Here is a 450,533-nt window from a genome sequence, read left to right as displayed (position 1 = left end):
ACGGTTCGAAGTACGCGCCGTGGGGGAGCTGTACACCACGTCGGCCCCCGCCACCGTGACCCACCCCTGGTAACCAACCGCCCCACCGACCCCGGAGCACCCGCATGCATGACGACCGCAACCTGGTCGAAGCCCGCCTCAAGCGCGTCCTCGACGAGCGCGTCCGCCCCGCCGTGTACCCCGAGTCCGTGCCGCTGGACGTCGCGGTGTGGCACGCCCCCGGCGAGCCCGTGCCGGTCGCCGAGGGACTCGCGGCCGACCCCCAGCCCGTCGAGGTGGGCGCCCGCTGGGGCGCTCCCTGGGGCACCAGCTGGTTCCGCGTCACCGGCACCGTGCCGAAGGAGTGGGCCGGGAGGACCGTCGAGGCGATCCTCGACCTCGGCTTCGACGAGAACATGCCCGGCTTCCAGTGCGAGGGCCTGGTCTACCGCCCCGACGGCACCCCGGTGAAGGGCCTCAACCCGCGCAACCAGTGGGTGCGCGTCGGCGCCCCCGCCGAGGGCGGCGAGGAGGTCCGCCTGCACATCGAGGCCGCCTCCAACCCCGTCATCCTCGACTACCACCCCTTCGTGCCCACCCAGCTCGGCGACAAGGACACCGCCGGCGGCGAACCGCAGTACACGCTCACCCGCATGGATCTCGCGGTCCTCGACGAGACGGTCTGGCACCTCGTGCTCGACCTGGAGGTCCTCGGCGAGCTGATGGCCGAGCTGCCGGTGGAGTCGCCGCGCCGCTGGGAGATCCTGCGCGCCGTCGACAAGGCGCTGGACGCCATCGATCTCCAGGACGTGAACGGCACGGCGGAGCAGGCCCGTGCCCGCCTCACCGGCGTCCTCTCCGCCCCCGCCGTCCCCTCCGCGCACCGCATCAGCGCCGTCGGGCACGCGCACATCGACTCGGCGTGGCTGTGGCCGCTGCGCGAGACCGTGCGCAAGGTGGCCCGCACGACCTCCAACATGACCGCCCTCCTGGAGGACGAGCCGGACTTCGTCTTCGCCATGTCGCAGGCCCAGCAGTGGGCGTGGGTGCGCGACCACCGGCCCGAGGTGTGGGCCCGGGTGAAGAAGGCCGTGGCGGACGGCCGGTTCGTGCCGGCCGGCGGCATGTGGGTGGAGTCGGACACCAACATGCCGGGCTCGGAGGCGATGGCCCGGCAGTTCGTGCACGGCAAGCGGTTCTTCCTCGACGAGTTCGGCGTCGAGAACGACGAGGCGTGGCTCCCGGACACCTTCGGGTTCGCGGCCGGACTGCCGCAGATCATCAAGGCGGCCGGCACGAAGTACCTGCTGACGCAGAAGATCTCCTGGTCGCAGACGAACAAGTTCCCGCACCACACCTTCCGCTGGGAGGGCATCGACGGCACCCGGATCTTCACCCACTTCCCGCCCGTCGACACCTACAACTGCTCGATGAAGGGCAGCGAGATCGCCCACGCGGCGAAGAACTTCAAGGACAAGGGAGTCGCCCGGCACTCCCTCGCCCCGACCGGCTGGGGCGACGGAGGCGGCGGCACCACCCGCGAGATGGTCGCCAAGGCGGCCCGGCTGCGCGACCTCGAAGGCTCGGCGACGGTCGAGTGGGAGACCCCGCAGGCCTTCTTCGAGAAGGCCGAGGCCGAGAACCCCGAGCCGCCCGTCTGGGTCGGCGAGCTGTACCTCGAACTCCACCGCGCCACCCTCACCAGCCAGGCCAAGACCAAGCAGGGCAACCGCCGCAGCGAACACCTGCTGATGGAGGCCGAGCTGTGGGCGACGACGGCGGCCGTGCGCGCCGGGTTCCCCTACCCGTACGACGACCTGGACCGCGTCTGGAAGACCGTCCTGCTGCACCAGTTCCACGACATCCTGCCCGGCTCGTCCATCGCCTGGGTGCACCGCGAGGCCCGCGCGACCTACGACCGGGTCGCCGACGAGCTGAACGGGATCATCGACGCCGCCCAGCGCGCCCTGGCCGGCGAGGGCGACACCCCGCTGGTCTTCAACTCCGCCCCGCACGCCCGGTCCGGCGTCCGGGCGGGCGCCGCCGCCACCCCCGCCGACGCGGGCCGCACCGCCCTCACCCCGCGCCCCGACGGCGGGCACGTCCTCGACAACGGCCTGCTGCGCGTGGAGATCGACGACCGGGGGCTGGTCGTGTCGGCGTACGACATCGCCGCCGACCGCGAGACGATCGCGCCGGGCGGGGCCGGCAACCTGCTCCAACTCCACTCCGACTTCCCGAACATGTGGGACGCCTGGGACGTCGACGAGTTCTACCGCAACACGGTCACCGACCTCACCGGCGCCGACGAGGTCGTCCCCGGCGACGACGGCGCCTCGGTGCGGATCGTCCGATCCTTCGGTTCCTCCCGCGTCACCCAGGTGCTGACGCTGGCGCCGGGGGAGCGGCGGCTGGAGGTGGACACCGAGGTCGACTGGCACGAGACGGAGAAGTTCCTCAAGCTCGCCTTCCCGCTCGACGTGCACGCCGAGCGGTACGCGTCGGAGACCCAGTTCGGGCACTTCCACCGGCCCACGCACTCCAACACCAGCTGGGAGGCGGCCAAGTTCGAGGCCTGCAACCACCGGTTCGTCCACCTGGAGGAGCCCGGCTGGGGTGTGGCCGTCGTCAACGACTCGACGTACGGCCACGACGTCACCCGCACGGTCCGTACCGACGGCGACGCCGGTACGACCACCACGGTCCGGGTCTCCCTGCTGCGCGCCCCGCGCTTCCCCGACCCCGAGACCGACCAGGGCGTGCACCGCTTCCGGCACGCGCTGGTGCCGGGGGCGGGCATCGGCGACGCCGTGCGCGAGGGCTGGCGGATCAACCTGCCCGAGCGGCGGGTCACGGGCGCCGGCGAGGTCGCGCCGCTGGTCTCGGCCGACCGGGACGCGGTCGTGGCCACCGCCGTCAAGCTGGCCGACGACGGCAGCGGCGACGTGGTGGTCCGCTTCCACGAGGCCCACGGCGGCCGGGCGCGGGCCACGCTGACGGCCGGTTTCCCGGTCGCGGGGGTGGCGGTCACCGACCTGCTGGAGCGTCCGCTCGCCGGGGAGGAGTCCGCGGTCGAGGCCGACGGCGACCGGATCGCCGTACGGCTGCGTCCGTTCCAGCTGATGACCCTGCGCCTGAAGCGCGCGTAGCGCGCGGGACGGGCCCGGCTCGCCCGGCGGGCCGGGCCCGTCCACCCGTCACGGTCGCGGGCCCGTGTCCACCAGCCGTGTCGGCGGGAGATACTCCCGCACGTACGTCCGTTCCCAGCACGCGCCCGTCTCGCGCAGTTCGCGCCACGTCGTGTACCGGTACCGGAACAGCCGGGCGCGGACGAAGCGCGGCGGCGCGTCGGGCGGGAACGGGGAGCTGCGCAGCAGCTTGAGCGTGGCCCGGTCGTTCTCCAGCAGCCGTTCCACCAGGGCGCCGAACCACGACCCGGCGTACGACGGCGACAGCGCGGCGAACCACATCAGCCAGTCCAGCCGCAGGTGGTACGGCGCGAACTGGCGCGGCCAGCGCCGCGGATCACCGGGCTTGCCCTTGAACTCGTACTCCCGCCAGTCCCCGTCTTCCCGGGCCGCCTCGTCGGCGGTGCCCTCGATCACCACCTCGTAGCGGACCCGGCTGACGGTCCCGAAGGCGCCGTAGGTGTTGACCAGGTGGAGCGAGTCGAAGGAGCGGTTCATCACCTGGCGGCGGGAGAGCATGTTGCGGACCGGCCGGTGGCTCAGGAACACCAGCAGCGCCGCCACCGCGAGGACCACGACCTCGTACCAGAGCGGCGCGACGGACACGGACGGCGGATCGGCCGGGAACCGGACCGCCGACAGGGCCAGCACGATGGTGATCCAGTTCAGCCAGGAGAAGTTCCCCGACAGCACCAGCCACAGCTGGGTCAGGATCATCAGTGCCGCGGCGGCCGTCGCGACGGGTTGCGGCGTGAACAGCAGGAAGGGCACGACGAGCTGTGTGACGTGGTTCGCGGCCACCTCGACGCGGTGCAGGTGGCGGGGGAGGTGGTGGAAGAACCAGCTCAGCGGGCCCGGCATCGGCTGGGTCTCGTGGTGGTGGTCCAGGCAGGTCAGCTTCCGCCAGCACTCGTCGCCGCGCATCTTGATCAGCCCTGCCCCGAACTCGACCCGGAACAGCAGCCAGCGCAGCAGGAACAGCACGACGATCGGCGGCGCCACCTCGTCGTTGCCGAGGAACACGGCGACGAAGCCGGTCTCCAGCAGCAGCGACTCCCACCCGAACGAGTACCAGGTCTGCCCGACGTTGACGATCGACAGGTACAGCACCCACGGCACCAGCCACAGCAGCATCGCGCCCCACAGCGGCAGCAGCGAGTCCAGCCCCGCCACCAGCGCCGCCGACACCGCGCAGCCCGCCCACGCGACGACCGCGAAGAGACGGTCCGAGTAGCGCAGCTGGAACAGGCTCGGCGCCCGCTTGAACGGCACCCGCTCGACGAACCGGGGCACGGGCGTCAGACCGCGCTCGCCCATCAGCGGGCGGAACTGCAGGGCCGCCGTCAGGAACGCGACCAGGTACATGACGGCCAGGGCCCGCTGGAAGACCAGCCGGCTCAGCCAGTAGTCGGGTGCGATGAACCACTCCACGGTGCTCCTAGCGTGCGTCACTCTCCGTACGACGTCGCTCCGGTTGCGTGACGTGAGCGAGCGAAGCAGACAATAGTGGCCGGTTGTCTGAATTGTTGCTGTTTGTTCTTCCCGTGAATCTTCTTCTCCCTCGATCAACAGGAGCGCGCGGTGCGGACACCTCTCGGCCCCTCAGTCGGCGCCTGCCTGCTCTCGGTGGCGCTTCTGGCCGGCGCCACCGGCTGCGGCGTCGCCGGTGCCGACGGCGACGGCGACCCGGCCGCCGCCACGGGCGGAGTGCTCCACCTCCAACCGGTCGCCACCCAGGGCCCCGACCCGTTCACGGACTCCACGGCCGTCTCGACGGCTACCCCGCCCCCGGCCGCCCGAACGCCGGGGCCCGTCTCCGCCGGCGCCGCGTCCGTCGCGCTCGACGGGCTGCGTCCCCTCTCGGGCGGGACGCCCGGCCTCTACGGCGGCATCCAGCACGTCGGCAGCTGCGACGTCACCCGGCAGATCGGCCATCTGGCCGCGCACCCGGCCCGGAAGAGCGCCTTCGCCGAGGTCGCCGGGGTCTCCGCGACGGCGCTCCCCGCCTACCTGCGGGGACTCACCCCGGTCGTGCTCCGCTCCGACACCCGGGTCACCAACCACGGCTACCGGGACGGCCGGGCCGCCGGATACCAGGCGGTCCTCCAGGCGGGTACCGCCGTCCTCGTCGACGACCGGGGTGTGCCGCGCGTGCGCTGCGCCTGCGGCAACCCGCTGAAGGCGCCGGTCGCGGCCGGCGACGAGCCCGCCACCCGCGGCACGCCCTGGCCCGGCTACCGGCCCTCCGAGGTGGTCGTGGTGACCCCGGCACCCCGGGCCGTCACCGACCTGACTCTCGTCAGCACCGTGGACGACACCTGGATCGGGCGGCGGCTCGGCCACGACACCCGCCACGACCGGCCCGTCCCCCCGCCCGCGTGGGTCACCGGCGCACCGACCCCGGCACCGTCCGCGCCGCCCACCACCCCGCCGGCCGACCCGCCCAGCGCCCCGCCGAGCCAGGGGGAGGCGAGCGAAGAGGCAAGCGAAGAGGTGTTCGAGGAGCCGTACGAAGTGCCGTACGCGGACCCGCACACCGACCCGTATGCAGACCCGTACGAGGACCCGTACGGAGACCTGTACGAGAACCCGTACGGAGACCAGGACCCGTACGGGGACCTGTACGAAGAGTCGTACGAGGACATGCCCGACGGCGGCGCTTCCGCGGATGTCGTCTGACAGCGCGAAGAAGCCGAACAAGTCGAAGAATCAGGCAAATCCTGGCAAGGTGGGGCCCATGGCTGATCGGGGTGCGAGTGCCCTGTCACTCCCGGACGACTGGCCCGCCCACCCGGACCCGATCCTGGCGCTCAACCGCATGGGCAGCTTCGACTGGGACCTGGACACGGGACTGTTCCACATGGACGCCCAGGCCTACGAGGTGTTCGACCTGCGCCCGGAGGAGTACGACGGGCGCCCCGAGTCGCTGTCGGTGCGCGTACCCACCGCCGAGGGCCACCGCCTGGACGCCCTGGTCGCCCAGGCCATGAAGGACGGCAGCGAGAACTACGGCACCTACTTCCGGCTGCGCTGCCGCGACGGCACCCTGCGCTGGACCCGCACCCAGGGCTACATCCGCCGCGACGAGACCGGCCGCCCCCGCCGGATCATCGGCATCGTCCGCGACGCCACCCAGGAGGTCGGCGACATCGAGGCCCGCCGCGAGCAGGCCGCGCAGGACGAGGCCCGCCGCCGGCTCACCAACGTCGTCCAGCTCGCCACGGCCGCCCTCGCGCACGCCCGTACGGTGGACGACGTCATCGAGGTCCTGCGGGACACCCACGGCCTCACCCGCCTGGGCGCCACCAGCCTCGTGATGGGCCTGGTCGAGGCCGGCCGCATCCGGCTGGTCGCCGACGGCCCCGACAACAGCTTCGTCCCGGGCACCCGCGTCACCCGGATCGACGAGCCGTACCCGATGAGCGAGGCCGTACGGACCCTCAGTCCCCGCTTCATCGAGTCGCCGGAGGAGTTCGCGGAGCGCTACCCCCTCCTCTGGCAGAGCATCACCCACCTGAACATCACCGCGGCCGCCTACCTCCCGCTGATCGCCCAGGCCCGGCCGATCGGCGCGATCGGGCTGCTCTACAGCGACCGGCGCGGCTTCTCCGCGGAGGACCGCAACGTACTCGTGGCGCTGGGCAGCGGCATCGCGCAGAGCCTGCAGCGGGCCATGCTCTACGAGCAGGAGATGGACCTCGCCGAGGGCCTCCAGCAGGCCATGCTCCCGCGCTCCATCCCCAGCGTCCCCGGCTGCGACGTCGCCGTCCGCTACCGCGCGGCCACCATCGGCGGTTCCCTCGGGCGCGACATCGGCGGTGACTGGTACGACCTGATCCCGCTGCCCGGCGGCCGGGTGGGCGCCGTCATCGGCGACGTCCAGGGCCACGACACGCACGCCGCCGCCGTCATGGGCCAGCTGCGCATCGTGCTGCGCGCCTACGCCGCCGAGGGCCACCCCCCGGCCACGGTGATGGCACGGGCCTCCGTCTTCCTCCACGAACTCGACACCGACCGCTTCGCCACCTGCCTGTACGCGGAGGCCGACCTGGGCACCGGAGTGGTCCAGGTGGTCCGCGCCGGGCACATCGACCCCCTGCTGCGGCGCGACGACAGGACCTGCCGCCGCGTCCCCGTCGAGGGCGGGCTGCCGCTCGGCCTGTCCGCCGAGTTCGGGCGCCTCGCCTACCCGGTCTCCACCGTCGAGCTGGACCCGGGCAACACCCTGCTGCTGTGCACCGACGGCCTGGTCGAGCAGCCCGGCGCCGACCTCGACGAGGGGATAGAAGTGCTCACGGCGCTGGTCGCCTCCGGCCCGCAGGACGTACGGGACCTGGCCGACCGGCTCATCGACGTGGCCGAGGAGCGCGGCGGCGACGACGACGTGGCGCTGCTCCTGCTGCGCCGCCACGGGGTGAACACTCCCCGGACCTTCGGCCGGCTCCAGCAGCACGTGTCCCCGGGCGACCCCGAGGCCCTCACCGAGGCCCGGCACATGATCCGCGCCGCCGTCCGCGCCTGGGGCGCCGCGGGCCAGAGCGACGAGATCGAGCTGGTCGCCGACGAACTGGTCACCAACGCCCTCATGCACACCGAGGGCTCCGCCGTCGTCACCCTGCGGCTGCTCACCGGCACCGACCGCCGGCTGCGGGTCGAGGTCGAGGACTCCTCCAGCGCCCTGCCGCGCCGCCGCGACGCCGGGGACGCCGGCGTCTCCGGACGCGGGCTGCTCCTGGTCGAGACCCTCGCCGACGAGTGGGGCGTGGAGGCGCGCGGCGGCGGCAAGTGCGTGTGGTCCGAGTTCGTGGTGTCCCACCGCGCGGGCTGAGCCCCACTGGCACTGTCGGTCCCCGGTGGCACTCTGGACGTATGCCCGAACTGCCCGAGGTCGAGGCGCTCAGGGACTTCCTGACCGAGCACCTCACCGGCCGAGAGATCGTCCGCGTCCTGCCCGTGGCGATCAGCGTCCTGAAGACGTATGACCCTCCGCTCACCGCCCTGGAGGGCCACCAGGTGGCGGCGGTGCACCGCCACGGCAAGTTCCTCGACGTGGAGACCGCCGACGGCCCGCATCTGGTGACCCATCTGGCCCGCGCGGGCTGGCTGCACTGGAAGGACAGCCTCCCCAGCGGCCTTCCCCGCCCCGGCAAGGGCCCGCTCGCCCTGCGCGTCGCCCTGGAGACCGGCGCCGGCTTCGACCTGACGGAGGCGGGCACGCAGAAGCGGCTCGCCGTGTACGTCGTGGCCGACCCGCGGCAGGTGCCCGGCGTGGCCCGGCTCGGCCCCGACCCGCTCGCCGACGACTTCGACGAGGCGCGTTTCGCCGCTCTCCTCGAAGGCGAGCGGCGGCAGCTCAAGGGCGCCCTGCGCGACCAGAGCCTGATCGCGGGCGTGGGAAACGCGTACAGCGACGAGATCCTGCACGCGGCGAGGATGTCCCCCTTCAAACTGGCCGCGTCGCTCACCGACGAGGAGACCGCACGGCTGTACGCCGCGCTGCGCGGCACGCTCACCGAGGCGGTCGAACGCTCCCGGGGCATCGCCGCCGGCCGGCTCAAGGCCGAGAAGAAGAGCGGGCTGCGCGTGCACGGCCGCACCGGCGAACCCTGCCCGGTGTGCGGCGACACCGTTCGCGAGGTCTCCTTCAGCGACTCCTCGCTCCAGTACTGCCCGACCTGCCAGACCGGCGGCAAGCCGCTGGCGGACCGGAGGCTGTCCCGGCTGCTCAAGTAGCGCCGCCCGGTTCAGCGAGAAAAGCTACGGTTCCGCACAGTTAGGGACGAAAGTCCCGAATGCGGCCAAGGGGGGCATGGGCAGAGAAGGTCGGAGAGAGCGTGACCGAGCCCACAGTGAGGAACCCCGCCCTATGCCGACCCATGTCGCCGCACGCCCGCACCCCACCGCGGCCGCCGTCCGGCGCCCCGCGCCCGACACCCCGGACGCCGTCACCGCGGCCTTCGCCCGTCTCGCCGTACTGGACGACGGGCCCGAGAAGGAGCGGCTGCGGGACGAGCTGACCCGGGCCTGGCTGCCCATGGCCCACCGGCTGGCCTCCCGCTTCCGTGACAAGGGCGAGAGCACCGAGGACCTGCGCCAGGTCGCCGCCCTGGGGCTGCTCAAGGCGATCCGCCGGTACGACCCGGCCAGGGGGCCGTTCGAGCCGTTCGCGATACCCACCATCCGCGGGGAACTGCGGCGGCACTTCCGCGACCGCACCTGGGACGTCCGGGTGCCGCGCCGCGTCCAGGAACTCCGCAACCGCGTGCGGGCCGCGTATGTGGAACTGGCCCTCGGCCCCGGCGGCGCGTGCCCCACCGTCGACGATCTGGCCCGGCACACCGGGCTGTCCGAGCAGCAGGTCCGCGACGGGCTGGAGGCGCTCGAGAGCTACCGCGCCCTGTCCCTCGACGCCGGGAGCGGCGGCGCGGACGGTGACGGGCCGAGCCCGGCGGACTTCCTCGGGGAGCCGGACCACGCCTTCCAGCTGGTGGTCGACCGGGAGAGCGTCAAGGAGGCGGTGCGCCGGCTGCCGTCGCGTGAACGCGCCATCCTCTACCTGCGCTTCTTCGAGGACTGGTCGCAGAGCCGCATCGCGGAACGCATGGGCATCTCCCAGATGCACGTCTCCCGGCTGCTCGGCCAGACCTGCGCCCGGCTGCGGCGCGAGACGCTCGACTGACGGTGACTGACGGTGACCACTCAGCCGGCGGGAAGTGTCACCAGGTGTTCCCCGTCCGCGGTGCGCACCTCGTAGCGGGCGATCTGGTCGGGATGCAGGGCGGCCCCGCCGTGCATGGTGTTCGGCCGGGCGTCGTGCCCGGGGACGTTCCAACTCGTGACCGTCTGCTCCGTGCCGTCGAGTCCGACGGCGACCAGGCGGCAGGAGCGCGGCCCCGCCCCGTCCTTGACCTCAAGCTCCACATCGGTGCCCCAGACCTCGTCCTCGGTGGTGACCCGCGCCCACACCCCGGACCGCTCGTCGGTCGCGGTGATCCGCACCGCCGGGTCGGCCTGTCCCGCGTGGATGACGACGCCGGGACCGGCCACGGCGCACACCACCGCGGCGGCCACGGCGTACAGCACCCGCCTGCGGCCGGCCCTCCGGCGCGTGGTCACCTCGGACAGCAGGCGGTCCAGCAGCCTCGGACCGGGCCTGGTCATGGGATGGACGAGGTGTGGCGTCGCCCGCCGGTACAGCATCAACTGGCGGGTGGCGGGGCCGAATTCGGTCACCTGCGCCGCGCACCGGGGGCACTCCATGAGGTGGTCCTCGAAGCGGAACGCTTCCGCCTCGTCCAGCACGCCGAGCGCGTAGGCGCCGACGTCACGATGCCTTTCCAGGGACCTCATGCCGAATCCTCGTGCCGTTGGGTGTGGGTGGGGTCACTCCTTGCTCCCACCCGTACGCACCGGACAGCCGAATCACTCAAGCCACGGACAGAATCGCAACCAAGGGGTTCGGAGCGGTCGGGCCCGTGGATTGCTCCGCCCGAGAAGAAGTTCGGGAAACCGGCCGGGTCTCCGGGAAACCGGCCCGTCCCCTAGAAGAGATGGATGGCCAGGTGGCCGAGCGGCAGCCCCAGCTGCCACGCCGGGGTCCACACCTTCGGCCCCTCGTCCTCCCCGGTCACCGCCCCGCCCGGGACCGCGTTCAGGTCCGGGGCGAGCAGCTCGGTGTCCTGGAGCCAGCGCCAGGCGTCCCGCGCCAGCTCCAGGTCCGGCGAGTGCCGGCCGGCGGCGATCGTGTCGGCCGTGACCTCGGCCAGCCGCACCCGCACCCACTCGTGCCACGGCTGGTCGTACGCGGTCAGCGACAGCCAGGTCTCCAGCCGGGTGATGACCCGGATGCCGACCAGCTCGTCGTCGGTGTCGGACAGGAAGACGGTCAGCGCCAGGGCGTCGCGCCCGGCGCGGAACTCGAAGGACGTCGGCGGCATCAGGTCGCCGGTCCGCAGCAGCTCGTCGGCGATGTACTCGGCGTACAACCACGCCATGGGAACGGTCAGTTCGCCCCCACCGGTGCCGTCCGTGCTCTCTTGACCTCTGTGCAGCATCCCTTCCTGCCTTCCTCCGGTGCGTACGCGTCGCCCGACCCGGGTCATGGGCCCCCGTCCGGAACACGGATGAGGACAGCCGATTACTCAACCGGGGTCCTGGGCAAGGCGCTTTACGGAGGTTTGACCATACGGTCGGTTTCACCGCAGGTCGGCGGCGTATCCCGGTAGCACCCTGCGCAGGGCTCGCAGCGCGTAGTACGCGCGGGACTTCACGGTACCGGGCGGGATGCCCAGGGCTGCCGCGGCTTCCGCCACACTCGCCCCCTGGAAGTACACCAGCACCAGGACTTCACGGTGCTCCGGAGTGAGTGTCTTCACAGCCTCGCGCACATCCAGGGCCGCCGCGGCCCGTTCGGCGTGATCGGCACAGACCCGCGCGTTCTCCAGCACGGCGTCGCCGACCTCCGCGGGCCGCGCCTGCCGGGCCCGGCGCGCGTCGATCGCGAGTCGCCGGGCCACGGTGAGCAGCCAGGGCCGTACGGAGTCGAAGTCGTCGGCGCGCAGCGCCTCGGGGTGCTGCCAGGCGCGGACCAGGGTCTCCTGCACGAGGTCTTCGGCGCGCTGCCGGTCGCCGTCGCTGAGCCGCAGCAGCAACGCGAAGAGCGGCCGGCCGTGCTCGCGCTGCAGTGCGGCGAGCTCGTGCTCGGCGGTCGTCCCGTTCGTTCTGTCCGTCAGGGTGATTCCGGCCGTCATGGCCGTATGGCACCGCAGGCCGCCGCCCGGGGACAGGGCGCGCGCACGGGTGTGCGACGGACGGTCGATCGCGTCGACGAACGGTTCGACGAACGGTCGGCGTCCCCCGTTCGACCGGCCGGCGCACCCCGTTCGCGCACGCCGGACGGGCTAATGGGCGTGTCGGAGCCGCCTGGGACACCGTGAGCCTCATTACCTGTTTGTAAGTAAATGTGACTATTCATCGGTGTGTGCGACCCCAGCGGAGTGAACGGATGATCACACGCAGTCGGCAGGTGGCCCTGGCCCTGACCGCCCTTCTCACGGTGGGCGCGGCCTGCCAGGCCCGCGACCACGAACCGCCGAAACGGCCGGCCCCGGCCCCGTCCGCCGCGGACACCGGCGTCTTCACCCTGGTCGCCTCCGGCGACGTACTGCCGCACGACTCGATCATCGAACGGGCCCGCTTCGACGCGGGCGGCACCGGCTACGACTTCCGCCCCATGCTGGCCGGCGCCGAACCGGTCGTCTCGCGCGCCGACCTCGCCCTGTGTCACATGGAGACCGTGTACGGCGTGAACGGCGACTACAGCGGCTACCCCCTCTTCAAGTCCCCGCCCCAGGTGGCCGAGGCGCTGGCCGCCACCGGCTACGACGGCTGCTCCACCGCCTCCAACCACAGCGTCGACGACGGCGCCGACGGTATCCGCCGCACCCTGGACGCCCTCGACCGCGCCGGTGTACGGCACGCCGGTACGGCACGCACCGAGGCCGAGGCGCGCACCACGACGGTCCTGCGCGCGGGCCGCGCCGACGTCGCCCACCTCGCCTACACCCTGCACACCAACGGCCACCCGATTCCCGAGGAGCAGCCCTGGGCGGTCGGCATGATCGACGAGGAGCGGATCGTCACGGACTCCCGGGCCGCCCGGGAAGCCGGCGCGGACATCGTCGTCGTGTCCCTGCACTGGGGCACCGAATGGCAGGACGAGCCCGACCAGGACCAGTTGACCCTGGCCCGGAGCCTGACCGCCGCCAAGACCGGCGACCGCCCCGACATCGACCTGATCCTCGGCACCCACGCCCACGTCCCGCAGGCGTACGAGAAGGTCAACGGCACCTGGGTGATCTACGGGATGGGCGACCAGATCGCGGGCGAGATGATCAACGACGAGGGTGCCCGGGACCCGCGCGGCAACCAGTCGTCCATCGGCCGCTTCACCTTCGCCCCGCCCGCCCGGCCCGGTGAACGCTGGCGGGTGACCCGGGCCGAGTTCGTCCCGCAGCTGTTCGACGTGGACGCCGGCCGGGTGGTGAACCTCAACCGCGCGCTGGAGCAGGGCGCCGACCTGCGTGCCGTGCGCGACCGGATCCGCGACGTCGTGCTCAGCCGGGGCGCGGCCGAGGACGGGCTGGTGATGGGGGAGTAGGCCGGGCTAACGGCGCGCCAGCTCCGACTTCCGGTACGAGTACCCGAAGTAGATCACCAGCCCGAGCGCGAACCACACGGCGAACCGCGCCCACGTCTGCCACTGCAGGAACGTGATCAGCCAGATCGAGAAGACGATCCCCAGGGCGGGGACGAACGGCATGAACGGCGTGCGGAAGGTGCGCGGCAGGTCCGGCTGCCGGTAGCGCAGCACGATCACCGCCGCGCACACCACCACGAACGCCAGCAGGATGCCGATGTTGGTCAGCTCGGCCGCCTCGCCGATCGGCAGGAACCCGGCGATCGCGGCCGACGCGAACCCGACGATCCAGGTGACCCGGGTCGGCACGTGCCGCGTCGGGTGGGTCTTCGCGAACCACTTGGGCAGCAGCCCGTCGCGCGACATCGAGAACCACACGCGGGTGACGCCCAGCATGAAGGTGAACATCACGGTGAGGATGCCGATGATGGCGCCCACCGCGATGACGTCGGCCAGGGAACTCAGCCCCACCGACTTGAAGGCCGTCGAGAAGCCGCTCTCCGGGTCGATGCTCCTGTAGTTCTGCATGCCGGTCAGCACCAGGCAGGCGGCCACGTACAGCACCATCGAGATCACCAGCGAGTAGATGATCGCCTTCGGCATGTGCCGCTGGGCGTCCTTCGACTCCTCGGCCGCCGTCGACATGGCGTCGTAGCCGAAGACCGCGAAGAACACCGTCGCCGCGCCCGTGAACGCGCCGCCGACCCCGTACGGGAAGAACGGGTTGTAGTTCGAGGTGTCGATGTGGAAGACGCCGACCGCGATCACCAGCAGCACCACCAGGACCTTCAGCACGACCACGACCATCTCGAAGCGGGCCGCGTTCTTGATTCCCAGGTTCAGCAGGTACGCGATGAGCAGGCAGAGCAGCGCGGCGAACAGGTCGACCCTGTGACCGTCGCCGGTGCCCGGCGCGCCCAGCATCCAGCTCGGGATGTCGGCGCCCATCTCGCCCACCAGGAAGCTGAAGTAGCCCGAGATGCCGATCGCCACGACCGCCACGATCGCCGTGTACTCCAGGAGCAGGTCCCAGCCGATGAACCAGCCCGCCAGCTCACCGAGGACCGCGTAACCGTAGGTGTAGGCGGAACCCGCCTTCGGAATCATCCCGGCGAACTCGGCGTACGACAGCGCCGCCGCCGCGCTCGCGACGCCGGCGATGAGGAAGGAGACGAGGACCGCCGGTCCCGCCGTGCCGTTGGCGACCGTGCCGGCCAGGGTGAAGATGCCCGCCCCGATGATGCCGCCGACGCCGATCGCGGTCAGCTGCCACAGCCCCAGCGTCCGCTGCAGGCCGGTGCCCTCCCCGCCCTCGGTGTCCTCGATGTGCTCGATGGGTTTGCGGCGGAGAACGCCCTCGCCCATGCGGAACCCGGCCACGCGCCTCACCTCTTTGTGAATGGCAAACGGCTGACGGTGGATCATGATGACTCACACGCGCCCGCGACGGAAGCCACGACGCACGCACCGCTCACGCGTCGCCCACACACCGCTCACGCACCGCTGAGACCGGTGCTACGGCACCACTGTCACGGGCCAGCGACCCGCCTTCACCAGCCGCACCGCGACGGAACCGACGATCCGGTGTCCGGCCTGCTCGGAGGCGCCCACCACCACGGCGTCGGCCTTCAGTTCGTCGGCCGCCCTGACCAGCCCGCTGTAGGGGTCGCCGCGGAAGGTGTGGAACTCCCAGCGCACGTCGAATATCCCCTTGGACCGCTCGGTCGCCTCCCGGATCTGGGCCACCAGGTCCTCGGCGATCTCGTCGGTCGTCTCCGCCACCGGCGCCCCGAGCGCCGCGCCCGACGCCAGCACCGGCTGCACGTACACCACGGCGAGCAGCGCGCGCTGCCGCCGGGCCAGACCACCTGCGTAGGCCGCCGCCCGGAGCGAGGAGTCGGAGCCGTCCACCCCGGCCACGATGACCTTCGGCCCGTCCGTGCCCCGTTCGAACTGCTGGGAGTGCTGTTCCGTCACGCGGCGAGGTTATCCGGTCGCTCGTGATCTTGGGCCGTGCGGGTGGTTCCGTGCCGCCGCACCGGTGTTGCTCAGGTGCGCCGGACCGTGGCCGGGCGACTGATGAGTCATGAAGAAGGATCAGTTGCTGACACGACGCCGCGCACTGCTGGCCGGCGCCGCGGCCGTGGGAGCGGCGGGCACGGCCGGCGCGCTCGCGGTGGCTCTGGGGGACGGACCGGCCCGGCCGGTCGCCCCCGCCCCGGGTTCCCCGGCGCACCGCCCGCTCAAGCCCTCCGCATACCGCCTTCAGCCCTTGACCGGATACGGTGCGCCACGTGCCGCGCCCGCGCGGACCCCGGTGCGCAGCGAGCCGATCCTGCGCGTGTCGGGCCGGGGCCGCACCATGCTGCTCACCTTCGACGACGGGCCCGACCCCCGCTACACCCCGGACATCCTGGACACACTGGCGAAGTACGACGTGCGCGCGACGTTCTTCGTGTGCGGCGAGATGGCGGACCACAACAGGGACCTGCTGTCCCGGATGGCCGACGAAGGGCACGTCGTCGGCAACCACACCTGGTCCCACCCGCTGCTGACCAAGCTCGGCCGGCGCCGTATCCGCTCCGAGATGGAGCGCACGAGCGAGGTCGTCGAGCAGGCCTACGGCGAGCCGCCCCGGTGGTTCCGGGCCCCGTACGGAGCGTGGAACCGCGCCGCCTTCCAACTCGGCGCCGAACTCGGCATGGAACCGCTCGCCTGGACCGTGGACACCCTCGACTGGACCACCCCCGGCACCGGCACCATCGTCGACCGGGTCGAGGACGGTGCCGCCCCCGGCGTCGTGGTGCTCTCGCACGACGCCGGGGGCGACCGCTCGCAGAGCGTCCGCGCCCTGCGCTCCTACCTGCCGGAGCTGCTGGACTCCGGCTACCACCTCACCGTCCCCCGGCGGCGCTACGTCTGACGCCCGCGACGCCCGCCCGGCCGGGGCACGCTCAGCGGATCCCGGTCATGCGGGCGAAGGCGACGACGTTCCCCTCGTATCCGTTCTGCTTCGAGAAACCGCCACCGCAGGTGATGACCCGCAATTCCGGGCTGCCCTTGGAGGCGTACACCCGGTCGCCGGGGAAATCGTCCTTCTCGAAAACCTCGATGCCGTAGATCTCGAAAACCGCCGTCTTTCCGTCCTGGCGGTGCACGTCGACCTTGTTTCCCTTTTTCAGCGCCCCGAGCCCGTAGAAGACGGCGGGACCCTGTTGGTTGTCGACATGGCCGACGACGACCGCGGTGCCCTTTTCCCCGGGGGAGACCGCGCCGGTGAACCAGCCGGCCAGATTCGGGTCCTCGGGCGGCGGCGCGCCGACCCAGCCGTCCGCGTCGAGACCGACCGGCATCATCGGCGCGTCCACCTGGATGGCGGGAATGCCGACCCGGTCGGGCACCGAGTACGGCAGTGGTGTGAGCCCCGCGGCGGCGCCGTCGCCCCCTGCGACGCGGGTGTCCGAGGCGGCGGCCGACGCCGGCTGCGGCGGGCCCACGTCGAATTCCCCCGAACCGTTCCGGATGAGCGCGAGCCCGGTCAGCAGAACAAGCGCTATCACGCCCCAGGGAGCGCGCTTCCGGGTCCGCTCCTCCTCTTCGGCCAACTCGGACGCATACATTCGCCATCCCCTCTCGACGCGGCCGTCGCCGTGTCATTCGCGCATACGAGCACGCTAAGCGCCGTGCGCCCGACCGGCGACGGGGCGGCGGCGAACGGGTGGCGCGCACGCCCTTCCATGAGCCATCCGGGATTTCCCCGGCAGGAAATTTCTGACGGTCCGTGACCTGCGGCGATATCCACTCGCGCGGCACCGGCCCGGTATGCCCCCTCACCAGGACGGACCATTCCCGAAATGCGGCTCCGCGCAGGTCAACTGAGGGTCTTTCTGGGAGGCGCTTTCTCGCCGATCGACCGGGGACGGGACCCGGGGCGTCTTCCGCGGAGGATCACATGCGTAACACTCGTGCCCTCGCGGCAGCCGGCGCCGCGGTCGCTGTCCTCGGGCTGGCCGCCCCCACGGCCACCGCCGGCGGCGACCACAACCAGCCGTCCAACATCGTCGCGCTGCCCAGTGTGATCGCCCGCGGCGGTCAGATGACCGTCACGGTCGACGGCTGCCCGCAGGGCGGCACGATGACCTCGGACGCGTTCCGGACGACCCACCTGACCCCGGTCAAGGGTGCCAACGAGACCTCCAAGGGCACCGCCACCATCAAGGAGGACGCCCGGCCGGGCTCTTACGACATCACCGTCAACTGCTCGGGCAGGCGACTGACGCGTCCGGCTGCCTTCACCGTCATCGGCGGCGTCCGCGGCGGCGTCGGCGGCAGCAGCTCCAGCGGGGCGACCCCGACCGACATCGCGATCGGCGGCGGGCTCGTCGCCGCGGCCGTCGCCGGTGGTGGCCTGTTCTGGATGCGCCGCCGGGCCGAGCGGCGGTTCTGAACCGTCCCCGTCCGCTTCGTCCGGCAGCGTACGGGCTCGCCTTCACAGGCGGGTCCGTGCGGCCCCCTTCGGACCGCGCGCCGGCGTCGCACGTCGACAGGGCTTCGCCCCGGATCCACAACGGGTCCGGGGCGAAGCCCTGTACGGCGCGTGGGGCAGCGGGATGTCAGGCGCCGTCCCCGGCGGAGCGGCGGCGCGAGAGGTGGTAGGCCGCGCCGACCGAGCCCGCGATGAGCAGGGCGCCGAGCCCGATCTCCTTCACGTCGAGCCCGGCGACGCTGCCACCCTCGCCGGCGTGCACGCCCTTGGAGGGGTGGCGGGGTTCGTGCGTGGGGTGGTCGGAGTGGTGGCCCGCGATGGTCAGGTTCACGGTGCCGGTCGTCTTGGCGCAGGCGAACGTCACCTGGTAGACCGCCCCACGTCTGGCGTCCCGGTCGACCTGTGCCGTCGCGGACGACTCGTGCCGCGGGATGGTGACCGTGTCGAACACCGCCGACGAGACCGTGACGCGGCCCCGGCAGCCGTCGGCACCGCGGCCCACCCCCAGCGTGACCTCGCCGCCCGGCGCGACCGTGGCGGGATGGACGGTGAAGCCGAACGTCGAACTGCTGCCCCCTACGGCAGCCCCGGCCGGTACGCAGGCGGAAAGGGCGGCGACGCCCAGCAGAGCGACCGAGGCGGCGGGTATCGCGCGCATGGTGAATCCTCCGGGTCCCCGAGGAGCGGCGGCGGACCTGTTCCGCTCGCGCCAGAATGCACCTCGATGCCCGAAACGCTAGGAAACCGTGCACGTAGGCGCGATCGCAGTCGCGCGAATGGGGCAAGTGTGTGGGCCGCTCAGGGGACGGTGCCGGTGTGTCGGGCGTCCCCCGGCGGGTGCCCGGTGCAGGGGCCGCCGGGGGCGCCCGTAGGTGCCCGTCCGCGTGGACGCCTCAGCCCTCGGCCCCCGGGAACAGGTTCAGGAACGGATCCGTCGACGCCGCCACGCCGCGGCTGAACGGTGCGTCGAAGTCCCAGATCAGGAAGAGCAGGAAGGCGATCAGCGCCGAGAACAGCCCGGCGAGGATCAGTTCGCGCGCCGTACGCCGGATCTGCAGGGCGAAGACCATGCCGACCGTGACGACGCCTCCTGTGACGAGCCCGAACCACACCACGCCCGGCATGGTCGCCCCGGTCGACTCCGCCCGGGCGATGCGGGCCTGGTCCGCCGCGGTCACCTGGTCGACGAGCGGCTGGTACGCCTGGGCCTCGAAGTCCGTCCTCGGCTCGTAGTCGGTGACGTCCGCGCGGACGCGGTCGAGGAGTTCGGTACCGCGTTCGGTCACCTCGCCGCGGTCGGCCATGGCCTTCCACTCGGTGGTGACGACGTGTCCGACATAGGCGTTGACATCCTCCCGGATGCGGTCACGGACGTCGGGCGGATAGACCCGGACGCGTTCCGAGATCTCGTGCAGCGCGACCGCCTCCGCCTGTACGTGGTCCTGGGCGGCGCTGCGTGCCTCCCAGACACCGGCGATGGCCAGGCCCAGGACGATGGCGTACACCACGCCGATCCACATCGTCATGTACTCGATGACGTCCGGGGTCTCGGTGATGTCCTCGTCGTCGGACGCCCGGCGGTGCCGTACGAGGGTGATGATGACGACCACGACACAGGCCGCCAGCATCGCGAGGGTGAGAACAAGCCATTCCGGCAAGAGAGGCTCCAGAAGATCAGCGCGCACGGAGCGCGGCGACGGCGACCACCGCGGGCACCGTGATGAGCAGGACGAAGACGAGCGGCGACGTGGCCCCGCGCGAGGACCGCTGCTGCGGCCGGGCGGCGCGGTAGCGGGGGTAGTGCACCGGGCTCAGCGACGGCCGCGGCGTGGGCGTGGCCGACGACGGGGCGGGCGCGGGAGGCGCGGGACGGGGCGGCGTAGGGGCGGGGCTGGGGGGCGGTGCCGGTGCGGGCCGGGCCGGCGCCGGGGGCGGCGGAGGCGGCGGCTCGGGCTTCGGGTCGGGCGGCGTCGGCCGGGGAGGCTTCGGCGCGGGGGGCGGCGGGGGAGTGGGCTCCGGCGGAGGCGGAGGTGGCGGTGGCTTGGGAGGCGGGGTGGGAGTGGGCGTCGGTGAGGGCTCGGGGCACGGCGGGAAGGTGGGCCAGGAGTCGCTCCCGGCGACGGCAACCGCGTCGGTGCCGCCCGGTCCGGTCGACGCGTACGCGCAGGCGTCGGCCTGCGCCGGGCCGACCGGTACGCCGACGAGTGTGAACGTCAGCGTCACCAGGGCCAACACCCGTCCGGCAGAAGCGGATCGGGTCGGTTCGGGTCCATGCACGACGCAGATCATGGAGCCTGCCGGGCCGGGCCACGCCCGATTACCGGACGATTGCCCCGAAGGAGGGACGCGGGCCGACCGGCGGTTTGACCAGCGCACACCTCTGCCCCCAAGGAGGCGCACGTGTGTACGGGCAGGGGTGTGGCAGGCGCGGGTCGCGGGTCGAGGCGGGTCCGCCGCTCGTCGGGCGACACCGTGGTCGTCGCCGGAGTGGTCGCCGTATTGGTCCGGCCGGGAAAGAAAACCGCGGCTCCGTTGAACACAACCGGCTGCGCCGTGCGTACCCAGTGTCGTGCGGCGGCGCAGCGGCCGCCCCAACACCTTCGTGACGATCGGGGATTGACGATGAAGACCTCCTGGCGGAGCGCCTCACTCGTGGCGAGCGCTGCGGTGGTGCTGGCGCTGACGACGGCGTGCGGCCAGGACGGCGGCGGCGCCACCGGCAGCCAGAACGTGGGCGCCACGGCCGCGCCCGGCGACGTCGGCGACATCGGAGCAGGGGCCGGGGCCGGCGACGGACTGGCGAGCGGCACCGGCGGCGCCCAGGCGTCGGCGAGCCCGCCGGAGTCCGCGGGCAAGCTGTCCGTCTCCACCAACGCGGAGATCGGCGAACTGGTGACCGACGGAGCGGGCCGCACCCTCTACCGCTTCGACGCGGACACCGCCAAGCCGCCCAAGACGACGTGCGAGAACGACTGCGCCACCGCCTGGCCGCCCGTGGCCGCCGACGACGCCCTCGCCGGCGAGGGCATCGACAAGGCGCTGCTCGGCGAGGTCACCCGCCCCGACGGCACCAAGCAGCTGACCATCGGCGGCTGGCCGGCGTACCGCTACGCCAAGGACACCGCCGCCGGTGACGTCAAGGGCCAGGGTGTCGGCGGCAAGTGGTACGCGCTGGCCGCCGACGGCAAGAAGGCCAAGGCCGAGGAGGCGCCCGGGCTCTCCACCCGCGACGACCCGAAGCTCGGCGAGATCGTCGTCGACAAGAACGGCATGACCGTCTACCGCTTCATGAAGGACGAGGCCTGGCCGAAGCCGGTGTCGGCCTGCACCGGCGCCTGCCTGGAGAAGTGGCCGGTCGTCGCGCCCGTGGAGCCCAACGACACCGAGGGCGTCGTCAAGAAGGACCTGATGACCTTCACCCGGCCCGACGGCGCCGAGCAGCAGACGGTCGACTGCTGGCCGATCTACACCTTCGCCGGTGACAAGAAGGCCGGCGACACCAACGGTCAGGGCGTCGGCGGCACCTGGTACGCCGTCTCGCCCGACGGAAAGCCGGTCGGCGCGCCGAAGAAGTAGCGGCCTCCCGCCCGCCGCCCTCGGCGCGCGACCCGCGGACCGTCCCCTCCGTACCCAGGCGGAGGGGACGGTCCCGTTCGCGCGCTTTGGTGTGCCTTGGCACGCGGCACGTGCCGCAGGCAGTGACCGGGAACGGACGGTCAATTTCCGTTTGGGCTCGCCCCTTTGGCAGGCGATCAGTAGCCTCAGCTCGAACACCGGATCGCCAATGCCCCTTGGAGAGCTAGATGGAGCGTCCCGCCTGGGCCCCTCGCAGCATCGACATCTCGGTGCCCAGCGTGTCCCGGATCTACGACTTCTACCTGGGCGGTTCGCACAACTTCGAGGTCGACCGGGAAGCGGCCCGCAGGGCCATGGAGTTCATGCCGGGCCTCCCCAAGATCATGCAGGCGAACCGGGCGTTCATGCGCCGCGCCGTGCGCTTCGCGGCCGACGAGGGCATCGACCAGTTCCTGGACATCGGCTCCGGCATCCCCACCTTCGGCAACGTCCACGAGGTGGCCGCACGCAGCCGCCCCGGCGCCCGCGTCGTGTACGTCGACCACGACCCGGTGGCGGTCGCGCACAGCGAGGCCGTCCTGGCGGGCAACGACGACGCGGACGTCGTGGCCGCCGACCTCCTCAAGCCGCGGGAGATCCTCGCCAGCCCCCAGGTGGAGCGGCTGATCGACCTGAATCGGCCGGTGGCCCTGCTGCTGGTTGCCATACTGCACTTCGTGGAAGACGCGGACGACCCGTATGCGGCGGTGGCCGAGCTGAGCGACGCGCTCGCGCCCGGCAGCCTGCTCGTGCTCACGCATGCCTCGTACGAGGGGATCCCGCTGCCCGCCGAGCGGGCCGGGGGCGCGGTGGACGTGTACAAGGACATCCGCAATCCGCTGATCATGCGTTCGCGCGAGGAGATCGCGCGGTTCTTCGAGGGGTACGACATGGTGGAACCCGGACTGGTTCCGATGCCGCGCTGGCGGCCCGACGAGGCGCCGGAGGACGAGGACCCGTATACGTTCTCCGGGTTCGCCGGCGTGGGGCGTACGGCGTGATCGCGGAACCGGACGGGCCGGAGGACAGACTGCGCCGGTTCGCGACGATCTGGAGCCGGGCGGTGTTCCCGGTGACCTCCACGTCGTCGACCCGGCCCGAGTTCGAGGAACAACTGCTGCCGCTGGCCCGCCGGCTGAGCGAGGTGCTGCGGGCGCGGAGCTTCGACGCGGACGAGGCCAGGGCGGTCGGCGCCGCGCTCGTCGACTCCCACTGCACCGACCCCGAGGCGCTCGCCCGGACGCTGGACTGCGTCGACGCCTACCTCGTGCTCTACTGCGGCGAGGACGGCGACGTCGAGGGCCTGCGGGCCCGTTCGGCACGGATGCAGCACGCCATGGCGGCCGGGTTCGCCGCCGCGCTGCGCGCCCGGACCCTCGCCGAACAGGAGGCCATCGCGCAGGCCGCCCTGCGGGCGCAAGGAGTGGTGGCCGAGGCCCTGCACGACAGCGAGGCCCGCTTCCGCGCGGTCTTCGAGGGCGCCGCCATAGGCATCGGCATCGCCGACCTGGACGGCAACGTCCTCCAGGTGAACGGGGCCCTGATGCGCATGTTCGGCATCGCCGACCCGACGCTGCGCGGCCGCAACGTCAGGGAGTGGTCGCACCCCGACGACGCGCCCCAGACCTGGCGGCTCTACGACGAACTGGTGCGCGGCGAGCGCGAGGCCTACCACCTGGAGAAGGCCTTCTACCGGCCCGACGGAACGGTCCTGTGGACCAACCTGACCGTCTCCCTGCTGCGCGACGCCGACGGCACCCCGCAGTACCAGCTCGCGCTGATGGAGGACACCACCGAACGCCGGCTGCTCAATCTGCGGCTGCGCTACGAGGCCACGCACGACGCGCTCACCGGCCTGCCCAACCGCAGCTTCTTCTTCGAACGCCTGGAGAAGGCCCTCAACGCGGGCCCGGGCCAGCGCTTCGGCCTGTGCTACCTGGACCTCGACGGCTTCAAGACCGTCAACGACAGCCTCGGCCACGCGGCCGGCGACCGGCTGCTCGTGGAGGTCGCCGACCGCCTGCAGTCCTGCGCCACCGCGCCCGGCGAGATGGTCGCCCGGCTCGGCGGCGACGAGTTCGTCGCGCTGACCACGGGCCCGGGCACCCGGGACGAGGTCGACGAACTCGCCGGGCGGATCATGAACGCGCTGCTCGCCCCGATCAGCGTCGACGGCCGCGAGCTGACCGTGCGCGGCAGCATCGGCATCGTCGAGGGCCCGGCGGGGGAGCGCAGCCCGGCGGAGGTGCTGCGCAGCGCCGACATCACCATGTACCGGGCCAAGTCGGCGGGCGGCAACCGCTACGAGCTGGCCGACCCGGAGGCCGACGCCCGCGTCATCACCCGGCACGGCCTGACGACCGCGCTGCCGGCGGCCCTGGAGCGGGGCGAGTTCTTCATCGAGTACCAGCCGCTGGTGCACCTCGGCGACGGCAGCGTGCGCGGCGCCGAGGCCCTGGTGCGCTGGCTGCACCCGCAGCACGGGGTGCTCGGCCCGGACCGGTTCATCCCGCTCGCCGAGCACACCGGACTGATCGTGCCGCTGGGCCGCTGGGTGCTGGAGCAGTCGGTGCGCCAGGCCCGCGCGTGGCGGGAGCGGTACGGCGCGACGACCGCCGCCGGCCCGCTGCGCATCAACGTCAACCTCTCGCCCTGCCAGCTCACCCACCCCGGCCTGGTCCAGGACACCGTCGACATCCTGGAGCGGACCGGCGTCGCGCCCGACGCGCTGTGCCTGGAGGTCACGGAGTCGGCGCTGATCGGTGCCGACGACGACCTGCTCAAGCCGCTGCGCCGGCTGGCCGAGATGGGCGTCGACATCGCCCTGGACGACTTCGGCACCGGCTACTCCAACCTCGCCAACCTGCGCCGCCTCCCGGTGAGCGTCCTCAAGCTCGACCGCTCCTTCACCCAGAGCATGCAGCAGTTCCCGGCCGACCCCGTCGACCTCAAGATCGTCGAGGGCATCGTCGCCCTGGCCCACAGCCTGGACCTCGCGGTCACTGTGGAGGGCGTGGAGACCGGCGCCCAGGCCGAGCAACTGCGCATACTCGGCTGCGACACGGCCCAGGGCTGGTACTACGCCCGCCCGGGGCCGCCGGAAAGACTCCACGACCTGGCCCTGGTCGACGCAACGGCGTAAATCCCCCTGCGCCCTTCCACTGGCGTGGGGGCAGCGCCCCGAAAGGGGCGCGGGGAACTGCGCGACCAGCCCCCACGCACCCGCAGCCGGCGATGGCGCCCAACCACAACGGCGCTTCCTCACCGCTCCAACAGCATCCGCTGCAACTCCCGAGCCGCCCGAGGCGGAGCCACATCGCTGCGATGGGCCAGCGCGATCGTCCGGTACAACCCCGGCCGAGCCAACGGAGTGACCCGCAGCCCCCGCCCCGACCGCGCCGCCACCATCCGGGGCACGACCGCCATGCCCAGCCCCGCCCGCACGAACCCCAGCACCGCGTCCATCTCCCCGCCCTCGACCGCGAAGTCCGGCTCGAAGCCCTCCGCGCGGCACGCGGCCACGGTCAGCTCCCGCAGGTCGTACCCGTGCCGGAACATCACCAGCCGCTCGCCCTCCAGGTCCGCGATGCGCACCGCCCGCCGCCCACCGCCCGGCCGGGGCGACTCCGGGGACGACACCACCACCAGGTCCTCCCGCAGCAACTCCACCGTGGTCAGCGCCGGCGACGCGGTGGGCAGCGGCAGCACCACCAGCGCCAGGTCGAGCGCGCCGCGCGCCAGCTCCCGCACCAGGTCGTGCGAGCCGCCCTCCTCGATCATGAGCTGGATGCCGGGGTACCGGTCGTGGAACGCGCGCAGCACGTCCGGCAGCAGCCCGGTGCACAGACTCGGCGTGGCGCCCAGCCGCACCCGCCCGCGTCGCAGCTGCACCAGCTCCAGCACCTCGTGGCGGGCCGTGTCCGCGTCGGCCAGGATGCGCCGGGCCAGCGGCAGCAGGGCCTCCCCGGCGTCGGTGAGCGTGATGTTGCCCCGCGCCCGCAGGAACAGGTCGGCGCCCAGCTCCCGCTCCAGCGCCTTGATCTGCTGGGACAGCGACGGCTGGGCCACGTGGACCGTCTCCGCGGCCCGGGTGAAGTGCCGGGTCTCGGCGACCGCCACGAAGTACTGGAGCTGCTGCAACTGCATACCGCGAGCATACGCCGTGGATAGCCACAGCCTATGGAAACGAGCCAGACCATGTCTTGGACCGATTACCCCTTCGCCCCGTAGCGTCCTGTGCCATGGCTCTGGCAACGCGGACGGACCGACGGCCGTCCCTGGCGCGCACCGTGTGGGACTCGACCGTCGGCAAGAAGACAGTGATGGCGATCAGTGGTCTCGTCATGCTGCTGTACCTGGTCGCCCACATGATCGGGAACCTGAAGATCTTCTTCGGGACGAGCGAGTTCAACGAGTACGCCCACTGGCTGCGCACGGTCGGCGAACCGTTCATGCACTACGAGTGGACGCTCTGGCTGATCCGCGTCGTGCTGGTCGTCGCCGTCGTCGCCCACGCCGTCTCCGCGTACCAGCTCAGCCGCCGCGACATCAAGGCGCGGCCCAGCAGGTACGTGCACAAGAAGCCGCGCTCCAGCTACGCGACGCGCACCATGCGCTGGGGCGGGATCATCCTGGCCCTGTTCATCGTCTGGCACATCCTGGACCTGACCACCGGCACCGTGCACCCCGGCGGCTTCGAGACGGGCAAGCCCTACCAGAACGTCGTGGACACCTTCTCCACCTGGTACGGCAACGTCGTCTACATCGTCGCGGTGCTCGCCGTCGGCATGCACATCCGGCACGGCTTCTGGAGTGCCGCCCAGACCCTCGGCGCCGGCAGCCGCACCCGCGACCGCGCCCTGAAGGCCGTCGCCAACGTCCTCGCGCTGCTGCTCACGGTCGGTTTCGTCGCCGTACCCGTGGGCGTCATGACCGGAGTGGTGAGCTGACATGACAACCTACGTCGACTACACGACCGGTGAGCCGGTCGCCGACACCAAGGCCCCCGCCGGACCCGTCAACGAACGCTGGGACACCCGCCGTTTCGAGGCCAAGCTGGTCAACCCCGCCAACCGGCGGGGGCAGACGGTCATCGTCGTCGGCACCGGGCTCGCCGGCGGCTCCGCCGGCGCGACCCTCGCCGAACAGGGCTACCGCGTCGTCCAGTTCTGCTACCAGGACTCCCCGCGCCGGGCCCACTCCATCGCCGCGCAGGGCGGCATCAACGCCGCGAAGAACTACCGCAACGACGGCGACTCCATCCACCGCCTGTTCTACGACACCGTCAAGGGCGGCGACTTCCGCTCCCGCGAGTCCAACGTGCACCGGCTCGCGCAGATCTCGGTCGAGATCATCGACCAGTGCGTGGCCCAGGGCGTGCCCTTCGCCCGCGAGTACGGGGGCCTGCTCGACACCCGCTCCTTCGGCGGCGTCCAGGTCTCCCGCACGTTCTACGCCCGCGGCCAGACGGGGCAGCAGTTGCTGCTCGGCGCCTACCAGGCCCTCAGCAGGCAGATCGCGGCCGGCAACATCGAGATGCACCCGCGCACCGAGATGCTCGACCTGATCGTCGTGGACGGCCGGGCGCGCGGCATCGTCGCCCGGGACCTGGTCACCGGGAAGATCAACACGTACTTCGCGGACGCGGTCGTCCTCGCCAGCGGTGGTTACGGCAACGTCTTCTACCTCTCCACCAACGCCATGAACTCCAACGCGACCGCCGTGTGGCGGGCGCACCGGCGCGGTGCCTACTTCGCCAACCCCTGCTTCACGCAGATCCACCCCACCTGCATCCCGCGCACCGGCGACCACCAGTCCAAGCTGACGCTGATGAGCGAGTCGCTGCGCAACGACGGCCGGATCTGGGTGCCGAAGGCCAAGGGCGACGACCGGCCGCCGAACAAGATCCCCGAGGACGAGCGCGACTACTACCTGGAGCGCATCTACCCGTCCTTCGGCAACCTGGTGCCCCGCGACATCGCCTCCCGCGCCGCCAAGAACGTCTGCGACGAGGGCCGGGGCGTCGGCCCCGGCGGCCAGGGCGTGTACCTGGACTTCGCCGACGCCATCAAGCGCATGGGCCGGGGGGCCGTCGAGGCCAAGTACGGCAACCTCTTCGACATGTACCAGCGGATCACCGACGAGGACCCGTACCAGGTACCCATGCGGATCTACCCGGCCGTGCACTACACGATGGGCGGGCTGTGGGTCGACTACGACCTCCAGACCACCGTCCCCGGCCTGTTCGCCGTCGGCGAGGCCAACTTCTCCGACCACGGTGCCAACCGGCTCGGCGCCTCCGCGCTGATGCAGGGCCTGGCCGACGGCTACTTCGTCCTCCCGGCCACCATCAACGACTACCTCGCCCGCAACCCGCACAAGGACGAGGTGGACGACGGCCACCCGGTCGTGCAGGAGGTGCTGGCCGAGACCGAGGACCGGCTCAACCTGCTCCTGTCCGTCGACGGCGACCGCACCCCCGACTCCTTCCACCGCGAACTCGGCGAGCTGATGTGGGAGTTCTGCGGCATGGCCCGTACCGACACCGGGCTGCGCAAGGCCCTGGAGCGCATCCCCCAGATCCGCGAGGAGTTCTGGCGGCGCATCAAGGTCCCCGGCACCGGCGAGGAGTTCAACCAGTCGCTGGAGAAGGCCAACCGCATCGTCGACTACCTGGAACTCGCCGAGCTGATGTGCCTCGACGCGCTGCACCGGGCCGAGTCCTGCGGCGGTCACTTCCGCGAGGAGTCCCAGACCCCCGACGGCGAGGCGGCCCGCAGGGACGACGAGTTCGGGTACGCCGCCGCCTGGGAGTTCACGGGCACGGGCGAGGCCCCGGCCCTGCACAAGGAAGACCTGGTCTTCGAGTACGTCCACCCCACTCAGCGGAGCTACGCATGAAGCTCACCCTGCGCGTCTGGCGGCAGAAGAACGCCGACGCCGACGGCGCCATGTCCACGTACGAGGTGGACGGCATCTCCCGCGACATGTCCTTCCTGGAGATGCTCGACACCCTCAACGAGGAGCTCATCCTCAAGGGCGAGGACCCGGTCGCCTTCGACCACGACTGCCGCGAGGGCATCTGCGGCGCCTGCTCGCTGGTCATCAACGGCGACGCCCACGGCCCCGAGCGCACCACCACCTGCCAGCTGCACATGCGGTCCTTCCAGGACGGCGACACCATCGACATCGAGCCGTGGCGGGCATCCGCCTTTCCGGTCGTGAAGGACCTGGTCGTCGACCGCTCGGCCTTCGACCGGATCATCCAGGCCGGCGGCTACATCAGCGCGCCGACCGGTGCCGCGCCGGAAGCCCACGCGGCCCCGGTGCCCAAGCCGGACGCCGACTTCGCCTTCGAGCACGCCGAGTGCATCGGCTGCGGCGCCTGCGTGGCGGCCTGCCCGAACGGGGCGGCGATGCTCTTCACGTCCGCGAAGGTGAATCACCTGAACGTCCTGCCGCAGGGGGCGCCCGAGCGGGAGACCCGGGTGCTGGACATGGTCGCGCAGATGGACGACGAGGGCTTCGGCGGCTGCACCCTCGCCGGCGAGTGCGCGACGGCGTGCCCCAAGGGCATCCCGCTCTTCTCCATCACCAGCATGAACAAGGAATGGCTGCGGGCCACGCGCAAGGTGGCGAAGCGCTAGCGCGGGCCCGACCGAACGTTCGCCGAAGGGTGCGGACGGACGGGGCCGGGGGAGGTGCTCCTCCCGGCCCCGTCTCGCTTTCGCCCCTGGCATTCAACAGCCCAACATCCACTCTCCCGGCCCAGGTCACGCACCGGCCAACCGGCAGCGGAAGAACAGGTGCGGCGGACCGTACACCGTCGGCCCGCCGTCGCCGCCCCTGCCCGTGACCAGGAGAGTGCTATGACCGGCGTACTGACCGCAGACCGCCCCCCGAAGCCCGCCGCACCCCACCGCTACACCGTCGCCCTCGCCCGCGACGAGGAGGACGTGCGGGCCGCGCAGCGCCTGCGGCACGACGTCTTCGCCGGGGAGCTGGGCGCCCTGCTGGCGAGCCCGCAGCCCGGGCACGACGTCGATCCCTTCGACGCCTACTGCGATCACCTGCTGGTGCGGGAGGAGACGACCGGGCAGGTCGTCGGCACCTACCGGCTGCTGCCGCCGGAGCGCGCGGCGGTCGCCGGGCGGCTGTACGCGGAGAGCGAGTTCGACCTCGCGGCGCTGGACGCGATCCGCCCCGGGCTCGTCGAGGTCGGCCGCTCCTGTGTGCACCCCGACCACCGCGACGGTGCCGTCATCGGGCTCATCTGGGCCGGCATAGCCCGCTACATGACCGACCACGGCCACGAGTGGCTGGCGGGCTGCTGCTCGATCCCGCTCGCCGACGGCGGCACCCTGGCCGCGGGCACCTGGAACCGGGTGCGGGCCAAGCACCTGGCGCCCGAGGAGTTCCGGGTACGGCCGCTGCTCCCGTGGACCCCGCGCAGCGCGGCGCCCGCCGCCCGCACCGAACTGCCGGCCCTGCTGCGCGGCTACCTCCGCCTCGGTGCCTGGGTCTGCGGGGAACCCGCGCACGACGTGGACTTCGGCGTCGCCGACCTCTACGTGCTGCTGCCGATGAGCCGGGTCGACCCGCGCTATCTGCGGCACTTCCTCTCGCTCGTCCCGGCCTGATGGGCGCCTGGCTGCCCGCCGCGCCCTGCACCCCGGGGGCATGCGTGGAGCCGTCCCGGGCCGTGGCAGCCGTACCGCGCGCCGTGCTGCGGCTGACCGCGGTCGCCGTTCTGCTGCTGGCCGGGATCGCGATCGTGCTGACACCGCTCGGCAGACAGGTACCCGCGGCGGTGGTGCGACGCTGGTGCCGGTGGATCGTGCGGGCCGCCGGCGTCCGGGTCCGCGTCACCGGCGCCGCCGCGCCCGCCGGCGGGCTGCTCCTCGTCGCCAACCACGTTTCCTGGCTCGACATCCCGCTGCTCGCCGTCGTGCGCCCCGCGCGGATGCTGGCCAAGAGCGAGATCCGGCGCTGGCCGGTGGCGGGGTCCCTCGCCGCGCGCGGCGGGGTTCTGTTCATCGAGCGGAACCGGCTGCGGGCCCTGCCGGACACGGTCGCCGTGCTCGCGCGGGCCCTGCGTGCGGGTGCCGCCGTCGCCGCCTTTCCCGAGGGCAGCACCTGGTGCGGACGCGCTCAGGGGCCCTTCCGCCGGGCCGTCTTCCAGGCCGCCCTGGACGCCGGGGTGCCCGTCCAGCCGGTCCGTATCCGGTACCGGGCCGGGGAGCGGGCGGTGAGCACGGCGCCCGCGTTCGTCGGGGAGGACACCCTGCTCGCCTCCCTGTGGCGGGTGGCGTCGGCGCGCGGGCTGACCGCGGAGGTGGAGGTACGGCCGGTCATCGGACCGGGCGGCCACGCCGACCGCCGCTCGCTCGCCCACGCCGCCCAGGGGAAAGCACCTTCGAAAAGTATGTGGCATTTGTGACGTATGATCCGTTTTCGTACCTCTGATACGGACATTCGGAAGGCAGGCACTCCGGAAGGAGGGTGATGCCAGATGATCACCCGTGAAGAGATCGCCAACGTCCTGGACCATCCGGTCTACGATGGTGACGGCAACAAGATCGGCGACGCCAAGCACGTCTTCTTCGACGACATGACCGGTCGCCCCGAGTGGGTGAGCGTGAAGACGGGAATGCTCGGTTCCAACGAGTCCTTCGTGCCCATCCGCGACGCCGCGCTGGTGCAGGACCACCTTGAGGTCCCTTACCGCAAGGACATGGTCAAGGGCGCCCCCAGCGTGGACGTCGACGCGGGCGGACATCTGTCGGAGACCGAGGAGCACCGGCTCTACGACTACTACGGCATCAACTGGGACAGCGTGCTCTCCGAGGCCGAGCGGACCGACGACGGCCGCTGGGCCGCGGGGCCGGGCCCGGCCGGGACGGCCGGAGCCGCCGGAGCCGGCGGGGTGGCCGGCGCGGCCGGTGCGGCCGGCATGGCCGGCAGGCAGGACGCGGCGGACCGGACGGGCATGCGCGGCGACGACGCCATGACCCGCTCCGAGGAGCAGATGCACGTCGGCGTCGAACGGCGCGAGAGCGGCCGGGCCCGGCTGCGCAAGTACGTGGTCACGGAGGAGGTCCAGCAGACCGTTCCGGTGACCCACGAGGAAGTGCGGGTGGAGCGCGAGCCCATCACGGACGCCAACCGCGGCGAGGCGCTCTCCGGTCCGGAGATCAGCGAGGACGAGCACGAGGTCACGCTGCACGAGGAACGCCCCGTCGTGGAGACCGAGACGGTGCCGGTGGAGCGCGTCCGGATGACCACCGAGGAGCACACCGAGAACGAGACCGTGCGGGGCCGGGTCCGCAAGGAGCGGATCGAGGCCGAGACGGAGGAGTACACCGACGACGACCTGCGCAAGGGCCGCGAGTAGCCGCCCTGGGCCGTCACCAGGAGGGCCCGCGCCGGTGAAGCGCCTTCACCGGCGCGTCCCGCCGTCCACGGCGCCGTCCAGGGCCCTGGCCAGATACGGCGCGGTGGCACTCCCGCTCGCCCGCGCCACCTCGGCCGGCGACCCCGCGGCGACGATCCGGCCGCCCGCCTCGCCGCCGCCCGGCCCCAGGTCGATCACCCGGTCGGCGCCCGCGACCACGGCCATGTCGTGCTCGACGACGACCACCGTGTGCCCGGCGTCCACCAGGCCGTGCAACTGGCGCATCAGCACCTCGACATCGGCCGGATGCAGACCGGTCGTCGGCTCGTCGAGGAGATACAGGGTGTGCCGGCGGCGCCCGCGCTGCAACTCGCTCGCCAGCTTGATGCGCTGCGCCTCGCCGCCGGACAGCTCGGTCGCCGGCTGGCCGAGCCGCAGATAGCCCAGCCCGACATCGAGCAGCGCGGCCAGGCTGCGCGCCACCGCGGGCGTGTCCGTGAAGAACTCCGCCGCCTCCTCCACCGTCAGGTCCAGCACACCGGCGATGTTCCGTCCCCGGTACGCCACTTCGAGCGTCTTTGGGTTGTACCGCGCCCCGCCGCAGTCCGGGCACGGCGCGTACGTACTCGGCAGGAACAGCAGCTCGACGCTGACGAACCCCTCGCCCTGGCAGGTCTCGCAGCGCCCACCGGGCACGTTGAAGGAGAAGCGGCCGACGCCGTAACCCCTCTTCCGCGCCTCGTCGGTGGCCGCGAACACCTTGCGCACGACGTCGAAGAGGCCCGTGTACGTGGCCAGGTTGGAGCGCGGGGTGCGTCCGATCGGCCGCTGGTCGACGGAGACCAGGCGACCCACGCCCGGCAGGTCCTCGGTGATCTCGCCGACCAGCGTCGACTTCCCCGAGCCGGACACGCCCGTCACCGCGGTGAGCACACCGAGCGGGAACTCGGCCGTCACCCCGCGCAGGTTGTGCCGGGTGACCGGACCGACCGTCAGCGTGCCCCGCGGGGTCCGGGCCGCACGGACCGGAGCGGGGGAGCGGTCGAAGAGGTGGCGGGCCGTGGCGGACTCCCCGACATCGGCCAGCCCCGGGACGGGGCCGCTGTACAGCACCCGCCCGCCGTGCTCGCCCGCCCGCGGGCCCACGTCCACGATCCAGTCGGCACCGCGCATCACGCCGAGGTGGTGCTCCACCACGAACACCGAGTTGCCGGCCGTCTTCAGCCGTTCCAGCACCGTCAGCAGCGCCTCGGTGTCCGCCGGGTGCAGTCCCGCGGACGGCTCGTCCAGGACGTACACGACCCCGAACAGCCCGGAGCGCAGCTGTGTCGCCAGCCGCAGCCGCTGCAGCTCGCCCGCCGACAGGGTGGGCGTCGGGCGGTCGAGGCTCAGGTAGCCGAGCCCCAGCTCGACCACGGGCGCGATGCGGGAGGTGAGGTCCCCGGTGAGCACCCGGGCCGTCTCGCCGCCGGTCGGCAGCGCGTCCACCAGTTCCGTGAGCGGGAGTGCGGCCAGCTCGGCGATGGTGCGCCCGCCGACGGTCACGGCCATGGCCTCGGGCCGCAGCCTGCCGCCGCCGCAGACCGGGCAGGGCGCACTGGTGAGGAAGCGCTCCGCCTTCGCCCGCAGCGTCGCGCTCCTGGAGTCCGAGAACGTCTTCATCACATACCGTCGGGCGCTCATGTACGTGCCCTGGTACGGCCGCTGGATGCGGCCCGCGTCCCGCACGGGGTGCACCGTGACCACCGGCTGCTCGTCCGTGAACAGGATCCACTCCCGCTGCCCGGCCGGCAGCTCGCGCCAGGGACGGTCCACGTCGTACCCCAGCGCGTCGAGGACGTCCCGCAGGTTCTTGCCCTGCCAGGCGCCCGGCCACGCCGCGATCGCGCCGTCCCGGATCGAGCGGGACGGGTCCGGAACCAGCAGCTCCTCGGTGGTGCGGTGCACCCGGCCGAGCCCGTGGCACTCCGGGCAGGCCCCCGCCGCCGTGTTCGGCGAGAAGGCGTCGGAGTCGAGCCGCGGGGCGCCGGGCGGATGGTCGCCGGCGCGGGAGAACAGCATCCGCAGGGAGTTGGAGAGGTTGGTGACCGTGCCGACCGAGGAGCGGGACGTGGGCGCCGAGCGGCGCTGCTGGAGCGACACGGCGGGCGGCAGCCCGGTGATCTCGCCGACCTCCGGGGCGCCGACCTGGTGGATCAGCCTCCGGGCGTACGGCGCGACCGACTCGAAGTAACGCCGCTGCGCCTCCGCGTAGACCGTCCCGAACGCGAGCGACGACTTCCCCGACCCCGACACACCGGTGAACACGGCCACCACGTCCCGGGGAATGTCCACGTCCACGCTCTTGAGGTTGTGCTCACGGGCGTCGCGCACCCGGACGTACGGGTCGTGGGGGCTGTGCATCGCGGGGAACTCCGTACGGTCTTCGACGACGGCCGGTGGGGCCGGTGGGACAAACCCCGCGATTCTACGCCGGAGCGGTGGCCGCCCCGGCGCCGACGACGCGGGCGAGCCGCCCGTAGGAGTCCAGCAGCGCCTCGCGGTCGTACGTGCTCGTGGTCACCAGGACCTCCTGCGCGCCCGTGTCCGCGAGGAGCGACTCCAGCTCGTCGGCGACCTGTTCCTCGGTGCCCGCGATGTGGCCGGTGAGACCGGAGTCGTAGAGATCCCGTTCCTTGGCGGTCATCGTCCGGGCCTCGACCTCCTCGGCCGGGGGCAGGGGAGGGAAGGAGCCCCGGGTGCGGGCGTGGGTCATGGACCAGGCCTCCGGGACCAGGAGCCGCCGGGCCGCCTCGGGCGTGCCGGCCACGGCGACGGTGCCCGAGATCACGACGTAGGGCTCCCGGCTCCACTCCGAGGGACGGAACCGGGCGCGGTAGCGGTCGATGCCGCGGCGCATCCGGTCGCGGTCGCGCAGGTCCCCGATGACCATCGGCAGGCCCGCCCGGGCGGCGACGGCCGCGCCCTCGCCCATGGCCAGCACGAACGGCGGGACGGCCAGCCCCTCCGCCGGGCGGGCGTGCGCTCCGGTCGGGGAGGTGCCCCGGAACCAGCCCAGCAGCTCGGCCAGTTGGGCGTCGAAGTCCTCGGCGTCGTCCTTGTCCCGGCCCAGTGCCCTGCGTACGCCGTCGGTGAAGCCGACCGAGCGGCCGAGTCCCATGTCGATCCGGCCGGGGAAGAGCGACTCCAGTACGCCGAACTGCTCGGCGACGACCAGGGGCCGGTGGTTGGGCAGCATCACGCCGCCGGTGCCGACCCGGATGCGCCGGGTGGCACCGGCGACGGCGGCGGCCAGCACGGTCGGCGCCGAGCCGGCCACCCCGGGCACGCCGTGGTGCTCCGACACCCAGAACCGGTGGTAGCCGAGCCGCTCGGCCTCCCGCGCCAGCTCCACGGTGTCGTGCAGCGCCTGCGCGCCGGTGTGGCCCTCGCGGATGCGGGAGCGGTCGAGGACGGAGAAGCGGGTGTTCGCGATCACTGGGCTCACACCGTCTTCAACGCCCGGGCGGCGTCAGGATTCCCGGCACGGCGCTTAGGGTGGGCGGGTGACCGACAGCAGGAAGCCCCCGGTGGCCGTCTTCGACCTGGACAACACCCTCGCCGACACCGCGCACCGGCAGCGGTTCCTGGAGCGGCGGCCGCGCGACTGGGACGCCTTCTTCGCCGCCGCGCCGCACGATCCGCCGCTCGCGGAGGGCATCGCTCTGGTGCGGGAGAGCGCCGAGGAATGCACGATCGTCTACCTCACCGGGCGGCCGGAGCGCTGCCGGCGCGACACGCTCGACTGGCTGACCGCCCACGGCCTGCCCGACGGGCCCGTGCACATGCGCGGCAACGCCGATCGCCGGCCCGCCCGGCGCACCAAGCTGGAGATCCTGCGGCGGCTCGCCCGTACCCACGAGGTCCGGGTCCTCGTGGACGACGACGAGCTGGTGTGCGACGACGCCGAACGGGCCGGATTCACCGTCGTCCGGGCACGCTGGGCGGCCCGGTCGGCCGAGCTGCGCGAGGCGCAGGAGCGCGAGGGGCGTACCTGACCGCTCCCGGGGTCGTCAGTCCGACTCCTCCAGGCGGAAGCCGAGCTTGAGGCCGACCTGCCAGTGCGCGACCTCGCCTTCCTCGATCTGGCCGCGCACCTGGGTCACCTCGAACCAGTCCAGGTTGCGCAGGGTCTGCGAGGCGCGGGTGATGCCGTTGCGGACGGCCTGGTCGACGCCGTCGGGCGAGGTGCCGACGATCTCGGTGACCCGGTAGGTGTGGTTCGACATGCGGGTGCTCCCTTCCGCGGGGCAGCGGTGTGTCGTACGTCACTCCACCGTGCCCCAAGCCGCGGCGGAGCGCGAGGCGTCGGGGGCCCGGCAGGGTAACCGCCCGTCACCCCTTGACCTCCGCATTGGTCCATACCAAAATCCCAGACACCCGTTCGAGCCTCGGGCTCGCCCCCCACGTCGGGTCTCCCTTCGCGTGCGCAGGACCTCCCTGTCCGCTCCGCCCCCTGTCCGTCAGACAGAAGGACCCCTCGTGAGACGTCGCCTGCTCGCCCTTGTCTGTGTGTCCGCCTCCCTGCTCAGCGGCTGCGGCCTGATCTCGCAGGACGACGGGGGCGAGCGGCGCACCGTCACCGTGTGGCTGATGAAGGACAGCGCCTCGCAGGACTTCCTGCGGCGGTTCACCGAGGAGTTCGAGCGGGAGAATCCGGACCTCGACCTCGACATCCGGATCCAGAGTTGGACCGGGATCGGCGACAAGGTGCAGACCGCGCTCAAGGCCGACGGCACGGACGGTCCCGACGTCATCGAGGTCGGCAACACCCAGGTCCCGCAGTACGCGGAGGGCGGCCGGCTGCAGGACCTCACGCTGGAGTCGATGCGTGACTGGGGCATCCGCGACTGGCTGCCGGGCCTCGCCGAACCGGGCCAGTGGATGTCCCAGCAGTTCGGCATCCCCTGGTACGCCGCCAACCGCGTGGTCATCTACCGCAAGGACCTGTTCGAACAGGCCGGCGTCACCGAGCCGCCCCGCACCCGCGAGGAGTGGCTCACCGTCTCCGAAAAGCTCGACTCGGGCGGTGACCAGGGCATCTACCTGGCCGGACAGGACTGGTACACGCTCTCCGGCTTCATCTGGGACGAGGGCGGTGAGCTGGCCACGCAGGAGGGTGGCACCTGGGCGGGTGCCCTGGACTCGGAGGCCGCCCTGCGCGGCATGGACTTCTACCGCGAGCTCCAGGCCCTGGGCGACGGTCCGCTGGACGCCGATGAGGAGCACCCGCCGCAGGCCGGCGTGTTCGCGAAGGGGCAGGTGGCGCAGATCGTCGCGGTGCCGGGGCTCGCCCGGTCCATCGTGCGCGAGAACCCCGAACTCGAGGGCAAGCTGGGCTTCTTCCCCGTGCCCGGCAAGAAGGCCGGCAAGCCCGGCGCCGTCTTCACCGGCGGCTCCGACCTCGTCGTCCCGAAGAACACCGACGAACGGGAGGGTGCCCTCGCCGTGGTCGAGGCGCTCGTGGGCACCAAGTGGAACACCAACCTGGCCCGCACCATGAACTACGTCCCGAACAAGAAGTCGCTCGCCAAGGCCGTCGCGGGCGAGGAGGGGGTCGCCGCCATGGCGGCCGGCGCCGCGCAGGGCCGGGCGACTCCCGGTACGCCCCGGTGGGGCGCGGTCGAGGCGGACAACCCGATCAAGGAATACATGACGAAGGTGCTCACCGGGCAAGACGCGGAGTCGGAGGCCCGAAAGGCCTCCGACCGCATCACCGAACTGCTGGACCTCGACGCGCGCTGACGCGTCGCCGCGTCAGCGCACCTGACTCATCGCACGGTGCTCTCACCGCACGATGCTCTCAGCGCACGATGCTCATCGCGCCACGCTCAGCGACAGCGCGAAACGGTCCTCGCCGTCCGTCCACCAGTGGGCCAGTTCCAGCCCCGCCGCGGCCAGTTCGGTCCGTACCCCCTCCTGCCGGAACTTCGCGGACACCTCGGTCCGCAGCTCCTCCCCGTCCGCGAAGTCCACGGCCAGGTCGAGCGCCTGGACCTTGACCGTCTGCGCGGTGCGCGAGCGCAGCCGCATCTCGATCCACTCCCGTTCGGCGTTCCACAGCGCCACGTGCTCGAAGGCGGCGGGCGCGAAGTCGGCCTCCAGCTCCCGGTTGATCACGGACAGCACGTTCTTGTTGAACGCGGCCGTCACCCCGGCCGCGTCGTCGTACGCCCGGACCAGCACCCGCTCGTCCTTGACCAGGTCCGTGCCCAGCAGCAGGGCGTCGCCCGGGGAGAGCAGCGCGCGGACGGCGGCCAGGAACGCGGCGCGCTCGCCGGGCAGCAGATTGCCGAGCGTGCCGCCGAGGAACGCCACCAGCCGGGGGCCCGGCGTCTCGGGCAGCGTCAGCCCGCCGGTGAAGTCGGCGATCAGCGCGTGCACCTGGAGCTCCGGCCGCTCCGCGACGAGCGCCTGACCTGCCTGGGTGAGGGCGCTCTCACTGACGTCCACCGGCACATAGCCGCGCAGACCCGTCAGCGCGTCGAGCAGGAACCGCGTCTTCTCCGAGGAACCGGAACCCAGCTCCACCAGGGTGCGGGCACCGGTCGCCGCGGCGATCTCGCCGGCCCGGTCGACGAGGATCTCCCGCTCGGCCCGGGTCGGGTAGTACTCGGGCAGCGCGGTGATCTCCTCGAACAGCTCGCTGCCCCGAGCGTCGTAGAACCACTTGGGCGGCAGCCACTTGGGCGTGCTCGTCAGGCCCGCCAGGACGTCGGCGCGCAGGGCGGCGCCGGTGGCGTCCTCGGGCAGCGTGCGGGTGAGACGGAACGGGCTCACGTGCGGGGCTCCTTCGGGGAGACGAAAGCGTCTGCGAGGGCGTGGTCGCAGGGGTCCTTGAGGGCAGTGAGCCGCACGTCCGTGCGGCTCGCCGTGAGCAGGGTGCGGTCGGGGACCTCCTGCCAGCGCGGGTCGTCGTCGTACGGCTCCGAGGCGACCGCCGTGCCGCCGCCGGGACGGGTCAGGTACCACAGGGTGTCGCCCCAGGTGGTGGCCGTGATGGTGTCGCCGCCCGTGAGCAGCAGGTTGAGCCGGGAGGCGGGGGCGGCCGCCGCGACCTCCAGGACCGTCTCGCCGAGCGCCCGGCCCTCGTCGTCCCCGGCACGCAGCCGGGCCAGGACCAGCGCCCACACGAGCGCCGAGTCGTTGCGGGCCTCCAGCGACAGCAACTCCTCGGGCGGCAGCGTGCCGGCCACCCGCGCCAGCGAACCGGGCCAGCCCGCCACGGCACCGTTGTGGCTGAACAGCCAGGCTCCCGAGGCGAACGGCGCCGCCGCGGCCTCCGCGTCCGCCCCCGACAGCGTCGCGTCCCGCACGGCGGCGAGCAGCGCGCCGGTCCGCACCACCCGGGCCAGGTCGGCGAAGGACTGGTCGGCCCAGATCGGCCCGGCCCGGCGGTACCGGGCCGGCACCGGATCACCCTCGGCGTACCAGCCGACGCCGAACCCGTCGGCGTTGACCGTGCCGTAGCGCTGGTGCCGGGGCGCCCAGGACTGCCGGTACAGCCCGTGCGGCGGGGTCACGAGAAGCGACCCGAGCGGTTCATCGGGGCCCACGTAGGCGAGGTGACGGCACATCAGGAGACCTCCGCCGACCGGGCGGTCCGGAACCCGGAGAAGATCTGCCGCCGGATCGGATAGTCCCAGTTGCGGAACGTGCCCCGGCAGGCCACCGCGTCCACGGCGAACGAACCGCCGCGCAGCACCTTGTGGTCGGGCCCGAAGAACACCTCCGAGTACTCCTTGTACGGGAACGCCCGGAAACCCGGGTACGGGGCGAAGTCGCTCGACGTCCACTCCCAGACGTCGCCGATCAACTGCCGTATCCCGAGCGGCGACTCGCCTGCCGGGTAGCTGCCGGCGGGTGCCGGGCGCAGATGGCGCTGGCCGAGGTTGGCGTGTTCCGGGCCCGGGTCGGCCTCGCCCCACGGGTAGCGGGCCGAGCGGTCGCCGGCCGGGTCGTACCTGGCCGCCTTCTCCCACTCGGCCTCGGTCGGCAGCCGCCGCCCGGCCCAGCGGGCGTACGCGTCCGCCTCGTACCAGCACACGTGCACCACCGGCTCGTCGGACGGCACCACTTCGGTGACCCCGAAGCGGCGCCGCAGCCACTGCCCGCCGTCGCGGCGCCAGTACAACGGGGCGGTGACGGAATGCCGGCGGATGTGGTCCCAGCCCTCCGGAGCCCACCAGCGCGGGTCGTCGTAGCCGCCGTCGTCGATGAACGCCCGGTAGGCGCCGTTGGTCACCGGCGTGGTGTCGAGGAAGAACGGCGCCACCTCGCGCCGGTGCGCGGGGCGTTCGTTGTCCAGGGCCCACGGCTCGGTCGACGTGCCCATCACGAACGGGCCGCCGGGCACCAGGACCTCGGCCGGGCCGGTGAACAGCGGCACGGGGTCCGGGTCCGGGGCGGTGAGGGCCTGCGGGCCCTTGCGGAGCTGGTGCGTGATCAGCATGGTCTCGTCGTGCTGCTGCTCGTGCTGGGCGATCATCCCGAAGGCGAAGCCCGCCTCCGTCAGCCGCGTCCCGTGGAACGCGGTGCTCTCCAGCACGTCCAGCGCCCGGCCGCGCACGTCGGCCGCGTACCGGCGGGCCTCGGCGGGCGACAGCAGCGGCAGCTTGGGCCGCTCGGCGCGCGGGTGCTCGAAGGCGTCGTAGAGGCTGTCGATCTCGGGCCGTATCGCCTCCTGCCCGGCGACGGCCCGCAGCAGCCACTGCTCCTCCTGGTTGCCGATGTGCGCGAGGTCCCACACCAGCGGGGACATCAGCGGCGACACCTGGGCGGTCAGGTCGGGGCCCTCCACGCAGCTGGTCAGCAGTGTGGTGCGGTCCCGGGCCGTGACGAGTGTGGCCAGGGCCCGCTCGCGCAGGGTCTCGGCGTCGACGGCCGACTCGCCGGCGCTTGCGGTGTCGGTGTCGGTGGCGGTGTCCATGGCGGGGTCGGTCATGGGCGGGTCTCCCTCCCGTGCGGGCCACGGCTCGCGCCGTCCGGCATGTCCAGCAGGTCGTCGGCGGGGCAGCGGCCCCGCTGGACGTAGCGCTCCAGGTACCCGGCGACGGCGTCCGTCACCTCGGTCGTGGCACCGAGCCGGGGCAGGGCGGCGAGCGCCGCCGTGAAGCACGTGACGGCCGCCTCGCGCAGCTCCGGATCGGTGAGGGCGTCGCGGGCCGCGTCCTCGTACAGCGGGTTGTGCGGGGCGGGCAGCCCGAACGTGCGCTCGGCCAGGGGCTTCACGGCCCGGTAGGCGGTCTCGGTGGCCTCCGGATCGTCGAACAGCGCCGCCGTCACCGCGAGCGGCACCATCCAGCCGTCCTCTCCGGGCTGCGCGTCGATCATGCGCAGCTCCAGGTGGCCGCGCGGCCTGACCGGCGGGAACAGCGTGGTGAGGTGGTAGTCGAGATCCTCCCGGGTCGGCGGTCTCGGCGCCCCGGTCCTGGTCCACTGCCGGAAGGTCATGCCCTCGGGTACGTCCCAGGGTCCGCCGTCGCGGCGGACGCACATCACCGGCGCGTCCAGGACGTGTCGGGTCCAGGCGCCGCGCGGGTCGGCGTCCAGCTGGGGACCGCCCGCCCGGCCGGTGCCGATCTGCGCCCAGCGCAGCTGCCGGGTGGACCGCCAGCCGGTGGGCCGGCCACCGGCCAGCGGGGAGTTGGCGAACGCGGCCAGCAGGACCGCGCCCAGCTGATGGGCCAGCCACCAGCGGCGCACGTGACCGAGAGGGCCGGGCTCCTCGTGCCCGGCGTCCACGCACACCTGCACGGAGGCCGAGGTGCACATCATGTAGCGGCCGGCGGGACCGGAGCGGTCGAGGCAGGCCTCCATGGCGTCGTAGCGCGGCTGCCGCAGGAAGCGGCGGGGCGCGTGCCAGGGGTCGTGGCCGAGGCCGACGAGGGCGAGACCGTCCTCGCGCAGCACCGCGCGGACGGCGGCGAGGTCGGCGGAGACGGTACCGATGCACTCCATGAGGGAGGCGGCGGGGAGCGAGCTCAGCTCCAGCTGGCCGCCGGGTTCGACGGTCAGCGCCGATCTCAGGGGCACGGTGCGCAGTGCGGAGTAGACCGCTTCGAGCCGTTCGGGTGACACGGGGAGCCGCGGCGCGCGCAGCTCGTGGACGAGCCATTCCACTTCGACACCGAGACGCCTCGGTGGACCGGTCTTGAAGCAGATGCCGTGGACCAGCGCCTCGACCTCGGCTTCGGTGACGGTGGTGCGTGGCCGGGTGCAGCCACTTACCGCATCGGACATGTCGGGATCCTCCTGAGATTCCATCCATGCCGCCGACCCTCTTGCGGTGGGCCGGGTCGGCACACTCGTCCCACCCAAGACCCTCGTGTCGCTCCGCACAAGGGTGCATAACGGGACGTTTCAGCTCGGTAATCTCCGCGACCCATCCGTTTCCGGGGGCTTTCCCCGTCGTTCGCCGGTCGGGAAACTCCGTTGCACCGCACCACCAGCATCACCCACGATTCCTGCATGAGCACGACGGGGGAGGCCGCGCGGCGCGCGGTCACGGCGTCCACGGGGGTGGCGCCGTGAGCGCGCGCCTGCGGGGCATCGCACAGCAGACGGAACAGATCGTGACGGCGGGGTCCTACCGCGCGTCCGACGGGCGCGAGGTGCCGATCGCGGCGGCGGTCGGGACGGCACGCGACGGTACGCGGATGTACGGGCCGGGGCCGGTCGAGCCCGCCCCCTTCGCTCCGGTGCGGACGGCCTTCGAGGTCACCGGCGAGAGCAGCCTGGAGGCCGCACGCCGCCTCGGCGGCGAGGTCGCCGTCCTCAACTTCGCCTCCGCCCGCAATCCGGGCGGCGGCTACCTGAACGGCGCTCAGGCGCAGGAAGAGGCCCTGTGCCGGGCCTCCGCGCTGTACACCTGCCTGCTGCGGGCGCGCGAGTTCTACGATCACCACCGCGCCCACCGCGACCCGTTCTACACGGATCGCGTCATCCACTCGCCGGCCGTGCCCGTCTTCCGCGACGACCGCGGCCGCCTGCTGGACGAGCCGTACACCGCCGGCTTCCTCACGTCCGCCGCGCCGAACGCGGGCGTGGTGCTGCGCACGGCCCCGGAGCGGGCCGCCGAGCTGCCCGGCGCCCTGGCGGCACGCGCCGAGCGGGTGCTGGAGACGGCCGCGGCCCACGGCTATCGGCGGCTGGTGCTCGGCGCCTGGGGCTGCGGGGTCTTCCGCAACGACCCCGCCCAGGTCGCGGGCGCGTTCCGGGGGCTGCTCGGGCCCGGCGGACGGTTCGCGGCGGCCTTCGAGCGGGTGGCGTTCGGCATCCTGGACCGCACGCCGGGCGGCACGGTCCGGGAGGCGTTCGCGCGTGCCTTCCCGGAGGGGGCGGCCGCCCCCGGGGCGGGCGGCCCCGGTCAGCTCCAGCCGTAGCGCTCCCGCAGCCGCTGCCGTACGAGGTCGAAGCGCATCCGGTCCAGGGCACACGCCTCGCGGCGCATGCCGGCGTCGTGCAACCGCAGCACCCGGTCCACGTCGACCCAGGACGCGCGCCCGGAACGGTCCCAGGGACCGCTCCCGATCGGGACCCACTCCCGGTCCCCGTCGTGGCGTTTGCTGGACAACCGCACGGCCAGCAGCGTGCCGGCGGCCTCGCGGGCGACGACGAGCACGGGCCGGTCCTTGCCCCGGCCGTCGTTCTCCTCGTAGGGCACCCACGTCCAGACGATCTCGCCGGGGTCCGGGTCCCCGTCGTGCGCGGGGGAGTACTCGGTACGCACCCGGCCCACGTCCCGGGGATCGGCCTCGGTGGTGGCGGCGGGGCCGTAGCGGCCGGGGACGGTGTCGTCGGCGTCATCGCTGTCGTCGGTAAAGGCGCTCACGGCCGTACCGTACGGGACGCGCACGCGCGGCCCTCCACGTGCCGGCAGGCGTCAGGCAGGCGCCGACGCGGGGACGGCCACCAGGCGCCCGGCCCGCCGGACCGACCGGCGCCGCCCGCCACCGGATGGCAGGCTGATCACCGGGGTTCCGCGCCCGGGACCCCGGCCACCGAACCGAACGAGCACAGGAAGCCGACCTCATGACCGACCAGCTCACCGTGAGCGTCCTGGGCACCGGCATCATGGGTGCCGCGATGGCCCGCAACCTCGCCCGGGCCGGGCACACCGTCCGGGCCTGGAACCGCAGCCGGGACAAGGCCGAGCCCCTGGCCGCCGACGGCGCGCACGTCGCGGGCAGTCCCGAGGAGGCGGTGCGGGGCGCCGACGTCGTCCTCACCATGCTGTACGACGGCCCGGCAGCCCTCGACGTCATGCGACAGGCCGCGCCCGGGCTGCGTCCCGGCACGGCGTGGGTCCAGTCGACCACCGCCGGCGTCGACGCGGTCGCCGACCTGGCGGCGTTCGCCCGGGAACACGGCCTCGTCTTCTTCGACGCGCCCGTCCTCGGCACCCGCCAACCCGCCGAGGCCGGACAACTGCTGGTGCTCGCCGCAGGGCCGGCCGACGCTCGGGACGTGGTGGCACCCGTCCTGGACGCCGTCGGCTCCCGCACGGTGTGGACCGGCGAGGACGGCGCCGCCGGCAGTGCCACCCGGCTGAAACTGGTGGCCAACAGCTGGGTTCTCGCCGCCACCAACGCGGCGGGCGAGGTCCTGGCGCTCGCCAAGGCACTGGGCGTGGACCCGGACGGCTTCTTCGACGCCATCGCCGGCGGCCCGCTCGACATGGGCTACCTGCGCGCCAAGACCGGAATGATCCGTGACGGCGCGCTGACGCCGCCCCAGTTCGCGGTCACCACCGCCGCGAAGGACGCCCGGCTGATCGTCCAGGCCGGCGAGGCGAACGGCGTCCGCCTGGACGTGGCCGCCGCCGGCGCGGAACGCCTGGCGCGCGCCGCCGCGCAGGGGCACGGCGACGAGGACATGGCGGCGGCGTACTTCGCCAGTTTCGAGGAGAAGCCGTCCGACTGAGCGCACCCGGGGTACCGGGTGTACGAGCAACCTGAACGCCGACACCGCCGACACGGTCTCGGCTCACACCAAGAACAGAGGAGTCCGCATGTCCAAGCCGCCGCTGCCGTCCGAGGCCGTCGAGCTGCTGCGCCGTCCCAACCCGTGCGTCATGGCCACCCTCCGCTCGGACGGTGCTCCCGTCTCCACGCCCACCTGGTACCTGTGGGAGGACGACGGCCGGGTCCTGATCAACCTCGACGAGGGCCGGGTACGCCTGGGGCACCTGCGCCGCGATCCGCGCGTGACCCTCACCGTCCTCGCGGGCGACGACTGGTACACCCACGTCACCCTGATCGGCCGTGTCGACGAGACCCGCGACGACGAGGACCTCACCGGCATCGACCGCCTCTCCCGGCACTACACGGGCAACCCGTACCCGGACCGGGTCCGTCCCCGGGTCAGTGCCTGGATCGAGGTGGAGCGCTGGCACGGCTGGGGGGCGATGAAGGACAGCGACCAGGCGTCCCCCTGAAGGAACGACCAGAAACCACTGGTGGGTTTCGTCGGGTGTCGACACCTCGCCGCGCCTTGTCTAGGATCTTCGGCGCGGCATCGCGTGTCGGTCACCGTCCGGGTGAGGCATGGAGGCGCCGCGGAGATGCCCGTGGAGGCATTGACCCGTGTCAGTCGAGTTCAACCACACCATCGTTCTCTCCCAGGACCGGGAGAAGTCCGCTCACTTCCTCGCCGGAATCCTGGGGCTGGAGGTCGGCGAGCCGGCCGGAATCTTCCTGCCCGTGACGACCGCGAACGGCGTCACCCTCGATTTCGCCACCGTCGACACCGACTTCACCGTGCAGCACTACGCGTTCCTCGTCTCCGAGGGCGAGTTCGACGCGGTCCTCGCCCGGCTCGTGGAGGGCGGGGTGCCCATCCAGGCCGACCCGCAAGGCCGGCACCCGCGCCGGATCAACCGTAACGACGGCGGGCGGGGCGTGTACTTCATCGACCCTTCCGGGCACGCGGTGGAAGCCTTCACCCGCCCTTACGGCAGCGACCCGTCCTCGCCGTTGAACGGCGTCACGGAGGACGTCCCCGGGGCGCGCTGACCGGCGTCCGCGCATCCGTCGGCTTTCTCGTCGCCCGGCCTGTTGTCAGACCCCCTCCGCATACTGGTGGCCTCACAGGGAGTCGGACGCGATCAGGGGGCGGTCATGCGGAGGGTGTACAGCGGTGAACTGGCGGTCGTTCACGGGCGGTTCCACGTGGACAGCCGCCGGGACCCGCACGGTCCCGGACCGTCGGAGGCCTGCGCCGGACAGATCAACGGTCTGTGCGGTGCGGCCGTCCCCGGCTGTCTCCTCCTGGGCACCGGCCTGCGTACCGGCAGGGTCGGGCTGACCGTCGAGGTGCACGGGGCCGCCCCGCCGCTCGACGACGGCTGGGAGGACGTGGTGGAGGCGTCCTTCCGGCCCGTCTCCTTCTCGACGGCCGTTCTGCCCTGCGGCCGCGGGGCGTTGTGCGAGGTGGACCTGCCGCCCGCCGACCACCGGGTGCGCTACTGCGGGCGCGGAATGGACCGGAGCGAGGAGACCGAGTTCACCGCGGGCGAGGTCGCCGGACCGGTCGGCCACTATCTGCTGCAGTTCTGGCCCGCTCCGCCCGCCGCGGACCGGGTGGTCCGGCAGACCTCACGCAGCGCCGAGGGCCGGCACCGGTACGCGCGCAGCCTGCCGCCGCCCCCTTCCGGGGAAGGGACCGCACGGGAGTGCGCGGAGACCCTGTCCTGGGGCGGTCGGCTGCCCAGCCGGCGAGTACGGGAGGTCGGCGGCGACGCACGCGGGCTCGTCCCACTGGACCGGGACCTGCTCGACGCCGTCGACGCGGCGTGTCCGGCGACGCAGCGGAGCCTCGCCCGGTGGGCAGCCCACCGGGCCTTCACCGCGGCGGGGCTGGACGACGTCGACTGGATCACGCCCGCGCTGGTGGCGCTGGACCGGGGGGAGCCCCTGCCCGCCCCGTTCGACGACCCCCGGCGGGCCTGGGAACGCTTCTTCACCGACGACCGCACAACCCCCGGCGCGTCGCATGCGTCCGACGGATGCCGTGGCAACCCGCTGCGACAGGCCATGGCCATGCCCGCGCTGCGTGCCGCGGCCCAACCGGACCCGCTGCGCGCCGCGCTCGGCGCCCTCTTCGCCGCCGCGGTCACCCACGGCACCGACTACCCGGCCCTGTTCGCCGAGGCCCGCCGGGAGTTCCCCGCCCTCGGCCGGGGCGTGCCGCCGCGGTGACAAGCGACAGGATGCGACAGGACATGCGCGGGAGTCGGGGCCTCCGTCGGTACCGCGACGACTGGCAGGGCTTCACCGGTCACGGTCACCGGTAGCCCCCACCAGGGCCTGACCGGACACGTGATCCTGCCGCGGCAGCAGCAGCGGGGTCGCGAGGAGCAGTACGCCCGCGAGCGCGACGGCCGCACGCGTTCCGGTCAGGCTCGCCAACAGGCCCCACACCGCGGTCAGTCCCGCGGTCGCCAGCTTCCCGCTGACCGTCCAGGCGGACAGCGTACGAGCGACCCGGCCCGTCGGGGTCAGCTCCAGCCGACGGGTGGCGTACACCGGGTTGAACACGCCGATGGACGTGATCAGCCCGAACTCGACGACCATCACCAGGACCAGCCCCGAGGTGCCGGGGCCGACGAAGGCCAGCCCGACCGGCCAGCACACGCGCAGCACCCCGCTGGTGACCAGCACCCGGTGCTCCCCGAAGCGCGCCACGAGTGTCCGGGCCAGCCGGGAGCCGACCAGTCCGCCGGCGCAGGGCACCGCGAAGGCGAGACCGTACTGCCAGGGCGCGAAGCCCAGATCGCCCAGCATGAGGACGGCGAGCAGGGGTGCGGTCGCCATGATCAGGCCGTTGACCAGGACCGTGTTGAGGAACAGCGGACGCAGACCCGGCGAGGCGAGGACGTACCGCCAGCCGTCCAGCAGGTCACCGGCCCGCAGCCGGGGCACGTCGGCGGGCCGCGGGCGTGGCTCCTCGCGGCCGATCGCCCGGATCCCCACCGCCGACAGCAGATAGCCGGCCGCGTCGACCGCCACCGTCACCACCGGCCCGAAGAGCCCGACCGCGGCCCCGCCGACCGGGGGCCCGAGCATCGTCGCGGTCCAGGTCGTCGCCTCGAACCGGCCGTTCGCGGTCAGCAGGTCCCGCGGCGGCACCAGAGCCTTGAGACAGGAACCGGCGGCGGCCCTGAACGTGATGTCGGCCGCGGCGACGACGACCGACACGACCAGCAACTGGGCGAAGCCGAGCCGGCCGAACGCGAACGCGAGCGGCACACTCAGCAGCACCACGCACCGGACCAGGTCCATCGCGACCATGACCGGCCGCTTGCGCCGGAACTCCACCCACGGCCCCAGCGGCACCGCCACCAGCGCTCCCACCGCGAGTCCGGCCGCCGCGAGCGCCGCCACCTGCGCCGTTCCGGCGTCCAGCACGACGACCGCGATCAGCGGAAAGGCGTCGAACGCGAGCCGCGTGCCGAACGTGCTGACGGAGTACGCGGCCCACAGCCACCCGAACCGCCGCCCCAGCGACCCGCTGCCCACGACACCCGACTCCGTCACGCCCGACATCAAAGCGAGTGGCGGCCGCGCGGATCAAACAACCACTCGGAGACCACGCACAACGGGCCGTTGTACGCCGGTCGACGCCGCCTGGACCCGCCGCCTGGACCCGCCGCCCGGCCCCGCGGCCCGGGGCCTACCGCGCCAGCAGCTTCCGCAAGGCCCCGGCGACCTCGCCGGGCGCCTCCTCCGCCATGAAGTGGCCGCAGTCGACGGTGTCGTGCCGCAGATCCGGGGCCCACGCCCGCCACAACGCGGCGGCGTCGTAGCCGAGGGCGGCGCCCCAGTCCTGCTGGAGGACGGTCACGGGCATCCGCAGCCGGTTGCCGCTGTCGCGGTCGGCCCGGTCATGGGCGACGTCGATACCGGCCGAGGCCCGGTAGTCGGCCACGATGGACGGCACCGCCTCGCGGGACGCCTTCAGATAGGCCGCGCGTACGCCGACGGGCAGGGCGTCCGGGTCCCGCGTCCAGATGTCGAGGAAGTGACCGAAGAACGCGTCCGGCGCCGCACCGATCAACTGCTCCGGCAGCCCCGGCGGCTGCGCCATCAGGTACAGGTGGAAGCCCACCGCGGCGGTGGTGCCGCGCAGCACGTCCCACATGTCGAGGGTCGGCAGCACGTCCAGCGCGGCCAGGTGCGTCACCGCGTCCGGATGGTCGAGCCCCGCCCGCACCGCGACGAGGGCGCCCCGGTCGTGCCCGGCCAGCGCGAACCGCTCGTGCCCGAGCGCCCGGGCGAGGGCGACGACGTCGGCGGCCATCGCCCGCTTGGCGTAGGCGGTGCCGTCCGGGTTGGCCGGCTTGTCGCTGTCGCCGTAACCGCGCAGGTCGGGGCAGATGACGGTGTGGTCGGCCGCGAGGTCGGCGGCGACGTGCCGCCACATCAGATGGGTCTGCGGGAAGCCGTGCAGCAGCACGACCGGGCTGCCGGAGCCGCCGACGGCCACGTGCAGGGCGACGCCGTCGGCGACCGGCACGCGGTCGTGGGTGAAGCCCGGGATGGTCGGTTCCATGGCTGGTCTGTACCTTTCAGGTCACATCGGATCTGTTCGCGTCTCGCTGATGACGTCCTCGAGCCTGCCGGGCCTCGATCAGCAACCGATCAGCACGCGTACCGTGGTGATCGCACGAGCGGTGGCGGATCGGAGCGGACGGAACATGGAAGCGGTCACGTTCGGTGTGCTCGGACCGGTCACGGCCGAGCGCGCGGGCGCCGCGCTCGCCCTCAAGGGCCCCCGGCACCGCGCCGTGCTGGCCCGCCTCCTCCTGGCCCGGCGGCGGGTCGTTCCGCTCGCCCGCCTGGTCGATGACCTGTGGGACGAACCACCGCCGCGAGCCGTGGGCGCGGTGCGCACCTTCGTCGGGGACCTGCGCCGCGCCCTGGAACCCGACCGCCCGCCACGGGCCCCGGCCCGGCTGCTGGTCACCGAGGGGCCCGGCTACGCCCTGCGCGCGGCGCCGGAGGCCGTGGACGCGTGGCGCTTCGAGGCGGCCGTCGCCCAGGCCGACCGGCTGCCGGCCGCACAGGCGCCGGACCGGCTGCGGGCGGCGCTGGGGGAGTGGCGGGGGCCCGCCTACGCCGAGGTCAGCGGGGCGGAGTGGGCCCGCGGCGAGCGCTCCCGGCTCACCGAACTGCGGCTGCGTGCGGTCGAACGGCACGCGGAACTGCTCGTGGAGCTGGGCCGCGCCGCCGAGGCGGTCCCCGACCTGGACGCACACCTGACCGAGCACCCCTGGCGCGAGGAGGCCTGGCGCCTGCTCGCCCTGGCCCTGTACCGGACCGGACGCCAGGCGGACGCTCTCGCCGTGCTGCACCGCGCCCGCGCCCTGCTCGCCGGACAGCTGGGCGTCGACCCCGGGCCCCGGCTGCGCCGCCTGGAGGCCGGCATCCTCGCCCAGGACCCCGGCCTGGACCCGCCCAGCGAGCCGGCGGAAGCGGCGGCCCGGCTGTGGGCCCGCGCCACCGAGGCGTACGACCGCACGGTCGCCGCCGGTGCCCACGCCCGCCTGGAGTCGACCGTCGGCCTGCTGCGCTCCCTCGCGGTCACCGGCGGCGGCGGTCTGGAGGCCGCCCGGGAGCACCGTACGGCGGCCGTCGCGGCGGCGGAGGAGACGGGCGACGCGGAACTGACGGCCCGGGTGATCGGCGCCTACGACGTGCCCGCCAACTGGACCCGCAGCGACGACCCCGAACGGGCCCGGCGGATCGTCGAGGCGGCCGAGCGCACCCTCGCCGCCCTGCCGGACGACACCACCGCCGAAGCGGACCGCTGCCGCCTGCTGGCCACCGTCGCCATGGAGTCCCGGGGCGTCCGGTCACCGCGCGGACCGCGGGCGGCGGACGCGGCCGAGCGGATCGCCCGCCGCCTGGACGACCCCGCGCTGCTCGCCTTCGCCCTCAACGGCGTCTTCATGCAGTCCTGCACCACCGCCGGACTGGCCCCGCGCCGCGACGCGACCGGCGCCCAACTCGTCGCCCTCGCCGCCCGGCACGGCCTGGTCAACTACGCGGTCCTCGGCCGTCTGATCCGGCTCCAGGCACGCTCGGCACTCGCCGACTTCACCGCCGCCGACGAGCACGCCACCGCCGTGGACCGCCTGGCCGAACGGCACGAACGGCCGCTCGTGGCCGTCTTCACCGAGTGGTACCGCGCTCTGCGCCGGGCCGCCACCGGCAGCCCGTACGACAGCGCCGAGGCCGCCTACCGGTCCGCCGCCGCACGGCTCGACGGCGCGGGAATGCCGGGCCTGGAACGCGGACTGCTGCCCCTCGCCCTGCTGGGCCTGCGCCTGGCCCGCGGGCGCCCGGCGGAGGTGGACCCGCGCGCGGACTGGGGACCGTACCGCCCCTGGGCCGAACCGTTCGCCCTCCTCGCCGACGGCCGTGACGCCGAGGCCCGGACGGCACTGCGGGCGCTCCCGGAGCCGCCGCCCGACCTCCTGTACGAGGCCCTGTGCTGCGCCGAGGCCGCACTCGCCCTCGAACTCGGCGACCGCCCGGCCCTGGAGCGGACGTACGGACGACTGCTGCCCGCGTCCGGCGAACTGGCGGGCGCGGGCAGCGGGCTGCTCACCTTCGGACCGGTCGACGACTGGCTCACCGCGATCCGCCGGGCACTCGGCCCCGCCGCGGCGGACCCGGCGGCGGGGTGCCGGCCGGGCGGGTTGTCCCGGTCCGCGCCGGGTACCCGGCGGGCATGAAGTGGCGACAGGTGCAGGACGGTCCGTCCGCGGTGTACGTGGTGGTGCTCGACCCCGGCGAGGACGCGGTCGCCGAACTCACCGCCTTCGCCCGTGACCGCTCCCTCGGCGCCTCCCAGGTGACCGCCGTGGGCGCCTTCTCGGAGGCGGTCGTCGGCTGGTTCGACCGGCAGGCCAAGGACTACCGGCCCATCCCCGTGGAGGAGCAGTGCGAGGTGCTGTCGCTGATCGGTGACGTCGCCGTCGCCGACGACGGGCCGACCCCGCACCTGCACGCCGTAGTGGGCCTGTCCGACGGCTCCACCCGCGGCGGCCACCTGCTGTCCGGGCGGGTCTGGCCGACGCTGGAGGTCGTCGTCCGGGACAGCCCCGCCGAACTGGCCAAGACCCACCGACCCGACATCGGCCTGGCCCTGATCGACCTCGGCTGAGCCGGCCGCCGGAGAACGGTTTACCGGCCCGGGTGCGGGCTACGCGGCCCGCACGGAACCGAGTACCCACACCCCGGGAGGCGTGACCATGACACGGCGCATCCGAGACGTGATGTCACCCGCCGCGGTGGCCGTCGAGCCCATGACCACGGTGGCGCGGGCGGCGCGGCTGATGCGCGAGGAGGACGTCGGCGACGTCCTCGTGACCTACGACAGCGACCTGTTCGGCCTGCTCACCGACCGCGACATCGTGCTCCGGAGCGTCGCCGACGGCCGCGACCCCGACGACACCACGGTCGGCTCGGTGTGCACACCCCCGCCCGTCGTGACCCTCGAACCCGACGACACCACCGACCGCGCGGCCGAGCTGATGCGACGTCACGCGGTCCGGCGGCTCCCCGTCGTCGAACACGGCGGCGTCCCGGTCGGCGTGGTCACCCTCGGCGACCTCGCGGCCGCCGACGACCCGCGCTCCGCCCTGGCGGACATCAGCAGGGCCGCGCCCGACCACTGAGGCGCCCCGAGCACCGACGTTCCCGACTCCTGTACGGAGGGAAGGCATGAGTGACCGACGCCGCCCCGACGGGGCCACGGAACCCGCCTCTCGCGCGCGGTCCGGCGCGATCGGCCGTCGCTTCCCGCGCACCGGCACCGAACCGGTGACCGCACAGAGCCCGCTGCGGCTGCGACTGCTGCTGTCGGCCGTCTTCCTGCCGCTGTTCGTGGCCGGGGCCGCGTTCTTCGGCGTATGGGCCGCGGACACCGGTCCCGGCGACAGCCCCGGACGCGGCAGCCTGGTGGCCCTCGCCGCCGTGTGCGCGGCGTTCGTCCTGCTGGCGGCGGCGGACCTGATGGTCGTGGCCGGCAGGCTGCGGCGGGAACGGGGCGCCCCCGCCCCGCACTGACCCCAGGACTCCATCAGGGGACGGAGGAAACGACATGGCTCCCCTGGCACGAACCCCGACCCCCGCGGCGGGCCCCGGGCAGGACCGCCGGGCCCCTGCCCGCACCGCACGGCTGCGCAGCCGGATCCCCGAACCCGACGAGGAACCGGACCTGCTCGGCCAGTACCTGACCCAGATCGGCGCCACCCCGCTGCTGACCGCCGAGGACGAGGTGAGCCTGGCCCGGCGCATCGAGGCCGGTGTCCGGGCCATGGAGGACCTGGAGTCGGCCGACACCGGCGAGCCCGCACCGACCCCCGGACGCCGTCGCGCACTGGAGGAGACCGTCCACGACGGCCAGGCCGCCAAGGACCACATGGTGCGGGCCAACCTGCGGCTCGTGGTGTCGATGGCCAAGCGCCACGCCCACCGCGGGCTGCCCCTCCTGGACGTCATCCAGGAGGGCAACCTCGGCCTGATCCGGGCCGTCGAGAAGTTCGACCACACCAAGGGCTTCAAGTTCTCCACGTACGCCACCTGGTGGATCCGCCAGGCCATCGAGCGGGGCCTGGCGACCCACGCGCGCACGGTACGGCTGCCGGTGCACGTCGTGGAGCAGCTGCAGAAGCTGGCCAAGGTCGAGCGCAAGCTCCGGGGAAGCCTCGACCGCGAGCCGACCGCCGAGGAGGTGGCCGCCGAGAGCGGCATCGACGGCGACAAGGTCGTCTGGCTGCGCCGCGTCGGACGGGACGCCGTCAGCCTGGACACCCCGGTCGACGAGACCGGCGAGACCGTCGTCGGCGACCTCATCCCCGACACCGAGGTGCTCCAGGCACCCGAGGTCGCCGAGTTCCAGGCGCTCGCGGAGGAACTGCGGGAAGCCGTCGGCACCCTCGCGCCCCGCGAGGCCCTGATCCTCAGCCTGCGCTACGGGCTGCACGACGGCCGCCCCCGCACCCTGCACCAGGTGGCACAGCACGTGGGCCTGACCCGCGAGCGCGTCCGCCAGCTGGAGAAGGCGTCCCTCGACCACCTCCGCGCCCCGGAGACCCGGGACCGCCTGCTGGACTGGGCGAGCTGACCGACAACGCTCGTGATCAATAGATCTAGACGCGCAGCCGGGCCCCCTGCCGCAGCAGCTCGTGCTGGACCATCCGGTAGGGCAGGCCGCGCGGTCCGCGCCCGTGCCGGACGGTCAGCGCCGCGCACACCCCGGCCGCCTGCCCGGTCGCCATGGCGATGGGCATGACCCGGTACGAGGAGTGCGCCACGTGCGTCCCGGAGATGCAGCGCCCGGCCACCAGCAGCCGCTCGGTGTCCCGGGGCACCAGGCAGCGCAGCGGGATGTCGTAGAAGCTGCCCTGCGGAACCCGCTTGAGGATGGTGCCGGAGCCGCGCGGGTTGTGGATGTCGACCGGGTAGGCGCCGTGCGCGACCACGTCCGGGAAGGTGCGCGCGGCCAGGATGTCGTGGCCGGTCAGCTGGTAGTCGCCGAGCACCCGCCGGGTCTCCCGTACGCCGATGTGCGTGCCGCTCTGCACCACGTACGCCTCCTCGAAACCGGGCACGCGGGTGCGCAGGAAGCGGTCGATCTGGGAGAGCTGGCGCCGGGCCGTGTACTCGGCACGGGTCAGGTCCCACACGCTGGTGCCGAGCACGCGGTTGACCCGGGTGCTGTTGACCGCGACCTCGCGCGGGTGCGGGGTGGCGAAGAAGAGGATGTCCTCGCGCGGCAGCCGCAGCTCGCCGTTGGCCCTGGCCTCCTCGATCAGGTCCCACAGGCCGTGCACGCCCCGCCACTGGTCGGGGTGCTCGCGCACGTAGTCGGCGAAGTCCGGCCGTGCGAAGTCCGCGACGCGGAACATCAGCGTCATGGGCTGCACCAGCCCGTCCTCGGGCCGGCCGATCTCGTACGGTGCCCCGCAGGCGGTCGCCACGTCACCGTCGCCGGTGCCGTCCACGACCACCCCGGCGTCGATCACCACGGGCCCCGACTTCGTCTCGAACACCACCCGCCAGCCGGAGCCGTCGTCGAGGGGCAGCGCGCCGGAGGCGAAGGCGTGGAACAGCATCCGGACCCCCGACTCGTCCATCATCTCGAGCAGGGAGAGCTTGAACAGCTCCGGGTCGAAGGGGACCGTGTACCCGGTCTTCGGCGAGGGCGGCAGACAGCCGCCGCGTCCCATGAGCCGGTCGAGCAGCTGCCACAGCACACCCGCGACCACCGGCTCGCCCTCGCCGTGGTCGGTGGGCAGCAGCCGTGAGGTGTCCCCGGACTCGGTGAACGCGGCCTGCTTGTGCTCGTTGTGGAACGACATCAGCGGCATCACCAGCGCCACGGTCGCGTTGCCGCCGAGGAACCCGTACCGCTCCACCAGCACGACATCGGCCCCGGTGTCGGCCGCGCCGACCGCGGCGGCGAAGCCGGCGGGACCGCCGCCCACCACCAGGACGTCGCACCGGCCCCCGTGCCGGGCGGGCCGCGGGGGCAGGGTGACCGTGCGGGGCTCGCGGGGCTCTTCCAGGATCGGCATCGCTCTCCTCGGGGGTCAGGCGTGCAACGGTCGCGGCTCGTCGGCGTACGGCTCGGGGCCCGCCGTCCCCGCGCGCCGTCCGTCGCCGATCGCGTCGATCTCGTCCAGCAGCGAGCCGCAGCGCACGCAGGTCTCCCCGGCCGCCGCGGACAGCTCCCGGATCCGGGACCGGAAGTCCTCCCGGCGCTGCGGATACTCGTCCCAGAGCCGGTCCACCTCCGCCAGCAGCAGCCCGGCCTGCTCCCGCGCCACGCCCACCAGCGCCGGTGCGCCCAGTCGGCGCGCGAAGTCGAAGACCTTGCCGGAGTAGGGCAGCGGCAGCACCGGCACCCCGGTGAGCGCCGCGAAGATCACGAAGTGCAGCCGCATGCCGACGGCCACGTCCAGATGGCGCATGAAGCCGAGGACCTGTCCCGGGCTGTAGTCGCCGTGCAGGATCCGGCCCTTGTCCGGCGCGGTCATGTGGGACAGCACGGCGTGCGCGTGCCGTACGTCGTGCCGCTCCATCGGCAGGAACACCACGTGTGCGTCCAGCCGCCGCACGAGGAAGTCCGCGACGTCGGCGAGCAGCGCGTGGTAGTCGCCCTCGTCGAGCTTCTCCGCGGCCCGCCCCGGTTCGCGCACCGACATCCCCACCAGCCGGGCACCGGAGGGGATGCCCTCGTCCCGCATCATGGCCTCGGTGAACGGTTCGGGCCCCAGCAGCAGGGCCGGGTCGGCGGTGACCGCGACCTCGCGTTCCAGGCCGACCTCCTCCAGCACCAGCCGGGACTCCTCGTCCCGCACCACGACGTCGTCCATGTCGGCCAGCACGGTGCGCACCGCGTCCCGGTCCTCGGCGTCCGTCAGCGGCCCGGCCCCGACGGCGTACGCGAAGGTCGGCACGTTCCGGGTCTGGGCGGCGCGCACCAGCCGCAGGTAGCGGCGTGCCTCACCGTCGTAGAGGATGCCGCCGCCGCCGAGGACCAGCAGGTCCAGGCCGGGCAGCACGTCCAGGACGTGGTTGCGGCTGACCCCCTCCCAGGGGACCACCTCGTCGGCGTCGGGGTGGTGGGTGCGGGTGTGCTCCGCGTTCCGGCTCAGGACGACCAGGTGCGCGTCGGGTCGCTGCGCGCGCAGACAGCTCAGGACGCAGGTCAGGATCGCCTCGTCGCCGATGTTGAAGCCGCCGTAGGAGCCGAGCACGCCGATGCGCGGGCCCGGCCGGGCGGGGTGCGGATGCGAGGGGGCAGTGGTCATCCGGGGGCTCCCGTCACGTCGGAGTCGGCCGGCCCGCCGGCCTCGGTGCGCAGGCCGCGCACGGTGCCGGGTTGCCTGGGCCGCTCCGTGGAAACACCCTGACCAAGAACGTGTACGTGGTCCCCTTCCGCCGCCTGTCACAGGAGTACCGGTGAACGTCTCCCTCAGCGTGTGGCTGCTGACCGTCGCGGCCCTGTGCGTCCTCGTCGCCGCCGACTTCTTCATCGGCCGCAAGCCGCACGACGTGTCGATCAGGGAGGCCGGGATCTGGACGGCCGTCTGGGTGGTCCTGGCCTGTCTGTTCGGCGTGGGGCTGCTGGTGTTCGCGGGCGCCGGCCCCGGGGGTGAGTTCTTCGCCGGTTACATCACCGAGAAGTCGCTCAGCGTCGACAACCTCTTCGTCTTCGTCCTGATCATGGCCAAGTTCGCGGTGCCCACGCAGTACCAGCAGCGCGTACTGATGGTCGGCGTCATCGTCGCCCTGGTGCTGCGCGCAGCGTTCATCGCGGCCGGCGCGGCGATCATCTCCGCCTTCTCCTGGGTCTTCTACATCTTCGGCGCCTTCCTGATCTGGACCGCCTGGAAGCTCATCCAGGACGCCCGCAAGGGAGGGCACGACGAGGAGTACGAGGAGAACAAGCTGCTGAAGTCGATCGAACACCGTTTCGGTGTCGCCGACCGCTATCACGGCACCAAGCTGTGGATCGAGGAGAACGGCAAGCGGGTGATGACCCCGATGCTGGTCGTGATGCTCGCGATCGGCTCCACCGACGTCCTGTTCGCCCTGGACTCCATCCCCGCCATCTACGGCCTGACCCAGGACCCGTACATCGTGTTCACGGCCAACGCGTTCGCTCTGATGGGCCTGCGCCAGCTGTACTTCCTCATCGGCGGTCTGCTGAAGAAGCTGGTGCACCTCTCGTACGGCCTGTCGGTCATCCTGGGCTTCATCGGCGTCAAACTGATCCTGCACGCCCTGCACGAGTCCGGGGTGCACGTCCCCGAGATCGGCATCCCCTTCTCGCTCGGCTTCATCGTGATCGTCCTCGCGGTCACCACGGCGACGAGCCTGTGGGCCGCGAGGAGACAGGACCAGGGGCGGGACGTGTGACGAAGGCCCGAAGGCCTACTGGATGGTCCAGCCCACGCTGCCGACCCCCGAGCTGTAGATCGCGCAGACGCCCGAGGACTCGCCGTACTGCCCCGGCGCCAGCGTCACCCACTGTCCCGAGACGTCCGGCGCCCAGCCGCAGACGACCTCGGCGCGGAAGGTGACGGTGCGGTCGGTGTTGTTGCTGCAGCCGGCGATGCCGTGGTCCGGGTTGTTGTTGTGGACCCAGCCGTCGCAGTCGACGCCGGCCGCCGCCGGTGCCGACGGGGCGGCCTGCGCCGGAACCGCGAACCCGGCGGCGGTCAGGGCCAGGGCCGAGACCGTGGCCGCCAGCCCGGCCGTGACGACGTTCTTCCCGCGGTGCATAAGTACCCCCATGAGGTCGCGCTTCCTTCGGTTGCGCGACCAGTCAAGGAGATGACGGCTCCCGCGTGAACCTCGGACATGTGAGGGTCGCTCCTGCTCGCTGCCTGCCCGGGTGGGCCGGTGCCTCAGCAGCCCGCCCGGGGAGGGCCTGCCGCGCGAGACGACGCGGGTGCCGTGCTCGTCGACGACGCGGGCCTGGAGCGAACCGCAGGCGCACCGGGTCCACAGGGTGCCGCCCGCCGCGGTCGGGTGCGCGGACACCACCTGGAAGGGCTCGGCACCGTCGGGCCACCCGCAGTGCGGGCAGGCGACACCGGTCGTGCTGGACATGGCGACTCCTCGTTCGTCGGTCGGCGGGTGTGCGACCCTCGCTCCACAGACAGGGTGCGGTCACGGGTCCGTTCACGTCCAGGTTGACTTTACGGACTTCACCGTGAAGCGTGCACTTCATGATTGACCTGCGCAGGTTGCACGTCCTCCGGGCCGTCTCCCACTACGGCACAGTCACCGCGGCGGCCCGCGCCCTGCACTTCACCCCGTCCGCCGCCTCCCAGCAGATCCGCCAGCTCGCCCGCGACCTGGGCGTCGACCTGCTGGAGCCGCAGGGCCGCGGGGTCCGGCTGACCCCGGCCGCGGAGAGTCTGCTGGCGCACGCCGACGCCATCGAGGCCCGCTGGGACGAGGCCGAACTCGACCTGCGGGCGGAGGAGGGGGCGCCGGCCGGGCCGCTGCGGGTGACGGGGTTCCCGGTGGCCGTCTCCGTGCTGCTGGCACCGATGGCCGCGCGGCTGCGGGAACGGCATCCACGGCTGTCGGTCCGGATCCGGGAGGTCGAGGTGGCGGAGAGCTTCGACCTGCTCTTCGAGGGTGAGGCCGATCTGGCGGTGGTGGAGGCGACCCCGTCCAACCCGCCGTCGGCCGACGCGCGTTTCGACCAGCGGCCGCTTCTCGACGACCCGTTCGACCTGGTCGTCCCCGAGGGCCACCCGCTGGCCGGACGGGAAGGGGTCGATCTCGCTCTCGCGGCCGACGAGCCGTGGATCGCCCCCGTGCCGCAGAGCCCCTGCCGCCCGCACGTGATGTCGGCGTGCGGTGCCGCCGGTTTCACCCCCGACGTGGTCCATCACGCGCTCGACTGGAACGTCGTCGCCCACCTGGTCGCCCACGGGCTCGGTGTCGCGCTGATACCCCGGCTCGCCCAGCTGGCCCCGCAGCTGCCGATCGTCCGGGTGCCCTGCGTCAACCGGCCGCACCGCAAGCTGCTGACCTGCACACGGAGCGGCGGTCACCGGCGTCCGGCGGTGGCGGCCGCACTGGAGGAACTGCACACCCTCGCCGCGACCGCGGTGGCCTGACGCGCAGCGGTACAGACGCCGGTACGCACGCCGGGACCGGAGCTCGGCGGAGCCCCGGTCCCGTATGCGTCCTGCGTGCCGGTCAGGCGGCGACGGCCTCGTCCGCGTGGCCGTGCAGCCGGGCGACGACCTCGGTCAGCTGGGCGGCGACCTCGGCGTCGTCGGCCGGGTGGGTCTCGGCGAAACGGGTCACCGAACCGGGGATGGACAGCTTGATGTCCTCGATCACCTTGCCGCCGGCGATGCCCACGGCCTTGCGGGTGTCGTCCTGCGCCCACACGCCGCCGTACTGGCCGAAGGCGGTGCCGACGACGGCGGCGGGCTTGCCGGAGAGGGCGCCGGCGCCGTACGGACGGGACAGCCAGTCGATGGCGTTCTTCAGGACGGCCGGGATGGTGCCGTTGTACTCGGGCGAGAAGTACAGGAAGGCGTCGGCGGCCTGGGCGGCCTCGCGCAGCTTGGCGGCGGCGGCCGGGACGCTCCCCTCGACGTCGATGTCCTCGTTGTAGAAGGGGATCTCGGCCAGCCCCTCGAACAGCTGCACCTCGGCGCCCTCCGGCGCGAACTTGGCGGCCGCCTCGGCGAGCTGGCGGTTGTGCGAACCGGCGCGAAGGCTGCCGACGAGCGCAAGGATGCGGACAGACATGAGTACTCCCACTGACGGAGCAGAGGCTGCGGGAACAGACGCTGCTGAAACACTGCCGTAAAGGATCCGGACCGAGGTCCGTTTAATTTCTAACATCCCAAACGGACCGCGGTCCAGTTTTCTTCCCGATGCTTTACGCTGGCTTCATGTCCGCCGCCCTGCCACCCTTCCCGAAACCCCAGGAGACCGCCGGTCCCCCTGAGTTGCTGCAAGTCGGCACGGGGACCGAGGAGGACGAGCCCTGCCTGCGCGCCGACGCCGCGCGCAACCGGGCCCGGCTGCTGGAGGCCGCCGCCCGGCTGGTCGCCGAGCACGGCGCGGCCGGCGTCACGATGGAGGCGGTGGCCGCGGCGGCCTCGGTGGGCAAGGGCACGGTCTTCCGCCGCTTCGGCGACCGCACCGGCCTGCTCATGGCGCTCCTCGACCACTCCGAGAAGAAGTTCCAGGCCGCACTCCTCGGCGGCCCGCCGCCCCTGGGACCCGGGGCGCCGCCCGTCGAGCGGCTGCGCGCCTTCGGCTGCGCGATGCTGCGCCGCTCCATCGACGAGATGGACCTGCAACTGGCCGCGGAGCCGAGCGCGGAGCGCCGTTACACCTCCGCACCGCGCCGCTTCCTGCGCGGCCACGTCGCCCTGCTGCTGCGGCAGGCGGTCCCGGACGGGGACAGCGAACTCCTCTCCCACACGCTGCTGGCGTACCTCGACGCCGCCCTCGTCCACCACCTCACCGAACAGTGCGGGGTGCCCCCGACGCGGCTGCAGGCGGGCTGGCTCGATCTGGTCGCGCGGGTGACCCGCACCGAGCACCCGGCCTGACCCCGCGACCGTCGCGCCCACGAGGTGGGATTTCGTCCGATCCGGACGGCGTCGCCCCGCCCGTCGCCCCGTACCCGGCTTCTGCCAAGATGCCGTACGTCATGGTGCAGATACCGAAACAGCCCGCCCCCGAGTCCCTCGCACCGCGCTCCGTCCCCACGAGCGCCGATGTGGCCCGCCTGGCCGGCGTCTCGCGCGCGACCGTCTCCTATGTTCTCAACAACACCAGCGCCGTCCGGATCAGCGAACCCACCCGCCGCCGCGTCCACGAGGCCGCCCGGGATCTCGGGTACGTCCCGCACGCCGCGGCCCGCTCCCTGCGCGCCGGACACAGCCGTACGGTGCTGATGCCCGCGCCGTCCTTCCCCTCCGGACCGCTCTACAGCCGGTTCCTCAGCGAACTCCAGGGGGCCCTCGGCCGCCTCGACTACACCGTCGTGCAGTACGGCACCGTCGGCCTGTACGACGACGAGGCCGCCCGGGCGTGGGCGGAACTGCGCCCGGTCGCCGTCCTGGTACCCGGCTCCGGCCTCGGCCCGCGCGGCGTGGAGGTCCTCAAACGCTCCGGCGCCCGCGCGGTCGTCACCCTCGGCCCCGAGGCCGTCGAGGGAGCACACGCCCTGCTCATGGACCACGAGACCGTCGGCCACACCGCGGCCCGCCACCTCTACGACCGCGGACGCCGCGGGATCGGCGTCGTCGTGCCCGCCGAGGACGGGCTTGAGGTCTTCTCGGCACCGCGACTGGCCGGCGCCCGCCGCGCCGTGCGCGACACCGACGCCACCGTCACCGAACTGCCCCTCGCCTACGAGGAACGGGACGCCGCCCGGCTGGCCGCCCGCTGGCGCTCCCTCGGCCTGGACGCCGTGTTCGCGTACAACGACGAGTACGCGATGCTGCTGATGCGGGCCATGCAGGACGAGGGCCTCGGCATCCCGGCCGACGCGGCCGTGATCGGCGCCGACGACCTGATGCTCGGCCGCCTGCTGCGGCCCCGGCTGAGCACCGTCCACCTGGAGCTGCCCTCCGGCCGCGACCTGGCCGCCCTGGTCGACCGCGCGGTCCACGACCCCACCGCCGCGCCCGAGCGCCATGAGGTGCTGGGCGCGGCGGTGGTGCACCGCGAGTCGAGCTGACCGTCGGCCGGCTCCACTGCGCCGCTACTGGCCTGCGATTGACCTGCTATCGACCTTCTGCCGACCTGCTACTGGCCGTCCTGCCCGGCCTGGCCCTCGGCCTGCGCCTGCTGATCGGCGACCGCCTTGCGGACCTCGTCCATGTCCAGCTTGCGGGCCTGGCCGATGACGTCCGTCAGGGCCTCCTCGGGCAGCGCGCCCGGCTGCGCGAACACGGCCACCTGGTCACGGACGATCATCAGCGTCGGAATCGACTGGATACCGAAGGCCTGCGCCAGCTCGGGCTGCGCCTCGGTGTCCACCTTGCCGAACACGAGGTCGGGGTTGGCCTCGGCCGCCTTCTCGTAGACCGGGGCGAACTGCTTGCACGGACCGCACCACGACGCCCAGAAGTCGATCAGGACGAATTCGTTGTCCGTGACCGTCTGGTCGAAGTTCTCCTTGGTGAGCTCCACGGTGCTGGTCATGGGGGATCCCTCTTCCTGCGTTCGGGGCGTGAACCGTCGGCACAACACTGCCGACCTGGTGGGTATTCCGCGCACGTACCCATGTGGCCACGTCGCACACCACCCACCAGACTGACCCCATGACGCAATCGGATTCCATCGCGTACGACGTCGTCGTGATCGGCGCGGGCCCCGTGGGGGAGAACGTCGCCGACCGTACCCGTGCGGCCGGACTGTCCACCGCGATCGTGGAGAGCGAACTGGTCGGCGGCGAATGCTCCTATTGGGCGTGCATGCCCAGCAAGGCCCTGCTGCGCCCCGTCCTCGCCCGCGCGGACGCCCGCCGCCTGCCCGGTCTGAGCCGGTCGGTGCGAGACCCCCTCGACACGGCGGCGGTTCTCGCCCGCCGCGACGAGTACACCTCGCACTGGAAGGACGACGGCCAGGTCCAGTGGGTGGAGGGCATCGGGGCCGACCTGTACCGAGGTCAGGGGCGGCTCGCCGGGCCGCGCACGGTCGAGGTGGCCGCGCCCGACGGCACCCGCCGGGTACTGACCGCCCGGCACGCCGTCGCCGTCTGCACCGGCAGCGGCGCCGCCCTGCCGGGTCTGCCCGGACTCGCCGAGGTACGCCCCTGGACCAGCCGCGAGGCCACCAGCGCCAAGAGCGCGCCCGGCCGGCTCATCGTGGTCGGCGGCGGGGTCGTCGCCGTCGAGATGGCAACCGCCTGGCAGGCCCTCGGCTCCCGGGTGACCCTCCTGGTACGCGGCAACGACGGCCTGCTCGCCCGCATGGAGCCGTTCGCCGGCGAACTGGTCGCCGAGGCGCTCACCGAGGCCGGCGTCGACATCCGCACCGGCACCTCCGTCGAGTCCGTCAAGCGCGAGGGCGGCACCGTCGTCGCCGTCACCGACACCGGCGACCGCGTCGAGGCCGACGAGATCCTCTTCGCCACCGGCCGCTTCCCCCGCACCGACGACATCGGCCTGGACACCGTAGGACTGGAACCGGGCTCCTGGCTCCCCGTCGACGACAGCCTCCGAGTCGAGGGCCAGGACTGGCTCTACGCCGTCGGCGACGTCAACCACCGTGCCCTGCTCACCCATCAGGGCAAGTACCAGGCCCGCATCGCGGGCGCCGCCATCGCCGCCCGCGCCTCCGGCGTACCGGACCTGGACTCCGGCCCGTGGGGCGCGCACGCCGCGACCGCCGACCACGACGCCGTCCCCCAGGTGGTGTTCACCGACCCCGAGGCGGCCTCCGTCGGCCTGACCCTGGCCGAGGCCGAGCAGGCCGGCCACCGTGTCCGCGCCGTCGACGTCGACCTCGCCACGGTGGCCGGCGCGAGCCTGTACGGCGACGGCTACAAGGGCCGGGCCCGCATGGTCGTCGACCTGGAGGACGAGATCGTGCGTGGCGTCACCTTCGTCGGCCCCGGCGTCGGCGAGATGATCCACTCCGCGACCGTCGCCGTCGCCGGACGAGTGCCGATCAGCCGCCTGTGGCACGCGGTCCCGTCGTACCCGACGATCAGCGAGGTATGGCTGCGGCTGCTGGAGACATACCGCGACAACTGACCGGCTCCCGCCACCGCCCCAGCGGCACCACCGCCCAAGCCCGCAGCCTGTTGTTGCCGTGTTGCTGCTGCTCTGCTGCCGTCGTCGCCGCCGCCGCAGCTGCCGTCGCCGTCGCCGCAGCTGCCGTCGCCGCAGCTGCCGTCGCCGTCGCCGCAGCTGCGGGCAGTCGTGCCGCTGGGGCGGCACGGGTGGGCGCAGCGGCACCCCGCAACGCCGGGCCGCGCACTCCCCGGCGCCCACACCCCCCAGCGGCCCATCAGCCCGCCGGCTCACCTACCCGGCTGCCCCCGCAGATCCCGCAGCGCCAGAAGGCAGCCCAAACCCCAACCCCACCGCAGCCCGCTCCGGAGTCACCTGCCCCCACAACTCCACCATCGCCCGATTCGACGCCAGCGACCGCAACTCAGCCCGGTCCAGGTACAACACACCGTCCAGATGATCCGTCTCGTGCTGCACGATCCGCGCGGGCCACCCCGCGAACACCTCGTCCACGGCCCGCCCGTGCTCGTCCCGCGCCACCAACCGCACCTCGGCATGCCGAGCCACCACCGCCTGCCACCCCGGCACACTCAGGCAGCCCTCGAAGAACGCGGCGCGCCCGCCGCCCACGGCCTCGTACGACGGATTCACCAGCACCCGGAACGGCTGCGGCACCCGCCCGCGCGCCACCCGCACCTCGTCCGGCACCGGCGCCGGATCCTCGATCACCGCGATCCTGAGTCCCACCCCCACCTGCGGCGCGGCCAGGCCGACACCCGGCGCCGCGCGCATGGTGAGGCGCAGCGCCTCGACGAACCGCGCCAGCAGCGCCGGCTCCAACTGCCCGTCGAAGGGCTCGGCGACGCGCCGCAGCACCGGATCGCCGGCCTCGACGATCGGCAACGGTCCATCGGTGGCGAGCAGTTCCTCGACCCGCTCGGCAAGGGGGGCGCGATCACTCGGAGTTCCCATCGCGCCAGGATGCCACGGCGTACGGCATCCACCCGCCGACCATGACGGTGTGACGCAGGCCACGTTCGGGGCCGGGAACCCGGCGCGCTCCCGCCCCGACCACTGGGACCACCCCGTCCCCACGACGTCCCCGGAGCGCCCACCGATGACCACCACGTCCCCGACCCCCACGGACGAGGCCGCCAAACCGCCGACCCCGCCGCCTCCGCCCGGCAGATGGTCCACCCTCCGCCCGCTCGTCCTGCGCCTGCACTTCTACGCCGGGCTGTTCGTGGCCCCCTTCCTCCTGGTGGCGGCGGCGACCGGCTTCCTCTACGCCGCCTCGTTCCAGGCCGAGAAGCTGGTCTACGCACACGAGTTGACCGTCCCCGACGTGGGCGACCGCAAGCTGCCGGTCTCCGAGCAGGTCGCCGCCGCCCGGCAGGCCCACCCCGAGGGCACGGTGTCGGCCGTACGCCCCTCACCCGAGGCCGACGCCACCACCAGGGTGCTGCTGTCCGGCGTCGAGGGCGTCGACCCGGACCACACGCTCGCGGTCTTCGTCGACCCGTACACCGCGAAGGTGCGCGGCGCCCTCGAACAGTACGGCTCGACCGGCGCGCTGCCGCTGCGCACCTGGATCGACGAGTTCCACCGGGACCTGCACCTGGGTGAGACCGGCCGTCTGTACAGCGAGTTCGCCGCGAGCTGGCTGTGGGTGATCGCGGGCGGCGGCCTGGTGCTGTGGTTCTCCCGCCGCCGGGCCCGGCGCAAGCTGCGCGGCACCAGCGGCCGGCGCCGCACCCTGGGCCTGCACGGCACGGTCGGCGCGTGGGCGGCGGCCGGATTCGTCTTCCTCTCGGCGACCGGCCTGACCTGGTCGACCTACGCCGGGGCGAACATCGAGGACCTGCGCGTCTCGCTCGGCCAGACCACCCCGTCCGTGTCGGCGTCGGCAGCCGGGGGAGGGGAGCACGCGGGCCACGGTGCGGCATCGGGCGCGGGCGGGGACGCCGCGCACGGGGTCGGCCTCGACAAGGTCCTGTCCGCCGCGCGCGCCGAGGGCCTGGGCGACCCCGTGGAGATCGTCCCGCCCGCCGACGCGTCCTCCGCCTACGTCGTCAAGCAGGTGCAGCGCAGCTGGCCCGAGAAGCAGGACTCGGTCGCAGTCGACCCGGCGACCGGCGAGGTCACCGACGTACTCCGCTTCGCCGACTATCCGGTGCTCGCCAAGCTCAGCCGCTGGGGCATCGACCTGCACACCGGCAGCCTGTTCGGCCTGCCCAACCAGATCGCCCTGATGCTGCTGGCCGCTTCCCTCGTCCTGCTCATCATCTGGGGCTACCGCATGTGGTGGCAGCGCGGCCGGGGCTCCGCGTTCGGCCGCCCGATCCCGCGCGGGGCGTGGCAGCAGGTGCCGCCGTTGCTCCTCGTCCCGCTGCTCGCGGCGGTCGCCGTCCTCGGCTACTTCGTGCCGCTGCTCGGCATCCCGCTGGCCGCGTTCGTCGCGGCCGACGTCGTACTCGGCGAGATCGCCCACCGGCGGGGGCGGCGGACGCACACGGGTCCCGCGACGCCGAAACGCTGACTCGCGGCGGCGGGGCGGTGGATCACGGCGGCGAGGGGTGACTCACGGCGGCGAGGCGGTAGGCCGGCACCGCACCCTCACCGCCTCACCGCCTCACCATGACGCCTCCCCGCCGTGACGCCGACGTTCAGCGGTCGGCGAAGTCGCCCGCCAGCGCGGAGGCGATCCGCAGCTGCGCGTCGGCCTCGTCCTGGCGCCCCTGCCGTTCGAGGGTGCGTCCCAGCATCAGCCGGGCGTACTGCTCGACGGGATCGCGCTCGACGACGATCCGCAGCTCGTCCTCCGCCCGCCGCAGTTGGGCGGAGTGGTAGTAGGCGCGCGCCAGCAGCAGCCGCGGTCCGGTCCGCTCGGGCACCTCCTCGACCAGACCGCTCAGGACGCGTGCCGCGGCGGCGTAGTCCTTGGCGTCGAAGAACATCGTCGCGCGCTCCCAGCGCTCCGCCTGCGTTCCGTGGTCGTAGTACGTCGTGTCCACTCGTGACCTCCTTCGGTGTGCTGCAACCACGCCACCTGGTTGAACATTCCACCATCGGTGGGGCGGCGTAGTGGGAGGGGCGTATCCGCCCGTCACGGTGACGGCCGGAGTACGGTCTGACGCGAAGGCCCGTCCGGCGCTAGTTTGGGCGGCATGAGCAATCTTGATCGCGAGGCGGTTCCCAGCCTGTGCGGCGGCCGCGGCTTCGTGGTGGCGGAGCCCGTGCGGGAACTCCTCAGCCCTCGCCACGTCAAGCTCGGCGAGTCCACCGAGGTCCGCCGACTCCTGCCCAACCTGGGCCGGCGCATGGTCGGCGCCTGGTGTTTCGTCGATCACTACGGTCCCGACGACATCGCCGACGAGCCCGGCATGCAGGTGCCGCCGCATCCGCACATGGGCCTGCAGACGGTGAGCTGGCTGCACGAGGGCGAGGTACTGCACCGCGACTCCACCGGCAGCCTCCAGACCATCCGCCCGCGCGAGCTGGGCCTGATGACCTCGGGCCGCGCGATCAGCCACTCCGAGGAGAGCCCGCGGTCGCACGCCCGCTTCCTGCACGGCGCGCAACTGTGGGTCGCCCTTCCGGACGCCCACCGCCACACCGACCCGCGCTTCGAGTTCCACGCCGACCTGCCCGTCGTCACCGCCCCCGGCCTGACGGCCACCCTGCTCCTCGGCTCCCTCGACGGCACCTCCTCGCCGGGAACGACGTACACCCCCATCGTCGGCGCCGACCTGACCCTCACCGGCGGCACGGACGTACGTCTACCGCTGGAACGGGACTTCGAGTACGCCGTCCTGTCCATGGCCGGCGAGGCCCACGTCGACGGCGTGCCGCTGGTGCCGGGCTCGATGCTCTACCTCGGCTGCGGCCGCGACGAACTACCCCTGCGCGCCGACTCGGACGCGAGCCTGATGCTCCTGGGCGGCGAGCCGTTCGAGGAGGAGCTGATCATGTTCTGGAACTGGATCGGGCGCTCCCAGGAGGAGATCGTGCAGGCCCGCCGGGACTGGATGGAAGGGACCCGGTTCGGCGAGGTGAAGGGCTACGACGGCGCCCCGCTGCCTGCACCTTCACTGCCCGCTGTGCCGCTGAAGCCTCGTGGAAGAGCTCGTTGACATCCGTATGCCGGACGATTCCGAAGTCAGCTGTCGGTGGTGTCGCTTGTCTCTCTAGCGCTCAGCGTGGGCGCTCGGCCCAGTCGGCGGGTCCTGTTGGTTTGCCGCAGCGACGCGCACGAGGGCTGTTGCCGCCACGTCGATGTCTCCTTCAGTGGTCCAGCGCCCCAGACTGAGCCGCAGGGCGCCGAGGGCCCGCTCGGTGGATACACCCATCGCGGTCAGGACGGGGGAAGGGGTGTGGGTACCGGTGTGGCAGGCGGAGCCGGTCGAGGCAGCGATCTCGGGGGCGGAAGCGAGGAGTTCATGCCCGAGTGCGCCGTCGACGCTGATGTTGAGCGTGTTCGGCAGACGCCCTCGCTCGGGTCCGTTGAGGTGGACGCGCCCGGGCAGCGCGGCTGTCAGGCGCTGGTGGAGGTCGTCGCGCAGTGCCGCGATCCGGTCGGCGGTGCGCTCGGCGAGCTCCTCGCCGGCCAGCCGGGCCGCGGCACCGAGTGCCACCGCAAGAGCGACATTCTCGGTGCCGGCGCGCAGTCCATGCTCCTGGCCGCCGCCGTAGACCACCGGCTCGAGGTGCACACCGTCGCGTACGTAGAGGGCAGCCGCACCCCTCGGGGCGTACATCTTGTGCCCGACCACGGTGAGCAGATCCACGTCCGAAGCGCCGACATCGACCCGGATCTTGCCGACGGCCTGGGCGGCGTCACAATGGAAGAGCGCCCCGTGCTCATGGGCCAAGGCGGCCAGCTCGGTGACCGGCTGGAGCGCACCGGTCTCGTTGTTGGCGGCCATCACCGATACAAGGACCGTTTCCTTCGTGAAGGCGCCGGCCAGCGTGGCCGGATCGACCAGCCCGTCGCCGTCGACGGGCAGCACGGTGACCCGCACCCCGTGCAACCGTTGGAGCGCGCGGCAGGTCTCCAGCACGGCTGGATGTTCCGTGCCCTGTGTGATGACATGCGGGCGAGGTCTGCCCGAGCCCAGCGCCACGCCACGCAGTGCGAGCAGGTCGGCCTCGGAGCCGGAGGCGGTGAAGACCATCTCCTGGGGACGGGCACCGATCAGTGCGGCGACCTCCGCCCGCGCATCGGCCAAGGCTGCCCCAGGCTCGGCGCCGTACGGGTGGCTGCTGGCGGGGTTGCCGAAGAACTCCGTCAGGTGCGGGGACATCACCTCAACCACCCGGGGATCGATGGGTGTTGTGGCGTTGTAGTCCAGATAGACCGGCCCATTGGCCAGGCCGGGGTGCCGAGGCTTCGATCGAGGAGTCATAGTGTCCGACATGATACCTTCCATATATCCATGGAATAGTGAAGGGAGCGGTCTGGATGAGCCGGACCACCCCTCGGACGGAGGACTGTCATGGGCTTCGCCGATGACCACCTGATACCGCTCATCGACGAGGGGCTCGGCAACAGCGCCTACCTCGTCGACCTGGGTGACGGCCGCGCACTGGCTGTGGACGCGGCCCGAGACCTGCGCGCCCTGAGTGCGGCCGCCGAGCGGCGCGGCCTCTCAGTCGCCTACGCGGCGGACACGCACCTGCACGCCGACTTCCTCTCGGGCGCCGTCCAACTCGGTCATGACCACGGCGCCACTGTGCTGGCGTCCGCCGCGGGACGGCGCGCGTTCCCTCACACGCCCCTCACAGACGGCGACGAGGTGGATCTGGGCGGCCTCACCCTGCGCGCCCTGGCCACTCCCGGGCACACCGACGAACACCTCGCCTTCCTTCTCCTGGACGGCAACCGCGAACTGGGCGTGTTCACCGGCGGCTCCCTGATCGTGGGCTCCGCCGCCCGCACCGATCTCCTGGGCGCGGACCGCGCGGAAGAGCTCACGCGTGCCCAGTACCGCTCGCTGCGCAGGCTGACGAGTCTGCCGGATGACACAGCGGTGTGGCCCACCCATGGCGCCGGGTCGTTCTGTTCAGCGCCGCCCGGAGCGGAGCGCACCACGACGATCGGCGCCGAGAGGCGGGCCAACCCGCTCCTGGCCGCCTCGAACGAGGACGCCTTCGTACGTCGGCTGCTCGCAGGTCTCGGTTCCTACCCCTCCTACTTCGACCGACTCTCCGAGGCCAACCGGCGCGGCCCCGCCGTCCTGACCCACGCGCCGGAGCTGCCCCCGCTTGACCCCGCGCGGGTGGGGGCGCTGCTCGCCGACGGTGGCCTGGTCGTGGACGTCCGGCCCGCAGCCGACTACGCCGCCGGCCATGCCCCCGGCTCCCTGTCCATCCCTCTGCGCGCCCAGTTCGCCACCTGGCTCGGCTGGCTCCTGCCGCAGGACGCGCCTCTCGCCTTCGTCGCCCGCGACGACCAGGACCTCGCCGAGGTCGTCTGGCAGTCGTACAAGATCGGCTATGAGCGGCTGGCCGGCCACCTGGCCGGCGGTATGGCGGCCTGGCTCGCTGCCGGAAACCCGCAGCTGGCCACGGACTTCCTCACCGCCGACCGGACCGGGGACCGACCCTACGTCGACGTCCGGCAGGCGGCCGAGTACAACGCCGGGCATGTCCTCGGCGCTGTCCACATCGAGCTCGGCGACCTCGCCGCACGGATCGCCGAAGCGCCCAGGGGCGCGGTGCTGGCCTGTGGCCACGGCGAGCGCGCGATGACCGCAGCCAGCCTGCTCGAGCGCGCGGGCCGTCGCGACTTCGCCGTGCTGAGGGGCGCGCCGGAGGACTACGCCGTGGCACATGGGCAGCGGCTCGCCCAGGGCGACGCCGAGTGAAAGAGACGGTGAGCCCTGCGACGAGACAGCCCGCGGAGGGCCCGATGCACAACCCGATCGATGGTGACACGGCGGCGCCCTTGCCACCGGTCAGGCTGGGACTTAGGGAGAATTTGGGTCAGTTCACCCTGCTCGTTGTCGTCAACGTGTGCGTGGGCGCACTGGTGGGCCTCGAGCGCACCACCGTTCCGCTCATCGGCACGGACGTCTTCGGACTGACGAGCGATTTGGCGGTCTTCTCGTTCATCATCGCGTTTGGCGTCACCAAGGCCCTGACCAACCTCGCCGTCGGCCCCCTCACCGCCCGGTTCAGCCGTCGGCAGCTGCTTCTGGCCGGCTGGCTGATCGGGATCCCGGTGCCCTTCGCGCTGGCGTGGGCGCCGTCCTGGGGCTGGATCGTCGCTGCCAACGTGTTGCTCGGCCTCAACCAGGGCTTGACCTGGTCGATGACCGTCAACATGAAGATCGACCTGGTCGGACCGGAGCGCCGGGGGCTGGCGACGGGGCTGAACGAGGCCGCAGGGTACACGGCCGTCGGCGCCACTGCCCTGCTCACTGGCTATCTCGCGACCGAATACGGTCTGCGTCCCGCCCCTGAGCTCATCGGTGTCGTCTTCGTTGCCGCCGGACTCGTCCTGTCTCTGGCGGTACGGGACACCGCGGCGCACGTCGCCCTCGAACTCGCCCAACACCGCAAGCCCTTGCCGTCCGGTCAGCACACGAGCATGGCCGCCACCTTCGCCCGTACGTCCTGGCGCGACCGTTCTCTGCGCGGCGCCAGCCAGGCGGGACTGGTCAACAACCTCAACGACGGCCTCACGTGGGGCGTGTTCCCGCTGCTGTTCACCGAGCACGGCCTGGGACTGGCCGCTGTCGGTCTCATCAAGGGCCTCTACCCGATCCTTTGGGGCATCGGACAGATTCCCACCGGGCATCTCGCCGACCGGGTCGGCCGCAAACCGCTGATCGTGTACGGCATGCTCGTCCAGGCCGCCGGATTCCTCCTCGCCCTGGCCCTGCTGGACCGGCCTTTGCTCGCCGGGCTTCTTTCCGCGGTGGCCCTGGGCATCGGCACCGCGATGGTCTACCCGGCCCTGATCGCCTCCGTCTCCGACCACGCCCACCCGGCCTGGCGGGTGGGCGCGCTCGGCACGTACCGCTTCTGGCGGGACACTGGCTACGCGGTGGGCGCGCTGGTGGCCGGGATCCTCGCCGACACCCTCGGCCTGAACGCAACAGTGATCGCCGCAGCCGTCCTCACCGCTGCCTCGGGCCTGATGGCCGCGCGCTGGATCACCGAGCATCCTGCTCGGTGAGTGGCTCCCGTTGGAGTCGGTGGAGCGGAAATGACCAAGAAAAGGGTGGCACCGAAGGAAGGGCTTCTCCTATCATTATCCATGAATAATTGGAGGAAGTGATGGTGGATGCTGCTCTCAAGTCCGCTCTCTTCGACACGCTGGCAATGGCGGGCCGAGCGCTGGCCAATGGCAAGCGGCTGGAGCTGTTGCAGCTCCTTGCCCAGGGGGAGCGGAGTGTCGAGATCCTCGCCGCGGCAGCGGGGCTGAACCTGACCACGGCATCGGCGCACCTGCAGACGCTGAAGCAGACGGGCCTGGTCACCACGCGCCGCGACGGTGTGCGCATCTGCTATCGCCTCGCCGGTGAGGACGTCGCACGGCTCTGCGTGATGCTGCAGCAGGTCGCGCAGCGTCACCTGGCCGAGGTCGGTGTCGCGAGGGAGGCCTACCTGGGTGCCGACGACACCGTCCAGCTCACGCGCGACGAACTCCTGGAACGGGTGGCCCAGGGCAGGGCGGTCGTCCTGGACGTCCGGCCCCTCGAAGAATATCTGGCGGGCCACATCCCAGGCGCCCTCTCGATTCCGCTGGCGGAACTCGAGGCCCGGCTCGAGGAGTTGTCGAACCCTGTCGAGGTCGTCGCCTACTGCCGTGGCGCCAACTGCGTGCTGTCCAGAGAGGCGGCCAGGCTGCTCTCCGCCCGAGGGCGCAGGACCGTTCGCCTGGCGGACGGGATGTTGGAGTGGCGGCTCGCAGGGCTGCCGGTGGAAAGCCCGGGCGCGGGCGGCTAGCGGCCGCACGGTCCGGAACGGGGAGAAGGGGTGTGCGAGGTTGGCCCTTTGGGTGACGGGACCCCCTTCACAGGGCGGACTCGCTCTGGTAGAGGACCGTCAAGAGATGTTACCGTAATCCTAGGAATACTTGGGGAGTGGATATGGGTAACTCGCAGCTCAAGACGGAGCTGTACGAGCAGTTCGCGCGGATCGGGAAGGCCTTCGGCAGCGGCAAGCGCCTGGAGCTGCTCGATCTGATCGCCCAGGGCGAGCGGACCGTGGAGTCGCTCGCCAAGGCGGCTGAGCTGGGTCTCACCACTGCCTCGGCTCATCTGCAGGCGCTCAAGCGTGCCGGCGTCGTCACGACACGCAAAGAGGGCACGCGGGTCTACTACCGGCTTGCCGGTGATGACGTGGCCGCCCTCTATGTGCTGATCCGCAACGTCGCGCAGAACCACATTGCCGACACCGAGCGGGTGCGCGCCGCATACCTGGGTGAGGAGACCGAGGCCATCGGCAGGGAGGAACTCCTGGCCAGGGCCAAGGAAGGCAATGTGATAGTGCTGGACGTGCGGTCCCACGAGGAGTACCTGTCCGGGCACATCCCCGGTGCGCTCAGCATTCCCCTGGAGGAGTTGGGTGAACGGCTCACCGCCCTGCCGTCGGACCGGGACATCGTGGCGTACTGCCGCGGCAGCTACTGCGTGCTCGCCCACGAGGCCGTTCGCCTGCTCAGGGGGCAGGGCCGCTCGGCCGTGCGCCTCGAGGACGGCATGCTGGAGTGGCGTGTCGACGGTCTGCCGGTGACCGCGGAGAAGGTTTGAGCGCGCCGCCGAGTTCCCTCGGGAACATCTGCGGGACTCGGCCGCCGAGCCGAGCCGACCAGGCGGTGGGCTGCGGGCCCTTCACACATACTGCAGGGCCCCGTTTGGACGTTCCAGGCGCCGGACGGGCCGGGACGTGCCTCCCAGGCAGGGAGACAGCGATGCCTCCTGCGCCGCATGACGGACCAGCCGCGAGACGCCTTCGCCGTCGAAGCGCCCCGTGGGCCCCGATACGGAGACGGCCGCAACGACGGATCGGTCGGCGTCGAGGATCGGTGCTGCCACCTCCGTCATCCCGGTCAGGAACTGGTTCGCCGTGTGCGCCACCCCGAGGCGGTGCACTCCTTCCAGCTCCCGCGCCAGTAGCACAGGCGACACCACGGTCTCCGCTGTGTAGGAGCGCAGTCCGCCCCGCAGAGCGCGCAGGCGTGCGTATTGGCCGGCATGGGCCAGCAGCACTCGTCCCAGCGCGGTGCAGTGGGCGGGGACGAGTGAGCCGGCCTCGGCGAAGGTTCTGGCGGCGGTTCTGCCGTGCAGGTTCTCCACGATGAGAACTCTCCCCCCGCTCCAGACGCCGAGGTGGACCGTGAGATGTGTGGCCTCGTAGAGGTCCAGCAGATACGGCAGCACACAGTTCCTCAATTGCGAGGGTGATCTGCCGTCGTAGGTGTCGGCCAGCAGCCGGATACGTGCCCCCAGCAAGTAGCCGGTCTCTTGACGCTCGACCATGCCGATGGTTTCCAGGACCTGCAGGATCCTGTGGGTCGTCGACTTGGGCAGGCGGCACCTCCGGGCGAGCTCGGTGACGCCGAGAGCCGTGCGCCCCGGCGGAAAGGCCTCCAGCACCAGCGCCGCCTTCTCGACCGCACCCGAGGGGATGCCCTCGGAAGCTCCGTTGCGCACGGGATTCATGACACCGGCCTCCTTCCGCCGCCGTTGAGGAGTGTGATGTCAGCAGTCCCGGTTGATGACGGCGTCGGCGAAGAAGGTGAGCCGCTCGCGGCTCGGTGAGGGAGGCAGGGTCAGCACGGCGTTCTTGGCCGTCTCCGCGTAGGTGCGGGCCATATGGGTGGCAGCGGTGATCGCCCCGGTGTTCCGGGCGATCCGCGTGACCACCCTCAGAGCCTGCTCGGCGTCCGAGGACCGGAACAGCGCATCCGTCAACTGCCGCCTCTGGTCCGGTGTGCCGGCCTCATGGGCGAGGATCACCGGCAGCGTGACACGGCCGTTCTGCACGTCGCTGATGTCGGGTTTGCCGGTCACCTCGCTGTTGCTGAGGTAGGCCAGCAGGTCGTCGTGGATCTGGAAGGCCGTACCGATTGTCTCGCCGTACAGGCGCAGCGCCGCCACCTGCTCCGACGATCCCCCGCCAAGGATGGCGCCGCTCTCGCAGGCTCCTCGGAAGAACGCGGCGGTCTTCAGTATGGCGACCTGGATGTAGGTGGCCGCGTCGAACCGTCGGCTGGCGGTGAGCTCCGCTTCCAGGCTCTGACCCCGGCACAGGTCCAGGCCGGCGTGTGCGACGGCCCCCAGCGCCCTGGCGACGCGACTGTCGGGGACACCGGTTCGCCGGCACTCGGCGAGCGAGGCGAACAGGTCGAAGATCAGGGCGTCGCCGGCGACTATGGCGTCGTTTATCCCGTACTTGCTCTGTACCGACGGCCGTCCGCGCCGCAGGTCGTCCTGATCGATGATGTCGTCGTGGATGAGGCTGGCGACGTGCCCGCACTCCGCCCCCGCGGCCGCGGGAAGCACCGCCACGGGATCGCCGCCGACTGCCTGGGCCGAGTCCAGCAGCAGGATGGGCCGGAACAACTTGCCCGCCGGCACCAGCGAGTAGTAGCAGATTGCGTCGAGCGCGCCCGCTCCGCCGGCCCACCGCCTCTCCAGCTCGTCTGCCACGAGCTGCCCGAGAGGTTCGACGCCGTCACGCTGTATAAGGCTGTCCTGGACAGGCATGCTGCCACCTCGCTTCCTGGTACGTTCCGCCGCTTGTCCATTAATCCATAAGTTTCTGTATCTATGGATTAACTGTTATCATACAGACCGCACCATGAAGTGCAAGAGGATTGCCAAACACGCTCGACATCAGGGAGTCGATGTGAAGGTCTGGGAATGCCAGGTCTGTGGCTTTATTTATGACGAGGCCAAGGGGTGGCCCGAAGAAGGATTTCCGCCGGGCACCCAATGGGCGGATATACCCGATGACTGGGCGTGTCCTGAGTGCGGTGCCGCAAAGGCGACTTTCGAGATGGTCGAGATCACTCCGCGTTGACGGAGTATATCGCCATCCCGTCCGGGCGGCGTCGGAGTGAATTCCGGCGCCGCCCGGACTTCGAGCGACGCCGGAACTGTCGCGTCCGGCCGGAACGGGGAAATCAGGCCGACGCGACGGCCGTCCCCAGGACGTGCTGGGAGGCCGGCATGGGGACGGAGGTCTCGGGGAAGCGGAAGCGCTCGCACTGTTCGATACGGAACCCCGCCCGGGTGATCGCCGAGAGGGTGTCCCGTCCGCTGTGACATCCGCCGCACAGGGCCGGGCCGACGGTGGCGTCGAGCATACGTTGGGCCCTGCGCAGGCCCGGGGACTCGGCTCGGACGTGCTCGAAGAAGCGCAGCTGACCGCCCGGCCGCAGGACGCGCATGATCTCGTTCAGCGCCTCAGTCTGCTCCGGCACGGAGCACAGGACGAGCGAGACGACGGCCGCGTCGAAATGGGCATCCGGAAACGGCAGGCGATCGGCTGCCGCGTCAACCACCTCGGTCGGAATTTTCGCGCCTTCAGCGGCGCTTTTCGCACGCTTTCGGAGATGAGATTCCGGTTCTACGGCGGAAAGGTGAGTCACATCGGCCGGATAGAAAGGGAAGCTGGCGCCGTCGCCCGCTCCGATTTCGATCACTCTGCCGGTCAGTCCGGCAAGCATTCGCTCCCGATGGATGGAGATACCGGCCTTTTCCATGGCCCGGTTCATCCGAGGATAGAGGCGTCCAAAGATCGGACGGCTTGTCGTCATGGCCCCCCGCTTCCTCGCCGGCACCCCGCAGGATGTCGTAGCTACTTCATCATGAAGCATATACACGATCCTCCCGGGATGCCAGCCGTGGACGAGGGTGTCGTCAGGCGAACGAGTGGGTGACCGTCACCGCGCCGGGTGTGCCCGCTGCCGCGCGGCCCACCACGGCGGCTGGCAGGCCCTGGCTCTTCAGTGTGTCGAGCAGCCTGGTGTCGTCTTCCGGTACGGCGAGGAGGAGGCCGCCGGAGGTCTGCGCGTCGAACAGGAGGGTCGACAGTTCCTCGGGCACGGAGCTGTCGACGGTGACTACGTCCTTCAGCCGGTCCATGTTGGCCCGTGTGCCGCCGGACACGAACCCCTCACCCACGAGATCGGCCGCGTGGGGCAGCAGGGGGACCGCCGCCGCGTCGATCGAGGCGGCGAGTCCGCTGGCCCGCAGCATGCGGTGCAAGTGCCCCAGCAGACTGAAACCGGTGACATCGGTCGCCGCTCGGACGCCCGCCTCCAGGGCGGCCTCGCTCCCGCCGGCGTTCAGCTGTGTCATCGATTCCACGGCGGCCTGGATGGTCGCCTCGTCGGCGGCGCCCTTCTTGAGCGCGGTCGAGATGACACCGGTGCCGATTGCCTTGGTGAGAATCAGCTGGTTGCCCGGGATCACCTTGTCGATCGCGAACAGACGGTCCGGATGGGCGATTCCGACAACGGCCATGCCGTACTTGGGGATGGGGTCGTCGACGGTGTGACCACCCACGACCGCGCACTGCGCCGAGGCGGCGATGTCGGCCCCACCGCGCAGCACATCGCCCAGCATCTCGATGGGCAGGTCGCTGCCCGGCCAGGCGGCCAGATTGACGGCGATGAGCGGCTTGCCGCCCATCGCGTAGACGTCCGACAGGGCGTTGGCCGCGGCGATCCGGCCCCAGTCCCTGGGGTCGTCGACGATGGGGGTGAAGAAGTCCGTGGTGAGTACGATCGCCCGCTCCTCGTCGAGGCGCAGGACGGCGGCGTCGTCACCCTCGAGGGCCCCGATGAGCAGGTCCCCGGAGGCGGGCTGAAGCCCGGCAGTCAAGGAGGAGAAGAGGGCCTCGAGCTTGCTCATGGGCAGCTTGCATGCGCACCCGGCGCCGGGGGAGAGCGAGGTGAGGCGGGGCAGTTGGGGCGAGGGAGGGGTGGTCATCAATGCTCCAAATGTCTTTGGAATTGCGTGACTTGATGACGCTAGCAGTTTGTCCGGTGTCGGCGAAAGGGTGCACGCCGGTTGTGCGCCGTTCTGTGAGGGAGGTGCACGCAAGACAAAGGCCTGCCCGGCAGGGGCGGGGGTAGCTCTGCCGGGCAGGCTGATCAGGAGGTGGTATGGAGTCCGCAGGTTGCTGGAGTGAGTGGTCGGTGATCTTGCCGAGCCGTGGTGCGGAGGTCGGGTCAGGTCACGTCGCGCCGCTTGGTGAGGAACACACCGAAGGCCGCGAGAGCCGCCGCGTAGAGGGCGAGGACGATGCCTCCCTGCCAGGGCTCCAGAAGGTCGACGTCCCATTGGTGGACTTGGGCGAGAGCACGTTCCGCGACTCCTGGGAAGTACGTCGCGACCCCGCTCAGCGGCTCGAGTCGGGCCAGGAGTCCCTCGATGAGAAGGGTGTACAGCAGGAGGGCCACGACGGCGGCGACCTGCTCCCGGATCAGGGCGCCCAGGGCCACGCCCAGCACGGCGTAGAGCATGACGGCAATGACGACTCCGAGGAAAGCCCCGGGGATTCCGCTGCCGGTGAGTGAGACGTCGATGTCCTTGTTCGACAGCCAGGGGACGGCGATCGCTGCCGCCAAGGCGAAGTTGACCGCGCCGTAGACGACGCCGACCAGTGGGTACGTGATCATCTTGGCGAGGAGCACCCGGTCTCGCCGGGGTGTGGCGAGGAAGGTCGAGGTCGCGGTCTTGTGGCGGTACTCCCCGGACATGCCGATCGCGGCCAGTACGGCGATCAGTGGTGCGGCACCCATGACCGACGCGGCCAGTACGGTGCGCTGTCCCGCGGCTGTGTCGAGTGCCGGCTGCACATTGCCCGCCTCGTCGCCGTATTCGATGGCGATGTAGACGAACACCCATGTCAGCCACATCGAGATGAGGAGTAGCCACAGCCACAGCCGTGTCGTGAACATCTTCTGGAATTCTGCGGCGATCAGCCGACGCATGCGGGCTCACATCCTTGAAGGCAGGGCAGGCTGCTGGTTCACACAGATCGTGAGCATAGAACATCGTGAACTCATTGCATAGTGTTGCTCCGGCTCTAGCTCTCGATGACGCCGGCGATGACGCCTCGAATGGCCTGATCGATGCGCCGGGCCGCCGCCTCGGCGTCCGGCCTGCCCGCGTCGAGCCAGCACAGAACGGCCTCGATGGCCACGGTGGGCACGAGTTGTGACGCCCACTTCGCCCAGGTCGGATCAGGAACGACAGCGGCGAGGTAGTGTGCCGCGGCGGCCTCGGCGTCGGCGCTGAAGCGGTCCATCTGGTCGCGGAACTCCGCCTCCCTGGCCGCGTACCTGAAGAGGAGTCGGAAACCCTCGGGGTCCTCGTCGGCGGCGCGGAGGAGAGCCGGGATGCTGTCATCGCCGAAACCGCCGCTCCCTACAGCGTCCGACAGCCGGGCGAAAGCTCGGTCGAGCACGGCGCGGTAGAGGTCGCTCTTCGAATCGAAGTGCCGGTAGAGCAGTACGCGCGTGATGCCCGCCTCTGCGGCGATGGCGTCGAGGCCCGTGTCCGCGTAGCCGGCGCGGGAGAAGGTGCGAGTGGCCGCGGCGAGGATCTGCTCCCGGCGTTCGGGGCGGCGCAGCCGACGCTCCCCTCCCGAACGGCCTTGGGGTGCAGGCGCCTGATTGCTCGTCATCGACACGGTGTTCCTCGGAAGGGCGTTGTCTACTTCGGAGTGTTAACTCTAGGATATACAAACCGAAGTTGCACTGTTGCGGGAGGAACCATGAGCAGTTCCGCCGAGTTGCCTCGGCTGCCCTTCGCCCGCCCCGACGGCCTGTCCATACCGCCGCGCGTGCATGAGCTCCGCGAGGACGGTCCCCTGCACCGAGTGCTCACCCCCGCAGGTGACGAGGCCTGGTTCGCCGTAGGGCACGACGTTGTCAAGCAGCTCTTCGCCGACAAGCGGTTGGGACGGGCCCACCCGAGCCCCGAGGAGGCCGCTCGCGTCAGTGACTCAGCCTGGCTGGGAGGGCCCGCCGGCAACTACGAAACGGAGGAGTCGGACCACACGCGGATGCGCGATCTGCTGCAGCCGTACTTCTCGCCCAGGCGGATGCGAACCCTGCGCCCCCGTATCGAGGTCCTCGTCGACGATCTCCTGGACGAGATGGAGGTCATCGGCCAGCCCGCCGACCTCCATGAGCTCGTGGCCTTTCCGCTGCCCGCGTTGGTGATCTGCGAGATGCTGGGCGTCCCCGCCGAGGACCGCTCCCTCATCCGTGAGTGGTCCGACGGCATCTCCGACATGGCCGACCAGCAGCGATCCAGCGCGTCGTTGGCCGCGCTGTACGACTACATGAGTCGACTGACCAGCAAGAAGCGGGAGAGCGACGATCCCGGCGACGACCTGATCGCCGTACTGTGCGCCGCCGAAGGCGGCACCCTGGACGACGACTACATCACCTACCTGGCCATGATGACGGTCTTCGCCGGTCACGAGACCACCGTAACCAGCATCGATCTCGGAGTACTGCTGCTGCTGACCAACCCGGCCCAGCACCAGGCCCTCCTCGACGACATCGATCTCGTGCCGAGCGCCGTCGATGAGATCCTCCGGGCGTCCGCCCACGCCGAGGCCTGGGCTCTGCGGTACGCCCGGGAGGACATCGACATCGCGGGCCTGACCATCCGCGCCGGCGACTGTGTGCTCCTCGAACGTCCGGGCGCCGATCGGGACGAGAGTGTCCACGCGCGCCCGGACGAGTTCGACATCCGGCGCAGCCCCAACCCACACCTGGCCTTCGGCTACGGACCCCGCTACTGCATGGGGGCGCCGCTGGCCCGCCTCGAACTCGAGGTGCTGTTCGCCCGGCTCGTCCCCCGCTTCCCCCGCCTGCGTCCCGCCGTGCCGGTCGAGGAGATGACGATCCGCCGAGGGCTGCTCACGGCCGGGTTCCATGAGGTCCCGGTGAACTGGTAGCCCGCTCGAGAACCGCCCTCACGGCTCCATCACGTACTCAGGGGAGGAATGCATGACCACCGACGAGTTGCCCGAGCTGCCATTCGCCTGTCCGCACGCACTCACCGTTCCACCACGCTACGCGGAGCTGCGCGAGCAGGCTCCTCTTCACCGTGTCATCACTCCCGCCGGAGACGAGGCGTGGCTCGCGCTGGGGCACAAGGTGGTGAAGCAGCTGATGGCCGACCGGAGGCTGGGCTACAGCCATCCGGACCCGGACAACGCACCGAGGGCCAGTGACTCCGTCTGGTTCGGCGGACCCTCGGGGGTGTACGAGACGGAGGAGGCCGATCACGCCAAGCAGCGTCGACTGATCCAGCCGTATTTCTCACCGAAGCGCATGCGAACGCTGCGGCCGCGACTGGAGGAACTCACCGATCGGCTGCTCGACCAGTTGGAGGCCTCGCCGCAGCCGGCGGATCTGCACGCGATCGTCTCCTTCCCGCTGCCGGCGTTGATGATCTGCGAACTGCTCGGTGTGCCCACCGAGGACCACCAGCTGATCCGCAGGGTCTCGCTCGGCATCTCCGACATGACCGACGGCGAGCACTCCCAGGCCTCCCTGGGGGAGCTGTACGCCTACATGAGCGAGCTGACCAGGAAGAAGCGCAAGGAGCCCGGCGAGGACCTGACGTCCACGCTCTGCCTGGCGGAGGGAGGGACGCTCGACGACGAGTACATCACCCGCCAGGCGATGATGATGGTGTTCGCCGGCCACGAGGCCACGATTCCGATGATCGACATCGGCGTGCTGATGCTTCTCGCCCATCCCGAGGCGCATCACGAGCTGCTCGACGACATGACCCTGCTGCCGTCGGCCCTGGACGAGATCCTGCGCATCGCGCCGCACTCCGAGGGCTGGGCCCCTCGGTACGCCAAGCAGGACCTCGACATAGGCGGGGTGCGTGTCAAGGCCGGTGAACTGGTGCTTCTCGACCGCCCCAGCGCCGACCACGACGGTGAGGTCCACCCTGATCCGGAGACGTTCGACATCCGGCGCTCGCCCAACCCGCACATCGCCTTCGGTCAGGGTGACCACTACTGCATGGGGGCGCCGCTGGCCCGGCTCCAGCTGGAGATCCTCTTCTCGCGGCTGTTGCCGCGGTTCCCCGGGTTGCGTCCCGCCCTGCCGATCGAGGAGATGCCCGCCCGCAAGGGCAAGCTGACGGCCGGATTCGAGCAGGTACTGGTGACCTGGTAGCCGTTGTACACGACGGACGGGGCCGGCCGGCCACCACTTCGCGTGGTGGCCGGCCGGCCCCGTTTTCGCTGAGCGGCGTCAGCGCAGGAACTCTTCCAGCGCATCCACCAGATCGGCGTTGTGCTGGACGTCGACGATCCGCTTCACCGGCTCTCCGTCGACGAAGACCAAGAGGGTCGGCAGCTTCATGATGTCGAAACGCCGCGCGAGGCCGGGCGCGTCATCGAGACGGACCGCGCCCACGCGCAGCGTTCCGGTGTGCTCCTGGGCGAGCTCCTCCAGCAGCGGGAACAGGGCCTTGCACGAGGAGCAGTCCTCGGCCCAGAAGTCGACGAGGACCGGTTGAAGTGCGCTGCCGACATGTTGGTCGAAGTCCGCCTCGGTCAGCGTCTGGACATGCTGAACCATCACGCCTCATTTCTCTCCACGAATTAGTGAAGACACTACACAATGAAGTGATGGTTGAGAAGCGTGGCCGGGAGTCAGCCGGTAGTCGGGCTGACGCGGATCATGCCGCCGAGTACGCCCTGGTAGTAGCTGCCGTCCGGCCCCAGCATGCCGTTGAGCTGGAGGCCCTCATAGACGAAGTGGTGGCCGAGCGGAGTCCGGGAGAGGGTCTTGCCCGTGTGCGCGTCGATGGCCATGAACGAGTAGGTGGGAACGCCCGCGTCGTCCACCGTCCGCTCGAAGTTGTAGACGATGCCCTTGCTCATGGACAGCTTGGCCATGGTGGTCGTCGAGGTGGGGTTGTTCCACACCACGTCGCAGCCCGACTCGTCCTTGCGCACATCGATACGGGTCATGCCGCCCGGCAGCGGCTTCGGCGTGTAGTCGAAGTAGTCGTAGCCGTTGGTGTTCACCGCGATGACGCTGCGCCCCGCCACGATGAAAGTGTCGTCGGTGCTACTGGCGCCGTCGGCGAAGACCGGGATCGTGCACAGGAGCCGACGGCCCGCGCGGGCGTCCACCCGGTAGACGCGCACGCTCTCCCGGGGCGCACCGCCGTCCATGAGGGCGAGGTAGCGATCGTCGCCCGGACCGAAGAAGCTGGGTGAAGTGCCGCTGCCCTCGGTCCACTTGCCGGGTTTGATGAAGTCGGCGCGGTCGTACGTCTCGCGCCAGCGGATTCTGGGCCGCCCGAGGCCGTCTGCCTTGAGGAGGTACACCGCGTAGTCGGAAGCGAGTGCGACTCCTCTGAAGGAGGTCGAAATCGCCTTGACCACGCGTTCGCCATCCGGCAGGTGGAGCGTGCGCACCGCGCCGGTGCGCGGGTTCAGGGTCCCCACGACCCCTTCCAGGGAGGAGAACCAGATCCGCCCGGCCCAGTCCGGCTTGACGCTCACCAGGTAGTCGCAGCGCGGAGCGCCACAGTGATCGCTCACCTGACGGCTGAGGTCCCAGTCGTCGTCGACCCGCAGCCTCCATTGCCCCGAGGAGTCCTGGCGGTGACTCACCCGGAGGATGTGGCCGTCGCCGTTGGAGATGACGGTCCGGTCGTAGGGGTCGATGTAGAAGTGCACGGCGTACTGACTGGTGGGCGGCTGCGGTATGGAGGCCAGTACGGCCAACGTCTTGGGGTCCATCAGGCGGATGCTGGGTTTGTCGTGCCCGTCCATACACAGCCCGACCAAGAGCCCCTTGCTGTCCATCACCGTCGAAGGACAGGTGGGTCCGTAGGCCATGGACGTGTTGTACGGGCCGGCCCCCGGCCCCGTCTGGGGCGTCGCGTCCGACGACTGGCTGTCGTTGTGGGCGGTTCCGACGCCCTGGGGCGCGACGAACGGGTTCTGCGGTCCGAGGACACCCGGGAAGGGTGCCGGCTCGGCGGAGGAGGCGGTAGTACGGGCGGGGGAAGCTCCCGTGGCCTGCGCTTGCGGGAGTGCGGCCAGGACGACTGCCGCCAGGGACAGTGCTATCCGGGGACGTCTGCGGAGCGAAGGAGACATCTTCCCTCACCAGGTGATGGGCAGCGCGGTCAGGCCACCGGTGGACGGATTCTCGTGCTGGAGCAGGTCCTCGACGGGGGCCGCGAGTCGCAGTGTCGGCTCATGCCGTACGAGGGCCGAGAAGACCGCTTCGAGTTCGAGCCGGGCCATGCTGGCCCCGAGGCAGAAGTGGCCGCCGTGACCGAAGCTGAGATGGGGATTGGGGGACCGGGTCACGTCGAAGCGCTGGGGGTCTTCGAACACGCGCGGGTCGTGGTTGGCGGCTTGTATGGCCAGCATGACCAGATCGCCGGACTTGATGGACACCCCGCGCACGTCAAGGTCGGCGCGGGCATAGGCGATGCGTGGCGGGCGGCTGGGAGCGGCCACCCTGAGAACCTCCTCGACCGCCGAGGGCATCAGGGACGGATCCTTGCGGAGCAGTCGCATCTGATCCGGATGGGCGAGCAGGTGCAGGGCTCCGAACCCGAGGCGCTCGACGGTGGTTTCGTAGCCGGCGTAGAGCAGTCCGGCCACCAGTTGCGGCAGCTTGGCCGCTGCCTCCGACTCGTCCACGGCCGCGAGCAGGTCCGTGATGATGTCCTCGCCCGGCTTCTCCCGCTTGAGGCGCACCAGTTCGTCGGTGTATCCCATCAGGGCCGCGTAGCCGCTCGCTATCTGGTTCTGGTCGTACAGAGCGGTCGCTGCGTCGAGCCAGCCCCGGAACCGGTCGCGGTCGTCCTCGGGCACGCCCAGCAGCCGGCAGATGACCATGACCGGCAGCTGGAAGGCGATCGCCTCATGGAAGTCGACGGGCGCCGGCCGGCTCAGGGCCTGGTCGAACAACTCGTCGACCAGGGCGAGGATGCGGTCGTGCACGGTGTGCATGCGTCGCGGGGCGAACGAGGGGGAGAGCAGACTCCGCATGCGTCCGTACTCGGCGTCCTCGGTCTTCGGGTCGCCGAGCGGACCGCCCTCCATGCGTGAACGGGAGTAGCGGGCGGCACGTTCCGGTTCGGCGTGTCCGCGGCCGAGGCGAGGATCCGCCAGCAACTGCTTCACGTCTGCATGCCGTGTCACGAGCCAGCCGAAGTCGCCGGTAGGGGTGCGGACCCGGGCCACCGGGTCCTGTTCCTGGAGCTCGTTGAAGAGAGGCGCCAGGCCGAGGATGTCCGGCCTGGCGAAGGGGAGCGTGGGGTGATTCTCGGTGATGGTCATGCACGTGATCCCTTACGGTGAGGGAGAGATCAGGAAGTCCCATCATGCATGAATGCAAGGTTTATTGGAATAAGAGTCGACGCGTGTGAGGGGTGCCCGTCCGGACGGAGGCGGGTCACCTCGATGGTCAACTCCCGCAGTGCGGTTGGTCGCCCCTGGGTGCCACGGAGGAGTCGAGGGTGTCGAGGATGGCGATGAACATGTCGAGTTCGCCCTCGGGCACCTTCGCGAAGAGTTGCTCCGCCCAGTTGTGCCGTTCCTCGTTCATGACGGCGACGGCTGCGTCGCCCTTGGTGGTGAGGGTGACCATGGAGGCCCGCCGATCGGTGGGGTGCGGGCGGCGCTCGACCCACCCGTCGGCCTCCAGTGTGTCCACGAGGCCCGTCACGTGACGGGGTGTGACCCCGAGGGCCTGGCTCAAGCCGCGCTGAACTGTCGGGCCGCCGTGGTGCAGCACCATGAGCAGCGTGGCGTGAGCGCGGTTCAGGCCGCGCTCGGCCATGCCGCGTTCCATCGCCTCGGTCAGGCGCCCCGCAAGGGTCAGTAGGCGGTCGAGAGCTGCGGTTCGGCTGGTCACAGTTGCTGCCCCGGAGACATTGTGTATTGACTTCACCATGTTGTATGGTCCCTATCCACGAGGCATCTTAAACCGATCTCGACAGATGTCCCACGGTGGTGGGCGGGGGGACCGTCCGAACGGCGAGCCGGGCTGGATTCCCCGGTGTTCGGCGCCGTGTCCGATGTCGTAGCCACCTGCGATCTGCGAACCCGCATCCGGCACAGTGTCCCGACTCACGATGGAGAACTGTTCTCATGGGCAAGAGTAGCGTTCCGATCGAAATCTCTGGCCTGACCAAGTCGTTCGGTGCCGTCAAAGCGGTCGACGGGCTGTCCTTCTCCGTGCAGCCCGGGTCGGTCACCGGCTTCCTCGGCCCCAATGGTGCGGGCAAGAGCACCACGCTGCGCATGCTGCTCGGGCTCGTACGCCCGGACGCCGGTGTGGCCACCATCGGAGGGCGCCGCTACGGGGAACTCGCCTCGCCCGGCGGGGAGGTCGGTGCGGCCCTGGACGCGTCCGGATTCCACCCGCGGCGCAGCGGCCGGGGACACCTGCGAGTGCTGTGCACCGCCAACGGGATCCCGGCCAAGCGCGCTGATGAAGTGCTGGAAAAGGTGGGCCTGGCGGATGCCGCGCAACGCAAGGTGAAGGGCTACTCCCTCGGTATGCGCCAGCGCCTCGCGCTCGCCGGCGCTCTGCTCGGCAACCCTTCGGTCCTGGTGCTCGACGAGCCGGCCAACGGGCTGGATCCGAAGGGGATCAACTGGATGCGTTCGATGCTGCGGGAGTTCGCCGACCAGGGTGGGACCGTGCTGGTCTCGAGTCATGTGCTCTCCGAGGTGGAGCAACTGGTGGATCGGGTGGTCGTCATCAATAAGGGCAGGCTGGTCCGCGAGGGCACCCTGGACGAGGTGGCGGGTGGGGAGGGGGGCGTCGTGACGGTGCGCACCCCGCATGCCGACGCCCTGATGGAGCTGTTCGGCGAGCGCATGGCCAGCGGGGTCCGGGCCGATCGCGCGGAGGCCGACCTTGTGCGGGTGTGGGGCCTGGATGTGGCGGAGGTGGGGCGCATCGCTTCCGCGGCAGGTCTCGAGATTCATGAGCTGGGCTCCGAGCGCAACAGTCTCGAGGACATCTTCTTCGCCCTCACCGGGGATCAGTAGCGGCTCTCACGGGCGGGCTCGATGTCGTGGAGGGGCTTCTGGCGGCCCTCCACGACATGTTATGGTCCTGCTCGATCGCCAAGCTCCATTATTTTCAGGAATAACGCATAAGCTAGGACGCGCAAGGCCCCGTCCCCTGGTGAGGCGGCGGCCGTCGTAGGAGACCGCGGAGGGCTTGTATGAGCGAAAATGCGGTACCGACCCTGAAATTCCCGCAGCCCCTCACCCCCGAGGGGCTGCCTGACCCCCTGCTGCTGAAAGCGGCTCGCAGCAACCCGGTCCTGCGGGTGATCGGCCCAGGGGGCAACGAGGCCTGGCTGGTGGCCGGCGAGAAGGAAGTGCGCGAGGTGCTGTCCGAGCCCGCCCGCTTCACCAGTCGGCCTGACCCCGGTCTCGAGGACAAGCGAGCTCAGGCGGCCGTTCCGATGGTGGGAATGGATCCGCCCGAGCACACCCGTATCCGCCGCCTGGCCGCGAAGGTCTTCACGGCACGCCGTATCCAGGTGATGGTCCCCACCATCAAGGGGCTGGTGGAGTCCCTTCTCGACGACGTGGAGGAGAAGGGCCCCGGCGTAGACCTCATTTCCACACTCGCGCTCCCCCTTCCCATGGCGGTCATCTTCGGCGTGCTCGGGGGCGTCCCGGACGAGGACAAAGCCGACCTGAGGCGCTGGTCGGAGGTGTTCATCTCACTCAGCACGAGCACGGCGGAGGAGATCGAGACCGCGGTCGTGGAGTTCCACGCCTCTATTCAGCGGCTCGTCGTCGACCGGCGGAAGAACCTCGGTGACGACCTCCTGTCCGACCTCATCCGGGCCCGGGACGGCCGGGACGCGATGACGGAGGAAGAGCTCATCGCCACGACCGGCTTGATCATCATCGCCGGTCATGAGACCACCGCCAAGGCCATCACCAGGGGAGTGATGGTGCTGAGCGCTACCGGTCAGTGGTCTCGCATCGCTTCGGGCGAGATCCCGATGGAGCAGGTCGCCGAGGAAGTGCTCCGTCATCAGCCGCCCATCGACACCTCCATCTGGCGGACTGCGGCAGTGGACACGGAACTCGCGGGGCAGCGGATCCGGAAGGGCGAGCAGGTTCTGGTCAGTCTCAACCTGGCCAATCTCGACCCGACCGCGCGCATGGCGCCGCTCGTCTTCGACGCTGAGCGTACCGACGCGGGTCACATGACCTTCGGCTACGGCGCGCACTTCTGCTTGGGCGCCGCGCTGGCGCGGGCGGAGATGGTGGTCGCGTTCGAGGGGCTGGCGAGGCGCTTCCCGAACCTGCGACTGGCAGTGGAGCCGGGGGAGTTGGAGTGGTCGGTCGGATCCATGCTCAACGCACCGGTCGAACTGCCCGTGACATGGTGACCCGCAGCCCGGCGTCGTGGACGCGCGGTGTGCCGGTGAGTGAGGCGGGCCCGGGACAGGCGTCATGAGCGCCGACAGCTTCGAGACGGTCGTGGTAGGCGGCGGCCAGGCCGGCCTGGCCGCCGCCTACCACCTGGCTCGGCGAGGGCGGGACTTCGTCGTTCTCGAGGCGGCGGAGCGCCTGGGGCACTCCTGGCGCTCACGCTGGGACTCGCTCAGGCTGTTCACTCCCGTGAGCTACTCGCACCTGCCTGGGATGAAGGGTCGGGCCGCCGACGGTCTCTACCAGACCAAGGACGAAGTGGCCGATTATCTCGAGACGTACGCCATGTCGTTCGGTCTGCCGGTGCGGCTCGGCTCCCGCGTGGAGTCGCTGACCCGGTTCGGTGACCGCTATGGGCTCACGGCAGGGGGGCGTGGGATCGAGGCAGCCCAGGTGGTTCTGGCCACAGGGGCCTTCACTGCGCCGTACGTTCCCGAGTTCGCGGACAAGCTGGACCCTTCCGTCGACCAGCTCCACTCCTTCGACTACCTCAACCCCGGCAGGCTGAAGCCGGGTGACGTCATGGTGGTCGGGGCGGGTAACTCGGGCGCGGAGATCGCCCTGGAACTGGCCGCGTCCCATCGAGTCTGGCTCGCCGGCCGCGACACCGGCCACGTCCCTTTTCCCATGGGAGCTGCCGCGTACCGCGTCATGGGAAAGCTGTCCGTCCACACCTGGCCCGGCCGGGGCATTGCGGCGTCCGGGACGGGCCGGGGACACCCGCTGATCAGCGTCAGCCCGGATGATCTGCGCCGTGCGGGAGTGCGGCGGGTGCCGCGAGTGGTCGGCGTGGCAGAAGGGCGTCCTCTGCTCGCCGACGGCCGGCTCCAGGACGTTCGTACCGTCGTGTGGTGCACCGGTTTCGTGCCGGACTATTCCTGGGTCGACCTTCCGTTCATCGCGCCCGACCGCATCCCGGGCCACCGCGATGGATCCGTGCGGGGGGAGCCGGGACTTCATCTCCTCGGCCTGCCCTTCCAGTCCACGGTCACCTCTCACCTGGTGGGAGGCGTCGGGGCCGACGCGGCGCGTCTGGTGAGGCGCCTGACGTACCGCGTCGCCCACTGAGCCTCGGAGTTCCGGCGCTCAACTCTCATATGTCTGCGCCTCATTGACGGACCAGGAAGCCGCCTTTAGGCTTCTTTCTACAAAGATACGTGGATAAACGTATTCGGGAGGATGGGTTCCGGTATGGGACTGATCGAGAAGAAACTGTTCCCAGGTAAAAAGGCAGAGGACATCCCCGCACTCGCGAAGGCCGAGACGGAACCGACCATCGTGCCGTTCTTCGCCGATCACGAGATCATGGTGGAGCCGTACGAGCTCTACCAGCGGCTGCTGCGCGAGCGCCCGGTCCACCAACTCGGCGAGACGCTGGTGATGATGAACTACGCGGATGTGTCCGCGGCCCTGCGGCACCCCGACGTCAGCAGCGACGACCAGCACGGCGCGGGCCAGCAGTCCAAGATCGCCTCCGGCGAGCTTCCGCAGAACCTCATCGACACCCTCGGGCAGCGGTCGTTCCTGCACCGTGACCCGCCGGACCACACCCGGCTGAGGGGTGTCGTGAGTGAGATGTTCACGCCGCGGCGGATCGAGCGGCTGCGCCCGGTCGCCCAGCAGGTCGTCGACGAGGTCCTTGACAAGACCGCTGCGCGCGGTGAGATCGAACTAGTCGAGGAGCTGGCCTATCCCCTCCCGATCAAAGTCATCTGCACCATGCTCGGTATCCCGCCCGAGGACCACCTGGGCGAGGTGGCCTGGAAGCGGTCGCAGCTCTGCTGCGACTTCGAGGCACCCGCCGGAGCAGGCGCCTGCCTCAGCTACAGCGCCGGCGTGCAGGACGAGATGACGCTGTACTTCGACCGGCAGATCGCCAAGAAGCGTGACAACCTCGGCGACGACCTCCTGTCGGTCATGCTGGAGGCAGAGGCGCGCGGTGAGATCACCACATCGGAGATCAACGACACGTGCCGTCTGATGGTGGTCGCCGGCCACGAGACGACCATCGGCCTCATCGTCAACGGCATGCTGGCCCTGCTGCGCGACCCCGACCAGCTCCAGCTGCTGCGGGACAAGCCCGAACTGGCCGCCTCCGCGGTCGAGGAGGTGCTGCGATACGACTCGCCGATCCAGTTCACCCGGCGAGTGGCCGCGAAGGACCTCGAGATCAACGGCACCCGGGTGAACAAGGGCACGCCGATCATGCTCTGGCTGGCGTCCGCGAACCGCGACCCCGCGCGTTTCCCCGACCCCGACCGGTTCGACATCACGCGGACCGACAACCGTCATCTGGAGTTCGGCGGTGGCATCCACTACTGCCTCGGTGCGCCGCTGGCCCGTATGCAGGGCGAAGTGGTCTTCACGACGCTGGCGCGCCGGCTGGCCAACCCGCAACTGGTCCAGGACCCGCCGACCTACATGCCCGAGGCCGTGCACGCCATCAACGACATGACCCTCACCTTCACCCCCGAGCCGGCCTCCGCACTCGCCTGAACCACGGTCGGTGGCACCGGTCCAGCATCCGTCGCCGCCGACCGGACAGCGGTCCCTCGCGGTACCACCGCGGCAGGTCGCCCGTGTCCCTGCCCCGAGCGAACCTCCACAGGAGTTCAAAAGCGTGAGTTCCGAGACTCTGAAGAAACGAGTGGCCGAAGCCGTCGCCAGGGGCACGGAGTACCTCTACACGCAGCAGCGAGCCGACGGCGGCTGGACGGATCGCCTGTCGTCATCGGCCATGCCGACGGCCCTCGCGGTGCTGGCGTTCGCCCGCGCGGGCCGCCGGACGTACCGGGAAGAGATCCAGGACGGGCTCGACTGGCTGCGACAGAACCAGCGTGAGGACGGCGGATGGAGCGTGGCCGACGCCGACCCGCCCTCCGACGTCAGCGTCACCGCGTTCGCCCTGGCCGCCCTCAAGGTCCTGGACCCCGAGGGCTCCAGGCAGGCCATCGACGCGGGCACGGCCTTCATCGACGCCAACGGTGGTGAGGCCGCCGTCTTCCCCAACGTCAGGACGTGGCGGGAACTCGTCGCCATCACCTGGGCGATGGAAGGGCTGCGGGACGTGGAACAGCAGCCCGTCCAACCGCTGGAGATCATGCTGCTGCCCGCCGGCATGCGCGCCCGGGCGTCCATAGCGCTGCCCGGAGTCGTCGCGCTCGGCATCGGTCATTCACGCCGGCTCCCGGCCGGTCGCGCACGGAGGACCGTACAACGCCTGGCGGAGCACAAGGGCCTGGACTGGCTGCGCACCACTATGGCCACCAATGGGGGCATCGAGGAATGCCCGCTGATGGCGGCACTCGTCTACACCGGCCTGCGGGTCGCGGGCGAGGACGTAGGCCCCGACATCCAGCGTGGCTGCCTGGAGTACCTCAAGGAGACCAGGCGGGCGGACGGCTCCTGGGCAATCGACCGCGACCTGGAGCTCGCGGTGACCTCCTACGCGGTGCTGGCCCTGGCCGAGAGCACCGACGTGGCGACGGAGCCCCGGCTGCGCCGTACCCGCGACTGGCTGCTGTCGGCGCAGTGGAACGGACCCTTCGAACCCCTCAAGCTTCCCGCCGGCGGCTGGTCCTGGGCGAACCCGTCCGGCTGGCCCGAATCCGAGGACACCGCGGTGGTGCTCACCGCACTGTCCCTGCTCGGGCTCCCGCATCGCCACCCGGCCGTACGCAAGGCCCTGCGTTGGCTGTACGGCATGCAGAACAGGGACGGTTCCTGGTCGGAGTGGATGCGGGACTCCTCGATGGTCCACGACGGCCCGTGCACGGGTGTCACCTCGCACGTGGTGATGGGCTTCCATCGGCTCGGTATCGGGCGCGGACCCAAGTCGCCCATCGACAAGGCGCTGCGCTGGTTCGAGACCACGCAGCAGGCCGACGGCGCGCTGCCCTCGCTGTGGTTCCGCGACTCGACCCATGGCACCGCCAAGGTGCTGGAGACATACGCCGAGCTGGGTGACCTGGCGAGCACCGTTCCGGTTCGGGCACGCGCTTGGCTGCTGGAGAACCAGCGGGCGGACGGAGCCTGGCCGGAGAAGGCCATCGAGGGCGCTCCGGACGGCGGCACGGCCGAGGAGACGGGCTGGGCGCTGTACTCACTGCTGAGGTCCGGCCTGCCGTGCCGGGACGAGCGCCTGGTCCGCGCGGTGGAATGGCTGCTCGACCACCAGAACGACCAGGGCACTTGGCGGCAGAGCATGGTCGGGCTGTACTACGACCAGCTCTACTACAGCGACGACCTGATTGCCCACACCTATGCCCAGCGTGCCCTCGCCCGCTGGCTGAAGCTGGCCGACGCGCAGGGCCCGGAGGCCGGTTCCGCGTCCGCGTGAACGATGTCTGGAGCTGATATGGAAGCCAACGCACCCGCACCCGATGAACTCGCCGAGTGGGTCCTCGACGGTACTGAACGCGCGATTCAGCTCGTCGCGGACCTCGACGACAGCCAGCTGCTCGGCCCCCTGCTGCCCATGGTGAACCCCATGCTGTGGGAGATCGGCCACCAGGCCTGGTTCCAGGAGAAGTTCGTCCTGCGCGGCGCGTGCGGACAGGACCCCGTCCTCTCCTACGCCGACTCGATCTACGACTCCGGTGCCATCCCGCACGACACCCGCTGGCGACTCGACCTGCCCTCGCGCGAGGAGACCATCGCCTACATGCGCACCGTGGCCGAACGTGTCGCCGAGGAGGTTGCCCGCCCGGACGCCACCGACGTGGTGCGCCACTTCGCGCGCTACACGGTCCACCACTACGACACCCACACCGAGGCCTTCACGTACACGCGTCAGGCCCTCGGCTACGCGCCGCCCGCACTGCCGGGGCTCACCGACGCCGAACCCTCGCACGGCGCGAGCTCCGGGCCGTGGACCGGGGACGTGTCGGTCGGGGGAGGGCAGTTCCTGCTCGGCGCCCTGCGCCGGGACCCCTTCGTCTACGACAACGAGAAGTGGGGTCACCTGACGCGCGTCGCGCCGTTCACCATCGCCAAGGCCCCGGTGACGCAGGCCGAGTTCGCGGCCTTCGTCGCGGACGGCGGATACACGGACCCCCGGCTCTGGGCCGACCAGGGCGCCTGGCTCGCGGCAACCGGAGCCGAGCACCCCCTGTACTGGCGCGGCAGCCCGGACGAAGGCTTCCAGCGCCGGCACTTCGACACATGGTTCGACCTCGAACCGCACCTCCCCGTACATCACGTCTGCTGGTGGGAGGCCGACGCCTACGCGCGATGGGCGGGGCGGCGCCTGCCCACCGAGGCGGAGTGGGAGTTCGCGGCGTCAGGAGGCGACGCGCCGAAGAGCTGCTACCCCTGGGGTGACCACGCCTCCGATGCGAAGAACGCCACGACGGACTGGCGCGGCGGCGGTCCCTCCGATGTGGCCGCCTGCGAGGCCGGCGACAGTCCATTCGGATGTCGTCAGATGATCGGCAACGTCTGGGAGTGGACCGCGAGCGACTTCGCCGCCTATCCCAACTTCGAACGGGACTCCTACGCCGACAACTCCGAGCAGTTCTTCGGCAGCCGTAGGGTGCTGCGCGGCGGATCGTGGGCTACACGCGGTCGCTACGTCCGTTCGACCATGCGCAACTACTTCACTCCGGACCGGCGGGACGTGCTCGGCGGCTTCCGTACCTGCGCGGTCGACGCATGATCCTCCTCGTCACGCCGACGGCGGTCGACAGTACGCACGGCAACGGGGTGACGGCACGCCGATGGGCCGGGATCCTGCGCGACCTCGGCCATCGCGTGGAGATCGCGCAGGAGTACCGGCCGGGCCGGTATGACGCCCTGCTCGCTCTCCACGCCCGCAAGAGCGCGGACGCCATACGTGCCTTCCGGGCCGACCGCTTCGGCGCCCCCGTGGTGATCGCCCTCACGGGAACCGACCTGTACCCCAGTCTTCAGGACTCGGGAGTGGACCCCGAGATCCTGGCCATGGCGGATCGGTTCATCGTGCTCCAGCGCCGAGGCCTTGCCCAACTGCCTCCGGACCTCGCCAAGCGCGCCGACGTCATCGTGCAGTCCCTCCCTCCCGTTCCGCCGTGTCCGCAGCGGGAGGACTGCTTCGAGGTGGCGTTCCTGACCCACGTCCGGCCCGTCAAGGACCCGATGCGGCTCGCCGGAGCTGTACGGCTGCTGCCCGCCGACTCCAGGATTCGGGTCACCCACGTGGGGGAGGACCGAGACGAATCGCTGTCCGTGGAACTGGCCGCGGAATCGGCGGTCAACCCGCGCTACGACTGGCGTGGCGCGGTGTCCCGCGAAGAGGCGCTGGCGATCCTGGCGCGCAGCCGCCTGCTGGTCCTCACATCCCTGCACGAGGGCGGTGCCAACGTCGTCTCCGAGGCGCTGGCCGCCCGGGTGCCTGTGATCTCATCGGCGATCGAAGGATCCATCGGTCTCCTCGGCGAGGACTACCCCGGCTATTTCCCCGCGGAGGACACCCGGGCGCTCACCGACGCGCTTTACGCCGCAGAGCGCGACGAGACCGGCTATCTGCGGAAACTGACCGAGCACTGCGAGCAATTGGCCGGGCAGGTGGATCCCGCGCTTGAAAGAGAGGCATTCCGCCGGCTTCTGGACACGCTCGGCGTCACCACATCAGCCCGGCGCATCTCGGCGTAGCGCCGAGGAGGTATTGAGGAAGAGGAGCGTGAATGACCTACGTCATTGCGCAGCCGTGCGTCGACGTGAAGGACAAGGCCTGCATCGAAGAGTGCCCGGTCGACTGCATTTACGAAGGCTCGCGGGCCCTGTATGTCCATCCGGACGAATGCGTCGACTGCGGAGCATGCGAACCGGTTTGCCCGGTCGAGGCCATCTTCTTCGAGGACGACCTGCCGGAGGAGTGGGAGGACCACCGCCGGGCGAACGCGGAATTCTTCTCGGAGCTGGGCTCGCCGGGAGGCGCCGGCAAGGTCGGCCTCGTGGAGCACGACCACCCACTGATCGACGGCCTGCCACTGCAGGCCGGCACTGGCTGAGGACGCCCGCCCGAGACCAGAGGCAGTCGGCTGCCGGGTCCATGCTCCCTTTGGCGTGAACCGGCAGCCGACTGCGTGGCGAGCGGGGCCGCAGCCGTGTCAACCGGCCGACGGAAGACGCAGCACGGGCTCGTACCTACGCGGCCGGTGCGCGGCGGCGTTCCTCGAGCCGGCTTCCGCCATGCGCCGCCAGGTGAACTCCCGCCCCCTCACCTCCAGCGAGTAGTGGTAGAGAAGTTCGGGGTCGAGATGAGGGCCGAGCGGCCCGGAACCCAGCAGATGTGCGTCCACACCCATCACCCGCGCGGCCCGCACCGCATCCGTGATGCCAGGGGTGCCCGCCGGCTCCGATTCCGCGCGACCCGTTACGGCGACCAGCGCGCCGGCATGTTGCAGCATGCGGGCGGCTCGCACGGCCGATTCCACCGCAGCCGTCCCCGTCCCTGAGCCGAGGCCCGGAGCCGCCAGGAAGACCATGTCGGCCCCCGCTTCGACCAGCCGCATCGGGCCCGCCGCTCCAGTGCGAGCGCCGAACGGTCCGTCCTCGGGCGCACGGCCTGCCCAGAGAGACACCTCGGGACCGATCAGGGATCGGATCCTGGCGACATCCCGCGCGAGATCGGTGTACGAGGCCGAAGCTGCCGCGTCGTCCGTGACCCAGATCGCCGCCGCGCCCTGATCGGCCAGCCGCTGGGCGTTCCAAGGCGTCGCGCGACCCGGCACCGGTACGTCACCGGTGCGCAGCACCACGCAGACCGGTCGGCCCAAGTCCCGGGCGACCGCGTGCAGATCCGTGTAGCGGCCGAGTACGGGGAAGTTCCAGGTGTCGCCGTCCCACACTCCCTGGATGGAGTCGAGCACCAGCACGTCCGCACCGAAGGCGCGAGCGAGCTGGAGGGCATGGGCTCGTCCGGCGAAGGTGCCGTCCGCCGGCGCCCGCACCAGCAAGGTCCGTCCCGACGCGGCACGGACCGAGGTCGTCAACTCCCTTCCTCGCAGCTCCGGCAATTGCTCGGCACCGAGATCAAGTATTCCGTCGGACACGAGACGTCACCCCGTTTATCGACTACAGGCGAGCGTGAATCGAGTGCGAACGATCAGCCTACGAGCCGTCGCGCCACCCGACCAGAACTGTTCCGCTCTGCTGGACAGCACTGGCCACCCGCCAGACGTTCTCCCTACCGTGGGGTACATCGTCTCTGCAGAGGGGAAAGCGCATATGGGCCTACTGGAAAAGATTCGATGCCCGGCCGACGTACGCGCGTTGGGCCCTGAAGAGTTGCCGGACCTCGCGGCGGAAATTCGTGAATTTCTAGTGGACGCGGTATCGAGAACGGGCGGGCACATAGGGCCGAATCTCGGTGTCGTCGAGCTCACCATCGCTCTGCACCGGGTCTTCGAATCCCCCAGGGACCGGCTGTTGTTCGACACCGGTCACCAGGCATACGTGCACAAGCTTCTGACGGGACGCCAGGAAGGATTCCGGCTGCTGCGGCAGCGCGGGGGCCTGTCCGGCTACCCGAGCAGAGCGGAGTCCGAGCACGACATCATCGAGAACTCCCATGCCTCCACCGCCCTGTCGTACGCCGACGGACTGGCCAAGGCGAACGCGCTGCGGGGCACGGACGGCAAGGTGGTCGCCCTCGTGGGCGACGGCGCCCTCACCGGCGGCATGGCCTGGGAAGCTCTGAACAACATCGCCGCCGGTGAGAAGCGGCCGGTCGTCATCGTGGTCAACGACAACGGCCGCTCCTACTCACCCACCATCGGCGGCTTCGCCAGCCACCTCGCCCAGCTCCGGCTGGACCCCGGCTACGAGAACGCCATGGGCATCGTCAAGCGCGTCATGCCGCGCGCTCCGGTGGCCGGCTCCGCCGTGTACGAAGCACTGCACGCGCTCAAGAAGGGGCTGAAGGACGCGTTCACCCCGCAAGCCATGTTCGAGGACCTCGGACTGAAGTACGTCGGGCCCATCGACGGACACGACGTCCATCTTCTCGAGGAGGCACTGCGCAGCGCCCGGGACTTCGGCGCCCCCGTGATCGTCCACTGCGTGACGAAGAAGGGCTGCGGCTACCGGCCGGCCGAGAGCAACGCCGAGGACTGCTTCCACGGCCCCGGCGCCTTCGATCCCGCCACGGGCACGACCCTCGCCGGCGCCTCCACCTCGTGGACCGAGGTGTTCGGCACGGAGATGGTGCGTCTGGGCGCCGAACGGTCCGACCTCGTCGCGATCACAGCGGCCATGCTCCATCCGACCGGTCTGGCCCGCTTCGCCGACGCCTACCCCGACCGGGTCTTCGACGTGGGGATCGCAGAACAGCACGCCGCGACCTCGGCCGCCGGTCTGGCCGTCGGTGGACTGCACCCGGTGGTGGCCATGTACGCGACGTTCCTGAACCGCGCCTTCGACCAGGTGCTGATGGACGTCGCCCTGCACCGGCTGCCCGTCACCTTTGTCCTGGACCGCGCAGGGGTCACCGGCAGCGACGGGCCGAGCCACAACGGCATGTGGGACCTGTCCATCCTCCAGGTCGTTCCCGGTCTGCGTATCGCCGCCCCCCGCGACGCCGGGCGGCTGCGGCAACTGATGCGCGAGGCAGTGGCGGTCGACGACGGCCCGACGGTCGTGCGCTTTCCCAAGGGCTCGGTGGGGGCAGACACGGAGGCCATCGACCGGATGGGTGAGATGGACGTACTCCTCCGCAAGCCGGGGCTGAGCCGAGTGGCGGGCGGGCCCGAAGACGTTCTCATCGTCGCCGTGGGCGCCATGGCCGGGCCGTGTGTGGAGGCCGCTTCACTGGTCGCCGCGCACGGACTGGGCGTGACGGTCGTTGACCCCCGTTGGGCCAAGCCGCTCGACACCGAGCTCCTCGGAGCCGCGCGCCGCCACCGGCTGGTCGCCACTGTCGAGGACAACGGACGTGTGGGAGGGGTCGGCGACGCCGTCGCACGGATGCTGCGCGATGCCGAGATCACCACGCCGGTCGTGACCTTCGGCCTGCCGCAGACCTTCCTCGACCACGCCAAGCGGGAGGAGATCCTCGGCGACGCCGGGCTCACCCCGCAGGGCATCGCCCAGGAGATCACCCGACTCGTCCACGGGCCGATGACAGCCACCGACGACGGCCGGTCGGCCTCACTCCACGCATGAGGGGATTGCGGACCATGTCAACCACCCCGACCACCCGCGGCGCCCGGACGGTGGGCAACCCGGTGGGAGGCGCCCCGTGAGCGTCGCCCTCGGTATGCCCCGGACGCGACCGCGAGCCGTGGCCGAGCGCCGCAAGTCCCGACGGATCCATGTCGGTTCCGTGGCGGTCGGCGGCGACGCCCCGATCTCGGTCCAGTCGATGACCACCACTCTGACCTCGGATGTCAACGCCACCCTGCAACAGATCGCGGAGCTGACCGCGTCCGGCTGCCAGATCGTGCGGGTGGCAGTCCCTTCGCAGGACGACGCCGACGCTCTGCCCACCATCGCGCGCAAATCGCAGATCCCAGTCATCGCCGACATCCACTTCCAACCACGCTATGTCTTCGCGGCGATCGAGGCGGGCTGCGCCGCGGTTCGTGTCAACCCGGGCAACATCAAGAGGTTCGACGACCAGGTCAAGGAGATCGCGCGGGCCGCCAAGGACCACGGCACCCCGATCCGTATCGGCGTCAACGCCGGCTCCCTCGACAAGCGTCTGCTGCAGAAGTACGGCAAGGCGACTCCCGAGGCACTGGTGGAGAGCGCCCTGTGGGAGGCGTCCCTCTTCGAGGAGCACGACTTCCGGGACATCAAGATCTCCGTCAAGCACAACGACCCGGTCGTGATGATCGAGGCCTATCGCCGGCTCGCCGAGCAGTGCGACTACCCCCTCCACCTCGGCGTTACCGAGGCGGGCCCGGCCTTCCAGGGCACCGTCAAGTCCGCCGTCGCCTTTGGAGCCCTGCTGAGCGAGGGGATAGGAGACACGATCCGGGTCTCGCTGTCGGCGCCGCCGGTCGAGGAGGTCAAGGTCGGCACTCAGATCCTGGAGTCGCTCGGCCTGCGGGAGCGGGGGCTGGAAGTGGTCTCCTGCCCGTCGTGCGGTCGAGCACAGGTCGATGTGTACAAGCTCGCCGACGAGGTGACAGCGGCACTGGAAGGATTCCCCGTCCCCCTGCGCGTCGCCGTCATGGGCTGCGTGGTGAACGGACCCGGCGAGGCCCGTGAGGCCGACCTGGGCGTCGCCTCCGGCAACGGCAAGGGGCAGATCTTCGTCAAGGGACAGGTCGTCAAGACCGTCCCCGAGTCACAGATCGTGGAGACCCTCATCGAGGAAGCGATGCGCATCGCCGAGGAGTTGGGCATCGACCCGCTGGAAGGGAGTGCGGGTGACACCCCCACCGCCTGAGAACGCCGAGCCGTCCGCGGAACGGCGTGTGCTGCTCGCTCAGCCGCGCGGATACTGCGCCGGCGTGGACCGGGCCGTCAAGACGGTCGAGGTCGCGCTGGATCGATTCGGCGCCCCGGTGTACGTGCGCAAGCAGATCGTGCACAACGTGCACGTCGTGAAGACGCTCGAGGAGCGCGGGGCCGTCTTCGTCGAGGAAACGGAGGAGGTCCCGCCGGGTGCGGTGGTGGTCTTCTCCGCACACGGTGTGGCCCCGGTCGTCCACGAGGAGGCCCAGGCACTGGACCTGAGAACGATCGACGCGACCTGTCCACTCGTGACGAAAGTGCACCGCGAGGCGGTCAACTTCGCCAAGGCCGACTACGACATCCTCCTGATCGGCCACGAGGGCCACGAGGAGGTGATCGGAACGGCGGGCGAAGCACCCGACCACGTCCACCTGGTCGACGGCCCGCAGGGCGCGGCCGATGTGCAGGTACGCGATCCCGAGCGCGTGGCGTGGCTGTCCCAGACCACGCTGTCGGTCGACGAGACGATGGCCACGGTCGAAGCGCTGCGTGCCCGGTTCCCGCGTCTGGTCGATCCTCCGTCCGACGACATCTGCTATGCGACACAGAACCGGCAGGTCGCCGTGAAGGAGATGGCCGCACAGTCCCAGCTGGTGATCGTGGTGGGCTCGGCCAATTCCTCCAACTCCGTACGTCTCGTCGAGGTCGCCCTGGAGTACGGCGCGGCGGACGCCCATCTGGTCGACTACGCCAGGGACATCGACGAGTCCTGGCTGGCCGGTGTCACCACGGTAGGCGTCACCAGCGGCGCCTCCGTTCCCGAAGAACTGGTGCAGGACGTCCTGGCCTGGCTCGCGGCACGGGGATACCGGGACATGGAGGTGATCGAGCCCGTGACGGAGAGCATGCGCTTCGCCCTTCCGCGGGAACTCCGACAGCTTTCCCTCGCCCCGGGGAAAGAAGGAAAGGGATAGAAGAAGGAAAGGCAAGGGCGCGGTGGCCGTCACGGCCACCGCGCCTTTGCCTTTGGTCGATCAGAGAACCCGGGAGTGGCCGCCGGCCTTCTTGCGCCAGCCGTGCCGGGAGGGTTCGTAGCTCCTGCGCATGATGGCCACGGAGGCGACCAGGGCCGCGGCCGCCGAAGGCAGGAACACCAGCACTCCGACGACGGCGGACGTCACCGTGGCCACCAGGCCCGCGGTCAGGACCAGCCGCTCGATGACCAGGACCTCGTGCGCGCGCAGGCCGATCAGGCGGGGTATGGGACGCGGACTGCGGAAGAGCATGCCCGCGGAGACCACCGCCATGACCACGGCGACGGCGAGGAAGCCCGCGTACGTGGGGGAGAAGACGTCGTCGAGGGTCAGTGGATACCAGATCGCCAGGCTCACCCACGCGACGTCGAAGCTCAGCATCAGCCACAGCGAAGCTGTGTCCCCGTGGCGTACGGGGAATGTCCCGTACCCGCCCTCGCGGTCGCCCTCGCGGTCGCAGATCGCGCCCACGACATTGGACCCCGAGTCGTGGAGCCAGAAGATCAGAGCCAGCGGCAGAAGCTCAGGTTGCAGATCCGGGTCGGTGGCCAGGGTGCCCATCACGAAGGCCATCGCGGTCACGCCCCCACGGCTGACGTTCCCCAGCACGCCGTGGGACTTGAGGCTGGCGTTGTAGGCGACACCGAGCCCCAGCGTGACGAAGACGACGACGACGTTCAGGGGGTTGAGGACCGCGGCGACGACCAGCCCGAGCAGCACGTTGATCACCATGCCGAGGAACGCGCCGCGCGCGGTCACCCGCCCCGACGGCACGGGACGCTGGGGCTTGGACGTCGCGTCGAGGTCGCGGTCGAAGTAGTCGCCCCCGTACATCGCGGCGAGCCAGCCGAAGGTGGGCGCCAGCCAGGCACCGACGATCCGCCACAGGGCAGGGTCGTCCGAACCGAACAGCGCGCCTGCCACGCCCACGAGCCCCGCGTAGGAGAACAGATCGAGTCGCCAGATCTCGATGTGGGCGAGAAGCCGCTCCTTGAGACCGAACGGTCCGGCGGGCGGGCCACCGCGCACGATGTTCGACCGGAGGGGTGGGTTCGCCTGTGTCATGCGTTGGAGCCCTTCTCTACCAGGACCGAGCAGTCGGGAAGGCCGCCTGGCCGTTCGTTCGGGCCGGTGCCGCCGTGTGCGGGGCCCGGAACGGCGCGAGGAGCCGGGGCGAAGCGATGAGGTGGGTGTGGCCGCGGGCTCAACGTGTCGCGGCCCCGAGGGGCTTGCGCAGCAGCCGGGAGATGCGGTCGACAACCAGGATCAGGAGCAGCACGGCGATGAGCAGCGTGGCGAGTTCCTCGTAGCGGAACAGCGAGAGGGAGATTCCGAGGGCCTGTCCGATGCCGCCCGCACCGACGAATCCGACCACGGTCGAGCTGCGGATGTTGCACTCCCACTGGTAGAGCAGCAGCGAGATGATCCCGCTGCGGCTCTGCGGAAGGATCGCGAGCAGCATGGTGGCAGTTCGAGAGGCGCCGGTCAGGCGCATGGCCTCCACGGGCGCGGGGTCGACCGCCTCCATCTGCTCCGAACACAGCTTGGCGAGCAGCCCTGCGGCGTGCAGCGCCACCGCGTACACGCCGGCGGCCGGCCCTAGGCCGACCGTCGCCACGAACAGCAGCGCCCACAGCAGTTCGGGTACGCCCCGCAGGAACGCGGCCACGACACGCGCGCCACTGACGCACCAGCGCGGAGCCCCGACATTGCCCGCGATGAGCGCGGCGAGGGGCAGACCCATCACGGCGCCCAGGCAGAGCGCGGTGATCGAGATCTGAAGTGTCTCCAGCGTTGCTGTCAGAACTGCCGACAGCAGATCGGTGCTGAAGTCGGGAGGAAAGAGACCGTTCAGCAGCCGGCCGGCCCCCTCCCGGCCCGCGACGAGCGAACTCACTCCGACGTCGGTGCCGTGCACTGACCAGGCGATGAGGAGCACGGTGGCGGCGACAAGTGTCCAGCGCAGAAGGCGTCTGCCTGGGGGCCGTTCCTCGGAGGAGAGCTCCGGGTGGAGGTCCGTCTTCCGGTCACTCGGGGGACGGGGTGGCGGAGGGCTGGTGAGTACGTGAAGGTTCAGGCGCATGCGGGTTCCTCGGCGGCGGCGTAGATCCGGTCGAGAACGTCCTGGCCGGGAGGCGGGCCGTCGTAGGTGACACGCCCTTCGCGCAGGGCGACGACACGGTCTAAGCGTTTGGCCACGGCGAGGTCATGGGTCGCCATCACTACGGTGCGAGAGCCTTCGAGGATGCCGTCGATCACGATCGACGTGTTTCTGGGGTCCAGCCCGGAGGTCGGTTCGTCGGCGAGCAGGAGGGACGGGTGGTTCATCAGTGCCCTCACCAAGGCCACTCGCTGCCGCTGCCCGCCGGAGAGGTTCTTCACCTGTGAGGTGAGGCAGGAGGTGATGCCGTAGCGTTCGGCCAGCGTCGCCAGATCCTCGTTGTACCGTCTGGGCGTTCTGCCCCTCATGACGGACAGCCAGTCACCGAGCCGCCATGCGGGAGTCGTCGCCATCAGCGCGTTGGTGCGTCCACTGATCCCGGATACCAGGTCGTCACGCTGCCGGACGCATCCGGTGCGCCGACGCAGCCAGGAGACCTCGTCCACTGTGCCGAAAGGATTCCGCCCGCCAAGGCGCACGTCGCCGGCGGCGGGGCGGACGGCGCCGAGAAATAACCGCAGCAGGCTGGTCTTGCCAGACCCGGAGGGCCCGAGCAGGGCTACCCGCTCGCCTTCCTCGATGACGAGGTCGACATCGTCCAGGACGCGGGTTCTGGGTTGATCAAATTCGATGACGATGTTGCGCAGCACGATGTCCACGTGGCTCAAGCCTCCATGGGCGCGTCGGCAGAATCCGGACGACCGCACCGATCAGCGGTCGAGGCAGTGCGAGCAGGCTGAAGCAGCCGCTGTACAGGAGTGCTCATCCCTGTCCCTCTGTGGGTGCGGGCAGATCGCTGTGCGGGTGCTGACCAGGGAGGGCTGGAACCTATCATCTAAAGATAACGAGAGTAAAGGAGCTTTGGGACGCGGGTAGACATGCTCAGGTGGGGCGGAAAACGGAATTGCTGACTCCGAGATGGGGTCGGTCGACGGCGGCACTGTATCTGCCGTGTAACCCAAAAGTTGATCAAAACACGGTCTTCTCGCGGCCTGAACCCACTGCTAGGCTCCAGCCGCTGGCTAGGGAGATCCAATCCATGTGAAGGGATCCGTAACGGGGGCAAGAATCGCCTGGTCCTTGGGGGGTGCGCCATTCGGCGTTTGCCCTCCTTTGAGCTGCCAGTAACATCCCGTTTGGGTTCCGCCTTGAAAGCGGAGACGAACGATGAAGCGACTCATGGCGGGGCTCCTCGTCCTGCTCATTTCCGCAACGCTGAGTGCCTGTTCATCGGCCGACGATGCGCCGAAGAACGCAATGGGAGTACCGAAGACCCTCCGCGTGGGGATCATTCCCAATGTCTCCCCGGACAAGCAGAAAGCCCAGTACGAACCGTTCGCCGGCTACCTTTCCGACCGGCTGGACGTCAAGGTCGAGCTGTTCGTCGCGAGTGACTACGCCGGCGTCGTCGAGGCCCTGGCCTCGAAGCATGTGGACATCGCCTACGTGGGCGGGCTCACCTACGTGCAGGCGGAACGGCAGGTGGACCTCACCCCGCTGGTGACGGAGGTGGACAAGGACACCGGCACCCGGGAATACGAGTCGGCCATCGTCGTCAAGCAGGACTCCGATGCCCGGTCCGTCAAGGACTTGCTCGACAGCAAGGCGTCCTTCGCCTTCGGCGACATCAGCTCGACCTCGGGCAGTCTCTACCCCCGGATGATGCTCGTCGACGCCGGCGCCGACTGTGACGACCGGTCCCTGACCTCGTGTGCTCCGCTGTCGAGGGTCACCTTCGCCGGTGGGCACGACGCCGTGGCCCAGGCGGTCGCGAACGGCAGCGCCGACGCCGGCGGACTCGAACTTCGCATTCTGCGCCGACTGGAGGCGGACGGTTCGGTGGCCGGGGAGGCGCTGCGCGTCGTGGAGTCCCGCCGTGTCATGGGCTACCCCTGGGTCGCGCGCAGCGCCCTGGGCGAGAAGGCCATGGGGCAGATCCGGGCGGCCTTCGAGTCGATGTCCGACCCGGAGCTCCTCGACCTGATGAGGGCCCACAAGTACGCCGCGGTCACCTCCGCCGACTATGCGGACGTCCGAGCCAGGGCGGAGAAGCTCGGACTGGTCACGGGCTAGACGCGGCCGGACCGCTGGGCTGGCCGCGCCAGTCCCGGCCACGGTCCGTTCCGGCGCCCGCCCCGCAACCGCACAGAACAGCTCCCGCCGCGTCGTGCCATGTGCGGCTTACCCGCAGGAAGGCGTAATTGTGCATTTTCTCGGACCCGAATGCTTCGCCACCACCGGCCGATATGGAGCAGGCGCTGCGCAGTGATGTCGCGCGCGGACTGTCCAGAATGCCCAAGGAAGTTCCTCCCAAGTGGGCGAGCGGCGAAGATCGCTCCTGATTATCCCGGGCCCCGGATTCATGCTGTGGCGGCCGACCGCGATCGGCGTCTTTCCCTGCTTCCGTACGAAGAACGGAGGTCGATCTGGTGAAGGACCGATCGCAGTTGGCCGCAGCGGGTTCCGCTCTGTTGTGATCAGAAGGGGCTGTCGCGATCGCCCAAGAGGTCCTATCATCCAAAAAGTTCTAGACAAGCAGAATACTTCGTCTGGCTGTCCTGTGTGCTGGCCTGGAGGTGCCCCCTGTGGCCCGTTTCGGAATGATCATTGATCTGAACACCTGTATCGGCTGTCACGCATGTTCGGTGGCCTGCAAGAACGAGTTCGACGTCCCGCTGGGGGTGTTCCGGGACACCGTCAAGTACGTCGAGGAAGGCGAGTACCCGAAGGCGACGCGTCACTTCATCCCGGTGCTGTGCAACCAGTGCGAGGACGCGCCCTGTCTCAACGCCTGTCCGACGGACGCGATCACCCGCAAGCCGAACGGCGAGGTGGTGATCGAGGAAGGCGACTGCAACCTCAACCGCTTCTGCATGGCGGCATGCCCGTACGACGCCATTTACGAAGACCCTCAGACCAAGACCGCGAGCAAGTGCACCTTTTGTGAGCATCGCACGTCGCAGGGCGGCCAGCCGGCCTGTGTGGAGGCCTGCCCGACCGGCTGCCGGATCTTCGGTGATCTGGACGACCCGGACAGCGAGATCTCCGCCAAGGCCCGGCAGCACGAGCTGGACGTGTGGAAGCCCGAGGCGAACACGCGCCCCAAGGTGTTCTACGTGGACCCGCGCCGGGCACTGCCGCTGATCGCGGTCGACGGAGTCCAGGTCGACTCGGGTGCGGACCTCGAGGGACGGTGAGAATGCCGACGCAGCTGGCACAGGTGGCGCCGATGGCGGACTCCCCCTGGGGAGGGCTGCTCGCGGTGTACTTCGCGATGATCGGTGTGCCCAGTGGGCTCACGCTGGCGGTGTGGTGGCATCGCCAGCGCTGTCCGACCGCGGCGCTGACGTTGGACTGGCGGGCGGGCTGGGCAAGCCTCGGCCTGCTCGCCGCCGCCGGGGCGCTGCTGACGATCGACCTCGGCCGGCCCGAACGGTTCACCCTGATGCTCACGGAGTTCGGCAACTGGGACTCCCCGATCTCGCTCGGTGCGAAGATCATCGCCTTGAAGGTCTTCCTTCTGGGTGTGGCTCTTTACATGCTGTCGCGCAGGCGCGCTGCCTCCGCGGGTGCCGCCGCGCCACTTCCGGCGCGAGGTGCGACTCGGCAGCTGGAACGGGCGGTGACATGGCTGCTCGTGGCCAGCAGTATCGCGCTGGCGATCTACCCGGTGGCCGTGCTGGCAAGAACGTGGGTCTCCCCGCTGGCCGGTACGAGCGGCTCCGCTCTGCTGTTCCTCGTCACGTCGCTGCTGACGGGCTACGCCGTCGTCGAGCTCATCGCCACGGGCATCGAACCGCGGGGCAACCAGGACGCCGGACGCCGAAGCATGATGCTGCTGCTCCTGATGACCTTCGGCGCCGCGATGGTGTTCACCGCGGTGTCGGAACCCGTTGGACCGGCACGTGAGTCACTCGATGCCGTCCTGCGCGGGGATTGGATGCTTCTGTTCTACGGCGGTGTCCTCGGCATCGGCCTCGCCGTGCCTGTCCTGGTACTGCTCCTGGCGCGACGTAGGCGGGTGGCCCGAATGCTCGGCGCCGTCGCCGTCCTGGTCGGCTCCTGCCTCGCGCGCTTTCTCGTTTTCACGGCCTAGCCACGGGGGGACATCGTGACAACCGAAACAGGATCCGCCGACATGGAGACACCGGACACATCATCGACGTCTGAGGCTTCCTGGGAACTGGACCGGCGGGACCTGCTGCGGCTGAGTGCGGCGGCCGGCTTGGCCCTGGGTGGACTCGGGGCAGTGGCGATCATCCGTGAGCCGGGCTCGGCAGCGGTCCCCGCGACTGACGAGCGGAAGGTGCGCACCGTCGCCTCCATGTGCCAGATGTGCACGACAGCGTGCGGCATCATCGGGCATGTCGCAGGCGGCCGGCTGCTGAAGGTCACCGGCAACTTCGAGGATCCCAACAGTCAGGGCTCTGTCTGCGCCAAGGGAGTCGCGGGACCGTCGGTCCTCTACGATCCCTACCGGCTGCTGTATCCGCTGCGGCGAGTCGGCGAACGCGGCTCGGGCAAGTGGCGGCGGATCACCTGGGACGAGGCGTACGCCGAGATCGCCGATCGGCTGAGGGAGATCCGCGAGCGAGGGAAACCCGAGGAGTTCGCCTTCCAGCAGGGACGCAACCGGTCCACCGACATCGTGGCCCGGTTCCTGAACGCTTATGGAACCCCCTCCCACTTCAACCATCGTGCCCTGTGCTCGTCGAATCGCCGGGCGGCGATCGTCACTACAATCGGCGAATCGGACTGGGACCTCGGCGACTTCGAGAACAGCCAGTTCGTCCTGAACTTCGGGTCGAACTGGGCCGAGGCCCACCAAGGCCATATCCCCGTTGCCATCCGCATGATGCGGGCCCGGCAGAAGGGCGCGAAGCTCGTAACCTTCGAGACTCGACTGTCCAACACGGCCGCTCTGTCGGACGAATGGTTCTGTGTCAAGCCCGGTACCGATGGGCTGATCGCGCTGGCCATGGCGCATGTCATCTGCAGCGAGGGTCTGTGGGACCGCAAGTGGCTGGACACATGGTCGAACCCTCCGGCTGAGAAAATCGCCGAGCACGTCAGCGCCTACACGCCCGAGTTCGCGGAGCGGGAGAGCGGGGTGCCGGCCGCGGACATCAGACGGATCGCCCGGGAGTTCGCCGCTGCGGCTCCCCAGTGCACCACGATCTGCAACCGCGGTTCGCAGGCGCATCGCAACGGCTACTACAACGACCGGGCCATCACCATGCTCAACGCCCTGGTCGGAAATATGGGCAAGCCGGGTGGTTGGTGCTGGCATCCCAAGTCCGCGTGGGACAAGGACCTGCTGCCTGAGCCGGGGCCAGTACCGGACAAGCCCACGGCCAAGAGTGTCATCGTCGAGGCCAAGGACTGGCCGCTGGCCAACGCCTTCAACGGCAAGAAGATGAAGGTGGGCCAGATCGTCTATCCCTGGATCAAGGAGCGCAGACAGAAGGTCTCCGCCCTGATGACCTACAACGCCGACACCGCGTGGTCGTTCCCCGAATCCCAGCTCGTCCGCTCCGTCCTGGCGGACGAAGAACTCATCCCCTTTCACGTCTGCATCGATGTGATGTATACCGACACCGGGCATCTGGCGGACATCATCCTGCCGTGGGCCACCTACCTGGAACGATGGGACATCGACGCCCGGCCACCACAGGGACTGGTCGACTACGTCGGGCTGCGTCAGCCTGTGGTGCCGCCCCGCGGCGAGTCCAAGGACATCCGCGAGATCTTCCCGGAACTTGCCCGTCGTATCGGGGGAGGGATGGAGAAGTACTTTCCGTGGAAGACCGTCGAGAGCTACTTCGAGGAGTACTTCAAGCCGATCCCGGGCGGCTTCGCCACGATGCGGGCCAAGGGCATCTGGCTGGACCCGACGAAGAAGCCCTTCTACGAGCCGCACATGAAACGGCTCACCCCCGAGGAACTCGAGGGTGCCCGAGAGGACCCGAGAACGGGCATCCTCTATAAGGGGACTGATGAAGACGGCGCTCCGATGGCCATCGGCGTCATGGTCCAAGGAGTCGCCCGCAGAGGCTTCCTCACCCCGTCCCGGAAGGTCGAGATCCGCAGCGACTTCATTGTCGACAAGGGCAGAGAAGTCGACCGCAGGATCGAACCACTGCCGGTCTACGAGCCCATTCCCAGCCACCAACGCGAGTTCCCCGACGACCACTTCGTCATGACCAGTTTCAAGATCAACGTGCACAACGCGCATCGGACCATGCAGTCCAAATGGCTCCAGGAGATCTCGCACACCAACCCCGCCCTGATGAACCGCCGTTCGGCGGAGAGACTCGGCATTCGCGACGGCGACTGGATCGAGGTGGAGAGTTTCCGGCCCGAGGACGCGGACGTCCCGCGCGGCGACGGCAGCAAGGTCGGCACCCTGCAGACCAGAGTCCGGCTGACCGAAGGGGTCCATCCCCTTGTGGTGGCCATCGCGCACAACGCCGGCCGCGAGGTGGGCGGCGCCTACGCCACCAATGGAAAGGACCAGCAGGACAACCCGGGCTTCGCGAAGATCGCGGACGCGGACCTCGACCGGTTGTGGTGGGAGGGAGCCATCAGCGTTCCGCAGAACGACCTGCTCCCGGTCTATCCCGACCCGACCGCCGGTGGCCAGGCCTACCACGACACCGTCGTGCGGATCCGGAGGATCGAGCGATGATGAAGCCAGCACTGGCTGTGAGCGCCGAGCACGTGAGGGTGTACACCGCCGTGCTCCAATTGGCGGTGAGAGTTCTCTGCCGGGAGATCGACGCCCAGTTGTACCGGCAGATGCAGGACTCGGACCGGCGCATGGATCCCGGTGACGCCCCGCTGAGCGACCCGGTCCTGGCCCTGCGTACCGAGACCGAGGCGCTCGAGGAACTGGCCGTGGAGTTCTGCAGGCTGTTCGTCGGTCCCCGACCGGTCTGCCCGCCGTACGCCTCCGAACAGCTCGGCGAGATCAAGGCGGGTGGGCGCGCGGCGCACGACATCGAGGCGTTCATGAGCAGACACGCCCTGCGGGCGGCTCTGCACGCTCAGGACGCCATCCTCGACAAGGACCATCTCGCGGTGGAGCTGGCGGTGCTGGCTCATTTGCTGCAGATGGCGGCCGGCGCCGTGACCGGCGAGCAGGCCCGCGCCGAGGCCTGGGCGGCCGCCCACGATCTGCTCCATCGGCACATCCTGCCCTGGGCTTGCGACTACCTGGGCCGCCTGGAGAACGCCGCCCGATACGCCCCCTACACGACCGTTGCCCACCTGGCACGCAAGGTGCTGGAAGAAGCCGCGGACTGGCCGGCCTCCGCGCCGTCCTACGTAGCCTTCTGATCTCATGCAGAGGTGAGATTGTCATGCCGTCTTCTCGACCAGACAGTGCGGAACAATCATCCAGAAAGGACGTCCGGTGTGTCGACCGGGTGATCATCAGGTTCGCGGGGGACTCGGGCGACGGTATGCAGCTCACCGGTGACCGCTTCACGTCGGAGACGGCGTTCTTCGGCAACGACCTGTCGACGCTGCCGAACTTCCCCGCCGAGATCCGGGCCCCCGCCGGCACCCTGCCCGGTGTGTCGAGCTTCCAGCTGCACTTCGCCGACCACGACATCCTCACGCCGGGTGACGCGCCGAACGTGTTGGTGGCGATGAATCCGGCCGCGCTGAAGGCGAATGTGGGAGATCTGCCGCGCGGCGCGGAGATCATCGTCAACACGGACGAGTTCACCGAACGGGCGATGCAGAAGGTCGGCTACGAGACCGACCCGCTGCAGGACGGTTCGCTCGACGACTACCACCTCCACCCCGTCCCCCTGACGACACTGACGGTGGGGGCCCTGAAGGACTTCGACCTCACCCGCAAGGAGGCCGAGCGCAGCAAGAACATGTTCGCGCTCGGCCTCTTGTCGTGGATGTACCACCGGCCGACGGAGGGCACGGAGAAGTTCCTGAAGTCGAAGTTCGCGAAGAAGCCGCAGATCGCGGAGGCCAACATCGCCGCGTTCCGCGCGGGCTGGAACTTCGGCGAGACGACCGAGGACTTCGCGGTGTCCTACGAGGTGGCGCCGGCAGCTCAGGCCTTCCGCGCCGGGACCTACCGCAACATCTCCGGGAACGTCGCCTTGGCGTACGGTCTGCTGACCGCCTCCCGCCAGGCGGATCTGCCGCTGTTCCTGGGCTCGTACCCGATCACCCCGGCCTCCGACATCCTGCACGAGCTGTCGAAGCAGAAGAACTTCGGGGTGCGCACCTTTCAGGCCGAGGACGAGATCGCGGGCATCGGCGCGGCGCTGGGCGCGGCCTTCGGGGGCTCCCTGGCGGTGACGACGACGAGCGGCCCCGGTGTGGCGCTGAAGTCGGAGACCATCGGGCTGGCGGTGTCGCTGGAGCTGCCGCTGCTGGTGGTGGACATCCAGCGCGGCGGGCCGTCGACGGGCCTGCCGACCAAGACCGAGCAGGCCGACCTGCTCCAGGCGATGTACGGCCGGAACGGCGAGGCGCCGGTGCCGGTGGTCGCGCCGCGAACCCCGGCGGACTGCTTCGACGCGGCCCTGGAGGCGGCCCGGATCGCGCTGACTTACCGCACGCCGGTGTTCCTGCTCTCCGACGGCTATCTCGCCAACGGCTCCGAGCCGTGGCGGATCCCGGAGCTGGACGAGCTGCCCGACCTCGCCGTGCGGTTTGCGCAGGGCCCGAACCACACCCTCAAGGACGGTTCGGAGGTGTTCTGGCCGTACAAGCGGGACCCGCAGACGCTGGCCCGCCCCTGGGCGGTGCCGGGCACGCCGGGTCTGGAGCACCGGATCGGCGGCATCGAGAAGCAGGACGGCACCGGGAACATCTCCTACGACCCGGCCAACCACGACTTCATGGTCCGCACCCGGCAGGCCAAGGTCGACGGCATCGAGGTGCCGGACGTGGAGGTCGACGACCCGGCCGGCGCGCGGACGCTGGTGCTGGGCTGGGGATCGACGTACGGACCGATCACCGCGGCGGTGCGGCGGCTGCGCGCGGCCGGGCAGGAGATCGCGCAGGCCCATCTGCGCCACCTCAACCCCTTCCCGAAGAACCTCGGTGAGGCCCTCGGACGCTATGACCGGGTCGTGGTCCCTGAGATGAACCTCGGCCACCTCGCCGGTCTGGTCCGGGCCCGGTACCTCGTGGACGCGCGCTCGTACAACCAGGTCAACGGCATGCCGTTCAAAGCGGAGCAGCTCGCCAAGGCCCTGAAGGAGGCCATCGATGACTGAGGCACTGAAGCTGGTCCCCAAAGCCGAGGCCAAGCAGTCCATGAAGGACTTCAAGTCCGATCAGGAAGTGCGCTGGTGCCCCGGCTGTGGTGACTACGCGATTCTCGCCGCGGTCCAGGGCTTCATGCCGGAGCTGGGCCTGGCCCGCGAGAACATCGTCTTCGTCTCCGGCATCGGCTGTTCATCCCGCTTCCCGTACTACATGAACACGTACGGCATGCACTCCATCCACGGCCGCGCCCCCGCCATCGCCGCGGGCCTCGCGTCCAGCAGACGGGACCTGAGTGTGTGGGTGGTCACCGGTGACGGTGACGCGCTGTCCATCGGCGGCAATCACCTCATCCACGCCCTCCGCCGCAATGTGAACCTCAAGATCCTACTGTTCAACAACCGGATCTACGGCCTGACCAAGGGCCAGTACTCCCCCACCTCCGAGGTCGGGAAGATCACCAAGTCGACGCCGATGGGCTCGCTGGACGCGCCCTTCAACCCGGTGTCGCTGGCGCTCGGCGCGGAGGCGACCTTCGTGGCCCGCACGATCGACTCCGACCGCAAGCATCTGACGGAGGTGCTGCGCCAGGCCGCCGCCCACCCGGGCACGGCACTGATCGAGATCTACCAGAACTGCAACATCTTCAACGACGGCGCCTTCGATGCCCTGAAGGACAAGGACTCGGCGGAGGAGGCGGTGATCCGGCTCGAGCACGCGCAGCCGATCCGCTTCGGCGCGGGCCTCGCCCGGGGCGTCGTCCGCGATCCGGTGACCGGCGACCTGGAGGTGGTCACCGTGACCTCGGAGAACGAGTCGGACGTGCTGGTCCACGACGCCCACGCGGCGTCCCCGACCACCGCGTTCGCGCTGTCGCGCCTCGCCGACCCCGACACCCTGCACCACACGCCGATCGGCGTGCTGCGCTCGGTCGAGCGGCCGGTCTACGACGAGCGGATGTCCGAGCAGCTCGACGCGGCCATCGAGCAGAACGGCAAGGGCGACCTGGCCACCCTGCTGGCCGGCGGCGACACCTGGACCGTGGCGGTCACGCCGAGGCGGCCGGCTCGATGCAAGGGGCGACTCGATGGCTGAGGCGGCGCCGTTGTCCGACCCGCACACGCTCTTCGACCCAGGCGAGGGCCGCCGAGACCTAGTGATCCTTGGTTCAACGGGGTCCATCGGCACCCAGGCAGTCGATTTGGTCCTCTCCCATCCCGAGCGATTTCGGGTGACGGCACTGTCGGCAGCGGGTGGACAGGTCGAATTGCTGGCCCAACAGGCGAGGCTGCTCCGTGTGGACGCGATCGCCGTGGCCCGGCAGAACACAGCAGGCCGACTCCGTGACGCACTGCGGGCGGCGTACGGATCGGAGCCCCTACCCGAAATCCTCGCCGGGCCACATGCGGCGAGTGAGCTGGCAGCTTCACGCTGCCACACGGTACTGAACGGCATCAGCGGTTCCATAGGGCTCGGGCCGACGCTTGCGGCACTGGATGCGGGGCGAACTCTCGCACTGGCCAACAAGGAGTCCTTGATCGTGGGCGGGCCGCTGGTGAAGGCCCTGGCGAAGCCGGGGCAGGTCATTCCGGTCGACTCCGAGCATGCCGCGCTGTTCCAGGCACTGAGGGCCGGGGCGCGTTCCGATGTGCGCAGGCTGGTGCTGACCGCCTCCGGTGGGCCCTTCCGGGGCCGTTCGAAGAAGGAGCTGGCCCATGTCACTCCGGAGCAGACGCTGGCTCACCCCACCTGGGCCATGGGTCCGGTCATCACGGTCAACAGTGCCACGCTCGTGAACAAGGGCATCGAGGTGATCGAGGCCCACCTTCTCTACGACATTCCGTTCCAGGACATCGAGGTCGTTGTCCATCCTCAGTCGTACGTGCACTCGATGGTGGAGTTCAAGGACGGCTCGACCCTGGCCCAGGCGTCTCCACCGGATATGCGGGGCCCCATCGGAATCGGCATCGGCTGGCCTGAACGGGTCCCGGGGGCGGCTCCGGTCATCGACTGGTCCTCCGCGACAGCCTGGGAGTTCTTCCGACTCGACCACGAGGCGTTCCCGGCCGTGCAGCTCGCCCGGCAAGTAGGGGAGTCGGGCGGGACCGCGCCCGCGGTCTTCAACGCGGCCAACGAGGAATGCGTCTCGTCCTTCCTTCAAGGAAGGCTGCCGTTCAACGGCATTGTGGAGACCGTTGCGGAGATCGTGGCGGAACACGCAACGCCCCGGAGCGGAGAGACCCTGACCCTGGAGGACGTGCTCGAGGCGGAGGTGTGGGCACGGCGACGCGCGCGTTCACGGATCGCGGTCATGCGGGGCCCTGGCCCTGTCACCGCGCTCGCCCGGGAGAGGCGCGAGTGATGACCGAACTCCCGAGCGGGACGGAAGCGCCCGCGGCGGAGCGAGAGGACGCCGTTGCCGCGGCGACGGGTGCTGGCCGGATGTCCTGCGTCCGTCCTTCACGGTCCCTTACGGGCGTTGGGCGGCCAGGTGCGTTGTGAGCCCGATGCGCAGGGGCGTCTGTTCGATAGCCGTACCGGCGGGCCGCGCCGGACATAGGCATGGCGGAGAATTTGGTCCGCAGCGAGGGCGTCATCCACGATTTCCACTCATTGGCGGTCCCGCTCCGCATCGCAGTGAAGCTGCTGTTTTCGACGGCTCGGGGAAGATCTGGTTCGGGCACCTCGACACCCAGTTCCTCGAGGGCGGCACGCATGGATGAGACTGGTGCCTTTTTGAGATCTTCGAAGGTTGTCACTGTAGTCCGCTCAAAACCCCCTCGCGCCTCGGTCCACTGATCGTAGAAATTCCCCCAGTCCTCAAGGCGGCTCACTCCGTTCGGGCCCGGCTGGTCAAGCCATCGCTCGAAAGATCCCGCCCGGATGTCCAGGGGGTCCTTGGCGAAGTGGATGCGGAAGTTGTACCAGGAGAACAGGGCGTCGCGTGGGTCCCGGACCAGTATCCACGCGCCCAGCAACGGCCGTTCGGTGAAGAATTCCGGGGTGAGGTGGGTTTTCACGAAGCGTGGCCACCTGCGTTTCGGGACGCTGGTGTGGCCGTCGCGTTTCGCGGTGGCTGCCAGACGGCTGCGGTAGTCGGCGTACGCAGGCTCGGGAGTGTTCGTACCATCTGGGTTCAGCACCTCAGTGTATGCGTCCGCATAATTCAGTCCCAGTTCCAGCAGAATGTTTCCCAGGAAGGACTGCCCCGAGCCGCCGATGCTGGCGACCAGTACGTCTTGGTTCCCCAACTTGTCGATGTTCTCCTGGTACAGCGCGTTGTACCTGTCCTGTATGCCATGGAGAAGGTAGTGGATCTTCTCGCTCACGGTTTCTCCTTCGAGTGCCGATGGAGTTCCTGGCCTGTGGCCGCTCGGTCGCCCAGGAGGAGGACGAGAATTCCCCCCAGTACGGATACTGCCGCGGCTACCAGAAAGGCCATCTGGTAGCCGGACGCAAGAGCAGATGTGTGGTTGTCGGAAGCAATGGCATCGCTCCGGGCGACGGCCACCGTGTTCAGGCCGGCGATGGCGAAAGCGCCGGCCGTGTATTTCGCGGTTTCGAATGCTCCGTAGCCGGCTCCCTTGTCGCCGGGGGCTACGTCCTTCCCGGCTGCCACGTTGAAGGCGACGGCTCCCAGAACTGTGCCCAGTCCCAGGGCGAGGAAGCCGGGCAGAATGTGCGGGAAGTACCTACTGTCGGCCGAAGCGAAGGACAGAAACAGAAGGCCGCCGGCGCTGACCAGTTGCGCTGCTGCCGCCACCTGAGTCCACGGGATGCGGCGTAGTAGCCGGTCGGCCAGGGCTGACCCGGACAGCACGACGAGGCCGAGGGGGCAGAATGCCAATCCCGCGATCAAGGCGCTGTAGCCGAGCACCTGCTGGAGGAAGAGCAGCCCGACGAAGATGCTTCCTTGGTAGGCGAACTCGTTCGCAGGCATGGTGAGCACCGCAGTACGCAGCGAGTGAATGCGTAGCATGTCGAGCCGCAACAGCGGTTCTCTCGCCCTGCGTTCCCGGAAAAGGAAGCCTGCCAGGCAAAGAACGGACAGGCCGAGGGCCGTTACCGTGAAAGGCGAGAGCAGGCCCCGGCTCTCCGTGCTGGTGATGGAGAGTACAAGGAGCATGAGCCCGGCGGTTGACAGCGCTGCCCCCGGCACATCGAGGGAACGGGGACCTGCTTCGGGCTTTGTCCCCGCCAGCAGCACGGGCACTGCGACAGCGGCCAGCAGAGCGACGGGCGCGGACAACAGGAACACATACCGCCATCCGAGCCCTTGGGTCACCACTCCGCCGATCACCGCACCACCCGCCGCGCCCAGGCCCCCGGCCACCGCGACCGCCGCGAACAAGCGGGTGCGCTGGGCGGGCGAGGGGAGGGGCAAGCAGCAGACCCGCAGCGAACAGTGTCAGACCCGTGGTCAGCACGCGACGCCGACCGAAACGGTCGCCAAGCCGGCCCCCGAGCAGGAGCAGCCCGCCCAGGGGGAGGGAATAGGCGGTCAACGCCCACTGGGCGTCCGCCTGCGCCAGGGAAAAGCTGTGCTGGATCGTCGGAAGCGCCACGGTGACGACCAACCCGTCGAAGACGACCAGGAAGTTGGTCACCGTCAGCAGAATCGCCAGGAATGCTGTCCGACGCGTTGGCGACACGTCGCTGACCCGCGAACCAGCCGTAATGGGCATCGACTCCGCACCCCCGCGACGACACGTTGCTTGATCCGGTACGCACTGCAGCCAGGGCCGGCTACGGTCTCCACGGCTTCCACGCCGTCCAGACGTTCTTTGACGTAGGCGAGGAATCGGTAGAACCCGTCCTCGCCCAGTTGCACCCGGACGTCATTGACGGAGCGCCAGGCGCCCAGATAGTGCTGAGGGGCTTTGGCGAACGGTGTGGAGGCCTTCGAGATAGATGACGCGGTCGAATGCCGGATGGGCCGAGAGCCGATCGGTGAGGGTGCTCGTCGTGCCGGACCGACCGGACGAGACGCGTTTCAGGTTGGGTTTGGGTGAAGCTGGCTCGTACGTCGATGTAGGGCAGGCCCTGCAGATCGACCAGTAAGGGCATCCCGCGCAAGTCCCGGTAACCGTACGCCAGTCGTGCCTCTGCCCACTCGCTGTCCGTGATCAACTCGCGGTACAGGGAGAGCGCCAAGGGGCTGGGCCGCACACCCAGAATCTCAGCGGGATTCCAGTCCGGCATGACACCCAGTGCGGTTTCGGCGCCCAGCGCAGGGGGCCGCTCCCGGTTCAGCGCGCGAAACCGTTTCTGACACGCCGCGACGGCGTTTCGGTGCCGCCGCCAGGGCACCGAGCGGCGTTTGGCCGCCAGGGCCCGCATCTGGAACAGCATCAGAGATCCGCCGTCGGTCACGCCGAACTCGAACTCGAACGGCTGGCCTTCTCCGGGAGCTTCGTCCCCGAGTATCGCCTCGGGTTCCTCGACGAGAGCAGGCAGACCGCGAAGGGAGGGAGAGGGAGCATAGCCGTGCTGGTAAGGCAGGAAGTACCAGGACTTGACGTCCGGCTGGCCGGCGGTGACCACCGTGGTGTCAGAACCTTCCGACCAATTGACCAGCCGGTACGGCGCCTCGGTGCCGGGGTCGCAGGAAGAAGCGACTCCGCGGGCCACAGCCCCCGATAACAGTGGCTGGACCAACACCTGGTCCTCAGCGTCAGCGGCACCGAAGGAGTCGATCACCGCGTCCACGGCGCCTCGCAGTCCCGCCTCGCCTTTCACATCGAGCCGCGAATCGAACCGGCCGGCCTGGGACGCCCCGTCCCGGTCCTCGCTCAAGACGCTGCTGCGCACGACCAGAGGGCCCCTCGCCCAGGGCTTGCCGCGGACACGGGCCAACACCCGCTCGGGCGCATCGCGCCACTGTTTGACCGTGAAGTACTCCAATGGCAGCACCTTGGCCGACCTCAAAAGGCCCGACAGGCGCGCCAGCGTCTCTGCCTTCGTGCCGAAGCAGAACTCTTGATCCCGAAGCACTGACACGCACCCCACCCCTCACATCCATCCATCCATCCTTGATCGGTGATGCTGTCGGGTACCGAAGCAACCATGCGAAAATCTCAGACGGACGACAGTCGGGACAGGGGATCCTTCGGGGGCCGGTCCGGACGAAGCCACCTGGCTGTGGTCGGGGCATGTCGTTGAGTGCCTGGGCCGCTCGCGGGGCTTCCGTGCTTACAGCAACGGGCTACGACAAGCGCGGCCGCGACCCTCGTTATCCGGTTCCGCGCGTGATCGGCCGGACAAGTCCTGGGCGCCCCTACGACCCTGCCCTTGAGTCCAGACACCGTATGGACAGCGCTTGGCACGCTGCCGGGAGGCTGCTGACCTCTCGACGGCACCGGATGCTTACCCGCCTGCCGGCCGTGGCCGACGTGACGTGAGCGATCAGGTGGGACGTGAGCGTTGACTCCACGGGGTGCCGCGCCCATCAGCAGGCGGCCGGGCTCGGAGCCGCCGGGCTCGCAGGTCGAGCTCGTGCTGTACCGCATCCAGTCCAGAGTTGATGCGGCAGGGGGTGCGGCGGCAGTAGAGAATGAGGTCATGGCGATATGCAAGAAGTGCCGTGCGCAAAAGCGCGGTTGGCCTCGTTCCTGTGCCCGGTGCCGGTCCGAGTCGGACCGGACGGACGCTGCTGAAACCGCCGCTGAGATCGCTGTGGAGGCAGGACTGCTGGGGTGGATCTGGCGAGGAGTCATGGGAGTTGTACGGCTGGTGCTGCGTGGGCTCAACTGACCGTTTCAGAGCGAGATCGGTGTGTCGGCCGACGGTTGGCGCACCTCCGCGACGGGACGGAGCACCGTCAGAGAGTCTTCCTGGCGAGCCACCATCGCGAAGGGGAACCTGTCGATCTCCAAGCAGAGACCGACGTCGTCCGGGTGGTATCCGCTCCGCAGCCCACCGGTGAGATCGGCCGCGGCACGAGAAGTCCTCGCGCGGTGGAGATACGGGGCCGCCTCGACGCCGTCCTCGGCGATGGACCGGCCGATGTATTCGGCGCAGGCCAGGTCCTCGTCGGCCCGGCCTCCCTCACCGGTGACCACGAACGTCACCGGGCGGGGCTCCTTGGTTCGCAGGAACCGCGCGGTCGGGCCGGCCACCACAAAACTCGCGCACAGGACCAGTGGTGCGTTCGCCACGGCCAGCGCGCCCACGGTTCCCGCCGTCGTCTTCTGCACCAGCGTGCGGCCGGCGAGATCGCATGACCTGAGCAAGCCGGGTGAGTTCACCGCGTCGAAGCCCGCTGCCGGAGCTCCGTCCTTCAGGGCCAGCCAACCCGGGTGGCTCTCCTTCAGGGCAAGTGCCTCTCTCTCCGTCGAGGCCAGGACGATTCTCTCGACGCCGCGTGAGAAGGCCCAGGCAGCCACGGTGAAGGCGCGCATGACGTCGATGACGACAGCGACACGGGGAACGCCGGTCAACTCCGGTATGCCGACGAAGTGATGGTCCATCGCACCATCCTGCCGCTTCCCACAGCGCACGGGGCCGATTTGGCACACCGCTCCCCGGGAACGAGAGCCTGCGGGATCATGAAGCATGCGTTCGGATGCTTGGCACCTCACCGAAGACATCGACGATTTCCTCGCCCGGGCCGGGGACTTCCTCCGCTCGCGCCCCGTCCTGCACAACACACCGCTCACCGTGATGGAGAAGTGGCGGACCCGGCCGGGCGCGTTCGAGCCCGGTACCGTCCTCTTCGGCCGGCTGGAGTCGGAAGGCGAGACCCGGGCGATCTTCTTCCGTCCGTCGACCCGCCGGCTGACCCTCACCCCGCTCTCTCCCGAACGGGCCGACGCCCTCGCCGCCCGTCTGCACGGCCTCGGTCACACTCTTTCCGGCGTCACCGCGGACCACGACACCGCCACCGCGTTCGCCGAGGCCTGGCAGCGGCACACCGGCGCGACGCCGACGCTCCGCGTCCGAATGCACCTGTACCGCCTCGGCACGCTCACCCCGCCGGAACCGCACCCGGAGGGCCGCGGCCGGATCCTGGACGAGCAGGACCACGACGACCTCATGCGCTGGTGCCGCGAACTCGCCGCAGACCTCGGGGAGACCGTCACCATCGACGCCGGCTCCTGGGCCGGCACGCGCTTCGCCGAGAAGCGCTACACCTTCTGGGAGACCCCGGACGGCACCCCCGTCTCCATAGCGGGCGTGAACCCGTTGGTCGCCGGAATGGTCCGGGTGGACCCCGTCTACACCCCGGCTCACCTCCGCGGACGTGGCTACGCGGCCGCCGTGACGGCCGAGGTGAGCCGGGCCGCGCTCACCTCGGGCGCCACGGAGGTCGTGCTGTACACGAACGCGGCCAACCCCACCAGTAACGCCCTCTACCAGCGCCTCGGGTACCGCCGGGTCACCGACTGGGCGCCGTACGACTTCGCGTACGCCGAACCGCGGCCTGGTGAGCGCCAGGAACGCTGAAGCCCACTCCGCCCGCCCCACCGTCGAGGGGGAGGCGCTGATTCGACTCTGGTCCAGGGCGCGCGTCAGCCCTGCGGCTGACTCGGCGGCGGCACCGTTTCGCGATAATGACCAGGTGAACACGGACGTCGCGCCACGGCTCGGGTGGTGGCAGCAGACCTGGCGGCTGGCGGCGGCCGCGGCAATGGGCGTACCGGCCTGGCTCTCCACCGGTGTGCTGCTGGCACGGGGGCAGGCGGCCGAAACGGGCCCCTGGTTCTTCATCGGTGACCCGCTGGTGGCACTCGGCTGCCTGACGGCGCTCTGGTGGCGGCGGCGGTTCCCGCTCGCCGTCGCCCTGACGGTCGCGATCGCCTCGGCCGCGTCGACACTCGCCACCGGCGCCGCGCTCGTGGCGCTGGGATCGATCTCCGCCCGTCGTCGCCCGGTGGAGATCGGGATCGTCGTGCTCGCCTACGTGATCGCCTCACAGTTCGCTGTCGGGTTCTACCCGGTCCAGAGTCCGCCCGGCTCGTGGTGGCTCCAACTCGCCTTCCCGGCACTGACCGCGGGCATCGCGGTGGCCGTGGGCATGGCCATCGGGGCACGGCGTGTCGAAGTGCGGTCCTTGCGGGACCGGGCGGAGAGCGCGGAACGGGAACAGACCGCACGAGCGGCGCAGGCACGGGCCCTGGAACGCAACCGGATCGCCCGCGAGATGCACGACGTGCTCGCGCACCGGATCTCGCTGGTCGCCATGCAGGCCGGAGTGCTGGATCACCGCGGCGACCTCGGAGCCGAGGAGAGCCGGGTGCTGGTCCGCGGCATCGCCGAGGGCTCGCACCAGGCCCTGGAAGAACTACGGGACGTCCTCGGCGTGCTCCGGGCCGACCCCGGCCACCCGGAAGCGCCACAGCCCTCCTTCGAGGCGATCCCCGGCCTGGTGGCCGACGCCCGCACCTCCGGACTGGACGTGACGCTCACCACCACGGTGACGGGAACGCCGTCCGACGCCGTCGGACGCACCTGTTACCGGGTCGTCCAGGAGGGGCTGACCAACGCCGCCAAACACGCTCCAGGCGCACACATACACATCACCCTCGAAGGACCAGCGGGCGGCCGACTCGACGTCGGAGTCCGCAACTCCCCGGCCACCACCGGGTCCGCACAGCCACCGGCATCGGGGTTCGGCCTGCTCGGTCTCACCGAACGAGTCGATCTCGTCGGCGGAGAACTCGACCACCACCCCACACCCGACGACGGCTACGTCCTCACCGCACGACTACCCTGGCCGAACGCCACCCACGAAAAGAGAACATGAGTGGACAGCGAGCGGGAACCGGTGCGTGTCGTCATCGTCGATGACGAACAGCTGGTGCGCATGGCCCTGCGGCTCGTCATCGACGGCGAGCCGGACCTGACCGTCGTCGCGGAGGCGGCCGACGGGGACGCCGCGATCACCGCGGTGGGCGAGCAGCGGCCGGACGTCGTGCTGATGGACGTCCGGATGCCCGGCCGTGACGGTCTCAGTGCGACCCGGGAACTCGTCGCCCGGCCGGCGCCGCCCCGGGTGCTCATGCTGACCACGTTCGACTCCGACGACCTGGTGCTCGGCGCACTGCGCGCCGGAGCACTCGGGTTCGTCCTCAAGGACACCCAGCCGTCGCAGATCCTCGACGCGGTGCGCACCGTCGCGGAGGGCAACCCCGTGCTGTCCCCGGCGGCCACGGCACGGGTGATCGCCGCGGCCACCGGCCCGCAGTCCTCCCACGCTCGCAAGTCATCCCGCGAAGCCGCACGGAAGCAGCTGTCCACACTGACCGAACGAGAACTCGAAACCGCTCGGGCCATCGCGGACGGACTGGGCAACCCGGAGATCGCCCGGAAACTGCGCATCAGCATCGCGACCGTCAAGGCACACACAGGCAGCCTCTTCGCCAAGCTGGCGGCCGAGAACCGGGTACAGATCGCACTCCTGGTCCGCGACGCGGAGGAATGACCGGCCCGGCGACAGAAGGTGCCGGCCCCTCACCGTTACTACCCGTTACCCGTTACCCGTCGTGTCGGCGGCGCACGATCTCGGTGATCCAGGTGGGCGCGTACGGAGACGTGCGGCCCGGGGGAGTCGGATAGTCCTTGAGCACCTCCAGGCGCTCACCGATGCCGATCGCACGGGTGCGGTGCTCGGCGTGCTCGATCCCGATCTGAGCCAGGCAGCGGTTCATCGCCCACTGCAGACGCTCCGGGGCGTCCCGTATCTCCGCCTCGATGACGTCGAGCAGCCCTGCGAGGTCGAGACCGTCGGGCTTCTTCGCCACGCGTTCGATGGTCAGCGCCCAGCCGGCGCTCGCGACCAGCGGATCCGGATCGCCGGATCGGCGGACCAGGCCAGGCACAGCTCCTCGGAGTGCGGGTACGCCGTGATCGTCACCGTGTCTCTCGTTCACCGCGCGCAGCCTGACGTCGCCGGCCGAAGGGGGCGGCGGTCGGACCCGCCCCCGTCAGCGGCCGTGGGGCCGGAGCCACTGCGGCCGGTGGGTGGTCGGACGACGATGTCCTGCCGGCTCGCCGCCCGTGCCACTGCCGCCTTCGCCTTCCATGCGGCCGGCCAGGTCGTCGCGCTCCGCGGCGGCCCGCGTGGCGGTGTCACGGTCCCTGCGGCGCTTCTTGCTGCGATGGCGCGCCAGCACCGTTCCGGCCAGCAGCATCCACATCCCCAGGCCGAAGATCAGGGTCAGCGCGATACCGCCGAGGAACGCCCCGAGCGTGCTGATCGTGAAGGGATCGCTCCCCAGCAGGGACACCGTGTAGTCCGGACCGCCGGACAGATTGTCCGCGATCAGTAGCCCCGCGAAGGCGGCGGCACCCGCCATGAGCAGGAGACCCAGCACCAGCATGGTTCTCACCTCGTCGCACGTGGGTGTACGCCGTACGGGTCACCAGGAGGAAAGAGACAAAACGCGCCGTGCTCGACCAGTGGCGTTCACCTGGCCTACCGTGGTGAGAGGTTCCACGTCGGCGGCATCGCAGTCTTGGGGTCCGAGGGCTTCTCGGGAGGTGCGCGGTGAGCGCGCCCTCGCCGCAGCCGATGTCCAGCGCCGGCCCCTGTCGATGGCCCGGTAGCGGCTGCCTCGCCGCCACAGATCCACAAGGTGATGTCGCGCCAGGAATTCCGGTTCGACGTAGCCCAGCGAACCACCGGTGCCCAAGTTCCGCACAGGCACCGGTGGTTCGACGGCGCGGGTGTCAGGCGCCGAGGTCGTACAGGACGAACTCCTCCCAGGAGCCGGTGATGTCGGTGGAGCGGGCGCGCAGCGCGTACTGGAGGGATCCGGTGTAGCCGTTCTCCATGGTGACGAAGAGACCGTTCAGCGTGGACTGGAGCGCCCAGCGGTCCAGGTCCTCGTTGTAGTACACGAAGAACCGCTCCCAGCCGCCCACGCTCGTGGAACGGGCACGCAGCACGTTCTGCGCGCTGCCGGTGAAGTTCTTCTCCACCGCCACGTAGCGGTTGTTCGCCAGGGACCTCAGGGCGTACGTCTCGGTGGCCTCGTCCCACTCGAAGGCGAAGCTCTCCCAGGAGCCGCCGAACTCGGCCGAACGAGCCCGCAGCACGCCGGTGTTCGGGGCGGCGTAGTTCACCTCGGTGGCCACGAACCTGCCGTTGCGGGCCGACTGCATGGCCAGCAGCTCCGGCTCCGCCTCCGCGGCGAGGGTGCCGTCACCGGCGGCGAGCGGCGCCTTCCGGGCGCCCGTCTCCTCGGTGATCCGCGCCAGATCGCTCGCGTTCACCGCCTCCCACCCGGCGGGCACGGCGGCCGGCCGGTCGGCCCCGGGGGCGGCCACGGCCGCGGGAGCGGCCAGGGCGGAGGTCGCCAGCAGGGCGCTCAGGGAAAGAAGTACGGAGGTCATGCGTCTCACGGGAATTCCTCAGCTCTCGTCGAACGAATTCCGGGGGTGGCGAGACAATGGGCCCGCGACGGGTCTGGTCGGCCTCTCGAGATATTCGCGACATGCGCAATATCCGAGATACTCGAGATTTCGAGATATTCGAGGAAGGTACAGCACCCGCCGTTCCCCCGATTTCCCCGCACCCCCGACAACTGCGGTCGGCGCCCCTCCCCGGGCACGTCGGCAGCCGCTGCGCCAACTCGGCGAAGCGGCTTCAGCATAGTGATGTGACGTGCGTTTCAGCAGTGCTCTGGCGTTGAATCGGCGAAAGCTGAACGGAATCACACGGCATTATGGATTCCGTGGTTCTCCGTTCAGGGCGGTGATGCTTCTCGTTACCGTCGCGGCCACTTGGTGTGGGCGGTGTGCCGTCACCGGCCCCTGCGGGTGAGTCCGTCGACGACGAATCCGATCCCGATGCCGAGCATCCAGGTGTCCTTCGCCAAGGCCGTGCCCTCCTGGGTCGGGCGCAGGCTGCCCTCCTCGCGCATGCCGGGCGTGCGCAGGTACAGACCCACCAGCCCGGCGGAGAACGCCGTCAGGCCGGCACCCGCCACCGCCGTCGGTACGATCGGCAGGAGCAGCGCGGCGCCGAGCGCCGTCTCACCGGCGGAGAGCAGCCGGGCGAAGGTCGCGGGCCGCAGCCTGCCGAGGAACGGATAGGTGTTCTTCGCCATTCCGTGCAGCATGGCGGCGGTCTGCTCATCGGCCCCGCGCTTCGACAGCCCGGAGTTGAGCATGAAGGCCCCGGTCGCCAGTCGTGGGGCGACATGCCTGAGTTCGATGGGCAGACGCATGAGAACTCCTAGCGGCGTTTCCTTCGGACGCGTGTCAGCCTAGGGCGCACGGCGGCGCCCGGCAGGGCGGGAGAGCGACGGCTGCGCCGTTCGGGGCATGGCGGCGTCTCGTCGCGTACGCCCGGGTCAGTACACGGGGTTACTCCCGTCGCCGGACGTCTTCACGGCCGCCGCCCGGCAGCGTGGGTGGGGTGAAACTCAGCCGTCCCGCCCGCCGGGTCTCCCTCATCGTCCATGTCGTCGCCTCCGCCGGCTGGCTCGGGCTCTCGCTCGGGCTGCTGGCGCTCGGGGCCACCGCCGCCACCACCGCTTCCGCGGTGACCGTGGAGGCCAGTGTCCGTGGCATGAAGCTCTTCGCCGACTGGCTCCTGCTCCCCCTCGCTTTCCTGACCCTGTCGAGCGGTGTGGTGCTGGCCCTGGGCACTCCCTGGGGACTGGCCCGGCACCGGTGGGTGTACACGAAGTTCTGGCTGACGCTGGCCACGGCGACCGCCACGGTCTTCGCGCTGCGCCCCGGGGTGAACTCGGCCGTTGCCGCGGTCGCCGCGGGCGAGTCGCTGCCCGACGCGGGCGACGTGCTGTTCGGGCCGGTCGTCTCCCTGTCCGCCTACGTCTTCATGACGGTGATCTCGCTCCTCAAGCCCTGGGGGCCGACACGGCGCGGCCGGCGGCTGCGAGCGGCGGCCGGGTCCGGCGGGCGCGACCACCGCACCCGCACCCGCACCGCCGGAGTGTGAACAGGCCGGCCCCGGGCGGTCCTCCTGCGCGGGGACATGACGCCGCAGCCCTCCGCCGTCGGCCGGCGCTGCGCCGGGACCGGCCGGTTCGTAGCATGAGGGCATGACCGGCACAGCCCCCGACCTGATGCGCGCGGCGTACATCGACTCCGTCGGCCCGGCCGACCGCATCCGATACGGGCGGCTCCCCGTGCCGTCGACCGGCCCCACGGACGTGCTCGTGCGGGTCGACGCCGTGGCCGTCAACCCCGTTGACACCTTCGTACGGTCGGGGGCGTACGCCACACCGGTGCCGTTCCCCTTCGTCGTCGGACGTGACCTGGTGGGCGAGGTCGCCCTGGCCGGCCCCGGCGCGGCGGGCTTCACGCCCGGGCAGCGGGTGTGGTGCAACAGCCTGGGCCACGCGGGCCGGCAGGGATCCTGCGCCCAGTACGCGACGGTCGCCGCCGAACGCCTCTACGCGGCACCGCGCGACATCGACGGGGAACACCTAGTGGCGGCCGCCCACCCGGCGGCGTCGGCCTGGCTGGCGCTGTTCCGGCACGGGCGACTGAGGCCGGAGGAGACCGTGTACATCGGGGGCGGCGCCGGAAACGTGGGCGGCGCCGCCGTGGCCCTGGCCTCCCGGGCCGGGGCGCGGGTGGTCGCCACGGCGCGTGCCGAGGACGCCGCGGCCGTCCGGGAACTGGGCGCCGCCGAGGTCCTCGACCACCGGGCGCCGGCTCTCGTCGAGCGTTCGCGCCGGGCCGCACCCCACGGCTACGACGTGCACCTGGACACGTCCGGACACGGAACGCTCGCCGACGCCGTGGACCTGTTGGCGCCGGGCGGGCGCCTGGTGGCGATGGTCGGGCTGGGCTCAGGGCCCGCCGGACTGCCGGTGAGCCGGCTCTACACCAAGGACGCGAGCATCGTGGGCTTCGCCATCAGCAACGCCACGACCGCCGACCTCGCCGAGGCGGCGGAGGGCGTCGTACGCGTGCTGAGAGACACGCCGTGGCGCCCGCGCATCGCCGACCGGCTGCCGTTGTCGATGACGGCGGAGGCGCACCGCAGGCTGGAAGCGGGCGAGGTGCGAGGGCGGCTGGTCCTCACACCCTCTTGATCGTCTTTCCGGCCCGGCGACCGGCCGATCCGGGGACGGCCACGAGCTTCCTCAACATCCGGGTGGCCGACATCGAGCGCTGCTACCGCGAGTGGAGCGCGCTCGGCGCGGAGTTCCTCACTGAGCCGATCGGCCGGAAGGCCGAACTCCGGTGCTGTCTGCGGGACCCGGACGGCTACCTGATCGAAGTGGGCCAGGCCACCGGACTGCTCGACGGCATCCTCGCCGACCCGCCGGCGAGCCGGGGCTGACGCGTCGTCGGGCGCGGACGGGCCGCCGGCCGCTCACGGCTGCGGGCGGACGGTGAGCAGCTGCTGCGCGTGTCCGACGGGGCCGTCCACGTCGTGCAGCACCGTACTGGTGATGCCCTGACCGGAGGGGCCGAAGACGACGGTGGTGTCCAGGCCGGTCCAGCGGCCGCGCGGCGCGCGGTGCAGGTGCAGCGTCAGGTCGACGTTCGGGAACATCCACTCCGCCGGCGACTCCCGTACCGCGATGCCGTTGGCCGTGTCGACCAGCGCCACGTAGGACGCCAGCGGGCTCGCGGCCTCCCCGGCGACCAGGTCGAGCCCGGTGGCGACCCAGGCGGTGGTGCGGCCCGGCCGGGGCGGGGCGAGCGGGCGTACGTCCAGGGAGGCGATGTATCCGCCGGGCCACTCGGAGGCCATGGGCCAGGGTTCGAGCGTCTCCGGCGCGGTGAGCGGGTCGGCGGCGCCACCGGCGACGGCGCTGGTGTCCACGTCGGCCAGCAGCCACGCCCTGGCCCGTGCCACGGACCGGCCGGCGATGAGTACGGTCGCCTCGACCAGTTCGATGGTGCGCCCGGGCCGGACGGTCTCCACCCGTATCTCGCACTCGTCCAGAGCCGGGCGACCGAGGATGTCGAAGCTGATCCGGCTCAGTGACAGGCCGGCACCGGCACGCTCGGCCAGGTGGCGGTCGACGGCGTGGACGATCAGGCCCCCGAGCGGACTGAAGTGCTGCTCGTCCGCGCTCCACGCCCCGCCGGCGTGGACCGTGGGCTTGTAGCGGTGCTCGTCGATGCGCTCGTAGTAGCTGTCCGGGGTCGCTGTGCTGGTGTTCAACGGGCTGCTCCTGGAACGACGGCGGTGACGAGTGAGGCGGTGGACGGCGGCGCCGGGGCCAGGATAGTTCGGCCCCGGACGACGGGTCCGGCGCCCCCGGAGGGGGCCGTGGGACCGCCGCCCCGGCCGGCGCGCGGCGACCGGCGGGGCTCCGTCCGAGTGGTGTGACCCCCGCGCTGGGCTCAGGCTGTTGTGGAGCCGGAAGGAGCACGCATGGTGAGCACCGGGCACGGCCGGGAACCGGACGTCATCGTGGTCGGGGGCGGCCTCGCCGGGCTGGCCTGCGCCTTCGGCCTCACCCGCGCCGGCCTGCGCGTCATGGTCCACGAGGCCTCCGACGAGGTCGGCGGGCGCATGCGCACGGACCGCCGGGACGGCTTCCTCCTGGACCGCGGCTTCCAGGTCTTCAACACCGCCTATCCGCAGGTCCGGCGGCTGCTGCCGCTGCGCAGGCTGCGCCTGCGGCCGTTCACCCCCGGGGTACTGGCCCACACACCGTCCGGCGTCGCGCGCCTCACCGACCCGACCCGGCGCCCGCGCGAAGCCGGCGGTCTGCTGCCGGGCCGGGCCCTGGGAGCCCGGGACCTCGCCGCCCTGGCCGGCCTCACCGCCCGGGACGCGCTGGCTCCCACCGCCCTCCTCAAACGCGGCCGGGACCGGACCACCGCCCAGGCCCTGGCGCGCGGCGGACTGTCCCGCGACGCCGTCGACCACCTGCTGCGCCCCTTCCTGGCCGGCGTGTTCCTGGAGCCGGAACTGGAGACGTCGGCCCGCTTCTTCCACCTCGTGTGGCGCAGCATGGCCCGCGGCACCCTCTGCCTCCCGGCCCAGGGGATCGGCAGTGTGCCGCGCCTCCTGGCCGCCCGGCTCCCCGAGGGCACCGTGCGGCTGGACTCACCGGTCCGCGGCCTCACCGACCGGGGCGTGCTGCTCCACGACGGCACCGAACGACCGGCCGGCACCGTGGTCGTGGCCACCGACGCGGCCACCGCGGCACGTCTGCTGCCGGGGCTCGACGTGCCGCCCGGCCGGACCGTCACCACCTACTACCACGCGACCGGCCGCTCACCGCTGCCCGAGCCGACCCTCGTGGTCGACAGCACGCTCGCCGTCCTCAACACCTGCGTGCTCACCGAGGTCAGCCCCACCTACGCGCCGCCGGGCACCGCGCTGGTCTCCACGTCGGTCCTGGGCGCGGACGCACCGGACGGCGAGAGCGCCGTCCGCCGGCGGGCGGCGCTGCTGTACGGCACCGACACGGCCGACTGGCGACCGGTCGCCACGTACACCGTCGAGGACGCGCTCCCGGCGATGCGGCCCCCGTGGCCGCTGAACCGCGACACACGCTGGGCCGAGGGCCGTTACGTGTGCGGGGACCACCGCGCCACCGGATCGGTCCAGGGCGCTCTGGCCTCCGGCAGCCGGGCCGCCCGCGACGTCCTGGCTGACCTGTGGACCGGACCGCATCCGAAGGGCGAGCTCCCCGGGAACCACCGGAGAGACGGCTTTCGACCGTGACCCGTTCTCCGGCCTGCGCGAGCGACCGGCAAGCGAAGGAGTACCGAGATGGCGAAGAACCGCGACCAGGGCGAGAACCTCAAGAAGGGCGACGAGGTCGAATGGAGCACCCACGGCACCCGGACCGGGGGCGAGGTCGAGAAGAAGATCACCGAGCGGACCGAGGCCGCGGGCCGCACGGTGGACGCCTCTCCCGACGACCCGCAGTACCAGGTCCGCAGTGAGAAGTCGGGCAAGTCCGCGGTGCACAAGCCGTCCGCGCTGAAGAAGAAGAGGAAGTGAGGCGGCATGGACGGCGAGGAGCAGAAGGAGGCCTGGGACGGCTTCCGCGAGCTGGTGAACATGACGCCGGCCGAACTGGAGAAGTGGCTGGCCGCCGACCGGTCACAGGACGCCGGACAGCACAAGGACGGGGGAGAGTCCACCGGGCACGCGTCCGGACGCAGGATCGTCGACATCCTGCGGACGAAGAAGGGCGACCTCTCGGACGACGACTACCAGCACATGCGCAAGGTCGTCGGCTACATCCGCCGACACCTGGCCCAGCGTCCCTCGGGCGACGTCCAGGACACCCGCTGGCGGTACTCGCTCATGAACTGGGGCCACGACCCGCTGGCGTGACGCCTCCTCGCGAGCACCGATACCCGCATCGACCCGCATACCGGCCCTTCGTACGGAAAGGAACCACCACGGTATGGAAGACCCGCACCGGCGCCCCGAGAACGTCAGCGACGAGACCGTGGAAGCACTCGGGTCCCTGTCGAAGGCGCTGGAGACGACCGAGCGTGCCCGTGGGCACCTGTTCTCCTTCCACCAGCTCACCGGCACGGCGGACCTGGAACTGGACCGCGCGGTGGCACTGCTGCGCAAGGCGGGCCACGTGGAGTGGGCCGAGCGGGTCGAGAGGGAGATCCTCGGGCGCAACGTCATCCCCGGCCACTGGACGTTCCAGATCGTCGAGGCCTACGACCGGACGTACTACGAGGCGTTCAAGGACCTGGAGCGCGCGGCGGTGGAGCGGCTCGCCGAGGGCCGGGACCATCTGTACGAGGCGGAGATGAAGGAAGCCCGCCGGACCCGGAACCACCCGGACCACACGGCCCGCCCCGACAGCCCCGGCACCCGTACGCCGAACAGCCCCTTCACCTGACGGCCGCCCGGCCCCCGAGAGGGTGCGCGCCCCGCCCGGTCAGTCGCGTCCGCGGGCCCGGCGGAAACGGTCCAGGCCCTCGGCGAGGTCCACGATCGGGTCGGGATAGGCGTCGTACGCGGCCCGCTCCGCGCCGGGCAGTCGCCACGGCTCGTGCACGGCCCGTCCCTCCAGGCCCGCCAGCTCGGGCACCCAGCGCCGGACGTACGCTCCTGCGGGGTCGAAGCGCCGTGCCTGGGTCGTGGGGTTGAGGACCCGGTGGGGGCGGGTGTCCGTCCCGGTGCCCGCCGCCCACTGCCAGTTGAGCTGGTTGTTGGCGATGTCGCCGTCCACGAGCAGGTCCAGGAAGTGCCGCGCACCGACCCGCCAGTCCACGTAGAGCGTCTTGGTGAGGAAACTGGCGGTCAGCAGGCGGCCCCGGTTGTGCATCCAGCCGTCGTGCCGCAGTTGGCGCATCGCGGCGTCGACGATCGGGTAACCCGTGCGCCCGTCCTGCCACGCGGCGACGTCCTCCTCCGCCTCCGTCCCGGTACGCCAGCGGTCGTGCCGGGTGCGGTAGTCGAGCGAGGCGGCGTGCGGACGTGCGGACAGGACCTGGTGGTGGAAGTCCCGCCAGGCCAGCTGCCGTACGAACGCCTCGGCGCCGGGGCCGCCCTTGCGGCGGGCGCGGTGGACCAGCTCGACGGGGGAGAGGGCACCGAAGTGCAGGTAGGGCGAGAGACGGGAGGTGGCGTCACCGGCCAGGTCGTCGTGGTGCTCCGCGTAACCGGTGATGCCGTCGCGCAGCCAGGCCGCCAGCCGTTTCCTGGCCTCCTCCTCACCGCCGGCGGGCAGCCCCGGGGACAGTCCCGGCAGGTCACCGCGGGAGGGCAGCGGCTGTGATCCGACGCCGTCCGGGACGGGGATCCTCCGGGGTGCGGCCAGGACGTTCCGGACCGGGCGCTCGCCCCAACGCCGGAAGTACGGAGTGAAGACGGCGAAGTGGTCGGAGGAGGCGGGGGTGACGGACCCCGGGGCCAGCACGGTGGTCACTGCGTCGTGGACGTGCAGCCTGCAGCCCTGGGCCTCGAGTGCGGCCCGCAGGAGTTCCTCACGCCGGTGCGCGTGCGCGCTGACGTCGGCCGCCATGTGCACCTCGTCGGCGTCCGCCTCGCCGACCACCGCGCACACCTCCTCGACCAGGTCACCGGAGCGGACGATCAGCCGCCCGTCCCGCTCCCGGAGCCCCGCGTCCAGGCTCCGCAGACAGTCGGCGAGGAAGGCGAGCCGGTTGGGCGCGGCGTAACCGGCGGCGTCGACGGCGCGGTCGCGGACGAACAGCGGCACGACGGCCCGGGAATCGTCGAGAGCGGCGCGCAGCGGCGGATGGTCGTGCAGCCGCAGGTCGCGGGTGAACAGGACGACCGACGTGGTCATGGCGCTCCTCGGTGGTACGGGATGCGGGAGGGGGCTGCCGCGTGCTCTGGACGGTGGGGTGCGGAAGGCCGGTCGGCGCGCGCCCCGCACGCGGTACCGACTCGGGAGGTGCGCCGGGGGTGGCGCGGCCGCCGGGCTCAGGAGGCGGGGGCGTCCCGCACCGGGCCGGACGGCCGGGGGTCCCGTGCGGCGGCGCGGGCGATGTTGCGGGCCATGCCGCCGAACACCACGGAGTGGAAGGCCCACACGCTCCACCAGTAGGCGTGGCCCGCCAGCCCGTGCGGATGGAACAGGGCACGCTGGCGGTACCGTGTCCGGCCCGCGTCGTCCGTCTCGGCGTACATCTCCAGCCAGGCCAGTCCCGGCAGCCGCATCTCCGCGCGCAGGCGCAGCAGACGGCCGGGGACGATCTCCTCCACCCGCCAGAAGTCGAGCGAGTCACCGGCCCGCAGCCGGGCGGCGTCCCGGCGCCCGCGGCGCAGGCCGACCCCGCCGACCAGCCGGTCCAGCCAGCCCCGTACCGCCCAGGCGAGCGGGAAGGAGTACCAGCCGTTGTCGCCGCCGATCCCCTCGATGACCCGCCACAGCGCGTCGGGCGGCGCGGCGACGGTCAGCGCACGGTGGTCGGTGTAGAGGCTGCCTCCCGCCCAGTCGGGGTCGGTGGGCAGCGGGTCGCTCGGCGCCCCGGGCACCGACGCGGAGGACCAGCGGGTGGTGACCCGGGCGTCCCGCACGCGTTGCAGCGCCAGCCGGACGGCGTCGTCGAAGCCGAGCGGATACCCCGGCGGGGCCGGCACGTACCGGACGATGTCGTTCTCGCGGCACACCACCTCGTGCCGCAGCGACTCGGTGAGCGGGCGCGCGATGGACGCGGGCACCGGGGTGACCAGGCCGACCCAGTGGCTGGACAGGCCGGGAGTGAGCATCGGCACGGGCAGGATGAGCCGCCGCGGCAGCTCGGCGATCCCGGCGTACCGGACCATCATGTCCCGGTAGGTGAGGACGTCCGGTCCGCCGATGTCGAAGGCGCGGGAGACGTCGCCCGGCATGCGCGCGCTGCCGACGAGGGCGCGCAGTACGTCCCGGACGGCGACCGGCTGGATACGGGTGTGGACCCAGCTCGGCGTGACCATCACGGGCAGCCGCTCGGTGAGGTAGCGCAGCATCTCGAAGGAGGCCGACCCGGAGCCGATGACGACCGCGGCCCGCAGGACGGTCGTGGGCACCCCGGAGGCCAGCAGGACGCGGCCGACCTCAGCGCGGGAGCGCAGGTGCGGCGACAGGTCGTGCTCCGGTACGCCCGGTGGCGTCAGGCCGCCGAGATAGACGATGCGCCGTACCCCGGCCGCCTCCGCCCGCTCCGCGAAGGTGCGCGCCGCCCGCCGGTCGGTCTCCTCGAAGTCCCCGCCGCCGCCCAGCGCGTGCACCAGGTAGTAGGCGACGTCGATGCCCTCCATCGCCCCGGCCACCGAGTCCGCGTCCGTGACGTCCCCCCGTACCACCTCGGCCTGCCCGGCCCAGGGGTGGTCGCGCAGCTTGTGCGGGGAACGGGCCAGGCACCGCACCCGGTGCCCGGCGGCGAGGAGCTCCGGCACGAGCCGGCCGCCGATGTACCCCGTGGCACCGGTGACCAGACAGCGCAGCCCCGCTCCGCCGCCTCCCCCGTCGTTGTCGGCGCCGCCGTCGCCGTTCACGCGGCCGTGTCCTTCGCTCATGGGGCAGGCTCCGTCTCGCACGGGAAGTCGTCGCGGTGATCACTTCCCGCTCGGGGACCGCGGTGGATGCGCGATGACCCAGGTTGACCCTTCTATACGCTGATCGCGTGGCGACAGCGAACCAGCGCGGACAGCACGCGCACGAACGGGGGACCGGAGCCGGGTCCGGGGCGAGCGACCTGTACGTCCTCGCCGCGGAGCTCCGGCGGATGAACGGCGAGATCAACCGTCTCGTGCAGAGCTTCGCCGGCGAGCACGGGCTGCACGCCACCGACGTCCAGGCGCTCGCGGCGATCCTGGACGCACAGGAGCCCATGACGCCGGGGCGGCTGCGCGAACACCTGGGGCTGACCTCGGGCGCGGTGACGGCGTGCGTGGACCGGCTGGAGCGCGCCGGGCACGTGCGCCGGGTCCGGGAGAGCGCCGACCGCCGGGTCGTCCATCTGCACTACGTGCCCGACGCCCGGGCGGCGGCCCGGACGTACTTCCGCCCACTGGCCGAGGCCGCCGCCGCCACCTGCGCGCGCTTCGACGACAGCGAACTGACGGCGGTGCTCCGCTTTCTGGCGGCGATGAACGAGGAGTTGCGGCTGATGCGGTCCGACGGCCGCTGATTCCCCGGCGCGTGCCGCATCCGGAGGACGGGACGGGGCAGAAGTCGGTGTGTCACGTCGTCCCCTGGTAACTCAATCATTGAGATTGTTTATGATCGAGTCGCTTTCGTGCCGCTGGAGACCTGGAGACCCGAAGACCGATGTCCATGCCCTCCCGACGAGCCCGCTGGCTCGTCCCCGTCGTCCTCCTCCTGATCTGGCTCGGCATCGGTGGAACGCTCGGCCCGTACGCCGGAAAGCTCGGCGAGGTCGCCACCAACGACCAGGCCGCCTTCCTGCCCCGCAGCGCCGAGTCCACCCGGGTCGTCGACGCGCAGAAGGCCTTCCAGCAGGACGAGACCCTCCCGGTGATCGTCGTGTGGACCGCGGACGGCGGCGGCGCCGTCACCGAACACCGGGCGGCGGCCACCCGGTCGGTCGTGGGCCTCGAAGGGCAGCCCGGGGTCGTCGGTCCCGCGACGCCCGCCCTGCCCTCCGACGACGGCGAGGCCCTCCAAGCCGTCGTCCAGGTCGAGCCCGACCTCGGCGACCGCCTGCCCGACGTCCTGGAGCGCATCGGGGACGCCGCCGGGCAGGTGCCCGGCACCCAGGCCCAGCTCGCCGGGCCGGCGGCCTCCCAGGCCGATCTCTCCGACGCCTTCGCGGGCATCGACGGGCTGCTGCTCGGCGTCGCACTGGTCACCGTGCTGGTGATCCTGCTGCTCGTCTACCGCAGCGTCCTGCTGCCCCTCGTCATCATCCTCGGCGCCGTCTTCGCACTGGGCCTGGCCTGCGCGATCGTCTACGCGCTCGCCGACCGCGACGTCGTACGCGTCGACGGACAGGTCCAGGGCATCCTCTCCATCCTGGTCATCGGCGCCGCCACCGACTACGCGCTGCTGCTCACCGCCCGCTACCGCGAGGAACTGGCCAGGCACCCGGACCGATTCAGCGCCGTCCGCGCCGCCCTGCGCGCCTCCTGGGGAGCGGTCGTCGCCAGCGCGGCGACCGTCGCCCTGGGCCTGCTGGCGCTGCTGCTCAGCGACCTGACCAACAACCGCGCGCTCGGGCCCGTCGGGGCCATCGGCATCGTCTGCGCCGTACTGAGCACGCTCACCTTCCTGCCCGCCGTCCTGGTCCTGCTCGGCCGGGCCGCCTACTGGCCGGCCAAGCCCGTCCGGACCGGCGATCCGGACGCCGGGCACCGCCTGTGGCACCGCATCGCCGAACTCGTGGACCGGGCCCCGCGCCGCATCTGGGCGATCTCCCTCGCCGCGCTGCTGGCCTGCGCCGCGTTCTCGCCGACCCTGACCTCCAAGGGCGTACCGCTGGACGAGATCTTCGTGAACGACGCGCCCTCCGTCGCCGCCCAGCAGACCCTGGCGCGGCACTTCCCGGGCGGCTCCGGCAACCCCGCCGTGATCATCGCGGACGCCGACCGTCTCGACCCCGTCCTCGCGGCGGCCCGCGACACCCGCGGCGTCGCCACCGCCGCCGCGGTGACCGCCTCCGGCCGGCCCGGCGGCGGCGAACCGAAGGTGGTCGACGGGCGCGTACGGATCGACGCGACGCTCCAGGCGCCCGCGGACAGCGACGCCGCCAAGAGCACCGTGGCCCGGCTGAGGTCGGCCGTCCACGACGTGCCCGGCGCGGACGCCCTCGTCGGCGGCTACACCGCCCAGCAGTACGACACCCAGCGCACCGCCGAACACGACCGCACGCTCATCGTGCCCGTGGTCCTCGCCATCATCCTGGTCATCCTGATCGTCCTGCTGCGCTCCCTGCTGATGCCCGTGCTGCTCGTGGCGACGGTGGCGCTGAACTTCCTGGCCACGCTGGGCGTCTCGGCCCTCGTCTTCACCCACGTGTTCGGCTTCAGCGGCACCGACGCGTCCGTGCCGCTGTACGGGTTCGTGTTCCTGGTCGCCCTCGGCGTGGACTACAACATCTTCCTCATGTCCCGGGTACGGCAGGAAGCGCTGGACCACGGGGTACGGGAGGGCATCCTGCGCGGGCTGACCGCCACCGGCGGCGTGATCACCTCGGCCGGCGTCGTCCTCGCCGCCACGTTCGCCGCCCTCGGGGTGATTCCGCTGGCCTTCCTCGTGCAGATCGCCTTCATCGTGGCCTTCGGCGTCCTGTTGGACACGCTCGTGGTGCGCTCGCTGCTCGTCCCGGCGCTCGCCCGCGACATCGGCGCCGTCGCGTGGTGGCCCGGGCGACTCGGCCGCCGGTCACCGGCCGGGGCGGCCGAGGCGCCCGCTGCCCGCCCCGGGAGCGGCGACTGACCCCTCGGGGCTCTCACCCCCCGGGGGCGTCGCTCCCGGAGGGCGCGAGGGGGCGCACCGTGCCCAGGAAGCGCCGGACGGCGATTTCGATGACGACCCGCTCCGGGTTCGCCCGGGGCTGCCGGTAGCGGGCCGCGTACCGCGCCTCCGCGTCGCGGACCGCCTCGGCGTCGTCCCGCACGGTCGCGACGCCCTCCAGCGTGGACCAGCGCCGGCCGTCCACCTGACCCACGGCGACGACGGGACTCTCCGCCCGCTCGACGTTGCGCACCTTCGCGGTACCCCGGCTCGTGATGACGCGTGCCGTACGGGTGACGGGGTCGTACGTCACCCCGATCGGGACCAGGTGCGGGGTCCCGTCGGCACGCTGGGTCGACAGGAAGCACACCCGGCGCTCCTGCCAGAAGCGCACGAACTCCGCGTCCGGGTCCGTGGCGTGCCGTTCCTCAGTGTTCACCGGGTCTCCTCGCGTGAGCTGTGCCTGTTCCCGTCCGGGACAGCATGGTCAGTGCCTCGGCCAGTTCGCGCGGCCGCGGCAGCCCCGGCAGCGCCCGGTGTCCCCACCCCGGACCGGCGACCAGCACGACGGGGCCCCGCCGGGCGCCCCTGACGCCCCACCGCGTGTCGGCGAGGCGGCGGGCGAGGGGGGAGTCGGCCGTGGACCGCGTCTGGGACCACAGCACGACGGCACCCGGTCCCGTGCGGCGCACGGCGGCGGTCAGCGCCTCCGCCGGTACGGCGCCGCCCAGCATGCGCGTCGCCGTGCCCCGCTCGCGCAGCGCCGCGTCGAGCGCTTCGAGCGGCAGCGTGTGCTGCTCGTCCGGGAGACAGGCGAGCAGCACGGGTGCCGCCTCCGGCGGCGGCTCGGGGCAGGGCCGGAGCAACGGCGCGCTGCGCAGGGCGGTGGAGACGTGCCAGGACAGCAGGTGCTCGACCTCCACGTAACGGTCGCCGCTGGACTGCCACTTGCGGCCCACCGCGTGCAGCGTCGGCATCATCACGTCCTCCCACGCGGCTACGACGCCGTGCTCCCGGACGAAGGCGTTCAGCAGGTGCTGCACCGTCGGCGAGTCCAGCCGCACCGAGGCCCGGGCAACCCCTCGCGCCTCACGCCGCACATCACCGAGCGGCAGCCCACTGCCACCGGCCCGCACGCGCATGCCGGGGACGGCGACGGAGGGCGGGGGCGGAGCACCTCCCGGTGCCGGCGTTGGCGGCGCGGTGCCGGGCGCCGAGGCGGAGGGCGAAGGGCCTGGCGCGGAGGGCGGACCGCCCGGTGCCGGAGATGCGACCCCGGGCCTCGGTGACGTGGCACCCGGCGTGCGGGGCGCGGCGCTAGGCGTGGACGGCGCCGCGCTCGGCGTGGAGGGCGTGGCGCTCGGTGTGCGGGGCGTGGCGCTCGGGGTGGAGGACGTGGCGCTCGGCGTCGGGGGCGTGGCGCCCGATGTGTGGGGCGCGGCGCTCGGTGTGCGGGGCGCCGCGCTCGGCGTTGAGGATGCGTCGCCCAGTGTGCGGGGCGCGTCGCTCGGTGTCCGGGGCACGGCGCTCGGCGTGGAGGGCGTGGCGCCCGATGTGTGGGGCGCGGTGCCGGGCGTGTGCGGCGTGGTGCCCGGCGTCGGGCGCCGGACGGCCGGCGTCGAGGGTGTGGTCCGGTCCGCGTGTGCCCCGGCGTGGTCCCGCCGTTCGGCGGTCCTCGCCGCGCGGGCGGCCTCGGCGGGCGGGATCCCGGTGGCGGTCAGCCGGCACATCTCCTCCAGCACCGCGATGTCCGCCGCCCGCCAGCGCCGGTGCCGGCCGCCTTCCCGGTCGGCCGGACCCAGCCCGTAGCGCCGGTCCCACGATCTGATCGTCGTCGGGGACACGCCGAGCCGTCGGGCCAGGGCGCCGGTCGTGACACCGACGTCGTCCGCCGGGCCCGGTCCCGCGCCGTCGTCGCTCACACCTTCCACCCCGGACACCCCCACACCATACGACGCACATTCGCTGCGAGTTGCCCGCCCGTGGCCGTCCTTTCCAGGCTGGACCGGCCGGAGCCCGGCCGACTCGTGAAGGAGCAGCAGCCATCATGACCGCACAGTGGCCCACCGGGGGGCCCGCCCCCGTTCCGCCCCCCTCGCCGGCGGCGGCCGCGGAACCGCTCGCCGAGGAGGAACTGGCCGAAGGGTTCGTGCGCGGCGAGGAGGCGTGCCTGGTGGCCGCCTACCACCGATGGAGCGGCCTCGTGTTCACGCTGGCGCAGCGGGCGCTGGGCGACGCTCGGGAGGCGGAGGACGTCACCCAGGTCGTGTTCCTGGCCGCATGGCGGGGCCGCCACACCTTCGTGCCCGCGCGGGGCGTACTGGCCGGCTGGCTGGTCGGCATCGCCCGGCGCAAGATCGCCGACGCGCTGACGGCCCGCACCCGGCGCGCCGACCTCGTGGCGGCGGCCGGCGCCCGGCTCGCGCAGACCCCGTACGACACGGCCGACCGGCCGGAAGCCGTACTCGACCGGATGGTCGTCGGCCAGGAGCTGGCCAAGCTGCCCGCACCGCAGCGCCGTGTCCTCGGCCTCGCCTTCTACGACGACCTGACGCACACGCAGATCGCCCGGCTGACCGGATGGCCCCTCGGCACGGTCAAGAGCCACGCCCGCCGCGGCCTGCGCCGGCTCGGCCACCGGCTGCGGGAGGCGGACGTGCCGCGGACCCCCTCGTAGCTCCGCCACAAGAGTGATGCGAGCCATCGAGGAGGCTGACGCGAAACGGTGGAACGATCCCGCCAGTGGGTGACACCGGCCCGCCGAACGGGAAACCGTGTCCCGTAGGTCCGCGCACACCGCCGACGGGACGGAGTACAGGCGATGGCCAGCACGACAGGTGAGACCCGAGCGGCCACGACGGCACCGAACAGCATCCGGCTGCCCGGCATCGTCCTCGGGGTCGGGCTCGGCGGCTTTGTCGACGGCATCCTGCTCCACCAGCTCCTCCAGTGGCACCACATGCTCACCAGCACCAACGACGACCGCATCGGCGTGAAGTACTACGACCCGAACACCGTCTCCGGGCTGGAGATGAACACGGTGTGGGACGGCGTCTTCCACACCGTGTGCTGGATCGCCGTGCTGCTCGGCCTGGGCCTCCTGTACTCCCGGGTCACACACAACCGGCGGGCGGTGTGGGCCTCGCGGGTGCTGTGGGGCTGGATCCTCGTCGGCTGGGGCCTGTTCAACCTGGTCGAAGGCGTCCTGGACCACCACATCCTGGGCATCCATCATGTCTACGCCGGCCCGCACCAGGCATGGTGGGACGCCGGTTTCCTCGTCCTGGGAGCCCTGTTCCTGGTCGGCGGTCATCTGCTCCAGCGCGGCGGACAGCCCTTCGACCCCGACACCCCCCGCGGCACCGCACGGCCCCGGGGCCAGGCCTGATGGACGGCGCACACGGCGGCGCCCACGGCGGCGCCCACGACGGCACCCACTCCGTGCCCCACGACGGCTCCGGCAGCGGCGAAGGGGTGCTCGACGCGGCACCCACCGTGCTGGTCCTCGCGATCGTCCTCGCCGCGGCCGGGGGCTACCTGCTCGCCGTACGCCGCGCTCGTCGCCGCAACCCCGTGCAGGGCTGGAGCGGTTGGCGGTCGGCGGCGTTCCTGGGCGGGCTGGCGCTGCTGGCCGTCGCCCTGCTGCCACCGCTGGGACCGGCCGCGCACCACGACTTCCGGGGGCACATGGCCCAGCACATGCTGATCGGCATGTACGCCCCGCTCGCACTGGTGCTGGCCGCGCCGGTCACCCTGGCGCTGCGCACCCTGCCACCGGTCGGCGCCCGCCGGGTGACCACCCTGCTGCACGGCCGCGCCGCGCGCCTGCTGACCCACCCCGCGGTGGCGCTCGCGCTGAGCACGGGCACCCTGGGGGTGCTGTACTTCACCCCGCTGTACGACACGGCGATGAGCCACCCCGCGGGGCACTGGCTGATGAACGCCCACTTCCTGGCCGCCGGATGCCTCTTCGCGCACGCCGTCGCCGGCCCCGACCCCGCTCCCGCGCGGCCCGGCGTCCCGGCCCGGCTGGTGTACCTGGGCGTCGCGATCGCCGCCCACGCCCTGATCGCCCAGGCGATGTACGGCGGATTCCTCGTCCACATCCACGCGCCCGTCGACCAGGTCCAGCAGGGCGCGGAGATCATGTACTACGCCGGGGACATCGCCGAACTCCTGCTCGCCGCGGCACTGGTGGCCACCTGGCGCCCCGAACGCCGGAGCCGGCGCCCGCGGACCGGCCGGGGAGCCGTATCGGCGGGACCGGCCTCGTCAGGCGGCGTCCCGGTCGGGTGAGCGGTGCCCGGCCGGCTTCGGGTTCCGGGCCGGCCGGGCCTCCTCGGCTCTGCCGCCCGGAATGAGACGCAAGTGCCGGCGCCGGGCGTGCCGGGCCTGGCCCGCATCGCCGAACAGCCGGTCCTCCAGATACGTCATGGTGAACAACAGCAGCCCCATTGCGGGCAGCAGTAGGACGGCAACGGTAACCACGCCGCAGGTCCCCCTCCGCTGTGGACGACTCCCCTCCGGGTGCCCGGGCCGGCCCCGGCGATGGGCCGGTACCGAGTGAAGATGACGCAACCTCCGGACATAAGGGGCAAGGAGGCGAAATGGCTGTGCCCGTGCCGAAGTGCGCCGGGCGTCATGCTCGAGCCGTCCTCGGGTAGGCGGCCCCGACGGCAGAGACGTAGTCCCCCAGGAACGGAGCACTTGAGCCGATGTCGCACACCTCCCCACCCACCGGCCCGGCCACCGACCCGCAGTTGGCGGCCTCGTGGTCGGGCTGGATCGGCGACCACACCACGGCACTGATCGGGATACCGCTGCGCATCGCGCTCATCGTCGTCGTCCTGCTGGTGGTGCGCGTGGTGGCCAAGCGGGCCATCACCCGGGTCGTCCAGCGAGTACTGGAACCGTCGGCCGGAGAGGCCGAGCGTGGCCGGCCCCGGCGGTCGGGCCGCGGGGCCGCCGTACTGCACCGCGACCGGTCCCGGGCGCGGCAGCGCCGCGAACAGCGGGCCCGCACGATCGGCTCGGTGCTCAGCAGTGCCGTGACCATCGTGCTGTTCATGGTCGGCGTGGCCATGGTGCTGGACCAGGTGGGCATCGCGCTCGGCCCGCTGCTGGCCAGTGCCGGAGTGGTCGGCCTGGCGATCGGTTTCGGCGCGCAGAGCCTGGTCGCCGACTACCTGTCCGGCCTGCTCATCATGGTGGAGGACCAGTACGGCGTCGGTGACTCGGTCGACCTCGGCGAGGCCGTCGGCGAGGTGGAGCACGTCGGCCTGCGGCTGACGCAGGTACGTGACCTCAACGGCGGCCTGTGGCACATCCGCAACGGCGAGATCCTGCGGGTCCGCAACGACAGCCAGGAATGGGCGCGTGCCGTGCTGGACGTCGCCGTGGCCCACGACGCGAACCTCGACACCGTCTACCGCGTGCTGGAGGACACCGGCCGTGCCCTGCGCCAGGACCCGGACTTCGAGGACCTCCTGCTCGAGGACCCCGCGGTGTGGGGCGTGCAGTCCCTGGACGCCGACGGTGTGCTCGTGCGCCTCGCGGTCAAGACCGTGCCGCTCCAGCAGTGGGGCGTCACCCGTGAGCTGCGGCGCCGGGTCAAGGACGCCCTGGACGAGGCCGGTATCGACATCCCGTTCCCGCAGCGGACGGTCTGGGTGCGCACCGACGCCCAGGACTCCGAGCCCGGCGCCCTGATGCGCTGACTCGCGCGGGACGGGCGGGACCGGCGGCGCGTTTTGCCGGACCGGCAAAGATCTTTGTCGGTCCGGCGTCCGCCGGTGCAACCTGCGTACGGCGGGGCGCGTGGCCGTCGCGCGCCCCGCCGAGCAGACGATCCCGCCCGTTCCCAGGAGGCACCATGTCCGACACGCCCGCCCCGGCCCCCGCCGCGGAGTTCTGGGAGGCCCGCTACCGCGACACCGACCGTGTCTGGAGCGGCCGCCCCAACGCCCTGCTGGTCCGCGAGGCGAGCGACCTCGCCCCCGGCACCGCCTTGGACCTGGGCTGCGGCGAGGGGGCGGACGCCGTGTGGCTGGCCTCGCGCGGCTGGCGGGTCACCGGTGTGGACATCTCCGGCACCGCGCTCGACCGTGCCGCCGGGCACGCCGCCGACGCGGGGGTCGGCGACCGCGTCGCCTGGGAACGCCACGAGCTCGGCCAGTCGTTCCCCGAGGGCTCGTTCGACCTGGTGAGCGCCCACTACCTGCAGTCCCCGGTCGCGCTCGACCAGCAGGCCGTCCTGCGCGACGCCGCGCGGGCCGTGGCACACGGCGGCACCCTGCTGCTCGTCCTGCACGCCGGCTGGCCCTCCTGGCAGACCGAACCGCCGTTCGACGCCGTCTTCCCCACCCTGGACGGGGTCCTCGACGAACTCGCCCTGCCCGACGGCGAGTGGACCGTCGAGACCAAGGAGACGGTCCGGCGGCCGAGCACCTCGCCCGAGGGGGTCGAGGGCTTCCGCGAGGACAACGTGTGGCGTCTGCGGCGAGTGGAGTAGATGGATGTATGTCCTATTTGTTGAAAAAGTTACCTTCTGAGAATTTTGAGAAGAGAGGCATGCTTCGTGACTTCCCGGACACCTGTGGTGTGAAGGCCATTGGCTACCAGAGGGAGATGGTGAAATGCCTTCCAAGGACAAGGTGCTCGACGAAGTCCGCACCGAGAACATCGACATCGAAGCGGCACTCGACCCCGCCGAGCCCGACGGAGTCTTCCGCGACAGCCGCGAGTGCGCCGCACTCGCCCTCCAGTCCGGAGGCACCACCCTGCTGCTTTCGCCGCCGACCCCGCGCCCGAAGAAGGGTTGACGGACCGACGGGAGCAGTGAGATGGAGCAGTCGAGCACGTCAGCCCTTCTCCAGGGCACGGTGCTGGACCTCGCTTCCGACGTGGTCTCCGCTCTTCGGAGCGGAGACCACGTGCGAGCGGGGGGCACCCTCACCGGAGGGGGAGCGGGCGAAGGCGTCGCACGTGCGGCGGTACGCGTTCTGGGCGCCGACACGCTGTTGCCCACCGCCCTCCTGCGCGTTCCGCCCGACCCCGGACAACTCGCCGTGTTCAAGGACGCGGTGGCGGCCCATCCGCCGCGGGACGACGCGGCCCCCGCCGTCGTATGGAGCCACTGGGCCATGGCCCGTGCCCTGCGCCGGCTCGAACAACCCCCGACCGACCCGCTCGCCGACGACCCGGGCGCGGAACCCGGCGCCGGCTGGCTCGACGACGCGGGCTGGCAGTTCCTGACCCACCAGCTCGCCGTACTCGCCCCCCTCGCGCTGCCCGGCGAGGAGTGCGCGGTGACCCGTGCGGCCCGGCGCCGTCCGGTGGACGTCGCCCGCGGCTTCGTACGGGCGGTACGCCGCCGGGACTGGCAGCAGGCCGCCGGAGCCGGGCGCTGGCTCACCCTCCTGGACGGGGTGCCCGACACCCTCGGTCTCGAGGCGGGCCTCGACTTCGTACGGCTCATGGGCGGCAGCGACCCGCGGGTGGCCCTGCAACTGGAGGCGGCACGGCTGATGCCGGCCGGAGTCCTCCTGTGAGCGTCCGGGAGGTCGAGGAGACCGCCCTGGAGTGGGTGTGGGCCCACCGCGACCGCTTCGCCCTCGGCGACGACGCGCTGGCCGCCGACGGCCAGGTGAACCGCACCTGGAAACCACTGGGCGAACTGGCCCAGGTCTGCGCGTCCGTGTCCGCCCGCACCCCGCCGTCGGACCCGGTCCACACCCGCGTGTCCGACCTGCTCGACTTCGCCTGGCAGCAGACCCGCCAGGGCGAGCTGTTCCTGTTGATGCAGTCGCTGGAGCCCTTCGCCACCTACCCGCTGGAGGTGTACGCGGCCTTCGCCTCGGCCGGCCACCGGCACACCGGCTACGAGGCGTCCGCCGCAGTGGTGGCCCGGACCCGCGGCTGGCGGCTCACCGAGCAGTACCCCACCCGGCGGCTCGGCGTCATCGAGGCCGAGCGGCGCAGCGGCCTGAGCCCGCACGGCCGGGTACCGCAGGCGCTGAGCCGCACCTGGCTGGGCGGCCTGCCGGAACCCTGGACCTTCGAACGCGCGGCCGGTTACGCGCTCACCCATGTCGTCTTCCACCTCACCGAATGGGGACGCACCGCCCAGGGGGTGCCACCGGACCTGGCGGACTATCTGCGGCACTGGCTGCCGCCCTGGCTCGACACCTGCCTAGAGGCCCGGATGTGGGACCTGAGCTGCGAGTTGCTGGCGGTGGCGGCGAGCGTGCCGCACCCGCCGGACCCGGCCGTCCTGGACGAGGCCTGGCAGCGCGTCGCGGCGGCACAGCACGCCTCCGGCGCGATCCCCGAGGAGGGCGTGATCCAGGACGCCGCCGGATCCGCCGACGGCGCGGACCCCTACGCCTTCACCGACTGCTACCACTCCACCCTGATGGCTGCGTTCGCGGCGGCCCTCACCACGGCACGGCCGAGGGACGTGGACCACGCCGGACAAGGAGTGCCGGGATGACGGACACCCGCCTGATCCACCGCGTCGGAGTCGGTGCCCTGGAGTGGCTGTGGGCCCACCGCGACGGCTTCCGGCTGGAGCCGGACGTGGACCCCGAGATCGGCTTCCTGGAACGCTTCAAGCCGATCGGGGAACTCGCCCTGATCTGCAAGGTGCTCTTCCGCGAGGGCGTCGCCGGCTCCCGGCAGGCGCAACTCGCCCGCCAACTGCTCGACCACACCTGGCGCGAAACCCTGGACGGCGGCCGCATGCTGGTGCGCGGGCAGCGCATCGAGCCGTTCTCGCCGGTCCCCTTCGAGGTGTACCTGCCCTTCAAGGAGCTGGGCTACAGCCAGCCCGAGGTGGAGCGGGCCACGGTCCTCAACCACCGGCTGGACAGCTGGACGCGGTTCCCGGTGACACCGACCCGGCGCCTGGGCCTGTCCGCCTTCCAGCGTCGCTTCGGCCTCACGGCCCGGCCGCCCGAGGCCGGCCTGGTGGCCACCACCTGGCTGGCCGGCACTCCCGAACCCTGGACGGTCGAGGGCCACACGGCCTACGACATCACCCATACCGTCTTCCACCTCACCGACTGGGGCGAGAACCCCGACGGCCTGCCGCCGGCCATCGCCGACTACCTCGCCGCCTGGCTCCCGGTCTGGATCGACGACTGGCTGGACCTCGAACGCTGGGACCTGCTCGGCGAACTCCTCGTCGTCGACGCCTGCCTGCCCCGGCCCACCCTCGACGAGCCCGCCTGGCAGGGCTTCGCCGCCGCGCAGCAGCCCGACGGCGCCATGCCCGCCGTACGGACGATGCCCGAGGGTGATCCCGAGACGGTGTTCGACATCGTCTACCACCCGACGCTGGTCGCCGCCTTCGCCTCCCTGCTGGCCACCTCCCGCGCCCTCACCGAGCTGGCGCACACCGGCTCATGACGGACCGCCCCACGCCCTGGCCGGGCGACCCCGCCGACCACGAGGACACCCCACCGGAGCGCGCACGCCCCGGACCCGCCGACGAGGGCGCCCTGCGTGAACGGCTCGCCGACGCCGTCGACGCCTCCGACGCACCCGACGTCGTCTTCGCCGTCTCCCGGCACGGCCGGCGCACCCTGCACACCGGCGGCACCGCCCCGCCCCCCGCCGTCCCCCGCGAGGACCTGCGCTACGAGATCGGGTCGGCCTCCAAGACGTTCACCGGACTGCTGCTGACCCGGCTGATCCGGAGCGGTGTGCTCACCGGCGGCGAAGCGGCCGCCGCCTGCCTGGACCCCGCCCGCCCGGCCGGCCCCGACCCCGTGACGCTCGCCCACCTCATCACCCACACGTCGGGCCTGCCCGCCCTGCCGGCCGACTTCGTCCCCCGCGCCCTGCCCGCCTGGCGCACCAACCCCTACGCCCGCTACCCGGCCGAGCGGCTGACCGGCACCTTCCTGCGGCACCGCCCCAAACACCGCCCCGGAACCCGCTGGCACTACTCGAACTACGGCGTCTCCGTGCTCGGACACGCCGTCGCCGCGGCCACCGGCACGGCCTGGGAGGACCTGCTCACCGCCTACGTCCTGCGCCCGCTCGGCCTGAGCGGTACGGCCCTGCGCGCGGAGGACCCCAAGACCGACGCCACGGGTCACCGCAAGGACGGCCGCACCCCCGTCCCGGCCTTCGACGCGGGCGGCTTCCAGGCGGCCGGGGCCGTCCGGTCCACCCCGCACGACCTGCTCACCTTCCTGGAGGACCACGTCGACCCGGCCGGCTCACCGGCCGCCGGCGCGCTGCGCGCGGTACGGGTGCCGGTGCTCAGGCGCGGGCTGGGGCACCGGCACGTGCACACGGTGGCGTGGTTCCGGCACCCCACCGACGGCGGGCCGATGTACTTCCACAGCGGCGCCACCCTCGGCCAGCAGGCGTTCCTGGGCTTCCGGCCCGACACCGGCACGGCCCTGGCCGCGGTGTGCACCCGGCGGTTCCGCGCCCGCGACCCGTTCATCGCCACCGCCTACGCGTTCCTCGCCGAGGAATGACGAAGGCGCGGGGCCGCCGTCGGCAGCGGCCCCGCGCCCCGCCGCCGTACGGCGGCTCACCGTCCGTCAGACACGCTGCCACAGGGCCGGCGTGCTCTCCGGCGACCAGACACCCTGCGCCTGGTGGTTCTGCAGGCACCGGTACCGCAGGCCCGCGTGGGACACCGTGGCCCCCGCCTCGTAGACCCGGCCCGCCGCCCACGCGTCCGCCGCCGCGTTGTCCTGCGGCGCGGGGGTTCCGGCCGAGGCCGAGGTGGTCTTCAGGGTGAGGCCGAAGTCGCTGAGCAGCGGGTTGACCGGCTGGTAGAACGTGGTCCCGCCGTTCGTGCAGTCACCCGAGCCGCCGGACGTGGTGCCCTGCGCCTGGGCGCCCGCGACGAAGGGGCCGCCGGAGTCGCCGGGTTCGGCGCACACCGTCGTCCCGGTCAGCCCGTCGACGGTGCCCTGCGGGTAGCTGACGCTCGTGTCGTGCTGCTGGACCGTGCCGCAGTGCCATCCGGTGGTGGAGCCGGAGCGGCACACGGCCGCGCCCACGAGCGCCTCCACCGAGCCGGCGACCTGCACCTTCTCGCCGTCCTGCGCCTTCACGTCCGGTGTGGCGGTCCAGTCGGCGTTGACGCCCACCCAGGCCATGTCCTTGCCGGGGAAGGTCGAGGCCTGGAAGGTGCCCTGGGCGGCCTCGTTGAACCCGGTGGTGGTGGCGCCCGGGGCGCCGCAGTGACCGGCCGTGGCGAATCCCTGCTGGTCGTCCTTGGTGACGGAGAACCCGATCGAGCAGCGGGCCTGACCGTCGATGTAGTAGGCGTCGCCGCCGACGAGGTCCTCCAGCACCCGCGGCCGGTCCGGCGAGACCCGGACGCCCACGTCCTGGCCCGCCACCCCGGCTGCCTCGACGAAGGCCGCCGCGGCCGGCTCGGCGGTGGCCTGGACCATGACCCGGTTGGCCTTCACGTCGACGTACCAGACGGGCGTCTCGGGGGTCTGGGTGCGCACGGCGGCGGCGTCCAGCTTCTCCTTGACCGCGCGGAGCTCGGCCAGCCCCCGCTCGACGACCGCCGCCTTCGCGCCCTGAGCCTCGATGGCGGCGGTGTCCGCGGCGTCGGTCGTGGCGACGGTCAGCTCGGCCGAGGTCGCGCCGCTCACCCAGGCCCCGGCGAAGCGGTCGCCCAGCGTGTTGCGCAGCATGCCCGCCCGGGTGCCGGCCTCCGCCTCGTTGACCAGCCGCGCCGCCGCCTGCTCCGGCGTCAGGTTCAGGTCGCGCTGCATCGCGCGCATCATCTGTGCCGGGGCCTTGCCGGCGCCCAGCGTCCGGGCGACGCCGGGCTGCGCCCCCGGAGCGGGCGGGGGCGCGGCCGAGGCGGCCGAGGGGAGGGTGGTCAGGACCAGGGCGCCGAGCGCGGTCAGGGCTGCGCGGCGGCTGCGCGCGGCATGTCTGCCGACCATGCGATGTGCCTCCTTCGAGGGCTGTGCGAGACAGCGGGGATCGGTGAGTGACCGTGGGTTACGGTGCGACTGCGGCGAAGTCACAGTCCTTGCCGGAAAGATCCGCGGGAATGTCGGGTCCCGGCGTCTTTCGCGCTATGGGGGACGCGGTGGGCGGCAAGTGCAGTACGCGGCCGCGCACGCCGGGCCGGGTTAGGCGGGGTTCAGCCCCGGGGCGCCCGCCTCGGTGACGAAGGACGCGGCCGTGCTGATGGGAGCGCCGGGCGTGCTGATGGCGGAGACCGTCCTGAAGTCGAGGCGGGCGGCCTGGCGGTCGAGTTCGACCCGGACGTAGCCGCGCCTGCCGTCGTAGTACTTCATGTGCGGGTTGGCCTGCATGTACAGGTCCCAGTTGGCGGGCCGCTCCACGCCGTCCCGGCCGCTGGCCACCGACGTGCAGGTGACCTCCGTGCCGACGGTGGCGGACGCCGGGTCGTCGAAGTTCTCCTTGACGTCGAGGGCGTAGCCCACGTGCACGTCGCCGGTGAGGATCAGCCAGTTCTCCACCCCGGCGGCCTTCGCTCCGGCGACGACCCGGGCGCGCGAGGCGCGGTAGCCGTCCCAGGCGTCCATCGAGAGCGCCGCGTCGGCGGTCACGTCGAACTTGCGCTGCGAGAAGCAGACCTGCTGGGGCATCACGTTCCACAGCGCGGTCGAGCTCTGCCAGCCGCCGAGCAGCCACTGCTCCTGCGCGGCGCCGGTGATGGTGCGCGCCGGGTCGTCCGACTCGGGCCCGGGGGCGTGAGGCCGGTCGTCGTAGGCCTGGTCGGAGCGGTACTGCCGGGTGTCGAGGATGTCGAACTGGGCGAGCGTGCCCCAGTGCAGCCGACGGTACAGCTGCGCGTCCGGGCCCTGGGGCAGCTGTGCGGCGCGCAACGGCTGGTTCTCCCAGTACGCCCGGTAGGCGGCTGCCCGCCGCAGCAGGAACTCCTCGGGCGGGATGCCGTTCTCCGGGATGCTGTCGGCGTAATTGTTCTCGGTCTCGTGGTCGTCCCAGGTGACCACGAAGGGGTGCGCGGCGTGGGCCGCCTTGAGGTCCTCGTCGTTCTTGTAGAGCGAGTAGCGCAGCCGGTAGTCGGCGAGGGTCATCGTCTCGCGGTTGAACACGTCGGGCAGCACGCGGTCGGTGTAGCGGCGCTCCCCGCCCTCCGAGTTCACCGCGTACTCGTACAGGTAGTCGCCGAGGTGGAAGACCACGTCGACGTCGTCCTGGGCGAGGTGCCGGAGCACCGTGTAGTAGCCGTCCTGGTAGGCCTGGCAGGCGACGGCCGCCAGTTTCAGCCCCGACGTGGCGCTGCCCGCCGGCGGCGCGGTGCGGGTGCGGCCGGCCGGGCTGAGCCAGACGCCGGTCCGGAAGCGGTAGTAGTACACCGTGCCCGGCGTCAGGCCCTTCACGTCGACGTGCACGCTGTGGTTGTACTCGGCGTGGGCGTCGGCGGTGCCCCGGAACAGGACGGCGGCGAAGTACTCGTCGAGCGCCACCTCCCACTCGACCGTGACCCGCTCCGTGCCCATCCCGCCGTCCTCCAGGAACGGCTCCGGCGCCAGCCGGGTCCACAGCAGCACCGAGTCCGGCTGGGGGTCGCCGGAGGCGACGCCGAGGGTGAACGGGTCGCTGCTGATCCGGGCGCTGCGCAGCGGGGCGGCGGCCGCGCCGCGGGCCGGCAGGTTGGTGGAGAAGGCGAGCGCGGCGGCCGCCGCGGTGACGGTGAGGAAGCGCCGGCGGCCCAGGTGCCGGGCGGCGGCGCCCATCACGGCGTCGTGCGGGGAGAAGGCGTGCTCGGCCAGTCGGCTGTGACGGCCCGTGGGCGCCATCTGGTGTCCTCTCGTACGGGGCGGGCGGTCCATGGGCGAGCGGCACGGGGAACCGGGTGGGGCCCCGGGCGGTCGCCCCACGCACGCCGGCACGGGGTACTCGCGTCGGGGCGAGCCGGTGCGCGCCGTCCGCGCCCGGGCCTCGTCGCGCGGTGGCGCCGACCCGCGATGCGCGGACCCCGCATGCTAAGCAGACAAAACACCCGAAATCGGCAGGACTTGCGGAGTGATCACACAGGAGGGGGTACGCGCGTGTGGGTGTCGACCGTCCGGGGCACCCGGAACGGACGGTAAGCGGATACACGGTGAGAAAGGCGGCGGGCCGAGCCGATGGCGAGGACACGGCGCTACGAGGTGGCGGCCTCCGGCCGCTGGTGGGACCCGGAGGACGGCCGCTGGCTGCCGTCCGGCGAGGTGCACGCGTGGGAGCAGGGCATGAACCAGACCGTGTGCGGTCTGTCCCTCAACCGTTCGCGGCTGTCCGGGTTCCCGGCGGTCACCTGGACCGACGTGCTGCCGGAGTCCGGCGGCGCGGCCGACGCGGTCCGCCGGGTCTGCCCCCGCTGCGCCGCCGCGGCCGGCCGCCGGGGCGCGGACGCCCGGCCCGGCTGGCGGCGCACCAACCCGCGGCCCTGACCCACGCCCGTAGGGACCGGACGGACGGTCCGGCCCCAGGGACATCGCTGTTCGGCGCCTACGACGGCAGCGGCGAGCGGCTGACGCGGATCTTGGACTGGCCGTGCGGCCGCTTCTCCCAGTCCGCCATGAACCGCGCGTGCAGACCGTACCCGCGGGCCAGCGTGAGCAGGGTGTCGGTGCGGTAGTAGAAGTCCTCGCGGAGCACCTGGTGTTCGGTGCCCTCGGTGCGGTCGAAGGTGAAGTCGAAGAACCCGGTGTCGGTCAGGACGCGGCCGACGTGGGAGAGGCACTCCTCGATCACGTTCAGCGGCGAGTGCGAGAAGACGCTGTGCGCGTGCACGACGTCGAAGTGGTCGTCCGGCAGGAAGTCCAGGGTGAGGTCCCCGGTGATGGTCAGGTGGGGCAGCTTGGCCTGGAGCCCGTGCTCGGTCAGCGTCTTCTTGGCGGCGATCAGGATGTCCGGCGAGATGTCGATGCCGTAGTAGTGCCCCGCGTCCAAGTGGTCGATGAAGTGCCGACCGCCGCGCAGGTTGCCGCAGCCGATGTCGAGCATGTGGTGCTCGGGGCGCAGCCCGTGCTCGATCAGGTACTCGAACTGCATCTGCCCGAGCGCCAGCCACCGGTCGTGGGTCTGGCTGCCGACCGCGGCCTCCGGGTTGCGGCGGGCGTCGGAGGCCATCACGGCCCGGTAGTAGCCGACGTGGTCCGGGTGCTTGATCCGCAGCCACGCGTCCCGGCCGGCCCGGCGGACGTAGGGGCCGACGCGCTCGGGATGGCGCAGCGCGTACGCGACCTTGTGCCTGAGCGCGGCCCGGTTGCTGCGCAGCTTCTTCGGGGACCTGGCGTCCTTGGGCATGGGATCGATCCTCCGTGTGAGCGCGGGGACGGACGGTGCCGCAGAGGGTGTCAGACCCGGCGGCGCGGCGACAGGACCGCGATGACGGCGAGTCCGAGGGCGAGGCCACCGAGGAGGGCCGTGTCGATCCGCCGGAATGTCCGGCAGTCGCCGGCCGGGCGCCGGCTCCGACGCACACCGACCGCGCCTCGTGGTCGGATTTGGACTGTCAGTCCAGCCGTTGGACGTGTAGTCTTAAACCTCCGGAAAACGAGTACGGAGGCCTCTGATGAGCGAATCGGCCCTGGACGCCGAACGGGACGCCGTCCTCGCCGCCCTGCGCCCCGTCGTGGACGGCGTCGCGGCGACGTTCGGCCCGGTCTGCGAGGTGGTCCTGCACGACTACCGACGCCCCGAGCGGTCGGTCGTGGCCGTCGCCGGCTCGGTGACCGGGCGGACGGTGGGCGGGGCGATGAGCGAGATCGGCATGCGCGTGCTGGCCCGCGGCGACGAGGCCCGGGACGAGCTGAACTACGTCACGCGGACGGCCGACGGCATCCTGCTGAAGTCCTCCACCATGGTGCTGCGCGACTCCACCGGGGCCGTGTTCGGCGCCCTGTGCGTCAACCTGGACGTCACCGCCGTGGACCGGGCCCAGTCCCTGCTCGGCGCCCTGGCCGGCACCGCGGCCGCCCCCGCCGACCCACCGGCGACCACCTTCGCCGACGACATCGACGCGGTGGTCGACGCGATCGTGGACGCCCACCCGCTGCGCCGGGACAGGAGCTGGGCGGCGCTGGAGCGCGCACAGCGACTGGAGCTGTTCCGCGACCTGGACGGGCGCGGCGTGTTCGCCGTACGCCGCTCGGTCGAGCAGGTCGCCGCCCGGCTCGGCATCTCCCGGGCCTCCGCCTACAACTACCTCTCCCAGGCCCGCGCCGCGGCCGGCCCGGCCGCCGACCCCGCTGGAGGACACGCGTGACGACCACCACCCCGCCGGTCACCCTCGACGACGTCCGCTCCGCCGCCGCCCGCCTCCGGGGTGTCGCGCACCGCACCCCGGTGCTGCGCTCGCGCACCCTGGACGCCCTGGCGGGCGCCGAGATCCTCCTCAAGTGCGAGAACCAGCAGCGGGTGGGCGCCTTCAAGTTCCGCGGCGCCTACAACGCGGCCTCCCGCCTCACGCCGGAGCAGCTCTCCCGCGGCATCGCCGCCTACTCCTCCGGGAACCACGCCCAGGCGGTCGCCCTCGCCGCGCGCGAGCTGGGCACCACCGCCGTGATCGTCATGCCCGAGGACGCGCCGCCCTCCAAGCGGGCGGCCACCGCCGGCTACGGCGCGGAGATCGTCACCTACGACCGCTACACCGGCGACCGTGTCGCCGTCGCCGAGGCCCTGGCCGCCGAACGCGGGCTGAGCCTGATCCCGCCCTACGAGCACCCGCACGTCATCGCCGGACAAGGCACCGCCGCCCTCGAACTCGTCGAGGAGACGGGACCACTGGACACCCTGATCGCACCGGTCGGCGGCGGCGGACTGATCGCCGGGAGCGCCACCGCCGTCAAGGGCCTGCACGCCGGCACCCGGGTCATCGGCGTCGAACCGGAGGCCGGTGACGACACCAAGCGGTCCCTGGAGGCGGGGCGGCGCGTCACCGTCCCGGTCCCGCGCACCATCGCCGACGGCCAGGCCCTGCACACCCCCGGCGAGCTGACCTTCTCCCTCAACCGGCGACTGCTCGACGGGATCGTGCTGGTCGGCGACGACGAGATCCGGGACGCGATGCGCTTCGCCTTCGAACGGCTGAAGACCGTGCTCGAACCGAGCGGCGCCACCCCGCTGGCCGCCCTCCTCACCGGCCGCGCCGGCCCGCTGACCGGCCGCGTGGGCGTGATCCTCTCCGGCGGCAACGTGGACGCCGAGCGCTTCGCCCGGCTGTGCGGCACACCGCGCTGACCGTGCGCGTCCCCCGGATGGCGGCCCCGAGTTGACAGGCGGACGATGGAGTGGTGGGGCCAGGGAAAGGAGGAGCGTCATGTTCGAGGCAAAGACGATCGACAAGCCGGACGAGCGGCGCGATTTCCCCCGCGGGCACATCGAGGCCGTGCACATGGAAGGACTCGACTTCGCCGTCGCCACCTTCGAGCCGGGCTGGCGCTGGTCGGAGTCCGTCGCCCCCATCGCGGGCACCGACAGCTGCATGATCCACCACAACTGCTACGTGGCCGAGGGACGCATGTGCGTCCGCATGGACGACGGCGCCGAGAGCGAGGTGGGCCCCGGCGACGTCTTCGTCTGCTCGCCCGGCCACGACGCCTGGGTCGTGGGCGACGGACAGTGCGTCGTGTACGACTTCGCCGGAGGCATGGCCAAGGAGTACGCCAAGGCCGACTAGGCGGAGACCGGCACGTCACACGAGGAACCGCGAACAACGAGAGGAGGGGGTGGCCGTCGCGACGGCCACCCCCTCCCGCTCCCGGCTCACGCGGCCTGCGCCACCGCCCCGACCGCCGGCGTACGCAGCACCCGCCGGGCCGTCACCAGACTCGTCCCCAGCGTCACCGCCGCCGACACCGACGCCATCGCGAGCCAGACCCCGAGGAACTGGTCCGGTAGCACCCCGTCGGTACGCACGACCGTGAACGGCACCACCCCGGCCAGCGCGGCCACCGTCCCGAAGAACACCCCGGTGACCGTCAGGATCCCGCTCTCGGCGCCGACCACACCCAGCACCTGCCCCGGAGTCGCCCCCGCCAGCCGCTGCTGCCCGAACTCACGGGAGCGGTACGTCGTCGCCGCGTACAGCGAGTTGACCAGCATCACGCAGACGAACACCGCGATGATGCCGACCACCGTGAGATTGAGCGTCTCCAGGTTCTTGGCGTCGACCGACTTGACCAGACCGGAGGCCCGCACGGCGTCGCTCTCCACCGCCTGCATGGTGACCGTCGCGGTCGACACCGCCGTGAACAGGATCAGCGACATCAGGATCCCGGCGAGGTGCCCGGCCCGCTCCCGCAGATTGCGCACGGCCAGCCAGCCGCTCGCCCCGCTCAGCGGCAGCCGGTCCAGCACGCCCCGCAGCAGCCGCGGCGACAGCAGCGCGAAGCCGACCGACAGCAGGATCGCCCCGTAGGCCGGCGGCGCCATCAGCCCCTCGTCCGTCGCGGACAACAGGAAGGTGGAGCAGGCCCCCGCGGCACCGGTGACCAGCGCGGCATACGTCAGGAACCGCCGGGCCCCCGCCCGCTCCCTGCTGCCCCGCGTCACCCGCCGCACCGCCAGGAACGCGGCGCCCGCCGACGCGAGCAGCGTGATGTGCACGCCGCTCATCAGCGCGATCGGACCGAAGGAGTACCCGACGGACCGCGCCACCTGGCCGCCGTCCTGGAACATCTCCAGCAGCGCCCGTCCACCGAGCATCGCCGGACCGATCGCCAGCGCCGCGCCCACCAGCGCCACGGCCACCGCCTCACCCACGACCATCCGCTTGATCTGGGCGGGCGTCGCCCCCGAGCAGCGCAACAGCTCCAGCTCGGCGGCCCGCTGACGCACGTTGACCGTCAGCGTCGAGGCCACGGCGAAGAACACCAGCAGGGTCCCGTAGCCGCCCACGACGCCCGCCGCCGTGCCCAGCGTCTCCGAGCTGACCGGATCCACGCCGTCCTGTCCCGCCGTGTCGTGCATCGAGTTGAACACCATGATGATCGCCGCGCCCAGGAAGGCGGACAGCAGCGTCGCGAGAAACCGTCCGGGGCGTTGCCGGATCGACCGCAGGGCCAGTACGAACATCGCTCACACCCCCGCCGGCACGTCGTCGCCGAGGTGCGCCAGCCGCTCCGCGACCGCGTCCGGCGTCGGAGCGTCCATCCGCCCCGCGAGCCGGCCGTCGGCGAGGAAGACGACCGAGTCGGCGTACGAGGCGGCCACCGGGTCGTGCGTCACCATCACCACGGTCCGGCCGTGCACCCGCACCGCCCCCTGCAACAGCAGCATCACCTGCCGTGCGCTGCGTGTGTCCAGCGCGCCCGTCGGCTCGTCCGCGAAGATCACCCGGGGCTCGGTGACCAGGGCACGGGCGATCGCCACCCGCTGCCGCTGACCGCCGGAGAGCTGGTCGGGACGGTGCCCGAGCCGGTCCCCGAGGCCGACGGTGGTCAGGATCTCCCGGGCCCGCTTCCGATCGACCCGGCGCCCTGCCAGCTTCAGCGGCAGCACCGTGTTCTGCGCGACCGTCAGCGTCTCCAGCAGGTTGTACTGCTGGAACACGAACCCCACCCGGCCGCGCCGGAACTTCGTCAGCTCCGCCTCGCCGCCGCCCGTCAGCTCGGTGCCGTCCACGCACACGATGCCGCTGTCCGGCCGGTCCAGACCCGCCGCGCACTGCAACAGCGTGGACTTGCCCGAGCCCGACGGTCCCATCACCGCGGTGAACGTGCCGCGCCCCAGGCTCAGCGTCACCCCGTCCAGCGCGGTCACCGCGTTCTCCGCGGTGCCGTAGGTCCGGGTCACCTTGACCAGACGGAGCGCCTCCGGGGCGGGGCCCGGGTCGTGGTCGCCTCGTGCGCCGGTGCGAAACATCGTCATCACCCTCCGTGCGGCACGCCCTGTGCGGTGCCTCACCGAGGACGCTACGGAGCGGGACGCCGGGGCACACTGGGCGCAGAGCCCCTGTCGAAGGGTGTACTCAGCGACACCGTGGCCCGGCATCCGTCCGGATCGGTCACCGCCTGCCCGCTCACCCCTCCACCAGCACCACCTCCAGCGTGCGCGGACCGTGCACCCCCTCGACCCGGTCCAGCTCGATGTCACTGGTCGCCGACGGACCGGAGATCCAGGTCAACGGACGGGCGGGGTCGAGGCGTTCGAGGGCCTGGGGCACCGATGACACCACCTGGTCCGGCACCCGTACGACGCAGACGTGGTGGTCGGGGACGAGGGTGATGCGGCGGCGGCCCTGGTCGGGGGAGCCGTCCAGGACGATGGTGCCGGTCTCGGCGACGGCGACCGCGCAGCCCGTGACCACGCTGTCGACCCGGTCGAGGTCCCGCGGGGTGTTCGCCGCGCGGTCGTGGACGCGGGTCGCGTCGACCGTCGTGAGCCAGTGCGGGGGCAGCTCCGGCGGAACCACCATGCTCCGCGAGCCGTGTGCCGCCAGGAGCCGCATCAGCAGCTCGGGCAACCGCGCGTCCGTGCACCGGTGCACGATCGCCCGGTAGTCCGCCAGGTTCTCGGCGAGCAGCTCCACCGTCTCGGCGGCGCCGCGCCGCCCGTGCTCGCGCAGATAGTCCCGCAACACCGGAGTCTCGTCGGCCGGCACGTCCGCGAGAGCGCGCCGTACCCGGCCCAGAATCCGTTCCCTGCTGCTCACTTCGCCCCGTCCTTCCCACCGCGCGTGCGCTGCCACCAGTCGCGGAACGGCTCCGCGGGAACCTCGGGAAGATCCCGGCTGCCGCTCCACGCCCGGCCCGGTCCGGGGAGCGTACGGGGATGGAGCCGCCGGGTCCGCGACGTCAGCCGCTGCCCGGCGCGCAGCGCGCCCGGGTGCGTGAACGCCCACTGCGCCGCCCGCATCGCCGCCCGCTCGGCCGCGTGCCCCTTGGCCGGTTTCAGGACGACCTTGTTGCCCTGCCGGACGGCGGGCCCGCCCTGCACCACCCGCTCCCGCAGGTGCACCAGCACCTCGGGGATGTCGATGGCGACCGGGCACACCTCGTAGCAGGCACCGCAGAGCGAGGACGCGTACGGCAGGGAGGCGTCGATCTCGCTGCCCGTGCCCCGCAGTTGCGGGCTGAGGATCGCGCCGATCGGGCCCGGGTACACCGAGCCGTAGGCGTGGCCGCCGGCCCGCTCGTAGACCGGGCAGACGTTCAGGCACGCCGAGCAGCGGATGCAGCGCAGTGCCTGGCGGCCGACCTCGTCGGCGAGGGTGTCGGTGCGGCCGTTGTCCAGCAGGACCAGGTGGAAGGTGCGGGGGCCGTCCTCGTCGGTGGTGCCGGTCCACATGGACGTGTACGGGTTCATGCGCTCGGCCGTCGAGGAGCGGGGGAGGGTCTGCAGGAAGACCTCCAGGTCCTGCCAGGTCGGCACGATCTTCTCGATGCCGACGACCGAGATCAGGGTCTCGGGCAGGGTCAGGCACATCCGGCCGTTGCCCTCGGACTCCACGACCACGAGTGTGCCGGTCTCGGCGACCATGAAGTTGGCGCCGGAGATGCCGACCTTGGCGCGCAGGAACTTCTCCCGCAGGTGGAGGCGGGCGGCCTCGGCGAGTTCGGCGGGCGTGTCGGTCAGGCCCTCGGGTGCCGGGCGGCCCCACTCGCCCATCTCGGAGCGGAAGATGTCCCGGATCTCGCCGCGGTTGCGGTGGATCGCCGGCACCAGGATGTGCGAGGGCCGGTCCTTGCCCAACTGCACGATCAGCTCGGCGAGATCGGTCTCGTAGGCGCGGATGCCCTCCGCCTCCAGCGCCTCGTTGAGACCGATCTCCTGCGTCGCCATCGACTTGACCTTGACGACCTCCGACTCCCCGGTCGCCTTCACCAGGTCCGCGACGATCCGGTTGGCCTCCTCGGCGTCCGCGGCCCAGTGCACCGTCCCCCCGGCCGCCGTCACCGCCTCCTCCACCCGCACCAGATACCGGTCCAGATGCCGCAGCGTGTGATCCTTGATCCGCTTCCCGGCCTCGCGCAGCGCCGCCCAGTCGTCCAGCTCCGCGACCGCACGGGCCCGCTTGTCCCGGATGGTGTGCGTCGCGTGCCGCAGATTCCCGCGCAGCGTCGGATCGTTTACGGCCGCACGGGCGGCCTCGGGAAAGGCCGGCATCCCCAGATAGGTCCCGCTCATACGGTCACCGCCTCCTCCGTGCCCGCCAGGATCTCCGCGATGTGCACCGGCCGCATGCCCGTCCGCAGCCGCGTCATGGTCCCGCCGATGTGCATCAGGCAGGAGTTGTCGGCCGCGCACAGCACCTCGGCGCCGGTGGACTCGGCGTTGCGCACCTTGTCCGCGCCCATCGCGGCCGACACGTCGGAGTTCTTCACGGCGAAGGTGCCGCCGAAGCCGCAGCACTCCTCGGCGCCGGGCAGCTCGACCAGCTCCAGCCCCTTCACCGCCTCCAGCAGCCGCCGGGGCCGGTCGCCGAGGCCCAGACTCCGCAGCCCGTGGCAGGTCGGGTGGTACGTCACCGTGTGCGGGTAGTACGCCCCCACGTCCGTGACCCCCAGCACGTCCACCAGGAACTCCGTCAGCTCGTACGTCTTCGGCACCACCGGCGCCAGAGTGGCCGCGAGCGTGTCCCCGCGCCCCTCCGCCCGCGCCCGTTCACCCATCCGCGGATACAGCTCCCGCACCATCGCCCCGCAGGAACCCGACGGCGTCACGATCGCCTCGTACTCCGCGAACACCTTTGAGAAGCGCCGGGCCAGCGGCTCCGCCTCGTGCCGGTACCCGGTGTTGTAGTGCGCCTGCCCGCAGCAGGTCTGGGCCACCGGGAAGTCGACCTCGACGCCCAGTCTGGTCAGCAGCTTCACCACGGCACGGCCGGTGTCCGGATACAACGTGTCGTTGACGCAGGTCAGGAACAGGGCGACACGCATCGCGGCTCCTTGTGATCGGCCGGCTCGAACATCGTGATCATCGGATGAACCGCAGGGTAGTCGGCATAGCCGGGCCGGGGGAGACCCCCGTCGGCGCGTCCCTCCACGCCGCCCGCTTCCGGCTGCCCGCCTGACGGGGACCTCCGCAGGGCGGCGCGGGTAATGTGTGAAGGTCTTCCGGCCGCCCACGTCCCGGTGCGTTGCCCAGCCCGACCCTGGAGGTCCCTGCCCGATGGCCCATTCGGTGGGTATCAAGGACGTCGCCCGAGCCGCCGGAGTGTCCGTGGGCACGGTCTCCAACGTCATCAACCGCCCCGACACCGTGGCGACCGAGACCCGCGCGCGCGTACTGGCCGAGATCGACCGGCTCGGCTACGTCCGCAGTGAGTCCGCGCGTCAGCTGCGCGCGGGCCGCAGCCGCATCATGGGGCTGCTCGTGCTGGACATGGGCAACCCCTTCTTCGTCGACGTCGCGCGCGGCGCCGAGCGGGCCGCGCGCGACGCCGGGCTCGGCGTGATGGTCTGCAACAGCGCCCAGAACCCGGGGGAGGAGGCCGAGTACCTCTCGCTCTTCGCCGAACAGCGGGTCCGCGGCGTACTGCTGACCCCGGCCGACGCCACCGGCCGCAACATCGAGGGCTTCCGGCGGCACAACATCCCCTTCGTGCTGGTCGACCGTGTCGCCGAGGGCACCACCGAGTGCTCCGTCTCCGTCGACGACGTCGCGGGCGGCGCCCTGGCGGTACGTCACCTCGTGGACGCCGGACACCGCTCCATCGCCTACGTCAGCGGCCCGCCCGGCCTCAACCAGGTGCGCGACCGCCGCACCGGCGCCCTGCACGCGCTCGCCGAGGCCGGACTCGGTCCCGACGCGCTGCGCGAACTGCCCACCGAGCGGCTCGACGTCGCCGCGGGCCGGGACGCCGGCGCCCGCCTCCTCGGCCTCTCCGACCGGCCGACCGCCGTCTTCTGCGCCAACGACCTGCTGGCCCTCGGCGTCCTCCAGGCCGTGTACGCCGCCGGGGTCGGCGTCCCCGACGACCTCGCGATCGTCGGCTACGACGACATCGAGTTCGCCGCCGCCGCGGCCGTCCCGCTCACCTCCGTGCGCCAGCCGGCCGTCACCATGGGCGCCATGGCCGCCGAGCTGCTGCTCGAGGAGACGGAGTCGCAGGGCGCGGACCGGGCCCACACGCACCGGCGGGTCGTGCTCCAGCCCGAGCTGGTCGTGCGGCGCTCCAGCCTCGCCGCCCGCTGACCCGTCGTTCAGCACGAATTTCCCCTCCCGGGGGTCGGATGCCGCACAACCGTGTGCTGAACTGGGACACGGTCGAAAGATCCGTCCGTATGGTCCATCCGTTCCGGGAGCCCCGTTGAGCGTCAGCTACCGTCAGCCCGGCGTCGTCCTCACCGACCGCCGTTTCACCGTGCCCCTCGACCACGCGAACCCCTCCGGGGAGACGATCGAGCTGTACGCCCGCGAGGCCGTGGCGAGCGACAGGACGGGCCAGAACCTGCCGTGGCTGGTCTATCTCCAGGGCGGCCCCGGCTTCGGGGCGAACCGTTTCATCGGCCGCCCCGCCTGGCTCGGCCGCGCCCTGAAGGACTACCGGGTGCTGCTCCTGGACCAGCGCGGCACCGGCGCCTCCACGCCCGCGGGCCGCCAGACGCTCCCGCTGCGCGGCGGCCCCGCCGAGCAGGCCGACTACCTCACCCACTTCCGCGCCGACGCCATCGTCCGCGACTGCGAGGCCATCCGCCCCCAGATCACCGGTGGCGCCCCCTGGGCCGTCCTCGGCCAGAGCTTCGGCGGCTTCTGCACCGTCGCCTACCTGTCGCTGGCCCCCGAGGGGCTGAGCACCGCCCTGATCACCGGCGGCCTGCCCTCCCTGGACGCCCACGCCGACGACGTCTACCGGGCCGCCTACCCGCGCATCGAACGCAAGGTCGCCGCGCACTACGCCCGCTACCCGCAGGACGTCGAACGCGCCCGCCGCATCGCCGACCACCTGCTCACCCACGACGTGGTCCTGCCGAACGGCTACCGGCTCACCGTGGAGGCATTCCAGTCCCTCGGCATCCTCCTCGGCGGCGGCGAGGGCAGCCACCGCCTGCACTTCCTCCTGGAGGACGCCTTCGTCCGCACCCCGCGCGGACACGAACTGTCCGACGCCTTCCAGGAGCAGGTCCAGGGCCTGCTGTCGTACGCCGGCCACCCGCTCTACGCCCTGGTCCACGAGGCGATCTACGGCCAGGACGCGCGCCCCACCGACTGGTCGGCCGAGCGGGTCCGCGCCGAGTTCCCGCGCTTCGACGCCGCCAAGGCCCTCGCCGGCGACGAACCGCTGCTGTTCACCGGCGAGTCCGTCCACCCCTGGATGTTCGACTGCGACCCGGCGCTGCGCCCGCTGCGCGAGACCGCCGAACTGCTCGCCGCCCGCACCGACTGGACGCCCCTGTACGACCCGGCCCGCCTCGCCGCCAACGAGGTGCCGGCCGCCGCCGCCGTCTACCACGACGACATGTACGTCGACACCGGCCACGCGCTGACCACGGCACGCGCGATCCGCGGCCTGCGCACCTGGGTCACCGACGAGTTCGAGCACGACGGCGTACGGGCCGGCGGCCCCCGCGTCCTGGACCGGCTGCTCGCACTCGCCCGCGACGAGGCCTGAACGGCGACGCGTTCGAATTCCGGGTGGGATGTCAGCGGCACGGGTTAATGTGCGGGCATGACGGAGCCGACGATCACGCAACTGGAGCCCATGCCCGGCGACTGGCGGCGCGCCCTGGCCGTCGTCGCCCACCCGGACGACCTGGAGTACGGCTGCTCGGCGGCGATCGCGGCCTGGACCGACGAGGGCCGCGAGGTCGCCTACGTCCTCGCGACCCGGGGCGAGGCGGGCATCGACACGCTGGCGCCCGCCGAGTGCGGCCCCCTGCGCGAGCGGGAGCAGCGGGCGAGCGCGGCCGTCGTCGGGGTGAGCGAGGTGGAGTTCCTCGACCACCAGGACGGTGTCGTCGAGTACGGCACCGCCCTGCGCCGCGACATCGCCGCCGCGATCCGCAGGTACCGCCCCGAGCTGGTCATCACCATGAACCACCGGGACACCTGGGGCGGCGTCGCCTGGAACACCCCGGACCATGTCGCCGTCGGCCGTGCCACGCTCGACGCGGCGGGCGACGCCGGCAACCGGTGGATCTTCCCGGAGCTGACCGAGCAGGGCCTCGAACCCTGGAACGGCGTGCGCTGGGTCGCCGTCGCGGGCTCCTCCTCGCCCACGCACGCCGTGGACGCCACGCCGGGGCTGGAGCGCGCGGTGCGCTCCCTGCTCGAACACCGCACGTACATCGAGGTGCTGACCGACGAGGACCCGGAGACGTACGTGCGCGGATTCCTCGTCGGGTTCGCCGAGGCGGCGGGTGAGCGGTTCGGCGGAAAGCCGGCGGTGACCTTCGAAGTCTTCGGACGGTAGCGGCATGGCGGGGGAGCGGGGGGAGCACCACGTGCGGGGGGAACAGAGCGTGCGGGAGGAACAGAACGCGCGGGGGCCGCAGTCCGTGCCGGGGCAGCAGCGTCTGGCGGAGCGGTTCGAGGAGCACCGGGGGCAGCTGAAGGCCGTGGCCTACCGCATGCTCGGTTCACTCACCGAGGCGGAGGACGCCGTGCAGGAGGCGTGGCTGCGCCTCGACCGCACCGGCGCGGACGGCATCGACAACCTCGGCGCCTGGCTGACCACGGTGACCGGCCGCGTCTGCCTGGACCTGCTGCGCTCACGCACCGCGCGCCGCGAGGAGCCGATGACCGAGGGCTTCGACACCTTCGTCCCGGACCCCGTGCTGAGGGCACTGCCGCAGGGCGATCCCGAGCAGGAGGCCCTGCACACCGACTCGGTGGGCCTGGCCCTGCTGGTCGTACTGGAGACCCTGGAGCCCGCCGAGCGGCTGGCGTTCGTGCTGCACGACATGTTCTCCGTGCCCTTCGACGACATCGCGACGATCGTGGAGCGCAGCCCGGCCGCCACCCGGCAGCTGGCCAGCAGGGCCCGGCGCCGGGCCCGGGAGGCCACGCCCGCGGCCGATCCCGATCTCGGCCGGCAGCGTCAGGCCGTCGAGGCGTTCCTGGCCGCCAGCCGCGCCGGCGACTTCGAGGCCCTGGTGTCCGTCCTCCACCCGGACGTGGTGCTGCGGGCCGACGCCGGCGCGCTCGCCTCGGGAATCGCGGCGTCGAAGGTGGTGCGGGGGGCGCGGACGGTCGCCACCGGGGCGTTCCACTTCCGCCGTCTCGCCGGTCTCGCACGTCTCGTCCTGGTCAACGGCGCGGTCGGCACCGTCGCCCTGTCCGAGGGGCGTCCGCGGTCGGTCACCTACGTCACCGTCGTCGACGGGCTCATCACCGGCCTCTACATCCTGTCCGACCCCGAGCGGCTGGCCCGACTGGACCTGTCCGCCCTGGAGGCCTGACCGGCGCCGCCCACCGGGACCGGGGCCGTCGGCGCGGTGGTGCGACGGCGGCCCGTATCCTCGACGTCATGCGAGAAAACACGACTGACCAGGCGGAACTGCGCGGCGACTGCGAGCGCTGCTTCGGCCTGTGCTGCGTGGCCCTGCCCTTCTCTCGCTCGGCGGACTTCGCCATCGACAAGGACGCCGGAAAGCCCTGCCCGAACCTTCAGGGCGACCACCGCTGCGGTATCCACGCGCGGCTGCGGCAGAGCGGCTTCACCGGCTGCACGGTCTACGACTGCTTCGGCGCCGGACAGAAGGTCTCACAGGTCACCTTCGGCGGCCAGGACTGGCGCACCGGCCCGCCGGAGCGAACCCGCCGCGTCTTCGACGTGTTCCCGGTCGTCCGCCAGCTGCACGAACTGCTCTGGTACCTGACCGAGGCGCTGACCCTGCCCGCGGCCCGCCCGGTCCACGCCGACCTGCGCCGCGCCCTGACCGACACCGAGCGCCTCACCGACGGCTCTCCCGACGAGCTGGCCGCCCTCGACGTCGCCGAGCAGCGGCGGCGGGTCAACGCCCTGCTGCTGCGCACCAGCGAACTCGTGCGGGCCGGTACACGCGGCAAGAAGAAGAACCGCCGCAACGCCGACCTCATGGGCGCCCGCCTCAAGGGCGCCGATCTCAGCGGGGCCGATCTGCGCGGGGCCTACCTCATCGCCGCCGACCTCACCGGCGCGGATCTGCGGGGCGCGGACCTGATCGGCGCCGACCTGCGCGACGCCGACCTCACGGACGCGGACCTGACCGGCGCCTTCTTCCTCACCCAGCCGCAGCTCACCGCGGCCCGGGGCAGCGCCGGTACGAGGCTGCCCGGGTCAGTCACCCATCCCCCGCACTGGACAGCGGGGCGCTGAGGCGGCGTCCTCGGCGACGGCGGCCCGGTCAGGAGCGCCCCCGGGCCGGCCGGCCGCGGTCCGCCGGTCCAGCCGCAGCCGCAGCCCTTCCGGCATCAGCGTCAGCCGCTCGGTCACCCGGAGCCGGTAGTCCGGGTCGGGCCGCAGCTCGTAGCGGCGCAGCAGCAGACCCAGGACCAGCGTCGCCTCGTGCAGCGCGAACTGCCGCCCGATGCACGCCCGCGCCCCCGTTCCGAACGGCTTGAAGGTGTGCGGGGCACGCGACCGTACGGCCTTGGCGTCGAAGCGGTCCGGGTCGAACCGCTCGGCGTCCGGTCCCCAGACCTCCGGGTCGCGGTGCAGCATCCCCGCGAGCACCAGCGCCCAGGCACCGCGCCGCATCGGATACTCACCACCCAGCACCGTGTCCCGGCGGGCCTCCCGCGCGAAGGCCGGCGCGGTCGGCCACAGCCGCAGCGACTCGTCCAGCACCCGGCGCAGGTAGCGCAGTTTGGCCACCTGCTCGTAGCCGGGCGCCTCCGTGTCGCCCCACACCCGGTCCACCTCGGCCCGGGCCCGGGCCGCGGCATCGGGGTGCTGCGCGAGGTAGTGCAGGGCGAAGGAGAGCGCGCCCGAGGTGGTTTCGTGCCCGGCCACCAGGAAGGTGATGACCTGGCGGCGGACGTTCTCCGGCGACAGCCGCTCACCGGTTTCGGGATGGGCGGTCTCCAGCATCCGGTCGAGCAGGTCGCCCTCGCCGCCGGCGCCCCTGCGGGCGCGGACCAGGTCGTCGACGGTGCGGTTGAGGTAGGCGATGTCGGCGGCGTTGCGGCGGCTCGCGCGGCGCAGCAGCCACGGGGCCAGCGGGGCGGGCACGGTGTTGAGGCGCTGTGCGTAGGTGAGTGTGCCCACCATCGCGGTCACGAAGGGATGGAGCCGGGCGCGCTCGAAGGACCCGAAGTCGTGCCCGAATCCGGTGCGCGCGATCGTCTCCAGCGTCAGCTTGGTCATGTCGCCGGGCACGTCCACCGCCCGCCCCGCCGCCTGAGCCCGGTCCCAGTGGTCCGTGAGCCGTCCGGCCACGTCCAGCATCATCACGTGGTAGCCCGCCATGGCCTCGCGGCTGAACCCGGGCGCCAGGACGTCGTGCGCGAGCTGCCAGTTGGACTCGTGGTTGTACGCCGTGAACAGCCCGTCCCCGGCGATCGGCCGCAGGTTGGCCACGCCGAGTCCCACATGCTTGGCGAACCGCTCCTCGTCGGCGAGGTCGGCGGTGAGCGAGGCGCCCCACACGAACACGAACTCCTTGCCGAAGGCCCGCCGCCGGAATATCGGCCCCAGTCGCCGGGCGTAGCGCAGCGAGTCCTGCATCGGGGTGCGCCTGCTCGCGCCGACCACGTCCCCCAGCAGCGGTAGCCGGTACGGCGGGTGCGGGAGGCGATGCAGTTCGGGCCAGCCCAGCTCGGCGCTGCGGAACCCCTTCGGCAGTCCGTCCGGTTTCGTTCCGTTCGTCGTCTCCGCCATGACGCGATCTCCCTTGACGCAGCGGCGTGTCGCACGTGCCGAGGCAAGCCTGTTGTACATGGATTCAATAACGCGGCTCAGTCTCGTCCCGTTGTTGAACCGACGTCAAGTAAGGTGCGCACATGGCCGCGAACCAGGGCGAGCGCACACGCCGCCGGCTCAGCACCGGCGAGCGACGTGAGCAGTTGCTGTCGGTGGGCGCGCGGCTGTTCTCGGACAGCCCCTACGACGACGTGTGGATCGAGCAGGTCGCCGAGATCGCCGGCGTCTCCCGGGGGTTGCTGTACCACTATTTCCCGACCAAACGGGACTTCTTCGCGGCGGTCGTCGAGCGCGAGAGCGAGCGCATGCTGCGGATGACGGCGGCCGTGCCCGGCGTTCCGGTCCGGGAGCAGCTCACCGCCGGACTCGACGCGTACCTGGAGTACGTCCGGGCCCACGCGCACGGATACCGCGCCTTCCACCGCGCCGACGCGACCGGGGACCAGGCGGTGCGCCGGGTCTATCGGCAGGCCCTCGCGGCACAGGAGCGGCAGATCCTCGAAGCCCTGTCCGCGGACCCCGAGTTCGGCCCGGCCTTCGAGGCGCGGACCGACGTACGGCTGGCGGTGCGCGGCTGGCTGGCGTTCACCACCGCCGTCTGCCTGGAGTGGCTGCGGGATCCGGAGCCGGCCCGTGAGCAGGTGCGCGACCTGTGCGCACGGGCTCTGCTGGGTGCCATCGCGCCGTGAGCGCCCCCGTTGCACTTCGAAACGCGCGCTCAAGTCGCTGAAACGCGCCCTCCGGTGCACGGAAAAAGTTCCGCGAAGATCACGCGTCCTGGTTGGCGCACACCTCGATCTCCGATAAGTTAGGTGAGCCTTACCTAATGAACCTGATGATCTGTGCTCAACGAACTGACGAAGGAGGTCGGGGATGGGTGACAGCCACACCTGGACGGCCGCGCCTGCCGCGGCGGAGCAGGCCCGTTCCGTACTCGCCGCCGCCTGGTCCTGCGCGGTGACCGCGGAAGGCGGCCGCGAGGAGTTCGTCGGCGCGCACTCCGTGACCGACGACGGCCGGGTGCTGCTGCACGTGCCCGAGGACAGCGCTCTGCTCGCGGCCGCGATCTGCGCGCCACGGGGCGAGCCGTCCGCCGTACTGGAGTTCGCCGACGTGGCGCCCGTCCCGGTGCGGGGCCGGATCAGGGCGCGGCTCTGGCTCGCGGGCTGGTTCGTCCTGGAGGACGGCCACTTGGCGTTCACACCCACCCGCGTGGTGCTGCGGCAGCCGTCCGGTGCCGTGGTCGTCGGCCTCGACGAGTTCACCGCCGCCGGGCCCGACCCGCTGGCCCTGGCCGAGGCCCGGCTGCTGACCCATCTCGCCGACTGCCACGGTGACGCCGTGGAGCGGCTGACCCGGCTCGTCGACGCCGACAGCCTGCACGGCGCGGTCCGGGTACGGCCGTTCGCCGTCGACCGGCACGGACTGACGCTGCGCGTCGAGCGCGCCCGCTCCCACGGCGACGTACGCCTGCCCTTCCACGCGCCCGCCGACGACGTCGCGCAGCTCACCGAGCGGATGCACGTGCTGCTGGCGCAGGCGAGCGCCGCCTCCTGCCCCCGGGCCCTGCAACGGCAGCGCACCGACGGCGACGGGTGAGACGAACGGCCTCGCCGGCGCCGGCCGGTGAAGCCGGCCCCGTCCCGAGGCCCCCCGCAACGCCGGCGGCCCCGTGACTACCAGTCCCCGTCCTCCACGGGTGCGCCCGGTGCGTCCTTGAGCGGCCGGACCTGCTGCTGTGCGGGCGACTGCCACGGCTCGTGGTCGTCCCCGATCCAGTCCCCGACCGGCTTGACGTCCTGGAGCGGGTCGGTCGGCGCGAGGTCGTGGGCGTCCTGGTCGTAGTAGTCGTACCAGGGCAGCCCGGCCCGCGTGTACGCGGCCCGGTCCACCGGGGACGGCGGCGGCTCCTCGCCGGTGATGCGCCGCCACTCCGGCGGCGTCACCAGATGCACGAAGACCCGGCCCGCGGGCCGCTCGGCCCAGTCCGTCAGCGGACGTTCGTCGCGGTAGACCTCCTGCCGCATGGACCCTCCGACACCGAGCCCCATGGCCGGCGCGGACCGGGCCCGGGCCGCGCCCGCGTGGGCCGGGGCCGCGCCGGGAGCGGCCGGGGCGGACATCGGCATCGCGGCCCCGTAGGCTCCGCCCGACCGGGCCGCCCCGCGCGCCAGTTCTCTCCGGCGCCGTTCCTCCTCGCGCCAGCGGGCCAGCTCGGCGTCGCCCAGTGTGAAGGCCTGCAACTGGACGCCGCCCCAGACCTCCTCGCCGGTGACCTGGCCCTCGACGGTCGCCCCCATGCCGAGCGGTACCGCCACGAACTGGCGGACCGTACCCGTCCCGGAGTTGATGCCGTCCAGCCAGGGCTGGCGGGGGAGCACCACGTAGTTCTGCGGGTCGCGGGCGAGCCGGTCGCTCCAGGGCTTGCCCGAGACCGCGCACACCTTGCCCACCCCGACCTGGAGCGCGGCGGGCTCCGTCGTGCCGGCGAAACTCAGCCACATGGCCTCGCGCAGGTACACCGGCAGCATCACGCCGCCGCGCGCCCGCCACGTCTCGGGCACGGTGTCGGCGTAGTCGGCGACCCGGCGGACCGGGAACTCGCCGAGCCCCGGCGGCAGCGGGTGGGTGCCCGTCTCGGGCAGTCGCAGGGTGCGGACGAAGCGGACCGCCGCACCGCCCGGCAGCAGCAGTCTGTTCCCGTCGATCCGCACGCTGGTGTCGGTCATCCGTACGCCCCCTCTTCCCAGTCCCACTGTTCCTCCTCAAGGAGAACGTCGCGCGGCGGCGCCGCGGTTCCGCTTCCGGAGCCGGGCCCGCACCCCGTCCCGCAGCCGGGACAGTCGCGGCATGCGTTCGCGCAGCTCGCGCGTGTGGTGGTCCAGCTCCTCCAGGAGCCGGCGAGAGCGGTGCTCGGTGTCCATCTCGTCGATGATGCGGTTGACCTCGGTCAGTACCGCGCCCTGCAACTGCCAGTGCAGGGGACTGCGCTGCACCTCCGTCAGGAGCAGCTGGGCCAGCTTGTCCCGGGTGACCGCGGCCTGCCGCAGCTCGGCGGTCAGGCGCTCCTCCGCGGACTCGGCGTCCTCGCTCGCGCTGGTGGTCACCAGCACCGCGAAGCTGACCACGGCGTCGGCGATCTCGGACAGCAACTGCTGGATGGTGGCGCCCGTCTCCGGCGGGAACAGGGGATCCGGTTCCCGTTCCTTCGCGAGGTCGGTGAAGGTGCGCGCCAGGACCCGCATCACCACCGTGCAGATCTCCAGGGTGTCCAGACCGGTCCGCAGGACCACCCGGTGGAGCAGTCCCTCGCGTACCCGGGGGTTGAGCCGCAGGCTGTCCTCGGCCTGACGGAGGTCCTCGTCCACCTCGCCGATGTCGTGGTCGAGCCGGCGGGCCTCGTGCAGCCGGGCCGCCGCCTCGTGGAAGGGCGTGCTGTCGGCGGCCTCCTCACCCATGCGCAGCATCAGCTGCCGCACCCGCCGGGCCAGTCCCTCGATGGACTCGCCGGCCTGCTCCACCCACACCGGAGGGGCGAGGATCAGGTTGAACGACAGCCCGACGATCGCCCCGATCAGTGTCTCCACCACCCGCGCCCACGCCAGGCTTCCGTGCGAGGTCACGCCGAGCACCAGCATCGCGCTGATCGCCACCTCGGCCACGAACTCGTGCGCCCGCACCAGGTGCCCCACGCCCAGTGCCGCCACGATCAGCAGGGCCAGGCTCCACCAGCTCAGTCCGACGAGTTGGCTGAAGGCGATGGCGACCAGGACACCGGCCACCACGGCGTTCACACGGCGGAAGCTCATCTTGAGCGTGGCGTACAGGGTGACCTGGACGACCAGCAGCGCGGTCAGGGGCGCGGTGAGCGGTGCCGCCGACTTGTCGGGGGTCAGCCGCACCGCGATGACATAGGCGATCGAGGCCGCGGCGGCCGATCGGAGCGCCTGCACGACCATGGGGTCCCTGAGCCACTTCACCCGCCGCAGAGCCGCCGCCGCACTCTTACGTACATCCCGCATCCTCGGGCTGTTCCCTTCCCCAGGCGCCTCGAACGTATCCGGACAGGACGGTAACCGGACAAAGGGGGCGGGGGCGGTTCTCACGCGCCGTACGCAGGCGGGCATCCGTGAACGTCAGGCGGACACCTTGGCGAGGAAGGCCGACAGGTTGCCCAGGGTCCGGGCGACCTGCTCCTCCAGGGTGAGACTCTCCTCGAAGCGGGTGCCGCTCTCCGGCGCCTTCCTGCCCCGCACATACAGGGAACAGGCGAGGTCGGTGCACATGTACAGGCCGACCGAATTGCCCTCGCGGCCGGCCGGGCCCGCCTTGCGCGCGGTCATCAGCGACACCCCGCCCCGGGGGTGGGTGGTCAGGCACAGCGCGCACATGCTCCGCTGGAAGAAGCCGCGCCGAGCCTGCTGGAACCGCAGGGCGACGCCGGTGAGGCGCTCACCGTGGTCGGTGACCAGATAACTGCGGTCGGGAGCCCCGGGGTCCCGCCAGCCCAGGAAGTCGAGATCGTCCCAGGGGTGCTCGCCGAGGTCGCGAGGGACGGCCAGGCGCTTGGCCTCGCCCTTCGAGCAGTTGATGAAGGAGTCGCGGATGTCCTGCTCGGTGAGTGCTCTCATGGGGGAACTCCGATCGCGTATCGACGGGCCGGCTTGGCAAAACCTAGGGGCTCTAGGTTTCCGCCTAGCGTAGATAGCCGTCGAGAGGCGACGCCAGTGAATTTCGCGAGCGCGAGTTCATAGCATGAATTAAGGATAGAGGGAAGTCGCGTGCCGTAGTCCTGGAGAGGTATGTTGCAGACCGGGCAAGGTACGGGAGGAGCCACATGACGGGGCGGAACGGGCGCACGGTGCGCGACCTCAGAAGGGCCAACCGTACGGCCGTGCTGCAACGGCTCTACTTCGACGGACCGCTCAGCCGCTTCGAACTGGGCCCGGCGACCGGGCTCAGCTCCGGCTCGGTCAGCAACGTCGTCGCCGACCTGCTCGCCGACGGCCTGGTGGAGGAGGCCGGCAGCGTCGACTCCGACGGCGGCAGGCCCCGCACCCTGCTGCGCGTGGCCCCCGGCAGCGGCCACATGATCGGCGTGGACGTCGGCGAGACCCGGGTCCGCGTCGAGCTGTTCGACCTGACACTCACCGAACTGGCCCGCGCCGAACGCCCGCTGACCCAGCAGCGGTACGACGTCGAGGTGATCGTCGGCCACATCCGCGACGGGATCGCCGAGGTGCTGGACGCGGCCGGCCTCGCACCCGAACGGCTGCTCGGCGCCGGAATCGGCGTCCCCGGCATCGTCGAGCAGACCCCGGACCGGGGAGCCGTCGTGCACGGCCAGACCATCGGCTGGGACGCGGTCCCGCTGGAGGCCCTGCTCCGCGCCGGTTCCCCGCTGCCCGACACCGTCCCCTACCTCATCGACAACGGTGCCAAGACCCTCGGCCAGGCCGAGATGTGGTTCGGCGCCGGACGCGGCGCCCGCAACGCGGTCGTGGTGCTCTTCGGCTCCGGCGTCGGCGCCAGCCTCGTCACCCCCGAGGCCGAGCACGGCCGGGCGGTCGAATGGGGGCACTTGACGGTCCGGGTCAGGGGCCGCCGCTGCCGCTGCGGCGCGCTCGGCTGCCTGGAGGCGTACGCGGGCGCCGAGTCCCTGCTGGCCCGCTGGCGTGAGGAGGGCGGCCGGGTGCCCGAGGGCACCGACGAGGAGAGCGCCCTGACCACGATGCTCGCCGCCGCCTACCCGGCCGACTGCGAGGCGGCCGACCCGGTCGCGCTCGCCGTCCTGGAGGAGACCGCCGAGTACCTGGGTGCCGGTCTGTCCGACCTGATCAACCTCTTCCAGCCCGAGCGCATCCTCATCGGCGGCTGGGCCGGGCTCCAGCTCGGCACCCGCTTCCTGCCCGCCGTACGCCGCCACGCGGTGTCGTACGCGCTGCGCCATCCCGCCGAGAAGGTGACGGTCGACCTGGGGCGGCTCGGCCCGGACGCGGTCACCGTCGGGGCCGCGATCCTGCCGCTGGCCGACTTCTTCTCGCGCGGCGGCCGGCGCCCCGAGCCGGCTCCCGAGTACCCGGAGCCCGCCTGGCGCACGGCGCTCGAGGAGCGGGCGCACTGAGGTTTCGCCGGTCGTCGCGGAGGTACCCGATGCCGCTCGGACGACCCGCAGGACCGCAGTGAGAAGGAGTGCGCCGTGACCGACCACCGCCTCGAAGGACCGGGCGAGAACGGTGCCGCCCCCGTGCCGCGGGACATGCCCGACCAGCAGGCCGGCACCGGCGACGACCCGTGGGAGGCCGCCGCGCCCACGCGCGAGCAGCGCGAGCAGGGCCAGCGTTCCGAGGGCGACGAGGGCGACGAGGAGGCCCGGACCGGCGACACCGACGACGCCCGCGGCGACACGGCGGAACCGGCTGCCGGGTCCGCCACCGATGTTCCGGACACGGACGAGGCGGGGACCGGCCGGCAGGGCGAACCGCAGTCGGGTGCCGTACACCCCGAACACCCGGCACCCGACGAGTCCTCCGGCTGACCGGGAAATACGTCCCACCGGAGGCGACGCGAAACGAGGGCGCGAAACGAGGGCGGGGCGGGCCTGGGCCCGCCCCGCCCTCGCGCTCGGCCGGCTCAGCCGACCTTGCGCCCCCGCATCGGCTCCGTGGGCGCCCCCGCACCCTGCTGGAAGCCCAGGAGGAACTCCTCCAGCACCTCGGTTGCCGTGTGCTCCGGGCGCCAGCCCAGCTCCGCCCGCGCCCGCGTGCAGTCCATGAGGGGCAGCCGCAGCACCGCGTCGAAGAGGTGCGGAGAGGCGGGCAGCAGATGCAGCCCCCACGCGGCGGCGATCGCCGAGCGGGCCGCGGTGCGGGGCAGCCGCACCGGACGCGCACCGAACATCTCGCCGAGCAGCTCGGCGTCGACCGTGGGCTCGGCCGCGAGGTTGAAGGGGCCCCTGGCATCCTCGGAACGCACCGCCAGCCGGTACGCGTTGGCCGCGTCGTCCGTGTGCAACGCCTGCACCCGCAGGCCGGGAATGTCCGGCAGGAAGGGCAGGAGTTCCGGACGCGCCAGCGGCCCCGGCAGGAACTTGCCGCCGAAGATGCGGCGCTGCTCGCTCGCCGACTCCCGCTTGAAGAGGAAGGCCGGTCGCATACGTACCGTCCGGATCCCCGGGTGGTCGCGCTCGAAGGTGTCCAGGGCGCGCTCCAGGTAGGCCTTCTCCCGGCAGTAAGCGGCGTCCGGCCAGCCGTGCGTCGGCCAGGACTCGTCGACCGCGTGGTCCTTCGGCCCCGGCGAGTAGGCGCCGACCGACGAGGCGTGCACCAGTGCCGGCACCCCGGCCGCGGCCACCGCCTCGAAGACCCGGATGGAGCCGAGCACGTTCGTGCGCCAGGTCGTCGCCGGGTCGTGCGTCGGCTGGAACGCCCAGGCCAGATGCACCACCGCGTCGGCGCCGGCGAAGTGTCCGGTCAGGTCGGCCCGCTCCGAGGCCAGGTCGACCGCGGCCCACTCCGTCTTCGGCGGCGACCAGTCGGGAATCCGCCGGGCCAGCCCCAGCACGGACGCCACCTCCGGATCCTCCGACAGGAACCGCACCACGCTGGTGCCCACGTTGCCGGTGGCACCCGTGACCACGATCCTGCTGCCCGTTGCGCTGCTCACCTTGCGCTCCTCTCGGCCGCTTGCCCGTAGGGAGGTCACCGGGTACCCGCCTGGTCGCCGAGGCACGCAAGAAGAAGCCCCGATCGCGACGGGGGAATCACGATCGGGGCGGTACGAGGTGGATACGGACGGCGGTCGCCTCTCGGCGAAAGGCTCCACAGGGCTTCAGCCGAACGATCGTCCCTGTGGGCAATAGGTGGGGCCCGGGGACACTGTCCCGTCCGTACCCACGCCCTCTTCAACGGGGGAGGAGCCGCCGGTGTTCCACCGTCTGTCGCGTTTTGGGGTGATGTGCGTCACCGCTCCTGGGGCTCGGGCACGATCTCGGCCCAGAGGTTCTCGGCCTGCAGCAGCAGCGTGCCCAGGACCGCGGTCCGAGCGGCCTCCTGACCGGCGCGCTCCCGCAACCCCTCCTGCAGCCGCCGGTGCAGTTCCTCCATCGTCGCCTCCGTCGCCTCCTCCGGCCGGGCCTCGACGCTCTCGCCCAGCAGACGGCCGGCCTCGGCGTGGCAGGAGTCGCCGATCAGCTTCAGCAGCCGCGCGTACAGGTCCAGCACCGGACCCTCGGGCGGGGTGGGCGTGCGCCGCTCGTCGGCCGCCACCGCCAGCGTCCGGGTCAGCGCCGTGATGTTTCCGGTGACGCGGCTCCACCGCTGGTCCTCGTCCTCGGGCGGGACGGCGGTGGGCGCGCGGTGCAGCTTGCGCAGCGGGCCGTAGGTCAGACGCAGGCTCTCCGTGCTCCAGGACCGGGCCGAGTGCAGCGCGTCCAGCCGCCGCTGCAGCCGCGCGGCGTCGCTCGACCAGCCGGCCGCCGTCTGCGCGTCCCACTCGGTCTTCCGTAGGTCGTCGGCGACGGAGTGCAGGACCTCGCCCGCCTCCCGGGCCAGCGCGGCGAGGTTTTCGCGCACGTCCCGCAGGTGGATCGGCGGCAGCACGAAGGCGTTGACCGCGACGCCGATGACCGCGCCGAGCGCCGCCTGCCCCACCCGGTGCCCGACCGCGGGAGCGGAGATCGCCGTGCCGGAGGCCAGGACGAAGACCGCGGTGGTGGCCGTGTAGATGCCCTGGCCGCCGAAACGGGACCAGTTCGCGATCAGCATCAGCACCGGCAGGGACAGCACCAGCGCCCCCGTGTTGTCCTCCGTGAGGGCCTGCGCCCCCGACGCGACCAGCGCGCCGACGCAGATCGCCGCGAACTGCTGCCCGGCCTGCCGCACGGAGCTGTAGACGGTGGCCTGGACGAGGACGAGGGCGACCCAGGGCGCCATCAGCGCCATCGGATCGTCCAGCCAGACGCCCGCCACGGCCCAGGCGATCAGCGCCGCGCCCGCGGCCTTCAGCGACTGCACCACCAGGTCGCGTTCCCGTCCGGGGCCCTGCCAGGCGGCCCGGACGGACCGTCCCACGGCACACGTGCCCCGCCACATCGCGGTCAGGGGCCGCCGTCCCCGGAGCGTCTCCCGGAGGGCACTCGTCACAGCGGTCATGCGGTGCCGGGTATCCGCGTGACCGGCCGGCACGTCCCGAAGTGAGCCACGACACGGCGGCTCATGCGAACGGGCTCCGCTCCAGGGAGGCCAGCAGGTCGGCCGGGTCGGCGTAGACCGCGTCCGCGCCCGCCTCCGCCAGGTCGGCGCGGGGCAGGCCGCCGCACAGCACCGCCACGCAGCGCACCCCGGCCCGGCTGCCCGCGCGCATGTCCCAGACGGTGTCGCCGACGAAGACCGCCCGCTCGGCCGGCACCCCGGCCAGTTCCAGGGCGTGCTCCACCGGCTCGGGCGACGGCTTGCCCGCGTCGACGTCGTCGGCGCTCGCGGTGGCGGCGATCGCGTCGTCCGCGTCGATCGCCCGCCGCAGCGCGCCCAGCTCCGGGCCGCCCGCCGAGGTGGCGAGGACGACCTTCCAGCCGTCGCCGGCCAGGCGGCGCAGCAGCTCACCGGCGTCCGGCAGCGCCGGCAGGCGGTCGAAGTACTGCCCGTACAGCGCCTTGTGGGCGGCGCTCAGCCGGGCGTCCTGGTCCGCGTCCCGGTCCTCGCCCAGCAGGTGTCCGATGAGGTCGGTGGAGGCGAGGCCCACCGCGCGGTGGATGGCGTGCATCGGCACTCGGTGGCCCGCCTGCCGAAACGCCTCCCACCAGGTCGCCACATGCAGGTGATTGGTGTCGACGAGGGTTCCGTCGACGTCGAACACGGCCGCCCGTTCCATGCACTGTTCCCTTCGTGATCCGTCCTGGTCGTGTGTGGCCCGGCGGGTACCACGTCAGCGGTCCGCCACTCCGGGCGGTGTTCGGCCCTCCCGCGTCCAGGCCAGCAGTTCGTCCAGGGACCAGGTGGTGACGACGCGCTCCGCGGGCACCCCGCACTCCTCCGCCCGCGCGCACCCGTGGATCTGCCAGTCCAGCTGGCCGGGCGCGTGCGCGTCGGTGTCGACGGAGAACAGCACTCCCGCCTCGACCGCCCGGCGCAGCAGCCGACGTGGCGGATCGAGCCGCTCCGGCCGGCTGTTGATCTCCACGGCCGTGCCGGACCCCGCGCAGGCGGCGAACACCTCGTCCGCGTCGAACTCCGACTCCGGCCGCCCCCGCCCGGTCAGCAGCCGCCCGGTGCAGTGGCCCAGGATGTCCGCGTGCGGATCACGTACGGCGGTGACCATGCGGCGGGTCATCGCGCGGGAGTCCATCCGCAGCTTGGAGTGCACGGACACCACGACGACGTCGAGCCGCTCCAGCAGCTCCGGTTCCTGGTCCAGCGAACCGTCGTCGAGAATGTCGCACTCGATGCCGGTCAGCAGCCGGAACGGCGCCCAGGTCTCGTTGAGCCCGGCCACCACGTCCAGCTGCTCGCGCAGCCGCTCGGGGGACAGGCCGCGCGCCACCGTCAGCCGTGGCGAGTGGTCGGTCAGCGCGGCCCAGTCGTGCCCGAGTGCCGCGGCGGCCCGGCCCATCTCCTCGATCGGGCTGCCGCCGTCGGACCAGTCGGAGTGCAGATGGCAGTCGCCGCGCAGCCGCTCCCGCAGCCGCTCACCGCCCTGGGCGAGCGGGGCCCGGGCCTCGTCCTCCAGCTTCTCCAGGTAGCCGGGCACCTGCCCGGACAGTGCCTCGCGTGCGACCTGGGCCGTCTTGGGGCCGACGCCCTTCAGCGACTCCAGCGACCCGGCCCGCTCGCGCAGCTCGCCGGCGGGCAGCTCACCGAGGACCCGGGCCGCGGTGCGGAAGGCGCGGACACGGTACGTCGGCGCCTGGGACCGCTCCAGAAGGAACGCGATCCGCTCCAGCGCCTCGACGGGCTCCATCGCCACCTCCTCCTGCGGCCTGCTCCGGCACGTCCAGGGTTCCCCAGCGCCCCCGTGCCCGCACCACGGGCCGACCGGTTTGTGCCGACCGCTCCCGGGTACTGCGACGCCCCGCGCACCGCTCCGTGCCGCGGGGCCGAGGATCCGCAGTGCCGAGGAGCGCCGAAGAGGAGGCCGTCATGCCCAGTCCCAGCCCGTCCGACGCCGAGGTGGCCGTCATCACCGGCTCCGACTCCGGCATCGGCCGCGCCACCGCCGTACGCCTGGCCGAGGCGGGGATGGACGTCGGCATCACCTGGCACACCGACGAGGAGGGTGCCGAACGGACCGCCGAGGAGGTCCGCGCCCTGGGGCGCCGGGCCGAGACCGCCCGCGTGGACCTGACCCGGCTGCCCGAGGCCGCGGACACGGTCGACGCACTGTGCGAGCGGCTCGGCCGGATCGACGTCCTGGTCAACAACGCCGGTACGGGCACCGCCACTCCCTTCCTGGAGCTGGGGCTGGACGACCTGCGGCACGTCCTGGACGTCGACCTGGCCGGACCGTTCCTGTGCGGGCAGAAGGCGGCCCGGCGCATGATCCGGCAGGGGCGGGGCGGCCGGATCGTCAACGTGACCTCCGTCCACGAGCACCAGCCGCGGGTGGGCGCCGCCCCGTACTGCGCGGCCAAGGGCGGCCTCGGTCTGCTCACCCAGGTCATGGCGATCGAGCTCGCCGAGCACGGCATCACCGTCAACGCGGTGGCGCCCGGCGAGATCGCCACGCCCATGACGGGCCAGGAGGACACCGACCCGCACACGGAGCGCCGTCCCGGCGTGCCGCTCGGCCGGCCCGGCGACGCCCGCGAGGTCGCCGCCGTGATCGCCTTCCTCGCCGGGCCGGACGCCTCGTACGTCACCGGTGCGTCGTGGAGCGTGGACGGCGGCATGCTCCGGATGGGCCCGATGGCCGGCTCCCATCTGACGGGCGACGACTGGCGGCGCCCTTGACGAGGGGAGCCCGCCGCGGGACGAACCCGCGGCGGCCCCGCCGCGGGCTCCTCCGCCCGGCCGCTACCGCGGGTTCCGGCCTACCCTCGAGGCATGACCGAAATCCAGAGCCCGCACATCGGCAGCCCGCGGATCCTCGTGCTCCAGGTGCAGCCGGGAACGCCGCCGTTCCGGATCGTGGAGATCGACGGCCAGGTGGTCGGTGAGGCCAAGGCGGTCACCGATGTACTGGTGGCCGCCGCGGCCTTCGGCATCACGGTCCACGACCTGGACGACCCGGACGTGGTCCGCTGGGTGGGCGGGGACAAGTTCACCTGGACGCCTCGTTAGGGCCCGTCGGGCGCCTCAGCCGACCGTCCACTTCTGGTTGGCGCCGCCCGTGCAGGTCCAGATCTGCAGGCGGGTGCCGTTGGCCGAGCTGTTGCCGGTGGCGTCGAGGCACTTGTCGGCCTGCGGATTGACGATGTCACGCGCCGCGGTGACGACCCACCGCTGGGCGGCGCTGCCGTTGCAGTCCCACAGCTGGACGACCGTGCCGTCCGCGGTGCCGCCGGCGTTGACGTCCAGGCACTTGCCGAGCGCCCGGATCGTGCCGTCGGAGCCCACCGTCCACCGCTGGGCCGCGGTGCCGTTGCAGTCGTAGAGCTGTACGGGGGTGCCGTTGGCCGAGTTCGCCGCGGCGACGTCCACGCACTTGCCGCCGAGGCCGCTGATCGCGCCGCCGGTCGACGAGTCGCTCGTCGTCACCGAGACGTGGTCCACCACCAGCGACTGCGGGAAGACGGTGGAGCCGTCCGGGTCGCCGGGCCAGTAGCCGCCGACCGCCAGGTTGAGGATCAGGAAGTACGGCCTGTTGAACACCCACTGCTTCCCGCCCAGGTCGGCCGGGGTGCGCCGCTGGTAGACGTTGCCGTCCACCGACCAGGTGATCGAGTCGGGCGCCCAGTCGACGGCGAAGGTGTGGAAGCCGTCCGCGAAGGCCTGGCCGCCCGGCAGGGTGTATCCGGCGCCGATGCCGCCCGCGCCTGAGTAGCCGGGACCGTGGATGGTGCCGTGGACGGTGGAGGGCTCGAAGCCGACGTTCTCCATGATGTCGATCTCGCCGGAGTCCGGCCAGTTGACCGGGGTGCCGAGCATCCAGAACGCGGGCCACATGCCCTGCCCGCGCGGCACCTTCATCCGCGCCTCCACGTGCCCGTACTGCGCGGTGAACTTGCCCGAAGTGTTGAGCCGGGCGGAGGTGTACTGGCAGGTGCCGTACCAGCACTGGTAGTTGGCCGGGTTCTCCTTGCGGGCCGTGATGACCAGGTTGCCCTGGCCGTCCAGGGCGGCGTTCTTGTTGCCGGAGGTGTAGTACTGCCGTTCGTGGTTGTTGACGTTGTCGCCGGTCTCGATCTGCCACTTCGAGGAGTCGACCGCCGCACCGGCCGGTCCGTCGAAGGTGTCGGAGAACGTCATGGCGGCGGCCGAGGCGTCGGCCGCCCTGGCGGTTCCGGATTCAGCCTGGGCGGGACCGGTCACCAGGGAAGCGGCCAGCCCGGCGGACAGGGCGGCGGCGAGGAGACATCTGCGGAGCAGGCGTGGACGGACCACGGCTCTCCCTTCCGTACGGCGTCCCGGGGACGGGGGCGCCGACCGAGGTGGGGGGTAGGGGTGTCGCCTCTTGATTCAAGTAGTGAATTAAGAGGTGGTCAATACCTTGGTACGGACCACCTGTCGTTCTCTCAGGTACGGCGCCGGCGCGCGTGCACCGCACGGCTCATCCGCCGGCCGAGGAGCAGGTAACCGATCAGCGCCCCGGAGGTGTTGAGGATGACGTCGTCGATGTCGAAGGCCCGCCCCGTGACCAGGGCACCCTGCGCGAACTCCACCAGCAGCATCACGACGGCCGTCAGCAGCAGCACCCGCAGCAGCCCGCGCGTGCGTGGGGCGACGACCGGGACCAGTACGCCGAACGGGACGCCCAGCAGGATGTTGCCGCCGATCTGCTTGACGGCGTCCCGCAGCGCGGGCTGGTCCAGATAGGCCTTCAGCGAGCGGCCGGGATGCATGTTGGTGTGCGTCAGCGCCTCCGACGCGGGGGAGGGGTGCAGGGTCAGCCGCGCCAGCACCACCGCGAACGCCACCATGAAGGCGAACGCGCAGACCATCGCCAGAACGCGCAACGGAAGGGCGAGCGGGCGCCGTTCGCGCCGGTCGGCGTCCTCGTCCTTGGTGGCGCGGGGGCGCAGTAGGGAACGCGGCCCTGATGAGGCGGCACGAGCCATTCGGTCCTCCAGTCGTCAACTTCCCCGCGTGGTGAGGCGGTTACCCGCCGAACCGTCGAGGATGCCGGGCGGAAACCGGAACCGGCCGGTCCCGCCCCCGTGACGGGCCGCTCAGGGCCCGTAGACCACCCGCACCTCCTCGAAGCCGAGGGAGTGCAGCAGGCCCCGGAGCATCGCCGTGGTGTTGCTCTCGGCGCGCGCCTTCAGCTCACTGTCCTTCGCCGCGTCGCCGATGTGCCGGGCCGCGAGTTTCTGCACGGCCTGCTCGCCGTTCGGGTTGTCCGAGAACAGGTCGCCGAGGCGGTCGAGGAGCCCCCGCTGCTTGGACACGGCGTAGGAGTGCTCGGGGTCGAGGGCCGGCTCGCCGAGCGCCGCGTGCGGCAGCCGGAGAGTGGCCGACGTGCGGTCGCCGTTGACCTTCACGTCGTCCTCGTCCACCTTGCCGAGGTCGACGAAGGCGTCGACGGTGCCCGCCCCGACGTACAGGGTGCGGGTGCCGCGGATCGCGTCGGGCAGGAGCTTGGCGTCCTTCTCCAGGTCCACGACGACCTGGAAGTTGCCGGAGGCGGCCTCGTAACGGCTGATGTCCTGGACGGACTTCAGCAGCGCGGGGCCCGAGCGGTCCTGGGTCTCGGTGCCGAAGAGATCCTTCAGCCCCGGTACGACGCTCAGCCGGAGCCCCGCGAACAGCACGACGAGCACCAGCACGACCGCACACAGCACCTTCGCCCAGCCGGGCATGCGCCGGGGGAGCTTCCTGATGGGAGTCGTCATGGCGACGGCCCTCCTTCCTACTGTCCTGATGCCCTCCATCTCCCTTGCCAGGCGGAGCAGTTGGCGGTCGGTTCAGTGCGACGGCTTGAGCGGACGGTCCTCGGAGGGCCGGGACGACCACACCGCCTCCCCGCGCGTGAGACCCGGCAGCCGCAGCTCGGCCTCCCGTACCCGCCGGGCCGGCAGTTCGCCGGTGATCAGCCAGGCGGGGTCGCCGCCCGTCGTACCGGTGAAGTCCGCGCCCAGCGAGGCGAGCTGGGCCGTCACCGGCGCCAGCGCGTCCGGCGGAACCTCCGCCTCGAAAGCGTGGTACGGCTCGTACAGCAGCGTCCCCGCCTGCCGTAGGGCCCGGCGCAGCACGATCGGCGTCAACCCGCGGAAGTCCGCCGCGGTGCTGACCGGCGAGCTGAAACCCGAGCGGGTCAGCGTGACCCGGTAGTCCGTCACCGCGGCGCCGGTCAGGCCGGTCAGCAGCGTGGCGTGGACCGTCTCCTCGACGGCCTGGTGGAAGGCGCGGGGGAGCGCGCCTAGCTCCGTCTCGTACCCGAACGCCGCTCCCGAGCCGCGCGGCCCCGGCTCGACGCGCAGCCCGATCGTCGCCCAGTACCGGGTGCGGTCGAGCCACGGCATCTCTTCCGCGGCCTCGCCGGTGCCCGCCGGGCGCTCCAGGAACCGGACCCGGCCCGGCGTGAACTCCGCCTCGATGCCGAAGTCCTCGGCCAGCGTCGCCGCGAGCACCTCCATCTGCACCTCGCCGTACAGGAGCAGGGTGGTGGCGCCGGAGTCCGCCGGGCGGGCGTGCAGCAGCGGGTCCTGGTCGGCCAGCGCCAGCAGGGTGGAGCGCAGCGGCGCCGCCTGCTCGGGGCGCCGGGCCCGGACCACGGTCTGCAGGGTCGGCGGCGCGAACTGCGGGGCGCGGTCGGTCAGCCCGCCGAGCCGGTCGCCGACACGCAGGCCGCCGGAGACGGTGAGCGCGGCGATGTTCCCGGCGGTGAGTGTTCCGGCCCCGCCGACCACGTCCAGACGCGTCACCCGGCCGGGGACCTCGGTGGTCCGCCCGTCGGACTCGCGCCGCAGGAACGTCAGCCGCCGGCGTGGGCGCACCTCACCGTCGTACAGGCGCAGATACGCCGTCCGCTCGCCGCCGGGTCCCGGGCGCACGGCGAAGACCGTGCCGCTCGGTGTCGCGGGGCCGGTCGTGGCGGGTGCGGCGGCCGGGACCAGCCCGACCAGGCCCTCGACCAGCTCCGCGACGCCCTGGCCGCCGAGCGCGGAGCCGTGGTACAGCGGGTGGAACGAGCCGTCGGCGGTGCGGGCGGCGAGTGCGGCGGCGAGGTCCCGGGCGGTCGGCTCGGGGCCGTCCACCAGCGCCGCCAGGACGTCCGGGTCGACCTCGGCGAGCGCCTCGGCGGTCCGCTCGTCCGGCGTGCGGCGCGTGACCCGGGCGCCCGCGGTGCCGGCGTCCGTCACCTGGGTCAGCGGCGCGACGTGCGGCGTCAGCAGGCGCCGGACGTCGGTGAGCAGGTCGTCGGTGCGCGCGCCGGCCCGGTCGATCTTGTTGACGAAGACGAGCGTGGGCAGCCGCAGCCGCCGCAGGGTACGCATCAGCACGCGGGTCCGCGCCTGTACGCCCTCCACGGCGGACAGCAGCAGCACCGCGCCGTCCAGCACCTCCAGGGCACGCTCGACCTCGGCGACGAAGTCGGAGTGTCCCGGGGTGTCGATCAGGTTGACCTGGGTGTCGCCGACGGTGAACGCGGCGACCGCGGAGCGGATGGTGATGCCGCGGCGCCGCTCGATGCCGCCGTCGTCCGTACGGGTGTCGCCGGCGTCGACGCTCCCCAGCCGGTCGATGGCGCCGTGGTCGAACAGGAGCCGTTCGGTGAGGCTGGTCTTACCGGCGTCGACGTGGGCCAGGATGCCGATGTTCAGGGTGTGCGGTGTGTCCAGGGTGTTCTGGATGTGCATGCGGGGTCGAGTCCTCGATGACCGTGGGCCGGAAGGGGCACTGGGTGATGTCGAGGAGTCGGCGCATGCGGGGGATCCTGACCTGGTGAGGGGCGAACACGGACGGCGTCATCATGGCGCCACCCCCCGGGCCCGCCGCAACCGGATATCCGTAAGCTGAGGTCCCCCGGCCGGCCAGGATCATGCTAGGAGCGGTCCGTGCGAGACATCGCCGTGTTCAGCGGTAGTGCCCATCCCGAGCTGGCCGAGGAGGTCTGCGCACACCTGGGCGTCCCCCTGAGCCCCACCCGGGTCAGCCGGTTCGCCAACGACTGTCTGGAGGTGCAGCTCCAGGCCAACTGCCGCGAGCGGGACGTCTTCCTGGTCCAGCCGCTGGTCAAGCCGGTCCAGGAACATCTCGTCGAACTGCTGCTGATGTGCGACGCGGCCCGCGGGGCGTCGGCCGGCCGCATCACCGTCGTCATGCCCCACTACTCCTACGCCCGCTCCGACAAGAAGGACGCGCCCCGCATCTCGCTGGGCGGGCGTCTGGCGGCGGACCTGCTGGTGGCGGCGGGCGCGAGCCGGGTCCTCGCCATGACCCTGCACTCGCCCCAGGTGCACGGGTTCTTCTCGGTCCCGGTCGACCACCTGCACGCGCTGCGCGAACTGGCCGCGCACTTCCGTCAGTACGACCTGTCCCGCACCACGGTCGTCTCACCTGACCTGGGCAACGCCAAGGAGGCCGCGGCGTTCGCCCGGATGCTCGGCGCCCAGGTCGCGGCCGGCGCCAAGCAGCGGTACGCCGACGACCGGGTCAGTATCAGCGCCGTGATCGGGGACGTCGCCGGGCGGGACGTCATCGTGCTCGACGACGAGATCGCCAAGGGCAGCACCGTGCTGGAGCTTCTCGACCGGCTGCGGGAGGCGGGGCCGCGCACGATCCGGATCGCCTGCACGCACGGGCTGTTCGCGGCCGGTGCGCTGGGGCGGCTCAGCGAGCAGCCGGACGTGCTGGAGATCGTGTGCACCAACACCGTGCCGGTGCCGGCCGACGACCACACGGAGAAGCTGCGGATCCTCTCCATCGCCCCCGCGCTCGCCGAGGCCGTGCGCCGCATCCACAACGGCGAGTCGGTCAGCGCCCTGTTCGACGCTCCGCCGTCCGGCTGACGCCGAGCACCTCCTCCAGGGTCGGCCGCGGCGGCATCAGTCGCGCCAGGCCGGTGATCCGCAGCATGCGCAGGGTCAGCGGGTGGGCGCACACCAGGTGCACCTGCCCGCCACGGTCGAGCACCTGGCTGCGGGCCCGGTACAGCAGCCGCAGTCCGGAGCAGTCGAAGAACTCGATCCCGCTGAGGTCGAGCACGACCAGGGCGTCGGGGCGCTCCGTCTCGCGGTCCAGACGCGGGGCGATCTCCTCCGCCGACGCGATGTCGATCTCGCCCCGGAACTCCAGCACCGTGTGCCCCCGGTCGCGGCGCACGTGCAGATGCCGGGTGGGCGACGGGGATTGCTGCCGCACGACGACCTTGCCTCCAGCCTGTTCCGGGGGCTCGACTACCTACGTTCTACTGCCTGCTCCGCTCGAAAAGTTACCCCGATCGAGCGAGTTTGAGCATGTTCGATTGACATATGTCATCGAAATCTCACACCCGGTCGCTCAGTCGACCACGAGGACCAGCTTCCCCGTGGTGCGGCCGGTCTCGCCGAGCGCGTGTGCCTCCGCCGCCTCCGCCAGCGGGAACGTCCGCGCGATCGTGGCCCGCAGCTTCCCCGACTCGACCAGGGCGGCGATCTGCCGCATGTCGGCCCGGTCGGCGTCCACGAGCATCCGCACCGCACGCACGCCCAGCCGCTCGGCCTCCTCGTAGAACTCGTCCGACCCGACCGGCAGGATCGAGACCACCACCCCGCCCGGGCGCAGTACGCGCAGCGACCGCAGGGACGTGTCGCCGCCGATCGTGTCCAGGACGACGTCGACGTCCTTCACGGCCTCGGCGAAGTCGGTCTCCCGGTAGTCCACCGTCTCGTCCGCCCCGAGGGAGCGCAGGAACTCGTGCTTGCCCGCGCTGGCGGTGCCGATCACGTGGGCGCCGAGCGCCTTGGCGATCTGCACCGCCACATGACCGACGCCGCCGGCCGCCGCGTGGATCAGCACCCGTTGTCCCGGCTGGACGTCCGCCCGCTCCACCAGCGCCTGCCACGCCGTCAGTGAGACCAGGGGAAGCGCGCCCGCCTGGACGTGGTCGATCCCGGCCGGCTTGTGCGTGAAGGCGCGCGCGGGCGCGGTGACGTACTCCGCGTGGGAGCCGTGGCCGAACGGGTAGGACAGCATGCCGAAGACCTCGTCGCCGGGCCGGAAGGCGGCGACGCCGATCCCCGCCGCCTCCACGACGCCCGAGACGTCCCAGCCCAGTACGAAGGGCGGTTCGCCGAGGAAGCCGCCGTTCGCCCGGTGCTTCCAGTCGGTCGGGTTCACTCCGGCGGCACGCACCCGTACCAGCACCTCGTTCGGGCGCGGCTCGGGCCGCTCGGGCCGTACTTCCTTCAAGACCTCGGGACCGCCGAGGACGTCCTGGCTGATGGCTCGCATGGTGTTCACGTCGCTCATGGTCACCCAGCTTGCCTCGCTCCGCCACGTCGGGGAAACAGTGCGTTCATCCGCTGGCGGAGCGTGACGGAATCCTCACTTCCGCGGGGCCGTGGAATTGATCTTTTGTGCTTCCCAACCGATAAGCTCCCTGACGGCGCTGCGAGTTGACGCGATCGCGACGGGTCGACTCACGGTGCGTACTCATGAGTGCGGTCCCCTTGCACACCTCCCCTTGCACACCCCCCATGTTCGATCGTTCTGGTTCGAAGGATGCAGATGGAACTCGCCACTCCGCCACCGGCGGCGCGGGCCCCTGGCGCCTGGTACAGCTGGTGGCTGATGCCGCTCGGCCTGGGAGGCGGCACGGTGGCCGCCACGTTCATGAGCTCGGAGCGAATAACCGCGGCCGTCGCCGGTGTGGTGGCGACGGCGGCCGGCACCGTGTGCGTACGCCTCCTCCTGCGTACCCGGGCACAGCTGCGCCGGGCCGAGGACGCCCATCGCACCGCGCAGGCCGAGCACTCCCAGCAGTGGCAGCGGCACGTGGCCGGTCTGGAGCGCAAGTTCTCCGCCGAGCGCGCCGGGCTGGACGCACAGCTCACCGAGCAGGCACAGACGTACGAGGTGCGGCTGACGGAGCACGACCGGGCCTACAAGGACCGGCTGACCGAGCAGGCCACGACGTACGAGACCCGCCTCGCCGAGCAGGACGAGGCCCGGCGGGAGCAGCTGAGTCACCAGCTGGCCGCGGTCTCCCGGCTCGCCGACGAGCAGCTGCCCGACGCGATGCGCAGGCTGCGCGCCGGTGACGCCATCGACGACATCCTGCCGACCGTCGAGCAGTGCGCCAAGGTCGGTGCCGACCTCCAGGCCGAACTGCGCAAGGTGCTCAGGACCGCGCTGATCGGCGTCGAGGCGGAGTTCGACCGCTCGACCTCCGCCGAACAGGCGGTCATCGGCGTGGGCAACCGCATCCACGTCCTGACCAGCAAACTCCGCGGTCGGCTCCACGAGATGCAGGGCGAACACGGACGGCTGCCGGCCGTCGCCCGGGGCCTGATGGAACTCGACCAGGCCATCGGCCCCGCCGACTGCCTCGCCGCCAGTATCGGGGTGCTCGGCGGGTCCGACCGCCCGGGCCGGCAGTGGCAGGAGCCGCAGCGCCTGCTGAGCGTGATGCGTGGCGGCATCGGCCGGATCAAGGACTTCCACCGCGTCCAGCTGCGTCATCTGCCCGAGCTCGGCGTCGACGGCGGTCTGGTGGACCACCTCACGCTGGTCTTCGCCCACCTGCTGGACAACGCCGCGCGCTACTCGCCGCCCACCGAGCCGGTGGTCGTCTCGGGCAAGGAGGTCCCCAACGGCGTCGGCATCGAGATCCAGGACTCCGGCAAGGGCCTGAGCGAGGAGAAGAAGCGCGAGGCCGAACACGCCCTCGCCGGCACCTCGCCCGGCCCGGGCCTCGGCGGCATCTCGGAGGACGCCAACATCGGCCTCCGCGTCGTCGGCGCCCTGGCGCGCCGCTACGGCATCCGCGTCACCTTCGCCGACTCGCCGTGGCTGGGTACGTCTGTCGTAGTCGTTGTACCGCACAAGTACTTCGGTCCGCTGCCGGCGGCCGCCACCGCCCCCGCCGTCCCACAGGCCCCGCAGGCGGCCAAGGCGGCACCCGCCCCCGCGGCCCCGGCACCGGCGCCCGCCACCGTCCCGGCCCCCACCGGCGGCGGCACCGGCTCCGAGGAGACCACGCCGGGCGGCCTGCCCCGGCGCCGGAGCAGGCGAGGCGATCCGGCAGCCGGGCAGGCCCCGGCCCCCGGCCCGGCCGCGCACGCCGACCGGACCGATCCGGCCGAACGGGGTGCCCTCCCCGCCGCCCCCGCCGTCCCACCCGTCCCGCCGGACGCCTCCTTCGCCGGCCTGGCCGCGTTCGCCACCGCCGGACGCGACCCCGGCGCGGTGACCGGCGTCTCCCCGCCACCGGAGACCGCCGACGTCCGTGACCCGACCACCGGTGGCGCGTCCACCGAGCAACGCACTGAAGAGAGCGACTAGTCCCCATGACGCACCAGGGAACCGACGTGAGCTGGGCGCTCCGCGACCTTGTGGAGAGCATCCAGGAGATCCGCTTCGCCCTCGTGGCCTCCAGCGACGGCAAGGCCATCACCTCCTACGGGGCCGAAGACCCCGACGACGTGGACCGTTTCGCCGCCGTGGTGGCCGGACTGCAGGCCCTGGCCCAGCCGGTCGCCGAGCAGTTCCCGCAGCACGCGGGGCAGTTGCGGCTGGCGATGATCGAGGTGGACGGCGGACACCTCTTCGTCGTCCGCGCGGGCCTGGAGACGTATCTCGGCGTCCTCGCCCGCGAAGGCCTCGACCAGGGCCTGCTCGGCCATCAGATGCGCGACCTGGCCCGCAGGATGGGTGAACTCCTCGGCACCACTCCGCGCCAGGACGAGCACTCTGGATGAGTGCTCCCCGCCGACCGACCGATCCGTCCGGGCTCGAGCGCTACTACGTCCTCACCGGAGGGCGCAGCGGGCCGGGCGGTTCGGCTTCGACCCTCGACGTGGCGACCCTCGTCGTCTCCCGCGCCGCCCCCTTACCGGGCATGCAGCACGAGCACGAGGAGATCCTCCGGCGCTGCCGCGAACCGCTGTCGGTGGCCGAACTCGGCGCCCACCTCGACCTGCCCTTCAACATTCTCGCGGTGCTGCTGTCCGACCTGCTCCAGGCAGGCCGCGTCGAAGCCCGTGATCCCATCCCGGCACACGACGCCGGCCGCGGGCCCGACCTCGCGCTCCTTGAGGAGGTACTCAGTGGACTTGAAAGGCTTTGACCGTCCGGGGTCACCGACGGCCGGGGACACCCGCTCGGTGAAGGTGATGATCGCCGGCGGCTTCGGCACGGGCAAGACCACCATGGTCCGCTCCGTCAGTGACATCAAGCCGCTGACCACCGAGGAGACCCTCACGCAGGCCAGCGCCGACGTCGACCACCTCATCGGCGTCGCCGACAAGACGCAGACCACCGTCAGCCTGGACTTCGGCAAGATCAGCCTCAACGACACGCTGATGCTGTACCTGTTCGGCACCCCGGGCCAGGAGAGATTCTGGTTCCTGTGGAACGGCCTGTTCAAGGGCGCGCTCGGCGCGGTCGTCCTGGTGGACACCCGGCGGCTGGCCTCCAGCTTCCGGGCGATCGAGGAGATGGAGCGGCAGAAGGTCCCCTTCGTCATCGCGCTCAACGTCTTCCCCGACTCCCGCGACTACCCCGTCGAGGAGATCCGGGACGCCCTCGACATCCCGCCGCACACGCCCGTCGTCTCCTTCGACGCCCGCGACCGCACCGCCAGCCGCGACGTGCTCGTCACCCTGATACGGCACCTGAAGGACCGTTCGGCCGCCGCACTGGAGCCCCGATGAACGACGACCAGACCCCGTCCGGCCCCACGGGCGGCGGCTGCCCCGTCGCCCACGGCGAGGACGCCACCCGGCTCTACGGCCCCGAGGCGGCCACCGACCCGCACGACATCTACACGCGGCTCCGCAAGGAACACGGCAGCGTCGCACCGGTGCTGCTGGAGGGCGACGTCCCCGCCTGGCTGGTGCTCGGGTACCGGGAGGTCCGGCGGGTGCTGGACAACCCCCTGCAGTTCAGCCGCGACTCGCGGATCTGGCGGGACTTCCGGGACGGCCGCGTCGAGGCGACATCCCCGCTGATGCAGATGGTGGGCTGGCGTCCCGACTGCGTCTCCCAGGACGGCGAACCGCACCGCCGGCTGCGCGGGGCGGTCACCGACAACCTGTACGCCGTGGCCGGCCGGGGCATCCGCCGGCACGCCACGCACTTCGCCAACAAGCAGATCGACGCGTTCGCCGACGCGGGCCGCGCCGACCTGGTGGCCGACTTCGCCGAGTACCTGCCCATGCTGGTCCTCACCCGCGTCTTCGGGCTCGCCGAGCGGGAGGGCCGCAGCCTCGCCGAGTCCAGCAAGCAGGTGATCAAGGGCGGCGCGGACGCCCTCACGCACAACGAGCGCATCATGGGCATCCTCGGCGAACTCGCCGCGCGCAAGCGCCAGGAGCCCGGGTCCGACTTCACCTCCGGCCTCATCGAGCACCACGCCGGCCTGGACGAGGACGAGATCGTCAACCATCTGCGCCTGGTGCTGATCACCGCCCACACCACGACCAGCAACCTGCTGGCCCGGGCGCTCCAGCTCCTGCTCACCGACACCTCCTGGCTCTCCGGACTGGTGAGCGGCCAGCTGAACCTGTCCACGCTCGTGGAGGAGGTGATGTGGAACTCCCCGCCGCTCGCCGTGCTGCCGGGCCGCTTCGCCACCGCCGACCTGGAACTCGGCGGCTGCCCGGTCAAGGAGGGCGACCTGCTCGTGCTGGGCCTCGCGGCCGGCAACCACGACCCCGAGATCCGCCCCGACACCGCCGTCTCGGTCCAGGGCAACGCCTCGCACCTCGCCTTCAGCGCGGGCCCGCACGAATGCCCGGGGCAGAACATCGGCCAGGCCATCATCGAGACGGCCGTCGACGTCCTGCTGCACCGCCTGCCGGGGCTCCGCCTGGCCGTTCCCCCGGCCGAGCTGACCTCCACGGCTTCCACCTGGGAGTCACGGCTGGACAGCCTGCCGGTCGAGTTCGCCGTATAGGGTCCGCTTCGCCGTACAGGGTCCGCCGGCGCGGACCGCTTACCGCGGCGCCGCCGCCCGGCCGGAGCGTCCGGCCGGGCGGCGCGCTCGCCTCACACGGTCAGCAGGTCGTCCACCGATCCCCGCCCGGCCAGTTCGGCGGTGGCCACCGGGCCCTCCTTGACCGCCGCGTACCGGCCGGTGGTCAGCGCCCACTCGTAGTTGCCGTTGATCCAGTGCTGGATGGCCTCCACGCCCATCGCCACCCGGGCCCGTTCGTCCGCGTCCAGACCCAGTTCGCCGCACATCATCGGTACGCGGGCCTCGAGGGCGACGTACGCGTCGAGGCAGCCGGTCGTCATGCGGTACGCCTCGTCGGCGGCCTCCCGCCACGAGCAGTCCCGCTCCCGGCGCAGGACGGCGATGAGGTTGTGGCCGTCCCCGCGGCGGCGTTCACGCTCGAAGGAGTGGATGTCGTTCATGAACCCGATGGTGTCCGCGGCCAGGTCCCGCATCCGTTCCATCAGCGGATGCGCCATCGCCGCGGCCGGCACCTCGAAGCCCCGGCTGCGCTCACCCGCGTCGATGCTGTGGTGGATGCCGACCGTACGGCGCCTGAAGACGGTGTAGTCGTCGAGTCCGAGCGTCCCGGCCCGGCCGTGGGCGGCCAGGTCGACCTCCTCGCAGTGCGCCACCAGGAAGCGCCCCCAGGAAGCGGCGAACCGCGACTTCCAGGTCAGGGACATGCCATCCGAGAGACTGGCCCAGACCTCCGCCCAGGCCAGCGTGATGGGGCATTCCACCCGCGGCGGGGTGCCCGCCGGGCGCAGCGGGGTGGCGATGAGTTCGCGCGCCACCTCGGCTATGCGCTCCGCGCGGTCCGGCCGGCCGGCGTCGAACTGGTCGTCGAAGAGGAAGGCGAGGGAGAACCAGTTCATCAGGACGACCATGTCGTCCGCCGACGCGTGGGGATAGGTACGGGCCGCGGCCTGAGCGAGGTCCCACGACTGGTACTCCTCGAATCCGGCCCGGCTGCGCACCAGCCCCCGCTCGCGCACCCAGCGCAGATGACGGTCCCGCGCATGGGCGAGATACGGGCTGACGGGAGTGTCGAAGGGGAGGTCGAACCGGACGTCCTGAGACATGTGCTTCCTTTCGGGAGACGAAGCGCAGAGTCCCCCCGGCCCTGCGAGCGGGCGGCCACCGGGCCACCCGCGCACTCGAACTGGGCTTCCCGATCCGAAAGTTGAACCGAGAAGCGATACGAGGCTGCCCCGACCCCAAATGATCTACACGGCGCCCGTTCGTGATCTCCGTTACTGCTCGTGCCTCGTGGCACCATCGGTAGCCCCGATCATGACGACGTATCAGGAGGCCGTCCGCCGATGACCCGGTCACCCGCCCGCAGCGCCGAACAGCGCAAGCACGACACCCTGCACCGCCTGGAACACGACGAGGACGCCTGGGTGGCCACGGCCGACGGCGCGTCCGGCATGCCGTACCTCGTGCCGCTGTCCTTCCTCTGGAACGGCTCCTACCTGCTGTTCTCCACCCCCGCCGCCAGTCCCACCGGCCGGAACCTGGCGGCGAGCGGGCGGGCGCGCGTCGGCATCGGACCGACCCGTGACGTGGTGATGGTCGAGGGCACCGTCGAGACCGTGGAGCCCGTCGAACTGACCGAGCAGGACGCCGAGTTGTTCGCCGCCAAGACCGGCTTCGACCCGCGCGCGCTCGCCACGCCCTACCTGTACTTCCGTATCCACCCGCAGCGGATCCAGGCGTGGCGCGAGGCCAACGAGATCGAGGGGCGCGAACTGATGCGCGACGGCCGGTGGCTGCCGACCGAGTGAATCGGCCGGGCCGGGATATCCGCAAGGTACAGGGCGCGGGGCACGAACGCCCCGCGCCCGGAATCCTTCGGAGGAGACATGGCACTGGTCAACGCGGGCGTCGTGGTGCTCGACTGCGCCGAGCCCGAGAAGCTCGCCGAGTTCTACAAGGGGCTGCTGGGAGCGGAAGGGACCGACGCGACCGCCAACCGGATCGAGATCAGGTCGGCCGACGGCTTCCGTATGGCGTTCCGGCGGGACGTCAACGCCACCCCGCCGAGCTGGCCCCGGCCCGAGAACTCCCTCCAGGCCCATCTGGACTTCTGGGTGGACGACCTGGACGAGGCGGAACGCGGTGTCGTCGAACTCGGTGGGCGTCCGGTGGAGGCGAAGGACGCACTCGGGGTGCATGAGGAGCGCGGCTACTCGGACCCGGCGGGTCACTCCTTCACCCTGCGCCGCACCGCACAAACGGCACCCAAGCAGGGCTAGCCACTGCCTGCCGGGTGCCGTCGGTGACGGGGGAGGGGGCGGGGCCCCGTGCGGTCAGTCGCGTCCGCCCTTCCCGCCGGCCGGCCAGACACCGGTCGAGCGTTCGATGGCCTTGGCTCCCGTCCGGTCCACGGCGCTGCGCACCGCGGCGAAGATGGCGCCCTGGATCGCGGCGGCGAGCAGGATCTCCCCCCAGCCGCGGTCCGGGTCCAGCGCGTCGGGCGCGTCGTCCTCGTGCCGGATCACCTTCCACGTCTTCTGGAACGCCAGCCCGGCCAGCGTGCCGCCCACCCAGCCCAGCGCGAAGCCGACGGGCTTGTAGGCGAGGGGGAGCTTCTGCTTCTTCTTCTTGGCCACGTGGATCTCCTTTGGCTCGGTGAGTGAATCGGTGGCGGGGTCGGTCGTACGGTCAGGGCCTGCCCCGCACCGGAACCGCCTCGTCGGCGGGGACCGGCCCCGGCGGTGTGCCGTCGCCGAACGGCCGGCCGCCCAGTTCCTGCCGGTGATGGGGCGTGAGCCAGCCGGACAGGTCCGGGCCCAGGGGCACGACGGCGGTCGGGTTGATGCCGGTGTGCACCTGGTAGTAGTGGCGTTTGATGTGGTCGAAGTCGACGGTGTCGCCGAAGCCGGGCGTCTGGAACAGATCGCGGACGTACCCCCACAGCACCGGGTTCTCCGTCAGCTTCCAGCGGTTGCACTTGAAGTGGCCGTGGTAGACGGCGTCGAAACGGACCAGCGTCGTGAAGAGCCGGATGTCCGCCTCGGTGATCGTGTCGCCGACCAGATAGCGTTGCCGCTCCAGCCGGGGCGTCAGCCGCTCCAGGCGCCGGAACACGCCCGCGCACGCGGCCTCGTACTCCTCCTGGCCCGTGGCGAAGCCTGCCCGGTACACACCGTTGTTGACGTCCTCGTAGACGCCCGCCATCACCTCGTCGATCTCGTCGCGCAGGGCGTCGGGATACAGGTCGGGCGCGCCCGGCCGGTGCAGGGACGTCCACTCGGTCGCGAGGTCGAGGGTGATCCGCTGGTAGTCGTTGGTGACCAGCTTCCCGCTGGGTACGTCCACGACCGCCGGCACGCTCACCCCGCCCGGGTAACCCGTCTCGCGCCGGTCGTAGGCCTCGCTGAGGTAGCGGATGCCGAGGACCGGGTCGCGGTCGTCCGGGTCCAGGGTGAAGCGCCAGCTGCGGTCGTCCTGGACGGGGTCGGTGATCGCCAGGGACAGGGCAGCCTCCAGACCGAGCAGCCGCCGCGAGACCAGGGCGCGGCTCGCCCACGGACAGGCACGGCTCACCACCAGCCGGTACCGGCCGGGTGCCACCGGCCACCCGTCCCGGCCGTCCGCGGTGATCCGGTCCGCGAAGTGGCTCTTGGACCGCTTGAACGCCTTCCTGCCGTAGCCGCTGTTGCCGGGCGTCCCGTCGTCACCGCTCATGGGTCTGCCTTCCCGTCGTTCGTGTGCCCTGGTGGACGCGTTCCCCGTTTTCGGCCGTCGGCACTGGTGGGCCACCCACAAGGGGGTGTGACCCGCGTCGGCCGGGGGCATTCGGCCCCTCGTGTATGGGACAGCCTCGGAAGAGAAGCAGGACCGGAAGACCGACATCGACGCCGACCGCGGCCCCGACCGCGAGGCCGACGGGAAGGCCGACGGGAAGGCAGACCGCAGGACGCGCGTCACCGTGCTGGTGGCCCTGGCGGCCAACCTGGTGATCGCCGTCGCCAAGGCGGTGGGCGGTTTCATCGCGGGATCGCCCGCGCTGCTGTCGGAGGCGGCGCACTCGGCGGCGGACAGCATGAACGAGGTCTTCCTCCTCGCCGCCCTGCGCCGCAGCCGCCGCCCCGCCGACCGGCGCCACCCCTTCGGCTACGGCAAGGAACGATTCTTCTGGTCGCTCCTGGCGGCCGTCGGCATCTTCGTCATGGGCGGCTGCTTCTCCTTCTTCCAGGGCGTCGAGGCCCTGCGCACCGGCGGCCAGGAGGAGCTGAGCGGCTACGTCGCCGGACTGATCGTGCTCGGTGTCGCCCTGCTCGCCGAGGGCGGCTCCCTGCTGCGGGCCCTGCACCAGGTGCGGGGCCAGGGCGGAATCGCCACCGGGCTGCGTGACCCGGCCCTGCGCACGGTCGTCGCCGAGGACGGCACCGCGGTGCTCGGCGTGACCCTCGCCATGACCGGCATGGTCCTGCACATGGTGACCGGACAGGTGGTGTGGGAGGCCTGCGCCTCGCTCGCCATCGGCGCGCTGCTCGTGTTCGTGGCCTACCGGCTGGGCCGCGAGGCCCGCGACCAGCTGATCGGCGAGGCCGCCGACCCGGAGGCCAGCGGCCGGATCCGGTCACTGCTGCGGGCACAGCCGGAGATCGACAGCGTCGAGGCGCTGTTCACCATGAAGACGGGGCTCGACTCCACCCTGGTGGCCGCCCGCATCGACCTGGTCCCGGGCCTCGACAGCGAGCGGGTGGAGGAGGTCGCCGTACGCATCAAGAGGTCGATCGCACGCACCGTTCCCGAGGCGAGGCAGATCTTCCTCGACGTCACCGACCGGCCCGCGCGGGAGGCAGCCGAAAGCCCCGCCGCGACGGGGGAACGCGGCGGGGCCTGAACGACGTGTTCCCGGTCGGCGTCGGTCCATGCACGCGGATCCGGGAAACTTCTGGCCGCCGGGTTCAGCTCCCGTCGGCCACTTCCAGGACGAAGACCGGGATCTCCCGGTCCGTCTTCTTCTGGTAGTCGGCGTACGGCGGATACGCCGCGACGGCACGCTCCCACCACTCGGCCTTCTCCGCGCCGGTGACCTCACGGGCCGTCATGTCCCGCTTCACCGGGCCGTCCTGGAGTTCCACATGGGGATCGGCCTTCACATTGTGGTACCAGACCGGGTGCTTGGGCGCCCCGCCCAGCGAGGCGACCACGGCGTAACGGCCCTCGTGCTCGACGCGCATCAGCGGCGTCTTGCGGAGCTTGCCGCTCCGCGCGCCCCGCGTGGTCAGCACGATGACGGGCATCCCCGTGTCCAACAGGGTCAGGCCCTTCGTGCCGCCCGAGCTCTCGTAGAGCTCCACCTGCTCGCGCACCCACTGCGTCGGGCTGGGTTCGTACTCGCCCTCAAGAGGCATGGCTTCCGTCCCATCGTCGTGTCGTACGGCTGACTGACACCGTGGTGCAACACCGGCCGGTGCAGGATCCATCCGTACCCCGTCCAGCCCGCCGATCTCCGACGATCCCCGGCCAGTGCGCTCCCGCCACCGATCTGGCCGAACTTGGCGTCGCCGTATAGGTGCCCGGGGCATCTAATGAAGATCGGCACGAGGCACTCTTCGTCTGCGAGGTCTTCCATGACGGACACGCACACCACGCCGGACACGCACACGACGCCGGGCGGGGGCGCGACGGAACCCGTCGCCTTCCCGCGGGACCGGACCTGTCCCTACCACCCACCCGCCGCCTACGACCCGCTGCGCGCCGCCCGGCCGCTGGCCCGGATCACCCTCTTCGACGGCCGTCCGGCCTGGCTGGTGACCGGACACGCCGCCGCCCGCAGGCTGCTGGCCGACCAGCGGCTGTCCACCGACCGCACCCGCGACGGCTTCCCCGCCACCTCGGCGCGCCTCGCCGCCGTACGCGATCGCAGGACCGCCCTGCTCGGTGTCGACGACCCCGAACACCGCGCCCAGCGCAGGATGGTCCTCCCCGAGTTCACCCTCAAACGCGCCACCGCCCTGCGCCCGCGGATCCAGCGGATCGTGGACGAACGGCTCGACGCGATGATCGCGCAGGGCCCGCCCGCCGAACTGGTGACGGACTTCGCGCTGCCCGTCCCCTCGATGGTGATCTGCGCGCTGCTCGGTGTCCCCTACGCCGACCACGACTTCTTCGAGGAACAGTCCCGTCGCCTGCTGCGCGGGCCCCGGCCCGCCGACACCCAGGACGCCCGCGACCGACTGGAGGCGTATCTGGGCGAGTTGATCGACCGCAAGAGCGGGACACCCGGCGAGGGCCTGCTGGACGACCTGGTCCGGCATCAGCTGAGCGAGGGCGCCGTCGACCGCGAGCAGCTGGTCGCGCTGGCGGTCATCCTGCTGGTCGCCGGCCACGAGACGACCGCCAACATGATCTCGCTCGGCACCTACACCCTCCTGAGCAACCCCCGCCGCCTGGCCGAGCTGCGCGAGGACCCCGCTCTGCTGCCCGGCGCGGTCGAGGAACTGATGCGCGTCCTGTCCATCGCGGACGGGCTGCTGCGGCTGGCCACCGAGGACATCGAGGTGGACGGGCAGACCATCCGGGCCGGTGACGGGGTCGTCTTCTCGACCTCCGTCATCAACCGCGACGAGACCGTCTACCCCGACCCGGACGCCCTCGACTGGCACCGCCCGGCCCGCCACCACGTCGCCTTCGGGTTCGGCATCCACCAGTGCCTCGGCCAGAACCTGGCCCGCGCGGAGCTGGAGATCGCCCTGCACACGCTCTTCGAGAGGCTGCCCTCGCTGCGCCTGGCCGCCCCAGCGGAGGAGATCCCCTTCAAACCCGGCGACACGATCCAGGGGATGCTGGAACTCCCCGTGGCCTGGTAGGAGGCTCCCGACATGCACATCGGCATCGACAAGGACACCTGCATCGGCGCGGGCCAGTGCGCGCTGACCGCACCGGACGTGTTCACCCAGGACGACGACGGCTACAGCACGGTCCGGCCCGGCCGGGAGGACGGCGGCGGCAGCGCACTGGTGCGCGAAGCGGCCCGGGCCTGCCCCGTCGGAGCCATCACCGTGTCGCAGGCGGTGGGCTGACACCGCCGGCGTCCGCCGCCGGGGTATCCGCCCCGGCGGCACCCAGCAGCAGTACCCGCGCCGCCTCGCGTGCCGCCCGGGCAGGTTCCGCGCCGCCCGTGACGCCCGCCGTCACCATGGCGCCCTCGGCCAGCAGGAACAGCTGCCCGCCCACCGCGGCCGGCAGTCCCGCGCCCGCCGCCAGGCCGTCGAGGAACTCCCGGAAAGCGCCCTTGTGCGCCCGCACCCGGTCCGCCACCGGAGCAGAGGTGGCCCCCAGTTCGCCGTACGCGTTGATCCACGCGCAGCCGCGGAAGTCCGGTTCGGCGAACCACTGCCCGAGCCAGTCGAAGACGGCCAAAATCCGGGCGCCGGGCTCCTCGTACCGGTCGACGTGTGCGGCCAGCCGCTCCCGCCAGCGCACGTCGCGCCGCTCCAGGTAGGCCACCACGAGCTGCTCCTTGGCCGGGAACAGCTGGTAGAGGCGTTTGAGCGAGACACCGGAGTCGCCGCGGACGTCGTCCATGCCGACGGCCTGGACGCCCCGCCCGTAGAAGAGCCGCTCCGCCGCGTCCAGAGCCCGTTCCCGGGCGACCTCGCTGTCCATGGAGACCTCTTCCCCGACGTGTGCCTCGATGCGTTCCTTGACCAGAGAACGGGCGTTCTCATACGGTAGCAGCCAGCACGCAGAGAACACCCGTTCTCCACTTCTCCGCACGGAGGTTCGGCCATGACCACCGACCGCCCGCCCCTGCCGCCGTTCACCCGGGAAACCGCCGCCCGCAAGGTGCGGGCCGCCGAGGACGCGTGGAACACCCGCGACCCGCACAAGGTCGCGCTCGCCTACTCCGAGGACTCGGTCTGGCGCAACCGCGACACCTTTCTCACCGGCCGTGCCGCCATCGTCGAGTTCCTGACCGCCAAGTGGGCGCGCGAACTCGAGTACGCGCTGCGCAAGGATCTCTGGGCCTTCGACGGCAACCGCATCGCCGTCCGCTTCCAGTACGAGTCCCGCGACGCCGACGGCCAGTGGTGGCGCTCCTACGGCAACGAACTCTGGGAGTTCGACGAGCACGGCCTGATGACCCGGCGGGAGGCGAGCATCAACGACGTGGCCATCACGGAGTCGGACCGCCGCATCCACGGCCCGCGGCCCGTTCAGTAGGGTTCCCGGGTGAGCGAACAGGTCCGGAACGCCGAGGAATCCGAGAAGCCGGCGAAGCCCTTTCTCTACGTCGTCGTCTGCGCCGCGGGCGTGGCCTCCGGCGTCAGCAAGCTGATCACCGCCGCGCAGGAGCGTGACTGGGAGGTCGGCGTCTTCGCGACCCCGGTCGCCATGGACGGCTTCTTCGACACCGCCGCCGTCGAGGCACAGACCGGCCGCCCCATCCGCTCGGCCTGGCGCCGCCCCGGCGATCCGCGGCCCTTCCCGGCGCCGGACGCCGTCGTGGTCGCGCCCGCCACCTTCAACACGGTCAACAAATGGGCCGCCGGCCTGGCCGACACCCTCGCCGTCGCCACCCTGTGCGAGGCCTGCGGCCTGGGCGTCCCCGTCGCCGTCCTGCCGTGCGTGGCCGACGCGCTGGCCTCCCACCCCGCGTACCGGGAGAGCCTGACCCGGCTGCGCGGGATGGGCGTGCGCTTCGGCGACCCGTACGCCGGTGCGGCGGGGGAGGACGGCGGTCGCCCGGAGTTCGCCTGGGAGCGGGCGCTCGACCTGCTCGAACAGCGCTGACCCGCCCCGGCTTCGAGCCCGCACGAAGACGTACGCTCGCCCCTGGTACTGATGATCCCGAAGACAGGAGCAGCAACGATGCAGTACGTGAAGCTCGGCTCGACGGGCCTGGACGTGTCGCGGATCTGCCTGGGCTGCATGACCTACGGCGATCCGGGCCGTGGCACGCACGAGTGGACCCTCGACGAGGAGGCCTCGCGCCCGCTGATCCGGCAGGCGCTGGAGGCCGGCGTCACCTTCTTCGACACGGCCAACGTCTACTCCGACGGCACCAGCGAGGAGATCGTCGGCAAGGCGCTGCGCGACTTCGCCCGCCGGGACGACATCGTGCTCGCGACCAAGGTGAACGGCCGGATGCGGCCCGGGCCCAACGGCGCCGGACTGTCCCGCAAGGCGATCATGACCGAGATCGACCACAGCCTGGAGCGCCTGGGCACCGACTACGTCGACCTCTACCAGATCCACCGCTTCGACCCGCACACGCCGGTCGAGGAGACGATGGAGGCCCTGCACGATCTGGTGAAGGCGGGCAAGGTCCGCTACATCGGGGCCAGTTCGATGTACGCCTGGCAGTTCTCCAAGATGCAGTACACCGCCGAGCGGCACGGCTGGACGAAGTTCGTGTCCATGCAGAACCACTACAACCTCGTCTACCGCGAGGAGGAGCGCGAGATGCTGCCCCTCTGCGCGGACCAGGGCGTCGGCGTGCTGCCCTGGAGCCCGCTCGCCCGCGGCCGGCTCACCCGGGACTGGGACACCGCCACCGAGCGCAGCGCCACCGACAACTTCGGCAGCACTCTCTACCAGGAGGGCGACCGTGCCGTGGTCGAGGCCGTCACGCGCATCGCCGGTGACCGCGGTGTGCCGCGCGCCCAGGTGGCTCTCGCCTGGCTGCTGCACCAGGACACGGTGACCGCGCCGATCATCGGCGCGTCGAAGCCGGGGCACCTGGAGGACGCCGTGGCGGCGGTCGAACTGACGCTCGGTGAGAAGGAGATCGAGGAGCTGGAGCGGCCCTACGCGCCGCACCCGATCGCCGGGCACTGATACCCGGCTCGACGTGTCAGGGACCCGTCCCGGGCTCCAGGGCGGTGACGGACACCGACGACTCGTCGCCGCCCACCGGGACCTCGCCGGCCTTCCACTCGACCTTGATCGGGTCCCGCTCGTCCGGCGGGGTGACTAGCAGCGCCGCCGGGGTGGCGGTGCGGGCGCCGCTGATCTGCGGGCTGGAGAACGACAGCCCGGCCCACGCGCTCTTCCCCGCGCTCAGCGTGACCGTCCGGGGGGAGGAGGGCGCGCGTTCGGGGTCCGGGCCCAGTTGCTTGCCGGACGCGTCGACGAAGGCGGCGCCGGGATATCCGTACAGGGTGCAGGTGCGGTCGGAGGTGTTGGTCAGCACGATCGGGAAGTTCCGCTGTCCGGCGCCGGGGTCGACGCGGCCGACGGCGGCGCGCAGCTCGGAGGTGTGGCAGCGGCCGTCGGTGCGGGCGGAGGCGGAGGCCGATCCGGCGGTGTCGCTGGGCGCGGTGGTGACCGCGGTGGCGGTGGACGCACCGGTGTCCGGACTGGTCGTGCGCGGGGCCTCGGTGGGTTGTGGGGCGCTCGACGTGCCGCTCTCGCTGCCGCAGGCGCTCACCAGGCCGAGGAGCGCGATCGCGCTCGCCAGCAGGGCGGTGCGGTGTCCGGGCTGGGACGTGTTCGCCATGGCTTCTCCACACTCCCGTCGGTCTCGCGCACGGTCCGCCGCCTGTGCGGCGGCACCGTACGCCCTGTGCCTTCGAGTGTCCCGCCGCGCGGGCCGGGAAACGACGAGCGCACTCCGTAGATGGGGTGCGCTCATCCGGCGCGGTCCTCCGGCTCACGCCTGCGGCTCACGCCTGCGGCTCACGCTCCCGGCTCACGCCTGCGGCTCACGCTCCCGGCTCACGCCTGCGGCTCACTCCTCGTCGAGCAGCCCCAGCTCCGCCCAGATCGTCTTGCCCTCGGTCGTGTGCCGGCTCCCCCAGCGCTGGGTGAGCTGGGCCACCAGCAGCAGTCCGCGGCCGCCCTCGTCCCAGGTCTTGGCCCGGCGCAGATGCGGCGCCGTGTGGCTGGTGTCGGAGACCTCGCAGATCAGCGTGGCCGTGTCGTGGATCAGCCGCAGCCGGATGGGCGGGGAGCCGTACCGGATGGCGTTGGTGACCAGCTCGCTCACGACCAGTTCGGCGGTGAAGGACGCCTCCAGCAGGGCCCAGGCGGACAACTGCTCGACGACCTGCTTGCGGACGGGGGAGACCAGCGACGGGTCGGCCGGAATGTCCCAGGTCGCGACCTGGCCGGCGGGCAGCCCCCGGGTGCGGGCCAGCAGCAGCGCCACGTCGTCGGCGGCGCTGCCCGAGGGGAGCAGCGCGTTCAGCACCCGGTCGCACGTCGCGTCCAGCGATTCGGCGGGGGCCGCCAGGGCCTCGCGCAGCAGCGCCTGACCGGCGTCGGCGTCCCGCTCCCGGCTCTCGACCAGCCCGTCGGTGTAGAACGACAGCACGCTGCCCTCGCGCAGCTCCAGCTCGGCGGACTCGAACGGCAGCCCGCCCACGCCCAGCGGGGGACCCGAGGGCAGCTCGACCTGTTGGGGCGGGCCGTCCGGCGGGACGAGGACGGGCGGCGGATGCCCGGCCCGCGCCAGGGAGCAACGCCGCGACACCGGGTCGTACACCGCGTACAGGCAGGTGGCGCCGACCTCGCCCGCGCTGTCGTCGCCGGACTCCTCGGACAGCCGGACGACCAGGTCGTCGAGGTGGGTGAGCAGCTCGTCGGGCGTCAGGTCGATGTCGGCGAGGGTGCGGACGGCGGTGCGCAGCCGGCCCATGGTGGCCGAGGCCTGGATGCCGTGGCCGACGACGTCCCCGACGACCATGGCCACCCGCATCCCGGACAGCGGGATGACGTCGAACCAGTCGCCGCCGACCCCCGAACGGGCCGCCGGGAGGTAGCGGGAGGCCGCCTCCACCGCGGCGGTGGGCGGCAGCCAGCGCGGGAGCAGACTGCGCTGCAGGGTCAGCGTGGCCTCGCGCTCACGGGAGTAACGGCGGGCGTTGTCGATGCAGACGGCGGCGCGGGCCGAAACCTCCTCGGCCAGCAGCACGTCGTCGTGGGTGAACGGGTAGGGCTGCCGGAACCGGGTGAAGACCGCGACGCCGAGGGTGGTGCCGCGGGCCTGGAGCGGCACGGACATCGTGGAGTGAATGCCGTACTCCCTGACCCGCCGCAGGCGGACGGGGTCCCATTCCAGCCACCGTTCGAGGTCGCCGAAGGCGTCCGCGGCGACGATCGCCTGCCCCGAGAGCAGGGATTCGGCCTGGGGCGAGCCGGCCGGGTAGACGTCCAGCTGTCCCGGTTCGGCCACCGCCTCCGGGCCGCCCGGGGCGACCGACCGGTAGGCCGTCCTGCGCAGGCCGACCGGCGGCTCGAGCACGGTGGCGGGCTCACCGCCGTGTTCGAGCGGGTCCAGCAGGTCGACGCTCACGAAGTCGGCGAGCGCGGGCACGCACACGTCCGCCAGCTCCTGGGCCGTACGGGTCACGTCGAGCGTGCTGCCGATGCGCACGCTGGCCTCGTTGACCAGCTGCAGCCGCTCCCGGGCGAGGTGCTGCTCCGTGAGGTCGTGGACGCTCACACACACGCCGAGGACCTGGCCGCCGGCGTCGGTGAGCGGCGCGATACGGGCGTTCCACGCGTGGGCGCGGCTCTCGCCGACGGCCCTGAGATGGGCCTGCATGTCGTACCGGTGGCCGGAGGCCAGTACCCGCCGCATGTGACGTTCGAGTTCCGCGTTCTGCGGCCGGCCGCTCATGTCGGTGGCCCGCAGACCGCGGAGGCGGTCGGGCGGGAGCCCGACGAGCTGCGCCATGGCGTCGTTGACACCGCGCAGCAGGAGCCGGTCGTCGAAGATCATCATGGCGCAGGGGGCCTGGGTGAGAGCGGCTCTGACCAGCGGGTCGTCCGCCGGGTCGGGACCACGCTCCAAGGGGGCGACGGCCAGCCACGTGCGAGGTGCGCCGTCCTGCGACGGTCTGCGGTGGGCGAGCACCCACACGGACACGGTGTGCCCGTCGCGGTGCCGCAGCGCCAGGGTGCCGTGCCAGTGCTCGTCGCCCGGCCCGGGGGGAGTGCCGTCGCCGCCGTCGGCCAGCAGCCCGGCGGCGGGGCGCCCCACGACCTCGGCGGCGGGATGACCCAGCAGCAGGCCGGCGCCCTCGTTCCACTCCAGCAGGGTGCCGGAGTCGTCGACGACTGCGCGGGCCGTGGCGGCATCGTCGAACGGGTTGACCGGACTCATCGTCGCCACTCCATTGCGCACACCCTCAGTGAACAGCGCGTCACCTGAGTCCCAGCCTAGTGCGTCCGGGCCCCGCGCGGACCCGAACCACCGGGCCCGCGATCGCCCCGGGGACGCGGGGGCCGCCGAACGGCCGGGCCGCCCGGGACAGAAAGAGCTTTCCGTGGTCTTGACGGCCACGTGTGGCACGACGTCAGAATCTGTTTGTTCCCGATCAGTTGTGAGTACTTCTGAGTTCTGATGAGCTTGATGAGGGAGATCCGCCATGACGGTCACGCGCAGATCGGTTCTGATCGCCTCCGCCGCCGCCCCGGCGGCCGGGGCGGTGCTGGGCGCCCCGTCGGCGTGGGCCGCGGACGCCACGGAGAGCGGCGCGGGCCGCGGCACCATCCCCCTGCTCGACGGCTGGCGCTTCCTGCTGGTCGACCCCGACGGTTCCGCCGACGACTCCACCGGCGCCGCGGACCCCGCGTACGACGACTCGGCGTGGCGCGAGGTCGCCGTACCGCACGACTGGAGCATCGAACAGACGCCCACCACCGAGCACGGCACCACCAGCGGCACCGGCTTCCTGCCGGGCGGCCTCGGCTGGTACCGCCTCGCGTTCACCCTGCCGCCCGCCTTCGCCGGCAAGCGGATATCGGTCGAGTTCGACGGCGTCTACATGGACTCCCGCGTCCACTGCAACGGCCGGGAGGCCGGACGCCACCCCTACGGCTACACCGGCTTCGCCCTCGATCTCACCGACCTGGTGCACACCGACGGCCGCACCGAGAACGTCCTCGCGGTCCAGGTGCGCAACCGGTTGCCGAGCAGCCGCTGGTACTCCGGCAGCGGCATCTACCGCGAGGTCCGCCTCGTCGTCACCGAACCGGTGCACGTACGGCGCTGGGGCACGTACGTCACCACACCGCAGGTGAGCGAGGAGCGCGCCGTCGTCCGAGTGGAGACGTCCGTCGTGAACGCGTCGGGCACCGCGCGCGAGGTCGAGATCAGGTCGGCGGTCAAGGACGCGGACGGACGCACCGTGGCCCGCGCCGCCTCCACGGCCCGCGTCGCCGAAGAGACGAACGAAGTCCACGAACTCACCGTCACCCGCCCGCGGATGTGGGACTTCGCGACCCCGCACCGCTACACCCTGCACACCGAACTGCGCGTCGGCGGCCGGACCGTCGACACCTACCGCACCCCGTTCGGCGTCCGCACCTGCCACGTCGACCCCGAGGAGGGCTTCCACCTCAACGGCCGGTACGCCAAGATCAAGGGCGTCGACCTGCACCACGACCTCGGCGCGCTCGGCGCCGCCGTCAGCATCGACGCGATCCGTCGCCAGATGACCATCATGAGGTCGATGGGCGTCAACGCCTTCCGCACCTCGCACAACCCGCCCGCGCCCGAGATGATCGAGGTCTGCGAGGAGATGGGCATCGTGATGCTGGTGGAGGCCTTCGACTGCTGGCGCACCGGCAAGAACCGCTACGACTACGGCCGGTTCTTCGACGAGTGGTGCGAGAAGGACGCCACCGAGATGGTGCTGGCGGCCCGCAACTCGCCCGCCGTGGTGATGTGGTCCATCGGCAACGAGGTCCCCGACTCCACCTCCACCGCCGGACTCGCCATGGCCGACCGGGTCATCGACGCCATCCGGGCCGCCGACGACACCCGCCCGCTGGTCATCGGCTCCGACAAGTACCGCCGGATGCCCGCCAAGGGCTCCGCGGCCGACCTGATGCTGGCCAAGCTGGACGGACTCGGCCTCAACTACAACACCGCCAAGTCGGTGGACGACCTGCACGCGGCCTACCCGCACCTCTTCCTCTTCGAGTCCGAGTCGTCGTCCGAGACCTCCACGCGCGGCACCTACCAGGAACCGGAACACCTCAACACCGGCGAGAACCAGACGCCCGGGAAGCGGGCCACCTCGTCCTACGACAACAACCTCGCCTCCTGGACCATGAGCGGCGAGTACGGCCACAAGAAGGACCGGGACCGGAAGTGGTTCGCCGGCCAGTTCCTGTGGTCCGGCATCGACTACATCGGCGAGCCGACGCCGTACGACGTCTTCCCGGTGAAGGCGTCCTTCTTCGGCGCGGTCGACACCGCCGGCTTCCCGAAGGACATGTACCACCTGTTCCGGAGCCAGTGGACGGACGAGCCGATGGTCCACCTGCTGCCGACGACCTGGAACCACCGCGAGGGCGACCCGGTCGAGGTCTGGGCGTACGCCAACGTCGACACCGTCGAACTGTTCCTGAACGGCAGGTCCCTCGGTACCCGTACGTTCGACACCAAGAAGACCGTCGACGGCCGTACCTACCTGGAGACCACCGAGGCCACCGGCGACGACAAGACCTTCACCGACGGCCCCTACCCCGGCAGTTACACCAGCCCGAACGGCAGCGCGGGCAAGCTCCACCTGACCTGGAAGGTGCCCTTCGAGGCGGGCGAACTGAAGGCCGTCGCCCGGCGGGCCGGCCGGGCGGTCGCCACCGACGTCCTGCGCACCGCGGGGGCGCCGCACGCCGTACGCCTCACCCCGGACCGCGACAGCGTCGCCGCGGACGGCCGCTCCCTGGTCTTCGTGACCGCCGAGGTGGTCGACCGGCGCGGCGTGGTGGTCCCCGGCGCCGAACACCTCATCTCCTTCGACGTCGCGGGCGGCTCCCTCGCCGGACTCGACAACGGCCGCCAGGAGAGCGCCGAGCGCTACCAGGCCAGCACCCGCACCGCCTTCCACGGCAAGGCCCTCGCCATCGTGCGGTCCGGCACCCGGCCGGGCACCGTACGGGTGACCGCCCGCGCGGACGGGCTGTGTACGGACACGGCGACCGTGCGCGCCCGCCGGGCCGCGTCCCGCGCCACCACACCGGCCGCGGAGTTCCGGCCCGAGCACCCGGCGCCCCCGGACCTCCCGCACGCGGACGCGAGTTACTCCGGCCGCCCCGACACGCTCCCCGCCGCCATGCTCGACGGCGACCCGGCGACCGGCTGGTCCAACGGCTTCCACAAGGCGGCCACCGCCCTGCTGCCCGCGTTCGACGGGGCCCGCGCCGAGGACTGGGTCTCGGTCGACCACGGCCGCGGGCGCACCTACGACCGGATCGAGGTCTCCTTCACCGTCGACGCCACCCACAGCCCGCCCGCCACGGTCGAGGTCGCCGTCTGGGACGGCCGCGCCTGGCGCGCGGCCGAGGGGGCGCGGACCGACTGGGCCGCCGCGTCCGACGTGCCCACCCTCATCACCTTCGAGCCGGTGCGCGGCTCCCGGGTCCGCCTCACGCTGACCAGCCGCCACCCCGGTGAGCCGAAGGGCGCGATCCGCATCAGCCGCCTGGAGGCGCCCGTCGCCTGAGCCGTCGCGCGGGGTCCGGACGGGAACCAGTCCCGTCCGGACCGTTGACGGCGTGTCATGTCTGCCACAAGCATGGCTGCGACCGCTTTTGGGAGCGCTCCCATTCGACGCCTCCCTCGACGTGAGCGCCATCCGCACCTCCCCCGAGGAGCCCAGACGTGAGAAAACGCAGAACCGCGCTCGTCTCCCTGACCGCGCTGCTGGCGGCGGCCGTCACCGCGCTGCCCGCCGCCCCGGCCGGAGCCGAGGAGACCGAGCAGGTCAAGAACGGCACCTTCGACAACGGCACCGAGTCCTGGTGGACGAGCAGCAACGTCACCGCGGGCGTGTCCGACGGCCGGCTGTGCGCCGACGCCCCCGGCGGCACCGCCAACCGCTGGGACGCGGCCGTCGGCCAGAACGACATCACCCTGGTCGCGGGGGAGTCGTACAGGTTCTCCTTCACCGCGACCGGCACGCCCGCCGACCACGTGGTCCGGGCGATCGTGGGCCTGTCGGTGTCCCCGTACGACACCTACCACGAGGTCAGCCCGCAGCTGAGCGTCTCCGGCAACACCTACTCGTACACCTTCACCTCACCCGTCGACACCACCCAGGGCCAGGTCGGCTTCCAGCTCGGCGGCACCCCCGACCCCTGGCGGTTCTGCGTGGACGACGTGTCCCTGCTGGGCGGTGTGGCGCCCGAGCCGTACGTGCCGGACACGGGGCCGCGGGTCCGGGTCAACCAGGTCGGCTACCTGCCGTCCGGCCCGAAGAACGCCACGCTGGTCACCGACGCGACCTCGCGCCTGCCCTGGCAGCTCAAGGACGACGGCGGCCGGGTCGTCGCCCACGGCTGGAGCAAGCCGCGCGGCGTCGACGCCTCCTCCGGGCAGAACGTCCACTCGATCGACTTCGGCCGCCACAAGAAGCGCGGCGAGGGCTACACGCTGGTCGCCGACGGGGAGACCAGCCGCCCGTTCGACATCGGCACCGCCGCCTACGAGCGGCTGCGCACCGACTCCGCGAAGTACTACTACACACAGCGCAGCGGCACCCCGATCAGCGGCGACCTGCGCCCCGGCTACGCCCGCCCGGCCGGACACGTGGGCGTGGCACCCAACCAGGGCGACACCGAGGTGCCCTGCCAGCCCGGCGTCTGCGACTACACCCTCGACGTCTCCGGCGGCTGGTACGACGCCGGCGACCACGGCAAGTACGTCGTCAACGGCGGCATCTCCACCTGGGAGCTGCTCAGCACCTACGAGCGCTCGCTGCACGCCCGCACCGGTGAGCCCTCGAAGCTCGGCGACGGCACGCTCGACATCCCGGAGAGCGGGAACAAGGTGCCGGACATCCTCGACGAGGTCCGCTGGGAGCTGGACTTCCTGCTGAAGATGCAGGTGCCGGACGGGCAGCCGCTGGCCGGCATGGCCCACCACAAGATCCACGACGAGGCGTGGACCGGACTGCCGCTGCTGCCCAGCGACGACCCGCAGAAGCGCGAACTGCACCCGCCGACCACCGCGGCCACCCTCAACCTGGCGGCGACTGCGGCCCAGGCGGCCCGCCTCTACCGCCCCTACGACCGGGAGTTCGCCGCGAAGGCACTCGACGCGGCCCGCACGGCATGGGCGGCGGCGCTGGCCCACCCGGACGTGCTCGCCGACGAGAGCGACGGCATCGGCGGCGGGGCCTACCCGGACGGCCAGGTCGAGGACGAGTTCTACTGGGCCGCCGCCGAGCTGTACCTGACGACGGGGGAGCGGGACTTCAAGGAGTACGTGCTGGACTCCCCGGTCCACACCGCCGACATCTTCGGCCCGCTCGGCTTCGACTGGGCCCGCACCGCGGCGGCGGCCCGGCTGGACCTCGCGACCGTGCCCAGCCGGCTCCCCGGCCGGGACCAGGTACGCCGCTCCGTCGTCCAGGGCGCCGACCAGTACCTGGCCACGCTCAAGGCGCATCCCTACGGCATGCCCTACGCCCCCGAGGACAACGTCTACGACTGGGGCTCCAGCCATCAGATCCTCAACAACGCGGTCGTCCTCGCCACCGCCTACGACATCACCGGCGGCTCCAAGTACCGTGACGGCGCCCTGCAGAGCATGGACTACATCCTGGGCCGCAACGCGCTGAACATGTCGTACGTCACCGGCTACGGCGAGGTCAACGCGCACAACCAGCACAGCCGCTGGTACGCCAAGCAGCTCGACCCGGCGCTGCCGGCCCCGCCCGACGGCACCCTGTCCGGCGGGCCGAACTCGAACATCCAGGACCCCTACGCACAGAGCAAACTCCAGGGCTGCGTCGCCCAGTTCTGCTTCATCGACGACATCCAGTCCTGGTCGACCAACGAGCACACCATCAACTGGAACGCCGCACTGGCCCGCATGGCCTCCTTCGTGGCGGACCAGAGCTGACCGCACCACCGCCCCGCCCGCCTCCCGCGGTACCGCCGTGACACTGCTCTGACCTGCGCGTATTTACGGGTCAGTACCCGCGCGGTACCGTGGAGGTATGCCAGCTCTGAACGTGGAGTTCAGCGACCGCGAGCTCGAGGACCTTCGGCAGATCGCCAAGGAACGCGGTACGTCGATGAAGGCGCTCGTGCGGGACGCCGCCGCCGCCGACATAGCCCGGCACCGGGCGCTGCAGGAGGGCGCGGAGGCGTTCCGCCGGTTCTTCTCGGCCCACGCCGACGAGTTCGCGGCCGCCTTTCCCGACGACGAACCACCGTCCGTCAGGGGCGAGGGGCGGGCCGCCTGACCCATGGCGCCGGTCCTGCACATCGACGTGCCCTGGCTGCTCCAGCGCCATGAGGAAGTGCTGCCGGAGCAGCCCACCATCAACGACTTCTCCGCGTTGGTCGCCGCCGTCGCCCGGCACCGCGTCGACCCGCCCCGCCTCGGGGTGGACTCCGACCCGGCCTGGCGGGCCGCCGCCCTGCTGCACACGCTCGCCGTGCTCAAGCCCCTGCCCTCGGCCAACGCCCGCTTCGCCTGCGCGACCGCCGTCGCCTACATGTTCGCCAGTGGCGTCGGCATCGACCCGCCCTACGGCGCCCTGGTCGACCTCGCGCGTGACCTGATGTCCGGCGGGGCCGACGCCTACGGCGCGGCCGACCGGCTGCGTTCCTGGCAGATCTGAAGCCCGGCCAGTCCACCACGCCGGGACGTGCGCCGGGAGCGTGCGCGGCGCACCGGCGCGTGCACGTGTTTCACACGGGGCGCGTGAAGAAAGCCGAAAGCAGGTGCCGGCCGCGTGAGTTGCCGCGGAATCTGACCTTCTTTCAAAGGGGACGCATGTTGCCCGGTCCGCCTTGTTGACCATGAGTGGTTTGTGCGAGAGTGAAGCACTCGTGCGGGGGGTAAAGGCCGGGTCTCGCACGCGTCTTGATGAACCAGGTCCGTTTTCGCCGTGGCGAATTCACGCTCCCCACACCGCGCCCAAAAGGTATACACCAATCCGGGGTTCCTTTTCGGCGATCGGAACTTCTGAGTCACCTGCGCGTGGGAAGGAAACATCTCAGTGCCCACCCCCCACCCCCCTCGACCCGCGTACCCGCCCTCCGGCGGGGACCCCGGGGAGTCCGACGAGTTGCTGGCCGCGCGGCTCAGGGACGGCCCGGAGAGCGAGGCGTCCCGGACCGCCGCGCTGCTGATGGCGCGCCACTGGCAGCCCGCCCACGACTACGCGACCATCTGCCTCGCCACCTCGGCCCAGGTGACCGCCATGGTCACCGCCGCCGCCTGGCACCGGGTCCTGGACCGGCTCGCCGAGGGCGAGCCCGCCACGGCCCTGCGTCCGCGACTGCTGGTGGCCGTACGGGACACGGTCCGGCAGTGGTCCGCAGACGACGGGATATCCGGCGTTCTTCCGCAACTGCTCAAACCCGCGGGCGGACGTGGTATGCGGGCGGCGAAGTCCCTGACTCCGGAAAACCGAACGCTTGCCGCACGGGCATTCGCTTCCCTTCCCGGACCGGCCCGTTGTTTGCTGTGGCACACGGAGGTCGAGGGCGAGCCCATAAGCGTCCCGGCCGGTCTGCTCGGCATGGATACCGACACCGCGTCGGCCACACTCGAACAAGCGCGTGAGAAATTCCGCGAGGGTTGTCTGCACGCACATCGGCAACTCGCGCCGACCCAGGACTGCCGCTTCCACGGCCGTCTCCTCGACGTCCCGATCCGCCGGGGCGGCGCCCTGCTGCCGGACGTCCGGAAACATCTGGCGGACTGCCGCCACTGCCGGCACGCGGCCGAACAACTCAGCCACTTCGAGCGCGAGTTGGGCACGCTGATCGCCGAAGCGGTGCTCGGCTGGGGTGCCCGGCGCTATCTCGACTCCCGTCCGGGACGCGCGACGCTGGGCGCGCTCGCCAAGGGCGCCGCACGGCACCGCGGTGGACGCCCCGGGCTGCTGGCCCGGATCCCCGTGCCCGTGCGCGGAGTGCCGGGCCGGTCGCGTTCCGGCCGGTCGGCGCTCAGGCAGCTCGGCGCCGCCTCGGCCGGAGTGCTGGCGATCGTGCTCGTGGTCAGTGTGTGGTCGTACGACGGTGGTGGCGCCGATCCGGCCGCCTCCACCAGCGCCGTCGGCGACGACGGTGACACGTCCGGGACCAGCCGCCCGAAACCGCCCGGCGCGGCCGGGCTGCCCACGGCGGCGGACCGGACGCGGCTGCGCAACGTCGCCGCGGACCTGTGCCTCGACGTCCGGGGCGAGCCGAAGGCCGGCGCGGGCGCCCGGCTGGCGAGGTGCTCCGAGGCGTGGACCCAGCAGTGGACCTACGAGGACGACGGGCTGCTGCGCAGCGTCGCCGACCCGGGGCTGTGTCTGGACTCGCAGGCGGACGCCGGAGTCGTCATTCTCGGTACCTGCGCCGACGAGGGCACCGAGCGGGGCGACGACGTGCGCTACGACCTGACCGGGCAGGGGGAACTGGTGCCGCGCCGGCAGAAGCAGCTGGCCCTCGCCGCCACCACGGGTGCCCCGGACGCCGACATCGTCGTCAAGATCCACGACGGCTCCGACGGCCAGCGCTGGCGGACCGACCCGGTACCGACGGCGGAGGGTTCCCTGTCGATCGCCGGTACCGGCGCCCCGGACGCCCGGCGCGTGGAGCTGCCGGGCGGCTGAGGCGGGCCGGGCGGCGTCCGGTGCGTCGGACGGCGCTCCGAAGAGGCGCGGGGCCGCTTCCGCGATGACGGCGGCGAGCCCCGCGCCGCCACCACGGCCGCCGGGCGGGGCGAGTCGGTCGCGGGGACGTCCCCCCCCGTCGGGGAGAGGTCCCCCCGGCAGGTCGGGACGTCCCCTCGGCGGGTCGGGTCGTCCCCTCGGCGGGTCAGGACGTCTCCCCGACGGGTCAGGCGGGATCCACGACGAGGTCGGCGGGGCCGGGCGTGGCCGGAGAAGCGTGCCCGGACAGGGCCAGGGTGAGGTCGAGTTCGGCGAGCAGGCAGCGGATCACGTGCTCGACGCCCGCCTGTCCGTCGAGGCCCAGACCGTAGACGTAGGGGCGGCCGAGGAGCACCGCTCGCGCGCCGAGCGCCAGCGCCTTGAAGACGTCGTCACCGGTGCGTACCCCGCTGTCGAACAGCACGGTGAGCCGGTCGCCGACCGCCTCCACCACGCGCGGCAGGGCATCGGCCGCCGCGACGGAGCCCGCCACCTGACGGCCGCCGTGGTTGGAGACCACCACGCCGTCCATCCCGGCGTCGGCGGCGAGCCGGGCGTCGTCCGGGTGCAGGACGCCCTTGAGGACGATCGGGCCGTCCCAGTTCTCCCGCAGGAACGCCAGATCCGGCCAGGACTTGGCGGGATCGGAGAACATGCCGACGAAGTGCATCACGGCCGCGTTCGGGTCCTCGTGCACGGGCTTCGCCAGCCCTGCCCGGAACGCCGGGTCGGAGAAGTAGTTGGCGGTGCCCACCCCGTGCAGGAACGGCAGGTAGGCCTGGTCGAGATCGCGCGGGCGCCAGGACAGCAGCGGCGTGTCCAGCGTGACGAACAGCGCACTGTATCCGGCCGCCTTCGCCCGGTCCAGGAAACTGCGGGCCACCTCGCGGTCCTTCGGCCAGTACAGCTGGAACCAGCGCTCGGCGTCGCCCATCGCCTCGGCGACCTGCTCCATGGGCGTGCTCGACGCCGAGGACAGGATGCACGGCACGCCCTGCGCGGCGGCTGCCCGGGCGGCGGCCGGCTCCGCCTCCGGATGCATGATCGACAGGACACCGACCGGTGCCAGCGCCAGCGGAGCGGGCAGGGAGCGGCCCAGCACCTCGACCGAGAGATCCCGTTCGTGCACGTCCCGCAGCATGCGCGGGACGATCCGGCGCCGGTCGAGGGCCGCCCGGTTGGCGCGCGCGGTGCTGCCGTCACCCGCGCTGCCCGCGACGTAACCGACGGGGCCGGGGCCGAGGCGTCGCTCGGTGAGCTCCTCCAGCCGGGTCAGGTCCGTGGGCAGCCGCGGCACGGCACCCGTCATCCCGTTGAGATAGATCTCGTACTGGAAGTCCGCCCAGTGCTTCGCCATCCCCAGGTACCGCCTCTCGTCGTCGAGCTCGCGCCGTCAGCACCATACCGGTGAGTATGCCGAGGTCGGCCGTCAGGGGGAACGGCCCTGTTTCAGGGGTGTTTCAGGCCTATTGGCGAAGGTGCGGATCACGCCATTCGGCCAGTTCAGGTCTCAATAACCGATCAAGACCCGCCCCGTTCCGGACTTGGAACGTTCGAATTCCGTGACTTCACGCCACTGATTCAATACGCAAGGTTACCGAAACCCATGGGGTCGAGATGAGTTTCGGCGACGGACTCGGCAGACTCGCGCTCGCCGTTCCGGCACTGACCGAGCTGGGCCGGCTACATCTCATATCGAGCGGAAGGATGCACACAATGCGGAACACCGCGCGCTGGGCAGCGACTCTGGGCCTGACGGCCACCGCCGTCTGCGGGCCCCTCGCCGGGGCCTCCCTCGCCTCCCCGGCCATCGCCCCCGCGTCGCTCTACGCCCCCTCGGCCCTCGTGCTGACCGTGGGGCACGGAGAGAGCGCTGCCACCGCCGCACCGGTACGCGCGGTCACCCTGACCTGTGCCCCGGAGGCCTCCGGAACCCACCCCGCCGCCGAATCGGCCTGCGCGGAACTGCGCGGCGCGGGCGGCGACTTCGACGCCCTGGCCGCGGACGACGGCGTGCTGTGCACCCGGGAGTACGCCCCCGTGGTCGTGACCGTCGACGGGGTCTGGCAGGGCCGGCACGTCTCCTACGAGCGCACCTTCGCCAACGAGTGCGTGAAGAACGCGGGCAGCGCGAGCGTCTTCACGTTCTGAGGACCGGGACCGCCCGGCCCGTACGGCGTGACCGGCGGCTCGCTACTGGGGAGTGCGAGCGCCGCCGTACGGATCCAGCGGTCCCGCACCGGGAGCGGCGGACGGAGTGGGGCCGTCCGCCGCTCTCCCGCAAGGCGAGAACCGTCAGCCCGCAGCCGCCGGCCCGTCACCCGTCCCGGACGACCTGGCGCGGTGGCTGGTGTCGCACCAGGGGAAGCGCCGGCTACGGCGACAGGTGCACAGCGCGACCCGGAAGCGGTCGGACGACACCGTCGTCCCGTCCTCCAGCTCCACCTCCACCGGACCTTCCACCAGCATCGGCCCCCGGCGCTGGACCTTGACCCGGCGCGCGGCGCCGGACGGGCGAGGGGCGTCAGACGGGGAGTTCGGCACGGACGACCACCAGCTCCTCCTCGTTGTCGGACAGGGACAGCAGCCCGCGCTGCCGCAGCCAGCGCTCCCGGCCGCGCACCACGGGCCCGAACGCGATCCGCTGCCGCCGGGTCACCGCGGCCTTCAGACCCGCCTCACGCAGCAGCCCGACGGTCCGCCCGGGGTCGCTGAGCGCCGACTGCACCAGCAGCAGCACACCGCCCGGACGCAGCAGGGCGGGCACCTCCCGGCAGATCCGGTCCAGGACCAGCCGCCCGTCGTGGCCCGCGTCCCAGGCCCGCGCCGCACCCCGCGGCCGGCCGCCGTCGCCCGGCGCCGGCACGTAGGGCGGATTGGCCAGCACGAGGTCGAACGGCTCACCGCGCACGGGCGTGAAGAGGTTGCCGTGCCGGACGCGGATCCGCAGTCCGGCCCGCGCGGCGTTCACCCGGGCCGCCCACACCGCGCGCCACGACACGTCCACCGCGGTCACCCGCGCGCCCCGCCGTGCCGCCGCCAGGGCCAGGGCGCCCGTGCCGGTCCCCACGTCGAGTACGGCCGCGCCGGGTGGGAGCGACTCGTCGGACAGCGCCCCGGCCAGCAGGGCGGTGTCCTCCTGAGGGGCATAGACGCCCGGTAGCACCATGAAATTCACGGAACCCACGTACCCCGGCCGTCACGGAATATGGGAGGTTTCGCAAGGTTCGCGGTGCGGGTGGGGCAGCGCCGTACGCAGGGACGACCGGCCGGCCCGCCAGTCGGCGAGCAGCCGGGCGCCGAAGCGGTCCTCGACGTACCCGGTGGCGTCGATGCCGAAGGCGACGTCCGCCGCGAGGTGCGGCTCCTGCTCCAGCAGGCCGTCGATCACCTCGTGCCGCACGATCTGCTCGTGCACCGCGTCGGCCTCGACGTGCTCGTCGTAGAAGTGTTCGGCGGCGGGCCCGGCGCCGGTGCGGCGCATCGCCTCGGCGAGCCGCCGGGAACCGGGCGACGAGGTGATCTCGACCGCCGCGAAATGGCCCACCAGGGCGCCGCGCAGGGCGCGGTGCAGGCCGAACAGGGACATCATGTTCACCGTTGCCAGGCACTCGGCGGAGGCCGCGTCGAGATGGCGCCCGTACGCGGTGTCCAGGCCCAGGTCCCGCATCAGGTCGGCGAACAGACGGGCGTGCACCCGGTCGGACCGGCCACCGCCGTACTCGTCGAACTCCACCGCCGCCATCGCCGCCTTCGCGCGCCCCCACAGCCGGGGCAGCACCCAGGCGTGCGGGTCGGCCTCCTTCAGGTGGTACAGGGAGCGCTGGGCCGCGTACTCGCGCAGGTGCCACAACTCGCCCTCGTCCCGCAGGAAGTGGCTGACGCCCTTCCCGTCGACCGGTTCGACGAGCAGCTCACCGACGGCTTCCTCCACGCTGTCGTGCACCTCGGTGTCGGCGCGCAGCGAGGACAGGAAGCGGTGCTCCAGCGCGGCCCGGGTGCGCAGCAGGTCGGGGTCCCACTCGAGGCCGGGGGAGACACCGGCGAAACCCCGGTAATGCAACTCGTAGCACTGGTACAGGGCGAGCTGGAGGTCGTCGCCGTACGCCTGCGCGGCGGCGACGTCCTCCGGGCCGGGCAGCGGGCCCGTCCCGAGCAGGTACGCGCCGACGGCCGCGGAGAGCGGGCCCCGGGCCGTCGGCAACTGTGGTCCTTCGCGGTCGTACTCCATGGAGTCGCGAGTACCCGGAGACCACCGTGGCACCCCCGACCGCGCTCAGTGGCGCGTCACTCGCCCTCGGCGTCCTTCTGGGCCCCGGGGTTGGGCGAGGTGGCGTCGCCCGCCTCGCCCCGGCGCGGGCCCTCGTCGGACTCCGCGTCGCGGGGCCTGGCCTCCTCGATCTCGCGCAGAACCTCCTCGATGGCCGTCTCGGGCTGCTTGTGGTCGCGGTCGTCGTTCTGGGACACGAAGGTCTCCTCTTCCTCGCACTGTTCGTTCGTTCCCGGCCTGTCCCGGCCTGTCCCGGCCGGGCAGGGCCGGTCGCGTGGTCAGCCGTGTGTGCTCGCGACGCGCAGGGGCACCGGGGTCGGCATGTGCGCCTCTTCGTTGCGGCGGGTGACCTCCGCCCACCAGGACGGGCCGTCCTCGATGTGGCGCAGCAGGACGCCCTCGCGGATCGCCCAGGGACAGAGCGTGACCGTCTCCAGCCCGGTCAGCTTCATCGCCGTGTGCCCGACCACCGCCCCGGCCAGACTCTGCGCCGCCCGGGGTGCGGAGATGCCGGGCAGCCGGGCCCGCTCGGCGGCGGTCAGCGCGGCCAGCCGGCCGATCGCCTCTCCCAGGTCCGAGCAGCGCATCTGCCGCTCCACGAAGGGGCCGTGCCGGCCCGGCAGAGCCCCGCACAGCCGTCCGAGCTGCTGGAAGGTCCGCGAGGTGGCCACCGCGGTACGCGGCCCCTCCCAGCGGATCCGCGCCGCGACGTCCCGCAGCTGATGGCGGACCTTGCGGCGCAGCGCCCGGACCTGCTCCGGCCGCGGCGCGTCCTCGCCGCCGTCGAGGAACTCGTGGGTCAGCCGTGCCGCCCCCAGCGGCAGCGAGGCCACGAAGTCGGGCAGCCGGCCGCGGCCGAAGGCGACCTCCAGTGAGCCGCCGCCTATGTCGAGCAGGGCGAGCGGCCCCGCCCGCCAGCCCATCCAGCGCCGGGCCCCGAGGAACGTCAGCTCCGCCTCCACCTCGCCCGGCAGGGTGCACAGGGCGATGCCCGTACGGGCCCGGACGGTGCGCAGTACCTCGCGGCGGTTGGGCGCGGCGCGTACCACGGCGGTCGCGAAGGCCAGCGGGTCGGCCGCTCCCCAGCGGGCCGCCGTCCGGCTCGCGTCGGCGACCGCCTCCGCGAGCCGCTCCACGGCCTCCTCGGGGACCGGGCCGCCCGGCTTGACCTGCTCGGACAGCCGCAGCCGCCACTTCGCGGTGTGGACCGGCAGCGGCACCCCGCCCTCCGCGTCCGCCACCATGAGCCGGACGGTGTTCGACCCCACATCCACCACGCTGATACGCATGAAGGCGCAGGTACCCATTTTGGCGCCGGTCAGACGGTCCCTGCGGCGGTACGGCCGGAAACCGGACGGCCCCGTCAGGCCAGCTGCCGCCGTACCAGCTCGTGCAGCCGGCCGCCGGTGTCCGCGAGCAGCTCGGCGGGCGGGCCCTGCTGGGCGACCTTGCCGTCCTCCATCACGATCACGCGGTCGGCGTCCAGCACCGTGGACAGACGGTGGGCGATGACGATCCGGGTGGCGTTGAGGGCCTTGGTGGACTCGATCACCGTGCGCTGCGTCTCGTTGTCCAGGGCGCTGGTCGCCTCGTCGAAGAAGAGGATGCGCGGGCGGCGGATCAGCGCCTGCGCGATCATCAGCCGCTGCCGCTGGCCCCCGGAGACCGCCCCGCTGCCCGAGACGATCGTGTGCAGGCCCATCGGCATCCGCTTGATGTCCTCCGCGAGCCCCGCCATCTCGGCCGCCGCCATCGCCTCCTCCGGCGTGTACGGCTCGGTGCCGCAGATGACGTCCAGGATCGAGCCGGTGAACGGCTGCGCGTGCTGGAGCACCACCCCGCACTGCCGGCGCACCGCCGACTGGTCGAGCGCGGCGAGATCCTGCCCGTCGTACAGGACGCTGCCCGACAGCGGCCGGTCGAAGCCGATGAGCAGCCTCAGCAGGGTCGACTTGCCGCAGCCGCTGGGGCCGACGACCGCCACGAACTCACCCGGCCGGATCCCGAAGGACACGTCGTCCAGGACCAGCGGCCCGTCGTCGGTGTACCGGAACGACAGCCGCCGCGCCTCGATCGCCCCGGACAGCGGCCCCGGCCGGGTGCTCCCCGTACGCACCTCGGGCGTGGCGTCCAGCACCGGCCTGATCTCCTCGAACAGCGGCAGCGCGGCCACCGCCGACACGAACGCGCCCGTCAGCTGGGTGACCGAGGTCAGCAGCATCGTCACCGCCGCGTTGAAGGTGAGGAACTCGGCCGCCGACATCGAACCGCGGGCCGGACCCGCCAGCAGCATGAACATCAGCAGCGTGCACAGCGGCAGGTACACCGCGCCGAGCACCGCGTTCAGGTTCTTGACGCGCCCCGCCTGCTGCTGGAGCTCACGACTGCGCGCGAACTGCTCCGCCCACGCCGCGTACGCGTAGTTCTCGGCCGCCGCGACGCGCAGTTTGGGCAGCCCGCGCAAGGTCTGGAACGCCTGGTTGTTCAGTTTGTTGGTGAGCTTGACCAGCCGCCGCTGCCAGCGCACCTGCCACAGCCCGAGCCCCAGGAACACGGCGGCCACGACCACCAGCATGCCGATCGCCGCGAGCGCCATCGGCACGCTGTACCAGAGCAGCAGCGCCAGGTTCATCACCCCGACGGTCACCGACTGGGCCACCGTCGGACCGACGCCCGCCAGCAGTCTGCGGATCGCGCTGATGCCCATGGCCGCGCTGGCCAGCTCACCGGTGGAGCGCTCGGTGAAGAACTTCGTCGGCAGCCGCAGCAGACGGTCCCACACCGCGGGCTGGAGGGTCGCCTCCACACGTCCTTCCAGCCGCAGGATGGTGAGGTTCTGCATCAGCATGAAGGCCGCCGCGACGACGCTGCTCAGCATCACCGCGAGACAGACCTGCACGATCAACCCGGTCTGCGCCTTCGGCACGAACTCGCCGAGCACCTTGCCGGTCGCGATCGGCACCAGCGCGCCGAGCCCCACCGTCACCAGTCCGGCCAGCAGCAGACCGGTCAGATCACCGCGCGTGCCCCGCATGCAGAACCGCAGCAGCCGCAACGGGCTGAGCCGGTGCTCGGGCAGCGGCCGGTAGAACATCACCGCACGCGGCTCGAACTCCCCGGCGTTCGCCTTCTCGACCGGCGTCTCGCGGCCGGTCGCGGGGTGGACGGCCACATAGCCGCCGCGCCGCCACAGCAGTGCCACCGGCGCTCCCGACAGGGCGCGGTGACCGATCAGCGGACCGACGTCGTCCCGCCACCAGCGGCCGTCCAGCCGCACGGTCCGGGTGCGCACGCGCGAGGCGACGGCGACCCGCTCCACCGGGTCGAGCCGGTCGCTCTCCGTGCCGTTCTGCGCGGGCTCGGCGAGCGGGATCCCGGCGGCGCGGGCGACGAGCTTGCACGCCGCGTACGTCGCGTCCGCGTCGGCGGCCGTGGTGCGCTGCCCGGACCGCTTGCCGATGGAGGCCAGCAGCGTCCGGTCGGCCTGGGCGCGCACCGCCTCACCGGCCTTGATACCGGCGGCCGTACGGGTCTCGTGGGTGCGCTCCAACTGCTCGATCCAGCGGTCCAGCGTGGTCAGCAGCCGGTACTGCTGGTCGACCATGCTCTGCCACAGCGCCGGGTCCATCAGCAGGTCGGCGGCGGCCTCGTCGCCGTACAGCGCCCCGTACTGCACGCTGCCCGGCGGCACCTGCATCCAGAACACGTCGTCGTCGGTGGGCGCCGCGGCCCGTTCGGTGGCCATCGGCGCCTGGAAGAGGATGGTCAGGCTGCGGCCCACGCCGAGGGCGAGGGCGTACTCCAGCGGACTCGTCGTGGGCGGTACGTACTGGGGGTTGCCGTACTCGTCGTACGACCACGTCTGCGTACTCGCCGGCTGGTACAGCTCGCGCAGCCCGATGCGGTGCACCACGCAGTCCCGCAGCGGACGCGCGACCAGCGTGTGCTGGGGCCCGGCGACCGGCCCGAGCAGCACCGACCCCGCCTCCAGGCGGCCCAGGTGGTGCCAGTGGCCCTGTTCCCCGGCGTCGACCGCGAACAGGTCGACCGCGCCGGACGCCACCAGCCACAGCACCTGCGGACCCTCCAGGTCCAGGCGGTTGAACCCGGCGCAGTCGACGCGGGTGCCCAGCGAGCCGAGCGCCCCGAGGACGAGGTCGCCCTGTCCCTCGTGCACGGTCGTCATCTCACCGCTCCCTGACCAGCGCCGCGTACGCGCCACCGTGCGCGACCAGTTCCTCGTGCCGTCCGCGCTCCACGACGGTGCCGTGCTGGAGTACGACGATCTCGTCGCTGTCCCGCACGGTGCTGAGCCGGTGCGCGATCACCACGCAGGCACAGCCGCGCCGGCGCAGGTTGTCCATGACCACCAGCTCGGTCTCCGCGTCCAGGGCGCTGGTCACCTCGTCGAGGACGAGGATGCTGGGCCGGCGAACCAGGGCCCGCGCGATCTCCAGGCGCTGGCGCTGCCCGCCGGAGAAGTTCCGGCCGTCCTGCTCGACGCTGCTGCGGATGCCGCCCGGGCGGCGCATCACCACGTCGTACAGCGCGGCGTCCCGCAGGGCGTCCACCACCGCGTCGTCCGGGACCGACGGGTCCCACAGCGCCACGTTGTCGCGGACGGAACCCTCGAAGAGGAACACGTCCTGGTCGACGAAGGAGACGGAGGACGCCAGCGCCCCGCGCGGAATGTCCTCCAGCCGCTGCCCGTCGATGCGGATCACGCCGTCCCACGGGGCGTACAGCCCCGAGATCAGCCGGGACACGGTGGACTTGCCGCTGCCCGAGCCGCCGACCAGGGCCACCTGCTGCCCCGGCCCGACGGTCAGGTCGAAGCCGGTGAGCAGGGGCTTGTCGAGCGGGTTGTAGCCGAAGGAGACGTTCTGCAACTCCACGTGGCCGTGCAGCCGGCGGGTGGAGTCGATGCCGCCGGGGCGGTCGTAGAGCGGATCGGCGCGGAAGTTCTCCACGTCCTTCAGCCGGGCCACGTCGGCGGCGAAGTCCTGGATGCGGCCCGCGACGCCGTTCAGGCGGGTCAGCGGGGCCGTGAAACGGACGACCAGCGCCTGGAAGGCGACCAGCAGGCCGATGGAGATGTGTCCCTCGACCGCCCGCATGCCGCCGATCCACAGGATCAGCCCGCTGTTGAGGGTGGCGAGGGTCGGCGCGACCACGCCCAGCCAGGCGCTCGGCACCCCGAGCCGCTGCTGCTCCTCCAGGGTGGTGGCGTGCTGCCCCGCCCACTTGCGGAAGTAGCCGTCCTCACCACCGGTCGCCTTCATCGTCTCGATCAGCTGGAGGCCGGTGTACGCGGTGTTGGTCAGCCGCGCCGTGTCCGCCCGCAGCTTCGCCGTACGGGTCGCGCGCAGCCGGATGACGACGCGCATCGCGAGGATGTTGAGCAGCGCCACACCGATGCCGACGAAGGTCAGCTGGGGGTCGTACGTGTACAGCAGTACGGCGTACAGGACCACGACGATGGCGTCGACACCCGCCGCGGCGAGGTCGCGGGCCAGCGTCTCGGCGACGGCGTCGTTGGACTGGAGGCGTTGTACGAGGTCGGCCGGGCTGCGCTGGGAGAAGAAGGTCACCGGCAGCCGCAGCAGATGGCGCAGGAAGCGGGCGCTGGAGAGGGTGGAGGAGATGATGCGGCCGTGCAGCAGGTTGGCCTGCTGGAGCCAGGTCAGCACGATCGTGAGCAGCACGCAGGCGCCCATCGACGCGAACAGCACGCCCAGTAGCGAGGTCTGCCCGCCGATCAGGAACATGTCGATATAGGTGCGGCTGAGCGCGGGCACCGCCGCGCCGACCGCCACCAGCAGCAGGCTCGCCAGCACGGCGGCGGGCAGCGTGCCCGCCGTGCCGCGCAGCCGGGCCGGCATCGCGCCCAGCACGCCCGGTTTGCGGCCGCCCCGGGTGAAGTCGTCGCCGGGTTCCATGGTCAGCACGACCCCGGTGAAGGACCCGTCGAAGTCCTCCAGGGACACGAAGCGGCGGCCCTTGCCGGGGTCGTTGATGAACACCCCGCGGCGGCCGAAGCGGCGCCCCACGCCGTCGTAGACGACGTAGTGGTTGAACTCCCAGAACAGGATGGCCGGTGCGGTCACCTCGGCGAGGGCGGCCAGGTCCATCTGCATGCCCTTGGCGGTGAAGCCGTAGCTGCGCGCCGCCTTCAGCAGGTTGCTGGCGCGCGAGCCGTCCCGGGAGACACCGCAGGCGATGCGCAGCTCCTCCAGCGGGACGTGCCGGCCGTAGTGACCGAGCACCATGGCGAGCGAGGCGGCGCCGCACTCCACGGCCTCCATCTGGAGGACGGTGGGGGTACGGACGGTCTTCGCCCGGCTCCTGGGCACCCTGCGCTTCGGCGGGGCGGCGCGGCGTCTGCCCCGGGTCTCCTGTGCGGTGCTCACGGCAGCAGCCAATCGACGGGACGCTGATCGGCCAGCCGGATGGAGCCGGTGGCCATGGTCATGGAGGTCAGGCCGAACGGCGGTCCGTCCGCGGACGACCACTCGTAGCCGCTCTTCGTGGACTTCGAGGTGTCCAGCCGGACCGTCACGGCCACCGGCCTGCCCTCCTTGGTGAACTGCTCGCCGAGCTGGCTGTCGCCGAGGAACGCGGAGATCGTCTGCGCCGACTGCACCGAGCGGTCGACCGACTTCACCTCCCCGTGCAGTACGCCGTACTGCTGCGTCGGCACCGACTGGACGGTCAGGTCGACGGAGGCGTGCGCGGGGATGGCGGCGGCCTTCTCGGCGGGGACGTAGACGGTGGCGTAGAGCGGGTCGCCCGCGTGGGCGACCTTCTCCACGGAGGCGACGTTCGCGCCGGTCTGGATGATCTGCCCGACGGTGGCGGCGAGCGCGCTGACCCGGCCGGCGTCGACCGTGCGGACCACGGTCTCGCCCTCGCCCGTACGCACCTTCAGCACGGGGGAGTCGGCGGCGAGCCGCTCGCCCTGGCGGGCGAGGACGGCGGTGACCTGGCCGGAGACCGGGCTCTGCAGGAGGTAACTGCCCTGTCCGTGCGTGAGGATGGCCGGCGCGCCGACCGTGGAGGTCACCGAGCCGCTCACCGCCCACACCGACGCGGCGGCCATCGCGACGACGGTCACGGCGAGCACCAGCCAGCCCTGCGGGCGGGCGAAACGCACCGGAAGGTCGAGTTCCTCCGGTGACTGGAGTTTTGCGAGGGCCTGTTGGCGGAACTGCACGTCGGACGTATCCCAGAGTTTCCGGAGAAGCCGCGGAGAAGCAGCCGCAGAGAAGGAGCGGCGCAGGAGAAGCCGCGGAAGAACGGCCGAAAAGCCCCGGAGCCTGGAGGGCTCCGGGACTCAGCGACACATGGGCGCGATCAGAGACCGGCGACCAGGCCCGTGACCGGGGCCGTGTTCAGGCCGGTGACACCCTCGACGGTGCCGACGGCGGTGTTGAGCAGGCCGGAGACCGGGGCGATGCCGTCCACCAGGCCGGTGACGGTGCCGACGGCGTTGACGTTCAGGCCGCCGGAGACGTTGTCGAGGTCGGCGTCCGAGATCTCGACGGTCTCAACCTGGGGGGTGGAGTTCATGATGGAACTTCCCTTCGTATAGCCATTTCACAAGGGGGGAGCGGCCCCCTCTGGGGACAGATGACGGCCGCGACCGCGGGCGCCGGGCGCCCTTTTCCGGAGCCCTCCGCGGCCCCCGCGGTGCGATGGATCAAAGCACGCGGCCGGTCCGCGCTTCCAATCAATCACCCCGTCCCACCAGGGCACTTGCAACGCCCGGGCGTCCAACCGTGCAGGTGCGCGCACGCCTTCGCGGCGACTTCTTCACATGCGCCGCGACATCGTCCCGTGCGACCCCTTGCCCGTACGGAGGCGAATCCGGCACACCCGCCCCAAAGACGTGCGGAGCGCTTCGGATTTGTGCAGATCCCCCAACGAGGATGACCGGGTTGAGCATTCGATGTGCAGATTCGCTGAAGCATGGATTCCGCTCCGTGATCGGAACAGAACGTTTCCGTGCGAATGCGGAGTGTGGCGATCCGGCGGGATTGAACGGCCGGTCCGGCCCGTGCGTACCAACAGCCATCCAGGCGCCCCCCAACAGCCGCCGGACCGGCGGCACGGACCCCGTCCCAGGAGGTCGAGAAGGTTGAGTCACAAGCGAATTCCGAAGCGCAGGGCCGCGATGGCGGCAGGCGGTGTGGTGGCGCTCGGCGCGGCCGCCATCCTGCTGCCGAACGCCAACGCCTCGCAGGACGGCGGGTCCTCGGACGACGCCGCGGCGGCGCCGAGGACCCTGAAGGCGGGGGACGCGTCGGATCTCGCCTCGCAGCTCGCCGGCCTGCTCGGCGACGCCTTCGCCGGGTCGTACTACGACGCCGGCGAGCAGCAGCTCGTCGTCAACGTCGTACCCGGCGACAACAACCAGGTCATCGTGCAGGCGAAGAAGGCGGGCGCGGACGTCCGCGAGGTCGACAACAGCATGGGCGAGCTGCGGACCGGCGCGCAGACCTTGAAGTCCGAGGCGACCATCCCGGGCACCTCGTGGGCGATCGACCCGCGCACCAACAAGATCCTGGTGACCGCCGACAGCACCGTCACCGGCGCCGGCTGGGACCGGCTGGAGTCCACGGTCGAGGGCCTCGGCTCCGGCATGGCGACCATCAAGAAGTCCCAGGGCACCTTCAAGACCTTCGTGTCGGGCGGCGACGCCATCTTCGGCGGCGGCGCGCGCTGCTCCCTCGGCTTCAACGTCACCGCGGGCGACGGCTCACCCGCCTTCCTGACGGCCGGTCACTGCGGCGTCGCGGACGACCAGTGGTCCGACGCGCAGGACGGGCAGCCGATCGCCACCGTCGACCAGGCGGTCTTCCCCGGCGAGGGCGACTTCGCGCTCGTCAAGTACGACGACCCGGCCACCGAGGCGCCGAGCGAGGTCAACCTCGGGGACCAGACCGTCCAGATCAGCCAGGCCTCGGAGGCGACGGTCGGGCAGCAGGTCTTCCGCATGGGCAGTACGACCGGACTGGCCGACGGCCAGGTCCTCGGCCTGGACGCCACCGTCAACTACCCGGAGGGCACCGTCACCGGCCTCATACAGACCGACGTCTGCGCCGAACCGGGCGACAGCGGCGGCTCCCTCTTCACCCAGGACGGCCTCGCGATCGGCCTGACCTCCGGCGGCAGCGGCGACTGCGCGGTCGGCGGCGAGACCTTCTTCCAGCCGGTCACCACGGCCCTGGAGGCCGTCGGCGCCACCCTCGGCGGCGACGCGGCGGGCGGCGCGGGTGACCAGGCGGGCGGCGAGGACGCCGGTGCCGGCGACCAGGCAGGCGGGGAAGAGGCCGGGGGCGGCGACGCCGTCGGCGGCGGTGACGAGGCGGGCGGCGACGGCGCCGGTGCCGGCGATGCAGGTGATGGTGCCGGTCTCGGGGAGGCCGGTGACGGCACGGGCACCGGCAGCAGGGACGACTCCGGCCTGACCGGCTGATTCGCAGGCCCCGCGCCTCCGGCACAGGCTCGGGAACCACCGACCGGCTCCCTTAAGAACCGGTCGGCGGCGAGCGGTCCGGCCCTCCGGCGGGAGGACCCGGACCGCCGCGCCGTCAGACACGTGCCCGCAGCAGCATCAGCGCGATGTCGTCGGGGCGTTCCTCCGCGCCCGCCTCGTGCCGCACCAGATGGTCGGCGAGTTCGTCCAGCGGCAGATCCCCGGCCTCGGACAGCCGGTGGGCCAGGTCGGCGAGGGCGTCCTCGAAGTCGACGTCGGGGGACTCCACCAGGCCGTCGGTGTAGAGAGCGAGCAGGGAGCCGGGGGCGAGGGCGACCTCCGTGCGGGGGTACTCGGCCGAGGGGTCGATGCCCAGCAGGGGGCCGCCGGGGACTTCCAGCACCCCGACCTGCCCGTCCGGGCGGCGCAGCAGCGGCGGCGGATGACCCGCGCGGGCCAGTACCGCCCGCCCGCGCCCCGGGTCGAGCCGCAGGTACAGAGCGCTGACGAACAGATCGGTCCCGAGGTCGATCAGCAGCCGGTTGGTGCTGCGCACCACCTCCTCGGGCGCCTGGCCGACGGTCGTGTACGCGCGGACCGCGGTGCGGACCTGTCCCATCAGCCCGGCCGCGGTCACGTTGTGCCCCTGGACGTCCCCGATCACCGCCGCCGCCGTGCCCCGGGCCGGCACCAGGTCGTAGAAGTCGCCGCCGATGTCCATGCCCCGGGTGGCCGGCAGATACCGGGCGGCGGCCTCGATACCGGGCAGCGCGGGCAGCGAGTGCGGCAGCAGCGCCTCCTGCAGCCCGTGAGCCAGCCGGTGTTTCGCGTCGTAGAGCAGGGCGCGGTCCAGGGCCTGCGCCACCAGCCCGGCCAGGCTGGTCAGGATCGCCCGCTCCTCCGTCGTGAAGGAGTGCGGCCGCTCGTAGGCGAGCACACAGGTGCCCACCGGCCGCCCCGAGGCGATCAGCGGCAGGAAGGCCCAGGCCGCGAAGCCGTCGTGCGTACCCCGTCGCGCCGGGTACAGACGCTCCAGCTGCTCCCAGGACTCGAAGAACGCGGGCACCCCCGTCCGGAGGACCTGCGCGCCCGGGATCCGCTCGGTGAGCGGCGTACCGTCGAAGCGTTCCGCGTTGCGCCGGTCGGGATAGCCGCGGTGCCCCAGGACGTGCAGCCGGCCGGCCCGCGAGCCGAGGACGACCAGGCCCTGGCTGCCCACGGTCGGGGCGATCTCGTCCGCGATCAGCTGCACCACGTCCTGCACACCCACCGCCTCGGACAGCGCGCCGGTCAGACTGACCACCTGGGAGATGGTCACCAGCCGCGGCGGGGCGCCCTCGTCCGGCACCGGCTCGGCGGGGCCCGGCCGCGACACGCCCCGGGCCCGGCTGATGCGGACGCTGAGCCCGGTCCGGGTCGGATACAGCCGGAACGACAGCCAGTCGCCGGGCGGACGCAGCGCGACGAAGGACGTGGCGTGCTGGCTGAACAGCGCGGCCCGGTACCGGTCCTCGTACACCGGGTCGTTGAGCCACGGCACCGACGTCCACAACTGCGTACCCAGCAGTCCGGCGACCGGCACGTCCAGGAGCTCGGCCGCCGCCGGGTTGGCGAAGCCGACCCGACCGTGCAGGTCGAGGGAGCACAGCCCGTACGGCAGGCGTCCCACCATCCGCACGGCCTCCAGCGAGCCGAGCGTGCCCGGCGCGCCGCCGACCACCGGGGCGGCCAGCAGATCGGGCTCGGGGTGTACGGGGACACTCGCCGCGGCCGCCCGCTCCAGCCGCACCGCCAGGCGCTCGCAGGCCGCCGTCAGATGGTCGCGCTCCCGGTCCGACAGCGCCGGGGAACGCGTACCGGGCCAGGTCAGGAAGACCGCGCCGTACGCCGTGGACCCGGTCGCGACCGGCAGCGCGACCAGCGCGAACGGATAGGGCAGGACGACCGCGACCCGGGGATACCGCCGCGCCATCTCCTGCTCGTCGCCGACCCAGATCAGCCGCCGCCCACGCACCGCGTCGGCCACCGGGACCCGCGCGTGCAGCGTCACCCGTTCCCAGGGCGCCGCGAACGCCCTCGGCAGCCCCGCCATCACCGCCATCTCCAGCACCGGAGGATCGGCACCGAGCAGGTACACCGCCCCGGAGTGCGCGTGGACGTCCTCCATCATCGCGGCCAGCGCCAGGGACAGCACCGGGTCACCGCCGGATGCCCTCGCGTCCACGGGCACCGGTGACGTCGACCGATCGTCGGACACGCCGACCACCTCCTCGCACGGCGGCGCCCGCGGGCCCCCGGGTTCAAATCTCCTCCCGGAGGGCCCGCCGCGCACGGCGAGCGCCATATCGGCACGTTCGGTGCGTGCTGCGCGCGGTGTCCCGCCCCCGCGCCGGGGCCCGCCCCGCACCGCGCCCGCGAGCCCTTCCACGCGTCCGCTCGCCGGTTCCCCGTCCGCAGGGGCTGCGCAGGTGTCCCATAAGCGCTGTAATGGCGGCGTGGTCAGTGAGGGCGCTGCGGAACGCGGATCGAGAACGCTGCGTGCCGAGGGTGCCCTGAAGGCGATCGCGTCCGGCCCGGACCCGGGCGAGCGGCTGCGCCGCGTCCTCGAACAGGCGCTGGTCTTCGCGGGCGCCTCCTTCGCCGCCCTCTACACGCCCGGCGAGAACCGGGAGCTGCTCTGCCTGGTCGAGTCGGCCGGTGTGCCGCGGATCCTGTACGGCCTGCGCGACAGCTACCCCGCGTCCGGCGGCTCCCCGGTCGCCGACGCCCACCGCGGCGGCAGGCCGGTCTGGCTCGGACCCGAGGAGTTCGCCGGCTCGGCCGAGTCGCGGCGCGTGCCGTCGAGCGGCTTCTCCCTCGCCACCGTGCCCGTGCACGGGGACGGCGGCGGGTGCCTCCTCGCCCTGACCGAACGCCCGCAAGGCTTCGACGGCGACGACCGGGCCTGCCTCGAACTGATCGCCGACGCCGTGACCTGCCCCGCGCCGGCCGCGGTCGCCGAGGCGCGGGAACTGCAGCCGGGCTCCTTCACCCTGGCCATGGACACCGGCCGGGTCCAGATCGGCGACGACATCCTGCGCCTGTTCGGACTCGCCCCGGGCGACTTCGACGGCAAGGTCGAGACGCTGCTCGGCCTGACCGTGCCCGAGGACCTGCCCTCGCTGATGTCGGTGACGGAGGCCGACCACATGACCATCGGCGACCGCGAGCTGGAGTTCCGGGTGCTCCAGCCCACCGGCCCGCCCAAGTGGCTCCGGCTGAGCGGTCGGCTGCTGCCCGGCGGCGAAGGGCAACCGGCCCGTCTCGTCGGTACCGTCGCCGACGCCTCCACCCTGCGCCCCGACGTGACCGACGTGGCCCGCGTCCAGCGCCTGGCCGCAGCGCTCGCCACCGCCGGCACCGTCCGGGACGTCAGCCAGGCCGTGGTCGCCGCGCTGCGCAGGCCGCTGCGCGCCGACCGGATCGCGCTGGCCGAGCTGGAGAACGACCGGCTCGTCGTCACCGTCCTCGACCCGCCCGAGCCCGAGTCCTGGCCCGAGCTGTGGCGGCTGGAGTGGCGCACCGAGTGGCCCGACGCGCCCGTACGGGCCATGCCCACCCTCGCCGCCGCGCTCCGTGAGGGCCGGGCCCGGATCTGGCCCGCCGGCACCGGCGACCTGGAACCCGCCCTCGCCGACGTCGGCCCCGGCGGTCTCGCCGTCCTGCCGCTGCCCGCCGGCGGTCGCATGGCCGGCGCCTGTCTGATCGGCTGGGACACCCCGCACGACTTCGGCCCCGACGAACGCGCCCTGCTCACCGCCTCCGCCGGCCTCGCCGGACAGGCCCTGATGCGCGCCCACGCCTTCGACGCGGAGCACGAACTCGTCGGCATGCTCCAGCGCCAGCTGCTCCCGCGCCGCCTGCCCAAACTGCCCGGCGCGGTCGCCGTCGCCCGTTACCTGCCCAGCACCGCCGGACTGGAGCTGGGCGGCGACTGGTACGACGTGATCCCGCTGCCCGACCACCACGTCGCCCTCATCATCGGCGACGTCCAGGGCCACAGCGCCGGCGCCGCCACCCTCATGGGCCAGATGCGCACGGCCCTGCGCGCCTACGCCGTCGAGGGTCATCCGCCGGACGTGGTCGTCTCCCACGCCAACCGGCTGCTCGTGGACATGGAGAGTGACCTCTTCGCCACCTGCGTCTACGTCGACCTCGACATGGAGGAGGGCTCCGCCTGGTGCGTCCGGGCCGGGCATCTGCCGCCGGTACTGCGCCACTCCGACGGCACGACGGAGATCGCGGAGGTGGAGGGCGGCCCGCCGCTGGGCGTGGTGACGCAGGCCGACTTCCCGATGAGTCCGCTGCGGGTGCGGCCCGGCACGCTGATCGGCCTCACCACGGACGGCCTCGTGGAGTCCCACGACGCCGACATCGACGAGGGCATGGACCGGTTCGCGCACGCGCTGGCCGCCTCCGACCCCGCCCACCTCGGGCTCGTCGCCGACGCCCTGCTCGGCGACGCCCGCCGCAGCGACGACGTGGCCCTGCTGCTGGTGCGCTACGACGGCATGGCCCTGCGCCCGCTGCGGGAGAGCTGGTCGGTGTGGCGGCTGCCCGAGGCCGTGCGGCACGCCCGCCGCTTCACCCGCCGCACCCTGCGTTCCTGGGGAGTGCCGGACGACGATATCGACGGCGTCCTCCTGATCGTCTCCGAGCTGGTCACCAACGCCCTCGTGCACACCGACGGCAAGGTCCGCCTCGACCTCACCCTGATCGGCGCCCGACTGCGCGTCGCGGTCGCCGACGCCTCGCCCCGTACGCCCGTCAAGCCGACCAGCATCGGCTGGGAGGCGACGGGCGGACGCGGCATCCTCCTCGTCGAGGCGATGTCGGCGACGTGGGGGACGCTGCCGGTCAGCGGCGGCAAGCAGGTCTGGAGCGAGATCCCCCTGCGCCACGCCCCGAAGTAGGTGCCGGTGCCGCTTCGCCGGGTACCCGGCGGGCCACACACCACGAACGAGGGAACGAGGGATCACGACATGACCCAGTACGTCCGCGACATCATGACCGGCGACCCGGTGACCGTGGAGCCGCAGACCTCCGTCACCGCGGTGGCCCGCATCATGCGCGACCAGGACCTCGGCGCCGTCCTCGTCACGGACGGCGACGAACTGCGCGGCCTGGTCACCGACCGTGACCTGGTGATCCGGTCCGTCGCGGAGGGCGGCGACCCGGAGCAGACCACCGTGGCCGGCGCGTGCAGCGACGACGTGGTGACCGTGCGGTCCGACGACGAGCTGAACCACGCCGTCGAGCTGATGCGCGAGCACGCCGTACGACGTGTCCCGGTCGTCGACGACGGACGCCCCGTCGGCATCGTCTCCCTCGGAGACCTGGCCATGGAGCGCGACCCGGAGTCGGCGCTGGGCGACATCAGCGTGGCCCGGCCCAACCCGTAGGGGCGCCGGCGCCCGGTGTTTCGCGGAGTCACGGCCGGGGACCCGCACGGCAACGGCACCGGACGCAGAAGGAAGATGATGCATCGTGACCACGGACACCAGCGAGAAACCCGTTGTCCGTCGCCTGGAGACAGGCTGGTCGAAAGCCCGCCGCCTGCGGGGCAGGGGCGCCATGCGCACCTGGATACCGGCGGTCGAGGACGGCAACGTCGCACGCGCACCGCAATGGGGCCAGGAGTCGAACATCGTCAGGGGCGAGGACTGACCGCCCGGGGGTGAGGGAAGCCGCCCAGCGCGCCGGCCGTGTGCCGGCGCGGTGCGCGTCCGGGCCGGTCGCGGACCACGCGGGGCACGCAGGTAACGTCGGGGGCGTCCCGTACCGTCCGTTCCCCTCCGACCGCGGCAAGGCACAGCACCGTCCATGAACCTCCTGGTCACCGGCGCCGCCGGATTCATCGGCTCACGGTACGTCCGGACGCTCCTCGCCCCCGGCGCGCCCGAGCCGCCGCGGATCACGGTCCTGGACGGCCTCACCTACGCAGGCACCCTCGACAACCTCGACCTCGGCCACCCCCGGCTGGATTTCGTGCACGGCGACATCCGGGACGCCGCACTCGTCGACAAGCTGATGGCCGGGGCCGACCAGGTGGTGCACTTCGCCGCCGAGTCCCACGTGGACCGCTCGATCCACGACGCCGCCGAGTTCGTCCTCACCAACGTCGTCGGCACCCAGACCCTGCTGGACGCGGCCCTGCGCCACGGCGTGGGACCCTTCGTGCACGTCTCCACCGACGAGGTCTACGGCTCCGTCGACTCCGGCTCGGCCACCGAGGAGCACCCGCTGCGGCCGAGTTCCCCGTACTCCGCATCGAAGGCGTCGGGCGACCTGCTGGCCCTCTCGTACCACCGCACCCACGGCCTGGACGTGCGGGTGACAAGGTGCTCCAACAACTACGGCCCGCACCAGTTCCCCGAGAAACTCGTGCCGCTGTTCGTCACCCACCTCCTCGACGGCCGACGGGTCCCGCTCTACGGCGACGGGCGCAACGTCCGCGACTGGCTGCACGTCGACGACCACTGCCTGGGCGTCGACCTCGTGCGGACCAGGGGCCGGGCCGGCGAGGTGTACAACATCGGCGGCGGCACCGAGCTGAGCAACCGCGACCTCACCGGCCTGCTCCTCGACGCCTGCGGCGCCGGCTGGGACCGGGTCGTGCGGGTCGAGGACCGCAAGGGCCACGACCTGCGCTACAGCGTCGACTGGAGCAAGGCCCGCGACGAACTGGGCTACCGCCCCCGCCACGACTTCACGGCCGGGCTGGCCGGGACCGTCGCCTGGTATCGGGACAACCGTTCCTGGTGGGAGCCGCTCAAACGACGCACGGCCCCGTAGGCGCCGTTACGCGTTACAGGCCACATCAGCCCCTTCCTCTAGGCTGGATCCGTGCGCCTGCTGCTCATGTCCGACACCCACCTGCCGAAGCGGGCCAGGGAACTGCCCGCGCCGCTACTGGCCGAAATCCCCCGGGCCGACGTCGTCCTGCACGCGGGCGACTGGGTCGACACGGCCACCCTCGACCTGCTGGAGAGCCGCAGCCGCGGACTCGTCGCCGTGTACGGCAACAACGACGGACCCGGGCTGCGCGCCCGGCTGCCCGAGGTGGCGTACGCCGACCTCGGCGGCCTGCGCTTCGGTGTCGTCCACGAGACGGGTGCCGCCCAGGGGCGCGAGAGACGCTGCGCCGACCGCTACCCCGACCTCGACGTCCTGGTCTTCGGACACAGCCACATCCCCTGGGACACCACCACCGACACCGGCCTGCGCCTGCTCAACCCCGGTTCGCCGACCGACCGGCGGCGTCAGCCCTACTGCACCTACATGACGGCCGAGGTCGCCGACGGCCGGCTCGCGGACGTCGAACTGCACCGGCTGCCGAGGCGGTAGGCGGTCACTCCCGCGAGGGCTGGGGCCGAAGGAGGAGAAAGAGAGGGGGCAGCGCCCGTGAGGACGCTGCCCGGTGCGGCCCGGGACGCTCCGTGTCGGAGGAAGCGGCCCGGGCGCTTCTGGAGTGCGCTGTCACGGACCTCCTTCCGAGGGAAGTAGTGCCGAGGACATGCATGCCTCATCCGTTGCCGGGCGACTACCCCTCCCGGGCGGGCTCACACACGCGAATTCGGACGACATGTCCGGCGCGGGCCGCACGGCACCTCAGCCGGCCGACGGCCCCGTCCAGTCCGCCGCCACATGCCCGAGACGGACGCGCTGGGGGTGGTCGCCGACGGGGACGGACACCGACTTCTCGCCGGTCGCGAAGTCGATCGCCGTGACCTGGTCGGACCCGCTCTCGGACACCACGCAATGGGTGCCGTCGCCGCTGACCGTGGCCCAGTACGGCTTGGCGGCGGGGACGAGCGGCCCCTCCTTGAGCGTCGTGCGGTCGACGACCGTCGCGTAGTCGTCCATCGTGCCCGCCACGCACAGCTTGGCGCCGTCCGGGCTCATGGAGATGCCGTGGTGCCGCGAGTCGTTGACCCAGGTGGTGCGGTCCTCGCTGGTGGCCGGGTTCTTCGGCAGGGTCTTCGTGCGGGTGATCCGGTCGGCGGCGATGTCGTACTCGAAGAAGCCGTTGAAGAACGAGACCTGGAAGTACAGCTTGGACTCGTCGGGCGAGAAGACGGCGGGCCGGACGGCGTCGGAACGGTCGTCGAGACCGATCGCGTCGAGGCGCTCGCGCATGTCGATCACCTTGACCTGCTCGTACGTCGTCGCGTCCACGACCGTGATGCGCCGGTTGCCCTTCGTCCAGTCCAGCCAGGGGGCGTCGAGTGCGGTGTTCACCTCGCCGATGGACATGTTCCAGATGTACTTGCCGTCACTGGTGAAGATGTTCTCGTGCGGCTTGTCACCGGTGCCGAAGGAGCCGAGTTCCTCGCCCGTCCGGATGTCCAGGACGTGCACGGTGTTGGAGGTCGAGGCCGACACCGCGACCCGGGTGCCGTCGGGGGAGACCGCCATGTGGTCGGAGCGGTAACCCGAGACGGGGAAGCGCCAGTCGATGTCACCGGTGGCGAGGTCGATGGACACGACGTCGGCGAAGCTCGGCCGGGAGACGACCACCGACCCGCCGTCCGGCGTCGAGTACATGTCGTCCACGAACTGGTCGTGTCCCTCGCCGACGCTGTTGCGGATGGCCTGGAAGTAGATCCACTTGATCGGATCGGCGTTGATCTCGGCCATCCGCTCGTCGCGGTCCGGGATGACGTCGATCCGGCCGATTCTCGCGAAGTCGCCGGTGGAGCGGATGACGTCGGCGGTGCCGTCCCAGTTGTTGCCGACGAACATCACCTCGCGCAGGCTGTCCCGGGCGTCCGGGGCCGCCGCGGCGGTGGTCGCGGGCGCGGTGACGGTGAGGGCGAGTGCGGCGGCTACGGCGCAAAGGTGCCTGGTACCGAAGGCAGGCATGCTGCTCTCCTCTGGCAGTGGGCGTGATGGGCGTGATGGGCGTGATGGGCGTGATGGGCGTGATGGGCGTGATGGGGGCGCTGGGGCGCGAATTCTGAACACAGCCGCTTTCAGAGTGAACTTACTGCAAAGTAAGGAAGGGGTGCCCTTCTCCACAAGACCGCGTTCACGACAAAATTGGCCGCGGGGCGAGGAGTTGGCGCGGGAGGGGGACCGGGTGGCGGGCAGGCTCAGGGCGCCGACGGGCCGCTACGGCGGCAAGTCCGCCGCGCAGCGACAGGCGGAGCGGCGCGACCGCTTCCTCACCGCCGCGCTCCGACTGTTCGGCGACACCCCCGGCTACCGCGCCACGACCGTGGCGGCCCTCAGCGAGGCCGCCGGCCTGTCCACCCGGCAGTTCTACGAGGAATTCCGCACCCTGGAGGACGTGCTCGCCGCCCTCCACCTCCAGGTCAACGCCTGGGCCGAGCAAGCCGTCCTCGCCGCGGCGGCCGACGCGCGCGAACTCCCGCTTCCCGAACGTGCCGCCGCGATCTTCCGTGCCTACGCCGCCGACGTCACCGGCGATCCGCGCCGCGTCCGCATCACCTTCGTCGAGATCATCGGCGTCAGCCCGCGCCTGGAGGAACAGCGGCTGGCCCGCCGCGCCCGCTGGGTCGACCTCATCTGCGCCGAGGCCCAGTCGGCCGCCGCGCGCGGGGAGGCGGCGCCCCGCGACTACCGGCTCGCCGCCACGGCGTTCATCGGCGGCGTCAACGGCCTGCTCCACGACTACAGCGCGGGCTGGGTGGACGCGACCCTCGACGAGGTCGTGGACGAACTGGTCCGCCAGCTCCTGGCCGTCCTCCGCCCACCGGGATGGAGCCCCGCCGCCCCGGCGAGCTGATCACGTACGGGGCGGGGCCGGCGCCCCCGCGCACCCCAGCACCGCAGACCACCCCGGCGGAGAGCCGATCAGTAGTCGGCGAGCCCGTCGGACGGCCCCGCTGCTCGGCTACTCGTCCCAGACCTGGATGGTGGTCTGCTCGACGATCCTGCCGTCCCGCAGCGACAGCATCGACTCGGCGAGGACCCGCTCACCGTCCGGATACGTGCACTCCTCGGTGAACGCGGCGTGGTCGCCCTGGACGACGCAGCGGTCCAGCCGGTGCGTCATGTCGCGGCCGTACACGTCGTCGAGCATCTCGGCGATCTGGTCCCGGCCGTGCAGGACCTTGGGACGGCTGGGCTGGTCGTACCTGTCGACGATGCGGACCTCCGCGTCCGGCGCGTAGAGCGACACGAGGGGTGCCGCCGTCTCTCCTTCGATGCCCCGGCGCAGCGCTTCGGTGTCGAAGCCGGGGTCTGCCGTGGTGCCCATGACGACCTCCTTCGAAGGCCGCGGGCCCGGGGGAGGGGGGAACGGGCCGCCGTGGCCCTCTCCTTCGAGCTTCCTCCGTCCGGACGCCCACGGCAATCGCGGCCGGGCCACTGGTCCTCACGAGTGAGCGGCGCCACCCGCCCGTGTCCGGGCCCGGCCCGCGCGCGTTGCTCAGAGCATGATCTCAACACGACGTATCGTCGCCGCCGTCGGTCTCGCCGCCGGTGTCACCGGCCTCGCCGCGCCGATGGCGAGCGCGGCCGAGGGAGGCGCGCTGGGCATGGACAAGCTCAGCGTGACGCAGACGCTGGACTCGCTCGCGGTCGGTGACATGCCCGCCGAGGACCGCGCCCAGCTGCCGCGCCCCTCCCAGCAGCTGAACCGGCTCAACGACCTCGAGCAGCTCCAGCAGGTCACCGGCCTGGTCTCGCCGCTGTTCGGCGCCGTCCCCGCCCTGGGCTGACCGCCGGACCGACCCACCGTCGAGGGCCGCCCGACTCCGGGCGGCCCTCACGCGCGTCCGGACGGACTCCGGCGCGGCTCAGCCGCCGGTGGCCAGGAACTGGGTCGCCGCCAGCTCCGCGTACAGCGGATCGGCGGTCACCAGCTCCCGGTGCGTGCCGACGGCGCGGACGCTTCCCGCGTCCATCACCACGATCCGGTCGGCCATCGTCACCGTGGACAGCCGGTGGGCGACGACCAGCACCGTCGTCGTGCGGGACACGTCGGCCACGGTGTCGCGCAGCGCCGCCTCGTTGACCGCGTCCAGCTGCGAGGTGGCCTCGTCGAGCAGCAGCAGCCGGGGACGGCGCAGCAGCGCCCGGGCGATGGCGACGCGCTGGCGCTCGCCCCCGGACAGCTTGGTGCCGCGGTGCCCGACCAGGGTGTCGAGACCCTTCGGCAGCTTGGCGACCATTCCGTCCAGCCGGGTCGTCTTCAGCACCCCGGCGAGCGTGTCGTCGGCCGCCTCCCCGTTGCCCAGCAGCAGGTTGTCCCGCAGCGACCCGGACAGCACCGGGGCGTCCTGCTCCACGTAGCCGATGGCGGCCCGCAGCGAGGACAGTTCCCAGTCCGCCAGACTCCGCCCGTCCAGCGTGATCTCCCCCGACTCGGGGTCGTAGAACCGCTCGACGAGCGAGAACACGGTGGTCTTGCCCGCACCCGACGGGCCGACGAACGCCGTCATCCCCCGGGCCGGCACGTCGAAGGTCACCCCGTGATGGACGTACGGCAGATCGTCCGCGTAGCGGAAGCGGACGTCGTGGAAGGCGAGGGCGGCGGGCCGGTCCCCGGCGGAGGGCAGCGGGGCGGCCGACCGCACCGGCGGCTCGGCGGGCAGCCGCAGCGCCTCCTGGATGCGCACCAGCGCCGCCGCACCCGTCTGGTACTGCGCCACGGCGCCGATCACCTCCTGCAGCGGGGATATCAGGAAGAACACGTACAGCAGGAACGCGACCAGCGTGCCCACGTCCACGGCCCCGGTCGCCACCCGCGCCCCGCCCACCGCCAGCACCGTGATGAAGGCGATCTGGATGGCCAGCCCCGCCGTGTTGCCCGCCGCCGCGGACCACTTGGCGGCCCGCACACTCTGCCGCCACGACTCCTCGGCCGCGTCGTGCAGCACCCGCTCCTCCCGGTGCTCGGCACCCGACGCCTTCACCGTGCGCAGGGCGCCCAGCACCCGCTCCAGCGCGGCCCCCATCACACCGACGGCCTTCTGGGCCTCCTTGCTCGCCCGGTTGATGTGCGGCGCGATCAGCCCGATCACCGTCCCCGCGCCCGCGATCACCGCCAGCGTCACCCCGAGCAGTACCGGATCGACCAGGCCCATCATCACGATCGTCGCCACCAGCGTGAGCCCGCCGGTGCCGAGGCCGACCAGCGACTCGGAGGTGACCGTGCGCAGCAGCGTCGTGTCGGAGGTGATCCGGGCCATCAGGTCACCGGGCTCGGTGCGGTCCACGGCCGCGACGCGCAGCCGCAGCAGATACGACGACAGGGTGCGCCGCGCGTCGAGCACCACCGACTCGGCGGTGCGCCGCAGCACGTAGGAACCCAGGGCGCCCACCACCGCGTTGGCCACGACCAGACCCGACATGGCGAGCAGCGCGCCGGTGATGGCGCGGTCGTGTGACAGGTCGTCGATCAGGCCGCGGGCCACCAGCGGCAGCAGCAGCCCCGTCCCTCCGGTGAGCAGCGAGAGCAGCGCGCCTGCGAACAGCGCGCGGCGGTGCGGCCGGACGTAACCCAGCAGCAGCCGCCAGGCGGGCGGACCGGTCTCCGTCTCTGCGATGCTCACGACGCTCCTTCGATGGCTGGACGGGCGTATTGGCGGACGGGCGGACGGGCGGACGACTCAGGTTATGTCGCCCTGTCGTCGGCCCGTACCGATCAGTTGAGCGTAGGGTCGGAGTGATTCATCGAGTGGCCGAAGAAGGAGTCCAGACCATGGCGCAGGAAGTACGCGGCGTGATCGCACCGGGCAAGGACGAACCCGTGCGGATCGAGACGATCGTCGTGCCCGATCCCGGACCTGGCGAGGCCGTGGTCGCCGTCCAGGCCTGCGGGGTGTGCCACACCGACCTGCACTACAAGCAGGGCGGCATCAGCGACGAGTACCCGTTCCTGCTCGGCCACGAGGCCGCGGGCGTCGTGGAGTCCGTCGGCGCCGGCGTCACCGACGTGGCCCCGGGCGACTTCGTGATCCTCAACTGGCGCGCGGTGTGCGGCAAGTGCCGGGCCTGTCTGCGCGGCCGGCCCTGGTACTGTTTCGACACCCACAACGCCGAGCAGAAGATGACCCTCGCCTCGACCGGCCAGGAACTCTCCCCGGCCCTGGGCATCGGCGCCTTCGCCGAGAAGACGCTGGTCGCCGCCGGACAGTGCACCAAAGTCGATCCGGCCGTCTCCGCGCAGGTGGCCGGACTGCTGGGCTGCGGGGTGATGGCCGGTATCGGTGCCGCCATCAACACCGGCAACGTCGGCCGCGGTGACACGGTCGCCGTCATCGGCTGCGGCGGCGTCGGTGACGCGGCCATCGCAGGTTCCCACCTGGCCGGGGCGGCGAAGGTCATCGCCGTGGACATCGACGACCGCAAGCTGGAGACCGCCCGGAGCATGGGCGCCACCCACACCGTCAACTCCCGCGAGAACGACCCCGTCGAGGCGATCCGCGAACTGACCGGTGGCTTCGGCGCCGACGTGGTCATCGAGGCGGTCGGCCGCCCGGAGACGTACCAGCAGGCCTTCTACGCCCGCGACCTGGCCGGCACCGTCGTCCTCGTCGGCGTACCGACCCCCGAGATGAAGCTGGAACTGCCGCTCCTCGACGTCTTCGGACGCGGCGGATCCCTGAAGTCGTCCTGGTACGGCGACTGCCTGCCCTCCCGTGACTTCCCGATGCTCATCGACCTCCACCTCCAGGGCCGCCTGGACCTCGGCAAGTTCGTCACGGAGACCATCCAGCTCGACGAGGTCGAGAAGGCCTTCGAGCGGATGCACGCCGGTGACGTGCTGCGCTCGGTGGTGGTGCTGTGATGGCCGCCCGCATCGAACGCCTCGTCACCTCCGGACAGTTCAGCCTCGACGGCGGTACCTGGGACGTCGACAACAACGTCTGGCTCGTCGGCGACGACCACGAGGTGATCGTCATCGACGCCGCCCACGACGCCGACGCGATCGCCGAAGCCGTCGGGGACCGCAGGCTGACGGCCATCGTGTGCACCCACGCCCACAACGACCACGTCAACGCCGCGCCGCTCCTCGCCGAGCGCACCGGCGCCGTCATCTGGCTGCACCCCGACGACCTGCCGCTGTGGCACCAGACCCACCCCGACCGCGACCCCGACGCCTGGCTGACCGACGGCCAGGTCATCGAGGCCGCCGGCGCCGACCTGACGGTCCTGCACACCCCCGGGCACGCCCCCGGCGCCGTCTGCCTCTACGACCCGGGCCTCGGCGCCCTCTTCAGCGGCGACACCCTTTTCCAGGGCGGACCCGGCGCCACCGGACGCTCCTACTCCCACTTCCCGACCATCATCGACTCGATCCGCGACCGGCTGCTGGTCCTCCCGCCCGAGACGAAGGTCCACACCGGCCACGGCGACCCGACCACCATCGGAGCCGAGGCCCCGCGACTGGACGAGTGGATCAAGCGCGGGCACTGAGGCACCGGCCGCTGTGGGACACGCGTAAAAGGTGACAGAAGATGTCCGGCTTCCCGGGCACTCTCGATCACGACATCGCTCGTGCGGGAGAGAAACGGGAGCCGGACATGACAACGTCACCGAAAGAGCCGCTGGAGAAGCCGCTGGCGGGCAGGGTCGCACTGGTCGCCGGAGCCACCCGGGGCGCCGGACGCGGCATCGCCGTCGAACTGGGCGCGGCCGGCGCCACCGTCTACGTCACCGGCCGCAGCACCCGCGCCCGGCGCTCCGAGTACGACCGCCCCGAGACCATCGAGGACACCGCCGACCTGGTCACCGAGGCCGGCGGCCGGGGCATCGCCGTACCGACCGACCACCTCGACCCGGCGCAGGTCGCCGCGCTCGTCGACCGCGTCGCCCGCGAACAGGACCGCCTCGACATCCTGGTCAACGACATCTGGGGTGGCGAGAACCTCTTCGACTGGGACAACCCCGTCTGGGAGCACGACCTCGACAAGGGCCTCAGACTTCTGCGGCTCGCCGTCGAGACCCACGCCGTCACCAGCCACCACGCACTGCCGCTGCTGCTGCGCCGCCCCGGCGGACTGGTCGTCGAGGTCACCGACGGCACCGACGACTACAACCGCGACCACTACCGCGTCTCCTTCTTCTACGACCTGGCCAAGACGTCGGTCCTGCGCATGGCCTTCGCCCTCGGCCACGAACTCGGCCCGCGCGGCGCGACGGCCGTCGCGCTCACCCCCGGCTGGCTGCGCTCGGAGATCATGCTCGACCACTTCGGCGTACGCGAGGAGAACTGGCGCGACGCCCTCGACCGCGTCCCGCACTTCGCCATCTCCGAGACGCCCCGCTACGTGGGCCGCGCCGTCACCGCCCTCGCCGCCGACCCGGACGTGGCGCGCTTCAACGGCCGGTCCCTCTCCAGCGGCGGTCTCGCCCAGGAGTACGGCTTCACCGACCTCGACGGCAGCCGCCCGGACGCCTGGCGCTACGTCGTCGAGGTGCAGGACGCGGACAAGCCCGCCGACGTCACCGGTTACCGCTGACGGGCGGCAGCGGCCAGCGGGCCGCGTGACCCGGGGGGAGGGCCAGGTCCTCCCGTACGGCCGTGTAGTAGCCCTCTCGACCGGCGCGCTGCCGCTCCAGCAGGGCCTGCCAGGCGTCGGGGTCACGCGTCTCCTCGCGCAGGAAGCGCTCCATTTCCAGCACCGTCACGACCCAGACCCGTGCCTTCTCCACGACCTCCCTGCCGCCGAGCAGGAGCAGCGCCTCCCCGGCGGGGTCCCGGGCGAGGGCGGCCTCGGCCTGGGCCGGCGCGGCCTCCTCGGGGCTCAGCGGGTGCGGGTGCGGGTCGTTGCCGAGGTGGGCGGCGACCCGGTACGTCAGCGTGACGGAGGTCTTGAGGGTCCGCGCGTAGTCGGCGTAGACCGCGAGCCTGCGCTCCTCCCAGCGGGCCGCGGTCTCACGGCGGAACCGGGCCCGGTCACTGCGGACGACGGCGAGATACGAACCGAGCGCTCCGATGACGACACCTATGAGCGCGGGGAGTTGCTGCAAGAACGCGGACATGGGGGCACGCTAGCTGCCCGAGTGATCGTCGCGGCAGTACCGTCGGGCCATGACGGACACAGGGCGATTCACCGACCACGGAGTACTGATCACCGGCGCCGCCCGGGGCATCGGCGCGGCCACCGCACGCCGGTTCGCCGCCGAGGGGGCGCGGGTGCTGCTGACCGACGCGGACCTCGCGGCGGCGCGGCGTACGGCGGGGGAGCTGACGGAACAGGGCCTCACCGCGGAGGCGTTCGGCTGCGACGTGGCCGACCGGGCGTCCGTCGAGGCGGCAGTCGCCCGCGCGGTGGACACCTTCGGCGCCCTCGACGTGCTGGTGAACAACGCCTACGCCTGCTCGCCCGACGCCCCGCTCTTCGAGGACGAACCCGACGAGGTCTGGGCCCGCGACCTCGACGTCACCCTCACCGGCGCCTACCGCTGCTGCCGTGCCGCGCTGCCCCACCTCGCGGCCTCGGGGCGCGGGGCGATCGTGAGCGTCGGCTCGGTCAACGGCGTCCAGGACTTCGGCAACCACGCCTACAGCGCCGCCAAGGCGGGGCTCGCCTCCCTGACCCGCACCCTCGCCGGACACGCGGCCGCGCGCGGCGTCCGCGTCAACCTCGTGACGCCGGGCACCGTGCGCACCACGGCCTGGGAGGGCCGGGAGGACGATCTCGCGGCGGTCCGGCGGCTGTACCCGCTGGGGCGGGTCGGCGAACCCGAGGACATCGCGGCGGCCGTAGCCTTCCTCGCCTCGCGGGACGCGGCCTGGATCACCGGCACCACGCTGGCCGTCGACGGTGGTCTGACCGCGGTCAACACCGGGTTCCGGCAGGCGGTCCAGGAGTGGGGCGACACGGACTGACGGCCGGCCGGCGGTTCGAGGACGCCCGGTGGCGTTTGTCACCGTTCGGTCGCGACGTGGGCGCGGCGGGCAACCGAAGCCACCGGGCGGCGGTCTAGCAGGCGGGGAGCACACCCACCGCTTCGACGCGAAAGGCTGACCGGCCATGGGGGACATACGCAGACGGGGAGCCGTCGCACTCGGAGTCACCGCACTGGTGGCACCGCTCACGCTCGCGCTCGGCGCCGCACCGGCCCAGGCGGCGAGCTGCACCACGCAGACCGGCCCGTACCAGAAGAAGGTGGAGAAGTTCCTCGGCCGCCCGGCCGACGGCAAGCAGTCCACCGCCGACTGCAAGGCGATCCGCGCCTTCCAGACCAAGCACGGCATCAAGCCGAACATCGGCTACGCGGGCCCTGTCACCTGGGGCGTGATGGACCTGATGACGAAGCAGAAGGCCGTCGGCAAGAACCCCAACAAGTCGGGCAAGTGCCCCGTCAACAAGGGCCGTATCGCCTGCGTGGACCTCACCCTCCAGCTGAGCTGGATCCAGGACGGCAAGAAGGTCGTGTACGGTCCCGTGCCGGTCCGCACCGGCCGCAACGGATACGAGACCCGCACCGGCCTGAAGAAGGTCTACTGGCGCAACATCGACCACCACTCGACCATCTACGACGTGCCGATGCCCTACAGCCAGTTCTTCGACGGCGGCCAGGCCTTCCACTCGGCCGGCGTCAGCATGTGGAACCCGCCGGGCTCGCACGGCTGCGTCAACATGACGAAGACCGACGCCAAGAAGTACTGGTCGCTGCTGAAGAAGGGCGACGACGTCTACGTGTACGGCCGCAAGCCGGGCACCTGACGGTTGTCCTCGGGCACCCGGCTCGCGCGGCCGCGTCACAGCACCGGCGCGTCCCCGAAGTCCGGGATCTCCAGCCTCGTCCCGCCCTGCCGGGCTGACTCGTGCGCGACGATGCCCGGCAGGGTGTAGCGGGCGGCGACCCACGCGTTCACGGACGGCAGGGTCCGGGAGTTCACCGCCGTCACGAAGTCGTCCACCAGGAAGTGGTGGCTGCCCTCGTGTCCGTTGTGCATCTCGTCGAACGCCCTCGGCAGCCGTGCCCGGTCGTGCACCGGCGCCGAACCCGAGGTGAAGGCGGCCCGCAGTTTTGGCGCGACGTGCTGGAGGGACGGGTCGTCGGGCGACATGGTGGGCTTGGGCTCCAGCAGGTCGCTGATGTCCTCGACCCCGCTCTTGTCCTGCCACAGGGCCACCGTGGCGAGCTGCTCCATGCTCGCCTCGGTGCCGAAGAAGCGGAAACGGGACTCCCGGATGTGCGAGGGGTAGCCGACCCGCCGGAACTCGTTCGTGCGGAACGACCCGCCGCCGGCCACCTCGAACAACGCCGTCGCGTTGGAGACGTCGTTGTCGAACCGGCTCACCGACCGGTCGAAGACCCCGTCCCCGCGCTCGTCCACCACTCCGAGCGCCGAGACGCTGACCGCGTGCGTCCGCCAGGCGCCCAGCACCCCGCCCACCGAGTGCGTCGGGTACAGCAGCGGCGGATAGCTGGCGGTGGACTTCCACTCCTCGCCGCCGCTGTACCGGTACGCGTCGTAGAAGCCCAGGTCCATGTCGTGGACGTAGTCGCCCTCGGCGTAGAAGAGCCGCCCGAAGGCGCCCTCGGCGATGCGGTTGCGGGCGTGCACGGTCGCCGGGTTGTACTGGCTGGTCTCGCCCATCATGTACGTCAGTCCGGTCGCCTTGACCGCGTCTATGATCTCCGCGATCTCCCGGGTGCTGATCGCCATGGGGACCGCCGAGTACACGTGCTTGCCCGCGCCCAGCCCCTGGAGCACGAGCGGGCCGTGGGTCCAGCGCTGCGTGAAGATCGCGACGGCGTCGACCGCCTCCGACTCCAGCATCGCCTCGTAGGTCGGGAAGGTGCCGGTGAGGCCTTCGGCGGCGGCGAGCCGCTCGGCCCGGTCCGGGAGCAGGTCGGTGACATACACGTCGCTCACACCTGGGTGGGCCAGGAACAGCCTGGCGAACTGGCCGGAGAACTGGCCGGCACCGACGATGCCGAGGGAGAACGTCATGAATGGCGTGCCCTTCACTGGTCGCGTCACTGGTCGCGTCACTGGTCGAGGATGAGATTGATCTGGTCGTTGGTCTCGTCGAGGCCGCTCACCGGCTTCCCGCCGCCGTAGATGTCCTGCATGGCGGGCTGCATGAGCGCGTGCACATCCGCCGCGTAGTTGGTGATGGGGTACGTGAAGGTCCGGAAGTCCGTCTTCTCGTCGACCGGCCGGGTGAAGGCCGATACGTCGATGCCCTTCTTCTCGTAGGCCGCGACGGCCGCCTCCGTGCCGTCGGGCGTGGCCGGGAAGACGATGCCGTGGCCGCCCACGGTGCGCTGGCACTCCTCGGAGGCCAGGTACTTCACCCACTTCAGGGCGCCCGGCTTGTTGCGGGCATTCCTGGTGACGGAGTCCGCGAGGCCGTTCATCATCGTGGCCCGCTTGCCGGTCGGGCCCACCGGGGTGACGGCGGTGGCGACGTCCATGCCCTCGAAACCGGCGTAGGTCGAGAGCATCCACGCCCCGTCGAAGGCGGTGGCCGCCCTGCCCGCGGCCACCTGTGCGTTGGCCTCGTTGGACTGGGAGTAGTCGGTGAGGGGGGCCAGGTAGCCCTTGTCCGCCAGTCCGAAGTACCACTCGATCACCGACTGGAAGGTGTCGTCGTCGTACCGGTACTCGGTGCCCCACCGCTCCTTGTCGGTGTAGGTCCAGCCCGCCGACGCGGCGAAGTGGCTCCAGGTGGTCTGACCGTCGCCGTCACCGCCGCCGTTGGAGGCGAGGCCGTAGGTCTTGACGTTGTCCTTGTCGAAGCCGGGTTCGTCGCCCCGCCTGCCCTGCTCGTCCACCGTCAGGTGCGCGACGGCCTTCTCGAAGGTGCCGCCGTCCTCGGGGTTCCAGGAGAGACCGTTCAGCTCCTCGGCGCTCAGCCCGGCGTCCCGCGTCATCCTCTCGTTGTAGAAGAGGGCGACGGTGTCCCAGTCCTTCGGGGTGCCGTAGCGGTGGCCGTCCTCGCCGATCCAGCTGGCGGCCAGCCCGGGCTGGTAGTCGGAGTCCTCGATGCCCAGGTCGTCGAGCGGTTCCAGCACCTTCAGGCCGGCGAACTGGCCGAACTTCTGGATGTGGTCGGTGAACACGTCCGGCTGAGTGCCCGCGATGAAGCTCGCGGTGAGCTTGGTCCAGTAGTCGTCCCAGCCCATCTGGGAGATCCTCACGTCCAGGCCGGGGTTCCGCTTCTCGAAGTCCTCGGCGCACGCCTGGTAGGCGGGCAGCTGGTTGGTGTCCCAGAGCCAGTACGTCACCGTGTTCGCGGACGACCCGGCGCCGCCCTGCGCGCAGCCGCTCACCAGGGACAGCGCCAGTGCCCCGGTCAGAGCGGCGGCCGTACGAAATCGCATGTCCGTCCCCTCACTTGATGCCGGTGAAGCTGATGGTGCCGACGATGCGACGCGCGAAGACGCCGAAGAGCAGCAGCATGGGCAGCGCCGCGATGAGCGTGGCCGCCATCAGGCCGGACCAGTCGACGCCGGTCGTCGGGGTCTGCGCGCGGAAGATGGCCAGCGCCACGGTCAGTACGCGCGAGCTGTCGCTGTAGGAGACCATCAGCGGCCAGAAGTAGTCGTTCCAGGACGTGATGTACGTCAGCACGGCCAGGGTCAGCACGGGCGTGGCCGCCATCGGCAGCAGCACCCGGAAGAAGACCCGCACCTTTCCGGCACCGTCGAGGAGCGCCGCCTCCTCCACCTCCCGGGGGACGTTCATGAAGAACTGCCGCAGGAAGAACACCGCGAACGGGGTCATGAACATCGTGGGCAGGGCGATGCCCAGCAGCGAGTCCACCAGGCCGAGTTCCTTGATGAGCACGAAGTTCGGCAGCAGGGTGAAGACGGCCGGCACCATCAGCCCGGCCAGGAACAGGCCGAACACCGTGTCCCGGCCCCGCCACCGCAGTCGGGCGAAGGCGTACGCGGCCATGGCGGAGAAGAGGATCTGGCAGACGGTGACCAGGGTGGAGACGAACACCGAGTTGAGCAGGTACCGCCAGAACTCGAGCCCGCCGCCCGCGCCGCCCTGCGCGATGGCCTCCTCGGCGGACTGCAGGCCGAGGGCCCGTTCGAAACCGCCGGTCGTCGGATCGACGGGCAGCGGGTCGGCCGGGTGGCCGGCCAGTCCGGTGTTGGTGGACAGCGCGGTGCGCAGGATCCAGTAGAAGGGCAGCAGGGTGACGAGCACGATCGCCGCCATCACCGCCCAGGCCACGATCCGCCCGGGGGAGAGGCGGCGCCTGCCGCGCCGTACCGTCGCCCGGTCGGCCGAAGACGCCCCGGCCGACGCCGGAGACGCCTCGGTGGACACGGAGGCCGTGTCGGCCATCTCGTTCTCCTCTCCGTCAGCCGAGGTCGGTCCGGCCGGCCCGGGTGAGCCGGTACTGGACGAAGGTGATGGCGCTCAGCACGACGAGCAGGGCGACGGACATCGCCGAGGCGTACCCGAACTGGAAGCGGCCGAAGGCGGCGCCGTAGATGTAGAACTGCAGCACGTTGGTGGCGTTCGCCGGTCCGCCGGCGGTGGTCACGGCGACCGTGTCGAAGACCTGGAACGAGCCGATCACGGTCATGATGAGGACGACCGCGAGGACCGGCCGCAGCAGCGGCATCGTGATCCGCCAGAACATCCGCCACTCGCTCGCGCCGTCCACCTTCGCGGCCTCGTACATGTCGTTGGGGATGGCCTGGAGCCCCGCGAACAGCAGGAGCGCGGTGTAGCCGACGTGCCGCCACACGTTGATCAGCGCGATGGTCGGGACGGCCCAGGTCTCGTCGGCGAGGAACGGGACGCGGTCGAGACCGAGCGCCGCGAGGATCTCGTTCCCGATGCCGAGCTGCGTGTCCAGGATCCACAGCCAGACGATGCCCGCCACGACGTTGGACATCAGATACGGCGTGAGCACGATCCCGCGCAGCACCGACGACTGCGTCAGCCGCTGGAGCAACACGGCGACGGCCAGCGCCGACACCGTCTGCACGCCGATGTTGATGACGACGTAGACGACCGTGATCCGCAGCGAGTCCCAGAAGATGGGGTCGTGGACCATCCGCACGTAGTTGTCCAGGCCCACCCACTCAGCCGGCGTCAGCAGGTTGAAGCGGGTGAAGCTCAGGTAGATCCCGCGCAGTGTCGGCCAGAGCAGGAAGACCGTGTAGCCCAGAAGTGCCGGCGCGACGAACACCGCGGCCAGACGTCCGTCGCCCCGGTTCTCGGCACGACGGCCGGAGGGGATGGTCATCGGGAGACTCCCTCTCATGCGGCGGCTCGGTACTTACTTTTGGCGCGGAACAATCAGCGCGTCAAGGGGTGGTGCCAGTATCTTTTCCTGGAGTCAACGCCGACCTCGACTGGTCTTGTTAGTTCCGTTATGGAAGAAAGTGGGGCTCGACCGTCATGACCACAAGTGCCGAAGGCTGGCTTCCGCTGAGTCCCGGCGAGCGCTCCGTGGCGATCGAGGTGCTCGTGCACGGGCCGCTGTCCCGTACCGAGATCGCCCGGCGGCTCGCTCTCTCCCCGGGCAGCCTCACCCGGCTGACCAAGCCGCTCATCGAGTCGCGGCTGCTGGTCGAGGTCCCGGAGGCGGGCGCGCCGGCCGGAGTGCGGCAGGGCAGGCCCTCGCAGCCGCTCGACGTGGTCGCCGACTCCCGGTACTTCCTCGGCTTCAAGATCACCGGTGACATGGTGTACGGCGTCGTCACCACCCTCAGAAGCGAGATCGTCGCCCGCCACGACCGTCCGCTCGCCACGCACGACCCCGTCGAGGTCGCCGAGCTGGTGGCCGCGATGACCCGGGAGCTGTCCCGTGACCGGACCCGGGTCGCCGGCATCGGCATCGGTGTCGGAGGGCTCGTGGAGGGCCGCGCCGTGGTCGGCGAGTCACCCTTCCTGGGGTGGCGGGGCGTTCCACTGGCCGGACTCGTCGAGGAGCGCACCGGGCTGCCGGTCGTCGTCGAGAACGACACCGCCGCCTTCGTGGAGGCCGAGACCTGGTTCGGGGCGGGGCGCGGCCTGGACCGGTTCGTCGTCCTCACCATCGGCGCCGGCGTCGGTTACGGACTCGTGCTCGGCGGCAAGCGGGTGCCGTACTCGGGGGGCGAGGACCGCGGGTTCGGCCGCCACTGGATCCTCGACCCGTACGGCCCGCTCACCCCCGACGGCCGACGCGGCAGCGCCGTGTCACTGCTGACCATCCCCAACATCCGCTACCAGGTCAGGGCCGCCACCGGCCGGGACTGGAGCTACGAGGAGATCCTCGCGGCCGCAGCCGAAGGCGAGCCCATGCCCGCCCGGGTCGTCGAGGAGGCCGGGCGCGCCCTGGGCACCCTGGTGGCGCAGATCGCCAACTTCGTGATGCCGCAGCGGATCCTGCTCGCCGGGGAGGGGGTCGGCCTGATGGACATGGCCGGTGATGTGGTGGAGGACACCATCCGCGACAACCGGCATCCGCAGGCCGTGCCGGTCGGTCTGGAGACCCGGGTGTCCGACTTTCACGACTGGGCGCGCGGTGCCGCCGTGCTGGCGATCCAGGTGCTGGTGCTGGGGGCCGCGCAGATGTGAAGTGGCGGGCCGTGTGCGGCGGAACACAGTCGCCGAGAACGAACTCGCCGGTAGACCTTGACAGATGAGAAGATCGACGTGATCAGTAACACGGTCCGGTATGTCCGTTTGGCTCGCCATTACTCACATCGTCTTCACGCCGGGCGCCGTATGCTTCACAGCATGTCCACCACTGTTGAACCCTCCTCCGAGCGATCGGCTGCCGAGGTCAACGAGGAGATCCGGGCCCTGTGGCTCCGGTCGGGCGGGACACTGAGCGTCGAGCAGCGCGCGGAATACCAGCGGCTGGTCATGGAGTGGGCCACCGCGGCCCCGGAGCCCGCGCAGGCCGCCTGAGCGGCTGAGGCTCCTCGGCGCATCGGAGCCCCGGCCCCGGGCACCCCCTCGGGATGGGTGCCCTTCTCGCACTGACCTCGGCCGTTCTCTACGGCGTCGTCGACTTCGCCGGCGGCCTTCTGTCCCGGCGCATCCACTTCGCCGCCGTCACCTTCCTCGGCCAGGTCGGCGGGCTCGTCCTCGCCTGCGTGGCCGCCCTCCTCGTGACCACCCCCGACGTCCGCACCGCGGACCTGCTGTGGGGCGCCCTGTCCGGCGTGGGCAGCGGCGTCGCCATGCACTTCCTCAACCGGGGCCTGAGCCGCGGCGCGATGAGCGTGGTGGTGCCGGTGAGCGCCGTCACAGGTGTCGCGCTCTCCGTCCTGTGCGGCGTACTCGTCCTCGGAGACCGCCCCGGCGGCCTCGCGTGGGTGGGAATCGCCGTCACCGTGCCCGCGCTCTGGCTCGTCTCCGGCGGCGGCACCGGCCCGGGCCACGCCGTCACCGACGGTCTGCTCGCCAGCGCGGGCGTCGCCGTCCAGTACCTCGCCCTCGGGCAGGCCGGCCCCGAAAGCGGCCTGTGGCCCGTGGCGGCCGGCCGCGTCGCCGCCGTACTCCTGCTGCTCCCCGCCGCCGCCCGGCACACCGGGCGCCTGCGGCTGCCGCCGCGTCGGGCCGCCGAGGCACTGCTGATCGGCGCCGGTGCCGCGCTCGGCCTGATCCTGTACCTTCTCGCCGCCCAGCGGCAACTGCTGTCGGTCGCCGTGGTCCTCGCCTCCCTCTACCCGGCACTGCCCGTCGTCCTGGGCCTCGCCCTCCTCCACGAGCGGGCCGACCGGCGGCGGGCCGTGGGCCTGATCGGCGCGGCGGCGGCCACGGTGCTGCTGACGCTGGGCTGAGCGCCGGGACCCCGTGTGCGGCGCACGTCGCCGTCCCACGCCCGGACACGGGCGGCCGGCCGTGGCGGCCGAGGGTGGGCGCCGGTCCGTGTCCGCCCCACAGCTCAGCCCCATGTCGCCGAATAGTGCCGTCGATAGGCCTTGCGGTCCTGATCCGCGCGGATCCACCGGGTGGCCACCAGGGCGACCAGGCTGCCCGCGACGACGAGCATGCCCGGGCCGACGTTGCGGCGGTCGGTGAGACGGGAGAGCAGGGTCGAGCCGGTGACGCCCGTCGCGGGCGCCGCGGCCCCGGGCGTCACGGCACCCGGCACGGTTCCACCGCCACCACCGCCGGTGGCGGCCGGTGAGGAGGGCGTGGCGCCGGACCCCGCTCCTTCCCGCGCGGAGACGATCAGCTCGACACCGAGCGACTTCATCGCCTCCGGCAGCGGCTGGAAGAACGTCGTACCCCCCTTGTCGCAGTCGCCGCTGCCGCCCGACGTCACACCGAGCGCGACGCCCTCGGAGAACATCGGCCCCCCGCTGTCCCCGGGTTCGGCGCACACGTCGGTCTCGATGAGGCCGGTGACCGTGCCCTCCGGGTAGTTCACCGTCGCGTCGAGCGCGGACACTCGGCCGTCGCGCAGCCCGCTGGTGCTGCCGCTGCGGAACACCCGCTGCCCGACGGCCGGTTCACCCGCACCCGTGATCCGCACCCCCTTGCCTCCACCGACCGCCACCACGTCGGCGCCGCCACCCGCCTTGCCGTTCGCGTACTCCACGAGGGAGAAGTCGTCCCCGGGGAAGCTCCCGGCGACCGTCCTGCCGACCTGCCGGTCGCCCCCGTCGTCGCCGAACCAGACGGACCCCGTCGGCCCGCAGTGGCCGGCGGTGAGGATGAAGTCGCTCTGTCCGTCGGTCACGTTGAAGCCCGCCGAGCAGCGCCCCGCCGTGGACAGGATCGGCTCCGCGCCGTTCAGCCGAGTCGTGAACGTGCCCTCGGTCCGCTCCATCCGGACGAAGCCGCCGATGTCCTCCGCGACGCCCGTCAGCCGGGACCAGTCGGACCCGGAGACCGTGCTGTCACCCCGTACCACCACCTCGTTCGACCGGTAGTCGAGGGCCCACGCCGTACCGGGCACCCGGGGTGCCGAACGCAGCGTCGAGGTCGCCGACTTCAGCTCGGACATGCTGTGCCGCACGAGCTTCGCCTCGGCACCGGCCCGCCGCACCGCCTCGGCCGTGCTCTCGTCGGTGACCGCGACGACCGGCCGCCCGTCGGAGCCGACCCAGTGGCCCGCCGTACGGGAGGCGCCCAGCCGTGACACGAGGCCGGCGCCGGTACCGGGCGCGGGCCGCGCCAGCGTGTGCGGCGCGGCGGACGTGTCGGGGGGTTCGCTCGCCACCGCCCGGGTGACCATCGTCCCCCCGACCAGGAGTCCGCCGACGGCCGCCAGCCGTGCCACTCGCCGGACGATGCGTCGTCGTGCGTGCCTCATGCGTGCGCTCCCGAACCCGGACACACGGCGTCGCCGCCGCGGGGGCCTCCGGACGTCGAGCGCCCTCCTCCCATACGGGGGCGGCCCCGCCCGTGTTCACCGGGTCGGCGGTCCCGTCGGTGCTCGTCCATGCCGGCGGGCGGCGTCGGCGGCGTCCGTGCTCCCCGTTCCCCGGTCGCACCGCGGGCCCCTATCTTGTGCCCCATGACCAGCATCCCGCAGCACCAGCCAGGTGAACCGAACCCCCTGCGCGCACTCACCCTCGACCAGCTGCGCCGCCGGACGAGCATGAAGTGGCGCACCTACCCCGCGGACGTGCTGCCGCTGTGGGTGGCCGAGATGGACGTGCCGCTCGCCGAACCCGTCGCGCGCGCCGTCACCGACGCCATGGAACTCGGCGACACCGGCTACCCCGTCGGCACCGCCTACGCCGAGGCCCTGGCCGCCTTCGCCGGCAAGCGGTGGGGGTGGGACGACCTCGCGGTGGAACGCACCGCGATCGTGCCCGACGTGATGCTGGGCGTCGTCGAGATGCTCAAGCTGGTCACGGGGCCGGGCGATCCGGTGGTCCTGAACCCGCCGGTGTACCCGCCGTTCTACCAGTTCGTGACGCACATGGACCGGCGAGTCGTCGAGGCGCCGCTCGGCGCGGACCTGCGCATCGACCTCGGGACACTGGAGGAGGCGTTCCGGCGGGCCGTCGCGGACGGCGGGCGGGCCGCCTACCTGCTGTGCAGCCCGCACAACCCGACCGGTACGGTGCACACCGCCGAGGAGCTGGCCGCCGTCGCGGCCCTCGCCGAGCGGTACGGCGTCCGGGTCGTCGCCGACGAGATCCACGCGCCGGTCGTGTCCGCGGGCGCGCGGTTCGTGCCGTACCTGAGCGTGCCCGGCGCCGAGCGCGGCCTCGCCCTGATGTCGGCGTCCAAGGGCTGGAACCTGGCCGGGCTCAAGGCGGCCCTCGCCCTCGCCGGACCCGGCGCCGCCGCCGACCTGGCGCGGATGCCCGAGGAGGTCGGCCACGGACCGAGCCATGTCGGCGTCCTCGCCCACACCGCCGCCCTGCGCGACGGCGCCGCCTGGCTGGACGCGGTCCTGGCCGGGCTCGACGAGAACCGGCGGCTGCTGACCGACCTGCTGGCCGAGCACCTGCCCGGCGTCGTCCACCACGCCGGGGAGGCGACCTACCTGGCCTGGCTCGACTGCCGCGCGCTCGGCCTCGGCGACGACCCGGCGGACGTCTTCCTCCACCGCGGCCGGGTCGCCCTCAGCTCCGGCATCCCCTTCGGCACCGGCGGGGCGGGACACGTACGGCTCAACCTGGCGGCCTCGCCCGAGGTGATCACGGAGGCGGTGCGGAGGATGACGGCGGCCCTGGCCTGAGCGAGGGGCGCGACATCGTCCGGCACCTATACTTCCGGACCATGGACGACGCCTCACTCGCCCGGCTGGGCGCCGGCAAGTACCTGCTGGTCACCACGTACCGGAAGAACGGCACGCCGGTCGCCACCCCGGTGTGGGTGGTGCGGGACGAGGACACCCTCGGCGTCTGGACGGCCGCCGACTCCTGGAAGGTCAAGCGCGTGCGCAACCGCGCCGACGTCCTGGTCGGCCCCTGCGACGTGCGCGGGAGGCCGACCGGCGAGCAGGTCCCGGCGACCGCGGAGATCTGCGACCCGGCCACCACCGGCCGCTACCGCCGGCTGATCGCCCGCAAGTACGGCATCGTAGGCCGGCTCACCCTGTTCGGCAGCCGGCTGCGCCGGGGCCTGGACGGCACCCTGGGGATCCGCATCACGCTCGCGTCCTGACGGCCCGGCGGCCGCGCCCCGACGTAGGGGACGGAGCGTCCCGCGCAGGGCTGACCGGCTCTCAGGTCCAGGCCCGGTACGGCTCGTCGACCAACTGGAAGACGGGTTCGCCGCGTACCGGGTCCTTGGCCGTGGACAGCCGCACCCGGTCCCCGCTGTGGATGCCGATGAGCGGGCCCATGACCCGGCCGCGCAGCACGAAGCCCTCGGCCATCTCGATCAGGGACACGTTGCGCGCGGCGGGGGTGTTGCGGTGCACCACCGTGGCGTGGCGCACCGTCCCCATGCCCTCGCTGCGTTCGGTCCGCAGGTCGCTGCCGCGACAGACCGGGCACAGCACCCGGTGGTACATGGAGGTGCCGCACCAGGTGCAGCGCTGGAAGAAGACGGCCTCGGCGTCCGGGGCCTTGGGGTCGAGCACGCCCGTCGCGGAGCCGACTGCCTGCTGAGCGACGTTTCCTGAGTGGTGGTACACGCTGGTCAACTCCCTGCACTCGGGCCGGAATCCCACGTGCGCGGTCGCCCGGGCACGCGTGTGCGCGGCTCGCCGTGCCACCGTGCACGCCCCACAGCGTATGGCACTGAGTGTCACTCGTAAAGGCACTGCGTACCCTCGAGTCCGCGCCCGTGACCCCGCGGCCTGCGGTCCTCAGTCGCGGGCGAACGCGGTCTCGACCTCCCGCACGACCTGCCACAGGGGCGTCCCGCGCCGGGAGACCACGACCACCACGTCCTCGGGCGCCTCGTCGCGGGGCGCGACGGGGACATCCCCGAACGTCGACTGCGCGTACCCCAGCGCGTGGTCCACCGCGGCGCCCGCGTCGTCCCGCCCGTCCGAACGCAGCCAGGAGCGCAGGGCGTTGTTGTGCGCCGCGACCACCGCGGCCGCGATCACGTCGGCCCGCAGGGTCCCGTCCGGCCGCCCGCCCAGGCGTCCGCGCAGGTACTCGGCGAGGGCGCGCTCGTAGCGCCAGACCACCGACAGCTCGTACGCGCGCAGTCCGGGGACCTTCTTGGTGAGGTGGTAACGCTGCACCGAGAAGGCCGGGTTCTCGGCGTACATGCGCAGCACGAGCCGGGCCGCGTCGCAGACCCGCACCACCGGGTCGGCGTCCTCGGGGGAGGCGGCCAGGAAGGCCGTCATGTCGGCCAGGCACCGCTCGTGGTCGGGGAAGACCACGTCTTCCTTGGAGGGGAAGTAGCGGAAGAACGACCGCCGTCCGACACCGGCGAGCGCGACGATGTCGTCGACGGTCGTCTGCTCGTAGCCCCGTTCCAGAAACAGCTGGAAGGCCGCCGCGACCAGCGCCTCCCGCATCGGCGGCCGGATACCCGCCGCGTCCGTCCGGTCCCCGCGGCGGGGCGCCGCACTGCTGGAGCTCATGAAGGGGAACGTAGCAGCTCACCGGCGCCCGTGACACTCAGTGCAGGGAAGGGAGGGAACTGAGTGCCCTCATCGAGTGACTGCCTCGCCACCTCGTCGCGCCGGTCGCATACGATCACTTCCGGTCAGCCTCGAGGAGTTCCGCATGCCGTCCCCCCGCCCCCGCATCCTGTACGTCACCGACCTGGCCTATGAGGCGCGCGGGCGGCGCTACTGCGACGAGGACATCTTCCTGGCCTCCCGTCTGCGCGAGGACTTCGACCTGGCCCTGTGCCACCCCGGGGAGGCCGCCGCGCTGTTGGACGCCTTCGACGCGGTCGTCGTCCGCAACAGCGGTCCCGTGCTGGGTCACCAGGCCGCCTACGACGCCTTTCGCGAGCGCGCGGCCGAGCGCGGAACCCTCGTCTACAACCAGCTCACCGGCCGGGCGGACATGGTCGGCAAGCAGTACCTCCTCGACCTGACCGACGCGGGATACCCGGTCATCCCCACCGTCGGACGGCCGGAGGACCTGCACCGGCTGCCCCCGGCGGACGAGTACGTCGTCAAGCCCAGGCTCGGCGCGGACTCGGTGGGCCTGCGGTTCGTGCCCGCGGACCGCCTGCGGGAAACGGTGCGCGGCGACGCCGGGGACCTCCTCGTCCAGCCGCGCGTCGACTTCGCCCACGAGATCTCCTTCTACTTCGTCGACCACGACTTCCAGTACGCCCTGTACGCGCCGCACCCCGACCGGCGCTGGCGGCTGGAGCCGTACGACGCCTCACCGCAGGACCTCGACTTCGCGCGCCTGTTCATCGAGTGGAACGGCATCGACCACGGCATCCAGCGCGTGGACGCCTGCCGCGCGCCCGGCGGTGAACTGCTCCTGGTCGAGCTGGAGGACCTCAACCCCTACCTGTCGCTGGACGCCCTCGACGAGGCGGGCCGGGACTCCTTCGTCACCGCCCTGCGGACGGCCCTGCGGCGCCTCCTCGCGGAATGATCCCGTCCGGGAACGGCGCCTAACATGATTGGCATGGACGTGTTTCTCGGCCGGCTCGACCCGGACATGTGCGTGGTGACGGCCGCGGCGGACGGGGAACGGGCGGGCTGCCTGGTCGGCTTCTCCTCGCAGTGCTCCCTCGACCCCGTGCGTTTCGTCGTATGGCTCTCCGAGGTCAACCGGACCTTCCGGGTGGCGCGTTCCGCCGACGTCCTGGCCGTCCATCTGCTCGCCCGCGACCAGCGCGGGACGGCCGAGATCTTCGGCGGGCAGACCGGCGACCGGGTGGACAAGTTCCGGCAGGTCCGCTGGCGTGAGGGGTACGGCGGGGCGGTCGTGCTGGAGGACGCCGAGGCGTGGTTCGTCGGCCGCGTGGTGGAGCGCGCCGCCGGAGGAGATCACGTCGGTTTCGTCCTCGAACCGGTCGAGTGGGGTGGGCGGGAGGCGTCCGGCGGACGGCTGCTGCGGCTCGCCGACGCCCACACCATCCGGCCCGGCCACCCGGTGGACTGACTGACCGGCGCGGTCCGGGGCGAGCGCGGGGCGGTCCGGGACGGCGCGGGTCAGCGTCCGGCGGCGCCCCGCTCGACCAGCGCCTCGGTGACCGCCCGCACGCTGCGCGCGATGTGCTGCAACTGCAGGACCTCCGCCGCGTACAGCTTGATGGTGTGCTCGATGACCGACTCGGGCAGGCCGAGCCGGGGCAGGTCCGCCCGGGCGGTCTGCAGGGCGGTGCGGGCCACCCGGATCTCGTGCTGGACCTGGATCTGCGCATGGCGGGCGAGCAGCACAGGGTGGCGGATCAGCGCCGGGTAGCCCGCGTAACGGGCCGGCACCAGCTCGCGCAGCCACTTGGCCGCCGAGCGTTCCCAGTCGTAGCTGCCGGGTGTCTTGACCTGGCACGGCCAGTCCGGGCTGATGCGCGTGGTCGTCAGGGGCATGATCATCGCTTCCGGGTGTGCGGCGTCGACGGGGTGGGGCGACGGTTGGGGCGGCCCCGGTCCAGGGGACGACCGGGACCGCCGCGGGCGCTCGCGCAGGCGATGCCCGACGGAACACCCCCGGGTTGCGCCGGAGCGGGTAGGAGCCGGCTGCCAGAGGTGTTCGCGCAGGTGTGGACGCGCTCCGGGGCGGCCGGGTCGCGATCCGTGAGCAGTATTTATATATGCCAACCGCTTTGCAAGGCGTATGAAAACATTCATGCCTGCTTTGACGGGGATGGCCCCCGTCTGCGCCGACCAATCGGGGCCGAAACCGGGACGGCTCAGTCCCGGAGAAAGAACTGGTGCTGGTCGGCGACCTGCTCGTACTCCTCCAGCCGGGCCTGCGTCCGCTCGGGATCGGCGTCGGTCATGGCCTGGAGCAGCGCCGCGCACATCACGCCCGGTGCCGCGTAGGAGTCGAAGACCAGCCGAGACCCGGTGCCGGTGGCGAAGGTGACGTCGGCCTCGTCCACGACGGGGCCGAGCGCCAGGTCGGTGATCAGCGCCACCTTCAGTCCGGCACCGCGTGCCACCCGGACGGCGCCCAGGGTCTCGTGGGCGTGCCGGGGCATGGAGAAGGCCAGCACCCAGGTGCCGCCCGCCTCCCGGGACTGGAGCAGGGCGTCGTAGGCGACGGTGCCGCCCCGGGTCACCAGGCGTACGTCGGGGTGGACGCGGCGGGCGGCGTAGGCGAAGTACTCGGCGAGCGAGACGGAGATGCGCAGCCCGAGGACGGTCAGCGGCGCGGAGGCGGCCAGCTTGCGTCCGACGTCGATCACCCGGTCGGCGTCGGCGAAGTCGCGCCGCAGGTTCTCCAGGTTCTCGATCTCGGCGTCGACGGCCGCCTGGAGTTCGTTGCCCCGGTTCTCCTCGGCCGGAGTGCCGCCGCGGGTGCCCAGCGCGATCGACTGGAGCTGCTCCCGCAGCGCCGGGTAGCCGCTGAAGCCGACCGCCGAGGCGAACCGCGTCACCGAGGGCTGGCTCACGCCCACCCGGTCGGCGAGGTCGGTGATCGACAGGAACGCCGCCTCGGTGAGGTGCTCGATGAGGTACTGCGCGATGCGCCGCTGGCCCGGGGAGAGGCGGGGCCGGTCGAACAGCGTCCTGAGCCGGGAGGTGGGGGAGACCTCCGTCTCCGGGGCCGCCCTTCCCGAGGTGATCGCCGATGCCTGCGCGCGTGCCTGCTGCGGCGATGGCACGGATGCGCCTCCTTTGTCTCCCACGGAGGTCAACATAGCTCACCCCCTGTGTCCGGCAGGACGGCGTCATGGGCCGTCCCTGAGCCCGCACGGGCCGGCATCCGCCCCGCGGCGAACCGGCACGCGCACCCGCAGGGCACCGGCATCCGCACCCGCGGGGATAGCACGGCCCTGGCCGGGAACCCGCCGCCACGGAAGCAGGAAGTACTCACAGCACGGACGAGGAGCCACCGTCATGACCGTCCCGGAAGAGAACCGGCCGAAGACCGACACCACCGACGACGTTCTCGACCAGCGTGACCAGGAGGCGCCCCGCCCGCAGGGTGGCACCGGCCGGACCATGCGCGAGGCCCTGGAGGAGGCGCACGTCCGCCCGGACGACTACGACGAGGAATGACCGCCCGGTAGCCGCGCGACGCCCGCGCACATCCGGGCGGCCGACCCCGAGTACACCCGGCAGGTGAATACCGCATGGGCGCCATCAGCGCGCTGGAGAAAGTCCTGGAGAACGGTTGGGAAGCGCTGTGGGCGCGGGTCTTCGACAGGGACCCTGTCGAACTCCTCGACGCCCTGCGCACGGAATGCGACAGCAACGCCGTGGTCTCGCCCCAGGGGCGGGTCATGGTGCCCAACGCCTACGACGTCGCGCTCGCCGACGTCGTCCACGAGGAACTGACACGCCGCGACAGCCGGGTGGGCCAGGTGCTCACCGACAGCCTGGCCCGGCACGCCGAACGGCACGGATACGAGTGGGCGGGCCCGCTGGCGGTGCACATCACGAAGTCGGACGACGTGCCCAACGGCCGCTACCGTGTGGCGAGCGGTGTGATGCCGCACGTGAGCGCCGACGGCTTCCCGCACGCGGAGCCCCAGCCGCGCTCCACCGACGGCCGTCTCACGACCTAGGGCCGGTCTGGCATCGCCCCCGCCGGTACCACGAGGTCGGCGCGGTCCCGGGTCGCGGTGACCAGGTCGGCGTTGCGCTGGTCGGTGCCGAGTACCCAGGCGACCGCGTCCTCGTGGGACTTGCCGAACCGCTCGTGCCGAGCCACCAGCCGGCGGACCCGCTCGGTCTCCGCCGGCTCGCAGAACCACACCTCGTCGAGCCGGGAGCGCACCCGCGCCCACGCGCCGGTCTCCAGCAGCAGGTAGTTGCCCTCCGTCACGACCAGCCGCGCCGACGCCGGCACCGGCACGGCCCCGGCGATCGGCTGCTCCAAATTGCGCTCGAAGCCGGGCGCGTACACGGTCTCGCCGCCCGCCCCCTCGCCGCCCGCCCCCTCGTCGTCCGGCTCCTCGCGCAGCCGGCCCAGCAGCGCCGCGTACCCGGCCGCGTCGAAGGTGTCGGGCGCGCCCTTGCGGTCCCGGCGGCCGAGACGGTCCAGTTCGGCGTCGGCGAGGTGGAAGCCGTCCATGGGGACGTGTGCGACCCACGGCGCGCCGGTCCCGTTCAGTTCCCGCACCAGACGCTCGGCGAGCGTCGACTTCCCGGCGCCGGGGCTGCCGGCGATGCCGAGGATCGCGCGCCGCCCGCCCACCGGCAGTGAGCGGGCCCGGGTGAGGAGGTCGTCGAAAGTCAGCGGCACACCGCAGAGTGTGTCACCTGATCGGACCCGCCCCGGCGGGGAACTGTGTCGGTATGACGACGCAGCTAGGACTTCCCGACTCCATCCGCGCCTGCCTCTTCGACCTCGACGGGGTCGTCACCAGGACGGCGGTGGTGCACGCCGCCGCCTGGAAGGAGACGTTCGACGCCTTCCTGCGCGAGCGGGACGGCGCGGACTTCCGCCCCTTCAGCGACTCCGACTACGACGAGTACGTCGACGGCCGCCCGCGCGCCGACGGCGTCCGCTCCTTCCTCGCCTCCCGCGGCGTCGAACTGCCCGACGGGGACCCCGACGACCCGCCGGACGCGCAGACCGTCAACGGCGTCGGCAACCGCAAGAACGAGCTGCTCCTGGAGAAGATCCGCACCGACGGCGTGAAGCCGTACGAGGGCACGCTGCGCTACATCGACGCGGTCCGCGCCGCCGGCCTCGCCACCGCGATCGTCTCCTCCAGCGCCAACACCCGGGACGTGCTGCACTCCATCGACGCCGAGCGCCTGTTCGACGTACGGATCGACGGCGTCGTGGCCCGCGAGCGGAAGCTGCCGGGCAAACCACGCCCCGACACCTTCCTCGCCGCCGCCCGCGACCTCGGCGTCGAGCCGTCCCGCGCCGCCGTGTTCGAGGACGCGCTCGCCGGCATGGACGCCGGCCGCTCCGGGCACTTCGGCTACGTCGTCGGCGTCGACCGCGTCGGCCAGACCGACGCCCTCTATGCCCACGGCGCCGACCGCGTCGTCAAGGACCTCGCCGAACTGGGAGGCCAGGCGTGATCACCAACCGGACGTACGCCGTCGAGCCCTGGTCCGTGCGCGAGACGGCCCTCAACCTCGACCTCCTCGCCCAGAGCGAGTCCGTCTTCGCCCTGTCCAACGGGCACATCGGCTGGCGCGGCAACCTCGACGAGGGCGAACCGCACGGCCTGCCCGGCAGCTACCTCAACGGCGTCTACGAACTCCACCCGCTGCCGTACGCCGAAGCGGGCTACGGCTACCCCGAGTCCGGCCAGACCGTCATCAACGTCACCAACGGCAAGCTGCTGCGGCTGCTCGTCGACGACGAACCCTTCGACCTGCGCTACGGACGGCTCGTCAAGCACGAACGCACCCTGGACCTGCGGCGCGGCGTGCTGGAGCGGACCTGCGAGTGGACCTCCCCGGCCGGTACGACCATCCGGGTGCGCTCCACCCGGCTGGTCTCCCTCACCCAGCGGGCCATCGCCGCCGTGGAGTACGAGGTGGAGCCCGTCGACAGCCGGACCCGGGTGGTCATCCAGTCGGAACTCGTCACCAACGAGAGCCTGCCCTCCCCGGACGGCGACCCCCGGACGGCCAAGGCGCTGCAGTCCCCGCTGGAGCCGGAGGAGGACCTCGCCATCGGCTCCCGGCTGCGCCTGGTCCACCGGACGCGGCGCAGCGGCCTGCGGGTCGCCGTGGCCGCCGACCACGTCGTGGACACCTCCGGGGAGATCACCACCAGCAGCGAGAGCAACACGGACGTGGCCCGACTGACCATCACCTCCGTGCTGGAGCCGGGACAGCGGCTGCGGGTGCAGAAGACCGTCGCCCACGGCTGGTCGGGCGCCCGCTCCCGCCCCGCGATGAGCGACCAGGTCGAGGCCGCGCTCGCCGCCGCCGCGCACAGCGGCTGGGACGGGCTGGTGGCGGAACAGCGCGCCTACCTCGACGACTTCTGGGCGCGGGCGGACGTGGAGGTGCACGGCGACGAGGAGATCCAGCAGGCGGTGCGCTTCGCCCTCTTCCACGTGCTGCAGGCCGGAGCCCGCGCCGAACAGCGGGCGATCCCGGCCAAGGGACTGACCGGCTCCGGTTACGACGGACACGCCTTCTGGGACACCGAGATGTTCGTGCTGCCCGTACTGACCTACACCGAGCCCAAGGCCGTCGCCGAGGCGCTGCGCTGGCGCCGGGACACCCTGCCCGCCGCCCGGGACCGCGCCACCCAGCTCGGGCTGCGCGGCGCCGCGTTCCCGTGGCGGACCATCGACGGCTCGGAGGGCTCCGCGTACTGGCCGGCCGGCACGGCCGCCTTCCACGTGGCCGCCGACATCGCGCACGCGGCGGTGCGGTACACGGCGGCGACCGGCGACACCGACTTCGAACGCGACACCGCCCTCGAACTCCTGGTGGAGACGGCCCGGCTGTGGCGCTCGCTGGGTCACCACGACCACCACGGCGTCTTCCACATCGACGGCGTCACCGGTCCGGACGAGTACAGCGCCATCGCCTACGACAACACGTACACCAACCTCATGGCACGGTCGAACCTGCTCGCCGCGGCCGACGTGTGCGAACGGCACCCGGACGAGGCGGCCCGCCTGGGCGTCGACGACGAGGAGAGCGCCGCCTGGCGGGACGCCGCCCTGTCCGTGCACATCCCCTACAACGAGGAGCTGGGCGTCCACGAGCAGCACTCGGGCTTCACCCGCCACCAGCGCTGGGACTTCGCCGCCACCGCCGCCGACCAGTACCCGCTGATGCTGCACTTCCCCTACTTCGACCTCTACCGCAAGCAGGTCATCAAGCAGTCCGACCTCGTCCTGGCGATGTACACCTGCGGCAGCTGGTTCGACGCCCACTGCGACGAGGACCAGATCGCCCGCAACTTCGCCTACTACGAGCCGCTGACCGTACGGGACTCCTCCCTGTCCGCCTGCTGCCAGGCCGTCGTCGCCGCCCAGACCGGACATCTGCGGCTGGCCTACGACTACGCCGCCGAGGCCGCCCTGATGGACCTGGCGGACCTGGAGCACAACACCCGCGACGGGCTGCACATCGCCTCGCTCGCCGGTACGTGGATGGCGCTGGTCGCCGGGTTCGGCGGCACCCGCCGGGACGGCGACAGCCTCCGGTTCACGCCCCGCCTGCCCGAGAAGTTCAGCCGCCTCGCCTTCCGGCTCCAGTTCCGCGGGCGGTGCCTGCGCGTGGAGATCCGCGCCGACAAGGCGACGTACACGCTGCTGGAGGGCGCACCGCTGACCATCCACCACCACGGAGCCGCCCTGACGGTGAACGGGGACGGCCCCGTCACCCGCGCCGTCCCCGAACCCAAACGGCGCCCCACCCCCGAACAGCCCCCGCACCGCCGCCCCAACGCCCACTGACAAGGCCGGACGCTTGACCGAGGAGAAAGGATGGGGCGGGAACGAGACAGCGCGACTGGCCGAGTTCAACCCTGCGCTTCCCTGGCACGCGGGTTAGTTTGACCTTGTTTTCCGGGTTTCCGGGCTCCCGCCACTGGCGGCAGGAGGTGAGCAACGAGCGGCCCCGCGACGAGTGGGGGTGAGGGGTGCACGATGGCCGACGGCGCGAACGCCATGCTCGCCGGCAGACGGCGGGACGAGGCGACGACGGCGTCCGGCACCCCCTGGCGCCTGCGCGGTGACGCCCTGATCGCGGCGGTGGCCGCCGCCTTCACCCTGTCGCAACTGGTCTTCGTCCACCCCTGGATGGGCCTCGGCTGGGACGAGACGGTGTACGTCAGCCAGGTCACCTCCCACCATCCCGCCGCCTTCTTCAGCGCACCGCGCTCCCGCGGCGTCTCCCTGCTGGTCGCGCCCGTCGCGTCCTGGTCGTCGTCCACCGAACTGCTGCGCGTCTACCTCGCCGTGCTGTCCGGCCTCGGCCTGTACCTCGCCCTGCGGGCCTGGAAGGGCCTCTTCCCGGCCCGCGTCCTGGCCACGGCCGGGGCGTTCTTCGCCACCCTGTGGGTGACCCTCTTCTACGGTCCGCAGGCCATGCCCAACTACTGGGTCGCCATCGGCGCCCTGGTCTGCGTCGGCTGCTTCCTCCGGGCGTGGCAGGGGCTGTCCGGGCGGGCCGCGCTGTGGGGAGTGGTGGCCGGAGCGGCGCTGATGGCGTGGATGCGCCCCACGGACGCGGTCTGGGTGACGCTGCCCCTGCTGGTCCTCGTCCTCGTACGCCGCCACTGGCTGCTGCTGCTCGCCCTCGTGGGTGGCCTCGCCGCCGGGGGAGTGGAGTGGGTGATCGAGGCGTACGGCTGGTACGGCGGCCTCGGGGAGCGGCTGTCCAGGGCCTCCGAGATCCAGGGCGGCCTCGGCTGGAACATCGCCGTCGACGACCAGATGCGCAGCCTGGGCGGGCGGGGCCTGTGCCGCCCGTGCACCGGATCGATGCCGCACCCGGTGGTCACCCTGTGGTGGATCGTCCTCCCGGCCGTCGCCGTCCTCGGGGTCGTCGTCGCCGTGCGGGCCCGGCGCGCGGCCCGCACGGTGATCCCGTTCGCCTGTGCGGTGACGGCCGCGCTGCCCTACCTGTTCATGATCGGCTATGCGGCGCCCCGCTTCCTCCAGCCCGCCTACGCCCTGCTGGCCGTCCCGGTCGCCGTGGCGCTGTGGCACCTGGTCAGGACGGCGGGCGGCCGGTGGCGCCCGGTGGCCGCGTCCCTCGTCGCGCTCGCGCTGGCCGGCCACCTGGCGGTGCAGTTCGCCGTCCTCGTGGGCACCGTGGACCGCAACGTCGAAAGCCGCGAGGACTGGGCCCGCGTCGCCGACGAACTGCACCGGCTGGGCGTCCGCCCGCCGTGTCTGATCACCGGGCACGAGTCCATCCCGATCGGCTACTACACGGGCTGCTCCTCCGGCGCCACCAGCGGCAACAACGAGAACATCACGGCCGCCGAGATCGTGGACACCGCCCGCCGCGTCCCGGTCGCCGACGTCACAGGACCGGGCGGCACCACGCCCGGCTACGCCCGCGACTGGGCACCGCACCGCATCACCGACCTGAGCATCCGCGTCGCACCCCGGGGGTGAAGATCCCGGGTCGGGAACGGGTTAGAGATCGCGTATCGGGAAACGCGAACCGCACACCCAGACCACCGAGCCGACGCAGCGCGAGAGGGAGGCAGCGATGGGCACGGACCCGATGGCCGACGACGTCTACCAGCCCACCGGAACCAACGAGGAGCAGGAGGACGCCGCGCCCCTCGACCTCCAGGACGCCGTCGACGAGCGGACCTACGACGACACGCTCGACGAGGGCTACTCCCCGCCGGAGAAACCCCTCGGCGTGACCAAGCACGGCACCACGGCCGCCGAGCAGCACGACGGCGAGACCCTGGACGAGCGGCTGTCCCAGGAGACACCCGACGTGTCCGCGCCGGACGGCGACGGCGTGGGCGACAAGCCCGGAGGCGACGGAGAGCCGGTCGACCCCGAGGCGGGCACCGAACGCTCCGGCCGACTGGTCGCCCCCGACGAGGGCGTACGCACCGACACGACGAAGGAGACCGTCGCCGAGGACGTCGGCATCGACGGCGGAGCGGCGGGTGCCGAGGAGGCCGCCATGCACGTCGTGGAGGACGAGACGGCGCTGCCGGACAGGGAGAACGACCGGTAGGGTCCCGGCTGCGCCCGCCGACCCGCCCGCGAGCCCGCTCACGCGTCACACGGCCCGGACCGGTGCCTCTCGCACCGGTCCGGGCCGTGTGACGCCCGGTGGCCGCCTTCCGGTCAGGGCAGAAGCTTGTCGAGGGCGGCGGGTCCCTCCTCGTCCAGCTTGCGCCTGGCCCATTCGAGGTTCTTCGGGGTGACGTCCCGGCCGGCCGCGAGGACGAGGTCCTCCGGGGACACCTCGGTGCCGGTACGGGTGTGGAGCAGGTCGTCCGGGGTGGCGCGGTCGTCCCCCGCGCGTGCTTCGGACGGCCGGGAGGCGTCGGGCTGTGACGTCGACATGATCAGTGCTCCTCGGATCCGGATCGCTGCTTCGGTGCCGTGCTGTTGTCGGTCCCGAATATCCCGATAACACCATTCAATGCGGAAGCGGCCACCGCATCCGGAGACCGACGGGATTCAGACCGGCGCCGGGGGCGAAGGAGTGAGGACGAGCATCGTGACGTCGTCGTCCACGTCCGGGCAGAAGCGCACCAGATCGGCCCAGACCCGGTCGGGGAGCACGGCGGGGTCCTCGTCGGCGAAGGCGGTCAGCCGGTCGGCCAGCGGGTAGAACGCGCCGCCGGCGCCCCGGGCCTCGACCACTCCGTCCGAGGCGAGGAAGAGCCGGTCACCGGGGCGCAGGGACACCGTGCACGCCTCGATCGCGCCGGCGTCCGCCAGCCCGAGCCCGAGCGGCGTCCACGGCGATACCTCCAGCTCCGTGGCCCGCGCGCCCCGCAGCAGCAGCGGCGGCGGGTTGCCGCAGACCACGACGCGGACCTCCAGGGCGTCGGCGGAGAACTCCAGCAGCGCGGCCGTCGCGAACAGCTCGGCGTGCCGCGCGTCCGCCGAGTCCACCAGCAGCCTCCGGTCGAGCCGCCCGGCCACCGACGCGAGATCCGGCTGGTCGAGCACCGCCTCGCGGAACGCCCCCAGCAGCGAGGCGACCGTCGACACCGCCGACAGCCCGTGCCCCTGCACGTCCCCCGTCACGACCCGTACGCCGAAGGGGCCGTCCCGTACGTCGAAGAAGTCGCCCCCGACGAGCGTCCCGCGCTGCGCCGCCCGGTACAGCCCGGCACAGCGCACCGCCCCGACCCGCTCGGGCAGCGGGGGCACGACGGCATGCTGCGCGGCCTCGGCGACCGTGCGCTCCAGACCCAGCTGGGCGTCGCGGCGACTGCGTACGAAGGACACGAAGACGCTGAGCCCGGCGACGAAGACGACGGTCAGCAGGTCGGTGTCGCCCGGCCGGTCGAGCTGGAAGGCCGGGATGTTCAGCAGCGCGACCACCACGCCGCCCAGCAGAGCGGTGGCCAGCGGGCTGTAGGAGAGCACGGCCAGCGGCGGGATGGCGCCCAGCAGGAAGCCGATGTCGAGGGGATCGTGGCTGATGAGCGTCGCCGCGCAGATCGCCACGACGAGGGCCGGCGGCAGCACCCGCACCCAACGGGGTGGCGGAGCCCCGCTCAGCCAGCTCCGCCGGTCCTCGCCCCGGCGCGGTGGCAGGGCCGACACCTTTCGCACACCACCACGCTCCTACGCCGCCCGGCCCACCGCACGCCGGGCGCCTCCCCGGCCCCGGACCGGCCCTAGAACCCGGTGAGCGTCAGCCGGAACCCGGTGGGCGCCGTGTCCTGGATGTAGGAGGCGAAGTCGGCCACGTCGTCGAAGGCGAAGCCGTACGCCCTGCCGTCCTCGGTGGCCGCGTGCACCGCCTTGGAGTAGTGGTTGGTCAGCGCGGTCCCGTAGAACGCCGCCGGGTCGGTCGTCGGCTGGTCGGCCGAGGAGACCAGCGTGGAGCGGTTGAAGCCGGCGCCGAGGACCGCGGCGACGGGACCGGTCGTGCCGTCGTTGGGCGCGGCGAGGGCGCCGTCGCAGAACAGCACGTCCCGCGTGGACGGCTTGCCGAAGGACACCTGGGCGGGCCCGTCGAAGGTCAGCCGGTCACCGCGCACCCGGCCGGTGAAGGTGCCGGCGTTGGTGGTGATCCTGAGATCCTTGCCGGTGTAGGTGCTCCAGACCTCGTCGATGTACGGGGCGAGGTAGTCCTTGGGGAACAGGCCGGCGTCCAGTCCGTGGCCGGGGGCGATCACGCGGGTGTCGTCCACCACCAGCGGCGCGAACTCCTCGACCTGCCGCAGCGCGGCGAAGACGTCCGCCCGTCCGCCCGCGCGCACGGTGCCGGTGGTCTGATCCTTGGCACCGGTCAGCCGGATGGCGAGCGGCACGCTGAACATGTCGACCATGGTGGTGTTGCAGAACATCCCGGAGGAGTTGTACGTGAACTCCGCGCAGTCGTGGAGCACTCCGTAGTTCGGGTCGGACTCGACCCAGCCCGCCGGATACTGCAGCGCGGCGTTGCCGGCGCCGTCGGCGACCGCCTTGAACCTCAGCTTCCCGCCGAGGGACACGTAGATCCGGCCGGAGAGGTACGGCAGGTTCAGCTGGGTCTCGCCGCTGCCGGCGAGGCTGATCGCGTAGTCGGTGAAGCCGTCGGCGCCGTTGTCGGAGAGGGCCACGGGCGCGACGGTGCCGTCGGGGGTGACGCGCACCTGCCGGCCGTCCACGTTTCCGACGATGTAGACGTGCACGTCGCCGTTGCCGAAGGAACCGGTGCTGTTGACGATCGTCAGCGGCAGGGCTCCGGCGGCCTTGGTGCCGGAGTCGGCCGCGGAGTCGTCCGAGCCGACGCCCGCGAGGGCGTGCGGGGCGACGGCGGCGGCGACCGGTGCGGCCACGACCATTCCGCCGAGGGCGACGAGGAGCTTGCGGCGGGCGAGTGGACGCTGGTGACGGGGAGTCATGTGGGGGGGCTCCAGTGTGATCGGGACATGACAGTGGGGAACGGAAGCCTGAGAGCGCTCTCACGACGTGCGCCGATGGTACGCATGACGGATGGCCCGGCCAACCGTCTCCGCCGGCCCTCAAACCCGTTGTGCCAGTTGGGACTTGGGGTGACCGGCGCCACGCAGGGAACGCTTAACCGCCGTTTAAGGCCCGTTTAATCCGCGCCGGAAAACCGGTGGCCGCCCTCGCACGGCACCCGGTACTGTCCGGGACACGCCCTGAGACCGACGGAAGGAGGGCAGAGCCGTGCAGTTCACATCGTTTCCGCGCTCCCTCCCCGTTGTCCCGGCGTACCTCGACTGACACCGGGAGCGCACCACGCATGACGCATCCCGGAGGAATCCGTGACCGATCTGGTCATCCGCGCGCTCGACGCGAGCGACGCCCATCTCTTCGACACCCTGCCCGACCCGCTGGGCGCCCGTGAGGGCCACCGGCTCACCCACCACCGCCCCGACTGGAAGCGGATCGCCCTGCGCGACGGCGCCGTCGTCGCCCGCGGCGCCTGGTGGGGCGGCCCCGACGACACCGAACCCGTCACCCTCAACTGGTTCGACGTGGCCGAGGGCGAGGAGGAGGCGGGAGCCGAACTCCTGAGCACCGCCCCCTGGCAGGTCGAACTGGAACTCAACCCGCCCGGCACCTGGCGCGAGGACCCCGCCCTGCGCGCCGCCACCGAGGCACGCTTCGCCGCCGCCCGAACGGCCGGGTACGACCTCCTGGTCGAACGCTTCCTGTACCGGTGGACGCCGGAGTGCGGGCTCCCCGAGCGGCCCGGCCGTCTGGACTTCCGCCCCGAACCGGACGACGCGGTGTTCTTCGACGCGCTGCGCCGCATCCACTCCGTCACCCTGGACGCCCACGCGCTCTTGGACATCGAGAAGGGCGGGCTCGACCAGGCCGCGCAGTCGGAACTCGACTTCTTCCACTGGTGCCCCTCGCCGCGGGAGTGGTGGCAGCTGGCGTACACCCCGGAGGGTGAACTCGCGGGCATCCACATCCCCGCGCACAACCCGTCCGGCCCGTGCGTCGGCTTCATCGGCGTACTGCCGGAACACCGTGGACACGGGTACGCCTTCGACCTGCTGGCCGAGTGCACCCACTTCCTGGTGGAGCGGGGCGCGGAGTTCGTCTCCGCCGCGACCGACCGGGGGAACCACCCCATGGCCGCCAACTTCGCCAAGGCCGGCTACCCGATCGCGCGGGAACGGATCAACTTCCATCCGGTAGCGGCCGGCCGGTAGGCCTGCGTCGGGGGCGGCGTCGGTGTCAGTGCCGGGTGGCATGCTGTCCGGCACGGTGGTCAACGGCGTGCGCGGAGGCGATGTGGGGTTCGAGGGCGAGATCTGGCACGTGCGCGGGGCGCCGGACGTGGGGGAGGAGGGAGCCGCCACGGAGGTCGGGGAGATCCTGATCGACGACGCCGACTTCCCCTGGCTGTCGGGCCGGTTCCGCGCCGGCCCGGCGTTCGCCGCCGTCCAGGACCTGTTCGCCCGCGAACTCGCCCTGGCGGAGCGGGACGACGAGGGGCACTGGGCCCAGTGGGAGGCGGTCTACGGCGAGATCGAACGACGCGTGCGGCTGGTCTCTCCCGACGGCCCGGTCGCCGAGTTCCTGCTGCATATCCAGGGAGAGAGAGCCTGGTTCCGGTGGAGCGACGAGCCGTTCGAGCGGGAGCGGGCCGGCGGCTGACGGCGGTCACCGCCGGTCGCTCAGCAGGGCCTCGGCCTCGGCGAGGATCTCGGTGACCCGCAGGCCGAACGCGGCGTCGCACGCGTGCGGGCCTCCGCCCCCGGCGGCGGAAAGAAGCGCGTCCGCGGCTCGCAGCAGAGCGGGCACCGGTCCCTCCGCGCTCTCCGGAAGCAGCGTCACACCGGCCCGGCCATGCAACTCCACGGTCGCGCCCGCCGCGGCCGGCGGCGCCGTCAGGCTGAGCGTGAGCGTGCTCGACGCGCCGCCGGTGTGGTCGAGGACCAGATGGACGGTGTCGCCGGGGCCCGGCGCCGCCGCCGTCACGCCCCGGGCGTCACCGAGGACCGGAAGCAGCACCGACAGGGCGTGCGGCCCCACGTCCCACAGGGCGCCCTTCTCCCGTCGCCACGGCGAGTCCGCGAACGGGCTGTCGCCGCTGAACACCGCGCCGAGCCACTGCGCCCGCGCCGTGAACCAGCCGCCCCTGGCGGCCTGTTCGGTGATCCACGCCTCGGTCCCGAGCTGGAACCGGGCGGTGAAGAAGACGACGGAGGCGACGCCCGCCGCACGCACCGCCTCGACCACCGCCCGCCCCTGCGGCACCGTCGCCGCGAGTGGCTTGTCGAGCAGCAGATGGCACCCGGCCCGCGCCGCCCGCACCGCCAGCTCGGCCTGCACGGCCGGTGGCAGCGCGACCGCGACCGCCTCCACGTCCGCCAGCAGGGCGTCGGCGTCGTCGTAGGCACGTGTGCCGTGCCGGTCCGCCAACTCCTTGGCGGCGTCCGGGCGGCGCCCCCACACGCCCACGAAGTCCAGGCCGTCGTGCCGGCGCAGGGCGGGCGCGTGTGCCATGTCCGCCCAGGGACCGGTGCCGAGCAGTCCGATACGCATGCCATCGCCTCTCCGCAGTGCCGAACCCGAACCCGGGCCCGCCGACGTTGCTCCCTGACGGCCGGCGCGCGACGGCCCGGCCGACGCCGAGCGTGTCACACCGGCCCGGTGCCGGGGCAAGACCGCGGACCTCGGGACGGCGGCGTCGTCGCCGGCTCGTCCGTCGCGCCGCCGCCGCCTCATGGCCCCGCCGCCACTCTCTACCCCTGCGCTCTACCCCTGCGCTCTACCCCAGCGCTCTGCCCCTCTGCTCTTCCTCTGCGCTCTTCCCCTGCCCAGGCCCGTCGTCCGCGCTCTTGCCCGACCTCCCTTCGCTCCCCCAGGCCCGCCGCCTCCCCCTCGGGCCCCACGACCCACCCGGCGCACGAGGCCGGTAATTCTGCCGATCCCCCGCACCGCACCACCCGCCGACAGTGACACCGCCAGCACAACGGCGACGCCCGTCCGGCGGATGTCCCGGGACGCGACCCCACGCGTTCCGGGCCGTGTGCGATCACCGGCCGGGCCCCTCGCCACGACAGAGAGGACGACCCTCGTGCAGCAGAACCCCCACACCCACGCCGCTTCCCGGGCCGAGCGCCCGGCGTTCCGCGGAACGCGGCGGCGGCTCGCCGGCGTCACGGCGGCCGTGGCCGCCGTCGTCGCGCTCAGCACCCTCACCGGCCCCGGCGCCCACGCCGCCGCCGACAACCCCTACGAGCGCGGTCCGGCGCCCACCGAGTCCAGCATCGAGGCACTGCGCGGCCCGTACTCCGTGGCGGACACCAGCGTCTCCTCGCTCGCGGTCACCGGCTTCGGCGGCGGCACGATCTACTACCCGACCAGCACCAGTGACGGCACGTTCGGCGCCGTCGTGATCTCGCCCGGCTTCACCGCGTACGAGTCCTCCATCGCCTGGCTCGGTCCGCGGCTGGCCTCGCAGGGCTTCGTCGTGTTCACCATCGACACCAACACCACCCTGGACCAGCCCGCCTCCCGCGGCCGGCAGCTGCTGGCGGCCCTGGACTACCTCACCGAGCGCAGTTCCGTCCGCGGGCGGGTCGACAGCAGCCGACTCGGCGTCATGGGCCACTCGATGGGCGGCGGCGGCTCTCTGGAGGCAGCCAAGTCCCGGCCGTCGCTCCAGGCCGCGATCCCGCTCACCCCCTGGAACACGGACAAGAGCTGGCCAGAGGTCAGCACCCCGACGCTGATCGTGGGGGCCGACGGCGACACCATCGCCCCGGTCTCCTCGCACTCCGAGCCGTTCTACTCCAGCCTGCCGTCCCGAACGGACCGCGCCTACCTGGAGCTGAACAACGCGAGCCACTTCACGCCGAACACCTCGGACACCACGATCGCGAAGTACAGCATTTCCTGGCTCAAGCGGTTCATCGACAACGACACCCGCTACGAGCAGTTCCTGTGCCCGCTGCCCCGGCCGAGCCTGACCATCGAGGAGTACCGGGGCAACTGCCCGCACGGCTCCTGACCCGGCTCACGGCACCATCCGGCGGCGGTCGCGGGCAGGTCGCGGCCGCCGCCGGCGGTGTTACCCGCGGTTGTGCCGCCGCACGGCCCCGGACCGGGACCGCTGGGCAGCGGCACAGTGCGTGCCCCGGCCCCACGGTGCACAACCGCAGGTGACACCGCCGATGCTCCGGCGGGCCGCGGCGGACCGATGGCTTCCGCGTCAGGTTACGCGCGCGTAACCTCCCGGGAATGACCGGAGAGACGACCGTACGTGCGGCCGTGCGGATCCACGGCCGGGACGCGCAACGGCAGGAGGTGCGCGCCCTGCTGGACGGCCTGCGCACCCACAGCGGCCACCTCGTCGTGACCGGCGAACCCGGGCTCGGCCGGACCGCCCTCCTCCACTGGGCCGCCCGCTCCTTCCGGGCCGGTCGCGTACTCCACCTCGGGCCCGGACCGGGCCGAAGCGCACGCGTCACCGCCGGGGAACTGCTCGACACGCTGCGGGCAGCGGCCGGCGAGGCACCTCTGCTCGTGTGCGTCGACGACGCGCACCTGTGGGACGCCCCGGCCCGGACCGCCCTGGGCCGTGCGGCCGAACGCCTGCACCCCACGGTCCGCGTCGGCGTACTCCTCTCCGTCGCCGGCCACCGTGCCGTCGACCCGGAGTACGCCCACCTGCCCGCCGTACGCCTGGACCCGCTCACGCCGCCGCAGGCCGACGCCCTGCTCGACGACGTGACCGACGGCGCCGCCGACCCGGCCGTGCGCGAGCAGCTGGTCGCGGAGGCGGAGGGCAACCCGGCCCTGCTCCTCGCCCTCGTCCGCCGGCTCTCACCGGCCGAACTGCGCGGGCACCGGCCCCCGCCCAGACCCCTGGCCGACGCCACGGTCCTGGCGGAGGTGGCGGGGGAGGCCCTGACCGGTCTGTCCGCGGACGCGCACGACCTGCTGCTGACGGTGGCGGCGGCCGTACGCGCTTCCGACGGACCGGACGTCGACGCGGGCCTGGTCTTCGACGCCGTACGGCACCTGCGGCCGGCGTCCACGCCGCCCCCCGCACCTTTCCCGGGACCGCTTCCCGCGCTCCTCGCCCTGGCCGACGACCGGCTCCGCTTCCACGGCCCCCTGGTCCGTCGTACGGTCCACGCCACCGCCGCACCGGACCGGCGCCGCGCCGCGCACCGGGCGCTGGCCGACGTGCTGGAGGCCGGCGGCCGGCGGCTCCCGGCGCTGCTGCACCGCTCCTGGTCCCTGACCGGCCCGCCGCCCGCGCCGTCGCTCGCGGACCGGCTCGCCGCGGTCGCCGCCGACGGCACGGTGCCGGGCTCGTCCCGGCTGCGCGCCATGGTGTACGCCCGTGCCGCCGAGCTGACGGCCGACGACCCCGCCCGCGCGGAGCGGTACACGGCCGCGGCCGAGCAGGCGCTGCTCGCCGGCCGCCCCGACCGGGCCCGCCCGCTGCTCGCCGCGGCCCGCGGCTGCGCCGCCCCGGCCGGTGTCCGGGGGCGGGCCGAGCTGGTGCGTGGCCTGACGGAACTCCGGGACGGCCCCGTGGGCGACGCCCACCAGACGCTGCTGCTGGCCGCGTCCCTGCTCGCCGCGGACGCCCCCGCCGACGCCGCGACCGCCGCCCTGGCCGCCGCCGACGCGGCCTGGGCGGCGGGCGACCTGTCGGCGTGCCTGGCCGCACTCGCGCCGGAACCGCCGTCGAAGACCCCGGCCGCCCGGCACACGGACGCCCGGTGCCCCACGGCGTACGTGGCCGGCGCTGTGCGCGACCACCGTGTCGGCATGCGGGCGCTGCTCGAAGGGCGACTCGACCGGGCCGTCGTGCCGCTCGGGCAGGTGGTGGAGCGGGCCAGGACCGGCGACCGGCCGGAGGGGCTGCTGCGGTCGGCGTCGGCCGCGTTGCTGCTCGGGGACGTGGACGCCGCGCGCCGGGCCGGGGCCCGGGCCCTGGCCGCCGCCCGGCAGCTCGGGTCGGACGCGCTGGTGCCGCAGGCACTGGAGTACCTGGCCTACGCCGAACTGCGCGCCGGCCGGCACCCGCAGGCCCGCACCCACGCGGAGGAGGGACTGCGCACCGCCCTGCGGGCCGGCCAGCGCAACACGGCGGCCCACCACCGGGCGGTGCTGGCCCTCGCGGCGTCGATCGAGGAGGAACCGGACGTCGTCGCCCGGCATGTGACGGCCGCGCTGACCACCGCCCGGCGGCACGGACTCGCGCAGGCGGCCACCCTCGCGGAGTGGGCGGCGGCCCGGGCCGACCTCGGCCGGGGACGCCCCCTCGACGCCGCCGACCGGCTCGGGCTCCTGGTCCTGCCCGGACCCGGGCGCGGACACTTCGCGGTGTGGCGGCTCGCCGTGCCGTGCTTCGTGGAGGCCGCGGTCCTCGCCGGACGCCACGAGGACACCCGCGCGGTCCTCACGGACTTCGCCGGCTGGGCGGCGTTCGGCGCCGATCCGCAGGCCGCCGCGCAACTGGCCCGCTGCCACGCCCTCCTCGCCCCGCCGGACCGCGCCGACGACCTCTACCGGCGCGCCCTCGCCCGGCACGACGAGGCGGGCGGCGACTTCGAACGGGCCCGCACCGCGCTCCTGTACGGCAAGTGGCTGCGCCGGCGGCGCAGGCCGCGTGAGGCCCGTGGCCGCCTGGGCACCGCGCTGGCCGGCTTCGACCGCTGCGGGGCCGGCGTCTGGGCGGCGCAGGCGCGTGGCGAGCTGCGGGCGCTCGGAGCGGCCCCGCACGAGTCGGGTGCCGGCGCGCTGTCCCGCCTTACGCCGCAGCAGCTGCGCATCGCCCGGCAGGTCGCCGAGGGCGCCACCAACCGCGAGGTCGCGCTGACCCTCGCGGTGAGCACCCGCACCGTCGACTACCACCTCCGCAAGGTGTTCGCGGCGCTCGGCGTACGGTCCCGCCTGGAGCTGGCCCGCATGGTCGAGCATGCCGGACAGGCCGAACGGGGCGAAAAGACCGGTGCACAACCCTAGGGACCGACCGGACGGTATGCCATCCTTCGGGGCAGGACGAGTCAGGGGGCAGGCCCGGCACGGGCGGACAGCCCGTCGCGGGGCGTCCCCGCAAGCCCTGGCCTGGGGAGGACCGCGATGCAGCACGCCGTACGGTCACGAGCAGCGATCCGCACCGGGCTGACGCCCGTACCACGCCCGCGGACACCGAGCGTCGCGTCGTTGATGGACGCCGACGCCCTGCGTGTCCTGCACCGGGCCGCCCGCGCCCTGCTCGACGACCTGCCCGACCTGGCCGACCGGCTGGTGGCCCTGCTGCAGGAGCAGGAGCCGGCGTACCGCGCGGCCATCACGAAGGATCCCACCGCCACCTGGCAGGAGGTCCACCGCTCGCTGCGGCACAGCGTGGCCTCGCTGCTCGACCCGCGCGGCGCGCGGGAAGCGGCCCGCCGCTGCTCCTGGCGGATCGGCGCCACCCGTGCCGAGCAGGGGCTTCCGCTGGACGCGCTGCTGCACGCCTTCCGTCTCGGCGGCTCACTGGTGTGGCAGCGGTTGATCGAGGAGACCTCCCGGACCGCACCCGAGGACGTGCGCCTCCTCGTGCACGTGGCCGCCGACGTGTGGAACTTCGTCGACGAGCACTGCACCCTCGTCGCGGACGCCTACCGGCAGACCGAGTGGCAGCTCGCCCGACGCCGCGAGAACCGGGCCCGGCTGCTGGCGGCCGGTCTGCTCGACGGCACCAGCCGCATCGCCGACCTGCCCGAGGCCGCGCAGGCGCTGGGCCTGCCGGAGCAGGGCCGCTACGTCGTCGTCGCCGTCAGCGGCCGACACCCCGCGCGGTCCGACGCCGCCCGTGCCGCCGCCGTGGCGTCCGGTACACGCGTCCACTGGCACGCGGGAGGCGAGGTCGACTACGGCATCGTCCTGGTCGGCACCGGCGACGACGGGCTCCCGGGACCGGAGGACGCCGAGTCCGGGCCGCGTGCCGTGCTTCCCGGCGTCCGGATCGGCGTCGGCACCCCGGTCGACGGACTCGCCTCCGTCGGCGACGCCCGCCGGCACGCCGACACGGCCCTGGACATCTGCCCCGAGGCCGGCGGCACGGTCCGGCTCGCCGACCACCTCCCCGCCGCCCTCGTCGTCTCCAGCCCCGAACTCGGCCGGGCCCTCGCCGAGAGGGTGCTCGGCCCCCTGCTGCGGCTGGAGCCGGCCGACCGTGAGGTGCTGCTGGACACCCTCACCACCTGGCTCGACTGCGACGGCTCGGCCCAGCGGGCCGGCGAACGCCTCTATTGCCACCGCAACACGGTCCTCAACCGCCTCCGCCGCTGCGAGCAACTGACCGGCCGCTCACTGGCCCGCCCGGCCGACGTCGTCGAAATGACCCTGGCTTTGACCGCCCGACGACTCCTACACAACTGACGAACCCGGCGACGCCTCCGGCGCCCGGGCCCTGGCTTCGCCGCCCGGGCCCCGGCCCCGCCCTGGGCCCCGGCCCCGCCACGGGCCCGGCTCTGGCCCGGCTCCACGCGGGCCCCGGCCTGGCTCCGCAGGGGGAGCCCGGCCCCCCGGCTCCGCCTCAGCCCCACCCCGGCGCCGGGCGGCGTCCCGCGCTGCCCGGCGAGGCCCCGAGACACCCGTCGCGGGCTCACCTCGCCCACCCGTGGCCGAGGCCGCGGCCCCGCCGCCCCGGACGTCCCGGGCCGGCGGGGGCACCGGACGCCGCCGTGCGGGCGAATCCCGGCCCCTGGTCTTCCGGCGCGGCGTGGACCCCCGGTGCTCTGGCGCGCGCGGAGAGGAGCCCGCGCAGGGAGCGAGGGTGACTACGGCCCCCTTGGTGCGCATGATGCGGGCCCCGGGCGTGTGACGATGCGCCGGGCGTCGTCCCGCGGCCCGGCTCCGGGCGCGATGCCCCGGCCCGAGCGAAGGCGTCTTCCCTTCGGTGTCTCGCGACCCGGCTCCGGGCGCGATGCCCCGGCCCGCGCGAAGGCGCCTCCCCCCGGTGTCTCGCGACCCGGCTCCGGGCACGACGCCCCGGGCCGCGCGAAGGCGCCTCCCCCCCCGGTGTCTCGCGACCCGGCTCCGGGCACGACGCCCCGGGCCGCGCGAAGGCACCGTCCCCCCGGTGCCCCGCGGCCCGGCTCGGACACGACGCCCCGATGTACGCGAAGGCGCCGTCTCCCCGCCACGCCCCCGCCCTCCCCGGCGGCCTCGGCACCCGCGGCGACGCCGATCCCGGCGCGGCCCCCGCCCGCAGCGTCGAGGCCGCCCTCTGGCGTGGCCCCGCCCGCGGCGACGCCGCCCCCCGGCGCGACCCCCGCCCGCAGCGACGCCGCCCCCTGGCGTGGCCCCGCCCGCGGCGATGCCGCCCCCCGGCGCGACCCCCGCCCGCAGCGACGCCGCCCCCTGGCGTGGCCCCGCCCGCGGCGATGCCGCCCTCTGGCGTGGCCCCGCCCGCGGCGATGCCGCCCTCTGGCGTGGCCCCGCCCGCGGCGACGCCGCCCCCCGGCGCGACCCCCGCCCGCAGCGACGCCGCCCCCTGGCGCGGCCCCCCGCCGCCCGGGTCTGGGCATCCGCACAGACTCTCCGCCCCGGGACTGGGACGCCGCAGCGACCCAGGCCGTGGCTCTGTACCGGCACCGGCGTGCGTGCTGTCGTGAGCTCCCCCTTTCCCGTCACCGTGCCGGCCTCGGCACGGTCCCAAGGAGCCGCGATGCCCGCAGCACCACCGGACGGCGAGCCCGCCCTGCACGTCGAGAGCCTCGACGTGAAGTACGGGCGCGCACTGTCCGCCCTCCGTTCCGTGTCCCTGACCGTCCCCTACGGCGGCGTGGTCGCGCTGCTCGGCGCCAACGGCGCCGGCAAGACGACGCTGCTGCGGGCCGTGTCGGGCACACTGCGCCTGCACCGCGGCGCGATCACGGCCGGCCGTGTCCGCTACGGCGACACGGCCCTGGACGGCCGGGACCCGGTCGCCGCCGTACGCGCCGGAGTCGTGCAGGTACCCGAGGGCAGGCGGGTGTTCGCCGGACTCAGCGTCGACGAGAACCTGCGGGCCGGCGGGCTCGGCCTGGGCCGGCGTGCCCCGGCCCAGGTCCGTGAGGCCCGGGAGCGGGTCTTCACGCTGTTCCCGCGGCTGGCCGAGCGCACCCGCCAGGCCGCCGGCCTGCTGTCCGGCGGCGAGCAGCAGATGCTCGCCATCGGCCGCGCCCTGATGGCCGCACCCCGCCTGCTCCTCCTCGACGAACCCTCCCTCGGACTCGCCCCGATGATGGTGGACCGCATCGCCGAGGTCGTCCGCGAGATCAACACCCAGGGCACCGCCGTACTCCTCGTGGAACAGAACGCCGGCATGGCCTTGTCCCTCGCCGAACACGCCTACGTCCTGGACGTCGGCGAGATCGGGCTGTCCGGCGCCGCCGACGAACTCGCGCGGACGGACGCCGTACGCCGCCTCTACCTGGGCGACACCGCTGACGGTCAGGGGGCCGCGTGACCACCCGCACCGCCACACCCCCCGCGCTCGAGGTCCGGAACGTGACCGTGCGATTCGCCGGCCTCGTCGCCCTCGACGACGTCTCCTTCACCGTCGCCCCGGGCACCGTGCACGCCGTCATCGGCCCCAACGGCGCGGGCAAGTCCACCTGCTTCAACGTCCTGTCGGGGCTGTACCGGCCCACCGCCGGCACGGTACGGCTCGGCGACGCCGAGCTGACCCGGCTCGCCCCGCACCGGATCGCCGCTCTCGGCGTGGCCCGCACCTTCCAGAACATCGTCACCACCCAGGGCACCGTCGCCGACAACCTGATGCTCGGCCGCCACGCCCTGTCCCACGCCGGTTTCGCCGCCAGCGCCCTGCGTCTGCCGCGCGCCGTGCGCGAACAGCGCGAACACCTCGCCAAAGCCCGCGAGATCGCCGAACTCACCGGCCTCGGCGCCCACTTCGACGCACCCGTCGCCCTGCTGTCCTACGGCGACCGCAAGCGGGTCGAACTCGCCCGCGCCCTCTGTCTGGAGCCCCGTGTACTGCTGCTCGACGAACCCGTGGCCGGCATGAACGCCGCCGAACGCACCCGCATGACCGAGGTCGTCCGGGAGATCCGCGCCGAACTCGGCCTGTCCGTCGTGCTGGTCGAGCACGACATGGGACTGGTCATGCGGCTCGCCGACGAGGTCACCGTCCTCGACTTCGGCAAGGCCATCGCCCACGGCGCCCCGGACCAGGTCCGGCGCGACCCCGAGGTGCTGCGCGCCTACCTCGGCACCGGCACCACCGGGGAGGACGCGGCATGACCGGCTTCTTCGACAACCTCCTCAACGGCCTCGCCCTGGGGTCCGTCTACGCCCTGATCGCCCTCGGCTTCGTCACCATCTTCAAGGCGTCGGGCGTGCTGAGCTTCACCCACGGCTCGCTCCTGCTCCTCGGCGGGTACCTCGTCGCCGTCCTCCACGACGACATCGGCTTCGCCGGGGCGCTGGCCGTCGCGGTCCTCGTGACGGCCGCCGTCGCCGGGGCGCTGGACCGGCTGGTGCTCCAGCGGGTCGGGGGGACCGACCCGCACGCCGCCCATGTCCAGACCATCGTCACCATCGGCATAGACATCGTCCTGGTCACCGACCTGGCCCGGCGGATCGGCGGTGACCTGCTGCCGCTCGGCGACCCCTGGGGCAACTCGGTGACCGACCTGGGCCCGGTGACCGTCGCCGACAGCCGCATCGCCGCGATCCTGGTGTCCGCCGTGGCCATCGGCGGCGCCTTCGCCCTCTTCCGGTTCACCCCCTGGGGCCTGTCGCTGCGCGCGGCGGCCGAGGACCGTGAGGCCGCCGCCCTCATGGGCGTACGGCTGACCCGCGTACGCACCGTCGCCTGGTGCCTGGCCGGTGGACTCGCCGCGCTCGCCGCGGTCTTCCTGGTCGCCTTCCCGGCACCGGGACTGGAGCGCACCACCGGGCAGATCGCCCTGAAGGCGTTCCCGGCGGCCATCCTCGGCGGCATGGCCTCCCCGGTCGGCGCCCTGGTCGGCAGCATGCTGATCGGCCTCACCGAGGCCTTCGTCGCCGGCTACCAGTCCGAACTGCACGTCCTCGGCGAGGGCTTCGGCGATGTCGCCCCGTACGCCGTGATGGTGCTGGTCCTCCTGGTGCGCCCCGCCGGACTCTTCGCGGCGAAGGGAGCGGCACGTGTCTGACCTCCTCAAGAGGAGCACCCTCCTCGGGCGCGGCGGGCTCCTCAAGCAGGGCCGGCTCCTGCTGCCCGCCCTCCTCCTGTGCGCCCTGCCCTTCTACCTGGACGCCTTCTGGCTGCGCATCGGCCTGTTCTCCATGGCCGCGGCCATCGGCGCCGTCGGACTCGGCCTGCTCAGCGGCACCGCGGGACAGCTCTCCCTCGGGCACGCCTTCTTCCTCGCCGTCGGCGCCTACGGGTACGTATGGCTGGCGGGCGAGCCCGGACCGGGGCTGCCGCCGGCCGTCGCCGCCGTCCTCGCCGTGCTGCTCGCCGGAGCCGCGGGCGGCCTGTTCAGCCCCGTCGCCGGCCGGGTGAAGGGCATCTACCTCGGCGTGGCCACCCTCGCCCTGGTCTTCCTCGGCCACCACGTCCTGCTCACCGCCGACTCCGTCACCGGCGGCTTCAACGGACGCTCGGTGCCGCCCCTGGAGATCGGCGGATTCACCTTCGCCGAGACCGACCCGGAACTGACGGTCCTGGGCGTGCCGTTCGGGGCCGAGGAACGGCTCTGGTACCTGGGACTCGTCCTGTTCGCGCTGACCTGGTTCACCGCGCGCGGGCTGCTGCGCGGGCGCCCCGGACGCGCCCTGGTGGCGCTGCGCGACAGCGAGACCGCGGCTTCCGTGATGGGCGTGCACGTGGCCCGGTACCGCTCGGCCGCGTTCGTCGTCTCCTCGATGTACGCGGGCCTGGCCGGCGTCCTCCTCGCGCTCTCCTTCCGCCGCGTCGTGCCCGACTACTTCTCGCTCCTCCTCTCCGTCGACTACCTCGCCATGATCGTCATCGGCGGCCTCGGGTCGGTGGCGGGCGCCACCGCCGGCGCCGTCTTCGTCACCGCGCTGCCCCTGCTGATGACCCGCTACGCCGACCAGTTGCCGCTGGTGGCGACCCCGGGCTCCGGTGACGGCTCGATCGGCCCGACCGAGGCCTCCCGCTACCTCTACGGCGCGGCGATCGTCGTGATCCTGCTCTACGCCCCGGACGGCCTGCACGGACTGGCCCGCCGGACCCGCGCACGCCTGCGCCGCAAGTCACCCGACACCGGCCCGCCCGACGCCGGGCCCACGTCCCTGCCTCCCGCCACCACCGCCAACGCCGCACGAACCAAGGAGCACACCCCGTGAACGTCACGCACTCCAGGCCCCGCACCACCCGGACCGCCGCCCTGGCCGCGGCCCTGGCCGCCGTGCTGCTCGCGGGCACCGCATGCAGCACGAAGGCGGACGGCGGGTCCACCGACGACGCCGCCGACGGCGTCAAGGCCGGCCCCGGAGTCAGCGACAAGGCCATCAAGCTGGGCGCGCTGACCGACCTCACCGGTCCCTACGCCACCCTCGGCAAGAGCATCGTGCAGGCCCAGCAGATGTGGGCCGACGAGACCAACGCCGCGGGCGGCATCTGCGGCCGCAAGGTCGAGATCGTCGTCAAGGACCACGGCTACGACGTGCAGAAGGCGGTCACCGCCTACGCCGACATCTCCCCGGACGTCGTCGCCCTGCCGCAGGTCATCGGCTCGCCGGTGGTCGCGGCCCTGCTCGACGACATCGAGCGGGACCACATGCTGACCTTCCCGCAGGCCTGGGCCGCCTCCCTGCTCGGGATGGACCCCGTCCAGGTCCTCGGCACCACCTACGACCTCGACATGATCGCCGCCGTCGACTTCCTCACCCGCACCAAGAAGATCGCCAAGGGCGACACGATCGGCCACGTGTACTTCGAGGGCGACTACGGCGCCAACGCGCTGGAGGGCTCGGAGTGGGCCGCGGAGCAGGCCGGGATGAAGGTGGTGGGCCAGAAGATCAAGGCCACGGACACCGATCTGACCGCGCAGGTGTCGGCGCTGAGCAAGGCCGGGGTGAAGGCGGTCCTGATCAGCGCGGGCCCCGCCCAGACCGCCTCCCTCGCCGGCGTGGCCGCCGCCCGGGGCCTGAAGGTGCCGATCGTCAGCAGCGCTCCCGGATACTCCCCGCAGCTGATGAAGACGCCCGCGGCGCCGGCGCTGGAGGCCATGGTCCACGTGGTCAGCGCCGCACCGGCGGTCAGCTCCGACCTGCCGGGCGTCAAGAAGATGGTCGCCTCCTACAACAAGAAGTACCCGGGCGAGCCGGTCGACTCCGGCGTGCTCTCGGGCTACAACGCCGCCCAGCTGATGGGCGCCGACCTGAAGAAGGCGTGCGAGGGCGGCAGCCTCACCCGACAGGACGTGGTCAAGGCGCACCGCTCGCAGAAGAACGCCGACACCGGCCTCGGCACCCCGCAGAACTTCACCCTGGTGACCGAGCCGGCCAGCCGGTCCACCTACGTGCTGAAGCCCGACGCCAAGGCGGCCGGCGGCCTGGTCGGCGTGGAGGAGGCCCACAAGGCGCCCGGCGTCGACGCGTACCTGGCCGGACGCGGCTGACCGAGGTGGGTGGCCGTCAACTCGACTGTCCCGCAGTCGCCTTGGCGGCCACCTGATCCGCGTACTGGTTTCCCTGACCGCCGCGTCTCTAGGATGTACTCTCGGTCATGCCAGTGCAGTTGGCGCGGTACAGAGCTGGGGGAACGATGCAAGCCGACAAGCAGTTGTCCACGGAGATCGACGCCAACGTGCCAACGGCAGCACGTATGTACGACTACTACCTCGGCGGCAAGGACAACTACGCGGCCGACCGGGCGGCGGTCGGGGAACTCGACAAGGTCGTCCCCAGCACCCGTCGGCTCGCGCTCAACAACCGGTGCTTCCTGCAGCGGGTCGTCAGGACCCTCGCGGAGGACTACGGCATCCGCCAGTTCCTGGACCACGGCTCCGGCCTGCCCACGCAGGACAACGTCCACCAGGTCGCACAGCGGGTCGCCCCCGAGTCCCGTGTCGTCTACGTCGACAACGACCCGATGGTGCTGGTCCACGGTCGTGCGCTGCTCGACCAGAACGACCGGACCGCCGTCATCCACGCCGACATGCGTTCGACGGAGGAGATCTTCTCCCACCCGGACACCCAGCGCCTGATCGACTTCTCGCAGCCGGTGGCCGTGCTGTTCAACTCGGTCTTCCACTGCATCCCGGACAGCGACACCGACGGCCCGACGGCCGTGATCCGCCGCGTCACCGAGCGACTGGTGCCCGGAAGCTACGCCGTGATGTGCCAGCTGGTCAGTGACGACGCCGAGGTGCGGGAGTCCGTCACGGCCTTCATGGACCAGGCGACGCAGGGGCACTGGGGCCGGGTCCGCGAGCCCAAGGACGTCGAGGCCTACTTCGAGGGCATGGACATCATGGAGCCGGGCCTGGTGGAGGTCTCCACCTGGCGTCCGGACAACGAGGTGGCTCCGCGCCAGCTCACCGACGAGTGGATCGAGTTCGGCGGTCTGGGCCGCATCCGCTAGCGGAGAGAGCATCCCGGGCCGCGCGCTACGTGTGCGGCCCTTCTCCTTCGCGCCGCTACTTCTGGGCGTAGCGCTGCGCCATCGCCTCGCGCAGCAGTTCCAGTGACTCGCGCGGAGTGAGCGCCTCGTCGGCCAGGCGGTCCAGCGCGACCCGGTACTCCTCGGTCTCGTCGCGGTCCTCGAGGAAGTTGGCGCTCTTGATGTGCTCCAGGTAGACCACGTCGGGCAGGTCGATGCCGCCGAAACGCAGATAGGTGACCGGGATCGCGGGTGCCGAAGCGTTCGTCACGTCCAGCGGCACGATCTGCAGCGTCACATGGGGCTGCCCGGCCATCTCGACGAGGTGCGCGAGCTGTTCACGCATGACTTCGCGACTGCCCAGGACCCGCAGCAGCACGGACTCGTCGATGATCGCCCACAACTGAGGCGCGTCTCCGCGGCGCAGCAACTCCGCGCGGCGCATACGCAGTTCGACACGCCGCTGAACCTCACCGGCAGGCGCGTTCGGCAGGCCCCGCTCGACCACGGCCCGGGTGTAGTCCGGGGTCTGGAGCAGGCCGGGGACGTACTGGATCTCGAAGGTGCGGATGGTCGCCGCGGCCTCCTGGAGTCCGACCAGACGGTCGAACCACTCGGGCATGAGGCGCTTGTCGTACCGCTGCCACCAGCCCGGTTCGCCGGCCCGCTGCAACAGCTTGACCAGCACCGAGGCCTCGTAGGCGTCGGTGCCGTACCGCTCCAGGATCGCGCGGACGTCCGTCTCCGTCGGAGGTTTGCGGCCCTTGCCCGACTCGATGCGGGAGAGCTTCGCCGGACTGAACCCGATGTCGCGCGCCGCCTGTTCCTGGGACAGGCCGGCGTCCTCGCGGAAGCCCGCCAGCTGAACACCGACGAGCATCTTCAGCAGAGTCGGAGCAGGCTCGGCCCTGTCCAGATAGGGTTCGAGACGGGAGAGGCGATGCGATGCGGCGGACATCCTGACTCCCAGCAGACCGGCAGACTTGAGAAACCACACTATCTCATCCCGCATGTGCCCGCCGCATCGGCCAGTGGAAAACGGGTAGTTGGCCTCCGCTTCACGAGGCCTCCGCTTCACGATGGCCGCCCGCCTCGCCGGCCGCTCCCGGCCCTGCTTCACAGCAGGTGGTCGAACTCGCCCTCCTTCGCCCCGGCCAGGAAGGCGGCCACCTCCGCGGGGGTGTAGACGAGCGCGGGGCCGTCCGGATCACGGGAGTTGCGCATCGCGATGCCTCCGTCCACGAGGGCCACCTCGACGCAGTTGCCCTCGGCGTTGCTGTGCCGACTCTTCTTCCAGCAGGCGTCCAACAGGCTGGCCTGCACTCCGTTGCGCACTGGTGGCACCGCGGTCTCCTTGCCGTTCGGGGGAGCGGACCGAGCCCCGTCGGTCCCCGTGCGCTCCCGTCCGATTTTTTTCGCGCAATTTCCCGTGCAATTGCACGCGAGCGCTGTCAGCGTGGATAATAGCCGTGGCGTCAACCCCCCGGTCGGCGCCCCGTTCTGACGTCGCATCAGGGAGATGCCGTGTCGTCACCTGCGCATCCAACGCTCCGGTCGCCCGGCGAACCCGTGTCGGAGGCAGGCCCGGCGAGCCGGTTCGGACAGCTCCCGCGCGCGGCGCGACCGGCCGCCGGCCGGGGTGAGTGGCCGTTCCCCGCTTCCCGCGCGAAGCACCACGCCCCAGGCGGCCCACCCGCATCCGCCGTGCTGCGCGTCGCGTGCAGCGGGGAGGGGTTCGCCCGGGCCCGGGTCTTCACGCGGGACACGTTGAGCGGCTGGTCCCTGGACCGGCACGCCGACGACGCGGTCCTCGTGATCACCGAGCTCGTCTCCAACGCCGTGCGGCACGCGGTGCCGTCGGCGGCGGCCGGCGCACCCGAGGTCAGGCTGGGGCTCGCCCTGGACTCCGACCACCTGACGCTGACCGTCTCCGACCCCGGGGACAACGCGCCCGTGTTCGCCCCGTCCGGAATCTCCGCCCTCCAGGAGCACGGACGCGGCCTGTGCATCGTCGACGCCCTCGCCGAGGAGTGGGGCTGGACCCCGAGGCCTCCGGCGGGCAAGACCGTCTGGGTCAAGTTGTCGACCCGCTCCCTCACCTGACCCGACTGCCGCGGAAGGGCCCCACACCATGCGCAGCGCTCCGAAACCCGACCCGAGCACCCGGCGCACCGACCGTCAGACGCAGCCGCCCGGTTCGCCCCGGGCCGCCGGTCCCCTCGCGGGGCTGGACGGCGTGCCCTGGAGCGAGATCCAGGACTCCAGCGGTTCCGCAGCGGCCATTCCCCGGCTGCTGCGCAAGGTCGCGTTGGGGGACGCCGAGACCGCCCGTGCCGCCCTCGGTGATCTGCGGAAACGCATCTGCCAGTACGGGTTCGTCGTCGAACAGGCCACCGCCGCGACCGTCCCCTTCCTGTGGGAACTGGCGCAGCGGCCCCAGGTGAGCTGCCGGGCGCAGATCATCCAGCTGCTCAAGAACATCGCCGACGCCCGCCAGTGGGAGACCACCGCCACCGCCTACCCGAAGCTGCTCAACCACCGGGAGAACCCCGTGGCATGGGAGCGCGCGGCGCGGCAGGCCGTCCGCGCCCGGCGGGACGGGCTGGAGCGGCTGCTGGCCGAGGGCGACAGCGAGATCGCGCGGGCCACGACCGAACTGGCCCGCACACTCGGAGACTGAGACCCGCGCCCTCCACGGGGGAGAAGGCGCGGGTCTCCCTCCGACGCACCGACACACGGGCGGACGGGCCTACGGGTGTACGGCGCAGGGGCGTTCCGGCCTTCGGAACGGTGTGGCGTACTCCTCGGCGACGGGGTAGGAAAGCGCGGGACGAAAGCGCTTGCCCCCTCGGTCACCAGGAGGACCACGCCGATGGCGTCGCCGCTCGAAAAACCACTCGATCACCGCTACCGGGGCGAACACCCGATACGCACGCTCGTCTACCTGTTCCGCGCCGACCGCCGCCGTCTGGCGGGGGCGGTCGCGGTCTTCACCGTCAAGCACAGTCCCGTCTGGCTGCTGCCGCTCATCACCGCGTCGATCATCGACACCGTCGTCCAGCACGGACCGATCGGCGACCTGTGGACCAGTACCGGGATCATCATGTTCATCCTGGTGGTCAACTACCCGCTGCACCTGCTGTACGTCCGTCTCCTGTACGGCAGTGTGCGCCGCATGGGCACCGCCCTGCGTTCCGCGCTGTGCACCCGCATGCAGCAGCTCTCCATCGGCTACCACTCGCGCGTCAGCGCCGGCGTCCTGCAGGCCAAGGTCGTCCGGGACGTGGAGACGGTGGAGCAGATGGTGCAGCAGACCGCGGAGACAGGGCTGGGCGCGTTCACCGTCCTCACCGGCGGCCTGATCATCGTCGCCGTGCGCACGCCGGAGTTCCTGCCCGTCTTCCTCGTCGTCGTACCCGCCGCCTCCCTTCTCGTGGCCCGGCTCCGCGCCCGGCTGCGCAGCCACAACGAGCACTTCCGCCACGAGGTCGAGACCCTGTCCTCCAGGGTCACGGAGATGACCCGGCTCATCCCGGTCACCCGCGCCCACGGCCTGGAGGGCAAGGCGCTGCGCCGCATGGACGGCACCCTGGACCGCCTGCTGACCTCCGGCAACCGCCTCGACCTGGTCAACGGCCGCTTCGGCTCGCTGTCCTGGGTCGTGCTCAACGTGGTCGGCGTACTGGTCCTCGCGGGAGCCGCGCTGGTCTCGTACCACGGCGTCTGGGGCGTCACCGCCGGCGACGTCGTCATGCTCAGCGCCTTCCTGACCACCCTCACCAGCTCCACGACAACGTTGGCAGGGCTGGCGCCGGTCATCACCAAGGGCCTGGAGTCCGTCCGTTCGGTCGGCGAGGTGCTCCAGGCCCCCGAACTGGAGGACAACGAGGGGAAGGCGGAGCTCGCCTCGCTGCGCGGCGCCGTCACCTTCGAGGGCGTCGGACACCTCTACGAGAGCGACGGGCGGCCCGCCGTCAGCGACTTCACGCTCGCGGTCCGACCCGGCGAGACCATCGCGCTGGTGGGCGCGTCCGGGGCGGGCAAGTCCACCGTCCTCAACCTGGTCATCGGCTTCCTGCGGCCGACCGCGGGCCGGCTGCTGCTCGACGGCACCGACATGAACACCCTCGACCTGCGCACGTACCGGCGCTTCGTCTCGGTGGTGCCGCAGGAGTCCATCCTCTTCGACGGCACGGTCCGGGAGAACGTCGCCTACGGCATGGACGACGCCGACGAGGAGGCGGTGCGCGCGGCCCTGCGGGACGCCAACGCGCTGGAGTTCGTCGACCGGCTGCCGCAGGGCCTCGACACCCTGGTCGGGGAGCACGGCGCACGGCTCTCCGGTGGTCAGCGCCAGCGCCTGGCCATCGCCCGCGCGCTGATCCGGGACCCGAGGGTGCTCATTCTGGACGAGGCCACCTCGGCGCTGGACACCCGCTCGGAGGCGCTCGTCCAGCAGGCCCTGGCCAGGCTCCTGCGCGGGCGCACCACGTTCGTCGTCGCGCACCGGCTGTCCACCGTGCGGGGTGCGGACCGGATCGTGGTGATGGGCGAGGGCCGGATCCAGGAGACCGGAACCCACGAGGAACTGCTGGGCAGGGGTGGGGCGTACGCGGCACTGCACAGCGGCCAGGCCGCCTGAGCGGGGCCGGCGGCCAGTGCCCCGGACGTCAGGCCCCGGCCGGGGCGGCGCCCAGTACCTGGCCGGTGAAGTCCGCCAGTTGGGCCCGCATCCTCTCGCGCGGCACGCCCTCCGGGCCGGCCAGGTGCTCGACCAGGTCGGCCCGGACGGCGGCGAGCAGCGCGTGGGCGGCGAAGTCGCCGTCGGCGAGGCCGGGAACCTGCTCCAGCATGGTGCGCAGGAGGGTGTGCCAGCGCCCGTAGTGCGCCGCCCCGTAGGGGCTGTCGCCGCCGGCGCCCTCCAGGGCCAGGGCGAGGCGGCGGTTGTCGAGTTTGAAGCACAGGAGCGCGTCGAGCACGGCGGGGACGCGCTGCGGCGGGGGAGTGCCGGGGCCCAGCGGTGGCGGGCCCGTCGTGACGGCCTCCTCGATCGGCTCCAGCCGTGCCTCGTACAGCGCCTTGATCAGTCCGGTCCGGTCGCCGAAGGCCCGGAAGAGCGTCCCCTTGCCTACACCGGCCGCCGCCGCGACGTCCGCCATGGTCACGTCGTCCGGGCGCGCGCAGCGGACGAAGAGGGTGTCGGCGGCCGCGAGAACGGCCGCCCGGTTGCGGGCCGCGTCCTTGCGGGGCTTGCGCTCGGTCACAGGGGGTCTCCTCCGTCGCGGGCTCGGTGGGTGTTGCAAAGCGGACCGGCGGTCCGTATCGTTCGAAGCGGACTTACGGTCCGCATTCTATGCGACGGAGGAGCACCCACCCATGCCCACGCCCACCCCGCCCACCGCGCCCGCCCCGGCGGCGGACCTGTACCGCCACAGCCTCCGGCTCCTGCTGGACAAGGACATCGACGCCTGGGTCGGCCTGTGGGCCGACGACGGAGTCATGGAATTCCCCTTCGCCCCCGGGGACCGGCCCCGGCGGCTGGAGGGCCGGGAGGCCGTCGCCGCCTACATGCGCCCCTATCCCGACCACATCGACCTGCACGACTTTCCCGACCTGCGGATCCACGAGACCACCGACCCGCGGACCGTCGTGGTGGAGATGCGCGGCGTGGGACGGGTGGTGAAGACCGGCGCGCCCTTCGACATGACGTACATCGCCGTCGTGACCGTCGAGGACGGGCGGTTCACCTCCTACCGCGACTACTGGAACCCGCTCACCCTCCAGGAGCCCGGCACCGACTTCACCGGGAGCGGACGATGACCGGCACCGGGACCACGCTGGTCGTCGGAGCCACCGGCACGACGGGCGGCCGCACCGCCGGGCAACTGATCGCCGCGGGCCACCGTGTGAAGGCCGCGAGCCGGCGCGCGACCCCGCTGCCTGGCGCGGAACCGGTCCGTTTCGACTGGCACGACACCGCCGCGCACGACGCGGCGCTCGACGGCGCCGACCGCGTCTACCTCGTTCCGCCGCCGGGTGACTCGGACCCGGCCGCGGTCATGCTGCCCTTCCTGCGAAGGGCCCGCGCCGCGGGCGTGCGGCGTGCGGTGCTGCTCAGCTCCTCGGCCGTCCCCGAGGGCGGCCCGGCGGTGGGCGCGGTGCACCGGGCCCTCCCCGGTCTGTTCGAGGAGTGGGCGGTACTGCGGCCCTCCTGGTTCATGCAGAACTTCACCGGCACCCACGCCCACGCCGTCAGCGTCCGGGAGGACGGCACCATCCTGACCGCCGCCGGGAGCGGCCGTGTGGGCTTCGTCGACGCCGACGACATCGCCGCCGTCGCGGTGCGCGCCCTCACCGACGACGAGGCCCCCTGTGAGGACCTGATCCTCACCGGCCCCGAGGCCCTCGACCACGACGACATCGCCGCGATCCTCACCCGGGCCGGCGGCCGCCCCGTGGTCCACCGGCGCCTGACCCACGAGCAGTTGCGCGACCGCCTCGCGGAACTGGTGCCGCCGGATTTCGCCGCGATGCTGGCCGACATGGACCGGGCCATCGCTCTGGGGGCCGAGGACCGCACCACCGACACCGTTCGGCGTGTCACCGGGCGTCCGCCGCACGGATTTCGGGAGGTGCTGGAACGGGAGCTCGGTGCCCGGTGAGTGACGTGCGAACGGGCGGGGCGCCCAAGCCCGTTCAGTCCCTTTTCAACCAAGTCGTCGCCCGCTCGCGATAGTGGTCGGACACGAAGCGATGGATTCTCGTCAATTGCGAGCAGGGGCACGCACGGTGTGATTGTTTCGGCCGGGTACGGGCATACGCAGCGAAACTCGAGAGAGGGGCGCTTCGTGCTCGAACCGGACCCGAAGGTCGTCAGGGAGTTGCTGACGCGGTACGCGGCACTGCGGATCGCTCAGGCGGAGAGGGCAAGGTCGGCGACGGCGCGGGAGCTGGCGGACGTCAGCTACACGCTGTGCGTGATGACGGCGACGACCAGCATCCACGACGCGGTGGCCAAGGCGGACGCGCTGCTGCTCGCCAAGGGACGGGCTCCGGACGCCGTCCGCGCGGCGGACCCCGACGGGGAGAGCGGCCTGTCGCTGGCCGTGTGACACCGTCGCGTCAGGGGCCCGCCTCGGACCGGAACAGCCGGGACGATCCGCGAGGCGGGCCCTACGCGGGGCCCGCCGACGCGGCAGGCTTCCCGTGGAACGCCGCGCGATAGGCGTACGGAGTGGTGCCGACCACCCGGCGGAACCGCTCGCGGAAGGCGGTGGGGGAGCCGAACCCGGCCTGCCGCGCGATCCGTTCGATCGAGTGGTCGCCGTTCTCCAGCAGGTACTGGGCGCGCCGCACCCGCGCCCGCAGCAGCCACTGCAGCGGCGTGGTGCCCGTCTGTTCCCGGAACCGCCGGCTGAAGGTGCGCTCGCTCATGCCCGAGCGCGCCGCCATCGCCCCGAGGGTGACCTCCTCCGCCAGGTTGTCCTCGATCCACTCCAGCAGCGGCTCCAGGTCCGAGCCCCGCGGCACGGGCGGGCGCTCGTGCACGATGAACTGGGCCTGGCCGCCCTCCCGCTCCAGCGGCACGACACACATCCGGGCGGCGTGCGCGGCGACGGCCGACCCCAGGTCCCGGCGGATCATGTGCAGGCACATGTCCAGACCGGCGGCGGCGCCCGCGGAGGTGAGGATCCGTCCGTTGTCGACGTACAGCACGTCCGGCTGCACCTCCACGCGCGGGTAGCGGCGGGCCAGTTCCGCCGCGGCGATCCAGTGGGTGGTGGCCCGCAGCCCGTCCAGCAGCCCGGCCTCCGCGAGGACGAAGGCGCCCACGCACACCGACGCGATCCGCGTACCCGCACCGGCGGCCCGCCGCAGCGCCGCGAGGACGCGTTCCGAGGGCGGGCCGTGCTCCTCGGAGCGGCCCGGCACGATGATCGTGTCGGCGGTCTCCAGCGCCTCCAGGCCCAGGTCGATACGGAGGACCAGCCCGTCCGTGCGTACCTCGGGCGACTCCGCGCACAGTCGGACCCGGTAGGGGCTGCGCCCGTCGGGCAGCCGCGTCCAGTCGAACGCCTGCATGGGCGCCGCCATGTCGAACGGCACCACGTCGTCGAGGACCAGGATCGCCACCGAGTGCATGACCGCCACGATAGGCGGATTCCCGCCGTGGGCAGAACCCCCGCGCACGTCCCTCACTCCGCCTTGTCCCGCCGATTCTCTCCTGGTGAAGGCGTTGGCGAGATTCCGTTGGAAGCTGTCGTTTCAGCCCCTGTGCGATCACCCGGCGGTCTTTCTAGCGTGGCTCCGACCGCATCGACCGAACTGCCTCCCGGAGCCCCGACCGATGACCAAGATCCTGCTGTCCCTCCACGTCCTGGCCGCCATCATCGCCATCGGGCCCGTCACCGTCGCGGCCAGCATGTTCCCGCCGGCCGCCCGACGTGCGGTGGTGCCGGCGGGGGCCGGGGGCGGAACCGACGCCGGGGACGTGGGCACCGTACGGCTGCTGCACCGCATCTGCCGGGTCTACGCCGGTCTCGGCATCGCGGTTCCGGTCCTCGGCTTCGCCACCGCCGCGGCGATGGGTGTCCTGGGGGACGCGTGGCTCATCACGTCCATCGCGCTGACCGCGGCCGCCGCCGGCCTCCTGATCGCCTTCGTCCTGCCCCGCCAGGAGGAACTCCTGGAGCAGCTGACCGACCGGCAGCCCGTCGAGCGCGCCCGTACCGCCCGGCTCGCCATGTTCACCGGTCTGTTCAACCTGCTGTGGGCCACGGTCACGGTCCTCATGATCGTCCGGCCCGGCTCCACGACCGGCGCGTGAGCCGCCGTCACCTTGTGGGTGGAATGCGCACCACCGGGTGAACGGGCGCCTAGACTGCTCAGTCGCGCCTCCGTACGGGGGCGGACGACACGAAAGGCACGTTGACGGGTGTTCCACGATTCCCCCATCTACGACCGACTCGTCGCCGAACGCGGTGACGTCCCCGAGCAGGTGCGGCGGGACGCCGAGCGTGTGAGCAGGGAGCTGGAGGTTGTCATGCGCCCGCTGCGCTCACCCGGCCACCTGCCCGGCGCCGAACGGCAGCCGTCCCCGGGCGCCGGCTGGCAGCGCACCGCCCTGCTGCCCGGCCCCCGCCCGCACTAGGTCCTGTCGTCAAACTCCCGTCGTCCGCCCGGAGGGCGGGCCTCGCGGCGTCAGGTGCGTGCTCTCGGCGCGCGGGGCCCTGATCCTCGTACTGGATGTACTTGGGTCGGGGCCCCGTGCGGCGAGAGTGCGTGCATGGCGTCGCGAGGCAGACGGGAGTTTGACGACAGGGCCTAGGGGCGCCGGCGACGCGGGCGCACCTCACCCGACGACCGCCGTGCCGGGGCCGCCCGCGTCCACCGGGTCCTCCGGCCCGGGCCGGGCCAGCCATTCGGCGATGGTGCGGGCGATCGGCTGGCCCGTGTCCACCTCGACGAAGCCGAACTGGCCCGACTGGTTGCACTCCAGGAACCACCAGGTGCCGTCGCCGTCCTCGGCGAAGTCGAGGGCACCGTAGGCCAGTCCCGCGGTGCGGAGGTAGGCGCGGACGGATTCGGCGACGCGCGGCGGCACCTCGGCGGGCCGCCACGGCTCGGCGGACGCCGTGAAGCGGACGTCCACCTCGTCGGGGTCCGAGCCCGCGAGGGTCGTCTTCCGCGCGGCCAGCAGCTCGTCGCCGACGACGGTGAGGCGGACGTCGGCACGCTTGGCGACCCGGCGCTGCAGCAGGGTCGGGCCGTGGGCGACGGCGGAGAAGTCGGCCTCGGGCGGAACCCTGCTGGTCGGCACCGCCAGGGGCGGGTCCTGCGGATGGGCGCCCGAGACGGGCTTGACCACCAGGTCCGGGTAGCGCTCGGCGAACTCGCGTGCCGCCCGTGGAAACGTCGTGATCAGCGTGGCCGGCACGGGCAGCCCGCACTGCTGGGCGAGACGCAGCTGCCAGGGCTTGTACCGGGCCCGGTGCGCCGCGTCGGGCTGGTTCATCCAGCGCGCCCCGCAGCCGCGGAGCATGCCGTAGAGCGCCTGCCCGGACTCCTCGGTCAGCCACGCGGAGGGCTCGGCGGCCCGCGTGGCCGCGCCGCCCGGCCTGCGCACCCAGACGGACCGCAGTCCGCCGATGCTCACCAGGCGGCCCCCCGAGGACAGATGACCCCGGAAGGAGCCGTGCACGAACTCGCCGGAGAGCGCGACGGAGTCGGTCAGATCGGCGGGGTCCAGGCGGACCACCGGGACTCCCGACGCGTTCAGGTGCACGACCACCATGTCGGCGGTGACGTCCTCTTCACAGGTCAGGATCAAGACGGTCATTCTCGACGGCCCGTGTTCAGTCGTCGAAGTGAGTCTTCGACCCCGCGGTGGAGGTCGTGGTCCCCAGTTCTCTCAGCAGTGCGTGGTCACAGGCGGCCGCCCGTCCGTCCCGAAGTACGTTCAACTGCCGCCCGGAGTCGTAGACGTACGGAGTCGTGGCTTCCAACTCCACGGCCGGACGTGCGTAGTTGAGGGCGAACGGTTTCATCGTCTCTCCCTGGTCGGTGCTGCGCCGAGCAGGCGATGGTCCCTTGCGCCGTCGCCTGGTCCGCCGACTGCCTTCGGCTTCCAGAGACTTATACGAATCGAACGGGTGATTGGTTTCCTTACGCAGCGTAGTCATGGGGCGGGCCGGCGCCTTCACGCCGGTCCGCGGCGCCCCGCCGCCCGCCGAGAGAACCGCGCGCCGAGCGCAGGGCGAGCAGCAGTACACCGATGTCGTCCAGGTAGACGGGATCGGGCACCAGGTCGGTCGGCAGTACCAAGTAGAGGACGGCGCCCCAGAAGACCCACCGCGGACCGGTGGGGAGACCGGCCCGCCTGAGATCCCGTCGGGTGCGGACCAGCCGCACCAGGACGCCGACCGCCGTCGCGAGGACGACCGCCGCGAGCAACACCGCCGCGACGATCACCACTGTGGTCGTATCCACCCGCCCCTCCTCATGGTGCGTGCTCGTGCTGCGCGGCACATACCTTCTTTCCCCGGATGCCCGCTCGGGGCGGCGACAAGTCCGCACGCGAGGGTCTCTCATCCCTGTGGCCCACTCCAGTGGCACGGTGCGGTGGACGTGCTTAGTAATGGTCAGCACAGAGCGCGAGTCGCATGTCGGGGACGCAGGGCGGCCGCACCCCCACCACACGGAGAGATCATGACTACCGGCTCTTCATCACCTCGTTCGCCCGAGTACGCCATATCCGCCGTGGACCTGCCCACCGGGGAGACGACCACGGCCACCGGCACGCACCCGGTGCGTCCGCCGGCCGTGCAAGCCGACGCCGAGGCGTCAACCGTCCACCCCTCGGCCGCCCGTTCGCCCGCCCCTCAAGCGCCCGCACCCCAGCCGCCCGCACCCCAGCCGTCCGTCCTCCAGGAACCAGTACCCGCCCCGCACGACCCCGGCCCCCAGGAGCCTTTCGTCCAGGAGCCCTTCGTCCAGGATCCCGCCACCCACGAGGGAGCGGTGCACGAGTACGGCGATCCCGTCGGCGACCTGGTGCGTGCCGCCGTGGCCGACCGGCCGCTGGAGGAGGTCGTCGACCTGATCACGATGCTGGAGGGGGCACCCCAGTACGCGCAGGCCACGATCGACGCCCTGCGCGCGGTCGGCGTGAACCGCTCCGTGGAGGACGTCACCCGGCTGGTCGGCCTGCTGACCCGCCCGCCGCGCCATTCGGACAGCGCGGACGAGGCGATCCGGGCCGCGGCGGAGTGCCGCTCGGTCGAGGACGTCACCCGCCTGATGGAACTGCTGCACCGCACACCCCTGGAACCGCACTGCGGGCAGGAGGCCGTACGGGCCGCCGCCACCGGCCGGCCCGTCGAGGAACTGGTCCAGCTGATCGGCCGGCTGGCCGAGGACGGGCGGGTACGCCCGGACCGCCCCGACGCCCGGCACCTGCGGGCGGCACTGGACGGGACCGGCGACGACGGCGAACCGGGGCCCGACGACCGTCCGGCCGGACTGGCCGGCGCCTTCACCGCGGCGGACCGTCGCGGTCGCGAGCGCCGCAGGACACCGCGCCTGGGCCGCCGGGGACGTGACCGGGCGCAGGAGCGCCCATCGCGTGGGCGCGAGCAGGACCCCGAGTCGCACGACCGGGACCGTGCGTCCCGTGACCGCGGCCGTGCGTCCGGTGACCGCGACGGTGCGGCGCGCCGGTCCGCCCGGGGCGCGGCCTGGCCGGCCTGGCTCACCGTCGCCGTCCTGGCCGGGTGCGGGGTGGCCTACTTCCCGCTGCATCAGGGCGACGCCTCCGCCCGCGCCTACGGGGTCGCCCTCGGCCTGTCGGCGCTCTGCCTGGTGCTGGCCCTGCTGCTCACCGTGCGGCCCGCCGTACCGCTGCTCGCCGTGGCGGTCGTGGGACCGGCGGTGCTGGCCGCGGTCAAGCTCTACGGCAGTGTGACCCCGTCGGCTCGGGTGTCCCCGGCCGTGGACCTCACCCTGGCGCCCACCTGGATCGCCGTCGCGGTCGCCGTACTGGCGTCGCTGATCGCGCTCCTGGCGCTGTGCGTACGGGTGGCCTCGCAGGCGCCCGCGAGGCGCTGGTCGGCCCGTCCGATGGCCGGCGCGAGCCGCGCCGCGGACTGACCGCCCGGCCCGCCGCACGCGGCACGTGGTCCGCGCCGGACTTCCGGTGCGGACCACGTGCCGCGTTCACGTGCCCAGCGTGCCCGCGGGGTGCTCGTGTTCGAGCAGGCCGGTGAGCACCCGGTCCGGGGTGAGCGGGAGTTCCCGGAAGCGGATGCCCGTGGCGTGGTGGACCGCGTTGCCGACGGCCGCGGCCGAGCCGACGATGCCGATCTCCCCGATCCCCTTGCTGCCCATGGGGTTGAGGTGGGCGTCCTCCTCGTCGACCCAGTGCGCCTCCACCGCCGCCACGTCGGCGTGCGCGGGCACGTGGTACGAGGCCAGGTCGGACTCGGCGAAGTCGCCGAACGCCGGGTCCACCGTGCTGTCCTCGGTCAGCGCCATGCCCAGGCCCATCGTCATGCCCCCGATGAACTGCGAGCGGGCCGTACGGGCGTTGAGGATGCGCCCCGCCGCGAAGACGCCGAGCAGCCGCGTCACCCGTACCTCACCGGTGACCGTGTCCACGGTCACCTCGACGAAGTGCGCGCCGAACGCGTGGCGTGCGTAGGGGCTCTCGGCGTCGGCGGTACCGGAGGTGTCGGCGTCGGCCGCGATGCCCTCGTCGGGCAGCGGTCCCGAGCGCTCGGCCAGCCGGCCGGTCAGCCGCACGCACGCCTCGTGCACGGCCCACCCCCAGGAGGCGGTGCCTGACGAGCCGCCGGCCATCGGCGCGAAACCGATGTCGCTGTCGGCGACTTCGATACGGACCCGGTCCAGCGGGACACCGAGGGCGTCGGCCGCGACCTGGGCGCAGACCGTCCGGGCGCCCGTGCCGATGTCGGTGGCGTTGACGCGCACCAGGAAACCGCCGCCGGGCAGGGCCCGCGCGGACGCCGCGCACGGCGACACCAGGACCGGATACGTGGCCGCGGCCACCCCGCTGCCGATGAGCAGCGGTCCGGCAGCGCGGGAGCGCGGGCGCGGATCGCGGCCCTCCCACCCGAAGCGGCGGGCACCCTCGCGCAGGCACTCCACCAGATGCCTGCTGCTGAACGGCTTGCCGCTGTCGGGCTCGGTCTCCGGCTCGTTGCGGATCCGCAGCTCCACCGGGTCCATGCCGAGTTCCACGGCCAGTTCGTCCACCGCGGACTCCAGCGCGTACATGCCGGGGCACTCGCCGGGCGCGCGCATCCAGGACGGCGTGGGCACATCGAGCCGCACCACTCGGTGGGCCGTGCGCAGGGCGGGGGCGGCGTACATGACGCGCGCCGGGACCGCCGCCTGTTCCACGAACTCCTTCACCCGGGAGGTGTGCGTCGTCACCTCGTGCGTGAGGGACGTGAGCCGGCCGCCCGCGTCGGCGCCGAGGCGCAGCCGGTGCAGGGTCGGCGCGCGGTGGCCGACGACGGCGGGCAGGTAGCGGCGCGGCAGCGCGACGGTGACCGGCCGGCCGGTCTCGCGTGCCGCCATCGCGGCCAGCACCACCTCGGGGCGAGGCGTCCCCTTCGACCCGAAGCCGCCGCCCACGTGCTCGGCGAGCACCGTGATCCGGTCCTCGGGCACCTCGAACAGCCTGGCGAGTTCCGTGCGCACGGCGCTGGTGCCCTGGCTGGAGGAGTGCACGGTCAGCCGGTCGCCGTCCCACTGCGCCGTGCTGGTGTGCGGTTCCATCGGGTGGTTGTGCAGTGGCGGTATCCGGTACTCGACGTCGACGCGCGTCGCCGACGAGGCGAAGGCACCCTCGGGGTCGCCGTGTTCGGTGACGGCCGGGAAGCCGCCGTTGGCGGACTCGGGGACGTACGCCTCCGGATGCGCCGCGGTGAGCGTCACGTCGTGGCCCTCCGCCTCGTACGTGACACGGACGGCGGCGGCACCGGCGCGGGCCGCCTCCAGCGTCTCGGCCACCACCAGGCCGACGAACCAGCCCCGGTGCGGGACGTGCGGGCTCTGCAGCAGGGCCAGGGTGGGGTCGTCCGGGTCCCCGAGCCGGGGCGCGTTCTCGTGCGTGAGCACCGCGAGTACGCCGGGCACGGCGAGCGCGGGGGCGGGGTCGACGCCGGTCACCCGGCCCCGCGCGACCGCCGCCGGCACGGGCCAGGCCTGGGCGCGGCCCGGGGGGTCGTACTCGGCGGCGTACCGGGCGGTGCCGGTGACCTTCTCCCGCCCCTCCCGGCGCTCGACCGGAGCGCCCAGGACGGTTTCGGTGCCGGTCATGGGGGTCCTCCTCGTGGACGCCGGGTTCAGGTGGTGGCGGGCGGCGCGAGGCGGCCCAGTACGTCCAGGGCCAGCCGGCGGGCCAGCGGCACCTTGTAGGCGTTGTCCCGCAGCGGCTCGGCGGCGGCCAGTTCCAGGTCGACGGCGTGCTCGAACGCCGCCGTGGTGGGCGCCGCGCCCACCAGCGCGTCCTCGGCCCGCCGCGCCCGCCAGGGCCGGTGCGCCAGCGCCCCGAAGGCGATCCCGGCGCGTGACACCACGCCGTCCTCCAGGTGCAGCACGGCGGCGACGGAGGCCAGCGCGAAGGCGTACGACGCCCGGTCGCGGGCCTTGCGGTACGCCGACGGCAGCCCGGCCGTGGCGGACGGCAGCACCACTGCGGTGATCAGCTCACCGGGGTGGATCTCCGTGTCTCGCTCCGGGTGCTGCCCCGGCAGCCGGTGGAAGTCGGCGGCGGGCACACTGCGCGTGCCCTCGGGGCCGTGCAGCTCCACGCGTGCGTCCAGGGCGGCGAGCGCCACCGCCATGTCCGAGGGGTGGGTGGCGATGCACTGCTCGGAGTGGCCGAGCACCGCGTGGTCGCGGTGCACGCCCTCCAGCGCGCCGCAGCCGGTGCCGGGCTCGCGCTTGTTGCACGGCTTGGACAGGTCCTGGAAGTAGGGGCAGCGGGTGCGCTGGAGCAGGTTGCCGCCCGTGGTGGCGGCGTTGCGCAGCTGTCCCGAGGCGCCCGCCAGCAGGGCCTGGGACAGCGCCGGGTAGCGGTCGCGGACGGTGGGGTGGGCCGCGAGGTCGCTGTTGCGGACCATCGCGCCGACCCGCAGCGCGCCGTCGGGCAGCTCCTCCACCGCGTCCAGCGGGAGGCGGGTGATGTCGACGAGGGCGGCGGGCGTCTCCACGCCGAGCTTCATCAGGTCGACCAGGTTGGTGCCGCCGCCGAGATAGCGGGCGCCGGGGTGGGCGGCGAACGCGTCGGTGGCCTCCTCGACGCTGTCGGCCCGTACGTAGGCGAAGGGCTTCACGGGATCACGTCCTCGACGGCGTCGGCGATGCGCGGATACGCACCGCACCGGCAGATGTTTCCGCTCAGCCGCTCGCGGATCTCGTCCCGGACCAGCGGAACGGGCTCACCGGAGGGTGCCGCCGGGTCGGTGACGTGGGACGGGTGTCCGGCCGCGGCCTCGGCGAGCACGCCGACCGCGGAGCAGATCTGGCCCGGCGTGCAGTACCCGCACTGGAAGGCGTCGCGCTCCAGGAACGCCCGCTGCATCGGATGCAGTTCCTCCCCGTCCCCGGCGAGGCCCTCGACGGTGGTGATCTCACAGCCGTCCAGGGCGACGGCGAACAGCAGGCAGCTGTTGACCCGCCGCCCGTCCACCAGGACCGTACAGGCGCCGCACTGCCCGTGGTCGCAGCCCTTCTTGGCGCCCGCGAGCCCGAGATCCTCCCGCAGCAGGTCCAGCAGGACCCGGCGGTGGTCGACGGTGAGGGTGTGCGGTTTGCCGTTGACGCGGAGCGTGGTCTCCGATCGGGACGTCTGAGGTGGGGAAGCGGGGGCGGTGCCCTCGTGCTGGCTGTCCATGGCGTCGATGACCTTCCGGGACGGGCCGTGCTGCCGTTCCGTCCGCGTATCCACGTCGGGCCCGCTGACACGTGAGGGTGCCCTCAGTCGGCGGACCGCCGCCGGGCCCGCCCTAGGGTGGCGCCATGGCCACGGGATCCGCGGAACGCCCACATCCGGCTCACGTCGTGCGCGACGCCTACGAGGCCCTCGCGGCGGTGGTCCGCCCGCTGGGGGAGGACGACTCGTGGCTGCCGACCGACTGCACCGGATGGGCGGTGCGCGATCTGGTGTTCCACCTGCTCGCGGACGCCCAGCGGGCCCTGGTGGCCCTGCACACGCCCGCCGGCGATCCCCCTGACCGGGATGCCGTCACCTACTGGCGGGACTGGACGCCCGATACCGACGACGCGGCCCAGGAGCGGCGCTGGAACCGGGTCTGCGCCGGCATGATCCCCGAATTCGGCCAGTTGAAAGACCTGTATCTGGAGACGGCGGCGGCCGCGGTCACGGTCGCGCCGGCGGCCGAGCCCCGGAGCCGAGTGGGCACCCAGGGACACGTCCTGACCGTCGCCGACCTGCTCACGACCCTCGGCGTCGAGGCGACCGTCCACCACCTCGATCTGACCGTGGCGCTGCCCACCGCACCGGGACCGTCCCCCGCCGGGCTGACCGCGGTCCGCGCCACACTCGACGGACTCCTGGGCCGCCCGGTGCCGCTGGACTGGAGCGACGAGCACTACGCCCGCGCCGCCACCGGCCGCACACCGCTCACCGAGAGTGAACGGCACGCCCTGGGACCCGACGCGGACCGGGTCCCGCTCTTCGGCTGACCGAGCCGCCCGGACGCCGCCGTGCGCCGGGCCCGGCGGCGGTCAGTCCTCTCGTGCGGCGCTCTGCCGCGCGGTGCCCGGCTCGCCGGCCTCGGCACGCGGTGTCCGGCCCGGGCCCCTGAACCTCTCCAGCGTGCGGGTCAGACTCCGCAGCGGCGACACCTGGGGCTCCTCGGCCGGCGGGGGGCCGGTGGGGGCGGACGCGGCGGACTCCCGGTACGCGGCCAGGGCCTCGGCCGCGCGTTCGGCCGCCTCCCGGTACAGGTCCCGGGACTGCGTCATGGCCTCCAGCGCCTCGGCGTACATGGCCACCAGCTTGCGCTCGCGGTCCAGTTCCTCCGCCATGGTCAGCAGCCGCCAGTCCTCCCGCAGCGCGGTGAGGGCCTCCTCCGCGCCGTCCGGCAGCGGCCTCGGCAGCGCGGCGAAGGACGTCACCGCCGCGATCAGGGCGGTGGGCTCGGAGCCGTCCAGGAAGACGGAGCGGACGGAGAAGTCCCCGGCGTCGTAGTCCGCCGGGACCGGGAATCCGGGCAGCACCACGGCGCCGCCGCGCGGCACCTGGACGCCGAAGTCCTCCAGGGCCCAGTTGACCACCCGCAGTTGCTGCGGCGCGGCGCGGTGCTCGACCACGCGGTGCCGCAGGCCGGGAGGCAACCGGTCCGCCAGCGGCACCCGGCCGCGATGGTCGGGGGTCATCGCCTCGTGCACGACGACGTGGATGTTCCACGGGCTGCGCCCGGCCTCCTTGAGGAGCCGGCGCAGGGTCTTGTCGTCGCCGGGCAGGGTGTTGATGCCCCGCAGCCGCAGCCCCGTGGCGGCGTCGCGGTCCCAGGTGACGTCCGGGTCGTCGGGCCAGAACATCGTGGCGGGGGAGGGCCAGGCAGGATCCCAGGCCTCCTCGGCCTCCGCGAGCAGGGTCCACTCCTGCCCGCCGGCCGAACCGGGCGCGAGGACCAGTCTGGCCCGCACCGTGACGGCCCCCGCGGCCTTCCAGCGCGCCTCGAAGATCCGAGGGCCGGCGGCCTCGCCGTCCGGCTGCTCCTCGGCGGGCAGTTCCAGGAAGTCGTCGACGACGCGGCTGTCCTTGAGCCGCTGCAGGGTGTGCCGGACGGTGTCCTCCGCCGCGGATCCGACGTGGCGGCCGCGAGCGGGCCACACCGTGGGCGGAGTCGTGGGGCGGGCGGTGGCAGAGGTCGGCATGAGTCCATCGGGAGGCAGAAGCGGGGGCACGGACACACGCAAGTATCGTCGCCGCAGGTCAGCGGAGAGCACCCGGGGGTCCGCCGAGCGGGCGGGGCGCGGCACCGTTCGCGGTGCGGTGGGCGGCGTACGAGGTGCGCCATGGGCGAGGGTGGACAGGAGTACCGCGACCGACCGTACGGCACGAGAAGGAGCGACCGATGAACCTCGACCTCGGCGGACGAACCGCGCTGGTGACCGGCTCCTCGCAGGGCATCGGAGCGGCGATCGCCGCCGGCCTGGCCCGGGCCGGCGCCACCGTGGGCGTCAACGGACGCGACGCCGGCCGCCTGGAGGAGAGCGTCGGGAAACTGCGCGCCGAGGTGCCGGACGGGGAGTTCGTGCCGGTCGCGGCGGACCTCGGCACCGCGGAGGGCGCCGAGCGGGCCTTGGCGACGCTGCCCGACGTGGACATCCTCGTGAACAACCTCGGCGTCTTCGGCGCGGTGCCCGCACTGGAGATCAGCGACGACGAGTGGCGCCGCTACTTCGAGATCAACGTCCTCGCGGGCGTCAGGCTGACGCGCGCCCATCTCCCCCGGATGAGGGAACGGGGCTGGGGCCGGGTGCTGTACATCGCGAGTGACTCGGCCGTCGTCGTCCCGGCCGAGATGATCCACTACGGGGTCTCCAAGACGGCACTGCTCGCGGTGAGCCGCGGCTTCGCCAAGGAGGCGGCGGGCAGCGGCGTCACGGTGAACTCCGTCATCGCCGGACCCACCCACACCGAGGGCGTCGAGGACTTCGTGTACCAGCTGGTCGACCGCGAGCTGCCCTGGGACGAGGCCCAGCGCGCCTTCATGCGCGAGCACCGCCCGCAGTCGCTGCTCCAGCGGCTGATCGAGCCCGAGGAGATCGCCAACCTCGTGGTGTACCTGAGTTCGCCCCAGGCCTCCGCCACGACCGGTGCGGCCGTCCGCGTCGACGGGGGCTACGTCGACTCGATCCTCCCGTAGTCACTCTCCCGGGCTCGTGGTCACTCTCCCGGTGCCGCGCGCCGCCGGTCCGTCTCGTCCCAGGCCCGGGTGTCCCGCGGCTCCACGTACGGCTCCTCCTCGGGCGGGTGGCCGCCGTCGATCACACGCTGCCGGGCCAGTTCGGCGTCGAACTCGAGACCGAGCAGGATGGCCAGGTTCGTCACCCACAGCCACACCAGGAAGATGATGACACCGGCCAGGGTGCCGTACGTCTTGTTGTACGAGCCGAAGTTGGCCACGTAGAACGCGAAACCGGCGGAGGCGAGAAGCCAGATCAGCAGGGCGACGACGCTGCCCGGCGAGATCCACTTGAAGCCCTTGACCCGGGCGTTCGGGGTGGCCCAGTACAGGATCGCGATCATGAACGTGACGAGCACGACCAGTACCGGCCACTTGGCGATCGACCACACCGTCATGGCGGTGTCGCCGACGCCGAGCGCGGTGCCCACCTGCTGGGCCAGACCGCCGGTGAACACGACGATCAGCGCGCTGACGACGGCGAGCACCAGCAGCACCACGGTCAGGGCCACGCGCAACGGCAGCACCTTCCACACCGGGCGCCCTTCGGGCATGTCATAGACCGCGTTGGCCGCGCGGATGAACGCGGCCACATAGCCGGACGCCGACCAGATGGCACCGACCAGGCCGACCACCGCCAGCACGGAGCCCAGACCGGCCTTGGCCTGCAACTGCTCCACCGCGTTGGTGATGACGTCCCGTGCGGCCCCGGGCGCCAGCTTCTGGATGTTGTCCAGCACCTCCTGGGTGACGGACTGCCCGGCGATCCCCAGCAGGGAGACCAGCACCAGCAGGGCCGGGAACAGCGACAGAATCCCGTAGTAGGTGAGAGCGGCGGCGCGGTCGGTCAGCTCGTCGTCCTTGAACTCGGCGACCACGCGCCGCAGCAGCGAGGACCACGAGCGCTTCGCCAGATCGGTGGGGGAGTCGGGAGCGGCGCGCTCGGTGGAGGAGCCCGGACCGTAGACCTCGGGCGCCGTCTCGTCCGTGGTGTCGTCCTTCGGGTGCTTCCCGCGACGGGGAAGATGCAGTCGGGCCATGGGCCCCGGGTTGCCAGTCTCGGCGTACCCACGCCCCCGTGCGCGGGAAGCGCACGGGTGTGCGGCCGCCACCCGGAACCGCGTCGTTCACCCGTGGTCCGGGACGGCCCGCAGTCCCCACAATGGTCGGCGCGGACAGGTCCGCCCGTCATCCGCTCAGGGGCGGGCCTGCCCGCGCCACCCCTCGCCCGACGGGCCCTCGCACGGCCGAAATACCGCAGTATGCCGGAGCGCGCGCACGTTCCTCTGGAAAATGCCAAAGCGCTCACCAGATGCGTGCACTTTCCGTAGTCTCGGCGTCACGTTCGCGGTACAGCCGTGCGGGGAGAGGGGATCCGGCGTGCCCGGAATCGACGAAAGTCTGCTGGAAGCCATGCGGCTGCCCGGCGCGCGGGGCGCGTCGCTGGTCGACTGGATCAGCGGGCTCGCCCTGGGCGCCGTCGGCGAGGCGCCGGGCGGCGACTGGGAGGCGACCGCGGCGGAGACCGCGGAACTGGCCCGGCACGTGGCGGAGAGCGGCTCCCTGGCAGCGGCCGTCGCGCCGGAGAAGGAACCGCCGGTCGAGGACCTGATCGCCACCACCGCCGACGCCTACCACCTGCTCAGGTTCGTCAGCACTCCGTTCGACAGCACCGTCTTCCTCCACCTGTGGCTGGACCGCAACGACGGAAACCTCGCCCTGGCCCGCATCCGGCTGTCCGAGATGGCGGATCGACTGGTGCTCGGATGACCAGGGTGACGACCACCTGGACCACGCACGAAACGACGTCGGCGGCTCTCGGCGCGCTCGCGGCCGAAGGGGCGACGGGCGCCCTGTCGGGGGAGCGGGGCATCGTCTACCTCGCGGCGGGGCGGGTCGTACACGTCGAGTCCGCCTTCACCCCGGACCTCGGAGCGCTGCTCACCCGCAGCGGCGCCGTCGCGCCGGACGGCTGGTGGGACGCGGTCGACCGCGGCGGCAGGCAGGCCCGGGTCGGACACCGGCTCGTGGACAGCGGCCGGCTCGCCGCCGGGGCGCTGGAGGTCTGCCACCTGGGCGCGCTGTTCGACGCCGCGTACTTCGTCCTCGCCCACGACACACGCGCACACCGCTTCCGGCCCGGCGCGGTGCACTGGCTCGGCGCGGTCCGGTCCGTACCGGTGGACGTCGTCGTCCGCGAGTGCGGACGCCGGCGCGCCCTGCTGGACCGGATCTGGCCGGACCCCGACATCGACACCGTCCCCCTCACGCGGGTGCCCGACGCGGGTGCGGCGGCCCTGCCGGTGCGGCGCGGCCGGACCCTCACCCAGGTCGACGGTGTCCGCACCGCGGCGGAGATCGCCTCGGCGCTCGCCTGCCGCACGTACCACACCCTCGTCGAACTGCGCCGCCTGGCCGCCGACGGCCTCGTCACCGCCGCGCCGCCCGCTCCCGCCCCCGTCACGCCGGGCCCGAGCCCCCGCGACGTGGTGTGGGACGACCCGGACACGGCCCTGCTGCGACGGCTTCGAGACGCCTTGGAGGCCCTGTGATACGCGCGCGTCGACAGCGTGCCGAAAGGAGACTGCTCATGGCCGTCGAGAGCGACGTCCTGGACGAACTGCACCGACTGCGCAACCGCGTACCCCAGTTGACCGGATCGCTCGCGGCCACCGTCGACGGGCTCGTGCTGGCCCACGACGCACCGGGCACCGAACCCGAGGGTCTCGCCGCGCTCACCGCCGCCGCCCTCGGGGTCGCGCACCGCATGGCCGACGCCACCGCGCGCGGCGGGTTCCGCGAACTGCTGCTGCGTGGGGCCGACGGCTACGTCGCCACCTACGCGGCCGGTCCGGCCGCCGTGCTCACGCTGCTCGCCGACGGCCGGGTCAACGTGGGCCGGCTGCACCTGGAGGGCCGGCGCAGCGGCGCCCGGATCGGGGAGCTGGTCGTCGACCGCATCGGCCGGGACCGGGGCCGCTTCCCGGCCGCGGAAGCCGTCGAACACGTCACGGCGCCCGCCGGGGAAACGGCCCGCCCCATCGGCACCCTGCCGGTGCGCACCCCGCAGCGGCCCACACACCGACCGAGTCCCCAGATCGGCGGCCAACGCCGGCCGACCTGATCGACAGCGCTACCGATCCCGTACCGAGCACGTCCGAAAGGAACCCACGCATGGCCAACCTGGAGACCACACTCAAGGAATGCCTCAGCTCCATCGACGGAGCCAAAGCCGCCGCGCTGGTCGACTACACCAGCGGGATGGCCCTCGGCACGCTGGGCGGCACCAAGGACTTCAACCTGGAGGTCGCCGCCGCCGGCAACACCGACGTGGTGCGGTCCAAGCTGCGCACCATGGAGCACCTCGGTCTCAAGGAGGAGATCGAGGACATCCTGATCACCCTGAACACCCAGTACCACATGATCCGCCTGCTCAAGGGCCGTGGCGGCAACGGGCTGTTCCTCTACCTGGTGCTCGACGCGAGCCGCGCCAACCTGGCGATGGCCCGCCACCAGCTGCGCCGGATCGAGACCGAGCTGGAGATCTGAACCGGCCGACCGCGCAACCGGGCGCGGGCCCGGCGGGAGAAGCTCCCCGCCGGGCCCGCGCCGGTCACCGAGGTTCAGGCGCCGCTCTCCCGGAGCATGTCCTCGCGCTCGACGAGCTTCACGCGCTCGCGGCCCTGCGGCTCGCCCAGCGCCTTCTCCGCGGCGTCGAGCCGGTACCAGCCGTCCCAGGTGGTGAAGCGGACGTTCCGCTCGGCGAGGAAGGCGTCCACGGCCTCCGGAGCGGGCGAGGCGGGAGTCTGCAGCCTGCCGTTCGCGAAGTCGTCCAGCAGGTTGGACACCGTCTCGTTGGCGTCGCCCTTGGTGTGACCGATCAGGCCGACCGGACCGCGCCGGATCCAGCCGGTGACGTATGTCGACTGCAGGTGCTCGCCGGACTCCTGGATCACCCGGCCGCCCTCGTCCGGGACCGTGCCCGAGTCGATGTCCCAGGGCAGCTTGGGCAGCTGGTCGGACAGGTAGCCGACGGCCCGGTAGACCGCCTGGACGTCCCAGTCCTTGAACTCGCCGGTGCCCTTGACGTTGCCGGTGCCGTCCAATTCGGTGCGCTCGGTGCGCAGGCCGACGACCTTGCCGTCCTCGCCGAGGATCTCCGAGGGTGACTCGAAGAAGTGCAGGAACAGCTTGTGCGGCCGGTCGCCGACGTCGCGGATCGCCCAGTTCTCCAGGGTCTTGGCGACCATGTCGGCCTGCTTGTTGCCGCGCCGGGTGGCGATCGAGCCCTCGTCGTAGTCGATGTCCTCGGGGTCGACGATGACCTCGATGTTGGGGGAGTGGTCCAGCTCCCGCAGCTCCATCGGGCTGAACTTCGCCTGCGCCGGGCCGCGGCGGCCGAAGACGTGGACCTCCAGCGCCTTGTTGGCCTTCAGGCCCTCGTAGACGTTCGGCGGGATCTCGGTCGGCAGTAGCTCGTCCGCCGTCTTGGCGAGGACGCGCGCGATGTCCAGGGCGACGTTGCCGACGCCGAGGACGGCGACCTTCTCCGCCTCCAGCGGCCAGGTGCGCGGGAAGTCGGGGTGGCCGTCGTACCAGGCCACGAAGTCGGCGGCCCCGTACGAGCCGTCGAGCTCGATGCCGGGAACGGAGAGCGCCCGGTCCGCCGTGGCGCCGGTGGCGAAGATCACACCGTCGTAGAAGGCACGCAGGTCGTCCAGGCTGATGTCGGTCGGGTAGTCCACGTTGCCGAAGAGACGGATCTGCGGCTTGTCGAGCACCTGGTGCAGGGCCGTGATGATGCCCTTGATCCGCGGGTGGTCGGGGGCGACGCCGTAACGGATCAGTCCGAACGGGGCGGGCATGCGCTCGAAGATGTCTATGGACACACCGGGGTCGGCGGCCACTTCGGACTTGAGCAGGGCGTCGGCGGCGTAGATGCCGGCCGGGCCCGATCCGACGATGGCTACCCGCAGAGGGCGGGGCATGTTCAGGTTCCCTTCGAGCGGTGATAGATCGACTCGTGGGGAAGCCTAAGCTAAGGCAAGCCTAAGTCGGTACGCGGGTCCGGTCTATGAGGACATAAGGGCGGCTTATGGGCTCTCATGGCTCCGCTTTGTGGCCCGGCTCTGAACCCGGTTCTGTGACCGGGTTTGAACCCCTGGTCACGGGTGACGCAGGCGTGGGGCGCGGTCACCGCGTCCCACGTCCACCTCGCGAGGGGAGTCTGCGTGCGCCGTCCGGACGACCACCCGGACCCGAACCGGTGGCGGGCCCTCTGGGTGACCCTGGTCGCCGGTTTCATGACCCTGCTGGACGTGACGATCGTCGCCGTCGCCCTGCCGTCCATGCAGCAGGGCCTGCACGCCTCCGCCGCGTCCGTGCAGTGGGTCGTGTCCGGCTACGCCCTCGCGTTCGCCCTGACCCTGGTGACGGCGGGCCGGATCGGCGACGCGTTCGGCAGGCGCCGCGTCTTCCTCGCCGCGCTGGCCGCCTTCGTGCTCTGCAGCGCGGCCGCCGGGGCCGCACCGGGCATCGAGCTGCTGGTGGTCGCCCGGCTCGCCCAGGGAGTCGCCGCGGGCTGCATCGCGCCGCAGAACTCGGCACTGATCCAGCAGATGTTCCGGGGCGCCGAACGCGGGCGCGCGTTCGGGCTGTTCGGTGCCACCGTGGGTGTCTCCAGCGCCGTGGGCCCGGTCGTCGGCGGTCTGATCCTGGCACTGGCCGGCCCAGAGGGCTGGCGGTGGATCTTCTACGTCAACGTGCCGGTCGGCGCTCTCGCCCTCCTGCTCGGCTTCCGTCTGCTGCCCCGGGTCGCCCCCGGCGGCCGGGGGCATCTGGACCCGGTGGGCGTGCTGCTCCTCGGTGCCGGAATCCTGGCCCTGATGCTGCCGCTCGTCCTCGCCGAGGGCGGCGGAGTGGGCAGGGTGTGGTGGCTCTTCCCGGCGGGAGTGCTCGTCCTGTTCGCCTTCGCGCGGTGGGAGCGCCGCGTCGCCCGCCGCGGCGGGCATCCACTGCTGGAACCCGGCCTGCTCACCGAGACCCGCGGCTACGTCACGGGCGCGGGTCTGGCCGCCCTGTACTTCGTCGGGTTCAGCGGGGTGTGGCTCGTCTTCGCGCTCTTCTTCCAGAACGGGCTGGGCTTCTCACCCCTCATGTCCGGCCTGGCGGTGACCCCGTTCGCCGTGGGCTCGGCCACCGCGGCGGCCGTGGCGGGCCGGCTGGTCGACCGGCTGGGGCGGCTGCTGACCGTCTGGGGACTCGTCGCCGTCATGCTGGGACTCGGCACGACCGCGCTGGTGCTCTGGCTCGCGCCCTCCGACCGGGCCGCCTGGATCGCGGCCCCGGCGCTGCTGGTCGGCGGGCTCGGCAGTGGCTGTGTGATCTCCCCGAACATCACGATGACGCTGCGGGACGTCCCGGTGCGGATGGCGGGCGCCGCCGGGGGCGCCCTGCAGACGGGACAGCGCCTCGGCGGCGCCGTGGGCACCGCCGCGCTGCCGGGGCTCTACTACCTGACGCTGAACGCGACCCACGACGACTACCACGAGGCCGTGGCCCTGTCGGTCGGCTCGGGGGTCGCCGCCATGCTCTGCGCGCTGACCGTCGCGGTCCTCGACTGGCGACGGGACCGCTCCGAGAGCGCCGGACGCTGCCCGCCGGAGACGTCCCACAGCCACACCCACGCGGGGCAGGGCTGAGACGCTCCCCGACGCGGCGGCGAACCGGCCCGGCACGCTCAGCGCCGCTTGCCGAACTTCCGGAGCATCTCCTGCGCCTGCGCGCGGCGGCGGGGGTCCGAGGCGGCCCGGCGTACCTGCTCCGTCGCCCGGCGGCCCTGCGGGCTGCGCGCGAAGCGCTTGATCCGGTCCAGCATTCCGGCCATGACGTTCCTCCGAGTCGACGACGGACGTGCTTGTCCGTCCTCCTACCCCGCGGCCCCGCGCTCACCCCGGCGGCCGGCGCCGGGTTTGACCCGGCCGTCACGGGCGACCCGCAGGGCAGGACATCGGAAGCGAACGAACGCCGTGAGGTGAGCAGCTGTGGCCGGCAACCAGAAGTCCAAGGCCAAGATGGAACAGGCCAAGGGAAAGGCCAAGGAAGCGGCCGGCCGGGCCGTCGGCAACGAGCGGATGACGGCCGAGGGCCGCGCCGAGCAGTCCAAGGGCGACGCCCGGCAGGCCAAGGAGAAGGGCAAGGACACGTTCCGGCACTGACACCGGAACCGGCACAGGCACTGCCATCGGAACGGATGGCGGCACACGGGCCGCGGAACCCGGCACACGCCCGGTTCCGCGACCCGCGCCGTGCCGGTGGGGCCGCTCGCGGGACGTGGGGGTCAGCCGACGTGGTAGGCGTCCCCGTACACGTGCCAGTCCAGCGCCGGGTCGAGGTCCAGGTCGCCCTCGCGCAGGAAGACGCGCTGTGCCGTGTCGACCCGGCCGGTGTCGCTGTGCGCCTCCTCCTGCTTCATGGCCCACACCCGCGCGTCGAGGAAGGCGTGCAGGTACGCCACCTCGTCGCCGCCCCGCGCCGGGGGCCGGGCCCGGCCGAGGACCCGTGCCCGGATGCTGCCGAAGCTCGCGGAGTCGCCGCCGTCGCCGTGCATGACGATCGCGTCGTGGTACGCGAACTGCCCGAGCGTCCACAGCCCGTCCGCCTTCGCCCGCCGTACGGCCGGACCGAAGTGGACGCGGTCGCGCTCGTGGTCCTGTGCCCGGCGGAACTCCGGGTCACCGGCCGCCCGGCGCCAGTCGCCGGGGAAGCCGGGGTCGAGCCCCTCGTGCGAGTCGGAGCCGTCGACCTCGCGCAGCGCCGGCAGATAGCGCGCGAGCACGTTGCCGGGGCCGGTGTAGTGCTCCACCAGGTCGAGCATGTCGCCGGTGCCCGAGCAGAAGCCGATGATGCCGGCGGTGCAGCCGCGGCCGTCACCGATGTCCTCGATGTACTCGTACTGCGCCTTCCAGTCGAGCGAGGAGGTCTCCGCGCTCGACACCAGCCGCATGGCGATGTCCTTCTTCACCGGGTCGTCGAGCCCCGCCGCGCGCTCGGTCGCCGCCGCGGCGGGCGACGGGGTGATGAGGGGGACTGCCGCCAGGGACGCACATGCCATGGCGAGCACGGTACGGCGCGAGGTGCCTGCCGGGCGTGCCGGGTCGGGATACGGGCGCCTGACGGAATCTCCAGGTACGGACCGAGGGCGGAGCCCGAGCCCGTCAGGGCACCGGCTGCTCCGCCCAGATGACCTTGCCCCCCGGCGTGTAGCGGGTGCCCCAGCGCTCCGCCAGCTGCGCGACGAGGAACAGCCCGCGCCCGCCCTCGTCCGTCATGGCCGCGTAGCGCAGATGGGGCGAGGTGCTGCTGCTGTCGAACACCTCGCAGATCAGGCTGCGGTCGCGCAGCACCCGGACATGGACGGTCTCGCCGCCGTAGCGGATCGCGTTGGTGACCAGCTCGCTGAGGATCAGCTCCGTCGTGAACGTCAGCTCGTCCAGCCCCCACTCGGCCAGCCGCCGGGTGACCTGGGCGCGTACCTCGCCGACCGCGGCCGGGTCGTTCGGCACCTGCCACTCGGCGACCCGGTCCGGACCGAGCGCGCGGGTGCGGGCGACGAGCAGGGCGATGTCGTCGCCCGGCCGTTCCGGAAGCCGGGCGTCCAGGACGGTCCGGCAGGTCTCCTCGGGCGACTCGCCGGCCGTCTCCAGCGCCTGGCGCAGGTGTTCGAGGCCGACGTCGATGTCGTGCTCCCGGTCCTCGACGAGCCCGTCGGTGTACAGGACCAGCCGGCTGCCCTCCGCCAGGCGCAGCTCGGTCGTCTCGAACGGAAGGCCGCCCAGGCCCAGCGGGGGACCGGCGGGCACCTCGGGGAACTCCACACCCCCGTCCGGCCCGATCAGCGCAGGCGGCGGGTGGCCCGCCCGCGCGATCACGCAGGTGCTGGAGACCGGGTCGTAGATCGCGTAGAGGCAGGTCGCGCCGGTGACCGGGGCGGTGCCGTCGTCGGCCGCCTCGTCCTGGTCGATGCGGCCGACCAGCTCGTCCAGCAGACCGAGCAGCTCGTCGGGCGGCAGGTCGAGGGCGGTGAAGTTGTGCACCGCCGTCCGCAGCCGCCCCATGGTGGCCGCGGCGTGCAGCCCGTGACCGACGACGTCGCCGACCACGAGCGCCACCCGGGCCCCCGACAGCGGCAGTACGTCGAACCAGTCCCCGCCGACCCCGGCCTGCGCGGGCAGGTACCGGTAGGCGATGTCCAGGGCGTTCTGCTCGGGCATCCTGCGGGGCAGCAGACTGCGCTGGAGGGTCACCGCCATGCTGTGCTCGCGGGTGTAGCGGCGCGCGTTGTCGATGGAGACCGCGGCGCGCGCGACCAGCTCCTCGGCGAGCGTCATCTCGTCCTCGTCGAACGGCTCGGGTTTCTCCGAACGCCAGAAGCTGACCACCCCGAGCACCAGGGTGCCCGCGCGCAGCGGCACGGTGATCAGCGAGTGGACGCCGTACTCCACCACCTGCGCCGAACGTTCGAGGTCCTGCGCCTGCCAGCCCCGGGCCTCGCGGAGGCGGGGCGCCAGTACGGGTCGGCCGGTCTGCAGGGAGCGGCCCTGCGGGGAGGAGGTGACGAAGCGGATCTGCCGGCCCACCGGGTAGAGCGGGACCTCCTCGCGGACACCGCTGAGCGCGGCGCGGCGCAGCGGGGTCACGCCTCCCGGCTGGCCGCCGGCCAGCACGGTGTCGAACAGGTCCACGCTGACGTAGTCCGCGAACCGGGGCACGGCCAGCTCCGCCAGTTCCTCGGCGGTACGGGCGACGTCCAGGCTGGTGCCGATGCCCACGCCGGCGGCGTACAGGATGTCCAGGCGTTCCCGGGCGGTCTCGGCCCGGCCGGACAGGGCCCGCAGCTCCGTGGAGTCGCGGAGCGTGGCGACGCTGCCGGCCGGGCCGCCCCGTACGTCCGTGGGCCGCTGGTTGACCGCCAGCAACCGGTCCTTGACCAGGTGCACCTCGTCGGTGGCGACCCGCCCGGAGGCCAGCAGCTCCGCCGTGTCGTCCGGGAGCCCGAGGCCGAGGACGTGCCGTCCCTCCGCGTCGTCGGGCAGGTCGAGCAGGCGCTGTGCCTCGTCGTTGGCGAGCAGCAGCCCGCCCTCCCCGCCGACGATGAGCACGCCCTCCCGGACGCTGTGCAGAACCGCGTCGTGGTGTTCGTACATCCGGGTCATCTCGTGCGGTCCCAGGCCGTGCGTCTGCCGCAGCAGCCGCCGGCTGACGAGCGCCGTGCCCGCCGTCGCCAGGGCCAGTCCGACGCCCGCCACGATCAGCACCAGTGGCAGCTGCCGGTCGGCGGCGCCACCCACGTTCTCCGTCGTGATGCCGGCCGAGACCAGGCCCACGACGGTCCCGTCGGGCGCCTCGACGGGCACGACGGCCTGGACCAGCGGGCCGATGGTCCCCTCGATCTCCTCGGTCACCGTCTCCCCGGCCAGCGCGGGGGCGATGTTCCCCACGAACTCCTTGCCGATGCGGTCGGGTTTGGGATGGGTGTAGCGGATGCCGTCGGTGTTCATGACGACGATGAAGTCCACGCCCGTGGCCCTGCGAGCTGCCTCGGCCCGGGGCTGGAGCACCGCCGTGGGGTCGGGACTGCGCAGCGCCTCGCGGATGCCGGGGGAGTTGGCGAACGTCGCGGCCACGGCGACGGACCGGTTGCGGGCCTCGACCGTGCTGTCGTGGCGTACCTGGAGCACCAGCGCGACGGCCGCGGCCACCACGAGCAGCAGCACGATGACCACGTTCATGGCGAAGACCTGGCCGGCGACACTGCGTCCGGACATGGCCGAGCGCAGTGCCGCGGCACGCCGCCGCCGTCCCGCGTCCGCCCCCCGCCGTGATCGGTCCGCGTCTCGCCGGTACCGGGCGAGCGGGCCGCTGGGACGACGGGGTGACCGCTCTCCCGATCGACCCATCAGTCGGACCATGTGCCCATGTCTACACTGCCGGGCCCGAGGAGGCGAGGGGCACCCCTGGTGGAGGAGTGGCCCGCCGGGCCCGGTCCCGGCGCGGTCCTCACCGCGGGCTCCCGCGCCGGTGGCGGCGCGTGGCGAGCAGCAGGGCGATGTCGTCGGGGCGGTCCGTGGCGTGGCGGGCGGTGACGACGATCCGGTCGGCGACGCCCGCCAGCGAACGGCTGCCCGGCCGTGCGGCGGGCGCACCGGCCCTGGCCAGGGCCAGCCGCAGGGCGGTGATGCCGTCGTCGATGTCGGTGCCGGGCCGCTCCACCAGCCCGTCCGTGTAGAGGGCGAGGACGGCACCGGGCTCGACGTGGAACTCCGTCAGCGGGTACGGCGCGCCGGGGTCCACGCCGAGCACCACCCCGCCGGGCAGGTCCAGTGCCTCGGTGCGTCCGTCCGGGTGGCGCAGGAGCGGCGGCGGGTGTCCCGCGCGGGCCGCGCACGCCCGTCCGGTGGCCGGGCCGAGCCGGATGTAGCAGCAGCTCGCGAACAGACCCGGGTCCAGATCCGTCAGCAGGTGGTTGACGCCGCTCAGCACCTCGTCGGGCGGACGGTCGCCGAGGGCGAAGGCGCGTACGGCGCTGCGCAGTTGTCCCATCGTGGCCGCCGCCTGCACGCCGTGCCCCTGCACGTCGCCGATGACCAGGGCCATGCCGTCCCCCGAGGCGACGACGTCGTACCAGTCGCCGCCCACGTCCATGCCCTGGGTCCCCGGCAGATAGCGCCCCGCCGTCTCCAGCAGGGGGTGCGCGGGCAGCCGGCGCGGCAGCAGGGCCCGCTGGAGTCCGCGGGCGAGCGCGGTCTCGGTCTCGTAGCGCCGTGCCTTCTCCATGGCGTGGGCGATCACGCCGGCGAGGGCGGTGAGGACCGCGCGTTCCTCGGTGCCGAAGCCGCGGGCACGGTCGAAGCCGAGGATGCAGGAGCCGACCGGGCGCCCGGAGGCGATCAGCGGCAGGAAGGCGCGGGCGCCCTCCGTGGCGTCCAGCGGGATGCCCGGGTACGCGGCGGCCAGCGCCTGCATCGAGTCGAAGAAGAGCGGCCGGCCGCTGGTCAGCGTCTCGACCCCGGGCAGCCGGGCATCCAGGGCCACCCCCTCGAAGGGCGCGAGGAAGCCCGGCGGGAAGCCGGTCTCCCACGCCAGGTACAGATGCCTTTCCTGGAGCAGGTAGATGGCGAGCCGGCGGCCGCCGAACGCCGGCAGCAGTTCGCGCACGACCACGGCGGACACCTGGCGGGCGGTGACCGCCTCGGTCAGGGCCACGGCCAGGAGGATGGGGCGGTACACGGGTGCCGTCGTGGCGACGAGGGCCGGGCCCGGGTCGCCGGTGCCGGACGCCGTCTCCGCTGCGCCGTGCTCGGGCGTGAGGCCGGCGGACGCGTCGGCCACCCGGTTGGCGGGGCGGAGCGTGCCCGTCAGGAGGTCCGGCCCGGGGTGCACGGAGACGGCGAGCCAGTCCCCCTCGTAGGGCTGCGGCGTGGTCCGGAGGCTGCCGTCGGGCGGGCGCCGGACATGGAAGTGGACCGGCTCGGGGGACAGCAGGGCACCGCGGAGATGATCCTCGTAGGCCGCCTGGTCCAGCCAGGGCACGGCCTCCCACAGGGAGTGGCCGAGCAGCCGCGCCCGTGGCTGCCCCAGCAGCGCGGCGGCGCGCGGATTGGCGTAGACGATCGTGCCCAGCCGGTCCACGCAGAACACGCCGTCCGGAAGCAGGTCGGCCGCGGCGTCGGCCACGGCACCGGCGGACGTGTCGCGTACGACGCCGCGCACCGGGCCGTCGACGGGCGGCGCGGCCTGCGGTTTCCACAGCTCCATCAGGAGCAGCCCACCGTCCGCGGCACGCACGTACAGGGGCAGCGGAGGAGGCCGGCCGGCGGCCGTCTGCCGCAGCGCCGCGGCGATCCGGTGCCCCTCGTCGGGCGCCAGGGCGGCGGTGAGTGTGCCGAGCGAGGCGCCGGCGGGTCCGTCGGTGGCCGCGACCACGCCGAGCAGGGCGCACAGCGGCTCGTCGACGGTGACGGCACCGGTGCCCGGGTCCCAGGCGAAACTCCCGGCGCGCGGCGCGTGCCGTTCGGCCGGGGGCGGCCGGAGGCACAGCGGCTCGCCGTCCCACGCGACCGGCGGGGCGTCCAGGTCCTCGTCCAGCCGTTCCAGGGCCGAGCCGAGTTCCCGCGCCAGCCGCTCCATCCGGTCGAGGCCGTCCAGCGCCTCGGCGGTGTCGGAGGCGGAGGGGCGCAGGACGGTCAGGACACCGTACGTGCGCGCCGCGGCGGCGACGGGCACGTACAGGGATCCGAACGGGAAGGGCAGGCCTGCCGCGAACTGCGGGTACCGGCGCATCGTCTCCGTCGCGTTGGGCAGCACCACCCGGACGCCCAGCCGGTAGGCGTCGGCGACCGGGAAGGGGCTGTCGGCGTGCAGCCGCCACCAGGGCCGGAAAAGTGGCCCGGGCAGTCCGGCGAGGACGGCCAGTCGCAGCAGGCCGGGGGTGCGGGAGCGCAGGTAGACCCCGCCCGCATGGCCGCCGGACGCGCCGATGGCCTGGGCGCAGGCGTCGATCAGCAGCGCCGTCAGCCGCCCGGGCATGCGGTCTGCGTCCTCGGCGCCTGCACTCATCGGCCCCACCTAGGGGGTGTCGTTTGGATCTTGCCGGGGTCGCGGGGCCTGGCACGCCCATCTGCGGCGTTGTCGTCGGTTGCCAGGGCTCCGCCCTGCCGCCCTCCTCCGCCTTGCAGCTGCACGCACCAGGCCCCGCTCGGGTCGGTCGCAAGGCACCGTTGCCCGGAGCCGGCCTGATCCAAACGACACCCCCTAGTCCGTGCGCCGTCACGCGGGCGACACCGCAAGAATGCGCCACGACACCCGGATCGCGCACCCGGTCGGGCCGCACGGGTGACCGCGACGGGCGTTGACCTCGCGGACCTGAGTCCGTAACCTCCTCCGCGACATTCGGAAATACTTCCGAAACTTTCGGAGTTTCCTGCCCTTCCGAACGGCTCCGCACACCGATTCAAGGACCGGGATGACATGCGCATGACTCTGCTACGTCTGTCGAGAGCGGCCACCGCCGGTCTCGTCGCCGCCGCGGCGCTGACGGCCGCGACCCACTCCGCCGAAGCCGCCCGAGCCGCCGACACGCTCGGATCCGCGGCGGCCGGCCAGGGCCGCTACTTCGGCACCGCCGTCGCGGCGAGCCACCTCGACGAGGCCGACTACGTCTCCACGCTGAACCGCGAGTTCGCCTCGGCGACCCCCGAGAACGAGATGAAGTGGGACGCCACCGAGCCCAGCCGGGGCAACTTCACCTTCGGCGCCGCCGACCAGGTCGTGGACCACGCCCGAAGCCAGGGCATGGACGTCCGCGGCCACACCCTCGTCTGGCACTCCCAGCTGCCCTCCTGGGTGGGCGGCCTCGGCGCGGCCGACCTGCGCACCGCCATGAACAACCACATCAACAGCGTGATGGGCCACTACAAGGGCCAGATCCACAGCTGGGACGTCGTCAACGAGGCCTTCCAGGACGGCGGCAGCGGCGCCCGGCGCAGCTCGCCCTTCCAGGACAAGCTGGGCAACGGCTTCATAGAGGAGGCGTTCCGCACCGCCCGCGCCGCCGACCCGGCCGCCAAGCTCTGCTACAACGACTACAACACCGACGGCGTCAACGCGAAGAGCAATGCCGTCTACGACATGGTCAAGGACTTCAAGTCCCGCGGCGTGCCCATCGACTGCGTGGGCTTCCAGGGCCACTTCAACAGCAACTCCCCGGTCCCCGCCGACTTCCAGGCCAACCTCCAGCGCTTCGCCGACCTCGGCGTCGACGTGCAGATCACCGAACTCGACATCGAGGGCTCCGGCACGGCGCAGGCCAACAGCTACGCCGACGTGGTCGAGGCCTGTCTCGCCGTGGACCGCTGCACCGGCATCACCGTCTGGGGCGTCACCGACAAGTACTCGTGGCGCAGTAGCGGCACCCCGCTGCTCTTCGACGGCGACTACCAGGAGAAGCCCGCCTACGGCGCCGTCCTGTCCGCCCTCGGCGGCGACGGCGGCGGCGACCCGGGCAACGGCACGGCGAGCTGCACCGCCACGTACACCAGGACCGCCGACTGGAGCAGCGGCTACAACGGCCAGGTCACCATCACCGCGGGCAGCGAACCGATCGGCTCCTGGACCACGACCGTCACCTTCGCCTCGCCGCAGCGGGTCCAGGCCACCTGGAACGCCACGCCCACCTGGGACGGCGGCGGCAACGTCATGACGGCGCGGCCGAGTTGGAACGGCACCCTGGCGGCCGGCGCGTCGACCAGCTTCGGGTTCACCGTGTCGAAGAACGGCAGCGACACCGCACCCGCGGTCGGAGCCTGCACCGCCTCCTGACCCGTCCGGCGCACCGGGTCGCCCCGAAGTCGACGAGGAGTCGGGGCGACTCGGCGCGCCTCGTCGCGAGACCCGGCCGTGCCCGTCGCCGACCGGGACGGCGCCCTTTCCGGCGCACTGGGTCCGGGCCTGTCCGAAAAACGGCGCGTCCGGCGGAAGTTGGGGCAAAGAGATCGTGGAAACCGCGCCGGTGCGTATCGTGAAGGACCGGGGGCATGTGCTTCCCCTACTCGGCCCCGGACCGGACGGTGAGGCTCTGTATGACTCCGGCGCACAGACCCGATGCCGCAGACGCCTCGGTCGTGTCCACGGCGGTGGAGTTCAGGGGCGGATCGGCGATGATCCCGGCCTCCCGGGACGTCGTGCACGGCTTCGTCGCGGGACTGGGCGAGAAGGGCGTGGACCTGGCCGACACCTTCCTGGACGCCGCCCGCCTGGTCGCCAGCGAGCTGGTGACGAACGCGCTCCGTCACGCGCCCGGCCCCTGCCGCCTGGAACTGACCCTCCTGGACGACGCGGTGGAGATCGCGGTGTCGGACACGGGGGAGGCGTTCCCCACGTTCCTGCCCCGCGATCCCCTGCGGGTCGGCCGGCACGGTCTGGAGATCGTGACGCGCCTGTGCGACGAGGTCATCACCAAGCCGCACGCGACGGGGAAGACGGTGTACGCGCGCCTGCCGATGCGCTGACCCGCGTCAGGCCGCGAGGGCCTGTTCGACGGTCGGGTAGCAGGCGATGAGTGTGTCCACGCCGACGAGTTGCAGCACGCGCTCGACGGCGTGCTGCGGTGCGGCGAGCCGCAACCAGACGCCGCGGGACTCGGCGGCCCGGTGCGCGGAGATGAGCACGTTTATGCCGCTGGAGTCCAGGAAGACCACCTCGCCGAAGTCGACCACCGTGCCCGGCGCCGTCTGCACGCAGGACAGCAGGACGTCGCGGAGCTGACTGCTGCCGTCGAGATCGACTTCTCCGGCGAGCAGGACGAGGCTGACGCCGTCGCCCGTGGTGGTACGGGTGATCAGCAGCCGCTCCGGTACTGCCGCTCCCTCGATGTCCGCCACGCTTCCCTCACTTCTCGCATATGCCCGGCCGTCCTCGGTGGCTTGATGTTATGGCTCTCGGGGGCCCGCGTGGGCCACTTGCGCAGACCGGCGGCGGCGGACCGGCGGCCAAGGGCTCGACGCGCGCGACGGCGCTCCTCTGACTACGGTCGAGATGTGGTGGCTCACACATTCGAAGAGCTCGTGCACAAGCGTCGCGCGGCGGACCTGGCCCGGCACCGGGTCGAGGAGCTGCGTGACGCGTACGGGCCTCCCACGCAGCATCAGTGGACCCAACGGCAGTCCCACACGTACGAGACCGCCGTTCGGGCCTGGCGCGACCTGGACCGGGACGCGCAGTCCGCGATGACGGAGTACGTCAAGGAGGGGGGTCAGTCCCGGCACAAGTTGGAGGCGAAGGTGCGCAAGGCCGTCCAGGACGGGGGGCAGGGCACCTGACCGGTCCCCGGCGGGGCCGGCACCGGACGGGTTTCGACCGGTCTCAGTCCCGCCGGGCGGCCGTGACCTCGCCGACGAGACCGCGCACGGCCGCCAGCGCCGCCGCCCGGTCCTCGGGCACCAGCCCGATGCGGGTGCGGCGGTCGAGCAGGTCGGCCTCGTCCAGGGCCCCCTCGTGGCGCAGCGCCCAGAGCAGCTCGGCCCCGGTGACGGGGTGGTCCGGCAGGACCCGCTCGCCGAGCCGGGGGTCCCGGTCGGCGAGTGCCCGCACGGCCGGGGCCTCGGTGCCGTAGCGCCGCACCAGGCGGCGCGGCGCCCGCAACGCGGCCAGGGCGTGCGGCGCGGCGGCGCCGACCAGCGGCAGCGCGGCGGTGGGGGACGGGCCGGCGCCGAGGCGGCGGGCGGCGACGGCGGCGTCCACGGCGTCCTCGGCCATGCGCCGGTACGTGGTGAGTTTTCCGCCGACCACGGTGATCACGCCCTCCGACGAGGTGAGCACGGCGTGCCTGCGTGAGACGTCCGCCGTGCGGGCCCCGCTGCCGGGCCGGTCCGCGGACGTGGTGTCCAGCAGGGGGCGCAGGCCCGCGAAGGAGCCCACGACGTCCTCGCGGTGGACCGGCACGTCCAGCACGGAGCCGAGCACGTCGAGCAGGAAACCGACGTCGGTCTCGGGCACCTCGGGCACGTCCGGGATCTCCCCGTCGACGGGCTCGTCGGTCAGTCCGACGTAGACGCGGCCGTCGCCCTGGGGCAGGACCAGGACGAAGCGGTTGGTCTCCCCGGGGATCGGCACGTGCAGGCCGGCGGGGAGCGGGCCGAGCCGGTCGGAGCGCAGGACCAGGTGGGTGCCGCGGGAGGGCCGGACGCGGATGCCGTCGACCAGGTCGCCGGCCCACACACCGGAGGCGTTGACCACCGCGCGGGCGCGGATCACGCCCTCCTCCCCGGTGAGCTCGTCGCGTATCCGGGCGCCGGACGAGGTCAGTTCCAGGGCCCTGACCCGGGTCAGGATCCGGGCGCCGCGCGCGGCGGCGGTCCGGGCGAGCGCGGTCACCAGCCGGGCGTCGTCGGTGACCCGGCCGTCCCAGGAGAGCAGGCCGCCGCGCAGCCGGTCGGAGCGCAGCGCCGGCGCGAGGTGGCGGGTCTCCACGGCGGACAGCCGGCGCGGCGCGGGCAGCGTGGCCCGAGCGGTGCGCGCCGCCAGCCGCAGCGTGTCGCCGGCTCGGAACCCGGCCCAGGCCAGCGCGGCCTGACCGCGGGAGACCATGGGCGTCAGCGGCAGCACGAACGGCTGCGCGCGCACCAGATGGGGCGCCGTGTGCTCCATCAGCACACCGCGCTCCACCGCGCTCTCGTGGGCGACGTCGAGCTGGCCGGAGGCGAGGTAGCGCAGGCCGCCGTGGATGAGCTTCGAGCTCCAGCGGGAGGTGCCGAAGGCCAGGTCCTGGGCGTCCACGGCGACGACGCTCAGGCCGCGGGCCGCGGCGTCCAGGGCGGCGCCGGCCCCGGTCGCGCCGAGACCGACGACCAGGACGTCCACGACGGGGCCGCCGACGGCGTCGGTCAGCTCGCGCGAACGCCGCCCGGCGGACAGGGAGGCCCCGGCGGCGGGGGTGCTGCTGATGGGGCTCATGGCGTGAGGGTCCTCTCCAGGATGGTGCGCAGCTCCGCGAGGAAGGCCGCGGGGGTCAGCTCGGCGTCGTCCTCGTCGGTCATGGTCCGCAGCGACAGGGCGAAGGACTGGACGATCAGCAGTACGGAGCGTGCCTGCCGCCCGGTGTGGGCCGGGCGCACCGTCCCGTCGGCGTGGCCCTCGCCGAGCGCGTCGGCCAGCAGTCCCAGCAGGGCCTCCTGGCTCGCCCCGCGCCGGTCGAGGACGTAGGGCAGGAGCAGCTCGGGGTCGACGTCGACGATCTTCCGGAAGAGCGGGTGGGCGCGGAACGCCTCGACCCCGGTCACGAGTCCCTCGACGACGCGCGGGCGGGTGCCCAGGCCCGGCCGGGGCTCGGGGATGGCGCCGGTGGCCACCGCGATCCACTCGCGGGTCATCAGGTCGCCGACCAGGGACCGCACGTCCGGATAGCGCCGGTACAGCGTCATCCGGGAGACGCCGGCGCGGCGGGCGACGTCGGTCATCGTCGTACGGCGGACCCCGACGGCCAGTACGCAGTCGCGCACGGCGTCCAGCAGCGCGTCGTTGTCCGAGGTGTTCGGTCGGCCCGAGTTGTTGTGACGGTTCGGCGTCATGTGTAACAGTGTAACGCCAGTGGGGCCGTGCGGACCGCGTTCCGACCGCATCCCGGCGGCGTCCCGAAGGCACCCCCCGAACCGACCGTGAGGACGACAGGCAATGGACATGCTGTGGAACGGCTGGGGCGACCCGGCCCGGGCGACGCCGCTGCCCGACACGGTGACCGGGCTGCTGCGCGAGCTGCTCGGCGTCAAGCCCCGCGACGCCGCCTCCGTCCCGCTGGCGGAGATCGACGTACCCGCCTCGCCGCTGGACGAGGCCGCCCGCCGCGCGCTGGAGGCCGCCGTCGGCGACCGCGCGGACGGCGTGCGCACGGACGCGGAGACCCGCATACGCCACACCCGCGGCAAGTCCACCCCCGACCTGCTGCGGATGCGGACCGGCGACACCGCCGGCACCCCGGCCGCCGTCGTCCTGCCGGACAGCCACGACGAGGTGCTCGCCGTACTGGAGGCCTGCGCCGGGCACGGCCTGGCCCTCGTCCCGTTCGGCGGCGGCACCTCCGTCGTCGGCGGCCTCGCCCCCGGCCGCGACGGCACCTTCGTCGCCCTCGACCTGCGCCGCATGAACGGCCTGCTCGACCTCGACGAGGTCTCCCGGACCGCCACCCTGCAACCCGGCCTGCGCGCCCCCGAGGCAGAGGCGCTCCTCGCCGCGCACGGCTACACCCTCGGCCACTTCCCCCAGTCCTACGAGTGGGCCACCATCGGCGGCTTCGCCGCGACCCGCTCCAGCGGCCAGGCCTCCGCCGGCTACGGACGCTTCGACGAGATGGTCCTGGGCCTCACCCTCGCCACCCCCGAGGGCACCCTCGACACCGGCCGCGCCCCGCGCTCGGCGGCCGGCCCCGACCTGCGCCAGCTCGTACTGGGCTCGGAGGGCGCCTTCGGCGTCATCACCTCCGTCACCGTGCGGATGAGGCCCGTGCCGAAGGTCCGCCGCTACGAGGGCTGGCGCTTCGCCTCCTTCGACGAGGGCGCCGCGGCCCTGCGCCGGCTCGCCCAGGACGGCCCCCGCCCGACGGTGCTGCGGCTGTCCGACGAGACGGAGACACTGATCGGCCTCGCGCAGCCCGACGCCATCGGCGCCTCACTCGCCCGGCAGGACGCCGGATGCCTGGCCGTCGTCGGCTTCGAGGGCACCGAGGACGACACCGCCCACCGCCAGGGCGGCGCCGCCGCCGTACTGCGCGAGAGCGGCGGCACCTTCGCCGGCGAGGAACCGGGGGAGCGCTGGGCCCACGGCCGGTACTCGGCGCCCTACCTGCGCGACTCCCTGCTGGACGCCGGGGCGCTCGCCGAGACCCTGGAGACGGCGACCTACTGGTCCCGCCTCCCCGCGCTGTACGCCGCCGTCCGTGACGCGCTCACCGGCACCCTCACCGGGGCCGGCACCCCGCCGCTGGTCATGTGCCACATCTCGCACGTCTACGAGAACGGCGCCTCCCTGTACTTCACCGTCGTCTCGGCCCAGGGCGACGACGCCCTGGCGCACTGGACCCGGGCCAAGCACGCCGCCAACGAGGCGATCCTCGCCGCGGGCGGCACCATCACCCACCACCACGGCGTCGGCACCGACCACCGCGACTGGTACGTCCGGGAGGCGGGCGCCCTCGGCGTCGAGGCCCTGCGCGCGGTCAAGCGGAGTCTGGACCCCGCCGGACTGCTCAGCCCGGGCGTCCTCCTGCCCGAGGACTGACCCCGCACAGCGGCTCGCCCCGACCCCGTGAGACAACAGTCCGGCACCACCCGTCAGCCCGGAGGCACATCGATGCGACAGTTCACCGCCGTCGTCAACCCCACCGCGGGCGGCGCCACATCGGCCGCCGCGCTGCTCGGGGTGGCCAGGCTGCTGCGGGAGGCGGGGGCGGAGCTGGAGACGGAGTACAGCCGCAGCCTCGCGCACGCACGGGATCTCGCCCGGCGGGCCGGTGAGCGTGGCCGGGTGGTGCTCGCCGTCGGCGGCGACGGGATGGCCGGCGGGATCGGCGGCGCCCTCAGCGGCACCGGGGCCCTCCTCGGTCTCGTCCCGGCGGGCCGCGGCAACGACTTCGCCCGCGCCCTGGAGCTGCCCACCGAGCCCGCCAGCCTCGCCGAGGTGCTGCTGCGGGGCGAGCCGCGCCCCGTCGACACCATCGAGGTCACCTCGGCCGTCCACGACCGCGCCGTCGTGCTCGGCAGCGTCTATGCCGGCGTCGACGCGCTCGCCAACCACCACGCCAACCGGGCGCGCCTGCTGCGCGGCACCGCCTCCTACTACGCCGGCGCGCTGCGCGCGGTCGTCACCTGGCGCGCGACGCGCTATCGCGTCACCGTCGACGGCGAGGAGCACGCGTTCACCGGCTACACCGCCGTGGCCGCCAACTCCGGCTACTACGGGTCCAACCGCCTCATCGCGCCGTCCGCCCGGGTGGACGACGGACTGCTGGAGGTCGTGATGATCCACGACGCGCCGCGGCGGCTGTTCTTCGCCCTCATGAACGAACTCGGCTCGGGCGCCCACGTCCGCAGGCCGCAGGTGCGTGTCCTGCGCGGCCGGGAGGTCCGCATCGAGGCCGACCGGGCGATACCCTACGGCGCCGACGGCGAGGTCGAGGCCGTCGTCCCCGTCACGGCGAGAGTGCTCCCCGGGGCGCTGAACGTCCTGTGCTGAACACGCCGCCGGGCCGGCCACCGACATCGGTGACCGGCCCGGCGGGTACGCGGATCAGCCGCGGGGCGTGGTGAAGCGTTCCCACACCCGGTGGGCGCCCATCAGCTCCGTGAGCTGCTCCAGGGCCGCCGTGCCGGACGCCGCGACGACCACGCCGGCGGCGTCGGTGGGCACGCCCGACGCGTCGAGCGCGGCCTCGCCGCCCGCCCAGACACCGATCGCCTTGCCGTGCCGGTACGCCTCCGACACCAGCAGGCTCACCCGCGGGTCGATGGTCCCCGGCCGCGCGGGCGGCGGAGTGGCCTTGTAGTCCCGCGGGGTGTAGGCGTCGCCGCCCATGTCGGGCGTGCCCGCCACCAGGACGGCGTCGAACTCGACGGACCGTGCGGTGACGTAGCTGCGCTGTACGGTCAGCGCCGCGTCGCCCGAGCCGATGGTGCCGCCGGTCGGCGCCACGACCAGCGGCACCATCCCGGCGTTCAGCACCGCCTCCCGTACGGCCGTCACGCCCTCCAGGTCCGCGCCGCCGGTGACGATGCCGACGACCCGGCCGTCGAGGGGCCAGGTCCGGCCGACCTGGGACAGCGCGGGGCTGGGCTCGACGTCGGCCAGCGGCACGGTCGGTTTCGGGGCGGGCAGGCCGAGGCCCTCGGCGACGCCCGCGCACAGCTCCGGGTCGATGTTGGCCAGGACCTGAAGTGTCCGCTCCCGGACGGCCTGTTCGTAGCACTTGCCCAGCTCGAAGGTGTAGGCGCCGATGATGTGCTCGCGCTCCACCGGGCTCATGCTCAGCCAGAAGCGGCGGGGCTGGCTGAAGTGGTCCGCGAACGACTCCGGCGCCTCCCGCACCTTGGTCGCCTCCGGCACCCGGACCGGCGCCTCCACGAAGGCACTCATGTCCGCCCCGGCGGTGAACGGGCAGCCGCCGTCCAGGGAGTTGGGCCGGTAGGGCGCCACGCCCCGGTGCACGGCCGTCTGGTGCATGCCGTCGCGCAGCATGTCGTTGACCGGCGCCTGGGGGCGGTTGATGGGCAGCTGCGGGAAGTTGGGACCGCCCAGACGCGTGATCTGCGTGTCCAGGTACGAGAACAGCCGCCCGGCGAGCAGCGGGTCGTCGGTGACGTCGATGCCCGGGACGAGGTGGCCGACGTGGAAGGCGATCTGCTCGGTCTCGGCGAAGAAGTTCGACGGGTTCCGGTTCAGCGTCAGCAGCCCGACCGGCTGCACCGGCGCCAGCTCCTCCGGGACGATGTTCGTCGGGTCCAGCAGGTCGATGCCCTCGAAGGTCTGTTCCGGGTTGTCGGGGAAGGTCTGGATGCCCAGTTCCCACTGCGGGTACGCGCCCGCCTCGATCGCGTCGGCGAGGTCCCGGCGGTGGAAGTCCGGGTCGATGCCGTTGATCATCTGTGCCTCGTCCCACACCAGGGAGTGCACGCCCAGCTTGGGCTTCCAGTGGAATTTGACCAGCGTGGTCTCGCCCGCGGCGTTCACCAGCCGGAAGGTGTGGACGCCGAAGCCCTCCATCATCCGGTAGGAGCGCGGGATGCCGCGGTCGCCCATGAAGAAGATGGTGTGGTGGGTCGCCTCGGTGTGCAGCGACACGAAGTCCCAGAAGGTGTCGTGCGCGCTCTGCGCCTGCGGGATCTCCCGGTCGGGGTGCGGCTTCGCGGCGTGCACGACGTCCGGGAACTTGATGGCGTCCTGGATGAAGAAGACCGGGATGTTGTTGCCGACCAGGTCGAAGACGCCCTCACTGGTGTAGAACTTCGTCGCGAAACCGCGGGTGTCCCGCACCGTGTCCGACGACCCCCGTGAGCCGACCACCGTGGAGAACCGCGTGAACACCGGCGTCTCCACGTCCGCGGCGAGGAACCCCGCCTTGGTCACGGAGGCCGCCGTGCCGTAGCTCTGGAAGACCCCGTGCGCGCCCGCGCCCCGGGCGTGCACCACGCGCTCCGGGATGCGCTCGTGGTCGAAGTGCATGACCTTCTCGCGCAGGTGATGGTCCTGCAGCAGCACGGGCCCGCGCGGCCCGGCCTTCAGCGAGTGGTCCGTGTCGTACAGCCGCGTGCCCTGAGCGTTCGTCAGGTAGCTGCCGGACTGCGCCACCCGGGCCTGGTCGGCGCCGGTGGGCTGACCGGTCGGCGACACGGTGTCCGGACCGCTCTGGTCCGGCTTAGGGGGCAGCGGTTCCCGGGGCTCGGTGGGCTCGGCGACGGAGGGCGACTCGGGACCGGGTTTGCCGGGAATCCCCTCCGCCGGTCCGCCACCGTCGCCCTGCAGGCTCTCGGTGACCTTGTGGGCTACCCGCTTGAGGGGGTTGGCCTCGCTCATCAGCCTCTTCTCCGTTCTGGGCGGGCCGCTGCACGCGGCCGGTCGTGTTCGAGTACCGACTGCCGTGGTGGGCCGTGACCGCGTACCCAGCGAGCGGGACTCAAGGCATGGGCGCGTGGAACGGAGGCCGCCGTCTCAGGTGACGGTCTCCCCGTCGTGGGTGCCGCCCTGACAGCGCTTCGTGAAGGAGCCCGTCCCCGACCCGTCCACCGAGATGATGATCACTCCGCCGCCCTGGATGCACTCGGTCGCCGTCACGTCGACCGGAAGGTGCACGGCGCGGGACACGGCGGCCTCCGCCGGAGCGGCGGACAGTACCGACAGGGCCAGGGCCGCGACCGCGGCCCACGACGACTTGCGCATGGGGCACTCCCTCTTTCCACCGGTGCCGTACCAGCGTCACCGGGCCGGGGACGCCGCGCCACCGGAGGCGCGCGCACGGGGGAGGACGCACGGGGAAGGGCCCCGACCGGCGGAGTTCCGGTCGGGGCCCTCGGGGAGCCGGGAGGCTCTAGCTCACCTCGTGCGTCACCCCCACCGGTTCGAACGAGACCCGGGTGCGCCCGCCGCCGTCCGCCCAGACCACCTCGACGCCGGTGTCACCGGCCACGACCTCCGTGACCGCCTCCGCGAGCGGACCGGGACCGGGCTCCCCGGTGAGCGCGGCCAGGCAGACGTGCACGGAGGTGCCGCCCGCGTCGCCGGACAGCCGGGGCAGCTCGGCCCACGGAACGTAGGCCGTGCCCTGCGGGGCGCGGACGGTCTCCGGCTCGGGTTGCCAGCCGTGCAGGCCGTGCAGCGCCGAGACCAGCGGCTCCTCCGGGCCGGTGGCCCACCCGGTGTGCGTGAGGCGGGCCTTGGCCGGCGCCCCGACCACCCGGTGCACCCGCAGCTCGTACGGCCCCCGTGCCACGGTCACGCTCTCCACCCGCAGCCCCGGCACCATCGGGGGCCCGCCGGCGAAGGCGGGCCGGTGCCAGGACGCCGCCCAGCCCCAGCCGTCGCCGTGTCCCGCGCCGAGCGGGTGGATCCGACGCCGGACGCTGCGCCGGCCGTTCACCTCCACCGACAGGTGGTTGTCGGCGACGTTCCCGGACGCCGTGGGGCCGGTACGGGTGGAGTAGGCCTGCCGCCCGTAGTGCGGGTCGTCCTCGGCGGCCGACTCGCCCTCGTGCGGCCGGACATGGTCGCTGCCGTGGTTGTGCAGCCGTACGATCCCGTCGCCGCGCGTCGCCTGCACCAGCAGCCCGGGCGCGGGCAGGGCCAGCACCCGGTCGGCCTCCTCCACCGGCGCGGCCTCCTCCGCGGCCGTCCACAGCGGGTGACCGGCGGGGGCGAGGAGGGACACGAACGCCTTCGACGCCCAGTAGGGGGAGGCGGGACCGGAGTACGACTGGAGGGTGGCCTCGTGCGGGCCGTGCCACCCCAGGCTCAGCAGCCCGTCGTCGGTCAGCGCGCCGCGTTCCATGAAGTAGCGCAGACTGCCGCTCGCCAGCCGCCGCGAGGTGCCCGGCGTCAGCGGCGTGTGCCCGGTGACCGCGCCCAGACCCACGGCGGCACCGGCGGCGAACCGGTACGACAGCGAACGGCCGTAGTGCAGCGGAGCCCCGTCCGCGCCGAACATCAGCGCGAAGCCTTCGAGGTGCGCGCGCAGCCGTTCCCCGTACCGGGCGGCCTGACCGGTGTCGCCGCCGAGGTGGGCGTCCAGCACCGGGTAGAGGTGCAGCGCCCAGCCGTTGTAGTGGTCGAAGGCGCGTCCGTCGCCGTCGGCGTACCAGCCCCCGCCCCGGTACCAGCCCTCCATCAGCTCCAGCGCCCGCGTCCGGGCCGCGGCCGTCTCGTCGTCGCCGCGTCCCACCGACTCCAGGAACCCGGCGACCGTGTACGGGAACAGGTACCAGTTGTTCGGCGCCGGCACGTGCCGCAGCGCCCCGCGCAGCCACTCCTCCACCCGGTCCTGGACCCCGGCGTCGAGGTTCTTCCACAGCCACGGCGCGGTGAGCCGCAGCCCGAGCGCGACCGACGCCGACTCGACCATGGGCTGGCCCTGCACGTCGTGGTCGAGGATCAGCGGCCAGGACTCGGTGTCGTCGCGGCCGGGGGTGAGGGTGCCCGAGGCCAGGCCGCGCGCGTAGCGCTCCAGCCAGCCGTGCGGGTCCGCGCCGTCGGCGCCCGCGACGCGGAAGGCCGCCGCGAGGAACGTCCGGGCGAACCCCTCCAGCCCGTCGGAGCGCACGCCCGAGCGCGAGGGGCGCCCCGGCAGGTCGAGCAGGGCGCAGCCAGGGGTGCTCCAGCGCCACGCGGCCCACAGCAGCCCGTCCGCGACGGCTTCCCAGTGGTCCCGGGTGTAACCGGTGTACGGGCTCAGCGCACGGTCCTCGGTGGGCAGTTCGAACGGGATGCTCATGCCAGGAACGCCAGCCTTTCGCGTCGTACGGGATGGAGGAAACCGGCACCGGACGCCCAGCGGGTCGTCTCGGCGAGCGCGAGGTCGGCCAGGCGGCGCCACTCGTTGCCCTCGGAGCCGGCGAGGTGCGGGGTGATCAGCGCGTTCTCGCACTCCCACAGCGGATGGTCCGGTGGCAGCACCTCGGGGTCGGTGACGTCCAGCACCGCCCGGATCCGGCCCGCCCGGACCGCGTCGGTGAGCGCCTCCTGCTCGACGACCGCCCCGCGGGAGGTGTTGATCAGCACCGCGTCCGCGGGCATGGCGTCGATCAGGGCACGGCTCACCAGCCCGCGCGTCGTGGGCAGCAGCGGGGTGTGCACGCTGACGGTGTCGCAGCGCGCGAACAGCTCCGGCAGCTCGACGCGTTCCACGCCCAGTTCGGCGGCGTCCGCGTCGCTGACGTACGGGTCGTGCAGCAGGACGTCGACGTCGTGCGGCCGCAGCAGCTCGACGACGCGGCGGCCGATCAGCGAGGCCGACAGGATGCCCACCGTGCGGCGGTAGTTGCCGACGCCGCGCGGGGTGCGCAGCCAGTTGCCGCGCGTCCGGGACACCCGGAAGTCGCGGGCCCGCTCCAGCACCCGCTTGCCGGTGAGCAGGATCATCCCGAGCGTGTACTCGGCCACCGGCAGCGCGTTGGCCGCGGCGGCCGAGGAGACCTCGATCCCCCGCTCCCAGCACGCGTCGGTGACATGCCCGCGGACACTGCCCGCCGTGTGCACCACCGCCCGCAGCCTCGGCGCCGACCGCAGCACTTCCGCGTCCAGCCGGGGGCAGCCCCAACCGGTGATCAGCAGGTCCACGTCCGCCAGTACGGACTCGGCCCGCGGTGCGGTGAGGTCGTCAAGCACCGGGAACGGCGCCAGGTCGCAGACCCGGCGGAACGCGCCGAGCGACTGGGGGTCGAGGACGGCCGAGGCGGCGTCCGGGGACATGGCCACGGCGGCACGGGGCCGGGACCCACAGCCGGGGGTGTCGGGGGCGTACAGGGTCACTTGACGGCTCCGGCGGTCAGCCCGCTCCGCCAGAAGCGCTGGAGCAGGACGAAGGCGAGGATGAGCGGCAGTACGGCGAGCAGCGAACCCATGATCACCACGGGGTAGTACTCCGGCGAGACGGACGCCGCGCTGTTCCACTGGTACAGGCCGAGACTGACGGGATACAGGTCTTGGTCGGACAGCATCACCATGGGCAGGAAGAAGTTGTTCCAGATCGCGGTCAGCTGGAAGAGGAAGACGGTGATCAGGCCGGGGCCGAGCATCCTGAGCGCCACCCGGGCGTACGTGGTCAGTTCGCCCGCCCCGTCCACGCGCGCCGCCTCCAGCACCTCGTCGGGCACGTAGCCCCGCGCGAAGATACGGCCGAGGTAGACGCCGAACGGGTTGAACAGCACCGGGATGAACACCGCCCAGAAGGTGTTGACCAGGCCGGCCTCGGAGGCCATCAGGTACAGCGGCAGCGCGAGGACCGTCTGCGGCACCATGACCGCCGCCAGCACCAGGCCGAACAGCTTCTCCTTGTGCCGGAAGCGGTACTTGTCGAAGGCGTAGCCGCAGGCCACGCTCACCAGCGCGCCGACGGCGGCGCCCACCACCGCGTACAGCAGGCTGTTCACGTACCAGCGGCCGTACAGTCCGCCGTCCATGGCGAACAGGTCCGTGAGGTTCTGTCCGAAGGAGAAGTCGCTCAGGGAGAGCAGGTCGCTGCTGAACAGCGCGTCCCGGGTCTTCGTGGAGGCGAGCACCAGCCACAGCACCGGCAGCAGCGTGTAGAGGACGGAGATCGCGACGACCACGTTGACCGTCGCCCGGCCCAGCAGCCTCGGGCGGAGCAGGGAGCTGTCGGTGGCGCTCATCGGGCCTCCTCGGAGTCGGCGCGGCTGGTGAAGCGGGTGACGCCGTAGGACAGGGCGATGGTGCACACCAGCAGGACCACCGAGGCGGCCGCCGCGAGGCTGTAGTTGTTGCGGGTGAAGGCCGCGTCGTAGATGTACATGCTCGGCGAGAAACGGGAGCTGACCATGGGGGAGGACTGGTTGAGCAGCATCGGCTCCGTGAACAGCTGGAGCGCCCAGATCAGGGTGAAGATGGCGACCATGACGATCGAGGCACGCACCAGGGGCGTCTTCACCTGGAGCGCCGTGCGCACCGGCCCGGCACCGTCGACCACGGACGCCTCGATCACCTCGCGGGGCACGGCCTGCAGGGCGGCGTAGAAGACCACCATGTTGTAGCCGAGGTTGCTCCACAGGGCGATGTTCACGATGGACGGGATGACCGTGTGCACGCCGAGGAAGTCGATCGTGATGTCGCCCTGGGCGAAGAGTTCGATGACCGGGCTGATGCCGGGCGTGTACAGGTACAGCCAGATCAGCGCGGCGATGATGCCGGGCACCGCGTGCGGCAGGAACAGCGCGAGCTGGGCGAAGGCGCGCAGCCGGACCACGCCGGAGTCCAGCAGCAGGGCGAGGGCGAGCGCGCCCACGACCATCAGCGGGATGTAGATCAGGCAGTAGAGCGCGACCGTGCCGAGCCCGCCGAGGAAGGTCGGGTCGGTGAGCACGGCCGCGTAGGAGCGCAGTCCGACGAAGACCTGGCGCTCGGGGCCGAAGCCGAGACCGGGCTGGTCGTCACTGAAGAAGCTCAGGTAGACGGCCGTGCCGACGGGGATCAGGAAGACGGTGACCAGCAGGGCGAAGAACGGCGTCATCAGGACGCCGGCGGCGGTCAGTTGCCGCCGCTTGGCCGCTCTGCGGGCGCGCAGGCCGGAAGCGGAGGGCGCCGGGGCGGTGGCGCGGGACGCGCCGGTCGGCACCCGGGGCTGGGTGGTCGTGGTCATGGGGTGTCACCTGCCTTTCGTCGGCTCAGGTGCTGTGCTGGGTGGTGGACAGGCCGAGGGCCTTGAGATCGGGCATGGTGCCCTCCTGCGCGGTGCGCAGCGACTCGACGAGGGAGCCCTGGCCGGCGCCGACGCGGGCGAAGGAGTCCTGCATGACCTTCTGGGTGGCGCTCATCCGCGGCCCCCACAGCCACTGCTCGCCGATCTTCTCGGCCTCCCGCTCGAACAGGGTGTAGATGTCCTGCCCGCCGTAGTACGACCGGTCGAAGGCGTCGCGACCCACGGAGACCAGGCCGGGAGCGGCCGGGTACTGGCTGCTGGTGCCGCTGGAGAGCCGGGCGCGCAGGGCGTCGGGGTGGGACACCTGCCACTCGATGAACTCCATCGCGGCCTCGGGGTGGCGGCTGTCCTTGGTGACCGCGAAGGTCGAACCGCCGTGCGTGCCGACGGACGGGCTGCCGGTGTCCCACTGGGGCAGCGGCGCGATCCGCCACTGGCCCTTCTGTCCGGGCCGCGCGTTCATCTGGGCGCCGGCGTCCCAGGCGCCGCTGAGCCGGGTGAGGACCAGCCCGTTGCCGATCTGCGCGTCGGACTGCCTGCTCTCGACGGCGTTCACGAAGACGTCGTCCCGGTCGATGAGCCCTTGCCAGTAGTCCGCGACCCGCCGGGAGGGAGCGTCGGCGAGGGACACGTTCCAGGCGCCGCGCGAGGTGTCGAACCACTGGGCGCCCGCCTGCCAGGCGTAGCAGGCGAACTGGGTCATCCCGTCGGTGGGGAACAGCACCAGCCGCCGGTCGGGCGCCTCGCGGCGCACGGTCGCGGCCTGCTCGGCGAACTCGTCCCAGGTGCGCGCGACACTCAGCCCGTACTGGTCGAACAGGTCGGCGCGGTAGTGCATCACCATGGGCTCGACGTCCAGCGGTACGGCGAACACCCGGTCCTCGAAGGTGGTCAGCCCGAGCGCCTGCGGCAGCAGCTTCCGGCGCAGCCCGTCGCTGACGAGGTCGGTGATGTCACGGGCGACGCCGTCGATGGCGTACCCCGGCACCTGCGGATACTCGATGGTGGCGACGTCGGGCGCGTTGCCCGCCCGGGCGGCGTTGCTGAGCTTGGCGTAGCCGCCCTGCCCGCCGGAGGGGATCTGCTGGAAGTCCACCCGGATGTTCCGGTGGGTGCGGTTGAAGGCGTCGACCACCTCCTGGCTGCCGCGCAGGGCGGACCAGAAGGTGACGCGCGTGGTGGTGCTCGTGCGGGCCGACGAGGCGCCGTTCCCCCCGCTGCAGGCGCTCACGGCTCCTGTCAGGGGTACGGCGGCCATCGCGGCGAGCACGGACCGACGGCTGGGTCGTCCGGGCATGGCGCCTCCCGCGGCTCCTGCGGGTCCGCGTGGGTGCGGACACGACTGTTCGGGACACGGGAATCCTGAACGCTCCGCCTCAAACGGTCAATAGATCGATCAGAAGAAAATAAAGCGATCAAACGCTCACATGGTCGAGCGGTCGGTCGAGCGGTCGGTAGGGCACTCGGTCGGGCGGTCCGTCGATCCGCGCACCATCAGCCGCGGCAGCAACTCCACCCGCCGGCCCGGCCGGCTGCCGGGCGCCTCGGACAGCCGCTGGAGCAGCAGCTCCGCGGCCGTGCGCCCGACCTCGGTCTTCGGCGGCGACACGGCCGTCAGCGGCGGCGAGCCCAGCCCGGCCACGACATCGTCGTACGCCACGACCGAGCAGTCCTCCGGCACCCGTACCGCTTCCTCCGCCAGCCGCTGGACGATCATCAGCGCGTCCACGTCGCCGTGCAGCACCATGGCCGTCGCGCCCACCTTGCGCATCAGCGCCGGCAACTCGGCCGTCTCGTCCGCCGCGTACGGCCCGTCGGCCCCGGCCTCCGGCGCGACGAGCGTCCACGCCCACTGCTCCACCAGCGGATGCGCCTCGGCTATCTCGGCGAAGGCGGCACGCAGCGAGCGCGCGGTGGGACTGTCGTGGCGCGTGGCGAACACGATGCGCCGGTGACCGAGCCCCACCAGGTGCTCCACGGCCAGATGCGCGCCGTACCAGTGGTCCGAGCACACCGAGTCCAGCGCGTGCAGCGCGCTGCCGCGCCACGGGCGGCGCTCCATCAGCACCGTCGGCACGCCGAGCGCGGCGAGCCACTCGTGGTCGGCCTCCTCCTCGGCCCGGCCGCGCCAGCGGGGGGCGATCAGCAGCCCGTGCGCCCCGTCCGCCAGCGCCCGCTCCACCAGCGGGCGTTCGGCGCCGGACGCCTGCGGCGCGAGGTGCAGGGCCATGCGCACCCCGGCGTCCTCCAGGACGGTGCGGGCGCCGTGCAGCGCCTCGGTGAGGTACGAGTGCCGCACCGGGACGACCACGGCCACCCGGTCCCCGGCCGCCGCAGCCGACTCGGCCGCGCCGGAGGGTGCCTCCTCGGCGGCCAGGGCGGACCGGACGACGCCGTGGCCGCGACTCAGCCTGCCCTCCCGCGTCAGCTCCTCCACGTCACGGCGCACCGTCACCACGGAGACCTGCAGCTCGTCGGCGAGATCGCGCACCCGCGCGGTACCGCGCGCCTGGACCGCCGCCAGAATCCGCTGGCGCCTGAGATCGACCGGCTCCCGCATCAGGCCTCCCCACCCGAGAATGTTCGTTTGAGCGATTCGCCGTCATCATAGCGATCGCTCGTCCCGGGTGTGCGCTCCGCCTTCCCGCCCGCGGGTGGCCTCTACGGTTCCGGGTCCGCGAGGAGCGGTCCCAGGGGGCCCAGATCGAGGTTCAGGTCGGAGCGGCTCAGGCCGTGCTGCGCGCACAGGTCGTCCATGCGCTCGTCGAGCAGCATGAGCGCCGTGCCGAGCCGGTCCTCCTGCTCCGTGCTCAGCGTGCCCTCGTCGAAGCGGCGCACGGCCTGGCGTTCCATGAGCTGGCGCAGCAACTCCACGACGGTGAGGACCAGGGCGGCCAGGTCGTTCGTGACCCGCTCGGGGTCCAGGTCGAGGGCGTGCGCCCGGGGCGCGGTCACAGCGGCCCGCTGTCCGGCCAGGGGGCGGGCACCCGCTCGTTCACCGACGACAGCAGGGCGTGCAGGGAGATCCGCACCAGCGGCACGTCCGCGATCGCCAGGACCAGGTCGCCGCTGACGACGACACCGGTCGCCAGCACCCGGTCGAGGAGGTCGACCAGGGGCACCCCGACCGGTGCGTACGGCTCCGGTCCGCCCCAGGGCACGGGGGCCGGGCCCGGCGTACGGGTGGCCGGGGAGGTCATGAGCGGGCCTCCTGTTTCATGGGGCGCTGTTCCGCGCGGTTCGGTTCCGTGACGTCCAAGGCCATGGCGTCCGCCGGGGCTTCGTCCCAGCGGGCGAAGGAGTACGGGATCCACGGGCCCGAGGCGCTGACCTCGACGGCCGTGTGCCGGCCGTCGGCGGTGAGCCGGGCCAGGGCGTGCTTGAAGGCGGCGCTCTCCGCGTCCTCCACCAGGTAGGCGGCATTGATCAGTTGCGGGGCGCGCCGGCCCGTCAGCCGCTCGCTCTGCGGGCGGTGCCGCGTCGCGTCGACGGCGTACCGCCGCAGCTCCGCGTCGACGGCGTCCGCCTCGGCCAGGGCCCTCCCGTGCGCGTCCTGCCGGTCGCGTCGCCGTGCGCTGGCCCGGCTGAGGTAGGCACGCCCACGCGCGCCCGCGCCGGTACCGGAGTCGGCAGGGGTGTCGGAAGCGGTGGCGTTCGCCGCGCCGCCTGTGGCGTGTACCTTCACCGCCCATTCCGTACGGCCCCGGAGACGGTCGAGCAGCGCGCCCAGTACCGCTTCCCGGGCGGTGACGGCCTGCTCCGCGCTCCGGTCGCCGCGGTACAGGGTCGCCATCGGCAGCGGAACGACCGGGCCCCGCCGGGCCGCGGCCTCGACGCCCCGGTGATGGGCACGGGCGCAGCGTTCCAGGTCGTCGGGCCGGTTGAGCCGCTCGGCCAGCGCCTCCTCGTCGAACAGCGCCGCGGGGACGTCCTGGACGACCAGGCACAGGCCGCCCGCGCGCAGCACGCGCAGCGGACCGCCCTCCTCGTGGCCGGTCGCCGCGGCCGACGTGGCGAGGTCCGGCGGAGTGCGGGTGACGGCGAACGCGCAGACGAGGACGGGGGCCGCCGGTCCGGCAGGGGGAGCGTTCACCGGGCGGCTCCCTGCGTCTCCTCGGCGGCCCCCACCAGGGCGTCCAGCCGGGCCCGCAACCGCTCGTTCTCCTCGGTGAGCGCGTCCCGCGCGGCCCTGGACGAAAGCGCCGGGTCGGTCTCCCACCAGTCGATGCCCGCCTTCTTCGCGGTGTCCACCGAGGCGATGAACAGGCGCAGGCGGATGGTGAGCAGTTCGATGTCGAGCAGGTCGATCTTGATGTCGCCGGCGATGACGATGCCCTTGTCGAGGACCCGTTCGAGCAGGTCGGCGAGGTTGCCGGTGACAGGCGCGTACGGCTGTGTCTCCGGGCTCGCGAACCGGTGGTCGACGTCTGTCACCGCACACTCCCGGCCGCGTCAGCGATGCGGGCGGGCACGTTCGTCGTCCTCATACGCCTCGTCCTCGTCGTCGTACTCACCTTCCTCGTCCTCGTCCTCGTCGTACTCGGAGCCTTCCTCGCCGTCTTCGTACTCGGCGTCGTCGTCCTCATCTGCGTCCTCGTACTCGGCGTCGTCGTCGGAGGCGTTCTCCTCCTCCAGTGCTTCCTCGTGGCTGCGCACGACCTCGCCGTCGCGGATCTCGCCGCGCCAGCCCTCCACCTCCTCGTCGCCCAGCAGGGTGACGTGGCGCGCGAAGTGCTTCAGATCAAGCCGCAGCCGCCGCCCCTGGGCGCGCCAGAGGTTGCCGGTCTTCTCGAAGAAGCCCGCCGGGTAGTACTCGACGACCAAGACGACCCGGGTGAGCCGGGGCGCCAGTTCGTGGAACGTGACCGCCCCGCGGGTACTGCCCTTGGCGCCCTCGGAGGTCCAGACGATCCGCTCGTCGGGAACCTGCTCCTGGACGGTCGCCTTCCAACTGCGACTCGAAGGACCGACCTTGACGTTCCAGTCGGACGTCACCTCGTCGTTGGTGCTGACGCTGCGAACGCCCTTGGTGAAGCCACTGAAGTCCTGGAGCTGCGTCCAGTGGTCGTAGACGGTGCGCAGGGGGACGCCGATGTCGACGGTCTCCATGATGTGCGTCGCCTTGACACTGCCGCCGCCGCTCCCGGAGCCGCCCCGACCGCCGGAACCACCCCCACCGCCTGAGCCGCCGCCCTCGGCGGATTCGGTCAGGCGGCCCGTCAGGCCCCCGATCCGTTCCCCCGCCTTGCCGACGAGGCTGTGCCCCGTGGCGGAGAGGTAGCCGCCGAGAGCGTCCTTGAGATCGCCGAAGGGTGAGGGTCCGTCGTTGCCCTGCCGGTCGGGGGTCATCCGCGCTCACCTCCGGGCCGGCCCGAGCCCATGGTCTTCTTCGCCGGCACGGTCTTCTTGGCTGTCTTCTTCGCAGCCCTCGGGGGAGGTGCCGCCTTGCGCGGGGGAGCCTTCTTGGCCGTCTTCCGGGGCGGCGCCGGCGCGGGCCGCCGCGCCTCCTCCCGGTCCTCCTCGTCGAAGTAGGCGTCCTCGTCCGGGCCGTCGTGGTCCCCGTCGTCGTCCTCGTAGCCGCCGTCGTCCCGTCGGCCCGCGCCGGTGAGCGCGTCGGTACGGTCGCGAAGGGTGTCCGCCAGGCCGGTGAGCCTGCGGTTCGCCGCGGCGGTGACGGCGGTGCGCCCGGCGGTCAGCAACTCGCCGCGCACCTGGTCCGTCAGCTCCTGGAGCTGCGGTGTCCGCTGGAGACCGGCCAGGCCCTGGGACAGCACCTGGCCGGGGGACAGGCCGATGCGCCGGCCCATGAGGTACGAGCCCACCACGAAGGCGAGTTTCGCCTTCTTCGTGCGGCCCAGGAGATACCCGCCCGCCACGGCCGCCGCCATGGTCGCCTTGCTGTCGCTCATACGTGCCTTCTCTGCGCTCGATCCATGGTTGTGGTGCGGCCGGTGGGCCGGTACGGCCGTTCGAGGAGGGTGAGCAGGCGTTCCTCCTCCCGTTCGAAGGCCGCCTCGTCGATGGCGCCCTCGTCCAGGGCCCGGTTGAGTGCGGCCAGACGCGCTTGGACGGCGCGCGGGTCGTGGGTCTGGCGCCGGGCCTCCTGGAGCAGGTGGTCGGCGATCCACGCCGTGCCGCGCACCGGGGCCAGGGGCAGCAGCAGGAGACCGCTCACGATGCCCACCGCGTCACCGCCCGGCCGGCGCGGGACGGGGGTCGACGAAGCTGTAGCACGGCAGGGGCCCGGTGACGCTGAGTGCCAGCCGGTCCCCGCAGTCACGTGCCCGTACGTCGACCGCCTGCCGGAACCGCCGCTCGTCGGTGGAGCGCAGCAGGAACGACGCGCTCAGCACCTGTTCGTCGTCGGTCGCACCCTGCACCGTGCGAACGGCGAGCGGGGTCAGGTGGTCGAGGACCTCCCGGGCCGCGCGCCGCGCCTCGCGGCGGACCCCGCGGGCGATCGCCTCACCCAGCCGGATGTTGGCCTCGTAGTCCGGACGGCGCCGCGTCCGCAGGGCCAGGTCCCGCAGGGTCTCGTCCCGGCGCACCAGATCGGCGAAGTGGCCGGGCACGACCGTTCCCTTGACGTTGAGTTCGACGCACCCACGGACTTCGTCGAGCTGCCGTGACAAGTGGGCCGCGTCGGCACGCAGTTGGGAGAGCAGGGCATCCGGCCGGGGACTGAGTACCGCGAACCGCATGGGCAGCAGCGGTCCCTGTTCCGCCAGTTCGTCCAGTACGGCCTGGTGGGCCAGCAGGTCACGGCGTCGGGGCCGGATCCGTGCGGGTGCGGCCGACACCGCCGCGCACAGGCCGGACTCGGTCAGCAGCCGTACGGGGGCACCGTCGACCCCGGGGAAGCGGGGAGTACGGATCCCGGCGGGGGCGATGCCGTAGACGTACAGGGCCTCCGGGGCGGAGGCGGTGGTGCCTGCGACTGTGGTGCCTGCGGCTGTGGCGGGCGCGCTCATTCGTCCTCCGTCTCCGTGCGCCGGCGGGGGCGGCTGCGCGGGCGGTCGTCCTCGTCGCGGGGGCGTGCGGCCGGCCGGCTACGGGGCCGTTCGGGGCTCCGGCCGCGTGTCGCGCGCTCGCGGGTGTGCTCGCGGGGGCTGGCCTTCTCCTCTTCCGCCGCCGTCTCCTCCTCCTCGGGCGTGAGGATGCCCCGCACCTTGTCGGTCAGTGAGCGCGCCGTCCGCTTGGCGCCCGCCCTGCCCATGGTCTTGGCGACCGGCCCGCCGAACAGCTCGGGAACGGTCTTGGAGCGCACGTCGTGCTCCAGGTCCAGGCGGTTGCACGCCTCGGCGAACCGCAGGTACGTGTCCACGCTCGCGACCACGATGCGGGCGTCCACCTTGAGGATCTCGATGCCGACCAGCGAGACGCGCACGAAGACGTCGATCACCATGCCGCGGTCGAGGATGAGTTCGAGGACGTCGTAGAGGGTCCCGGCGCGGGGCGCGCAGACGACCTCGTCGTCGTAGGTGATCATGCGGTGGTCCTTCCGGGTGCGGGCCGCAGGGCCCGGTCACTGGTCCTGGGCACCGCGCCGGTAACGGGCGACCCTGCGGTACTGGAGCAGGTCGCCCGCCGAATCCAGCTCGACCTCGTAGGTGGCGAGCAGGCTGGTGGTGTCGGGGATACGGGCCACCTCCAGCACGTCCACGTTGACGATCCAGCCGTCGTCCTCGCTCCGGCACACCGCGGAGACCCCCTCCAGGTGGTGCCGGATCAGCTCGGACAGGGCGTCCGCGGCGCGCTGGGCGGCGTCCCGAGCGCCCCGCACGGCACGCTCACGCGTCCTCGTGGAAGTCGTGCCGCGCCGCCGCTCGCCAGGTTCTGTCATGCTGCCCACTCTGGCCGCGGACCCGGGGCGGCGCGTGCGCAGTTACCCCATCCGGGGTGAGGTGGCGCCCCGGCGCCGGCAGTGCAGGAACAGGTGCGGCTCCGGCCGCGCCTCCGGGTGGGCCGGGGTGAACAGGGACGCCTCCTGCGCCAGCACCTCCAGGCCGGCCTCCTCGGCCACGGTGGTGAGGCCCTGCGCGGTGAAACTGGACACGCGCACCGGCTGACCCATGAAGACGGCGTCGACGCCCTCCACGTCCAACGGCACGGTGGCCAGGACCATGTACCCCGCCGGCCTCAGCGCCCGCACCAGGAGCCGGACCAGGTCCGCCTGCTCCCGCCGGTCCAGCTGGAGCAGCGAGAAGTACACGCAGACCGCGTCGAACGAGCCGTCCGCGAGCGGTACGTCACGGACGTCGGCGCACTGGAAGGTCGCGGCCGGCACCTGCCGCGTCGCCAGGTCCACCATCACGGGGGAGACGTCGACACCCAGCACGTCGTGCCCGGCGCCCGCGAGGGCCTCGGCGGTGGGCCGGCCCGTACCGCTGCCCACGTCCAGCACCTTGCTGCCCGGCGCGAGCCGCCCGAGCAGCCACTCCAGCGAGCGCCGGTGCGTCGTCGAGCCGGCGAACGCCTTCTCGTACTCGGCGCCCAGTGCGTCGAACGCGGCGGCGGCCTGCGGCCGTTGCTGCTCGTCGGTCACGACGGTCCCTTCGCTGGGCGAGCCCGTGGGTGAGCCGGTGCCGTGAGCATCGTTCCACCGGGAGCGAGCCACCGACAAGGGGCCCGCCGAGCGACCGGCCACGCGCCCGCAGTTCTACCGGCCGCCCGCGCTCCTGTCGGCCCCACCCCGTCCTACCGGTCGCCCGCGGTCCTGTCGGCCCCACCCGTCCTACCGGTCGCCCGCGGTCCTGTCGGCCCCACCCGTCCTACCGGCTGCCCGCGGTCCTGTCGGCCCTCACCCGTCCTACCGGCCGTCGTCGTCCGGCGCCGTCCCCGGCTCCGCCATCCGGCGGTGCACGGCGGCCTTGACCCGGTCCGGCAGGACCTTGTCGGCCACGCCCTGCGCCTTGGTCCTCGCCGAGCCGGTGACCAGCTTCCCGCGGCCCTTCATGACGGCGTCGTACGCCTGCCGGGCGACCTGCGCGGGGTCGTCCTTGTCCATGGTGCCGACCTTGGTGTCCTGCATCCCGGCCCGCCGGAAGAAGTCGGTCTCCGTCGGACCCGGCATGAAGGAGGTGACCGTGACCCCGGTGTCCTCGACCTCCTCCTGCAACGCCTGGGCGAAGGACTGCACGAACGACTTCGAGGCGTTGTACACCGACTGGAAGGACCCCGGCATCGTCGCGGCCACCGACGACGTGAACATCAGCCGGCCCACCCCGCGCGCCACCATGTCCCGCAGCAGCGGCTTGGCGAGCCGCACGGTCGACGTCACGTTGAGGTCGATGACGGACTGGTCGTCGCCCGGGTCGGTGTCGACGAAGGCGCCGCCCTGCCCCACACCGGCGTTGAGCGCCGCGACGTCCACGGTGAGCCCGGTCAGAGCGGCGACCAGCCGGTCCACGCCCTCGGCGGTACGGAGATCCGCGCGCACGGCCCGTACCTCGGCGCCGGTCTCCCGCAGCCGCTGGGCGGCGTGCTCCAGCCGGTCGTCCTCGGCGTTGACCACCAGGTCGTAGCCGTGTTCCGCGAACAGTGCGGCGAGTTCGTACCCGATTCCGCTGGACGCCCCGGTGACCAGGGCGAGCGGCCTGCTGCCGGCCATGATGCCTCCGTTCAGCGCAGTGCCTGGTAGACCGATGCCGTGGTGAAGCCGTACACCAGATGCGGCACGATGTCCGACACCCATGACGTCCGGTCCCACGAGGCCGGGTCGGTCACCCCGAGCACCGTGGCCGGCAGATCGCTGCCCGCCATGGCGGCCGCGCCGAGCAGTGGACCGGCCACCCAGTCGGGCAGCGCGCCGCGCCCGCTCCGCAGCAGCCCGTAGGCCGCCCCGACCCCGAGGCCGGTGACGTAGCCAAGGAGGGCTCCGGCCGCCTGCTCACGGTTGGCCGTGGTCTCCTCGTCGCCCAGATCGACGCCGGCCCGGTTGACGAACCGGTCCGCGACCTGGGCCGGCATGTCGCTGGACCCCCGGCCGCGCAGCAGCATGTCGCCGTACGTGGTGAGGTTCAGCGCGACGGTGCCGGCCGCTCCGGCGACGAGGCCTTTGGTCAGTGACATCCGGTAACTCCCTCGGCGTGGGCGCTGGCGCGCGGGTGGATACGGCGGGCCCCGGGTTCCCCGAACCCCGGCCCCTAACAGAGCTTCCGGTGCGCCCCGAGCCGATCCCTGGCCCTCTCAGCCCTCCAAGCCCTTGCGCCCGTCCCCTCGGCGGTGACAGCAACTGTTCGCGCGGCAGGATCCACTCACCGGGCGCGGGGCCGGGCCCCGCCCAGGGCCAGGTCGACCAGCCGCCGCACGAGCGCGTCGTCCAGCGGCGCCCCGCTGAGCAGCACCCGGACGAACAGCGGGCCACCGGCGGCCTCGATCAGCAGCCCGGGATGCACCGCTGCTGCTCCAGGGCGGCACGGTCACCCTCGGCCACGAGGTCTCCGGCACCGTCGCGGAGGTCGGCGCGGGCGTCACCGCGTGGTCGCCCGGGCAGCGGGTCGTGCTCCACGCGGGCGAGGTGCGCGACGGCGTCACCTACACCCGCGGCGTCGACTACGACGGCGGCTGGGCCGAGTACGCCCTGTCCGCCGCCGGTGCCCTGACCCCGCTGCCCGACGCCATCCCCTTCGACCAGGGCGCGATCATCCCCGACGCCGTGTCCACGCCGTGGGGCGCGATCACCGAGTCCGGCGCCGTCCGCCCCGCCGAGGCGGTCGGCGTGTGGGGCGTCGGTGGGCTCGGTGTGCACGCCGTGCAGCTGCTGCGGGCCATCGGCGCCTGCCCGGTCGTGGCCGTCGACCCCAGCCCCGTCGCCCGCGAACGCGCCCTGGCCGCCGGCGCCGACCTCGCCCTGGACTCCGCCGACCCGGACCTGCGCAAGGCCGTCCGAGCGGTGACCGGCAGGGCGGGCCTGGCCGCCGCCTTCGACTTCGCGGGCGTGCCGCCCGTGCGGGAGCAGGCGGTCTCCGTGCTCGCGCCCAAGGGACGGCTGGTCCTGGTGGGCCTGACCGACAAGCCGCTCACGGTCACCGACGGGACCCGCTTCAGCTACCTCCAACAGCGCGTCCTCGGCCACTACGGCTCCGACATGCGGGTGGCGTTGCCGCAGCTCCTGCGGCTGATCCTGCGCCCGTGAGGTGAGGGATTCCTGAGAATCCGCGAGGCGTTTGAACGCTCCGGCCCCCGACTCCGTATGGAGCCGGGGGCATTTCACGTCCGAGTCCGCCACGACACAGGAGCACGCCTTGGGACACAACAGGCGCAGACGCCCGACCGGGGCGCGCCGCGCGACCTTCGGAGCATTCGCGCTGATACTGGGAGGCGGCGGCCTGGTGGCCGTGAACGTGTTCGCCTCCGCGACCGAAGCCGGTGACACCGCTGTTCCCCTGGGCAGCTCCGGTGTGGCGGCCACCGTCGACTGCCCCGATCTGAGCGAGCGGCTGACGACGGTGCCGGAGCAGGCGAGGCCGGACGTCGACACGGAACTCGCCCGGCTCGACGAACAGATCGCCGCTGCCTACCGGCAACTCCAGGAAGCCGCCCGCACCGCGGACGACGGCAAGCTCGACGAGGGCGCCATCCTCGACCCGTTGAAGAAGGACCGGGCCGGGACGATCGAGCGCATCGCCGCCGCCATCGGCAAGGCCGGCGATCGCCCCGAGGGCCTGGACACCCTGGCGGAGTGCACACTGCGCCGCACCGAGGTCGCCGCGACGGACGCACCTGGCGGCAGCCCCGACCAGCAGCAGCAGAACGGCAAGGGCGAGGTCCCCGGAAACGACGGGAACGGCGGAAACGACGGCGAAGGCGGCGACGACGGACAGGCCGGTGACGGGCAGCAGCCCGGCAACGGCGGACAGGCGGGCAACGGCCCCGTGGCCGCGGACTACGTCGACATCAACTCCGTAGAGCCGAACGTCGTGCAGGCACCCCGGCAGAAGAACGCCTCGACCGGCTCCTTCGCCACCAGCTGCGGCGTCAACGCCGAGGGACTGTTCAACTCGGACAACCTGATCGCCGCCCCCGGCGTCAGCAACGGGGCCCACCACTTCCACGACTACGTCGGCAACCAGGCCAACGACGCCTTCTCCAGCGACGAGGACCTGGCCGCCGCCGGCACCAGCTGCGCCGACCAGGGCGACAAGTCCTCGTACTACTGGCCCGTGCTCAGGCTCCAGAACGGCACCGTCGAACAGGACGCCGAGTCACCCGGCGGCGGCATCGAGGGCAACGCCGGCGAGATCGTCACGCCCGCCGAGGTCACACTGACGTTCGTGGGCAACGAGCGCGGCGAGGTCACGGAGATGCCGCGGCTGCTGCGCATCATCACCGGTGACGCGAAGGCGTTCGTCAACGGCAACACCAACGCGAACGCCTCCTGGAGCTGCACCGGTTTCGAGGACCGGCAGCTGAAGGACAAGTACCCGCTCTGTCCGTCCGGCAGTGACGTGGTGCGCACCTTCACCTTCCAGAGTTGCTGGGACGGCCGCAACATCGACAGCGCCAACCACCGCACCCACGTGGCCTTCGCCGCCGCCGACGGCAGCTGCCCCGAGGGATTCCGGGCCATCCCGCGGCTGGTCCAGCGCGTCGTGTACGACGTGGACGCGCCCAGCCTCCAGGACGGCGGCAGGACCGTGCCGCTGTTCGCCGTGGACTCCTTCCCCGAGCAGCTGCACAAGCCGGTCACGGACCACAGCGACTTCATCAACGTGTTCGACGAGGACCTGATGCGGGAGATGGCCGACTGCATCAACAGCGGCCGCGAGTGCGGTCCGGACACGCCCCCGGGATCGGAGCCCGGCCAGGGCGAGGACCCGCAGGAGCAGCCGACCGAGAACCCCACGAAGGACCCCACGGAGAACCCGCAGGACCAGCCGACCGAGAACCCCACGGAGAACCCGCAGGACCAGCCGACCGAGAACCCTGACGCCTCCGAGCCCCCGGCCGAGCAGACCGCCACGGCCTCGGCACCCGTGGACCCCGGGCAGGACGGCCGGGGCGACGGAGTGGACGAGGGGAAGGGCGCAGGGAACGACGCCGGGCAGAACGACGGGGAGGCGCCCGTGCCCCCGGCCCAGGAAAGGGACGACGACGCCTCCCCGCGCGCCGAGCCCAGGGCCGCCACGACACCCGCCGGCGACACAGCCGACGACGCACCGGACGACGCGAGCGGCGCCGCGCCCGCACCAGCGGCGACGCAGGGCACGGGCGGCGCTGACGACGCCGCGGCCGGGTCGGCGACCGAACCGCAGACGACGCAGGGCGGCCTCGCGGAGACGGGTTCCGGCCTGGGGCTGTGGCCCGCGGCCGCCGGCGGCGTCCTCTTCGCCGGTGGCTGTGTGCTGCTGATCCGCTCCAGGCGGCGTTCACTGTGACACCGGCACCGGCATGACGCCGTCGTGACGAGGGGCGGACAGGGCCAGGCCCCGTCCGCCCCTCGTCACGACCGCATCGAACGCGCCATCGTCGGGCGGGAACTGGCGCATTTCAACTATTGCCATTCCGTTTGTCCGGGCGCAGCCTGTTCTCCGAAGGCTTTGGGAGCGCTCCCACTGGTGCTTCCGGTGTTCGACCCTCCATCGCTGTCCCCCCACGCGAAAGAAGGACGTCGTGACTTGTCATGATCGCACCAAAAGGATCCGGCGTGCGTCGACCGTGGCCCTCGGCACCGTGACCGCGGCACTGCTCACCCTGATCCCCTGGAGCGGCACCGCCGTCGCCCACGGCTCGGTCGTCGACCCCGCATCCCGGAACTACGGCTGCTGGCAGCGCTGGGGCGACGACTTCCAGAACCCCGCCATGGCGCAGGAAGACCCCATGTGCTGGCAGGCCTGGCAGGACAACCCCAACGCCATGTGGAACTGGAACGGCCTGTACCGCAACGGCTCCGCGGGCAACTTCGAGGCGGTCGTGCCCGACGGCCAGCTGTGCAGCGGCGGCCGTACCGAGGGCGGGCGCTACAACTCCCTGGACACCGTGGGCGCCTGGCAGACCACGGACGTCACCGACAACTTCACCGTCAAGCTGTACGACCAGGCCAGCCACGGCGCCGACTACTTCAAGGTCTACGTCACCCGGCAGGGCTTCGACCCCGCCACGCAGCCCATGGGCTGGGACGACCTCCAACTGGTCGCGACCACCGGCAGGTACGCGCCCAGCCAGAACTACGAGATCCCGGTGAGCACCTCGGGCCTGAGCGGCCGGCACGTCGTCTACACGATCTGGCAGGCGTCGCACATGGACCAGACGTACTTCCTGTGCAGCGACGTCGACTTCGGCTGATCCGCTGATCCGCTGATCCGCGCAACACCGCCCCCACCCCCGCCGGGCGCACCGCGCCCGGCGGGGACACCGGTCGGTGTGACCGTCCCGCGAAGTACTCCGTGGCCGTCCCGGAGTGCGGTATACGTCCCCTCATGGACCCCACGGACTACTACGACCTCGGCACCCACGGTCGCCCGGTGACGACCTCGTCCCCCGAGGCCCAGCGGTGGTTCGACCGCGGGCTGGTGTGGACGTACGCCTTCCACCACGAGGAGGCCGTCGCCTGCTTCGAGGCCGCCGCCGCGGCCGACCCGGACTGCGCCATGGCCCACTGGGGCATCGCCTACGCCCTCGGCCCGAACTACAACAAGCCGTGGGAGGCCTTCGACACCGCGGAGCTGACGCGCACCGTCGACCGCACCCACGCCGCCGTCGAACTCGCCCACGAGAAGGCGGCCCGCTCCGCCACCCCGCTCGAACGCGCCCTGATCGGCGCCCTGCGCGCCCGTTACCCGCAGGCGCGCGCCGTCGAGGACTGCTCGGTGTGGAACGAGCCGTACGCCGAGAGCATGCGGGCCGTCCACGACCTCGCCCCCGACGACCTGGACGTGACCACCCTCTACGCCGACGCGCTCATGAACCTGACGCCCTGGCAGCTCTGGGACCTGCGCACCGGACTGCCCGCCGAGGGCGCCCGCACCCTGGAGGCGAAGGCCGTCCTCGACCGGGCCCTGGCCACCGAGGGCGGACGCGAGCACCCCGGCGTCCTGCACCTGTACGTCCACCTGATGGAGATGTCCGCCACCCCCGAGGCGGCCCTCGGCGTCGCCGACCGGCTGCGCGGCCTGGTGCCCGACGCCGGGCACCTCAACCACATGCCGTCCCACCTCGAAGTGCTGTGCGGCGACTACCGGCGCGTCGTGTCGGACAACAGTGCCGCGATCGCCGCCGACGAGAAGTACCGCGCGCGGGCCGGGGCGATGAACTTCTACACCCTCTACCGCTCGCACAACTACCACTTCAGGATCTACGGCGCGATGTTCCTCGGCCAGTACGGAGTCGCCCTGGAGACCGCGGCGCAGCTGGAGGCGTCCGTCCCCGAGGAGTTGCTGCGCGTCGAAAGCCCGCCGATGGCCGACTGGCTGGAGGGTTTCGTGGCCATGCGGGTGCACGTCCTGATCCGGTTCGGCCGCTGGGCGGACATCCTCGGGCTGCCGTTGCCCGCCGACCCGCGCCTGTACTGCGTGACGACCGTGATGCTCCACTACGCCCGCGGGGTCGCCCTCTCCGCCACCGGCCAGGTCGCCGAGGCGGAGGCCGAACGCGTCCGGTTCCGCGAGGCGGTCGGCCGGGTGCCGGAGACACGCACGCTGTTCAACAACACCTGCGCCGACATCCTCGCCATCGCCTCCGCCATGCTCGACGGCGAACTGGAGTACCGAAAGGGCGACCACGCCGCCGCCTTCGCCGCCCTGGAGCGGTCGATCGAACTGGACGACGGTCTTCCCTACGACGAACCGTGGGGCTGGATGCAGCCCACCCGGCACGCCTACGGTGCCCTGCTCCTGGAACAGGGCCGGGTCGCGGAGGCCGAGGCGGTCTACCGGGCCGACCTGGGCCTGGACGACACCCTGCCCCGCGCCCTGCAGCACCCCGGCAACGTCTGGGCCCTGCACGGACTCCACGAGTGCCTGGTGCGCCTGGGCAAGGAGGGGGAGGCGCGGATCGTGGCACAGCAACTGAAGCTCGCCACCGCCCTGGCGGACGTCCCGGTCGAGGCCTCCTGCTACTGCCGCCTCGACACCGCGCCGGCCACCGGCGACGGCGCGGGCGGCTGCTGCGCCACGGACCACTGAAACCGGCACCAGGGGCGATGTCCGGCATGTTCCCGACGAACCGGTCGCGGTCCGGTACGGCGCGGTGGTCGGTTTCGTGACGTACGCCGGGCGCCTGGGCGGCTGACGGGGCCGGCGCGTCTATACGATGTCCGTTCGGACAGACATCGGACAGACGTGGCACTGCGGCGGAAGGAGACGGGCCGTGAGCGATCACCGGCGTCCGCGGCGGCGGGGGCAGGGCGAGCTGGAGGCGCTGGTGCTGTCGGCGCTGCGCGAGGCGGACGGACCCGCGACGGCCGGCTGGGTGCAGGAGCGCCTGGGCGGCGACCTCGCCTACACCACGGTGATCACGATCCTGACCCGGCTGCTGGAGAAGGGCGCGGTCGCCCGCGAGCGCGCGGGCCGTTCCTTCGCCTGGACACCGGCCTCGGACCAGGCGGGCCTGGCCGCGCGGAAGATGCGCAAGGTCCTGGACGCCGAGAGCGACCGGGAAGCGGTGCTGGCCAGCTTCGTCACCGGCCTCGACCCGGACGACGAGCGGCTGCTGCGCGAACTGCTGGGTCACGTACCCGACGCGGGGGACGGCTGACGCCGCATGGGGGTATTCGTCTTTCTGCCGCTGGTCCTGCCGTTGACGGCGTGGCCGATCGCCCGGCTGGCGGAACAGCATCTGCACCCGCGCACCGCGACCCGGCTGCTCACCGCCGTGGCCGCGGTGATGGCCCTGTGCAGCACGGTGTGCCTGGCCCTGGTGATGGTGGTCGGCACCGCGCAGCTGCCGGGCAACCCCCTGCCGGACGGCTGGTCCGACCCGGAGGTGCGGGCGGCGGTGCCGTACGACGAGGTCGTCGGCAAGGCGGCGATCCCCGCGCTGTGCGCGGTGGTCGTGGCCTCGGCGCGAGCCCTGTGGCGGCACGGCAGGGTGCGTCGCCGTGCCCACCGCGCGCTGGACGGCCTGCCGGGCACCGAGGTGGCCGTACTGCCGGACGACGTGCCCTACGCGTACGCGCTGCCCGGCGGACGCCGGGACCGGGTGGTGGTGACCACGGCCCTGCTCGACTGCCTCGCACCGGCCGAGCGGCGCGCGCTGTTCGCCCACGAGCGGGCCCACCTGACCGGCCGGCACCATCGCTTCCTGCTGGCCGTCCGGCTCGCCGCCCTGGCCAACCCGTTCCTGCGGCCGCTGCGTACCGCCGTGTCCTACACGGCGGAGCGGTGGGCGGACGAGGCGGCCGCGCGGGCGGTCGGCAGCCGCCGCGCGGTGGCGACCGCGATCGGCAAGGCGGCCCTCGTCTCCCGGGGCACCCCGGTCGCCACCCTCGCCGGCCTGGCGGCGCCCGGTCCGGTACCGCGCCGGGTGGCGGCCCTGCTGGGCCCCGCTCCCGCCGTCCGCACCTGGCCCTCGGTCTTCACCTCGGTGGGCCTGGCGGCATGGGCCGCGGCCGCCGGAACCGCCGTGTCGGCGATGTCCTCCGCGAACGCCGCCGTCACGATGTTCCTCATCCTCCGCGCCGCGACGCCCCTCTGACCGTCCCTCGTGGCCGAAGAAAACCCCAGGTCACAGGCGTAGTCGCGAAACATCTTCACTCGATCGGGTGATCGGCCAATCCGGAGCCGGTCCGGCTCCGGATTCCCCATGTGAGGGAAGAACCGAGGACACACCGACACCGGCCCGCCGGCCCGCGCCCTGCGCGGTCCATATGCGCGGGGCGGCTCGACCCCCACACGCCCGCGCCGGGTCCCCGGCCGAGCGGGGACACCCCCGCGACGAGCGCGGAACCTCCGAGTGCGCTCGTCGCGACGAGGGATGCCGACCGGGACCGGCGCGGGTCCGACGACTGACGACGAGCGGGGCCGCGCACCCCGTCGACCGACCACCACTTCACCGCCGTAACGGCAGTCCGCACCAACGCAGCCTTCGTGCTGCCCTTTTATCCGGGAGAACCCATGAACGCCCGCATTCGCCGCTCCGCCGTCGCCGTCGCCGCGGCCGCCATCCTGCCCCTGGCCCTGGTCGCCTGCTCCGACGACGGCGACAGCGGCTCGTCGGACTCCGCCCAGGCGGCCTCCTCGGCCCCCGCGGCCGGCGAAGACCAGTCCGCCGACACCGGCGGCGACATGGCCGGTGCGGACGAGCCGTTCGGTCCGGCGTGTTCGTCGGTGCCGAAGGACGGTGCCGGTTCCTTCGACGGCATGGCCAAGGACCCGGTCGCCACCGCCGCGTCGAACAACCCGGCGCTGTCCACGCTGGTGACGGCGGTGAAGAAGGCCGGTCTGGTCGACACGCTGAACAACGCCGAGAACATCACGGTGTTCGCGCCGACCAACGACGCCTTCGCCAAGATCCCGAAGGCCGACCTGGACAAGGTCCTCAACGACAAGGCGATGCTCACCGACATCCTGACCTACCACGTGGTGGGCCAGAAGCTGGCTCCCCAGGACCTGGAGAACGGCTCCTTCGAGACGCTGCAGAAGTCCAAGCTGACCACGTCCGGCTCGGACGAGTCCTACACGGTCAACGACTCGGCCAAGGTCGTCTGCGGCAACGTCAAGACCGCCAACGCCAACGTGTACATCATCGACACCGTCCTGATGCCCAAGAGCTGACGGGCGAGCGGGCGGGCGGCGCCGGGGACGGTCGGGCTAGACGGCCGGCCCCGGCCGCTCGGCGTGGCAGAGAACGGCCGCCGGCCGAGAACGACCGCATTGCTTGAGTAACGCAAGCGACGGCTAAAATGGCGCGCATGCCCAAGCCGCCGTCCGCCCCCGCGGCCCCGGCCGACCCGTCCGCGCGCGAGTCCCGCGGTGGGGAGTCCGCACGCCGTGCGGGCGTGCCGCACGTCCTGCTCACCGTCGGTGACGACCGCACCGCGGAGCTGCTGCGGAGCACGCTGCGGCTGGCGGGCTACCGGGTCGTCCTGGCGCGGGGCGGTGCCCAGGCCATGGCCCGGCTGACCGAGCGGTGCTTCGACCTGGTCGTCCTCGACGTGACGCTGCCGGACCTGCACCGGCTCGGGGGCCGGACCGGCAGGCTCGCCGAGCCCGTCCGGCCGCCCGTGCTCCTGCTCGCCGGCGGCGAGTTCCTCGGCAGCATGCGGTCCGGCGCCGGGGACGGGCCGGTGCAGACGGCGGAGATCCTCGCCACCGCCGAGCGGCTGGTCCGGGCGGCCGAGCCTGCCGGACCGGTCCTCGCCCTGCGCTACGACGACCTGGTCCTGGACGAGGCGTCCTGCCGGGCGCGGCGCGGACGGCGCCCCATCGCACTCACCCCCAGCGAGTACCGCCTGCTGCGCTGCCTCCTCCAGCACGCGGAACGGGTGCTGTCCAAGGAGCAGCTCGGCCGTCACGTGTGGACCGACCTGCCGACCTCCGGCGCCGTGGAACGGCTCGTCTCGCGGCTGCGCCGCAAGGTCGACGAGGAGGGAGACACGCTGATCCACACCCGCCGGGGATTCGGCTACTGGCTGGGGCGGCCCGCCCGTCTCTGACCGTCCCCGACCCTGTGACGTGCAGCACGTGCGGTCGTCCACGGCCGACTGTCAGGGAGTTGTCCGACTGGTTCGCTTGACTGTGCCCGACCGGCACAGCCCGCAGAGAGGAACCAGGACGCGCATGTCCGCCCCCCACACCTCACCCCTCACTCCCGGCCCCCACGAGCTGGGTTTCGACCCGGAAGCCCTGCGCGCCAAGTACCGCGCGGAGCGCGACCGCCGGGTCCGCCCGGACGGCAACTCCCAGTACCGGCGCCCCACCGGCGCCTTCGACTCCTTCGACACCGACCCCCACGCCGACCCCGAGTACACCAGGCCGCCCCTGACCGACCGCGTCGAGGCACTCGTCATCGGCGGTGGCTTCGGCGGTCTGCTCGCCGGGGCGCGGCTGCGTCAGGCCGGCGTGGGCTCGATCCGGGTGATCGAGCAGGGCGGCGACTTCGGCGGCACCTGGTACTGGAACCGCTACCCGGGCATCCACTGCGACATCGAGTCCTACGTCTATCTGCCCCTGCTGGAGGAGATCGGCTACGTCCCGAAGTGGAAGTACGCGCCGGGGGAGGAGATCCGGCAGCACGCGCAGGCGATCGCACGGCACTTCGGCCTCTACGACGACGCCTGCTTCCAGACCCGGGCCACCGGCCTGCACTGGGACGAGACCGAGGCGGAGTGGACCGTCTTCACCGACCGCGGCGACCGGATCAGGGCCCGCTGGGTGGTGGTCGCCAGCGGCACCCTCAGCCAGGCCAAACTGCCCGGCATTCCCGGCATCGAGACCTTCAAGGGACACGTCTTCCACACCAGCCGCTGGGACTACGACTACACCGGCGGCGACGCGAGCGGCGGCCTGCACGGCCTCGCGGACAAGCGCGTCGCCCTCGTCGGCACCGGCGCCACGGCCATCCAGGCGGTCCCGCACCTCGGAGCCGACGCCCAGCACCTGTACGTGTTCCAGCGCACCCCCTCCTCGGTCGACGTCCGGGACAACGGCCCCACCGACCTCGAGTGGGCGAAGTCCCTGGAGCCGGGCTGGCAGCGGCGCCGCCGGGACAACTTCCTTCAGACCGTCACCGGCGTCGGGACGGACGAGGACATGGTCGGCGACGCCTGGACCGGTACCGCCCGCCTCCAGCAGAAGCTGATCCCGACCGACGGCTACGCGGACCTCTCGCCCGAGGAACGCGAACTCGCCTACGAGCTCGCCGACTTCCAGAAGATGAACGAGCTGCGGGACCGCGTGGACGCCGTCGTCCGGGACCCGGCGACGGCCGAGAAGCTCAAGCCCTGGTACCGCTACATGTGCAAGCGGCCCACCTTCAGCGACCACTACCTCCAGACCTTCAACCGCCCCAACGTCACCCTCGTCGACACCGCCGACAGCCACGGCGTGGAGCGGATCACCGAGCACGCCGTCGTGACCGGGGGAGAGGAGTACGAGGTCGACTGCGTGATCTTCTCCACCGGATTCGAGACCGGGATCTCCGGCGTCCTGTCCGGCAGGCTCCCCGTGTACGGCAGGGGAGGCGTGCCGCTGCTGGAGGCCTGGAAGAGCGGCCCGAAGACGCTCCACGGCTTCTACAGCCACGGCTTCCCCAACTTCTTCCAGCTCGGACCGCTGCAGAACGCCAGCGCGGTCAACTACGTCCACATCCTCGACGAACAGGCCACCCACGTCGCCGAGATCGTCGCGCGGGCCCGGGAGCGCCGCGCCCGGTACGTCGAACCGACCGCCGAGGCCCAGGACGCCTGGGTCGCCACCATCCGCGAGAAGGCGGCCGACCTGTACGCCTTCCAGGCCGAGTGCACCCCCGGCTACTACAACAACGAGGGCAGGCCCCGGGAGCACAGCCAGGCGTACGGCGACGGCCCGGTCGCCTTCCACGAACTCCTCCGCCGCTGGCGCGCGGACGGCGGCATGGCCGAGGTCATCGTCGAGGACGGGCAGCCGTGACGGCCGCGCCCAGCCGCTTCGACCCGACCGGCGACCACCGCGTCACCAGCCCGCACCGGCGGGTGAGCCGCCTGAACCGGCCCAACCGGCTCTGGGGTTCCAACGGTGTCGCGTTCGGCCCCGACGGCCGGCTGTACGTCGCCCAGTTCCTCGCCGGGCAGATCAGCGCCGTCGACCCCGCGACCGGCGACGTCGACGTGGTCGTACCGATGGACGGCCCGATCCAGTCGCCGGACGACCTCGCCTTCGGCGCGGACGGTTCGATGTACGTCGCCGACCTGGTGCCCGGCCGGGTGTGGCGCCGCGACCCCGCCGGCGAGTACGGCCTCGTCTCCGCGGCCGTGACCAACCCCAACGGCATCACCTGCGTCGGCGACCGTCTCTTCGTCAACGAGATGAAGCCCGACGGCCGCCTGCTGGAACTCTTCCCGGACGGCGGCGACCCGGTCGTGCTCACCGGCGGACTCGCGCTCGGCAACGCCATGCAGCTCGGCCCGGACGGCCACCTGTACTACCCGCACATGATCACGGGGCAGGTCTGGCGCATCCCGCCCGACGGCGGCGTACCCGAGGTGGTCGCCGAGAACGTGCACGAACCGGTCGCCGTCCGCTTCGACCAGGGCGGCGTCCTCCACGTCCTCTCCCGGGGCGTGGAGGGCATCGTGACCCGCGTCGACCTGCACGGCACCGGCTCCCGCACCCTCGTCACCAGCGGACTGACCGGTCTGGACAACGCCGCGTTCGACGCGGAGAACCGGATGTTCGTCTCCAGCTACGCCAGTGGCGGCGTCACCGAGCTGCACTCCGACGGCCGGACCCGCGACCTCGTGCCGCGCGGACTCGACGGACCGTACGGCGTCACGATCGACCTGGGCGGCACGGTGCACGCGGCCGACCACTACCGGGTGGCGAGCCCGGAGCCGCCCGGCGAAGGCACCGGCGGTGACGTGACGACCCTCGCCCTGCTCACCTTCGCCCACGGCATCGCCGCCGACGGCGACCTGCTGCACCTCACCTCGCAGTACGGCACCGTCGTCACGTACGACCCCGCGCGCCGCAGTTCCCGGACCCGGGCGACCGGGCTCGACCGGCCCCTCGGCATCGCGGTCGGACCGGACGGCTCCCTCGTCGTCGCGGAGACGGGGGCAGGCCGGGTCGTGGCCATCGACTCCGGGGGCGCGGTCACCGTGCTGGCGGAAGGGCTCGACCACCCGGTCGACGTGGCGTTCGACGACGCGGGCCGCTGCTACGTGAGCGACGAACGGGCCGGATCGGTGCTCCGCGTCCACCACGGCGACGGCGGCGAAGGCCGGACGGCGACCCTCGCGACCCTCGCGGACGGGCTGGGCGCACCGCAGGGCCTGGCAGTCCTCGGCGACGACCTGTTCACGGTGGAGACCGCCCACCGCACGCTCCGGGCGATCTCGCTCACCACCGGAGAGACCCGCGTCGAGGCGGAGCACCTCCCCGTCGGACCGCCCCCGGGCGTCGTCCCCCGCACCGAGCCCGCGCTGTTCGCGGGCGGCATGCCGGGCCTGGCGCCCCGCTTCGCCGGACTCGCCGCGGCCCCGGACGGCTCACTCCTGCTGTCGGCCAACGGGGAGGGCACGGTCCTGCACCTGTCTCGGTCACCGGCCGACGCCTGACGCGCGGCGGGCGCGTCAGCGTCCCGTCAGCATCCCCGCGCAGGCCGTCAGCGTTCCGTCAGGGAGTGCCCGGACGCGGGGGCGGGCGGCATACCGTGAGGAACGAGCCCCGGCCCGCCTCCCCGCGTCCGGGGCCTTCGACCCGCTCCGAGGCCCGCGCCGGGCCGGTCAGTCCATCAGCCCGGCGGCGAGCGTGGCCCCCAGTTCCCAGCAGGCCTCCAGATCGGCCTTGCCGGGCGCACCGGCCACGCTCACCACCGGCGCCGCGCGCTGCCAGGCGAGGCCCGTCGTGACCGACTCGACGGCGCGCACCGCGCCGGTGGTGTCACTGCCGCCGTGCACGTAGTAGCCGAAGGGCCGGCCCCGGGTCTGGTCCAGGCAGGGGTAGTAGACCTGGTCGAAGAAGTGCTTCAGCGCCCCGGACATGTAGCCGAGGTTCGCCGGGGTGCCCAGCAGGTACCCGTCGGCCTCCAGCACGTCGACGGCGGTGGCCGCCAGCGCCGCGCGCCGGACCACCCGCACCCCCTCGATCTCCGGCGCGGTCGCCCCGGACACGACGGCTTCCAGCATCGCCTGGCAGTTCGGCGACGGCGTGTGATGCACGATGAGCAAAGTGGCCACACCCCGAAGCCTGCCGTCCGGCACCCACCGACCGCAAGAAACACCACCGGGCCGGGGTGGAGCGGCGGCCGGCGGCGCCCGACGGGCGCCGGGCCGGACGGCATGACTGCCGCCGCCCCCCAGGCGGCCCGGGTGAGTGGGCAGGGTCCGCGCGGGCCCGGTGGCCGGGGGTACAGTCGGCTCGCCGCTCAGCCCGTGCCGGACCGGGCGCCGCGGCCCGATGTTTCCTCGTCGTGATCCGGCCAGGGAATGCCATGACCAGCACGCAGGAACCGCCCGGACTGACCCCGCCGGCCCCGAAGGCGTCGGGGGCGGCCCCCGCCTCTGCCTCGGTCGACGCCCGCGTCACGCGGATACGGCGGCGTCTGGAGCGGCTGATCGGGATCGCGGCGACCGAGGGCAACGCGCTCACCGTCCTGCGCAACGGCGACGAGATCTTCGCCGCGATGCTGGCCGGTATCCGCCGTGCCGAGCACACGGTGGACATGATGACGTTCGTGTACTGGAAGGGCGACATCGCCCGCCGCTTCGCCGAGGCCCTCGCGGAGCGCGCCCGTGCCGGGGTACGGGTTCGGCTGCTGCTGGACGGGTTCGGCAGCCGGCTGATCGAGGCCGAGCAGCTGCGGACGATGGAGCGGGCCGGGGTGCAGGTGGCGTGGTTCCGCAAGCCGCTGTACCTGTCGCCGCTCAAGCAGAACCACCGCTGTCACCGCAAGGTCCTCGTCGTCGACGAGGAGACCGCCTTCACCGGCGGGGTGGGGATCGCCGAGGAGTGGTGCGGTGACGCGCGCAACCCGAACGAGTGGCGTGACACCCACGTCGAGGTCCGGGGGCCCGCGGTGGACGGCGTCGCCGCGGCCTTCGCGCAGAACTGGGCGGAGTGCCACGACGAACTCTTCGACGACCGGGACCGGTTCGTCACGCACCCGCGCCAGGGCGACGCGATCGTTCAGGTGGTGCGCGGTTCGGCGAGCTTCGGCTGGCAGGACATGCAGACCCTGATCCGCGTGATGCTGGAGTCGGCCGAGGAACGCGTCCGCCTGGCCACCGCGTACTTCTCACCGGACGAGTACTTCGTCGAGCTGCTGTGCGCCGCCGCTCGCCGCGGGGTCGAGGTGGAGATCGTGCTGCCCGGGCCGCACACCGACAAACGGGTCTGCCAGTTGGCCGGGCAGCACTACTACGAGGACCTCATCGCGTGCGGGGTGAAGATCTACCAGTACCAGCCGACGATGATGCACGCCAAAGTCATCACCGTCGACCGCGTCGCCGCCCTGATCGGCTCGACCAACTTCAACCGCCGCTCCCTCGACCACGACGAGGAGGTCATGCTGGCCGTGCTGAACCCGGAGTTCACCGCGACACTGGACGATCACTTCGAGGCGGACATCGCGGCCAGCACCCTGATCAGGGCGGGCCGCTGGAAGAGACGCTCCGCCGTCCAGCGGGTGCGTGAGGTCGCCGTCCGGCCCATCCGCCGGTTCCTGTGAGCCCGGGCTGGGGCCGGCCGTCCGGCCGGCTCAACTCGTGCCCGTAGAGCTCACGCCGAAGGAGATCCAGACGTCCGGTGGCAGGTCCGGGCGATGGGGTACCGGCCTGCGCTCCTCGGCCCACGCCTCGCCCGCGATCTCGGCGGCGACGTGACGCCAGAAGCGAACCGCGGCCTGGTTGGCGTCCTGGAAGGCGACTTCCCACCGCCCCGGGTGCCTGGCCACGATCTCCTGGACGGCCCGCAGCCCGATCCCTCTCCTGCGCCCTCCGCGGACGACGAAGAAGCTGTTCAGCACGCGGACCCGGCCGGACAGGTCGCGCACGAACGCGAAACCGGCGGGGCGGTCCCCGCTCAACAACAGGTACGGCGCCCAGTCGGCGTCGGTGAAGGCCGCCCGGAGCCGATCGGCGCGGAAGGTTCCGTCCGGGCCGGGCAGTTGGCCGTCCGTCTCCGACATGTCATGGCGGAACATCAGCCACAACCGCTCCACTGTCGGACGGTCGGCAGCGGTCGCGGGGCGCACAACGACTGACATGGGACTCCTTCGCGGGGACTGGTCGACTGGCCCTCCAGGGCATGAAAAAAGCCTCCCCGGCGGACACGTGTCCGAGCCCGGGAAGGCGTCGGTTCGCCGATGATCCTAACAGACGCGGTCACTCGCGTGCGACGACCACGAGGCCCTGGCGCAGGACCGGAGGTTCGACGGCCGAAGCGGCGAGCGTGAAGAGCGGGGAGGGGGACGTCTCGGGGGCGATCAGATGGGCGACGGCCGAGGAAGCGGTGCGGTGCCAGCCGTCGTGGTGGCGGAGCATGGCGTGGTCGCCGTTCTCCACGATCAGCATGCCGGCCCGGGCACCGGCGGTGCGGGCGCGGGAGACGTACGCGGCGGATTCCCGGGGATCGGTGATCCGGTCACGACTGCCGTGCAGGACGAGTACCTGCCGGTCCCGCAGCTGGTCGACGGGCTCGCCGGGCGGACACCAGGGGGCGAGGGCCACCACACCCCGTACGTGAGGGGCGTCCGCGGCTCGCAGGGCGGCCCGGCCGCCCATGGAGTGGCCCAGCAGGACCACCGGCACCTCACCGACGAGGTCCCGCAGCTCGGTGAGTGCCCGCCGGGTGTCCCGCAGCGGCTCCGCGCCGGCGCCGTTCCAGCCGCGGCTGCGGTAGCGCACCTGCCCCAGGAGTACGTCGTCGCGGTCGGTGTCCGCCTTCAGGGCGCGCAGGAAAGGGTGCATCCGGAGCGCCGCGAGGTGCCAGGGCCGCGCGGTGCGGCGGCTCTCCGCCCGGCCGCCGTGCAGCACCAGCACGGCCGCGCGCGTCAGCGGCGGCCGGCGTCGTACCAGAAGTGTCCTCGTCAACGGTTCGTCCTCCGCGCTCATCCGGTCTCCTCCCCTTCCCTGCTGATCCCTGCTGATCCCCGCTGATCCCTGCTGATCCCCGCTGATCCCCGCTGATCCCCGCTGATCCCCGCTGATCACCGCCGACCACCGCCGACCACCGAGGACCACCGAGGACCAACGGTGATCCGTTGCCGCGCCGTGGACGGATGGGTCCGCCACCGTCGGGTGTCACCGGCCGTCAGCACAGATCGGCCCAGACAGTGTGCCCGCCCTCGGCCGGACGGTCGCCCCACCGGGAACACAGGGCGTCCACGAGGAACAGCCCCCGGCCGGTCTCCCCCACGCGGAACGACGGATGCCGCCACCGGGCCCGGACGAGGCCGACGTCGAAGGCGGCACCGGAGTCGGTGACCTCGACCCGCACCGAGGACCGGCCGCGCGGCGCGCACAGCACGGTCAGCGCGACCCGCACCGGCGGCCTGCCGTGCCGCAGGGCGTTGCTCAGCAGCTCCGTGACGACCAGCTCGGCGTCGGGGGCGAGGGCACCCGAACCCCAGCGGTCGAGCTGGTCCCGCACGCCGTCGCGCACGGCACGCGACCCGCACACATCCTGGCAGTCGGCCAGTTCGCAAGTGTCGTTCATGGCGTTTCATCCCTCTTCGTCGCCTCACAAGTGATTCGTTGCCGCCCGCCGCGCGGATGGCTCCGGACGATCGTCGGAACCTCCGCCAATCCGCCCGGGCCGCGGCCTCGGATTACCCACGCCAGCGTTGATCACTGCGGGGTGGAGGAGAAGCGATGCCGCGAGCGTCAGGGGAGGCGCGGCCGGAACGTGCCGGGGCGAACGTCCGCCGTACGGCCGTCATCGGCAGCGGGGTGGCGGGACTGACCGCCGCGTACGTACTGGGCCACGCCCACCACGTCACCGTCTACGAGGCGGACGACCGCCTCGGCGGGCACGCCCACACGCACGACCTGACGTCGTCCGACGGCCGGGTCCACCGGGTCGACTCCGGTTTCATCGTCCACAACCGCGGCACCTACCCGAACCTGCTGCGCCTCTTCGACGAACTGGGTGTCGCCACCCAGGAGTCGGAGATGAGCATGTCGGTGCGGTGCGAGGGCTGCGGACTGGAATACGCCGGCGCCCGAGGCCCGGCGGGCATCCTCGCGCGTCCGCGGAACGTCCTGCGCGGCCCGTATCTGCGGATGCTCGCGCAGGTGCCCCGATTCCACCGCGCGGCCCGGCGGTTGCTCCTCACGGACCCGGACCACACCCTCACACTGGGCGAGTTCCTGGACCGCGAGGGCTTCTCGCCGTACTTCCGCGCCCACTTCATGACTCCGGTCGTGTCCGCCGTGTGGTCCTGCGACGCGGCCACCGCCCTGCGCTACCCGGCCGCCTACCTGTTCCGCTTCCTGCACCACCACGGCCTGCTCGCGGTGGGCGGGTCGCCGGTGTGGCGCACGGTCACCGGCGGCTCCCGCTCCTACGTGGACCGGATCGCCGAACGGCTGCCCGAGGTGCGCACCGCCACCCCGGTCCGCTCGGTGACCCGGCACGCGGACGGCGTGGACGTCACCGCCGCCGACGGCGGGACGGACTCGTACGACCACCTCGTCGTCGCCGTCCACCCGGACCAGGCACTGGAGTTGCTGGCCGACGCGACGCCCGAGGAGAAGGAGGTCCTCGGCGCGTTCCGCTACTCCCGCAACGCCACCCTCCTGCACACCGACACCGCCCTGCTGCCGCGCGCACGGGGCGCCAGGTCGTCCTGGAACTACCTCGTGCCGTCCTGCGACGCGGGCGCCGACCGGGTCCGCGTCAGCTACGACATGAACCGGCTGCAACGCCTCGACGCGTCCGACACCTACGTCGTCACGCTCGGCGGCGAGGACCGCGTCGACCCCGGCCGGGTGCTGGCCCGCATGACGTACGAACACCCCGTCTACACACCCGAGTCGGTCGCCGCCCAGCGCCGCCTGCCCGGCCTGCGCACCCCGGTCACCGCCTTCGCCGGCGCCTACCACGGCTGGGGGTTCCACGAGGACGGCTGCCGTTCGGGAGTGGAGGCCGCCGCGGCCCTCGGAGTGACCTGGTGACCGACGCCCTCCAGGGGCGGCCCGGTCTGTACCCGTGCGAGACAGGCCACGTACGCACCGAACCGGTCCACTACACCCTGCGCCACCGCACCTACATGTGGCTCGTCGACATCGACCGGCTCCCCGTGCTGCCGCGCCCCTTGCGCCCCCTGGCCGGATTCCGCGCTGCCGACCACTTCACCGGCGACGCCCCCTCCCTGCGAGCCGGCCTCGAACGCTTCCTCGCCACCCGCGGCGTCGACCTGGAAGGGGGCCGGGTCCTCATGCTCACCCACGCCCGCGTCCTCGGCCACGTCTTCAACCCGCTGACCCTGTACTGGTGCCACGGCCCCGACGGCGCCCCGCGCTGCGTGGTCGCCGAGGTGCACAACACCTACGGCCAGCGGCACGCCTACCTGCTGCACCCCGACGAAGCGGGCATCGCGCACGTCGACAAGGACTTCTACGTCTCGCCGTTCTTCCCCGTCGACGGCGCCTACCGCATGCGGCTGCCCCTGCCGGCCGACCGCCTCGACCTGACCGTACGGCTCGACCGGCCCGGCGCCCGGCCGTTCACCGCGACGGTCCGGGGCGTCCGACGCGAACCGACCGGGGCCTCCCTGCTGCGCCTCGCGCTGCGGCACCCCTTCTCGACCCTCGCGGTGTCGGCCGGCATCCGCAGGCACGGCATCCGCCTCTACCTGCGCGGTCTGCCCGTCCAGCCGCGCCCGAGTCACCGCACCACGGAGAAAGCGACATGACCACAACCCATCCCCGCCCCGCCACCGCCCCCCGGGTCCCGGGCGCCCGCAGCACCCCGGTCGACCCGGCCCGCTGGCCCGACGTGGCCGCCCCGCCCCGGACCTCCCGGGCGCGCCGCGCCACCGCCGCGACCGTCGTACGCAGGGCCCTGGACCGGCTGCCGCTGCGGGTGCGCTTCGCCGACGGCGACACCGTGGGCCTCGGCGGGCCGCTGGTGGAGGTCCACGACCCCGACGCGTTCCACGGACGGATCGGCGCCCAGGGCCTCATCGGCTTCGGCGAGTCCTACATGGCCGGCGAGTGGGACGCCCCGGACCTGGTCGGCGCCCTCACCGTGCTCGCCGCCAACGCCGCGGAACTGGTCCCCGCCCCGCTCCAGCGGCTGCGCGGCCTGTGGGCCCAGCGCCACCCCGCCGCCCGGCGCAACACGCCCGAGGGCGCCCGCTCCAACATCAGCAGCCACTACGACCTGTCCAACGACCTGTTCGCCCTCTTCCTGGACGAGACCCTCAGCTACTCCTCCGCCGTCTTCCTCGGCTTCCCCTCCCGCCAGGAGTCGCTCGCCGCCGCCCAGCGGCGCAAGATCGACCGGCTCCTCGACCTCGCCGAGGTCGGCGAGGGCACCCGCCTGCTGGAGATCGGCACCGGCTGGGGCGAGTTGGCGCTGCGGGCCGCCGCGCGCGGCGCCCACGTCACGACGCTCACGCTCTCCCGCGAACAGCGCGACCGCGCCGTCGAACGCGCCCACGAGGCCGGGCTCGCCGACCGCGTCCGGGTCGAACTGCGCGACTACCGCGAGGAGACCGGCACCTACGACGCCGTCGTCAGCGTCGAGATGATCGAGGCCGTCGGAGCCGAGTTCTGGCCGGTCTACTTCCGCACCCTCGACGACCGCCTCGAACCGGGCGGCCGGGCCGCGCTCCAGGCCATCACCATGCCGCACGACCGCATGACGGCCGCCCGCGACACCTACACCTGGATCCAGAAGTACGTCTTCCCCGGCGGCCTGATCCCCTCCACCGACGCCATAGAAGACACCGTCCGCGACCACACCGGGCTGCGCACCGCCCGCCGTGACGACTTCGGCGCGCACTACGCCGAGACGCTGCGCCTGTGGCGGGAGCGGTTCACCGAGCACACCGACGAGGTCGGCGCCCTCGGCTTCGACGAGACGTTCCGGCGCCTGTGGACCTTCTACCTCGCCTACTCCGAGGCCGGTTTCCGGGCCGGCTACCTCGACGTCCAGCAGTACCTGTTCACCAAGGAGGGCCAGGCCCGATGACCATCGCCCGCACCACCCGGCCGGGCGCCGCGCACCGGCTCGCCGCGCTCGTCGAGGACGCGCTCGGCGGTCCCCTCCCCGTCCGGCTGCGCGCCTGGGACGGCACCGAGACCGGCCCGGCCGACGGCCCCGTGGTCGTCGTACGCTCCCGGCGCGCGCTGCGCCGCCTGCTCTGGCAGCCCGGCGAACTGGGCCTGGCCCAGGCCTACGTCACCGGCGAACTCGACGTGGACGGCGACCTCGCCGACGGCCTGCGCCGGATGTGGGCGGCCACCCGCGAACGCCGCCTGCACCCGCCCCGCCTCGGCCTCGCCGACCGCGCCCGCGCCTCCGGCACCGCCATCCGCCTCGGCGCCGTCGGCCCCCGCCCGGCGGCCCCCGCCTCCCAGGCCCGGCTGCGCGGCGGCCTGCACACCAAGTCCCGCGACCGGGCCGCCATCAGCCACCACTACGACCTCTCCAACGACTTCTACCGCCTGCTCCTCGACGACACCATGGCCTACTCGTGCGGCGTGTGGGCCGACGAGCACACCGACGCGGACCTCGCGAGCGCCGCGGACGCCCAGCGCGCCAAGCTGGAGCTGATCTGCCGCAAGCTGGGCCTCACCTCCGGCGCCCGCCTGCTCGACATCGGCTGCGGCTGGGGATCACTCACCCTGTACGCCGCCGAACAGCACAAGGCACAGGTCACCGCGGTCACCCTGGCCGCGGAACAGGCTGCGTACGTGCGCGAGCAGGTGCGCGAGCGCGGACTGGAGCACCGGGTCGAGGTGATCTGCCAGGACTACCGCGACATCGCGGGCGGCGACTACGACGCCGTGTCCACCGTCGAGATGGGCGAACACGTCGGAGACGCCGAGTACCCGGCGTTCGCCGCAGCCCTGCACCGCCTGGTCCGTCCACGGGGCCGCGTGCTGGTGCAGCAGATGTCCCGGGGTCGCAAGGCGCCCGGCGGCGGCGCCTTCATCGAGGCCTACATCGCGCCCGACATGCACATGCGCCCCCTCGGGGAGACGGTCCAGCTCCTGGAGGACGCCGGACTCGAAGTGCGCCACACCGAGTCCCTGCGCGAGCACTACGTCCGCACGGTCACCGCCTGGGAACACACCCTGGAGCAGCGCTGGGACGACTTCGTCGCGCTGGTCGGCGAGGAGACCGCACGGGTGTGGCGGCTGTACCTGGTGGGCGGCGCGCTCGCCTTCGAGCAGCGGCGCATGGGCGTCGACCAGATCTTGAGCGTCCGGCCCACCCGGGAAGGCGTCAGCGGCATGCCCGCGACGCCGGGGGAGTGGTACGAGCGGGCGGACCGCCCGTGAGCGGCTTCCCGTGGGGCGCGTTCGCCGTCGGCCTCGGCTGGGCGGCGGCGACCGCGCTCGCCGTCATGCTGGCCACCTTCGCCGTCGCCGTGCGCAAGGGCGTGCACCGTGTCGTGGACGTGGCGTGGGGCCTCGGCTTCGCCGCGGTCGCCGCCGTGACCTGCGCCGTGGCGACGACGGCCGGGGAGGGCGACACCGGGCGCCGCGCCCTGGTCGCGGCCCTGACCGTCGTATGGGGGCTGCGCCTCGCCGCGCACATCGCCCGGCGCGGCCGGGGCCACGGCGAGGACCCCCGCTACGACGCCATGCTCGCCCAGGCGCACGGCAACCGGAACCTCTACGCCCTGCGCATGGTCTACCTGCTCCAGGGCACCCTGGTGTGGCTGGTGTCGCTGCCCGTCCAGGCCGCCTCGTACGGCCCCGGCCCGATGACGGCCCTGGCCTGGACCGGGGCCGCCGTATGGGCCGTCGGGCTGGGCTTCGAGGCGGTCGGCGACGCTCAGCTGGCCCGGTTCAAGGCGGACCCGGCCAACCGGGGCCGCGTCATGGACCGCGGCCTGTGGAGCTGGACCCGGCACCCCAACTACTTCGGTGACTTCCTCGTCTGGTGGGGCCTCTTCCTGATCGCCTGCGACGCGGGCGGCCCGGCCGCCGCCGTGTCCGTCGTCTCCCCGCTCGTCATGACGTACCTGCTGATCGGCGGCAGCGGGAAGCGGCTGCTGGAACGGCACATGGCCGACCGCCCCGGCTGGGCGGAGTACGCGGCACGCACCAGCGGCTTCTTCCCGCGCCCGCCGCGTCGGAATCCGTAGAGGATCCTCCAAGGGTGGGGGCCACGCGGGCCCCCACCCGGTTCACGCGGGCATGCTCATCAGCGCGATCGGCGTGCTGGTCGGCTGCTGAGAGCCACCCGCCGGCTCCACGGTGATGCCGACGCCCGCCGCGTCGTCCACGGCACCCTCCATCAGCACCGCCTGGCTGCCGCGACCGCGGTCCATCAGGCCCGCCGACCGCATCGTGCCGTGGTCGTCGAACCAGAGCTGGTAGACCTTGCCGGCCGGCGGCTCGGCCATGCCGGAGGCCAGGAAGACGGCGCGGTCCTGACGGTCGGAGACGACCAGCGTCCCGCTCGCCCCGTCGGCCAGGCGCACGGTGCGCGAGGCGGCGTCGGGCGCGGCCAGCACCCCGGCCAGCTCCTCGGCCCGCTGCTGTGCCTGCGTGGCCCGTTCCCCGGCGTCCTGCGCCCGTTCGTACTGCCACACCGCCGTGCCGCCGAGCCCGGCCGCCGCGGCCACACACGCCGCCAGTGCCCACCGGGCCAGGCCGCGCCCCCGGGGCACGACGCGACGCGCCCGCTCCACGGTCCCGCCGCCCGGCGGCACCTGGCGCACGGTGGTGATGCGGTGCAGCACCCGGTCCTTGAGCACGGGACCGGGCGAGACCGTGGCGGCCAGCCCCAGCCGCGCCGCCGCGGCGGCGAACTCCAGGCTCTCCTGCTCGCAGGAGCCGCAGTCCGGCAGATGGCGTTCGAAGGCCGCCCGCTCGTCGTCGGGCAGCGCGTGCAGGGCGTAGGCGCCCGTCAGGCTGTGCAGGTCCTCGGTGCGCATCACGCGCTCACCCCCAGGCAGTCACGGAGCCGGATGAGACCGTCGCGCAGCCGTGTCTTGACCGTGCCGAGCGGCAGCGCGAGCGCCTCGGCGACCTGCCGGTAGGTCAGGCCGCGGTAGTAGGCCAGGGTGACGGACTGGCGCTGGATCTCGGTCAGGGTGCGCAGACAGCGCCGCACCTGCTCCCGTTCCAGCCGTGTCTCCACCTGTTCGGTCACTTCGTCGTACTCGGGCGTACGGTCGAGCAGTGCGGCCTTGTGATCGCGGGCCGCCGCGGCCTCCACCGAACGCACCCGGTCCACGGCCCGCCGGTGGGCCAGGGTCAGGATCCAGTTGACCACCGTGCCGCGCTCGGGCCGGTAGCGGGGCGCCGTGCGCCACACCTCCACCAGCACCTCCTGCGCGACCTCCTCCGACTGCGCCTGGTCCCGCAGCACCGCCCGGGCGACCCCGAGAACGGACCCCGCCACGGCGTCGTAGACCGCGGCGAAAGAGTCCTGATCGCCCAGGGCCACCTCATGGATGAGCTTTTGCAGATCTGGCTGGGCCGATGGATTTCTGCCGATGTGCACGGCTTCCTTCACGACGGTTTCTCCAAAAGAATGCGACGGGCGGGGATGTCCCCACGTAATCCGAGGCCGCGCGGCCCGTGGATTGGTCGGGACGCCGCCCGGAGGCGCGGGTGACCTCGCCCGTGGAGCCGGGCACGGTGTCCCGTGCGACGCGCCGGCTCCCCCACCCTCCCACGCGGGCCGTCGCACCGGCCGCCCGTCCGCGGACCCGAAGGCCGGGCGCTCCCCGCCGCTCCGGCCTGACCTGCCGTATTACCAGCCGTTTACGGTCCGGCCCCGGGGCAACCCGGACGCGGATACCGGACCGCTGTACTGGAGGCTCCATGGTGCTCACCCGCGGGAGAACCGCCCGTTCCGCCGCCGCTGCCGTGCTGGCCGCGACGGCTCTGGCGCTGAGTGGCTGCGGCGGGGACGACAGTTTCGAACTGCGGGACTGGCACGCGCCCGGCCAGAACGCGAGCGTCGGCCCCGTCCTGATCCGCTACGCCCACGTGGCCGAGCCCGAGGGAGACCCGTGGCAGCCCGGTGACGACGTGCCTGCCTACGTCTGGCTGATGAACGAGGGCGACAAGACCGACCGGCTGGTGGGCGCGAGCAGCCCCAACGCGGAGTCGGTGAGCATCGTGGACGCGGACGGCAAGACCCTGCCGAACGGGGTGGAACTGCCGCCGAACAAGTTGCAGCAACTGGAGCCGACCAACAACCACCTGCTCCTGCGGGACGTACGCGAGGTCGTCCGCGGCGGTGACTTCATGAAGATCACCCTGAACTTCGAGAAGGCGGGCTCCGTCACCTTCAACATCCAGTCGCAGGTCCCGGTCTACGACTCCAGCCCTTCCCCCAGCGAGTGAGCCCGCCCGCCCCCGCGGGGTCCCGTACGGAGTAGGCTGGGGCCGTTCGCGTTCGACCAAGACGGAGTAGACCAGGACGAAAGGGGCGTGAGGTCGATGACCGCGCTCGATGCCGCCCCGCGCGGCGCCCGGGTCTCCCTCACGTCCCGGGCCATGGCCTGACCCAGTCGAACGCAACCCGGAAACGGATCCTCATCCCGTCATGACCCATACCTGGAACACACGCGCCGAGACCGGCGCCGACGTCCCCGTCATCCGTGACATCGTCCGCACCGCCTTCCCCACGCCGGAAGAGGCCGCCCTCGTCGACGCCCTGCGCGCCGACCCCGAGGCCTGGATCGACGGACTGTCCCTCGTCGCGGTGGACGACGACGACCGCCCCGTGGGCCACGCCCTGCTGACCCGCTGCCACATCGGGGACAGCCCGGCGCTCTGCCTGGCACCCGTCGCCGTCCGGCCCGATCGGCAGAAGGGCGGCGCCGGCACGGCGGCCGTCCGGGCGGCGCTGGCCGCGGCCGAGCGTCTGGGCGAGCACCATGTCGTCGTCCTCGGACACCCGGAGTACTACCCGCGGTTCGGCTTCGGCAGGGCCTCCGCCCACGGCATCGGCCTGACCATCGACGTCCCGGACGAGGCCCTCATGGCCCTCACCCTGGACACCGCCCACCCGCTGCCCGCCGGCACCGTCCGCTACGCGGCACCGTTCGGCATCTGAGGCACCGGACCCACCACACCGCACGGGCGGCGGGACGTCCTCCCGCCGCCCGTGCGGCATCTTCGCCGGGGTCTGCGTGTACTGTCCGCCGGCGGTCAGCCGACCGGCGCCGCCGGGCCCTTGTCGGCCGGAACGGCGGCCGCTTCGCCGGACTCCTCGGCGAGGCGCTCCATGCCGCTGGTGGTCTTGAGCGGCTTCTCCTTCAGGAACACGACGGCGACCAGCGCCAGCAGCGCGAACGGCGTGGCGACGAGGAACAGGTCGGCCGTGGCGACCCCGTAGGCGTGCTCGACGATGGACCGCATCGGTGCGGGCAGCGTGGACATGTCCGGGACGCTGCCCTCGCCCGAGCCCTCACCGCCGGGCACGGTGATGCCCGCGTTGCTGAGCCCCTTGGTCATCTCACTGGCGACCCGGTTGGCGAGGATGGCGCCGAGGACGCTGACGCCGATGGTGCCGCCCATGCTGCGGAAGAAGGACAGTACGGAGGTCGCGGCGCCCAGGTCGGCGGCGGGCACGTCGTTCTGCGCGGCCAGCACCAGGTTCTGCATCAGCATGCCGACGCCGACGCCGAGGATCGCCATGTAGAGGCTGAGCAGGCCGAAGTGCGTCTTCGCGTCGATCGTGGCGAGCAGCGCGAGGCCGACGGCCATGAGGGCGGCGCCCGCCACCAGGTACCGCTTCCACTTGCCGGTCCGGCTGATCACCTGCCCGGCGACGGTGGACGACACCAGCAGGCCGAGGATCATGGGCAGGCTCATCAGACCCGCGACGGTCGGCGACTTGCCCAGGGAGACCTGGAAGTACTGCGAGAGGAAGACGGTCCCGCCGAACATGGCGACACCGACCAGGAGGCTGGCGACGGTGGTCAGCGTGACCGTGCGGTTGCGGAAGATGCCGAGCGGGATGACCGGCTCGGGGGTGCGGGCTTCGACGAAGACCGCGGCGACCAGCAGCAGCACGCCACCGCCGGCGAGCGCACCGGTCTGCCAGGACGCCCAGTCGAACTCGTTGCCGGCCAGCGACACCCAGATGAGCAGCGCGCAGACACCGGCGACGATCAGGAAGGCGCCGAGCCAGTCGATGCGCACCTTGCGCGACACGGTGGGCAGCCGCAGCGTGCGCTGCAGCAGCGCGATGGCGAGCAGCGCGAACGGCACGCCGATGAAGAAGCACCAGCGCCAGCCCAGCCACGAGGTGTCCACCAGGACACCGCCGATCAGCGGACCGGCCACGGTGCCCACGGCGAAGACGGCACCGAAGATGCCGGCGTACTTGCCCAGTTGGCGGGGCGGGATGACGGAGGCCATCACGACCTGCGCGAGGGCGGTCAGACCGCCCGCGCCGATGCCCTGCACGACCCGGCTGAAGATCAGCAGTCCGACACCGTGGGAGAAGCCGGCCAGCAGCGAGCCGACCACGAACATGGCCAGCGAGAGCTGCAGCAGGAGCTTCTTGTTGAAGAGGTCGGACAGCTTGCCCCACAGGGGCACCGTCGCGGTCATCGCCAGCAGTTCGGAGGTGACGACCCAGGTGTAGGAGGACTGGCTGGCGCCCAGGTCGGCGATGATCGTGGGCAGCGCGTTGGAGACGACGGTGCCGGCCAGGATGGCGACGAACATGCCGGCCATCAGGCCGGACATGGCCTGGAGTATCTGCCGTGGGGTCATGGAGGTGGGAGGCGCGTCGGCGGGCGCCTGGGATGCGGTCACAGCATCTCTTTCGGTGGTGGTCTGATGGGTCGCGCGAGCCCGGCGCGGAGGCTACGCGGAAGGTGCCGGGAGACCGGCGGCGAGGAGGGCGAACACCTCGTGGAACACGTCGAGGAAGGCGGCGTCCTCCTGATGGGCGGACCAGTGGTCCATGCTGGTCCGCACCGCGGCGTTCGCCACCGAGGCCAGCAGTCGCGGGTAGAGGCCCGGCGCCGCGCGCCGTTCCTCGCCGCCTCCGGGCCCGGAACCGGGCCGATCGCCGCCCCCGGCGCCGTGGAGGCGTTCGGCGATGGCTTCCGCCAGGTCCGCCTCGGCCGCCATGTGCGCCCCGACGCCGCGTGCCAGGAGGTGCGGTGAGGCATGCAGCACCTCGGCGTGCAGCCGCCACAGCTCATGGTGCTGCTCCGCCTCGGCGAGCTCGGCCGCCATGGCTTCGCGCAGGGCTTCCAGCGGGGAGAGACCGGCCGGTGCGTCGAGTACGGCGTGCCGCAGACGTACGCCCGCGTCGACGTCGATGACGACGAAGGCGTCGTCACGGGTGTCGAAGTAGTTGAAGAAGGTTCGCACCGACACACCGGCCGCGGCGCTGATCGCCTCGACGGTGACCTTCTCCGCTCCGTGTTCGGCGGCGAGGCGTACCGCGGCCTCGGTGAGGGCGGCACGCGTGGCCCGCTTCTTCCGCTCCCGCAGACCGCCTCCCGCGGCACTCTTCTCCGACATAAATTGCATGGTATGCAAAGATGCACGTCATGCAAAATTAGGTTTCTCAGCCCTCCAGCCGCGCCAGCGTCTCCTCGAACGGGACGGTGCCCCCCGTGGGCCGGTTGTGCGGCAGCCTGGCCAGCACGGCGGCCATGCCGCAGGTGTTGGTCACCCCCGAGAAGACCAGGCCCGCGCCGATCGCGCCGGACAGCCAGTGCCCGGGACGCCAGACGCGGCCCGCCAGGAAGCCGGCGGCGACGAGCGACCCGGCGGCGAGGCGCACCTGCCGGTCCATGGGCCACGGCGTGCGGGCCCCGGCCGGACGCTCGACCGGGTGGCCGGCCGCCGCCCACGCGCCGGTGCCGCCCTGAAGGGTGGCCGCCTCGACGCCGCGTGCGGCCAGCCGCGCGCAGCCCTTGGCGGACCGGGCCCCGGAGGCGCACACGAGCAGCAGCGGCCCGCGCGCGGCGGCCGCCGTCAGGGCGCCCGCGGCCTCGTCGAGCCGTTCCAGCGGAACGTTGTGCGCGCCGGGGAGGTGGCCGCCGGCGTACTCGCCGGGGGAGCGGACGTCGACGACGGTGAACTCGTCGAGGCGGTCCGCTGCCTGGCCGGTGCTCAGAGTGGTGGCCGGTGTGGCGGGGGTGATCACGGAGGAGAACCTTTCTCGTTGCTGCCCTGGTGCGGGGTAGGATACCCGCGGGGGTATATGGGGCAGTGTGGGCTTCGTGGAGGAGTAGGCGTGGAACTCGACATGTCGGCCGACGAACTGAAGTCGGCGCTCAACCGGCTGCGGCGCGCCCAGGGACAGCTCGCGGGAGTCATCCGGATGATCGAGGAGGGGCGCGACTGCGAAGACGTGGTCACCCAGCTCGCCGCCGTCTCCCGGGCTCTGGACCGGGCCGGTTTCTCGATCATCGCCACGGGTCTGCAGCAGTGCATGACCAGCGACGACCCCGAGGTGCGGGATTCGGCGCAGATGCGGGCCCGGTTGGAGAAGCTCTTCCTCTCCCTGGCCTGACCCGCCGTCCGCTCACAGCACCGCCGCGGCGCCCATCGCCACGGCGACGGTGAGCAGCACGGCGCCGAAGACGCGCCGCAGCGTGGCGGCGGAGACCTTCGCCGCCAGCCGCCTGCCGTCCCACGCGCCCAGGACGGCGGTGGCCAGGAACGGCAGGAGCAGCGTGAGATCCAGGTGCACGGCGGTGTACGCCCGGGCCGCCAGGGCCACCAGCGCGTTGGCCATGACCGCCAGCAGACTCGTGCCCACCGCCGCGCTCATCGGCACGGCCAGCACCGTCACCAGCGCGGGCACCGCCAGGAAGCCGCCGCCGACCCCCAGGAACCCGGTCACCGCGCCCAGCCCGGCCCCCGCCCCCGCCGCCCGGACACCCGACACGGTGCCGCTGTCGCGCGGTGCGCGGCGGCGCAGCATGTGCAGGCCGGCCAGTGCGGCCAGCGCCGCGAACAGCAGAGTCAGTACGGTCCCCGGGACGCGCGCGGACAGGGCGCCGGCCACCGCGGCGGGCAGCAGCCCCGCCGCCGCGAACAGCAGCCCGGCCCGCCAGCGCACCGCCCCCGCCCGGGCATGGGCGACCAGCGCGGTGACCGATGTGACGATCACGACGACCAGGCTCGCCGTGGTCGCCGCGGCCGGGGTGTAGCCGAGCAGGTAGATGAGCGCGGGAACGGTGAGGATGCTGCCGCCCGCTCCCAGCGCGCCCAGGGACAGACCGGCCGCGGCGCCGGCGAGCAGGGCAAGGACGAGCGGGGTCATCCGGCGGTGCCGCCCGAGGGCGCGACCAGCGGGAGACCGGCCTCGGCCGCCGCGGCGAAACCGTCGTCGACCGCGACCACCACGCGTCCGGCGGCGTCCAGCACGGACGCGGCGACGGCCGCGCGCATTCCGCCCGCACAGTGCACCCACACCGTGCCCGGCGGCACCTCGTCCAGCCGCCGGTGGATCTCGTGGACGGGAAGGTGCACGCTGCCCTCGACCCAGCCGTCCGCGCGCTCGCTGTCCCGGCGTACGTCGACCACCACCACGTCCTCGCCGTCCCGCCGCGTCGCGGCCAGCTCGGCGAACGTGGCGCGCCGGAACGAGGCCGGTCCGGACCCGTCCACGAGCCAGTCGGCCGGGGAGCCGACCGCCGCCGCGGCCGGCCGGTCGATGCCCACCCGGGTCAGTTCCCGCTGGGCGCGGGCGAGGTCCTCGGCGCTCCGCGCGAGCAGCGTCACCGGTCTGCCCCACGGGATCATCCACGCGAGATAGGTCGCGAGCTGCCCGTCGACCTCGAAGTTGAACGACCCGGCGACATGGCCGGAGGCGAACGCCACTCGGCTGCGCAGGTCCACGACCCACTCACCGGCGGCCAGCCGCCGGGCGATCTCCTCCGCGTCGGCCCGCCGGGGCTCGGTCAGGTCCACGGGGGCGGGGCCGTCGGCGTTCACCGGCCCCATGTGCGCGTAGTAGGCGGGCACGTCCTCCAGCCCGGCCAGCAGCTCCTGGACGAAGGTGTCCACGTCCTGGACGAGTGCCGGGTTGGCCGCCTTCTCGGCGCCGATGGTGGTGTGCTCGCCGCCGGACGGCGAGGAGGAGCAGAAGCTGCCGAAGCCGTGCGTGGGCAGCACCGCCACCCGGTCCTCCAGCTGGGCCGCGAGACGGTGCGCGGAGGCGTGCTGCGCGCGGGCCAGCTCCTCGGTCAGCCGCGGCTCCACGAGGTCGGGCCGGCCCACGCCGCCGATCAGCAGCGAGCCGCCGGTGAAGGCGGCCACCGCCCGCCCCGACTCCTCAAGGACGTACGAGGTGTGGTGCGGGGTGTGGCCGGGCGTGGCCACGGCGCGCAGCCCCAGCCCCTCGTCGACCGGCTCCACGTCCCCGTCGGCCACCGCCACGCGCGCGTACGCCACCTCGGCCCCGGCCGGCACCAGGTAGCGTGCGCCGGTGAGGCGGGCGAGCTCCAGCCCGCCGGTGACGTAGTCGTTGTGCACATGCGTCTCGGCGACGGCGGCGATCCGCACCCCGCGCCGAGCGGCCTCGGCCATGACGCGGTCGATGTCCCGCGGCGGGTCCACGACGACGGCAGAGCGGGCACCGCCCGCCAGGTAGCTGCGGTTGCCCAGCCCCTCGGTCTCCAGGACCTCGACAAAGAACACGGCGTACTCTCCTTCCGAAATTACCCCCGGGGGTATCTCCGTCGTCCACCGTAACAGAGATACCCAGGGGGGTATTGGGGAGTACGGGGCCGACGGAAGCGTGGGCTCCGTCCGCGCGAAGCAACTCCTGCGTGCGGAAGAGAAGTTGGGGTACACGGTGCGTCAGCACGGTCGGCACCGGGGTCGGCGCCGGTGACGGCCGTGCTGCTCGTGTCACCCACCGCCCCCGGTACGGGGGGTCCGGCCTCCGTTCGGGAACCGACGTGACCCGAACGGCCCTGTCGGGTACCCGGCCGGTCCGCGCGGGGTTGGGATGTGCACGGGACACCCGTGCCCACCCGGCCCGACCGCTGTCCCGACACGGAAAGGACCCCCGATGTCCGCCGACACGCAGCAGGCGCCCTCCGGGCTCACGGACGAGGAGCTCGCCGGTCTGGACGCCCACTGGCGCGCCGCGAACTACCTCTCCGTCGGCCAGATCTATCTGATGGCCAATCCCCTGCTGACCGAGCCACTGCGCCCCGAGCACGTCAAGCCCCGGCTGCTCGGCCACTGGGGCACCTCACCCGGTCTCAACCTGGTCCACACCCATCTCAACCGGGTGATCAAGGCCCGGGACCTCGACGCCCTGTGTGTCTGGGGCCCTGGCCACGGCGGGCCCGCCGTCCTGGCCAACTCGTGGCTGGAGGGCTCGTACACCGAGACCTACCCGGACATCACCCGGGACGCGAGCGGAATGGGCCGGCTGTTCAAGCAGTTCTCGTTCCCCGGCGGCGTGCCGAGCCATGTCGCACCCGAGACGCCGGGCTCGATCCACGAGGGCGGCGAGCTCGGCTACTCGCTCTCGCACGCCTACGGCGCCGCCTTCGACCACCCCGGCCTGGTGGTCGCCTGCGTGATCGGCGACGGCGAGGCGGAGACCGGCCCGCTGGCGACGTCCTGGCACTCCAACAAGTTCCTCGACCCGGTCAACGACGGCGCCGTCCTGCCGATCCTGCACCTCAACGGCTACAAGATCGCCAACCCGACGGTGCTCGCCCGCCTCCCCGAGGCCGAACTCGACGAACTCCTGCGCGGCTACGGCCACGACCCGATCCACGTCACCGGCGACGAACCGGCCGCCGTCCACCGCACGATGGCCCACGCCATGGACACCGCCCTGGACCGCATCGCCGCCATCCAGCGCGCCGCGCACGAGGACGGCGCCGGCGACCGCCCCCGCTGGCCGGTGATCGTACTGCGCACCCCCAAGGGCTGGACCGGCCCGGCCGAGGTCGACGGCCTGCCCGTGGAGAACACCTGGCGCGCCCACCAGGTGCCCCTGTCCGCCGTACGGACCAACCCGGAGCACCTCGCGCAGCTGGAGCAGTGGCTGCGCTCCTACCGGCCCGAGGAGCTGTTCGACGACGCCGGGGCACCACGGCCCGCGGTCCTCGCCACCGTCCCGCGGGGGACACGCCGACTGGGCGCCACCCCCTTCGCCAACGGCGGACTCCTGCTGCGCGAGCTGCCCCTGCCGCCACTGGAGAAGTACGCCGTCCCCGTCGACGAACCCGGCGCGAGCGCGCACGAACCCACCCGGGTCCTGGGCGACCTGCTGGCGGACGTCATGGCCGCCACCGCCGACCGGCGCGACTTCCGCCTCGTCGGCCCCGACGAGACCGCCTCCAACCGCCTCCAGGCCGTCTACGCCGCCAGCGGCAAGACATGGCAGGAACGGACGCTGCCCGTCGACGAGGACCTCGACCGGCACGGCCGCGTGATGGAGATCCTCTCCGAACACACCTGCCAGGGCTGGCTGGAGGGCTACCTCCTCACCGGCCGGCACGGACTCTTCTCCTGCTACGAGGCCTTCGTCCACATCGTCGACTCCATGGTCAATCAGCACGTCAAATGGCTGCGCGTGACCCGCCGCCTGCCCTGGCGCGCCCCCATCGCCTCCCTCAACTACCTGCTCACCTCCCATGTATGGCGCCAGGACCACAACGGCTTCTCCCACCAGGACCCCGGCTTCGTCGACCACATCATCAACAAGAGCCCCGAGGCCGTGCGGGTCTACCTGCCGCCGGACGCCAACACCCTGCTCTCCGTCGCCGACCACGCCCTGCGCAGCCGCGACTACGTCAACGTGATCGTCGCCGGCAAGCAGCCCTGCTTCGACTGGCTGTCCATGGAACAGGCGAAGGTGCACTGCGCCCGGGGCGCCGGCATCTGGGACTGGGCCGGCACCGAGGACGGCAGCCGCGACCCCGACGTGGTGCTCGCCTGCGCGGGCGACGTCCCGACCCAGGAGGTACTGGCGGCCGCCCAGCTGATCCGCCGCCACCTGCCCGACCTCGCCGTACGGGTGGTCAACGTCGTCGACATCGCCCGGCTGCTGCCCAGCGGGGAACACCCGCACGGCATGAGCGACTTCGAGTACGACGGCCTGTTCACCGCCGACAAGCCGGTCATCTTCGCCTACCACGGCTACCCCTGGCTGATCCACCGGCTCGCCTACCGGCGCACCGGCCACGCACATCTGCACGTGCGCGGCTACAAGGAGATCGGGACCACCACCACACCCTTCGACATGGTCGTCGGCAACGACATGGACCGCTACCGCCTGGTCATGGACGTCATCGACCGCGTACCCGGCCTCGCCGTGCGCGCGGCGGCCGTACGGCAGCGCATGGAGGACGCCAGGCTGCGCCACCACGACTGGATCCGCGAACACGGAGTGGACCTGCCCGAGGTCGCCGACTGGTCCTGGGCGGGCTCGCGGTGACGGCGACGCCCACTACCTGGGACTACGACCACTACGACCCCGCCGAGGAGCGGCTGCGCGAGTCGTTGTGCACGCTCGGCAACGGCTACTTCGCCACCCGGGGCGCGCTGCCCGAGTGCGTCGCGGACGACGTGCACTACCCGGGCACCTACGTGGCCGGTTGTTACAACCGGCTCACCTCCGGGGTCGCCGGACGCGACGTGGAGAACGAGGACATGGTCAACCTCCCGAACTGGCTGCCCCTGCGCTTCCGGGTCGCCGGAGGGGACTGGCTCACGCCGGACACCGCCGACGTACTCGACCACCGCCAGACCGTGCATCTGGACTCGGGCGTGCTGGAGCGCCGCACCCACTTCGCGCTCGGCGGGGGACGTGTGCTGTCCGTGCGCCAGCTGCGCCTGGTGCACATGGCCGATCCCCACCTCGCCGCGATGCGCACGGAGTTCACGGTCGACGCGGGCACGGCGGACCTCGACGTGGAGGCGGCCCTCGACGGCGGCGTCACCAACTCCGGGGTGCCGCGCTACCGGGACCTGGAGGGCCGCCACCTGACCCACGTGCACACCGGCAGCGCCGACGACGGCACGGTCTGGCTGCGCTGCCGCACCCGCACCTCGGACATCCGGGTCGGCCTGGCGGCCCGCACGACGGCCGCCGCGCCGGTCACACCGGCACGGGAGCACCTGCGGGTCACCCAGCGCACGACCCTGCGGGCGACACCGGGCCGCACCGTCACCGTCGACAAGGTCGTGGCCCTGCACACCTCACGCGACCCGGCGATCAGCGACCCGCTGCAGGCCGCCGTCGACCGGGTGGCCGACGCCCCCGGCTTCGACGAACTGCTGGTGTCGCACCGGACGGCCTGGGGCCAGCTGTGGCGCCGCGCCGAACTCGAGGTACCCGGCGAGGCGGGCAGCATCCTGCGCCTGCACCTCTTCCACGTACTGCAGACCCTCTCCCCGCACACCGCCGACCTCGACGTGGGCGTACCGGCCCGCGGACTGCACGGGGAGGCCTACCGGGGACATGTCTTCTGGGACGAGCTGTTCGTCCTGCCCTACCTCAACCTGCACTTCCCCGAGGTGTCCCGGGCCCTGCTCCACTACCGGCACCGCCGCCTGGAACGGGCCCGCGCCGCGGCCCGCGCGATCGGCAGGCGCGGCGCGCTCTACCCGTGGCAGAGCGGCAGCGACGGACGCGAGGAGACCCAGCAGCTCCACCTCAACCCGCACTCGGGCCGCTGGCTGCCGGACCACTCGCACCTCCAGCACCATGTGGGGTCGGCGATCGCGTACAACGTGTGGCAGTACTGCGAGGCGAGCGGCGACGAGGAGTTCCTGCACACCAAGGGTGCCGAGATGCTGCTGCAGATCGCGCGCTTCTGGGCGGACTCCGCCACCTGGGACGAGCACCTGGGAAGGCACCGCATCAGGGGCGTCGTCGGCCCCGACGAGTACCACGAGGCCTACCCCGGCGCCGTGCGTCCGGGCCTCGACGACAACGCGTACACCAACGTCACCGCCGCCTGGGTCCTGTCCCGCACCCTGGAGGTCCTGGCGGACCTGCCCGAGCCCCGCCGCCGGGAACTCGTCGAGCGCACCGCCCTGCACGACGGCGAACTGGAACAGTGGGAGGACGTCTCCCGCACCCTCCACGTGCCCTTCCACGAGGGCGTCGTCAGCCAGTTCGACGGGTACGGCGACCTCGCCGAACTCGACTGGGAGGGCCTGCGCGAGCGCTACGGCGACATCCGGCGCCTCGACCGCGTCCTGGAGGCCGAGGACGACAGCGTCAACAACTACCAGGCGTCCAAGCAGGCCGACGTACTGATGCTGGGCTACCTCTTCTCACCGGCCGAACTCCGCTCGCTCTTCGAGCGGCTGGGGTACCGCCTGGACGAGGCGACCTGGCAGCGCACCGTCGACTACTACCTCGCCCGCACCAGCCACGGCTCCACCCTCAGCGGGCTCGTCCACGGCTGGATCCTGGCCCGGGCCCGCCGCGCCGAGGCCTGGACGTTCTGCCAGGAGGCCCTCAAGGGCGACGTCGCCGACCTCCAGGGCGGCACCACCGGCGAGGGCATCCACCTCGGCGCCATGGCCGGCACCCTCGACCTGGTCCAGCGCGGCCTGACCGGACTGGAGACCCGTGCGGGCGCCCTGTGGCTGGACCCGGTGCCGCTGCCGGAGCTGTCGTCGTACGGGTTCTCCATCCGCTACCAGGGTCACTGGGGGGTACGGCTCCGGCTGGAGCACGGCAGCCTGGAGATCGCCGTGCCGGCCTCCGGCAGCCTGCCGTTCGACGTCCGGCTGCCGGACCGCGCGGTGCGCCTCCAGCCGGGCGACACCTGCCGCCTCGCGCTCCCGGACTGACCGCTCCGTCCCGTCAGGCCCACAGGGAGTAGGTCACGACGCGGGGTGCTCCGTCCGGCCTGCCGTCGGTGTAGGTCAGCGTCATCCGCGTGTAGTGCCGCTCGCCCGGGTCCTTCTCCCAGGCCCGCGGCTGGTCGAGCCGGACGGTGACGGGATACGAGTGGAAGGTGCCCGCGGCGCAGTACGGGTCGCAGTCGTTGATGGCGTTGCTGCCCCGGCCCACCGCGGCGTTCGCGTCCCACCGGAACCAGTGCAGCGACACCAGGCGACTGTTGCCGTCACCGCAGGCCAGCAGGAACGCCTCGGGCCGCACCTCCGGCCGCCAGGAGCAGTCGACCAGCACGGGGTCCCGCGTCTGCTGTGACGATGTCGCCCGTTCCGCCGACGGTGCGGCGGAGGCCGTGCCCAGGGGTACTGCGAGCGCGGCGGCGGCACAGAGCGTGACCGCTGCCCTCATCGGGTTCCTGCCCATGTCTGCTCCCGGCCGTCTCGGGGTCGCCTGTCTCCGCTCTCCGTCTCCCCGTACCGACCGTACGGCCGTGTCCGGAAACCCACCACTCGTACGGAGCAACGCGGGCCGGGAGGCGCGGTGATGTGCGGTGGCGTGCCCGCGGGACTCGCGCTCAGAAGTCGACGGGGTCCCGTACCAACGGGCACGTCATGCAGTGCCCCCCGCCGCGGCCCCGGCCCAGTTCCGCGCCCACGATGGTGACGACCTCGACGCGGGCCTCGCGCAGCAGGGCGTTGGTGAGGGTGTTGCGGTCATAGGTGAACACCACGCCGGGTTCCACGGCGACGGCGTTGTTGCCGCTGTCCCACTGCTGGCGTTCGGAGGCGTAGGCGTCGCCGCCCGTCTCCACCACCCGCAGCGAGGACAGCCCGAGCGCCTTGGCGACTACGTCCACGAAGGGGGTGGTGCCCTCGTCGATGATGTCGAAGCCGGGCGCGCGGTCTCCGGGACGCAGGGAGAAGGTGTGCACCCCGTCCATGATCCGGGGGTAGAGGGTGACCACGTCCCGGTCGGCGAAGGTGAACACCGTGTCCAGGTGCATGGCGGACCGCAGCTTCGGCATCCCGGCGACCACGACGTGCCGTGCGGCGCCGTTGCGGAACAGCGCGGCGGCCACCTGGGTGATGGCCTGACGCGAGGTGCGCTCGCTCATGCCCATGAGGACGACGCCGTTGCCCACCGGCATGATGTCGCCGCCCTCGAAAGTGGCCTCGCCCCAGTCGAGTTCGGGGTCGCCCCACCACACCGTCGAGCCCCTGAAGTCGGGGTGGAAGGTGTAGATCGCCTTCATCAGCAGCGTCTCGTCGTGCCGCGCCGGCCAGTACAGCGGGTTGAGGGTGAGCCCGCCGTACAGCCAGCAGGTCGTGTCGCGGGTGTACAGCGTGTTGGGCAGGGGCGGCATCAGGTACTCGCGCGCGCCGGTGGATTCGCGGGCCAGTGTGAGGTGGGGGGTGCGGAAGTCCTCGGGCAGGTCGCCGGTGGCGAGCCCGCCGACGAGGTACTCGGCCAGTTCCCTGGGCGACAGGGTCTCCAGGTAGGCGCGGGTCGCGTCGATGAGGCCGATGCCGACCTGGTTGGCGGTGATCTTCCGGTCCAGGAGCCATGTCCTCGCCTCCGGGATCGCCATGATCTGCGCCAGCAGGTCGTGCAGCTCCACCACCTCCACCCCGCGCCGGCGCAGCTCGCCGACGAACGCGGCATGGTCGCGCTGGGCGTTCTCCACCCACATCACGTCGTCGAAGAGCAGGTCGTCGGAGTTGGTCGGGGTGAGCCGCCGGTGCGCCAGGCCGGGGGAGCACACCAGGACCTTGCGCAGCCTGCCGACCTCGGAGTGGACGCCGAGCGCGGGCATCGCGGCGCTCTCGTTGCTGTTCACACGGCCTCCTTGAAGGATGCGGGACGAGGCGGGGGGGAGGGGGGAAACGACGGGGACGCGGCGGCTCACAGGCTGATCCATCCGGCCGCCAGGGCCACGATGCCGAGCACCGCGCCGACCACGGACACGGCCAGCACGACGAGTTCCCCGGGCGAGAACAGCCGTCGGCCCTGTTCGCGGCGGGCCATCACGAACAGGGCGGTCGCCGGGGCGTAGAGGATGAAGGAGACCAGCACGAACTTCAGACCGGCCGCGTACAGCAGGAACGCGGTGTACAGCGTGGCGACGACACCGACGACGAACTCGCGCCGGGAGGTACGGCCGCCCGCCGTGAGCGGGTCGGCACGGGCACCGATCCGCACCGCGAACCCCGCCGCCAGCAGATACGGGATCAGTGAGAGCGCGCTGGTCAGGTTGAGCGCGAAGTTGAAGGCGTCGTCCGAGAAACTGGTGGCGATCAGCACCACCTGGGTGAGCAGCGAGGTCATCAGCAGCGCCGGCACGGGCACGTCGACGGCGTTGGCCCGGCGCAGGAAGCGCGGCATGTCGTCGTCCTTGGCCGCGACGAAGAGCACCTCCGCCGCCATCAGCGTCCACGCCAGATAGGCGCCCAGCACCGACACGATCAGGCCGACGCTGATGAACACCCGGCCCCAGGTGCCGACGGCCTCCTCCAGGATGCCCGCCATGGACGGCTGACGCAGTTCGGCGATCTCGGCCATCGGCATGATGCCGTACGACACGATGGTCACCGACGCGAAGACGGCGAACACGCTGAGGAAGCCGAGCACCGTCGCCCTGCCCACGTCCGACCGGCGCTTGGCGTGCCGGGAGTAGACGCTGGCGCCCTCCACGCCGAGGAAGACGAAGACGGTGGCCAGCATGGTGCCGCGCACCTGCGAGAAGAGGGAACCGGCGTAGTCCGCGCCGCCGAAGTTGTCGGCGAACACGCTCGGCCTGAAGTACACCAGGGCGAGGACGACGAAGATCACGATGGGTACGAGCTTGGCCACCGTGACGACCTTGTTGATGGCGGTCGCTTCCTTCACACCGCGCCGGATCATCCAGAAGAACGCCCACAGCCCGATCGAGGACAGGACGACCGCGAGAGCGGTGTCCCCGTCGCCGAGGCCCGGCCAGATCGAGCCGATGGTCGACATGATGAGGACCCAGTACGTCACGTTGCCGACGCAGGTGCTGGCCCAGTAGCCGAAGGCGGCGAAGAAGCCCAGGTACTCACCGAAGCCGGCCTTGGCGTACGCGTACACACCGGCGTCCAGGTCGGGTCTGCGTACGGCGAGCGACTGGAAGACGAAGGCCAGCATCAGCATGCCGGTGCCGGCGATGGCCCAGGCGATCAGCGCCCCCGCGACGCCGGTCTCCTCGGCGAACCGCCCCGGCAGCGAGAACACCCCGGCGCCCACCATCGAGCCGACGACCATGGCCGTCAGGGTGAACAGCGGCAGCTTGGCGGCCGGCGGGGACTCCCCGTCGGTGTCGGAAGCAGCGGCCTGTGACATGCCGTCCCTCTGGGTCGCCGAGCGATTGCGACCACTGTGCATCACATGGTGGCTCCGGGCATCTTGTTCACCTCCGCCACCCGGCTCCGCACGGCGCGCTCATCGCCCGGTGCGCAGGTCGATGCCGCGCCGGGCGAGGGTGAGTACACCCATGACGATCAGGGCGACGCCGAGCAACTGGGGCACGATCCACCAGCCGGCGCGCACGTCCTCCTGGTAGAGGACGATGCCGAGCAGGAGGCTCACCGCGGCGTCCCCCAGAGTGAGGGCGGGCTGGGAGGCGACGAGGGGGCCGCCCTGCATGGCGTGCTCCAGCAGGAGCACGGCACCCACACCGGCCGCGGCGAAGCCGTACGTCTGCCACGTGGTCAGGAAGCCGACCAGGCCGTCGGTGTCCAGGACGCGCATGGAGTCCTTCATGAGAGCGGCCGTCAGGGCGTAGCACACCGCGGTGGCCGCACCGAGACAACCGGCACGGGCCTTGCCGACGGGGCGCTTCAGACCGGCCGTGGTCAGCAGTACGGCCGCCACGGCGCAGGCCACCAGCGCGGGCACCCACCGATCCAGGGGCACGTCGGCCTCGCCGCCGTCGGGCGCGGCCGACGCCAGCGCGACACCGAGCCCGACGACGACACCGCCGACGGCGAGCCACATGACGTGACTCATGTGGCGGCCGGTCATCAGCGAGGCCAGCAGCAGGGCCAGGGGAAGCTCCAGCACGAACAACGGCTGTACGAGTGACAGCGGCCCCGTCGCCAGAGCCACCGCCTGCGCCACACCGGCGACGACGACGGCCAGCATGCCGCCGATCCAGACCGGCCGCCGCAACAGGTCGAGCACCAGCCCCGGGCGGAAGCCCTGGGTCTGCGGCACACTCAGCGCGGCACGCCGCTGGAGCACGGTGGCCAGCGCGTTGCTGAACGCGGCGAGGAGTGCGAAGAGCACCGGCAGTACAACACCCATCCACCGATCCTCACCCCGTATCCCCCCGACCGCGCGCCGCGCCACGACGGGGGAGGACGGTGCGACCGTGTGCGGTGCCGGGCGCGAGCGCCGTCAGTTGTCGCTCTGCGGGGCCGGCTTCTCCGTTCCCGCGTCCTGCGTCTCCTGCTTCTGCTTCGCCTCCGGCGTCTCGGTGGCGGTGTAGTAGACCGAGGTGCCCTGCTTGGAACGCTGGGCCTGGTTCTTGGCGACGAGTCCCTCGAGGGTGGTGCGGACGACCGTGGTCTTGATGGTGCGTCCGGAGTTGGCCTGACCGAGCGCCGTGGTGACCTCGGCGGCGGAGCGCGGCTCACTCTGTTCGACGAGGTGGTTGCGCACCAGCTCGACCAGCGTGGGCCGGTCGGCGACCGGCGTCGACGCCTTCTTCGCCGCCGGCTTCTTGGCGGCCTTGGTGGACGACTTGGCGGTCGGCTTGGCGGTCGACTTGGTGGCAGGCGCCGCGTCGGTCTTCGAGGCCGGCTTGGCACCCGGCTTCGGGGCGGCGGCGCGCTTGGGAGCGGTGGCGGCCTTCCTGCTCCGCGTGCGCTTTCCGGCGGCCGACTCCGTGGCGGCACTGTCCCGGGGAGCGGGGACGGCGGCCGTGTCGGTCGCGGCGGCGGGCTCCGTGGCGCTCGCGGGCTGGGCCGACGGGGAGGTGATGCCGAGCGCCTGCTGCATGTTCACCAGCAGGGCGTGGTCGTGCTGCAGTGCGGCCAGCTGCTGCTGCAGAGCGGTGATCTCCGCGCTGATGCGCTCCTGCTCCTTGATGTTGCGCTCCAGGTCGTCGGTCACCTGGACGCTGTACTGCGATGCCAGTTGGGTGGCGGCCTGCATCGTGCTCTCGGACATGGTGTTGACTCTCCTCGATTCGCGGCCGTGAAGGCTCGTGAGGAACGGCGGGACATCAGGCGCGGGACATGGGGACCATGTCCGATCGGCGCCCGGCAGCGGAGAACTGGAGACTGCCACCGGCTGTGCTGACACACAGATAGTACGGACGGACAGCGCCTGTTGTTCCCCTGTTTGCTGCCGGGCCGGTATACCACGTATGGCCGCCAACGTGGTATGTGCCGCGAGTTACTCGCGCACATGTTCGGAGCGCCGACACCTGGTACTCACTCGCCGCCGGGCACCTCGACGATGTTTCCGTCCTTGTCGACGGTGTGAGTCTGCCAGTAGGTGTCCCACTCGTCGCCGACGTGCTCGGGGACCTTGCCCTCGGGGTAACGGGTGTAACCCTCGGGCGGCTCCTCGTCGTTGGGAACGCAGGCACTGCCGGTGCTGCCGATGGTCATGACCGGGTACTCGCCGCCGCCGCAGGTCGCCTCCTGCATGGAGCAGCCGGTCAGGATCGTGGCGACGGTCACGCAGACCAGGGCGAACCCCGGGGCGGACCGCGTCGCGCGGTTGACGCGCGGGGGCGACGGGCGGTGAACTCGGCCGGTGGTGCGCACGGTTGGCTCCCTCTGGGTGGCTGGTACGGCAAGCCTCCCCCGGCGGGGGGAAACACCTCATGAGTACGAGTACTCAATCGGGAGGGCCGTACTACCTGACACGGCCGGCCAAACGGTCGACCTCGCGCGCGGTCTCATGTGCCTCCCGCTCGGCCCGGGAGAGCGCGTCGGCGGCCGTACGCCTCCGCTCGTCGGCATCGCGCCGCTCCCGCTCGGCCCGGTCGAGTTCCTCGTGTGCCTGCCTCAGTCGTTGCTCCGCGGCGGACACCTCCTCGCGTGCCCGCTCGTGTTCCTCGTCGGTCCGCCGCAGGGACGCCTCGGCGTCGGCCTCTTCCGCGCGTCTGTCACTCAGCTGTCGCGCGGCGTCCTCCGCGGCCTGTTCGGCCCGGGCGAGTTCCTCCTGCCGTTTGCGGCGCCGCTCGGCGAGTTCGTCCCGCGCCCGGCCCGCGGACGCGCGCCGACGGGTGTCCGGCCGGGGTCGCTCGCGCGGTGCGGGTTCGGCCGACGCGATGTCCGAGGGGAACTCCGACGGCGGGGTGAGGGCGACCTCCAGGCGTCCGCCTGCCCACTGCCCGGCCGCGTCCGGGTCCGCGAGGACCGCGCGCAGGGTCGACTCGACCTCCCGCTGCGCCGCTTGCGACAGTTGGTGTCCGGCCTCGCGGGAGAGCTGGGCGGCCTGCCGGGACAGGGCGGAGACGATGTGCCGACGCTGCGCGGAGAGTTCCTTGAGGCCGGTCGCGTCCAGGGTGCGGTGTGCCTCGCGCAGCGCCTGCCCCAGCTCCAGGAACCGCCGGCTCTCCTCCGGTCGGGAGCGCCTCAGCAGGTTCGCCGCCCAGGCCGCCAGCGTGGGCCGACGGGCGGTGTGGATGCGGCGGGCGTCCTCCTTACGGCCGGCCGTTCTGGCGGCCGCGGCGTGTTCCTCACGACGGGCGACGAATTCGGACGGCGGCGTCGCGTAGAGCTCGTCGAGTACCGCCTCGACCGGCTCGACGTCGTGATCGCCGGTCTCCCGCCGGCGCCCGCCCTTGCGCTGCATGTCCGCTGCCTCCGCCTCGCCGCTACGACCGTCCCGACCTCGACGCGGCCGACTTCGCCGCCGCCGCCTCCTCGTCGTCGTAGACGAGGAGGCCGTCCGTCCGCAGTCGAGCGCCGGGGGTGGGGGAGTGGGCCGTCAGGCGGCCGTCGTGCATGAGGTGGTCCACGGGCGTGCCGCGGGCCAGGACGGCGAAGTCGGCGATGAGGCGCCGGTGGCACCGCCACCACACCGCTTCGCCGCACATGACCGCGGTGCGTTCCCGCGCCGCCTGCTCCAGCAGCTCGTCCATGGCGGTGACGAACTCCGGCGTGCGGGTGTGTCCGGCGTACCCGCGGAACGAGGTGTTGCGCCAGATGACGTCGGGCGAGTCCGGCACCGGCTTGCGGAAGCCGCCCAGGCGCTGCTCCCACCGATAGGCGAGGCCCTCCTCGGGCATCCACCCGGCGAGCCGGTCCCGCAGCAGGTCGGGGTCGCGGCGGCTGCCGGGCGCCGTCCTGACGTCGACCACGGCGGCGACGTCGGCACCACGCAGCAGTTCGGCCAGCGCGGAGCGGCCCGCGGTGCCGTGCCCGAACGTGACCAGGTGGGGCTGGGACATGTCGTCGGGGTCCCCTCGCTGCCTGCGCTCATGCCTCCTGTGTACGGTCACGCGGCCCGCCGGCAGCCGCCCAGCGCACCGCCCTTGATCATTACCGGATCATAGGAGGTGTCGCGGAACGCCCCTCATGCGATCACCTTGTCGACGAATGCCGCGAGGTTCGCCACGGTCCGCCGGATCTTCTCCTCCTGCGTGATCGTCTCGTGCAGTCGCGCGCCGGCGCCCGCCTCCCGCTTGCCCCGCACATACAGCGAACAGGCCAGGTCGCTGCATATGTAGGCGCCCACCGAGTTGCCCTGCTGCCCGGCCCTGCCCGCCTTCGGCGCGACCATCAGGGAGACGCCGCCGGAGTGGGTGGTCAGGCACATCGAGCACATGCTGCGGCGTGCCTGCCCGGAGGCGGCGCCGGAGGAGCGCAGCGCGAGTGCCGTCGGACGACCGCCCAGTTCGGTCACCAGGTAGGCGCGGTCCGGCGCCTGGGGATCCCGCCACCCGAAGTAGTCCAGGTCGTCCCACGGGCGGTCGGCCAGGTCGTGGGGTATGGACAGGCGCTTGGCCGCGCCCTTGGTGCAGTTCACGAAGGCGGCACGGATCTCTTTGTCGGTCAACGGGTTCATACCCATGAGGCTAAGTTGCCTAAAGGCTTTAGGCAACTGCATAATGAGTTCAGGCCGACGGAAGGATGACTATGGTGCGGGTGGGGCTGACCACGGAACGCCTGGTCCGGGCGGGCGCGGAACTGGCCGACGAGGTCGGCTTCGACCAGGTGACGGTCTCCGCGCTGGCCAGACACTTCGACGTCAAGGTCGCGAGTCTGTACTCGCACGTGAGGAACTCCCAGGACCTCAAGACCCGGATCGCCCTGCTGGCCCTCGCCGAACTCGCCGACCGGGGCGCCACGGCGCTGGCCGGGCGGGCCGGCAAGGACGCCCTCGCCGCCTTCGCGAACGTCTATCGCGACTACGCCCGGGAACACCCCGGCCGGTACGCCGCGGCCCAGCTGCGGCTCGACGCGGAGACGGCGGCGGCCAGCGCGGGCGTCCGCCACGCACAGATGACCCGGGCCATCCTGCGCGGCTACGACCTGGCCGAACCCGACCAGACCCACGCCGTCCGACTCCTGGGCAGCGTCTTCCACGGCTACGTCAGTCTGGAGATGGGCGGCGGCTTCAGCCACAGCGCCCCGGACACCCAGGAGACGTGGACGCGGATCGTGGACGCCCTCGACGCCCTGCTGCGCAACTGGCCCGCGGCGTGAACCAACCCCGCCCCCGCGGCCGAACACACCCCCACAGCCGGAGACGACATGCACACCACGGACGACTGGATCACCACGCCGATCACCATGGACCTCCTGCGTGGTGCCCTCGACCTCGAGCGCACCGAGCACGGCCTGCTGCCGCACCGGCTGCCCGCCCGGGCCCGCGCCCGGAACACCGACGGACAGCTGGCCATGGCCGAGTCCCAGCCCTCCGGCGTACGCCTGGCCCTGCGCACCCGGGCCACCGCCCTCGAACTGGACACCCTGCCCACCAAGCGGGTCTACGCCGGCGTCCCGCCGCGCCCGGACGGCGTGTACGACCTGCTCGTCGACGGCCGCCCGGCGGGCCGGGGCAGTGTCGCGGGTGGCAACCTCCTGACCATCGACATGACCACCGGCACGACGGGCGTCGAACCCGGTCCCGTCGGCACCCTCCGCTTCGCGGGCCTGCCCGAGGGCGCCAAGGACATCGAGATCTGGCTGCCGCACAACGAGACCACCGAACTCGTCGCCCTGCGCACGAACGCCCCCGTCGAGCCCGCCCCGGACCCGGGCCGAAGGATCTGGCTGCACCACGGCAGCTCGATCAGCCACGGCTCCGACGCCGCGAGCCCCACCACCACCTGGCCCGCGCTCGCGGCCTCCCTCGGCGGCGTCGAACTCGTCAACCTGGGCCTGGCGGGCAGCGCCCTGCTCGACCCCTTCACCGCGCAGGCCCTGCGCGACACCCCCGCCGACCTGATCAGCCTCAAGATCGGCATCAACATCGTCAACGCGGACGTCATGCGCCTGCGTGCCTTCGGTCCCGCCGTCCACGGCTTCCTCGACACCGTCCGCGACGGCCACCCCACCACCCCGCTGCTGGTCGTCTCGCCCATCCTGTGCCCCATCCACGAGGACACCCCCGGCCCCAGCGCCCCCGACTTCTCCCATCTCCCCGAGGGGCGACTGCGCTTCACGGCCATGGGCGACCCGGCGGAACGCGCGAGCGGCAAACTGACCCTGAACATGGTCCGGGACGAGCTGGCCCGGGTCGTCGGGCAGCGGGCGGCCGACGACCCGAACCTGCACTACCTCGACGGCCGCGACCTCTACGGCGAAGCCGATTCCGCCGAACTGCCCCTGCCCGACGACCTCCACCCGGACGCGGCCACCCACCGCCGCATCGGCGAACGCTTCGCCAAGCTGGTCTTCACCGACCAGGGCGCCTTCACGGGCTGACCCACAACCCTGCTGTGCCTCCCGGCCTGCTGACCCTTCCGGCCTGCCGGCCCTCCGACGCTCCCGGCCGCTCATGTGCCGACGACCGCGGCGAAGCGCCGGGCGACCTCGCGCCAGACCACTTCGGCCGCGGTCTCGTCGCGTTCCGCCCGGCGGAAGAGTTCCGCCGGGTCCAGGCCCTTGGCCCGAATCCGCTCCGGAGCCCACGACCGGACCCGGTCCGCGCCCGCCTCGGGGTGGAACTGCACCCCCCACGCCCGGTCGCCGACCCGGAACGCCTGGTACGGGCACCGCTCGCTCTCCATCAGCCAGACGGCGCCCGGCGGCAGGGCGGTGACGGCGTCCACATGGTGCTCGACCGCCGTCACCCGCTCCGGCAGACCTCGGAAGAGCGGATCACTCCCGGTCTCCGCCCGCAGGGTGAGCGGCGTGCTGCCGAACTCCGGTTCGCCGTGGTCGGCCCGGACCGTTCCTCCCGCGACATGGGCGAGGAGTTGCCCGCCGAGGCAGATCCCGAACACGGGGACGCCTCGCTCCACCGCCTCGGCGACCAGTGCCCGGGTGGGCGCGAGCCAGGGCGCGCGGACGTCGTCGTCGGGCAGATAGCCGCCGCCGAGCACCATGACGCCCTCGTGCGCCAGGCGCCGGGGGAGCGGCGCACCGGCGTACGCGTGGACCACGTCCAGTGCCGGCCCGTCCGAGGCCAGCCAGTCACCGAACCGGCCCGGCCCGCCGTCCGGACCGTTCTGCACCACCAGCAGCCGCGACATCGCCCACTCCTCGCTTCACACCCCTAGGGGGTGTCGTTTGGATCTTGCAAGGGTCGCGGGGCCTGGCACGCGCATCTGCGGCGTTGTCGTCGGTTGCCAGGGCTCCGCCCTGTCGCCCTCCTCCGCCTTGCAACTGCACGCACCAGACCCCGCTCGGGCCGGTTGCAAGGCACCGTCGTCTGGAGCCGGCCTGATCCAAACGACACCCCCTAGGACACCGTCCCACTGCCCAGGACGGGGAGGGCCGCAACCCTCCGGCCGGATCACAGACTCGCGGCGCGATGCGTCGGGTCGCCGTCGAGTACGGTCAACAGCACCGGCACATCGGCCAGTTCGGTGGCCGGCACGGTGAGCGGGTCGGCGGCGAGGACCGTCAGGTCCGCGCGGTACCCGACGGCGATCCGGCCGGCCTCGTCCTCCTCGCCCGCCGCGTACGCCGCGTTGACGGTCATGCCGCGCAGCGCCTCCAGAGCCGTCAGCGCCTGTTCCGGGCCGTGCGGGTCCCGGCCGAGGTCGCGGGTCGGCCGGCGGTGACGGGCGCCCGCCATGACGCCCAGCGGCGGGTAGGAGGCGATGGGCCAGTCGGAGCCGAGGACCACGACGGCACCGGAGTCGTGCAGGTCGCGGCAGCGCCAGGCCCGCGAGGCGCGCGGCTCGCCCAGCCGGCGGGACCAGTTGTCGGTGTGGTCGGCGCGGGTGAAGTCGCAGCAGTGGGTGGGCTGCATGGACGCCACGACACCGAGCTCGGCGAACCGGCGCAGGGTGTCGTCCGGGACGGTCTCGATGTGCTCGACCCGGTGCCGTACCCCGCGTCCGCCCCCGGCCTGCGCCTTCTCGACGGCATCGAGCACATGACGTACGGCGGCGTCGCCGATCGCGTGGGTGGCCGTGGGTACCCCGGCCCGGTGCAGCTCGCCGATGACCCGGGTGTACTCCTCCGGGTCCGGCCAGAAGGCGTGCCGGGACTCGCCGTGGCAGTCCGGCTGCTCCAGCCAGGCGGTGCCGTTGTCGACCGTCCCGTCCATGAAGATCTTGACGCCGGCGGTCCGCCACAGCCGCCCGCCCGCATCCTGCTGCCCGATGAGCGTGCGCACACCCTCGGCGTCGGTGCCGGGCTGGCACCACGGCGCCACCCGCAGCCGCAGCGGCAGCCGTCCGGCCTGGTCCAGGTCACCGTAGAAGGCGAGGCTGTCGCCGTTCGCGTCCATGACATGACCGCCCGTCAGGCCGGTGGCGGCCATGGCGCGCAGGGCCGCGGCGAGCCGGTCGCGGCGCTCCTCGCGCGTGGGCTGCGGAGCGATCCGCTCCACCAGCTCGCACGCGGCGTCCTCCAGCAGCAGACCGGTCGGCCTGCCGTCCGCGTCGCACACCACCTCCGCCGTGGCCTGGTCGAAGGTGCGCGGCCCGTCCACCCCCGCCAGCTCCAGCGCGCGCCGGCTGGCGAGCATGGAGTGCGCGTCGAAGAGCAGCAACAGCGCGGGCACGCCGTCGAGTACGGCGTCGAAGGGTGCCGTCTCGACGGTGCGGCCGGCGAAGACGTTGGGGTCGAGGCCCCAGGCGTGCAGCCACGCCCCGGGGGCGAGGTCCCGTACCGCGCGGGCCAGCGCCTCGCGCACCTGGCCGACGTCGGTGCAGCCCGACAGGTCGAGACCGTGGGTCAGTTCGGCGCCCGAGACGGGGTGGATGTGCCCGTCCACCAGGCCGGGCGTCACCACGGCGCCCTTGAGGTCGACCACCGTGGTGGAGGCGTCCGCGAGCGCGCGGATGTCCCGGTCGTCACCGAGGGCGGAAATCCGGCCGTCGGCCGCGGCCAGCGCGGTCTGCGGCAGGAACTCCCCGGTGACCGGGTCGAGCAGCCGGGCCGAGAGCAGGATGAGAGAGGTGCGCACGGTCACTCCTTGGGGGCGGGGCGGTTCGGGGTGTCGGAGGTCGCCAGGGTGCCTGCGGGCAGGCCGAGTTCGCGCTCCGCCGTGGTGACGGGCATCAGCCGGACCGCGGGCGGATCGTCAGCGGTGTCGGCGCTGTTGACGAGCATGCCGAGACCGTCGAGGACGACCAGGATCTGGATGGCGGCCACCAGCGGGTCCTCGGTGCGGAACTCGCCCCGCCGCACGCCTTCGCGGATGAGTGCCTCCATCCGGTCGCGCCAGGCGGCCTCCTGGACGGCGACGCGGTCGCGCAGCGTGGGCCGGTAGCGGCTCAGGTGCCGGGCGTTGAGCCAGAGCCGGCTGATGTCGTCGAACGCCGCTCCGGTCGCCCGGGCGAAGAACCGCGCCAGATGCCGCGTCGGCGTCGCACCGGCCAGGTCGGCAGGCAGGAGCGTCTCCAACTCGGCGTCCGCGGCGTCGCCGTAGGCCTCGGCCACCAGGTCCTCCACCGCGGGGAAGTAGTGACTGATCAGCCCCGGGCGGACGTCGAGTTCCTCGGCGATCCGTCTCAGGGTGATGCACTCCAGTCCTTCGGTCAGTGCGACACCGGACGCTGCGGCAACGATTTCCGCACGTCTGGCCGCTGGAGATTTGCGGATTCGCTTGTTCGGGACGCTTGACGGCATGGAATCAATGCTATTGAGTGTGCGACCAACAAGCAAGCAGGTGGGATACCAGCACCCCGGAGGAGCCTCATGGCGTCCACGATCCCCGACCCGCACCCCGGCACCGGCGCCGCGCATCAGGAGGCTCCGCCACCCCAGCCCCCGTCGGAACGGGCGGGCCGCGTCGAGGCCCACGGCATCGACCACATCCCCGACCACGAACGCCACGGCAGCCCGAGGCAGCTCTTCTCCGTCTGGGCGGCGGCCAACGTCACCTATCTCAACCTGGTGACCGGCGGCGCCCTGATCCTCATGGGCCTGACCCTGTGGCAGGCCCTCGCGGTGATCGTGGTGGGCAACCTGTTCTGGCTGCTCACCGGCCTCCTAGCCATATCCGGCCCGGCGGCGGGCGCGCCGAGCGAGGTCGTCACGCGGGCGATGTACGGGGTGCGCGGCAACCGCGTGAACAACGCGGTCGTCGGCTGGCTCATCTCCGTCTGCTACTTCGCCCTCAACCTGGCCGCCGCCGCGACCGCCGCCTTCGCCCTCGTCGAGATGGCCGGCATCACCGCGACCACCGGCGTCAAGGTCGTCGTGGTGATGGTCGTCGCCGCCCTCACCCTGACCATCGGGGTCTACGGCCACGGCATGATCATGAAGCTGTACCTCCCGATCACGCTCACCCTGACGGCCGCCTTCGCCGTCGTCGCGGTCGGCGTCTTCCGGCACACCGACTTCGCGTACCTACCGGCCGAACCGCTCACCGGCACCGACCTGTGGGCGGTCCTGATCGCCGGCGTCACCCTCATCGGATCCGGCCCGCTCTCGTACACCACCAGCGCCGACTTCTCCCGCTACCTGCCCCGCACGACGTCCCCCAAGGCGATCGCCGGCTGGACCGCCCTGGGCGGCTTCCTGCCCGGCGTGCTCGTCTGCTCCCTCGGCGCCCTCGCCGCGACCGCCGTCGACATGACGGACCCGCAGGCCGGTCTGCGGCAGCTCCTGCCCGACTGGTTCGGCCCGGTGCTCCTGCTCGCCCTGGTCCTCGGCACCATCGCCATCAACGCCCTGACCGCCTACAGCGCGGGCCTCGCCCTCCAGGCCGTCGGCATCCGCATCCGCCGCTCGCTCAGCGTGCTCGCCGACGGCACCGCGGCCGTCGCCCTCACCCTGTACGGGCTCCTCGCCTCCGACTTCCTCGACACCGTCAGCAACGTCCTCCAGCTCACCGTCGTCCTCCTCGGCCCCGCCATGGCCGTCTACGCCACGGACATCGTGCTGCGCCGCAACCGCTACGACGGCCGGGCCCTGATGGACGAGACACCCGACAGCGCCTTCTGGTACACCGCCGGTGTCAACCCGGCGGGCGCGCTGGCCCTCGCCGGCGGCGTCACCGTGGCCGCCCTGAGCGTCAACACCCTCTACACCGGGCCCATCGCACGCGCCCTGGGCGGCCTGGACCTCGCCCTGCCGGCGGGCATCGTCGTCGCCTCGCTGCTCTACGCGGTCCTGGCGCGCGGCGGAAAATCACGGGCGCCGGCGGCCTGACGAGCGGTACGGTCCCTCGCATGTCTGATGAGGACGGCTACTTCGGGGAAAGCGTCGCCGCGCACTACGACGAGTCGGCGGCGGACCGGTTCACACCCGAGGCGGTGGATCCCGCCGTCGACCTGCTGACCGAACTGGCGGGCACCGGCCGGGCGCTCGAGTTCGGCGTCGGCACCGGCCGGATCGCGCTGCCCCTGGCGGGGCGCGGAGTCCCGGTGCACGGCATCGACATGTCCCGGGCCATGACCTCCCGGCTGAGTGCCAAGCCGGGCGGCCACGCCGTAGGGGTGACCATCGGCGACTTCGCGACGACCCGGGTACCGGGCACCTTCACGGTCGCCTATCTCGTCTTCAACACCATCAACAACCTGACGACGCAGGACGCCCAGGTCGACTGCTTCCGCAACGCCGCCGACCATCTGGAGCCCGGCGGCTGCTTCGTCATCGAGGTGGGCGTGCCGGAGCTGCGCCGGCTGCCCCCGGGACAGACCGCCGTGCCGTTCCGCATCGGCCCGACCGGGTGGGCGTTCGACACCTACGACACCGCCACCCAGGCGATGAGTTCGAACTACGTCACCCTCGTGGACGGACGCCCCGAGTACGAGTACTACCCCTTCCGGTACGTGTGGCCCTCCGAACTCGACCTGATGGCCCGGCTCGCCGGACTGCGGCTGCGCGACCGGTGGGAGGGGTGGACCCGGAAGCCGTTCACCCACGAGAGCGACGGCCACGTGTCGGTCTGGGAGAAGCCCGCCGACTGACCGGCCGGGTCCGGACCGCTCCGGGCCGGTCTTGTCTGGCCCTGGCCGGTCCGGTACGGCTCAGCGCCGCGCCAGGTACAGGCCCAGGGCCTTGTGCAGCAGCTTGTTGAGCGGGTAGTCCCACTCGCCGAGGTACTCCACGGCCTCACCGCCCGCTCCGATCTTGAACCGCAGCAGTCCCACCAGGTGGTCGTCCTCGTCCAGGGTGTCGGTGATGCCGCGGAAGTCGTAGACGGCCGCGCCGAGTTCATGGGCGTCGCACATCATCCGCCACTGGAGCGCGTTGTTGGGCTGCACCTCGCGCCGGCGGCTCGTGGAAGCGCCGTAGGAGTACCAGACGTGCTCGCCGACGGTCAGCATCGTGGCACCGGCGAGCACCTCCCCGTCGTGGTGGGCGAGGTAGAGGCGCATGCGGTCCGGGTCCTCGGCCGTCAGCGCGGTCCACATGCGCTGGAAGTAGGCGAGGGGGCGCGGGACGAACCGGTCCCGTTCGGCGGTCTCGACGTAGAGCTCGTAGAAGGCCGGGAGGTCCTCCTGGTCGCCCCGGACGACTTTGACGCCGGCCTTCTCGGACTTCTTGATGTTGCGGCGCCACTGCTGGTTGAAGCCGTTCTGGAGCTGCTCCAGTGACCGCCCGGCGAGCGGTACCTGACACACGTAGCGCGGCTGGCCCGCGGCGAAGCCGTCCTCGCCGCCCGACGCGGTCTGCCGCCACCCCGCCCGGCGCAGCCGCTCGGCGACGTCGTCGGCCCCGGGCTCGCGCACGGTGGCCTCCACGTCCCCCAGCCGTCGGGCCCCAGGGTCGGCGATCGCGGCCTTGACCGCCTCGGCACTCCAGCGCCGGGCCACCACGGGCGGTCCCATCCGCACCGAGAAGACGCCCCGCTTCTTCAGGTACGCGAGCATCGGCTCCAGCCACCGCTCCAGATCCGCCGCGCCCCAGTCGATGACCGGGCCCTCGGGCAGATAGGCCAGATACCGCTTCAGCCTCGGCAACGGCCGCAGCAGCACCAGCCCCGCGCCCACGAGGTCGCCGCCCTCGTCGAACCAGCCCAGGCTCTCCGCCCGCCAGTCCGGCTTCACGTCGCCCCACGAGGGCGTCTGCAGATGACTGACGGAAGGCCGGGACGTGACGAAGCGCAGATGCTCCTCGCGGGTGATCGCCTTCAGGTGACAGCTCATGGGTCGGGGCCCCTTTGCTCGACGTTGTCCGTCCTCGTTCGACGGGGGAGCGGCGAGGGCGCGCAGTGTGTTCGCCGTCCCGCACCTCACAGGGAATACCGACTGAGGCCGATGCGCGCGCTGTCACCCGGCTGTTGACCCGTGTGCGCCGTCCGGCGCGCACGATCGCGCACGTGGTGTGAGCGTGGTGGGGTTGGGCGGTGCGGGCACGACGGACGGGAGCGGACGGCCATGGCGCGGGCGATCTGGACAGGTGTCATCACCTTCGGGCTGGTCTCGGTGCCCGTCGGTCTGTTCACGGCGACCCAGGACCACACGGTCCACTTCCACCAGTTGCAGCGCGGCACCTCGGACCGGATCCGCAACCGCCGGGTCAACGAGCGCACCGGCAAGGAGGTCGGCCCCGGTGACATCGTCAAGGGCTACGAGGTCGGCGAGGGCGAGTACGTCGTCGTCGAGCCGGAGGAACTGGACGAGATCGCGCCGGGCCGCTCCCAGACCCTGGAGATCACCGACTTCGTCGACCTCGACCGCATCGCCCCGGTGTACTTCGGCCGCACCTACTACGTCGCCCCGCGCGGCAAGGAGTACCTCAAGGTCTACGAGCTGCTCCGCACCGCCCTCGCCGAGGCCGGCAAGGTCGGCGTCGCCACCTTCGTCATGCGCAACCGGCAGTACCTGACCGCGCTCCGCGCCGAGGACAAGGTCCTGGTGCTCCAGACGCTGCACTGGGCCGACGAGGTCCGCGACCCGGTCGAGGAGCTGCCCGAGCTGCCGGAGGGCCGGGCGGGCCGGGGCAAGGAACTGGACATGGCGATGCGTCTCGTCGACGCCCTCAGCGGCCCCTGGGACCCCGCCCGCTACCACGACTCCTATCAGGAGAAGGTCCGCGAGCTGGTCCGGGCCAAGGCCGAGGGCAAGGAGGTCGCCGTCGCCGAGGAAGCGCCCCGGGCCACCAACGTCGTCGACCTGATGGAGGTCCTGCAGGGCAGCCTGGAGCAGGCGAAGGGCACCGGAGGCAAGAAGCCCTCGGCACAGCGGAAGAAGGCCACCGCACCCTCCCGCAAGGCGTCGCCCAAGCGGGGCGAGCTGCGGGAGCTGAGCAAGGCGGAGCTCTACCAGCGGGCCACCGACCAGGACATCGCCGGACGGTCGAAGATGAGCCGCGAACAGCTCATCGACGCCCTCGCCGGTGCCGGCGGCGGCCGGAAGAAGAAGACGGCCGCCGCCTGAGACGCCACTCAGTGGTTGCTGAGCATGCCTTCCCGCAGACGGGCCAGCAGGCGCGAGATCAGGCGGGAGACGTGCATCTGCGAGACCCCGAGGCGTTCACCGATGTCCTTCTGGGTGAGCTCCTCGACGAACCGCCAGTGGATGATCTGCCGGTCGCGCTCGTTCAGCTCGGCGATCATCGGGGCCAGGGCGTGGAAGTCGTCCACGAGCGCCAGCGCCGCGTCGTCCGCGCCGATGAAGTCGGCCAGCGCCGATTCGCCGTCCTCGCTGCCGTTGATGGCCGCGTCCAGGGAGGCGGAGTTGTAGCCGTTGGCCGCCAGGCGGGCCTCGACGACCTCGTCCTCCGGCAGGCTCATCAGCTCGGACAGTTCCTTGGTGGTGGGGTTGCGGCCCAGACGGCTGCGCAGCTCCTCGGTGGCCCGGGCCAGCTGGACACGGGCCTCCTGGAGCCGCCGGGGCACGTGCACGGCCCAGGAGGTGTCACGGAAGAACCGCTTGATCTCACCGACGATGTACGGCACGGCGAAGGAGGTGAACTCGACCTCACGGGTCAGCTCGAACCGGTCGATGGCCTTGATCAGGCCGATCATGCCGACCTGGACGATGTCCTCCATCTCCTCCGGACCGCGGCTGCGGAACCGGCCGGCCGCGAAGCGGACCAGGGACATGTTCATCTCGATCAGCGTGTTGCGCGCGTACTGGTATTCGGGCGTGCCCTCTTCGAGCACCGTCAGCTGCTTGAAGAACAGCTTCGACAACTCCCGCGCGTCCTTGGGCGCCACCTTGGACGGGTCCGCTACCTCCGGCATGCCCGTGGTGGTGTGCTCGGTGATCTGTGCGGTCGTCGTCGCCATGATGTGCCCTCCCAGTCGATCGGCCCCCGTCACTGTCGGCTTGTCGGCCGACGAGAGAGCGCCTACCCCGGGCCAAGGCACGCACACATGCTTTCGCGATCGGCATGGCGGGCGAGCGGCTTCCGACACCGTTTCAGAGGCCGAGGTAGAAGCGGACGGTGGTGCCGTCGTCCGACGTGTGCACCCGCACCAGATCGGCGACGTAGTGGACGAGCAGCAGGCCGCGGCCGCCGATCTGCCCGTGCTCCGGGGGCCGGCGGCCGGCCAGCGGATCCGTGAGGCGCCCCGTGTCGCGGACCTCGCACACCATCTGCCCGGCAGCGGACCAGATCGCCAGCGTCCCGTGACCGCCGCCGTGGACCACGCTGTTGGTGGTGAGCTCCGCCACCGCCAACTCCGTGTCCTGAAGGCGTTGCTCGGCCAGCCCGAGCGACGCGGCCCGGCCGACGGCGAAGCGCCGCACCTCGGGCAGCTCCCGGGCACCGAAGGCGAGGACGTCGGCGTCCGGCGCGGGATCCAGCGGCTCGTTGTAGCGGGCGACGACCGCGGGCCAGTCGTAGGCCCCGCTGGCCCGCTCACTGCCTCCGGCGATGACCGTCGGATGGGTGACGAAGGCGTCGGCCAGGACGTCCGCGTCCAGCCCTGCCTCGTCGTACGGGCACAGGATCGTCGCGGAACGGCCCGCGAACGCCGCGTTGATCAGTGCCTCGTGCTGGGCGCACGCCGGGTACTCCGCCGCGCTGCGCCCGGCCCAGACGGGCTCGCCGATGATGCGCACCCGTTCGTCCGCGTGCGCGTCGGCGAACGCCCTGAGCACCCCGGGGATGATCCGCCCCGGATTGCGCCCGGCCTCCGTCATGTCCAGGAAGGAGACGTCCCGCGCGTCCGTTCCCAGCCCATCCCTGATCAGCTCCAGGTTGCGGGCGGGCACGGCCACCGCCACGGGTTCGCCCGCGGCCAGTCCCTCCCGTACGAACGTCACCGTCCGGTCGGCGTACTCGCGCTCCGAGCGGTAGAACAGCGCCGGATGCGCGAACGCCTCCTCGTGGGTCACCGTGCTCATCGCGGCGCCACCTCGATACGGCGCAGGGACGGCCAGAACAACTCCAGCACCCGGGGCAGTTGCGGCGGGGGCTGTTCCACCACGACCCGCCCGCCGGGCAGGTTCATGGCGGTGACGGCGAGTGCCGCGACGCCGGCCACATCGACGAACCGCACACCGGACAGTTCCAGGTAGGACACGTCCGTGTGCTGCCTGGACAGTTCCGTGAGGGCCTTCTCCCAGGACGGGCGGGTGGTCACGCTGATCTCTCCGCTGGCGCGGAGTCCGGGACGGCCGGGCAGCGGGCGTACCTCCAGCACGGCCCCGCTGCGCACCCGGGGCGGTCCGCCCGTGGGGCCTGTGGCATCCACACTCGATCTCCTTCGGAAATTCGCCGGGTGTCCGTCCGCGCCCCGGGCGCCTCGTCCGGCCAGGCAGCCTATCGCGATGAGCTGCCGTACGCCGGTGCGGGGACAGAACATGCGAGGGGGAGACGAAGCGGGGAACAAGACAGTGAGCGTCCTCGGAAGGGAAGACCGATGTTTGAAGCAGACAACATTCGTGACTGGCGTGGACATGACGTCGTGGACGGTGACGGCCGTAAGATCGGGGCTCTCGAGTCCATCTACTTCGACACCGCCACCGACCGGCCCGCGTTCGCGGCGGTCATGATCGGCCTGCCGACCCGCCGGCGTCTGGTGTTCGTCCCGGTGGACAAGGCCACCGTCGGGCCGGGATACCTGAAGGTGGGCTACGACAAGAGCCTGGTCAAGGACGCGCCCGGGATCGACCCCGACGGTGAACTCGCGGCCGAGGACGAGGGCGCCGTCTTCGCCCACTACCAGCTGCCCTACGAGCAGGGCAGCCGCGGTGAGCGCCGGCTCGGCCGACGCTGAACCGTCCGACGAGCCTCTTCGAGGGGAGACGACCTTGAGCCTGTTCCTCCTGCTGTTGCTGGTGGCGCTCGTCCTCGGCGTGATCGGGCTGGCCGCCGAGGGGCTGTTCTACCTGTTCGTCATCGGCGCCGTGGTCCTGGTCGCCGACCTGGTCCTCGTCGGGGTACTCATCGGCCGCCGAGGACGACCCGCACGCTGAGTGGCACGCCGGGCGGCCCCGCACGCCGGGCGGGCGCGCACCGGGGGCCGACCGCGCCGTCACCGGCACGGTCGGCCCACCTCGCGCCACCGGGGACAGCCCCCGGCTAGGCCAGTTCCGCGCCGCGGTCCGCGGCCTCCGTCTCGGACGTCGCGCCGCCCGTCGCCAGGGTGCCTCCGGAGCTCTCCAGATGGGCCCGCACGAACCACTGGAACTGCTCCAGGTCCCGGAGCTGGCCGATCAGGAGGTCCTCCGTGGCGGGATCGATGTCGCCCGCCTCCTTCACCGCCTCGCGCACTCCCTCGATCACGCCGGTGTACACGACATCGAGCGCGGCGAGGTGGGCGATGGCGTCGGCCCGGCCGATGGAGTAGTCGTCCCAGGGCCGCTCCGCCACCAGCGCCCCGGGCGTGCCCTGCGCCACCCCGCCGAGTGCGGCGATGCGCTCCGCGACGTCGTCGGCCATCTCGCGCACCTGGTCGACCTGCGGGTCGATCATCTCGTGCACGGCGATGAAGTGCGGTCCCACGACGTTCCAGTGCACGTGCTTGAGGGTCAGATGCAGGTCGTTGAGGGCGTGCAGGCGCATCCGCAGCGCGCCGATCAGCCGGCCGGCGGCCTCGCGCTCGATGCCGGGGACCGTGTACTTCGGGGTCAGGTCGTGCGTCATGGCGGACACCAGCTCCTCATGCGTTTCGTACGTCGTTGCACGTGAACGACTGCCCCGCATCGGCGACGGCAGACATGCACGTGCGCTGTGCCTCGAGGAGGACGGGTCTCCCCCGAGCGGGGGAGTCAACCCTCGGGGGCGTCCTTCCGGCGCCGCGTCGCGGACCGTACCCGGGAGCGACGCCGGGGCGGCGGCCCGCCGACAGGATGATGTGCGTGACCACGACACCACAGCATCCCGCCCCCGCCCGCTGGGCGGTCCTCGCCGCCCACGCCGTCGCGCTCCTCACCCTGCCGACCGGACTGTGGCGCCTCCTGCTGGCGGCCGGGCAGCCCGCCGGGTACACCGAGGCGGGCTACGAGGCGATGGGCGTCGACGGATGGGGCGTGGTGTACGTGGTGGGACTGAGCGTGGTGAGCGAGGCGCTGGCCCTGCTCACGCTCGGCCTGGTCCGGCCCTGGGGCGAGGTGGTCCCGCGCCGGGTCCCGCTGCTCGGCGGGCGGCCGGTCCCGGTGATGGCGGCGGTCCTCCCGGCAGGCCTGGGCGCCGTCGTGCTGACCGCCCTGTGGACCCCGTTCGCCTGGTGGTGGGCCACCCCGCACCCCGACATGACGTCGCTCGGCGCCACGCTCCTCGGCTTCGCCTACCTGCCCCTGGTCGCGTGGGGCCCGCTGCTCGGCGCCGTCACCGTCTCCTACTACCGCCGACGCCGTCCCGCGGTGGCCGGTTCCGGGCGGGCGCCGATCACAGGGCTCTAGGGTGCCTGCCCGTGACGGATGCCCCGGATTTCCACGACGGCGTGCCCCTGTGGCGCGATCAGCGCTTCGTGCTGCTCCTGAGCGCACGCGTCATTTCGGTCCTGGGCAACGGCTTCGCCCCGGTGGCGCTGGCGTTCGCGGTACTCGCGCTGCCGGGGGCCGGGGCGGGCCGGCTGTCACTGGTGCTGGCGTGCCAGGCGTTGCCGCAGCTCCTGTTCATCCTGATCGGCGGCGTCACTGGTTCGGCTCGCTCGCCTTCGCCCCGCTCGGCCTGCTCGTCGCCGGCCCCGTGGCGGCGGCCGTGGGCACCGCCCGCGCGCTGGCCGGCTGCGCGGCCCTGATCGTCCTGGCCGGCGCGGCGGCCCCGCTCTCCCCGCAGGTGCGCGGGCTGCGCGCCGACGACGTCAGGACGGCGGAGCGGGCAGGGGCATCGCGCTGAGCGCACGCGCCGCGTGGACGAGATTGGAGGCCATGGCCCGGCCGGTCGAGGTCGACCAGTCGTGGCCGCGGTCGTCGTCGAGGTAGTCGGGTCCGGGGCCGGGACCCAGGTGCCAGTAGGTCCAGGCCTGACCCGGAATGGTGTAGCCGATGTCCGAGAGCCCGCCGCTGATCTCGCTGATGACGTGGTGGGCGCCGTCCTCGTTCCCGGTGACCAGGACTCCGGCGACACGGTTGTAGGCGACGGGACGCTCCTCGTCGTCGGTCTCGCTGAGCATGGCGTCCATGCGTTCGAGGACCCGCTGGGCCACCGAGGACGGGCGGCCGAGCCAGGTCGGCGAGGCGATGATCAGGATCTGCGACGCCAGCAGCTTCTCGTGCACGCCCGGCCAGTCGTCGCCGTCGCCCATGTCGGTCTCGACCCCCGGTTTCAGGTTCAGGTCGACGGCCCGTACGACATCCACCTCCACCCCGTGGCCTTTGAGGGCCGCGATGACCGTGGCGGCGAGGGCCTCGGTGTTCGACGGCTGAGGGGAGGGCTTGAGAGTGCAGTTGATGACGAGTGCGCGCATGCCTACCCCTCTTCCCCGGGCGGCGGCTTTCGATCGTCCGAACGCGGGACCGTTCACCCGCCCGGACGCGCGGCGGACCGGCGGTGTCCGCTCAGGGCAGGGCGATGCCGTCCAGTCTGCCCTGCTTGGCGTCGTCGACCAGCGACGAGAACTGGTCGGCGCTCATCTGCACGCGCTGGCCGAAGTCGTCGGTCAGGACGACCCGTTGCTCCGCCGGGGCGTCGGGGTCGACGAACAGCTGGGGGCAGCCGCAGTCGCAGTTTCCGCAGAACGTCGCTACGGGCTCCAGGCCATGAGGGTCGGTCATACCGGTGCACCTTCCGTGGGAGACGGGTGTCCGCGCCGGTGTCCGCACCGGCGGTCGTGGGGGAACTGACTGGGGGATACCCGGCGCGACGGCCGCGGACGCGTGCCTCCGCCGGGCGCGGAGGCACGGCGGACGGTCCTCGTGCGCCGGCGCTCCCGCGTCCGCTTCCGGTGCTCCGGTCCGGCGGGGACGGCCGGGAACCGGACGGGCCTTCGGTCCGACCGTATGTGGGCGAAGTGTGCTGTGGATGTGGTGTGGATCACGCACGTCGTGTTGAGTGGGGGACCGGACCGGAATCCGTACCCACCGGTGATCACGGGAGCCCGGATGCAAGGATGAGGCCGCCATGACTGCAGGGTGGTGTTCTCGCACGGTACGGGCCGCGGTGTTCGCGGCCGTCTGCGTGCTGCTCGCCGCCCTGGGCCACATCCTGATGTCCGGGACCGCGGTGCCCTGGTGGGCCATGGCGGCGGGCGCGTCGGCCACGGGCGGCGCCGCCTGGTGGCTCGCCGACCGGGAACGCGGACCGCTCGCCGTCGTCGGTGTCGCCGTGGCCGCCCAGACCGTACTGCACACGTCCTTCTCGCTCGCCCAGGCGACGAAGCGGCCGCCGTCGTCGGACGACGAGTCCCTCGCGCGCCGTTGGCTGGACGTCCTGCTGTGCCGGATGCCGTCCGGCCCGGGCGGGGAGCACGGGGCCGTGCCGACGTCGATGAACACCGCGGGCCACGGCCCTCATGCCGGGCACTCCATGCCCGGCATGGACGCCATGGAGGCCATGGACCCCGCGGGCCACGCCATGGGCGGCATGTCCTCGACCGGCATGCTCACCGCCCACCTGGTGGCCGCGCTGCTGTGCGGCCTCTGGCTCGCCCACGGCGAACGCGCCGTCTTCCGCGTCCTGCGGTGCCTCGCCACCCGGCTCGTCGCGCCCCTGCGCCTGCTGTTCCGGCTGCCCGCGCCGCCGCACCGCCCGCGCGTCCGGGCCCGCCGAGCGGCCTCGGACCGGGCACCGCGCCGTCTTCTCCTCGCCCATGCGATCACTTCTCGGGGTCCGCCCGCCGGGGTCGCTGCCGTCTGACGGCAGCAGGTCCCCCGAGGCCACCGGCGAATCGTCGAGCCGTCGAGCCGTCGGCGTCGCGCCTCGGGCACCGGCCGTGCGCTCCCGCGCCCGGCCGCCCACCCCTTGGCCGGTCCCGCCGTGCCGCCGGTCCCGTTCCGCACGGGGCCGGCCTCGCCCGGAGACCGGGTCCCTGATCCCGAGAAGGACAGACACAGGTGATCACTCCTGCCCTGCCCCCACCACGCCGGCAGCCGGGTACGTCCGCGAAGGAGGCGTCCATCACGGCCTGGGCACTCGCCGCGCGCACCGGCGACCCCGTCGCCGTCGACCGCTTCGTACGCGCCCTGCACCGGGACGTCCGCCACTACGTGACCTTCCTCGGTGCCGATCCGCAGAGCGCCGAGGACCTGACCCAGGACACCTTCCTGCGGGCCCTCGGCAGCCTGCACCGCTTCGAAGGGCGCTCCTCGGCCCGCACCTGGCTGCTCGCCATCGCCCGCCGCGCGGTGGTCGACAGCATCCGTTACGACTCCTCCCGGCCCCGCCTGGCGGCCACGGACGACTGGGAGTCGGCCGTGGAGCGCACCCAGCCACGCGATCTGCCCGGCTTCGACGACGGCATCGCCCTGGCCGAACTGCTCGCCGCGCTGCCCGACGACCGCCGCGAGGCGTTCGTCCTCACGCAGATGCTGGGGCTGCCCTACGCGGAGGCGGCCGACGTCAGCGACTGCCCGATAGGGACGGTGCGGTCACGGGTCGCCCGCGCCCGTACCTCCCTGATCGCGTGGCTGAACGAAGCCGAGCGCACCGTGCCGGTGGCCGCCGCCGCGTGACGGCCGGTCCGGACGGCGGCGGGCCCGGATCACCTGGTGACCCGGGCCTGCCGTTGACGTCTCCACGAAGTCCTCGGTCCCGGCCCGAGGACTTCGTGGAGGGCTTCGGCTACCGTCGGCCGCATGGCTGACGAGTGCTTCCGGCATCCACGGCTGGCCGCAGTGTACGACGCCCTCGACCCCGACCGCGGCGACCTCGACGCGTACGTGCGCATGGCCGAGGAGTTCGGCGCGCGGCGGGTGCTGGACATCGGCTGTGGAACAGGCGTGTTCGCCCTGCTGCTGGCCGGCCGCGGCGTGGAGGTCGTCGGCGTCGACCCCGCCCGGGCCTCCATCGAGGTGGCCCGGGGCAAGGCGGGTGGCGACCGGGTGCGTTGGATCGAGGGCGACGCCACCTCACTGCCCGCGCTGCGGGTGGACCTGGCGACCATGACGGCGAACGCCGCCCAGGAGGTCACCGACACGCGGCTGTGGCACAGGACGCTGAAGGGCGCCTACGAAGCCCTGCGCCCCGGCGGACGCCTCGTGTTCGAGACGCGGGACCCGGACCGGCGTGCCTGGGAGGAGTGGAACCGGCAGCGGACCCACCGGGTCACGGAGATCCCCGGCGTGGGCGCGGTCGAGAGCTGGTGCCGGCTGGTGGAGGTGAGGTGGCCGCTGGTCTCGTTCCGCTGGACCTACGTATTCGGCTCGGACGGCGAAGTGCTGACCTCCGACTCGACGTTGCGCTTCCGCGGGCGGCAGGAGGTCGAGGCGGACCTGGACGCGCAGGGTTACGTGGTGGAGGAGGTGCGCGACGCACCCGACCGTGAGGGCAAGGAGTTCGTCTTCGTCGCACGGCGCCCTGCGGACGACCGGCAGCTCACCGGTCGTCCGACCCCACGGCAGGGTGGATGAACCAGGAGCGGGAGGCCCGCCCGAAACCGGCAACCGACTTCGTCCCCTCACTGCCGGGCCACACCCGTGACCCGGCGACCCCAGGCGCCCATCCTTGACCCCATGGCCCGCTTCGAGCACACCGTGACGCTCGCCCCCGTACCCCGCCGCTGGTTCGAGTCGTGCGTCACCGCACTCCACGACCTCGCGGAAGACCTCGACGTCGAGGGAGCGTGCCTGCGCCTGCCCGACGGGCGACCGCTGCCCGGGCTGGTCCTGTCCGAGGGGCGTCACCTGCGGCCGGGCGCCCGCTACCGGCCGGTGAACGAGGAGGACGGGCGACCGGACGCCGGCCAGGCGGTCACCGTCCTCGCCTGGGACCGCCACCGCGAGACGGCGCTGGAGGCCGTCACCCTCGACGACGACCCGGCACACCCGGCCCAGTCGACCTGCGTACTCCGGCTCGTGAGCGCCGCACGGCCGCGAGAGGCGTGGTTCTCGGCGACGCTGCGGACCGGCGGGGACACACGGGCGAAGTACCTCGGCGGCACCGTACGACTGCACCTCGATCTCGGCGGATGGTGGCCGGCGGCGGCCGGCCGAGGTCGCCGCCCCCTCACCGCGCCCCTGAGCGGCACCCTCACACACGCACTCGCCCGCGCCACCGTGACGGTCGTACCGCGCCCGGCCCCCGACGGACACTGGCGGGTGACGGTGAAGGCGCGGGTCAAGGGCCGCTCCTTCGCCCGGCCCCTGCTCCCCGTCGCGATGGCCGTCGTGGGGCGGCGCGCGCACAGGGCCTTCGCCGAGGCGCTGGACGACGCGGCGCGCGAGTGGAACGGGCGGCTGCCCGCGCTGGTCCGCAAGGAAGGAGAGGAACTGCGTGCGGAGTTGGCCGGTGCGCTGCTCGCCCCTTGAGACATGCGCACGCCCCATGCTCCCCGCCGGGTGACGCCCCGTTAGGGTCCCGGAATGGACTCCACAACCGTGCGCGGCGCCACGATCGACTACGACGACCTCGGCCCCTCGACAGGGCTCCCGATCCTCCTGATCCACGGGCACCCCTTCAACCGCACCCTGTGGGCGCCCCAGGTGACGGCACTGACGGAAGCCGGCTACCGGGTCGTCACCCCCGACCTGCGCGGCTACGGCCGCAGCAGCGTGAGCACCGGCAAGGTTCTGCTCGCGGACTTCGCCGACGACCTCGCCGAGCTCTTGGACCACTTGGGCATCGAGCGCGCGGTGGTCGGCGGCGTCTCCATGGGCGGTCAGATCGCCATGGAGTTGCAGCTGCGGCACCCGGGGCGGGTGCGGGCCCTCGTCCTGTCCGACACCTCCGCGCCCGCCGAGACCGCCGAGGGCAGGCGGTTCCGCAACCGGCTGGCCGACAGGCTCCTCGCGGAGGGCATGGACGGTTACGCGCACGAGGTCATCGACAAGATGCTCGCCGCCTACAACGTCACCGCCATGCCGGACGTGGCCGCCCGCGTCCTGGAGATGATGTGCGCCACCGACCCGCGGGGCGCCGCGGCGGCACTGCGCGGACGTGCCGAACGCCCCGACTACCGGGACGTCCTGGCCGCCGTCGAGGTGCCGGTCCTGATCGTCGTGGGCGCGGACGACGTCTACACCCCCGTGGCGGAGGCCGAGTCCATCCGGCGCCTCGTCCCGCACTCCACCCTGGCCGTCATCGACAAGGCCGGTCACCTGCCGGGTGCCGAGCAACCCGAGCGCTTCAACGCCGTGCTGCTGGAATTCCTGGCCGCGCGGCTGTGATCGTAGGCGCGCGAAGGGCGCACATGGTGAATGAGTGAGCCCTGTACGCGCCCCCGCGGCGGTGCGGACAATGCGCAGTGGCCGTGATCACGCGGCGGGAGGCGCGGGTCGTCCACCGCCGCCTTCCCGGGAAAGCAGGTCGATCGCCATGCTGTTGCGTCTGCCCACGTCCGTGTCCGAAGCGCAGGAGTGCATGGCCGAGGGGGCGGTGCCCATCGGCGGCGCCACCCTCGTGTGGGCGACCTGGCAGCGGGACGGCTTCCCGGAACTGGCCATGTCGCTGCGGAACCTGCCCGAGGCGACCGCGGTCGCACCCGAGACGCTGGGGGCGGCCGTGGTGCTGCACCGCATCGACGAGCGCGTCCCCGAGGTGCTGCGAAGGGCGGCCGGCACGGTGGGCACCGGAGCGGTACGCCGGACGGCCACGGTCGGCGGCAACCTCGTCGGCAGCAGCCTGCGCTGCCTGCTGCCCGCGGCCCTCGTCCTGGACGCCCGCGCCACGGTGCTGGGGCCGGACCGGGCCTACGAGACCGACCTCGCCGAGGTCATGGCCAAGCGTCACCTTATGCTGAGCCTCGGCTGGCGCACCCCGACAGCCAGCGGCTACCGCAAGCAGCCCGCCGAAGCCGGCGGGCCGCCGCCCCTGGTCGTCGCCACCGCCGTGCACGCCGACGGCGAGGGGCGGCACCGCCTTCGGATCGCCGTCCGCGACGGCTACGAGGTCGTGAGCGAGAGCGCACCGTGCGACGCGGGTGCCGACGAGGTACTCGGCGCTCTGGAACGTACGGACGTCGGCGCCCTGCCCCCCGGGGCCCGGGACGTGGTGCGTGAGCAGGTCGCCGACATCGTGGGGTCTCTCACCGATCGCTGAGCCACGGACGGCCGGGGGCCCGGCGGTCCGCGTCAGCCGTTGGCCAGCGCCTTGACGCGATCGAGCGTCCCGTTGAACTTGTCGTGGTCCCCGACGGTCGGCCCGGAGGAGGTGTACTGCCACATCGTGTGGACGTCCCAGCCGGCCGGGAGGGGGCCCACGGTCGAGGCGTACCGGGCGATCCACAGCGGGTTGGCGGAGCCGAAGCCGCTGTAGTCCCCGGTGCACTGCTTCCACCAGTTGGTGGAGGTGTAGATCACGGCCTGCCGGCCGGTGCGCTCCTCGTACCGGTCGAGGAAGTCCCGGATCCAGCCGACCATCTGACTCGGCGTCCTGCCGTAGCAGGTGTCCCCGTACGGGTTGTACTCGATGTCGAGCACGCCCGGCAGCGTCCTGCCGTCCTTCGACCAGCCGCCTCCGTGGTCGACGAAGTAGTCGGCCTGGGCCGCGCCGCCGGCGCCGTCGGGGATGGCGAAGTGGTAGGCGCCGCGGATCATGCCGACGTCGTACGAACCGTCGTACTGCTGGGAGTAGTAGGGATTGCGGTACGACGTTCCCTCGGTGGCCTTCGTGTAGGCCCACTTCACCCCACTGTTCCAGAGGGTCGACCAGGCGACGTTGCCCTGATGGCTGGAGACGTCCACGCCCTCCGTCTGGGTGGCGCGGGTGTCGGCGGGCCGCCCCTGGACCCCCTCGTGGGCGAGAACCCCGCTGCCCATGTAGGCGGTACCGCGGACGGGCGTCCCCGCGTCGTCGGCCGACGCGGGGGCCGCGGACAGGGTGAGCAGGAGTGACTGGGAGGCGAGGAGGACGCCCGACGTGAGCAGGCGGCGTGAGTGGCTGGACGCCACGGCTATGGGTCTGCGCATGGCACCCATCCGAACCGCTGTCACGCCCGACCGCATCCCACGGGCGCCCAGACGGTGTTGGGCGGTCGGCTCCCGAGGGCCAAGGCCTCGCCGCCTCCCGCATTTGAACGTGTTCAAATATGGGATAGGGTCGATCGCGGGAAGACATCGAGGCGGGGGAGGGAGCGTCCGATGAAGATCGTGATCCCCGGGGGAACCGGGCAGGTCGGTACGGTGCTGAAGCGTGCGTGGACCGCCGCCGGCCATGAGGTCGTGGTGCTCACCCGGCGGCCGCAGCGGCCGGGCGAAGTCCGTTGGGACGGCCGGACGGCGGGGGAGTGGATCAGGGAGATCGACGGCAGCGACGTGGTCGTCAACCTGGCCGGCCGCAGCGTGAGCTGCCGCTACACCCCCGGCAACCTGAAGGCGATGATGGACTCACGCGTGGAGTCCGCGCGTGTCGTCGGCGAGGCGATCTCGGCGGCCGCCGTGCCGCCCCGCGTCTGGCTCCAGATGAGCACCGCCACCGTCTACGCCCACCGCTTCGACGCGCCCAACGACGAGGCCACCGGCCTGATCGGCGGAGCCGAACCCGGAGTTCCGGACTACTGGTCCTACAGCGTCGACATCGCCAAGGCCTGGGAGCGCGAACAGGAGCGGGCCGACACCCCGCACACCCGCAAGGTGGCCCTGCGCTCCGCCATGGTGATGAGTCCGGACCGGGGCGGTGTCCTGGACGTCCTGCTGTGGCTGGCGCGACTCGGGCTCGGCGGCTCCGTCGCGGGCGGTGCGCAGTACGTGTCCTGGATCCACGACCAGGACTTCGTCCGCGCGGTCGACTTCCTCGTCGGCCGTGACGACATCACCGGCCCCGTGAACCTCGCCGCACCGGCTCCGCTGCCCCAGCGCACGTTCATGCGGGCGCTGCGCAAGGCGTGGGGCATGCCGGTGGGTCTGCCCGCGACACGGTGGATGGCCGAACTCGGCGCCCTCGTCCTGCGCTCGGACACCGAGCTGCTCCTCAAGAGCCGGCGCGTCGTCCCCGGCCGGCTGCGCGAAGCGGGCTTCGCCTTCGACCACCCCGAGTGGCCCGAAGCCGCCGACGACCTCGTACGGCGGGTGCGCGGAGGTCGGCAAGGAGGGCGGCGCCCCGAAGACACCCCTCTGAGCTGAGCCGAGGCCGTCAGCGTCCCCGTTCCCGGGCCCCGCGCACCAGGACGGCCAGGGCCCCCGCGGCCACCACGAGGGCGAGCACGCCCAGCAGGGCACGGTCGGGGACGGCGTCCCCGAGGCGGGACAGGCGCTGCTCCCAGGTGAACTCCGTGTCCACGCCCATCAGCGACGGCAGCGCCGACGTCCCGTCGAAGAGCAGGAACACCGTACCCAGGGCGATGAACATCGCCCCGCCGAGCAGTGACGTGGAGTGCGACCGCAACGGGCCCAGTCGTACCGGCCGGCCGCGCAGCCCGCGTCGCCGGCCCAGGTCGAACCGGTCCCACAACGCCGCCAACACGAACATCGGCACGGCCATACCCAGGGCGTACACCGCGAGCAGCGACCCACCGCGCCAGGGGTCACCGCCGATCGCGGCCACCGTGAGAACGCTGCCGAGGATCGGGCCCGCGCAGAAGCCGGCCAGCCCGTACACCGCGCCCAGTGCCGTCACGGACAGCGCCGAACCGGACCGGCGTGCCCCGGCGGACTGCTGGAGACGGCGCGAACCGAACCCCAGGCCCAGCAGTTGCGCCACCCCGAGGGCGATGACGAGCCAGCCGCCCGCCGTGACCAGCAGGTCGCGATGCCCGTAGAAGAGGCGCCCGGCCAGCGAGCCCGCCACACCCAGCGGCACCATGGTCAGGCACAGCCCGGCGTAGAAGAGCGCGGTGCGTCCGAGCAGCCGGGTGCGGCTGGTGAACGAGTAGGCGAAGAACGCGGGCAGCAGAAGCGCCGAGCAGGGGCTGAGGAGCGCCAGCAGTCCACCGAGGAAGGCGACCACGAAGCCCGGGTCACTCATCGGTGCCGCCCTGTGCGCGCGCCTCCGCGGCTGACTCGGCCGCCTCGATCGCTTCGGCGAACACGTCCGTGGGCTGGGCGCCCAGGATCGGACGGTCGTTGACGAGGAAGGCGGGTGTGCTGCTGACGCCGAGCGCGTAGCCCTCCTCGATGTCCCGGGTCACGGCCGCGTCTGCCGCCGGGGAGGCCATGTCCGCGCGGAAGCGGTCGAGGTCCTCGATCCCCGCCTCCCCGGCCATCTTGAGCAGTGCCTTCTCGGCGAAGTCGCCCTTGTTGCGCTCGCGCGGCTGTGCGTAGGCGGTGTCGTGGAACTGCCAGAACCGGCCCTGTCGTCCCGCCGCCCAGGAGGCCCGGGCCGCCTGCTCCGACTCCGCGCCGAAGACCGGGAAGTGGCGCCACTCGATCCGCAGTACGCCCTTCTCGACGTAGTCACGCAGCAGTTCCGGCTTGGTCTCGCGGGCGAACCTGCCGCAGAAGGGGCACTGGAAGTCCGAGTACTCGATCAGTACGACGGGTGCGTCCGGCTTCCCCACGGCGTACGGGTCACCGGACTCCCGTCGGGCGAGTGCGAGCAGCGCGGGGTCGGCGGGAGGGGCCGCGGACTGCGCGTCGGAGGCCGACGCGCCGGAGGGACGGTCGGACTCTCCGCCTCCGCCCAGGGCGACGACGGCGACGACGACGGAGGCCACGAGGACGAGGGCGGCGAGGGCCGGTCGCAGACGGCGACGCGGTAGCGGGCTCCTGCCGGGGACGGACTTCGAGCCGGGCTTCTCGGGCAGGCGTGATTCAGCGTTCATGGGTCGACTCCACAGAAGGGGGAGAAGTGAGGGAGGAAGAGCTAGACGCGGGGATGCGCGGCGCGCGGACTCAGGCGCGGGCCGGCAGCGGGCAGGCCTCGGCCGTCGACAACCTGCGCAGCGCCGCCTCGGCCAGCAGCACCAGGGAGGCGACGGCGACGACCGGCTGGAGCGGAGCCCAGTAGGTCAGCGCGCCGGAACCGCCGAGCAGCAGCAGGACGACCTTGTTGCAGACGGGGCAGCCCACGGCTAGGAAGGACAGCAGGCCGCCGAGCGGGCCGAGCCTGCTGCCGGAGCCGTCGGCCCGCGGTGCGTCCGCAGCCCCGGGGAGGCGGACGAAGGTGGCCAGGACCACGCCCGCGAGCGCGGCGGTGGCGGCGAGCACCGGATAGTTCCACCACTGGACGGGGACGGTCCGGCCGAAGAAGGGGGAGGGCACGACCGCGGTGGGAACACCCACGACGACGGCGGTCAGGACGGCACCGGCTCCGGCGGCGGACCACTGGGCGGGCCGCCAGGACGCGAGCGCCGCTCCCGCCCGGCGCGGTGACCGGGAGGAGGAAGGCATGGAAAGGCTCCGTTCGAGGAGGATGAGACGGACGCGGCACGAAGGGCCGGTCTAGATCCTCAGAACGGTGGTCGAGACACCACTGGCACAACGCGGTGGCGGGGCGGGTCCGGCGGACGCGTGGGCGGGCGTCGCCGACAGCGGCGTTCCGCGCTGCGCGGTCGTGTCCGCCGACCCCGCGGCCGACGGTTCGCCGGTGCGGAGATCCCCGCGCGTCGAAGTCGGCTCGGACAGCCCCTTCTTCTCGCACGGGCGAGGCGCGGTGGCTCCCAGTTCGTCCCCGGCGACCAGGTCGACGGAGAGCACGGCGGCCGGAGACGAGGAGGCCGCCACGGCGCTCTCCTCGCCGGCGCCCGCGGCCGCCGAGCGGCCCGCCCCCGTCACACACAGGACGGCGACGGTCAGGGTGACCATCGCCAGCACACAACGCAGCAGCGACACCGCTCGGGTGTGCCTGCCGCGCTGAGACATGGGGAACGGCTCCTACCGCTGGGACTGCTCGGGGACGTGCGCGAAGCGACGTGTACGAAGCGACGTGTACGAAGCGACGTGTACGAAGCGACGTGTACGAAGCGACGTATGCGAAGCGACGTACGCGGAAGCCACCCTACATACCCGCCCCCGAGCCGGCCGAGGCGACTAAGGGATGGGCACCGCCTGTCCCGTGACCCGTGTGCGCGGGTCCCGCGGGCTCACGTCGATGAGCAGGTCGCTGGGGCGGCCCATGTCCTCGCCCTGGCGGATCGCGATCGTGCCGGGCCGGGTCACCAGGCCCAGTTCACGGAGGTACCCGCCGAACGCGGCGGCGGCCGCTCCCGTCGCCGGGTCCTCCACTACACCGCCGACGGGGAACGGGTTGCGGGCGTGGAAGCGCTCCGGCGACTCCCGCCAGACCAGGTCCACCGTCGTCCAGTCGTGCCGCCGCATGACCTCGGCGAGCCCGTCGAAGTCGTAGTCGAGGTCGGCGAGTCGGGCCCGGGACGCCGCGGCGAGCACCAGGTGGTCGTTGCCGCCGAACGCCACGTGCGGGGGCAGGGCGGGGTCCAGGTCGTCCGGAGCCCACCCGAGCGCCCGGAGCGTGGCGTCCAGCTCCGTGGCGAGAGCCGGGCGGGAACGCGTCGGCACACTGGTGAGGGTGGCCCGCACCGCGCCGGCGTCGTCGGCCGCGGTGGACACGGGAATCTCGCCGGCGGGCGTGTCGAGGACGATCTCGCCGGGCCCCATCCGCTCGGCGAGGGCGACTGCCAGCGCGACCGTCGCGTGCCCGCAGAACGCCACCTCGGCGAGCGGACTGAAGTAGCGGACCCGGAAGCGCCGCGCCGCCGCGTCGCCGCCGGTGACGAAGGCGGTCTCGGAGTAGCCCACCTCGGCGGCGATCGCCCGCATCGCCGTGCCGTCGAGCCCGGAGGCGTCGAGGACCACTCCGGCCGGGTTCCCGCCCACCGGGTCGTGGGTGAAGGCGGAGTAGCGCAGGATCTCGGTCTCGTAGGGCGGCTCGGAACGGTCTGTCACGTCGCTCGTTCCCGTCACGTCGGTGCTCATGACCCCCACGCTGCCACCCGGCCCCCATCGTGTCCAACGATCGATCTCGATACTCCCCATCGGAAAAGCGCATAGGCTGGCTCGCGTGGACACCCGACTGCTGACGACCTTCACCACGCTCGCCCGCACGGGCAGCTTCACCGCCGCCGCCGCCGAACTGCACCTGGCCCAGTCCACCGTCACGGTGCACATCCGCACCCTGGAACGGGACCTCGGCGTCCGGCTCTTCGACCGCCTGCCCACCGGCGCGCTGCTCACCGACACCGGCCACCGGCTGCTGGAGCGGGCCGAGGAGGTACTCGACACCGTGGCGCGGTTGCGGGCCGCGTGCGACGACACGGGCGTCGTGTCCGGGCGGGTGGTCGTCGGCAGCCCGGAGTCCCTGTGCGCGAGCCGCCTGCCCGGCGTCGTCGCCGCCCTGCGGACGAGCCACCCCGAGGTGGACGTCCATCTCTACGCGGCCGGGACCGCGGAGTGCCTCGAAGGACTCAGGTCCGGACGGCTCGACCTGGCGCTGCTGCTGGAGGAGGAGACCGAGTTCCCCGACGTGACGGGCGAACCCGTCGCCCGCGAACCGCTCGCGCTCGTATCCGCTCCCGGGCACCCCCTCGCCGCCCGGGCGCACGCGGCGGGCTGGCCGGAACTGGCGGCGGAGAGCTTCTTCCTCCTGGAGGAGGGCTGCTCCTACAGCGACGCGCTGGCACGGCGGTTGCTCGACGTGCCGGGCGGGCGGCCGAGGCTCACCCGGTTCGGCAGCGTCGACGCGGCGCGCAACTGCGTGGCGGCGGGGCTGGGGCTGACACTCCTGCCGCTGACCACCGTGGCGGAGGAACTGCGACGGGGCCGGCTGGTACGGGTCGACGGGCCGCGCTTCCCCGACGTACCGGTGCGGCTGGCTCGGCACCGCCGGCGGTGGGCGGCACCGGCCGCACAGGAGGTCGCGCAGGCACTCGTGCGGCACCTGGGCGACTGACCGGGCTCCGCGTCGGAACAGCCCGGGTGGGTGAGGACACCCAGGGTCGGGACACCCCCCTCAGCGGGAGGTGACGCCGGAGGCCGGTTCGACGGGCCTCCGGCGTCCTCGTGCCTACGCCCGCGTGTCGAACGCCGCCGTGATCCGCAGCAGTTCGGACACGTCCGAACCCGCGCCGATCTCGCGGGGAGCCGAGCCCCGCCGGAAGAGCCGGGCGTCCCGTTCGCCCCCGGTCACGGCCCTGTCGCCCTCGACCCGCAGCCAGGAACCCTCCCGCAGCCCGAGTACGGGGACGTCGTTCTCCTCCAGGAACTCCGTCAGCCGCTCCTCGCGCGTCTCGCCCTTGTGCGTCGAGGCGGGGTCCGGGTCGAGGTAGTGCGGGTTGATCTGGAACGGGACCAGCCCGAGCGCCTCGAAGGACGGGGGCTCGACGATCGGCATGTCGTTGGTGGTGCGCAGCGAGGGCGCCGCCATGTTGGTGCCGGCGCTGGCGCCCATGTAGGGCAGCCCGTCACCGACCGCCTTGATCAGCGTCTCCCGCAGACCGGTGCGGTACAGCGTGCTGAGCAGCCGGAAGGAGTTGCCGCCGCCGACGAACACGGCGTCCGCCTCGCCGAGCCGGGCCGACGGGTCGCCGCCTTCGTGGACGCCCCGCACGTCGATCCCCGCGCCGGCGAGTGCGCCGCGCACCTTGGCGGTGTAGGCGTCGTGGTCGGCGAGCGCGTACGGCACGAAGGCCAGTCGCGCCCCCGCGGGCAGGAAGCCGGTCACGGTGTCCAGGGCGTGTTCCAGGTAGCCGCGGCCGTGCTGGGTGGAGTTGGAAAGGAGCAGCAGATTCACGGGTGGTCCTCATCGGCGGGGTGGATCGGCGGGGGAGGGGGAGGGTGGAGGGGGCGATCGGTGCGTCAGGTGGTGCGGGGGGAGCGCGGGCGGCGCTGGTGCTGCGGCGGGTGCGTCAGGCGCTGTTCCAGCAGCCGTGCGGCGCGGCGCAGCATTTCGAGCCGGTCCTCGGGCCCCTCCGGGAAGCGCTCCTTGGCGGCGCCGAGGCTGAGGCTGCCGTAGGGCTCCGAGCCGAGGAACACCGGCATGGCGACCGTGCCGATACCGGCGTCGTACTCGCCGACCGTCCAGGCGTAGCCCTGCGCGCGGACCTGGCGGAACTCGCGCTCCAGCTGATCGGGGTCGGTGACCGTGCGCTCGGTGAAGCGCGCCATGGGGCGCCCGCGGAAGAGCCGGTGGCGCTGGTCGTCGGGCAGGAAGGCGTAGAACGACTTGCTGGTGGCGCCCGCGTGCGCCGGGTACAGCTCGCCGACCAGCGGGTAGTAGCGCAGCGGCCCCTCCTCGCCCTCGACGGCCGCGACGCAGCGCATGTGGAAGCTGTCGGGCAGGCAGAAGAGCACCGTGTCGCCGGTCGCCGCCCGCAAGTCCTGGAGGACCGGTTCCGCGAGCAGTTCCAGGGAGCCCGAGCGTTCCCAGAGGCGGCCCAGGCGCAGGGCGGCCGGGCCGATGCGGTAACGGCGGGTCGCCGGGTCGGAGACCAGGAAGCCGCGGCCCGCGAGCGTGGACAGCAGCCGCTGGGCGACCGAGGTGTCCCAGCCGAACTCGGCGGCGATCTCCGTCACGCCCCAGTCGGGCCGGGTGCGCTCGAACGCCAGCAGCACCAGCAGGGCGCGGTCGACGGTCTGCAGTGCCCCGGCCGGGGTCTTGCGGTCCGCGGGCTGAACGGGCCGGTCGGCCACGGCGGCTCCTCTCACTGGTGCGCCTCACTCGTTGCGCCGTTGCCCCGTTCATCTCACCATTCAGACCTTGATTGCAGATAACGGGAAACAGTTGCGGAGAACGTTAGTCGATCCCGAACCTGCTGTCAGCACCGTCCCAGGTGCGGATCAGGAGAACTGCCCATGTTGAAGTACGTCCTGGACCTCGTGGATCTGCTGGACGATCCCGACGTCGACGGCAAGCGCGTCGCCGCCCACCTCGACTCCGTGGCGGGGCCCGAGGGCTCCGGCGCCGAGGTCACCACCGTCACCGGCGAGCGCGGCTCGACGGACTTCGTGCTCGTGCGGGTGCCGGGCCGCGACGGCCGTTCCCGCGGCGGCTCGGCGCGCACCCTCGGCGTGGTGGGGCGGCTCGGCGGCATCGGGGCGCGCCCGGAGATGACCGGCCTGGTCTCCGACGCGGACGGCGCGGTCGCGGCGCTCGCCACCGCGGCCAAGCTCCTCGACATGCGCCGCCGCGGAGACGTGCTCGAAGGCGACGTGATGATCGCCACGCACATCTGCCCGAACGCCCCGACCGCACCGCACGACCCGGTGCCGTTCATGGACTCGCCCGTCGACATCGCGACCATGAACCGGCACGAGGTCACCGGCGAGATGGAGGCCGTGCTCTCCGTCGACACCACCAAGGGCAACCGGATCATCAACCACAGGGGCCTCGCCCTGTCGCCCACCGTCAAGGAGGGCTGGGTGCTCAAGGTGAGCGAGCAGCTGGGGGAGCTGCTGGCCGTGGTGACCGGTGAGCCGTTGGTCACGTACCCGGTGACCACCCAGGACATCACCCCGTACGGTAACGGTGTACACCACATCAATTCGATCCTGCAGCCGGCCACGGCGACGGCGGCTCCGGTCGTCGGCCTGGCGATCACCTCCGCCTCGGCGGTGCCCGGCTGTCAGACGGGCGCGAGCCACGAGACCGACATCGCGGCGGCGGCCCGGTTCGCCGTCGAGACCGCCAAGGCCTACGGCGGCGGACGCCTCGACTTCCACGACGACCAGGAGTTCGACGCGCTCGTGTCCCGTTACGGCTCCCTGACCCACCTGCAGACCCTCGGCCGCGAACCCCGGGAGTCGTGATCATGGCCGCGCACAAGAACACCGCCGAGGAGGCGGGCGGCGCCAAGGCCGTGGGCAGCGACGACTACGCCCTGTCCCGCGTCCCGCGCGACAAGCGGCTCGGCTTCTGGACGATGCTGCTCCAGTGGCTCGCGCAGTCGGGCTCCATCTCGCAGTTCACCCTCGGCGCCACCATCGGCGTGGGCATGTCCTTCGGCGACGCGTTCCTCGCGTTCACCCTCGGCGCGGTGATCCTCGAGGTCGTGATCTTCGCGATCGGGCTGGCCGGCATGCGCGAGGGTCTGGCGACCCCGCTGCTCACCCGCTGGGCCGGCTTCGGCCGCAACGGCTCGGCCCTGGTCAGCCTGGTCATCTCGGTCAGTCTCGTCGGCTGGTTCGGCGTCCAGAACACGATCTTCGGCGACAGTGTGTCCGCGCTCGTCGGCGGTCCTTCCTGGCTGTGGTGCATGGCCGCAGGTTTCGCCATCACCGTCCTGGTGATCTTCGGCTTCCGGTACATGGCCGTCTTCGCGAAGATCGTCACCCCGCTGTTCTTCGCGATGGTCGCCTGGTCGGTCACCGACGCGCTGAGCGACCACTCGCTGTCCGAGCTGATCAACTCCCCGGCGCCCGGCGAGACCATCCCGCTCGCCGTCGCCGCGACCGCCATCGCGGGCGGCTTCATGACCGGCGCGATCGTCTCCCCGGAGATGACCCGCTACAACCGCAAGGGCTCCCACGTCTTCCTGCAGAGCGCCTCGTCGATGATCCTCTCCGAGTACATCGTCGGCATGACCGGCGTCCTCCTCGGTCACATGGTCGGCAGCGGCCAGGTCTCCCAGATCGTGCTCTCCACCTCCGGCGTCTTCGGCGTGCTGGTCGTCCTGATGTCCACGGCGAAGATCAACGACTGGAACCTGTACGGCTCCTCGCTCGGCGTCGTCAACTTCTTCCAGGTCGTCTTCAAGAAGCGCGTGCACCGAGGCGCGGTCACCATCGTCCTCGGCATCGCCGGCACCGTCCTGTCCGCCGTCGGCATCATGAGCCACTTCACCGACTTCCTGTCCGTGCTGGGCGTCGCCATCCCGCCGGTGGGCGGCATCATCGTCGCCGAGTACTGGGTGGTGCGCCGTATGCGCGCACCCCTGGACGCCACCCGCGAGGCGCAGACCCTGCCCGCCACCTCGCCGACCTGGGTGCCGATGTCCCTGGTCATCTGGGCCCTCGCCTTCTGCGTCGGCAAGTTCTACGACGGCGGCATCCCCGCCCTGAACTCCCTGCTGACCGCCTTCGTCCTCTACAGCGTCCTCGGCCTCGCCGGCTGGATCAGGACGTACGGCACCACCACCCTCGACGACGACGACGACGACGACGCCGCCGACGCCGACCGCACCCCGGCCGCGTCCGGCACCGCCCCCGTAGGAGCACCATGAGCACCACCGACCTGCCCGCCTCCGAGGAGGCGCAGCGTGAAGTCGTCGACCTGTGCGCGGAGCTGATCCGCTTCGACACCTCCAACCCCACCAGCGACGAGCGCGCCTGCGCCGACTGGGTCGTGGCCCGTCTCGCCGAGGCCGGCCTCGCCCCGGAGCTGGTGGAGAGCGCCCCGGGCCGCGCCAACGTCGTCGCCCGCATCCCCGGCGCCGACCCCTCCCGGGGCGCCCTGCTGGTCCACGGCCACCTGGACGTCGTACCGGCCGACCCGGCCGAATGGCAGGTGCCGCCGTTCTCCGGAGAGATCCGCGACGGCTACCTGTGGGGCCGCGGCGCCATCGACATGAAGGACACGGTGGCCGTCATGCTGGCCACCGCCCGGCACTTCGCCCGCACCGGCACCCGGCCGGCCCGCGAGATCGTCCTCGCCTTCCTCGCCGACGAGGAGGCGGGCGGCAAGTACGGCGCCCACTGGCTGGTCGAGCACCGGCCCGAGTTGTTCGCGGGCGTCACCGAGGCGATCGGTGAGGGCGGCGGCTTCAGCTTCGCCCTCGACGACACCCGGCGCCTGTACCCGATCGAGAACGCCCAGCGCGGCATGGCGTGGATGGAGCTGACGGCGTCGGGCCGGGCCGGGCACGGCTCCTCCCCGAACGACGAGAACGCCGTCACCGACCTCGCCGAGTCCCTCACCCGCATCGGCCGGCACACCTTCCCCGTCCGGCTGATCGAGCCGGTGCGCGCCCTGCTCGCCGAGGCCGCCCGCCTGAAGGGCGTCGACATCGACTTCGACGCGGAGGACCTGGACGCCGAACTGGCCGAGCTGGGTCACGTGGCCGACTTCATGCAGGTGGTGCTGCGCAACTCGGCCAACCCCACCATGTTCACCGCCGGCTACCAGACCAACGTCATCCCGGGGAAGGCCACGGCCCGCGTCGACGGCCGCTTCCTGCCCGGCCACGAGCAGGAGCTGATCGACACGATCGACGCGCTGCTCCTGCCCTCGGTGTCCCGTGAGTGGGTCAACCACGACATCGCGATGGAGACCGCCTTCGACGGCCCGCTCGTCGACGCCATGTGCGCGGCCGTGCGCGCCGAGGACCCCGACGGCCACCCGGTGCCGTACTGCAACCCGGGCGGCACCGACGCGAAGGCCTTCACCAAGCTGGACATCCGCTGCTTCGGCTTCAAGGGCCTGAAGCTGCCCCACGACCTCGACTACGGCCGGCTGTTCCACGGCGTCGACGAACGGGTGCCGCTGGAGGGGCTGCGCTTCGGGGTACGGGTGATGACCCGGCTGTGGCAGGGCTGCTGAGGACGGGCGGACGCCCCTGACACACTGTTCACGTGTCACCCGCCCGGCCGCCAGGAGGACTTCGCCATGACCGAGCAACCGCTGGACCGTGTCGCCCGGTACGAGCGACGGTTCAACGCGCTCTTCGCGGCGTACTTCGACTCACTGGGCGCGACGCTGGACGCGCCGTCGTTCAGCCGCTTCACCCCGGAGTGCCTGGAACTGCTGCGCGACCTGTCCCTGCGCGGCGGCAAGCGGATGCGGGTGGTACTGCTCCACGAGGCCGCGCGGCTGGTGACCGACGAGCCGGTCGAAGGGCTGGACGCCGCCGCGCTGAGCGTCGAACTGCTCCAGACCCACGGCCTGGTGCACGACGACCTCATCGACGACAGCGCCACCCGCCGGGGCGGGCCCACGACCTACTACGCCTACCGGGAGCGGTTCCCCCGCCATCCGCGGGCGGCGCTGGGGCTCACCGTACTCGCGGGCGACCTCGCGCTCGCCCTCTCGCTGCGCGTGCTCCTGGACTCGGGGCTTCCGGTCGAGGTGCGTCAGGCCATGGTCGAGGTGCAGACCCGGGCCGCGGCGGACACGTTCGTGGGTCAGATCGTCGACCTGGAGCGCGACTTCGCCTCCGCGGTCCCGGACGACGATGTCCTGCACGACGTGGCCGACCACAAGTCGGCCCGCTACTCGGTCCTCGCCCCCCTGCAGCTCGGACTCCTGGCCGCGGGCGAACAACCGGCCGCCCACGAGAAGGAGTTGCGTCGCTACGCGCGACTGGTCGGCATCTGCGGGCAGCTGCGCGACGACTACCTGGACCTGTTCGGCGACGCGGCCGCCATGGGCAAGCCGACCGGCACCGACATCCGTGAGGGCAGGCGCAGTTACACCGTCGCCCGCCTGCTGTCCGCCGTGAGCGGCGCCGAGCGCGCCGTCGTCGAGGAGGCGCTGGGCAACCCCGCCTGCACGTCGGAGACCGTCGCCGCGGTCCGCGAGATCGGCGAGCGCCACGGTGTCGCCGACCGGATGCGGGCGGACATGCGGGAGTACGCCGAGCAGGCCCGCCTGGTGGCCGAGGGCTGGCGTCCGCGGTGGCGCGAGGAGGCGGTCGCCTTCTTCGAGAGTCTGCCGCGGTGGAGCGTCGAACGGGCCGGGTGAACCCGCGAACGTGGGCCTCGCCGCGGATCGCGGAAGAACCGAAGGAAAGGAAGGGAGGACAATGGCCGAGCTGGTCCTGTCCGTTGTCGTAGTGGTCGTCCTCGGAGGGCTCGTCTGCGTGGTGTGGGCGGAGGCGCGGGGCGGTCCGCGCTGGGTGCGCGCGGTGTCCGCCGTGACCCTGGCGGCGGGCGAACTCGTGCGCAGTTCGAAGAGTTCCGGCCGAGGCGGGAGCGGCCGGAACGACTCCGGCGACTGAACCGGTCTGCCTGACACCTGTTCCCCATGTCCCTCAAAGGGGGATTCGGGATCTTCTGCCCCGTGCGTCCGGTCATGCTCTGAGCGGACGCGCCGTTGACCAGGCGCGTCCGTGACGACGCGACCCCTGGGGGAGAAGCATGACGCACACGACGCAACGGGGCTCGGGCCCGGACGGCCAGGCGGTGCTGCTGGTCGCCGGACTCGCCCACCTCGCGGTGAGCACGATCGGCTCGGCGGTGGGCGGCCTGCGCGGGCTCCTCGGCCGTTCGGACACCGCCGACCTGGTGCGGGAGGCGGAACGGGACCTCCAGGCGCGGGGCAAGCTCGCGCTGGACCGGTGCACGAACGTGCCGCCCGCCCACCTGGAGGTACTCGCCCAGCACGCACGGGCACGGCGGGCGGCCGACGGCGGCGATGTCTGACTCCTGGGACCCGGCCGGCTTCAAGACCCGCGTCGACGGCGTCCTGCGGAGCTTCCTCGACGAGGAGGCCGGCCACCTCGTGGCCCTCGACGACGCTCTCGCACCCGTGGCCGGGCAGTTGCGGAGCGCGGCCGGGCACGGCAAACGGCTGCGGGCGGCCTTCTGCTACTGGGGCTGGCGGGCGGCCGGACAACCGGACAGCGACGCCCTGGTACGGGCGGCGGCCGCCATGGAACTGGTGCACGCGGCGGCGGTCGTGCACGACGACCTCATCGACGACAGCGGCCTGCGCCACGGCCTGCCCACCGCCCACGTCGCCCTGGAAACCGTACTGACGGCGGCCCCGGGCCCGGCCCGGGACGGCCGCCGGGCCCGGACGGCCGCCCGGTCCCTGGCCATGCTCGTGGGCGATCACCTGATGGCCCTCGCCGCGCAGCTCTTCACCACCAGCGGTCTCCCCGCCGCCTACCTCGCCCGCGCCCGGCACCTGTGGGCCGCGCTCGCCCGCGAACTCATCGCCGGCGAGTGCCTGGAGATCCTGCACACCGGCGGACCACCGGACACCGCGACCTCCCTCAAGGTGGTCCGGTACAAGACCGCCAAGTACACCGTCGAGCACCCCCTGCTCATCGGCGGCCTGCTCGCCGGCGCCCCCGCCGCGCTGCGGGACACCTACTCCGCCTACGGCCTGCCGCTCGGCGAGGCCTTCCAGCTCCGTGACGACCTGCTCGGCCTGTTCGGCGACCCGGAGCGCACCGGCAAGGCCGGCCTGGACGACCTGCGCGCCCACCGGCCCACCGCACTGCTGGCCGAGACCTGGCAGGCCGCCGACACCTCCCAGCGGGAGCGGTTGCGGCAGGTGCTGGGCCGGAGCGACCTGGACGAGAACCACCTGCGCGAGGTACGCGACCTCATGGTGGAGCTGGAGGCACCGCGGCGGGTCGAGCGGATGATCCTCGCCCGCGTGGAGCGGGCCACCCGCGCCCTGGACGCCGCCGGGACATCACCGCAGGCGCGCCGGGCGCTGCGCGAGCTCGCACAGCGGGCCACCGACCGCGTCCACTGACGCAACCGACCGCATCCACTGACGAGGAGACCGCGATGACCTACACCGACACGTCGATGGACACCCTGCGCCGCGGCGGCGACGAACTGGCCGACGCCGTCGTCGCCACCCTTTTCGAGCGCGGCGAGGTCGGCAAGTTCAACTCCCTGATGCGTTACGTCTCCACCAGCGGCCAGGAACTGCCGGACGGCCTCCCCGGGGTGGCCCGGGAGTACCTGCGGGCGACCGCCACCCCGCCGGCCTGGGTGGACTGGGCCGAGATGGAGAAGGCCCGCCTGTTCTTCATCGACAACAACGTGCACATCTCCACCGCCCTGTCGTTCGCGTCGATGCCCGCCTGCTACGTCGTCCCGCACGTCGCCAGGCTGCTGTCGGCCACCCACGGGCTGAGCTACCCCTCCAAACGGATGGCGGAGACCGGCCAGTTCACCGTCCACCTCATGCAGCCGGACGCGTTCGAGGCCGGCGGACGCTTCGTCCCGGCCGCCCAGAAGGTACGCCTGCTGCACGCCGCCATCCGCCACCACCTGAAGCGGGAGAACCGCTGGGACACCGACACCCTCGGCGTACCGATCTGCCAGGAGGACATGATCGGCGGGCAGATGTTCTTCTCCCTGCTCGTCCTGGACAGCCTGCACCGTCTCGGCATCCACATGTCCGCCGAAGGCGCGGACGCCTACTTCTACGCCTGGCGGGTGGTCGGCGCCATCCTCGGCGTCGACCAGTCGGCCGTGCCCACCACGCTCGACGAAGGACGGCGGTTCCTCGACCTGTACATGCTGCGCCACATGGGCCCCTCCGAGGAGGGCGCCCATCTGACGAGGCAGCTGATCGACCTGTACGAGGAAGTGGTGCCCGGCACCCTCTTCGACCCGGTCGTCTCGGCCCTGATCCGCTACCTCGTCGGGGACACGTGCGCCGACTGGCTGGACGTGCCCCGCACCCCCTGGGACACCTTGGTCAAGGCCGCCCCGCGCCTCCTCGGCGTCCTGGAGACGATCGAGGACCGCTCACCCATGGGCGCGTGGGCGCTGGACCGGCTGGGCCACCTCACCACGATCCTCGAACTGTCCTCCCTCACCCGCGGACGCGTCATGCACTACGCCATCCCCGAACAACTGAAGAAGGACTACGGCGTCTCCGGTGCCACCGCCCGCACCCGCCGCTGGACCCCGCCGCCCGCGACCGTCTCCTGACTCACGGCCTGCGCGGCCGGGCGGCCCAACGGCGTCAGGCGATGGAGGCCGAGACGACCGCGGAAACGGCCAGGTTGCAGGAGGCCGTCACCCACACCGCGGGGTGGGGCTCGGGCTCGACCAGCGTCTCGCCCAGCCGGCCCGGGGTGATGAGGTCGACGATCAGGAAGGCCACGGCCATCATCACGAGGCCCAGCAGCCCGAACACCGCGGTGGACACCAGGCCCTTGCCGAAGTCCTCGTACGTCGTCCAGATGGAGGTGAACACGATGCCGCCGATGCCGAGCAGCGCCGAGCTGAGCACCATGGCCGCGTTGCGGTTGCGCTGCTCCCAGATCTGCCGGCCGAGCTTTCCGGGCGTCAGCACGTCGACCAGGACGATGCCGAGGACCAGAAGGACCAGGCCGAGGCCGCCGTAGGCGGTGGCACGGCCGAGTCCGTTGACGATGTCGCTCATGGGGTTGCCGGCTCCGTAGCGTGAGTGATCGTGGTCAAGGCGCTGCAAAATGTAGCGCACCCGTTCGGCCCCTTGACTCCTCGGTCCGGCAATCCGGGATTTCGGCCGGACGTGGAGTCAGGAGGACGCCGCCAGTGCGCGGTTGCGGCGCACGGAGGACCAGAAGGAGGCGCCGATCAGGACCACGCCGATGAGGCCGGTGACGATCTCGTTGATCTCGTACTGGATGGTCACCAGGAGGACGGTGGCGAGGGCGCCGATGGCGTAGTGGGCGCCGTGCTCCAGGTAGACGTAGTCGTCGAGGGTGCCCTGGCGGACCAGGTAGACGGTGAGGGACCGGACGTACATGGCGCCGATGCCCAGGCCGATCGCCATCAGCACGATGTCGTTGGTGATGGCGAAGGCGCCGATGACGCCGTCGAAGGAGAAGGACGCGTCCAGGACCTCCAGGTACAGGAACATGAAGAACGCGGCCTTGCCGGTGAGGGCGACGGCCGAGCGGGGCCTGCCGGCGCGTTCGGCCGCTTCCTCGGCCGCGTGCTCCCGCTCCTCCTCCCGTTGGAGCTTCCCCTCGAAGTAGCCGGAGAGACCGCCGACGACCATGTAGGTGATCAGACCGGCGACCCCGGCGAGCAGGACCGTCTGCGTCTTGTCGACGTGGGTGCCGCCGTGCTGGTGGGCGTGGGCGCCGACGGTCATCGCCGCGACGAGCAGCACGATCAACGCGATGCAGACCGACAGCATGTCGACCCTGCCTAGCTTGGCCAGCGGGCGCTCCAGCGGGCCGAGCCACTTGATCTCCCGGTCCGTGAAGACGAAGTCGAGGAAGATCATCAGGAGGAACATGCCACCGAAGGCCGCGATCGACGGATGGGCGTCCGTCACCAGCTCCTGGTAGCGCTGCTTGTCGGTGAGTGCCAGATGCACCGCGGACCAGGGGCTCAGCCGGGCGCTGATCGCCACGATCACCACCGGGAAGACCAGGCGCATGCCGAAGACGGCGATCAGGATGCCGACGGTGAGGAAGATCTTCTGCCAGAAGGCGCTCATCTTCTTCAGGATCCCGGCGTTGATCACCGCGTTGTCGAAGGACAGGGAGATCTCCAGCACGGCGAGGATGGCCACGAGGCCGAAGGCGGTCCACCCTTCGTACAGCACTCCCGCGGCCAGGCCCAGGGCAGTGACGGCGAAGGCCCAACGGAACGTCTTCAATAGCACGGGCTGCTCACTCACTCCTGTTGTCGCGCGGTGCCGGGATGCGGCATTTCGTTGCCAGTGCCCCTCACCGACGTTGTCTACCACGATCGTTCGCCGTCACCGGGGCAGGCCGGGTACGGCACCTGGCGGTCACTGAAATGGATCGGTTCGTTTCCTTGAGGGGTTCGTGTTTACGGGAGTAGGTTCGCCGCCATGACCGCATCCCGGGATCCGGCCGTCGCCGCGGAACTGCGCGGGGCCGGCCTACGCGTGACCGCCGCCCGTCTCGCGCTGCTCGAGACCGTCCGACGAGGCGATCACCTCGTCGTCGAGGCGATCGCGTCCGGGGTGCGCCTGCGCGTGGGCCACGTCTCCCTCCAGGCCGTGTACGAGGGCCTGCACGCGCTCACCGCGGCGGGACTCGTGCGCCGCATCCAGCCGCCCGGCGGCCCGGCGCGGTTCGAGGGACGGGTGGGGGACAACCACCACCACGTCCTGTGCCGGTCCTGCGGCGCGCTCGCCGACGTCGACTGCGCCGTCGGCGAGGCGCCCTGCCTGACCGCCTCCGACGACCACGGCTTCTCGATAGACGAGGCCGAGGTCATCTACCGGGGCCTGTGCCCCGACTGCTCCACCACCGGCAGTTCCCCAGCACCTTGATCCGCCCCGCTTGGAAGGATTCCCATGTCCGAGAACCACGACGCCATCGTGACCGACGCGAAAACCGAGGAGGCGGGTGGCTGCCCGGTCGCCCACGGGCGCGCCCCGCACCCCACGCAGGGAGGCGGAAACCGTCAGTGGTGGCCGGAGCGGCTCAACCTGAAGATCCTCGCCAAGAACCCGGTCGTCGCCAACCCGCTTGGTGAGGAGTTCGACTACGCCGCGGCGTTCAACGCCCTCGACCTGCCGGCCGTGAAGCGGGACATCGCCGAGGTGCTGACCACCTCGCAGGACTGGTGGCCCGCCGACTTCGGGCACTACGGCCCGCTGATGATCCGTATGGCCTGGCACAGCGCGGGCACCTACCGCATCAGCGACGGCCGCGGCGGCGCCGGCGCCGGCCAGCAGCGTTTCGCGCCGCTCAACAGCTGGCCGGACAACGGCAACCTCGACAAGGCCCGCCGCCTGCTGTGGCCCGTCAAGAAGAAGTACGGCCAGAACATCTCGTGGGCCGACCTGCTGGTCCTCACCGGCAACGTCGCCCTGGAGCAGATGGGCTTCGAGACCTTCGGCTTCGCCGGTGGCCGCGCCGACGTCTGGGAGGCCGAGGAGGACGTCTACTGGGGTCCCGAGACGACCTGGCTCGACGACGGGCGCTACACCGGCGACCGCGAGCTGGAGAACCCGCTCGGCGCGGTCCAGATGGGCCTGATCTACGTCAACCCGGAGGGTCCGAACGGCAACCCGGACCCGATCGCCGCCGCCCGCGACATCCGTGAGACGTTCCGTCGCATGGCGATGAACGACGAGGAGACCGTCGCGCTGATCGCCGGCGGACACACCTTCGGCAAGACCCACGGCGCCGGCCCCGCCGACGCCGTCGGCGACGACCCCGAGGCCGCCGCCATGGAGGAGATGGGCCTGGGCTGGAAGAGCACCCACGGCACGGGCAAGGGCCCGGACGCCATCACCTCCGGCCTGGAGGTCACCTGGACCACGACCCCGACCCGGTGGAGCAACGGCTTCTTCAAGAACCTCTTCGAGTACGAGTACGAGCTGGAACAGAGCCCGGCCGGCGCCAACCAGTGGGTGGCCAAGGACGCCCCGGAGATCGTCCCCGACGCGCACGACCCGGCGAAGAAGCACCGCCCGAAGATGCTCACCACCGACCTGTCGCTGCGCTACGACCCGGTCTACGAGCCGATCTCCCGCCGGTTCCACGAGAACCCGGAGGAGTTCGCGGACGCCTTCGCCCGCGCCTGGTACAAGCTGACCCACCGTGACATGGGCCCGAAGTCCCTGTACCTCGGCCCGGAGGTCCCCGAGGAGACCCTGCTCTGGCAGGACCCGCTGCCCGAGCCCGAGGGCGAGGCCATCGACGCCGAGGACATCAAGACCCTCAAGACCAAGCTCCTCGAGTCCGGTCTGTCCGTCTCGCAGCTGGTGTCCACCGCGTGGGCCTCGGCGTCCACCTTCCGCGGCAGCGACAAGCGCGGCGGTGCCAACGGCGCCCGCATCCGCCTCGAGCCGCAGCGCGGCTGGGAGGTCAACGAACCCGACGAGCTGGCGCAGGTCCTGCGCGTCCTGGAGGGCGTCCGGCGGGAGTTCGACTCCGGCGCCGGCGCCAAGAGGGTGTCGCTGGCCGACCTGATCGTCCTCGGCGGTACCGCCGCCGTCGAGAAGGCCGCCAAGGAAGCCGGCTTCCAGGTGGAGGTTCCCTTCGCCGCGGGCCGCGTGGACGCGACGGAGGAGCACACCGACGCCGAGTCGTTCGAGGCACTCGAGCCGACCGCCGACGGCTTCCGCAACTACCACGGCAAGGGCAACCGCCTGCCGGCCGAGTTCCTGCTGCTCGACCGCGCGAACCTGCTCACCCTCAGCGCGCCCGAGATGACCGTCCTGGTCGGTGGCCTGCGCGTCCTCGGCGCCAACCACCAGCAGTCCCAGCTCGGCGCCTTCACCAGGACGCCCGGCTCGCTCACCAACGACTTCTTCGTCAACCTGCTCGACCTGGGCACCACGTGGAAGTCGACGTCCGAAGACCAGACCACCTTCGAGGGCCGCGACGCCGCCACCGGTGAGATCAAGTGGGCCGGCAGCCGCGCCGACCTGGTCTTCGGCTCGAACTCCGAGCTGCGGGCACTCGCCGAGGTCTACGCGAGCGACGACGCGAAGGAGAAGTTCGTGCACGACTTCGTCGCCGCCTGGGTCAAGGTCATGAACCTCGACCGCTTCGACCTGGTCTGACCCACCGGCGTCCGGGCCGGGCCCGCCACCCGCCCGGCCCGGACGCCCTGGTACTACGCCGTCCCGCGGAAGGTGTTGCGATACGCGCGCGGTGACACACCGAGGACCTCACGGAAGTGCTGGCGCATCGCGGTCCCGGTGCCGAAACCGGAACGGGCGGCGACGCGGTCGACCGGCTCGTCGCTGCGCTCCAGCAGCCGCCGGGCGTAGTCGAGACGTTGCCGGCCGAGCCACTGCATGGGCGTCACCCCGGTCTCCTGCCGGAACCTCCGGTTGAGGGTCCGCACGCTCATCGCCGCCTGCCGGGCGAGTTCTTCGAGGGTGAGGGGCTCGCCCAGCCGCTGGAGCGCGTACGTACGGGCGGCGGCCGTCGAGCAGTCGTCCACCTGCTGGATCGGCCGGTCGATGTACTGCGCCTGACCGCCCTCGCGATGGGGCGGCACCACGGTGCCGCGTGCCACCGTGTTCGCCACCTCCGCGCCGTGGTCGTCACGGATCATGTGCAGGCACAGATCGATCCCGGCGGCCACACCGGCCGAGGTGAGCACGCCCCGGTCGTCGGTGTAGAGCACGTCCGGATCGACGTCGACCTCCGGATACAGCGAGGCCAGTTCGGCGCACGACTTCCAGTGCGTGGTGGCCCGGCGCCCCTCCAGCGCGCCGGCCGCGGCCAGCACGAACGAACCGGTGCAGATGGACGCCAGCCGGGCCCCCGCCGGAACCCGCGCCAGGGCCGCGCGCACCGGCGCGGCGAGCCGCCCCCGCTCCTGCGGCCCGTAGTCCTCCACGGCCGCCGGCACCACCACCGTGTCGGCGCTCTCCAGAACCTCCGGCCCGTGGGGGACGTTGACGCTGAAGTCCGTGTCGGTGGCCACCTCGCCCGGCGCGGACGCGCACGTCAGCACCGAGTACAGGGGCCGCCCGCCGTCGTCGGCGGCCGTCCCGAACAGGCGGTGCACGATCCCCAGCTCCATCGGCAGCAGTCCGGGACGTACGAACACCACCACCCGGTGCACCGCGTCGACCTTCGTGTCTCGCATGACCAGATTCTTTCACTCGCTGTCCATCCGGCCAGTGGTTTGCGTCCCGCACCCGGCGAAGGGTGGGGTGCATGCGCTACCCGACCCGACACCCCCGCGCCCTCCACGGACACCGCGCCTGGTGGGTGGCAGCCGTCACCGGAATCGCGATCGTCGTCGCCGGTGCCTTCTCCACCATGCCCGGCATCCTCCAGGGGCCGCTGCAGCGCGACTTCCACTGGTCCCGCGGCTCCATCGGCCTCGCCGCGTCGCTGAACATGGTCCTGTACGGCCTCACCGCCCCGTTCGCCGCCGCCCTGATGGACCGCTTCGGGATCCGGCGGATCGCCGTCACCGCCCTGGGCGTGGTCGCCGGGGGAGCGCTGCTCACCACCGGCATGGCCGCCACCTGGCAGTTCACCCTCTTCTGGGGCCTCCTCGTCGGCCTGGGCACCGGAGCCCTGTCCATGACCCTCGCCACCACCGTGGCGAACCGCTGGTTCACCGAGCGCCGCGGCCTGGTCACCGGCATCCTCGCCTCGGCCGGTGTCCTCGGCCAGATGGTCTTCCTGCCCGCCCTGTCCTGGACCATCGACCACTACGACTGGCGCCCCGCCCTGGCCACCCTCGCCCTCGCCGCACTGGCCACCGCGCTCCTCGTGCGGCTCGCCCTGAGCGACCACCCCGCCGACAGCGGCCGGCGCCCCTACGGCAGCCCCGTCTTCGTCCCCAAGCCGCCGCCCGTGCCCGGCGCCGCGCGCCGCGCCGTCACCGTCCTCGGCCACGCGGCCCGCACCGGTCCCTTCTGGCTGCTCGCCGCCGCGTTCGCCGTCTGCGGGGCCTCCACCAACGGCGTCATGTGGACCCACTTCGCGCCCGCCGCCCACGACCACGGCATGCCGGTCACCACCGCGGCCACGCTGCTCGCCCTCATCGGTGTGTTCAACGTCGCCGGCACCGTCGCCGCGGGATGGCTCACCGACCGCGTCGACGCGCGCAGGCTGCTCGCCGTCGTCTTCACCCTGCGCGGCCTCCTGCTGGTGGCGCTGCCCCTGATCATGAGCGCGACCGTCACGCCGCCGATGATGGCCTTCGTCGTCCTCTTCGGCCTCCTCGACCTCGCCACGGTGCCGCCCGTCATCGCCCTGTGCCGCCGGTTCCACGGCGACGACAGCGCCATCGTCTTCGGCTGGACCAGCGCGGCCCACCAGGTCGGCGCGGCACTGGCCGCCTTCCTCGGCGGCGTCGCCCGGGACGCCTTCGCCGGCTACGGCCCCGTCTGGGTCGTCCTCGGCGCGGCGTGCGCCGTCGCGGCCCTCCTCGCGCTCACCGTCCGCCGTACCGGGCCGCACCCGGCAGCGGCGCCCCCGCCGGGGCGAAAAGCGCTGGCAACCCGTGGGACGCGACGCTGAGATGGCGTGATGCGGAGCGAGCCGGAGACGTCGGTGGTCGTGGACCGGGGTCGGTACCAGGACACTGTGACTCCCTGGGAGGACGAGGCCTGGCGGACCGCGGCCCTCGGCTGGGTGGCGGGCGAGCTGGCCGCCCGTGGCCTGCGGGCGACGGGGCAGCGGCGGGTACGGCTGCGGCCCTGGTCGGTCCTGCTGCGGCTGTCCGTCGAGGGGCGCGGCGCGGTCTGGTTCAAGGCGAATCCGCCGGCCAGTGCCTTCGAGGGACCGTTGACCGAGGCGCTGGCCCGCTGGGTGCCGGAGCACGTACTGGAGCCGCTGGCGGTGGACACCGACCGAGGCTGGTCGCTGCTGCCCGACGGGGGACCGCTCTTCCGGGACGTACTCGACCGGGAGCCGGCCGGTCCCGACGCCTGGGAGGAGCTGCTGCGCCAGTACGCCGCCATGCAGCACGCCCTGACTCCGCGCGTCCGGGAGATCGAGCGGCTGGGTGTCCCCGGCGCGCCGGTCACCGCACTGCCCGACGTCTTCGACCGGCTCGACCACACCTCGCTGCGGCCGGAGGAACGGGCAGGACTCCGGGAACTGCGCCCCCGCCTCACGGAATGGTGCGCGGAACTCGCGGCCCTGGGCGTCCCGGACTCCCTCGACCACGCGGATCTGCACGACGGCCAGCTGTTCCACCCCGGACCGGGCAGGTTCACGTTCTTCGACTGGGGGGACGCCGTCGTCTCGCACCCCTTCTGCAGCCTGCCGGTCCCCGCCCGCGGGGCCCGCGAGCGATACGGGCCGCACGTACTGCCGCGGCTGCGTGACGCCTACCTGGAGCCGTGGACGGGCGGCGGCCGGAGCACGGCGGAACTACGGCGTGCGGTGAGCCTCGCGTGGCGGCTGAGTGCCCTGAGCCGGGCCGGCGCCTACGGCAGGCTGTTCCCCGCCGCGGGCGGCGCCGCCGGTGCCGCGGTGGCCGGGGAGGGCGCCCGCTGCCTGCTGGAACTGCTCGACGAGCCGCCCGTCTAGGACGGACGGGGCGGACGGGCCCTGCGCGCCGTTGTCAGTGGCGGATGCGAGGCTGCGAGGCATGGATGAAGTGGAGTTCATGCGGGGCAGGGTCTACGGCGCCGACCACGACGACCCCGGGCCGCGAGCCGGACGCGTCTACGCCCAACTCGTGGGCGGCCCCCTGGACGGCCTGCTCCTGGACGTCACCGACCTCACCGAGCGGGAGCGCGGCCGGGGAGTGTCACTGGCGACGGAGATAGGCCGCTACGGCCCGGGCGGCCGCTCCGCCTACTCCCCACGGCCGGGCGACTCCCACCGCTTCGACTGGCGGGGCGACGTGCCCTGACGTCGGGTGTGCCGCGTCAGCCGACGCGGCACACCGCGAGAACGCAGAGATTGATTCCCTGAATCCCGCGGAAAACGGGTGAGTCCGAGTCCGACGCGTTCTCCCGGTCCGTGCCCGCGACCGTGCACCGTGACAACAGGCAGAAATTCCTTCCCTGCACGCCGCGGTATTCGACCGTCCTTTCCTCCTGGGCGGCGCCTGCCGAGGCTCGTTGCTGTGGCAACCCACTGCCGTCGCCCGCAGAGGCTCCGTAGGCAGTACTGCCCATGCCCAGCGTTCCCGCCGCGACGAGGGCCGTAACCGCCACACCTCGCAGGCCGATGCCTATGCTCACCTGTTCATCTCCCGTTTTCCTCAAGGCCGATGACCGTCCTTCCGGTCGATCCGGCGATCCGGTGCTGCGTGCTTCCTCTCTGTGACTGGTCCGGAGCGATCGCGGCGGCGGATTGGTGCGAGCGGGAAGTGCGTTGCGAAAGTGATTGCTGTCACACGACCAATCCCCCTGTTCGGGCGGTTCCGGATCAACGGTGAGCGCGCGGAAGAAGTCGTCCATACGGCAGCAGGGTGTTTTGGTGATACAGCAGCGATCCGTTCTCCCCTTGACCGTCGGCCAGCGAGGTCTGTGGCTGGCGCACAAGCTGGATCCGGGAAATCCTGTTCTCAACATCGGTGAGTACGTCGACATTCGCGGCCCACTCGACGTCGGCCTCTTCCGTTCCTGCGTGCGGCGAGTGGTCCGGGAGTGCGAGGGTCTGCGGGTCGGGTTCACCGAGGAACGCGGCGAACCACGCCAGTTCGTCACGGACAACCCCGAAGCACTGGACGTCCCACTGCTGGACCTGCGCGGTACGCGCGAAGCCGCCGCGAGAGCCCGGGACCACATGCGGTCCGAACTCGCCCGGCCGGTGGACCTCACCGACGGCCGGCTGGTGTCGATCGTCCTGTACCGCCTCGCCGACGACCGGTATCTCTGCTTCCAGCGCGTCCACCACCTCGGGGTGGACGGATACGGCGCGGCCCTCGGCCTGCGCCGCATCGCCGACCTGTACTCCCTGGGAGCCGCCGGCCAGGCCTTCGACTCCCGGCCCCGGCCGCTGGAACCGCTCCTGGCGGAGGAACGGGCCTACCGCGACGGCCCGTTGTTCCAGCGCGACGCCGCGTTCTTCGCCGACGCCCTGGCCGGCACGGCCGACGCCGGCGGCCTGAAGGACGCGCCGCCCGCGCTCGGACGCGGTGTGCTGCGTGAGCGGGTGCGGTGGAGCGAGGAGCGGGCCGGGCTGCTGCGCCGGCGGGCGAAGGCGTACGGGACGGGCTGGCCGACCCTGTTCATGGCCGCGACCGCCGCCTACCTGCACCGCATGCGCGGCGCCGAGGACCTCGTCCTCGGGCTGCCCGTCTCCGGACGGCGCACCCCCACCGCGCGGAGCACGCCCGCCATGATGTCCGACATCCTGCCGCTGCGCCTGCGCGTGCTCCCCTCCGACACCGCGCACGACCTGGTACGGCAGGTGTCCGCCCAGGCCCGCGCGGTCCTGCGCCACCAGCGTTACCGCTCCGAGGACCTGCGCGGCGACCTCGGTCTGCAGCCGGGGCAGCGGCTGACCGGTCCCGTCGTCAACATCCTCGCGTTCGACGACACCCTGCGGTTCGGGGACCTGCCCGCCACGCTCCACAACCTCTCCGTCGGACCGGTCGACGACCTCACCGTCGCCGTCCACGGTTCCTTCGGCGACGGCGCGATGGACATCGACCTGCTCGCCAGCCCGGAGCTGTACGACCAGGACGAACTCGCCCTGCACCAGGAACGCTTCGGCCGCCTCCTGGAGGCGCTCGCCGACGACCCCGACCGCACCGTGGGCACCCTTCCGGTCCTGGGCGAGGGCGAGGCGCAGGGCGTCCTCCGCCTCGGGCGGGGCGCCGCGACGTCCCCGCCGGCCGACGCGGCGGCGGACACACTGCCCCGCGCCCTGACGGCACAGGCCCGCCGGACACCGGACGCCGTCGCCGTGGTGTGCGGCCCGGAACGGCTCACCTTCGCGGAACTGGAAGCCCGCGTGGAGGCCCTCGTACCGGCCCTGGTCGCCCACGGCGCCCGGCCCGGGACCCGGGTGGCCGTCGCACTGCCCCGGCGGGTGGAACTCGTCGTCGCGCTGGTGGCCGCGATGCGGGCCGGCGCCGCCTATCTGCCGGTCGACCCCGCCTACCCCGCCGAGCGCGTCGCGTTCCTGCTGCGGGACTCCGCCCCGGTGTGCCTGCTGACCGACCGGACCACCGGCGCCGCCGTCGACCCGGACGGACACCTGCCCCATGTGGACGTCGTGTCCGACGCGGTCGCGTACGGCCCGGACCTCCGACCGGTCGCCGAGGCAGCCGCGGACGACCCGGCCTACGTCATCTACACCTCCGGTTCCACGGGCCGCCCCAAGGGCGTCGTCGTGGAGCACCGCTCCCTGATGAACCTCCTCGAACACCACCGCCGTGACGCCCACACGGAGGCGGCACGGCGGCTGGGCCGCAGACTGCGGGTGGCGCTGACCGCGGCCACCTCCTTCGACGCCTCCTGGGACCCGGTGCTGTGGATGGTTGCCGGGCACGAGCTGTACATCGTGGACGACTCCGTGCGCCGCGACCCGGAGGCCCTGGTGGCCCACCTGGCCGAGGAGCGCATCGACGCGATCGAGACGACCCCCGCACAGGCGCAGCAACTCGTCACCGCGGGCCTGCTCACGGAGGGCGCGCACCGTCCGCAGGTGCTCGCCCTCGGCGGCGAGCCCGTCGGGGAGGGGCTGTGGCGGCAGTTGGCCGAGCGGCCCGACCTGACCGTGTACAACTTCTACGGGCCGACCGAGGCGACCGTGGACGCCGTCACCACCCGGATCACCGGGTCCGGCACCCCCGCCATCGGCCGCCCCGTCGCCGGTGCCCGCGTCTACGTGCTCGACGCGTCGCTGCGGCCCCTGCCCGTCGGCGTGGCGGGAGAGCTGTACATCGCCGGTGCCGGTGTGGCGCGCGGCTACGCGGGACGTGCCGGGCTGACCGCCGCGAGCTTCCTCGCCGACCCGTTCGGTCCGGCAGGCAGCCGCATGTACCGCACGGGCGACCTGGCACGGTGGCGGCCCGACGGCGACCTGGAATTCCTCGGCCGCGGCGACCGGCAGGTCAAGGTGCGGGGCTTCCGGATCGAGACCGGCGAGGTGGAGACGGCGCTGCGCGCCGTACCCGGCGTGGGCGAGGCCGCCGTCGTGACGCGCACCGGCCCCGCGGGTGACGAGCGCCTGGTGGCGTACGTCGTGCCCGAAGCCGCCGGTACGACCGGGGCACCCTCGGCGGAACACCTGCGTCGGACCCTGCACCGCGCGCTGCCCGAGCACATGGTGCCCACCGCGTTCACCACCCTGGCCGGGCTGCCGCTGAGCCCCAACGGCAAACTGGACGAGGCCGGGCTCCCCGAGCCCGCCTGGCGGCAGGACGCGCGGCAACGGGGCGGCGCCCCGCGCACCGACCGCGAGCGCGCCTTGTGCGAGATCTTCGCGGAGACCCTCTCGGGCCCACCGGTGGGCCGCGAGGACGACTTCTTCGCACTCGGCGGCCACTCCCTGCTGGCCACCCAGGTGGTGGCCCGCATACGCGCGGTCCTGGGAGCGGACGTGTCGGTCCGCGACCTCTTCGACCACCCCACCCCCGCCGCACTCGCCACCCGCCTGCGCGACGGCGGCGCCACCCGGCGGGCCCTCACGCGCGTCGAGCCGCGCCCGGCGCCCGTCCCCGCGTCCTTCGCGCAGAACCGGCTCTGGCTCCTCGAACGCCTCGGCGAGGGCGGTGCCGCCTACCACCTGCCGATCGCCGTACGGCTGCGCGGCACCCTGGACGAGCGGGCGCTGCGCAGCGCGGTCGGCGATGTGCTCACCCGGCACGAGTCCCTGCGCACGGTGATCCGGGAGGGCGAGGACGGACCCGTGCAGCACGTACTGACCGAGCCCGCGATCCCCTTCTCGGTGACCGAGGCGCCCCGGGGCACACCCGAGGACGCAGCACACGCGCCGTTCGCTCTGGACAGCCAGGTCCCCCTGCGCGCCGAGCTGTTCCGCGTCGCGGACGACGAGCACGTACTTCTGCTGACGGTGCATCACATCGCGGCGGACGGCTGGTCGATGGGTCCGCTGGCGCGTGACTTGGGGGTGGCGTACGCGGCGCGGTGCGGCGGGCGGGCCCCGGACTGGGAGCCGCTGCCGGTGCAGTACGCCGACTACGCGCTGTGGCAGCGGGAGGTGCTGGGTTCGGCGGACGATCCGGACAGTGTGCTGGCCGGGCAGCTGGCGTACTGGCGCAAGGCCCTCGAAGGAGCCCCGGAGGAGACCGTCCCCGCCCTCGACTCGGCCAGGTCCGAGCGGTCGGGCGGCGCGGGCGGCACGGTCCCCGTCCGCATCGACGCGGCGACACACCGCCTGCTGGCGGAGAACGCCCGCTCCTGCGAGGCGAGCACCTTCATGGTCCTGCACGCCGCCGTCGCCGCGTTGCTGTCGCGGTGGGGCGCCGGTTCGGACGTGGTGCTCGGCACCCCGGTGGCGGGCCGCACCGACGAGGCGCTGTCCGAGTTGGTGGGGTTCTTCGTGAACACGCTGGTGCTGCGGCTGGACACGTCGGGGGCGCCGTCGCTGGAGGAGTTGGTGCGGCGGGCTCGTGCGGCCGATCTGGCGGCGTACGCGCATCAGGACGTGCCGTTCGAGCGGCTGGTGGAGGAGGTGCGACCGGCGCGGGTGCCGGGCCGGCACCCCCTGTTCCAGGTGATGCTGGCGCTGAACAACACCCCGGCGCCCCGCCTGGACCTGCCCGGGCTCACCGCGACGCCCGAGGACGTCGGACGAGCGGGCGCCAAGTTCGACCTGACCTGGGACCTCACCGAGCGCATCGGCGCCGGCGGCGAGCCGCAGGGCCTGTCCGGCGTCCTGGAGTACGACCGCGACCTGTTCGACGAGACCACGGCGCTCAGGCTGGCGCAGGCGCTGCCACGGCTGCTGACCGGTGCCCTCGCCGACCCCGGGCGCCCCGTCGACGACGTCGGCCTCCTGTCCGACGACGAACGCCGCGCCGCCCTCGCACCGGCCCGCGCCACTCGCCCCGCCCCCCAGCACCGCACCGTCCTGGAGGCACTGTCCGCCCAGGCCGCACGCACCCCCGACCGGACGGCCCTCGTCGACGGCGCCGAACGGCTCACCTTCGCCGAACTGACCGGCAGGGCCGGAGCGGTGGCCGATGGCCTGCGGGACCTCGGTGTGAGCGGGGGAGACGTGGTGGCCGTCGCCGTGCCGCGCTCCGCCGACCAGATCGCCGCCCTGCTCGGCGTGCTCACGGCCGGCGCCGTCTACCTGCCCGTCGACCTCACCCAGCCCGCGGCACGCAACCAGGCCGTCGTCGGGGACGCCCGGCCGCGCTGCGTCGTGGTCCGGGCGGGGGAGGAGCACCTCGTACCCGGCCCTCGGGGGAGCTTCCTGCACGTCGACGGACACATGTCCGTCAGCGCCCCGAAGGACATCCCGGCCGGGCCGGGGCCCGGTGACGCGGCGTACCTGCTCTACACCTCCGGCTCCACCGGCACGCCCAAGGGAGTGCTCGTGGAGCACGCCGCCCTCGCGGCCCTCCTCGCCGGCCACCGGGGCCGGCTCATCGAACCGGCGGCAGCGGCGGCCGGCGGGCGGCCCCTGCGGGTGGCGCTCACCGCCGCACCGACCTTCGACGCCTCCTGGGACCCGCTGCTGTGGATGATCGCGGGCCACGAGCTGCACCTCGTCGGCGACTCCGTACGCCGCGACCCCGAGGCACTCACCGCCTTCCTGCACGACCGGCGCGTGGACGTCATCGAGACGACCCCCTCCTTCGCCGAGCAGCTCCGCCTGTACGGCCTGTTCGCGGCCGACCGGCACCGCCCCTCGGTCGTCGCCCTCGGGGGCGAACCGGTGTCCCCGTCCCTGTGGCGGGAACTGGCCGCCCTGCCCGGCGTCACCGCGTGGAACCTCTACGGTCCCACCGAGGCCACCGTCGACTCCGTGACCGCCCCGATCGAGGGCGACGGACCCCCGGTCATCGGCCGCCCGGTGGACGGCATGCGGGCCTACGTCCTCGACGAGCGCCTGTACCCCGTACCCGACGGCGTCACCGGAGAGCTCTACCTCGCCGGCACCGGCCTGGCCCGCGGCTACGCCGGCCGCGCCGCGATGACCGCCGAGCGCTTCGTCGCCGACCCGTACGCCGGACTCCACGGAGAGCACGGCAGCCGCATGTACCGCACCGGCGACCTGGTGCGCCGACGGTCCGACGGCCGCCTGGAGTTCTCCGGGCGCGACGACGGACAGGTCAAGATCCGCGGGTACCGTGTGGAGACCGCGGAGGTGGAGTCGGCCCTGGCCGGACACCCCGACGTGGCCCACGCGGTGGTCGCGGCACGGCCCGGGCCCGACCACACCGCACGCCTGCTCGCCTGGGTGGTCCCGGCGGCGGGCCGCGCGCCGGACCCGAGCGAGCTGCGCGCCCGCCTGGCCGGCCTGCTCCCCGCCTACATGGTCCCGGCCGCCGTCGGCGTCGTCGCGGAGGTGCCGCTGACGGCCAACGGCAAGGCCGACACCTCCGCCCTCCCGGAACCGGCCCCCGCCGCCCGGACCGCCCCCGCCGCCCGCACCCCGCGGGAGGAGGCGCTCACCGCCCTGTTCGCCGAGGTGCTCGGCGTGCCCGCCGTTGGCCCCGAGGAGGACTTCTTCGCCCTCGGCGGTCACTCCCTGCTGGCCACCCGCCTCGTCGGCCGCATCAGGGCGTCCCTCGGCACGGAACTGCCCGTGCGGGCCCTGTTCGAGGAACCGACGCCCGCCGGACTGGCCGCCAGGCTCGACGACACCACAGCCACGGCCGCCGCCCCGCGCCCCGCCCTGCGCCGGGCGGACCCGCGCCCCGACCCGCTGCCCCTGTCACCCGCCCAGCGACGCCTGTGGTTCCTCGGCCGCGCGGAGACCGACCGCTCGGCCTACACCATCCCGCTGGCGGTCCGGCTGACCGGCCTGCTGGACCAGGACGCGCTGCGCCGCGCGCTGGCCGACGTCACGGCGCGGCACGAGGCACTGCGCACCTGCTTCCCCGAGCACGACGGAACGGTGCGCCAGCACGTCCTCCCGGCCGCCTCGGCACGGCCCGAACCGCAGGCGCACGAGGCGGACCGCCGGGACGTCGACCGGCTGCTGCGCGAGGCCGCCGTTCGTCCCTTCGACCTGACCCGCGAACCGCCCCTGCGCGCGGACCTCTTCCGCACCGGCGCCAAGGACCACGTACTGCTGCTGACGGTGCATCACATCGCGGCGGACGGCTGGTCGATGGGTCCGCTGGCGCGTGACTTGGGGGTGGCGTACGCGGCGCGGTGCGGCGGGCGGGCCCCGGACTGGGAGCCGCTGCCGGTGCAGTACGCCGACTACGCGCTGTGGCAGCGGGAGGTGCTGGGTTCGGCGGACGATCCGGACAGTGTGCTGGCCGGGCAGCTGGCGTACTGGCGCAAGGCCCTCGAAGGAGCCCCGGAGGAGACCGTACTGCCCGCCGACCGGAACCGCCCCGAGCGGCCGAGCGGCGAAGGCGCCACAGTGCGACTGCGACTGGACCCCGAGCTGCAGACGAAGGTCGAGACCCTCGCACGCTCCCACGGCGCGACCGGCTTCATGGTCTACCACGCCGTCCTCGCCGCTCTGTTGTCGCGGTGGGGCGCCGGCACGGACATCACGATCGGTACCCCGGTGGCGGGGCGGACGGACGAGAGCCTCTCGGAGCTGGTGGGGTTCTTCGTGAACACGCTGGTGCTGCGGCTGGACACGTCGGGGGCGCCGTCGCTGGAGGAGTTGGTGCGGCGGGCTCGTGCGGCCGATCTGGCGGCGTACGCGCATCAGGACGTGCCGTTCGAGCGGCTGGTGGAGGAGCTGCGGCCCGCGCGGGCCCCCGGTCGGCACCCCCTCTTCCAGGTGATGCTGGCGCTGAACAACACCCCGGCACCTCTCCTGAACCTGCCCGGACTCACCGCGAAGGCCACCGGAGTCGCCACCTCCACCGCCAAGTTCGGCCTCTCGTTCAGCCTCACCGAACGGCACCGTCCCGACGGTGCCGCCCAAGGAGTCGACGGCACGTTGGAGTTCGACAGGGACCTCTTCGCTCCCCGGACCGCCCAGACCATCGCCGAGAGCTACGTCCGGCTGCTCGCCGCGGCCGTCGGGGTGCCCGACGCACCGGTGACCGGCCACCGCGTCCTCCCGGTCGCCGACGAGAACCGGCTGATCGGGCTCGGCACCACGTCCGAGCCGGAGACGGCACAGGACGCACCGACCGCGACCGGGACCAGGCCGGGGCGCACGCCCCACGCACCGGCCGCCACGCCGGGAACCGCACCACAGGACACCCCCCGCGCACCGGCCGCCACGACCGGAACCGGAACACAGGACGCTCCCCACGCACCGGCCGCCACGCCCGGAACCGTCCTCGACAGGTGGGCCGCCACCGTGGCCGCGGCGCCCGGGCGCACCGCGGTCGTCGCGCCCGACGGTGCCGCCTCCTTCGGCGCTCTCGACGCGCGCGCCCACCGGATCGCCCGCCACCTCACCGATCTCGGCCTCGCACCCGGCGACACCGTGAGCGTGCTGCTGCCCCGGTGCGTGGACTCGCTCGCCGCGTTGCTGGGTGTCCTGGAGGCCGGGTGCGTCTACGCGCCCCTCGACCCGGCGACACCGGCCGGGCGGGTGCGGGACATCCTCCAGGACGCCCGCCCGGCCCTCGTCCTCGCCGCCGCCGAGACCGCCGACCGCCTCCCGGAGGGCTGCCCGCGCGTCCTGCTGGACGACCCGGCCACGGTGGCGGCGACGGCCGCCCTCCCCGGCGCCGGTGACCTGCGGGGCAGGGAAGGCCCGCGCCCCGACGACGCCGCCTACCTCCTGCACACGTCCGGCTCCACCGGCCGCCCCAAGGGCGTGGTCGTCGCCCACGCCTCGCTGGAGCGCCTCGCCGCCCACCACGCGGAGCGCCTGCACGCGTCGGGCCCGCGGGCGGGCGGCCGGGACCGGCAGCGGGTGGCGCTGACCGCCTCCCTGTCCTTCGACGCGTCCTGGGACCCCATCCTGTGGCTGCTCCACGGACACGAACTCCACCTGGTCGACGACACCACGCGCCGCGACCCCGAGGCGCTCGTCCAGTACCTGCGCGCCCGGCGCATCGACGTCGTCGAAACCACGCCCAGTCACGTCGGGCTCCTGCTGGACGCCGGGCTCCTGCGCACCGGCGAACCCGCCCCCGGCGTGCTCGCCCTCGGCGGCGAGGCGATACCCGACGACCTCTGGACCACCCTGAGAAACACCCCCGGCCTGACCGCCTGGAACCTCTACGGCCCCACCGAAAGCACCGTGGACGCCACCGACGCACGGCTCGCCGAGGCCGACCACCCCGTCCTGGGCCGACCGGTCCGCGGCACCCACGCCTACGTCCTGGACGACGCCCTGCGGCCCGTCCCCCAGGGCGTCACCGGCGAGCTGTACCTGGCGGGCGCCGGCCTCGCCCTCGGCTACCTGCGCCGCCCCGACCTGACGGCGGAACGCTTCGTCGCCGACCCCTTCGCACCGCGCCGCGGCGCCACGGGCGCCCGTATGTACCGCACCGGCGACCTTGCCCGCTGGAACGAGCGGGGGCAACTGGAGTCCCGGGGCCGCGCGGACGAGCAGGTCAAGATACGGGGCTACCGCATCGAACCGGCCGAGATCGCCGCCGCACTCGAACAGCATCCCGCGATCGCCACGGCCGCGGTGCTCGTCGACGGAGACGGAGACGGAGAGGGACGCGGCAACGGCCCCGCACGCCCCCAACGGCTCGTCGCCTACGTCGTCCCCGCCCCCGGCCACACACCGGAGCCGCGCGACCTGCGCGCCCACGCCGCGCACCTGCTGCCCGGCTACATGGTCCCCAGCGCCTACGTCACCCTGCCCCGGCTCCCCCTCAACGCGAGCGGCAAGCTGGACCGCCGCGCCCTGCCCCCGGCCGCCCCGGCCTCCGTGACCGGCACGGGCCGGGGACCGGGCGACCCCTACGAGACCGTGCTGTGCTCCCTGTACGCGGAGGTGCTCGGCCTCGACGGCGTCGGCGCCGACGACGGCTTCTTCGACCTCGGCGGCCACTCCCTGCTGGCCACCCGCCTGGTGAGCCGCATCGAGGAGGTGTTCGGCGTACGACCCCCCATCCGGACCCTGTTCGAGGCCGACACGGTCGCCGCCCTGGCCCCCCGGCTGCGCGACGACGCGACCCTCGGGGACGAGCAGGGGTCCCTCGGCACCCTGCTGCCGCTGCGCACGGCGGGCACCGCCCGCCCCCTGTTCTGCGTGCATCCCGCGTCCAGCCTCGCCTGGTCCTACGCGGGACTCATGCGCCACCTCGGCCCCGACCAGCCGCTGTACGGGCTCCAGACGCCCAACCTGCGTCCGTCCTCCCCGGGCGACCTCGCCGCGTCCGTCGACGAACTCGCCGCCCAGTACGCGGCCACCCTGCGCACGGTCCAGCCCGAGGGCCCGTACCGGATCCTCGGGTGGTCGTTCGGCGGGAACATCGCCCACCAGGTCGCGGTGCGGCTGCGCGCACTGGGCGAGGAGGTGGAACTGCTCGCCCTGCTCGACGCCTTCCCCCTCCCTCCGCTGGACGACCTGGAGCACGCCGACCGGGACACCGTCTTCCGGGCGCTGCTGGCCAACATCGGCGCGGACCCGGCCGCCCTGGGCGACGCACCCCTCGACAGCGGGGCCGCCCTCACCGCGCTGCGCGCCCTCGGCAATCCGATGGGCGGCCTGACGGAGGAGAGCCTGGACGTCGTCGTCGACAACTTCGCCGTGCAGAGCCGGCTGATGCGGGAGCACCGGCCGGGCGTCTACGACGGGGACGTCCTGTTCTTCACGGCCACCGAGGGACCCCGCCCCGACCAGCTGCGGCTCGCCCTCTGGGAGCCGTACGTCACGGGGCGCGTCGACAACCACGAGGTCCGCGTCGAACACGCGCGGATGATGACGCCCGACGCCCAGGCGGAGATCGGCGCGGTCCTCCGCCGGCACCTGTGACCGGCCGACTCCCACCCCCTGCCCCCCACGCACCCGCCTGCCCCCACGCACCCGCGAGTCAGGAGCACCACCCCCATGACCAACCCCTTCGACGACCCCCGGATCCAGCACCTCGTCCTCGTCAACGACCGGCGGGAGCACTCCCTGTGGCCCTCGTTCGCCGACGTCCCGGCGGGCTGGCACACCGTCCACGGCCCGGACTCCCGCGAGGAGTGCGTGCGCTACGTGGAGGCCAACTGGACCGACCCCACCGGCCCGCACACGCGCGGGACGACGCGTTGAGCGCGCCGCTGCCGCCCCTGACCGCGCGTGCGCCCGGACCCGGCGGCCACGCCCCGCCGGGCACCGACACGACGGCGGGCATCCGGGCCGAGGGGCTGGTGCGCAGCTTCGGCGCCCGGCGCGCCCTCGACGGCGTGGACCTGGAGGTGCCCGCCGGCAGCGTCCTCGGGCTGCTCGGACCCAACGGCGCGGGCAAGACCACGATCGTCAAGGTGCTGACCACGCTGCTGCGGGCGGACGCCGGCCGCGCCTGGGTGGACGGCGCCGACGTGCTCGCCGAGCCGGACGAGGTGCGCCGCCGCATCGGGCTCTCGGGCCAGTACGCCGCCGTCGACGCCCGCCTGACCGCCACCGAGAACCTGTACCTCGTCGGCCGCCTCTACGGCATGTCCCGGCGCACGGCACGGACCCGGGCCCGCGATCTGCTGGACAGGTTCCGGCTCACCGAGGTCGCCGACGAGCGCAGCGGCTCCTTCTCGGGCGGCATGCGGCGCCGCCTCGATCTCGCCGGCGCCCTGGTGGCCAGGCCCTCGGTGGTCGTACTGGACGAACCCACCACCGGGCTCGATCCCCGGGGCCGCTCCGACACCTGGACCTGCGTCCGCGAACTCGTCGCCGACGGCACCACCGTGCTGCTCACCACCCAGTACCTGGAGGAGGCCGACCAGCTCGCCGACAGCATCGCCGTGATCGACCGCGGCCGGGTCGTCGCCCGGGGAACCGCCGGCCAGCTCAAGCAGCGCGTCGGCGGCCGGCGCCTGTCCCTGACCGTGGCCCACGACCACCACGTGCCGACGGTGTGCGCCGTGCTGGAGGAGCTGGGCCCCCACCACCCGCGCCGCGCCGACCGGGGCCGTACCGTCTCCGTCGCCACCGACGACGGTGAGGGCCTGCTCGCCCGGACGCTGTACCGGTTCGCCGAACTCGGTGTCACCGTGGACGACGTCACCCTGAGCCCGCCCACGCTCGACGACGTCTTCCTCGCCCTCACGGGCGGCACCGCGACCCCGCCGGCGGCCTCCGACACCCCACGCTCCCCGGGACGAACGAAGGGGGCCCACGCATGGCGACCGTGAACCGGACCCTGCGGGACGCCTGCGTGGTCGCCTGGCGCAACCTCGTCAACCTCCGCCGCACCCCGGGCTCCGTCTTCGCGGCGCTCGTCCAGCCCCTGATGTTCGTGCTGCTGCTGGCCTACGTCTTCGGCGGCAGCCTCGGCGGCTCCGCCTACCGCGAGTTCCTGATCGGCGGGATCTTCGCGCAGGCCGTCACCTTCAACGCCTCCTTCACCGCACTGGGGCTCGCCAACGACCTGCAGCAGGGCATGGTCGACCGCTTCCGGTCGCTCCCCATGCCCCGCACGTCGGTCATCCTGGGCCGCGCCCTGTCCGACCTGCTGGTGAGCGCCGTCAGCCTCACGGCCGCCTCACTGTGCGGCCTGGCCATCGGCTGGCGCATCCACGGAGGCGTCCTCGACGCGGTCGCGGCCTACGGTCTCGTCCTGCTGCTCGCCTTCGGCATGTCCTGGGTCGGCGCGACGATCGGACTCACCGCCCGCAACGTGGAGGTGGTGCAGAGCCTCGGGCTCATCTGGCTCTTCCCGGTCACCTTCGTCTCCTCGGCGTTCGTCTCGACCCGCTCCATGCCCGAACCCCTGCGGGTCTTCGCCGACTGGAACCCGGTGTCCGCCACGGCGACGGCCGTCCGCGACCTCTTCGGCAACCCGCCCCCGCCGGGCCTCGAAAGCAGCACGTCCTGGCCCGTCACGCACGCCCTGCCGTACGCCTTCGTCAGCGTCGGGGCGATCATCGTGACGTTCATGCTCCTCGCCGTGACCAGATACCGGTCCGTGGCGCACGCCTGACCCCGCCCGTCCTTTCGCCCGGCCCACCCGGAATTCGACTCCATGTTCGCCCGCACTGCCTCCTTCGAGTGACAACCACACGGTCCGGCAATCCGGATTTCCCGGCAGAGCGGATTACCCGTACCCGCCGCGTTGGGTGGCGGGTCCGGCGCGTTCGGCTGCCGGACCACCTCTGCAAGGAGAGTTCCATGAAGACTCGCGCGATCAGGACTGCCGGTCTCTTCGCCGCCGCCGGTGCCGTGGTGCTGGCCGGGGCCGGGGCGGCGTCGGCGGACAGCGGCGCCCAGGGCGCGGCGGTCGGTTCCCCGGGCGTCGCCTCGGGCAACGTCGTGCAGGTCCCCGTCCACGTCCCCGTGAACGTCTGCGGCAACACGGTCAACGTCATCGGTCTGCTCAACCCGGCGTTCGGCAACGGCTGCGCCAACGTGGGCGACGGCCGGGACATGGGCCACTGAGGCGAGCGGAATATCCGTAGCCGGTGAACGCGCGGATTGGTCCGGAAGGGAATCGCATTCCTTTGGGTGCCGGGCCAATCCGCCGATCGCGCGGGATCGGATTACCGACGTGAGCGACGTAGAGAAGAAACCGCGGAATCCCGGGAGCCGGACACGGCTCGGGCTGGGCGCGCTGAGCGGTCTCCTGGCGGGCTTCGCCGCGCTCGCCGTCGCCGAACTGGTGGCGGCGGCGGTACGCCCGCAGGCCGGCCCGGTCGTCGCGGTCGGCGGGGCCGCCATCGACCGTACGCCGATCGCCGTGAAGGACTGGGCGATCCGCAACTTCGGCACCAACGACAAGCTGATCCTCCAGCTCGGCATCCTCGCCGTCCTGGCGCTCTTCGCCCTGGCCCTCGGCGTCTTCGCCCTCCGCCACCGGCGCACGGGGGCGGCGGGGGTCCTGGTCTTCGGGGCCGTCGGGGCGGCGGCGGCCACCAGCCGCCCCGACTCCACGAGCGTCACCGACGCCCTCCCCTCCGTCCTGGGGGCGATCGTGGGCGCGGGGCTCCTGTACGTCCTCGTCGGCCGCCTCCTGGCGCCGCCCCGGGACGTGCCGGAAGCGCTGGAAGCCCCCGAAGCGTCTGGAGCGGCACCGCGAGGGCCCGGCGAAGGCTGGGACCGGCGCGGGTTCGTGATCGCGGCGACCGCCGCTGCCGCCGCCTCGGCCGGGGCGGGCGTACTGGGCCGGGTCCTGAACGGTTCCAGCGGCCAGGAGGCCGTGGCCTCCCGCAAGAACATCGACCTGCCGCCGCCCGACTCACGCGCCCCCGCGGTGCCCCGGGGCGCACAGGTCAGGGTGGCGGGCGTCAGCCCGTTCATCACGCCCAACGGCGACTTCTACCGGGTGGACACCGCCCTGGTGGTCCCCAAGGTGGACGCCACGGCCTGGCGGTTGCGCATCCACGGCGAGGGCGTCACCAGGGAGAAGACCCTGACCTTCGACGACCTGCTGCGCCGCGAGCTGATCGAGCGGGACATCACCCTGACCTGCGTGTCCAACGAGGTCGGTGGCCCGTACGTCGGCAACGCCCGCTGGATCGGCGTCCGGCTCGACGACCTGCTGAAGGAGTGCGGCGTCCGGCCCCCGTCGGCGGGCGGCCCCGCCGATCAGCTGGTGGCCCGCTCCGTGGACGGCATGACCATCGGCAGCCCGGTCGAGGAGGTCATGGACGGCCGCGACGCGATGCTCGCCATCGGCATGAACGGCCGGCCGCTGCCGTTCGACCACGGCTTCCCCGTCCGCATGCTCGTCCCCGGCCTGTACGGCTACGTGTCCGCCTGCAAGTGGATCGAGGACATCGAGCTGACCACGTTCGACGCGTACGACTCCTACTGGGTCAAGCGCGACTGGGCCCGCGAGGCCCCGATCAAGACCCAGTCCCGGATCGACACCCCGAAGCCGTTCGCCCGGCCGAAGGCGGGCACGGTGATGGTGGCCGGCGTCGCCTGGGCCCAGCACCGCGGCATCGACAAGGTCGAGGTCCGCGTCGACGACGGGCCCTGGCAGGAGGCCACCCTCGCGGCCGAGGACTCGCGCGACACCTGGCGCCAGTGGTCCTACGCCTGGCAGGCCGCCAAGGGCGGCCACACCCTCACCGTGCGGGCGACCGACCGCACCGGCGAGGTGCAGACCGAGAAGCGCACCCGCACCGTTCCCGACGGCGCCAGTGGCTGGCACTCCGTCGTGGTGACGGTCGAGTGACCCACCGGACCAACCACCCTTCCCCTGCTCGGCGGCAGTCGCCGTGCCGATCCCACAGGAGTAACACCATGCAGACCCGCATCCGCCGTATCGCCGTCACCGTCGCCGCGGTGGCCGTCCTGCCGCTCACGCTGAGCGCCTGCTCCGACGACAGCGGTGACTCCGCGAAGTCGGACTCCGACAGCAAGGCGTCGGCGTCCGCGCCCGCCTCGGACGACGGCATGGGCGACTCGGACACCGGCTCGGGCACCAGCGCCTCCCCGGCGGACGAGCCGTTCGGTCCGGCGTGTTCGTCGGTGCCGAAGGACGGTGCCGGTTCCTTCGACGGCATGGCCAAGGACCCGGTCGCCACCGCCGCGTCGAACAACCCGGCGCTGTCCACGCTGGTGACGGCGGTGAAGAAGGCCGGTCTGGTCGACACGCTGAACAACGCCGAGAACATCACGGTGTTCGCGCCGACCAACGACGCCTTCGCCAAGATCCCGAAGGCCGACCTGGACAAGGTCCTCAACGACAAGGCGATGCTCACCGACATCCTGACCTACCACGTGGTGGGCCAGAAGCTGGCTCCCCAGGACCTGGAGAACGGCTCCTTCGAGACGCTGCAGAAGTCCAAGCTGACCACGTCCGGCTCGGACGAGTCCTACACGGTCAACGACTCGGCCAAGGTCGTCTGCGGGAACGTCAAGACCGCCAACGCCAACGTGTACATCATCGACACCGTCCTGATGCCCAAGAGCTGACGGCCCGTTGTCTGCCGGGCATCGCGCAAGGGCGCCCGGCGGGACGGTTCCGGCGAGACCGGAGCCACAGGGGCGGCCGGTGTCCTCCACCCGGCCGCCCCGTTCCACCCGGCCGCCTCGTTCCCTGTGAACGAGGCGGTCACCTGGTGAGACGGCTGCTCACCAGCCAAGAAAATGCGAGGTCTCCTCATACCTCGCCTCCCTGGCGACGAATACCTGGCAAGACAGCAGGACGTTCGACCGGCAGCAGCCCAGGGAGTCCTCATGACGGGACAGCAGCTCGAGGTGAGGGACACCGGCCCCTCGGTCACCACTCACCACCACACAGGGCTCGCGTGTCCCCCAGCACCCGGC

General features: G+C 72.4%; 433 protein-coding genes and 6 pseudogenes (2 of these 439 cut by a window edge). 238 read left to right on the top strand and 201 right to left on the bottom strand.

The window, feature by feature from the left end; translation table 11 throughout:
- Positions 1-73: the 3' end of an endo-beta-N-acetylglucosaminidase gene (locus tag RI578_RS04425; RefSeq protein ID WP_310869823.1), read on the top strand. It extends 1,976 nt beyond the left edge of the window; 73 of the gene's 2,049 nt are visible here — the last part of the coding sequence; its start codon lies off the left edge, out of view; it ends in the stop codon at positions 71-73.
- 31 nt (positions 74-104) lie between these two features.
- Positions 105-3,128, top strand: coding sequence for a glycoside hydrolase family 38 C-terminal domain-containing protein (locus RI578_RS04420; protein ID WP_310869822.1), 3,024 nt, complete (start codon positions 105-107; stop codon positions 3,126-3,128).
- A gap of 48 nt (positions 3,129-3,176) precedes the next feature.
- Here the strand turns inward: RI578_RS04420 and RI578_RS04415 are convergent, their stop codons facing one another.
- On the bottom strand, positions 3,177-4,598 hold the full coding sequence (locus tag RI578_RS04415; protein ID WP_310869821.1) for a lipase maturation factor family protein: 1,422 nt from the start codon (positions 4,596-4,598) through the stop codon (positions 3,177-3,179).
- 150 nt (positions 4,599-4,748) lie between these two features.
- On the opposite strand from RI578_RS04415, the gene RI578_RS04410 reads away from it, so the two are divergent.
- From RI578_RS04410 to RI578_RS04395, 4 genes are all read left to right on the top strand, one after another.
- A complete protein-coding gene (locus RI578_RS04410) occupies positions 4,749-5,846 on the top strand; it encodes a DUF6777 domain-containing protein (protein ID WP_310869820.1) in 1,098 nt (365 codons plus the stop codon).
- Between the two features lie 58 nt (positions 5,847-5,904).
- On the top strand, positions 5,905-7,995 hold the full coding sequence (locus RI578_RS04405) for a SpoIIE family protein phosphatase (protein WP_310869819.1): 2,091 nt from the start codon (positions 5,905-5,907) through the stop codon (positions 7,993-7,995).
- A gap of 41 nt (positions 7,996-8,036) precedes the next feature.
- The gene (locus tag RI578_RS04400) at positions 8,037-8,900 is read left to right on the top strand and encodes a DNA-formamidopyrimidine glycosylase family protein (protein WP_310869818.1); all 864 of its coding nucleotides are present in this window, start codon (positions 8,037-8,039) and stop codon (positions 8,898-8,900) included.
- A gap of 133 nt (positions 8,901-9,033) precedes the next feature.
- The gene (locus tag RI578_RS04395) at positions 9,034-9,846 is read left to right on the top strand and encodes a SigB/SigF/SigG family RNA polymerase sigma factor (protein WP_310869817.1); all 813 of its coding nucleotides are present in this window, start codon (positions 9,034-9,036) and stop codon (positions 9,844-9,846) included.
- A gap of 20 nt (positions 9,847-9,866) precedes the next feature.
- Here RI578_RS04395 and RI578_RS04390 read toward each other — a convergent pair whose 3' ends face one another.
- From RI578_RS04390 to RI578_RS04380, 3 genes are all read right to left on the bottom strand, one after another.
- Positions 9,867-10,517 carry a zf-HC2 domain-containing protein gene (locus tag RI578_RS04390; RefSeq protein WP_310869816.1) on the bottom strand — a complete coding sequence of 217 codons (651 nt, stop codon included), beginning with the start codon at positions 10,515-10,517 and terminating at the stop codon, positions 9,867-9,869.
- 191 nt (positions 10,518-10,708) lie between these two features.
- On the bottom strand, positions 10,709-11,221 hold the full coding sequence (locus tag RI578_RS04385) for a hypothetical protein (protein ID WP_310869815.1): 513 nt from the start codon (positions 11,219-11,221) through the stop codon (positions 10,709-10,711).
- 141 nt (positions 11,222-11,362) lie between these two features.
- Positions 11,363-11,917 (bottom strand): sigma-70 family RNA polymerase sigma factor, encoded by a 555-nt coding sequence (locus tag RI578_RS04380; protein WP_055421597.1) that lies wholly within the window; start codon positions 11,915-11,917, stop codon positions 11,363-11,365.
- A 254-nt stretch (positions 11,918-12,171) separates the two neighbouring features.
- Between RI578_RS04380 and RI578_RS04375 the strand changes: the two genes are divergently transcribed.
- Positions 12,172-13,326, top strand: coding sequence for a CapA family protein (locus RI578_RS04375; protein ID WP_310869814.1), 1,155 nt, complete (start codon positions 12,172-12,174; stop codon positions 13,324-13,326).
- A gap of 6 nt (positions 13,327-13,332) precedes the next feature.
- On the opposite strand, the gene RI578_RS04370 is transcribed toward RI578_RS04375, so the two are convergent.
- Positions 13,333-14,745, bottom strand: coding sequence for an amino acid permease (locus RI578_RS04370; protein WP_310869813.1), 1,413 nt, complete (start codon positions 14,743-14,745; stop codon positions 13,333-13,335).
- Positions 14,746-14,880: 135 nt separating this feature from the next.
- A complete protein-coding gene (locus RI578_RS04365; RefSeq protein ID WP_310869812.1) occupies positions 14,881-15,342 on the bottom strand; it encodes a universal stress protein in 462 nt (153 codons plus the stop codon).
- Positions 15,343-15,451: 109 nt separating this feature from the next.
- On the opposite strand from RI578_RS04365, the gene RI578_RS04360 reads away from it, so the two are divergent.
- Complete coding sequence (locus tag RI578_RS04360; protein WP_310869811.1) at positions 15,452-16,288, top strand: polysaccharide deacetylase family protein; 837 nt, start codon at positions 15,452-15,454, stop codon at positions 16,286-16,288.
- Between the two features lie 31 nt (positions 16,289-16,319).
- On the opposite strand, the gene RI578_RS04355 is transcribed toward RI578_RS04360, so the two are convergent.
- Positions 16,320-16,985, bottom strand: a complete 666-nt coding sequence (locus RI578_RS04355; protein WP_310869810.1) for a class F sortase — start codon at positions 16,983-16,985, stop codon at positions 16,320-16,322.
- A 332-nt stretch (positions 16,986-17,317) separates the two neighbouring features.
- On the opposite strand from RI578_RS04355, the gene RI578_RS04350 reads away from it, so the two are divergent.
- Complete coding sequence (locus tag RI578_RS04350) at positions 17,318-17,812, top strand: hypothetical protein (protein WP_310869809.1); 495 nt, start codon at positions 17,318-17,320, stop codon at positions 17,810-17,812.
- A gap of 166 nt (positions 17,813-17,978) precedes the next feature.
- Here the strand turns inward: RI578_RS04350 and RI578_RS04345 are convergent, their stop codons facing one another.
- From RI578_RS04345 to RI578_RS04335, 3 genes are all read right to left on the bottom strand, one after another.
- Entirely contained in the window at positions 17,979-18,509 is a 531-nt protein-coding gene (locus RI578_RS04345; RefSeq protein WP_310869808.1) for a hypothetical protein, read from the bottom strand.
- A 235-nt stretch (positions 18,510-18,744) separates the two neighbouring features.
- Positions 18,745-19,509, bottom strand: coding sequence for a hypothetical protein (locus tag RI578_RS04340; protein ID WP_310869807.1), 765 nt, complete (start codon positions 19,507-19,509; stop codon positions 18,745-18,747).
- A 16-nt stretch (positions 19,510-19,525) separates the two neighbouring features.
- Positions 19,526-19,657, bottom strand: coding sequence for a hypothetical protein (locus tag RI578_RS04335; protein WP_019330432.1), 132 nt, complete (start codon positions 19,655-19,657; stop codon positions 19,526-19,528).
- Between the two features lie 816 nt (positions 19,658-20,473).
- Here RI578_RS04335 and RI578_RS04330 point away from each other — a divergent pair.
- The 3 genes from RI578_RS04330 (at position 20,474) to rmdA (ending at position 24,608) form a co-directional block, all read left to right on the top strand.
- Positions 20,474-21,427 carry an SCO0930 family lipoprotein gene (locus RI578_RS04330; RefSeq protein WP_310875659.1) on the top strand — a complete coding sequence of 318 codons (954 nt, stop codon included), beginning with the start codon at positions 20,474-20,476 and terminating at the stop codon, positions 21,425-21,427.
- Between the two features lie 227 nt (positions 21,428-21,654).
- The gene (locus RI578_RS04325) at positions 21,655-22,467 is read left to right on the top strand and encodes an SAM-dependent methyltransferase (RefSeq protein ID WP_310869806.1); all 813 of its coding nucleotides are present in this window, start codon (positions 21,655-21,657) and stop codon (positions 22,465-22,467) included.
- Complete coding sequence (rmdA, locus tag RI578_RS04320) at positions 22,464-24,608, top strand: cyclic Di-GMP phosphodiesterase RmdA (protein WP_310869805.1); 2,145 nt, start codon at positions 22,464-22,466, stop codon at positions 24,606-24,608. The genes RI578_RS04325 and rmdA overlap by 4 nt, the downstream gene beginning before the upstream one ends.
- 119 nt (positions 24,609-24,727) lie before the next feature.
- On the opposite strand, the gene RI578_RS04315 is transcribed toward rmdA, so the two are convergent.
- Positions 24,728-25,612: a LysR substrate-binding domain-containing protein gene (locus tag RI578_RS04315; RefSeq protein WP_310869804.1), complete on the bottom strand. Its 885-nt coding sequence runs from the start codon at positions 25,610-25,612 to the stop codon at positions 24,728-24,730.
- Between the two features lie 131 nt (positions 25,613-25,743).
- Between RI578_RS04315 and RI578_RS04310 the strand changes: the two genes are divergently transcribed.
- From RI578_RS04310 to RI578_RS04285, 6 genes are all read left to right on the top strand, one after another.
- Positions 25,744-26,415 (top strand): succinate dehydrogenase, encoded by a 672-nt coding sequence (locus RI578_RS04310; RefSeq protein ID WP_310875658.1) that lies wholly within the window; start codon positions 25,744-25,746, stop codon positions 26,413-26,415.
- Position 26,416: 1 nt separating this feature from the next.
- Entirely contained in the window at positions 26,417-28,366 is a 1,950-nt protein-coding gene (locus tag RI578_RS04305; protein ID WP_310869803.1) for a fumarate reductase/succinate dehydrogenase flavoprotein subunit, read from the top strand.
- The gene (locus RI578_RS04300; protein WP_310869802.1) at positions 28,363-29,112 is read left to right on the top strand and encodes a succinate dehydrogenase/fumarate reductase iron-sulfur subunit; all 750 of its coding nucleotides are present in this window, start codon (positions 28,363-28,365) and stop codon (positions 29,110-29,112) included. Before RI578_RS04305 ends, RI578_RS04300 begins: the two co-directional genes overlap by 4 nt.
- A 222-nt stretch (positions 29,113-29,334) precedes the next feature.
- Complete coding sequence (locus RI578_RS04295; RefSeq protein ID WP_310869801.1) at positions 29,335-30,105, top strand: GNAT family N-acyltransferase; 771 nt, start codon at positions 29,335-29,337, stop codon at positions 30,103-30,105.
- A complete protein-coding gene (locus tag RI578_RS04290) occupies positions 30,105-30,905 on the top strand; it encodes a lysophospholipid acyltransferase family protein (RefSeq protein WP_310869800.1) in 801 nt (266 codons plus the stop codon). Before RI578_RS04295 ends, RI578_RS04290 begins: the two co-directional genes overlap by 1 nt.
- A 72-nt stretch (positions 30,906-30,977) precedes the next feature.
- Positions 30,978-31,859: a PRC and DUF2382 domain-containing protein gene (locus tag RI578_RS04285; RefSeq protein ID WP_310869799.1), complete on the top strand. Its 882-nt coding sequence runs from the start codon at positions 30,978-30,980 to the stop codon at positions 31,857-31,859.
- Positions 31,860-31,904: 45 nt separating this feature from the next.
- Here RI578_RS04285 and RI578_RS04280 read toward each other — a convergent pair whose 3' ends face one another.
- Positions 31,905-34,262, bottom strand: coding sequence for an excinuclease ABC subunit UvrA (locus tag RI578_RS04280; protein WP_310869798.1), 2,358 nt, complete (start codon positions 34,260-34,262; stop codon positions 31,905-31,907).
- A 64-nt stretch (positions 34,263-34,326) separates the two neighbouring features.
- A complete protein-coding gene (locus tag RI578_RS04275) occupies positions 34,327-35,346 on the bottom strand; it encodes an LLM class flavin-dependent oxidoreductase (RefSeq protein WP_310869797.1) in 1,020 nt (339 codons plus the stop codon).
- Positions 35,347-35,404: 58 nt separating this feature from the next.
- On the opposite strand from RI578_RS04275, the gene RI578_RS04270 reads away from it, so the two are divergent.
- Positions 35,405-35,896, top strand: coding sequence for a hypothetical protein (locus RI578_RS04270; RefSeq protein WP_310869796.1), 492 nt, complete (start codon positions 35,405-35,407; stop codon positions 35,894-35,896).
- Positions 35,897-35,911: 15 nt separating this feature from the next.
- Here RI578_RS04270 and RI578_RS04265 read toward each other — a convergent pair whose 3' ends face one another.
- Positions 35,912-36,127 carry a dodecin gene (locus RI578_RS04265; protein ID WP_121745613.1) on the bottom strand — a complete coding sequence of 72 codons (216 nt, stop codon included), beginning with the start codon at positions 36,125-36,127 and terminating at the stop codon, positions 35,912-35,914.
- Between the two features lie 253 nt (positions 36,128-36,380).
- Here RI578_RS04265 and RI578_RS04260 point away from each other — a divergent pair, with 253 nt between their 5' ends.
- Positions 36,381-37,643, top strand: a complete 1,263-nt coding sequence (locus RI578_RS04260; RefSeq protein WP_310869795.1) for an extracellular solute-binding protein — start codon at positions 36,381-36,383, stop codon at positions 37,641-37,643.
- A gap of 72 nt (positions 37,644-37,715) precedes the next feature.
- Here the strand turns inward: RI578_RS04260 and egtD are convergent, their stop codons facing one another.
- The 4 genes from egtD to egtA are packed head-to-tail and all read right to left on the bottom strand — an operon-like array spanning position 37,716 to position 42,140.
- Entirely contained in the window at positions 37,716-38,678 is a 963-nt protein-coding gene (gene egtD, locus RI578_RS04255; protein ID WP_310869794.1) for an L-histidine N(alpha)-methyltransferase, read from the bottom strand.
- Positions 38,675-39,475, bottom strand: coding sequence for an ergothioneine biosynthesis protein EgtC (egtC, locus tag RI578_RS04250; RefSeq protein WP_310869793.1), 801 nt, complete (start codon positions 39,473-39,475; stop codon positions 38,675-38,677). The genes egtD and egtC overlap by 4 nt, the downstream gene beginning before the upstream one ends.
- On the bottom strand, positions 39,475-40,842 hold the full coding sequence (gene egtB, locus RI578_RS04245; protein WP_310869792.1) for an ergothioneine biosynthesis protein EgtB: 1,368 nt from the start codon (positions 40,840-40,842) through the stop codon (positions 39,475-39,477). The genes egtC and egtB overlap by 1 nt, the downstream gene beginning before the upstream one ends.
- Positions 40,839-42,140 carry an ergothioneine biosynthesis glutamate--cysteine ligase EgtA gene (gene egtA / locus RI578_RS04240; protein ID WP_310869791.1) on the bottom strand — a complete coding sequence of 434 codons (1,302 nt, stop codon included), beginning with the start codon at positions 42,138-42,140 and terminating at the stop codon, positions 40,839-40,841. Before egtA ends, egtB begins: the two co-directional genes overlap by 4 nt.
- A gap of 287 nt (positions 42,141-42,427) precedes the next feature.
- Between egtA and RI578_RS04235 the strand changes: the two genes are divergently transcribed.
- On the top strand, positions 42,428-43,282 hold the full coding sequence (locus RI578_RS04235) for a TIGR02452 family protein (RefSeq protein WP_310869790.1): 855 nt from the start codon (positions 42,428-42,430) through the stop codon (positions 43,280-43,282).
- On the opposite strand, the gene RI578_RS04230 is transcribed toward RI578_RS04235, so the two are convergent.
- Positions 43,267-43,731, bottom strand: coding sequence for a type II toxin-antitoxin system PemK/MazF family toxin (locus tag RI578_RS04230; protein ID WP_310869789.1), 465 nt, complete (start codon positions 43,729-43,731; stop codon positions 43,267-43,269). The two genes, RI578_RS04235 and RI578_RS04230, sit on opposite strands and share 16 nt — an antisense overlap.
- Positions 43,732-43,931: 200 nt before the next feature.
- Between RI578_RS04230 and RI578_RS04225 the strand changes: the two genes are divergently transcribed.
- From RI578_RS04225 to RI578_RS04210, 4 genes are all read left to right on the top strand, one after another.
- Positions 43,932-44,822: an NAD(P)-dependent oxidoreductase gene (locus RI578_RS04225; RefSeq protein ID WP_310869788.1), complete on the top strand. Its 891-nt coding sequence runs from the start codon at positions 43,932-43,934 to the stop codon at positions 44,820-44,822.
- A gap of 88 nt (positions 44,823-44,910) precedes the next feature.
- Positions 44,911-45,336 carry a PPOX class F420-dependent oxidoreductase gene (locus tag RI578_RS04220; protein ID WP_310869787.1) on the top strand — a complete coding sequence of 142 codons (426 nt, stop codon included), beginning with the start codon at positions 44,911-44,913 and terminating at the stop codon, positions 45,334-45,336.
- A 148-nt stretch (positions 45,337-45,484) separates the two neighbouring features.
- Positions 45,485-45,913, top strand: a complete 429-nt coding sequence (locus RI578_RS04215) for a VOC family protein (protein WP_310869786.1) — start codon at positions 45,485-45,487, stop codon at positions 45,911-45,913.
- A gap of 105 nt (positions 45,914-46,018) precedes the next feature.
- On the top strand, positions 46,019-47,098 hold the full coding sequence (locus RI578_RS04210; RefSeq protein ID WP_310869785.1) for a hypothetical protein: 1,080 nt from the start codon (positions 46,019-46,021) through the stop codon (positions 47,096-47,098).
- Positions 47,099-47,170: 72 nt separating this feature from the next.
- Here RI578_RS04210 and RI578_RS04205 read toward each other — a convergent pair whose 3' ends face one another.
- A complete protein-coding gene (locus RI578_RS04205) occupies positions 47,171-48,445 on the bottom strand; it encodes an MFS transporter (protein WP_310869784.1) in 1,275 nt (424 codons plus the stop codon).
- Positions 48,446-48,572: 127 nt separating this feature from the next.
- A complete protein-coding gene (locus RI578_RS04200) occupies positions 48,573-49,451 on the bottom strand; it encodes an alpha/beta hydrolase (protein WP_310869783.1) in 879 nt (292 codons plus the stop codon).
- 145 nt (positions 49,452-49,596) lie between these two features.
- On the opposite strand from RI578_RS04200, the gene RI578_RS04195 reads away from it, so the two are divergent.
- The 5 genes from RI578_RS04195 to RI578_RS04175 all read left to right on the top strand — a co-directional run bounded on the left by RI578_RS04195 (position 49,597) and on the right by RI578_RS04175 (position 54,035).
- Entirely contained in the window at positions 49,597-51,639 is a 2,043-nt protein-coding gene (locus RI578_RS04195) for a BTAD domain-containing putative transcriptional regulator (RefSeq protein WP_310869782.1), read from the top strand.
- On the top strand, positions 51,636-52,070 hold the full coding sequence (locus tag RI578_RS04190) for a DNA-binding protein (protein WP_310869781.1): 435 nt from the start codon (positions 51,636-51,638) through the stop codon (positions 52,068-52,070). Before RI578_RS04195 ends, RI578_RS04190 begins: the two co-directional genes overlap by 4 nt.
- 88 nt (positions 52,071-52,158) lie before the next feature.
- The gene (locus tag RI578_RS04185) at positions 52,159-52,584 is read left to right on the top strand and encodes a CBS domain-containing protein (RefSeq protein WP_121745599.1); all 426 of its coding nucleotides are present in this window, start codon (positions 52,159-52,161) and stop codon (positions 52,582-52,584) included.
- A gap of 46 nt (positions 52,585-52,630) precedes the next feature.
- Positions 52,631-52,975, top strand: coding sequence for a DUF6343 family protein (locus RI578_RS04180; protein ID WP_310869780.1), 345 nt, complete (start codon positions 52,631-52,633; stop codon positions 52,973-52,975).
- Between the two features lie 34 nt (positions 52,976-53,009).
- Complete coding sequence (locus RI578_RS04175) at positions 53,010-54,035, top strand: sigma-70 family RNA polymerase sigma factor (RefSeq protein ID WP_310869779.1); 1,026 nt, start codon at positions 53,010-53,012, stop codon at positions 54,033-54,035.
- 25 nt (positions 54,036-54,060) lie between these two features.
- Here the strand turns inward: RI578_RS04175 and RI578_RS04170 are convergent, their stop codons facing one another.
- Positions 54,061-55,488, bottom strand: a complete 1,428-nt coding sequence (locus RI578_RS04170) for an FAD-dependent oxidoreductase (RefSeq protein WP_310869778.1) — start codon at positions 55,486-55,488, stop codon at positions 54,061-54,063.
- A gap of 15 nt (positions 55,489-55,503) precedes the next feature.
- Positions 55,504-56,727, bottom strand: a complete 1,224-nt coding sequence (locus RI578_RS04165; protein ID WP_310869777.1) for a polysaccharide pyruvyl transferase family protein — start codon at positions 56,725-56,727, stop codon at positions 55,504-55,506.
- 151 nt (positions 56,728-56,878) lie between these two features.
- Here RI578_RS04165 and RI578_RS04160 point away from each other — a divergent pair, with 151 nt between their 5' ends.
- Complete coding sequence (locus RI578_RS04160) at positions 56,879-57,838, top strand: TerC family protein (RefSeq protein ID WP_310869776.1); 960 nt, start codon at positions 56,879-56,881, stop codon at positions 57,836-57,838.
- 498 nt (positions 57,839-58,336) lie between these two features.
- Here the strand turns inward: RI578_RS04160 and RI578_RS04155 are convergent.
- A pseudogene (locus RI578_RS04155) lies at positions 58,337-58,534 on the bottom strand (hypothetical protein); the annotation flags it as partial.
- Positions 58,535-58,653: 119 nt separating this feature from the next.
- On the opposite strand from RI578_RS04155, the gene RI578_RS04150 reads away from it, so the two are divergent.
- Entirely contained in the window at positions 58,654-59,559 is a 906-nt protein-coding gene (locus tag RI578_RS04150; RefSeq protein ID WP_310869775.1) for a LysR family transcriptional regulator, read from the top strand.
- Between the two features lie 82 nt (positions 59,560-59,641).
- Here RI578_RS04150 and RI578_RS04145 read toward each other — a convergent pair whose 3' ends face one another.
- Positions 59,642-60,205 carry an NAD(P)H-dependent oxidoreductase gene (locus RI578_RS04145; RefSeq protein ID WP_310869774.1) on the bottom strand — a complete coding sequence of 188 codons (564 nt, stop codon included), beginning with the start codon at positions 60,203-60,205 and terminating at the stop codon, positions 59,642-59,644.
- Between the two features lie 146 nt (positions 60,206-60,351).
- On the opposite strand from RI578_RS04145, the gene RI578_RS04140 reads away from it, so the two are divergent.
- On the top strand, positions 60,352-61,020 hold the full coding sequence (locus tag RI578_RS04140; protein ID WP_310869773.1) for a helix-turn-helix domain-containing protein: 669 nt from the start codon (positions 60,352-60,354) through the stop codon (positions 61,018-61,020).
- A 101-nt stretch (positions 61,021-61,121) separates the two neighbouring features.
- Positions 61,122-62,156 carry a LacI family DNA-binding transcriptional regulator gene (locus RI578_RS04135; protein WP_310869772.1) on the top strand — a complete coding sequence of 345 codons (1,035 nt, stop codon included), beginning with the start codon at positions 61,122-61,124 and terminating at the stop codon, positions 62,154-62,156.
- 68 nt (positions 62,157-62,224) lie between these two features.
- Here RI578_RS04135 and trxA read toward each other — a convergent pair whose 3' ends face one another.
- Positions 62,225-62,623 carry a thioredoxin gene (trxA, locus tag RI578_RS04130; protein ID WP_055421102.1) on the bottom strand — a complete coding sequence of 133 codons (399 nt, stop codon included), beginning with the start codon at positions 62,621-62,623 and terminating at the stop codon, positions 62,225-62,227.
- A gap of 119 nt (positions 62,624-62,742) precedes the next feature.
- Here trxA and RI578_RS04125 point away from each other — a divergent pair, with 119 nt between their 5' ends.
- Entirely contained in the window at positions 62,743-64,179 is a 1,437-nt protein-coding gene (locus RI578_RS04125) for an NAD(P)/FAD-dependent oxidoreductase (RefSeq protein WP_310869771.1), read from the top strand.
- 273 nt (positions 64,180-64,452) lie between these two features.
- On the opposite strand, the gene RI578_RS04120 is transcribed toward RI578_RS04125, so the two are convergent.
- The gene (locus RI578_RS04120; protein WP_310869770.1) at positions 64,453-65,130 is read right to left on the bottom strand and encodes a peptide deformylase; all 678 of its coding nucleotides are present in this window, start codon (positions 65,128-65,130) and stop codon (positions 64,453-64,455) included.
- 145 nt (positions 65,131-65,275) lie between these two features.
- Between RI578_RS04120 and RI578_RS04115 the strand changes: the two genes are divergently transcribed.
- Positions 65,276-66,697, top strand: coding sequence for a PepSY-associated TM helix domain-containing protein (locus RI578_RS04115; protein ID WP_310875657.1), 1,422 nt, complete (start codon positions 65,276-65,278; stop codon positions 66,695-66,697).
- Positions 66,698-66,824: 127 nt separating this feature from the next.
- Here the strand turns inward: RI578_RS04115 and RI578_RS04110 are convergent, their stop codons facing one another.
- The gene (locus tag RI578_RS04110; protein ID WP_310869769.1) at positions 66,825-67,172 is read right to left on the bottom strand and encodes a tetratricopeptide repeat protein; all 348 of its coding nucleotides are present in this window, start codon (positions 67,170-67,172) and stop codon (positions 66,825-66,827) included.
- Positions 67,173-67,325: 153 nt separating this feature from the next.
- Between RI578_RS04110 and RI578_RS04105 the strand changes: the two genes are divergently transcribed.
- On the top strand, positions 67,326-68,291 hold the full coding sequence (locus RI578_RS04105; RefSeq protein ID WP_310869768.1) for a pirin family protein: 966 nt from the start codon (positions 67,326-67,328) through the stop codon (positions 68,289-68,291).
- 54 nt (positions 68,292-68,345) lie between these two features.
- On the opposite strand, the gene RI578_RS04100 is transcribed toward RI578_RS04105, so the two are convergent.
- Positions 68,346-69,563 carry a cysteine desulfurase family protein gene (locus tag RI578_RS04100; RefSeq protein ID WP_310869767.1) on the bottom strand — a complete coding sequence of 406 codons (1,218 nt, stop codon included), beginning with the start codon at positions 69,561-69,563 and terminating at the stop codon, positions 68,346-68,348.
- Between the two features lie 90 nt (positions 69,564-69,653).
- Between RI578_RS04100 and RI578_RS04095 the strand changes: the two genes are divergently transcribed.
- The 4 genes from RI578_RS04095 (at position 69,654) to RI578_RS04080 (ending at position 73,919) form a co-directional block, all read left to right on the top strand.
- Entirely contained in the window at positions 69,654-71,024 is a 1,371-nt protein-coding gene (locus tag RI578_RS04095) for an MBL fold metallo-hydrolase (protein WP_310869766.1), read from the top strand.
- A 113-nt stretch (positions 71,025-71,137) separates the two neighbouring features.
- Positions 71,138-72,340, top strand: a complete 1,203-nt coding sequence (locus RI578_RS04090) for an MFS transporter (protein ID WP_310869765.1) — start codon at positions 71,138-71,140, stop codon at positions 72,338-72,340.
- A gap of 98 nt (positions 72,341-72,438) precedes the next feature.
- Positions 72,439-73,113, top strand: coding sequence for a metalloregulator ArsR/SmtB family transcription factor (locus RI578_RS04085; protein ID WP_310875656.1), 675 nt, complete (start codon positions 72,439-72,441; stop codon positions 73,111-73,113).
- Between the two features lie 143 nt (positions 73,114-73,256).
- Entirely contained in the window at positions 73,257-73,919 is a 663-nt protein-coding gene (locus RI578_RS04080) for a metalloregulator ArsR/SmtB family transcription factor (protein ID WP_310869764.1), read from the top strand.
- Between the two features lie 81 nt (positions 73,920-74,000).
- Here the strand turns inward: RI578_RS04080 and RI578_RS04075 are convergent, their stop codons facing one another.
- Both RI578_RS04075 and RI578_RS04070 read right to left on the bottom strand, forming a co-directional pair.
- The gene (locus RI578_RS04075) at positions 74,001-74,831 is read right to left on the bottom strand and encodes an IclR family transcriptional regulator (protein WP_310869763.1); all 831 of its coding nucleotides are present in this window, start codon (positions 74,829-74,831) and stop codon (positions 74,001-74,003) included.
- 39 nt (positions 74,832-74,870) lie between these two features.
- A complete protein-coding gene (locus RI578_RS04070) occupies positions 74,871-75,878 on the bottom strand; it encodes a polyprenyl synthetase family protein (RefSeq protein ID WP_310869762.1) in 1,008 nt (335 codons plus the stop codon).
- Between RI578_RS04070 and RI578_RS42680 the strand changes: the two genes are divergently transcribed.
- On the top strand, positions 75,877-76,194 hold the full coding sequence (locus RI578_RS42680; RefSeq protein WP_399059420.1) for a rubredoxin: 318 nt from the start codon (positions 75,877-75,879) through the stop codon (positions 76,192-76,194). The genes RI578_RS04070 and RI578_RS42680 overlap by 2 nt on opposite strands.
- A gap of 103 nt (positions 76,195-76,297) precedes the next feature.
- Here the strand turns inward: RI578_RS42680 and RI578_RS04060 are convergent, their stop codons facing one another.
- The 4 genes from RI578_RS04060 to RI578_RS04045 form a co-directional block, all read right to left on the bottom strand.
- A complete protein-coding gene (locus RI578_RS04060; protein ID WP_310869760.1) occupies positions 76,298-76,933 on the bottom strand; it encodes a methyltransferase domain-containing protein in 636 nt (211 codons plus the stop codon).
- A gap of 103 nt (positions 76,934-77,036) precedes the next feature.
- A complete protein-coding gene (selD, locus tag RI578_RS04055; RefSeq protein WP_310869759.1) occupies positions 77,037-78,110 on the bottom strand; it encodes a selenide, water dikinase SelD in 1,074 nt (357 codons plus the stop codon).
- 242 nt (positions 78,111-78,352) lie between these two features.
- Positions 78,353-79,117, bottom strand: coding sequence for an ABC transporter permease (locus RI578_RS04050; protein WP_310869758.1), 765 nt, complete (start codon positions 79,115-79,117; stop codon positions 78,353-78,355).
- Between the two features lie 95 nt (positions 79,118-79,212).
- A complete protein-coding gene (locus RI578_RS04045; RefSeq protein ID WP_310869757.1) occupies positions 79,213-79,812 on the bottom strand; it encodes a helix-turn-helix domain-containing protein in 600 nt (199 codons plus the stop codon).
- A gap of 90 nt (positions 79,813-79,902) precedes the next feature.
- Between RI578_RS04045 and RI578_RS04040 the strand changes: the two genes are divergently transcribed.
- Complete coding sequence (locus RI578_RS04040) at positions 79,903-81,099, top strand: cytochrome P450 (protein ID WP_310869756.1); 1,197 nt, start codon at positions 79,903-79,905, stop codon at positions 81,097-81,099.
- A 52-nt stretch (positions 81,100-81,151) separates the two neighbouring features.
- The gene (locus RI578_RS04035) at positions 81,152-82,339 is read left to right on the top strand and encodes a cytochrome P450 (RefSeq protein ID WP_310869755.1); all 1,188 of its coding nucleotides are present in this window, start codon (positions 81,152-81,154) and stop codon (positions 82,337-82,339) included.
- A 78-nt stretch (positions 82,340-82,417) separates the two neighbouring features.
- Here the strand turns inward: RI578_RS04035 and RI578_RS04030 are convergent, their stop codons facing one another.
- The 4 genes from RI578_RS04030 to RI578_RS04015 all read right to left on the bottom strand — a co-directional run bounded on the left by RI578_RS04030 (position 82,418) and on the right by RI578_RS04015 (position 86,059).
- Positions 82,418-82,747 carry a thioredoxin domain-containing protein gene (locus RI578_RS04030; protein ID WP_310869754.1) on the bottom strand — a complete coding sequence of 110 codons (330 nt, stop codon included), beginning with the start codon at positions 82,745-82,747 and terminating at the stop codon, positions 82,418-82,420.
- A gap of 74 nt (positions 82,748-82,821) precedes the next feature.
- Complete coding sequence (locus RI578_RS04025) at positions 82,822-84,285, bottom strand: hypothetical protein (RefSeq protein WP_310869753.1); 1,464 nt, start codon at positions 84,283-84,285, stop codon at positions 82,822-82,824.
- Between the two features lie 6 nt (positions 84,286-84,291).
- The gene (locus RI578_RS04020; protein ID WP_310869752.1) at positions 84,292-85,482 is read right to left on the bottom strand and encodes a cytochrome P450; all 1,191 of its coding nucleotides are present in this window, start codon (positions 85,480-85,482) and stop codon (positions 84,292-84,294) included.
- A gap of 127 nt (positions 85,483-85,609) precedes the next feature.
- Complete coding sequence (locus RI578_RS04015) at positions 85,610-86,059, bottom strand: MarR family transcriptional regulator (RefSeq protein ID WP_310869751.1); 450 nt, start codon at positions 86,057-86,059, stop codon at positions 85,610-85,612.
- 236 nt (positions 86,060-86,295) lie between these two features.
- Here RI578_RS04015 and RI578_RS04010 point away from each other — a divergent pair, with 236 nt between their 5' ends.
- The 8 genes from RI578_RS04010 to fdxA all read left to right on the top strand — a co-directional run bounded on the left by RI578_RS04010 (position 86,296) and on the right by fdxA (position 95,606).
- Entirely contained in the window at positions 86,296-87,204 is a 909-nt protein-coding gene (locus RI578_RS04010; protein ID WP_310869750.1) for an ABC transporter ATP-binding protein, read from the top strand.
- 179 nt (positions 87,205-87,383) lie between these two features.
- Positions 87,384-88,574: a cytochrome P450 gene (locus RI578_RS04005; protein ID WP_310869749.1), complete on the top strand. Its 1,191-nt coding sequence runs from the start codon at positions 87,384-87,386 to the stop codon at positions 88,572-88,574.
- 64 nt (positions 88,575-88,638) lie between these two features.
- Entirely contained in the window at positions 88,639-89,685 is a 1,047-nt protein-coding gene (locus tag RI578_RS04000) for an FAD-dependent oxidoreductase (RefSeq protein ID WP_310869748.1), read from the top strand.
- A 123-nt stretch (positions 89,686-89,808) separates the two neighbouring features.
- A complete protein-coding gene (locus RI578_RS03995; RefSeq protein ID WP_310869747.1) occupies positions 89,809-91,113 on the top strand; it encodes a cytochrome P450 in 1,305 nt (434 codons plus the stop codon).
- 124 nt (positions 91,114-91,237) lie between these two features.
- On the top strand, positions 91,238-92,956 hold the full coding sequence (locus tag RI578_RS03990; protein ID WP_310869746.1) for a prenyltransferase/squalene oxidase repeat-containing protein: 1,719 nt from the start codon (positions 91,238-91,240) through the stop codon (positions 92,954-92,956).
- Positions 92,957-92,974: 18 nt separating this feature from the next.
- Positions 92,975-94,273, top strand: coding sequence for a selenoneine synthase SenA (gene senA / locus RI578_RS03985; RefSeq protein WP_310869745.1), 1,299 nt, complete (start codon positions 92,975-92,977; stop codon positions 94,271-94,273).
- Positions 94,270-95,247 (top strand): selenoneine biosynthesis selenosugar synthase SenB, encoded by a 978-nt coding sequence (gene senB / locus RI578_RS03980; RefSeq protein WP_310869744.1) that lies wholly within the window; start codon positions 94,270-94,272, stop codon positions 95,245-95,247. Before senA ends, senB begins: the two co-directional genes overlap by 4 nt.
- Before the next feature lie 32 nt (positions 95,248-95,279).
- Positions 95,280-95,606 (top strand): ferredoxin, encoded by a 327-nt coding sequence (gene fdxA, locus RI578_RS03975; RefSeq protein WP_310869743.1) that lies wholly within the window; start codon positions 95,280-95,282, stop codon positions 95,604-95,606.
- Between the two features lie 99 nt (positions 95,607-95,705).
- Here fdxA and RI578_RS03970 read toward each other — a convergent pair whose 3' ends face one another.
- Positions 95,706-96,590 (bottom strand): hypothetical protein, encoded by an 885-nt coding sequence (locus RI578_RS03970; RefSeq protein ID WP_310869742.1) that lies wholly within the window; start codon positions 96,588-96,590, stop codon positions 95,706-95,708.
- Positions 96,591-96,825: 235 nt separating this feature from the next.
- Between RI578_RS03970 and dxs the strand changes: the two genes are divergently transcribed.
- The 3 genes from dxs to RI578_RS03955 all read left to right on the top strand — a co-directional run bounded on the left by dxs (position 96,826) and on the right by RI578_RS03955 (position 100,973).
- The gene (gene dxs, locus RI578_RS03965) at positions 96,826-98,760 is read left to right on the top strand and encodes a 1-deoxy-D-xylulose-5-phosphate synthase (RefSeq protein ID WP_310869741.1); all 1,935 of its coding nucleotides are present in this window, start codon (positions 96,826-96,828) and stop codon (positions 98,758-98,760) included.
- 94 nt (positions 98,761-98,854) lie between these two features.
- Positions 98,855-99,991, top strand: coding sequence for a flavodoxin-dependent (E)-4-hydroxy-3-methylbut-2-enyl-diphosphate synthase (gene ispG, locus RI578_RS03960; RefSeq protein WP_310875655.1), 1,137 nt, complete (start codon positions 98,855-98,857; stop codon positions 99,989-99,991).
- Entirely contained in the window at positions 99,972-100,973 is a 1,002-nt protein-coding gene (locus tag RI578_RS03955; RefSeq protein ID WP_310869740.1) for a 4-hydroxy-3-methylbut-2-enyl diphosphate reductase, read from the top strand. The genes ispG and RI578_RS03955 overlap by 20 nt, the downstream gene beginning before the upstream one ends.
- A gap of 60 nt (positions 100,974-101,033) precedes the next feature.
- On the opposite strand, the gene RI578_RS03950 is transcribed toward RI578_RS03955, so the two are convergent.
- The 3 genes from RI578_RS03950 to RI578_RS03940 form a co-directional block, all read right to left on the bottom strand.
- Positions 101,034-102,098, bottom strand: a complete 1,065-nt coding sequence (locus RI578_RS03950; RefSeq protein ID WP_310869739.1) for a UbiA family prenyltransferase — start codon at positions 102,096-102,098, stop codon at positions 101,034-101,036.
- A 139-nt stretch (positions 102,099-102,237) separates the two neighbouring features.
- Positions 102,238-103,116 carry a phosphonate ABC transporter, permease protein PhnE gene (gene phnE / locus RI578_RS03945; RefSeq protein ID WP_310869738.1) on the bottom strand — a complete coding sequence of 293 codons (879 nt, stop codon included), beginning with the start codon at positions 103,114-103,116 and terminating at the stop codon, positions 102,238-102,240.
- Entirely contained in the window at positions 103,107-103,853 is a 747-nt protein-coding gene (locus RI578_RS03940) for an ATP-binding cassette domain-containing protein (protein ID WP_310869737.1), read from the bottom strand. The genes phnE and RI578_RS03940 overlap by 10 nt, the downstream gene beginning before the upstream one ends.
- Before the next feature lie 508 nt (positions 103,854-104,361).
- On the opposite strand from RI578_RS03940, the gene phnD reads away from it, so the two are divergent.
- The 8 genes from phnD (at position 104,362) to dxr (ending at position 114,799) form a co-directional block, all read left to right on the top strand.
- On the top strand, positions 104,362-105,267 hold the full coding sequence (phnD, locus tag RI578_RS03935; RefSeq protein WP_310869736.1) for a phosphate/phosphite/phosphonate ABC transporter substrate-binding protein: 906 nt from the start codon (positions 104,362-104,364) through the stop codon (positions 105,265-105,267).
- A gap of 527 nt (positions 105,268-105,794) precedes the next feature.
- Positions 105,795-106,391, top strand: a complete 597-nt coding sequence (locus RI578_RS03930; RefSeq protein WP_399063020.1) for a 4Fe-4S dicluster domain-containing protein — start codon at positions 105,795-105,797, stop codon at positions 106,389-106,391.
- 2 nt (positions 106,392-106,393) lie between these two features.
- Entirely contained in the window at positions 106,394-107,290 is an 897-nt protein-coding gene (nrfD, locus tag RI578_RS03925) for an NrfD/PsrC family molybdoenzyme membrane anchor subunit (protein WP_310869734.1), read from the top strand.
- A 42-nt stretch (positions 107,291-107,332) separates the two neighbouring features.
- Positions 107,333-109,882, top strand: a complete 2,550-nt coding sequence (locus RI578_RS03920; RefSeq protein ID WP_310869733.1) for a molybdopterin-dependent oxidoreductase — start codon at positions 107,333-107,335, stop codon at positions 109,880-109,882.
- A complete protein-coding gene (locus RI578_RS03915; protein WP_310869732.1) occupies positions 109,879-110,532 on the top strand; it encodes a molecular chaperone TorD family protein in 654 nt (217 codons plus the stop codon). Before RI578_RS03920 ends, RI578_RS03915 begins: the two co-directional genes overlap by 4 nt.
- A gap of 23 nt (positions 110,533-110,555) precedes the next feature.
- Positions 110,556-112,448: a 2-oxoacid:acceptor oxidoreductase subunit alpha gene (locus RI578_RS03910; protein WP_310869731.1), complete on the top strand. Its 1,893-nt coding sequence runs from the start codon at positions 110,556-110,558 to the stop codon at positions 112,446-112,448.
- Entirely contained in the window at positions 112,441-113,532 is a 1,092-nt protein-coding gene (locus RI578_RS03905) for a 2-oxoacid:ferredoxin oxidoreductase subunit beta (protein WP_310869730.1), read from the top strand. Before RI578_RS03910 ends, RI578_RS03905 begins: the two co-directional genes overlap by 8 nt.
- A complete protein-coding gene (gene dxr, locus RI578_RS03900) occupies positions 113,525-114,799 on the top strand; it encodes a 1-deoxy-D-xylulose-5-phosphate reductoisomerase (RefSeq protein WP_310869729.1) in 1,275 nt (424 codons plus the stop codon). Before RI578_RS03905 ends, dxr begins: the two co-directional genes overlap by 8 nt.
- Here the strand turns inward: dxr and RI578_RS03895 are convergent.
- The 5 genes and pseudogenes from RI578_RS03895 to RI578_RS03880 form a co-directional block, all read right to left on the bottom strand.
- Positions 114,768-115,766 (bottom strand): sulfotransferase domain-containing protein, encoded by a 999-nt coding sequence (locus RI578_RS03895; RefSeq protein WP_310869728.1) that lies wholly within the window; start codon positions 115,764-115,766, stop codon positions 114,768-114,770. The genes dxr and RI578_RS03895 overlap by 32 nt on opposite strands.
- On the bottom strand, positions 115,763-116,821 hold the full coding sequence (locus tag RI578_RS03890) for an MFS transporter (protein ID WP_310869727.1): 1,059 nt from the start codon (positions 116,819-116,821) through the stop codon (positions 115,763-115,765). Before RI578_RS03890 ends, RI578_RS03895 begins: the two co-directional genes overlap by 4 nt.
- A gap of 7 nt (positions 116,822-116,828) precedes the next feature.
- Positions 116,829-117,122 (bottom strand): annotated as a pseudogene (locus tag RI578_RS42675) (MFS transporter); the annotation flags it as partial.
- 61 nt (positions 117,123-117,183) lie between these two features.
- Positions 117,184-118,437 carry a hypothetical protein gene (locus tag RI578_RS03885; RefSeq protein ID WP_310869726.1) on the bottom strand — a complete coding sequence of 418 codons (1,254 nt, stop codon included), beginning with the start codon at positions 118,435-118,437 and terminating at the stop codon, positions 117,184-117,186.
- A gap of 758 nt (positions 118,438-119,195) precedes the next feature.
- Positions 119,196-119,906, bottom strand: coding sequence for a 2-phosphosulfolactate phosphatase (locus RI578_RS03880; protein WP_310869725.1), 711 nt, complete (start codon positions 119,904-119,906; stop codon positions 119,196-119,198).
- Positions 119,907-119,991: 85 nt separating this feature from the next.
- Between RI578_RS03880 and RI578_RS03875 the strand changes: the two genes are divergently transcribed.
- From RI578_RS03875 to RI578_RS03865, 3 genes are all read left to right on the top strand, one after another.
- Positions 119,992-120,882, top strand: a complete 891-nt coding sequence (locus tag RI578_RS03875; protein ID WP_310869724.1) for a GNAT family N-acetyltransferase — start codon at positions 119,992-119,994, stop codon at positions 120,880-120,882.
- Between the two features lie 115 nt (positions 120,883-120,997).
- Positions 120,998-122,182 carry a histidine kinase gene (locus RI578_RS03870; RefSeq protein WP_310869723.1) on the top strand — a complete coding sequence of 395 codons (1,185 nt, stop codon included), beginning with the start codon at positions 120,998-121,000 and terminating at the stop codon, positions 122,180-122,182.
- A complete protein-coding gene (locus RI578_RS03865; RefSeq protein WP_310869722.1) occupies positions 122,183-122,860 on the top strand; it encodes a response regulator transcription factor in 678 nt (225 codons plus the stop codon).
- A 52-nt stretch (positions 122,861-122,912) separates the two neighbouring features.
- On the opposite strand, the pseudogene RI578_RS03860 reads toward RI578_RS03865, so the two are convergent.
- From RI578_RS03860 to RI578_RS03845, 4 genes and pseudogenes are all read right to left on the bottom strand, one after another.
- Positions 122,913-123,274: pseudogene (locus RI578_RS03860) on the bottom strand (DNA alkylation repair protein); the annotation flags it as partial.
- 88 nt (positions 123,275-123,362) lie between these two features.
- A complete protein-coding gene (locus RI578_RS03855) occupies positions 123,363-123,758 on the bottom strand; it encodes a hypothetical protein (protein WP_310869721.1) in 396 nt (131 codons plus the stop codon).
- Positions 123,759-124,107: 349 nt separating this feature from the next.
- Positions 124,108-124,773 carry a hypothetical protein gene (locus RI578_RS03850; RefSeq protein WP_310869720.1) on the bottom strand — a complete coding sequence of 222 codons (666 nt, stop codon included), beginning with the start codon at positions 124,771-124,773 and terminating at the stop codon, positions 124,108-124,110.
- A 410-nt stretch (positions 124,774-125,183) separates the two neighbouring features.
- On the bottom strand, positions 125,184-125,609 hold the full coding sequence (locus tag RI578_RS03845; RefSeq protein ID WP_310869719.1) for a hypothetical protein: 426 nt from the start codon (positions 125,607-125,609) through the stop codon (positions 125,184-125,186).
- 191 nt (positions 125,610-125,800) lie between these two features.
- Here RI578_RS03845 and RI578_RS03840 point away from each other — a divergent pair, with 191 nt between their 5' ends.
- The 3 genes from RI578_RS03840 to RI578_RS03830 all read left to right on the top strand — a co-directional run bounded on the left by RI578_RS03840 (position 125,801) and on the right by RI578_RS03830 (position 127,702).
- Positions 125,801-126,346 carry a DUF2269 domain-containing protein gene (locus RI578_RS03840; RefSeq protein ID WP_310869718.1) on the top strand — a complete coding sequence of 182 codons (546 nt, stop codon included), beginning with the start codon at positions 125,801-125,803 and terminating at the stop codon, positions 126,344-126,346.
- Positions 126,347-126,449: 103 nt separating this feature from the next.
- On the top strand, positions 126,450-127,451 hold the full coding sequence (locus RI578_RS03835; RefSeq protein ID WP_310869717.1) for an NADPH:quinone reductase: 1,002 nt from the start codon (positions 126,450-126,452) through the stop codon (positions 127,449-127,451).
- On the top strand, positions 127,448-127,702 hold the full coding sequence (locus RI578_RS03830; RefSeq protein ID WP_399059403.1) for a VOC family protein: 255 nt from the start codon (positions 127,448-127,450) through the stop codon (positions 127,700-127,702). The genes RI578_RS03835 and RI578_RS03830 overlap by 4 nt, the downstream gene beginning before the upstream one ends.
- A 33-nt stretch (positions 127,703-127,735) precedes the next feature.
- Here the strand turns inward: RI578_RS03830 and RI578_RS03825 are convergent, their stop codons facing one another.
- The gene (locus RI578_RS03825) at positions 127,736-128,536 is read right to left on the bottom strand and encodes a thioesterase family protein (protein ID WP_310869716.1); all 801 of its coding nucleotides are present in this window, start codon (positions 128,534-128,536) and stop codon (positions 127,736-127,738) included.
- Positions 128,537-128,749: 213 nt separating this feature from the next.
- On the opposite strand from RI578_RS03825, the gene RI578_RS03820 reads away from it, so the two are divergent.
- From RI578_RS03820 to RI578_RS03805, 4 genes are all read left to right on the top strand, one after another.
- A complete protein-coding gene (locus RI578_RS03820; protein WP_310869715.1) occupies positions 128,750-130,054 on the top strand; it encodes an NAD(P)/FAD-dependent oxidoreductase in 1,305 nt (434 codons plus the stop codon).
- 48 nt (positions 130,055-130,102) lie between these two features.
- Positions 130,103-130,336: a DUF2945 domain-containing protein gene (locus tag RI578_RS03815; protein WP_310869714.1), complete on the top strand. Its 234-nt coding sequence runs from the start codon at positions 130,103-130,105 to the stop codon at positions 130,334-130,336.
- 6 nt (positions 130,337-130,342) lie between these two features.
- Positions 130,343-130,675, top strand: a complete 333-nt coding sequence (locus tag RI578_RS03810; RefSeq protein WP_310869713.1) for a DUF3140 domain-containing protein — start codon at positions 130,343-130,345, stop codon at positions 130,673-130,675.
- Between the two features lie 73 nt (positions 130,676-130,748).
- Positions 130,749-131,204, top strand: a complete 456-nt coding sequence (locus tag RI578_RS03805) for a hypothetical protein (protein ID WP_310869712.1) — start codon at positions 130,749-130,751, stop codon at positions 131,202-131,204.
- A 39-nt stretch (positions 131,205-131,243) separates the two neighbouring features.
- Here the strand turns inward: RI578_RS03805 and RI578_RS03800 are convergent, their stop codons facing one another.
- Both RI578_RS03800 and RI578_RS03795 read right to left on the bottom strand, forming a co-directional pair.
- Complete coding sequence (locus RI578_RS03800; protein WP_310869711.1) at positions 131,244-132,620, bottom strand: deoxyribodipyrimidine photo-lyase; 1,377 nt, start codon at positions 132,618-132,620, stop codon at positions 131,244-131,246.
- Between the two features lie 137 nt (positions 132,621-132,757).
- Positions 132,758-134,335, bottom strand: a complete 1,578-nt coding sequence (locus RI578_RS03795) for an SDR family oxidoreductase (protein WP_310869710.1) — start codon at positions 134,333-134,335, stop codon at positions 132,758-132,760.
- A 107-nt stretch (positions 134,336-134,442) separates the two neighbouring features.
- Here RI578_RS03795 and RI578_RS03790 point away from each other — a divergent pair, with 107 nt between their 5' ends.
- A complete protein-coding gene (locus RI578_RS03790; RefSeq protein ID WP_310869709.1) occupies positions 134,443-134,949 on the top strand; it encodes a MarR family winged helix-turn-helix transcriptional regulator in 507 nt (168 codons plus the stop codon).
- 140 nt (positions 134,950-135,089) lie between these two features.
- Positions 135,090-137,216 (top strand): MMPL family transporter, encoded by a 2,127-nt coding sequence (locus tag RI578_RS03785; RefSeq protein WP_310869708.1) that lies wholly within the window; start codon positions 135,090-135,092, stop codon positions 137,214-137,216.
- 13 nt (positions 137,217-137,229) lie between these two features.
- On the opposite strand, the gene RI578_RS03780 is transcribed toward RI578_RS03785, so the two are convergent.
- The 3 genes and pseudogenes from RI578_RS03780 to RI578_RS42670 all read right to left on the bottom strand — a co-directional run.
- Positions 137,230-137,673, bottom strand: coding sequence for a TIGR03618 family F420-dependent PPOX class oxidoreductase (locus tag RI578_RS03780; protein ID WP_310869707.1), 444 nt, complete (start codon positions 137,671-137,673; stop codon positions 137,230-137,232).
- Positions 137,663-138,376: a B12-binding domain-containing protein gene (locus RI578_RS03775; RefSeq protein ID WP_399063017.1), complete on the bottom strand. Its 714-nt coding sequence runs from the start codon at positions 138,374-138,376 to the stop codon at positions 137,663-137,665. Before RI578_RS03775 ends, RI578_RS03780 begins: the two co-directional genes overlap by 11 nt.
- Positions 138,377-138,973: 597 nt before the next feature.
- Positions 138,974-139,078 (bottom strand): annotated as a pseudogene (locus RI578_RS42670) (MerR family transcriptional regulator); the annotation flags it as partial.
- 203 nt (positions 139,079-139,281) lie between these two features.
- On the opposite strand from RI578_RS42670, the gene RI578_RS03765 reads away from it, so the two are divergent.
- From RI578_RS03765 to RI578_RS03755, 3 genes are all read left to right on the top strand, one after another.
- The gene (locus RI578_RS03765) at positions 139,282-139,911 is read left to right on the top strand and encodes a sigma-70 family RNA polymerase sigma factor (RefSeq protein ID WP_310869706.1); all 630 of its coding nucleotides are present in this window, start codon (positions 139,282-139,284) and stop codon (positions 139,909-139,911) included.
- Positions 139,912-140,055: 144 nt separating this feature from the next.
- Positions 140,056-140,622, top strand: a complete 567-nt coding sequence (locus RI578_RS03760) for a DUF2243 domain-containing protein (RefSeq protein WP_310869705.1) — start codon at positions 140,056-140,058, stop codon at positions 140,620-140,622.
- Entirely contained in the window at positions 140,622-141,530 is a 909-nt protein-coding gene (locus tag RI578_RS03755; RefSeq protein WP_310869704.1) for a cytochrome c oxidase assembly protein, read from the top strand. Before RI578_RS03760 ends, RI578_RS03755 begins: the two co-directional genes overlap by 1 nt.
- On the opposite strand, the gene RI578_RS03750 is transcribed toward RI578_RS03755, so the two are convergent.
- The gene (locus RI578_RS03750) at positions 141,507-141,722 is read right to left on the bottom strand and encodes a hypothetical protein (RefSeq protein ID WP_310869703.1); all 216 of its coding nucleotides are present in this window, start codon (positions 141,720-141,722) and stop codon (positions 141,507-141,509) included. The genes RI578_RS03755 and RI578_RS03750 overlap by 24 nt on opposite strands.
- Before the next feature lie 227 nt (positions 141,723-141,949).
- Between RI578_RS03750 and RI578_RS03745 the strand changes: the two genes are divergently transcribed.
- The 7 genes from RI578_RS03745 (at position 141,950) to RI578_RS03715 (ending at position 147,727) form a co-directional block, all read left to right on the top strand.
- Positions 141,950-142,951 carry a mechanosensitive ion channel family protein gene (locus RI578_RS03745; protein WP_310869702.1) on the top strand — a complete coding sequence of 334 codons (1,002 nt, stop codon included), beginning with the start codon at positions 141,950-141,952 and terminating at the stop codon, positions 142,949-142,951.
- A 155-nt stretch (positions 142,952-143,106) separates the two neighbouring features.
- The gene (locus RI578_RS03740) at positions 143,107-143,745 is read left to right on the top strand and encodes a class I SAM-dependent methyltransferase (protein WP_310869701.1); all 639 of its coding nucleotides are present in this window, start codon (positions 143,107-143,109) and stop codon (positions 143,743-143,745) included.
- Positions 143,746-143,869: 124 nt separating this feature from the next.
- On the top strand, positions 143,870-144,055 hold the full coding sequence (locus tag RI578_RS03735; RefSeq protein ID WP_310869700.1) for a hypothetical protein: 186 nt from the start codon (positions 143,870-143,872) through the stop codon (positions 144,053-144,055).
- A gap of 21 nt (positions 144,056-144,076) precedes the next feature.
- Positions 144,077-144,784, top strand: a complete 708-nt coding sequence (locus RI578_RS03730; RefSeq protein WP_310869699.1) for a hypothetical protein — start codon at positions 144,077-144,079, stop codon at positions 144,782-144,784.
- Positions 144,781-145,725 (top strand): DUF6895 family protein, encoded by a 945-nt coding sequence (locus RI578_RS03725; protein WP_310869698.1) that lies wholly within the window; start codon positions 144,781-144,783, stop codon positions 145,723-145,725. Before RI578_RS03730 ends, RI578_RS03725 begins: the two co-directional genes overlap by 4 nt.
- Positions 145,722-146,642, top strand: a complete 921-nt coding sequence (locus tag RI578_RS03720) for a DUF6895 family protein (RefSeq protein ID WP_310869697.1) — start codon at positions 145,722-145,724, stop codon at positions 146,640-146,642. The genes RI578_RS03725 and RI578_RS03720 overlap by 4 nt, the downstream gene beginning before the upstream one ends.
- Positions 146,639-147,727: a serine hydrolase domain-containing protein gene (locus tag RI578_RS03715; RefSeq protein WP_310869696.1), complete on the top strand. Its 1,089-nt coding sequence runs from the start codon at positions 146,639-146,641 to the stop codon at positions 147,725-147,727. Before RI578_RS03720 ends, RI578_RS03715 begins: the two co-directional genes overlap by 4 nt.
- A 66-nt stretch (positions 147,728-147,793) precedes the next feature.
- Here RI578_RS03715 and RI578_RS03710 read toward each other — a convergent pair whose 3' ends face one another.
- Positions 147,794-149,170: an alpha-lytic protease prodomain-containing protein gene (locus RI578_RS03710; protein WP_310869695.1), complete on the bottom strand. Its 1,377-nt coding sequence runs from the start codon at positions 149,168-149,170 to the stop codon at positions 147,794-147,796.
- Positions 149,171-149,362: 192 nt separating this feature from the next.
- Positions 149,363-151,024 carry an alkaline phosphatase D family protein gene (locus RI578_RS03705; RefSeq protein ID WP_310869694.1) on the bottom strand — a complete coding sequence of 554 codons (1,662 nt, stop codon included), beginning with the start codon at positions 151,022-151,024 and terminating at the stop codon, positions 149,363-149,365.
- A gap of 330 nt (positions 151,025-151,354) precedes the next feature.
- Between RI578_RS03705 and RI578_RS03700 the strand changes: the two genes are divergently transcribed.
- Positions 151,355-151,660, top strand: a complete 306-nt coding sequence (locus RI578_RS03700; RefSeq protein WP_310869693.1) for a hypothetical protein — start codon at positions 151,355-151,357, stop codon at positions 151,658-151,660.
- A 58-nt stretch (positions 151,661-151,718) separates the two neighbouring features.
- On the opposite strand, the gene RI578_RS03695 is transcribed toward RI578_RS03700, so the two are convergent.
- The gene (locus tag RI578_RS03695) at positions 151,719-152,519 is read right to left on the bottom strand and encodes an L-histidine N(alpha)-methyltransferase (RefSeq protein WP_310869692.1); all 801 of its coding nucleotides are present in this window, start codon (positions 152,517-152,519) and stop codon (positions 151,719-151,721) included.
- A 268-nt stretch (positions 152,520-152,787) separates the two neighbouring features.
- On the opposite strand from RI578_RS03695, the gene RI578_RS03690 reads away from it, so the two are divergent.
- The 3 genes from RI578_RS03690 to RI578_RS03680 all read left to right on the top strand — a co-directional run bounded on the left by RI578_RS03690 (position 152,788) and on the right by RI578_RS03680 (position 154,893).
- On the top strand, positions 152,788-153,480 hold the full coding sequence (locus tag RI578_RS03690) for a helix-turn-helix transcriptional regulator (RefSeq protein WP_310869691.1): 693 nt from the start codon (positions 152,788-152,790) through the stop codon (positions 153,478-153,480).
- Positions 153,477-154,454, top strand: coding sequence for a pyridoxal-phosphate dependent enzyme (locus RI578_RS03685; protein WP_310869690.1), 978 nt, complete (start codon positions 153,477-153,479; stop codon positions 154,452-154,454). Before RI578_RS03690 ends, RI578_RS03685 begins: the two co-directional genes overlap by 4 nt.
- A 79-nt stretch (positions 154,455-154,533) precedes the next feature.
- On the top strand, positions 154,534-154,893 hold the full coding sequence (locus tag RI578_RS03680; RefSeq protein ID WP_310869689.1) for a cupin domain-containing protein: 360 nt from the start codon (positions 154,534-154,536) through the stop codon (positions 154,891-154,893).
- Between the two features lie 86 nt (positions 154,894-154,979).
- On the opposite strand, the gene RI578_RS03675 is transcribed toward RI578_RS03680, so the two are convergent.
- The 5 genes from RI578_RS03675 to RI578_RS03655 form a co-directional block, all read right to left on the bottom strand.
- Complete coding sequence (locus tag RI578_RS03675) at positions 154,980-156,290, bottom strand: ABC transporter permease (RefSeq protein WP_310869688.1); 1,311 nt, start codon at positions 156,288-156,290, stop codon at positions 154,980-154,982.
- Positions 156,291-156,293: 3 nt separating this feature from the next.
- A complete protein-coding gene (locus RI578_RS03670) occupies positions 156,294-157,079 on the bottom strand; it encodes an ABC transporter ATP-binding protein (protein WP_310875654.1) in 786 nt (261 codons plus the stop codon).
- A 157-nt stretch (positions 157,080-157,236) separates the two neighbouring features.
- Positions 157,237-157,869: a lactate utilization protein C gene (locus RI578_RS03665; RefSeq protein WP_310869687.1), complete on the bottom strand. Its 633-nt coding sequence runs from the start codon at positions 157,867-157,869 to the stop codon at positions 157,237-157,239.
- Complete coding sequence (locus RI578_RS03660; RefSeq protein WP_310869686.1) at positions 157,866-159,344, bottom strand: LutB/LldF family L-lactate oxidation iron-sulfur protein; 1,479 nt, start codon at positions 159,342-159,344, stop codon at positions 157,866-157,868. The genes RI578_RS03665 and RI578_RS03660 overlap by 4 nt, the downstream gene beginning before the upstream one ends.
- Positions 159,341-160,096 (bottom strand): (Fe-S)-binding protein, encoded by a 756-nt coding sequence (locus RI578_RS03655; RefSeq protein ID WP_310869685.1) that lies wholly within the window; start codon positions 160,094-160,096, stop codon positions 159,341-159,343. Before RI578_RS03655 ends, RI578_RS03660 begins: the two co-directional genes overlap by 4 nt.
- 232 nt (positions 160,097-160,328) lie before the next feature.
- Here RI578_RS03655 and RI578_RS03650 point away from each other — a divergent pair, with 232 nt between their 5' ends.
- The 5 genes from RI578_RS03650 to RI578_RS03630 all read left to right on the top strand — a co-directional run bounded on the left by RI578_RS03650 (position 160,329) and on the right by RI578_RS03630 (position 165,459).
- Positions 160,329-161,354, top strand: a complete 1,026-nt coding sequence (locus RI578_RS03650; protein WP_310869684.1) for a LacI family DNA-binding transcriptional regulator — start codon at positions 160,329-160,331, stop codon at positions 161,352-161,354.
- Positions 161,355-161,469: 115 nt separating this feature from the next.
- On the top strand, positions 161,470-162,771 hold the full coding sequence (locus RI578_RS03645; protein WP_310869683.1) for an alpha/beta fold hydrolase: 1,302 nt from the start codon (positions 161,470-161,472) through the stop codon (positions 162,769-162,771).
- 57 nt (positions 162,772-162,828) lie between these two features.
- Entirely contained in the window at positions 162,829-163,572 is a 744-nt protein-coding gene (locus RI578_RS03640; protein ID WP_310869682.1) for a PIG-L deacetylase family protein, read from the top strand.
- A 4-nt stretch (positions 163,573-163,576) separates the two neighbouring features.
- The gene (locus RI578_RS03635; RefSeq protein WP_310869681.1) at positions 163,577-164,560 is read left to right on the top strand and encodes a sigma-70 family RNA polymerase sigma factor; all 984 of its coding nucleotides are present in this window, start codon (positions 163,577-163,579) and stop codon (positions 164,558-164,560) included.
- A 68-nt stretch (positions 164,561-164,628) separates the two neighbouring features.
- Positions 164,629-165,459, top strand: coding sequence for a pentapeptide repeat-containing protein (locus RI578_RS03630; RefSeq protein WP_310869680.1), 831 nt, complete (start codon positions 164,629-164,631; stop codon positions 165,457-165,459).
- Here the strand turns inward: RI578_RS03630 and RI578_RS03625 are convergent.
- Positions 165,421-166,962 (bottom strand): cytochrome P450, encoded by a 1,542-nt coding sequence (locus RI578_RS03625; protein WP_310869679.1) that lies wholly within the window; start codon positions 166,960-166,962, stop codon positions 165,421-165,423. The two genes, RI578_RS03630 and RI578_RS03625, sit on opposite strands and share 39 nt — an antisense overlap.
- A 122-nt stretch (positions 166,963-167,084) precedes the next feature.
- Between RI578_RS03625 and RI578_RS03620 the strand changes: the two genes are divergently transcribed.
- Entirely contained in the window at positions 167,085-167,693 is a 609-nt protein-coding gene (locus tag RI578_RS03620; protein ID WP_310869678.1) for a TetR/AcrR family transcriptional regulator, read from the top strand.
- Positions 167,694-167,877: 184 nt separating this feature from the next.
- A complete protein-coding gene (locus tag RI578_RS03615) occupies positions 167,878-168,603 on the top strand; it encodes a DUF2470 domain-containing protein (protein WP_310869677.1) in 726 nt (241 codons plus the stop codon).
- A gap of 77 nt (positions 168,604-168,680) precedes the next feature.
- Here RI578_RS03615 and RI578_RS03610 read toward each other — a convergent pair whose 3' ends face one another.
- The 3 genes from RI578_RS03610 to RI578_RS03600 form a co-directional block, all read right to left on the bottom strand.
- Entirely contained in the window at positions 168,681-169,733 is a 1,053-nt protein-coding gene (locus RI578_RS03610) for a hypothetical protein (protein ID WP_310869676.1), read from the bottom strand.
- A gap of 36 nt (positions 169,734-169,769) precedes the next feature.
- Positions 169,770-171,026, bottom strand: a complete 1,257-nt coding sequence (locus RI578_RS03605) for an FUSC family protein (RefSeq protein ID WP_310869675.1) — start codon at positions 171,024-171,026, stop codon at positions 169,770-169,772.
- A 114-nt stretch (positions 171,027-171,140) separates the two neighbouring features.
- Positions 171,141-171,635 (bottom strand): FBP domain-containing protein, encoded by a 495-nt coding sequence (locus RI578_RS03600; protein ID WP_310869674.1) that lies wholly within the window; start codon positions 171,633-171,635, stop codon positions 171,141-171,143.
- 206 nt (positions 171,636-171,841) lie between these two features.
- Here RI578_RS03600 and RI578_RS03595 point away from each other — a divergent pair, with 206 nt between their 5' ends.
- Entirely contained in the window at positions 171,842-173,128 is a 1,287-nt protein-coding gene (locus RI578_RS03595; protein WP_310869673.1) for an ROK family protein, read from the top strand.
- 75 nt (positions 173,129-173,203) lie between these two features.
- Positions 173,204-173,542, top strand: a complete 339-nt coding sequence (locus RI578_RS03590; protein WP_310869672.1) for a hypothetical protein — start codon at positions 173,204-173,206, stop codon at positions 173,540-173,542.
- Positions 173,543-173,637: 95 nt separating this feature from the next.
- On the opposite strand, the gene RI578_RS03585 is transcribed toward RI578_RS03590, so the two are convergent.
- From RI578_RS03585 to RI578_RS03570, 4 genes are all read right to left on the bottom strand, one after another.
- Positions 173,638-174,669, bottom strand: coding sequence for an SDR family oxidoreductase (locus RI578_RS03585; RefSeq protein WP_310869671.1), 1,032 nt, complete (start codon positions 174,667-174,669; stop codon positions 173,638-173,640).
- Between the two features lie 296 nt (positions 174,670-174,965).
- On the bottom strand, positions 174,966-176,156 hold the full coding sequence (locus RI578_RS03580; protein ID WP_399059386.1) for an aromatic acid exporter family protein: 1,191 nt from the start codon (positions 176,154-176,156) through the stop codon (positions 174,966-174,968).
- Between the two features lie 61 nt (positions 176,157-176,217).
- Entirely contained in the window at positions 176,218-176,874 is a 657-nt protein-coding gene (locus RI578_RS03575; RefSeq protein ID WP_310869670.1) for an HAD family hydrolase, read from the bottom strand.
- Between the two features lie 54 nt (positions 176,875-176,928).
- Positions 176,929-177,960, bottom strand: a complete 1,032-nt coding sequence (locus tag RI578_RS03570; RefSeq protein ID WP_310869669.1) for a PHP domain-containing protein — start codon at positions 177,958-177,960, stop codon at positions 176,929-176,931.
- Positions 177,961-178,139: 179 nt separating this feature from the next.
- Here RI578_RS03570 and RI578_RS03565 point away from each other — a divergent pair, with 179 nt between their 5' ends.
- On the top strand, positions 178,140-178,949 hold the full coding sequence (locus RI578_RS03565; RefSeq protein WP_310869668.1) for an SDR family oxidoreductase: 810 nt from the start codon (positions 178,140-178,142) through the stop codon (positions 178,947-178,949).
- Positions 178,950-179,042: 93 nt separating this feature from the next.
- The gene (locus RI578_RS03560) at positions 179,043-179,279 is read left to right on the top strand and encodes a hypothetical protein (protein WP_310869667.1); all 237 of its coding nucleotides are present in this window, start codon (positions 179,043-179,045) and stop codon (positions 179,277-179,279) included.
- A 15-nt stretch (positions 179,280-179,294) separates the two neighbouring features.
- On the opposite strand, the gene RI578_RS03555 is transcribed toward RI578_RS03560, so the two are convergent.
- The 4 genes from RI578_RS03555 to otr(A) all read right to left on the bottom strand — a co-directional run bounded on the left by RI578_RS03555 (position 179,295) and on the right by otr(A) (position 183,958).
- Positions 179,295-180,542 (bottom strand): ricin-type beta-trefoil lectin domain protein, encoded by a 1,248-nt coding sequence (locus RI578_RS03555; protein WP_310869666.1) that lies wholly within the window; start codon positions 180,540-180,542, stop codon positions 179,295-179,297.
- A gap of 131 nt (positions 180,543-180,673) precedes the next feature.
- Entirely contained in the window at positions 180,674-181,216 is a 543-nt protein-coding gene (locus RI578_RS03550) for a VanZ family protein (RefSeq protein ID WP_310869665.1), read from the bottom strand.
- Between the two features lie 111 nt (positions 181,217-181,327).
- The gene (locus RI578_RS03545) at positions 181,328-181,990 is read right to left on the bottom strand and encodes a DUF4230 domain-containing protein (protein ID WP_310869664.1); all 663 of its coding nucleotides are present in this window, start codon (positions 181,988-181,990) and stop codon (positions 181,328-181,330) included.
- Positions 181,991-182,062: 72 nt separating this feature from the next.
- Positions 182,063-183,958 (bottom strand): tetracycline resistance ribosomal protection protein Otr(A), encoded by a 1,896-nt coding sequence (gene otr(A), locus RI578_RS03540; RefSeq protein WP_310869663.1) that lies wholly within the window; start codon positions 183,956-183,958, stop codon positions 182,063-182,065.
- A 198-nt stretch (positions 183,959-184,156) separates the two neighbouring features.
- Between otr(A) and RI578_RS03535 the strand changes: the two genes are divergently transcribed.
- Positions 184,157-185,110 carry a ribose-phosphate pyrophosphokinase gene (locus tag RI578_RS03535; protein ID WP_310869662.1) on the top strand — a complete coding sequence of 318 codons (954 nt, stop codon included), beginning with the start codon at positions 184,157-184,159 and terminating at the stop codon, positions 185,108-185,110.
- On the opposite strand, the gene RI578_RS03530 is transcribed toward RI578_RS03535, so the two are convergent.
- Positions 185,076-185,462 carry an anti-sigma factor antagonist gene (locus tag RI578_RS03530; RefSeq protein ID WP_310869661.1) on the bottom strand — a complete coding sequence of 129 codons (387 nt, stop codon included), beginning with the start codon at positions 185,460-185,462 and terminating at the stop codon, positions 185,076-185,078. The two genes, RI578_RS03535 and RI578_RS03530, sit on opposite strands and share 35 nt — an antisense overlap.
- Positions 185,463-185,600: 138 nt before the next feature.
- On the bottom strand, positions 185,601-186,551 hold the full coding sequence (locus RI578_RS03525) for an NADP-dependent oxidoreductase (RefSeq protein ID WP_310869660.1): 951 nt from the start codon (positions 186,549-186,551) through the stop codon (positions 185,601-185,603).
- A 258-nt stretch (positions 186,552-186,809) separates the two neighbouring features.
- On the opposite strand from RI578_RS03525, the gene RI578_RS03520 reads away from it, so the two are divergent.
- The 5 genes from RI578_RS03520 to RI578_RS03500 are packed head-to-tail and all read left to right on the top strand — an operon-like array spanning position 186,810 to position 191,199.
- Entirely contained in the window at positions 186,810-188,585 is a 1,776-nt protein-coding gene (locus RI578_RS03520) for an ATP-binding protein (RefSeq protein ID WP_310869659.1), read from the top strand.
- Between the two features lie 5 nt (positions 188,586-188,590).
- Positions 188,591-189,001 carry a roadblock/LC7 domain-containing protein gene (locus tag RI578_RS03515; RefSeq protein ID WP_310869658.1) on the top strand — a complete coding sequence of 137 codons (411 nt, stop codon included), beginning with the start codon at positions 188,591-188,593 and terminating at the stop codon, positions 188,999-189,001.
- Positions 188,998-189,369 (top strand): DUF742 domain-containing protein, encoded by a 372-nt coding sequence (locus RI578_RS03510; protein ID WP_310869657.1) that lies wholly within the window; start codon positions 188,998-189,000, stop codon positions 189,367-189,369. Before RI578_RS03515 ends, RI578_RS03510 begins: the two co-directional genes overlap by 4 nt.
- Complete coding sequence (locus RI578_RS03505) at positions 189,350-189,955, top strand: ATP/GTP-binding protein (RefSeq protein WP_310869656.1); 606 nt, start codon at positions 189,350-189,352, stop codon at positions 189,953-189,955. Before RI578_RS03510 ends, RI578_RS03505 begins: the two co-directional genes overlap by 20 nt.
- Complete coding sequence (locus tag RI578_RS03500) at positions 189,952-191,199, top strand: cytochrome P450 (RefSeq protein ID WP_310869655.1); 1,248 nt, start codon at positions 189,952-189,954, stop codon at positions 191,197-191,199. The genes RI578_RS03505 and RI578_RS03500 overlap by 4 nt, the downstream gene beginning before the upstream one ends.
- 92 nt (positions 191,200-191,291) lie before the next feature.
- On the opposite strand, the gene RI578_RS03495 is transcribed toward RI578_RS03500, so the two are convergent.
- Positions 191,292-192,323: a 7-epi-alpha-eudesmol synthase gene (locus tag RI578_RS03495; RefSeq protein WP_310869654.1), complete on the bottom strand. Its 1,032-nt coding sequence runs from the start codon at positions 192,321-192,323 to the stop codon at positions 191,292-191,294.
- A gap of 240 nt (positions 192,324-192,563) precedes the next feature.
- Between RI578_RS03495 and RI578_RS03490 the strand changes: the two genes are divergently transcribed.
- On the top strand, positions 192,564-193,028 hold the full coding sequence (locus RI578_RS03490) for a pyridoxamine 5'-phosphate oxidase family protein (protein WP_310869653.1): 465 nt from the start codon (positions 192,564-192,566) through the stop codon (positions 193,026-193,028).
- Between the two features lie 78 nt (positions 193,029-193,106).
- Positions 193,107-193,499 (top strand): VOC family protein, encoded by a 393-nt coding sequence (locus RI578_RS03485; protein WP_310869652.1) that lies wholly within the window; start codon positions 193,107-193,109, stop codon positions 193,497-193,499.
- A gap of 54 nt (positions 193,500-193,553) precedes the next feature.
- Here the strand turns inward: RI578_RS03485 and RI578_RS03480 are convergent, their stop codons facing one another.
- Together RI578_RS03480 and RI578_RS03475 are read right to left on the bottom strand one after the other, a co-directional pair.
- Positions 193,554-193,856: a DUF4235 domain-containing protein gene (locus RI578_RS03480; RefSeq protein WP_121745504.1), complete on the bottom strand. Its 303-nt coding sequence runs from the start codon at positions 193,854-193,856 to the stop codon at positions 193,554-193,556.
- A 52-nt stretch (positions 193,857-193,908) separates the two neighbouring features.
- Entirely contained in the window at positions 193,909-194,934 is a 1,026-nt protein-coding gene (locus tag RI578_RS03475; RefSeq protein WP_310869651.1) for a glutathione S-transferase C-terminal domain-containing protein, read from the bottom strand.
- A gap of 166 nt (positions 194,935-195,100) precedes the next feature.
- On the opposite strand from RI578_RS03475, the gene RI578_RS03470 reads away from it, so the two are divergent.
- Positions 195,101-196,099 (top strand): cation diffusion facilitator family transporter, encoded by a 999-nt coding sequence (locus RI578_RS03470; RefSeq protein ID WP_310875652.1) that lies wholly within the window; start codon positions 195,101-195,103, stop codon positions 196,097-196,099.
- 64 nt (positions 196,100-196,163) lie between these two features.
- Here the strand turns inward: RI578_RS03470 and RI578_RS03465 are convergent, their stop codons facing one another.
- On the bottom strand, positions 196,164-196,613 hold the full coding sequence (locus tag RI578_RS03465) for a nitroreductase family deazaflavin-dependent oxidoreductase (protein ID WP_310869650.1): 450 nt from the start codon (positions 196,611-196,613) through the stop codon (positions 196,164-196,166).
- A gap of 219 nt (positions 196,614-196,832) precedes the next feature.
- Between RI578_RS03465 and RI578_RS03460 the strand changes: the two genes are divergently transcribed.
- Positions 196,833-198,071 carry a cytochrome P450 gene (locus RI578_RS03460; protein ID WP_310869649.1) on the top strand — a complete coding sequence of 413 codons (1,239 nt, stop codon included), beginning with the start codon at positions 196,833-196,835 and terminating at the stop codon, positions 198,069-198,071.
- Positions 198,072-198,083: 12 nt separating this feature from the next.
- Entirely contained in the window at positions 198,084-198,284 is a 201-nt protein-coding gene (locus RI578_RS03455) for a ferredoxin (protein WP_310869648.1), read from the top strand.
- On the opposite strand, the gene RI578_RS03450 is transcribed toward RI578_RS03455, so the two are convergent.
- Complete coding sequence (locus tag RI578_RS03450; protein WP_310875651.1) at positions 198,259-198,870, bottom strand: TetR/AcrR family transcriptional regulator; 612 nt, start codon at positions 198,868-198,870, stop codon at positions 198,259-198,261. The genes RI578_RS03455 and RI578_RS03450 overlap by 26 nt on opposite strands.
- Before the next feature lie 123 nt (positions 198,871-198,993).
- On the opposite strand from RI578_RS03450, the gene RI578_RS03445 reads away from it, so the two are divergent.
- The 3 genes from RI578_RS03445 to RI578_RS03435 all read left to right on the top strand — a co-directional run bounded on the left by RI578_RS03445 (position 198,994) and on the right by RI578_RS03435 (position 201,045).
- On the top strand, positions 198,994-199,428 hold the full coding sequence (locus RI578_RS03445) for a nuclear transport factor 2 family protein (RefSeq protein WP_310869647.1): 435 nt from the start codon (positions 198,994-198,996) through the stop codon (positions 199,426-199,428).
- Between the two features lie 9 nt (positions 199,429-199,437).
- On the top strand, positions 199,438-199,998 hold the full coding sequence (locus RI578_RS03440) for a flavoprotein (RefSeq protein WP_310869646.1): 561 nt from the start codon (positions 199,438-199,440) through the stop codon (positions 199,996-199,998).
- Between the two features lie 78 nt (positions 199,999-200,076).
- Positions 200,077-201,045: an aldo/keto reductase gene (locus RI578_RS03435; protein ID WP_310869645.1), complete on the top strand. Its 969-nt coding sequence runs from the start codon at positions 200,077-200,079 to the stop codon at positions 201,043-201,045.
- 16 nt (positions 201,046-201,061) lie between these two features.
- On the opposite strand, the gene RI578_RS03430 is transcribed toward RI578_RS03435, so the two are convergent.
- Both RI578_RS03430 and RI578_RS03425 read right to left on the bottom strand, forming a co-directional pair.
- Positions 201,062-201,706 (bottom strand): DUF4232 domain-containing protein, encoded by a 645-nt coding sequence (locus RI578_RS03430; protein WP_310869644.1) that lies wholly within the window; start codon positions 201,704-201,706, stop codon positions 201,062-201,064.
- Positions 201,707-201,937: 231 nt separating this feature from the next.
- Positions 201,938-204,316, bottom strand: a complete 2,379-nt coding sequence (locus tag RI578_RS03425) for a SpoIIE family protein phosphatase (protein WP_310869643.1) — start codon at positions 204,314-204,316, stop codon at positions 201,938-201,940.
- A 265-nt stretch (positions 204,317-204,581) separates the two neighbouring features.
- Between RI578_RS03425 and RI578_RS03420 the strand changes: the two genes are divergently transcribed.
- The 5 genes from RI578_RS03420 (at position 204,582) to RI578_RS03400 (ending at position 212,786) form a co-directional block, all read left to right on the top strand.
- Positions 204,582-207,668: a glycoside hydrolase family 2 TIM barrel-domain containing protein gene (locus RI578_RS03420; protein ID WP_310869642.1), complete on the top strand. Its 3,087-nt coding sequence runs from the start codon at positions 204,582-204,584 to the stop codon at positions 207,666-207,668.
- Positions 207,669-207,826: 158 nt separating this feature from the next.
- The gene (locus RI578_RS03415) at positions 207,827-210,070 is read left to right on the top strand and encodes a glycoside hydrolase family 9 protein (protein WP_310869641.1); all 2,244 of its coding nucleotides are present in this window, start codon (positions 207,827-207,829) and stop codon (positions 210,068-210,070) included.
- 97 nt (positions 210,071-210,167) lie between these two features.
- Positions 210,168-210,416 carry a hypothetical protein gene (locus RI578_RS03410; protein ID WP_310869640.1) on the top strand — a complete coding sequence of 83 codons (249 nt, stop codon included), beginning with the start codon at positions 210,168-210,170 and terminating at the stop codon, positions 210,414-210,416.
- A gap of 3 nt (positions 210,417-210,419) precedes the next feature.
- On the top strand, positions 210,420-210,797 hold the full coding sequence (locus tag RI578_RS03405) for a toxin Doc (protein ID WP_121745492.1): 378 nt from the start codon (positions 210,420-210,422) through the stop codon (positions 210,795-210,797).
- 381 nt (positions 210,798-211,178) lie between these two features.
- Positions 211,179-212,786, top strand: a complete 1,608-nt coding sequence (locus RI578_RS03400) for an RICIN domain-containing protein (RefSeq protein ID WP_310869639.1) — start codon at positions 211,179-211,181, stop codon at positions 212,784-212,786.
- 226 nt (positions 212,787-213,012) lie between these two features.
- Here the strand turns inward: RI578_RS03400 and RI578_RS03395 are convergent, their stop codons facing one another.
- Positions 213,013-214,182, bottom strand: coding sequence for a lactate 2-monooxygenase (locus RI578_RS03395; protein WP_310869638.1), 1,170 nt, complete (start codon positions 214,180-214,182; stop codon positions 213,013-213,015).
- Between the two features lie 359 nt (positions 214,183-214,541).
- Between RI578_RS03395 and RI578_RS03390 the strand changes: the two genes are divergently transcribed.
- The gene (locus RI578_RS03390) at positions 214,542-214,976 is read left to right on the top strand and encodes a protease inhibitor (RefSeq protein WP_310869637.1); all 435 of its coding nucleotides are present in this window, start codon (positions 214,542-214,544) and stop codon (positions 214,974-214,976) included.
- A gap of 144 nt (positions 214,977-215,120) precedes the next feature.
- Here RI578_RS03390 and RI578_RS03385 read toward each other — a convergent pair whose 3' ends face one another.
- The 9 genes from RI578_RS03385 to RI578_RS03345 all read right to left on the bottom strand — a co-directional run bounded on the left by RI578_RS03385 (position 215,121) and on the right by RI578_RS03345 (position 224,664).
- Positions 215,121-215,369: a CDGSH iron-sulfur domain-containing protein gene (locus tag RI578_RS03385; protein WP_310869636.1), complete on the bottom strand. Its 249-nt coding sequence runs from the start codon at positions 215,367-215,369 to the stop codon at positions 215,121-215,123.
- Positions 215,350-215,994, bottom strand: a complete 645-nt coding sequence (locus RI578_RS03380; protein WP_310869635.1) for a HemK2/MTQ2 family protein methyltransferase — start codon at positions 215,992-215,994, stop codon at positions 215,350-215,352. Before RI578_RS03380 ends, RI578_RS03385 begins: the two co-directional genes overlap by 20 nt.
- 30 nt (positions 215,995-216,024) lie before the next feature.
- On the bottom strand, positions 216,025-217,056 hold the full coding sequence (locus RI578_RS03375; RefSeq protein WP_310869634.1) for an iron-containing redox enzyme family protein: 1,032 nt from the start codon (positions 217,054-217,056) through the stop codon (positions 216,025-216,027).
- Between the two features lie 56 nt (positions 217,057-217,112).
- Positions 217,113-217,292, bottom strand: coding sequence for a hypothetical protein (locus RI578_RS03370; RefSeq protein WP_310869633.1), 180 nt, complete (start codon positions 217,290-217,292; stop codon positions 217,113-217,115).
- 81 nt (positions 217,293-217,373) lie between these two features.
- Complete coding sequence (locus RI578_RS03365) at positions 217,374-218,384, bottom strand: Ppx/GppA family phosphatase (RefSeq protein WP_310869632.1); 1,011 nt, start codon at positions 218,382-218,384, stop codon at positions 217,374-217,376.
- A gap of 74 nt (positions 218,385-218,458) precedes the next feature.
- Positions 218,459-221,281, bottom strand: a complete 2,823-nt coding sequence (locus RI578_RS03360; protein WP_310869631.1) for an NHLP bacteriocin export ABC transporter permease/ATPase subunit — start codon at positions 221,279-221,281, stop codon at positions 218,459-218,461.
- A 1-nt stretch (position 221,282) separates the two neighbouring features.
- On the bottom strand, positions 221,283-223,505 hold the full coding sequence (locus RI578_RS03355) for an NHLP family bacteriocin export ABC transporter peptidase/permease/ATPase subunit (protein WP_310869630.1): 2,223 nt from the start codon (positions 223,503-223,505) through the stop codon (positions 221,283-221,285).
- Entirely contained in the window at positions 223,502-224,308 is an 807-nt protein-coding gene (locus RI578_RS03350) for an HlyD family efflux transporter periplasmic adaptor subunit (RefSeq protein WP_310869629.1), read from the bottom strand. Before RI578_RS03350 ends, RI578_RS03355 begins: the two co-directional genes overlap by 4 nt.
- Positions 224,309-224,448: 140 nt before the next feature.
- Complete coding sequence (locus RI578_RS03345; protein ID WP_003978108.1) at positions 224,449-224,664, bottom strand: hypothetical protein; 216 nt, start codon at positions 224,662-224,664, stop codon at positions 224,449-224,451.
- Positions 224,665-225,232: 568 nt separating this feature from the next.
- On the opposite strand from RI578_RS03345, the gene RI578_RS03340 reads away from it, so the two are divergent.
- On the top strand, positions 225,233-226,573 hold the full coding sequence (locus RI578_RS03340) for a S1 family peptidase (RefSeq protein WP_310869628.1): 1,341 nt from the start codon (positions 225,233-225,235) through the stop codon (positions 226,571-226,573).
- 115 nt (positions 226,574-226,688) lie between these two features.
- On the opposite strand, the gene RI578_RS03335 is transcribed toward RI578_RS03340, so the two are convergent.
- Positions 226,689-228,839, bottom strand: coding sequence for a SpoIIE family protein phosphatase (locus tag RI578_RS03335; protein WP_310869627.1), 2,151 nt, complete (start codon positions 228,837-228,839; stop codon positions 226,689-226,691).
- A gap of 229 nt (positions 228,840-229,068) precedes the next feature.
- Between RI578_RS03335 and RI578_RS03330 the strand changes: the two genes are divergently transcribed.
- From RI578_RS03330 to RI578_RS03310, 5 genes are all read left to right on the top strand, one after another.
- Positions 229,069-231,525 (top strand): SpoIIE family protein phosphatase, encoded by a 2,457-nt coding sequence (locus RI578_RS03330; protein ID WP_310869626.1) that lies wholly within the window; start codon positions 229,069-229,071, stop codon positions 231,523-231,525.
- Positions 231,526-231,594: 69 nt separating this feature from the next.
- Positions 231,595-232,014, top strand: a complete 420-nt coding sequence (locus RI578_RS03325) for a CBS domain-containing protein (RefSeq protein WP_310869625.1) — start codon at positions 231,595-231,597, stop codon at positions 232,012-232,014.
- A gap of 85 nt (positions 232,015-232,099) precedes the next feature.
- The gene (locus RI578_RS03320; protein ID WP_310869624.1) at positions 232,100-232,279 is read left to right on the top strand and encodes a hypothetical protein; all 180 of its coding nucleotides are present in this window, start codon (positions 232,100-232,102) and stop codon (positions 232,277-232,279) included.
- A gap of 156 nt (positions 232,280-232,435) precedes the next feature.
- Entirely contained in the window at positions 232,436-233,407 is a 972-nt protein-coding gene (gene rfbB / locus RI578_RS03315; protein WP_310869623.1) for a dTDP-glucose 4,6-dehydratase, read from the top strand.
- Positions 233,408-233,458: 51 nt separating this feature from the next.
- Positions 233,459-233,959 (top strand): metallophosphoesterase, encoded by a 501-nt coding sequence (locus RI578_RS03310; RefSeq protein ID WP_310869622.1) that lies wholly within the window; start codon positions 233,459-233,461, stop codon positions 233,957-233,959.
- Positions 233,960-234,223: 264 nt separating this feature from the next.
- Here the strand turns inward: RI578_RS03310 and RI578_RS03305 are convergent, their stop codons facing one another.
- Positions 234,224-235,477, bottom strand: coding sequence for a YncE family protein (locus RI578_RS03305; protein WP_310869621.1), 1,254 nt, complete (start codon positions 235,475-235,477; stop codon positions 234,224-234,226).
- A 217-nt stretch (positions 235,478-235,694) separates the two neighbouring features.
- On the opposite strand from RI578_RS03305, the gene RI578_RS03300 reads away from it, so the two are divergent.
- Positions 235,695-236,363, top strand: a complete 669-nt coding sequence (locus RI578_RS03300) for a TetR/AcrR family transcriptional regulator (protein ID WP_310869620.1) — start codon at positions 235,695-235,697, stop codon at positions 236,361-236,363.
- A 108-nt stretch (positions 236,364-236,471) separates the two neighbouring features.
- On the opposite strand, the gene RI578_RS03295 is transcribed toward RI578_RS03300, so the two are convergent.
- Positions 236,472-236,837, bottom strand: coding sequence for a nuclear transport factor 2 family protein (locus RI578_RS03295; RefSeq protein ID WP_310869619.1), 366 nt, complete (start codon positions 236,835-236,837; stop codon positions 236,472-236,474).
- Between the two features lie 178 nt (positions 236,838-237,015).
- On the opposite strand from RI578_RS03295, the gene RI578_RS03290 reads away from it, so the two are divergent.
- Positions 237,016-237,300 carry a hypothetical protein gene (locus RI578_RS03290; RefSeq protein WP_310869618.1) on the top strand — a complete coding sequence of 95 codons (285 nt, stop codon included), beginning with the start codon at positions 237,016-237,018 and terminating at the stop codon, positions 237,298-237,300.
- Between the two features lie 78 nt (positions 237,301-237,378).
- Here RI578_RS03290 and RI578_RS03285 read toward each other — a convergent pair whose 3' ends face one another.
- A complete protein-coding gene (locus tag RI578_RS03285) occupies positions 237,379-239,136 on the bottom strand; it encodes an ABC transporter ATP-binding protein (protein ID WP_310869617.1) in 1,758 nt (585 codons plus the stop codon).
- Between the two features lie 149 nt (positions 239,137-239,285).
- On the opposite strand from RI578_RS03285, the gene RI578_RS03280 reads away from it, so the two are divergent.
- The 3 genes from RI578_RS03280 (at position 239,286) to RI578_RS03270 (ending at position 242,049) form a co-directional block, all read left to right on the top strand.
- On the top strand, positions 239,286-240,374 hold the full coding sequence (locus RI578_RS03280) for an S-(hydroxymethyl)mycothiol dehydrogenase (protein ID WP_310869616.1): 1,089 nt from the start codon (positions 239,286-239,288) through the stop codon (positions 240,372-240,374).
- The gene (locus RI578_RS03275) at positions 240,374-241,003 is read left to right on the top strand and encodes an MBL fold metallo-hydrolase (protein ID WP_310869615.1); all 630 of its coding nucleotides are present in this window, start codon (positions 240,374-240,376) and stop codon (positions 241,001-241,003) included. The genes RI578_RS03280 and RI578_RS03275 overlap by 1 nt, the downstream gene beginning before the upstream one ends.
- 107 nt (positions 241,004-241,110) lie before the next feature.
- Positions 241,111-242,049, top strand: coding sequence for an SDR family oxidoreductase (locus RI578_RS03270; protein ID WP_310869614.1), 939 nt, complete (start codon positions 241,111-241,113; stop codon positions 242,047-242,049).
- On the opposite strand, the gene RI578_RS03265 is transcribed toward RI578_RS03270, so the two are convergent.
- Positions 242,033-242,572, bottom strand: a complete 540-nt coding sequence (locus RI578_RS03265; protein WP_310869613.1) for a hypothetical protein — start codon at positions 242,570-242,572, stop codon at positions 242,033-242,035. The two genes, RI578_RS03270 and RI578_RS03265, sit on opposite strands and share 17 nt — an antisense overlap.
- Before the next feature lie 49 nt (positions 242,573-242,621).
- Between RI578_RS03265 and RI578_RS03260 the strand changes: the two genes are divergently transcribed.
- Entirely contained in the window at positions 242,622-243,422 is an 801-nt protein-coding gene (locus tag RI578_RS03260) for an SDR family NAD(P)-dependent oxidoreductase (RefSeq protein WP_310869612.1), read from the top strand.
- Positions 243,423-243,567: 145 nt separating this feature from the next.
- Complete coding sequence (locus tag RI578_RS03255) at positions 243,568-244,263, top strand: L,D-transpeptidase family protein (protein WP_310869611.1); 696 nt, start codon at positions 243,568-243,570, stop codon at positions 244,261-244,263.
- Between the two features lie 35 nt (positions 244,264-244,298).
- Here the strand turns inward: RI578_RS03255 and RI578_RS03250 are convergent, their stop codons facing one another.
- From RI578_RS03250 to RI578_RS03235, 4 genes are read right to left on the bottom strand one after another with little or no spacing between them, the layout of a single operon-like run.
- Positions 244,299-245,501, bottom strand: coding sequence for a Gfo/Idh/MocA family oxidoreductase (locus tag RI578_RS03250; RefSeq protein ID WP_310869610.1), 1,203 nt, complete (start codon positions 245,499-245,501; stop codon positions 244,299-244,301).
- A 38-nt stretch (positions 245,502-245,539) separates the two neighbouring features.
- Positions 245,540-246,877 (bottom strand): sugar ABC transporter substrate-binding protein, encoded by a 1,338-nt coding sequence (locus RI578_RS03245; protein WP_310869609.1) that lies wholly within the window; start codon positions 246,875-246,877, stop codon positions 245,540-245,542.
- Positions 246,878-246,887: 10 nt separating this feature from the next.
- Positions 246,888-247,853: a carbohydrate ABC transporter permease gene (locus RI578_RS03240; protein ID WP_310869608.1), complete on the bottom strand. Its 966-nt coding sequence runs from the start codon at positions 247,851-247,853 to the stop codon at positions 246,888-246,890.
- Between the two features lie 16 nt (positions 247,854-247,869).
- Positions 247,870-248,766, bottom strand: coding sequence for a sugar ABC transporter permease (locus RI578_RS03235; protein ID WP_310869607.1), 897 nt, complete (start codon positions 248,764-248,766; stop codon positions 247,870-247,872).
- Between the two features lie 155 nt (positions 248,767-248,921).
- Here RI578_RS03235 and RI578_RS03230 point away from each other — a divergent pair, with 155 nt between their 5' ends.
- From RI578_RS03230 to RI578_RS03220, 3 genes are all read left to right on the top strand, one after another.
- On the top strand, positions 248,922-250,085 hold the full coding sequence (locus RI578_RS03230; protein ID WP_310869606.1) for an ROK family transcriptional regulator: 1,164 nt from the start codon (positions 248,922-248,924) through the stop codon (positions 250,083-250,085).
- A gap of 150 nt (positions 250,086-250,235) precedes the next feature.
- Positions 250,236-250,421 carry a hypothetical protein gene (locus RI578_RS03225; RefSeq protein WP_210958225.1) on the top strand — a complete coding sequence of 62 codons (186 nt, stop codon included), beginning with the start codon at positions 250,236-250,238 and terminating at the stop codon, positions 250,419-250,421.
- 53 nt (positions 250,422-250,474) lie between these two features.
- Positions 250,475-251,299 (top strand): EamA family transporter, encoded by an 825-nt coding sequence (locus tag RI578_RS03220; protein ID WP_310869605.1) that lies wholly within the window; start codon positions 250,475-250,477, stop codon positions 251,297-251,299.
- A 104-nt stretch (positions 251,300-251,403) separates the two neighbouring features.
- Here RI578_RS03220 and RI578_RS03215 read toward each other — a convergent pair whose 3' ends face one another.
- Entirely contained in the window at positions 251,404-252,780 is a 1,377-nt protein-coding gene (locus tag RI578_RS03215) for a S1 family peptidase (protein WP_310869604.1), read from the bottom strand.
- A gap of 204 nt (positions 252,781-252,984) precedes the next feature.
- Here RI578_RS03215 and RI578_RS03210 point away from each other — a divergent pair, with 204 nt between their 5' ends.
- Both RI578_RS03210 and RI578_RS03205 read left to right on the top strand, forming a co-directional pair.
- Positions 252,985-254,163: an aminotransferase class I/II-fold pyridoxal phosphate-dependent enzyme gene (locus RI578_RS03210; protein ID WP_310869603.1), complete on the top strand. Its 1,179-nt coding sequence runs from the start codon at positions 252,985-252,987 to the stop codon at positions 254,161-254,163.
- 41 nt (positions 254,164-254,204) lie between these two features.
- Complete coding sequence (locus tag RI578_RS03205) at positions 254,205-254,591, top strand: PPOX class F420-dependent oxidoreductase (protein ID WP_310869602.1); 387 nt, start codon at positions 254,205-254,207, stop codon at positions 254,589-254,591.
- 61 nt (positions 254,592-254,652) lie between these two features.
- Here RI578_RS03205 and RI578_RS03200 read toward each other — a convergent pair whose 3' ends face one another.
- Together RI578_RS03200 and RI578_RS03195 are read right to left on the bottom strand one after the other, a co-directional pair.
- Positions 254,653-255,066 (bottom strand): zinc ribbon domain-containing protein, encoded by a 414-nt coding sequence (locus RI578_RS03200; protein WP_310869601.1) that lies wholly within the window; start codon positions 255,064-255,066, stop codon positions 254,653-254,655.
- Positions 255,067-255,240: 174 nt separating this feature from the next.
- Positions 255,241-255,975 carry a TetR family transcriptional regulator gene (locus RI578_RS03195; protein ID WP_310869600.1) on the bottom strand — a complete coding sequence of 245 codons (735 nt, stop codon included), beginning with the start codon at positions 255,973-255,975 and terminating at the stop codon, positions 255,241-255,243.
- Between the two features lie 145 nt (positions 255,976-256,120).
- Here RI578_RS03195 and RI578_RS03190 point away from each other — a divergent pair, with 145 nt between their 5' ends.
- Positions 256,121-256,957: a hypothetical protein gene (locus RI578_RS03190; RefSeq protein WP_310869599.1), complete on the top strand. Its 837-nt coding sequence runs from the start codon at positions 256,121-256,123 to the stop codon at positions 256,955-256,957.
- A gap of 24 nt (positions 256,958-256,981) precedes the next feature.
- Positions 256,982-257,470 carry a flavin reductase family protein gene (locus RI578_RS03185; protein ID WP_310869598.1) on the top strand — a complete coding sequence of 163 codons (489 nt, stop codon included), beginning with the start codon at positions 256,982-256,984 and terminating at the stop codon, positions 257,468-257,470.
- A 50-nt stretch (positions 257,471-257,520) separates the two neighbouring features.
- On the opposite strand, the gene RI578_RS03180 is transcribed toward RI578_RS03185, so the two are convergent.
- Together RI578_RS03180 and RI578_RS03175 are read right to left on the bottom strand one after the other, a co-directional pair.
- Complete coding sequence (locus RI578_RS03180; RefSeq protein WP_193776084.1) at positions 257,521-257,904, bottom strand: hypothetical protein; 384 nt, start codon at positions 257,902-257,904, stop codon at positions 257,521-257,523.
- A gap of 317 nt (positions 257,905-258,221) precedes the next feature.
- On the bottom strand, positions 258,222-259,139 hold the full coding sequence (locus RI578_RS03175; protein WP_310869597.1) for a MurR/RpiR family transcriptional regulator: 918 nt from the start codon (positions 259,137-259,139) through the stop codon (positions 258,222-258,224).
- A 235-nt stretch (positions 259,140-259,374) separates the two neighbouring features.
- Here RI578_RS03175 and RI578_RS03170 point away from each other — a divergent pair, with 235 nt between their 5' ends.
- The gene (locus RI578_RS03170) at positions 259,375-259,536 is read left to right on the top strand and encodes a hypothetical protein (protein WP_310869596.1); all 162 of its coding nucleotides are present in this window, start codon (positions 259,375-259,377) and stop codon (positions 259,534-259,536) included.
- A gap of 74 nt (positions 259,537-259,610) precedes the next feature.
- A complete protein-coding gene (locus RI578_RS03165; protein ID WP_310869595.1) occupies positions 259,611-260,045 on the top strand; it encodes a DUF3662 domain-containing protein in 435 nt (144 codons plus the stop codon).
- Here the strand turns inward: RI578_RS03165 and RI578_RS03160 are convergent.
- A complete protein-coding gene (locus tag RI578_RS03160; protein ID WP_310869594.1) occupies positions 260,042-260,725 on the bottom strand; it encodes a nucleoside/nucleotide kinase family protein in 684 nt (227 codons plus the stop codon). The two genes, RI578_RS03165 and RI578_RS03160, sit on opposite strands and share 4 nt — an antisense overlap.
- Positions 260,726-260,778: 53 nt before the next feature.
- Here RI578_RS03160 and RI578_RS03155 point away from each other — a divergent pair, with 53 nt between their 5' ends.
- The 4 genes from RI578_RS03155 to RI578_RS03140 all read left to right on the top strand — a co-directional run bounded on the left by RI578_RS03155 (position 260,779) and on the right by RI578_RS03140 (position 266,127).
- Positions 260,779-261,519, top strand: coding sequence for a beta-phosphoglucomutase family hydrolase (locus RI578_RS03155; protein WP_310869593.1), 741 nt, complete (start codon positions 260,779-260,781; stop codon positions 261,517-261,519).
- Positions 261,516-263,870, top strand: coding sequence for a glycosyl hydrolase family 65 protein (locus RI578_RS03150; RefSeq protein ID WP_310869592.1), 2,355 nt, complete (start codon positions 261,516-261,518; stop codon positions 263,868-263,870). Before RI578_RS03155 ends, RI578_RS03150 begins: the two co-directional genes overlap by 4 nt.
- Before the next feature lie 192 nt (positions 263,871-264,062).
- Positions 264,063-265,541 carry a hypothetical protein gene (locus RI578_RS03145; RefSeq protein WP_310869591.1) on the top strand — a complete coding sequence of 493 codons (1,479 nt, stop codon included), beginning with the start codon at positions 264,063-264,065 and terminating at the stop codon, positions 265,539-265,541.
- 97 nt (positions 265,542-265,638) lie between these two features.
- Positions 265,639-266,127: a DUF5709 domain-containing protein gene (locus RI578_RS03140; protein WP_310869590.1), complete on the top strand. Its 489-nt coding sequence runs from the start codon at positions 265,639-265,641 to the stop codon at positions 266,125-266,127.
- 113 nt (positions 266,128-266,240) lie between these two features.
- On the opposite strand, the gene RI578_RS03135 is transcribed toward RI578_RS03140, so the two are convergent.
- From RI578_RS03135 to RI578_RS03125, 3 genes are all read right to left on the bottom strand, one after another.
- Entirely contained in the window at positions 266,241-266,462 is a 222-nt protein-coding gene (locus RI578_RS03135) for a hypothetical protein (protein ID WP_310869589.1), read from the bottom strand.
- 117 nt (positions 266,463-266,579) lie between these two features.
- Positions 266,580-267,689, bottom strand: a complete 1,110-nt coding sequence (locus tag RI578_RS03130) for a PP2C family protein-serine/threonine phosphatase (protein WP_310869588.1) — start codon at positions 267,687-267,689, stop codon at positions 266,580-266,582.
- 65 nt (positions 267,690-267,754) lie between these two features.
- Positions 267,755-268,969, bottom strand: a complete 1,215-nt coding sequence (locus RI578_RS03125) for a glycoside hydrolase family 64 protein (protein ID WP_310869587.1) — start codon at positions 268,967-268,969, stop codon at positions 267,755-267,757.
- A 387-nt stretch (positions 268,970-269,356) separates the two neighbouring features.
- Between RI578_RS03125 and RI578_RS03120 the strand changes: the two genes are divergently transcribed.
- Together RI578_RS03120 and RI578_RS03115 are read left to right on the top strand one after the other, a co-directional pair.
- Positions 269,357-270,256 (top strand): GNAT family N-acetyltransferase, encoded by a 900-nt coding sequence (locus tag RI578_RS03120; protein WP_310869586.1) that lies wholly within the window; start codon positions 269,357-269,359, stop codon positions 270,254-270,256.
- A gap of 82 nt (positions 270,257-270,338) precedes the next feature.
- Complete coding sequence (locus RI578_RS03115) at positions 270,339-270,704, top strand: hypothetical protein (RefSeq protein ID WP_310875650.1); 366 nt, start codon at positions 270,339-270,341, stop codon at positions 270,702-270,704.
- 6 nt (positions 270,705-270,710) lie between these two features.
- Here the strand turns inward: RI578_RS03115 and RI578_RS03110 are convergent, their stop codons facing one another.
- Positions 270,711-271,595 carry a Gfo/Idh/MocA family oxidoreductase gene (locus RI578_RS03110; RefSeq protein WP_310869585.1) on the bottom strand — a complete coding sequence of 295 codons (885 nt, stop codon included), beginning with the start codon at positions 271,593-271,595 and terminating at the stop codon, positions 270,711-270,713.
- 535 nt (positions 271,596-272,130) lie between these two features.
- Between RI578_RS03110 and RI578_RS03105 the strand changes: the two genes are divergently transcribed.
- The 9 genes from RI578_RS03105 to RI578_RS03065 all read left to right on the top strand — a co-directional run bounded on the left by RI578_RS03105 (position 272,131) and on the right by RI578_RS03065 (position 284,616).
- Entirely contained in the window at positions 272,131-273,066 is a 936-nt protein-coding gene (locus tag RI578_RS03105) for a dienelactone hydrolase family protein (protein ID WP_310869584.1), read from the top strand.
- A gap of 230 nt (positions 273,067-273,296) precedes the next feature.
- Entirely contained in the window at positions 273,297-276,041 is a 2,745-nt protein-coding gene (locus RI578_RS03100; RefSeq protein ID WP_310869583.1) for a helix-turn-helix transcriptional regulator, read from the top strand.
- Between the two features lie 117 nt (positions 276,042-276,158).
- Positions 276,159-277,445, top strand: a complete 1,287-nt coding sequence (locus RI578_RS03095) for a helix-turn-helix domain-containing protein (protein ID WP_310869582.1) — start codon at positions 276,159-276,161, stop codon at positions 277,443-277,445.
- Between the two features lie 1,291 nt (positions 277,446-278,736).
- On the top strand, positions 278,737-279,519 hold the full coding sequence (locus tag RI578_RS03090) for an ABC transporter ATP-binding protein (RefSeq protein WP_310869581.1): 783 nt from the start codon (positions 278,737-278,739) through the stop codon (positions 279,517-279,519).
- Positions 279,516-280,316 carry an ABC transporter ATP-binding protein gene (locus RI578_RS03085; RefSeq protein WP_310869580.1) on the top strand — a complete coding sequence of 267 codons (801 nt, stop codon included), beginning with the start codon at positions 279,516-279,518 and terminating at the stop codon, positions 280,314-280,316. The genes RI578_RS03090 and RI578_RS03085 overlap by 4 nt, the downstream gene beginning before the upstream one ends.
- Complete coding sequence (locus RI578_RS03080) at positions 280,313-281,212, top strand: branched-chain amino acid ABC transporter permease (protein ID WP_310869579.1); 900 nt, start codon at positions 280,313-280,315, stop codon at positions 281,210-281,212. The genes RI578_RS03085 and RI578_RS03080 overlap by 4 nt, the downstream gene beginning before the upstream one ends.
- Positions 281,213-281,270: 58 nt before the next feature.
- Positions 281,271-282,374, top strand: coding sequence for a branched-chain amino acid ABC transporter permease (locus RI578_RS03075; protein WP_310875649.1), 1,104 nt, complete (start codon positions 281,271-281,273; stop codon positions 282,372-282,374).
- Entirely contained in the window at positions 282,371-283,651 is a 1,281-nt protein-coding gene (locus RI578_RS03070) for an ABC transporter substrate-binding protein (protein WP_310869578.1), read from the top strand. The genes RI578_RS03075 and RI578_RS03070 overlap by 4 nt, the downstream gene beginning before the upstream one ends.
- 146 nt (positions 283,652-283,797) lie before the next feature.
- Complete coding sequence (locus tag RI578_RS03065; protein WP_310869577.1) at positions 283,798-284,616, top strand: SAM-dependent methyltransferase; 819 nt, start codon at positions 283,798-283,800, stop codon at positions 284,614-284,616.
- 55 nt (positions 284,617-284,671) lie between these two features.
- On the opposite strand, the gene RI578_RS03060 is transcribed toward RI578_RS03065, so the two are convergent.
- Both RI578_RS03060 and RI578_RS03055 read right to left on the bottom strand, forming a co-directional pair.
- Entirely contained in the window at positions 284,672-285,592 is a 921-nt protein-coding gene (locus RI578_RS03060; RefSeq protein ID WP_310869576.1) for a helix-turn-helix transcriptional regulator, read from the bottom strand.
- Between the two features lie 158 nt (positions 285,593-285,750).
- The gene (locus tag RI578_RS03055; protein ID WP_055421265.1) at positions 285,751-285,978 is read right to left on the bottom strand and encodes a DUF397 domain-containing protein; all 228 of its coding nucleotides are present in this window, start codon (positions 285,976-285,978) and stop codon (positions 285,751-285,753) included.
- Positions 285,979-286,338: 360 nt separating this feature from the next.
- On the opposite strand from RI578_RS03055, the gene RI578_RS03050 reads away from it, so the two are divergent.
- The 3 genes from RI578_RS03050 to RI578_RS03040 all read left to right on the top strand — a co-directional run bounded on the left by RI578_RS03050 (position 286,339) and on the right by RI578_RS03040 (position 289,276).
- Positions 286,339-286,737 (top strand): ATP-binding protein, encoded by a 399-nt coding sequence (locus RI578_RS03050; protein WP_399059351.1) that lies wholly within the window; start codon positions 286,339-286,341, stop codon positions 286,735-286,737.
- Positions 286,738-286,765: 28 nt separating this feature from the next.
- Complete coding sequence (locus RI578_RS03045) at positions 286,766-287,314, top strand: hypothetical protein (protein ID WP_310869574.1); 549 nt, start codon at positions 286,766-286,768, stop codon at positions 287,312-287,314.
- Positions 287,315-287,506: 192 nt separating this feature from the next.
- Positions 287,507-289,276: an ABC transporter ATP-binding protein gene (locus RI578_RS03040; RefSeq protein ID WP_310869573.1), complete on the top strand. Its 1,770-nt coding sequence runs from the start codon at positions 287,507-287,509 to the stop codon at positions 289,274-289,276.
- A 28-nt stretch (positions 289,277-289,304) separates the two neighbouring features.
- Here the strand turns inward: RI578_RS03040 and RI578_RS03035 are convergent, their stop codons facing one another.
- Positions 289,305-289,898 carry a TetR family transcriptional regulator gene (locus RI578_RS03035; RefSeq protein WP_310869572.1) on the bottom strand — a complete coding sequence of 198 codons (594 nt, stop codon included), beginning with the start codon at positions 289,896-289,898 and terminating at the stop codon, positions 289,305-289,307.
- Between the two features lie 112 nt (positions 289,899-290,010).
- Here RI578_RS03035 and RI578_RS03030 point away from each other — a divergent pair, with 112 nt between their 5' ends.
- From RI578_RS03030 to RI578_RS03020, 3 genes are all read left to right on the top strand, one after another.
- Positions 290,011-290,454, top strand: coding sequence for a nuclear transport factor 2 family protein (locus tag RI578_RS03030; protein WP_310869571.1), 444 nt, complete (start codon positions 290,011-290,013; stop codon positions 290,452-290,454).
- On the top strand, positions 290,451-291,296 hold the full coding sequence (locus RI578_RS03025; RefSeq protein ID WP_310869570.1) for an NAD(P)H-binding protein: 846 nt from the start codon (positions 290,451-290,453) through the stop codon (positions 291,294-291,296). The genes RI578_RS03030 and RI578_RS03025 overlap by 4 nt, the downstream gene beginning before the upstream one ends.
- Positions 291,297-291,482: 186 nt before the next feature.
- Positions 291,483-291,746, top strand: coding sequence for a DUF5133 domain-containing protein (locus RI578_RS03020; protein ID WP_310869569.1), 264 nt, complete (start codon positions 291,483-291,485; stop codon positions 291,744-291,746).
- Positions 291,747-291,807: 61 nt separating this feature from the next.
- Here the strand turns inward: RI578_RS03020 and RI578_RS03015 are convergent, their stop codons facing one another.
- Complete coding sequence (locus RI578_RS03015) at positions 291,808-292,776, bottom strand: helix-turn-helix domain-containing protein (RefSeq protein ID WP_310869568.1); 969 nt, start codon at positions 292,774-292,776, stop codon at positions 291,808-291,810.
- 205 nt (positions 292,777-292,981) lie between these two features.
- Here RI578_RS03015 and RI578_RS03010 point away from each other — a divergent pair, with 205 nt between their 5' ends.
- Complete coding sequence (locus RI578_RS03010; RefSeq protein WP_310869567.1) at positions 292,982-293,461, top strand: hypothetical protein; 480 nt, start codon at positions 292,982-292,984, stop codon at positions 293,459-293,461.
- A gap of 108 nt (positions 293,462-293,569) precedes the next feature.
- Positions 293,570-293,785, top strand: a complete 216-nt coding sequence (locus tag RI578_RS03005) for a hypothetical protein (protein WP_310869566.1) — start codon at positions 293,570-293,572, stop codon at positions 293,783-293,785.
- Positions 293,786-293,986: 201 nt separating this feature from the next.
- Here the strand turns inward: RI578_RS03005 and tgmB are convergent, their stop codons facing one another.
- The 3 genes from tgmB to RI578_RS02990 all read right to left on the bottom strand — a co-directional run bounded on the left by tgmB (position 293,987) and on the right by RI578_RS02990 (position 295,623).
- Complete coding sequence (gene tgmB / locus RI578_RS03000) at positions 293,987-294,973, bottom strand: ATP-grasp ribosomal peptide maturase (RefSeq protein ID WP_310869565.1); 987 nt, start codon at positions 294,971-294,973, stop codon at positions 293,987-293,989.
- A gap of 16 nt (positions 294,974-294,989) precedes the next feature.
- A complete protein-coding gene (gene tgmA, locus RI578_RS02995) occupies positions 294,990-295,181 on the bottom strand; it encodes a putative ATP-grasp-modified RiPP (protein WP_310869564.1) in 192 nt (63 codons plus the stop codon).
- 118 nt (positions 295,182-295,299) lie between these two features.
- A complete protein-coding gene (locus tag RI578_RS02990; RefSeq protein WP_310869563.1) occupies positions 295,300-295,623 on the bottom strand; it encodes a YkvA family protein in 324 nt (107 codons plus the stop codon).
- Between the two features lie 219 nt (positions 295,624-295,842).
- On the opposite strand from RI578_RS02990, the gene RI578_RS02985 reads away from it, so the two are divergent.
- Positions 295,843-297,282: a hypothetical protein gene (locus RI578_RS02985; RefSeq protein ID WP_310869562.1), complete on the top strand. Its 1,440-nt coding sequence runs from the start codon at positions 295,843-295,845 to the stop codon at positions 297,280-297,282.
- A gap of 66 nt (positions 297,283-297,348) precedes the next feature.
- Here RI578_RS02985 and RI578_RS02980 read toward each other — a convergent pair whose 3' ends face one another.
- The 3 genes from RI578_RS02980 to RI578_RS02970 are packed head-to-tail and all read right to left on the bottom strand — an operon-like array spanning position 297,349 to position 301,057.
- Positions 297,349-299,478: a xanthine dehydrogenase family protein molybdopterin-binding subunit gene (locus RI578_RS02980; RefSeq protein WP_310869561.1), complete on the bottom strand. Its 2,130-nt coding sequence runs from the start codon at positions 299,476-299,478 to the stop codon at positions 297,349-297,351.
- A gap of 26 nt (positions 299,479-299,504) precedes the next feature.
- On the bottom strand, positions 299,505-300,497 hold the full coding sequence (locus tag RI578_RS02975; protein WP_310869560.1) for a xanthine dehydrogenase family protein subunit M: 993 nt from the start codon (positions 300,495-300,497) through the stop codon (positions 299,505-299,507).
- Positions 300,494-301,057, bottom strand: a complete 564-nt coding sequence (locus tag RI578_RS02970; protein ID WP_310875648.1) for a 2Fe-2S iron-sulfur cluster-binding protein — start codon at positions 301,055-301,057, stop codon at positions 300,494-300,496. The genes RI578_RS02975 and RI578_RS02970 overlap by 4 nt, the downstream gene beginning before the upstream one ends.
- Before the next feature lie 125 nt (positions 301,058-301,182).
- Here RI578_RS02970 and RI578_RS02965 point away from each other — a divergent pair, with 125 nt between their 5' ends.
- Positions 301,183-301,869, top strand: coding sequence for a maleylpyruvate isomerase N-terminal domain-containing protein (locus tag RI578_RS02965; RefSeq protein WP_310869559.1), 687 nt, complete (start codon positions 301,183-301,185; stop codon positions 301,867-301,869).
- 42 nt (positions 301,870-301,911) lie between these two features.
- Here RI578_RS02965 and RI578_RS02960 read toward each other — a convergent pair whose 3' ends face one another.
- The gene (locus tag RI578_RS02960) at positions 301,912-303,069 is read right to left on the bottom strand and encodes a hypothetical protein (RefSeq protein ID WP_310869558.1); all 1,158 of its coding nucleotides are present in this window, start codon (positions 303,067-303,069) and stop codon (positions 301,912-301,914) included.
- Positions 303,070-303,269: 200 nt separating this feature from the next.
- On the opposite strand from RI578_RS02960, the gene RI578_RS02955 reads away from it, so the two are divergent.
- Positions 303,270-304,064, top strand: a complete 795-nt coding sequence (locus tag RI578_RS02955) for an SDR family oxidoreductase (protein ID WP_310869557.1) — start codon at positions 303,270-303,272, stop codon at positions 304,062-304,064.
- A gap of 20 nt (positions 304,065-304,084) precedes the next feature.
- Here RI578_RS02955 and RI578_RS02950 read toward each other — a convergent pair whose 3' ends face one another.
- On the bottom strand, positions 304,085-305,143 hold the full coding sequence (locus RI578_RS02950; protein ID WP_310869556.1) for a YihY/virulence factor BrkB family protein: 1,059 nt from the start codon (positions 305,141-305,143) through the stop codon (positions 304,085-304,087).
- 340 nt (positions 305,144-305,483) lie between these two features.
- Between RI578_RS02950 and RI578_RS02945 the strand changes: the two genes are divergently transcribed.
- The 4 genes from RI578_RS02945 to RI578_RS02930 are packed head-to-tail and all read left to right on the top strand — an operon-like array spanning position 305,484 to position 307,652.
- Positions 305,484-305,873, top strand: coding sequence for a hypothetical protein (locus RI578_RS02945; RefSeq protein ID WP_310869555.1), 390 nt, complete (start codon positions 305,484-305,486; stop codon positions 305,871-305,873).
- Positions 305,870-306,655 (top strand): hypothetical protein, encoded by a 786-nt coding sequence (locus RI578_RS02940; protein ID WP_310869554.1) that lies wholly within the window; start codon positions 305,870-305,872, stop codon positions 306,653-306,655. Before RI578_RS02945 ends, RI578_RS02940 begins: the two co-directional genes overlap by 4 nt.
- 38 nt (positions 306,656-306,693) lie before the next feature.
- Positions 306,694-307,227, top strand: coding sequence for a roadblock/LC7 domain-containing protein (locus tag RI578_RS02935; RefSeq protein ID WP_310869553.1), 534 nt, complete (start codon positions 306,694-306,696; stop codon positions 307,225-307,227).
- Between the two features lie 50 nt (positions 307,228-307,277).
- Positions 307,278-307,652, top strand: a complete 375-nt coding sequence (locus RI578_RS02930; protein WP_310869552.1) for a hypothetical protein — start codon at positions 307,278-307,280, stop codon at positions 307,650-307,652.
- A 74-nt stretch (positions 307,653-307,726) separates the two neighbouring features.
- On the opposite strand, the gene RI578_RS02925 is transcribed toward RI578_RS02930, so the two are convergent.
- Complete coding sequence (locus tag RI578_RS02925) at positions 307,727-309,091, bottom strand: FAD-dependent oxidoreductase (protein ID WP_310869551.1); 1,365 nt, start codon at positions 309,089-309,091, stop codon at positions 307,727-307,729.
- Between the two features lie 243 nt (positions 309,092-309,334).
- Here RI578_RS02925 and RI578_RS02920 point away from each other — a divergent pair, with 243 nt between their 5' ends.
- A complete protein-coding gene (locus tag RI578_RS02920) occupies positions 309,335-310,804 on the top strand; it encodes an MFS transporter (RefSeq protein ID WP_310869550.1) in 1,470 nt (489 codons plus the stop codon).
- A 38-nt stretch (positions 310,805-310,842) separates the two neighbouring features.
- On the opposite strand, the gene RI578_RS02915 is transcribed toward RI578_RS02920, so the two are convergent.
- On the bottom strand, positions 310,843-310,989 hold the full coding sequence (locus RI578_RS02915) for a hypothetical protein (RefSeq protein ID WP_310869549.1): 147 nt from the start codon (positions 310,987-310,989) through the stop codon (positions 310,843-310,845).
- A gap of 157 nt (positions 310,990-311,146) precedes the next feature.
- Between RI578_RS02915 and RI578_RS02910 the strand changes: the two genes are divergently transcribed.
- Positions 311,147-311,320, top strand: a complete 174-nt coding sequence (locus RI578_RS02910; protein ID WP_073728798.1) for a CsbD family protein — start codon at positions 311,147-311,149, stop codon at positions 311,318-311,320.
- A 122-nt stretch (positions 311,321-311,442) separates the two neighbouring features.
- Here RI578_RS02910 and RI578_RS02905 read toward each other — a convergent pair whose 3' ends face one another.
- From RI578_RS02905 to RI578_RS02895, 3 genes are all read right to left on the bottom strand, one after another.
- Entirely contained in the window at positions 311,443-312,216 is a 774-nt protein-coding gene (locus tag RI578_RS02905; protein WP_310869548.1) for a chitosanase, read from the bottom strand.
- Positions 312,217-312,319: 103 nt separating this feature from the next.
- Positions 312,320-314,929, bottom strand: a complete 2,610-nt coding sequence (locus tag RI578_RS02900) for a SpoIIE family protein phosphatase (RefSeq protein ID WP_399059341.1) — start codon at positions 314,927-314,929, stop codon at positions 312,320-312,322.
- A 232-nt stretch (positions 314,930-315,161) separates the two neighbouring features.
- Entirely contained in the window at positions 315,162-317,720 is a 2,559-nt protein-coding gene (locus tag RI578_RS02895; RefSeq protein ID WP_310869546.1) for a SpoIIE family protein phosphatase, read from the bottom strand.
- Positions 317,721-318,131: 411 nt separating this feature from the next.
- Here RI578_RS02895 and RI578_RS02890 point away from each other — a divergent pair, with 411 nt between their 5' ends.
- Positions 318,132-319,481 carry an endo-1,4-beta-xylanase gene (locus tag RI578_RS02890; RefSeq protein ID WP_310869545.1) on the top strand — a complete coding sequence of 450 codons (1,350 nt, stop codon included), beginning with the start codon at positions 318,132-318,134 and terminating at the stop codon, positions 319,479-319,481.
- Between the two features lie 302 nt (positions 319,482-319,783).
- Entirely contained in the window at positions 319,784-320,170 is a 387-nt protein-coding gene (locus RI578_RS02885) for an ATP-binding protein (protein WP_310869544.1), read from the top strand.
- Between the two features lie 6 nt (positions 320,171-320,176).
- Here the strand turns inward: RI578_RS02885 and RI578_RS02880 are convergent, their stop codons facing one another.
- On the bottom strand, positions 320,177-320,542 hold the full coding sequence (locus RI578_RS02880) for an STAS domain-containing protein (protein WP_121745412.1): 366 nt from the start codon (positions 320,540-320,542) through the stop codon (positions 320,177-320,179).
- A 159-nt stretch (positions 320,543-320,701) separates the two neighbouring features.
- Here RI578_RS02880 and RI578_RS02875 point away from each other — a divergent pair, with 159 nt between their 5' ends.
- Positions 320,702-320,980 (top strand): hypothetical protein, encoded by a 279-nt coding sequence (locus RI578_RS02875; protein WP_310875647.1) that lies wholly within the window; start codon positions 320,702-320,704, stop codon positions 320,978-320,980.
- Positions 320,981-321,023: 43 nt separating this feature from the next.
- Here RI578_RS02875 and RI578_RS02870 read toward each other — a convergent pair whose 3' ends face one another.
- Positions 321,024-322,613, bottom strand: coding sequence for a glycerol-3-phosphate dehydrogenase/oxidase (locus RI578_RS02870; RefSeq protein ID WP_310869543.1), 1,590 nt, complete (start codon positions 322,611-322,613; stop codon positions 321,024-321,026).
- Positions 322,610-323,227, bottom strand: a complete 618-nt coding sequence (locus tag RI578_RS02865) for a TetR/AcrR family transcriptional regulator (protein WP_310869542.1) — start codon at positions 323,225-323,227, stop codon at positions 322,610-322,612. Before RI578_RS02865 ends, RI578_RS02870 begins: the two co-directional genes overlap by 4 nt.
- Before the next feature lie 103 nt (positions 323,228-323,330).
- Between RI578_RS02865 and RI578_RS02860 the strand changes: the two genes are divergently transcribed.
- Positions 323,331-324,929 carry an FAD-binding oxidoreductase gene (locus RI578_RS02860; RefSeq protein WP_310869541.1) on the top strand — a complete coding sequence of 533 codons (1,599 nt, stop codon included), beginning with the start codon at positions 323,331-323,333 and terminating at the stop codon, positions 324,927-324,929.
- 72 nt (positions 324,930-325,001) lie between these two features.
- Positions 325,002-325,883: a YegS/Rv2252/BmrU family lipid kinase gene (locus RI578_RS02855; RefSeq protein ID WP_310869540.1), complete on the top strand. Its 882-nt coding sequence runs from the start codon at positions 325,002-325,004 to the stop codon at positions 325,881-325,883.
- A 54-nt stretch (positions 325,884-325,937) separates the two neighbouring features.
- On the opposite strand, the gene RI578_RS02850 is transcribed toward RI578_RS02855, so the two are convergent.
- The 22 genes and pseudogenes from RI578_RS02850 to RI578_RS02745 all read right to left on the bottom strand — a co-directional run.
- Positions 325,938-328,217, bottom strand: coding sequence for a catalase (locus RI578_RS02850; protein ID WP_310869539.1), 2,280 nt, complete (start codon positions 328,215-328,217; stop codon positions 325,938-325,940).
- Between the two features lie 135 nt (positions 328,218-328,352).
- A complete protein-coding gene (locus RI578_RS02845) occupies positions 328,353-328,580 on the bottom strand; it encodes a hypothetical protein (RefSeq protein WP_310869538.1) in 228 nt (75 codons plus the stop codon).
- 148 nt (positions 328,581-328,728) lie between these two features.
- A complete protein-coding gene (locus RI578_RS02840) occupies positions 328,729-330,624 on the bottom strand; it encodes a DUF2264 domain-containing protein (protein WP_310869537.1) in 1,896 nt (631 codons plus the stop codon).
- The gene (locus tag RI578_RS02835) at positions 330,621-331,601 is read right to left on the bottom strand and encodes a hydroxyacid dehydrogenase (protein WP_310875646.1); all 981 of its coding nucleotides are present in this window, start codon (positions 331,599-331,601) and stop codon (positions 330,621-330,623) included. Before RI578_RS02835 ends, RI578_RS02840 begins: the two co-directional genes overlap by 4 nt.
- 56 nt (positions 331,602-331,657) lie before the next feature.
- Complete coding sequence (locus RI578_RS02830) at positions 331,658-332,521, bottom strand: carbohydrate ABC transporter permease (RefSeq protein WP_310869536.1); 864 nt, start codon at positions 332,519-332,521, stop codon at positions 331,658-331,660.
- Positions 332,518-333,504: a sugar ABC transporter permease gene (locus RI578_RS02825; RefSeq protein WP_310869535.1), complete on the bottom strand. Its 987-nt coding sequence runs from the start codon at positions 333,502-333,504 to the stop codon at positions 332,518-332,520. The genes RI578_RS02830 and RI578_RS02825 overlap by 4 nt, the downstream gene beginning before the upstream one ends.
- Positions 333,505-333,529: 25 nt before the next feature.
- Positions 333,530-334,861, bottom strand: a complete 1,332-nt coding sequence (locus tag RI578_RS02820) for a sugar ABC transporter substrate-binding protein (RefSeq protein ID WP_310869534.1) — start codon at positions 334,859-334,861, stop codon at positions 333,530-333,532.
- Positions 334,862-334,987: 126 nt separating this feature from the next.
- On the bottom strand, positions 334,988-336,124 hold the full coding sequence (locus tag RI578_RS02815; protein WP_310869533.1) for a substrate-binding domain-containing protein: 1,137 nt from the start codon (positions 336,122-336,124) through the stop codon (positions 334,988-334,990).
- A 101-nt stretch (positions 336,125-336,225) separates the two neighbouring features.
- Positions 336,226-336,519 (bottom strand): gas vesicle protein K, encoded by a 294-nt coding sequence (locus RI578_RS02810; protein ID WP_310869532.1) that lies wholly within the window; start codon positions 336,517-336,519, stop codon positions 336,226-336,228.
- Complete coding sequence (locus tag RI578_RS02805) at positions 336,516-336,764, bottom strand: gas vesicle protein (protein ID WP_310869531.1); 249 nt, start codon at positions 336,762-336,764, stop codon at positions 336,516-336,518. The genes RI578_RS02810 and RI578_RS02805 overlap by 4 nt, the downstream gene beginning before the upstream one ends.
- On the bottom strand, positions 336,761-337,657 hold the full coding sequence (locus tag RI578_RS02800; RefSeq protein WP_310869530.1) for a GvpL/GvpF family gas vesicle protein: 897 nt from the start codon (positions 337,655-337,657) through the stop codon (positions 336,761-336,763). Before RI578_RS02800 ends, RI578_RS02805 begins: the two co-directional genes overlap by 4 nt.
- Positions 337,654-337,998 (bottom strand): gas vesicle protein, encoded by a 345-nt coding sequence (locus tag RI578_RS02795; protein WP_310869529.1) that lies wholly within the window; start codon positions 337,996-337,998, stop codon positions 337,654-337,656. Before RI578_RS02795 ends, RI578_RS02800 begins: the two co-directional genes overlap by 4 nt.
- 18 nt (positions 337,999-338,016) lie before the next feature.
- Positions 338,017-338,913, bottom strand: a complete 897-nt coding sequence (locus tag RI578_RS02790) for an SRPBCC family protein (protein ID WP_310869528.1) — start codon at positions 338,911-338,913, stop codon at positions 338,017-338,019.
- Entirely contained in the window at positions 338,910-339,473 is a 564-nt protein-coding gene (locus RI578_RS02785; protein WP_310869527.1) for a hypothetical protein, read from the bottom strand. Before RI578_RS02785 ends, RI578_RS02790 begins: the two co-directional genes overlap by 4 nt.
- On the bottom strand, positions 339,470-339,748 hold the full coding sequence (locus RI578_RS02780; protein ID WP_210958300.1) for a gas vesicle protein GvpG: 279 nt from the start codon (positions 339,746-339,748) through the stop codon (positions 339,470-339,472). Before RI578_RS02780 ends, RI578_RS02785 begins: the two co-directional genes overlap by 4 nt.
- A 4-nt stretch (positions 339,749-339,752) precedes the next feature.
- Positions 339,753-340,535 carry a GvpL/GvpF family gas vesicle protein gene (locus RI578_RS02775; RefSeq protein WP_310869526.1) on the bottom strand — a complete coding sequence of 261 codons (783 nt, stop codon included), beginning with the start codon at positions 340,533-340,535 and terminating at the stop codon, positions 339,753-339,755.
- A complete protein-coding gene (locus RI578_RS02770) occupies positions 340,532-341,053 on the bottom strand; it encodes a gas vesicle structural protein GvpA (RefSeq protein ID WP_310869525.1) in 522 nt (173 codons plus the stop codon). The genes RI578_RS02775 and RI578_RS02770 overlap by 4 nt, the downstream gene beginning before the upstream one ends.
- A gap of 36 nt (positions 341,054-341,089) precedes the next feature.
- Positions 341,090-341,407, bottom strand: a complete 318-nt coding sequence (locus tag RI578_RS02765; RefSeq protein ID WP_310869524.1) for a gas vesicle protein — start codon at positions 341,405-341,407, stop codon at positions 341,090-341,092.
- 42 nt (positions 341,408-341,449) lie between these two features.
- On the bottom strand, positions 341,450-342,109 hold the full coding sequence (locus RI578_RS02760) for a class I SAM-dependent methyltransferase (protein ID WP_310869523.1): 660 nt from the start codon (positions 342,107-342,109) through the stop codon (positions 341,450-341,452).
- 264 nt (positions 342,110-342,373) lie between these two features.
- Positions 342,374-343,174, bottom strand: coding sequence for an SDR family NAD(P)-dependent oxidoreductase (locus tag RI578_RS02755; protein ID WP_310869522.1), 801 nt, complete (start codon positions 343,172-343,174; stop codon positions 342,374-342,376).
- A gap of 11 nt (positions 343,175-343,185) precedes the next feature.
- A complete protein-coding gene (locus RI578_RS02750; RefSeq protein ID WP_310869521.1) occupies positions 343,186-343,635 on the bottom strand; it encodes a hypothetical protein in 450 nt (149 codons plus the stop codon).
- 185 nt (positions 343,636-343,820) lie between these two features.
- Positions 343,821-343,970: pseudogene (locus RI578_RS02745) on the bottom strand (TetR family transcriptional regulator); the annotation flags it as partial.
- Between RI578_RS02745 and RI578_RS02740 the strand changes: the two are divergent.
- The 10 genes and pseudogenes from RI578_RS02740 to RI578_RS02695 all read left to right on the top strand — a co-directional run.
- A pseudogene (locus RI578_RS02740) lies at positions 343,961-344,686 on the top strand (zinc-binding dehydrogenase); the annotation flags it as partial. The pseudogenes RI578_RS02745 and RI578_RS02740 overlap by 10 nt on opposite strands.
- 124 nt (positions 344,687-344,810) lie before the next feature.
- On the top strand, positions 344,811-346,943 hold the full coding sequence (locus RI578_RS02735; protein WP_310869520.1) for a DUF1996 domain-containing protein: 2,133 nt from the start codon (positions 344,811-344,813) through the stop codon (positions 346,941-346,943).
- Positions 346,944-347,178: 235 nt separating this feature from the next.
- Positions 347,179-347,850, top strand: a complete 672-nt coding sequence (locus tag RI578_RS02730; RefSeq protein WP_310869519.1) for a lytic polysaccharide monooxygenase — start codon at positions 347,179-347,181, stop codon at positions 347,848-347,850.
- Between the two features lie 134 nt (positions 347,851-347,984).
- The gene (locus RI578_RS02725; RefSeq protein WP_310869518.1) at positions 347,985-349,688 is read left to right on the top strand and encodes a hypothetical protein; all 1,704 of its coding nucleotides are present in this window, start codon (positions 347,985-347,987) and stop codon (positions 349,686-349,688) included.
- 184 nt (positions 349,689-349,872) lie between these two features.
- Positions 349,873-350,259, top strand: coding sequence for a BlaI/MecI/CopY family transcriptional regulator (locus tag RI578_RS02720; protein WP_310869517.1), 387 nt, complete (start codon positions 349,873-349,875; stop codon positions 350,257-350,259).
- A 6-nt stretch (positions 350,260-350,265) separates the two neighbouring features.
- Positions 350,266-351,198, top strand: a complete 933-nt coding sequence (locus tag RI578_RS02715) for a M56 family metallopeptidase (protein ID WP_310869516.1) — start codon at positions 350,266-350,268, stop codon at positions 351,196-351,198.
- Positions 351,199-351,617: 419 nt separating this feature from the next.
- Positions 351,618-352,277: a fasciclin domain-containing protein gene (locus tag RI578_RS02710; protein WP_310869515.1), complete on the top strand. Its 660-nt coding sequence runs from the start codon at positions 351,618-351,620 to the stop codon at positions 352,275-352,277.
- Between the two features lie 137 nt (positions 352,278-352,414).
- A complete protein-coding gene (locus RI578_RS02705) occupies positions 352,415-353,158 on the top strand; it encodes a response regulator transcription factor (RefSeq protein ID WP_310869514.1) in 744 nt (247 codons plus the stop codon).
- A gap of 124 nt (positions 353,159-353,282) precedes the next feature.
- Positions 353,283-355,112, top strand: a complete 1,830-nt coding sequence (locus RI578_RS02700) for an NAD(P)/FAD-dependent oxidoreductase (RefSeq protein ID WP_310869513.1) — start codon at positions 353,283-353,285, stop codon at positions 355,110-355,112.
- Positions 355,109-356,758 carry a hypothetical protein gene (locus RI578_RS02695; protein WP_310869512.1) on the top strand — a complete coding sequence of 550 codons (1,650 nt, stop codon included), beginning with the start codon at positions 355,109-355,111 and terminating at the stop codon, positions 356,756-356,758. The genes RI578_RS02700 and RI578_RS02695 overlap by 4 nt, the downstream gene beginning before the upstream one ends.
- 168 nt (positions 356,759-356,926) lie before the next feature.
- Here the strand turns inward: RI578_RS02695 and RI578_RS02690 are convergent, their stop codons facing one another.
- A complete protein-coding gene (locus RI578_RS02690; protein ID WP_310869511.1) occupies positions 356,927-357,379 on the bottom strand; it encodes an NAD(P)H-dependent oxidoreductase in 453 nt (150 codons plus the stop codon).
- A 254-nt stretch (positions 357,380-357,633) separates the two neighbouring features.
- Here RI578_RS02690 and RI578_RS02685 point away from each other — a divergent pair, with 254 nt between their 5' ends.
- Positions 357,634-358,869, top strand: coding sequence for a phospholipase D-like domain-containing protein (locus RI578_RS02685; RefSeq protein ID WP_310869510.1), 1,236 nt, complete (start codon positions 357,634-357,636; stop codon positions 358,867-358,869).
- 30 nt (positions 358,870-358,899) lie between these two features.
- Here RI578_RS02685 and RI578_RS02680 read toward each other — a convergent pair whose 3' ends face one another.
- From RI578_RS02680 to RI578_RS02670, 3 genes are all read right to left on the bottom strand, one after another.
- Positions 358,900-359,406: a GNAT family N-acetyltransferase gene (locus tag RI578_RS02680; protein ID WP_310869509.1), complete on the bottom strand. Its 507-nt coding sequence runs from the start codon at positions 359,404-359,406 to the stop codon at positions 358,900-358,902.
- 118 nt (positions 359,407-359,524) lie between these two features.
- A complete protein-coding gene (locus RI578_RS02675; protein ID WP_310869508.1) occupies positions 359,525-360,253 on the bottom strand; it encodes an alpha/beta hydrolase in 729 nt (242 codons plus the stop codon).
- A 199-nt stretch (positions 360,254-360,452) separates the two neighbouring features.
- Positions 360,453-360,857: an ATP-binding protein gene (locus tag RI578_RS02670; RefSeq protein ID WP_310869507.1), complete on the bottom strand. Its 405-nt coding sequence runs from the start codon at positions 360,855-360,857 to the stop codon at positions 360,453-360,455.
- A 155-nt stretch (positions 360,858-361,012) separates the two neighbouring features.
- Between RI578_RS02670 and RI578_RS02665 the strand changes: the two genes are divergently transcribed.
- The 5 genes from RI578_RS02665 to RI578_RS02645 are packed head-to-tail and all read left to right on the top strand — an operon-like array spanning position 361,013 to position 366,468.
- The gene (locus RI578_RS02665; RefSeq protein WP_310869506.1) at positions 361,013-362,317 is read left to right on the top strand and encodes an FAD-dependent oxidoreductase; all 1,305 of its coding nucleotides are present in this window, start codon (positions 361,013-361,015) and stop codon (positions 362,315-362,317) included.
- Positions 362,314-363,057, top strand: a complete 744-nt coding sequence (locus RI578_RS02660; protein ID WP_310869505.1) for a DUF1365 domain-containing protein — start codon at positions 362,314-362,316, stop codon at positions 363,055-363,057. The genes RI578_RS02665 and RI578_RS02660 overlap by 4 nt, the downstream gene beginning before the upstream one ends.
- Complete coding sequence (locus RI578_RS02655; RefSeq protein ID WP_310869504.1) at positions 363,054-364,340, top strand: cyclopropane-fatty-acyl-phospholipid synthase family protein; 1,287 nt, start codon at positions 363,054-363,056, stop codon at positions 364,338-364,340. Before RI578_RS02660 ends, RI578_RS02655 begins: the two co-directional genes overlap by 4 nt.
- A complete protein-coding gene (locus RI578_RS02650) occupies positions 364,337-365,656 on the top strand; it encodes a cyclopropane-fatty-acyl-phospholipid synthase family protein (RefSeq protein ID WP_310869503.1) in 1,320 nt (439 codons plus the stop codon). Before RI578_RS02655 ends, RI578_RS02650 begins: the two co-directional genes overlap by 4 nt.
- On the top strand, positions 365,653-366,468 hold the full coding sequence (locus tag RI578_RS02645) for a DUF1295 domain-containing protein (RefSeq protein ID WP_310869502.1): 816 nt from the start codon (positions 365,653-365,655) through the stop codon (positions 366,466-366,468). The genes RI578_RS02650 and RI578_RS02645 overlap by 4 nt, the downstream gene beginning before the upstream one ends.
- 42 nt (positions 366,469-366,510) lie before the next feature.
- On the opposite strand, the gene RI578_RS02640 is transcribed toward RI578_RS02645, so the two are convergent.
- Entirely contained in the window at positions 366,511-367,263 is a 753-nt protein-coding gene (locus RI578_RS02640; protein ID WP_310869501.1) for an anti-sigma factor, read from the bottom strand.
- Complete coding sequence (locus tag RI578_RS02635) at positions 367,263-367,847, bottom strand: sigma-70 family RNA polymerase sigma factor (RefSeq protein WP_310869500.1); 585 nt, start codon at positions 367,845-367,847, stop codon at positions 367,263-367,265. The genes RI578_RS02640 and RI578_RS02635 overlap by 1 nt, the downstream gene beginning before the upstream one ends.
- Before the next feature lie 311 nt (positions 367,848-368,158).
- On the opposite strand from RI578_RS02635, the gene RI578_RS02630 reads away from it, so the two are divergent.
- Together RI578_RS02630 and RI578_RS02625 are read left to right on the top strand one after the other, a co-directional pair.
- Positions 368,159-368,686 carry a copper chaperone PCu(A)C gene (locus RI578_RS02630; protein ID WP_310869499.1) on the top strand — a complete coding sequence of 176 codons (528 nt, stop codon included), beginning with the start codon at positions 368,159-368,161 and terminating at the stop codon, positions 368,684-368,686.
- 202 nt (positions 368,687-368,888) lie between these two features.
- Positions 368,889-369,401 (top strand): N-acetyltransferase, encoded by a 513-nt coding sequence (locus RI578_RS02625; RefSeq protein WP_310869498.1) that lies wholly within the window; start codon positions 368,889-368,891, stop codon positions 369,399-369,401.
- A 95-nt stretch (positions 369,402-369,496) separates the two neighbouring features.
- On the opposite strand, the gene RI578_RS02620 is transcribed toward RI578_RS02625, so the two are convergent.
- The 3 genes from RI578_RS02620 to RI578_RS02610 all read right to left on the bottom strand — a co-directional run bounded on the left by RI578_RS02620 (position 369,497) and on the right by RI578_RS02610 (position 372,464).
- On the bottom strand, positions 369,497-371,071 hold the full coding sequence (locus RI578_RS02620; protein ID WP_310875645.1) for an MDR family MFS transporter: 1,575 nt from the start codon (positions 371,069-371,071) through the stop codon (positions 369,497-369,499).
- Between the two features lie 93 nt (positions 371,072-371,164).
- Entirely contained in the window at positions 371,165-371,842 is a 678-nt protein-coding gene (locus RI578_RS02615) for a TetR family transcriptional regulator (RefSeq protein ID WP_310869497.1), read from the bottom strand.
- A 37-nt stretch (positions 371,843-371,879) separates the two neighbouring features.
- Positions 371,880-372,464, bottom strand: coding sequence for a rhodanese-like domain-containing protein (locus RI578_RS02610; RefSeq protein WP_310869496.1), 585 nt, complete (start codon positions 372,462-372,464; stop codon positions 371,880-371,882).
- Positions 372,465-372,554: 90 nt separating this feature from the next.
- Here RI578_RS02610 and RI578_RS02605 point away from each other — a divergent pair, with 90 nt between their 5' ends.
- Positions 372,555-372,833 carry a metal-sensitive transcriptional regulator gene (locus RI578_RS02605; RefSeq protein WP_003978241.1) on the top strand — a complete coding sequence of 93 codons (279 nt, stop codon included), beginning with the start codon at positions 372,555-372,557 and terminating at the stop codon, positions 372,831-372,833.
- A gap of 12 nt (positions 372,834-372,845) precedes the next feature.
- Here the strand turns inward: RI578_RS02605 and RI578_RS02600 are convergent, their stop codons facing one another.
- Both RI578_RS02600 and RI578_RS02595 read right to left on the bottom strand, forming a co-directional pair.
- Positions 372,846-373,589 carry a sulfite exporter TauE/SafE family protein gene (locus RI578_RS02600; RefSeq protein WP_310869495.1) on the bottom strand — a complete coding sequence of 248 codons (744 nt, stop codon included), beginning with the start codon at positions 373,587-373,589 and terminating at the stop codon, positions 372,846-372,848.
- The gene (locus RI578_RS02595) at positions 373,586-374,968 is read right to left on the bottom strand and encodes an MBL fold metallo-hydrolase (protein ID WP_310869494.1); all 1,383 of its coding nucleotides are present in this window, start codon (positions 374,966-374,968) and stop codon (positions 373,586-373,588) included. Before RI578_RS02595 ends, RI578_RS02600 begins: the two co-directional genes overlap by 4 nt.
- Before the next feature lie 376 nt (positions 374,969-375,344).
- On the opposite strand from RI578_RS02595, the gene RI578_RS02590 reads away from it, so the two are divergent.
- Both RI578_RS02590 and RI578_RS02585 read left to right on the top strand, forming a co-directional pair.
- Positions 375,345-377,735, top strand: coding sequence for a phosphoketolase family protein (locus tag RI578_RS02590; protein WP_310869493.1), 2,391 nt, complete (start codon positions 375,345-375,347; stop codon positions 377,733-377,735).
- Entirely contained in the window at positions 377,732-380,107 is a 2,376-nt protein-coding gene (locus RI578_RS02585; protein WP_310869492.1) for a glycosyl hydrolase family 65 protein, read from the top strand. Before RI578_RS02590 ends, RI578_RS02585 begins: the two co-directional genes overlap by 4 nt.
- Positions 380,108-380,120: 13 nt before the next feature.
- On the opposite strand, the gene RI578_RS02580 is transcribed toward RI578_RS02585, so the two are convergent.
- From RI578_RS02580 to RI578_RS02540, 9 genes are all read right to left on the bottom strand, one after another.
- Positions 380,121-380,579 (bottom strand): hypothetical protein, encoded by a 459-nt coding sequence (locus tag RI578_RS02580; RefSeq protein WP_310869491.1) that lies wholly within the window; start codon positions 380,577-380,579, stop codon positions 380,121-380,123.
- 151 nt (positions 380,580-380,730) lie between these two features.
- Positions 380,731-381,969: an arginine deiminase gene (locus RI578_RS02575; protein WP_310875644.1), complete on the bottom strand. Its 1,239-nt coding sequence runs from the start codon at positions 381,967-381,969 to the stop codon at positions 380,731-380,733.
- Between the two features lie 89 nt (positions 381,970-382,058).
- The gene (locus tag RI578_RS02570) at positions 382,059-383,513 is read right to left on the bottom strand and encodes a basic amino acid/polyamine antiporter (protein WP_310869490.1); all 1,455 of its coding nucleotides are present in this window, start codon (positions 383,511-383,513) and stop codon (positions 382,059-382,061) included.
- Positions 383,514-383,612: 99 nt separating this feature from the next.
- Positions 383,613-384,476 (bottom strand): DMT family transporter, encoded by an 864-nt coding sequence (locus RI578_RS02565; RefSeq protein ID WP_310869489.1) that lies wholly within the window; start codon positions 384,474-384,476, stop codon positions 383,613-383,615.
- A 93-nt stretch (positions 384,477-384,569) separates the two neighbouring features.
- Positions 384,570-385,343, bottom strand: a complete 774-nt coding sequence (locus RI578_RS02560; protein WP_310869488.1) for a hypothetical protein — start codon at positions 385,341-385,343, stop codon at positions 384,570-384,572.
- A 266-nt stretch (positions 385,344-385,609) separates the two neighbouring features.
- On the bottom strand, positions 385,610-385,948 hold the full coding sequence (locus tag RI578_RS02555; protein ID WP_399059320.1) for an SCO0607 family lipoprotein: 339 nt from the start codon (positions 385,946-385,948) through the stop codon (positions 385,610-385,612).
- Positions 385,949-386,039: 91 nt separating this feature from the next.
- Positions 386,040-386,984: a hypothetical protein gene (locus tag RI578_RS02550; RefSeq protein WP_310869487.1), complete on the bottom strand. Its 945-nt coding sequence runs from the start codon at positions 386,982-386,984 to the stop codon at positions 386,040-386,042.
- Positions 386,985-387,006: 22 nt separating this feature from the next.
- Positions 387,007-387,582: a DUF488 domain-containing protein gene (locus RI578_RS02545; RefSeq protein WP_310869486.1), complete on the bottom strand. Its 576-nt coding sequence runs from the start codon at positions 387,580-387,582 to the stop codon at positions 387,007-387,009.
- A 125-nt stretch (positions 387,583-387,707) separates the two neighbouring features.
- Positions 387,708-388,199: an FBP domain-containing protein gene (locus RI578_RS02540; RefSeq protein WP_310869485.1), complete on the bottom strand. Its 492-nt coding sequence runs from the start codon at positions 388,197-388,199 to the stop codon at positions 387,708-387,710.
- A gap of 71 nt (positions 388,200-388,270) precedes the next feature.
- On the opposite strand from RI578_RS02540, the gene RI578_RS02535 reads away from it, so the two are divergent.
- Complete coding sequence (locus RI578_RS02535) at positions 388,271-388,840, top strand: WHG domain-containing protein (protein ID WP_310875642.1); 570 nt, start codon at positions 388,271-388,273, stop codon at positions 388,838-388,840.
- A gap of 48 nt (positions 388,841-388,888) precedes the next feature.
- Positions 388,889-390,064, top strand: a complete 1,176-nt coding sequence (locus RI578_RS02530) for a GDSL-type esterase/lipase family protein (RefSeq protein WP_310869484.1) — start codon at positions 388,889-388,891, stop codon at positions 390,062-390,064.
- Between the two features lie 71 nt (positions 390,065-390,135).
- Here the strand turns inward: RI578_RS02530 and RI578_RS02525 are convergent, their stop codons facing one another.
- The 3 genes from RI578_RS02525 to RI578_RS02515 form a co-directional block, all read right to left on the bottom strand.
- On the bottom strand, positions 390,136-390,834 hold the full coding sequence (locus RI578_RS02525; RefSeq protein WP_310869483.1) for a type 1 glutamine amidotransferase: 699 nt from the start codon (positions 390,832-390,834) through the stop codon (positions 390,136-390,138).
- A gap of 263 nt (positions 390,835-391,097) precedes the next feature.
- A complete protein-coding gene (locus tag RI578_RS02520) occupies positions 391,098-392,723 on the bottom strand; it encodes an amidohydrolase (RefSeq protein ID WP_310869482.1) in 1,626 nt (541 codons plus the stop codon).
- A 2-nt stretch (positions 392,724-392,725) separates the two neighbouring features.
- Positions 392,726-393,388 carry a TetR family transcriptional regulator C-terminal domain-containing protein gene (locus tag RI578_RS02515; RefSeq protein WP_310869481.1) on the bottom strand — a complete coding sequence of 221 codons (663 nt, stop codon included), beginning with the start codon at positions 393,386-393,388 and terminating at the stop codon, positions 392,726-392,728.
- Between the two features lie 69 nt (positions 393,389-393,457).
- Between RI578_RS02515 and RI578_RS02510 the strand changes: the two genes are divergently transcribed.
- On the top strand, positions 393,458-394,915 hold the full coding sequence (locus RI578_RS02510; protein WP_310869480.1) for a cytosine permease: 1,458 nt from the start codon (positions 393,458-393,460) through the stop codon (positions 394,913-394,915).
- A 20-nt stretch (positions 394,916-394,935) separates the two neighbouring features.
- Positions 394,936-395,676: a class I SAM-dependent methyltransferase gene (locus RI578_RS02505; protein WP_310869479.1), complete on the top strand. Its 741-nt coding sequence runs from the start codon at positions 394,936-394,938 to the stop codon at positions 395,674-395,676.
- A 60-nt stretch (positions 395,677-395,736) separates the two neighbouring features.
- Here the strand turns inward: RI578_RS02505 and RI578_RS02500 are convergent, their stop codons facing one another.
- Positions 395,737-396,858: a peptidoglycan bridge formation glycyltransferase FemA/FemB family protein gene (locus tag RI578_RS02500; protein ID WP_310869478.1), complete on the bottom strand. Its 1,122-nt coding sequence runs from the start codon at positions 396,856-396,858 to the stop codon at positions 395,737-395,739.
- Between the two features lie 231 nt (positions 396,859-397,089).
- Here RI578_RS02500 and RI578_RS02495 point away from each other — a divergent pair, with 231 nt between their 5' ends.
- Positions 397,090-398,091, top strand: coding sequence for a Ku protein (locus RI578_RS02495; RefSeq protein ID WP_310869477.1), 1,002 nt, complete (start codon positions 397,090-397,092; stop codon positions 398,089-398,091).
- Between the two features lie 8 nt (positions 398,092-398,099).
- Here RI578_RS02495 and RI578_RS02490 read toward each other — a convergent pair whose 3' ends face one another.
- From RI578_RS02490 to RI578_RS02480, 3 genes are all read right to left on the bottom strand, one after another.
- Positions 398,100-398,945 carry an RNA polymerase sigma factor SigF gene (locus RI578_RS02490; RefSeq protein ID WP_310869476.1) on the bottom strand — a complete coding sequence of 282 codons (846 nt, stop codon included), beginning with the start codon at positions 398,943-398,945 and terminating at the stop codon, positions 398,100-398,102.
- A gap of 133 nt (positions 398,946-399,078) precedes the next feature.
- Positions 399,079-400,008, bottom strand: coding sequence for an anti-sigma factor RsbA family regulatory protein (locus tag RI578_RS02485; protein WP_310869475.1), 930 nt, complete (start codon positions 400,006-400,008; stop codon positions 399,079-399,081).
- Positions 400,005-400,358, bottom strand: coding sequence for an STAS domain-containing protein (locus RI578_RS02480; RefSeq protein ID WP_310869474.1), 354 nt, complete (start codon positions 400,356-400,358; stop codon positions 400,005-400,007). The genes RI578_RS02485 and RI578_RS02480 overlap by 4 nt, the downstream gene beginning before the upstream one ends.
- Before the next feature lie 168 nt (positions 400,359-400,526).
- Between RI578_RS02480 and RI578_RS02475 the strand changes: the two genes are divergently transcribed.
- Positions 400,527-400,883, top strand: a complete 357-nt coding sequence (locus RI578_RS02475) for a PRC-barrel domain-containing protein (protein WP_310869473.1) — start codon at positions 400,527-400,529, stop codon at positions 400,881-400,883.
- 34 nt (positions 400,884-400,917) lie between these two features.
- Complete coding sequence (locus RI578_RS02470) at positions 400,918-401,082, top strand: hypothetical protein (protein ID WP_193776073.1); 165 nt, start codon at positions 400,918-400,920, stop codon at positions 401,080-401,082.
- A 106-nt stretch (positions 401,083-401,188) separates the two neighbouring features.
- Here the strand turns inward: RI578_RS02470 and RI578_RS02465 are convergent, their stop codons facing one another.
- A complete protein-coding gene (locus RI578_RS02465; protein ID WP_310869472.1) occupies positions 401,189-401,752 on the bottom strand; it encodes a DNA starvation/stationary phase protection protein in 564 nt (187 codons plus the stop codon).
- 209 nt (positions 401,753-401,961) lie between these two features.
- On the opposite strand from RI578_RS02465, the gene RI578_RS02460 reads away from it, so the two are divergent.
- Positions 401,962-402,510 (top strand): hypothetical protein, encoded by a 549-nt coding sequence (locus tag RI578_RS02460; protein WP_310869471.1) that lies wholly within the window; start codon positions 401,962-401,964, stop codon positions 402,508-402,510.
- A gap of 11 nt (positions 402,511-402,521) precedes the next feature.
- The gene (locus RI578_RS02455) at positions 402,522-402,851 is read left to right on the top strand and encodes a hypothetical protein (protein ID WP_310869470.1); all 330 of its coding nucleotides are present in this window, start codon (positions 402,522-402,524) and stop codon (positions 402,849-402,851) included.
- Between the two features lie 63 nt (positions 402,852-402,914).
- On the opposite strand, the gene RI578_RS02450 is transcribed toward RI578_RS02455, so the two are convergent.
- Both RI578_RS02450 and RI578_RS02445 read right to left on the bottom strand, forming a co-directional pair.
- Positions 402,915-403,520: an NAD(P)H-dependent oxidoreductase gene (locus RI578_RS02450; RefSeq protein WP_310869469.1), complete on the bottom strand. Its 606-nt coding sequence runs from the start codon at positions 403,518-403,520 to the stop codon at positions 402,915-402,917.
- 91 nt (positions 403,521-403,611) lie between these two features.
- On the bottom strand, positions 403,612-403,827 hold the full coding sequence (locus RI578_RS02445; protein WP_310869468.1) for a hypothetical protein: 216 nt from the start codon (positions 403,825-403,827) through the stop codon (positions 403,612-403,614).
- A 346-nt stretch (positions 403,828-404,173) separates the two neighbouring features.
- Here RI578_RS02445 and RI578_RS02440 point away from each other — a divergent pair, with 346 nt between their 5' ends.
- The 6 genes from RI578_RS02440 to RI578_RS02415 all read left to right on the top strand — a co-directional run bounded on the left by RI578_RS02440 (position 404,174) and on the right by RI578_RS02415 (position 409,246).
- A complete protein-coding gene (locus RI578_RS02440; RefSeq protein ID WP_310869467.1) occupies positions 404,174-404,908 on the top strand; it encodes a hypothetical protein in 735 nt (244 codons plus the stop codon).
- Positions 404,909-405,105: 197 nt separating this feature from the next.
- Complete coding sequence (locus RI578_RS02435) at positions 405,106-405,723, top strand: sigma-70 family RNA polymerase sigma factor (protein ID WP_310869466.1); 618 nt, start codon at positions 405,106-405,108, stop codon at positions 405,721-405,723.
- 123 nt (positions 405,724-405,846) lie between these two features.
- Positions 405,847-406,620, top strand: coding sequence for a class I SAM-dependent methyltransferase (locus RI578_RS02430; RefSeq protein ID WP_310869465.1), 774 nt, complete (start codon positions 405,847-405,849; stop codon positions 406,618-406,620).
- Between the two features lie 102 nt (positions 406,621-406,722).
- A complete protein-coding gene (locus RI578_RS02425; protein ID WP_310869464.1) occupies positions 406,723-407,517 on the top strand; it encodes a hypothetical protein in 795 nt (264 codons plus the stop codon).
- A gap of 54 nt (positions 407,518-407,571) precedes the next feature.
- Positions 407,572-408,375, top strand: a complete 804-nt coding sequence (locus tag RI578_RS02420; RefSeq protein WP_310869463.1) for an alpha/beta fold hydrolase — start codon at positions 407,572-407,574, stop codon at positions 408,373-408,375.
- 148 nt (positions 408,376-408,523) lie between these two features.
- Positions 408,524-409,246, top strand: coding sequence for an FAD binding domain-containing protein (locus tag RI578_RS02415; protein WP_310869462.1), 723 nt, complete (start codon positions 408,524-408,526; stop codon positions 409,244-409,246).
- A gap of 32 nt (positions 409,247-409,278) precedes the next feature.
- On the opposite strand, the gene RI578_RS02410 is transcribed toward RI578_RS02415, so the two are convergent.
- A complete protein-coding gene (locus RI578_RS02410; RefSeq protein WP_310869461.1) occupies positions 409,279-410,115 on the bottom strand; it encodes a lysozyme in 837 nt (278 codons plus the stop codon).
- Positions 410,116-410,286: 171 nt separating this feature from the next.
- On the opposite strand from RI578_RS02410, the gene RI578_RS02405 reads away from it, so the two are divergent.
- Positions 410,287-411,267: a TIGR01777 family oxidoreductase gene (locus RI578_RS02405; protein WP_310869460.1), complete on the top strand. Its 981-nt coding sequence runs from the start codon at positions 410,287-410,289 to the stop codon at positions 411,265-411,267.
- Between the two features lie 10 nt (positions 411,268-411,277).
- Here the strand turns inward: RI578_RS02405 and RI578_RS02400 are convergent, their stop codons facing one another.
- From RI578_RS02400 to RI578_RS02380, 5 genes are all read right to left on the bottom strand, one after another.
- Entirely contained in the window at positions 411,278-412,108 is an 831-nt protein-coding gene (locus RI578_RS02400) for a cytochrome c biogenesis CcdA family protein (RefSeq protein ID WP_310869459.1), read from the bottom strand.
- Positions 412,101-412,904 (bottom strand): DsbA family protein, encoded by an 804-nt coding sequence (locus RI578_RS02395; protein ID WP_310869458.1) that lies wholly within the window; start codon positions 412,902-412,904, stop codon positions 412,101-412,103. Before RI578_RS02395 ends, RI578_RS02400 begins: the two co-directional genes overlap by 8 nt.
- Positions 412,905-412,974: 70 nt before the next feature.
- Positions 412,975-413,472 (bottom strand): hypothetical protein, encoded by a 498-nt coding sequence (locus tag RI578_RS02390; protein ID WP_310869457.1) that lies wholly within the window; start codon positions 413,470-413,472, stop codon positions 412,975-412,977.
- Positions 413,473-413,523: 51 nt separating this feature from the next.
- The gene (locus RI578_RS02385) at positions 413,524-413,943 is read right to left on the bottom strand and encodes a hypothetical protein (RefSeq protein ID WP_310869456.1); all 420 of its coding nucleotides are present in this window, start codon (positions 413,941-413,943) and stop codon (positions 413,524-413,526) included.
- 168 nt (positions 413,944-414,111) lie between these two features.
- On the bottom strand, positions 414,112-415,014 hold the full coding sequence (locus RI578_RS02380) for a PhzF family phenazine biosynthesis isomerase (protein ID WP_310869455.1): 903 nt from the start codon (positions 415,012-415,014) through the stop codon (positions 414,112-414,114).
- An 85-nt stretch (positions 415,015-415,099) separates the two neighbouring features.
- Between RI578_RS02380 and RI578_RS02375 the strand changes: the two genes are divergently transcribed.
- Positions 415,100-415,987 (top strand): LysR family transcriptional regulator, encoded by an 888-nt coding sequence (locus RI578_RS02375; RefSeq protein ID WP_310869454.1) that lies wholly within the window; start codon positions 415,100-415,102, stop codon positions 415,985-415,987.
- Positions 415,988-416,101: 114 nt separating this feature from the next.
- Here RI578_RS02375 and pepE read toward each other — a convergent pair whose 3' ends face one another.
- On the bottom strand, positions 416,102-416,827 hold the full coding sequence (gene pepE, locus RI578_RS02370; RefSeq protein WP_310869453.1) for a dipeptidase PepE: 726 nt from the start codon (positions 416,825-416,827) through the stop codon (positions 416,102-416,104).
- Between the two features lie 65 nt (positions 416,828-416,892).
- Positions 416,893-417,726 (bottom strand): IclR family transcriptional regulator, encoded by an 834-nt coding sequence (locus tag RI578_RS02365; RefSeq protein ID WP_310869452.1) that lies wholly within the window; start codon positions 417,724-417,726, stop codon positions 416,893-416,895.
- A gap of 162 nt (positions 417,727-417,888) precedes the next feature.
- Between RI578_RS02365 and RI578_RS02360 the strand changes: the two genes are divergently transcribed.
- The 8 genes from RI578_RS02360 (at position 417,889) to RI578_RS02325 (ending at position 425,652) form a co-directional block, all read left to right on the top strand.
- Positions 417,889-418,842, top strand: a complete 954-nt coding sequence (locus RI578_RS02360) for a DUF1177 domain-containing protein (protein WP_310869451.1) — start codon at positions 417,889-417,891, stop codon at positions 418,840-418,842.
- A 2-nt stretch (positions 418,843-418,844) separates the two neighbouring features.
- Positions 418,845-420,254 (top strand): cytosine permease, encoded by a 1,410-nt coding sequence (locus RI578_RS02355; RefSeq protein ID WP_310869450.1) that lies wholly within the window; start codon positions 418,845-418,847, stop codon positions 420,252-420,254.
- The gene (locus RI578_RS02350) at positions 420,251-421,570 is read left to right on the top strand and encodes a M20/M25/M40 family metallo-hydrolase (protein ID WP_310869449.1); all 1,320 of its coding nucleotides are present in this window, start codon (positions 420,251-420,253) and stop codon (positions 421,568-421,570) included. The genes RI578_RS02355 and RI578_RS02350 overlap by 4 nt, the downstream gene beginning before the upstream one ends.
- A 66-nt stretch (positions 421,571-421,636) precedes the next feature.
- A complete protein-coding gene (locus tag RI578_RS02345; protein ID WP_310869448.1) occupies positions 421,637-422,710 on the top strand; it encodes a polyprenyl synthetase family protein in 1,074 nt (357 codons plus the stop codon).
- Positions 422,711-422,771: 61 nt separating this feature from the next.
- Complete coding sequence (locus RI578_RS02340; RefSeq protein WP_310869447.1) at positions 422,772-422,966, top strand: hypothetical protein; 195 nt, start codon at positions 422,772-422,774, stop codon at positions 422,964-422,966.
- Between the two features lie 139 nt (positions 422,967-423,105).
- Entirely contained in the window at positions 423,106-423,390 is a 285-nt protein-coding gene (locus tag RI578_RS02335) for a polyprenyl synthetase (protein WP_310869446.1), read from the top strand.
- A complete protein-coding gene (locus RI578_RS02330; protein ID WP_310869445.1) occupies positions 423,383-424,456 on the top strand; it encodes a polyprenyl synthetase family protein in 1,074 nt (357 codons plus the stop codon). Before RI578_RS02335 ends, RI578_RS02330 begins: the two co-directional genes overlap by 8 nt.
- Positions 424,457-424,491: 35 nt before the next feature.
- Positions 424,492-425,652 carry an oxygenase MpaB family protein gene (locus RI578_RS02325; protein ID WP_310869444.1) on the top strand — a complete coding sequence of 387 codons (1,161 nt, stop codon included), beginning with the start codon at positions 424,492-424,494 and terminating at the stop codon, positions 425,650-425,652.
- Positions 425,653-425,686: 34 nt separating this feature from the next.
- Here the strand turns inward: RI578_RS02325 and RI578_RS02320 are convergent, their stop codons facing one another.
- Both RI578_RS02320 and RI578_RS02315 read right to left on the bottom strand, forming a co-directional pair.
- On the bottom strand, positions 425,687-426,109 hold the full coding sequence (locus RI578_RS02320; protein WP_310869443.1) for a DUF350 domain-containing protein: 423 nt from the start codon (positions 426,107-426,109) through the stop codon (positions 425,687-425,689).
- A gap of 117 nt (positions 426,110-426,226) precedes the next feature.
- On the bottom strand, positions 426,227-427,327 hold the full coding sequence (locus tag RI578_RS02315) for a DUF475 domain-containing protein (protein ID WP_310869442.1): 1,101 nt from the start codon (positions 427,325-427,327) through the stop codon (positions 426,227-426,229).
- Between the two features lie 192 nt (positions 427,328-427,519).
- Between RI578_RS02315 and RI578_RS02310 the strand changes: the two genes are divergently transcribed.
- Together RI578_RS02310 and katG are read left to right on the top strand one after the other, a co-directional pair.
- On the top strand, positions 427,520-427,966 hold the full coding sequence (locus tag RI578_RS02310; RefSeq protein WP_210958362.1) for a Fur family transcriptional regulator: 447 nt from the start codon (positions 427,520-427,522) through the stop codon (positions 427,964-427,966).
- A 24-nt stretch (positions 427,967-427,990) separates the two neighbouring features.
- Positions 427,991-430,213 carry a catalase/peroxidase HPI gene (gene katG / locus RI578_RS02305; RefSeq protein ID WP_310869441.1) on the top strand — a complete coding sequence of 741 codons (2,223 nt, stop codon included), beginning with the start codon at positions 427,991-427,993 and terminating at the stop codon, positions 430,211-430,213.
- Between the two features lie 53 nt (positions 430,214-430,266).
- Here the strand turns inward: katG and RI578_RS02300 are convergent, their stop codons facing one another.
- Complete coding sequence (locus tag RI578_RS02300) at positions 430,267-431,253, bottom strand: helix-turn-helix domain-containing protein (protein ID WP_310869440.1); 987 nt, start codon at positions 431,251-431,253, stop codon at positions 430,267-430,269.
- 71 nt (positions 431,254-431,324) lie between these two features.
- Here RI578_RS02300 and RI578_RS02295 point away from each other — a divergent pair, with 71 nt between their 5' ends.
- The 3 genes from RI578_RS02295 (at position 431,325) to RI578_RS02285 (ending at position 433,989) form a co-directional block, all read left to right on the top strand.
- Positions 431,325-432,644 carry an MFS transporter gene (locus RI578_RS02295; RefSeq protein WP_310869439.1) on the top strand — a complete coding sequence of 440 codons (1,320 nt, stop codon included), beginning with the start codon at positions 431,325-431,327 and terminating at the stop codon, positions 432,642-432,644.
- A gap of 9 nt (positions 432,645-432,653) precedes the next feature.
- The gene (locus tag RI578_RS02290; RefSeq protein WP_310869438.1) at positions 432,654-433,661 is read left to right on the top strand and encodes a phosphotransferase; all 1,008 of its coding nucleotides are present in this window, start codon (positions 432,654-432,656) and stop codon (positions 433,659-433,661) included.
- Positions 433,662-433,722: 61 nt separating this feature from the next.
- Positions 433,723-433,989 (top strand): hypothetical protein, encoded by a 267-nt coding sequence (locus RI578_RS02285; RefSeq protein ID WP_310869437.1) that lies wholly within the window; start codon positions 433,723-433,725, stop codon positions 433,987-433,989.
- Positions 433,990-434,005: 16 nt separating this feature from the next.
- Here RI578_RS02285 and RI578_RS02280 read toward each other — a convergent pair whose 3' ends face one another.
- The gene (locus RI578_RS02280; protein ID WP_310869436.1) at positions 434,006-434,542 is read right to left on the bottom strand and encodes a hypothetical protein; all 537 of its coding nucleotides are present in this window, start codon (positions 434,540-434,542) and stop codon (positions 434,006-434,008) included.
- A gap of 19 nt (positions 434,543-434,561) precedes the next feature.
- On the opposite strand from RI578_RS02280, the gene RI578_RS02275 reads away from it, so the two are divergent.
- From RI578_RS02275 to RI578_RS02240, 8 genes are all read left to right on the top strand, one after another.
- The gene (locus tag RI578_RS02275) at positions 434,562-445,094 is read left to right on the top strand and encodes a non-ribosomal peptide synthetase (protein ID WP_310869435.1); all 10,533 of its coding nucleotides are present in this window, start codon (positions 434,562-434,564) and stop codon (positions 445,092-445,094) included.
- Between the two features lie 75 nt (positions 445,095-445,169).
- Complete coding sequence (locus tag RI578_RS02270; RefSeq protein WP_310869434.1) at positions 445,170-445,376, top strand: MbtH family protein; 207 nt, start codon at positions 445,170-445,172, stop codon at positions 445,374-445,376.
- A gap of 17 nt (positions 445,377-445,393) precedes the next feature.
- Complete coding sequence (locus RI578_RS02265; protein ID WP_399063008.1) at positions 445,394-446,452, top strand: ATP-binding cassette domain-containing protein; 1,059 nt, start codon at positions 445,394-445,396, stop codon at positions 446,450-446,452.
- Entirely contained in the window at positions 446,440-447,240 is an 801-nt protein-coding gene (locus tag RI578_RS02260; RefSeq protein ID WP_310869433.1) for an ABC transporter permease, read from the top strand. Before RI578_RS02265 ends, RI578_RS02260 begins: the two co-directional genes overlap by 13 nt.
- Positions 447,241-447,428: 188 nt before the next feature.
- Positions 447,429-447,695 (top strand): chaplin, encoded by a 267-nt coding sequence (locus RI578_RS02255; RefSeq protein ID WP_310869432.1) that lies wholly within the window; start codon positions 447,429-447,431, stop codon positions 447,693-447,695.
- Between the two features lie 109 nt (positions 447,696-447,804).
- Positions 447,805-449,436 carry a sulfite oxidase gene (locus RI578_RS02250; RefSeq protein ID WP_310869431.1) on the top strand — a complete coding sequence of 544 codons (1,632 nt, stop codon included), beginning with the start codon at positions 447,805-447,807 and terminating at the stop codon, positions 449,434-449,436.
- A gap of 68 nt (positions 449,437-449,504) precedes the next feature.
- Complete coding sequence (locus RI578_RS02245) at positions 449,505-450,179, top strand: fasciclin domain-containing protein (protein ID WP_310869430.1); 675 nt, start codon at positions 449,505-449,507, stop codon at positions 450,177-450,179.
- Positions 450,180-450,443: 264 nt separating this feature from the next.
- Positions 450,444-450,533, top strand: the 5' end (the start) of a protein-coding gene (locus RI578_RS02240) for a Pls/PosA family non-ribosomal peptide synthetase (RefSeq protein ID WP_310869429.1). Its footprint extends 2,454 nt past the window's final position; the window shows 90 of its 2,544 coding nt (coding positions 1-90); its start codon is at positions 450,444-450,446; the stop codon falls past the right edge of the window.

The organism is Streptomyces sp. BB1-1-1, assembly GCF_031597775.1.
In the GTDB taxonomy this organism is placed as follows: Bacteria; Actinomycetota; Actinomycetes; order Streptomycetales; family Streptomycetaceae; genus Streptomyces; species Streptomyces thinghirensis.
The sequence above is the reverse complement of the archived record's forward strand: the minus strand, read 5'-3'. Positions and strand labels throughout refer to the sequence as shown.

Coding starts and splice junctions, on each gene's coding strand:
- nrfD (WP_310869734.1), top strand. CDS start 106,394: ATGCCGACGCAGCTGGCACAGGTGGCGCCGATGGCGGACTCCCCCTGG.
- RI578_RS04035 (WP_310869755.1), top strand. CDS start 81,152: ATGACCACCGACGAGTTGCCCGAGCTGCCATTCGCCTGTCCGCACGCA.
- RI578_RS42680 (WP_399059420.1), top strand. CDS start 75,877: ATGCTGCCACCTCGCTTCCTGGTACGTTCCGCCGCTTGTCCATTAATC.
- RI578_RS03595 (WP_310869673.1), top strand. CDS start 171,842: ATGACGGGGCGGAACGGGCGCACGGTGCGCGACCTCAGAAGGGCCAAC.
- RI578_RS02620 (WP_310875645.1), bottom strand. CDS start 371,071: ATGACCCCACGGCAGATACTCCAGGCCATGTCCGGCCTGATGGCCGGC.
- RI578_RS03390 (WP_310869637.1), top strand. CDS start 214,542: ATGCGGAACACCGCGCGCTGGGCAGCGACTCTGGGCCTGACGGCCACC.
- RI578_RS03570 (WP_310869669.1), bottom strand. CDS start 177,960: ATGGAGCCCGTCGAGGCGCTGGAGCGGATCGCGTTCCTTCTGGAGCGG.
- RI578_RS02360 (WP_310869451.1), top strand. CDS start 417,889: ATGTTGAAGTACGTCCTGGACCTCGTGGATCTGCTGGACGATCCCGAC.
- RI578_RS03095 (WP_310869582.1), top strand. CDS start 276,159: ATGCAGCACGCCGTACGGTCACGAGCAGCGATCCGCACCGGGCTGACG.
- RI578_RS03450 (WP_310875651.1), bottom strand. CDS start 198,870: ATGGACAGCGAGGTCGCCCGGGAACGGGCTCTGGACGCGGCGGAGCGG.
- RI578_RS02765 (WP_310869524.1), bottom strand. CDS start 341,407: ATGACAGAACCTGGCGAGCGGCGGCGCGGCACGACTTCCACGAGGACG.
- RI578_RS02400 (WP_310869459.1), bottom strand. CDS start 412,108: ATGAGTGACCCGGGCTTCGTGGTCGCCTTCCTCGGTGGACTGCTGGCG.
- RI578_RS03785 (WP_310869708.1), top strand. CDS start 135,090: ATGTCCATGCCCTCCCGACGAGCCCGCTGGCTCGTCCCCGTCGTCCTC.
- fdxA (WP_310869743.1), top strand. CDS start 95,280: ATGACCTACGTCATTGCGCAGCCGTGCGTCGACGTGAAGGACAAGGCC.
- RI578_RS03580 (WP_399059386.1), bottom strand. CDS start 176,156: ATGACCGCTGTGACGAGTGCCCTCCGGGAGACGCTCCGGGGACGGCGG.
- RI578_RS03275 (WP_310869615.1), top strand. CDS start 240,374: ATGGCCGCCCGCATCGAACGCCTCGTCACCTCCGGACAGTTCAGCCTC.
- RI578_RS03030 (WP_310869571.1), top strand. CDS start 290,011: ATGCCCACGCCCACCCCGCCCACCGCGCCCGCCCCGGCGGCGGACCTG.
- RI578_RS04075 (WP_310869763.1), bottom strand. CDS start 74,831: ATGAATCCCGTGCGCAACGGAGCTTCCGAGGGCATCCCCTCGGGTGCG.
- RI578_RS02245 (WP_310869430.1), top strand. CDS start 449,505: ATGCAGACCCGCATCCGCCGTATCGCCGTCACCGTCGCCGCGGTGGCC.
- RI578_RS04210 (WP_310869785.1), top strand. CDS start 46,019: ATGCGGAGGGTGTACAGCGGTGAACTGGCGGTCGTTCACGGGCGGTTC.
- RI578_RS02710 (WP_310869515.1), top strand. CDS start 351,618: ATGAACGCCCGCATTCGCCGCTCCGCCGTCGCCGTCGCCGCGGCCGCC.
- RI578_RS04225 (WP_310869788.1), top strand. CDS start 43,932: ATGACCGACCAGCTCACCGTGAGCGTCCTGGGCACCGGCATCATGGGT.
- RI578_RS02825 (WP_310869535.1), bottom strand. CDS start 333,504: ATGACCACGACCACCCAGCCCCGGGTGCCGACCGGCGCGTCCCGCGCC.
- RI578_RS03430 (WP_310869644.1), bottom strand. CDS start 201,706: ATGGCGAACACGTCCCAGCCCGGACACCGCACCGCCCTGCTGGCGAGC.
- phnE (WP_310869738.1), bottom strand. CDS start 103,116: ATGCGCCTGAACCTTCACGTACTCACCAGCCCTCCGCCACCCCGTCCC.
- RI578_RS03805 (WP_310869712.1), top strand. CDS start 130,749: ATGGAAGACCCGCACCGGCGCCCCGAGAACGTCAGCGACGAGACCGTG.
- RI578_RS04290 (WP_310869800.1), top strand. CDS start 30,105: ATGGGCGCCTGGCTGCCCGCCGCGCCCTGCACCCCGGGGGCATGCGTG.
- RI578_RS03950 (WP_310869739.1), bottom strand. CDS start 102,098: ATGACACAGGCGAACCCACCCCTCCGGTCGAACATCGTGCGCGGTGGC.
- RI578_RS03195 (WP_310869600.1), bottom strand. CDS start 255,975: ATGAGCTCCAGCAGTGCGGCGCCCCGCCGCGGGGACCGGACGGACGCG.
- RI578_RS03265 (WP_310869613.1), bottom strand. CDS start 242,572: ATGTCCGCGTTCTTGCAGCAACTCCCCGCGCTCATAGGTGTCGTCATC.
- RI578_RS04280 (WP_310869798.1), bottom strand. CDS start 34,262: ATGCACAGCCCCCACGACCCGTACGTCCGGGTGCGCGACGCCCGTGAG.
- RI578_RS04125 (WP_310869771.1), top strand. CDS start 62,743: ATGACGCAATCGGATTCCATCGCGTACGACGTCGTCGTGATCGGCGCG.
- RI578_RS02505 (WP_310869479.1), top strand. CDS start 394,936: ATGTCTGATGAGGACGGCTACTTCGGGGAAAGCGTCGCCGCGCACTAC.
- RI578_RS02980 (WP_310869561.1), bottom strand. CDS start 299,478: ATGACCGGCACCGAAACCGTCCTGGGCGCTCCGGTCGAGCGCCGGGAG.
- RI578_RS03405 (WP_121745492.1), top strand. CDS start 210,420: ATGGCGCCGGTCCTGCACATCGACGTGCCCTGGCTGCTCCAGCGCCAT.
- RI578_RS02600 (WP_310869495.1), bottom strand. CDS start 373,589: ATGACCCCGCTCGTCCTTGCCCTGCTCGCCGGCGCCGCGGCCGGTCTG.
- RI578_RS03240 (WP_310869608.1), bottom strand. CDS start 247,853: ATGGCCGACACGGCCTCCGTGTCCACCGAGGCGTCTCCGGCGTCGGCC.
- RI578_RS03365 (WP_310869632.1), bottom strand. CDS start 218,384: ATGCGTATCAGCGTGGTGGATGTGGGGTCGAACACCGTCCGGCTCATG.
- RI578_RS03380 (WP_310869635.1), bottom strand. CDS start 215,994: ATGGTGCTACCGGGCGTCTATGCCCCTCAGGAGGACACCGCCCTGCTG.
- RI578_RS03065 (WP_310869577.1), top strand. CDS start 283,798: ATGCAAGCCGACAAGCAGTTGTCCACGGAGATCGACGCCAACGTGCCA.
- RI578_RS03565 (WP_310869668.1), top strand. CDS start 178,140: ATGCCCAGTCCCAGCCCGTCCGACGCCGAGGTGGCCGTCATCACCGGC.
- RI578_RS02790 (WP_310869528.1), bottom strand. CDS start 338,913: ATGACCCCCGACCGGCAGGGCAACGACGGACCCTCACCCTTCGGCGAT.
- dxs (WP_310869741.1), top strand. CDS start 96,826: ATGGGCCTACTGGAAAAGATTCGATGCCCGGCCGACGTACGCGCGTTG.
- RI578_RS03815 (WP_310869714.1), top strand. CDS start 130,103: ATGGCGAAGAACCGCGACCAGGGCGAGAACCTCAAGAAGGGCGACGAG.
- RI578_RS02465 (WP_310869472.1), bottom strand. CDS start 401,752: ATGACGCACGACCTGACCCCGAAGTACACGGTCCCCGGCATCGAGCGC.
- senA (WP_310869745.1), top strand. CDS start 92,975: ATGGAAGCCAACGCACCCGCACCCGATGAACTCGCCGAGTGGGTCCTC.
- RI578_RS04200 (WP_310869783.1), bottom strand. CDS start 49,451: ATGGAACCGACCATCCCGGGCTTCACCCACGACCGCGTGCCGGTCGCC.
- RI578_RS02515 (WP_310869481.1), bottom strand. CDS start 393,388: ATGCCGTCAAGCGTCCCGAACAAGCGAATCCGCAAATCTCCAGCGGCC.
- RI578_RS02685 (WP_310869510.1), top strand. CDS start 357,634: ATGACCAGCACGCAGGAACCGCCCGGACTGACCCCGCCGGCCCCGAAG.
- RI578_RS02665 (WP_310869506.1), top strand. CDS start 361,013: ATGCCGCGAGCGTCAGGGGAGGCGCGGCCGGAACGTGCCGGGGCGAAC.
- RI578_RS03675 (WP_310869688.1), bottom strand. CDS start 156,290: ATGTTCGTACTGGCCCTGCGGTCGATCCGGCAACGCCCCGGACGGTTT.
- RI578_RS04400 (WP_310869818.1), top strand. CDS start 8,037: ATGCCCGAACTGCCCGAGGTCGAGGCGCTCAGGGACTTCCTGACCGAG.
- RI578_RS03710 (WP_310869695.1), bottom strand. CDS start 149,170: ATGGTCGGCAGACATGCCGCGCGCAGCCGCCGCGCAGCCCTGACCGCG.
- RI578_RS03835 (WP_310869717.1), top strand. CDS start 126,450: ATGACCGGCACAGCCCCCGACCTGATGCGCGCGGCGTACATCGACTCC.
- RI578_RS03635 (WP_310869681.1), top strand. CDS start 163,577: ATGGCGGGGGAGCGGGGGGAGCACCACGTGCGGGGGGAACAGAGCGTG.
- RI578_RS03850 (WP_310869720.1), bottom strand. CDS start 124,773: ATGACCTCCGTACTTCTTTCCCTGAGCGCCCTGCTGGCGACCTCCGCC.
- RI578_RS02700 (WP_310869513.1), top strand. CDS start 353,283: ATGTCCGCCCCCCACACCTCACCCCTCACTCCCGGCCCCCACGAGCTG.
- RI578_RS03155 (WP_310869593.1), top strand. CDS start 260,779: ATGACGACGCAGCTAGGACTTCCCGACTCCATCCGCGCCTGCCTCTTC.
- RI578_RS02845 (WP_310869538.1), bottom strand. CDS start 328,580: ATGCGCAAGTCGTCGTGGGCCGCGGTCGCGGCCCTGGCCCTGTCGGTA.
- RI578_RS03290 (WP_310869618.1), top strand. CDS start 237,016: ATGATCTCAACACGACGTATCGTCGCCGCCGTCGGTCTCGCCGCCGGT.
- RI578_RS03720 (WP_310869697.1), top strand. CDS start 145,722: ATGACGGACACCCGCCTGATCCACCGCGTCGGAGTCGGTGCCCTGGAG.
- RI578_RS02950 (WP_310869556.1), bottom strand. CDS start 305,143: ATGGCCCGACTGCATCTTCCCCGTCGCGGGAAGCACCCGAAGGACGAC.
- RI578_RS02755 (WP_310869522.1), bottom strand. CDS start 343,174: ATGGCCGGCAGCAGGCCGCTCGCCCTGGTCACCGGGGCGTCCAGCGGA.
- RI578_RS03395 (WP_310869638.1), bottom strand. CDS start 214,182: ATGGCGAAGCACTGGGCGGACTTCCAGTACGAGATCTATCTCAACGGG.
- RI578_RS03490 (WP_310869653.1), top strand. CDS start 192,564: ATGACCCGGTCACCCGCCCGCAGCGCCGAACAGCGCAAGCACGACACC.
- RI578_RS03045 (WP_310869574.1), top strand. CDS start 286,766: ATGCGCAGCGCTCCGAAACCCGACCCGAGCACCCGGCGCACCGACCGT.
- RI578_RS03180 (WP_193776084.1), bottom strand. CDS start 257,904: ATGATCATGCCCCTGACGACCACGCGCATCAGCCCGGACTGGCCGTGC.
- katG (WP_310869441.1), top strand. CDS start 427,991: ATGTCCGAGAACCACGACGCCATCGTGACCGACGCGAAAACCGAGGAG.
- RI578_RS02590 (WP_310869493.1), top strand. CDS start 375,345: ATGTCCGCCGACACGCAGCAGGCGCCCTCCGGGCTCACGGACGAGGAG.
- RI578_RS04080 (WP_310869764.1), top strand. CDS start 73,257: ATGGGTAACTCGCAGCTCAAGACGGAGCTGTACGAGCAGTTCGCGCGG.
- RI578_RS03485 (WP_310869652.1), top strand. CDS start 193,107: ATGGCACTGGTCAACGCGGGCGTCGTGGTGCTCGACTGCGCCGAGCCC.
- RI578_RS03705 (WP_310869694.1), bottom strand. CDS start 151,024: ATGGCGCCCACGGGCCGTCACAGCCGACTGGCCGAGCACGCCTTCTCC.
- RI578_RS02855 (WP_310869540.1), top strand. CDS start 325,002: ATGCGACAGTTCACCGCCGTCGTCAACCCCACCGCGGGCGGCGCCACA.
- RI578_RS03660 (WP_310869686.1), bottom strand. CDS start 159,344: ATGAGCGGGACCTATCTGGGGATGCCGGCCTTTCCCGAGGCCGCCCGT.
- RI578_RS04185 (WP_121745599.1), top strand. CDS start 52,159: ATGACACGGCGCATCCGAGACGTGATGTCACCCGCCGCGGTGGCCGTC.
- RI578_RS03125 (WP_310869587.1), bottom strand. CDS start 268,969: ATGACTCCCCGTCACCAGCGTCCACTCGCCCGCCGCAAGCTCCTCGTC.
- RI578_RS03170 (WP_310869596.1), top strand. CDS start 259,375: ATGACCGTCCCGGAAGAGAACCGGCCGAAGACCGACACCACCGACGAC.
- RI578_RS04135 (WP_310869772.1), top strand. CDS start 61,122: ATGGTGCAGATACCGAAACAGCCCGCCCCCGAGTCCCTCGCACCGCGC.
- RI578_RS04005 (WP_310869749.1), top strand. CDS start 87,384: ATGAGCGAAAATGCGGTACCGACCCTGAAATTCCCGCAGCCCCTCACC.
- RI578_RS02270 (WP_310869434.1), top strand. CDS start 445,170: ATGACCAACCCCTTCGACGACCCCCGGATCCAGCACCTCGTCCTCGTC.
- RI578_RS02935 (WP_310869553.1), top strand. CDS start 306,694: ATGGCCGTCGAGAGCGACGTCCTGGACGAACTGCACCGACTGCGCAAC.
- selD (WP_310869759.1), bottom strand. CDS start 78,110: ATGACCACCCCTCCCTCGCCCCAACTGCCCCGCCTCACCTCGCTCTCC.
- RI578_RS03640 (WP_310869682.1), top strand. CDS start 162,829: ATGACGGAGCCGACGATCACGCAACTGGAGCCCATGCCCGGCGACTGG.
- RI578_RS04100 (WP_310869767.1), bottom strand. CDS start 69,563: ATGACTCCTCGATCGAAGCCTCGGCACCCCGGCCTGGCCAATGGGCCG.
- RI578_RS02895 (WP_310869546.1), bottom strand. CDS start 317,720: ATGAGTGCAGGCGCCGAGGACGCAGACCGCATGCCCGGGCGGCTGACG.
- RI578_RS03185 (WP_310869598.1), top strand. CDS start 256,982: ATGATTGGCATGGACGTGTTTCTCGGCCGGCTCGACCCGGACATGTGC.
- RI578_RS03420 (WP_310869642.1), top strand. CDS start 204,582: ATGACGGTCACGCGCAGATCGGTTCTGATCGCCTCCGCCGCCGCCCCG.
- RI578_RS04375 (WP_310869814.1), top strand. CDS start 12,172: ATGATCACACGCAGTCGGCAGGTGGCCCTGGCCCTGACCGCCCTTCTC.
- RI578_RS03145 (WP_310869591.1), top strand. CDS start 264,063: ATGGCCGACGGCGCGAACGCCATGCTCGCCGGCAGACGGCGGGACGAG.
- tgmB (WP_310869565.1), bottom strand. CDS start 294,973: ATGACCGTCTTGATCCTGACCTGTGAAGAGGACGTCACCGCCGACATG.
- RI578_RS03845 (WP_310869719.1), bottom strand. CDS start 125,609: ATGCGTCTGCCCATCGAACTCAGGCATGTCGCCCCACGACTGGCGACC.
- egtA (WP_310869791.1), bottom strand. CDS start 42,140: ATGTCCGATGCGGTAAGTGGCTGCACCCGGCCACGCACCACCGTCACC.
- RI578_RS02670 (WP_310869507.1), bottom strand. CDS start 360,857: ATGAACGACACTTGCGAACTGGCCGACTGCCAGGATGTGTGCGGGTCG.
- RI578_RS03140 (WP_310869590.1), top strand. CDS start 265,639: ATGGGCACGGACCCGATGGCCGACGACGTCTACCAGCCCACCGGAACC.
- RI578_RS02440 (WP_310869467.1), top strand. CDS start 404,174: ATGACTGCAGGGTGGTGTTCTCGCACGGTACGGGCCGCGGTGTTCGCG.
- RI578_RS02290 (WP_310869438.1), top strand. CDS start 432,654: ATGCGGAGCGAGCCGGAGACGTCGGTGGTCGTGGACCGGGGTCGGTAC.
- RI578_RS03255 (WP_310869611.1), top strand. CDS start 243,568: ATGGGGGACATACGCAGACGGGGAGCCGTCGCACTCGGAGTCACCGCA.
- RI578_RS03245 (WP_310869609.1), bottom strand. CDS start 246,877: ATGCGATTTCGTACGGCCGCCGCTCTGACCGGGGCACTGGCGCTGTCC.
- RI578_RS02255 (WP_310869432.1), top strand. CDS start 447,429: ATGAAGACTCGCGCGATCAGGACTGCCGGTCTCTTCGCCGCCGCCGGT.
- RI578_RS03730 (WP_310869699.1), top strand. CDS start 144,077: ATGGAGCAGTCGAGCACGTCAGCCCTTCTCCAGGGCACGGTGCTGGAC.
- RI578_RS02890 (WP_310869545.1), top strand. CDS start 318,132: ATGCGCATGACTCTGCTACGTCTGTCGAGAGCGGCCACCGCCGGTCTC.
- RI578_RS02840 (WP_310869537.1), bottom strand. CDS start 330,624: ATGAGCATCCCGTTCGAACTGCCCACCGAGGACCGTGCGCTGAGCCCG.
- RI578_RS03080 (WP_310869579.1), top strand. CDS start 280,313: ATGACCGGCTTCTTCGACAACCTCCTCAACGGCCTCGCCCTGGGGTCC.
- rfbB (WP_310869623.1), top strand. CDS start 232,436: ATGAACCTCCTGGTCACCGGCGCCGCCGGATTCATCGGCTCACGGTAC.
- RI578_RS02960 (WP_310869558.1), bottom strand. CDS start 303,069: ATGCCGACCTCTGCCACCGCCCGCCCCACGACTCCGCCCACGGTGTGG.
- RI578_RS02355 (WP_310869450.1), top strand. CDS start 418,845: ATGGCCGCGCACAAGAACACCGCCGAGGAGGCGGGCGGCGCCAAGGCC.
- RI578_RS03600 (WP_310869674.1), bottom strand. CDS start 171,635: ATGAGAGCACTCACCGAGCAGGACATCCGCGACTCCTTCATCAACTGC.
- RI578_RS03735 (WP_310869700.1), top strand. CDS start 143,870: ATGCCTTCCAAGGACAAGGTGCTCGACGAAGTCCGCACCGAGAACATC.
- RI578_RS02770 (WP_310869525.1), bottom strand. CDS start 341,053: ATGATCACCTACGACGACGAGGTCGTCTGCGCGCCCCGCGCCGGGACC.
- tgmA (WP_310869564.1), bottom strand. CDS start 295,181: ATGAAACCGTTCGCCCTCAACTACGCACGTCCGGCCGTGGAGTTGGAA.
- RI578_RS02475 (WP_310869473.1), top strand. CDS start 400,527: ATGTTTGAAGCAGACAACATTCGTGACTGGCGTGGACATGACGTCGTG.
- RI578_RS03455 (WP_310869648.1), top strand. CDS start 198,084: ATGCACATCGGCATCGACAAGGACACCTGCATCGGCGCGGGCCAGTGC.
- RI578_RS02340 (WP_310869447.1), top strand. CDS start 422,772: ATGGCCGAGCTGGTCCTGTCCGTTGTCGTAGTGGTCGTCCTCGGAGGG.
- RI578_RS03230 (WP_310869606.1), top strand. CDS start 248,922: ATGACCACAAGTGCCGAAGGCTGGCTTCCGCTGAGTCCCGGCGAGCGC.
- RI578_RS03090 (WP_310869581.1), top strand. CDS start 278,737: ATGCCCGCAGCACCACCGGACGGCGAGCCCGCCCTGCACGTCGAGAGC.
- RI578_RS02625 (WP_310869498.1), top strand. CDS start 368,889: ATGACCCATACCTGGAACACACGCGCCGAGACCGGCGCCGACGTCCCC.
- RI578_RS03545 (WP_310869664.1), bottom strand. CDS start 181,990: ATGACGACTCCCATCAGGAAGCTCCCCCGGCGCATGCCCGGCTGGGCG.
- RI578_RS03250 (WP_310869610.1), bottom strand. CDS start 245,501: ATGACGTTCTCCCTCGGCATCGTCGGTGCCGGCCAGTTCTCCGGCCAG.
- RI578_RS02750 (WP_310869521.1), bottom strand. CDS start 343,635: ATGTCACTGACCAAAGGCCTCGTCGCCGGAGCGGCCGGCACCGTCGCG.
- RI578_RS03760 (WP_310869705.1), top strand. CDS start 140,056: ATGGCCAGCACGACAGGTGAGACCCGAGCGGCCACGACGGCACCGAAC.
- RI578_RS02260 (WP_310869433.1), top strand. CDS start 446,440: ATGGCGACCGTGAACCGGACCCTGCGGGACGCCTGCGTGGTCGCCTGG.
- RI578_RS03700 (WP_310869693.1), top strand. CDS start 151,355: ATGGCGAGGACACGGCGCTACGAGGTGGCGGCCTCCGGCCGCTGGTGG.
- RI578_RS02385 (WP_310869456.1), bottom strand. CDS start 413,943: ATGTCTCAGCGCGGCAGGCACACCCGAGCGGTGTCGCTGCTGCGTTGT.
- RI578_RS03165 (WP_310869595.1), top strand. CDS start 259,611: ATGGGCGCCATCAGCGCGCTGGAGAAAGTCCTGGAGAACGGTTGGGAA.
- RI578_RS03360 (WP_310869631.1), bottom strand. CDS start 221,281: ATGACGACCGTGCACGAGGGACAGGGCGACCTCGTCCTCGGGGCGCTC.
- RI578_RS04385 (WP_310869815.1), bottom strand. CDS start 11,221: ATGCTGCACAGAGGTCAAGAGAGCACGGACGGCACCGGTGGGGGCGAA.
- RI578_RS04380 (WP_055421597.1), bottom strand. CDS start 11,917: ATGACGGCCGGAATCACCCTGACGGACAGAACGAACGGGACGACCGCC.
- RI578_RS03500 (WP_310869655.1), top strand. CDS start 189,952: ATGAACGACGACCAGACCCCGTCCGGCCCCACGGGCGGCGGCTGCCCC.
- RI578_RS03525 (WP_310869660.1), bottom strand. CDS start 186,551: ATGAGCGACGTGAACACCATGCGAGCCATCAGCCAGGACGTCCTCGGC.
- RI578_RS03875 (WP_310869724.1), top strand. CDS start 119,992: ATGCGTTCGGATGCTTGGCACCTCACCGAAGACATCGACGATTTCCTC.
- RI578_RS02930 (WP_310869552.1), top strand. CDS start 307,278: ATGGCCAACCTGGAGACCACACTCAAGGAATGCCTCAGCTCCATCGAC.
- RI578_RS04405 (WP_310869819.1), top strand. CDS start 5,905: ATGGCTGATCGGGGTGCGAGTGCCCTGTCACTCCCGGACGACTGGCCC.
- egtC (WP_310869793.1), bottom strand. CDS start 39,475: ATGTGCCGTCACCTCGCCTACGTGGGCCCCGATGAACCGCTCGGGTCG.
- RI578_RS02430 (WP_310869465.1), top strand. CDS start 405,847: ATGGCTGACGAGTGCTTCCGGCATCCACGGCTGGCCGCAGTGTACGAC.
- RI578_RS02350 (WP_310869449.1), top strand. CDS start 420,251: ATGAGCACCACCGACCTGCCCGCCTCCGAGGAGGCGCAGCGTGAAGTC.
- RI578_RS02310 (WP_210958362.1), top strand. CDS start 427,520: ATGACCGCATCCCGGGATCCGGCCGTCGCCGCGGAACTGCGCGGGGCC.
- RI578_RS04045 (WP_310869757.1), bottom strand. CDS start 79,812: ATGACGAGCAATCAGGCGCCTGCACCCCAAGGCCGTTCGGGAGGGGAG.
- RI578_RS02905 (WP_310869548.1), bottom strand. CDS start 312,216: ATGGCATGTGCGTCCCTGGCGGCAGTCCCCCTCATCACCCCGTCGCCC.
- RI578_RS03100 (WP_310869583.1), top strand. CDS start 273,297: ATGACCGGAGAGACGACCGTACGTGCGGCCGTGCGGATCCACGGCCGG.
- RI578_RS04145 (WP_310869774.1), bottom strand. CDS start 60,205: ATGTCTGTCCGCATCCTTGCGCTCGTCGGCAGCCTTCGCGCCGGTTCG.
- RI578_RS03205 (WP_310869602.1), top strand. CDS start 254,205: ATGGACGACGCCTCACTCGCCCGGCTGGGCGCCGGCAAGTACCTGCTG.
- RI578_RS02680 (WP_310869509.1), bottom strand. CDS start 359,406: ATGTCAGTCGTTGTGCGCCCCGCGACCGCTGCCGACCGTCCGACAGTG.
- RI578_RS02450 (WP_310869469.1), bottom strand. CDS start 403,520: ATGCGCGCACTCGTCATCAACTGCACTCTCAAGCCCTCCCCTCAGCCG.
- RI578_RS02530 (WP_310869484.1), top strand. CDS start 388,889: ATGCACACCACGGACGACTGGATCACCACGCCGATCACCATGGACCTC.
- RI578_RS02785 (WP_310869527.1), bottom strand. CDS start 339,473: ATGAGCGACAGCAAGGCGACCATGGCGGCGGCCGTGGCGGGCGGGTAT.
- RI578_RS03620 (WP_310869678.1), top strand. CDS start 167,085: ATGGCCGCGAACCAGGGCGAGCGCACACGCCGCCGGCTCAGCACCGGC.
- RI578_RS03425 (WP_310869643.1), bottom strand. CDS start 204,316: ATGAGTCCGGTCAACCCGTTCGACGATGCCGCCACGGCCCGCGCAGTC.
- RI578_RS02285 (WP_310869437.1), top strand. CDS start 433,723: ATGGATGAAGTGGAGTTCATGCGGGGCAGGGTCTACGGCGCCGACCAC.
- senB (WP_310869744.1), top strand. CDS start 94,270: ATGATCCTCCTCGTCACGCCGACGGCGGTCGACAGTACGCACGGCAAC.
- RI578_RS02295 (WP_310869439.1), top strand. CDS start 431,325: ATGCGCTACCCGACCCGACACCCCCGCGCCCTCCACGGACACCGCGCC.
- RI578_RS03630 (WP_310869680.1), top strand. CDS start 164,629: ATGCGAGAAAACACGACTGACCAGGCGGAACTGCGCGGCGACTGCGAG.
- RI578_RS04150 (WP_310869775.1), top strand. CDS start 58,654: ATGATTGACCTGCGCAGGTTGCACGTCCTCCGGGCCGTCTCCCACTAC.
- RI578_RS02300 (WP_310869440.1), bottom strand. CDS start 431,253: ATGCGAGACACGAAGGTCGACGCGGTGCACCGGGTGGTGGTGTTCGTA.
- RI578_RS04315 (WP_310869804.1), bottom strand. CDS start 25,612: ATGCAGTTGCAGCAGCTCCAGTACTTCGTGGCGGTCGCCGAGACCCGG.
- RI578_RS03810 (WP_310869713.1), top strand. CDS start 130,343: ATGGACGGCGAGGAGCAGAAGGAGGCCTGGGACGGCTTCCGCGAGCTG.
- RI578_RS02380 (WP_310869455.1), bottom strand. CDS start 415,014: ATGAGCACCGACGTGACGGGAACGAGCGACGTGACAGACCGTTCCGAG.
- RI578_RS03615 (WP_310869677.1), top strand. CDS start 167,878: ATGGGTGACAGCCACACCTGGACGGCCGCGCCTGCCGCGGCGGAGCAG.
- RI578_RS02335 (WP_310869446.1), top strand. CDS start 423,106: ATGACGCACACGACGCAACGGGGCTCGGGCCCGGACGGCCAGGCGGTG.
- RI578_RS02500 (WP_310869478.1), bottom strand. CDS start 396,858: ATGAGCTGTCACCTGAAGGCGATCACCCGCGAGGAGCATCTGCGCTTC.
- RI578_RS02815 (WP_310869533.1), bottom strand. CDS start 336,124: ATGCGGGAGCCGGTCGATCTCAGGCGCCAGCGGATTCTGGCGGCGGTC.
- RI578_RS03625 (WP_310869679.1), bottom strand. CDS start 166,962: ATGGCGGAGACGACGAACGGAACGAAACCGGACGGACTGCCGAAGGGG.
- RI578_RS02820 (WP_310869534.1), bottom strand. CDS start 334,861: ATGCCCGGACGACCCAGCCGTCGGTCCGTGCTCGCCGCGATGGCCGCC.
- RI578_RS02415 (WP_310869462.1), top strand. CDS start 408,524: ATGCTGTTGCGTCTGCCCACGTCCGTGTCCGAAGCGCAGGAGTGCATG.
- RI578_RS03010 (WP_310869567.1), top strand. CDS start 292,982: ATGACCAAGATCCTGCTGTCCCTCCACGTCCTGGCCGCCATCATCGCC.
- RI578_RS03740 (WP_310869701.1), top strand. CDS start 143,107: ATGTCCGACACGCCCGCCCCGGCCCCCGCCGCGGAGTTCTGGGAGGCC.
- RI578_RS03650 (WP_310869684.1), top strand. CDS start 160,329: ATGGCCCATTCGGTGGGTATCAAGGACGTCGCCCGAGCCGCCGGAGTG.
- RI578_RS02725 (WP_310869518.1), top strand. CDS start 347,985: ATGGACCCCACGGACTACTACGACCTCGGCACCCACGGTCGCCCGGTG.
- RI578_RS03215 (WP_310869604.1), bottom strand. CDS start 252,780: ATGAGGCACGCACGACGACGCATCGTCCGGCGAGTGGCACGGCTGGCG.
- RI578_RS03575 (WP_310869670.1), bottom strand. CDS start 176,874: ATGGAACGGGCGGCCGTGTTCGACGTCGACGGAACCCTCGTCGACACC.
- RI578_RS03325 (WP_310869625.1), top strand. CDS start 231,595: ATGACCCAGTACGTCCGCGACATCATGACCGGCGACCCGGTGACCGTG.
- RI578_RS03995 (WP_310869747.1), top strand. CDS start 89,809: ATGGGACTGATCGAGAAGAAACTGTTCCCAGGTAAAAAGGCAGAGGAC.
- RI578_RS02965 (WP_310869559.1), top strand. CDS start 301,183: ATGGCCACGGGATCCGCGGAACGCCCACATCCGGCTCACGTCGTGCGC.
- RI578_RS02850 (WP_310869539.1), bottom strand. CDS start 328,217: ATGAGCGAGGCCAACCCCCTCAAGCGGGTAGCCCACAAGGTCACCGAG.
- RI578_RS04000 (WP_310869748.1), top strand. CDS start 88,639: ATGAGCGCCGACAGCTTCGAGACGGTCGTGGTAGGCGGCGGCCAGGCC.
- RI578_RS02570 (WP_310869490.1), bottom strand. CDS start 383,513: ATGTCACAGGCCGCTGCTTCCGACACCGACGGGGAGTCCCCGCCGGCC.
- RI578_RS03015 (WP_310869568.1), bottom strand. CDS start 292,776: ATGCACTCGGTGGCGATCCTGGTCCTCGACGACGTGGTGCCGTTCGAC.
- RI578_RS03375 (WP_310869634.1), bottom strand. CDS start 217,056: ATGGAGTACGACCGCGAAGGACCACAGTTGCCGACGGCCCGGGGCCCG.
- RI578_RS02390 (WP_310869457.1), bottom strand. CDS start 413,472: ATGCCTTCCTCCTCCCGGTCACCGCGCCGGGCGGGAGCGGCGCTCGCG.
- RI578_RS03775 (WP_399063017.1), bottom strand. CDS start 138,376: ATGCGCGTGCGGGCCGGTGGCAGTGGGCTGCCGCTCGGTGATGTGCGG.
- RI578_RS04020 (WP_310869752.1), bottom strand. CDS start 85,482: ATGACCATCACCGAGAATCACCCCACGCTCCCCTTCGCCAGGCCGGAC.
- trxA (WP_055421102.1), bottom strand. CDS start 62,623: ATGACCAGCACCGTGGAGCTCACCAAGGAGAACTTCGACCAGACGGTC.
- RI578_RS04170 (WP_310869778.1), bottom strand. CDS start 55,488: ATGCCGATCCTGGAAGAGCCCCGCGAGCCCCGCACGGTCACCCTGCCC.
- RI578_RS02490 (WP_310869476.1), bottom strand. CDS start 398,945: ATGGCGACGACGACCGCACAGATCACCGAGCACACCACCACGGGCATG.
- RI578_RS03475 (WP_310869651.1), bottom strand. CDS start 194,934: ATGAGCGGTGACGACGGGACGCCCGGCAACAGCGGCTACGGCAGGAAG.
- RI578_RS04330 (WP_310875659.1), top strand. CDS start 20,474: ATGAAGACCTCCTGGCGGAGCGCCTCACTCGTGGCGAGCGCTGCGGTG.
- RI578_RS02495 (WP_310869477.1), top strand. CDS start 397,090: ATGGCGCGGGCGATCTGGACAGGTGTCATCACCTTCGGGCTGGTCTCG.
- RI578_RS03210 (WP_310869603.1), top strand. CDS start 252,985: ATGACCAGCATCCCGCAGCACCAGCCAGGTGAACCGAACCCCCTGCGC.
- RI578_RS02540 (WP_310869485.1), bottom strand. CDS start 388,199: ATGAACCCGTTGACCGACAAAGAGATCCGTGCCGCCTTCGTGAACTGC.
- RI578_RS03280 (WP_310869616.1), top strand. CDS start 239,286: ATGGCGCAGGAAGTACGCGGCGTGATCGCACCGGGCAAGGACGAACCC.
- RI578_RS03610 (WP_310869676.1), bottom strand. CDS start 169,733: ATGACCGACACCAGCGTGCGGATCGACGGGAACAGACTGCTGCTGCCG.
- RI578_RS03515 (WP_310869658.1), top strand. CDS start 188,591: ATGACGCACCAGGGAACCGACGTGAGCTGGGCGCTCCGCGACCTTGTG.
- RI578_RS03655 (WP_310869685.1), bottom strand. CDS start 160,096: ATGCGTGTCGCCCTGTTCCTGACCTGCGTCAACGACACGTTGTATCCG.
- RI578_RS03550 (WP_310869665.1), bottom strand. CDS start 181,216: ATGGCTCGTGCCGCCTCATCAGGGCCGCGTTCCCTACTGCGCCCCCGC.
- RI578_RS04360 (WP_310869811.1), top strand. CDS start 15,452: ATGAAGAAGGATCAGTTGCTGACACGACGCCGCGCACTGCTGGCCGGC.
- RI578_RS02280 (WP_310869436.1), bottom strand. CDS start 434,542: ATGGACGACTTCTTCCGCGCGCTCACCGTTGATCCGGAACCGCCCGAA.
- RI578_RS02955 (WP_310869557.1), top strand. CDS start 303,270: ATGAACCTCGACCTCGGCGGACGAACCGCGCTGGTGACCGGCTCCTCG.
- RI578_RS04265 (WP_121745613.1), bottom strand. CDS start 36,127: ATGTCGAACCACACCTACCGGGTCACCGAGATCGTCGGCACCTCGCCC.
- RI578_RS02615 (WP_310869497.1), bottom strand. CDS start 371,842: ATGCAATTTATGTCGGAGAAGAGTGCCGCGGGAGGCGGTCTGCGGGAG.
- RI578_RS02805 (WP_310869531.1), bottom strand. CDS start 336,764: ATGACCTCCCCGGCCACCCGTACGCCGGGCCCGGCCCCCGTGCCCTGG.
- RI578_RS02705 (WP_310869514.1), top strand. CDS start 352,415: ATGCCCAAGCCGCCGTCCGCCCCCGCGGCCCCGGCCGACCCGTCCGCG.
- RI578_RS02900 (WP_399059341.1), bottom strand. CDS start 314,929: ATGTCCGGACGCAGTGTCGCCGGCCAGGTCTTCGCCATGAACGTGGTC.
- RI578_RS02420 (WP_310869463.1), top strand. CDS start 407,572: ATGGACTCCACAACCGTGCGCGGCGCCACGATCGACTACGACGACCTC.
- RI578_RS03235 (WP_310869607.1), bottom strand. CDS start 248,766: ATGACCATCCCCTCCGGCCGTCGTGCCGAGAACCGGGGCGACGGACGT.
- RI578_RS02775 (WP_310869526.1), bottom strand. CDS start 340,535: ATGAGCGCGCCCGCCACAGCCGCAGGCACCACAGTCGCAGGCACCACC.
- RI578_RS03820 (WP_310869715.1), top strand. CDS start 128,750: ATGGTGAGCACCGGGCACGGCCGGGAACCGGACGTCATCGTGGTCGGG.
- RI578_RS04195 (WP_310869782.1), top strand. CDS start 49,597: ATGGAAGCGGTCACGTTCGGTGTGCTCGGACCGGTCACGGCCGAGCGC.
- dxr (WP_310869729.1), top strand. CDS start 113,525: ATGGCTGAGGCGGCGCCGTTGTCCGACCCGCACACGCTCTTCGACCCA.
- RI578_RS04010 (WP_310869750.1), top strand. CDS start 86,296: ATGGGCAAGAGTAGCGTTCCGATCGAAATCTCTGGCCTGACCAAGTCG.
- RI578_RS02330 (WP_310869445.1), top strand. CDS start 423,383: ATGTCTGACTCCTGGGACCCGGCCGGCTTCAAGACCCGCGTCGACGGC.
- RI578_RS03260 (WP_310869612.1), top strand. CDS start 242,622: ATGACGGACACAGGGCGATTCACCGACCACGGAGTACTGATCACCGGC.
- RI578_RS02485 (WP_310869475.1), bottom strand. CDS start 400,008: ATGAGCACGGTGACCCACGAGGAGGCGTTCGCGCATCCGGCGCTGTTC.
- RI578_RS02830 (WP_310869536.1), bottom strand. CDS start 332,521: ATGAGCGCCACCGACAGCTCCCTGCTCCGCCCGAGGCTGCTGGGCCGG.
- RI578_RS03040 (WP_310869573.1), top strand. CDS start 287,507: ATGGCGTCGCCGCTCGAAAAACCACTCGATCACCGCTACCGGGGCGAA.
- RI578_RS04175 (WP_310869779.1), top strand. CDS start 53,010: ATGGCTCCCCTGGCACGAACCCCGACCCCCGCGGCGGGCCCCGGGCAG.
- RI578_RS03855 (WP_310869721.1), bottom strand. CDS start 123,758: ATGCTGGTGCTGGGTCTCCTGCTCATGGCGGGTGCCGCCGCCTTCGCG.
- RI578_RS02940 (WP_310869554.1), top strand. CDS start 305,870: ATGACCAGGGTGACGACCACCTGGACCACGCACGAAACGACGTCGGCG.
- RI578_RS04295 (WP_310869801.1), top strand. CDS start 29,335: ATGACCGGCGTACTGACCGCAGACCGCCCCCCGAAGCCCGCCGCACCC.
- RI578_RS02835 (WP_310875646.1), bottom strand. CDS start 331,601: ATGTCCCCGGACGCCGCCTCGGCCGTCCTCGACCCCCAGTCGCTCGGC.
- RI578_RS03220 (WP_310869605.1), top strand. CDS start 250,475: ATGGGTGCCCTTCTCGCACTGACCTCGGCCGTTCTCTACGGCGTCGTC.
- RI578_RS04345 (WP_310869808.1), bottom strand. CDS start 18,509: ATGCGCGCGATACCCGCCGCCTCGGTCGCTCTGCTGGGCGTCGCCGCC.
- RI578_RS02640 (WP_310869501.1), bottom strand. CDS start 367,263: ATGCGCACCGAGGACCTGCACAGCCTGACGGGCGCCTACGCCCTGCAC.
- RI578_RS03920 (WP_310869733.1), top strand. CDS start 107,333: ATGGAGACACCGGACACATCATCGACGTCTGAGGCTTCCTGGGAACTG.
- RI578_RS04050 (WP_310869758.1), bottom strand. CDS start 79,117: ATGCGTCGGCTGATCGCCGCAGAATTCCAGAAGATGTTCACGACACGG.
- RI578_RS03460 (WP_310869649.1), top strand. CDS start 196,833: ATGACGGACACGCACACCACGCCGGACACGCACACGACGCCGGGCGGG.
- egtB (WP_310869792.1), bottom strand. CDS start 40,842: ATGACCGACCCCGCCATGGACACCGCCACCGACACCGACACCGCAAGC.
- RI578_RS03795 (WP_310869710.1), bottom strand. CDS start 134,335: ATGAGCGAAGGACACGGCCGCGTGAACGGCGACGGCGGCGCCGACAAC.
- RI578_RS02560 (WP_310869488.1), bottom strand. CDS start 385,343: ATGTCCGAGAGCACGATGCAGGCCGCCACCCAACTGGCATCGCAGTAC.
- RI578_RS02630 (WP_310869499.1), top strand. CDS start 368,159: ATGGTGCTCACCCGCGGGAGAACCGCCCGTTCCGCCGCCGCTGCCGTG.
- RI578_RS02870 (WP_310869543.1), bottom strand. CDS start 322,613: ATGAGCCCCATCAGCAGCACCCCCGCCGCCGGGGCCTCCCTGTCCGCC.
- RI578_RS03305 (WP_310869621.1), bottom strand. CDS start 235,477: ATGCCTGCCTTCGGTACCAGGCACCTTTGCGCCGTAGCCGCCGCACTC.
- RI578_RS03110 (WP_310869585.1), bottom strand. CDS start 271,595: ATGCGTATCGGACTGCTCGGCACCGGTCCCTGGGCGGACATGGCACAC.
- RI578_RS02915 (WP_310869549.1), bottom strand. CDS start 310,989: ATGGCCGGAATGCTGGACCGGATCAAGCGCTTCGCGCGCAGCCCGCAG.
- RI578_RS03270 (WP_310869614.1), top strand. CDS start 241,111: ATGACAACGTCACCGAAAGAGCCGCTGGAGAAGCCGCTGGCGGGCAGG.
- RI578_RS04205 (WP_310869784.1), bottom strand. CDS start 48,445: ATGTCGGGCGTGACGGAGTCGGGTGTCGTGGGCAGCGGGTCGCTGGGG.
- RI578_RS03695 (WP_310869692.1), bottom strand. CDS start 152,519: ATGCCCAAGGACGCCAGGTCCCCGAAGAAGCTGCGCAGCAACCGGGCC.
- RI578_RS02550 (WP_310869487.1), bottom strand. CDS start 386,984: ATGCAGCGCAAGGGCGGGCGCCGGCGGGAGACCGGCGATCACGACGTC.
- RI578_RS03465 (WP_310869650.1), bottom strand. CDS start 196,613: ATGCCTCTTGAGGGCGAGTACGAACCCAGCCCGACGCAGTGGGTGCGC.
- RI578_RS02425 (WP_310869464.1), top strand. CDS start 406,723: ATGGCCCGCTTCGAGCACACCGTGACGCTCGCCCCCGTACCCCGCCGC.
- RI578_RS02345 (WP_310869448.1), top strand. CDS start 421,637: ATGACCGAGCAACCGCTGGACCGTGTCGCCCGGTACGAGCGACGGTTC.
- RI578_RS04105 (WP_310869768.1), top strand. CDS start 67,326: ATGAGCAATCTTGATCGCGAGGCGGTTCCCAGCCTGTGCGGCGGCCGC.
- RI578_RS03410 (WP_310869640.1), top strand. CDS start 210,168: ATGCCAGCTCTGAACGTGGAGTTCAGCGACCGCGAGCTCGAGGACCTT.
- RI578_RS03520 (WP_310869659.1), top strand. CDS start 186,810: ATGGAACTCGCCACTCCGCCACCGGCGGCGCGGGCCCCTGGCGCCTGG.
- RI578_RS02715 (WP_310869516.1), top strand. CDS start 350,266: ATGGGGGTATTCGTCTTTCTGCCGCTGGTCCTGCCGTTGACGGCGTGG.
- RI578_RS04190 (WP_310869781.1), top strand. CDS start 51,636: ATGAAGTGGCGACAGGTGCAGGACGGTCCGTCCGCGGTGTACGTGGTG.
- RI578_RS02655 (WP_310869504.1), top strand. CDS start 363,054: ATGACCACAACCCATCCCCGCCCCGCCACCGCCCCCCGGGTCCCGGGC.
- RI578_RS02320 (WP_310869443.1), bottom strand. CDS start 426,109: ATGAGCGACATCGTCAACGGACTCGGCCGTGCCACCGCCTACGGCGGC.
- RI578_RS04350 (WP_310869809.1), top strand. CDS start 17,318: ATGCGTAACACTCGTGCCCTCGCGGCAGCCGGCGCCGCGGTCGCTGTC.
- RI578_RS03345 (WP_003978108.1), bottom strand. CDS start 224,664: ATGAACTCCACCCCCCAGGTTGAGACCGTCGAGATCTCGGACGCCGAC.
- RI578_RS04040 (WP_310869756.1), top strand. CDS start 79,903: ATGAGCAGTTCCGCCGAGTTGCCTCGGCTGCCCTTCGCCCGCCCCGAC.
- RI578_RS03025 (WP_310869570.1), top strand. CDS start 290,451: ATGACCGGCACCGGGACCACGCTGGTCGTCGGAGCCACCGGCACGACG.
- RI578_RS02650 (WP_310869503.1), top strand. CDS start 364,337: ATGACCATCGCCCGCACCACCCGGCCGGGCGCCGCGCACCGGCTCGCC.
- RI578_RS03495 (WP_310869654.1), bottom strand. CDS start 192,323: ATGTCTCAGGACGTCCGGTTCGACCTCCCCTTCGACACTCCCGTCAGC.
- RI578_RS03690 (WP_310869691.1), top strand. CDS start 152,788: ATGAGCGAATCGGCCCTGGACGCCGAACGGGACGCCGTCCTCGCCGCC.
- RI578_RS04140 (WP_310869773.1), top strand. CDS start 60,352: ATGTCCGCCGCCCTGCCACCCTTCCCGAAACCCCAGGAGACCGCCGGT.
- RI578_RS02405 (WP_310869460.1), top strand. CDS start 410,287: ATGAAGATCGTGATCCCCGGGGGAACCGGGCAGGTCGGTACGGTGCTG.
- RI578_RS02865 (WP_310869542.1), bottom strand. CDS start 323,227: ATGACGCCGAACCGTCACAACAACTCGGGCCGACCGAACACCTCGGAC.
- RI578_RS02580 (WP_310869491.1), bottom strand. CDS start 380,579: ATGGGCAGGAACCCGATGAGGGCAGCGGTCACGCTCTGTGCCGCCGCC.
- RI578_RS04165 (WP_310869777.1), bottom strand. CDS start 56,727: ATGACCACTGCCCCCTCGCATCCGCACCCCGCCCGGCCGGGCCCGCGC.
- RI578_RS03295 (WP_310869619.1), bottom strand. CDS start 236,837: ATGGGCACCACGGCAGACCCCGGCTTCGACACCGAAGCGCTGCGCCGG.
- RI578_RS03225 (WP_210958225.1), top strand. CDS start 250,236: ATGCTTCACAGCATGTCCACCACTGTTGAACCCTCCTCCGAGCGATCG.
- RI578_RS03680 (WP_310869689.1), top strand. CDS start 154,534: ATGTTCGAGGCAAAGACGATCGACAAGCCGGACGAGCGGCGCGATTTC.
- RI578_RS04395 (WP_310869817.1), top strand. CDS start 9,034: ATGCCGACCCATGTCGCCGCACGCCCGCACCCCACCGCGGCCGCCGTC.
- RI578_RS03135 (WP_310869589.1), bottom strand. CDS start 266,462: ATGTCGACGTCACAGCCCGACGCCTCCCGGCCGTCCGAAGCACGCGCG.
- RI578_RS04115 (WP_310875657.1), top strand. CDS start 65,276: ATGACCACCACGTCCCCGACCCCCACGGACGAGGCCGCCAAACCGCCG.
- RI578_RS03905 (WP_310869730.1), top strand. CDS start 112,441: ATGACTGAGGCACTGAAGCTGGTCCCCAAAGCCGAGGCCAAGCAGTCC.
- RI578_RS02325 (WP_310869444.1), top strand. CDS start 424,492: ATGACCTACACCGACACGTCGATGGACACCCTGCGCCGCGGCGGCGAC.
- ispG (WP_310875655.1), top strand. CDS start 98,855: ATGCCCCGGACGCGACCGCGAGCCGTGGCCGAGCGCCGCAAGTCCCGA.
- RI578_RS02460 (WP_310869471.1), top strand. CDS start 401,962: ATGTGCGTGACCACGACACCACAGCATCCCGCCCCCGCCCGCTGGGCG.
- RI578_RS02985 (WP_310869562.1), top strand. CDS start 295,843: ATGACTACCGGCTCTTCATCACCTCGTTCGCCCGAGTACGCCATATCC.
- RI578_RS04325 (WP_310869806.1), top strand. CDS start 21,655: ATGGAGCGTCCCGCCTGGGCCCCTCGCAGCATCGACATCTCGGTGCCC.
- RI578_RS03605 (WP_310869675.1), bottom strand. CDS start 171,026: ATGCGGGATGTACGTAAGAGTGCGGCGGCGGCTCTGCGGCGGGTGAAG.
- RI578_RS04285 (WP_310869799.1), top strand. CDS start 30,978: ATGATCACCCGTGAAGAGATCGCCAACGTCCTGGACCATCCGGTCTAC.
- RI578_RS04095 (WP_310869766.1), top strand. CDS start 69,654: ATGGGCTTCGCCGATGACCACCTGATACCGCTCATCGACGAGGGGCTC.
- RI578_RS04070 (WP_310869762.1), bottom strand. CDS start 75,878: ATGCCTGTCCAGGACAGCCTTATACAGCGTGACGGCGTCGAACCTCTC.
- RI578_RS02565 (WP_310869489.1), bottom strand. CDS start 384,476: ATGGGTGTTGTACTGCCGGTGCTCTTCGCACTCCTCGCCGCGTTCAGC.
- RI578_RS04120 (WP_310869770.1), bottom strand. CDS start 65,130: ATGGGAACTCCGAGTGATCGCGCCCCCCTTGCCGAGCGGGTCGAGGAA.
- RI578_RS04180 (WP_310869780.1), top strand. CDS start 52,631: ATGAGTGACCGACGCCGCCCCGACGGGGCCACGGAACCCGCCTCTCGC.
- RI578_RS04420 (WP_310869822.1), top strand. CDS start 105: ATGCATGACGACCGCAACCTGGTCGAAGCCCGCCTCAAGCGCGTCCTC.
- RI578_RS04030 (WP_310869754.1), bottom strand. CDS start 82,747: ATGGTTCAGCATGTCCAGACGCTGACCGAGGCGGACTTCGACCAACAT.
- RI578_RS03060 (WP_310869576.1), bottom strand. CDS start 285,592: ATGTCCGCCGCATCGCATCGCCTCTCCCGTCTCGAACCCTATCTGGAC.
- RI578_RS03715 (WP_310869696.1), top strand. CDS start 146,639: ATGACGGACCGCCCCACGCCCTGGCCGGGCGACCCCGCCGACCACGAG.
- RI578_RS02510 (WP_310869480.1), top strand. CDS start 393,458: ATGGCGTCCACGATCCCCGACCCGCACCCCGGCACCGGCGCCGCGCAT.
- RI578_RS03745 (WP_310869702.1), top strand. CDS start 141,950: ATGTCGCACACCTCCCCACCCACCGGCCCGGCCACCGACCCGCAGTTG.
- RI578_RS03915 (WP_310869732.1), top strand. CDS start 109,879: ATGATGAAGCCAGCACTGGCTGTGAGCGCCGAGCACGTGAGGGTGTAC.
- RI578_RS03800 (WP_310869711.1), bottom strand. CDS start 132,620: ATGACCACGTCGGTCGTCCTGTTCACCCGCGACCTGCGGCTGCACGAC.
- RI578_RS04220 (WP_310869787.1), top strand. CDS start 44,911: ATGTCCAAGCCGCCGCTGCCGTCCGAGGCCGTCGAGCTGCTGCGCCGT.
- RI578_RS04305 (WP_310869803.1), top strand. CDS start 26,417: ATGACAACCTACGTCGACTACACGACCGGTGAGCCGGTCGCCGACACC.
- RI578_RS03910 (WP_310869731.1), top strand. CDS start 110,556: ATGCCGTCTTCTCGACCAGACAGTGCGGAACAATCATCCAGAAAGGAC.
- RI578_RS03190 (WP_310869599.1), top strand. CDS start 256,121: ATGCCGTCCCCCCGCCCCCGCATCCTGTACGTCACCGACCTGGCCTAT.
- RI578_RS02525 (WP_310869483.1), bottom strand. CDS start 390,834: ATGTCGCGGCTGCTGGTGGTGCAGAACGGTCCGGACGGCGGGCCGGGC.
- RI578_RS02675 (WP_310869508.1), bottom strand. CDS start 360,253: ATGAGCGCGGAGGACGAACCGTTGACGAGGACACTTCTGGTACGACGC.
- RI578_RS03755 (WP_310869704.1), top strand. CDS start 140,622: ATGGACGGCGCACACGGCGGCGCCCACGGCGGCGCCCACGACGGCACC.
- RI578_RS04355 (WP_310869810.1), bottom strand. CDS start 16,985: ATGTATGCGTCCGAGTTGGCCGAAGAGGAGGAGCGGACCCGGAAGCGC.
- RI578_RS02970 (WP_310875648.1), bottom strand. CDS start 301,057: ATGGACAGCCAGCACGAGGGCACCGCCCCCGCTTCCCCACCTCAGACG.
- RI578_RS03670 (WP_310875654.1), bottom strand. CDS start 157,079: ATGTTTCGCACCGGCGCACGAGGCGACCACGACCCGGGCCCCGCCCCG.
- RI578_RS02575 (WP_310875644.1), bottom strand. CDS start 381,969: ATGCCCGCGCTCGGCGTCCACTCCGAGGTCGGCAGGCTGCGCAAGGTC.
- RI578_RS03765 (WP_310869706.1), top strand. CDS start 139,282: ATGACCGCACAGTGGCCCACCGGGGGGCCCGCCCCCGTTCCGCCCCCC.
- RI578_RS02535 (WP_310875642.1), top strand. CDS start 388,271: ATGGTGCGGGTGGGGCTGACCACGGAACGCCTGGTCCGGGCGGGCGCG.
- RI578_RS03880 (WP_310869725.1), bottom strand. CDS start 119,906: ATGGACCATCACTTCGTCGGCATACCGGAGTTGACCGGCGTTCCCCGT.
- RI578_RS02445 (WP_310869468.1), bottom strand. CDS start 403,827: ATGACCGACCCTCATGGCCTGGAGCCCGTAGCGACGTTCTGCGGAAAC.
- RI578_RS03930 (WP_399063020.1), top strand. CDS start 105,795: ATGATCATTGATCTGAACACCTGTATCGGCTGTCACGCATGTTCGGTG.
- RI578_RS04060 (WP_310869760.1), bottom strand. CDS start 76,933: ATGACGACAAGCCGTCCGATCTTTGGACGCCTCTATCCTCGGATGAAC.
- RI578_RS04390 (WP_310869816.1), bottom strand. CDS start 10,517: ATGAGGTCCCTGGAAAGGCATCGTGACGTCGGCGCCTACGCGCTCGGC.
- RI578_RS03445 (WP_310869647.1), top strand. CDS start 198,994: ATGACCACCGACCGCCCGCCCCTGCCGCCGTTCACCCGGGAAACCGCC.
- RI578_RS02410 (WP_310869461.1), bottom strand. CDS start 410,115: ATGCGCAGACCCATAGCCGTGGCGTCCAGCCACTCACGCCGCCTGCTC.
- RI578_RS03510 (WP_310869657.1), top strand. CDS start 188,998: ATGAGTGCTCCCCGCCGACCGACCGATCCGTCCGGGCTCGAGCGCTAC.
- RI578_RS02545 (WP_310869486.1), bottom strand. CDS start 387,582: ATGTCCCAGCCCCACCTGGTCACGTTCGGGCACGGCACCGCGGGCCGC.
- RI578_RS02395 (WP_310869458.1), bottom strand. CDS start 412,904: ATGAACGCTGAATCACGCCTGCCCGAGAAGCCCGGCTCGAAGTCCGTC.
- RI578_RS02860 (WP_310869541.1), top strand. CDS start 323,331: ATGGACATGCTGTGGAACGGCTGGGGCGACCCGGCCCGGGCGACGCCG.
- RI578_RS04300 (WP_310869802.1), top strand. CDS start 28,363: ATGAAGCTCACCCTGCGCGTCTGGCGGCAGAAGAACGCCGACGCCGAC.
- RI578_RS02925 (WP_310869551.1), bottom strand. CDS start 309,091: ATGCCCCGCCCTCTGCGGGTAGCCATCGTCGGATCGGGCCCGGCCGGC.
- RI578_RS03560 (WP_310869667.1), top strand. CDS start 179,043: ATGACCGAAATCCAGAGCCCGCACATCGGCAGCCCGCGGATCCTCGTG.
- phnD (WP_310869736.1), top strand. CDS start 104,362: ATGAAGCGACTCATGGCGGGGCTCCTCGTCCTGCTCATTTCCGCAACG.
- RI578_RS04025 (WP_310869753.1), bottom strand. CDS start 84,285: ATGTCTCCTTCGCTCCGCAGACGTCCCCGGATAGCACTGTCCCTGGCG.
- RI578_RS03435 (WP_310869645.1), top strand. CDS start 200,077: ATGCAGTACGTGAAGCTCGGCTCGACGGGCCTGGACGTGTCGCGGATC.